At 72.3% G+C, this 454,977-nt stretch carries 423 protein-coding genes, 1 tRNA gene and 1 riboswitch (2 of these 425 only partly in view); of the genes, 161 read left to right on the top strand and 263 right to left on the bottom strand.

All coding sequences use genetic code 11. The features are described from left to right. The 3 genes in view from DAI17_RS07730 to DAI17_RS07720 are tightly spaced (at most 59 nt apart) and all read right to left on the bottom strand, a layout consistent with a single transcriptional unit that may run on beyond the window. Positions 1–142 carry the start of an arylsulfatase gene (locus DAI17_RS07730; RefSeq protein ID WP_107772563.1) on the bottom strand. It extends 1,358 nt beyond the left edge of the window, so the window shows 142 of its 1,500 coding nt (coding positions 1–142); the start codon lies at positions 140–142; the stop codon falls past the left edge of the window. 55 nt (positions 143–197) lie between these two features. Further along, positions 198–2,669, bottom strand: coding sequence for a phosphoketolase family protein (locus tag DAI17_RS07725; RefSeq protein WP_325049853.1), 2,472 nt, complete (start codon positions 2,667–2,669; stop codon positions 198–200). 59 nt (positions 2,670–2,728) lie between these two features. Further along, positions 2,729–3,184, bottom strand: a complete 456-nt coding sequence (locus tag DAI17_RS07720) for a DUF4383 domain-containing protein (RefSeq protein WP_107772290.1) — start codon at positions 3,182–3,184, stop codon at positions 2,729–2,731. A 139-nt stretch (positions 3,185–3,323) separates the two neighbouring features. On the opposite strand from DAI17_RS07720, the gene DAI17_RS07715 reads away from it, so the two are divergent. Together DAI17_RS07715 and DAI17_RS07710 are read left to right on the top strand one after the other, a co-directional pair. Then, positions 3,324–4,661 carry a spore photoproduct lyase family protein gene (locus tag DAI17_RS07715; RefSeq protein ID WP_199904992.1) on the top strand — a complete coding sequence of 446 codons (1,338 nt, stop codon included), beginning with the start codon at positions 3,324–3,326 and terminating at the stop codon, positions 4,659–4,661. Continuing rightward, entirely contained in the window at positions 4,627–5,142 is a 516-nt protein-coding gene (locus tag DAI17_RS07710; RefSeq protein WP_199904991.1) for a hypothetical protein, read from the top strand. Before DAI17_RS07715 ends, DAI17_RS07710 begins: the two co-directional genes overlap by 35 nt. A 166-nt stretch (positions 5,143–5,308) precedes the next feature. On the opposite strand, the gene DAI17_RS07705 is transcribed toward DAI17_RS07710, so the two are convergent. From DAI17_RS07705 to DAI17_RS07665, 9 genes are all read right to left on the bottom strand, one after another. Continuing rightward, a complete protein-coding gene (locus DAI17_RS07705; protein WP_107772561.1) occupies positions 5,309–6,529 on the bottom strand; it encodes an iron-containing alcohol dehydrogenase in 1,221 nt (406 codons plus the stop codon). After that, positions 6,529–7,566: an Ldh family oxidoreductase gene (locus DAI17_RS07700; RefSeq protein WP_107772288.1), complete on the bottom strand. Its 1,038-nt coding sequence runs from the start codon at positions 7,564–7,566 to the stop codon at positions 6,529–6,531. Before DAI17_RS07700 ends, DAI17_RS07705 begins: the two co-directional genes overlap by 1 nt. Continuing rightward, positions 7,563–9,023 carry an NAD-dependent succinate-semialdehyde dehydrogenase gene (locus tag DAI17_RS07695; protein ID WP_107772287.1) on the bottom strand — a complete coding sequence of 487 codons (1,461 nt, stop codon included), beginning with the start codon at positions 9,021–9,023 and terminating at the stop codon, positions 7,563–7,565. The genes DAI17_RS07700 and DAI17_RS07695 overlap by 4 nt, the downstream gene beginning before the upstream one ends. Positions 9,024–9,095: 72 nt before the next feature. Continuing rightward, positions 9,096–10,460: an FAD-binding oxidoreductase gene (locus DAI17_RS07690; RefSeq protein WP_234412355.1), complete on the bottom strand. Its 1,365-nt coding sequence runs from the start codon at positions 10,458–10,460 to the stop codon at positions 9,096–9,098. A 2-nt stretch (positions 10,461–10,462) separates the two neighbouring features. Beyond that, the gene (locus tag DAI17_RS07685; RefSeq protein ID WP_107772285.1) at positions 10,463–10,996 is read right to left on the bottom strand and encodes a gamma carbonic anhydrase family protein; all 534 of its coding nucleotides are present in this window, start codon (positions 10,994–10,996) and stop codon (positions 10,463–10,465) included. Next, positions 10,993–11,916, bottom strand: coding sequence for a U32 family peptidase (locus tag DAI17_RS07680; protein ID WP_107772284.1), 924 nt, complete (start codon positions 11,914–11,916; stop codon positions 10,993–10,995). The genes DAI17_RS07685 and DAI17_RS07680 overlap by 4 nt, the downstream gene beginning before the upstream one ends. Beyond that, positions 11,913–12,320 carry a MaoC/PaaZ C-terminal domain-containing protein gene (locus tag DAI17_RS07675; RefSeq protein WP_107772283.1) on the bottom strand — a complete coding sequence of 136 codons (408 nt, stop codon included), beginning with the start codon at positions 12,318–12,320 and terminating at the stop codon, positions 11,913–11,915. Before DAI17_RS07675 ends, DAI17_RS07680 begins: the two co-directional genes overlap by 4 nt. Next, positions 12,317–12,736, bottom strand: coding sequence for an FAS1-like dehydratase domain-containing protein (locus DAI17_RS07670; RefSeq protein ID WP_159081411.1), 420 nt, complete (start codon positions 12,734–12,736; stop codon positions 12,317–12,319). The genes DAI17_RS07675 and DAI17_RS07670 overlap by 4 nt, the downstream gene beginning before the upstream one ends. After that, positions 12,733–13,488 carry a GntR family transcriptional regulator gene (locus DAI17_RS07665; protein ID WP_107772282.1) on the bottom strand — a complete coding sequence of 252 codons (756 nt, stop codon included), beginning with the start codon at positions 13,486–13,488 and terminating at the stop codon, positions 12,733–12,735. The genes DAI17_RS07670 and DAI17_RS07665 overlap by 4 nt, the downstream gene beginning before the upstream one ends. Before the next feature lie 199 nt (positions 13,489–13,687). On the opposite strand from DAI17_RS07665, the gene DAI17_RS07660 reads away from it, so the two are divergent. The 10 genes from DAI17_RS07660 (at position 13,688) to DAI17_RS07615 (ending at position 25,824) form a co-directional block, all read left to right on the top strand. Beyond that, a complete protein-coding gene (locus DAI17_RS07660) occupies positions 13,688–14,992 on the top strand; it encodes a CaiB/BaiF CoA transferase family protein (RefSeq protein WP_107772281.1) in 1,305 nt (434 codons plus the stop codon). Between the two features lie 51 nt (positions 14,993–15,043). Beyond that, on the top strand, positions 15,044–15,436 hold the full coding sequence (locus DAI17_RS07655; RefSeq protein WP_107772280.1) for a thioesterase family protein: 393 nt from the start codon (positions 15,044–15,046) through the stop codon (positions 15,434–15,436). Positions 15,437–15,468: 32 nt separating this feature from the next. Next, a complete protein-coding gene (locus tag DAI17_RS07650) occupies positions 15,469–16,437 on the top strand; it encodes a tripartite tricarboxylate transporter substrate binding protein (protein WP_199904990.1) in 969 nt (322 codons plus the stop codon). After that, positions 16,434–17,018 (top strand): tripartite tricarboxylate transporter TctB family protein, encoded by a 585-nt coding sequence (locus DAI17_RS07645; protein ID WP_107772279.1) that lies wholly within the window; start codon positions 16,434–16,436, stop codon positions 17,016–17,018. Before DAI17_RS07650 ends, DAI17_RS07645 begins: the two co-directional genes overlap by 4 nt. A gap of 3 nt (positions 17,019–17,021) precedes the next feature. Further along, positions 17,022–18,539 carry a tripartite tricarboxylate transporter permease gene (locus DAI17_RS07640; RefSeq protein WP_107772278.1) on the top strand — a complete coding sequence of 506 codons (1,518 nt, stop codon included), beginning with the start codon at positions 17,022–17,024 and terminating at the stop codon, positions 18,537–18,539. A 6-nt stretch (positions 18,540–18,545) separates the two neighbouring features. Next, positions 18,546–19,325, top strand: a complete 780-nt coding sequence (locus DAI17_RS07635) for an enoyl-CoA hydratase (protein ID WP_107772277.1) — start codon at positions 18,546–18,548, stop codon at positions 19,323–19,325. Further along, complete coding sequence (locus DAI17_RS07630; RefSeq protein WP_234412353.1) at positions 19,310–20,569, top strand: CaiB/BaiF CoA transferase family protein; 1,260 nt, start codon at positions 19,310–19,312, stop codon at positions 20,567–20,569. The genes DAI17_RS07635 and DAI17_RS07630 overlap by 16 nt, the downstream gene beginning before the upstream one ends. Positions 20,570–20,582: 13 nt before the next feature. Continuing rightward, positions 20,583–21,497 (top strand): fumarylacetoacetate hydrolase family protein, encoded by a 915-nt coding sequence (locus DAI17_RS07625; protein ID WP_107772276.1) that lies wholly within the window; start codon positions 20,583–20,585, stop codon positions 21,495–21,497. 159 nt (positions 21,498–21,656) lie between these two features. Further along, positions 21,657–22,895: a hypothetical protein gene (locus DAI17_RS07620; protein WP_107772275.1), complete on the top strand. Its 1,239-nt coding sequence runs from the start codon at positions 21,657–21,659 to the stop codon at positions 22,893–22,895. Between the two features lie 7 nt (positions 22,896–22,902). Then, positions 22,903–25,824 carry an FtsW/RodA/SpoVE family cell cycle protein gene (locus tag DAI17_RS07615; protein ID WP_107772274.1) on the top strand — a complete coding sequence of 974 codons (2,922 nt, stop codon included), beginning with the start codon at positions 22,903–22,905 and terminating at the stop codon, positions 25,822–25,824. 43 nt (positions 25,825–25,867) lie between these two features. Here DAI17_RS07615 and DAI17_RS07610 read toward each other — a convergent pair whose 3' ends face one another. The 12 genes from DAI17_RS07610 to DAI17_RS07555 all read right to left on the bottom strand — a co-directional run bounded on the left by DAI17_RS07610 (position 25,868) and on the right by DAI17_RS07555 (position 39,919). Continuing rightward, entirely contained in the window at positions 25,868–27,079 is a 1,212-nt protein-coding gene (locus DAI17_RS07610; protein ID WP_159081410.1) for a phenylacetate--CoA ligase family protein, read from the bottom strand. 186 nt (positions 27,080–27,265) lie between these two features. Next, positions 27,266–28,282, bottom strand: a complete 1,017-nt coding sequence (locus tag DAI17_RS07605; RefSeq protein ID WP_107772272.1) for a rod shape-determining protein — start codon at positions 28,280–28,282, stop codon at positions 27,266–27,268. Positions 28,283–28,397: 115 nt separating this feature from the next. Continuing rightward, complete coding sequence (locus DAI17_RS07600; protein ID WP_107772271.1) at positions 28,398–29,579, bottom strand: acyl-CoA dehydrogenase family protein; 1,182 nt, start codon at positions 29,577–29,579, stop codon at positions 28,398–28,400. Continuing rightward, positions 29,576–30,424: an alpha/beta fold hydrolase gene (locus tag DAI17_RS07595; RefSeq protein WP_107772270.1), complete on the bottom strand. Its 849-nt coding sequence runs from the start codon at positions 30,422–30,424 to the stop codon at positions 29,576–29,578. Before DAI17_RS07595 ends, DAI17_RS07600 begins: the two co-directional genes overlap by 4 nt. Continuing rightward, positions 30,421–32,067: a PHA/PHB synthase family protein gene (locus DAI17_RS07590; protein WP_107772269.1), complete on the bottom strand. Its 1,647-nt coding sequence runs from the start codon at positions 32,065–32,067 to the stop codon at positions 30,421–30,423. Before DAI17_RS07590 ends, DAI17_RS07595 begins: the two co-directional genes overlap by 4 nt. Positions 32,068–32,080: 13 nt before the next feature. Beyond that, entirely contained in the window at positions 32,081–33,121 is a 1,041-nt protein-coding gene (locus DAI17_RS07585) for a YeiH family protein (RefSeq protein WP_159081409.1), read from the bottom strand. 106 nt (positions 33,122–33,227) lie between these two features. Then, a complete protein-coding gene (locus DAI17_RS07580; RefSeq protein ID WP_107772267.1) occupies positions 33,228–34,787 on the bottom strand; it encodes a long-chain-fatty-acid--CoA ligase in 1,560 nt (519 codons plus the stop codon). Between the two features lie 31 nt (positions 34,788–34,818). Next, complete coding sequence (locus DAI17_RS07575; RefSeq protein ID WP_107772266.1) at positions 34,819–35,430, bottom strand: RBBP9/YdeN family alpha/beta hydrolase; 612 nt, start codon at positions 35,428–35,430, stop codon at positions 34,819–34,821. Positions 35,431–35,435: 5 nt separating this feature from the next. Beyond that, positions 35,436–36,725 carry an MFS transporter gene (locus DAI17_RS07570; RefSeq protein WP_199904988.1) on the bottom strand — a complete coding sequence of 430 codons (1,290 nt, stop codon included), beginning with the start codon at positions 36,723–36,725 and terminating at the stop codon, positions 35,436–35,438. A 149-nt stretch (positions 36,726–36,874) separates the two neighbouring features. Next, on the bottom strand, positions 36,875–37,927 hold the full coding sequence (locus DAI17_RS07565) for a BKACE family enzyme (RefSeq protein WP_107772264.1): 1,053 nt from the start codon (positions 37,925–37,927) through the stop codon (positions 36,875–36,877). 49 nt (positions 37,928–37,976) lie between these two features. Continuing rightward, positions 37,977–38,879 (bottom strand): TauD/TfdA dioxygenase family protein, encoded by a 903-nt coding sequence (locus DAI17_RS07560; RefSeq protein WP_107772263.1) that lies wholly within the window; start codon positions 38,877–38,879, stop codon positions 37,977–37,979. Positions 38,880–38,941: 62 nt separating this feature from the next. After that, on the bottom strand, positions 38,942–39,919 hold the full coding sequence (locus DAI17_RS07555) for a quinone oxidoreductase family protein (RefSeq protein ID WP_107772262.1): 978 nt from the start codon (positions 39,917–39,919) through the stop codon (positions 38,942–38,944). A gap of 130 nt (positions 39,920–40,049) precedes the next feature. Here DAI17_RS07555 and DAI17_RS07550 point away from each other — a divergent pair, with 130 nt between their 5' ends. The 3 genes from DAI17_RS07550 to DAI17_RS07540 all read left to right on the top strand — a co-directional run bounded on the left by DAI17_RS07550 (position 40,050) and on the right by DAI17_RS07540 (position 45,573). Continuing rightward, positions 40,050–41,054 carry an AraC family transcriptional regulator gene (locus tag DAI17_RS07550; protein ID WP_107772261.1) on the top strand — a complete coding sequence of 335 codons (1,005 nt, stop codon included), beginning with the start codon at positions 40,050–40,052 and terminating at the stop codon, positions 41,052–41,054. Between the two features lie 122 nt (positions 41,055–41,176). Then, positions 41,177–42,700 (top strand): 4Fe-4S dicluster domain-containing protein, encoded by a 1,524-nt coding sequence (locus DAI17_RS07545; RefSeq protein ID WP_107772557.1) that lies wholly within the window; start codon positions 41,177–41,179, stop codon positions 42,698–42,700. Continuing rightward, positions 42,697–45,573, top strand: coding sequence for a molybdopterin-dependent oxidoreductase (locus DAI17_RS07540; RefSeq protein WP_234412351.1), 2,877 nt, complete (start codon positions 42,697–42,699; stop codon positions 45,571–45,573). Before DAI17_RS07545 ends, DAI17_RS07540 begins: the two co-directional genes overlap by 4 nt. A gap of 2 nt (positions 45,574–45,575) precedes the next feature. On the opposite strand, the gene DAI17_RS07535 is transcribed toward DAI17_RS07540, so the two are convergent. Together DAI17_RS07535 and DAI17_RS07530 are read right to left on the bottom strand one after the other, a co-directional pair. Then, entirely contained in the window at positions 45,576–45,947 is a 372-nt protein-coding gene (locus tag DAI17_RS07535) for a DUF202 domain-containing protein (protein WP_199904987.1), read from the bottom strand. Between the two features lie 13 nt (positions 45,948–45,960). After that, positions 45,961–46,305, bottom strand: a complete 345-nt coding sequence (locus DAI17_RS07530) for a YidH family protein (RefSeq protein WP_107772260.1) — start codon at positions 46,303–46,305, stop codon at positions 45,961–45,963. Between the two features lie 65 nt (positions 46,306–46,370). Between DAI17_RS07530 and DAI17_RS07525 the strand changes: the two genes are divergently transcribed. Then, positions 46,371–47,924, top strand: a complete 1,554-nt coding sequence (locus DAI17_RS07525) for a SulP family inorganic anion transporter (protein WP_159081408.1) — start codon at positions 46,371–46,373, stop codon at positions 47,922–47,924. Further along, the gene (locus DAI17_RS07520) at positions 47,921–48,697 is read left to right on the top strand and encodes a GntR family transcriptional regulator (RefSeq protein WP_107772258.1); all 777 of its coding nucleotides are present in this window, start codon (positions 47,921–47,923) and stop codon (positions 48,695–48,697) included. The genes DAI17_RS07525 and DAI17_RS07520 overlap by 4 nt, the downstream gene beginning before the upstream one ends. On the opposite strand, the gene DAI17_RS07515 is transcribed toward DAI17_RS07520, so the two are convergent. The 10 genes from DAI17_RS07515 to DAI17_RS07470 all read right to left on the bottom strand — a co-directional run bounded on the left by DAI17_RS07515 (position 48,681) and on the right by DAI17_RS07470 (position 58,128). Beyond that, a complete protein-coding gene (locus DAI17_RS07515) occupies positions 48,681–50,411 on the bottom strand; it encodes a SulP family inorganic anion transporter (RefSeq protein WP_159081407.1) in 1,731 nt (576 codons plus the stop codon). The two genes, DAI17_RS07520 and DAI17_RS07515, sit on opposite strands and share 17 nt — an antisense overlap. Then, a complete protein-coding gene (locus DAI17_RS07510) occupies positions 50,408–50,764 on the bottom strand; it encodes a carbonic anhydrase (RefSeq protein ID WP_159081406.1) in 357 nt (118 codons plus the stop codon). The genes DAI17_RS07515 and DAI17_RS07510 overlap by 4 nt, the downstream gene beginning before the upstream one ends. Positions 50,765–50,790: 26 nt before the next feature. Continuing rightward, a complete protein-coding gene (locus DAI17_RS07505; protein ID WP_107772255.1) occupies positions 50,791–51,366 on the bottom strand; it encodes a rhodanese-like domain-containing protein in 576 nt (191 codons plus the stop codon). 56 nt (positions 51,367–51,422) lie between these two features. Then, positions 51,423–52,751, bottom strand: coding sequence for an MBL fold metallo-hydrolase (locus DAI17_RS07500; protein ID WP_107772254.1), 1,329 nt, complete (start codon positions 52,749–52,751; stop codon positions 51,423–51,425). A 285-nt stretch (positions 52,752–53,036) separates the two neighbouring features. Further along, on the bottom strand, positions 53,037–53,909 hold the full coding sequence (locus DAI17_RS07495) for a cytochrome c biogenesis CcdA family protein (RefSeq protein ID WP_107772253.1): 873 nt from the start codon (positions 53,907–53,909) through the stop codon (positions 53,037–53,039). After that, entirely contained in the window at positions 53,906–54,616 is a 711-nt protein-coding gene (locus DAI17_RS07490) for a DsbA family protein (protein ID WP_107772252.1), read from the bottom strand. The genes DAI17_RS07495 and DAI17_RS07490 overlap by 4 nt, the downstream gene beginning before the upstream one ends. Beyond that, positions 54,609–55,088, bottom strand: a complete 480-nt coding sequence (locus DAI17_RS07485; RefSeq protein WP_199904986.1) for a hypothetical protein — start codon at positions 55,086–55,088, stop codon at positions 54,609–54,611. The genes DAI17_RS07490 and DAI17_RS07485 overlap by 8 nt, the downstream gene beginning before the upstream one ends. Continuing rightward, on the bottom strand, positions 55,085–55,762 hold the full coding sequence (locus tag DAI17_RS07480; protein WP_107772251.1) for an ArsR/SmtB family transcription factor: 678 nt from the start codon (positions 55,760–55,762) through the stop codon (positions 55,085–55,087). The genes DAI17_RS07485 and DAI17_RS07480 overlap by 4 nt, the downstream gene beginning before the upstream one ends. Positions 55,763–55,846: 84 nt before the next feature. Further along, on the bottom strand, positions 55,847–57,163 hold the full coding sequence (locus DAI17_RS07475) for a cysteine--tRNA ligase (RefSeq protein ID WP_234412349.1): 1,317 nt from the start codon (positions 57,161–57,163) through the stop codon (positions 55,847–55,849). Between the two features lie 77 nt (positions 57,164–57,240). Further along, entirely contained in the window at positions 57,241–58,128 is an 888-nt protein-coding gene (locus tag DAI17_RS07470; protein WP_107772250.1) for an LLM class F420-dependent oxidoreductase, read from the bottom strand. 224 nt (positions 58,129–58,352) lie between these two features. Here DAI17_RS07470 and DAI17_RS07465 point away from each other — a divergent pair, with 224 nt between their 5' ends. The 5 genes from DAI17_RS07465 (at position 58,353) to DAI17_RS07445 (ending at position 63,870) form a co-directional block, all read left to right on the top strand. Continuing rightward, positions 58,353–58,547, top strand: a complete 195-nt coding sequence (locus tag DAI17_RS07465; RefSeq protein WP_107772249.1) for a hypothetical protein — start codon at positions 58,353–58,355, stop codon at positions 58,545–58,547. A 93-nt stretch (positions 58,548–58,640) separates the two neighbouring features. Continuing rightward, entirely contained in the window at positions 58,641–61,349 is a 2,709-nt protein-coding gene (locus tag DAI17_RS07460) for a LuxR C-terminal-related transcriptional regulator (RefSeq protein ID WP_107772248.1), read from the top strand. A gap of 99 nt (positions 61,350–61,448) precedes the next feature. Next, complete coding sequence (locus tag DAI17_RS07455) at positions 61,449–61,712, top strand: hypothetical protein (RefSeq protein WP_107772247.1); 264 nt, start codon at positions 61,449–61,451, stop codon at positions 61,710–61,712. Positions 61,713–61,752: 40 nt separating this feature from the next. Continuing rightward, complete coding sequence (locus DAI17_RS07450; protein ID WP_107772246.1) at positions 61,753–62,505, top strand: DUF4386 domain-containing protein; 753 nt, start codon at positions 61,753–61,755, stop codon at positions 62,503–62,505. A gap of 177 nt (positions 62,506–62,682) precedes the next feature. Beyond that, positions 62,683–63,870: an integrase core domain-containing protein gene (locus DAI17_RS07445; RefSeq protein WP_107772245.1), complete on the top strand. Its 1,188-nt coding sequence runs from the start codon at positions 62,683–62,685 to the stop codon at positions 63,868–63,870. A gap of 1,136 nt (positions 63,871–65,006) precedes the next feature. Here the strand turns inward: DAI17_RS07445 and DAI17_RS07440 are convergent. Genes DAI17_RS07440 through DAI17_RS07425 form a run of 4 tightly spaced genes read right to left on the bottom strand, consistent with a single transcriptional unit; the run spans position 65,007 to position 71,599 of the window. Beyond that, complete coding sequence (locus tag DAI17_RS07440) at positions 65,007–68,054, bottom strand: type I restriction endonuclease subunit R (protein WP_107772244.1); 3,048 nt, start codon at positions 68,052–68,054, stop codon at positions 65,007–65,009. Next, positions 68,051–69,289: a restriction endonuclease subunit S gene (locus DAI17_RS07435; RefSeq protein WP_107772243.1), complete on the bottom strand. Its 1,239-nt coding sequence runs from the start codon at positions 69,287–69,289 to the stop codon at positions 68,051–68,053. The genes DAI17_RS07440 and DAI17_RS07435 overlap by 4 nt, the downstream gene beginning before the upstream one ends. Further along, the gene (locus DAI17_RS07430) at positions 69,286–70,098 is read right to left on the bottom strand and encodes a hypothetical protein (RefSeq protein WP_159081405.1); all 813 of its coding nucleotides are present in this window, start codon (positions 70,096–70,098) and stop codon (positions 69,286–69,288) included. Before DAI17_RS07430 ends, DAI17_RS07435 begins: the two co-directional genes overlap by 4 nt. Further along, positions 70,085–71,599: a type I restriction-modification system subunit M gene (locus DAI17_RS07425; RefSeq protein WP_407669705.1), complete on the bottom strand. Its 1,515-nt coding sequence runs from the start codon at positions 71,597–71,599 to the stop codon at positions 70,085–70,087. The genes DAI17_RS07430 and DAI17_RS07425 overlap by 14 nt, the downstream gene beginning before the upstream one ends. Before the next feature lie 149 nt (positions 71,600–71,748). Between DAI17_RS07425 and DAI17_RS07420 the strand changes: the two genes are divergently transcribed. Then, positions 71,749–72,660: a GIY-YIG nuclease family protein gene (locus DAI17_RS07420; protein WP_107772240.1), complete on the top strand. Its 912-nt coding sequence runs from the start codon at positions 71,749–71,751 to the stop codon at positions 72,658–72,660. 2 nt (positions 72,661–72,662) lie between these two features. Then, the gene (locus DAI17_RS07415; RefSeq protein WP_107772239.1) at positions 72,663–76,472 is read left to right on the top strand and encodes an AAA family ATPase; all 3,810 of its coding nucleotides are present in this window, start codon (positions 72,663–72,665) and stop codon (positions 76,470–76,472) included. A 62-nt stretch (positions 76,473–76,534) separates the two neighbouring features. Here DAI17_RS07415 and mobF read toward each other — a convergent pair whose 3' ends face one another. Then, positions 76,535–79,936: a MobF family relaxase gene (gene mobF / locus DAI17_RS07410; protein ID WP_199904985.1), complete on the bottom strand. Its 3,402-nt coding sequence runs from the start codon at positions 79,934–79,936 to the stop codon at positions 76,535–76,537. A 70-nt stretch (positions 79,937–80,006) separates the two neighbouring features. On the opposite strand from mobF, the gene DAI17_RS07405 reads away from it, so the two are divergent. Continuing rightward, positions 80,007–80,486, top strand: a complete 480-nt coding sequence (locus DAI17_RS07405; protein ID WP_159081404.1) for a DUF4160 domain-containing protein — start codon at positions 80,007–80,009, stop codon at positions 80,484–80,486. 389 nt (positions 80,487–80,875) lie between these two features. On the opposite strand, the gene DAI17_RS07400 is transcribed toward DAI17_RS07405, so the two are convergent. From DAI17_RS07400 to DAI17_RS07395, 3 genes are read right to left on the bottom strand one after another with little or no spacing between them, the layout of a single operon-like run. Next, positions 80,876–82,111, bottom strand: a complete 1,236-nt coding sequence (locus DAI17_RS07400) for an ImmA/IrrE family metallo-endopeptidase (RefSeq protein ID WP_107772237.1) — start codon at positions 82,109–82,111, stop codon at positions 80,876–80,878. Further along, the gene (locus DAI17_RS20915; protein WP_159081403.1) at positions 82,108–82,785 is read right to left on the bottom strand and encodes a hypothetical protein; all 678 of its coding nucleotides are present in this window, start codon (positions 82,783–82,785) and stop codon (positions 82,108–82,110) included. The genes DAI17_RS07400 and DAI17_RS20915 overlap by 4 nt, the downstream gene beginning before the upstream one ends. 41 nt (positions 82,786–82,826) lie before the next feature. Continuing rightward, on the bottom strand, positions 82,827–83,867 hold the full coding sequence (locus DAI17_RS07395) for a tyrosine-type recombinase/integrase (RefSeq protein WP_199904984.1): 1,041 nt from the start codon (positions 83,865–83,867) through the stop codon (positions 82,827–82,829). On the opposite strand from DAI17_RS07395, the gene DAI17_RS21230 reads away from it, so the two are divergent. Further along, positions 83,851–83,997, top strand: a complete 147-nt coding sequence (locus tag DAI17_RS21230; RefSeq protein WP_199904983.1) for a hypothetical protein — start codon at positions 83,851–83,853, stop codon at positions 83,995–83,997. The genes DAI17_RS07395 and DAI17_RS21230 overlap by 17 nt on opposite strands. Positions 83,998–84,018: 21 nt before the next feature. Here the strand turns inward: DAI17_RS21230 and DAI17_RS07390 are convergent, their stop codons facing one another. The 7 genes from DAI17_RS07390 to DAI17_RS07360 form a co-directional block, all read right to left on the bottom strand. Then, positions 84,019–84,216 carry a helix-turn-helix transcriptional regulator gene (locus DAI17_RS07390; protein ID WP_107772235.1) on the bottom strand — a complete coding sequence of 66 codons (198 nt, stop codon included), beginning with the start codon at positions 84,214–84,216 and terminating at the stop codon, positions 84,019–84,021. 175 nt (positions 84,217–84,391) lie between these two features. Further along, positions 84,392–84,465: transfer RNA gene (locus tag DAI17_RS07385), tRNA-Met, on the bottom strand. 48 nt (positions 84,466–84,513) lie between these two features. Then, positions 84,514–87,420, bottom strand: coding sequence for a UPF0182 family membrane protein (locus tag DAI17_RS07380; protein ID WP_234412347.1), 2,907 nt, complete (start codon positions 87,418–87,420; stop codon positions 84,514–84,516). 5 nt (positions 87,421–87,425) lie between these two features. Next, complete coding sequence (locus tag DAI17_RS07375) at positions 87,426–87,974, bottom strand: PPA1309 family protein (protein WP_199904982.1); 549 nt, start codon at positions 87,972–87,974, stop codon at positions 87,426–87,428. Beyond that, positions 87,971–89,020, bottom strand: coding sequence for a YlbL family protein (locus tag DAI17_RS07370; protein WP_107772233.1), 1,050 nt, complete (start codon positions 89,018–89,020; stop codon positions 87,971–87,973). Before DAI17_RS07370 ends, DAI17_RS07375 begins: the two co-directional genes overlap by 4 nt. A gap of 59 nt (positions 89,021–89,079) precedes the next feature. Continuing rightward, entirely contained in the window at positions 89,080–89,337 is a 258-nt protein-coding gene (locus DAI17_RS07365) for a hypothetical protein (protein WP_234412339.1), read from the bottom strand. A gap of 4 nt (positions 89,338–89,341) precedes the next feature. Continuing rightward, a complete protein-coding gene (locus DAI17_RS07360; protein WP_107772232.1) occupies positions 89,342–89,806 on the bottom strand; it encodes a molybdenum cofactor biosynthesis protein MoaE in 465 nt (154 codons plus the stop codon). 57 nt (positions 89,807–89,863) lie between these two features. On the opposite strand from DAI17_RS07360, the gene DAI17_RS07355 reads away from it, so the two are divergent. Further along, entirely contained in the window at positions 89,864–91,183 is a 1,320-nt protein-coding gene (locus DAI17_RS07355; RefSeq protein ID WP_107772549.1) for a zinc-dependent metalloprotease, read from the top strand. Continuing rightward, a complete protein-coding gene (locus DAI17_RS07350; RefSeq protein ID WP_107772231.1) occupies positions 91,180–91,728 on the top strand; it encodes an NUDIX hydrolase in 549 nt (182 codons plus the stop codon). Before DAI17_RS07355 ends, DAI17_RS07350 begins: the two co-directional genes overlap by 4 nt. A gap of 6 nt (positions 91,729–91,734) precedes the next feature. Here the strand turns inward: DAI17_RS07350 and DAI17_RS07345 are convergent, their stop codons facing one another. From DAI17_RS07345 to DAI17_RS07335, 3 genes are all read right to left on the bottom strand, one after another. Then, positions 91,735–92,271, bottom strand: coding sequence for a M48 metallopeptidase family protein (locus tag DAI17_RS07345; RefSeq protein ID WP_107772230.1), 537 nt, complete (start codon positions 92,269–92,271; stop codon positions 91,735–91,737). A gap of 9 nt (positions 92,272–92,280) precedes the next feature. Next, on the bottom strand, positions 92,281–93,324 hold the full coding sequence (locus DAI17_RS07340) for a PHP domain-containing protein (RefSeq protein ID WP_234412338.1): 1,044 nt from the start codon (positions 93,322–93,324) through the stop codon (positions 92,281–92,283). 335 nt (positions 93,325–93,659) lie between these two features. Next, entirely contained in the window at positions 93,660–94,454 is a 795-nt protein-coding gene (locus tag DAI17_RS07335) for an enoyl-CoA hydratase/isomerase family protein (RefSeq protein WP_107772228.1), read from the bottom strand. A 210-nt stretch (positions 94,455–94,664) separates the two neighbouring features. Here DAI17_RS07335 and DAI17_RS21225 point away from each other — a divergent pair, with 210 nt between their 5' ends. Both DAI17_RS21225 and DAI17_RS07330 read left to right on the top strand, forming a co-directional pair. Continuing rightward, a complete protein-coding gene (locus tag DAI17_RS21225; protein WP_091115022.1) occupies positions 94,665–94,823 on the top strand; it encodes a DUF5679 domain-containing protein in 159 nt (52 codons plus the stop codon). 122 nt (positions 94,824–94,945) lie between these two features. Continuing rightward, positions 94,946–95,485, top strand: coding sequence for a hypothetical protein (locus DAI17_RS07330; RefSeq protein ID WP_107772227.1), 540 nt, complete (start codon positions 94,946–94,948; stop codon positions 95,483–95,485). Between the two features lies 1 nt (position 95,486). Here DAI17_RS07330 and DAI17_RS20910 read toward each other — a convergent pair whose 3' ends face one another. The 5 genes from DAI17_RS20910 to DAI17_RS07310 all read right to left on the bottom strand — a co-directional run bounded on the left by DAI17_RS20910 (position 95,487) and on the right by DAI17_RS07310 (position 98,921). After that, positions 95,487–95,657 carry a hypothetical protein gene (locus DAI17_RS20910; RefSeq protein WP_159081402.1) on the bottom strand — a complete coding sequence of 57 codons (171 nt, stop codon included), beginning with the start codon at positions 95,655–95,657 and terminating at the stop codon, positions 95,487–95,489. Positions 95,658–95,768: 111 nt separating this feature from the next. Then, entirely contained in the window at positions 95,769–95,933 is a 165-nt protein-coding gene (locus tag DAI17_RS07325; protein ID WP_199904981.1) for a hypothetical protein, read from the bottom strand. Between the two features lie 72 nt (positions 95,934–96,005). Continuing rightward, positions 96,006–96,338, bottom strand: a complete 333-nt coding sequence (locus DAI17_RS07320) for a WhiB family transcriptional regulator (protein ID WP_107772225.1) — start codon at positions 96,336–96,338, stop codon at positions 96,006–96,008. 156 nt (positions 96,339–96,494) lie between these two features. Next, on the bottom strand, positions 96,495–96,749 hold the full coding sequence (locus DAI17_RS07315) for a hypothetical protein (RefSeq protein ID WP_107772224.1): 255 nt from the start codon (positions 96,747–96,749) through the stop codon (positions 96,495–96,497). Positions 96,750–96,872: 123 nt separating this feature from the next. Next, the gene (locus DAI17_RS07310; protein WP_107772223.1) at positions 96,873–98,921 is read right to left on the bottom strand and encodes an ATP-dependent DNA helicase UvrD2; all 2,049 of its coding nucleotides are present in this window, start codon (positions 98,919–98,921) and stop codon (positions 96,873–96,875) included. A gap of 75 nt (positions 98,922–98,996) precedes the next feature. Here DAI17_RS07310 and DAI17_RS07305 point away from each other — a divergent pair, with 75 nt between their 5' ends. Further along, a complete protein-coding gene (locus DAI17_RS07305; RefSeq protein ID WP_107772222.1) occupies positions 98,997–99,239 on the top strand; it encodes a mycoredoxin in 243 nt (80 codons plus the stop codon). A 6-nt stretch (positions 99,240–99,245) separates the two neighbouring features. On the opposite strand, the gene nudC is transcribed toward DAI17_RS07305, so the two are convergent. Further along, on the bottom strand, positions 99,246–100,163 hold the full coding sequence (gene nudC, locus DAI17_RS07300) for an NAD(+) diphosphatase (RefSeq protein WP_107772548.1): 918 nt from the start codon (positions 100,161–100,163) through the stop codon (positions 99,246–99,248). A 42-nt stretch (positions 100,164–100,205) separates the two neighbouring features. On the opposite strand from nudC, the gene deoD reads away from it, so the two are divergent. Continuing rightward, entirely contained in the window at positions 100,206–100,916 is a 711-nt protein-coding gene (gene deoD, locus DAI17_RS07295; protein ID WP_107772221.1) for a purine-nucleoside phosphorylase, read from the top strand. Positions 100,917–100,951: 35 nt separating this feature from the next. On the opposite strand, the gene DAI17_RS07290 is transcribed toward deoD, so the two are convergent. From DAI17_RS07290 to moeZ, 11 genes are all read right to left on the bottom strand, one after another. Then, positions 100,952–101,851 (bottom strand): sigma-70 family RNA polymerase sigma factor, encoded by a 900-nt coding sequence (locus tag DAI17_RS07290; RefSeq protein ID WP_107772220.1) that lies wholly within the window; start codon positions 101,849–101,851, stop codon positions 100,952–100,954. Positions 101,852–101,969: 118 nt separating this feature from the next. Then, positions 101,970–105,218, bottom strand: a complete 3,249-nt coding sequence (locus DAI17_RS07285; protein ID WP_234412336.1) for an ATP-dependent helicase — start codon at positions 105,216–105,218, stop codon at positions 101,970–101,972. Further along, entirely contained in the window at positions 105,215–108,496 is a 3,282-nt protein-coding gene (locus DAI17_RS07280; RefSeq protein WP_234412334.1) for an ATP-dependent helicase, read from the bottom strand. The genes DAI17_RS07285 and DAI17_RS07280 overlap by 4 nt, the downstream gene beginning before the upstream one ends. A gap of 46 nt (positions 108,497–108,542) precedes the next feature. Continuing rightward, positions 108,543–109,211 (bottom strand): lysophospholipid acyltransferase family protein, encoded by a 669-nt coding sequence (locus DAI17_RS07275; protein WP_234412333.1) that lies wholly within the window; start codon positions 109,209–109,211, stop codon positions 108,543–108,545. Between the two features lie 76 nt (positions 109,212–109,287). Continuing rightward, positions 109,288–109,803, bottom strand: coding sequence for a hypothetical protein (locus tag DAI17_RS07270; RefSeq protein ID WP_107772219.1), 516 nt, complete (start codon positions 109,801–109,803; stop codon positions 109,288–109,290). Next, positions 109,800–111,080: a DUF58 domain-containing protein gene (locus tag DAI17_RS07265; protein ID WP_107772218.1), complete on the bottom strand. Its 1,281-nt coding sequence runs from the start codon at positions 111,078–111,080 to the stop codon at positions 109,800–109,802. Before DAI17_RS07265 ends, DAI17_RS07270 begins: the two co-directional genes overlap by 4 nt. Next, complete coding sequence (locus DAI17_RS07260) at positions 111,077–112,120, bottom strand: AAA family ATPase (protein WP_107772217.1); 1,044 nt, start codon at positions 112,118–112,120, stop codon at positions 111,077–111,079. The genes DAI17_RS07265 and DAI17_RS07260 overlap by 4 nt, the downstream gene beginning before the upstream one ends. Further along, positions 112,101–112,556 carry a hypothetical protein gene (locus DAI17_RS07255; RefSeq protein WP_107772216.1) on the bottom strand — a complete coding sequence of 152 codons (456 nt, stop codon included), beginning with the start codon at positions 112,554–112,556 and terminating at the stop codon, positions 112,101–112,103. The genes DAI17_RS07260 and DAI17_RS07255 overlap by 20 nt, the downstream gene beginning before the upstream one ends. Further along, a complete protein-coding gene (locus tag DAI17_RS07250; protein ID WP_107772215.1) occupies positions 112,553–113,266 on the bottom strand; it encodes a DUF4129 domain-containing protein in 714 nt (237 codons plus the stop codon). Before DAI17_RS07250 ends, DAI17_RS07255 begins: the two co-directional genes overlap by 4 nt. Positions 113,267–113,370: 104 nt before the next feature. Continuing rightward, complete coding sequence (locus DAI17_RS07245) at positions 113,371–114,240, bottom strand: hypothetical protein (protein ID WP_107772214.1); 870 nt, start codon at positions 114,238–114,240, stop codon at positions 113,371–113,373. A gap of 37 nt (positions 114,241–114,277) precedes the next feature. Next, positions 114,278–115,477, bottom strand: coding sequence for an adenylyltransferase/sulfurtransferase MoeZ (moeZ, locus tag DAI17_RS07240; protein ID WP_107772213.1), 1,200 nt, complete (start codon positions 115,475–115,477; stop codon positions 114,278–114,280). Positions 115,478–115,752: 275 nt separating this feature from the next. Between moeZ and DAI17_RS07235 the strand changes: the two genes are divergently transcribed. The 4 genes from DAI17_RS07235 to DAI17_RS07220 all read left to right on the top strand — a co-directional run bounded on the left by DAI17_RS07235 (position 115,753) and on the right by DAI17_RS07220 (position 119,566). Beyond that, positions 115,753–118,050, top strand: a complete 2,298-nt coding sequence (locus DAI17_RS07235; protein WP_234412331.1) for an immune inhibitor A domain-containing protein — start codon at positions 115,753–115,755, stop codon at positions 118,048–118,050. A 154-nt stretch (positions 118,051–118,204) separates the two neighbouring features. Then, a complete protein-coding gene (locus DAI17_RS07230) occupies positions 118,205–118,837 on the top strand; it encodes a TetR/AcrR family transcriptional regulator (RefSeq protein WP_456093750.1) in 633 nt (210 codons plus the stop codon). Between the two features lie 82 nt (positions 118,838–118,919). Beyond that, positions 118,920–119,138, top strand: a complete 219-nt coding sequence (locus DAI17_RS07225; protein ID WP_107772211.1) for a DUF3107 domain-containing protein — start codon at positions 118,920–118,922, stop codon at positions 119,136–119,138. A gap of 149 nt (positions 119,139–119,287) precedes the next feature. Continuing rightward, complete coding sequence (locus tag DAI17_RS07220; protein WP_107772210.1) at positions 119,288–119,566, top strand: GlsB/YeaQ/YmgE family stress response membrane protein; 279 nt, start codon at positions 119,288–119,290, stop codon at positions 119,564–119,566. 85 nt (positions 119,567–119,651) lie between these two features. On the opposite strand, the gene DAI17_RS07215 is transcribed toward DAI17_RS07220, so the two are convergent. Then, the gene (locus DAI17_RS07215; protein ID WP_107772209.1) at positions 119,652–120,377 is read right to left on the bottom strand and encodes a ferritin-like fold-containing protein; all 726 of its coding nucleotides are present in this window, start codon (positions 120,375–120,377) and stop codon (positions 119,652–119,654) included. Positions 120,378–120,557: 180 nt separating this feature from the next. On the opposite strand from DAI17_RS07215, the gene DAI17_RS07210 reads away from it, so the two are divergent. Continuing rightward, positions 120,558–122,039 carry a DEAD/DEAH box helicase gene (locus DAI17_RS07210; protein ID WP_234412329.1) on the top strand — a complete coding sequence of 494 codons (1,482 nt, stop codon included), beginning with the start codon at positions 120,558–120,560 and terminating at the stop codon, positions 122,037–122,039. An 85-nt stretch (positions 122,040–122,124) separates the two neighbouring features. Here DAI17_RS07210 and DAI17_RS07205 read toward each other — a convergent pair whose 3' ends face one another. The 3 genes from DAI17_RS07205 to DAI17_RS07195 form a co-directional block, all read right to left on the bottom strand. Next, positions 122,125–122,994 (bottom strand): exonuclease/endonuclease/phosphatase family protein, encoded by an 870-nt coding sequence (locus DAI17_RS07205; protein ID WP_107772208.1) that lies wholly within the window; start codon positions 122,992–122,994, stop codon positions 122,125–122,127. A gap of 63 nt (positions 122,995–123,057) precedes the next feature. Then, on the bottom strand, positions 123,058–123,729 hold the full coding sequence (locus DAI17_RS07200) for a L,D-transpeptidase (RefSeq protein WP_107772207.1): 672 nt from the start codon (positions 123,727–123,729) through the stop codon (positions 123,058–123,060). 5 nt (positions 123,730–123,734) lie between these two features. Next, positions 123,735–124,568, bottom strand: a complete 834-nt coding sequence (locus DAI17_RS07195) for a ParA family protein (RefSeq protein WP_107772206.1) — start codon at positions 124,566–124,568, stop codon at positions 123,735–123,737. Between the two features lie 60 nt (positions 124,569–124,628). Between DAI17_RS07195 and DAI17_RS07190 the strand changes: the two genes are divergently transcribed. Further along, complete coding sequence (locus DAI17_RS07190) at positions 124,629–125,429, top strand: SDR family NAD(P)-dependent oxidoreductase (protein WP_107772205.1); 801 nt, start codon at positions 124,629–124,631, stop codon at positions 125,427–125,429. A gap of 17 nt (positions 125,430–125,446) precedes the next feature. On the opposite strand, the gene DAI17_RS07185 is transcribed toward DAI17_RS07190, so the two are convergent. The 5 genes from DAI17_RS07185 to DAI17_RS20905 form a co-directional block, all read right to left on the bottom strand. After that, positions 125,447–126,319 carry a PHP domain-containing protein gene (locus DAI17_RS07185; protein WP_107772204.1) on the bottom strand — a complete coding sequence of 291 codons (873 nt, stop codon included), beginning with the start codon at positions 126,317–126,319 and terminating at the stop codon, positions 125,447–125,449. 48 nt (positions 126,320–126,367) lie between these two features. Further along, positions 126,368–127,012 (bottom strand): DUF6758 family protein, encoded by a 645-nt coding sequence (locus DAI17_RS07180; RefSeq protein ID WP_234412327.1) that lies wholly within the window; start codon positions 127,010–127,012, stop codon positions 126,368–126,370. Positions 127,013–127,043: 31 nt separating this feature from the next. Then, positions 127,044–127,622, bottom strand: a complete 579-nt coding sequence (locus DAI17_RS07175; protein WP_107772203.1) for a histidine phosphatase family protein — start codon at positions 127,620–127,622, stop codon at positions 127,044–127,046. 37 nt (positions 127,623–127,659) lie between these two features. After that, a complete protein-coding gene (locus DAI17_RS07170) occupies positions 127,660–128,730 on the bottom strand; it encodes a MaoC family dehydratase (protein ID WP_199904979.1) in 1,071 nt (356 codons plus the stop codon). A 71-nt stretch (positions 128,731–128,801) separates the two neighbouring features. Beyond that, on the bottom strand, positions 128,802–128,975 hold the full coding sequence (locus tag DAI17_RS20905; protein WP_159081401.1) for a DUF5302 domain-containing protein: 174 nt from the start codon (positions 128,973–128,975) through the stop codon (positions 128,802–128,804). Between the two features lie 164 nt (positions 128,976–129,139). On the opposite strand from DAI17_RS20905, the gene DAI17_RS07165 reads away from it, so the two are divergent. From DAI17_RS07165 to DAI17_RS07155, 3 genes are all read left to right on the top strand, one after another. Beyond that, on the top strand, positions 129,140–129,709 hold the full coding sequence (locus DAI17_RS07165) for a hypothetical protein (protein ID WP_107772202.1): 570 nt from the start codon (positions 129,140–129,142) through the stop codon (positions 129,707–129,709). A gap of 76 nt (positions 129,710–129,785) precedes the next feature. Then, the gene (locus DAI17_RS07160) at positions 129,786–130,259 is read left to right on the top strand and encodes a sigma-70 family RNA polymerase sigma factor (RefSeq protein WP_159081400.1); all 474 of its coding nucleotides are present in this window, start codon (positions 129,786–129,788) and stop codon (positions 130,257–130,259) included. After that, entirely contained in the window at positions 130,256–130,972 is a 717-nt protein-coding gene (locus tag DAI17_RS07155; protein ID WP_107772200.1) for a hypothetical protein, read from the top strand. The genes DAI17_RS07160 and DAI17_RS07155 overlap by 4 nt, the downstream gene beginning before the upstream one ends. Before the next feature lie 154 nt (positions 130,973–131,126). Here DAI17_RS07155 and DAI17_RS21220 read toward each other — a convergent pair whose 3' ends face one another. Both DAI17_RS21220 and DAI17_RS21215 read right to left on the bottom strand, forming a co-directional pair. Beyond that, positions 131,127–131,729: an HNH endonuclease signature motif containing protein gene (locus tag DAI17_RS21220; RefSeq protein ID WP_234412325.1), complete on the bottom strand. Its 603-nt coding sequence runs from the start codon at positions 131,727–131,729 to the stop codon at positions 131,127–131,129. Then, a complete protein-coding gene (locus DAI17_RS21215) occupies positions 131,659–132,558 on the bottom strand; it encodes a hypothetical protein (RefSeq protein ID WP_199904978.1) in 900 nt (299 codons plus the stop codon). Before DAI17_RS21215 ends, DAI17_RS21220 begins: the two co-directional genes overlap by 71 nt. Before the next feature lie 196 nt (positions 132,559–132,754). On the opposite strand from DAI17_RS21215, the gene DAI17_RS20900 reads away from it, so the two are divergent. Both DAI17_RS20900 and DAI17_RS07145 read left to right on the top strand, forming a co-directional pair. Next, the gene (locus DAI17_RS20900) at positions 132,755–133,249 is read left to right on the top strand and encodes a phosphotransferase (RefSeq protein WP_159081399.1); all 495 of its coding nucleotides are present in this window, start codon (positions 132,755–132,757) and stop codon (positions 133,247–133,249) included. Between the two features lie 51 nt (positions 133,250–133,300). Then, entirely contained in the window at positions 133,301–133,789 is a 489-nt protein-coding gene (locus DAI17_RS07145) for a hypothetical protein (RefSeq protein WP_159081398.1), read from the top strand. Positions 133,790–133,977: 188 nt separating this feature from the next. Here DAI17_RS07145 and DAI17_RS07140 read toward each other — a convergent pair whose 3' ends face one another. The 12 genes from DAI17_RS07140 to DAI17_RS21210 form a co-directional block, all read right to left on the bottom strand. Further along, on the bottom strand, positions 133,978–134,784 hold the full coding sequence (locus DAI17_RS07140) for a class I SAM-dependent methyltransferase (RefSeq protein WP_107772197.1): 807 nt from the start codon (positions 134,782–134,784) through the stop codon (positions 133,978–133,980). Beyond that, positions 134,784–135,878: a hypothetical protein gene (locus DAI17_RS07135; protein ID WP_107772196.1), complete on the bottom strand. Its 1,095-nt coding sequence runs from the start codon at positions 135,876–135,878 to the stop codon at positions 134,784–134,786. Before DAI17_RS07135 ends, DAI17_RS07140 begins: the two co-directional genes overlap by 1 nt. 10 nt (positions 135,879–135,888) lie before the next feature. Then, a complete protein-coding gene (locus tag DAI17_RS07130; RefSeq protein WP_107772195.1) occupies positions 135,889–136,761 on the bottom strand; it encodes a sulfotransferase in 873 nt (290 codons plus the stop codon). 1 nt (position 136,762) lies between these two features. Next, positions 136,763–137,959, bottom strand: coding sequence for an acyl-CoA dehydrogenase family protein (locus tag DAI17_RS07125; RefSeq protein ID WP_107772194.1), 1,197 nt, complete (start codon positions 137,957–137,959; stop codon positions 136,763–136,765). A 97-nt stretch (positions 137,960–138,056) separates the two neighbouring features. Further along, complete coding sequence (locus DAI17_RS07120) at positions 138,057–139,139, bottom strand: hypothetical protein (RefSeq protein WP_107772193.1); 1,083 nt, start codon at positions 139,137–139,139, stop codon at positions 138,057–138,059. A 10-nt stretch (positions 139,140–139,149) separates the two neighbouring features. Continuing rightward, positions 139,150–139,377 carry a DUF6752 domain-containing protein gene (locus DAI17_RS07115; protein ID WP_107772192.1) on the bottom strand — a complete coding sequence of 76 codons (228 nt, stop codon included), beginning with the start codon at positions 139,375–139,377 and terminating at the stop codon, positions 139,150–139,152. Next, on the bottom strand, positions 139,374–140,942 hold the full coding sequence (locus tag DAI17_RS07110; RefSeq protein WP_159081397.1) for a class I SAM-dependent methyltransferase: 1,569 nt from the start codon (positions 140,940–140,942) through the stop codon (positions 139,374–139,376). The genes DAI17_RS07115 and DAI17_RS07110 overlap by 4 nt, the downstream gene beginning before the upstream one ends. Positions 140,943–140,953: 11 nt before the next feature. Continuing rightward, positions 140,954–141,835 (bottom strand): glycosyltransferase family 2 protein, encoded by an 882-nt coding sequence (locus DAI17_RS07105; protein WP_107772190.1) that lies wholly within the window; start codon positions 141,833–141,835, stop codon positions 140,954–140,956. After that, on the bottom strand, positions 141,832–142,893 hold the full coding sequence (locus DAI17_RS07100; protein WP_107772189.1) for a hypothetical protein: 1,062 nt from the start codon (positions 142,891–142,893) through the stop codon (positions 141,832–141,834). Before DAI17_RS07100 ends, DAI17_RS07105 begins: the two co-directional genes overlap by 4 nt. Before the next feature lie 125 nt (positions 142,894–143,018). Then, positions 143,019–144,998: an endonuclease/exonuclease/phosphatase family protein gene (locus DAI17_RS07095; protein ID WP_107772188.1), complete on the bottom strand. Its 1,980-nt coding sequence runs from the start codon at positions 144,996–144,998 to the stop codon at positions 143,019–143,021. Between the two features lie 183 nt (positions 144,999–145,181). Then, positions 145,182–146,579 (bottom strand): phospholipase D-like domain-containing protein, encoded by a 1,398-nt coding sequence (locus tag DAI17_RS07090; protein ID WP_199904977.1) that lies wholly within the window; start codon positions 146,577–146,579, stop codon positions 145,182–145,184. Between the two features lie 120 nt (positions 146,580–146,699). Continuing rightward, positions 146,700–147,143, bottom strand: coding sequence for a hypothetical protein (locus DAI17_RS21210; protein ID WP_199904976.1), 444 nt, complete (start codon positions 147,141–147,143; stop codon positions 146,700–146,702). A 113-nt stretch (positions 147,144–147,256) separates the two neighbouring features. Between DAI17_RS21210 and DAI17_RS07080 the strand changes: the two genes are divergently transcribed. The 4 genes from DAI17_RS07080 to DAI17_RS07065 are packed head-to-tail and all read left to right on the top strand — an operon-like array spanning position 147,257 to position 150,548. Then, positions 147,257–148,546, top strand: a complete 1,290-nt coding sequence (locus tag DAI17_RS07080) for a magnesium transporter MgtE N-terminal domain-containing protein (protein ID WP_107772186.1) — start codon at positions 147,257–147,259, stop codon at positions 148,544–148,546. Next, entirely contained in the window at positions 148,543–149,067 is a 525-nt protein-coding gene (locus DAI17_RS07075) for a DUF1003 domain-containing protein (protein WP_107772185.1), read from the top strand. Before DAI17_RS07080 ends, DAI17_RS07075 begins: the two co-directional genes overlap by 4 nt. An 11-nt stretch (positions 149,068–149,078) precedes the next feature. Then, positions 149,079–150,224 carry an Mrp/NBP35 family ATP-binding protein gene (locus DAI17_RS07070; protein ID WP_107772184.1) on the top strand — a complete coding sequence of 382 codons (1,146 nt, stop codon included), beginning with the start codon at positions 149,079–149,081 and terminating at the stop codon, positions 150,222–150,224. 3 nt (positions 150,225–150,227) lie between these two features. Continuing rightward, positions 150,228–150,548 carry a sec-independent translocase gene (locus DAI17_RS07065; protein WP_107772183.1) on the top strand — a complete coding sequence of 107 codons (321 nt, stop codon included), beginning with the start codon at positions 150,228–150,230 and terminating at the stop codon, positions 150,546–150,548. A gap of 4 nt (positions 150,549–150,552) precedes the next feature. Here DAI17_RS07065 and DAI17_RS07060 read toward each other — a convergent pair whose 3' ends face one another. Then, positions 150,553–151,083, bottom strand: coding sequence for a hypothetical protein (locus DAI17_RS07060; RefSeq protein WP_107772182.1), 531 nt, complete (start codon positions 151,081–151,083; stop codon positions 150,553–150,555). An 89-nt stretch (positions 151,084–151,172) separates the two neighbouring features. Between DAI17_RS07060 and DAI17_RS21205 the strand changes: the two genes are divergently transcribed. Together DAI17_RS21205 and DAI17_RS07050 are read left to right on the top strand one after the other, a co-directional pair. Further along, entirely contained in the window at positions 151,173–151,889 is a 717-nt protein-coding gene (locus DAI17_RS21205) for a LysM peptidoglycan-binding domain-containing protein (protein WP_199904975.1), read from the top strand. Between the two features lie 65 nt (positions 151,890–151,954). Further along, a complete protein-coding gene (locus tag DAI17_RS07050) occupies positions 151,955–152,485 on the top strand; it encodes an Rv3235 family protein (RefSeq protein WP_159081395.1) in 531 nt (176 codons plus the stop codon). Positions 152,486–152,677: 192 nt separating this feature from the next. Here the strand turns inward: DAI17_RS07050 and secA are convergent, their stop codons facing one another. The 17 genes from secA to DAI17_RS06965 form a co-directional block, all read right to left on the bottom strand. Next, positions 152,678–155,515, bottom strand: a complete 2,838-nt coding sequence (secA, locus tag DAI17_RS07045) for a preprotein translocase subunit SecA (RefSeq protein ID WP_107772179.1) — start codon at positions 155,513–155,515, stop codon at positions 152,678–152,680. A gap of 69 nt (positions 155,516–155,584) precedes the next feature. Continuing rightward, positions 155,585–156,802, bottom strand: coding sequence for a winged helix-turn-helix domain-containing protein (locus tag DAI17_RS07040; protein WP_234412323.1), 1,218 nt, complete (start codon positions 156,800–156,802; stop codon positions 155,585–155,587). Next, the gene (locus tag DAI17_RS07035; protein WP_234412317.1) at positions 156,799–157,491 is read right to left on the bottom strand and encodes a response regulator; all 693 of its coding nucleotides are present in this window, start codon (positions 157,489–157,491) and stop codon (positions 156,799–156,801) included. Before DAI17_RS07035 ends, DAI17_RS07040 begins: the two co-directional genes overlap by 4 nt. A 47-nt stretch (positions 157,492–157,538) precedes the next feature. Beyond that, complete coding sequence (hpf, locus tag DAI17_RS07030) at positions 157,539–158,159, bottom strand: ribosome hibernation-promoting factor, HPF/YfiA family (protein ID WP_107772177.1); 621 nt, start codon at positions 158,157–158,159, stop codon at positions 157,539–157,541. Positions 158,160–158,534: 375 nt separating this feature from the next. Then, positions 158,535–159,290: a ComF family protein gene (locus DAI17_RS07025; protein ID WP_199904974.1), complete on the bottom strand. Its 756-nt coding sequence runs from the start codon at positions 159,288–159,290 to the stop codon at positions 158,535–158,537. Between the two features lie 65 nt (positions 159,291–159,355). Next, positions 159,356–161,089: a GerMN domain-containing protein gene (locus tag DAI17_RS07020; RefSeq protein WP_107772176.1), complete on the bottom strand. Its 1,734-nt coding sequence runs from the start codon at positions 161,087–161,089 to the stop codon at positions 159,356–159,358. Further along, a complete protein-coding gene (mtrB, locus tag DAI17_RS07015) occupies positions 161,086–162,717 on the bottom strand; it encodes an MtrAB system histidine kinase MtrB (protein ID WP_107772175.1) in 1,632 nt (543 codons plus the stop codon). The genes DAI17_RS07020 and mtrB overlap by 4 nt, the downstream gene beginning before the upstream one ends. A 16-nt stretch (positions 162,718–162,733) precedes the next feature. Next, on the bottom strand, positions 162,734–163,435 hold the full coding sequence (mtrA, locus tag DAI17_RS07010) for an MtrAB system response regulator MtrA (protein WP_107772174.1): 702 nt from the start codon (positions 163,433–163,435) through the stop codon (positions 162,734–162,736). A gap of 15 nt (positions 163,436–163,450) precedes the next feature. Then, on the bottom strand, positions 163,451–164,893 hold the full coding sequence (ahcY, locus tag DAI17_RS07005) for an adenosylhomocysteinase (protein ID WP_107772173.1): 1,443 nt from the start codon (positions 164,891–164,893) through the stop codon (positions 163,451–163,453). A 97-nt stretch (positions 164,894–164,990) separates the two neighbouring features. Beyond that, positions 164,991–166,142 (bottom strand): DUF808 domain-containing protein, encoded by a 1,152-nt coding sequence (locus tag DAI17_RS07000; RefSeq protein WP_107772172.1) that lies wholly within the window; start codon positions 166,140–166,142, stop codon positions 164,991–164,993. 157 nt (positions 166,143–166,299) lie between these two features. Next, on the bottom strand, positions 166,300–166,632 hold the full coding sequence (locus DAI17_RS06995; RefSeq protein WP_234412315.1) for a Fe-S cluster assembly protein HesB: 333 nt from the start codon (positions 166,630–166,632) through the stop codon (positions 166,300–166,302). Positions 166,633–166,672: 40 nt separating this feature from the next. After that, positions 166,673–167,710: an SIS domain-containing protein gene (locus DAI17_RS06990; protein WP_107772170.1), complete on the bottom strand. Its 1,038-nt coding sequence runs from the start codon at positions 167,708–167,710 to the stop codon at positions 166,673–166,675. Between the two features lie 5 nt (positions 167,711–167,715). Next, a complete protein-coding gene (locus DAI17_RS06985; protein ID WP_159081394.1) occupies positions 167,716–167,880 on the bottom strand; it encodes a Trm112 family protein in 165 nt (54 codons plus the stop codon). Beyond that, complete coding sequence (locus DAI17_RS06980) at positions 167,877–169,280, bottom strand: phosphomannomutase/phosphoglucomutase (RefSeq protein WP_107772169.1); 1,404 nt, start codon at positions 169,278–169,280, stop codon at positions 167,877–167,879. The genes DAI17_RS06985 and DAI17_RS06980 overlap by 4 nt, the downstream gene beginning before the upstream one ends. A 234-nt stretch (positions 169,281–169,514) precedes the next feature. Continuing rightward, positions 169,515–170,933 carry an HNH endonuclease gene (locus DAI17_RS06975; protein ID WP_159081393.1) on the bottom strand — a complete coding sequence of 473 codons (1,419 nt, stop codon included), beginning with the start codon at positions 170,931–170,933 and terminating at the stop codon, positions 169,515–169,517. A 229-nt stretch (positions 170,934–171,162) separates the two neighbouring features. Continuing rightward, the gene (locus DAI17_RS06970; protein ID WP_107772167.1) at positions 171,163–172,098 is read right to left on the bottom strand and encodes a DUF1214 domain-containing protein; all 936 of its coding nucleotides are present in this window, start codon (positions 172,096–172,098) and stop codon (positions 171,163–171,165) included. Between the two features lie 65 nt (positions 172,099–172,163). Continuing rightward, entirely contained in the window at positions 172,164–172,535 is a 372-nt protein-coding gene (locus DAI17_RS06965) for a DUF3499 domain-containing protein (RefSeq protein ID WP_107772166.1), read from the bottom strand. A 49-nt stretch (positions 172,536–172,584) separates the two neighbouring features. Between DAI17_RS06965 and DAI17_RS06960 the strand changes: the two genes are divergently transcribed. Beyond that, entirely contained in the window at positions 172,585–173,019 is a 435-nt protein-coding gene (locus DAI17_RS06960; RefSeq protein ID WP_234412313.1) for a metallopeptidase family protein, read from the top strand. A gap of 12 nt (positions 173,020–173,031) precedes the next feature. Here DAI17_RS06960 and DAI17_RS06955 read toward each other — a convergent pair whose 3' ends face one another. The 3 genes from DAI17_RS06955 to DAI17_RS06945 form a co-directional block, all read right to left on the bottom strand. Further along, positions 173,032–174,411, bottom strand: a complete 1,380-nt coding sequence (locus tag DAI17_RS06955; RefSeq protein WP_107772165.1) for a DUF5719 family protein — start codon at positions 174,409–174,411, stop codon at positions 173,032–173,034. Beyond that, a complete protein-coding gene (locus DAI17_RS06950; protein ID WP_107772164.1) occupies positions 174,404–177,307 on the bottom strand; it encodes a glycosyltransferase family 2 protein in 2,904 nt (967 codons plus the stop codon). Before DAI17_RS06950 ends, DAI17_RS06955 begins: the two co-directional genes overlap by 8 nt. 116 nt (positions 177,308–177,423) lie before the next feature. Next, a complete protein-coding gene (locus tag DAI17_RS06945) occupies positions 177,424–177,681 on the bottom strand; it encodes a WhiB family transcriptional regulator (RefSeq protein WP_107772163.1) in 258 nt (85 codons plus the stop codon). 166 nt (positions 177,682–177,847) lie between these two features. Here DAI17_RS06945 and cofD point away from each other — a divergent pair, with 166 nt between their 5' ends. The 3 genes from cofD to DAI17_RS06930 all read left to right on the top strand — a co-directional run bounded on the left by cofD (position 177,848) and on the right by DAI17_RS06930 (position 180,632). Next, positions 177,848–178,843, top strand: coding sequence for a 2-phospho-L-lactate transferase (gene cofD / locus DAI17_RS06940; RefSeq protein ID WP_107772162.1), 996 nt, complete (start codon positions 177,848–177,850; stop codon positions 178,841–178,843). Further along, positions 178,840–179,820, top strand: coding sequence for a coenzyme F420-0:L-glutamate ligase (gene cofE / locus DAI17_RS06935; protein WP_107772161.1), 981 nt, complete (start codon positions 178,840–178,842; stop codon positions 179,818–179,820). Before cofD ends, cofE begins: the two co-directional genes overlap by 4 nt. A gap of 74 nt (positions 179,821–179,894) precedes the next feature. Then, positions 179,895–180,632: a DUF3105 domain-containing protein gene (locus DAI17_RS06930; RefSeq protein ID WP_107772160.1), complete on the top strand. Its 738-nt coding sequence runs from the start codon at positions 179,895–179,897 to the stop codon at positions 180,630–180,632. A gap of 14 nt (positions 180,633–180,646) precedes the next feature. Here the strand turns inward: DAI17_RS06930 and DAI17_RS06925 are convergent, their stop codons facing one another. Next, positions 180,647–181,732, bottom strand: coding sequence for a mannose-1-phosphate guanylyltransferase (locus tag DAI17_RS06925; RefSeq protein ID WP_107772159.1), 1,086 nt, complete (start codon positions 181,730–181,732; stop codon positions 180,647–180,649). 56 nt (positions 181,733–181,788) lie between these two features. Between DAI17_RS06925 and DAI17_RS06920 the strand changes: the two genes are divergently transcribed. Next, positions 181,789–182,520 (top strand): TIGR03089 family protein, encoded by a 732-nt coding sequence (locus DAI17_RS06920; RefSeq protein ID WP_234412311.1) that lies wholly within the window; start codon positions 181,789–181,791, stop codon positions 182,518–182,520. A 6-nt stretch (positions 182,521–182,526) separates the two neighbouring features. Here the strand turns inward: DAI17_RS06920 and DAI17_RS06915 are convergent, their stop codons facing one another. From DAI17_RS06915 to DAI17_RS06870, 10 genes are all read right to left on the bottom strand, one after another. Further along, on the bottom strand, positions 182,527–185,247 hold the full coding sequence (locus DAI17_RS06915) for an FG-GAP-like repeat-containing protein (protein ID WP_107772157.1): 2,721 nt from the start codon (positions 185,245–185,247) through the stop codon (positions 182,527–182,529). A 336-nt stretch (positions 185,248–185,583) separates the two neighbouring features. Next, positions 185,584–186,351 carry an ABC transporter ATP-binding protein gene (locus DAI17_RS06910; protein WP_234412309.1) on the bottom strand — a complete coding sequence of 256 codons (768 nt, stop codon included), beginning with the start codon at positions 186,349–186,351 and terminating at the stop codon, positions 185,584–185,586. An 8-nt stretch (positions 186,352–186,359) separates the two neighbouring features. Beyond that, entirely contained in the window at positions 186,360–187,280 is a 921-nt protein-coding gene (locus DAI17_RS06905; RefSeq protein WP_234412308.1) for an ABC transporter permease, read from the bottom strand. After that, entirely contained in the window at positions 187,277–189,349 is a 2,073-nt protein-coding gene (locus DAI17_RS06900) for a glycosyltransferase (protein WP_107772155.1), read from the bottom strand. The genes DAI17_RS06905 and DAI17_RS06900 overlap by 4 nt, the downstream gene beginning before the upstream one ends. Then, positions 189,346–190,536, bottom strand: coding sequence for a UDP-galactopyranose mutase (gene glf, locus DAI17_RS06895; protein ID WP_234412306.1), 1,191 nt, complete (start codon positions 190,534–190,536; stop codon positions 189,346–189,348). The genes DAI17_RS06900 and glf overlap by 4 nt, the downstream gene beginning before the upstream one ends. A gap of 48 nt (positions 190,537–190,584) precedes the next feature. Next, entirely contained in the window at positions 190,585–191,502 is a 918-nt protein-coding gene (locus DAI17_RS06890) for a glycosyltransferase (protein ID WP_107772153.1), read from the bottom strand. Next, a complete protein-coding gene (locus tag DAI17_RS06885) occupies positions 191,499–192,428 on the bottom strand; it encodes a glycosyltransferase family 2 protein (RefSeq protein ID WP_107772536.1) in 930 nt (309 codons plus the stop codon). The genes DAI17_RS06890 and DAI17_RS06885 overlap by 4 nt, the downstream gene beginning before the upstream one ends. Before the next feature lie 52 nt (positions 192,429–192,480). Then, positions 192,481–194,028, bottom strand: coding sequence for an LCP family protein (locus DAI17_RS06880; RefSeq protein ID WP_107772152.1), 1,548 nt, complete (start codon positions 194,026–194,028; stop codon positions 192,481–192,483). A 93-nt stretch (positions 194,029–194,121) separates the two neighbouring features. Next, on the bottom strand, positions 194,122–194,670 hold the full coding sequence (locus DAI17_RS06875) for a DUF402 domain-containing protein (protein WP_107772151.1): 549 nt from the start codon (positions 194,668–194,670) through the stop codon (positions 194,122–194,124). Further along, on the bottom strand, positions 194,667–195,173 hold the full coding sequence (locus DAI17_RS06870; protein WP_107772150.1) for an acyl-CoA thioesterase: 507 nt from the start codon (positions 195,171–195,173) through the stop codon (positions 194,667–194,669). Before DAI17_RS06870 ends, DAI17_RS06875 begins: the two co-directional genes overlap by 4 nt. Before the next feature lie 23 nt (positions 195,174–195,196). Here DAI17_RS06870 and DAI17_RS06865 point away from each other — a divergent pair, with 23 nt between their 5' ends. The 4 genes from DAI17_RS06865 (at position 195,197) to DAI17_RS06850 (ending at position 198,504) form a co-directional block, all read left to right on the top strand. Then, complete coding sequence (locus tag DAI17_RS06865) at positions 195,197–196,432, top strand: LCP family protein (protein WP_107772149.1); 1,236 nt, start codon at positions 195,197–195,199, stop codon at positions 196,430–196,432. Continuing rightward, positions 196,429–197,310 (top strand): crotonase/enoyl-CoA hydratase family protein, encoded by an 882-nt coding sequence (locus tag DAI17_RS06860; RefSeq protein ID WP_107772535.1) that lies wholly within the window; start codon positions 196,429–196,431, stop codon positions 197,308–197,310. Before DAI17_RS06865 ends, DAI17_RS06860 begins: the two co-directional genes overlap by 4 nt. Before the next feature lie 127 nt (positions 197,311–197,437). Further along, positions 197,438–198,085, top strand: coding sequence for a PadR family transcriptional regulator (locus DAI17_RS06855; protein ID WP_107772148.1), 648 nt, complete (start codon positions 197,438–197,440; stop codon positions 198,083–198,085). Next, entirely contained in the window at positions 198,085–198,504 is a 420-nt protein-coding gene (locus DAI17_RS06850) for a DUF1707 SHOCT-like domain-containing protein (RefSeq protein ID WP_107772147.1), read from the top strand. Before DAI17_RS06855 ends, DAI17_RS06850 begins: the two co-directional genes overlap by 1 nt. Positions 198,505–198,510: 6 nt before the next feature. On the opposite strand, the gene DAI17_RS06845 is transcribed toward DAI17_RS06850, so the two are convergent. Further along, positions 198,511–199,023 carry a hypothetical protein gene (locus DAI17_RS06845; RefSeq protein WP_107772146.1) on the bottom strand — a complete coding sequence of 171 codons (513 nt, stop codon included), beginning with the start codon at positions 199,021–199,023 and terminating at the stop codon, positions 198,511–198,513. A gap of 89 nt (positions 199,024–199,112) precedes the next feature. Between DAI17_RS06845 and DAI17_RS06840 the strand changes: the two genes are divergently transcribed. Then, positions 199,113–199,721 (top strand): flavodoxin family protein, encoded by a 609-nt coding sequence (locus tag DAI17_RS06840; RefSeq protein WP_107772145.1) that lies wholly within the window; start codon positions 199,113–199,115, stop codon positions 199,719–199,721. Between the two features lie 105 nt (positions 199,722–199,826). Here the strand turns inward: DAI17_RS06840 and DAI17_RS06835 are convergent, their stop codons facing one another. Next, complete coding sequence (locus tag DAI17_RS06835) at positions 199,827–200,480, bottom strand: response regulator transcription factor (RefSeq protein WP_199904973.1); 654 nt, start codon at positions 200,478–200,480, stop codon at positions 199,827–199,829. Between the two features lie 125 nt (positions 200,481–200,605). On the opposite strand from DAI17_RS06835, the gene DAI17_RS06830 reads away from it, so the two are divergent. Beyond that, the gene (locus DAI17_RS06830; RefSeq protein WP_234412304.1) at positions 200,606–201,427 is read left to right on the top strand and encodes a sigma-70 family RNA polymerase sigma factor; all 822 of its coding nucleotides are present in this window, start codon (positions 200,606–200,608) and stop codon (positions 201,425–201,427) included. Position 201,428: 1 nt separating this feature from the next. Here the strand turns inward: DAI17_RS06830 and DAI17_RS06825 are convergent, their stop codons facing one another. Together DAI17_RS06825 and DAI17_RS06820 are read right to left on the bottom strand one after the other, a co-directional pair. After that, positions 201,429–202,025 (bottom strand): copper resistance CopC family protein, encoded by a 597-nt coding sequence (locus DAI17_RS06825; protein ID WP_107772142.1) that lies wholly within the window; start codon positions 202,023–202,025, stop codon positions 201,429–201,431. A gap of 5 nt (positions 202,026–202,030) precedes the next feature. Continuing rightward, the gene (locus DAI17_RS06820; protein WP_234412411.1) at positions 202,031–202,933 is read right to left on the bottom strand and encodes an AfsR/SARP family transcriptional regulator; all 903 of its coding nucleotides are present in this window, start codon (positions 202,931–202,933) and stop codon (positions 202,031–202,033) included. A gap of 161 nt (positions 202,934–203,094) precedes the next feature. Between DAI17_RS06820 and DAI17_RS06815 the strand changes: the two genes are divergently transcribed. Beyond that, the gene (locus DAI17_RS06815; protein WP_159081391.1) at positions 203,095–205,020 is read left to right on the top strand and encodes a cytochrome c oxidase assembly protein; all 1,926 of its coding nucleotides are present in this window, start codon (positions 203,095–203,097) and stop codon (positions 205,018–205,020) included. On the opposite strand, the gene lepB is transcribed toward DAI17_RS06815, so the two are convergent. From lepB to DAI17_RS06795, 4 genes are all read right to left on the bottom strand, one after another. Then, positions 204,912–205,445, bottom strand: coding sequence for a signal peptidase I (lepB, locus tag DAI17_RS06810; RefSeq protein ID WP_159081390.1), 534 nt, complete (start codon positions 205,443–205,445; stop codon positions 204,912–204,914). The genes DAI17_RS06815 and lepB overlap by 109 nt on opposite strands. Continuing rightward, positions 205,442–207,151 (bottom strand): multicopper oxidase family protein, encoded by a 1,710-nt coding sequence (locus DAI17_RS06805; RefSeq protein WP_107772139.1) that lies wholly within the window; start codon positions 207,149–207,151, stop codon positions 205,442–205,444. The genes lepB and DAI17_RS06805 overlap by 4 nt, the downstream gene beginning before the upstream one ends. Positions 207,152–207,242: 91 nt before the next feature. Continuing rightward, positions 207,243–208,409: an acyl-CoA dehydrogenase family protein gene (locus DAI17_RS06800; RefSeq protein WP_107772138.1), complete on the bottom strand. Its 1,167-nt coding sequence runs from the start codon at positions 208,407–208,409 to the stop codon at positions 207,243–207,245. A 109-nt stretch (positions 208,410–208,518) separates the two neighbouring features. Next, complete coding sequence (locus DAI17_RS06795; RefSeq protein ID WP_159081389.1) at positions 208,519–209,442, bottom strand: DUF6801 domain-containing protein; 924 nt, start codon at positions 209,440–209,442, stop codon at positions 208,519–208,521. A gap of 142 nt (positions 209,443–209,584) precedes the next feature. On the opposite strand from DAI17_RS06795, the gene DAI17_RS06790 reads away from it, so the two are divergent. Genes DAI17_RS06790 through arfB form a run of 3 tightly spaced genes read left to right on the top strand, consistent with a single transcriptional unit; the run spans position 209,585 to position 211,814 of the window. Further along, the gene (locus DAI17_RS06790; RefSeq protein ID WP_159081388.1) at positions 209,585–210,976 is read left to right on the top strand and encodes a hypothetical protein; all 1,392 of its coding nucleotides are present in this window, start codon (positions 209,585–209,587) and stop codon (positions 210,974–210,976) included. Further along, entirely contained in the window at positions 210,973–211,389 is a 417-nt protein-coding gene (locus DAI17_RS06785; protein ID WP_107772135.1) for a CoA-binding protein, read from the top strand. The genes DAI17_RS06790 and DAI17_RS06785 overlap by 4 nt, the downstream gene beginning before the upstream one ends. Then, the gene (gene arfB / locus DAI17_RS06780) at positions 211,386–211,814 is read left to right on the top strand and encodes an alternative ribosome rescue aminoacyl-tRNA hydrolase ArfB (protein WP_107772134.1); all 429 of its coding nucleotides are present in this window, start codon (positions 211,386–211,388) and stop codon (positions 211,812–211,814) included. Before DAI17_RS06785 ends, arfB begins: the two co-directional genes overlap by 4 nt. On the opposite strand, the gene DAI17_RS06775 is transcribed toward arfB, so the two are convergent. The 7 genes from DAI17_RS06775 to DAI17_RS06745 form a co-directional block, all read right to left on the bottom strand. Then, on the bottom strand, positions 211,811–212,797 hold the full coding sequence (locus DAI17_RS06775) for a Gfo/Idh/MocA family protein (RefSeq protein WP_107772533.1): 987 nt from the start codon (positions 212,795–212,797) through the stop codon (positions 211,811–211,813). The two genes, arfB and DAI17_RS06775, sit on opposite strands and share 4 nt — an antisense overlap. Positions 212,798–212,807: 10 nt before the next feature. Continuing rightward, entirely contained in the window at positions 212,808–213,944 is a 1,137-nt protein-coding gene (locus DAI17_RS06770; RefSeq protein ID WP_267894720.1) for a heparan-alpha-glucosaminide N-acetyltransferase domain-containing protein, read from the bottom strand. Between the two features lie 32 nt (positions 213,945–213,976). Next, positions 213,977–214,492 carry a 5-(carboxyamino)imidazole ribonucleotide mutase gene (gene purE, locus DAI17_RS06765; protein WP_107772132.1) on the bottom strand — a complete coding sequence of 172 codons (516 nt, stop codon included), beginning with the start codon at positions 214,490–214,492 and terminating at the stop codon, positions 213,977–213,979. 11 nt (positions 214,493–214,503) lie between these two features. Continuing rightward, a complete protein-coding gene (locus DAI17_RS06760; RefSeq protein WP_107772131.1) occupies positions 214,504–215,661 on the bottom strand; it encodes a 5-(carboxyamino)imidazole ribonucleotide synthase in 1,158 nt (385 codons plus the stop codon). Between the two features lie 35 nt (positions 215,662–215,696). Beyond that, positions 215,697–216,008, bottom strand: a complete 312-nt coding sequence (locus DAI17_RS06755) for a winged helix-turn-helix domain-containing protein (protein ID WP_107772130.1) — start codon at positions 216,006–216,008, stop codon at positions 215,697–215,699. A gap of 129 nt (positions 216,009–216,137) precedes the next feature. Then, positions 216,138–217,109 (bottom strand): adenylate/guanylate cyclase domain-containing protein, encoded by a 972-nt coding sequence (locus tag DAI17_RS06750; protein ID WP_234412303.1) that lies wholly within the window; start codon positions 217,107–217,109, stop codon positions 216,138–216,140. Positions 217,110–217,269: 160 nt separating this feature from the next. Beyond that, a complete protein-coding gene (locus DAI17_RS06745; RefSeq protein ID WP_107772129.1) occupies positions 217,270–218,067 on the bottom strand; it encodes a biotin--[acetyl-CoA-carboxylase] ligase in 798 nt (265 codons plus the stop codon). Positions 218,068–218,167: 100 nt separating this feature from the next. On the opposite strand from DAI17_RS06745, the gene DAI17_RS06740 reads away from it, so the two are divergent. The 3 genes from DAI17_RS06740 to DAI17_RS06730 all read left to right on the top strand — a co-directional run bounded on the left by DAI17_RS06740 (position 218,168) and on the right by DAI17_RS06730 (position 221,736). Next, a complete protein-coding gene (locus DAI17_RS06740) occupies positions 218,168–219,742 on the top strand; it encodes an acyl-CoA carboxylase subunit beta (RefSeq protein ID WP_234412410.1) in 1,575 nt (524 codons plus the stop codon). Continuing rightward, positions 219,739–219,972, top strand: a complete 234-nt coding sequence (locus DAI17_RS06735; protein ID WP_107772127.1) for an acyl-CoA carboxylase epsilon subunit — start codon at positions 219,739–219,741, stop codon at positions 219,970–219,972. The genes DAI17_RS06740 and DAI17_RS06735 overlap by 4 nt, the downstream gene beginning before the upstream one ends. A 66-nt stretch (positions 219,973–220,038) precedes the next feature. After that, positions 220,039–221,736, top strand: a complete 1,698-nt coding sequence (locus DAI17_RS06730; protein WP_107772126.1) for a DUF885 domain-containing protein — start codon at positions 220,039–220,041, stop codon at positions 221,734–221,736. 21 nt (positions 221,737–221,757) lie between these two features. Here the strand turns inward: DAI17_RS06730 and DAI17_RS06725 are convergent, their stop codons facing one another. Further along, positions 221,758–222,762 carry a type IV toxin-antitoxin system AbiEi family antitoxin domain-containing protein gene (locus DAI17_RS06725; protein ID WP_159081387.1) on the bottom strand — a complete coding sequence of 335 codons (1,005 nt, stop codon included), beginning with the start codon at positions 222,760–222,762 and terminating at the stop codon, positions 221,758–221,760. A 143-nt stretch (positions 222,763–222,905) separates the two neighbouring features. Here DAI17_RS06725 and DAI17_RS06720 point away from each other — a divergent pair, with 143 nt between their 5' ends. Next, complete coding sequence (locus DAI17_RS06720; protein WP_107772124.1) at positions 222,906–223,514, top strand: Maf family protein; 609 nt, start codon at positions 222,906–222,908, stop codon at positions 223,512–223,514. Here DAI17_RS06720 and DAI17_RS06715 read toward each other — a convergent pair. The 6 genes from DAI17_RS06715 to DAI17_RS06690 all read right to left on the bottom strand — a co-directional run bounded on the left by DAI17_RS06715 (position 223,501) and on the right by DAI17_RS06690 (position 228,762). Next, positions 223,501–223,890, bottom strand: coding sequence for a universal stress protein (locus tag DAI17_RS06715; protein ID WP_107772123.1), 390 nt, complete (start codon positions 223,888–223,890; stop codon positions 223,501–223,503). The two genes, DAI17_RS06720 and DAI17_RS06715, sit on opposite strands and share 14 nt — an antisense overlap. Then, positions 223,891–225,408 (bottom strand): tripartite tricarboxylate transporter permease, encoded by a 1,518-nt coding sequence (locus DAI17_RS06710; protein ID WP_107772122.1) that lies wholly within the window; start codon positions 225,406–225,408, stop codon positions 223,891–223,893. A gap of 1 nt (position 225,409) precedes the next feature. Then, positions 225,410–225,958, bottom strand: coding sequence for a tripartite tricarboxylate transporter TctB family protein (locus DAI17_RS06705; protein ID WP_107772121.1), 549 nt, complete (start codon positions 225,956–225,958; stop codon positions 225,410–225,412). After that, on the bottom strand, positions 225,958–226,947 hold the full coding sequence (locus DAI17_RS06700; RefSeq protein WP_107772120.1) for a Bug family tripartite tricarboxylate transporter substrate binding protein: 990 nt from the start codon (positions 226,945–226,947) through the stop codon (positions 225,958–225,960). The genes DAI17_RS06705 and DAI17_RS06700 overlap by 1 nt, the downstream gene beginning before the upstream one ends. 54 nt (positions 226,948–227,001) lie before the next feature. Then, entirely contained in the window at positions 227,002–227,478 is a 477-nt protein-coding gene (locus DAI17_RS06695) for a GtrA family protein (RefSeq protein WP_159081386.1), read from the bottom strand. A gap of 87 nt (positions 227,479–227,565) precedes the next feature. After that, positions 227,566–228,762, bottom strand: a complete 1,197-nt coding sequence (locus DAI17_RS06690) for an acyl-CoA dehydrogenase family protein (RefSeq protein ID WP_107772118.1) — start codon at positions 228,760–228,762, stop codon at positions 227,566–227,568. 86 nt (positions 228,763–228,848) lie between these two features. On the opposite strand from DAI17_RS06690, the gene DAI17_RS06685 reads away from it, so the two are divergent. The 5 genes from DAI17_RS06685 to DAI17_RS06665 all read left to right on the top strand — a co-directional run bounded on the left by DAI17_RS06685 (position 228,849) and on the right by DAI17_RS06665 (position 235,313). Beyond that, positions 228,849–229,799 carry an LLM class flavin-dependent oxidoreductase gene (locus tag DAI17_RS06685; RefSeq protein WP_107772117.1) on the top strand — a complete coding sequence of 317 codons (951 nt, stop codon included), beginning with the start codon at positions 228,849–228,851 and terminating at the stop codon, positions 229,797–229,799. Positions 229,800–229,823: 24 nt separating this feature from the next. After that, positions 229,824–230,864 carry an iron ABC transporter substrate-binding protein gene (locus DAI17_RS06680; protein ID WP_234412301.1) on the top strand — a complete coding sequence of 347 codons (1,041 nt, stop codon included), beginning with the start codon at positions 229,824–229,826 and terminating at the stop codon, positions 230,862–230,864. Positions 230,865–230,911: 47 nt separating this feature from the next. Continuing rightward, on the top strand, positions 230,912–232,390 hold the full coding sequence (locus DAI17_RS06675) for an ABC transporter permease (RefSeq protein WP_234412300.1): 1,479 nt from the start codon (positions 230,912–230,914) through the stop codon (positions 232,388–232,390). Continuing rightward, positions 232,387–233,439, top strand: coding sequence for an ABC transporter ATP-binding protein (locus tag DAI17_RS06670; RefSeq protein WP_107772116.1), 1,053 nt, complete (start codon positions 232,387–232,389; stop codon positions 233,437–233,439). The genes DAI17_RS06675 and DAI17_RS06670 overlap by 4 nt, the downstream gene beginning before the upstream one ends. 77 nt (positions 233,440–233,516) lie before the next feature. Next, complete coding sequence (locus tag DAI17_RS06665) at positions 233,517–235,313, top strand: acetyl/propionyl/methylcrotonyl-CoA carboxylase subunit alpha (protein WP_107772115.1); 1,797 nt, start codon at positions 233,517–233,519, stop codon at positions 235,311–235,313. Between the two features lie 24 nt (positions 235,314–235,337). Here DAI17_RS06665 and DAI17_RS06660 read toward each other — a convergent pair whose 3' ends face one another. Further along, positions 235,338–235,994 (bottom strand): TetR/AcrR family transcriptional regulator, encoded by a 657-nt coding sequence (locus tag DAI17_RS06660; protein WP_234412298.1) that lies wholly within the window; start codon positions 235,992–235,994, stop codon positions 235,338–235,340. Positions 235,995–236,191: 197 nt separating this feature from the next. Between DAI17_RS06660 and DAI17_RS06655 the strand changes: the two genes are divergently transcribed. Further along, positions 236,192–237,121: an NAD-dependent epimerase/dehydratase family protein gene (locus DAI17_RS06655; RefSeq protein ID WP_107772113.1), complete on the top strand. Its 930-nt coding sequence runs from the start codon at positions 236,192–236,194 to the stop codon at positions 237,119–237,121. 21 nt (positions 237,122–237,142) lie between these two features. Here DAI17_RS06655 and DAI17_RS06650 read toward each other — a convergent pair whose 3' ends face one another. Beyond that, positions 237,143–238,117: an SGNH/GDSL hydrolase family protein gene (locus DAI17_RS06650; RefSeq protein WP_159081385.1), complete on the bottom strand. Its 975-nt coding sequence runs from the start codon at positions 238,115–238,117 to the stop codon at positions 237,143–237,145. Between the two features lie 83 nt (positions 238,118–238,200). Here DAI17_RS06650 and DAI17_RS06645 point away from each other — a divergent pair, with 83 nt between their 5' ends. Beyond that, complete coding sequence (locus tag DAI17_RS06645; RefSeq protein ID WP_107772111.1) at positions 238,201–241,602, top strand: pyruvate carboxylase; 3,402 nt, start codon at positions 238,201–238,203, stop codon at positions 241,600–241,602. A 6-nt stretch (positions 241,603–241,608) separates the two neighbouring features. Here the strand turns inward: DAI17_RS06645 and DAI17_RS06640 are convergent, their stop codons facing one another. Continuing rightward, complete coding sequence (locus tag DAI17_RS06640; protein WP_107772110.1) at positions 241,609–242,835, bottom strand: SpoIID/LytB domain-containing protein; 1,227 nt, start codon at positions 242,833–242,835, stop codon at positions 241,609–241,611. A gap of 130 nt (positions 242,836–242,965) precedes the next feature. Here DAI17_RS06640 and DAI17_RS06635 point away from each other — a divergent pair, with 130 nt between their 5' ends. Both DAI17_RS06635 and DAI17_RS06630 read left to right on the top strand, forming a co-directional pair. Then, positions 242,966–243,643 carry a hypothetical protein gene (locus tag DAI17_RS06635; RefSeq protein ID WP_107772109.1) on the top strand — a complete coding sequence of 226 codons (678 nt, stop codon included), beginning with the start codon at positions 242,966–242,968 and terminating at the stop codon, positions 243,641–243,643. Positions 243,644–243,854: 211 nt separating this feature from the next. Further along, complete coding sequence (locus DAI17_RS06630) at positions 243,855–245,486, top strand: lysyl oxidase family protein (RefSeq protein ID WP_107772108.1); 1,632 nt, start codon at positions 243,855–243,857, stop codon at positions 245,484–245,486. A 48-nt stretch (positions 245,487–245,534) separates the two neighbouring features. Here DAI17_RS06630 and DAI17_RS06625 read toward each other — a convergent pair whose 3' ends face one another. After that, positions 245,535–246,953 carry an NAD(P)H-quinone dehydrogenase gene (locus DAI17_RS06625; RefSeq protein WP_107772107.1) on the bottom strand — a complete coding sequence of 473 codons (1,419 nt, stop codon included), beginning with the start codon at positions 246,951–246,953 and terminating at the stop codon, positions 245,535–245,537. Continuing rightward, complete coding sequence (gene lpdA, locus DAI17_RS06620) at positions 246,953–248,356, bottom strand: dihydrolipoyl dehydrogenase (protein WP_107772106.1); 1,404 nt, start codon at positions 248,354–248,356, stop codon at positions 246,953–246,955. Before lpdA ends, DAI17_RS06625 begins: the two co-directional genes overlap by 1 nt. 46 nt (positions 248,357–248,402) lie before the next feature. On the opposite strand from lpdA, the gene DAI17_RS06615 reads away from it, so the two are divergent. Genes DAI17_RS06615 through DAI17_RS06590 form a run of 6 tightly spaced genes read left to right on the top strand, consistent with a single transcriptional unit; the run spans position 248,403 to position 254,089 of the window. Beyond that, on the top strand, positions 248,403–248,855 hold the full coding sequence (locus DAI17_RS06615; RefSeq protein ID WP_107772105.1) for a gamma-glutamylcyclotransferase: 453 nt from the start codon (positions 248,403–248,405) through the stop codon (positions 248,853–248,855). Between the two features lie 16 nt (positions 248,856–248,871). Next, complete coding sequence (locus tag DAI17_RS06610; protein ID WP_234412296.1) at positions 248,872–249,684, top strand: purine-nucleoside phosphorylase; 813 nt, start codon at positions 248,872–248,874, stop codon at positions 249,682–249,684. Next, complete coding sequence (locus tag DAI17_RS06605; RefSeq protein WP_107772103.1) at positions 249,684–250,478, top strand: NAD-dependent epimerase/dehydratase family protein; 795 nt, start codon at positions 249,684–249,686, stop codon at positions 250,476–250,478. The genes DAI17_RS06610 and DAI17_RS06605 overlap by 1 nt, the downstream gene beginning before the upstream one ends. A gap of 53 nt (positions 250,479–250,531) precedes the next feature. Further along, positions 250,532–251,422 (top strand): GNAT family N-acetyltransferase, encoded by an 891-nt coding sequence (locus DAI17_RS21200; protein ID WP_199904970.1) that lies wholly within the window; start codon positions 250,532–250,534, stop codon positions 251,420–251,422. Between the two features lie 45 nt (positions 251,423–251,467). Further along, a complete protein-coding gene (locus tag DAI17_RS06595; protein ID WP_107772529.1) occupies positions 251,468–253,075 on the top strand; it encodes an AMP-binding protein in 1,608 nt (535 codons plus the stop codon). 30 nt (positions 253,076–253,105) lie between these two features. Continuing rightward, positions 253,106–254,089 carry an aldo/keto reductase gene (locus DAI17_RS06590; RefSeq protein ID WP_107772102.1) on the top strand — a complete coding sequence of 328 codons (984 nt, stop codon included), beginning with the start codon at positions 253,106–253,108 and terminating at the stop codon, positions 254,087–254,089. Here the strand turns inward: DAI17_RS06590 and DAI17_RS06585 are convergent, their stop codons facing one another. Beyond that, the gene (locus DAI17_RS06585) at positions 254,090–255,406 is read right to left on the bottom strand and encodes a DUF2252 domain-containing protein (protein WP_107772101.1); all 1,317 of its coding nucleotides are present in this window, start codon (positions 255,404–255,406) and stop codon (positions 254,090–254,092) included. A 119-nt stretch (positions 255,407–255,525) separates the two neighbouring features. Here DAI17_RS06585 and DAI17_RS06580 point away from each other — a divergent pair, with 119 nt between their 5' ends. Next, a complete protein-coding gene (locus DAI17_RS06580; protein ID WP_107772100.1) occupies positions 255,526–255,978 on the top strand; it encodes a hypothetical protein in 453 nt (150 codons plus the stop codon). A gap of 26 nt (positions 255,979–256,004) precedes the next feature. On the opposite strand, the gene DAI17_RS06575 is transcribed toward DAI17_RS06580, so the two are convergent. The 4 genes from DAI17_RS06575 to DAI17_RS06560 all read right to left on the bottom strand — a co-directional run bounded on the left by DAI17_RS06575 (position 256,005) and on the right by DAI17_RS06560 (position 259,105). Then, positions 256,005–256,640, bottom strand: coding sequence for a hypothetical protein (locus DAI17_RS06575; protein ID WP_159081384.1), 636 nt, complete (start codon positions 256,638–256,640; stop codon positions 256,005–256,007). A gap of 19 nt (positions 256,641–256,659) precedes the next feature. Continuing rightward, positions 256,660–257,043 (bottom strand): hypothetical protein, encoded by a 384-nt coding sequence (locus DAI17_RS06570; RefSeq protein WP_107772098.1) that lies wholly within the window; start codon positions 257,041–257,043, stop codon positions 256,660–256,662. A gap of 94 nt (positions 257,044–257,137) precedes the next feature. Further along, positions 257,138–258,496: an HNH endonuclease gene (locus tag DAI17_RS06565; RefSeq protein ID WP_107772097.1), complete on the bottom strand. Its 1,359-nt coding sequence runs from the start codon at positions 258,494–258,496 to the stop codon at positions 257,138–257,140. A gap of 75 nt (positions 258,497–258,571) precedes the next feature. Continuing rightward, positions 258,572–259,105 (bottom strand): GNAT family N-acetyltransferase, encoded by a 534-nt coding sequence (locus DAI17_RS06560; RefSeq protein ID WP_159081383.1) that lies wholly within the window; start codon positions 259,103–259,105, stop codon positions 258,572–258,574. A 58-nt stretch (positions 259,106–259,163) separates the two neighbouring features. Here DAI17_RS06560 and DAI17_RS06555 point away from each other — a divergent pair, with 58 nt between their 5' ends. After that, positions 259,164–260,822: a phospho-sugar mutase gene (locus DAI17_RS06555; RefSeq protein ID WP_107772095.1), complete on the top strand. Its 1,659-nt coding sequence runs from the start codon at positions 259,164–259,166 to the stop codon at positions 260,820–260,822. An 18-nt stretch (positions 260,823–260,840) separates the two neighbouring features. Here DAI17_RS06555 and DAI17_RS06550 read toward each other — a convergent pair whose 3' ends face one another. Next, positions 260,841–261,431, bottom strand: coding sequence for a hypothetical protein (locus tag DAI17_RS06550; protein ID WP_107772094.1), 591 nt, complete (start codon positions 261,429–261,431; stop codon positions 260,841–260,843). Positions 261,432–261,496: 65 nt separating this feature from the next. Between DAI17_RS06550 and deoC the strand changes: the two genes are divergently transcribed. From deoC to DAI17_RS06535, 3 genes are read left to right on the top strand one after another with little or no spacing between them, the layout of a single operon-like run. Beyond that, positions 261,497–262,462, top strand: coding sequence for a deoxyribose-phosphate aldolase (gene deoC / locus DAI17_RS06545; RefSeq protein ID WP_199904969.1), 966 nt, complete (start codon positions 261,497–261,499; stop codon positions 262,460–262,462). Positions 262,463–262,479: 17 nt separating this feature from the next. Further along, positions 262,480–263,937, top strand: coding sequence for an aldehyde dehydrogenase family protein (locus tag DAI17_RS06540; RefSeq protein ID WP_234412294.1), 1,458 nt, complete (start codon positions 262,480–262,482; stop codon positions 263,935–263,937). Then, the gene (locus DAI17_RS06535) at positions 263,937–264,800 is read left to right on the top strand and encodes an aldehyde dehydrogenase family protein (protein ID WP_107772092.1); all 864 of its coding nucleotides are present in this window, start codon (positions 263,937–263,939) and stop codon (positions 264,798–264,800) included. The genes DAI17_RS06540 and DAI17_RS06535 overlap by 1 nt, the downstream gene beginning before the upstream one ends. Positions 264,801–264,884: 84 nt before the next feature. Here the strand turns inward: DAI17_RS06535 and DAI17_RS06530 are convergent, their stop codons facing one another. Next, a complete protein-coding gene (locus tag DAI17_RS06530; protein ID WP_107772091.1) occupies positions 264,885–266,552 on the bottom strand; it encodes a substrate-binding domain-containing protein in 1,668 nt (555 codons plus the stop codon). 159 nt (positions 266,553–266,711) lie between these two features. On the opposite strand from DAI17_RS06530, the gene DAI17_RS06525 reads away from it, so the two are divergent. Both DAI17_RS06525 and DAI17_RS06520 read left to right on the top strand, forming a co-directional pair. Further along, a complete protein-coding gene (locus DAI17_RS06525) occupies positions 266,712–267,323 on the top strand; it encodes an ATP-binding protein (RefSeq protein ID WP_234412286.1) in 612 nt (203 codons plus the stop codon). Beyond that, complete coding sequence (locus DAI17_RS06520; protein ID WP_107772089.1) at positions 267,320–267,883, top strand: hypothetical protein; 564 nt, start codon at positions 267,320–267,322, stop codon at positions 267,881–267,883. Before DAI17_RS06525 ends, DAI17_RS06520 begins: the two co-directional genes overlap by 4 nt. Here DAI17_RS06520 and DAI17_RS06515 read toward each other — a convergent pair. Continuing rightward, positions 267,873–268,946 (bottom strand): adenosine deaminase, encoded by a 1,074-nt coding sequence (locus DAI17_RS06515; protein WP_107772088.1) that lies wholly within the window; start codon positions 268,944–268,946, stop codon positions 267,873–267,875. The two genes, DAI17_RS06520 and DAI17_RS06515, sit on opposite strands and share 11 nt — an antisense overlap. A 33-nt stretch (positions 268,947–268,979) precedes the next feature. Between DAI17_RS06515 and DAI17_RS06510 the strand changes: the two genes are divergently transcribed. Further along, complete coding sequence (locus DAI17_RS06510; protein ID WP_107772527.1) at positions 268,980–269,432, top strand: MaoC family dehydratase; 453 nt, start codon at positions 268,980–268,982, stop codon at positions 269,430–269,432. Between the two features lies 1 nt (position 269,433). Here the strand turns inward: DAI17_RS06510 and DAI17_RS06505 are convergent, their stop codons facing one another. From DAI17_RS06505 to DAI17_RS06495, 3 genes are all read right to left on the bottom strand, one after another. Further along, a complete protein-coding gene (locus DAI17_RS06505; RefSeq protein ID WP_107772087.1) occupies positions 269,434–271,041 on the bottom strand; it encodes a substrate-binding domain-containing protein in 1,608 nt (535 codons plus the stop codon). A gap of 122 nt (positions 271,042–271,163) precedes the next feature. Further along, entirely contained in the window at positions 271,164–272,444 is a 1,281-nt protein-coding gene (locus DAI17_RS06500; RefSeq protein WP_107772086.1) for a thymidine phosphorylase, read from the bottom strand. Then, complete coding sequence (locus DAI17_RS06495) at positions 272,441–272,830, bottom strand: cytidine deaminase (protein ID WP_107772085.1); 390 nt, start codon at positions 272,828–272,830, stop codon at positions 272,441–272,443. Before DAI17_RS06495 ends, DAI17_RS06500 begins: the two co-directional genes overlap by 4 nt. 163 nt (positions 272,831–272,993) lie before the next feature. Between DAI17_RS06495 and DAI17_RS06490 the strand changes: the two genes are divergently transcribed. The 4 genes from DAI17_RS06490 (at position 272,994) to DAI17_RS06475 (ending at position 278,297) form a co-directional block, all read left to right on the top strand. Continuing rightward, a complete protein-coding gene (locus tag DAI17_RS06490; RefSeq protein ID WP_234412284.1) occupies positions 272,994–274,100 on the top strand; it encodes a BMP family lipoprotein in 1,107 nt (368 codons plus the stop codon). A 152-nt stretch (positions 274,101–274,252) separates the two neighbouring features. Beyond that, positions 274,253–275,767, top strand: a complete 1,515-nt coding sequence (locus DAI17_RS06485) for an ABC transporter ATP-binding protein (protein WP_107772083.1) — start codon at positions 274,253–274,255, stop codon at positions 275,765–275,767. Beyond that, positions 275,764–277,008, top strand: coding sequence for an ABC transporter permease (locus tag DAI17_RS06480; RefSeq protein WP_199904968.1), 1,245 nt, complete (start codon positions 275,764–275,766; stop codon positions 277,006–277,008). The genes DAI17_RS06485 and DAI17_RS06480 overlap by 4 nt, the downstream gene beginning before the upstream one ends. Continuing rightward, positions 277,005–278,297, top strand: a complete 1,293-nt coding sequence (locus tag DAI17_RS06475) for an ABC transporter permease (RefSeq protein ID WP_234412282.1) — start codon at positions 277,005–277,007, stop codon at positions 278,295–278,297. Before DAI17_RS06480 ends, DAI17_RS06475 begins: the two co-directional genes overlap by 4 nt. A 27-nt stretch (positions 278,298–278,324) precedes the next feature. On the opposite strand, the gene DAI17_RS06470 is transcribed toward DAI17_RS06475, so the two are convergent. The 4 genes from DAI17_RS06470 to DAI17_RS06455 form a co-directional block, all read right to left on the bottom strand. Then, the gene (locus DAI17_RS06470; protein ID WP_107772082.1) at positions 278,325–279,518 is read right to left on the bottom strand and encodes an amidohydrolase; all 1,194 of its coding nucleotides are present in this window, start codon (positions 279,516–279,518) and stop codon (positions 278,325–278,327) included. 73 nt (positions 279,519–279,591) lie between these two features. Beyond that, positions 279,592–280,578 carry a methylmalonyl Co-A mutase-associated GTPase MeaB gene (gene meaB / locus DAI17_RS06465; RefSeq protein ID WP_107772081.1) on the bottom strand — a complete coding sequence of 329 codons (987 nt, stop codon included), beginning with the start codon at positions 280,576–280,578 and terminating at the stop codon, positions 279,592–279,594. After that, positions 280,578–282,737 (bottom strand): methylmalonyl-CoA mutase, encoded by a 2,160-nt coding sequence (scpA, locus tag DAI17_RS06460; protein WP_107772080.1) that lies wholly within the window; start codon positions 282,735–282,737, stop codon positions 280,578–280,580. Before scpA ends, meaB begins: the two co-directional genes overlap by 1 nt. Then, on the bottom strand, positions 282,734–284,533 hold the full coding sequence (locus tag DAI17_RS06455; RefSeq protein ID WP_107772079.1) for a methylmalonyl-CoA mutase family protein: 1,800 nt from the start codon (positions 284,531–284,533) through the stop codon (positions 282,734–282,736). Before DAI17_RS06455 ends, scpA begins: the two co-directional genes overlap by 4 nt. A gap of 161 nt (positions 284,534–284,694) precedes the next feature. Between DAI17_RS06455 and DAI17_RS06450 the strand changes: the two genes are divergently transcribed. The 4 genes from DAI17_RS06450 (at position 284,695) to DAI17_RS06435 (ending at position 289,398) form a co-directional block, all read left to right on the top strand. Continuing rightward, the gene (locus tag DAI17_RS06450) at positions 284,695–285,804 is read left to right on the top strand and encodes a glycosyltransferase (RefSeq protein ID WP_107772078.1); all 1,110 of its coding nucleotides are present in this window, start codon (positions 284,695–284,697) and stop codon (positions 285,802–285,804) included. Between the two features lie 103 nt (positions 285,805–285,907). Further along, positions 285,908–286,591 (top strand): succinate dehydrogenase cytochrome b subunit, encoded by a 684-nt coding sequence (locus DAI17_RS06445; RefSeq protein ID WP_234412280.1) that lies wholly within the window; start codon positions 285,908–285,910, stop codon positions 286,589–286,591. A gap of 18 nt (positions 286,592–286,609) precedes the next feature. Then, positions 286,610–288,658 carry a fumarate reductase/succinate dehydrogenase flavoprotein subunit gene (locus DAI17_RS06440; protein ID WP_407669688.1) on the top strand — a complete coding sequence of 683 codons (2,049 nt, stop codon included), beginning with the start codon at positions 286,610–286,612 and terminating at the stop codon, positions 288,656–288,658. Continuing rightward, the gene (locus DAI17_RS06435; protein ID WP_107772075.1) at positions 288,655–289,398 is read left to right on the top strand and encodes a succinate dehydrogenase/fumarate reductase iron-sulfur subunit; all 744 of its coding nucleotides are present in this window, start codon (positions 288,655–288,657) and stop codon (positions 289,396–289,398) included. Before DAI17_RS06440 ends, DAI17_RS06435 begins: the two co-directional genes overlap by 4 nt. A 58-nt stretch (positions 289,399–289,456) precedes the next feature. On the opposite strand, the gene DAI17_RS06430 is transcribed toward DAI17_RS06435, so the two are convergent. The 4 genes from DAI17_RS06430 to trpS are packed head-to-tail and all read right to left on the bottom strand — an operon-like array spanning position 289,457 to position 292,306. Further along, positions 289,457–289,678, bottom strand: a complete 222-nt coding sequence (locus tag DAI17_RS06430) for an SCO4848 family membrane protein (RefSeq protein ID WP_107772074.1) — start codon at positions 289,676–289,678, stop codon at positions 289,457–289,459. 2 nt (positions 289,679–289,680) lie between these two features. After that, the gene (locus tag DAI17_RS06425) at positions 289,681–290,739 is read right to left on the bottom strand and encodes a YihY/virulence factor BrkB family protein (protein WP_107772073.1); all 1,059 of its coding nucleotides are present in this window, start codon (positions 290,737–290,739) and stop codon (positions 289,681–289,683) included. Between the two features lie 19 nt (positions 290,740–290,758). Further along, positions 290,759–291,277 carry a 2'-5' RNA ligase family protein gene (locus tag DAI17_RS06420; protein WP_107772072.1) on the bottom strand — a complete coding sequence of 173 codons (519 nt, stop codon included), beginning with the start codon at positions 291,275–291,277 and terminating at the stop codon, positions 290,759–290,761. A gap of 9 nt (positions 291,278–291,286) precedes the next feature. Then, the gene (gene trpS, locus DAI17_RS06415; RefSeq protein WP_107772071.1) at positions 291,287–292,306 is read right to left on the bottom strand and encodes a tryptophan--tRNA ligase; all 1,020 of its coding nucleotides are present in this window, start codon (positions 292,304–292,306) and stop codon (positions 291,287–291,289) included. Between the two features lie 140 nt (positions 292,307–292,446). Between trpS and DAI17_RS06410 the strand changes: the two genes are divergently transcribed. Further along, entirely contained in the window at positions 292,447–293,691 is a 1,245-nt protein-coding gene (locus DAI17_RS06410; protein WP_107772070.1) for a lipase family protein, read from the top strand. Positions 293,692–293,706: 15 nt separating this feature from the next. Here the strand turns inward: DAI17_RS06410 and DAI17_RS20890 are convergent, their stop codons facing one another. The 3 genes from DAI17_RS20890 to DAI17_RS06400 form a co-directional block, all read right to left on the bottom strand. Then, complete coding sequence (locus DAI17_RS20890) at positions 293,707–293,880, bottom strand: hypothetical protein (RefSeq protein WP_159081382.1); 174 nt, start codon at positions 293,878–293,880, stop codon at positions 293,707–293,709. Between the two features lie 157 nt (positions 293,881–294,037). Further along, positions 294,038–295,246, bottom strand: coding sequence for an MFS transporter (locus DAI17_RS06405; protein ID WP_107772069.1), 1,209 nt, complete (start codon positions 295,244–295,246; stop codon positions 294,038–294,040). Between the two features lie 197 nt (positions 295,247–295,443). Continuing rightward, on the bottom strand, positions 295,444–297,654 hold the full coding sequence (locus tag DAI17_RS06400) for an NADP-dependent isocitrate dehydrogenase (RefSeq protein WP_107772068.1): 2,211 nt from the start codon (positions 297,652–297,654) through the stop codon (positions 295,444–295,446). Positions 297,655–297,850: 196 nt separating this feature from the next. Between DAI17_RS06400 and DAI17_RS06395 the strand changes: the two genes are divergently transcribed. Continuing rightward, positions 297,851–298,951 carry an MIP/aquaporin family protein gene (locus DAI17_RS06395; RefSeq protein ID WP_107772067.1) on the top strand — a complete coding sequence of 367 codons (1,101 nt, stop codon included), beginning with the start codon at positions 297,851–297,853 and terminating at the stop codon, positions 298,949–298,951. Positions 298,952–298,975: 24 nt separating this feature from the next. On the opposite strand, the gene DAI17_RS06390 is transcribed toward DAI17_RS06395, so the two are convergent. Further along, entirely contained in the window at positions 298,976–299,716 is a 741-nt protein-coding gene (locus DAI17_RS06390) for a hypothetical protein (RefSeq protein WP_159081381.1), read from the bottom strand. 106 nt (positions 299,717–299,822) lie between these two features. On the opposite strand from DAI17_RS06390, the gene DAI17_RS06385 reads away from it, so the two are divergent. Continuing rightward, on the top strand, positions 299,823–300,809 hold the full coding sequence (locus tag DAI17_RS06385) for a malate dehydrogenase (protein WP_107772065.1): 987 nt from the start codon (positions 299,823–299,825) through the stop codon (positions 300,807–300,809). 83 nt (positions 300,810–300,892) lie between these two features. Here DAI17_RS06385 and DAI17_RS06380 read toward each other — a convergent pair whose 3' ends face one another. From DAI17_RS06380 to DAI17_RS06355, 6 genes are all read right to left on the bottom strand, one after another. Then, positions 300,893–301,300 carry a DUF3017 domain-containing protein gene (locus DAI17_RS06380; RefSeq protein ID WP_234412278.1) on the bottom strand — a complete coding sequence of 136 codons (408 nt, stop codon included), beginning with the start codon at positions 301,298–301,300 and terminating at the stop codon, positions 300,893–300,895. 1 nt (position 301,301) lies between these two features. Beyond that, the gene (locus tag DAI17_RS06375) at positions 301,302–302,150 is read right to left on the bottom strand and encodes a bifunctional methylenetetrahydrofolate dehydrogenase/methenyltetrahydrofolate cyclohydrolase (RefSeq protein ID WP_107772064.1); all 849 of its coding nucleotides are present in this window, start codon (positions 302,148–302,150) and stop codon (positions 301,302–301,304) included. Between the two features lie 27 nt (positions 302,151–302,177). Next, complete coding sequence (locus DAI17_RS21510) at positions 302,178–302,654, bottom strand: hypothetical protein (protein WP_234412276.1); 477 nt, start codon at positions 302,652–302,654, stop codon at positions 302,178–302,180. 363 nt (positions 302,655–303,017) lie between these two features. Continuing rightward, a complete protein-coding gene (purH, locus tag DAI17_RS06365) occupies positions 303,018–304,631 on the bottom strand; it encodes a bifunctional phosphoribosylaminoimidazolecarboxamide formyltransferase/IMP cyclohydrolase (protein ID WP_407669686.1) in 1,614 nt (537 codons plus the stop codon). 26 nt (positions 304,632–304,657) lie between these two features. Then, positions 304,658–304,734, bottom strand: a riboswitch (ZMP/ZTP riboswitch). Between the two features lie 20 nt (positions 304,735–304,754). Beyond that, positions 304,755–305,360 carry a phosphoribosylglycinamide formyltransferase gene (purN, locus tag DAI17_RS06360; protein ID WP_107772063.1) on the bottom strand — a complete coding sequence of 202 codons (606 nt, stop codon included), beginning with the start codon at positions 305,358–305,360 and terminating at the stop codon, positions 304,755–304,757. Further along, a complete protein-coding gene (locus DAI17_RS06355; protein ID WP_159081380.1) occupies positions 305,357–306,634 on the bottom strand; it encodes a cell division protein PerM in 1,278 nt (425 codons plus the stop codon). Before DAI17_RS06355 ends, purN begins: the two co-directional genes overlap by 4 nt. A 93-nt stretch (positions 306,635–306,727) precedes the next feature. Here DAI17_RS06355 and DAI17_RS06350 point away from each other — a divergent pair, with 93 nt between their 5' ends. Together DAI17_RS06350 and DAI17_RS06345 are read left to right on the top strand one after the other, a co-directional pair. Next, the gene (locus tag DAI17_RS06350) at positions 306,728–308,626 is read left to right on the top strand and encodes a SigE family RNA polymerase sigma factor (protein ID WP_107772062.1); all 1,899 of its coding nucleotides are present in this window, start codon (positions 306,728–306,730) and stop codon (positions 308,624–308,626) included. 45 nt (positions 308,627–308,671) lie between these two features. Continuing rightward, complete coding sequence (locus tag DAI17_RS06345; RefSeq protein WP_107772061.1) at positions 308,672–309,388, top strand: hypothetical protein; 717 nt, start codon at positions 308,672–308,674, stop codon at positions 309,386–309,388. Positions 309,389–309,459: 71 nt separating this feature from the next. Here DAI17_RS06345 and sucD read toward each other — a convergent pair whose 3' ends face one another. Together sucD and sucC are read right to left on the bottom strand one after the other, a co-directional pair. Beyond that, positions 309,460–310,341: a succinate--CoA ligase subunit alpha gene (gene sucD, locus DAI17_RS06340; RefSeq protein ID WP_107772060.1), complete on the bottom strand. Its 882-nt coding sequence runs from the start codon at positions 310,339–310,341 to the stop codon at positions 309,460–309,462. Positions 310,342–310,373: 32 nt separating this feature from the next. Beyond that, positions 310,374–311,540, bottom strand: coding sequence for an ADP-forming succinate--CoA ligase subunit beta (gene sucC / locus DAI17_RS06335; RefSeq protein ID WP_107772059.1), 1,167 nt, complete (start codon positions 311,538–311,540; stop codon positions 310,374–310,376). A 116-nt stretch (positions 311,541–311,656) separates the two neighbouring features. On the opposite strand from sucC, the gene DAI17_RS06330 reads away from it, so the two are divergent. After that, the gene (locus DAI17_RS06330) at positions 311,657–313,027 is read left to right on the top strand and encodes a cryptochrome/photolyase family protein (RefSeq protein WP_234412274.1); all 1,371 of its coding nucleotides are present in this window, start codon (positions 311,657–311,659) and stop codon (positions 313,025–313,027) included. A 6-nt stretch (positions 313,028–313,033) separates the two neighbouring features. Here DAI17_RS06330 and DAI17_RS06325 read toward each other — a convergent pair whose 3' ends face one another. Continuing rightward, complete coding sequence (locus DAI17_RS06325; protein ID WP_107772058.1) at positions 313,034–313,468, bottom strand: cobalamin B12-binding domain-containing protein; 435 nt, start codon at positions 313,466–313,468, stop codon at positions 313,034–313,036. Between the two features lie 214 nt (positions 313,469–313,682). Between DAI17_RS06325 and DAI17_RS06320 the strand changes: the two genes are divergently transcribed. Continuing rightward, positions 313,683–314,516, top strand: a complete 834-nt coding sequence (locus DAI17_RS06320) for a M23 family metallopeptidase (RefSeq protein ID WP_199904967.1) — start codon at positions 313,683–313,685, stop codon at positions 314,514–314,516. A 7-nt stretch (positions 314,517–314,523) separates the two neighbouring features. On the opposite strand, the gene DAI17_RS06315 is transcribed toward DAI17_RS06320, so the two are convergent. The 3 genes from DAI17_RS06315 to DAI17_RS06305 form a co-directional block, all read right to left on the bottom strand. Beyond that, the gene (locus DAI17_RS06315; protein ID WP_159081379.1) at positions 314,524–316,608 is read right to left on the bottom strand and encodes an acyltransferase family protein; all 2,085 of its coding nucleotides are present in this window, start codon (positions 316,606–316,608) and stop codon (positions 314,524–314,526) included. A gap of 114 nt (positions 316,609–316,722) precedes the next feature. Next, positions 316,723–319,137: a DNA helicase PcrA gene (gene pcrA / locus DAI17_RS06310; RefSeq protein ID WP_107772056.1), complete on the bottom strand. Its 2,415-nt coding sequence runs from the start codon at positions 319,135–319,137 to the stop codon at positions 316,723–316,725. Positions 319,138–319,216: 79 nt separating this feature from the next. Beyond that, positions 319,217–319,576 carry a hypothetical protein gene (locus tag DAI17_RS06305; RefSeq protein ID WP_107772055.1) on the bottom strand — a complete coding sequence of 120 codons (360 nt, stop codon included), beginning with the start codon at positions 319,574–319,576 and terminating at the stop codon, positions 319,217–319,219. A gap of 80 nt (positions 319,577–319,656) precedes the next feature. Between DAI17_RS06305 and DAI17_RS06300 the strand changes: the two genes are divergently transcribed. Further along, on the top strand, positions 319,657–320,208 hold the full coding sequence (locus tag DAI17_RS06300; RefSeq protein WP_107772054.1) for a hypothetical protein: 552 nt from the start codon (positions 319,657–319,659) through the stop codon (positions 320,206–320,208). Here DAI17_RS06300 and DAI17_RS06295 read toward each other — a convergent pair. The 4 genes from DAI17_RS06295 to DAI17_RS06280 all read right to left on the bottom strand — a co-directional run bounded on the left by DAI17_RS06295 (position 320,142) and on the right by DAI17_RS06280 (position 324,071). Continuing rightward, entirely contained in the window at positions 320,142–320,615 is a 474-nt protein-coding gene (locus DAI17_RS06295) for a universal stress protein (protein WP_107772053.1), read from the bottom strand. The genes DAI17_RS06300 and DAI17_RS06295 overlap by 67 nt on opposite strands. Before the next feature lies 1 nt (position 320,616). Beyond that, on the bottom strand, positions 320,617–322,038 hold the full coding sequence (locus DAI17_RS06290) for an APC family permease (RefSeq protein ID WP_199904966.1): 1,422 nt from the start codon (positions 322,036–322,038) through the stop codon (positions 320,617–320,619). A gap of 81 nt (positions 322,039–322,119) precedes the next feature. After that, positions 322,120–322,788, bottom strand: a complete 669-nt coding sequence (locus DAI17_RS06285) for a LuxR C-terminal-related transcriptional regulator (RefSeq protein ID WP_107772052.1) — start codon at positions 322,786–322,788, stop codon at positions 322,120–322,122. Beyond that, positions 322,785–324,071 (bottom strand): ATP-binding protein, encoded by a 1,287-nt coding sequence (locus DAI17_RS06280; protein WP_107772518.1) that lies wholly within the window; start codon positions 324,069–324,071, stop codon positions 322,785–322,787. Before DAI17_RS06280 ends, DAI17_RS06285 begins: the two co-directional genes overlap by 4 nt. Before the next feature lie 144 nt (positions 324,072–324,215). On the opposite strand from DAI17_RS06280, the gene DAI17_RS06275 reads away from it, so the two are divergent. Both DAI17_RS06275 and DAI17_RS06270 read left to right on the top strand, forming a co-directional pair. Continuing rightward, a complete protein-coding gene (locus tag DAI17_RS06275; RefSeq protein ID WP_159081378.1) occupies positions 324,216–325,403 on the top strand; it encodes a PspC domain-containing protein in 1,188 nt (395 codons plus the stop codon). A 10-nt stretch (positions 325,404–325,413) separates the two neighbouring features. Continuing rightward, positions 325,414–325,755 (top strand): hypothetical protein, encoded by a 342-nt coding sequence (locus tag DAI17_RS06270; RefSeq protein ID WP_107772050.1) that lies wholly within the window; start codon positions 325,414–325,416, stop codon positions 325,753–325,755. Positions 325,756–325,758: 3 nt separating this feature from the next. Here DAI17_RS06270 and DAI17_RS06265 read toward each other — a convergent pair whose 3' ends face one another. Together DAI17_RS06265 and DAI17_RS06260 are read right to left on the bottom strand one after the other, a co-directional pair. Next, positions 325,759–326,859, bottom strand: coding sequence for a glycerophosphodiester phosphodiesterase (locus DAI17_RS06265; protein WP_107772049.1), 1,101 nt, complete (start codon positions 326,857–326,859; stop codon positions 325,759–325,761). A 52-nt stretch (positions 326,860–326,911) separates the two neighbouring features. Beyond that, entirely contained in the window at positions 326,912–327,985 is a 1,074-nt protein-coding gene (locus DAI17_RS06260; protein WP_107772048.1) for a glycerophosphodiester phosphodiesterase family protein, read from the bottom strand. Between the two features lie 66 nt (positions 327,986–328,051). Between DAI17_RS06260 and DAI17_RS06255 the strand changes: the two genes are divergently transcribed. The 7 genes from DAI17_RS06255 (at position 328,052) to DAI17_RS06225 (ending at position 333,780) form a co-directional block, all read left to right on the top strand. Beyond that, on the top strand, positions 328,052–328,594 hold the full coding sequence (locus DAI17_RS06255; RefSeq protein WP_234412272.1) for a YbaK/EbsC family protein: 543 nt from the start codon (positions 328,052–328,054) through the stop codon (positions 328,592–328,594). A 65-nt stretch (positions 328,595–328,659) separates the two neighbouring features. Further along, the gene (locus tag DAI17_RS06250; RefSeq protein ID WP_107772046.1) at positions 328,660–329,211 is read left to right on the top strand and encodes a hypothetical protein; all 552 of its coding nucleotides are present in this window, start codon (positions 328,660–328,662) and stop codon (positions 329,209–329,211) included. Then, a complete protein-coding gene (locus tag DAI17_RS06245) occupies positions 329,208–329,879 on the top strand; it encodes an alpha/beta hydrolase (protein ID WP_199904965.1) in 672 nt (223 codons plus the stop codon). The genes DAI17_RS06250 and DAI17_RS06245 overlap by 4 nt, the downstream gene beginning before the upstream one ends. 27 nt (positions 329,880–329,906) lie before the next feature. Further along, positions 329,907–330,641 (top strand): YqjF family protein, encoded by a 735-nt coding sequence (locus DAI17_RS06240; RefSeq protein ID WP_107772045.1) that lies wholly within the window; start codon positions 329,907–329,909, stop codon positions 330,639–330,641. A 46-nt stretch (positions 330,642–330,687) separates the two neighbouring features. Beyond that, the gene (locus DAI17_RS06235) at positions 330,688–331,728 is read left to right on the top strand and encodes an LLM class F420-dependent oxidoreductase (RefSeq protein WP_107772044.1); all 1,041 of its coding nucleotides are present in this window, start codon (positions 330,688–330,690) and stop codon (positions 331,726–331,728) included. Further along, positions 331,716–332,639, top strand: coding sequence for an oxygenase MpaB family protein (locus DAI17_RS06230; RefSeq protein WP_199904964.1), 924 nt, complete (start codon positions 331,716–331,718; stop codon positions 332,637–332,639). Before DAI17_RS06235 ends, DAI17_RS06230 begins: the two co-directional genes overlap by 13 nt. Then, complete coding sequence (locus tag DAI17_RS06225) at positions 332,632–333,780, top strand: acyl-CoA dehydrogenase family protein (protein ID WP_107772043.1); 1,149 nt, start codon at positions 332,632–332,634, stop codon at positions 333,778–333,780. Before DAI17_RS06230 ends, DAI17_RS06225 begins: the two co-directional genes overlap by 8 nt. Positions 333,781–333,787: 7 nt before the next feature. Here the strand turns inward: DAI17_RS06225 and DAI17_RS20885 are convergent, their stop codons facing one another. Continuing rightward, on the bottom strand, positions 333,788–334,066 hold the full coding sequence (locus DAI17_RS20885) for a hypothetical protein (RefSeq protein ID WP_159081377.1): 279 nt from the start codon (positions 334,064–334,066) through the stop codon (positions 333,788–333,790). A 37-nt stretch (positions 334,067–334,103) separates the two neighbouring features. Here DAI17_RS20885 and DAI17_RS06220 point away from each other — a divergent pair, with 37 nt between their 5' ends. Then, the gene (locus DAI17_RS06220; protein WP_159081376.1) at positions 334,104–335,405 is read left to right on the top strand and encodes a glycoside hydrolase domain-containing protein; all 1,302 of its coding nucleotides are present in this window, start codon (positions 334,104–334,106) and stop codon (positions 335,403–335,405) included. Between the two features lie 65 nt (positions 335,406–335,470). Further along, positions 335,471–335,794 carry a GNAT family N-acetyltransferase gene (locus DAI17_RS06215; RefSeq protein ID WP_107772041.1) on the top strand — a complete coding sequence of 108 codons (324 nt, stop codon included), beginning with the start codon at positions 335,471–335,473 and terminating at the stop codon, positions 335,792–335,794. Positions 335,795–335,944: 150 nt separating this feature from the next. Here DAI17_RS06215 and DAI17_RS06210 read toward each other — a convergent pair whose 3' ends face one another. The 4 genes from DAI17_RS06210 to DAI17_RS06190 form a co-directional block, all read right to left on the bottom strand. Then, entirely contained in the window at positions 335,945–336,967 is a 1,023-nt protein-coding gene (locus DAI17_RS06210; RefSeq protein ID WP_107772040.1) for a BadF/BadG/BcrA/BcrD ATPase family protein, read from the bottom strand. Beyond that, positions 336,964–337,353 carry a hypothetical protein gene (locus tag DAI17_RS06205; RefSeq protein ID WP_159081375.1) on the bottom strand — a complete coding sequence of 130 codons (390 nt, stop codon included), beginning with the start codon at positions 337,351–337,353 and terminating at the stop codon, positions 336,964–336,966. Before DAI17_RS06205 ends, DAI17_RS06210 begins: the two co-directional genes overlap by 4 nt. Positions 337,354–337,838: 485 nt before the next feature. Continuing rightward, positions 337,839–338,294, bottom strand: coding sequence for a phospholipase effector Tle1 domain-containing protein (locus DAI17_RS21785; protein ID WP_407669703.1), 456 nt, complete (start codon positions 338,292–338,294; stop codon positions 337,839–337,841). 932 nt (positions 338,295–339,226) lie between these two features. Further along, on the bottom strand, positions 339,227–340,660 hold the full coding sequence (locus tag DAI17_RS06190) for a hypothetical protein (protein WP_107772037.1): 1,434 nt from the start codon (positions 340,658–340,660) through the stop codon (positions 339,227–339,229). A 235-nt stretch (positions 340,661–340,895) separates the two neighbouring features. Between DAI17_RS06190 and DAI17_RS06185 the strand changes: the two genes are divergently transcribed. Together DAI17_RS06185 and DAI17_RS06180 are read left to right on the top strand one after the other, a co-directional pair. Next, positions 340,896–341,348, top strand: coding sequence for a DUF2087 domain-containing protein (locus tag DAI17_RS06185; protein ID WP_107772036.1), 453 nt, complete (start codon positions 340,896–340,898; stop codon positions 341,346–341,348). Positions 341,349–341,392: 44 nt separating this feature from the next. Beyond that, positions 341,393–341,617: a hypothetical protein gene (locus DAI17_RS06180; protein WP_107772035.1), complete on the top strand. Its 225-nt coding sequence runs from the start codon at positions 341,393–341,395 to the stop codon at positions 341,615–341,617. 1 nt (position 341,618) lies between these two features. Here the strand turns inward: DAI17_RS06180 and DAI17_RS06175 are convergent, their stop codons facing one another. The 8 genes from DAI17_RS06175 to DAI17_RS06140 all read right to left on the bottom strand — a co-directional run bounded on the left by DAI17_RS06175 (position 341,619) and on the right by DAI17_RS06140 (position 348,828). Then, entirely contained in the window at positions 341,619–342,368 is a 750-nt protein-coding gene (locus DAI17_RS06175; protein WP_107772034.1) for a class I SAM-dependent methyltransferase, read from the bottom strand. A 39-nt stretch (positions 342,369–342,407) separates the two neighbouring features. After that, a complete protein-coding gene (locus DAI17_RS06170) occupies positions 342,408–343,856 on the bottom strand; it encodes a sulfatase family protein (RefSeq protein ID WP_107772033.1) in 1,449 nt (482 codons plus the stop codon). Positions 343,857–343,893: 37 nt separating this feature from the next. Further along, on the bottom strand, positions 343,894–345,000 hold the full coding sequence (locus DAI17_RS06165) for a carboxylate-amine ligase (RefSeq protein WP_107772032.1): 1,107 nt from the start codon (positions 344,998–345,000) through the stop codon (positions 343,894–343,896). A 3-nt stretch (positions 345,001–345,003) separates the two neighbouring features. After that, complete coding sequence (gene ppk2 / locus DAI17_RS06160) at positions 345,004–345,840, bottom strand: polyphosphate kinase 2 (protein WP_107772031.1); 837 nt, start codon at positions 345,838–345,840, stop codon at positions 345,004–345,006. 64 nt (positions 345,841–345,904) lie between these two features. Further along, positions 345,905–346,144 carry a DUF3099 domain-containing protein gene (locus DAI17_RS06155; RefSeq protein WP_107772030.1) on the bottom strand — a complete coding sequence of 80 codons (240 nt, stop codon included), beginning with the start codon at positions 346,142–346,144 and terminating at the stop codon, positions 345,905–345,907. 56 nt (positions 346,145–346,200) lie between these two features. After that, a complete protein-coding gene (locus DAI17_RS21780; protein WP_107772029.1) occupies positions 346,201–347,163 on the bottom strand; it encodes an NAD(P)/FAD-dependent oxidoreductase in 963 nt (320 codons plus the stop codon). Positions 347,164–347,170: 7 nt separating this feature from the next. Next, positions 347,171–347,584 (bottom strand): hypothetical protein, encoded by a 414-nt coding sequence (locus tag DAI17_RS06145; RefSeq protein ID WP_107772028.1) that lies wholly within the window; start codon positions 347,582–347,584, stop codon positions 347,171–347,173. After that, on the bottom strand, positions 347,581–348,828 hold the full coding sequence (locus DAI17_RS06140; protein WP_107772027.1) for an NAD(P)/FAD-dependent oxidoreductase: 1,248 nt from the start codon (positions 348,826–348,828) through the stop codon (positions 347,581–347,583). Before DAI17_RS06140 ends, DAI17_RS06145 begins: the two co-directional genes overlap by 4 nt. Positions 348,829–348,915: 87 nt before the next feature. Here DAI17_RS06140 and DAI17_RS06135 point away from each other — a divergent pair, with 87 nt between their 5' ends. Together DAI17_RS06135 and DAI17_RS06130 are read left to right on the top strand one after the other, a co-directional pair. Beyond that, positions 348,916–349,131, top strand: a complete 216-nt coding sequence (locus DAI17_RS06135) for an amphi-Trp domain-containing protein (RefSeq protein ID WP_107772026.1) — start codon at positions 348,916–348,918, stop codon at positions 349,129–349,131. Continuing rightward, the gene (locus tag DAI17_RS06130) at positions 349,128–349,628 is read left to right on the top strand and encodes a metallophosphoesterase family protein (protein ID WP_199904963.1); all 501 of its coding nucleotides are present in this window, start codon (positions 349,128–349,130) and stop codon (positions 349,626–349,628) included. Before DAI17_RS06135 ends, DAI17_RS06130 begins: the two co-directional genes overlap by 4 nt. Positions 349,629–349,638: 10 nt before the next feature. Here DAI17_RS06130 and DAI17_RS06125 read toward each other — a convergent pair whose 3' ends face one another. After that, positions 349,639–349,983, bottom strand: coding sequence for a hypothetical protein (locus DAI17_RS06125; protein ID WP_107772024.1), 345 nt, complete (start codon positions 349,981–349,983; stop codon positions 349,639–349,641). Next, on the bottom strand, positions 349,980–350,285 hold the full coding sequence (locus tag DAI17_RS06120) for a hypothetical protein (protein ID WP_107772023.1): 306 nt from the start codon (positions 350,283–350,285) through the stop codon (positions 349,980–349,982). The genes DAI17_RS06125 and DAI17_RS06120 overlap by 4 nt, the downstream gene beginning before the upstream one ends. 140 nt (positions 350,286–350,425) lie before the next feature. Here DAI17_RS06120 and DAI17_RS06115 point away from each other — a divergent pair, with 140 nt between their 5' ends. The 3 genes from DAI17_RS06115 to DAI17_RS06105 all read left to right on the top strand — a co-directional run bounded on the left by DAI17_RS06115 (position 350,426) and on the right by DAI17_RS06105 (position 355,646). Next, positions 350,426–352,315, top strand: a complete 1,890-nt coding sequence (locus tag DAI17_RS06115; protein WP_107772022.1) for an AMP-dependent synthetase/ligase — start codon at positions 350,426–350,428, stop codon at positions 352,313–352,315. A 53-nt stretch (positions 352,316–352,368) separates the two neighbouring features. Beyond that, the gene (locus tag DAI17_RS06110; protein WP_107772021.1) at positions 352,369–353,421 is read left to right on the top strand and encodes a hypothetical protein; all 1,053 of its coding nucleotides are present in this window, start codon (positions 352,369–352,371) and stop codon (positions 353,419–353,421) included. A 77-nt stretch (positions 353,422–353,498) separates the two neighbouring features. After that, entirely contained in the window at positions 353,499–355,646 is a 2,148-nt protein-coding gene (locus DAI17_RS06105) for an MMPL family transporter (protein WP_107772020.1), read from the top strand. 21 nt (positions 355,647–355,667) lie between these two features. On the opposite strand, the gene DAI17_RS06100 is transcribed toward DAI17_RS06105, so the two are convergent. Both DAI17_RS06100 and DAI17_RS06095 read right to left on the bottom strand, forming a co-directional pair. Next, positions 355,668–356,945 carry an endonuclease/exonuclease/phosphatase family protein gene (locus DAI17_RS06100; RefSeq protein ID WP_107772019.1) on the bottom strand — a complete coding sequence of 426 codons (1,278 nt, stop codon included), beginning with the start codon at positions 356,943–356,945 and terminating at the stop codon, positions 355,668–355,670. Positions 356,946–357,045: 100 nt separating this feature from the next. Then, a complete protein-coding gene (locus DAI17_RS06095; protein WP_107772018.1) occupies positions 357,046–357,759 on the bottom strand; it encodes a type 1 periplasmic-binding domain-containing protein in 714 nt (237 codons plus the stop codon). Positions 357,760–357,842: 83 nt separating this feature from the next. Here DAI17_RS06095 and xylB point away from each other — a divergent pair, with 83 nt between their 5' ends. Genes xylB through DAI17_RS06080 form a run of 3 tightly spaced genes read left to right on the top strand, consistent with a single transcriptional unit; the run spans position 357,843 to position 361,593 of the window. After that, complete coding sequence (gene xylB, locus DAI17_RS06090; protein WP_107772017.1) at positions 357,843–359,258, top strand: xylulokinase; 1,416 nt, start codon at positions 357,843–357,845, stop codon at positions 359,256–359,258. Then, positions 359,255–360,427 (top strand): xylose isomerase, encoded by a 1,173-nt coding sequence (gene xylA / locus DAI17_RS21500; protein ID WP_107772016.1) that lies wholly within the window; start codon positions 359,255–359,257, stop codon positions 360,425–360,427. Before xylB ends, xylA begins: the two co-directional genes overlap by 4 nt. Next, the gene (locus DAI17_RS06080; RefSeq protein ID WP_267894719.1) at positions 360,313–361,593 is read left to right on the top strand and encodes an ROK family transcriptional regulator; all 1,281 of its coding nucleotides are present in this window, start codon (positions 360,313–360,315) and stop codon (positions 361,591–361,593) included. Before xylA ends, DAI17_RS06080 begins: the two co-directional genes overlap by 115 nt. A 6-nt stretch (positions 361,594–361,599) precedes the next feature. Here the strand turns inward: DAI17_RS06080 and DAI17_RS06075 are convergent, their stop codons facing one another. The 4 genes from DAI17_RS06075 to DAI17_RS06060 all read right to left on the bottom strand — a co-directional run bounded on the left by DAI17_RS06075 (position 361,600) and on the right by DAI17_RS06060 (position 366,104). Further along, positions 361,600–362,829, bottom strand: coding sequence for an ROK family protein (locus DAI17_RS06075; protein ID WP_107772014.1), 1,230 nt, complete (start codon positions 362,827–362,829; stop codon positions 361,600–361,602). Between the two features lie 9 nt (positions 362,830–362,838). Beyond that, positions 362,839–364,113, bottom strand: a complete 1,275-nt coding sequence (locus DAI17_RS06070) for a sugar ABC transporter permease (RefSeq protein ID WP_107772013.1) — start codon at positions 364,111–364,113, stop codon at positions 362,839–362,841. Between the two features lie 20 nt (positions 364,114–364,133). Continuing rightward, on the bottom strand, positions 364,134–364,910 hold the full coding sequence (locus DAI17_RS06065) for an ATP-binding cassette domain-containing protein (protein WP_107772012.1): 777 nt from the start codon (positions 364,908–364,910) through the stop codon (positions 364,134–364,136). A 99-nt stretch (positions 364,911–365,009) separates the two neighbouring features. Next, a complete protein-coding gene (locus tag DAI17_RS06060; RefSeq protein WP_107772011.1) occupies positions 365,010–366,104 on the bottom strand; it encodes a sugar ABC transporter substrate-binding protein in 1,095 nt (364 codons plus the stop codon). A gap of 204 nt (positions 366,105–366,308) precedes the next feature. On the opposite strand from DAI17_RS06060, the gene DAI17_RS06055 reads away from it, so the two are divergent. Further along, a complete protein-coding gene (locus DAI17_RS06055) occupies positions 366,309–366,572 on the top strand; it encodes a GlsB/YeaQ/YmgE family stress response membrane protein (protein ID WP_107772010.1) in 264 nt (87 codons plus the stop codon). Here the strand turns inward: DAI17_RS06055 and DAI17_RS06050 are convergent. From DAI17_RS06050 to DAI17_RS05990, 13 genes are all read right to left on the bottom strand, one after another. After that, positions 366,526–367,920, bottom strand: coding sequence for a guanine deaminase (locus DAI17_RS06050; protein ID WP_107772009.1), 1,395 nt, complete (start codon positions 367,918–367,920; stop codon positions 366,526–366,528). The genes DAI17_RS06055 and DAI17_RS06050 overlap by 47 nt on opposite strands. Then, on the bottom strand, positions 367,917–368,732 hold the full coding sequence (gene xdhC / locus DAI17_RS06045; protein WP_107772008.1) for a xanthine dehydrogenase accessory protein XdhC: 816 nt from the start codon (positions 368,730–368,732) through the stop codon (positions 367,917–367,919). Before xdhC ends, DAI17_RS06050 begins: the two co-directional genes overlap by 4 nt. A gap of 1 nt (position 368,733) precedes the next feature. Next, positions 368,734–371,079, bottom strand: coding sequence for a xanthine dehydrogenase molybdopterin binding subunit (locus tag DAI17_RS06040; RefSeq protein WP_107772517.1), 2,346 nt, complete (start codon positions 371,077–371,079; stop codon positions 368,734–368,736). After that, positions 371,076–372,467 (bottom strand): xanthine dehydrogenase small subunit, encoded by a 1,392-nt coding sequence (locus DAI17_RS06035; RefSeq protein WP_107772007.1) that lies wholly within the window; start codon positions 372,465–372,467, stop codon positions 371,076–371,078. Before DAI17_RS06035 ends, DAI17_RS06040 begins: the two co-directional genes overlap by 4 nt. A gap of 126 nt (positions 372,468–372,593) precedes the next feature. Then, the gene (locus tag DAI17_RS06030) at positions 372,594–373,415 is read right to left on the bottom strand and encodes a bifunctional allantoicase/(S)-ureidoglycine aminohydrolase (RefSeq protein ID WP_107772006.1); all 822 of its coding nucleotides are present in this window, start codon (positions 373,413–373,415) and stop codon (positions 372,594–372,596) included. Next, positions 373,412–374,755: an allantoinase AllB gene (allB, locus tag DAI17_RS06025; protein WP_107772005.1), complete on the bottom strand. Its 1,344-nt coding sequence runs from the start codon at positions 374,753–374,755 to the stop codon at positions 373,412–373,414. The genes DAI17_RS06030 and allB overlap by 4 nt, the downstream gene beginning before the upstream one ends. After that, complete coding sequence (uraH, locus tag DAI17_RS06020; RefSeq protein WP_107772004.1) at positions 374,745–375,068, bottom strand: hydroxyisourate hydrolase; 324 nt, start codon at positions 375,066–375,068, stop codon at positions 374,745–374,747. Before uraH ends, allB begins: the two co-directional genes overlap by 11 nt. Then, positions 375,068–375,577: a 2-oxo-4-hydroxy-4-carboxy-5-ureidoimidazoline decarboxylase gene (gene uraD, locus DAI17_RS06015; RefSeq protein ID WP_107772003.1), complete on the bottom strand. Its 510-nt coding sequence runs from the start codon at positions 375,575–375,577 to the stop codon at positions 375,068–375,070. The genes uraH and uraD overlap by 1 nt, the downstream gene beginning before the upstream one ends. After that, the gene (gene pucL / locus DAI17_RS06010) at positions 375,574–376,446 is read right to left on the bottom strand and encodes a factor-independent urate hydroxylase (protein WP_107772002.1); all 873 of its coding nucleotides are present in this window, start codon (positions 376,444–376,446) and stop codon (positions 375,574–375,576) included. Before pucL ends, uraD begins: the two co-directional genes overlap by 4 nt. Before the next feature lie 4 nt (positions 376,447–376,450). After that, positions 376,451–377,719 (bottom strand): DUF6986 family protein, encoded by a 1,269-nt coding sequence (locus DAI17_RS06005; protein ID WP_107772001.1) that lies wholly within the window; start codon positions 377,717–377,719, stop codon positions 376,451–376,453. A gap of 40 nt (positions 377,720–377,759) precedes the next feature. After that, positions 377,760–378,140 (bottom strand): VOC family protein, encoded by a 381-nt coding sequence (locus tag DAI17_RS06000; protein WP_107772000.1) that lies wholly within the window; start codon positions 378,138–378,140, stop codon positions 377,760–377,762. Continuing rightward, on the bottom strand, positions 378,140–378,454 hold the full coding sequence (locus tag DAI17_RS05995) for a hypothetical protein (RefSeq protein WP_107771999.1): 315 nt from the start codon (positions 378,452–378,454) through the stop codon (positions 378,140–378,142). Before DAI17_RS05995 ends, DAI17_RS06000 begins: the two co-directional genes overlap by 1 nt. A gap of 10 nt (positions 378,455–378,464) precedes the next feature. Next, entirely contained in the window at positions 378,465–380,180 is a 1,716-nt protein-coding gene (locus DAI17_RS05990) for a sodium:solute symporter family protein (RefSeq protein ID WP_107771998.1), read from the bottom strand. Between the two features lie 202 nt (positions 380,181–380,382). On the opposite strand from DAI17_RS05990, the gene DAI17_RS05985 reads away from it, so the two are divergent. After that, positions 380,383–381,030, top strand: a complete 648-nt coding sequence (locus DAI17_RS05985; protein ID WP_107771997.1) for a fasciclin domain-containing protein — start codon at positions 380,383–380,385, stop codon at positions 381,028–381,030. Between the two features lie 80 nt (positions 381,031–381,110). On the opposite strand, the gene guaA is transcribed toward DAI17_RS05985, so the two are convergent. From guaA to DAI17_RS05970, 3 genes are all read right to left on the bottom strand, one after another. Next, complete coding sequence (gene guaA, locus DAI17_RS05980) at positions 381,111–382,688, bottom strand: glutamine-hydrolyzing GMP synthase (RefSeq protein WP_107771996.1); 1,578 nt, start codon at positions 382,686–382,688, stop codon at positions 381,111–381,113. Positions 382,689–382,951: 263 nt separating this feature from the next. Then, positions 382,952–384,658, bottom strand: a complete 1,707-nt coding sequence (locus tag DAI17_RS05975; RefSeq protein ID WP_107771995.1) for a GMC oxidoreductase — start codon at positions 384,656–384,658, stop codon at positions 382,952–382,954. Then, positions 384,658–386,274: a succinic semialdehyde dehydrogenase gene (locus tag DAI17_RS05970; protein WP_107771994.1), complete on the bottom strand. Its 1,617-nt coding sequence runs from the start codon at positions 386,272–386,274 to the stop codon at positions 384,658–384,660. The genes DAI17_RS05975 and DAI17_RS05970 overlap by 1 nt, the downstream gene beginning before the upstream one ends. A gap of 159 nt (positions 386,275–386,433) precedes the next feature. Between DAI17_RS05970 and DAI17_RS05965 the strand changes: the two genes are divergently transcribed. Both DAI17_RS05965 and DAI17_RS05960 read left to right on the top strand, forming a co-directional pair. Continuing rightward, positions 386,434–386,805 carry a helix-turn-helix domain-containing protein gene (locus tag DAI17_RS05965; protein WP_107771993.1) on the top strand — a complete coding sequence of 124 codons (372 nt, stop codon included), beginning with the start codon at positions 386,434–386,436 and terminating at the stop codon, positions 386,803–386,805. Continuing rightward, positions 386,805–387,164 (top strand): hypothetical protein, encoded by a 360-nt coding sequence (locus DAI17_RS05960; RefSeq protein WP_107771992.1) that lies wholly within the window; start codon positions 386,805–386,807, stop codon positions 387,162–387,164. Before DAI17_RS05965 ends, DAI17_RS05960 begins: the two co-directional genes overlap by 1 nt. A gap of 13 nt (positions 387,165–387,177) precedes the next feature. On the opposite strand, the gene DAI17_RS05955 is transcribed toward DAI17_RS05960, so the two are convergent. Further along, on the bottom strand, positions 387,178–388,287 hold the full coding sequence (locus DAI17_RS05955; protein WP_107771991.1) for a GuaB3 family IMP dehydrogenase-related protein: 1,110 nt from the start codon (positions 388,285–388,287) through the stop codon (positions 387,178–387,180). A gap of 60 nt (positions 388,288–388,347) precedes the next feature. Here DAI17_RS05955 and DAI17_RS05950 point away from each other — a divergent pair, with 60 nt between their 5' ends. From DAI17_RS05950 to DAI17_RS05940, 3 genes are all read left to right on the top strand, one after another. Next, positions 388,348–388,827 (top strand): GNAT family N-acetyltransferase, encoded by a 480-nt coding sequence (locus DAI17_RS05950; protein ID WP_107771990.1) that lies wholly within the window; start codon positions 388,348–388,350, stop codon positions 388,825–388,827. 101 nt (positions 388,828–388,928) lie between these two features. Continuing rightward, positions 388,929–389,567: a fasciclin domain-containing protein gene (locus DAI17_RS05945; protein ID WP_107771989.1), complete on the top strand. Its 639-nt coding sequence runs from the start codon at positions 388,929–388,931 to the stop codon at positions 389,565–389,567. A 99-nt stretch (positions 389,568–389,666) separates the two neighbouring features. After that, complete coding sequence (locus DAI17_RS05940; protein ID WP_107771988.1) at positions 389,667–390,524, top strand: DICT sensory domain-containing protein; 858 nt, start codon at positions 389,667–389,669, stop codon at positions 390,522–390,524. 15 nt (positions 390,525–390,539) lie between these two features. On the opposite strand, the gene guaB is transcribed toward DAI17_RS05940, so the two are convergent. Both guaB and DAI17_RS05930 read right to left on the bottom strand, forming a co-directional pair. Beyond that, on the bottom strand, positions 390,540–392,042 hold the full coding sequence (gene guaB, locus DAI17_RS05935; RefSeq protein ID WP_234412268.1) for an IMP dehydrogenase: 1,503 nt from the start codon (positions 392,040–392,042) through the stop codon (positions 390,540–390,542). A gap of 20 nt (positions 392,043–392,062) precedes the next feature. Further along, positions 392,063–392,953, bottom strand: a complete 891-nt coding sequence (locus DAI17_RS05930; protein ID WP_107771986.1) for a GNAT family N-acetyltransferase — start codon at positions 392,951–392,953, stop codon at positions 392,063–392,065. Between the two features lie 163 nt (positions 392,954–393,116). On the opposite strand from DAI17_RS05930, the gene DAI17_RS05925 reads away from it, so the two are divergent. After that, on the top strand, positions 393,117–394,697 hold the full coding sequence (locus DAI17_RS05925; RefSeq protein WP_107771985.1) for a hypothetical protein: 1,581 nt from the start codon (positions 393,117–393,119) through the stop codon (positions 394,695–394,697). 98 nt (positions 394,698–394,795) lie between these two features. Here the strand turns inward: DAI17_RS05925 and groL are convergent, their stop codons facing one another. From groL to DAI17_RS05910, 3 genes are all read right to left on the bottom strand, one after another. Continuing rightward, the gene (gene groL / locus DAI17_RS05920) at positions 394,796–396,415 is read right to left on the bottom strand and encodes a chaperonin GroEL (RefSeq protein ID WP_107771984.1); all 1,620 of its coding nucleotides are present in this window, start codon (positions 396,413–396,415) and stop codon (positions 394,796–394,798) included. Positions 396,416–396,512: 97 nt separating this feature from the next. Continuing rightward, entirely contained in the window at positions 396,513–396,806 is a 294-nt protein-coding gene (groES, locus tag DAI17_RS05915; RefSeq protein WP_056887203.1) for a co-chaperone GroES, read from the bottom strand. A 186-nt stretch (positions 396,807–396,992) separates the two neighbouring features. Continuing rightward, entirely contained in the window at positions 396,993–398,030 is a 1,038-nt protein-coding gene (locus DAI17_RS05910; protein ID WP_159081374.1) for a hypothetical protein, read from the bottom strand. A 62-nt stretch (positions 398,031–398,092) separates the two neighbouring features. On the opposite strand from DAI17_RS05910, the gene DAI17_RS05905 reads away from it, so the two are divergent. After that, positions 398,093–399,277 (top strand): class I SAM-dependent methyltransferase, encoded by a 1,185-nt coding sequence (locus DAI17_RS05905; RefSeq protein ID WP_107771982.1) that lies wholly within the window; start codon positions 398,093–398,095, stop codon positions 399,275–399,277. On the opposite strand, the gene DAI17_RS05900 is transcribed toward DAI17_RS05905, so the two are convergent. The 3 genes from DAI17_RS05900 to DAI17_RS05890 are packed head-to-tail and all read right to left on the bottom strand — an operon-like array spanning position 399,274 to position 402,802. After that, on the bottom strand, positions 399,274–401,055 hold the full coding sequence (locus DAI17_RS05900; RefSeq protein WP_107771981.1) for a glycoside hydrolase family 3 protein: 1,782 nt from the start codon (positions 401,053–401,055) through the stop codon (positions 399,274–399,276). The genes DAI17_RS05905 and DAI17_RS05900 overlap by 4 nt on opposite strands. 38 nt (positions 401,056–401,093) lie before the next feature. Continuing rightward, the gene (locus tag DAI17_RS05895; RefSeq protein ID WP_107771980.1) at positions 401,094–401,717 is read right to left on the bottom strand and encodes an MBL fold metallo-hydrolase; all 624 of its coding nucleotides are present in this window, start codon (positions 401,715–401,717) and stop codon (positions 401,094–401,096) included. Further along, complete coding sequence (locus DAI17_RS05890; protein ID WP_107771979.1) at positions 401,717–402,802, bottom strand: S-(hydroxymethyl)mycothiol dehydrogenase; 1,086 nt, start codon at positions 402,800–402,802, stop codon at positions 401,717–401,719. Before DAI17_RS05890 ends, DAI17_RS05895 begins: the two co-directional genes overlap by 1 nt. A gap of 164 nt (positions 402,803–402,966) precedes the next feature. On the opposite strand from DAI17_RS05890, the gene DAI17_RS05885 reads away from it, so the two are divergent. Together DAI17_RS05885 and DAI17_RS05880 are read left to right on the top strand one after the other, a co-directional pair. Then, positions 402,967–403,542: a SigE family RNA polymerase sigma factor gene (locus DAI17_RS05885; protein WP_234412266.1), complete on the top strand. Its 576-nt coding sequence runs from the start codon at positions 402,967–402,969 to the stop codon at positions 403,540–403,542. Next, positions 403,539–404,771 carry a hypothetical protein gene (locus DAI17_RS05880; protein WP_107771977.1) on the top strand — a complete coding sequence of 411 codons (1,233 nt, stop codon included), beginning with the start codon at positions 403,539–403,541 and terminating at the stop codon, positions 404,769–404,771. Before DAI17_RS05885 ends, DAI17_RS05880 begins: the two co-directional genes overlap by 4 nt. Positions 404,772–404,791: 20 nt before the next feature. On the opposite strand, the gene DAI17_RS20880 is transcribed toward DAI17_RS05880, so the two are convergent. Then, on the bottom strand, positions 404,792–405,400 hold the full coding sequence (locus tag DAI17_RS20880) for a hypothetical protein (RefSeq protein WP_159081373.1): 609 nt from the start codon (positions 405,398–405,400) through the stop codon (positions 404,792–404,794). A 176-nt stretch (positions 405,401–405,576) separates the two neighbouring features. On the opposite strand from DAI17_RS20880, the gene DAI17_RS05870 reads away from it, so the two are divergent. Together DAI17_RS05870 and DAI17_RS20875 are read left to right on the top strand one after the other, a co-directional pair. Next, positions 405,577–405,999, top strand: a complete 423-nt coding sequence (locus DAI17_RS05870; protein WP_159081372.1) for a hypothetical protein — start codon at positions 405,577–405,579, stop codon at positions 405,997–405,999. Further along, a complete protein-coding gene (locus DAI17_RS20875) occupies positions 405,996–407,543 on the top strand; it encodes a hypothetical protein (protein WP_159081371.1) in 1,548 nt (515 codons plus the stop codon). The genes DAI17_RS05870 and DAI17_RS20875 overlap by 4 nt, the downstream gene beginning before the upstream one ends. A gap of 11 nt (positions 407,544–407,554) precedes the next feature. Here the strand turns inward: DAI17_RS20875 and tsaD are convergent, their stop codons facing one another. The 10 genes from tsaD to glmS are packed head-to-tail and all read right to left on the bottom strand — an operon-like array spanning position 407,555 to position 416,742. Continuing rightward, positions 407,555–408,601 (bottom strand): tRNA (adenosine(37)-N6)-threonylcarbamoyltransferase complex transferase subunit TsaD, encoded by a 1,047-nt coding sequence (gene tsaD / locus DAI17_RS05850; protein ID WP_107771971.1) that lies wholly within the window; start codon positions 408,599–408,601, stop codon positions 407,555–407,557. Beyond that, complete coding sequence (locus DAI17_RS05845; RefSeq protein ID WP_107771970.1) at positions 408,598–409,047, bottom strand: GNAT family N-acetyltransferase; 450 nt, start codon at positions 409,045–409,047, stop codon at positions 408,598–408,600. The genes tsaD and DAI17_RS05845 overlap by 4 nt, the downstream gene beginning before the upstream one ends. After that, positions 409,044–409,682, bottom strand: a complete 639-nt coding sequence (gene tsaB, locus DAI17_RS05840; protein WP_107771969.1) for a tRNA (adenosine(37)-N6)-threonylcarbamoyltransferase complex dimerization subunit type 1 TsaB — start codon at positions 409,680–409,682, stop codon at positions 409,044–409,046. Before tsaB ends, DAI17_RS05845 begins: the two co-directional genes overlap by 4 nt. A gap of 13 nt (positions 409,683–409,695) precedes the next feature. Next, entirely contained in the window at positions 409,696–410,580 is an 885-nt protein-coding gene (gene tsaE / locus DAI17_RS05835; protein ID WP_107771968.1) for a tRNA (adenosine(37)-N6)-threonylcarbamoyltransferase complex ATPase subunit type 1 TsaE, read from the bottom strand. Beyond that, positions 410,577–411,662, bottom strand: a complete 1,086-nt coding sequence (locus tag DAI17_RS05830; RefSeq protein ID WP_107771967.1) for an alpha/beta fold hydrolase — start codon at positions 411,660–411,662, stop codon at positions 410,577–410,579. Before DAI17_RS05830 ends, tsaE begins: the two co-directional genes overlap by 4 nt. Then, on the bottom strand, positions 411,659–412,777 hold the full coding sequence (gene alr / locus DAI17_RS05825; protein ID WP_107771966.1) for an alanine racemase: 1,119 nt from the start codon (positions 412,775–412,777) through the stop codon (positions 411,659–411,661). Before alr ends, DAI17_RS05830 begins: the two co-directional genes overlap by 4 nt. Before the next feature lie 19 nt (positions 412,778–412,796). Continuing rightward, positions 412,797–414,164: an NAD(P)H-hydrate dehydratase gene (locus DAI17_RS05820; protein ID WP_107772516.1), complete on the bottom strand. Its 1,368-nt coding sequence runs from the start codon at positions 414,162–414,164 to the stop codon at positions 412,797–412,799. Positions 414,165–414,210: 46 nt separating this feature from the next. Continuing rightward, entirely contained in the window at positions 414,211–414,492 is a 282-nt protein-coding gene (locus DAI17_RS05815) for a LysM peptidoglycan-binding domain-containing protein (RefSeq protein WP_199904961.1), read from the bottom strand. Positions 414,493–414,527: 35 nt separating this feature from the next. Next, on the bottom strand, positions 414,528–414,878 hold the full coding sequence (locus DAI17_RS05810; RefSeq protein ID WP_107771965.1) for a holo-ACP synthase: 351 nt from the start codon (positions 414,876–414,878) through the stop codon (positions 414,528–414,530). A gap of 7 nt (positions 414,879–414,885) precedes the next feature. Continuing rightward, a complete protein-coding gene (glmS, locus tag DAI17_RS05805; protein WP_107771964.1) occupies positions 414,886–416,742 on the bottom strand; it encodes a glutamine--fructose-6-phosphate transaminase (isomerizing) in 1,857 nt (618 codons plus the stop codon). 65 nt (positions 416,743–416,807) lie between these two features. On the opposite strand from glmS, the gene coaA reads away from it, so the two are divergent. Continuing rightward, positions 416,808–417,791, top strand: a complete 984-nt coding sequence (gene coaA / locus DAI17_RS05800; RefSeq protein ID WP_107771963.1) for a type I pantothenate kinase — start codon at positions 416,808–416,810, stop codon at positions 417,789–417,791. 94 nt (positions 417,792–417,885) lie between these two features. On the opposite strand, the gene DAI17_RS05795 is transcribed toward coaA, so the two are convergent. The 4 genes from DAI17_RS05795 to rplM all read right to left on the bottom strand — a co-directional run bounded on the left by DAI17_RS05795 (position 417,886) and on the right by rplM (position 421,389). Beyond that, positions 417,886–418,884 (bottom strand): GNAT family N-acetyltransferase, encoded by a 999-nt coding sequence (locus DAI17_RS05795; protein WP_159081370.1) that lies wholly within the window; start codon positions 418,882–418,884, stop codon positions 417,886–417,888. A gap of 56 nt (positions 418,885–418,940) precedes the next feature. After that, entirely contained in the window at positions 418,941–420,290 is a 1,350-nt protein-coding gene (glmM, locus tag DAI17_RS05790) for a phosphoglucosamine mutase (RefSeq protein WP_107771961.1), read from the bottom strand. A gap of 130 nt (positions 420,291–420,420) precedes the next feature. Then, positions 420,421–420,927, bottom strand: a complete 507-nt coding sequence (gene rpsI / locus DAI17_RS05785; protein ID WP_107771960.1) for a 30S ribosomal protein S9 — start codon at positions 420,925–420,927, stop codon at positions 420,421–420,423. 18 nt (positions 420,928–420,945) lie between these two features. Then, positions 420,946–421,389: a 50S ribosomal protein L13 gene (rplM, locus tag DAI17_RS05780; protein WP_107771959.1), complete on the bottom strand. Its 444-nt coding sequence runs from the start codon at positions 421,387–421,389 to the stop codon at positions 420,946–420,948. A gap of 293 nt (positions 421,390–421,682) precedes the next feature. Between rplM and DAI17_RS05775 the strand changes: the two genes are divergently transcribed. Beyond that, positions 421,683–422,996 (top strand): citrate synthase, encoded by a 1,314-nt coding sequence (locus DAI17_RS05775; protein ID WP_107771958.1) that lies wholly within the window; start codon positions 421,683–421,685, stop codon positions 422,994–422,996. A gap of 80 nt (positions 422,997–423,076) precedes the next feature. On the opposite strand, the gene pulA is transcribed toward DAI17_RS05775, so the two are convergent. Continuing rightward, entirely contained in the window at positions 423,077–428,815 is a 5,739-nt protein-coding gene (pulA, locus tag DAI17_RS05770) for a pullulanase-type alpha-1,6-glucosidase (RefSeq protein ID WP_234412264.1), read from the bottom strand. 154 nt (positions 428,816–428,969) lie between these two features. Between pulA and DAI17_RS05765 the strand changes: the two genes are divergently transcribed. From DAI17_RS05765 to DAI17_RS05725, 9 genes are all read left to right on the top strand, one after another. After that, on the top strand, positions 428,970–429,308 hold the full coding sequence (locus DAI17_RS05765) for a helix-turn-helix domain-containing protein (protein WP_107771957.1): 339 nt from the start codon (positions 428,970–428,972) through the stop codon (positions 429,306–429,308). A 35-nt stretch (positions 429,309–429,343) separates the two neighbouring features. Next, positions 429,344–431,293: an ATP-binding protein gene (locus tag DAI17_RS05760; protein ID WP_159081369.1), complete on the top strand. Its 1,950-nt coding sequence runs from the start codon at positions 429,344–429,346 to the stop codon at positions 431,291–431,293. Between the two features lie 122 nt (positions 431,294–431,415). Next, on the top strand, positions 431,416–432,096 hold the full coding sequence (locus DAI17_RS05755; RefSeq protein WP_199904960.1) for a hypothetical protein: 681 nt from the start codon (positions 431,416–431,418) through the stop codon (positions 432,094–432,096). Positions 432,097–432,107: 11 nt separating this feature from the next. Next, complete coding sequence (locus DAI17_RS05750) at positions 432,108–432,644, top strand: SigE family RNA polymerase sigma factor (protein ID WP_234412262.1); 537 nt, start codon at positions 432,108–432,110, stop codon at positions 432,642–432,644. Positions 432,645–432,679: 35 nt separating this feature from the next. Continuing rightward, complete coding sequence (locus tag DAI17_RS05745; RefSeq protein WP_107771955.1) at positions 432,680–433,261, top strand: GNAT family N-acetyltransferase; 582 nt, start codon at positions 432,680–432,682, stop codon at positions 433,259–433,261. 62 nt (positions 433,262–433,323) lie between these two features. After that, positions 433,324–434,550, top strand: a complete 1,227-nt coding sequence (locus DAI17_RS05740) for a S1C family serine protease (RefSeq protein ID WP_107771954.1) — start codon at positions 433,324–433,326, stop codon at positions 434,548–434,550. A gap of 89 nt (positions 434,551–434,639) precedes the next feature. Continuing rightward, entirely contained in the window at positions 434,640–435,791 is a 1,152-nt protein-coding gene (locus tag DAI17_RS05735) for an acyl-CoA dehydrogenase family protein (RefSeq protein WP_107771953.1), read from the top strand. A gap of 1 nt (position 435,792) precedes the next feature. Continuing rightward, positions 435,793–436,947 carry an acyl-CoA dehydrogenase family protein gene (locus tag DAI17_RS05730; protein WP_107771952.1) on the top strand — a complete coding sequence of 385 codons (1,155 nt, stop codon included), beginning with the start codon at positions 435,793–435,795 and terminating at the stop codon, positions 436,945–436,947. After that, positions 436,947–438,098 carry an acyl-CoA dehydrogenase family protein gene (locus DAI17_RS05725; protein ID WP_107771951.1) on the top strand — a complete coding sequence of 384 codons (1,152 nt, stop codon included), beginning with the start codon at positions 436,947–436,949 and terminating at the stop codon, positions 438,096–438,098. Before DAI17_RS05730 ends, DAI17_RS05725 begins: the two co-directional genes overlap by 1 nt. Here the strand turns inward: DAI17_RS05725 and DAI17_RS05720 are convergent. Next, on the bottom strand, positions 438,082–439,347 hold the full coding sequence (locus tag DAI17_RS05720) for a PucR family transcriptional regulator (RefSeq protein ID WP_159081368.1): 1,266 nt from the start codon (positions 439,345–439,347) through the stop codon (positions 438,082–438,084). The genes DAI17_RS05725 and DAI17_RS05720 overlap by 17 nt on opposite strands. 148 nt (positions 439,348–439,495) lie before the next feature. Between DAI17_RS05720 and DAI17_RS05715 the strand changes: the two genes are divergently transcribed. From DAI17_RS05715 to DAI17_RS05695, 5 genes are read left to right on the top strand one after another with little or no spacing between them, the layout of a single operon-like run. Then, positions 439,496–440,257, top strand: coding sequence for an ABC transporter ATP-binding protein (locus tag DAI17_RS05715; RefSeq protein ID WP_234412261.1), 762 nt, complete (start codon positions 439,496–439,498; stop codon positions 440,255–440,257). After that, positions 440,257–440,961 carry an ABC transporter ATP-binding protein gene (locus DAI17_RS05710; RefSeq protein WP_107771948.1) on the top strand — a complete coding sequence of 235 codons (705 nt, stop codon included), beginning with the start codon at positions 440,257–440,259 and terminating at the stop codon, positions 440,959–440,961. The genes DAI17_RS05715 and DAI17_RS05710 overlap by 1 nt, the downstream gene beginning before the upstream one ends. Positions 440,962–440,980: 19 nt before the next feature. Further along, positions 440,981–441,859 carry a branched-chain amino acid ABC transporter permease gene (locus DAI17_RS05705; protein ID WP_107771947.1) on the top strand — a complete coding sequence of 293 codons (879 nt, stop codon included), beginning with the start codon at positions 440,981–440,983 and terminating at the stop codon, positions 441,857–441,859. Continuing rightward, entirely contained in the window at positions 441,859–443,034 is a 1,176-nt protein-coding gene (locus DAI17_RS05700) for a branched-chain amino acid ABC transporter permease (RefSeq protein WP_107771946.1), read from the top strand. Before DAI17_RS05705 ends, DAI17_RS05700 begins: the two co-directional genes overlap by 1 nt. Then, positions 443,031–444,362: an ABC transporter substrate-binding protein gene (locus DAI17_RS05695; protein WP_107771945.1), complete on the top strand. Its 1,332-nt coding sequence runs from the start codon at positions 443,031–443,033 to the stop codon at positions 444,360–444,362. The genes DAI17_RS05700 and DAI17_RS05695 overlap by 4 nt, the downstream gene beginning before the upstream one ends. A 50-nt stretch (positions 444,363–444,412) precedes the next feature. Here the strand turns inward: DAI17_RS05695 and DAI17_RS05690 are convergent, their stop codons facing one another. From DAI17_RS05690 to DAI17_RS05680, 3 genes are all read right to left on the bottom strand, one after another. Then, positions 444,413–445,843, bottom strand: coding sequence for a wax ester/triacylglycerol synthase family O-acyltransferase (locus DAI17_RS05690; RefSeq protein WP_107771944.1), 1,431 nt, complete (start codon positions 445,841–445,843; stop codon positions 444,413–444,415). A 140-nt stretch (positions 445,844–445,983) separates the two neighbouring features. Continuing rightward, positions 445,984–447,009 (bottom strand): GNAT family N-acetyltransferase, encoded by a 1,026-nt coding sequence (locus tag DAI17_RS05685; protein WP_107771943.1) that lies wholly within the window; start codon positions 447,007–447,009, stop codon positions 445,984–445,986. Next, entirely contained in the window at positions 447,006–448,700 is a 1,695-nt protein-coding gene (locus DAI17_RS05680; protein WP_107772511.1) for an ABC-F family ATP-binding cassette domain-containing protein, read from the bottom strand. Before DAI17_RS05680 ends, DAI17_RS05685 begins: the two co-directional genes overlap by 4 nt. 96 nt (positions 448,701–448,796) lie before the next feature. Here DAI17_RS05680 and DAI17_RS05675 point away from each other — a divergent pair, with 96 nt between their 5' ends. After that, a complete protein-coding gene (locus DAI17_RS05675; RefSeq protein ID WP_107772510.1) occupies positions 448,797–450,065 on the top strand; it encodes an Nramp family divalent metal transporter in 1,269 nt (422 codons plus the stop codon). Between the two features lie 3 nt (positions 450,066–450,068). On the opposite strand, the gene DAI17_RS05670 is transcribed toward DAI17_RS05675, so the two are convergent. The 3 genes from DAI17_RS05670 to mgrA form a co-directional block, all read right to left on the bottom strand. Next, positions 450,069–450,803: an N-acetyltransferase gene (locus tag DAI17_RS05670; RefSeq protein ID WP_107771942.1), complete on the bottom strand. Its 735-nt coding sequence runs from the start codon at positions 450,801–450,803 to the stop codon at positions 450,069–450,071. A 41-nt stretch (positions 450,804–450,844) separates the two neighbouring features. Next, on the bottom strand, positions 450,845–452,215 hold the full coding sequence (locus DAI17_RS05665) for an FAD-dependent oxidoreductase (protein WP_107771941.1): 1,371 nt from the start codon (positions 452,213–452,215) through the stop codon (positions 450,845–450,847). 76 nt (positions 452,216–452,291) lie between these two features. Beyond that, positions 452,292–453,317: an L-glyceraldehyde 3-phosphate reductase gene (mgrA, locus tag DAI17_RS05660; protein ID WP_107771940.1), complete on the bottom strand. Its 1,026-nt coding sequence runs from the start codon at positions 453,315–453,317 to the stop codon at positions 452,292–452,294. Between the two features lie 48 nt (positions 453,318–453,365). On the opposite strand from mgrA, the gene DAI17_RS05655 reads away from it, so the two are divergent. The 3 genes in view from DAI17_RS05655 to DAI17_RS05645 are tightly spaced (at most 35 nt apart) and all read left to right on the top strand, a layout consistent with a single transcriptional unit that may run on beyond the window. Then, the gene (locus DAI17_RS05655) at positions 453,366–454,112 is read left to right on the top strand and encodes a sortase domain-containing protein (protein WP_107771939.1); all 747 of its coding nucleotides are present in this window, start codon (positions 453,366–453,368) and stop codon (positions 454,110–454,112) included. Between the two features lie 17 nt (positions 454,113–454,129). Further along, on the top strand, positions 454,130–454,828 hold the full coding sequence (locus DAI17_RS05650) for an isochorismatase family cysteine hydrolase (RefSeq protein ID WP_107771938.1): 699 nt from the start codon (positions 454,130–454,132) through the stop codon (positions 454,826–454,828). A gap of 35 nt (positions 454,829–454,863) precedes the next feature. Further along, positions 454,864–454,977: the 5' end (the start) of a hypothetical protein gene (locus DAI17_RS05645; RefSeq protein WP_107771937.1), read on the top strand. The gene runs 168 nt beyond the window's last position; the window shows 114 of its 282 coding nt (coding positions 1–114); the start codon lies at positions 454,864–454,866; its stop codon lies off the right edge, out of view.

The following is a 454,977-nucleotide window of genomic DNA, read 5'->3' as shown; positions in this document are numbered from 1 at the left end:
AGTCGGTGAAGCGCACCCCCTCGTGGGCGATCCGGTCGATGTTGGGCGTCCGGTAGCCCATCAGCCCGTCGCTGTAGCAGCTGAGGTTGCTGATGCCGATGTCGTCGCCCCAGATGACGAGGATGTTGGGAGCGTTGGCCATGCGAGCCTCCTGGCGGTCGTCCCCGGACCGGACGGTCTGCGGGCTGCCAAGCACGCTAGGACGACCCCGGGCCCTCATCCCTCACCTGATGCGGGTGATCGGGCATCACCCAGTCGCGGACCTCGGGCATGTCCTGCAGGTGCTCCACGACGTAGGCCTCGTGCGCCACGAGCCGCTCCTCGCACCACGCCTTGAGGTCGCTGGCCCCCGGCGGCGTGCGCCGGGCGTTGTTGATCGCGTCCATCACCAGGTGGTAGCGCGAGACCCGGTTGCGCACGACCATGTCGAAGGGCGTGGTCGTGGTGCCCTCCTCGATGAAGCCGCGCACCCGGAACCGGTCGGCGTCCGGGCGACCGTGGACGAGCTGGTGGATGGCCCCCGGGTAGCCGTGGAAGGCGAAGACCACGTCGACGTGGTCGGTGAACAGCTCGTTGAAGAGCGTCTCCCCCATCCCGTGCGGGTGGTCGCGGCCGCGCGTCAGCGCCATCAGGTCCACGACGTTGACCACGCGGGTGCGGAAGTGGGGCAGGTGCTCGCGCAGGATCCGGGCGGCGGCGACGGTCTCCATGGTGACCACGTCACCGGCGCACGCGAGCACGATGTCGGGGTCGGCGGTGCCGTCGTCCGTGCCGGCCCACTCCCACACCCCCGAGCCGCGCGCGCAGTGCTCGTCGGCCTCGGCGGCGGTGAGGTACTGCAGCTGGGGCTGCTTGTCGATGACGATGAGGTTGACGTACGACGTGGACCGCAGGCAGTGGTCGGCCACCGACAGCAGGCAGTTGGCGTCCGGGGGGAGGTAGACCCGGCCGATGGTGCCGCGGGTGTTGATGACGTTCTGGATGAGACCGGGGCCCTGGTGGCTGAAGCCGTTGTGGTCGTTGCGCCAGGCGGTGGAGGTGAGCAGGACGTTGAGGCTGGGCACCCGCGCACGCCAGGGCAGGTGCTCGGCCTCCTGCAGCCACTTGGCGTGCTGGATGGTCTGCGACGCGCTCACCATCGCGAACGCCTCGTAGGTCGCGAACATGCCGTGCCGGCCCGTCAGCGTGTAGCCCTCGAGCCAGCCGTGGCAGTTGTGCTCGGAGAGCACCTCCATGACGCGGCCGTCGCGCGAGAGGTGCTCGTCGGTGTCGAGCACCCGCTCGGCGAACCCGCGGTCGGAGACCTCGAGGACCGCGCCGAGCCGGTTGCTGGTGGTCTCGTCGGGGCAGAAGAGCCGGAAGCGGTCGGGGTTGGCGGCGTACACGTCGCGCAGCATCTCCCCGAGCCGCCGCGTGGACTCCTGCCGTACGCCGCCCGGGGACGGCACGTCGACGGCGTACCGGCGGTGGTCGGGCAGCTCCAGCGGACGCGTCAGCACCCCGCCGTTGGCGTGCGGGCTCGCGCTCATCCGCAGCTCGCCGCCGGGGTTGGCGCGCCGGACCACCTCGGTCGGCGAGCCGTCGTCGTCGAAGAGCTCCTCGGGCCGGTAGGACCGCATCCACTCCTCGAGCAGCCGCAGGTGGTCCGGGTCGTCCTTGACGCCGGACAGCGGCACCTGGTGGGACCGGAAGGTGCCCTGCACCTGCACGCCGTCGACGACGTCGGGTCCGGTCCAGCCCTTGGGGGTGCGGAGCACGATGAGCGGCCAGCGGGGACGGGTGCCGTCCCAGTCGCCCGAGCGGGCGGCCTCCTGGATGCCCCGGATCCGCGACCACGCCGTGGCGAGCGTCGCGGCGAAGCGGTGGTGCATGCCGGGCAGGTCGGCGCCCTCGACCTCGAGGACGTCGTACCCGTGCCCCTCGAGCAGCGACCGCACCTCCGCGGGGTCCTTGCGGCCGAGCACCGTGGGCCCGGCGATCTTGGCGCCGTTGAGGTGCAGCACCGGGAGGACGGCACCGTCCCGCGCGGGGTTGAGGAAGGAGACGCCCTTCCACGAGCCCTCGAGCGGGCCCGTCTCGGCCTCGCCGTCGCCCACCACCGCCAGCGCCACCAGGTCGGGGTTGTCCATCACGGCGCCGAAGGCGTGCACCAGGACGTAGCCCAGCTCGCCGCCCTCGTGGATCGAGCCGGGCGTGGTGACCGAGACGTGGCTGGGGATGCCGCCGGGGGCCGAGAACTGCCGGAACAGCCGGCGCATCCCCTCGGCGTCGAGCGTGACGTCCGGGTAGGTCTCGGTGTAGGTCCCCTCGAGGTAGCCCGCGGCCACCAGGGCCGGACCCCCGTGCCCGGGCCCGGCGAGGTAGATCATCTCCTGGCCCGTCTCGCGGACCAGCCACGACGCGTGCGCGTAGACGAACGACAGCCCCGGGCTCGTCCCCCAGTGCCCGAGCAGCCGCGGCTTGACGTGCTCGGCGCGCAGCGGCTCCCGGAGCAGCGGGTTGGCCATCAGGTAGATCTGCCCGACCGTCAGGTAGTTGTTGGCCCGCCACCAGGCGTCCAGCGACGCGAGGTCCGCGCCGTCCGGCTCGGCGAGGCGGGCGGTGGTCTCGTCCAGGGAAGCGTGGTCCGGCACGGGCTCGTCCTCGTCTCGGGTGCGGGAGATCAGCACGGCACGGTCAAACTACCGACCATCAGCCGCCGTCGACCAGAGATCGGCACCGGCGGGGCTCAGCGGTGGTGACCGGTCCCGCGCCCCAGTGCCACGCCCAGGCCGATCATGCCCACGCCGAGCACGAAGTGCAGCCAGTCGTCGGCGGTGTTGAGCGGGACGAAGTTGGCCTGTGACGCCTTGTCGACCAGCAGGCCGTAGAGCCACAGCACGAGGTAGACCGCGCCGCCGCCGATCAGGAACGCCTTCGCCGTGGAGGCGGTCCGAGCCATCGCGAGGCCCGCGGCGCCGAAGAGCAGGTGGACCACGTTGTGCAGCACCGAGACCTGGAAGATGCCCAGCAGCTCTGCGTGCGACTCGTGCCCCGCGGCCTCGAGGCCGTCGTAGTTCGTGGTGATGCCGGGGATGAACCCCAGGATCCCCACCAGCAGGAAGACCATCCCCACCAGGGCGGCGGCAGCCTGGACGGGCGTACGCCGCCCGGTCCGGGTGGTGGTGTGCGTGCGATCCGTCATGGCGTGCTCCTTGTCGGCCGAACCGGTCGGCCCATCGGGTGAGCTCGCTCGGTACCCGCCGCGGGCCGCACGATGAGGCGACCCCACCCGCACGGGCGGGGGCGGAAAGGACCGGAGGACGGCCGGCATTGAGAAGGCCATGCGCCCGCACGAGACAGCCGCCGAGCGGCGTACCCCGCCCGACCTCGCCGACCGGCTCCTCGACGTGCGCCGGATCTTCCACGAGCCGGGCATCGAGCGGTTCGCCCGGGCGCGCGAGGTGCTCGAGCGGTTCCCCGGGGCCGAGCGCATCGAGGTGCTCTCCCACCAGGCGATCCCGGGCCTGCACGGCAACGAGGGCAGCGTGTCGGACTGGGTGCGCAACAAGCGCGAGGTGCTGGTCCTGGGTGAGAAGAAGTCGCTCTCGGCCCGGCGCAACGAGCGCTCCAGCGACTGGATCGCGCCGTCCACCGCGAACGGCTGCGCGATGGCGTGCTCCTACTGCTACGTGCCGCGCCGCAAGGGCTACGCCAACCCGATCACGGTCTTCGCCAACATCGAGAAGATCGTCGGCTACCTCGAGCGGCACGCGGCCCGACAGGGGGTCAAGCCGGCCGCCAACCAGTGCGACCCGGTCGACTGGGTCTACGACATCGGCGAGAACAGCGACTGCTCGGCCGACGCGCTGGTCTCGGACAACGTGCGCGACCTCGTCGACCTCTTCGCGCGCCTGCCCCACGCCAAGGCGAGCTTCGCCACGAAGCTGGTCAACCGGGACCTGCTCGCCTGGGACTCGCGCGGCGGCACCCGCGTGCGGTTCAGCCTGATGCCCGAGGAGGCCTCCCGGCTCGTCGACGTCCGCACCTCCAAGGTGGCCGAGCGGATCGCGGCCATGGACGACTTCGTGGAGGCCGGCTACGAGGTGCACCTCAACCTCAGCCCGGTCATCGTCCACGAGCGCTGGCTCGAGGAGTGGTCCGAGCTGCTCGAGCAGGTGGCCGACGGCACCAGCGCCAGGACCCGCGCCCAGCTGGCCGCCGAGGTCATCTTCCTCACCCACAACGAGGGCCTGCACGAGGTCAACCTCGGCTGGCACCCGCGGCGAGGACCTCCTGTGGCGCCCGGACCTGCAGGAGGCCAAGGTCAGCCAGAGCGGGCAGCTGAACGTCCGCTACCGCACGGGGTGGAAGGGCCGGTGGGTCCGGCAGCTCACCGACCTGGTGGCGGAGAAGCTGCCGGGGTGCCGGGTGCGGTACGCGTTCTGACCCCCACCCGGCGTGACCCAGGTCACCGGATCAGGAGCTACGGTCCCGGGTACCGGTCCCACCGACTCCAGCGGAAGGAACTCGATGAAGCCCCTCAGCACCGTCGCCCACCTCGTCACCCGCCCCCCTCGGGCCGCACGCTCGGCGGCCGGCCTCGCCGCCTCGGCAGCCGCGTCCGGGATCAGGACCACCGGCCAGGTGGTCGGCTGGGCGGCCGGACGGGCGCTGGGTGACCGTCGCGTCGACCAGCCCGCACCGGTGTGGACGGAGGCCACGACGTCCGTCCCGGACGAGGTCGTGCGCCCCGCGGAGACCGTGGACCGCGTGGGGCCGGCGGAGGTCACGCCTCTCCCTGCCCCGGCCGAGCCGGAGGTCCAGCCGTCGACGGAGAAGGCGCCGGCGCGCACCTCGTCCCCGCGGCGGACCCCGGCGAAGCGCACGCCCTCCGCCAAGCTCCCTCCCCGCAAGAAGGCAGCGGCCAAGAAGGCACCGTCGGCCAAGGCCGCGACCGCCGGCCCGGCGCGCGCCGCCGCGAAGAAGTCCGCCACTAAGGCGACGACGAAGACGGCGAGGAAGACGCCGGGAACTACCATCCCGTCCTCCACCGACGGCGCGTCCTCCGAGCCGGAGCCGCTGCTCGACCCCTCCACCGCCAAGGCGGTCGCGAAGGAGTCCGAGGTCCTGCAGCGGGCGGCCGACACCGAGAAGGGCTGAGCCACCCGCCGGCCCGCGACGTCAGTCGGCCCACCGGCGGGACGTCATACGAGGTTCACCCAGTAGGTCGCTCGACGTATGACGTCCCCGCGGACGTCATACGTCGAGCGACCAGTGTGTGCCTGAGCGCATGACGTCCGTCGAGGCGTCGCAGGTGCCGCCCGGGTCACGCCTCCAGGCGGGAGGGGTCGCCGAGCCAGGCCGCGTCGAGGATGGCCGTGAGCGCGGCGACGTCGGTCGCGCCCGGGTGGTTCTGGACGAGCCGGGTGACCCCGGAGGCCATCTCGGCGAAGCGCGCGAGGTCCGCGCGCTCGACGCCGATGTCGGCGAGGTTGCCGGGCAGGCCGATGTCGTCGACGAGCCGTCGCACCCAGGCGAGGAACGCGTCCGCCGCCTCGGTCTCGGAGGCGTCGCTCACGTCCAGCCCGCAGACCGTGGCGAGCGTCGCCAGTCGGTCGCGCACCGGCTCCTTGGCTGCGGTCAACGCGTAGGGCAGCAGCAGCCCGACCCCCAGCCCGTGCGGGGTGTGGGTCGCCGCCCCGATGGGGTACTGCAGCGCGTGCGGCGCGGCGTTGCCCGCGTGCGAGAACGCGATCCCGGCCAGCACGGACCCGTGCGCCATGTCGGCGCGCGCCTGCGTGTCGGTGCCGTCGGTGACCGCCCGGCGCAGGCTGCGCGCGATCCGCTCCGCGGCGAGGAGGGCGTGGTGGTCGGTCACCGGGTTGCGGCCGAGGAAGACCTGCTCGACCACGTCGCGGGGTCCGTGCGGGCGGGGCCGCGTGGTGTAGCTCTCGACGGCGTGGCAGAAGGCGTCGATCCCGGAGTACGCCGTGACGCTCGGGGGGCAGGTGTAGGTCAGCTCGGGGTCGACGACGGCGAAGTCCGGGATGAGGTGCACGCTCGACACCCCCACCTTGAGCTCGCGGTCGGGGTCGGTGAGCACCGAGACCGGGGTGAGCTCGGACCCGGTCCCCGCGGTGGTCGGGACGGCGACGAGGTGCGCGATCGGCCCCGGGACCTTCGACTCCCCGTAGTAGTCGCGTGGCGTGCCACCGTGGCGCCGGATGACGCCGACGATCTTGGCGAGGTCGATGACGGTGCCGCCGCCGACCGCGAGGAGGACGTCGGCGTCCACCCGGGCGGCCGCGTCCACGGCGAGGTCGACGTCGCTGAGGGGGACGTCGGGGGTCGCGTCGGCGAAGACGGCCATCGTCTCCACCGCGTCCTCCACGGCGGCGAGCAGCGCGGCCACCCGCGGCTGGTCCAGGAGCACCCGGTCGGTCAGGACGAGGACGCGCGAGCCGGCCTCGGCCACCAAGCGCGGGACGTTCTGGGCGACCCCCTCCCCCACCATCAGCTGGCGCGGGCCACGGACGGTCTCGAGCATCATCGGTCTCCTTCGGTGAGGTCGTCGGCGATCTCCCGGGCGCGCGCCCAGGTGCCCTGCGCGACGGGTACGCCGCCGGCCAGGTTGGCCGCGCGCGTGGCTCGTGCCCGGTCGCCGGGCACCAGGACCCGGTCGTGCCCGGGGGCGGGGGTCGCGGAACGGAGGACGGCGAGGTACTCCGCCACCTCGGCCCCGCCCGCCCCGAACGCGGTCGGGTCCAGGGCGATGAGCACGTCCCCCTTGGTAGAGGGGTCGGAAGGGTCCAGGGTGCCGCGCACGTCCTCGCCGAGGGCGGTCCGCGTCAGCGTCGCGACGAGCACCTCGATGACCAGTCCGAGGGCGTAGCCCTTGGGTCCGCCGAAGGGACTGATCGCACCGTCGACCGCGGCGGCGGCGTCGGTGGTCGGGACGCCGGCGGCGTCGACGGCGTCCCCGGGCGCCAGCGGCAGGCCCCGGGCGGCGTGGTCGAGGACCTTGCCGCGCGAGACCTGGCCGGTCGCCATGTCGAGCACCACGGGCTCGCCGCCGGGCACCGGGACCGCGACGGCCACCGGGTTGGTCCCGACCAGGGGTCGCGTCCCTCCCCACGGGTGGACCAGCGCCTCGCTGGTGGTGAGCGCGATGCCCACGACCCCGGCGGCGGCCATCTCCTCGACGTACGGCGCGAGCATCCCGAGGTGGTTGGCGTTGCGGACCGCGGCGACCGCCACCCCCGTCCGGCCGACACGGCCCAGCAGCTCGGCGACCGCGAGCCTGGCGGTCGGGGGGCCGAGCCCGCCGTCGCCGTCGACCGTCAGCACGGAGTCGGTGGTCCAGGTCAGGGTCGGCTCGGCCGTCGCGCGGGCGGCGCCGCTGCGCAGCCGCTGCGCCAGCATGTCGAGGCGCCGCAGGCCGTGGGAGGCGTGGCCCCTCAGGTCGCCCTCCAGCAGCAGGTCCGCCTGGGCCCGCGCAGCGTCCGCCGGCACCCCGAGGCGCGTGAGGACCGCCACGGAGAGGGCGAGGTGGTCCTCGACCGGCACCGCGAGCACGTCGGTCACGGCAGGTCGACCGCCGCGTAGGTGACGTCGAGGTACTCCTGGATGCCCTCGTGCGACCCCTCCTTGCCGATGCCGGACTGCTTCACCCCGCCGAAGGGGGCCGAGGGGTCGGAGATCAGTCCGCGGTTGATCCCCAGCATCCCGGTCTCCAGCAACTCGGTGAACCGGAGCGCCCGCTGGAGGTCACGGGTGAACACGTAGCCCACCAGCCCGTGCTCGGTGTCATTGGCGCGTGCGACCACCTCCTCGTCGGAGGTGAAGGACAGGATCGGTGCCACCGGACCGAAGATCTCCTCCTCGAGCAGCCGGGCGTCCTTGGGCACGTCGACGAGCACGGTCGGCGGGTAGAACCAGCCGGGGCCGTCGGGGCGGCGGCCGCCCACGATCGCCCGGGCGCCGCGGTCGACCGCGTCGGTGACCAGCGTGTCGATCTTGTCGACCGAGGCCTCGTCGATGAGGGCGCCGACCTCGACGCCGTCCTCGAGCCCGTGGCCCATCCTGAGCGCGCCCATCCGCTCCGCGAAGCGCGCCGTGAACTCCTCGCGGACCGGCTCCTCGACGTAGATCCGGTTGGCGGCGATGCAGGACTCGCCGATGTTGCGCATCTTGGCCACCATCGCCCCGTCGACCGCGACGTCCAGGTCGGCGTCCGCGCACACGATCAGGGCGGCGTTGCCGCCGAGCTCCATCGACGTGCGCAGCACGTTGTCGGCCGCCTGGCGCAGCAGCACCCGGCCGACCTCGGTCGAGCCGGTGAACGAGAGCTTGCGGGTACGCCGGTCGGCCAGCAGCGCCGAGACGACCTCACCGGACCGCTCGGTCGTGATGACGTTGACCACGCCCGGGGGCACCCCGACCTCCTCCATGAGCTGCGCGAGGTAGAGCATCGTCAGTGGCGTCTGCCCGGCGGGCTTGGTGATCGTGGTGCACCCCGCCGCCAGCGCCGGCGCGATCTTGCGCGCCCCCATGGCGAGCGGGAAGTTCCAGGGCGTGACGAACACGCACGGCCCGACCGGCTTGGGCACGGTCAGCACCCGGTAGCCCCCCGCGGGCGCCACGTTGTAGCGCCCCTCGACGCGGACCGCCTCCTCGGCGAACCAACGGAAGAACTCCGCCCCGTAGGCGACCTCGGCCCGCGCCTCGGCGAGCGGCTTGCCCATCTCGAGCGTGATCAGCCTGGCGAGGTCGGCGGCCCGCTCGGTCAGGGCGTCGTACGTCGCGGTCAACAGCTCCGAGCGCCTGCGCGGCGGGGTCGCCGCCCAGGCCGCGCGTGCATCGCAGGCCGCGTCGAGGGCTGCCAGTCCGTCCTCGACACCGGCGTCGGGCACCTCGGCGACGACCTCGCCGGTGGCCGGGTCCTCGACCGGGAAGGTCGCACCGCTGCGGGCCTCCCGCCAGGTGTCGCCGATCCGGAGCCGCCGGTGCTCGAGGGGCAGGACGTCCAGGGGGTCACTCATGCCAGTCTCCTGTTCTGGTGCTGGTGCTGTCGTGGGGGCGCGACCGTGCCGGCCGCGCGACGGCGGACCGGATCACACGACCTTGCCGGGGTTGAGGATGCCGAGCGGGTCGAACGCCGCCTTGACGCGCTGCTGGAGCCGGAGGCCGACCTCGCCGAGCTCCTGCTCGAGCCAGGGGCGCTTGAGCGTCCCGACGCCGTGCTCACCGGTGATCGTCCCGCCGAGCTCGATGGCGAGCTGCATGATCTCGCCGAAGGCGTCCGCCGCCCGGGCCGCCGCGGCGTCGTCGCCGCGCTCGAAGACCACGTGCGGGTGCATGTTGACGTCGCCGATGTGCCCGGGGCACAGGATCCGGACGTCGTGCCGTTCAGCGATCCGCGCGATGCCGTCGAGCAGGTCGATGAGGCGCGCCCGGGGCACGGCCACGTCGTCGACGAGGCTGGCACCGACCTTCTCCACGGCGGGGTTGATCATCCGGCGCGCGGCGAGGAGCATCTCGGACTCCTCCCGGTCGCCGGCGACGGCGACCTCGACGGCGCCGAGCTCCTCGCACAGCCTGCCCATGGCCGCGACGTCGTCGGCGGCGAGGGGGCCGCGGTCGGACTGCATCAGGAGCATGGCCTGCGCGGACTCGGACAGGCCCATGTCGCGGTAGGCCTGGATGGCGGCGATGGAGGGGCCGTCGAGGAACTCCAGCAGCGAGGGCCGCACCCCGGACGACATGATCTCCATGGCCGCCTCCAGGGCCGGCGGCACGGCGTCGAAGAGCGCGACCATGGTCAGCGCCTCTTCCGGTGCCGGTCGCAGGGACAGCGTGGCCTGCGTGATCACGCCGAGCGTGCCCTCGGAACCGACGAGCAGCTTGGTCAGCTCGTAGCCCGCCACGCCCTTGGCCGTACGTCGCCCGGTCCGGACCACCTCACCGTCGGCGAGCACGACCTCCAACCCCCGCACGAAGTCGACGGTGACGCCGTACTTCACGCAGCACAGGCCGCCCGCGTTGGTCGCGAGGTTGCCGCCGATCGTCGACTCCTCCCACGACGAGGGGTCGGGCGGGTAGAAGAGCCCGACGTCCAGGGCGGCCCGCGACAGCACGGCGTTGACGACGCCGGGCTCGACGACGGCCACCTGGTCCACGGGGTCGATCTCGACGATGGCGTCCATCCCGGCCAGGGACAGCAACAGGCACCCCTCGACCGCGTTGGCGCCCCCGGACAGTCCCGTGCGGGCGCCCTGCGGCACCACCGGCACCCGGTGGCGGGTCGCCCAGCGCATCACGGCCTGGACCTGCTCGGTGGTGCGCGGCCGCACCAGCGCCAGCGGCGTCCCGGCCGGGCACAGGTCGGCCCGGTCGCGCCGGTGGTTGTCCACCGTGGCCGGGTCGACGACCACCGTGCCGGCGGGCAGCGCCGCCTCGAGCTCGTGGAGCGCGCCCACGCTCACGCCTCCCCGGACCCCGACGAGCGGTACTCGTCGCGGAGCAGCTGGTAGATGCGGCCGTTCTCGCGCAGCGACTCGACCTGGTCGTCGTCGAGCTCACCGCGCACCTTGGCCGGCACCCCGGCCAGCAGCGACCGTGCGGGGGTCTCCCGGCCCTCCAGCACGACAGCGCCCGCCGCCAGCAGCGACTCGGAGCCGATGACGGCCCGGTTGAGCACCCGGGACCCCATGCCGACCACCACGTCGTCGCCGACCACGCAGCCGTGGAGCACGACGCCGTGACCGACGGAGGTGTTGCGTCCGACCCTCAGCGCCAGCCCGTCGTCGGTGTGGAGGACCGAGTTGTCCTGGATGTTGGCGTCGGGGCCGACCTCGATCGTGCCGGCCTCGGCGCGCAGCACCGAGCCGAACCAGATGCTCGCGCCGGCACGGACGGTCACCTGTCCCACCAGCACCACGGTGGGCGCCAGCCAGGCGCCGGGCTCGACGACGGGGGTCGCGCCGCGCAGGGGGATGAGCAGCGGGCCGGTCATGCCGGCACCCCGGCCGACGCCGGGACGGAGCCGGGCGCCTCGACGAGGTCGGGCGCCAGCTCGGCGAGCAGTCGCAGGACGAGCTCGGCGCGGCGGACCCGCTCGCGCCCGAGGTCGGTCGCCAGCGACGCCAGGTGGGCGCCGGTCGGATAGATGTTGGGCGCGTTGCGCAGGCCCATCTTGAGGTAGACGGGTGCGGCCACGCGGACCACCTCGGCCACCTCGTACATCCGGACGTGGCCGCCCTGGTCGTCGGGCACCTCGACGTACATGTCGATGGGAGCGGTGGTCGCCCCGCGGACCTCGGCGAGCTGGGAGATCGTGAGGTCGGTCGAGACGTTGAGGCTGCTGGCGCCGACCCGTTCGTAGAGCGCCGCGGTCGGCCCGTTGCCCAAGGGCATCAGCACCGACGTCTTGAGGACCAGGTCGGCCGGGAGCTCGCCCTCGGCCTTGAGGCGTCCGAGGAGCTCGAGGACCCCGAGGTCGCCGACGAGCAGGCTGCGCACCCCGAGGTCGCACGCGCGGCGGGCGTCGGCGAGCGAGGCCGCGACCGCGGCGTTGCCGCGCGCGGCGCCACCCACGGCACCGGCGACCTTGGCCTGTCCACCGGTGTCCCACGCGCTGCGCGGCCCGAGGAACAGGCACACCTCGACGTCGTGCTCCTCCCCCAGGCCGACCATCTCCCGGATCTCGTCGTCGGTGAGCATCATGATGCCGCTCCCCTGGGACACCCGGTCGACGCGTACGCCACGCCGGCCCGCCTCGTCGAGCACCGCGGCCATCACCGCCGGGCCCTCGCAGCTCGGGATCTCGACGCGGTACCTGCGCCCGTCCGCGAACCGTCCCGCCGACTCGGGCTCGCCCGTCACGACGGGGTGCCCCAGCCGTGCGGCCAGCGCCCTGATCTCGTCCAAGGTCATGCGTCACTCCCTGAGTGGTCGTCGAGCTCGATCACGGCGGCACCGGTCGTCGTGGTGCGGCCGTCGGCGTCCTCGGTCCACAGCGCGAGCTCCACCGTCGTGCCGTGCCGGCGGGTCACCTCGCCGCCGCAGGTGACCGGCCGGTCGCGGTAGTCCATGTCGCGGTAGGAGACCTCGAAGGAGACCACCCGTCCGTGCCCGCCGAACCAGTCGTCCACGAGCTGTCCGAGCCACGCGGTCTTGAGCAGCCCGTGGACGGACAGCTCGGCATGCCCGCGCTCCTGCGCGAACGGCACGTCGTAGTGCATCTCGTAGAAGTCGCCGCTGGCCCCGGCGTACTGGACCAGCGTGCGCAGGGTGGCGGTGTGGGTGCGCTCGAAGCGCTCGGCGGGGGCGTCGGTCATCGGCGGATCCTCGTCCCGACGTGGCGCACGGCGGGAGAGCCGTCCGGGCGGGTGAACTCGGTCTCGAAGGTCAGGATCGCCAGCGACCCGCTGCGCCCCTGCTTCTCGGTCACGGCGGTGAAGCGCAGTCGTGACCGCAGCTCGTCCCCGAGGACGAGGCGCGGCCCGGCGTACTCGAAGCGGTCGCCGCCGTTGATCCAGCCCAGGCCGTAGGCCTCCGCGGCCGGCATCGGCGGCGGCTCGGACAGGAAGCAGGCGCAGATGGTCAAGGGGACGACGGTCCCCTCCGGGTCCAGCCCCGTCGCCCGGCGGTAGTCGGCGAGGTGGCGGCGCTCGATGACGTCGACCCGTCCCGGACCCTCCCAGCCGATCGCGGCCTCCAGCCCGGCGAGGGCTGGGGTTCCGGTCGTGGTCACGAGGCCTCCGACCCCTCGAGCTGGGCCCTGACCTCGGCGAACCAGGCCCGTGACTCCGGCGAGTGGCCGTCGACGTGCTCCTCGGCGTAGAGCAGGAAGGTGCGCTGGCCGTGGTTGCGCAGCGCCACCAGGAGTCCGTCGCGGTCGCCGGCCAGGGCGAGGTCGAGCAGCGGCCGGTGCCGGGCTGCGTCCTCCTTCATCGTCTCCAGGCCCGCCCGGGCGCGCCTGTTCATCGCCATGCAGAGCTGCATCTGGAGCGAGAGCGAGCGGAACGACTCCTCCAGGCGGCGGTGCCCGGCGAGGCCGACGAGTGCCAGGTGGAACTCGAAGGCGAGGCGGGTGTGCTCCGTCTGGTCGTCGCCCGTCGCCGCCTCCAGGCGGGCGAACGCCTCCCGCAGCCGGTCGAGACGAGCCTCCTCCGCCACGGGCACGCCGAGCCGGATCGCGAGCTCCTCGAGCTGCTCGCGCAACGTGTAGATCTCGTAGATGTCGTGGGCCGTGAGGGGCGCCACGATGGCGCCCCGTCGGGGCGCCTGCACGATCAGGCCCTCCTGCTCGAGGACCGACATGGCCTCGCGCAACGGAGACCTGCTGACGCCCAGCTGCGCGGTCAGGGAGTTCTCCGGGAGGCGGTCGCCCGGCAGCAGCTCGCCGCTGAGGATCATCGAGCGGAGCGCCTCCGCGGCGAGCACGGACATGGTCGGCGGGGCGGCGATGCGTCGGTCCACGTCTGCTCCCTTGTCTGAGTTCATGGTCGTCACCTTCTCGCAGGGACCGTCTCCAGCGCCTGCGTCGCGGGCCTCCGCCGCACCGGTGGTCCGGTCCGGTCGAAGCGTTCGCTCGGTGATTTTCGGTGTGACCCTTGCCACATTGGTCTGTGTTCTGTAGACAGTATGCCGTCGCAGGTCGACAGATCAACCCCCGTCAGACCGAGGAGAGACCGGACAGCCGATGGCCCACACCACGCCCGCCAGCGCCGCAGCCCGAGCCGACTCCGGCGGAGCCGCGCCGCTGGACGGCATCGTCGTCCTCGAGGTCGGCGCCTTCATGGCGGCGCCCTTCGCCACGATGCACCTCGCCGACCTCGGCGCCCGCGTGATCAAGGTGGAGAACCCGTCCACCGGGGGCGACCCCGTCCGCGCCACCGGTCCCTTCGTGCAGGGCGAGAGCTCGCCGTTCGCGCGGCTCAACCGCAACAAGGAGTCGGTGGGTCTCGACCTCAAGCACCCCGACGGGTTGGCGGCGTTCCGCCGGCTCGTCCAGAGCGCCGACGTCCTGGTCGAGAACCTGCGCCCCGGCACCATGCGTCGCCTGGGCCTCGGCTACGACGACCTGCGCGAGATCAACCCGCGCCTGGTCTACGCCTCCGCCTCCGGCTGGGGGCAGGACGGCCCGCTCGCGATGCTGCCCGGCCTCGACATCATGGCGCAGGCCCGCGGCGGACTGATGAGCATCACCGGCACCGCCGACGGTGACCCGGTCAAGATCGGGGTCCCCATCTGCGACCTCGTGTGCGCCATGTACGTCGCCATGGCCGTCCTCGCCGCGCTGCGCCAGCGCGACCGGGACGGGGAGGGGCAGCACCTCGACGTCTCCCTGCTCGAGGCCGGCGTCTCGTTCGCGATCTGGGAGGCCGGCAAGTACTTCGCCACCGGGGAGGTCGGGGGCCCCCTCGGGTCCGCCCACCAGAGCACGGCTCCCTACCAGGCGGTGCGCACCAGCGACGGGCACGTGACGGTGGGCGCGGTGACCCCCAAGACCTGGGAGGGCTTCTGCCGGGCGCTCGGACTGGACGACCTGCTCGAGGACGAGAGGTACGGCGATGCCAGCACCCGGCACGCGCACCGCCCCACCCTGATCCCGGCCATCGAGGCCGTCACGTCGACGCTGCGCACCGACGAGGTGGTCGAGCGCCTCGACGCCGCCGGCGTGCCGTGCGCTCCCATCGCCGACTACGAGCAGGTGTTCAACGACGACCACCTCGGCCAGCGCGGCTACTTCTGGGACGCGGACCACCCCGTCATGGGTCCCGTGCGGCAGCTGGGCTCGCCCATGCGCTTCTCGCGCACCCCCGTACGTCGCGGCGCCGCCGGTCCGCGGCTCGGCTCCCACACCCGGGTGGCGCTCCAGGACGTGGCCGGCCTCTCGGGCGACGACGTCGACGCCCTCGTCGAGGCAGGGGTCGTCGCCGAGCCTGACCACCCGGCTCCCCCGCCGCGCCGCCCCGCCGGCTCCCCGCAGCCGCCGACCGACTGACCCCGACCCCGACCCGACCAGCACCATCCAGAAACCGAGGAGACGCACCCGATGGAAGACCTTGCCCCCGGAGCCGAAGGCGTCCTGGCCCGCACCGTCGAGCAGCAGCACACGACGCGCCGCGGCGACTACGACATCTTCTCCACGCCCAACCTGGTGCTCCTCCTGGAGGAGGCCGCCATCGAGGCGCTCGCGCCCTACCTCGGCGAGGACCAGGCCAGCGTCGGCACCAAGGTCGAGGTCGCCCACACGGCAGCGACGCTGCTCGGCCAGACCGTGACTGCGACGGCCACGGTGACCGAGGTCGACCGTCGCCGCGTCGTGTTCTCGATCGACGTCCGCGACGACGTCGAGCAGATCGGGTCGGGGACGCACGAGCGCTTCGTCATCGACGTGCCCGGCTTCGAGGAACGCCTCGCCCAGAAGTCCCACCAGCTCGGCTGACAACCCCGCACCACCCGACCCAAGGAGCTCGCGTGAAGCGCATCATCCGTACGACCCTCACCGCCACAGCAGCGGTCACCCTCCTCGCCGCGTGCGGCGGGGCCGGTGGCGCCGAGGAGGGCGGCGACTTCAGCCCCCGCGGCGACGTCACCATGCTCGTCCCGTTCGCCGCCGGCGGTGGCAGCGACCTGGCCGGTCGTGCCACGGCCGGTGCCCTGGAGGCCGCCAACGGCGACCTCAACGTCAACGTGGAGAACAAGGACGGCGGCTCGGGCGCCGTCGGGTACGCCCAGTTCCTGGGCGAGTCGGGCAACGGCCAGTACCTCCTCGCCACCGAGACCGCGCTGCTGGCCCTCCCCCTCGGCGGCACGGTCGACTGGACCTACGAGGACTTCACTCCGATCATGAAGATCGCCGACGACTTCACCCTGATGGTGGCTCCCCAGGACGCCCCCTACGAGACCTGCACCGACGTCGTGGACGCCGCCAAGTCCGAGCGCATCGTCGCCGGCATCAGCGGCGCGACCGGCCTGGACAACGTCGTCTTCACCCTCACCGAGCAGCAGACCGGGGTCGAGTTCGACCGGGTCTCGTTCGAGTCCGGCGGCGAGCTCACCGCGGCGCTGCTCGGCGATCAGATCGACATCGCCTCCCTCAACCCCGGCGAGGTGATCGGACAGCTCGAGTCCGGTGACATCAAGGCGCTGTGCGCCTACGCCGACGAGCGCTACGAGTACGACGAGCTCAAGGACATCCCGACCGCCAGCGAGCAGGGCATCGACGTCTCCTTCGCCCAGTTCCGTGGCGTCCTGGCCCCCGGTGGCATCGACGACGCCGCGAAGGACTACTGGGTCGAGCAGATGGAGGCGGCCATCGAGACCGACGAGTACACGACGTACGTCGAGGACAACTTCCTGCAGCCCAACACGGCAGCCGGAGACGAGTTCGCGGCCTACCTCGAGGACAACAACACCAAGCTGCAAGAGGTCCTCGACAAGTGACCACGTCGCAACGCCGCATCGCGGTCGAGGAGGCCGTCGCGTACGGCCTCCTCGCCGCGGTCGGCGGCTACGCCTTCGTGATGGCCTTCGAGTACGACCTCCTCAACGAGGGCAACCGCGTCGGCCCGGGCCTCGTGCCCGCGATCCTCGGCGGACTCATCGCGCTGATCTCGGGCACGATGCTGGTCCTCACCCTCCTCGGGCACCGCGCCCGCCGGGACCACGGCCTGGCCGAGGTCGCCCAGTCGGTGGTCGGTGACGCCCCGGTCCCGGGCGGCCCCGGGGACGTGGACGCCGACGACGGGTCCGGGCTCGACATCTTCGGCCGGACGGCCGCCCAGCGGATGCGTCAGCTGCAGATGGTGACGGTCGCGCTGGTCGTCGCCCTCCTCCTCGTCCCGCTCCTCGGGCTGCTCGGGTCCTTGGGGCTCTTCGGCCTGTTCGCCTCGATCGTGGTGGAGCGGCGGCCGTGGCTCTCGTCCCTCGCCATCACCGCCACGTCCATCGCCGTCGTCTACTTCGTCTTCGCGGTCTTCCTCGAGGTTCCCCTGCCCACCGGCCTGATCGGGATCGGAGGCTGACCCGTGCTCGACAACCTCATGCTGGGCTTCCAGACGGCCCTCACCCCCGAGAACCTCTTCTGGTGCTTCGTCGGCGTCTTCGTCGGCACCGTCATCGGAGTGCTCCCCGGTCTCGGCTCCACGACCGGTGTCGCGGTGCTGCTGCCCCTGACCCTCGCGTTCGAGCCGGTCACCGCGCTGATCATGCTCGCCGGCATCTACTACGGCTCGCAGTACGGCGGGACGATCACCTCCGTCCTGATCTCCACACCGGGCGAGGCAGCCAGCGTGGTGACCACCCTGGACGGCTACCAGATGGCGCGTCGCGGGCGTGCCGGTGCGGCGCTGTCGATCGCCGCGATCGGCTCGTTCGTCGCCGCGATCATCTCGCTCCTCCTGCTGATCCTGCTGGCCCCGCCGTTCGCGGAGTTCGCGCTGCGGTTCGGGCCACCGGAGATGATGGCGGTGATGGTCCTGGGCCTCGCCACCATCATCAGCTTCGCCGGCGACAACCGCGTGCTGGGCCTGCTCATGGCGCTGGTCGGACTGCTCATCGCCTGCGTCGGCGTGGACACCGGCACCGGCGTCGCCCGCTACACGTTCGACTCCATCTACCTGCTGTCGGGCATCCCGTTCGTCGAGGTGATGATCGGCCTGTTCGCGGTCGGCGAGGTCCTCAACCAGATCCACGAGGGTGCCGCCAGGCCCATCCGGGCCGGCTTCCGGGAGCTGATGATCACCAAGGCCGACATCATGCGGTCCCGCGGCGCCATCCTGAGGGGCAGCTTCCTCGGGTTCGCGTTCGGTGTGCTGCCCGGTGCGGGCTCGACGCTGGCCTCGTTCATGGCCTACGGCATCGAGAAGAACGTCTCCAAGAGCAAGGACGAGTTCGGCCGGGGCGCGATCGAGGGCGTGGCAGCGCCGGAGAGCGCCAACAACGCCGCCGCCAACGCCAACTTCGTGCCGACGCTCACCCTGGGCATCCCGGGCGGTGCCACCACGGCGGTGCTGCTCGGCGCGTTCCTGATGAACGGCATCCGGCCCGGTCCCCTGCTCTTCGACGAGCAGCCCGACCTGGTGTGGGGCCTGATCGCGTCGTTCTTCATCGGCAACGTGATCCTGCTGGCGCTGAACCTGCCGCTGGCGCCGGTCTTCGCCCAGATCCTGCGCGTCCCCTACGGCTACATGTACCCGCTGATCCTGCTCACCAGCTTCGTGGGCGCCTACTCGATCACCAACAGCATGTTCAGCGTCTGGGTCGTGCTCGTCTTCGGGATCATCGGCTACGGCATGAAGCGGCTGGACTTCCCCATGGCGCCCCTCGTGCTCGGCCTGGTGCTCGGTCCGTTGTTCGAGAAGGCACTCGTGCAGACCTCGGCCCTCGGCGACGGCAGCCTGGCGATCCTGCTCGACCGGCCCATCGCCCTCACCGTGCTGGTGCTGGCCCTGCTCCAGGTGGTCGCACCGACCATCTTCTCCCGCCTCCTGCGTGACCGGCGTGCAGCCGCCGCGCAGGAGTCCGACCTCACCCCCCGGAGGTAGTGACCCATGACCGACGCCCCGCAGCTGCTCGTCGACCAGGACGGCCCCGTCCTGACCGTCACCTTCAACCGCGCGCGCCAGCGCAACGCGATGACCTGGGAGATGTACGAGGGCTTGTACGACGCCTGCGAACGCGCCGACGCCGACGCCGACGTCAGGGTCCTGGTGCTGCGCAGCAGCAGCGACAAGGCCTTCATCGCCGGCACCGACATCGGTCAGTTCGCGGACTTCGACAAGGGCGAGGACGGTGTCGCGTACGAGGAGAAGATCACGCGCATCACCAACCGCCTCGAGGACGTCGACGTCCCGACCGTGGCCGCGATCCGCGGCTTCTGCGTCGGCGGCGGGCTGGGCCTGGCGAGCGTGTGCGACCTCCGGGTCGCGACCCCCTCGGCGCGGTTCGGGCTCCCCATCGCCCGCACGCTCGGCAACTGCCTGTCGATGAACAACTACTCGATCCTGCTCCAGCAGGTGGGTCCTTCCGTCGCGCTCGACCTCCTGCTCCGCGCGCGGCTCCTCACGGGCGAGGAGGCGCACGCGTCCGGGTTCGTCGCCGAGCTGTGCGGGGAGGACGAGCTGGAGTCGGCGACCGATGCGGTCGTGCAGACCCTCCTCGGGCACGCACCGATCTCCATGTGGGCGGCCAAGGAGGCCGTCCGCCGGTTCCGGCGGGCGAGCATCCCCGACGGGGACGACATCGTCGCCCGGGCGTTCGGAAGCAAGGACTTCCAGCGGGCAGTCGCCGCCTTCGCCAGCAAGGAGCCGGTGGCGTGGGAAGGCCGGTGAACGGCCTGGACGGAGGCGTGCCCGGCGACCCGGTCGGCGACGTACCCGGCGGCCCGCTCGCCGGGACGGTGGTGCTCGACCTCTCCCGGGCCCTGGCGGGTCCGCACGCCGCGATGATGCTGGCCGACATGGGCGCCCGGGTCATCAAGGTCGAGACTCCGACCGGTGACGACTCCCGCGGGTGGGGCCCGCCCTTCGTGGGGCCGGGCGACGACCCGGTGTCGACCTACTACCTGTGCGCCAACCGCAACAAGGAGTCCGTCCGGCTCGACCTCAAGGCACCGGACGACGCGGCGACGCTGGCGGACCTGGTGGCCCGGGCCGACGTCCTGGTCGAGAACTTCCGCCCGGGGGTGCTCGACCGGCTCGGCTTCCCCGTCTCCCGCCTGGCGGAGATCAACCCGCGCCTCGTGGTGCTCTCCATCAGCGGCTTCGGGCACGACGGCCCCGAGGGGGGCCGTGCGGGCTACGACCAGATCGCCCAGGGCGAGGGCGGCCTGATGTCCCTGACCGGACCGGACCCCGAGCACCCCACGAAGGTCGGCGTGCCGATCGCCGACCTGCTCGCGGGCATGAACGGCGCGTTCGGCGTGGCGAGCGCCCTCGCCGCGCGTGCGCGGACCGGGCGCGGGACCGTGGTCCGCACCTCCCTGCTGGCGTCCGTCGTCGGCGTCCACGCCTTCCAGGGGACGCGGTGGACGGTGGCCGGCGAGGTGCCGCGGGCGAGCGGCAACCACCACCCCGCGATCGCGCCGTACGGCTCGTTCCGCGCTGCCGACGGCATGATCCAGGCCGCCGTGGGCAACGACCAGCAGTGGCGGACCTTCGCCACGTTGCTGGGCCTCGACCCCGACGATCCCCAGTTCACCACACCGCGGCTGCGCGTCGAGCACCGGCCGGAGCTGGTCGAGGCCATCGAGGAGCGCCTCGCGACGGCCCCCGCCGACACGTGGCTCGCCCGGCTCGACGAGGCGGGGATCCCGGCGGGCCGGATCCGCACGCTCGACGAGGTCTACACCTGGGACCAGGCACTGAGCCAAGGCCTGCTCGTCGACGTGGAGCATCCCACGCTCGGACGGGTGCAGCTCCCCGGTCCCCCGCTCCGTCTGGAGACGACGGACGGCGAGCCGGCCGGCCGGTCCGACCACACCCACCCGCCCCTGCTCGGCGAGCACGACGACGTCGTACGTGCGTGGGCCACCGACCGGACGGCGACCTCGACCTCCGCCCCGACCGGCAGCTGACGAGAGGCCACCCATGCACCTGGTCCGCTACGTCGAGCCGAACGCACCGCAACCGCGCGTCGGCACGCTCGAGCGCGGGACGGTGGCGCCCCTCCCGGGCGTCTCGTCCTTCGCCGAGCTGCTCCGGGCGGAGGTGGCCGAGGTGCACGACCTGGCCTCGCGGGCGGTGCTCGCCGACGCCTGCGCGGTCGACGACGTGCTGCTGCTCCCGCCGGTCGACGGCCGGACCGAGGTCTGGGCCGCCGGCGTGACCTACGAGCGCTCGATGGACGCGCGGATCGAGGAGACCACCGCGTCGCAGGACGTCTACGCCCGGGTGTACGACGCCGCGCGGCCCGAGCTGTTCTTCAAGGCCCCCGCGTGGCGGGTGGTCACCGACGGCGAGCCGATCGGGGTGCGGCCCGACAGCGAGGTCACCGTGCCCGAGCCGGAGCTCGCGATGCTCGTCACGGCTGCGGGCGAGGTCCTGGGCTACGCGGTCTGCAACGACGTGTCCTCGCGCGACATCGAGGGCGCCAACCCGCTCTACCTGCCGCAGGCCAAGGTGTACGACGGCTCGTGCGCCCTCTCCCCCGGTGTCCGCCCTGCGTGGGAGGTGCCCGAGCCACAGGCGCTCGGGATCCGCGTCCGCGTGCTCCGCGACGGGACCACGCTGTGGGAGGACCGGACGAGCACCGCGCGGATGCACCGCCGGCTCGCCGACCTGGTGGACCACCTGCGGCGCGCCCTCACGTTGCCCGACGGCGCTGTCCTGGCGACGGGCACCGGCGTCGTGCCCGGGCTCGACCTCACCCTGCTGCCCGGCGACGTCGTGGAGATCGGCGTGGACGAGGTCGGGACGTTGCGCAACCCCGTGGTCGCGACGAGCGACCTCGGGTGGCTCGCCGAGGCCGTCGACGACCCTTGGGTCCGGGCCGCGCACCGCTGAGGTCGTCCCGGCCGGACGACGGCGTGGGCCCGTCGCGGCAATCGGGTCCAAGGACCCTGTCAGGGGCGGCGGGGGCGTCCCACACTGGGACTGGCCACGCAGCTCCACGGTCATGCGTGGCCCGCCGCACCTCGTCAGTGTGCAGGAACGGGGGATCGTATGGTTCAGGAGACCTCGGAGCCGGGGACAACGGGCTCCGACCTCGATGAGCGCCCGGCCGAGCAGGAGCCCGCCGCGGACCTGCCTCGGGCGCTGAGCTCGGCCCACGGTGTGCCGCTCCGGCGGCTGCTGCCCGTCGTCGTGCTGACTCCCGCGCAGGCCTGCCTCGTGGCGGTGCAGCTGCTCGACGCCACCCACCCGGGCGGCACGACCAACGGGACCAACCCGGCGGACGACCGCTGGTCGGTGGCCATCACCCCGTCCGGTGACGTGGAGGTGGCTCGTGCCACGGCCGGGGAGGGCACCCCGGTCACCGAGCTCCTGGGGGAGCTGGCCGAGAACGCACGCCGTCTGCCGGCGCACCCGACGTCCGAGCAGGTGCTGCTGCTGCGCAGGCTGGAGCAGGCGGCCGCGGACCCGCGACCGGACCTGGGCGTGAGTGCTCGCGAGCTCGAGGGCGCGCTGGCCGCCGCTCTCGGCACGGGCGCCCGGCAGCGCGTGTCCGGTCAGCTCGCGGCGCTCGTCGGCGCGTTCGCCCACGTCGCTGCCAGCGTCGCGGTCCCGGCCGACGCGCGCGCGACCCCGGCCGTGTCCCGGCCCGGCCCGCGCCGCGCCGCGCCGGCGCATCCCGGGCCGAGCCGCCCACCCCGACGCGGACGCATCACGGGCCACCGTCGGTCGCGCACCCGTCGCCTGCTGGTCGTCGGGGTGCTGCTGACCGCGGCGATCGCCGCCAGCGGCTACGTGGTGCTCCGTGACCCGGACAGCGGACCGACCAGCTCGTCCGGCGCGACCGACCGCGACGGCCGGCGGGCCGAGCCGGCCGCCCCGGCCGGGTCCTCGGGAGAGCCGGCTGCACGGCAGCGACGCGACCCCCGTCCGGACGTCACCGCGCTCGCGGGCCGCAGCGCCGGCCCGATCACGGCCGTCGAGGTGGCAGGGGCCGCGGCCTGCACGCCGGGCACCCCCTGCCCCGTCACCGTGACGGTCCGCTTCCGCCCCGCAGAGACGACCCGGCCGGTGGCGTGGAGGGTGGGAGCGGCGCGTTCGTGCGAGAGCCCCGTCACCTGGTCCGGGCCGGTCACCGTGACCGCACAGCCCGGCTGGACCAGCGTCTACAACAGCTCCTCCGTCCCCGTCCCCGAGGGTCGCTCCCCCGTGCTGGTGGCCCTGACCACCGCGCCGGCACGGGCCCAGTCGCCACCGGTGCCGGTCGCCGGCTCGTCGCTGCGCTGCTGACCGGGCCATGCTCAGCGTCGAACGAGGGCTGCTGGGCGGGCGCCGGTCCCGTCCCGGGCCCGGCCGGCCGGTAGGGCTCCCGGTCGCCGCCCTCATCGATCCCCTCGCCGTCGGCGCGGTCGCGGTCCTGGTCGGGCTCGGCCTGGCCAACCTCGCCGCGCTCGGCGACCGGTCGGCCGTCCGGCACCAGCTCGTCGTCGTCGTCGGGGGCCTCGTGCTGTTCGCCGTCCTGCGGCGGTGGCGCACGGAGGGCCTGCGGTGGCTCGGGTGGGGCTGCTACCTCCTGAGCGTGGTGCTGCTGGTGGCGGTCGACGTGGGGGGCATGACGGTCCGCGGGGCCCAGCGGTGGATCGAGATCGGCCCCGTCTCCATGCAGCCGTCCGAGCTCGCCAAGCTCGGCCTGCTCCTCGTGCTGGCCCAGGTGCTCGGCAGCGACCGGTCGTGGCCGCGACGGTTGGCGACCGCCCTCCCCGTCGCCGCGCTGCCCATCGCCCTCATCCTCGTCCAGCCGGACCTCTCCACCACCCTGGTGCTGTGCGCGGTCGTGTTCACGATGCTCGTGCTCGGCAGGATCCCCCTCAAGGTGCTCGTCCCGGTGCTCGCCACGACGGTGCTCGCGCTGCCGTTCGTCGTGCACCTTCTCCACCCCTACCAGCAGGAACGGCTCAACGCCTTCCTGAGCGGCTCGACCGACGTCGACGGGCCCGGCTGGGCGATCCAGCAGATGCACATCGCCCTGGCCTGGGGCGGCCTCACCGGCGGCGCGGACCACCCGTTGAACCGGGTGGTCGGGCTCTACCTGCCCGACCGACACACCGACCTCGCGTTCGCCAGCCTCGTCGCGCAGTTCGGGATCCTTGCCGGCTCCCTGGCCGTCCTCGCCGCGGCGGTCCTGGTCTGGCGGGCCGTCGCCGCGAGCCGCCGGGCACGCAACCGGCCTGCGGGGCTGGCCGCCGCCGGCTTCGCCGCGCTGGTCAGCGTCGAGGTCACGGTCTCGGTGGCCTGCAACCTGGGCCTGGCCCCCACCGCAGGAGTGCCGTTCCCGCTCGTCAGCCAGGGCGGCACAGCGGCCGCCGTGCACATCGCCGCGCTCGGGCTGGTGCTGGCACTGGGCGCCGACGGGGAGACCCACCGCCTGTGGAGCCACGGATCGCCGGACGCCGCACGACCCCGGCTGCTGCGCACGACCGCCGTCACGGTCACCGCCCTCCTCGTCGGCATGGTCGGCTTCGCCTGGCAGCTGCAGAGCGCGCAGGGATCGCAGCTGCGCGAGGCCGCGCTCACCCAGATGCTGCGCTGCACCCGGGTGCCCGCGGCGCGCGGCGAGATCACCGACCGGCACGGCATCCCGCTCGCCCTCGACGTCCGGCGCCACCGGGTGGCGGTGGTGCCGGCGCTGGTGGAGCCCGACGACGTGGCCATTCTCGCCGCGCTGACCGCGCGCCCCGAGAGCGGCCTGCGCCGCCAGCTCCGTCGGCACCCCGCGAGCCGCGACCTCACCGTCGCCTCCCTCCCGACGGCGGCCGGCCGACGTGTCCGTGACGCCCGGCTGCCCGGGGTGTTCGTCGTCCCCGACACCCGCCGCCGCTACCCGCACGGCGACCTCCTGGGACCCGTGCTGGGCTGGACCGGCGTGGCCACCCCGGTGGAGATGGAGCGCTGGCCCGACCTGCCGCTGGGGGCCGGCGTCGGTCGCGCGGGGCTCGAGCAGGTCTACGACCCGATCCTGCGCGGCACCGACGGCCGGCAGTGCGTCTACGTGACGCCGGCCGGCACGCCCATGGCCATGGGCCCCTACACCCCGCCCCGGCGCGGGAGCACCCTGCGGCTCACCCTCGACCTGGGCCTGCAGCGCGAGCTCACCCGGAGCCTCGACGCGGTGCTGCGCGCCCGGCCGGGACAGCCCCTCGGGGACCTCGGCGGCTCGGTGGTGATGGACCCCCGCAACGGCGAGGTCCTCGCGATGGCCAGCCGGCCGTCGTACGACAACACGGTGTTCGGCCCGCCCGTGGACAACGAGGAGCTCGCCCGGCTGTCCCGCAGCCCCGGCAGCCCGATGCTCGAGCACGTGACCCAGGTGGCCGCGCCGCCCGGGTCGACGTTCAAGCTCGTGGTCGCGGCCGCGAGCATGCGGGACGGGACGGTGCCCCCCACCCAGGTGCTGCCCGGCGGCGGCTCCTGGACGCTGGGCACCCACACCTTCGGCAACTGGATGCCGCTGCCGGCGGAGAACCTGCCGCAGGCGATCGCGTCGTCCAACAACGTGTACTTCTACCAGCTCGCGTGGGCGATGGGCGCCGAGCCGATGATCAGCACGGCGCGGAGCCTGGGGGTCGGCCGGCCGACTGGCATCGACCTCCCCGGCGAGAGCAGCGGCTACCTCGGCACCCCGGCGTCGATCGCCCGCGACGGCGGCACCTGGTACCCCGGCTCCACGGTGATCCTCGGCATCGGCCAGGGCTACCTGACCGTGACGCCGCTGCAGGACGCGCTCTGGACCGCCGGCATCGCGACCGGCGCCGTGGTCACGCCCCACCTCGGCCTCTCCTACGGCGACGGCCCGCACCGGTCCAGGCTCCGGTGGCCGCGACCCCGCCCCCTGCCGTACGCCGAGAGGCTCGGGCCGGTCCGCGACGGGATGGCGCTGGCCGCGACGTCCGGCACCGCCAGCATCCTGACCGCGCTCCCGGTGCGGGCCGGCGCCAAGACGGGCTCGGCACAGGACCCGTCGGCCCCCAACGGGGCGCCGGACTCGTGGTTCACCGCGGCCGCCCCACTCGACCGGCCGCGGATGGTGGCGACGTCCTTCGTCCGGGGCGGTGGGCACGGGGTGAGCACGTCGGGCGCCGTCATCCTCCCGGTGATGCAGTACTTCTTCGCCCACGAGCGGGAGATCCTGGGCCTCCGGCCGGCGGCCGGGAGGCGGTGAGCCGCTCCTCCCCCGCGACGGTGACGACCGGGGAGCTCCGCGGTCAGCCGTCACCCCACGACCCGGGCGGCCTCGAGGGTGCCCCGACGACCTGGTGGAACTTCCCGCTCCGCGCACCGGGCTCGGGCGGCTCGGTGCCACGTTCGACCTGGACTCCGTGGAGGCCGTGCCGGGCCAGGTGGTCGCGCAACCGTCCCGTGGCCTGTCGCCACACAGTCTCCGGGTCGATCCCCGGCAGCAGCTCCAGGCGGAGCCGGAGCGTGTCGGGGCCGGTCCGGACCAGCTGGCTGCGACGCACCCCGGGGGTGGTCTCCATCACCGACGCCAGGGCCAGGGGCACCAGGACGACCTGCTCGCTCCCGGACGTCCGGAAGGCGAGCAGGTCGTCGCGCCGCCCGGCGACCCGGATCGCCTGGAGCGGACTGCCGCAGGGACAGGGGTCGGGCCGCTCCAGCACCGAGTCCCCGAGGTCGTAGCGGATGATCGGTTGCACCCGGTTGGCGAGGTTGGTCAGCAGCACGCTCGACGACGTGGCGCCCCTCGGCGTCGGGGTGCGGTCGGCCTCGACCGGCTCCAGCACGGCCCAGTCGCTGTTCACGTGCAACCACCCCTCGTCGCACCCGAAGGCGAGCGGGTCGAACTCCGACGCGGCGTAGACGTCCCGGACGGCGCGGCCCCACGTCGCGTCGAGCAACCCACGCACGGCCGGCGTCGTGGACTCGCCGCCGGTCTCGAAGACGGCCGGTCGGAGGTGCAGCCGCCCCGCGGCCTGCTGCTCCGCGAGCAGGGCCGCGGCGCTGGGGTAGCACGTGACGATCGCCGGGTCGAAGTCCTCCAGCGCCTCCACGAGCGCAGGCAGCGGCTGCTGCACGGAGAACACCCGGTACGTGTGCCGGCGCCACATGCTGCGCCGTCGCTCGTGCTCCATCCAGGCCTCGCCGCCGAAGTGCCCGCCGGTGCCGACGACCGCGGCCCACCGGAACCCGCGGCGTGCCAGCGACACCCAGTCACCGGCGGTCAACCACATGAGGTCGGCGCGCACGCTGAAGGCCCGGTAGACCGCCATCGCGGACCGGTCGTGCACGAACAGCCCGGGTTCACCGGTGGTGCCGGAGGAGGCGCACACCAAGTAGCGGCCGAGCAGTGGCTGGCCCACCCGGGCCGGGTCCGCGACGAAGGCCTCGACGACGGCACGGGTGACGGCAGGGTCGCCCACCCACTCGTCGAAGCGCGCCATCAGCTCGGGCTTGGTCACCGGCGGCAGCTGCTCCGGCCGGACCCGACCGGGTGCCAGTCCGGAGTAGTGACGCCGGTAGAAGGCAGACCGTGAGCGTGCGCAGTCGACGAGGGCGTCGAGACGGTCAGCCCGACGGTGGGCGAGGGCGGCCGCTCCCCCGCGTTGCGCGCGGACCAGGTCGACCGCCAGGCCGGCCACGAACGGTCAGACCGCCTCGAGGAAGGTGCCCTCGTAGGCGCGGACCACATCGGGGTCCGACAGGCACCGGGCGGCGCCCTCCGCCACGCAGGTGAGCGGCCGCTCGGCCATCCGCACCGGGAAGGCGAACGCCGACTCGACGAGCTTGTCGAAGCCGCGCAGCAGGCTGGAGCCGCCGAAGACCGTGACCCCGTCGGTCAGGATGTCGTCCGCCGCCTGCGGCGGCAGGTCGTCCAGCGCACCGGCGAGCGTGGCGATGATCGCGTCCGCGGTGGGCCGCAACGCCTCGAGGATCTCCGCGGACTCCAGGGTCTTCAGCCGCGGCCGGCCGGTGGCCAGGTCGATGCCCTGCACCACCGAGGACAGGCCCTCCTCGTCGTCCACCCCGCACTTCAGCGCCTCCGCGGTCAGCTCGCCGACGAGCAGCTGGTGCTCGGAGCGCAGGTAGCGGTAGAGCGTCAGCGTCATCTCGTCGCCCGCGATCCGTGACGAGCGGTGGGACAGCACGCCTCCGTAGCAGAACGCGGTGATCTCCGAGGTGCCGCCGCCGATGTCGAGGACCATGTGCGCCCGCGGCTCGAGCGGGTCCAGTCCGCATCCGACGGCCCCGGCGATGGGCTCGGGGATGAGCTCCGGCTTGCGGATCCCGGCCTCGTCCGCCACCTCGAGGAGGGCGCGCCTCTCCAGCGCCGTCGCCCCGGCGGGCACCCCGATCACCGCGCGAGGTCGCACCCGCGTCCAGGCGGGCGCCGCGACCTTGCCCAGCAGGCCGACCATGAACGCCCGCGCGGCCTCGAGGTCGACGATGACGCCGTCGTGCAGCGGCCGCACCGCGGCGAGCCCGACCGGGCAGCGGCCCAGCAGGTCGCGGGCCTCCCGACCCACCAGCAGCGGCCGCACCTTGCGCCAGCCGGTCTCGGAGGTGCGCACCACCATCACCGACGGCTCGTCGAGCACCAACCCGCGAGTCTGGTGGCACACCACCGTGTTCGCGGTCCCGAGGTCGATCCCGAACCCGCCCATGCCCCGTACCTCCTGCGACAGACCCGACCTTCCACACGGTAGGGCACCTCGCCGCCTGCGGCACCGGGCCTTTGGTCCCGGAGCTGGGCGACAGGTTGTTGCAGGGCGTGGCGGGTCAGCCGTGCGACCGGCCGTCTGCGAGGAGCTGCCGGGCCATCACGATCCGCTGGACCTGGTTGGTGCCCTCGTAGATCTGCGTGATCTTCGCGTCGCGCATCATCCGCTCCACCGGGAAGTCCTCGGTGAACCCGTAGCCACCGAGCAGCTGGACGGCGTCCGTGGTCACCCGCATCGCCACGTCGGAGGCATAGCACTTGGCGGCGGCGCTGAAGAACGACAGGTCGGCGTCGTGGCGCTCGGACTTCGCCGCGGCGACGTACACCATCTGCCGCGCCGCCTCGAGGGTCATCGCCATGTCGGCCAGCATGAACTGGATGCCCTGGAAGTCGGCGATCCGCTTCCCGAACTGGCGGCGTTCCTTGACGTAACCGAGGGCGAAGTCCAACGCACCCTGCGCGATGCCCACGGCCTGGGCGCCGACCGTGATGCGGGTGTGGTCCAGGGTCCGCAGGGCGATCTTGAGGCCGTCCCCCGGCTCACCGATCATCCGGTCGCCGGGGATGCGCACGTCGTCGAAGAAGAGCTCACGCGTCGGCGAGCCCTTGATGCCGAGCTTCTTCTCCTTGTCGCCGAAGGTGAAGCCCTGGTCGGACTTCTCCACCACGAAGGCGCTGACGTTCGCCCCGCGGCGCCCGTCGGGATCGGTGACGGCCAGGACGGTGTAGTACTCCGAGACGCCGGCGTTGGTGATCCACGACTTCTGGCCGTTGAGCACCCAGTCGTCGCCCGCAGCCACGGCCCGCGTCCGCATGGCGGCGGTGTCGCTCCCCGCCTCCCGCTCCGACAGGGCGTAGGAGAACGTGGTCGTCCCCCGGGCGAGCGGGGTGAGGTAGCGCTGCTTCAGGTCCTCCGACGCGGACAGGATCAGCGGCGTGCTGCCGAGCTTGTTCGCCGCCGGTATGAGGGACGACGACGCGCACGCCCGGGCGACCTCCTCGACCACGATCGCCGAGGCCACCGCGTCGGCGCCCACGCCGTCGTACTCCTCGGGGACGTGCGGGGCGTGGAAGTCCGAGGCGACGAGGGCGTCGTACGCCTCCTGCGGGAACGAGGCGGTCCGGTCGACCTCCGCGGCGTGGGGGGCGATCTTGTTCTCGGCGACGAGGCGGACCGCCGCGCGGAGCTCCTCGTGGTCGTCGGTCGGACGGAACAGGTCGAAGTCGGGGCTGTGGCTCATGGGTGGTCTCCTCGGTCTCTCGTGGTGGTGGTCGGCCGCGCGGTGCGGGGACGGGGATGGAGGTGGGTCAGGAACTCGGTGATCGTGGGAAGGACCTCGCGGACGCTGTCGAGCAGCACCAGGTGCCCTCCCCCGCGGATCACCTCCAGCCGGGCGCCGGGCACCAGGCAGGCGACCACGCGCGCGTTGGCGAGCGGCACGATCGGGTCGTCGTCGCCGTGGACGACGAGCGTCGGGCAGTCGAGTCGGTGCAGCCAGGGCAGGCTGGTGAAGCCGGCGACCCCGGCGAGCCGGTAGACGTAGGACCGCAGGTCCGCTGCCGGTCGCAGGTGCCAGCGGCGCACCAGTCCGGGATCGTCACGCAGCCGGCCGCCGAAGATGCGGCCCGCGCTGCGCTCCAGCTCGTCCGGGTCCGCGTAGGCCCTGGGACGTGCGAACCTCAGCAGGACGTCGGGACGTCCGGGCACGCCGGGCAGGCCGTAGCCCGTGGACACGAGGACCAGGGCGCCCACCCGGTCGGGGTGCGAACGGGCCATCGCCTGGGCGACCAGCCCGCCCAGGCTGACACCGAGGACGTGGGCGCGCTCGACGCCGACGGCGTCCAGGACGCCGGCGGCGAAGCCGGCCAGCCCGCCGGCCGTCAGTGGCCGGCGGGACAGCTCGGTCGCCCCGATGCCCGGCGGGTCGAAGGTGATCGTCCGGAAGCCCTCGAGGTACGGCAGCACGTCGTCCCACAGCTCCACCTGGCTCCACACACCACCGATCAGCAGCAGCGGCGTCCCGTCCCCGTGGACCCGCACCCGGGTGCGGAGGCCGTCGACGACGACGTACGACGTGGTGGTCATCGCTCCCTCACGTACCGTCCGGGCGCAGCCTCGACGGGTGGGTGGCGGTCGCTGCCGAGACCGGTGGGCGCCAGTCGTTCGCCGCCGGACCGGGCGGTCGCCCAGTCGACCCAGTGCGTCCACCAGGTGCCCTGCTGGCGCTCCGAGCCGTCCAGCCAGCGCTGGGGGTCCTCCTCCGCGGCCAGCGGGCCGGTCCGGTAGTGGGCCTTCGGGTTGCCCGGAGGGTTGACCAGGTGCTGGACGTGGCCGCCACCGGAGAGCACGAACGTGGCGTCGCCCCCGAAGAGCCGGGTCGACCGGAACGCGCCGTGCCACGGCACGAGGTGGTCGCTCTCCGCCCCCACCACGTAGGTGTCGACCTCGACCGCTCCGAGGCTGACCGGCGAGCCGAGCACCTCCAGCTCTCCCGGCCGGGTGAGCAGGTTGCCGACGGCGATGGCCAGCAGGTCGCGCTGCATGGCGCCGGCCACCCGGGTCGTGTCGTTGTTCCACGCGAGCACGTCGTACTGCGGGGGCTCCAGGCCCATCAGGTAGTTGTTGACCCAGTTGCTCCAGACCAGCTCGTTGGGACGCAGCCACGAGAAGACCGCCGCGATCGAGCGGCCGTCGACCACGGCGTCCCGCTCCGTCGTACGACGAGCGGCCCCGAGGAGCGCGGGGTGCAGCACCAGCCCGGCGGCGTTCGGCACCGACATGTCCAGCTGGCTGACACCGAAGCCGGCGTAGGCCACCCGGTCGTCGCCGACGTGGGCCAGATGGCCCAGCGTCGCCGCCAGGAGCTGGCCCCCGGCGCAGAGTCCGACGGTGCCCACCTGCTCGCTGCCGGTGATCTCGCGGACGGCGTCCATCGCGTCGAGGAGCGCCTGGGCATAGGTGTCCAGGTCCCAGTCCCCGTGCTCCTCGGTCGGGTTGCGCCAGCTGGTCACGAAGACCTGGATGCCCTGGGCGAGGGCGTGCTCGACGAAGCTGCGCCGCTCCGCGAGGTCGAGGACGTAGTAGCGGTTGATCACCGACCAGACGAGCAGCAGCGGTACGTCGCGGACCGTCGGCGTCGTCGGCGTGTACTGGATGATCTCCACGACCTCGTTGCGGAACACGACCTGGCCGGGCGTGGCGCCGACGTTCTCGCCCACGCGGAACGGCGCGCTGTCCACCTGACGCGGCATGCCGCGGTTGTGCCGGAGGTCGTCCCACATGTTCCGGCTGCCACGCAGCAGGCTGAGGCCGCCGGTGTCGAAGGCACGCTTGATGGCCGCGGGGTTGCCGACCAGCGTGTTGGTGGGCGCGAGCGCGGTACCCAGGATGCCGGCCGCGAACCGGGCGCGCTCCCGCGTCGGCCAGTCCACGTCGGCGTCCTCGACCAGGTCTCCGATCGCCCGCTCGACGGCCAGGTAGGCCTGGGCCCACCGGCGGTAGACGGGGTTGGCCGACCACGCCGGGTCCAGGAACCGGCGGTCGCCGGGTGCCGGCTCGACGGTGGAGCGCCCCACCAGGGCGGTGGCGACGTCGGCGGCGAGCGCGCCGCCACGGTCGAGGAGGTCGCTCGTGCGGCCGACGGCGCTCAGCAGGGCTCGGGTGCTGCCGGAGGCCGTGCCATGGGTGGGCGCGGCGTCGCGGTCGGGTGCGTCGATGAGGACGGTCATGGGGTGCTGCCTCTCAGGTTGCGGGGGCGACGAGCAGCACGCCCGCCAGGGTGACGGTGCCGAGGAAGAGGGTGGCGGCGGCGGCGACGACCATCACGGCTCCGCCGTTCCTCCACAGGTGGGCGAGCCGGACGCTGCAACCCATCCCGAAGAGGGCCGCGCCGAGGGCGACGACCTGCACCTGGGCGATCCAGTCGAGGGCCGTCGCCGGGACGACACCCGCGCTGCGCAGCGCCGCGCAGGCGAGGAAGCCGAGGACGAACAGCGGCACCAGGGCGGGCCTGCCGGTCCCAGCCCCGGGCCGGGCGGACCTCAGCCGGGTGACCACGCCCGCGACGGCGACCACGGGGGCGAGCATCACGACCCTGGTCAGCTTGACAACGACCGCGACCGCCACGGCCGCGGGCCCGGCGGGGCCGGCGGCGGCCACGACCTGGCCGACCTCGTGGACGCTCGCGCCGGCCCAGGCGCCGAGCTGGACGTCGGTGAGCCCGAAGGGGCCCTGCAGCAGCGGGAGCGCGACCAGCGCCAGGGTTCCGAACAGCGTGACCATCGCGATGGCGGCGGCGACGTCGTCCTCCTCGGCCCCGGCCGTCTCCTCCATCGCGGCGATGGCCGATGCGCCGCAGATCGCGACGCCGGTGCCGACCAGGAGGGTCCGCGCCCGTCCCACGCCCAGCCGGCGTCCCAGCCACAGCGTGAGCAGCAGGGTCGCCACCAGGCTGCCGGCGACGAGGGCGACGAGGGGAAGCCCGAGGGCGGCGATCGATGCGAAGGAGACCGAGAAGCCGAGCAGGACGATGCCTACCCTCAGCAGGCGCCGGGTCTGGGAGCCGAGCTGGGACGCCGCGCCGGCCGGGACCAGTCCGGCGTTGGCGGCGAGGATGCCCAGGCCGATGGCCCAGGTCAGGACGCCCACCTGCGGGACGAGCAGGTGGCAGACCGACGCCCCGAGGACGCCCAGGGACAGCACACCCAGCGCGAGCAGGACCCGGCGCGGACGGTTCGTCGCGGGTGGACGGACGACCTGGTCGACTGCGGCGAGGACCGTCACCATGGCTCCTCCGGAGCAGCGAGGGCGGCCACGGGCACGCCCGCCCATGCGGCGACGAGGACCGGGTTCCGCTCCAGGCGGTCGAGCGCGCGGGTCACCAGCCGGCTCACGGCCGCGCCGCCAGCTCGCGCTTGAGGATCTTGCCGGTGGCGGTCATCGGGAGCGTGTCGACGAACTCGACGATGCGCGGGTACTTGTACGCCGCCATCTGCTCCTTGCCCCAGGCCAGGAGCTCGCCCTCGGTGACCGCCGCCCCCTCGCGAGGGATCACGACGGCCTTGACCTCCTCGCCGTGGGAGTCGTGGGGGACCCCGATGACGGCGGCCAGCGAGACGTCGGCATGGGTCATGAGCACCTCCTCGACCTCCCGCGGGTACACGTTGAACCCGCCCCGGATGATCAGGTCCTTGGCCCGGTCGACGATGTAGTAGAAGCCGTCCTCGTCGCGGCGGGCGAGGTCACCGGTGCGGAACCAGCCGTCGCGCATCACCTCGGCGGTGGCTTCCGGGCGGTTGTGGTAGCCCTTCATGACGTTGTGGCCCTTGACCGCGATCTCGCCGACGACGTCCGCACCCTCGAGCGTGTTCCAGTCCTCGTCGACGAGCCGGCACTCGACGCCCCACACGGGTACGCCGATGGATCCGGGCCGCGGGTCGCGCGCCGGGTCCGCGAAGGTCGCGAGGGGCGACGTCTCCGAGAGCCCGTAGCCCTCGAGGACCTGCACCCCGAACCGGTCCCTGAACTCGCGGATGATCTCGACCGGCAGGCTGGCACCGCCGGAGACGGCCACCCGGAGGCGGGCCGCGATCGCGTCGACGTCGACGTCCGCGTCGCGGGCCAGTGCCCCGAGGAGGCCCCAGTACATCGTCGGCACCCCCGCGAAGAAGGTGACCTTCTCGCGCTCGAGCAGCGCGAGCGCCTGGCCGGCGTCGAAGCGCGGGAGCAGGACGAGGGTCGCCCCCACGCCGAGGCCCGCGTTCATCTGCACGGTGGACCCGAAGGAGTGGAACAGCGGCAGCGTGACCAGGTGCACGTCGTGGTCGACGACGCCGAACTGGCGGTTGCACGTCAGGGCGTTGAGGACGAGGTTGGCGTGTGACAGCTCGGCACCCTTCGGGTGCCCGGTCGTCCCCGACGTGTAGAGGATGACCGCGGAGTCGGTGGCCTCGCGGACGACCGTGTCAAAGCTCGTGGGCTGCTCGCCGAGCGCGGACGTCAGCAGCTCTGCGCCCTCCGGGGCGTGCTGGGGCACGGGTCCGGCCGTGATCGCGAGGAACGTGTCGCACCCGGCTGCCTGCTGGAACCCCTTCCACCCCTCGGCGCCCATCGGGAGCTCGGGCGTCCCCTCGAAGCAGAAGTAGGCCTTCGCCTCCGAGTCCGTGAGGTGGTAGGCCACCTCACGCGCCTTGAGCATCACGTTCAGCGGGACGACGACGGCGCCGGCCTTGAGGATCCCGTAGTAGACGGCCGGGAACTGCGGCGTGTTGGGGCACGAGAGGGCCACCTTGTCCCCCGGCCGGACGCCGCGGCTGACCAGCAGGTTGGCCACCTGGTTGGCGAGGGCGTCGAGGGACCGGTAGTCCAGGCGAGTGGTGCCGAGGACCACGGCGTCGCGGTCGGGGTGGCGGCGGGCACTGTCTTCGAGCAGGGTCGCGAGGTTGAGCATCGGGTGTCCTTGGATGGGTCTGGATGAGGGATCAGGAAAGGGGCGGCAGCGCGCCGTCCGCGTCGCGTGCGCCGGCGAGGACGATGGCGTCCAGCGCCTCGAGGAGCGGCTCCGCCAGCTGCCAGTCGCCGTACCCGGCCGCGGGGTTGAGGTGGCCGACGGCTCCGACGTCGACGAAGTGGCTGCCCCAGTTCGCGGCGGTGGCGCGCACCAGGACCTCCTCGCCGAGGGGGTCGTTGCTGCTGCCCGCCACGATGCTGGGGAACGGCAGCCGCTCGGTCGGGACCGGGAGCCAACCGCTCTCGCGGAGCTCGCCGAGCGTGGGGTACTCGGGCGGCAGCGGCCGGGCCAGGTCGGGCGGCGTCGCGAGCAGCGCCGCCCTGACGGGAGTGGGGGTCAGGCGGGCCCAGTGCGCGGTGACCAGGCAGCCGGCGCTGTGCGCGACGATCGTGACCGGGCCGTCGATGGCGTCGACCGCCAGCTGGAGGTCAGCGATCCGGCCGGTCAGGTCCCGCTTGTCGCGCTGGAACGAGTCCACGACCGACACCCGGGGAAGCCGGTCCGCCAGGATGGTCTGCCAGTGCTCGGGGACGTCGCCCCGGAGCCCCGGCACGATCACCACCGTGCTCGGCTCGTGCACCATCGCCGTCACCCGGGGAAGGAGGTGCGGGCCCGGCGCACGCTGGCCGGGTAGGCACGGAGTCCCAGGACCAGCGCGACGACCACGGGCACGGACACGAAGGGGACCACCTGCAGGGCACCGGACAACCCGAGCCGGTCGGCCAGGATGCCGGTGACCACCGGACCCGCGGCGAGGCCGAGGAGGTTGTTGGCCATCGTGAGGGTGCCGAACGCGGTGGCCCGGATCGACGCCGGCGTGAGGTTGGCGACCATGGCGCCCGCAGGCCCCGCGGTGCCGGCGGCGAAGAACGTTCCCGCCGCGATGAGGGTCAGCTGCACGGCCCCGGGAGTCAGGGAGAAGCCGGCTCCCAGCAGGACGAGGGACAGCGAGACGTAGACCAGCGACGAGGTCCACTTGCGCTGGGGGGCGTGGTGACTGATCCGGTCCGTCACCACGCCGCACACGATCATGCCGACGCCCATCAGCAGGATGAAGCCGGCGGCTGCGACGCCCGCCCGGTCGGGCGCCAGCTGGTAGGCGCGGTTGAGGTAGCTCGGGAGCCAGGCGAAGAGGGTGCCGGCGACGAACAGCTGGAGTCCGCTGGCGACGTACGCGCAGATCACCGACGGGGTGGAGACGAGTGTCCGGAGCGGCGCCCGGCCGGCCGGGCCGGCGTCGGTGCCGGTCACTGCGTTGCCCGGGTGCTGGTGGCGGGCGAGCTTGGCGTCGTCGATGAACAGCGCGTAGACCGCCACGAGCACGAGCCCGATGAGCGCCATCACGCCGAACGACCACCGCCAGCCGAGCTGGACCGCCAGGATCCCGCCGAGGAAGACCCCCAGCACCGAGCCGAAGGACCCGCCGGCCATGAAGGCGCCGGTCAGCGAGGCGCGCCGGGTCGGGGAGAAGACCATGAGCACGACGGCGAGGCCGACGCTGCCGTAGGCGGCCTCGCCGAGGCCTATCAGCAGGCGCGCGACCATCATCTGCTCGTAGCTCGTGGCCACCGCGGAGCCGAGCGTGGCCAGGCTCCACAGGGTGGCCATGGCCAGGATCGCCTTGGACCGTCCCCAGCGGTCGCCCAGCAGCGACAGCGGCACGGCGAGCAGGCCGACGGTGAGGGCGACGACGCTGGTGAGGGCCCCGAGCTGGGTGTCGCTGAGCGCCCACTCCACCTTCAGGAAGGGGAACACCGCCGAGAGCACCTGCCGGGACATGTAGTCCGACAGCAGGAGGCCGAAGGTGACGAGGAAGACGAGCAGGGGGAATACCCGGGACCTGTTGGTCCCGGCGGACGGTGCGGAGGGCTCCAGCACGGTTCCGTCAATAGCACGAGTGGTCATGTGAGGTCCTGGATGAGGGCGCGGCGAGGCCGCGCGACCGGGGGTCACGCAAGGGGAGGTACGGCGTGGGTCGGCGTACGGGGTGGGGCGCGGCTCGGCCGCGCCCCACGCGTGGTGGTGCGTCAGGAGTGGAAGGTGAAGCCCACCTGGCCGGGCTTGCGGTTGGGCGCGTAGCCGAGGCGCGCGAGCGTCTCGTCGACGCTGCCGTAGGTCTCGCCGATCTTGTAGATGTCCCGGGCGTCCTTGCCCGTGGCCACGTCGCGGCCGAGCTCGTCGGCGATGCGGACGAGCTGCTCGACCTGCTGCACCGAGGTCATCTTCTGGCCCTTGCGGCCCCACAGCGTGTCCTCGTTGCCGTTGCGGCAGTGCAGGCCCATGGCGATCGCCATGGTGTTCACCGGCAGCACGCTGCGCATCAGCGTCTCGAGGGTGAGGCAGGCGCCGTCCGGGACCCGGTTGATGAAGTTCATCATGTTGTAGGGGTTCGGGCCGTCGAAGCCGCCACCGATGGCGACCCAGGTCAGGTTGAGCGGGCCGCTGTAGTGTCCGCGGCGGATCAGGCGCTCGACGGTCTCGAGCTGCGGGATGCTGGAGAGCTGGAAGTGCGGCTGGATGCCGTTGGCGGTGAGGCGCTTGAGGTGCTCGATGACCCAGCCGGGGCTGGCGGGCACGTACATCTCGCGGTAGGCCTCGTAGATCTCGGGCCGCTGGATCGAGGTGCCCGCGATGTCGTCCTCGGTCATCAGCTCGACGATGTTCATCTGGCTGGTGTTGATCGCGATGGTGACCTGGTCGGGCCGGGGGTCGAGCTCGGCCAGCATGTGGCGGGCGTCGTCCTCGAGCCACTTGGCGTCGGCGCCCTCTCCCTCCGGGGCGAAGGAGATCGAGCCGCCGACCTGCAGGATCATCTCCGGCACGGCCGTGCGGAGCCGGCCGAGCAGCTCGTTGAACTGCGAGAGCTTCTTCGAGCCCTTGCCGTCGAGGTCGCGGACGTGGATGTGGAGCACCGTGGCGCCGGCGTTCCAGCAGTCCACTGCCTGCTGGACGTGCTCGTCCATGGTCAGCGGCAGGTCCTCGCGGAAGTCGTCCAGCTCCCACTCGGGGCCGTACGGCGCGGCGGTGATGACCAGCGGGTCCTGCAGCTCGGGGAAGAGGGCGTCGTCGTGGAAGTGCATGGGGTGTCTCCTCGGTCGGGTCGGTCGGGTCGGTCTTGTGGAAGGGGTCTCAGAAGGTCGGCTCGCCGACGATCCCGGCGCGCTCCATCTTGCGGACGTCGGGCCAGTAGTCCTGGACGGCGTAGTGCTGGGTGTTGCGGTTGTCCCAGATCGCGAAGCTGTTCCGCGTCCAGCGCCAGCGCACCTGGTACTCGGGGACCGCGGCCTGGCGGATCAGGTAGTTGAGGAGCTCGCTGGCCCCCGGTGCGTAGTCGAAGCCGAACCGCACGTTCTCGACCGTGTGGAAGTTGGTGAAGTGGGTGGTGAACGCGTTGACGAACAGCACCTTCTCCCCGGTCTCGGGGTGCGTGCGTACGACGGGGTGCTCGGCGTCGGGGAACCGCTCCTTCAGCGCGAGGCGCTGCTGTACGGGCATCCGGGCGCCGAAGGTCGCCTCGATGCTGTGCCGGGCGCGCAGGCCCGCGATCTGCTCCTTCACGTGCTCGGGCAGGCGCTCGTAGGCGAGGGCCATGTTGACCCACAGGGTGTCGCCACCCACGGCCGGCGTCTCGACGCACCGCAGCACCGAGCCCATCGGCGGGGCGTCGCGCCAGGTGGCGTCGCAGTGGAAGGCGTTCTCGAAGTCGTCGGGACGGTTGTCGCGGTCCTTGTAGATGCGGACCAGTCCGGGGTGGTCCGGGTCGCTGCCCGCGACCGGGTGGTCCTCGAGCGGACCGAACCGCTCGGCAAGGGCGACGTGCTCGGCGCGGGTGATGTCCTGGTCGCGGAAGAACAGGACCTTGTGCTCGAGCAGGAGGGCCTTCAGCTCGGCGAAGAGCTCGTCGCTCCGGGAGACCTCCCCGAGGTCGACCCCCGTGACCTCGGCGCCGAGGGCCGCGGTGAGGCGGTGGACCCGCATCGGGGTACGCAGGGAGGAGCCCGCCGACTCCTGGGTGAGGGTGGTGGTGTTCATCGTGGGGTACTCGCTTCCTGTGGTGCAGCAGTGATGGGGGGTTGGTGGCTCCTCGGTGAAGGTCAGAGATCGAAGACCGAACATCCGACGCTCCTTCCGCTCTCGAGGTCGATGTGCGCCTGCACCGCGTCGTCGAGGCTGTAGCGCTGGTTGATGTCGACGGCGATCCGGCCGCTCGCGAGGTGGTCGAACAGCTCGTTCGCCAGCTCGGCGCGCTCCGCCGGGTCCGCGATGTAGTCGGCCAGTGCCGGGCGCGTGACGAAGAGCGATCCCTTGACGGCCAGCTGCATCGCGTCGATCGGCGGTACGGCGCCCGACGCGGTGCCGAAGCAGACCAGCAGGCCACGCCGGGACAGCGAGTCGACCGAGCTCTGGAAGGTCGTCGCACCGATGCTGTCGTAGACCACGGGCACGCCGGCGCCGTCGGTGAGCTCGCGCACGCGCTCGGCGACGTCCTCGCGGGTGTAGACGATGGTGTGGGTGCACCCGTGGGCCCTGGCGACCTCCGCCTTCTCGTCGGTGGAGACGGTGCCGATCACGTTGACGCCCAGCAGGCGCGCCCACTGCGTGAAGAGCAGGCCCACGCCGCCCGCGGCCGCGTGGAGGAGGACGGTGTCGCCCGCGGACAGCCCGGGCGCGATTCGGCGCAGGAGGTAGGAGGTGGTGAGGCCGCGCATCGTGGTGGCTGCGGCCACGTCGAAGGCGATCTCGTCCGGGAGCTTGATGAGCGGCGCGGCGGGCATGACGCGCTCGGTGCTGTAGGCGCCGAGGGGGCTCCCCGTGTAGGTGACGCGGTCACCGACGGCGACGTGCTCGACGCCGGGACCGACGGCCTCGACGACGCCCGCGCCCTCGACGCCCATGCCGGCGGGAAGCTGGGCGGGATACAGGCCCGAGCGGAAGTAGGTGTCGGCGAAGTTGAGGCCCACGGCCCCGTGGCGGAGCCGCACCTCACCCGGTCCGGGCTCGCCCACCTCGAGGGCCTCCCAGGTCAGGACCTCGGGGCCGCCTGTCCGATGGAAGCGAATGCCTTTCGCCATGGTTCCTCCTGCTGGGCCGGACGGTGCCGGCTCGGTGTTGGTGTGACGCTCATTACGTTAGGTCGACAAAGCCGCGTATCCTGTGCCGATCACGACAAGTAACTTGTCTGTTCGCGACAGGCGGTGAGGCATGCGGCGGCTCGTGCGCAGCGCCACCCTCAACGGGTACGCCGACGTCGCGCGCGCCGTCGGTCTGGACCCGGTCGCCCTCATGCGTGCGCACGGCCTCGACGCGTCGGACCTGTCGGTGCCCGACCGGTGGATCTCCGCGCCGGCCGTGGCGCGGCTGCTCGACGCGTCGGCGGAGGCCGCGGGACGACCTGACTTCGCGCTCCGGCTCGCCGAGCTCCGCCGCCTGTCGACGATCGGCCCGCTCAGCATCGTGCTGCGCGAGGAACCCGATCTCCGGAGCGCCCTGACGCTCCTGATGCGCCACGAGCACAGCTACAACGAAGCCTTGAGGATGGAGCTGTCCGAGACGGAGGGGATCGCGACGACGCGGCTGTGGTTCGAGTTCGGCGAGCCGACGCCCGCGGGGCAGGCGCTCCTGCTGGGCGTGGGGGCACTGTTCGGAATCGTCCGAGCCTGCGTCGGGGACGCCTGGCGGCCGTTGTCGGTCTGCTTCTCGACCCCCGCCCCGGACGACGTCGCGGCGTACCGCCGGTTCTTCGGCCCCGGCCTGCGGTTCGAGCACGAGTTCAGCGGCCTGGTCCTCTACGCCTCCGACCTCGACGCACCCAACGCACTGGCCGATCCCCTGATGCGCCCGTACGCCCAGCGGATCCTGGAGTCGGTCGTCGCCGCGCGGGCGAGCACGACCTCCGAGCGGGTCACGGAGCTGATCGAGCTGCTCCTGCCCCTCGACAGGTGCAGCATCGACCACGTCGCCAAGGCCATGGGGGTCGACCAGCGCACCCTGCAACGCCACCTCGCCGCCGAGGGGACGTCGTTCGGGGCGATCCTGCACGCCACCCGCGCCGGCCTGGCCGAGCGTCACCTGCGCGGCGACCGCTACACGATCGGCGAGATCGGCACGGTGCTCGGCTTCACCTCGCCGAGCTCGTTCTCCCGCTGGTTCCACCAGCAGTTCGCGATGAGCCCCCGGGAGTGGCGACGCGCGTCCGCCGGGAGGTGACCATGCGATTTCGCCGCGGACCTCCCCGATGGTCGCCAAATGCCCGGACAAATGCTTGTGGCGCGGGCCACAGCCGGTCTACCCTCCGAGTCCAGAGGACCGGGACGAAGGTGGGGCGCGCGGTGCAGTACGGATTCGCCATCGACCACAGGACGTGCATCGGCTGCCACGCCTGCACTGTCGCCTGCAAGACCGAGCACGAGGTGCCGCTCGGCCAGTTCCGCACCTGGGTCAAGTACGTCGACTCGGGCACCTTCCCGGACACCACCCGGGACTTCGGGGTGATGCGGTGCAACCACTGCACCGACGCTCCGTGCGTGGCCATCTGTCCCACCGAGGCCCTCTTCAAGCGCGACGACGGCATCGTCGACTTCGACAGCTCGGTGTGCATCGGGTGCAAGGCGTGCATGCAGGCCTGCCCCTACGACGCCATCTACATCGACGAGGACACCCACACGGCGGCGAAGTGCAACTTCTGCGCCCACCGGGTCGACGACGGCCTGGAGCCCGCGTGCGTGGTGGTGTGCCCGACCGAGTCGATCTGGGTCGGGGACCTCGACGACCCCGGCAGCGCCATCTCGCAGTTCGTGCTGAGCAACGAGACCCGGGTGCGGGCCCCCGAGCAGGGCACCGGCCCCAACGTCCACTACGTCGGGGCCTCCCCGGCCGTCCTCCAACCACTGGCCGCGCCGGTGGACGACACCTACATCTGGGCCCAGCCGGACACCCTGCGGGCCGCAGTGGCGCGGGACCTCCCGGTGGACCCCGCCACCAACGCGCGTACCACCCTCAACACCGCGCACCCCGTCGTCTGGGGGTGGAAGGTCACGACCTACCTGTGGACCAAGGGGGTGGCCGGCGGCGCGCTGGTGACCGCGGCCGCCGCCGTCCTGCTCGGCCTCGGCGACACCGCCCTCACCGACGTGGCGGCCCCCCTGGTGGCCATGGCCGGGCTGCTCGCCACCGCGGTGCTCCTGGTCGCCGACCTCAAGCGGCCCGAGCGCTTCCTCTACCTCGTCACCAAGGCGCACCTCACGTCCTGGCTGGTCAAGGGCGGGTTCGTCCTCGCCGCCGCAGCGGCGACCTCGTTCCTCTGGTTCGTGCTCGGGCTGCTGGACGTCGACGGGGCGATGCCGGCCGTCGCCGTCCTCGGCGGCGTGGCCGGCTTGCTGACGGCCGGCTACACGGCCTTCCTGTTCGGGCAGGCCGAGGGACGCGACCTGTGGCAGTCGCGCTGGCTCTTCTGGCACCTCCTGGTGCAGGCGGTGATGGTCGGCAGCGGCGTCCTGCTGCTCCTCGCCCCGCTGCTCGACGCCTCCGACGACCTGGAGGCGCTCGTCCTGGCCGGCCTCACGGCCGGCACCCTCGGACACCTCGCCGTCGCCCTGGCCGAGCACGGCTGGTCGGGGCGCGATCACGGCACGCCCAACGCCCGCGCCGCGCGGACGATGATGACGCGCGGACGACACGCACGGACCTACCACGCGGCGCTGGTCCTCGGGGCGGTCGCGCTCGCCTGCGCCGCCCTCGGGCTCGCCACCGGCCTCACGGCCCTCGGGCTCGTCGCGGCCCTCCTCGTCCAGCCCTCGCTGATCGCCTACGAGCACGTCTTCGTCCGCACCGCCCAGGAGGTTCCCCTCTCGTGACCACGCACGACGAGCCGATCACCGAGCCCGGGGCCGGACCCGCGACCTCCCACGCCCTCCCGGGCGACCGCACACGCTGGGGGCTGCGCAACTTCCCGCCGGTGGAGGAGTGGGACCACCACACGCAACGGGACCCCAAGACGCGCGAGCCGCACGACTACATGCTCGTGCCGACGACATGCTTCAACTGCGAGTCGGCGTGCGGACTGCTGGCGTACGTCGACAAGGATGACCTCTCGATCCGCAAGGTCGAGGGCAACCCCGCCCACCCCGGGTCGCGGGGCCGCAACTGCGCCAAGGGTCCGGCGACCATCAACCAGGTCGAGGACCCCGAGCGGATCCTCTTCCCGCTCAAGCGGACCGGCACCCGCGGTGGCGGCGGATGGGAGCGGGTGTCCTGGGACGAGGCCCTCGACGACATCGGTGGACGGATCCGGCGGGCCATCCAGGAGGACCGGCACGACGAGGTGATGTACCACGTGGGCCGGCCCGGGGAGGACGGGTTCGCCGAGCGCTTCCTCCTCGCGTGGGGCGTCGACGGCCACAACTCGCACACCAACATCTGCTCGGCGGGCGCCCGCCTGGGCTACTCGCTGTGGGGCGGCTACGACCGGCCCTCACCGGACTACGCCCACGCCAAGGTGGTGCTCCTCCTCTCCAGCCACCTCGAGACCGGCCACTACTTCAACCCCCACGCGCAGCGGATCATGAGCGCCAAGGCCGCCGGCGCCAAGCTCGTCGTCCTCGACCCCCGGCTGTCCAACACGGCGTCGCACGCCGACGCCTGGCTGACGCCCTGGCCGGGGTCCGAGGCCGCCATCCTGCTGGCGGTCGCGGCGTACCTCCTGCGCGAGGGGCGCTACGACCGCGCCTTCCTCGAGCGGTGGGTCAACTGGAAGGCCTACCTGGAGAACCTCCACCCGGACGCGCCGCCCGACTTCCACACCTTCTGCGAGCTGCTGACCGCGGACTACCAGCGCTACACCTTCGAGCACGCAGCAGACGAGGCCGACATCCCGGTCGCGGACGTCGAGGCGCTCGCCCGCATCGTGGCCGAGAGCGAGGGACGGCTCTCCGCCCACGTCTGGCGCAGCGCGACGGCCGGCAATCGCGGCGGCTGGATGGTCTCCCGGGCGATGATGTTCCTGGTCGTCCTCACCGGGTCCGTCGGCACCGAGGGCGGCACCAGCCCCAACGGGTGGGACAAGATCATCCCGCACGGCCCGAACATGCCCGGGGGCCACGACCGCTGGAACGAGCTGACGTGGCCGCGGGAGTACCCGCTCGCCACCAACGAGCTCTCGATCCTCCTCCCCCACTTCCTGCGCGAGGGCCGCGGTCGCCTCGACACCTACTTCTCCCGGGTCTACAACCCCGTCTGGACCAACCCCGACGGGTTCTCGTGGCTCGAGGCGCTGACCGACGAGGACCGGGTCGGCTGCCACGTGGCGCTGACCCCCACCTGGTCGGAGACCGCCGAGTTCGCCGACTACGTGCTGCCCATGGGTCACTCGACCGAGCGCCACGACACCCACTCCTACGAGACCCATGCCGGCAAGTGGCTCGGCTTCCGCCAACCCGTACGACGCGTGGCCATGGAGAGGCTCGGCGGCACACCTCCCGACGGCAAGGCCTTCGGCGACAGCCGGGACTGGAACCCGGGCGAGGTGTGGGAGGAGACCGAGTTCTGGTTCGAGCTGTCGTGGCGGATCGACCCCGACGGCGAGCTGGGCATCCGCCAGTACTTCGAGTCACCGACGCGTCCGGGCGAGCGCATCACCGTCGACGAGTACTACGGCCACGTCTTCGACCACAACGTCCCCGGCCTGCCGGAGAAGGCTGCCGCCGAGGGGTTGACGCCCCTGCAGTACATGCGCCGCTACGGCGTGGTCGAGGTGGACAAGGAGGTCTACCGCGTCGACGAGCGCCGCCTCACCGACGCGGAGTGCGAGGGCGCCGTGCCCGACGAGCTGGGCGTGCTGCGCAAGCCGGTGGACCTCGACACCCAGGTGCCGCTGGTGGGTGAGGCCGGGGCCGTGGGCCTCCTGCACGACGACGGGACCCGCACGCAGGGGTGGCTCACGCCGAGCCGCAAGCTCGAGATCTACTCGACCGCCATGCGCGACTGGGGCTGGCCCGAGCACGCGACCCCCGGCTACATCGAGTCGCACGTCTCCCGACGCGAGATCGACGTCGCCGCCGGCGAGCGGGTCCTCATCCCGACCTTCCGGTTGCCGACGATGATCCACACCCGGTCGGGCAACGCCAAGTACCTCAACGAGATCTCCAACAGCCACCCGCTCTGGACCAACAGCGCGGACGCCGCCGCCCTGGGCATCGCCACCGGTGACCTGGTCCGGGTGTCGACCCGCATCGGTCACTTCGTCGCCCGGGTCTGGGCGACGGAGGGCATCCGTCCCGGGGTGACGGCGCTGTCGCACCACATGGGTCGCTGGCGGCTCCGGGAGGGCGAGGGGTCCAGGTGGACGATGGGGATCGTGGACCTCGACCACGAGGAGACGCGCTGGCGGCTCCGCTACACCGAGGGGATCAGGCCCTTCGCGTCGGAGGACCCGGACTCCGGGCGCATCTACTGGGACGACCCGGGCGTCCACCAGAACCTCACGTTCCCGGTGCAGCCCGACCCGTGGTCGGGGATGCACTGCTGGCTGCAGAAGGTGACGGTCGAGAAGGCCCACGAGGGCGACCAGTACGGCGACGTGGTCGTCGACACCTCCCTCTCCCGCGAGGTCTACGAGGAGTGGCTCGCCCTCACCCGGTCCACGCTGGGGCCGGGAGGACAGCGCCGTCCGGAGTTCATGATGAGACCGGTGATGCCCAAGCGCCGCGCCTACTTCGTCGACGGGGCCTGACCTCAGACCGCACCGGCCACCCAGATGTCCACCGCGACCGCCACCGCGACGAGGCTCACCAGCCACGCCGTGCCCACCAGTGCCCGGGCGCGCCACCGGTCCTCGTCGACGAAGGGTCTCTCCAGCGACTCCGGGTCCACCCGGGCACGGGCGCGCCGGTACCCGAACGGGACGACCACCAGCACCACGGCCGCCGCCACCGCGACCAGCGCCAGTCCCGCCGCCTGCGTGAGCCGCCCACCGTCCACGACCTTCAGGAGCAGCAGGCCGACCGCCCCGAGGGAGACGGCCGTGCGCTCCCACGCCAGGGCGGTCCGCTCCAGCGCGGCCACGGAGTGCAGCAGCCTGCGCTCCGGACCCTCCTCATGCGTCACCGGCCCCCACCACTCACACGATGACGAGTGCGGCCACCAGGAAGGCCACGACCACGAGGCCCCCGGCCACCAGCCGCAGGAGACCCGGCTCGGGCAGCGACGTCTGGGTCCGCAGGGCGCGCTCCGTCGCCGACCAGCGGCGGTAGGCCAGCGGCGGCAGGAGTGTCGCGAGGACCAGGACGGCCGCCCCGGTCACGACCCGGACCGCCGTGTTGCCGACGTCGTCGAGCACCGCCAGGAGGGCCACGCCTCCGGCGAGCAGGCCGAGCGCGGTGCGGATCCACGCCAGGAACGTCCGCTCGTTGGCGAGGCTGAACCGGTAGTCGGGGTCTGTTCCCACGTCGTCGGGCGGAGCCACGGCGTACCTCCTGGGCCTCGGAGCACACTTGTCCGGACCATTGTCGCCCACGGGGACGGCAGCCGGTGACCCGCCCACGACGAGGTGACCTCGTCGCCGGTGTCACGGTGGCGATGGTGCTGGTCCCGCAGTCCATCGCGTACGCCGCCCTCGCCGGCCTGCCGCCGCAGGCCGGCTTGTACGCCGCGGCCGCGGCACCGCTGCTGGCCGCGCCCGTGGGCTCGTCGCCCTACCTCCAGACCGGGCCGGTGGCGCTGACCAGCCTCCTCGTGGTCGGCGCCCTCGCCCCGGTCGCCCCCGCGGGGAGCTCCGAGCACGTGGCGCTCGCGGCGCTCCTGGCCCTGGTGGTCGGCGCGGTACGGGTGCTCGTGGGCGTCACGCGCACCGGGGTCGTCGCCTACCTCATGAGCCAGCCCGTCGTGACCGCGTTCACCCTCGCCGCCGCGGCGCTGATCGTCTGCTCGCAGGTGCCGGCCCTCGTGGGTCTCGCCAGCCCGTCGGGCAGCCCGGTCGCGGGAGCGGCCGACGCCCTCGCGACCCCGGGCGAGTGGAGCCCGGCAGCGCTGGGCGTCGCCGTCGCGGTGGGAGTGATCACCCTCACGGCCCGTCGGATCCACCCGCTCGTCCCAGGCGCCCTGCTCGGCTCGCTCGCCGCGGTCCTGCTCGTGCGGTGGACCTCGCTCGACGTCCCGGTCGTCGGCGACATCCCGAGCGGGTTCCCCGTCCCGAGCCTCGACCTGCCCTGGTCACAGCTGCCCGCGCTGCTGCTCCCCGGTCTCGTCATCGCCCTCGTCGGGTTCGCGGAGCCCGCCTCCATCGCCCGGAAGTACGCCGGTGCCGACCGGTCCGCCTGGGACCCGGACCGCGAGTTCGTCGGGCAGGGGCTCGCCAACGTGGGCGCCGGGCTGGTCGGCGGCTACCCGGTGGGCGGGTCGTTCTCCCGGTCCGCGCTCAACCGCCTGTCGGGCGCGAGGACCCGGTGGAGCGGATTCGTCACGGGCGCCTGCGTCGCCGCCGTCCTGCCGTTCTCGCACCTCCTCGCCGGGCTGCCGGACGCCGCGCTCGCCGGCCTGGTGATCGCCTCCGTGCTGCCGCTGCTCGACCCCCGGCCCGTCCTGCGCACCTGGCGCCTGTCACGGCCCCAGCTCGTCGTGGCCGCGATCACGCTGGTGGTGTCCGTGGCCGCGGCCCCGCAGGTGCAGTGGGGGGTGGTGGCCGGGGTCCTGGCCTCCCTGGCCGTGCACCTGTGGCGCGAGCTCGGGCTGGATGTCGAGGTGTGGCGCACGGGGTCGACGCTCCACGTGCGCCCGCAGGGAGTCCTCTACTTCGGCTCGGCGCCCCGCCTGGAGAGCCTGGTCCTGGCCGAGCTGGCCGGACATCCCGATCTCGTCCTCGTCCAGCTGGAGCTGCAGCGCCTCGGCCGCATCGACCTCACCGGCGCGCTGGTGCTGCGCGACATCAGCCGCGACCTCGGCAGGGGTGGCACCGCGGTGGTGGTGAGCGGCGTCCAGCCCCAGTGGCGCCAGCTCGTCGAGTCCGTCTTCGCCGACGAACCGGTTCACTACACTCGCTCGGTGCGCCCGCCCGATCCGCCCCGCCGCCGAGGAGATGGCCCATGACCCTCCGCAGCCGGGGAGCCGGCGACCTCGACCGCGCGAGCTCCGTCCCGCTGTGGCAGCAGCTGCACGACGACCTCGTCCGCCGCATCGAGGGGGCGGAGTTCCCGGACAGGTTCCCGGGCGAGATCGAGCTCGTCGAGGACTACGCCGTCAGTCGGCACACGGTCCGCGAGGCACTCGGCAGGCTCCGCCGCGACGGGGTCATCCAGTCCTCCCGCGGTCGCTCGAGCGTCGTGGCACCCGGCGTCATCGCCCAGGACATGGGGGCCATGTACTCCCTCTTCCACGAGCTCGAGTCCCGCGGCCTGGAGCAGCGCAGCGAGGTCCGTGTCGTCGACCGTCGACCCGACTCCGTGGTCGCCGACCGGCTCGGCCTGGCCGGCGCCCCGGAGCTCGTCTACATCGAACGCGTGCGCCACGCGGACGACGTACCGATCGCGTGGGACTGCGTGTGGCTCGACCCGGCGCTGGCCTCGGGCCTGCTCGACGTCGACCTGTCGCACACCGCGCTGTACGACGAGTGGCACCGCGTCGCCGGGGTCCGCCTGACCGGCGGGCAGGAGACCATCCGTGCCGTGGTGCCCACCGCGGGGCAGCGCTCGCTCCTGGGCATGGACGACGACGAGGCGGCCCTGCTGGTCGAGCGCGTGGGACTCGTGGGCGAGCGCGCCGTGGAGTACCGCAGGACCCTCGTGCGCGGGAGCCGTTTCAGCCTGACGGCCCAGTGGTCGAGCACCCGGGCCTACCAGGTCGACGTCAGCGGCCAGCCCTAGTCGTCTCGTCCAGCCAGCCCGCCGGGCGCGAGGACACCGGCAGCTCGCGGACGCTCTCGACGACGGTCCCGTGCACCCGACCGGCCGCGACCAGGGCGCGGAACCACTCGGTGCGCTCCAGGACGTCGCGCACCGGTCCGCGCAGACCGCCCAGGTGGACCTGCACACCGGTCCCGTCGAGGTCCTCGACGAGCTGGCCGAGCATCTCGACCCCCGTGAAGTCCGCCGCGTTGACGGCCGTCGCGTCGATGACCAGGAACCTCGTCCCCTCGCGGTCCCTCAGGCGTCCGGCCAGGTCCTCGGAGATCGCCCGAGCCCCGACGAACGACAACGGTGCGTCGATCCGGACCACCAGCACCTCGGGGTGCGTGGTCGCGGGGTGGCGCGACACGTTGCGGAACATCTTCTCCTCGGGGCAGTAGCCAAGCTCGGGCATGTGCGGGCGGTTGAGGTGGCGCAGGAACAGCGCGAAGCTGACGCCCACGCCGAGCGCCAGCCCCCAGGTGGGGCCGAGGACCAACGTCGCAGCGGCGGTGGCGAGCAGGGCCACCAGGTCGCTGCGTCGTACACGTCCCACGGCGCGGGCACCACGGACGTCCACCAGGGTCGCGACCGCGGCCAGGATGATCGCCGCGAGGACGGCCTTGGGGATGAGGGCCAGGACCGGGGTGAGGAGCAGGAGGCTGATGGCCACGAGCACCGACGCGACGACCCCGGACATCGGGGTCCGCGCTCCGGCGTTGTAGTTGACGGCGCCCCGGGAGAACCCGCCGGCCACCGGCAGGCCCTGCATCAGGCCGGCCCCGCCGTTGGCCAGGCCCACGGCCACGAGCTCGCGGTCGGGCTCGATGCGGGTGCGCGTCTTGCGGGCGAAGGCACTGCCGGTGCTGATGGACTCCATGTAGGAGATGAGGGCGATGGCCGCCGCCGACGGCAGCAGTGCGCTGACGTCCGCCCACGGGCTGTCCGGCAGCCGGGGCAGCGGGATGCCCGAGGGGATCTCCCCGATCTGGCGCACCGGCAGGTCGAGCAGCACGACGAGCACGGTGGCGACGCCGACCAGCAGCAGCGGGCCGGGCAGCCGAGGGGCCCAGCGCTTGAGGGCCACCAGGGCGGCGAGGGACAGCACGCCGAGGACGGCGGTGGTGACGTCGATGCTGTCCAGGCTCGGGATCACGGAGGACAGCCCCTCCACGAAGGTCGTGCTGGAGCCCGAGAGGTCCAGGCCGAGGAGGTCGCGGACCTGCGTGAGCCCGATCGTGAGGGCGGCGGCGCTGGTGAAGCCGGCGATCACCGGCACCGAGAGCAGGTTGACCAGGGCTCCCAGCTTGGCGAGCCCCGCCCCGACCTGCAGGACGCCGATCATCACTGTCAGCAGGCTGGTGAGCGCGACGTACCGCCCCGGGTCGCCGTCGGCCAGGGGCGCCACTGCGGCGGCCGTGAGGAGGGAGTCGATGGCCACCGGCCCGACGGAGATGAACCGGCTGGTCCCGAAGACCGCGTAGACGACCAGGCTGACCATGGCCGCGTAGAGGCCGGCGATCGGCGGCACCCCCGCGAGGGCGGCGTACGCCATCGCCTGCGGGATGACCAGGACGCCAACGGTCGCACCGGCGCGCAGGTCGGCGACCAGGTCGGGTCGTCGGTAGGACGGCAACCACTCCGCGATCGGGAGAAGTCGCGCCACACGTCCGCGGGCGTCGGGGCCGCTCACGCCACTTCCTCCATGGTTCCGGTCTCGGTGTCCACGAGCCACCCGGTCACGTCGGTGCCGTGCAGGAGATCCCGCACCTGGAACACCGACTCACGCACCTGGTCGCGGCGCGTCTCGAGGTCCACCGCGTTGGCGGCGCAGTCGGTGTGGGCGACGACCGCGGCCCGGCTCGAGCCGTGTCGCTGCACCGAGATGCGCAGGGCGTCCCAGACGGCGTGCTGCTCGGGCAGCTCGGGGACGGCGGCCTCGGGGCCGGGGAGCGTGACCACGTCGACGAAGTCGACGCCCCACTCCCGGCGCAGCTCCTGGTGCACGACGTCCGCGATGCGGCCGTCGATGCACGTCAGGGCCACGCCGAAAGCGCCGGCGGTCGCGTCGGTCAACGCGCGCCGAGCCGGGTCAGGGCCTGGTCGATGTCGCAGGCCGCACCGCGGTTGTAGGGCAGCTTGCTCAGCAGGCTGGCCATCATGCAGGAGTTGCTGACCGCGGCGAAGACCAGACCGCCGCCGACACCGGCGCCGAGCCACTTGGTGCGCGGGAAGAACGCGCTGGCCCCGACCGAGGCCAGGACGATCGACCCCGCGACCAGCCGGACCTGGCGCTCGAGGGCCCAGCGCTGCACCTCGCCACGGCGTACCGGGGCACCTGCCTGCTGCCAGGCGTTCATGCCGCCCTCGAGAAGGACCAGGTCGTCCTTGCCCTCCTTGCTCAGCTTGTCCGCGGCCTGCTCGGCGCGGCCGCCGCTCTGGCAGACCAGGACCATCGTCCCGCCGGCGTTGTGCACGATCTCGCGCAGGTGGGGGTCGAGCTGGTCGACCGGGATGTTGACGGCGCCGTCGATGTGCGCCGTCTCGAACTCCCCGGGGGTACGGACGTCGAGGACGAGGGTGTTGGCCTCCTGGATGAGGCTCTGGACCTCGGGGACGCCGATTGACTGGACGGACTGGTTCGGCATGGGTGTGGTGCTCCTTGGGGGGATGGGGTTTCGTGCGTTCGGTGTGGTCGGGTGGCTCAGGCGGCCGACGCGAGGTCGGGGACGCCGGCGCCGGTGAGGACGCGTACGTCGGTGAAGCCGGCCGCCACGAGCCTGCTGGCCGCGATGGAGGCACGACGGCCGCTGGCGCAGGCGACGAGGACGGTGGCCTCCGGGTCGAGCTGCTCCGGGACGCCCATGGTGAAGACGTCGGGCACGAACCGCTCGACGGCTCCGGACAGGCGGACCTGCTCGAGCTCGCTGGGCATCCGCACGTCGAGGACCTGGACGTCGTCCCCGACGAGCTTGAGCGCCTCGTCGAGCTCGACGAGGGTGAAGCCCGCACCGAGCCCGTCGGCCGGCAGGTCGTTGACGACCCCGACGACGGTGTCGAAACCGATCTGGGCCAGCTGGACGACTGCCTCCTCGGCGTCCTGGTCGGGGTCGGCGACGATCGCCACGGGCTCGTTGTAGGGCAGGAGCCAGCCGGCCCAGCTGCCGAAGTCGATGCCCATCTCGATCCCCACGCTGCCCGGGAACAGCCCGGCGGCCTGGTGCTGCCGGGGCCGCATGTCGACCACGTTGAGGTCGTCGCGCCGCAGCTCCTCGAGCGAGATGGCCGGCTTCGACTCCTCCGGCATGGGCTTGACGCCCAGCGTGTTGGCCGGGCCCATGTAGCGGTAGAAGCCGGGGATCGGCATCGGCATCCGCAGCATCTCCTTGGCCAGGTCGTCCGGCTCGGCGATCTGGAGGAGGGGGTTGGAGAGGACCTCGTTGGCGATCGTCGAGGTGTAGAGACCGGCCCCGGACGACGTGCAGAACGAGCCCTCGCCGTGCGTCGGCAGCAGCTCGACGTCACCGGGCAGCGCGGCGAGCCGGTTGAGGGAGATGTGCTGGAGCCGCGCCAGCGTCTCGGCGCGCTCGGGGCCGAGCAGGTCGGGGCGACCGGCCGAGCCGACGAGCAGGCTGCCGCCGGAGAACACCGCGACCTCCTTGCCGTCGAGCAGGATCACGTAGCTCGTGTGCTCGGGGGTGTGGCCGGGGGTGTGGAGCGGCCGGATGGAGAGCCCGTCCTCGCCCTTCAGCTCCTCGAGGTGGAAGGCCGGGGTGTAGCGGTACGCCGCCGCGGCCGCGGCCGGAAGGACCAGCTCGGCGCCGGTGCGCAGCGCGGCCTGCTCCGCACCGGACACGTAGTCGTTGTGGAGGTGGGTCTCGAGCACGAAGCGCAGCTCGAGGTCCCGCGCGGCGGCCGCGTCGAGGAACCGGGAGATGTCGCGCTGCGGGTCCACGAGGATCGCCTTGCCCTCGTGCTCCAGCAGGTAGGTCTGGTCCCCGAGCCCGGGGGTGCGGAAGGAGTGGATCTCCATGCGCGTGATGCCTCCTCGATAAAAATACCCTGTGGGGTATCCAATGTACGGACTTTTGATGTCAGGTCAAACCGAGACCCTCACCCGCCCCACCATGACGGCGCGGCGCAGTCAGGTCAAGAAAAGTCCGGTCATTTCATTCCCCGACCGGCGTGCGGGTCCGCGAGCCGAGCAGGCGACGGCGGTGCCCGGTGGCGCCGGCTGGCGGCGGGAGCCCAGCAAGGGCGTCTGCCTACGTTGCTGCGGGCTACTGGAACCGTGAGGGCAGGGAGGCGGACGCTCGACTCAGCGCCGCTCTGCTCCCTGCGGGTCCGGAGGCGACTCGGTGGCCCCTCCTGCTCGGCGCCAGGCGACGACCACGGCGCCCAGCACCACGGACAGCGGGACGAACCAGGCCGGGACATGGGCCGCCCACTCGGTGACGGCACGTTGGGCGGCGTACTCGACGTCGGTCAGGTCGCCCAGGCCCAGCGAGCCGGTGAGCCCGGCGGTGCCGTCGTAGCGCAGGAACACGACGCCCACCGCGACGAAGAGCAGTCCGGCCACCAACGACGTGGTGTGGACCGACACCTTCCCCACCGACAGCGTCCGGCCGCGCAGCCAGCGACGGCTGCCGAGGTCGTAGCGGTCCCAAGCGGCGGCGAGCACGAGCAGCGGCGCCGCCATGCCAAGGGCGTACACCGCGAGGAGGGCGCCACCCTGCCACGGTGAGTCCTGCGTGGCAGCAACGGTCAGGATGGCGCCCAGCACCGGACCGGAGCAGAAGCCCGCGAGCCCGTAGACGGCGCCGAGGAGCAGGGTGGAGAGCCACCCGTCGTCCCCACGCGAGGACACCAGCGACTGCAGGCGCTGCGCCCCTGGCACCGCGAAGCCTCGACCGAAGAGCTGCAGCACCCCGAGCCCGATGATCGTCCAGCCCGCGATCGCGATGAGGAGCGGCCGGTGCCCGTAGAACAGGGACGAGGCCGCGCCGGCACCCGTCCCGAGGGGCACCAGGGTGACGAGAAGGCCGAGGTAGAAGACCGCAGTCCGGGCGACCAGCGCGCGACCGTTCGCGAAGGCGTAGGCGAAGAACGAGGGCAGGAGCAGGGCGCTGCACGGCGACAGCAGCGCCAGGATCCCGGCCGCGAACGCCGCCAGGACGCCCACCTCGCTCATGAGCCCGCGTCCTGGGCGGCCTTCTCGATCGTCTGCTCGAACACCTCGGTGGGTTGGGCGCCGATCACCGGGACGCCGTTGATGACGAAGGCCGGGGTGCCGGTGACCCCGATGGCCTGCCCCTCGGAGAAGTCCTTCTCCACGGCCCGCTCGATCTCCGGGGAAGCCATGTCCTGACGGAACTGGTCGACGTCGAGACCGATGTCCTCGGCGACGGAGGCGAGGTAGTCCTCGTCCAGGTTGCCGCTGTTGGGAGGGAGCTGGTCGGCGTACATCGCCTCCTCGAACTCCCAGAAGCGGTCCTGGGCGGCCGCAGCACGACCACCCCGAGCAGCGACGGAGGACTCCGGACCGAGATAGGGGAAGTCACGCCACTCGATGCGCAGCGTGCCGTCCTCGACGTACTTCTCCACCAGCGTGGGCTCGGCGTCCCGGGCGAACTTGCCGCAGAACGGGCACTGGAACTCGGAGTAGGCGAGCATCACGACGGGCGCGTCGACATCGCCGAGAGCCATCGGGTCGTCGGCGTCCCGACGCACCAGCTGCTCCCAGGTCTCGGGCGGGGCGGTCGAGGCGGCCTCGGGAGCGGCTCCCGCGGCCGTCTTGTCGTCCTCACCTCCTCCGCGGAGGAGGACGAACGCGAGGGCGATCGCCGCGATCACGGCGATGACGATGGGGACGAGTGGGCTCTTGCGCAGCTCAGGCACGGGTCAGTTCTCCAGACACGGTGGTGGGACAGGACAGCTCTCCGAGCAGCCGGCTGCGCAGCGCCCAGAGGAGGATCAGGACGGCCAGCGCCTGCAGGACGGGCTGGAACGGCTCGAACCACGTGATCGCCCCCGCACTGCCGAGGGCGAGGAGCACGAGCTTGTTGCAGACCGGGCAGCCGACGGCGAAGTAGGTGAGGAGGCCACCGAGCCAACCCCCGCGACGACTCGACGCGCGGTCGGACTGCGGCGGTGCCTGCACATACGTGGCGACGAGCAGCCCGCCGAGCGTCGACGAGACGAGCAGCGACGGCCACGCCCACCAGGTCGGCGGGATCTCACGTCCGAACGCCGGGGTGTCGATGAGGTCGGTCGGAACCGCCACGACGAGGACGAAGCCCGCGGTCGCAGCCAGCGCGACCAGCCAGCGCCGGACCGGCCAGGAGAGCAGGACCTGGGTCGCGCCCGTCACGACGCACCGGCCACGACGGGCAGGCCGGCCGTGCGCCACTCGAGCATGCCGTCCTCGAGGCGGCGGGCCTCGACCCCCTCGCCACCGAGGAGGCGTACGGCGTCGTGCGCCATCACGCAGAAGCTCCCGCGGCAGTAGGCGACGACCGGCGCAGCCCCGCGCAGGCCGTCCGCCTCGTCGGCGAGGCTGCCCAGCGGAGCGTGGCGGGCGCCGGGGATGTGGCCGGCGAGGTACTCCTCGCGAGGACGCACGTCCAGCAGGGTGATCTCGCCCGAGGCCAGCAGGTCGGTGAGCTGCTCGCGGGAGACGATCCCGACCTCACCGGAGCCGGGGACGTCGAGATAGGCCTCCAGCGCCCGGCTGACGTCCGCGGAGCGCTCGCGGGCGACGGTGCGCATCGCGGCGTACAAGCCGGCCACGTCGTCGCCGGCGAGCCGGTAGTGGACCTTGGTCCCCTCCCGTCGGGTCGAGACCAGGTTGGCGAGCTTGAGGACCTGCAGGTGCGCCGACGCCGTACTGACGCCCATGTCCGCCGCCCGCGCCAGGGCCTCGACGGTGCGCTCCCCCTGGGCGAGCAGGTCCACCAGCTCGAGCCTCTTGGCACTGCCGAAGGCCTTGCCCACCACTGCGAGCTCGTCGAACACCCGGGACCGCTTGTCGTCTGCTTCCACCATTCCTCCAAAGATCTTTGGAGGATCGTAGGACATGCTCCCAGGACGGGGTCACCCGGGGGGGCCGGTCGGACCGCCCCCCGGCGCTCACCCCAGCTTGAGCAGGGCGATGGCGCGACGGGCCACGTCGCCCCCGTGGCGTTCGGCCAGGTTCAGCGCCTGCATGACATCGAGGTCGGCCCTCAGCGCCGCCAGCACCACGTCGGGGTCCCCGTCGCCAGGGGTCCCCGCCGCTGCGTAGAGGCGGGCGAGCCGTGCCTCTGCCTCGTCGACCAGGTCCGCCTCGAAGTCCCAGGCCTGCGAGTAGGGGCGGCACAACAGCAGCAGCCGCAGGGCGGCCGGGGAGTGCTCGCCGAGGAGGTCGTCCACCAGGACCAGGTTGCCGGTCGACTTGGCCATCTTGGCGCCACCGATGCGCACCTCGCCGACGTGCATCGCCGCGCGGGCGAACGGCGTCACGCCGGACACCCGCTCGATCATCGCGGCCTGGTAGGCGTGGTGCGGGAAGATCAGGTCCTCACCGCCCACGAGGAGGTCGACGCAGGCTCCGTGGACGGTCATGGCCATCGCCGCGCACTCGGCGTGCCACCCGGGCCTCCCCCACCCCCACGGGCTCGCCCACGCCGGGGCGCCGTCCTCGGACGGCCGCCAGAGGGCGACGTCGAAGGGGTCGTCCTTGGCCGGGTCGCCCGGCTCGTCGCCGTACTGCTCGGAGAGTCGCAACGCCTCGTCCCGCGAGAGCCCCGCGGCTGCGGGCAGGTCGGCGCCGCGGAACCACACCGCCCCGTCGCGCTCGTAGGCGGCACCCGCCTGCAACAGCCCTTCCGCGAGCTGGACGACCGCGTGGACGTGGTGCCGCGCCCGCGGCTCCTCGACAGGGGTGGCCACCCGGAGCGCGCTCATGCTGTGCTCGAAGACCGACTCCTGCGCGAGCGCGAGCTCGTCGAAGTACCACCCGCGTTCACGTGCGGCGGCGGTCAGCACGTCGTCCACGTCGGTGACGTTGCGGCAGGTGCGTGCCTGCACCGAGCCGGCGCCCAGCACCGAGGCGAGCAGGTCGGCCCACACGAAGGTCGAGGCGTGCCCCAGGTGCGTCACGTCGTAGGGCGTGATGCCGCAGACGTAGAGGCGGGCCGCCCCGACCACATGGAGTCGCTCACCCGCCAGGACCAGGGGTTGCGGCCGCGCCGTCGCCCCACCGATGCGCTGACGGGCGTCGGTCACTGCTGAGCTGAAGCGGGTGTAGGCCACGCCACATCCTCGCAGCGGACCGACGCGCGCGGAAGGTCTCCGGCGAGCACCCGCGACCGCCTCGCCTGACCGGGCGAGCACGTCGGCGTCGGTGCGCACCTGGACGTTGCCGAGCAGCACCCGACCGGCCGCGGGTGCCTCGTTCGCTGTCACGGCGCCCTGGACGGTCCAGCTCGCGCGGCCGCACGCACGACGCTCGCGTCCGTCACCGACACCAATGGGCGTCTGGATCAGAGCCGGGAGAGAGCGGGTACGACGTGATCGCCGAGGGACCTGACGAAGGCGACCGGGTCGCCGTGCAGGGGCATCACGTGCACCTCGTCGACGCCGACGTCGGCAAGGGCGCGCATCTCCTCGACGAAGGTGGCGCCGCCGGCGGGCTCCTGTCCGACTGAACCGTTGTACAGCACGGCCTTCCGGATCTCGTCGTACGGTCGCACCTCCCGCTCACACCAGTCACGCAGGACGGCGAGCTTGTGGGCGACCTCGCCCGGGCCGGCCCCCGCCGCTGCGAACACGTTGCAGGCGTCGGCGTACTTCGCGACCAGGCGGAGCGTCTTCTTCTCACCGCCTCCGCCCACCATGATCGGCGGGCGCGGCTGCCGCAGGGGCTGCGGGGAGTTGACCGTCTCGGCGAGCTGGTAGTGCTTCCCGTCGAACGGCCCGTTGTCGTCGCTCCACATCTGGCGCACGATCCGGAGGGTCTCCTCGAGCCGTTCGAAGCGCTCGGCGAGCGGGGGGAAGGGCACGCCCAGGGCGCGGTGCTCCCGTTCGTACCAGGCCGCTCCGATGCCGAGCGCAGCCCGTCCGCCGGAGAGCACGTCGAGGGTCGACACGATCTTGGCGAGCAGGCCCGGGTGGCGGTACGTCACACCCGTCATCAGGAGCTGGAGCTCCACCGATGTCGTGTGCGCCGCCAGGAAGCCGAGCGCGGTGTATCCCTCCAGCATCGGGTCCTCGACGGCCGAGAGGAACTCGAGTTGGAGGTAGTGGTCCATGAACGAGAGGTTGTCCAGTCCGGCCTCCTCGGCCGCCCTCCCGGTCGCCGCGAGGACGGGGCCGATCGTCTCCGGGCCTCCGGGGAGGGTGAAGTTCACCAGGTGCACGCCGAGCCTCATCGCTGCTCCTTCGTGTCGGGATGCGGGTGACGATTCCATTCCAGCCCACGGCCTGCAGGCGAGAGGGAGATCGGGGCTGTGCGTTCATCAACGCTCGGCATGTCAGGGGGCCTCCGCCCGGTCGCCGGCGCGCGTGACCAACTGCTCCCCACCAGAGGTCGATGGCCCCTGCCCACCCGCGACCGCGAGGCGTTCGCTGGACGGTGGGACGAGGAGGTGACGTCATGAGCGACATGTCGAAGGCAGAGGCGATGAAGGCGGCCCGCGAGGCGCGGGACCGTGTCGCCTCGGCGCCGCGCACGTCGTCGACGAGTGCGGTCGAGGCGGCCATGAAGCGCTACCTGAGCGCGGAGCAGTACCACGAGCTCAACGAGGAGACCCGGATCGCCGAGCAGGAGCGGACCGAGCGCGCCGACTGACCCGAGTGGTGGCGCACGTCCGAAGGACCGTCACAGTCGGACTGTGAGGGCCTTCGAGCACGCTGTCGAGGAGGCTTGCTGGGAGGAGCGCCGATGGCTGACGCCCTGGTGCAGACCAAGCTCGTGCTGCCCAGTCCCCGGTCGGGGCTGGTGGCCCGAGCCCGTCTGACCGGAGCGCTTCAGCGCGCCCACGAGGCCGCTCTGGTCCTGGTGTCTGCGCCCGCTGGCTTCGGGAAGACGACGCTGCTCGCCTCTGCCTTCGGCGATGCAGACCCGGTGGCGTGGGTGTCCCTGGACAGCAGGGACGGCGACGCCTCCCGCTTCTGGACCTACGTCCTCCACGCCCTCGACGCCGTGAGCCCGGGGTGCGCCGCCACCGCGCTGGGCCGCTTGGAGTCAGCCGGCGTCGCCCTGGCAGATGTCGTGGCGGACCTGGTGAACGAGCTGAGTGTCCGTGCCGAGGACGTGACCCTGGTGCTCGACGACTACCACCTCGCCGACACTCCCGAGGTCAGCGAGACCGTCGCGATGCTCCTGCAGCACCGGCCGCCGCAGCTTCGGCTCGTCCTGGGGACGCGAGCAGATCCGGCGCTGCCGTTGTCGCGGCTTCGCGCTCGGGGCGAGCTGGTCGAGCTCCGGGCTGCCGACCTGCGGTTCACCACCGCCGAGGCCGGCGACTACTTGAACCAAGTCCATGGCCTCGGGTTGACCGCGTCGGACGTGGAGACGTTGGAAGCACGGACCGAAGGGTGGGCGGCCGCGCTGCAACTGGCGGCAGTGTCGTTGCACGGCCGGGACGACTCGTCGCGGTTCATCGCCTCGTTCGCCGGCGACGACCGGTTCGTCGTCGACTTCCTGGCTGACGAGGTGCTCGACAAGCAACCCGGCCCCCTGCGCCGGTTCCTGCTGGACACCTCGGTGCTGGACAGGCTGTCCGGCCCACTGTGCGACGCGGTCACCGGCCCCGTCGACGGCGTGGCGGGGAGTGCTGTGCTCGAGCAGCTGGAACGACGCAACCTCCCCCTGGTGCCGCTGGACGACCACCGCCGCTGGTACCGCTACCACCACCTGTTCGCAGACGTGCTGCAGGTGCGGCTGCTGGCCGAGCGTCCCGCTGACGTTGCGATCCTGCACGGGCGGGCCAGCGCCTGGTACGAGCGGGCGGGGGACGTGGAGGCGGCGGTACGTCACGCCTTCGCGGCCGGCGACGTGGACCGTGCCGCGGACCTCATCGAGGTGGCGACCCCCGACCTGCGGCGGCGGCGGGCCGAGCAGGTGCTGCGGAGCTGGGTGCCGGCGGTGCCACCGGAGGTCCTGGCGTGCCGTCCGGTCCTGGCCAGCAACCTGGTCGGTGCACTCATGGCCAGCAATGTCTTCGACGGTGTGAGCGAGCGCCTCGACGCCATCGAGGCGACCTTGGCGTCGCCGCCGGTGGACGTGGTGGTGCGAGACGAGACCGAGTGGCGACGACTTCCCGCGGCAGTGGCGACCCATCGCTCTGGCCTCGCTCTGGTGGCCGGCGACCTGCGAGCGACACTCCAGCACGCCGACATCGCGCTGGACCGGGCGGGCGCGTCGGACCGGCTGACGGTTGCATCCGCGTCCGCGCTGAAGGGATTGGCGTCGTGGGCGACCGGCGACCTCGTGGCCGCAAGGGACGGCTACCGGGCGGCCGCACGAGGACTCGCGGCGCTTGACCACGTCTCGGATGCACTGGGCTGCGCGATCGCGCTCGTCGACCTCGAGCTGGAGCTGGGCAACCTCGACGAAGCGCACCGCACGGCACAGGACGCGCTCGGGCTCGCCGACGCTGCCCGGGACAGGTCGCAGTCAGGTGTCGTGCGTGGGACGGCGGACATGCGGGTGGCGTTGGCGCGGGTGGCCTGGGAACGCGGCGAGTCCGTCGAGGCTGCGGAGCACCTGCGGGCTGCCGGCGACCTCGGTGACGACGTCGGCCTCCCCCAGCAGCCCTACCGGTGGCGCGTCGGGATGGCCGCGCTGCGCGAACAGGACGGCGACCACGAGGCCGCAGACGCGCTGCTGGCCGAGGCCGAGCGTCTCTTCAACAGCGACTTCCTCCCGAACGTCCGGCCCGTGCCCGCCGTACGTGCCAGGCTGCACATCCGCCACGGCGACCTCGCCGCCGCGCGCCGGTGGGCCGCTGAGGCCGGCGTTGCGACCGAGGACGACGCGGACTACCTGCACGAGTACGAACATGTCACGTTCGCGTGGCTCCTGCTGGCCGAGCACCTGACGACGGGCGACCCGGCGAAGCTGGAGATGGCGGCCACCTCGCTGACCCGGCTCCGAGACTCCGCCGTCGCCGGTTCTCGCACCGCCACCATCGTCCAGACCTCCATCCTGCTGGCCCTGACCGCTGACACTGCCGGTCACGCAGGGGAAGCCCTCGCCTGCCTGATGGACGCGAGGAACCTCGCGCAGCCCGTGGGCTGGGTGCGCCCGTTCCTCGATGCCGGGCCCCGGGTCCAGGACCTCCTCGCCCTCCTGCCCGACGGGTCCGCGTTCGCAACTGCGGTGGCTGCCGCGCGCGGCGGCGGGCCGGTCGCGTCGCGAGGGGCGGCGCCGGAGGCTGAGGGTGGCCTGCCTCTGATCGTGCCGCTCAGCAGTCGCGAGCTCGACGTGCTGCGCCTGCTCGGCTCAGAGCTCGACGGTCCCGCCATCGCCCGTCACCTCAACGTGTCGCTGCCCACCGTCCGCACGCACACGCAACGGATCTACATGAAGCTCGGAGTCAACAACCGCCGCGCCGCAGTCCGTCGCGCGCACCAGCTGCGCCTCTGACCCCGCCCGGACGCGGTCGACGGCGCCTGACGAGGTTCATCACCGCTGTCATCACCTGTGATGACGCGCTCTCATCAGGTGCGTTCCTAGCGTCGCGCCATGAGCAGCAGCGACACCCCTCGCGAACCGGCCACCGGCCGGTACAGCGGGGACTGGTACGAGATCCGCGTCCACGGCCGGCTCGACGACCGCTGGGCGGCCTGGTTCGACGGCCTCGACCTGTGTCGAGCCGACGACGGCACGACGGCCCTGCGGGGCCCCGTCACCGACCAGGCGGCCTTGCACGGACTGCTGCACAAGCTGCGCGACCTCGGGGTCCCGCTCCTCTCCGTCACCCGGACCGAACCCGGCCCCGGTGCCTGAGCCCGTCCACAGCACTCGTCAACACACCCAGGAGGCCCAGATGACCACCATCCAGCGCACCCGAAAGCCCGCCCGTGAGCCAGCCGCCACACGCCGGACGACGTTCGACCCGACACGCCGCGCCGCCACCATCGTCGGCTGGCTCTTCATCGTCACCTACGTCACCTCGATCGCCGCCAAGGTCGGGTTCTACCCGCCGCTGTTCGACGGGAACTACGTCACCGGCCCGGGCCAGGACTCCCGCGTCCTGTGGGGCGCGTTCGCCGAGGCGATCCTCATCATCGCCAACATCGGTACAGCCACGGCGATGTACACCGTCGTCAGGCACCGGTACCCCAACCTCGGCCTCAGCTTCATCGCCGCCCGCATCATGGAGTCCGTCTTCATCGGCGTCGGCATCCTCGCCGTCCTCACCGTGGTCACGCTGCGGCAGGACTACGCGGCTGCCGACGAGCAGTCCGCCGCCGGCCTGGCCACCGTCGGGGACGCGTTCCTGGCCATGCAGGAGTGGACGTTCAACCTGGGGCCCCAGCTCGTCGTCGGAGTCGGCAACGGCCTCATCCTCGGCTGGATGATGTGGCGCACCGGTCTGGTGCCCCGCCGGCTCGCCGTGCTCGGCCTCATCGGCGGCCCCTTCCTCATCGCCACCGGCTCCGCCGCCATCCTCGGCCTCATCGAGCCTGGCGGTGCGGTCCAGACGCTCTCAGCCACTCCCGAGTTCTTCTGGGAGCTCGGCCTGGGCATCTACCTCGTCGTCAAGGGCTTCAGGACCCCCGCCCGGACCCCGGAGTGACGACGTTGCGGCCAGTCGTGGTCGCGCACATGCGAAAGGCCCTCACAGTCAGACTGTGAGGGCCTTTCGGATTTGTAGCGGGGGCAGTGTGCTGGTTCAGGACATCCCGGACACCTGTCTCACGACATCCCGGACAGATGTCTCAGGACATCGGCAACACCGCGCTGATGCTCAGCCATGTCGAAGGCACGCCTGGTCATCACCGCCGTTGTCATGGAGAAGCGACCCGTCGCCGAGGTCGTCGCGGCCTACGGGGTGTCCCGCTCCTGGCTCTACGAGCTCCTGGCCCGCTACCGAGCCGAAGGCGATGCCGCCTTCGAACTCCGCTCCAAGGCCCCGAGAACCTCGCCGGGAGCGACCCCGCCCGCGACCGTCGACCTGGTCCTCACTGTGCGCAAGCAGCTCCTCGAGGCCGGTCACGACGCCGGCGCCGAGACCATCTGCTGGCACCTGGCCCAGCACCACGCCGTGACCCTGTCACGGGCCACGATCCACCGAATCCTGACTCGCCACGGTGCGGTCACCCCCGAGCCGCGGAAGAAGCCGAAGTCCTCCTACCTCCGGTTCGAAGCCGCGATGCCGAACGAGTGCTGGCAGTCCGACTTCACCCACTACCCGCTCACCGACACCGCGACCTTCCCCAAGGGCGTGGAGATCATCACCTGGCTCGACGACTGCACCCGCTACGCCCTGCACGTGAGCGCACACCGGGCGATCACCACCCCCATCGTGAAGGACACCTTCCGCAAAACCGCAGGTCAGCACGGCATCCCCGCAGCGACCCTCACCGACAACGGCATGGTCTACACCGTCCGCCTGGCCAGCATCGGACGCCGAGGCGGCCGCAACGGCTTCGAACAACAACTCCGCGACTGGCACGTAGCGCAGAAGAACTCGCGACCCAACCACCCCACCACCTGCGGCAAGGTCGAACGCTTCCAGCAGACGATGAAGAACTGGCTTCGCGCCCAGCCCGACCAGCCCGCCACCATCGCCGGGCTACAAGCGCTGCTGGACCGGTTCCGGCACGAGTACAACACCACCCGGCCCCACCGCTCGCTGCCACACCGCGCCACCCCTGCCGCGCTCTACGACACCATGCCAAAGGCGCTGCCAGGCCCCAGCCGCGACACCGACACCCACGACCGGATCCGGCACGACATCGTCGACAAGTCCGGCACCGTCACCCTGCGCATCCACGGGCAGCTCCGCCACATCGGCATCGGACGAACCCACACCCGAACCCACGTCATCCTGCTCGTCCAAGACCTCGACGTGCGCGTCATCAACGCCATCACCGGCGAACTCCTCCGCGAGCTCACCATCGACACCGCCAAGGACTACCAACCCAAGACCCCGAAATGACGAACACCCGAACCCACGTTTCCGTGGGTTCGGGTGTCCGGGATGTCCTGAGACATCACATTGGTAGCGGGGGCAGGACTTGAACCTGCGACCTCTGGGACGATCAGGTCCGATTTCCGCTGCTTCGAAATGTCTTCGGTCAGCTCCGGTTGACTCGATCTACACGTAGATCGGCCGGTTGCCGACATCTCCACTGTACCGGTTGCCTCCGGTCACCTCGACCTCCTTCGTCCTGTCCCTGATGGGTTTTCGATGGGCAAAGCGATGGGGCGGTTCAAATCGTGAAACCGGCGCCGGAGGAAGTCGGGTGCTTGTCCCCGGTCGTCTTCGGTTGTCTCGCACTGTCTTCGGACAGTTCGAGGTGTTCGACGAGGGCCACGAGATCGCGGTTGACACCGCCGTCGTCGAGGCACACCTTCGATGCATGACCTCTCGCGTTGCCGCCAGCCAGAGTGCGCTGACTGCGCAGGTGGGGCCGCGGCGGTCGATGGCGGGACCGCACGGCCCCGGGGACTCCCCGGGACCGGAAGAAGCGGCTTTGTTGATTCAACGGAGCCGGACGCGCGGTGGGCCGTCAGGCACGCTCCCGCCTGGCTCCGGCGGATCGCCGCGACCGAGCAACCGGTGCCGGTGACTCACCGGAACCGGTCCATTGGGTCGGACGACGCGCGCGTCGTGGAGACTGCGGGCACGGTGGTGGTGACTCACCACCACCGTCAGACAGCAGGTCACCCGGTCCCGCACCGGGGGCGGAACCGGGCGCACAGGCGTGGAGTCGCGCGATGAGCATTCGACTCCGAGTGACTCGCCGCCGTAGACCGTGAGGCAGCTCAAGGGGAGCTCAGCGCGCTTAGCCAGTTCGTCGACGCTGACGCCGACGATCGGGTACGTCGCCGGCCCGGTGTCATCAGTGAGCACACGAGGTCGATCAGGAGCCGCTCGTAGGCGGCAGCGCAGTATGCAGATATGGCGGCGTCAGCGAGGCCGGCGCGACATGAGCGCGCCTCGGCGAGGACGACCGTGTAGGTGGGGCGCACGACGCGAGCCTGGATCGCCGCTGCCGCCAGCAGCGTGCCTCCCGGTTCAGCTGTGGGGACAGAACGGGCGAGCCACACCTGTGGACGAGCCTTCGCCGGTCACAGCAGGCCGACATACCGCTCGAAGAACTCCACGAGCTTGCCGAGGACCCGCTGCTTCTTAGCCGAGTGGTCGTTGTCCTTCGAGAAGCGCGAGGCCGGCGGGAGGATCTTCGTGATCGCAGTCCCGGTCGTCGGCACGGCGCCGTCACGAAACGCGCCAGCGACGAAGGCACGGGTCTCGTCAGGCTTGAGCGTCTCCTCAGAGATGAGTACATCCAGCTCGGCGTCACGGCGCGAGCTGATGAACTCGCGCCAGTCGTCACCCACGTCGTCGCTGACCGACTGCGAGTCGACGAACGCCACGATCAGGTCGCGCTTGTTGCGCAGGGTCGGGCTCGCATCGACGGCGTCCAGGATCTCGGTCACGTCGCTCACACGCTCGGTGCCGGCGGCCTTGGCCTCGCGCCACTTCATGACGAGCATGAGGATGTAGTCGATGTTGACCTCGACCTGCTTGACGAGCTCGATCTCGAAGACGACGTCGTCGAGGATCGACTCCTTCTCCTTCTTCTCGCTCTTGCGGTGCTTCTCCCACAGGGCGTTGTAGATGCTCGTGTAGTTCTGCAGGTCACGAGGCGAGAGGGCATCGTCTTCGGCGAACTCGTCGAAGGAGGTGAGGACGTTGCGCAGTTTGAGGATCTCGCCAAACAGCACCACGAAGCGCTTCTCGGCGGCCTCGCCGAACGGCTCCACCCCCGGCGGCGTGGCCTCCACTAGCTCGCCGACGACCTTCTCGTACGCACTACGGTAGTCGGCGTAAGGCTTGAGCAACACGACGCCGCGGGCTTCGCTGTTGCCGAAGAGGGCGAGCGCGTCGTCGACTGCCGACTCGAGGTTCCGGAAGCAGACGATGTTGCCGTAGGCCTTGACCGAGTTCAGGATCCGGTTCGTGCGGCTGAATGCCTGGATGAGCCCGTGGGACTTGAGGTTCTTGTCGACCCACAGGGTATTGAGCGTGGTCGCGTCGAACCCGGTCAGGAACATGTTGACGACGAGGACGAGGTCGACGTCGCGGTCCTTGAGCCTGCGCGCGAGGTCCTTGTAGTAGTTCTCGAACTTCGCCGACGACGTGTCGTATGACGTCCCGAAGGTCGCGTTGTAGTCGGCGATCGCCATTTCGAGGAAGTCGCGCGAGGATCCGTCGAGCGCGTCGGTGTCGAAGCCCTCGTCGCCGAGGATGCCTCCCTCTTCGATCTCCTCGTTCGCGTTGTAGCTGAAGATCGTGGCGATCTTCAGTGGCTGGTACGAGGGATCCGTGGCCTGGCGTGCCGCCTGCTGCTTCTCGAACTCCAGGTAGTAGGCCTTGAGTGCCGGGATCGAGGCGGTGGCGAACATGGAGTTGAAGCCGCGGACCCGCTTGTCGCCGAGGTTGTAACCCTGGCCCCGCATGGTCTTGGTGTCGAAGTGGTCGAGTACGTAGGTGACCACCTGGCGGATCCGCTCGGGCGCGAGCATCACCTCTTCGGTGTTGATCGCCTCGACGTCCTTGTCGCTGACGTGCTCGGCGACCTTGACCGTGTTCTGGTAGGACACCCGGAAGGGCAGCACGTTCCCGTCGTTGATGGCGTCGACGATCGTGTAGGTGTGCAGCCGGTCGCCGAAGACGGCCTCGGTGGTGTCGAGCTTGGCGCCCGTTGCGTTCTCGGGGAAGATCGGCGTCCCGGTGAAGCCGAACAGGTGGTAGCGCTTGAACGCCTTGCGGATTGCCGAGCCCATGCCGCCGAACTGGCTGCGGTGGCACTCGTCGAAGATCAGCACGACGTGTCCGCTGGTGATCTCGTGCCCTCGGTTCTGCTCGATGAACCGGGCGAGCTTCTGAATCGTGGTGACGATGATTCGTGAGTTCGGGTTCTGCAGCTGCCGCTTGAGCTCAGCCGTTGACCTGGAGCCATTGACCGAGTCCTTCTCGAATCGGTTGTACTCCAGCATCGTCTGGTAGTCGAGGTCCTTACGATCGACCACGAACAGGACCTTGTCGACCCCCTCCATCCGCGACGCGAGCTGCGCTGTCTTGAACGACGTCAGCGTCTTACCCGAGCCGGTGGTGTGCCAGATGTAACCGCCGGCCGCGGTCGTTCCGAGCTGCTTCATGTTGGTCGAGCTGACTACCCGCTGCAAGATCCGCTCGGCCGCCTCGATCTGGTAGGGCCGCATGACCAGCAGGGTCCGGGACACGTCGAAGACGCAGTACTTCGTCAGCACGTTGAGCAGCGTGTGCTTGGCGAAGAACGTCTTCGTGAACGCGGTCAGGTCCCCGATGCGCTTGTTGCTGGCATCAGTCCACCACGAGGTGAACTCGAAGGTGTTCGACGTCTGCTTCCTACCGCGACGGCCGCCCTCGGACTCCGCGATCCGCCGGGCACGGGTGGTGTTGGCGTAGTACTTGGTGTGCGTGCCGTTGGAGATCACGAAGAGCTGGACGTACTCGAAGAGCCCGGCGTCCGACCAGAACGACTCCCGCTGGTAGCGGTTGATCTGGTTAAACGCTTCCTTCAGCGGTACCCCGCGGCGCTTCAGCTCGACGTGCACCAGCGGCAGGCCGTTGACCAGGATCGTCACGTCGTAGCGGTGCTGCCGCTCGACACCGCCGCCCTCGCCCACCGACTCGTACTGGTTGATCACCTGGAGCCGGTTGTTGTGGATGTTCGACTTGTCGATCAGCTTGATGTTCTTGGACGTGCCGTCATCGCGGGGCAAGACCTGGATCGGGTCCTCCTGGATGCGCGCAGTCCTCTCGACGATGCCCTCGTTCTTCGACGCGACTCGATTGGCGAAGAACCATCTCCACTCGGCGTCGCTGAACGTGACGTCGTTGAGGAGCTCGAGCTGCCGGCGGAGGTTAGCCTCAAGGTCGGCGGACGAAGTGATCGTGAGGCGCTCGTAGGCTTGGGCTTGCAACTGTGCGATGAACTCCTCCTCCAGAGCTGCCTCCGACTGGTAACCCTGCCCGCTCGTCGGGTCGGGCACGTACGCTGCGACCACCGTCGACTCGTCGGAGACCGCGATCGGTTCGTAGCGCAGTGAGGAGTCGGGCGCCTGTGTCATGCCGCTTCCTCGAAGGTCAGCAACTTGTCGCGGTAGTGCTCGTACTGTTTCCGTCGAGCCGCGATCTCTGCTGGCAGGCCGACGGACAGGTCGTTCACGAGGGCATCGAACTTGTCCAGGATCCCGACGATCCGCTCCTGCTCAGCGCGCGGAGGCACCGGGATCGTCAGTTTGGCGAGACTTTCGCTGGAGATCCGCTTCACCTTGGCGCGAGCCACGTGCTTCGCCTTCTCTGCGTGGAACATCTGGGTCTGGAGGTAGTACGACACGTACTTCGGGTTCATCGTGTGGCGGTAGACGAAGCAATCGTCATGGACAGCAACATCCTCATCGCCCAGCCATGCCACCGCCTTGCAGATGTCCTCTACCGTTTCACTTACACCGGTCAGCACGACGTCGCCCTTGCAAGCGAAGCGCAGCGACGACGCCAAGTCGGACCTGACGTGCGAATAGACCTCGTGCGCAAAGACCCCATAGCGGGTGTAAATCTCGCCGAAGTTGATGCAGGGCACACCATCCTCGACGATGTCCTTCTTCGTGAACCGACGGCCACGGGTGAACTCGCCAACCTCACCCATCGGAACCCACCGGACCTCCACCCCTTCGCGGCCACCCATGAGGTGGTCGCGATAAAACGCATACTGGCGGGAGCGGCATTCAAGCTCGGTTTCAAGCTCGGTTTCAAGCTCGGCTTTTAGGCTCTCCATTCTATCGAGGATCGACGCGATCTCGCGCTGAATCGCCAGTGGCGGCACGGGAATTTGGATGCGTCCGATGTCCGCGATCTTGATGTCTTTGACTTTGGTGCCGGTGACGAACTTCCGCTTCTGGAGCTCGAACTCCTCGGTCTGGAAGTAGTAGGCAACGTACATCGGGTCGAGTGTGTGTCGGTAGACGCATGAGTGACCGCCGATGGCGATCGGTTCGTCACCCAGCCAAGCCACGGCAGTGCACACGTCCGCGATGTTCTCGCTCGTGGTCGTGATGACGAGGTCGCCTGGCTCCGCCTTCTTCAGTGTGGCGGCTAGGTCCGGGCTGACGAATGATTTGGTAGTCGTCGTCGACGTGCCATAGAAGGTGTAGATCTGACCGTAGTGGATGCAAGGGAAGCCCTGCTCGACGAAGTCCTTCTTCTGAAGGCCCCCTCCCCGCACGAACTCGCCGACCTCCGCGAGCGCCTTGCGCGGGATGCCCGCAGGGCAAAGCTCCGCGATGAGGTCGTCGAGGCGGCTCATGACGCCCTCTCCCCGCCGTCTAGCAAATCCAGATTGTTGAGGTCCCATCCGAGTGCGTCTATTGCGGTCTTCATTTCAGTATCTTCGACCACCTTGTTGATGACACCGATGACGAGACGGCGACAGTGCGGATACTTGTCCAAGGCGACCTCTTCGCTCGAATCTCCGTGAACCACACCGCTGAGTTCGGTGAACAACTTGTATCCATCACGAGAGAATGCACTTGGGATGATGTTGTGCTTCCGATCTACTTCTTCGAGTAGGGGCCGAAACGGTTTCGATCCCCCTCGTCGACCGGTCGTTTCGATACCCGCAATCTCCGCGACCTGGTAGGTCAGAGTCTCGAAGATCTTGCGCAGGTACACCATCGCGCCCGCACCAAGGCCCTGTTCGTAGGCGAGTTCTGCGCGCTCGAGTAGGTCGTCGAAGCTGCCGGCGCCGATACCCAGTCGGGTGGCGACGCCTCGCCGATTTTCGACGTAGCGCTCCAACCTGACCACCGGCGCCTGGTCATACAAGCTCTCCCGCGAGACCACCAGGAACCAGGCTTCAACGGCGGTGCCACACAGGGGGCACTTGAGGCAGGCATCAATGCTCACCACTCGCTCGCCGACCACCAGGCAGGAGAGCTTCTCGCCCGACATGAAGGTGCGTGCATCACCACATGTCTTGCAGTTGAAGTTAAGAGCGACCTTGCCCACCTCGATCGACCGGTGCTGGCCCCAAGGGATGCGGCGGGTGCCGAGGAATCCTTCGACTTGAACGTCTTCGGCGGCAGGCGCCTTGGACAAGACCTCAGAGAGGCGCATGCGCACCCCTCTCCAACTCGGCCACGATGGCGTCGATCTCTCCGCGCAATGCAGCCTGTCGCTCGACGATCCGAGCGATTTCGGCGTTGAGCGACTTGATATCGGTCGCGACTCGGGTGTCCTGGGCTTCAACGTAGGAACTGACCGCGATGTTGTAGCCGTTCTCCGCGATGGCTTCGTGGTCGACCAAGGTCGCGAAATGGGCGACGTCCTTCCGCGCCGTGAATGCCTCGAGAATCTTCTCCTGATGGTCTGCTGCGAGCTTGTTCTTGTTTCCCTGTCTGGTGAACTCCGCCGAGGCGTCGATGAACAGGACCTTGTTGTCGGCCTTCGACTTCTTGAGCACGATGATGCAGGTCGCGATCGTCGTACCGAAGAAAAGGTCGGGCGGAAGCTGGATGACGGTGTCGACATAGTTGTTGTCAACCAGGTACTTGCGGATCTTCGCCTCGGCACCTCCGCGATACAGCACCCCGGGGAACTCGACGATCGCCGCGGTCCCGTCGACGGCAAGCCAGTGCAGCATGTGCATGGTGAAGGCGAGGTCCGCCTTCGACTTCGGCGCGAGCACGCCAGCCGGGGCGTACCGTTCGTCGTTGATCAGCAGCGGGTTCGCGTCGCCCTCCCACCTGGTGGAGTAGGGCGGGTTGGACACGATCGCCTCGAACGGCTCGTCGTCCCAGTGTGCCGGGTCGATGAGGGTGTCGCCGTGTGCGATGTCGAACTTCTCGTAGTTGATGTCGTGCAAGAACATGTTGATCCGGCACAGGTTGAAGGTGGTCAGGTTGATCTCCTGGCCGAAGAAGCCCTTACGGACGCCACCGGGCAGGACCTTGTTGAACTTCAGCAGGAGCGAGCCGGAGCCGCAGGCGGGGTCGTAGACCTTGTTGACTTCGGTCTTGCCGACCACGGTGATGCGCGCGAGCAGCTCGGAGACCTCCTGGGGCGTGTAGTACTCGCCGCCGGACTTGCCGGCGTTAGCGGCGTACATGCCCATTAGGTACTCGTAGGCGTCACCGAACGCGTCGATCGTGTTGTGCGTGAAGCCGCCGTTGCCGAAGCTGAGCTCGCCAATCGCGTCGAGGAGCTTCACGAGCTTCTCGTTGCGCTTCGCGACGGTCGGGCCCAGCTTGGCGCTGTTGACGTCGACATCGGCGAACAGCCCCTTGATGTCGTCCTCGGAGTCGGCGCCCACCGCGGATGCCTCGATGTTGGTGAAGACCCGAGAGAGGGTCTCGTTGAGGTTCTCGTCGTTTCGAGCCCGCTCGCGAACGTTGGCGAACAGGTCTTGGGGCAAGATAAAGAACCCCTTCTCGTTGACGACCTCAGCCCGCGCCTGCTCAGCGTCGGTGTTGCTCAGGTAGCGGTAGTCGAAGTCCGCGTGGCCGGCCTTGCGCTCCGCGTCATTGAGGTACGCGGTCAGGTTCTCGGAGATGAACCGGTAGAAGAGCATGCCGAGGACGTAGGCCTTGAAGTCCCAGCCGTCCACGCTGCCACGCATGTCGTTGGCGATCCGCCAGATCGTCTTATGAAGCTCTGCCCGCTCGGCCTCTTTGCTCGCCACACTCACTCGGCGCAGTCTTCCATCTGGGCCCGATGATTTCTCACGGAACACCGGGATGACTCGGCACCGCCTGCGATCATCTTCTGGTGAGCGGCAAGCACATCGAGCTCTTCCTCGTCGACGGCACCCCTGGCGGCCTGACGACCGCCGAGATCCTCAACTGGACGGGCCAGGTCGTCAGTGCGCCGCGGTCCGAGATGAGCGTACTCGTGCGCCGCGCCGAACTGGCCGGCACCTGCGTGTACCTGCTCCTCGGACCAGACGAGCAAGGCGGCACCCGCTGCTACATCGGAGAGACAGACGACTTCAAGGCTCGCCTTCGCTACCACGACACGAACAAGGAGTTCTGGCGCAGGGCCGTCGTCATCACCTCAAAGGACGCGAATCTGACGAAGGCACACGGTAGGTACCTGGAGTCCCGACTGATCGGGCTCGCACTCCAGGCGGGCCGTGTCGCGCTGGATAACGGAACGACACCGCCGCCACAGGCGCTTCCAGAGGCCCATGCCTCCGACATGGACTACTTCATCGACCAGCTGCAGATCGTCTTGCCGGTCCTCGGCGTCGACGCGATCCGCGGCCGCGAGACCGTGGCAGTGCCAGCGGCACGGCAGGAGCAGTTGGTGTCGCCAGTTTTCCACCTCGCGAACAAGAAGCTCGGGGTGGTCGCCACCGCTCAGCAGATCGATGGGGAGTTCACGATGCTGGCCGGATCCACAGTCGTCGCCGACTGGCACGGCGTCGGGAAGGCCGACAGCACCATCAAAGCGTATGAGTCCTATCGAGCTCAGCATCTCAAACTGATCGCAGACGGCTCCATCGTCGTTGCGAACGGCGTCGGCCAAGTGGCGAAGGACATCGTGTTCGGCTCGCCGTCGACGGCGGGCGCGGTCGCGCAAGGGCGCTCCTGCAACGGTCGGATCTCCTGGGTGACTGAGGACGGCACCACATTCGGCTCCTGGGAGAGTCGCGGTGTCCACACAACGGAGAGTTCCTGACGATGGCCGGCATCCAGCACTTGTCAATGCGCGTCCCGTGGCGTGACCGCCCATGGGATCAGTTCGTGTGTCACGATCCGCTCGGGAACTCGTCTTGCACGCTGCTGGCCAACATTGGGACGAAGCGCGACGACGCGTACGAGGTCGAAAGCGCCGACGTCGCGATCGACGTCCTCGATCACGACCGCCTTCCGTGCCTGAGCGAGCGCGCTACATTCATGTCCCCGCTGGGATACACGGTGATGAAGCACCACCCCTATGCCCACAACCCCGCGCTGAAGGGGCACCTACATGACACGGCCGTGTCTCTTCCGGGCTACGCCTTCGAGGCGGTGCCCTTCCGCTGGCTGAATCGCGAGTCTCTCGCGCAGGAGATCGGGCACGAGCGCGTGCCTCGCTTCAACCAGGCCGCGGAGGACGCCGCCGACACCGCACTGCGCTATGACCCTCCATGGGTGATGAATGGCGACAACCAGCGCGCCATTCTCGATGCGTTCTTCGAAGCGGTGGCTCCCGGGCAATCACTGGTATTCATCTACCTCAAGCACTCTCCGCTCCAGGAGGAGCGAACCGATCGACTCATTGTGGGAGCCGCCCGCGTCTCACGGGTCACTCCGCCGCCGATGTGGAACCAGTCGGGCAATCCGCCGTTCAGCTCGTCGATGTGGGAAACCATCGTCGAGCACTCCCTACGCCCCGACATGAACGAGGGCCTCCTACTGCCGTACCAAGAATTGGTACCCCTCCTGGATGAAGGCGTCGACGTAAGCGCGGGCCTGGCATGGGCCCCTGAGGGGCGCACGGCTGAGTTCTCCTACGTGACCGAACACCTCTCAGATGACGCCGCGATCGAGGCGCTCAGCTCGCTGCATTCGGCCGCCGAGGCTATGCGCGAACTCGGGGTCGATATGCCAGACGCGGGTGTCGACTGGGTCGGCGCTGAGATCGAGCGACTTTGGCAGCTTCGCGGACCGGTTCCCGGCCTCCCGGGCGTGTTGAAGGTGCTCGGCGTACAGCAGCCGTACGTCGCGGCTCGGGCCGTTCTTGGCGAGTGTCCTGAGGACACGGACCCATGGAACTTGCTGCTACGCACTTTCGCCGATCCCTCGTCCGCTCCCGCCGAGGTGGGTGCCCACATCGGAGCGCTGCAGGCACGGGTGTGGAGCAAGGTGCCTCCGGCGAGACAAGCGGTGCTGCGGCTGCTGTCTGGGTTCGACGTCACCCCTGCGCAGGTCCAGATCCTTCTCGACGGGGCGACCGAGGTGGAACTGGCGCCAGAGGAGCTCCTCGACAACCCCTACTACGCCAGCACCTGCACCTACGGGATGGTCGACCACATCCCCTTCACCACGATTGACCGGGCACTCTTCCCGCCGGACTACGTAACCTGGAAGCCGTCGATCCCGGATGAGGTCACGCTCGGTGAGCACATCGACCGTCGTCGCATCGAGGCGCTCCTCACCGACGTCCTCGAACGCCAGGGAATCGACGGCGACACGTTGGTTCCCGAGGGCGAGGCAATCGAACTCGCCAACGCTGTGCCTCTGGCGCAGCCACCGAACATCTCCCGTACCATCCTGACCGGCCTCGACCTGGATCAGGACGGAGTCGCGGCTTGGGAGGACTGGTCCCCCCTGACGAGTCGAGCGCTGTCGGACGGAACTCCTGCCTTCAAGCTCACCCGGTTCGAGGCGACCTCCCAAGCGATTCGCGAGTGGATCGCGACGCAGGAATCTCGGAAGCGCTTCGGCGAGGTGGCAGACGCCCGCGAGGTCCTCGACCGGGCACTGGATCGGAACCAGGCAGTCGTGGTAGAGAGCGTGGACCAACTGGAGGAACGCGCGCGGGCCGAGAAGTCGGCGGGCCTCTCGTCCCTGCACGACTCACCGCTGTCTCTGCTGATCGGCCCTGCTGGCACCGGCAAGACGACCCTGTTGCGAGCACTCGTCGAATACCCCGGCGTTGCGGCCGGCAATGTGCTGCTTCTCGCACCGACTGGCAAAGCAAAGGTCCAACTCGAAACCAAGGTCGGACTGCCTGCCAAGACGCTGGCCTCTCATCTCATCCCGACCGAGCGGTACGCCCCGGACACCGGACGTTACGTGGTTTGGGGCGATCAGCAGCCCCGCGGCAACTACTCCCTGGTCGTCATCGATGAGGCCTCCATGCTCACGGAGGAGATGCTTGCCGCGACCCTCGACTCGTTCTCGGGCGTCAAGCGCCTCATCCTTGTCGGCGATCCCAGGCAACTACCGCCCATCGGCCCGGGGCGCCCGTTCGTCGACCTTGTCAACAAACTGAGGCCGGAGACCTTCGCTGACTGGATTCGGGTGGCACCCGGCTACGTAGAACTCCAAATCCCGCGCAGGCAGCTGCCTGACGGGAGCCACGGCGCGCGTCATGACCTAGAACTTGCGGCCTGGTTCGGCGACAACACCCGTGGCGCAGGCGATGAGGCTATCTGGGCAGATCTCGCCAACAATCCGGATCTGCCCACCGTCAAGTACGTTCCATGGGAGAACCGATCAGCGGTGGAGGCCCTCACCCACGAGTTGAACGATCACCTCGACCTCGAGAACGCTGAAGATCCGCTGCGAGCGTTTGCCACGTCGTACGGGGCAGTAGTCAGTGGCCCCTACCTGAACTGGCAGATTGGGGCTGGCAAGCACGCTGAGGACTGGCAGATCCTGTCACCGACTCGTTCGCGCTCCTTCGGCACGGGCGAACTCAACCGCCACATCAAGCGAACCTTTCGTGTCAGCGACACTCGGTGGGCTCAGCGCAACACGCCCAAAGGGAACATCCCGAAGCCAATCGGTCCTGAGCTCATCGTTCGCGGCGACAAGGTGATGCAGACGATCAACAGGCATCTCCGTGCCTGGCCGAAGCAGGACGCCCTTCACTACGTGGCGAACGGCGAGATCGGGGTGGCGATCGGATACGTCACCCCCGCGTCAAAGCGGCCGAAGAACGCGCTGCAGCTGAACGTCGAGTTCTCCTCCCAGCCGGGATTCCAGTACTCCTACTGGCCATCTGACTCCGACGACGCACTGCTCGAACTCGCCTGGGCCGTCACGGTTCACAAGTCCCAGGGTTCCGAGTTCGGCACAACGTTCCTCATCCTGCCGGCCCGCGCAAACGTGTCACGCGAGCTCATGTACACCGCGCTGACGAGACAGAAGGACAGGGTCGTCATCCTCCATGAAGGGACCCTCGCCGATCTGCGTGAGCTCGCCCAGCCGTGGCGATCTGAGACCGCACGACGGCTGACGGACCTCTTTGTTCCGCCGCAGCCAATTGCGCTGAACATCCGAGGCGAGGCACGACGGTATGACCGAAAGCTGCTTCACGTGTCGGCAAACGGGGTTTCGATGGCCTCCAAGAACGAGGTGATCATCGCCGGCCTCCTCGATCAGCTCGTCCCTGGACGTTGGCAGTACGAAGAACCACTGACCGGTGCAGATGGACGAACTGTGCACCCCGACTTCACCATCGCTGCCCCTGACGGCAGAACGATCTACTGGGAACACGCGGGCATGCTCGATCTGCCCGATTACGCCCGCAAATGGGAGTTGAAGAAGGAGTGGTATGCCGACAACCAAGTCCTGCCATTCAACGACGGTGGCGGGGCTAATGGCACGTTGATCTGGACCGACGACCTCAATGGAGCCGATGCGAAGGCCTGGTTGGAGTTCGCGGCTGCCGTTCTCGGCGTGACGCCGTCCATGAGTGGCGCAGCTGGCTCGGGTCCAACGGCGCCCGTGCGGCGGATTGCGAAGAAGGCGGCCGCCAAGCAGCCGCGAATGGAGTGACGATCCGCGCGTTCGGCGCTCGGGACGGCTGCGGCGTTGATCCTCAGGATGCAAGGAGCCACTCACAACGACAACGTCGTGGCGGTATCCGTTCGCGTGATTCCTGTGCTCAGCAGCTCGACTCGACGGAGCGCGGCCAGCGCTCGTGCGTGGTCAAGGCGCTGGCAATCCGTTGCGGGCTTGTCGCCAAGAGGCAACGAACCCTGGATGCCGTAGCGATCCCGAAAAGCGGCGACCGTGGCGAGCGCATCATCCCAGCGCGCCCGATCGTGTCGATCGATGGGCGGCTCACCCACCCTCCGTACCCACGCGGCCCTGGCATCGACGGCCCCTGCGGCAAGGGACCGAGCCCGCTGCTTCATGAGGTCGCGGCGGTCGTCCAGGGCGCGCCGCATGTCGTCGGCCATAGGACCGAGCGCCTCCGGGATCAGACCAACGATCAGGCGGGGACGCGGAGCACGGCGACCCGCCGGAGAGCGGGTCATGAGACTCACGCGGTGGCGAAGGACTGACGCAATGTCGGAGGCGTCGTCGAGCCCGTGGCGCGTCACGGCCGCGGGAAGCAGGGTCTCGACAGAGTGACCATTGGCCTCCGCCCGTCGCAGTTCGGCGGTGAGCGGACCGAAGCCCTCGGAGCCGATCGCTTCCGCCGCCTGGTCCGCGGATAAGCCGGAGGCGCGGACCAATTGGACCCATCGATCGTGCTGGGCGGATGCGGCGATGGTCTCGTACTCAGCAGCGAGCTGTGCGATCGAGCACCACGTCTCCTGCTCGCTCGTGATGGTCTGGTGCGCGGACGCCTCGGCGCCCACGTTCGCCAGCACCTTGAGCAGGACCTCGCGAGCGGTTGGCTGGTCAAGGCCGCCGGCGTGGCCCTCGTCTGGGCGGTCCAGTTCGACGTACGCAATGTTGGATTCCCTGCCACGCGTCATGGCGACGTAGAGGTTCTCACGCGTCGTGCTCTCGCCGACAACGACGTGGGCTGTGTCGACGGTCAGGCCCTGCGCCCGATGCGCGGTGACGGCGTACCCGAGGTCGACGTGCTCGGCGACGTACGACGCAGGGAGCACCACAGCGCCGCCGGACCTCCGGTCTGCACGACGTACGACGAGCGAGCCATCGCCTCGCACGTCACTCACCCTCCACCGGTCGCCGTTGCGCACCCAACCGCTCCTCAGTGTGCGGAGGCGACGGTCGTTGCGGCGGGTGATCACCAGGTCCCCCGCCGACGCACTGCCTCCGGATCCGAGCGCGACCTCCCGGCCGGCATCTGTATCGCCGCGAGCCATGCGCTCCGCGCGGGCGCGAAGGTTCAACTCGCTGACGGTCTCAACGCCCTCGGCGATGAGGACGCTGGAGCCACCGGCGGCGATGTCCGCCACCCAGGCGTCATAGGCGCCTCTCCGCGCCTCCTCGCTCGGACCGGAGTTCACGCGGTCGTTCACGACGTACGCCTCAATGGCCTCCGGGCGTCCGTGGCGAAGGTCGAGGGACGCGGCCTTCTCCCACTCGTGGACGAAGCGGTGGATCTCAAGGAGCTGCGCGACGTCGTTGCGGGCAGACGCGAGCATGGCGAACGCGCCACCGGCTTCCACGGCACTCAGCTGCGCCCAGTCGCCGACAAGCAGGACCTTGGCGCCAGCGCGAGCCGCATGCGCGCCGATGCGGTCCAGCGTGAGCGTTCCCGCAAGGGACGCCTCGTCGACGATGACCAGCTGATCCTTGCTGAAGGATGCAGCGCCGCGATCGTACTCGAACAGCCACTTGGCCGTGTTCTCGCAGACGATCCCCAGGTCGTCCCCAAGCACTTGCGCGGCTGCGGCACTCGGAGCCAGCCCGACGACGCTCGCGCGGCCGTGTTGCTCGGTCCACGCCTGCCTGAGCGCGCGCATCGCGGTCGTCTTGCCGGCGCCAGCGGGGCCGACCAGCAGATCGAGGCACCGGGCACTCGTCGCGACGGTGGCAATCGCCTCCGCCTGTTCGCGGCTTAGGCGCTGTCCCCTCACCGGCCGGGCAACGAGGCGATCGACGATCCCGACGTCTACGGTCGGACCGGTTCTTCGGTCGGACAGCTCAAGGAGGCGATCTTCGGCAGCGAGCAGATGCTCGGACGAGAAGACGATCGAGTGTTTCGGCCGGAAGACGCTCGTGCCGTCACTCCGGGTGAAGATCGACGGGACCTTCGCGATTTCGGGCGGAGTCAGACGTAGTGACTGTGCGTCCGCGGCGTCAACGACCATCCCGGTGATCGCCTCACGGTCGGTCGTCGAAGCGAAGCGCCACGACATCGTCTGGCGCGCTGCTTCGGCGTACAGGTTGACGCGGCGCCAGGTCGACCGCTTCTCCTCGACCTGCGCGAGGACGGACGATGCCACGGCTTCGACGACGTCGAGAGGCACGTCATCGGCCCGAAGCAACCGCGGCGGCCGGCTGTCAGCGAGGCTGATCGCCCAGGAGGTGGCGTCCTGCCCCAGATGCGCCGAAGCCTTACGACGCCAGGTGTCAGTGAGCTCGGCGAGGGACCGCATCTGCTTCGGCGGGCGGGTCACGAGGCTGGCCTGGTTGCGGATCTTGTGCACCACGGCACGGCTGGGGCGGCGGCCGTGCGTGTCGACGTAGTGCTGGATCAGGTCGTCGGCGGCGGCGTCGATCGCAGCTGCGCGGCTGGAGAACAGCTTCGCCAGCGATTGCGGGACTCCGGTGATGACCCACTCGGGGTTCCGATCGCGGCCTCGGGACCTCGGCTCCCAGTCCACGCCGAGCGCACGCGTGAGGTGATCGGCGAAGACGGCCTGGTGCAGTTCGGACACTGCCACCGCCCACCCGTACATGGCGCGACTGTCCAGCGAGCGCCACTTGCGGTCGAGCACCGTGAGCGTCTTGTTGCTGATGACGACGTGCGTGTGCAGGTGCGGGTCGCCGGCACGGGAGTCCCAGTGGTCGTAGGCAGTCGCGATGAAGCCCGTTGTCTCGACCTGCGCAGCGGCGCCGTCCGTCGTGCCGACGCCCATGCGGGTGGCGGCGAGCTCTCGCTCCATGAAGTCGAGGACGTCCTTCATCGCGTCGTGGTGGGCGTTGGCGATGATCGCCTGCGTGCCAGCATCGGCGACGCCCCACAGGACGCTGGCCGACTTCGGGATCGAGAACGAGAAGTCGAAGCCGGCCACCGCCTTCTGCCTGGTGGTCTCATAGACCGGGTAGGCCCGACCGAGTTGTTCGCCGGTGACTGGGTGGCGGCCGTGTCCGATGAGCAGTTCCAGCTGCGCTTGGGTGACCTCGCTGCCTTCCTTGAGTCCGAGGTAAGCGACTCCGGAACCCATCCACCGCCCCGGCGGAGTGCCGGTCTCCGCGTAGTAGCGCGTGAGCGGGGTCGACAGGTCGCGCTCCCCATCGCCCACGACGACCGTCTTGAGCAGGTACTTGTAGCCGTGGACGGTGGACATCTTGCGCAGCGACACCACCATCTTGCACACCTCCTCGTAGGAGGAGGTGTGCAGGCGCGACCGGGGCCGACGCCGCCATAGGCTTGTGTCGATGAGCAAGCACCCGGGAAACCCCTATTGGCATCAAGAGCGCGACGTCCCGATCATGATCATGAGCCGTCGCGAGTGGGACGCAGCGGCCGAGGCCGGTCATCTGACGCCAGAGCACGTGTTTACGCGTTTGCACAACATCGCCGTCTACGCCTTCGGCGAGGACATGGAATCGCCAATCGCGTTCGACGAACACGGATTCGTCCTCAGCCTGACAGCGGCGGGAATCTCACTAGAAGGTGGCATCACGCTGCGTGTCTATCCCAACGACCACCCGCCACCGCACGTACACATCGAGCTGAGATCGCATCCAGGCGCCAAGTTGCGACTCCGGCTGGACAACGGGGAGTACCTCGACGAACCGCCGAAAGGTCTGAGCACGAAGAAGCTGAATGGCTTCAAGGCTGCCATCACCGAGAGCCACGAGGTGCTGACTGGATGGTGGGAGGAGTACCACGGCGACCCGGTGACGGTCGGCTGATCCGAGCCGCGTGACCCGGCACCCACCCCGATCTGCCAGAGGCGTAACAGCGAAACAGCGACGTGGAGCAGGGCTACGGAGCATGAGCTGGGAGCGGAGACGAGCAGAAGCGACGGGGTTGAAGGCACGGATGAGCGGGTGGGGCGGAGTGACGAGAGGTCCAGGGTGATGAGGCTCGCGGACGTGGAGAATGGTTAGGTGACCTCGCTAGCCGGCGCCGTACTCCCGCTGATCCGCGTACCGGCGAACCTCGATGACGTATCGCGTCATTGCCTCCCCTGCCGGCTGGTCGACTCCGCGGTGTCATCGGGACGGAGATCAGCACACCGCGCACCCCGGCGATCCGACTCGTCGTATGGCTTCGCAGACGAAACGCTTCATCGTTCGTGTCAGGCGGCGATCTGGTTCTCGACTTGGTGCTGAACCAAGACCGTGTTCACGTGGAAGTACTCCGCTGCTCGCTGGAGCGCCTCGTCGGAAAAGTCTCCGGCGAGAATCTCTGCGACGCCTTCGGCCGGAGCTAGAAGCTCGGCGGCAAAGGCACGCTCAGCTCGCTCGGTGTACTGAGCCGAGCGAGTGAGCAAGGACCGTGGCTGCGCAGGGGCGAGCGTGTGACGACCGATCGCTCGAGCTGCAGCGAAGCGCTTGGCGTTTGCGCTCGCAGTGGCGCCAACTACGACGGCCAAGGACGCCGATCCCTCTGAGCTAATCAACCCGTCGACGTTGTGGGGTGCGAGCGACTGTGTTTGGCGGACCGTCAACAGGTTCTCGATCGGTGCAGGCTCGGATGGAGGCAGATCGAGAAGGGTCCTAAGCCTACGTGCGCGTTCGTAGCCGATCCTCCAAGGTGCGACGCCTGCCGTCGAGGACCAGTCGAGCGAGCCTAGGGCGGGGAGTCGAATCGCGTGCGGATCGAGCGAGCGGGCTGCTTCCTGGAGCCAGGCCGTGGACTCGGCGAGTCTTTCGCGCGGAACCGCTCGAGCGAGTTCCCCGAGGAGCGTTGCATCGCCGATCTCTCCGCCCGCCTCAATCAACAGGCGCTCAATATCGGGCGGCGTGTCATAGGGATCCTGTCCCCATGCAGCCGCCACCAGGCAGTAGTCCCGCTCATCCCGGTCTGCACCTTGAATTGCCGCCCACTCCTCCTGGAGCAGTGTGCCGGTGATGCCTCGATCGTCGAGGCGCCGAACCGTGCCGTCGACCAGGTCTGCAACGGCGGTAAGCACAGCGTCAGCTTCGAGGACAGTCTCCGCCTGAGTCAGGAATCGGACGTGCTCCGGCGCCTTGTCACGTTGGCGCAGGGTTGCCCACACAAGCCCACGGTCGCTGCGCAGGGTCAGGTCCGGCCAGGCAAATCCTGCGCCGGCCTCTGTGAATCGGATCCCACGGTCCGCAGGTAGGTGCGACGCCGCGCTGAGCCGCCACCAGTTGATCGCCAAGAACTCCGCCAGTGGATAGACCGGGGCATCGAGGCCATGACGCGGCCCGCCCGAACCGTCGCGCCGTTCCACCAAAGTCACGGGCGTGTCGCCGAGATCGATGCTGAGCCGAGACCACGTGGCAGCCAGTTCCGGGAGGCGCACGTCAGGCTCGGGCTCCCACTCCCATTTGAAGCGCAGGGTCATCGCGAGTCCCCGGATTCGCGCAAATCGTCCTCGCGGGCGCGCAGCCCCCGGGTGACCTCATCCTCTGCCAACGGATAGCCCTTGTAGGTTCCCTGCGCCGCGTTGACGAGGCGCCCTTCGAACCAGGTGCCCCGCTTAAAGGTCCACACGTACTTGGGAAACCCGTCGGGTCCTGGGTCATCGCTGACCAGGCCCGCCCTGATCGCCGTCGCCAGCCAGTCCGTGATTTCGGCGGCATTCTTGAGGTCAGTTGGGCATCGACTCGCATCAGAACGCAACTTCGGTGGGCCTGCGAATGACGGCATCGACTTGTGCTCTGGCGAGCCGACATAGGTCACGGCCAGCGCGCAGCGTTCCAGGTGTTCGGGAGGAACGCCAAGGGCAGGCTTGCGTGGCAGTTGCCGCCTGCGCTTTGGGGTCCTCACCTGCCCAGAGTACCGAAGGCTCGAGAAGCGTGTGGTCCCGTCGCCTACCCGGAACCAGACACGAACGCTATACGTCGACGCGTAATGACGCACTTCAGCGGAGTTTGCATTACTCCGCCAGATGGTCGACCGCGTCTCGAGCGGGTGCTTGCCGATGCCCATCTCGGTGGCCTGCCGAGCAATGACGAAACAGTGCTGCGTAGCGCTCGACGCCCCCCACTCGTCGCGTAATGGCGCCTTGGCGGCCATCGCAGAAGTGGAGCGGAACCGTGACCCTTTGCTACGCCCCGTCAAGGTGTCTCGCTCCCATCGGCTTCGCGGGCGAACGCCTGGTCGAGCAGCTCGGCGGTCAGCGGGTTCACCTGCTCGTTCCGCCGGATGTAGTGCTCGATCGTTACCTTCGGGTCGGTGTGGCCCAGGAGCTCAGCCGCGAGGTTGAGACTGGCATGCTCGTTCACGACCGTCGCCACGGTCCTGCGGAACATGTGCGGCGTGACGCCCTCGATGCCGGCGTCGCCTAGGACCTTGCGGAGCTGGCGGCGGACGTTGGCCGTGGTCAGCGGCGTGCCCTCGCGGCTGCAGAACACCAAGGCATCCAGGGAGTGGTCGCGCATGACCGCCATCCGCCGGCGGAGTGCCTCGGCCGTGAAGCTCGGCAGCGCGATCACCCGGTTCGACCGGTCGGTCTTGGGGTGCTGCTGGCGGTAGGTCCCCTTCCCACGCTCGGAGATCACCGTGCCGCAGATCCTCACCCTGGCGGGTGTCGTCGTCAGGTCCAGGTCGCGGCGGCGGATGGCGAGAACCTCCCCGATCCGGGCCGAGGTCCCGAGCATCACCTCGACGATCTGGCGGAGCTGGCCGTCGGGGTTCGGGCCCGAGACGCCGCGCGTCAACTCCCAGGCCTTGATCACCGCCCGGATGGCGTTGACCTCGGCCGCGGTCAGTGCGGTCGGCGTGCGCTTGGGCTTGTGCAGCCGGGAGACGTTGTCGATGGGATTGCGCGGCAGGACCTCGTGCCGGACCGCCAGCGCGAACGACTGCCGCAGCACGGTCCGGGCGCGCTTGGCGGACGAGTACGAGCTGTTGCCGAGCTGCTTCAGCAAGGCGTCGCAGCGGGCGACCCCGATCTCACGCAGGGTGAAGCCCTGGAACGCTGGCAGCACCAGCCGGCGCATGTCGCGCTCATAGTTGAACCGGGTCGCCGGCGCGATCCTGTTCTCCAGGTCGAGATCGGCGAGCCAGTAGTCGACGAGCGCGGGGAACGGGCTGTCCGGCGTCAAGGTGGTGTCGACCGGCTGGAAGGCGTTGCGCTGCGTGAGCTTCTTCTTCAACGCCGCCTCGGCCGCCGGCCTCGACGAGGCGGTCGCCTGGACGAGCCGGGTCTGGCCGTCCCAGTCGCGGAAGCGGGTGCGCGCCTCGACCTTGCCCGTGCCGCGCTGGATGGAGGAGATCTCCCCGTAGCCGCCGATGGGGATGCGTGGCCTAGCCACGCTCGCGCCGCTCCTCGAGCCACTCGGCGATGTCGCTGGCCGCGAACCGCAGGTGCTTGCCGAACTTGTAGGCCCGCGGCGCCCGGCCGGACAGCCGCCAGTCATAGATGGTCTGCACGGGGACGCCGAGGTACTCGGCGAGCTCCTCGACCCCGATCAGGGGCTCGAGCCCCAGCTTCGTCGCACTCATGTCGAGTAGGTGAGCGACCGCTGCCGAGCGAGCCCGAACCGACCGGAACCAACGGCGCTGCGGCCCGGCTGGGCGGCGCTGCGCACCTGTCAATGCGATGGGTAAACGATGGGATCGCATCTCGCCCCCAAAGCGAAAGTCCAGGTCAACCATGGGCTGACCTGGACTTTCTTCGTAGCGGGGGCAGGATTTGAACCTGCGACCTCTGGGTTATGAGCCCAGCGAGCTACCGAGCTGCTCCACCCCGCGTCGGTGAACAGAACCTTACGCGATGGATCCCGGCGAACCCAAATCGGGTCAGCCGTCCCGCTGCTCGGCCAGCGCGAAGGCCTCGCTGATCAGGTCGCGCCCCTCCTCCATCAGTCGCGCCCAGGCCACGGTGTTGCCGTTGGCCTGCGCCCGGTCGGCGGCCTCGAACTTGTCCTCGGCCTCGGCGAGCAGGGACCGGATCTGGTCGTTGATCGATCCCGAGGGCTCCGGCTCGGTCGGGGGCTCCCCCTCGTCCGGGGTCTCGGCGACCGGCGGCTCGCTGGTCGGCTCCTCGGGAGAGACGCCGAGGACGTCGGCGATGGCCTCGCGCAGCGTCGTACCGATGCCGATCTCGTCGCCGTAGGACACCAGCACGAACCGCAGGATCGGGAACGACGACTCGGCCGTGCCCGACCGCTGGGCGTACAGCGGCTGGACGTACATCAGCCCATCGCCCACGGGCAGGGTGAGCAGGTTGCCCGGGATCGGCGTGACGCCGCCCTGGCTGAAGCTCAGCAGCTCCTCGCGGACGTCCTCGTCCGAGCTGAGCTCGTTGGCGATCTGCCCGGGTCCGTCTGTGCGCTCGTTGGGCAGCTCGAGGACCGAGATCTTGCCGTAGTCCTCCGAGGTCGCGTCGCTGTTCACCGACACGAACGACACCAGGTTGGCGCGGCCGCGCGGCACGTAGACGCTGGTGAGCGCCCAGGTGTCGTCGACGAAGAGGCGGTACGGCGGCTGCAGGCGGGTCTCCGCCTCGGGGTCGGTCGGGACCTCCCAGCGCGTGGATGCGTCGTACCACTCCTTGGCGTCGGTCTCGTGGTACTTGGCGAACTGGTAGCGCTGCACCTTGAACAGGTCGTCGGGGTAGCGCAGGTGCTCGAGGAGCTCGTCGGGGATCTCCTCGCGCGGCTGCAGGATGTCGGGGAAGACCTCGCCCCAGGCCTGGGAGATCGGGTCGGGCTCCCACTCGTAGAGCGTCACCGTCCCGTCGTAGGCGTCGACGGTCGCCTTGACCGAGTTGCGCATGTAGTTGATCTCGTCGGTCGGCAGCGTCTGGAAGCCCAGGTCCTCGGCCAGCGAGTCGTCGGTCATCTCCTCGAGCGACTCGCGCTGCGAGAGCGGGAACTTGTCGGTGACGGTGTAGCCGTCGAGCACCCACTGGATGCGGCCGTCCACCACCACCGGGTAGGGGTCGGAGTCGACCGTCAGCCACGGCGCGACCTTCTCCACCATGGTCCGCGGGTGCCGGTCGTAGAGGATCTTGCTGTTCTCGTGGACCCGCCCGGACAGCACCAGGTTGGGCTCGCCGAACTTCACGGCGTAGAGCAGCTTGTCGAAGAGGTTGCCGACCGGCACGCCTCCCTCGCCGTCGTAGGTCGTGACCTGGTTCTCGTCGCCGCGCTCGCCCTTGGGCAGGTCGAGCTCGACGTCGGAGCCGCTCGCGGTCTTGCCGACGATGGAGTACGTCGGGGACTTCTCGCCGTAGTAGACCCGCGACTCGTAGCCGTCCGGCGAGAGGTCGGTCAGCGAGCTCTCGTCGGTCTCCTGCCCCTCGGCCCACTGGACGTTGGCGGACTGGCGCTCGTCGTCCTCGGGGCGCTGGTTGCCGAAGGCGGCGATGACCCCGTTGCCGTGGGTGTAGACGGTGTGCAGGTTGGACCAGGTGCGGTCCCCCTCGGCCAGGCCGGCCTGGTCGAGCTCGCGGACGCCGACCACCACGGCCCGGTCCTTGCCCTCGATCTCGTAGCGGTCCACGTCGAGCACGTCGGGGACGGAGTAGTAGGCCCGCACCTGCTGCTGCTGCTCGAAGGTCGCGCTGACGACCTTGGGGTCGACCAGCGGCACCGAGGAGGTGGCGGCGTCCAGGGTGTCGAGGTCGCCGTCGGTGTTGGGCTCGCTGGAGTAGGGCGTGACCTCGATGTCGTCGAGGTCGTACGCCGCCCGCGTCGCCTCGATGTTCTCCGCGATGTAGGGGCCCTCCTTGTCCGGCACGTTGGGGCTGACCTGGAACTGCTGGACCACCCCCGGGACGACGAGGCCGAGCAGGATCGCCGAGAGCGCGAAGAGCGCGATGCCCAACGAGGGCAGCATCCACGTGCGGCGCCAGATGTTGAGGAAGAACAGCACCGCGCAGATCAGCGCGATGCCGGTCAGGATCTCCTTGGCCGGCAGCACCGCCTGGTCGTCGGTGTAGCCCATGCCGGTGAACAGCGAGCCCGAACCGGTCACCAGGTCGAAGCGGTCCAGCCAGTAGTCCGCCGCCTTGGCGAGCACGAACACGCCCAGCAACACCGACAGGTGCACCTGCGCCGCCCCGGAGACCCGGTCGCCGCCGGGGCCGGACAGCCGGATCCCGCCGTAGAGGTAGTGCACGACAGCAGCGGCCATCAGCCCGATCACGGCCAGCGCCATGACGAAGTCGGTGACGTAGTGCCACCACGGGAGGTCGAAGACGTAGAACCCGGCGTCCCGGTCGAAGTAGGGGTCCCTGGTCCCGAAGGGCTGGGAGTGCCGCCACAGCGAGTAGGAGCGCCACTGGCCGGACGCGGAGGCACCGGCGAAGGCGCCCATCAGCAGCGAGACGCCGGCGAGCAGCCAGCCCATGATCGGCGTGATCGCGTCCCGATAGCGCTCGAGGCTGGCGTCGGAGGCCGGGGCGTTGAGGAAGAACGGCCGGAAGCGGTAGGCGAGCACGATGTTGAGGGCCACCACCCCCGCCATCAGGCCGCCGAAGACCAGGAACAGGCCGACCCGGGTCCACAGCAGTGTGGTGAAGACCTCGGAGTAGTTCACCGACCGGAACCACAGCCGCTCGGTCCAGAAGGTGGAGAAGCCGGTGAGCGCGATGAACAGCGCGACGAGCACGCCGGCGGTGATGATCAGCGCGCGCGAGCGACCGCTGCGCTGCGGCGGCCCCTGCTGCGGCCGCTCGGGCTGGTCCGGCTGGTCGAACATGCCGCTCACTGGGCGTCTCCCTCGAGGGTGCTGCGGAGGAGGTCGAGGAGGCCCGGCACGAGCTCGGTCCCGTCGACCACCGACTGGTCGTCGTCGTGGGCGCGCAGGCGGAGCGCGCAGTACGTCGCGCCGGCACGGGTGGCGCCGGCCACGATCCGCACCTCCTGGCGCAGGGGGTGCTCGCGGGCGAACCGCTCGGCCTCGCCCGGGTCCTCGGGGATCTCGGCGTCGACCTCGGGCGGCAGCACGAGCCGCTCGACGACGGCGGCACAGCCGGCCACGTCGCCGGGCCACGCGATGGACTCCAGGGTGACCTCGAGGGCCTGCTGGGGCGGCAGCGCCTCCTGCTCGACGGGAGTGAACGACCCCTCCGCCGAGGCCGCGTCCAGGCCCATCTGGGCGGCCAGGTCCGGCTCCTGGGCGACGATGCGGGCCGTCTCGACCAGCGCGTAGAGCCGGGCGGGCTGGTCCCAGCCGAGCTCGGCGATGTGGTTCTCGATCTCCAGCACGGCGGCGGCCAGCGCGGGGTCCTGCGGGATGGACGTCTCGGTCATGACTGCTCCTCGCAGCTCGGGAGGGTGGCGTCCGGGTCCTCGACCCAGGCCTGGATCGCCTCCACGGCGTCGTGCATCGTGTCGGCGCGCACCAGGCGCATGTCGTCGGTGTCGACGCCGCGGGCCTCGGCGCAGTTGTCGGGGGCCAGCAGGAACAGCCGGGCCCCGGCCTCCTCGGCGCCGGCGATCTTCTGCTGGATGCCGCCGATGGGACCGGTGCGGCCCTCGGCGTCGATGGTGCCGCTGCCGGCGACGACCTCGCCGCCGGTCAGCGACCCCGGGGTGAGGGTGTCGTAGATCGCGAGCGAGAACATCAGGCCGGCGCTGGGACCGCCGATCCGCTCCCCGACGTCCACGCTGACGTCGAACGGGAAGGTGAACCCGGGGCCCGGCGTGATGCCGATCCGCTTGTCGCCGTCGACCTCCTCCGGCGTGATCTCGAGCTCGACCTGCTCGCCGCGCCGCAGCACCGTGAACGCCAGCGGCTCGCCCAGCGGCGCCGCGTCCACCGCGTCCACCACGTCCTGGGGCGTCTCGATCGCCGCGCCGCCGATCTCCTGCAGGACGTCGCGGACCTTGAGGCGCCCGTCGGCCGGGTAGTCCTCCTGCACGTTGAGGACCTCCACGACCGGCTCCACGTCGTACCCCAGCTCGGTCAGCGCGCTGGCGATCGCGGCGTCCTGCGAGGAGACCATCGCGACGGCCGACTCGGTGTCGTTGGTCTCGTCGGTCTCGTCCGGGGCGTAGACCGCCGAGCGCGGGTAGACGGCCTCGGTCGGGTCGAGCCAGGCGGCGACGAGGCGGTCCAAGGTGACCTCCTCCTGGGGCTGGTCGACGTAGATCGTGGTGAGCCGCAGCTCGCCGTCGTCGTAGTAGGCCTCGTGCCCGGAGACCTGCACGGTCTCCACGCCCTCGCGGGTGGACAGGATGTCGACGGTGGGGCCGGGGCTGTAGGTGACGTAGGGCAGCGGCCGTACCGCCACCAGGACCAGCAGGACCAGCAGCAGCGGGAGGGCCAGGAGGGCCGCGATCGTCCGCTGACTCATGGCGTCACCCTCTCAAACGGGCACAAGCGCACGCGCGCTGGCTCCCGGGGCGATCCGCCTCACGAGGCCCGTCGGCGATCGGCGCTCCCGTCGCCCGCCCGGGTGGGGCGTACGGCGATGCCGGTGCTGCGGTCCTGGGTGCGCACCGGGCGGGGGTGCCGGGACGTCGGCAGCTCCTTCTCCATGGCACGCGTGAGCCGCTCGATCTGCTGCTCGCGGTCGACCTGGCCACGGCCCTCACGGCCGAGCCAGGACACCCAGACCATCGCCCCAGCCGTCACGACGACGGGGGGGACGAGCCACCACAGGATCTCCACGCGCTCAGGGTAGGCCGACCCACTCCTCGTCACCGTCCGCGAAACGCTGGTGCTTCCAGATCGGCACCTCGGACTTGAGGGTGTCGATGAGGGCCTGGGACGCCGCGAACGCCTCGCCCCGGTGGCTTGCCGTCGTCGCCACCACGACCGCGACGTCGCCGAGCTCGAGGTGGCCGACCCGGTGCACGGCCGCGACGCCGTGAACGTCGTGCTCCGCAGCGATCCGCTCGCAGACCTCGCGCATGCGCGCGAGGGCGGTCGGGTGGGCGCTGTAGTCGAGGCTGGTCACCGGCTTGTCCGCGGCGGGCTCCTCCCCCGCCCCCGGCGCGGGCCGGTCGTGGTCGCGCACCTTTCCGACGAACAGCGTGAGCCCGCCGGCCGCGTGGTCGCCGAGGGAGTCCACGACCTCCGACACGTCCAGCGGGACGTCGCGGATGTCGACGAGGCGTACGACGCTGTTGGCACTCATGCCCGGAGTCTAGGGAGACCCGCCGCGGTCGTGGGTGCGGTGAGTACCGTGGAGGGCATGAGCGACAACCCCGGCGACGGACCGGACGAGCAGAACCCGTTCAAGGGAACCCCCTTCGAGGCCCTCTTCGGCGGCATGACGGGCGGGACGGGCCCGGGCGGCATGCCCGACCTCTCTGCCCTCATGGCCCAGGTGCAGTCCCTCATGCAGCCCTACGACGGCCCCATCAACTGGGCCGTCGTCGCCGACATCGCGCGCAAGGTCGCCGCCCAGCAGCCCGACCCGACGCCCAGCCAGGCGCAGCGCGACGCGATCTCGGACGCCGTACGGCTCGCGGACCACTGGCTCGACGAGACCACCGAGTTCTCCTCGGGCGTCACCTCGACGGCCGCCTGGAGCCGTGCCGAGTGGATCGTGGAGACCCTCGACGTGTGGAAGCGTCTGGTCGAGCCCGTCGCCGGCTCGACCGTGACCGCGCTCGGCAACGCCCTGCCCGAGGAGGCGCGGGCGATGGCCGGGCCGCTGCTCGGGATGCTGGGCAAGGCCACCGGCGCGATGGTCGCCACCCAGGTCGGCCAGGGGGTCGGCGGCCTGGCCGGCGACGTGCTCGGCGCGTCCGACATCGGCCTCCCCCTCGGACCGGCCGGCAAGGCCGCCCTGCTCCCCCTCAACGTGGCCGCGTTCGCCGAGGAGCTCGACGTCAGCGCGGACGACGTGCTGCTCTACCTGGCGCTCCGAGAGGCCGCCCACCAGCGCCTGTTCGCCCACGTGCCGTGGCTGCGCGAGCACCTGATCGGCGCGGTGGCCGACTACGGCAGCGGCATCGAGATCAACACCGCGGGCATCGAGGAGAAGCTGCGCGGCATCGACCCGATGAACCCCGCCGCCATGCAGGAGGCGATGGAGGGCGGACTGTTCGACCTCTCCAAGTCGCCCGCCCAGCAGGCGGCGCTCGAGCGCCTCGAGGTGACCCTCGCGCTCGTCGAGGGCTGGGTCGACGAGGTCGTCGGGCAGGCCACCCACGAGCGGATGCCGTCCGCGGCCAAGCTGCAGGAGGCCGTACGCCGCCGGCGGGCCGCCGGCGGGCCCGCCGAGCAGACCTTCGCTACCCTCGTCGGGCTCGAGCTGCGCCCGCGCCGGCTGCGCGACGCCTCCACCCTGTGGGGCTCGCTGCGCACCCGCCAGGGCATCGAGGGCCGCGACGGGGTCTGGATGCACCCCGACCTCCTGCCGAGCGCCGCCGACCTCGACGACCCGCTCGGTTTCCGTGAGACCTCGGTCGCCCCGGAGTCCCTGTCGGACGAGGACTTCGAGGCCGGTCTCCGCGACCTCCTCGACGGACCGCCGTCCGACGGTCCCGAGCGCCCCGCCGAGTGACGTCGCTGCACGCCGACGCCCGTGCCGTGCTGGCCGGGTGGGCTCCCCCGACCCCGCGCGACGCCGCCCTGCGTGACCGCTTCGTGGCGCACCTCGACGCCGAGCCGGCGGGCATGACCCGCGCGTGCCTGCCGGACCACCTCACGGCGGGCGCCATCGTGCTCACCCCCGAGGCCGACGCGGTGCTCCTCAACCACCATCGCAAGGCTGGCAGCTGGCTCGCATTCGGCGGCCACTGCGAGCCCGGCGACGCCACGCTCGCCGGGGTGGCCCGTCGCGAGGCCGAGGAGGAGTCCGGGCTCGCCGGCCTCGACCTCGACCCGGTGCCGCTCGAGATCGACGAGCACCCGGTGGAGTTCTGCTCCCCCGGCACCACGGTCCACCACCTCGACGTGCGCTTCCTCGCCACCGCCCCCCGCGACGGCGGTCACCGGGTGAGCGAGGAGTCCCTCGACGTGCGGTGGTGGCCGGTGGACGGACTGCCCGAGGTGTTCGACGACATGCGCCGGCTCATCGCCGTCGCCGTCACGCGCCTGGGCCGCTGACCTGCGTCAGTCGACCTCGTCCTCGGTCTCGCTGGACGGCGGGTCCACCTTGGCCGCCGCCGACCAACCCAGCAGGTAGCCGCGTGCCCGCTCCGCCCTCGGGTAGCGGTCGACCCACGCCCAGAACGCGGCGTCGTGGCCGTGCTCGAGCAGGTGCGCCAGCTCGTGGACCAGCACGTAGTCGACCACCCACGGCGGCATGCCCTGGAGCCGCTCGGAGAGCCGGATCGACCGGTCACCCGGGCTGCAGGACCCCCACCGCTGCTGCTGGTTGGTCACCCAACGAACGCTGGAAGGCGTGGCGAGCCCGCCGAAGTAGGTGTCGTTGAGGGTCCGGGCCCGGGCCAGCAGCTGCTCGTCGGAGGGGCGGGTGCGTTTCTCCTTGCGCTCCAGCCGCGCGACCATGTCGGCCACCCACTGGGCCTCGTCGCGCTTGCTCATGGCGGCGGGGATGAGCACGACGATGCGGTCGCCCTCCCGGTAGGCCGAGACCGTACGTCGCCGCCGCTTGGACCGGCGTACCTCGACCTCGGGAGTGCTCACACCGCCACGCTAGCGCCCGGCCGGGTCGGCCCAGGCCAACAGACGCTCGAGCTCCCAGGTGTTGACGATCCGGTCGGGGTCGATGCCTGCCTCCTCGGCACGCTCGGAGCCGTAGTCGAGCATGTCGAGCTGTCCCGGCGCGTGGGCGTCGGAGTCGATGGAGAACAGGCAGCCGATGTCGCGGGCCAGCTCGAGCAGCCGGGTCGGCGGGTCGCGGCGCTCGGGCCGGCTGTTGATCTCCACGGCGACGTCGTGCTCGACGCACGCCTCGAAGACCGCCCGGGCGTCGAACTCGCTCTGCGGGCGCATCCCGCGGTTGCCCTCCACCCGCCGGCCGGTGCAGTGGCCGAGGACGTTGGTGAACGGGTTGGCCACGGCTGCGACCATCCGCCGGGTCATCGGGCCCGGGTCCATGCGGAGCTTGGAGTGCACGCTGGCGACCCGCAGGTCGAGGCGGGCGAGCATCTCGTCGGTCTGGTCGAGGGACCCGTCGTCCAGGATGTCCACCTCGATCCCCTTGAGCAGGGTGAACGCCCCGCCCAGGTGGGCGTTGACCGCCTCGACCACGCCCAGCTGGCGGCCCAGCCGCTCGACGCTCAGGCCGTTGGCGACCCGGAGCCGCGGCGAGTGGTCGGTGAGCACGAGGTAGTCGTGGCCCAGCTCCATCGCCGTCATCGCCATCTCCTCGATCGGCGACCCGCCGTCTGACCAGTCCGAGTGGGAGTGGCAGTCCCCGCGCAGCGCGGCCCGGACCTCGCGGCCGCCCGGGGCCAGCGGGCCGGCGTGCTGCTCCTCCAGCCGGGCCAGGCGCTCGGGCAGCCGGCCGCGAACGGCCTCGGTGATCACGGCCCCCGTGCTCGGGCCGATCCCGGGCAGCTCGGTGATGGTGCCCCCCGTCGCCCGCTCGGTCACCTCGTCGGGGTCGAGCGGCAGGATCACCGATGCCGCCCGCCGGAAGGCCTCGACCCGACGGGTCTCCTCCCGGCCCCGCTCCATGAGGAAGGCGATCCGGCGCAGGGCGGCCACCGGCCCGTCCGTGTAGTCCTGCCCCACGCCCCCCACCTCGCTGCTTCTCTCGGCACTTTCTCTCGTCCACACACCGCCTCGGGCCATTGTGGCTGGTCACCGCGCGGGTCGGGGCCCGTCCGGGGCGTGTCCCCCACAGGCTCCTCCCGAGCCGGTACGCCGTCGTCCCCAAGGCTCCCGCGTGTCGTGCACACCTTGTCCACACGGTTGTCCACAGGGGTGGACAGGAATCCGTTGACCCGGTCGGCGACGGCTCCTACCGTGACGGGACGAGGCCGCACCGACGGTCCGGGAGACGTCCGCACGGGGAAGGCAGGCGTCGAGCGGGTCGGGGTGCGGCCTCTTCTCGCTCCCGTGGTGGGTCAGCGGCCCTCGAACACCGGGGCGCGCTTCTCGCGGCTGGCCCGGATCCCTTCCTGGAGGTCCTCGGTGGCCAGCGTGACCGGCTGGGCCAGCGCCTCCCACTGCAGGGCGCTCTCGAAGTCGGCGTGGCCGCCGTCGGCCAGGGCGATCTTGGTCAGCCGGGTGGCGATCGGGGCGGTGGCCGCGATCCCCTCCGCCGTGCGCAGCACCTCGCTGTCGAAGGACTCGGCGTCGACGACCCGGGACACGAGGCCGAGGCGCAGCGCCTCGTCGGCGTCGACGACCCGACCGGTCAGCAGCAGGTCACGGGCGTGGGCCGGCCCGACCACGTCGGGGAGCAGGTGGGTGCCGGCCATGCCCGCGTGCATCCCGAGCTTGACGAAGGGGACGCCGAGCTTCGCACCCGACGCGGCGTACCGGATGTCGCAGGCCAGCGCCAGGCAGAGCCCGGCGCCGATGGCGGGCCCGTTGACCGCCGCGATGGTCGGCACCTCGAGGCGGCGGATCGACAGCCACGAGCGGTAGAACGGCAGCATCCGGTTGCGCAGGTGGTCGACGCTGGCGTCGGGCTCGCTGGAGATCCACGAGGTGTTGCCGCCGGAGCAGAACGCCGACCCCTCCCCGGTCACCACGACCACCCGCAACGAGCGGTCGTCCGCGAGCTCATCGATCGCCCGGACCCACGACGAGGTCATCTCGTCGCTCATCGCGTTGCGCATGTCCGGGTTGTCCAGGGTCAGCACGGCGACGCCCGCGGAGGGGCGGTCGAGGCGCAGGTGCGTGTAGTCGGCCATGGGCCGAAGGGTAACGACCGGCGCCGGCGCGCCTCGTCCCGTGCCCTGCCGCGGCCCTGGCCCCGTGGGCGCCGCAGGTGTGTCGCGGCCCGGCGGGCCGCGGTTTGGGTAGTGTCACAGGCGGACCGGGTGCCCACCCTCCCGGACCCGCGCGGGCTTCCCCACCATCCCCGTCGCGTCACAGCGTGATCGAGAGGCAAGGAGGCCGTCATGGCGGAGACCTGGAGCGGCGAGTTCTACTGCGTGAAGTGCAAGGAGAAGCGCGAGGCGGAGGGCGAGGTCAAGGTCAACGACAAGGGCACCCGGATGGCCAAGGCCGTCTGCCCCGTCTGCAGCACCAACCTCAACCGCATCCTCGGCAAGGCGTGACGCTGGCTCGCTGAGACCACCGACCGCACGGCGACGTCACCCACGAGGGGGCGTCGCCGTCGTCGTCCCGGGCCTGTGGACGGGCGGGTGCGCGATCTCGCCGCGCGTTGCATCGTGGCCGCATGCGCCTCTCCCCTGCGGTCCCCGTGCGGCTCGAGACCATCGACCCGTGGCGTGAGCACGTCGCGGCGCTGGGGGCCGCCGCCGGCCTGCGGCACGAGCCGCGGGCCGAGGTCGTCCTCCACGTCACCGACCTGCCCGGCGACTGCTCCTCCTCCGACCCGTGGGTCGTCGCCTCGCGACCGCACCTGACGGTGGTGGCCGCCCCCGACGCCGTCCGGGTGGGCCCCTTCGTGGTGCCCGGCCTCACCGCGTGCCTGCGCTGCGTGCGCGCCTGGCTCGAGGACCCGCTGGCACCGGACCCGCCCGGTCGCGCCGCGCCGGTCGCGGGGCCCGGCGTGGACGCCGGCCTGCTCGCGGTGGCCCTCGGCTGGGCCGCGCGCGACGTCGCGACCTGGGTCCGGGGCGGCACCCCGTCCACCTGGTCCGCCACGGTGACCGCCGGCGCCGACCTCCGTCCGGCGGTGCGCGCGTGGCACCGGCACCCGCACTGCGGTTGCTCGTGGGGTCTGGACTGGAGCGACGCAGGCCAGGCGGTCTGACCTACCACCACTCGCTGTCGAGCTTGCCCTCGATCGATCTCAGGTGGTTGCGCGAGCACTCCTCGCAATAGGTGCGCCGCCGGCCGTTCTCCACCGACGTCGTCCACGTCAGGGTCTCGGCCCCGCTGCCCTGCCGGCCACAGAAGTCGCACGTCGTCGACTGGTCGCTCACGCCGTCGAGGCTACTCCGCAGCGGGGTCCGAAATGCCGACAGCCGGCACGATCCTGTGAGGATCGTGCCGGCTGTCGCTCTGCATCACCCGCGATCAGGGCGAGGCTGGTCCTAGATCGCGCGGGCGAGGGCGAGACGCGCCTGCTGCGCGGCCTGCTCGGCCTTGCGGCTCATCCGACGGGCCAGGGCCAGCTGGTGGCCGCGTCGGTTCTGCTGCGCCTCTCCCAGGCGCGCGGTCATCTGTGCGCGCGCCAGGTCTTCCTGCATGGTGCTCATGTCGTATCCGTCCGTGTGAAGTGTCATGTGGTGTGTCCGAGGGTCCTGCCTGAGAAGGGATGAGGACCGCCGTCAGGCGGCGACCTCGTTCTGGTTCTTGCGGGGTCGGCCGCGGGGGCGCTTGCGCGGGATCACCACGCCCTGGAGGAAGAGCTCGCCGCCCCAGACGCCCCACGGCTCACGCCGTTCGAGGGCACCGTCGAGGCACATCGCCTGGACAGGGCATCCCTGGCACAGGCTCTTGGCGTGCTCGACGTCCGTGGGGGACTCGGCGAACCACAGCTCTGCGTTGTTGGTGCGGCAGGGCAGCAGCTCGTCGTCCACCTGCGCGGCTGCGTCGTGCAGGTCACCCAGGTCGTGGGCGGCGTCGGCAGCTCGGTTGCGGTCGAGAACACTGATGGTCATGTGTGTCACCTCCTTCTCGTGGACCTGATCGCTGGTGCAGAAGAAACTCAGAAGCTCTGCGGGATCCGGCCCACCTGTCCCCCGCTGGGGAAACAGAAAGGCCGCGGATCCCGGTGTGGGTTCCGCGGCCTGGAGGCTGCCGATCTGTGTCTGGTCTCAGACGATCGGTGGTCTCCAGGCGGTCGGACCCGGGAAGTCACCCTTGACGCGGACGGCGTCGAGCTCGATGCCGCGCACGTCACCCATGACGGCGTCGACAGCGCCCGTGACGGCGATGCCGGCCACGTGGGCCCACGGCGTCGCGGACTCGAGCTGCTGGGCGCAGACTGCGGCCACGCGCGGGGAGGCGGCGACGACGGGCATGCCGAAGGACGGCGTCGAGGCCGTCATGGTGTCGGTGTAGATCTCCATCAGGTGCCACCTCCTTCGGGGCGTCGGGCGCTGACCAGTGCCAGTGGTCGCGTGCGCTTGGCTGTTGGTGAGAAAACTAGACCCTGCCCCGTGTAATGGGCAAACGATTTAATGGGTATTTCCTCAGATTTTTTCGGAGACGATCGCGAGGACGTCCTCGCCGTACTTGTCGAGCTTGGACGGACCCACCCCGCTGATGCGGCGCAGGGCGCCCTCGTCGGTTGGACGGTGCTCGGCGATCAGCTGCAGGGTGGCGTCGGTGAACACGACGTAGGCCGGCACCTTGTCGTCGCCGGCCCGCTCGAGCCGCCACTCCCGGAGCCGCTCGAACAGCGCCTCGTCGTAGGACGCCGGGCAGTCGACGCAGCGGCCGAGCTTCTTCTCGGCCGGGGTGCTCAGGGCCGTGCCGCACTCACGGCAGTGCATGGCCCTGCGGTTGCGTCGGCTGGGTGCGCTCGACGCGGCAGCCTTCTCCACCTCGGCCACGGCGTCGAGGAACCGGGAGGGCTTGCGACTGGCCCGGCCGCCGGGGTTGCGCGCGAGCGCCCACGAGATCGACAGCTCGCGCCGGGCGCGCGTCATGCCGACGTAGAGCAGGCGCCGCTCCTCCTCGATCGCGGCGGGCGACTCGGCGTAGGTGATCGGGAGCGTGCCGTCCTGGAGGCCGCACAGGAAGACGGCGTCCCACTCCAGGCCCTTGGCGGCGTGCAGGGTCGCCAGCGTGACGCCGTCGGCGATCGGGGCGTGCTGCTCGGCCGCACGCCGGTCGAGGTCGTCGACGAAGTCGCCGAGGGTCGCGCCGGGGGCCGCGGCGGCGAACTCGCCGGCCTGGTCGACCAGCGCCTGGAGCGACTCCCAGCGGTTGCGCGTCTCGCCGCGGGTGCCGGGCGCCTCCGGCGACCAACCCATGCCCGACAGGGTCGCGCGGACCAGGTCGGGGACCGTGCCGTCCTCCTGGCCCCCCCGAGCCGTGCCGCGGAGCAGGGTCACGGCCTGGCGGACCTCGGCGCGGTCGAAGAAGCGGGCCGCGCCCCGGACGACGTACGGGATGCTGCGTGAGGTGAGCGCGTCCTCGAAGGTCTCGGACTGGGCGTTGATCCGGAACAGGACGGCGATCTCGCCGGCCGGCGTTCCGGCCGCGCGGAGGGCGGCGATGCGTTGGGCGACGGCTGCCGCCTCGGCCACCTCGTCGGGGTGCGCGGTGTAGCTCACGGCCGTCCCCGACGGTCGCTGGGCGACGAGGTCGACGCCCTTGCTCGGGCTGCCGGCCAGCAGCTGGTTGGCCGCGGCCACGACCTCGGGGGTGGAGCGGTAGTTGCGCACCAGCTCGATGGAGGTGGCATCGGGGAACTTGCTGGTGAAGTCGCGCAGGTAGGCCGCGTTGGCACCGGCGAAGGAGTAGATCGTCTGCGCCGGGTCGCCCACGACGCACAGCTCGTCGCGGCCGCCGAGCCACAGGTCGAGCAGCGCGGACTGGAGCGGGGAGACGTCCTGGAACTCGTCGACGACGAGCCACTTGTACTGCCGGCGCACCTGGGCGGCGACCGCCTCCTCCTCGGCGAGCAGGCCGGCCGCGAAGAGCAGCACGTCCTCCATGTCCATCCGCCCCTGGCCACGCTTGACCTCCTCGTAGCCCTCGAGGACGCGGGCCACCGTCTCGGGGTCGAGGCCGGAGACGGACCGGCCGCGGGCCGGCGCGACGCGGGGGTAGTCGTCGGGGCCGACGTTGCTGACCTTGGCCCACTCGACCTCGCTCGCGAGGTCGCGCAACAGGGCCTGGTCGGCGTTGATGCGCTGTCGCCGTGCCGCCTGGGCGAGCAGGCCGATCTTGGACTCGATGAGCTGGGGCAGGTCGTGCCCGTGGACGCGCGGCCAGAAGTAGCGCAGCTGGCGCAGCGCGGCGGAGTGGAAGGTGCGGGCCTGCACCCCTCCGGCCCCGAGGGTGCGCAGCCGCCCGCGCATCTCCCCCGCCGCCCGGGTGGTGAAGGTCACCGCGAGCACCTCGGTGGGGACGTAGAGCCCCGTGGCCACGCCGAGGGCGATGCGGTGGGTGATCGCCCGCGTCTTGCCCGTGCCGGCGCCGGCCAGCACCCGCACGGGGCCGCGGAGCGCCTCGGCGACCCGGCGCTGCTCCGGGTCGAGCGCGTCGAGCAGGTCGGTCGGGTCGGGCATGGGGGTGGAACAACTCCCGGGCATGGTTGGTTGGGTCGACGGACAACGAAACCCTAGACGTCAGGACCGACACCCATGACCTTCACGATGTACAGCACCCCCTGGTGCGGCTACTGCCACCGACTCCGCGGCCAGCTGGACCGGGAGGGCATCGCCTACGAGGTGGTCGACATCGAGCAGCAGCCCGACGCAGCCCTCATCGTCGAGCAGGTCAACAACGGCAACCAGACGGTGCCGACCCTGGTGTACGCCGACGGCTCGGCGCACACCAACCCCAGCCTCACGCAGGTCAAGGACAAGCTGGCCGCGCTGGCCTGACCGGGGTCACCAGCCGCCCGGCAGCGGGCCGCCGTACCAGTCCTCGATCAGCGAGGACGAGATGGAGATGCCCGCCGGGATGAGGACCTCCCCGGACTCGCAGCCCCGGCGCAGCTCGTCGCGGGTGAACCAGCGGGCGTCCGCGATCTCGGCGCCGTCGACGTCGATCCCGGTCGTCGTGGCCCGTCCCCGGAAGCCGATCATCAGGCTGGCCGGCAGCGGCCACGGCTGGTTGCCGAAGTAGGCGACCTCGTCGACGGTGATCCCGACCTCCTCCAGCACCTCGCGGCGTACGGCGTCCTCGAACGTCTCGCCCGGCTCGACGAACCCGGCCAAGGTCGAGTAGCGCCCCTCAGGCCACACGGCCTGGTGGCCGAGCAGCAGCCGCTCGTCGGCCGAGCCGGGGTCGCCGTGGGTGATCGCCATGATCACGGCCGGGTCGGTGCGCGGGAACTGCCGGCGGCCGCAGCCGGTGCACTCGAGCTCGTGGCCCGCGTGCCGGGACTCCAGCGCCGACCCGCAGCGCGGGCAGTGCCGGGTGACCCAGTGCCACTCGGCGAGACCGACGGCGTGGAAGAGCCACGGCGCCGACCCGGGGTCGGCCACGAGCGCGGGCAGCAGGCCCCGCAGCGGCACCCAGTCGTCGTGCCCGCCGCGGACGTCCTCGGGGTCGGCGAGCACCGCGAACCGGGCCACCCCGTCGCGCTCGCCGAGCAGGACCCGCGTGCCCCTCGGGGCCTCGGCGGGCGCCACCCAGGCCGCGTCGCCGGCCACCGGGCGCAGCCGGTTGCCGGAGACGACCAGCACGCGCGTGCGCGGGTCGGCCCACTGCTCGTCGAGCCAGTCGTCGTCGGTGCGGCGCTCCCCCACCCGGTTGTGCGCGTGGGCGGAGAGGGCGAGGTGCGGCAGGCTGTGGTCGTCCACGGACGCCACGCTACTGGCCGCACCGTCGCCTAGGGTCACGCCATGAGCACCCACATCGGCGCCCGCCCCGGCGAGGTCGCCCCCGTCGTCCTGATGCCCGGCGACCCGCTGCGAGCGGCCTGGATCGCCGAGAAGTTCCTCGATGACGCGCAGTGCTACTCCGAGGTGCGGGGCATGTACGGCTTCACCGGCACGTGGCGCGGGCACCGGGTGTCCGTGCAGGGGTCGGGGATGGGACAGCCGTCGCTGGCGATCTACGCCACCGAGCTGTTCCGCGAGTACGACGTGCAGTCGATCGTCCGGGTCGGCTCCTGCGGCGGGCTCACCGAGGACGTCGCGATCCGGGACGTCGTCATCGCCAGCGGCGCCTGCACCGACTCCTCGATGAACACCCACCGCTTCCACGGCTTCGACTACGCGCCGGTCGCCGACTTCCACCTGCTCCGACGGGCGTACGACGCGGCGTCGACGATGACGGGCACCACCACGCACGTGGGGCTCGTCTTCTCCGGCGACTCGTTCTACTCGCCCCGCTCCGAGCTGATGGCGCCCATGGTCGAGCACGGCGCGCTCGCCATCGAGATGGAGGCGAGCGCGCTGTACACGCTGGCCGCCGCCCACCGTCGTACGGCCCTGGCCGTGTGCACCGTCTCCGACCACCTCGTCACCGGCGAGCACACGAGCGCCCAGGAGCGCGAGCAGACCTTCGACGCGATGGTCGACATCGCGCTCACGGCGGCGCTGGAGAGCTGAACGCCCCGCGCCGGGTCCGACCCGACGGACCGAGGTCAGAGCAGCTCGACGTCCAGGTCGGCCAGGGTGGCGGGGTCACCGAGCATCTCGATGCGGGTGATGACGCCGTCGACGACGGTGAGCACCCAGGCCGAACGGGTGGTGCCGCCCGGCGCCCACACGGCGGCGGGCACGCCGTCGACGAACGCCGGCCGGGCCGCGGCCGCCCGGCCGCTGAAGACCTGGGCCACGGCGTTGCGGCCGCGCAGCACGGGTGCGAGTGCCGGGGCGCCGAGGTGGGCACGGGTGGCGGCGGCCTGCACGGAGAACGCGTCGGCGCGCAGCTCGATGTCGGGGTCGAGCAAGGTCAGCAGCCGCTCGAACCGCCCCTCCCGGGCCGCCTCCAGGAAGGCATCGACGACCTCGTGCTGCCTCCGTCGGTCGGGTTCGGACTCGCCGCCGCGCACCTTGCGCCGAGCGCGCGAGGCCAGCTGGCGCGCGTTGGCCGGGCTGGTGTCGACGATCGGCGCCACCTCGTCGAACGGCACGCCGAACAGGTCGTGCAGCACGAACGCGAGCCGCTCGGTCGGTCCGAGCTGGTCGAGGACGACGAGCAGGGCGGCACCCACGGCGTCGGCGGTGGCCGCGGCCTCGGCGGGGTCGCGGACGAGCTCGTCGCGGGACTCCCCTGCGGCGACCGGCTCGGGCAGCTCGTCGACGACCCGCTCACGCCGGGCGGCGCCGGACTTGAGCGCGTCGAGACAGATCCGCGAGACCACGGTGGTGAGCCAGCCCTCGAGGTTGTCGATGTCGTCGGTCCGGCTGCGGTGCAGGCGTAGCCAGGCCTCCTGGACGGCGTCCTCGGCGGCCGCGTGGCTGCCCAGCATGCGCAGCGCGACCGCCTGCAGCCGAGGTCGCGCCCTCTCGAACCGGCTCGCCAGCACCTCGTCGGTCATCGACCCATCCTCGCGTGTCCGGGCGGCCCTCGCCCCGGCGGCGGGCCGTCCCCTGCGATGACGACCCAACAGGACGAGATGTGACGCGGCCCGGCCCCCGAGGTCCGACGGCCCACGCTCAGCCGCTGACGATCCGCTCCAGCTCCTCGCGTCCGGGGAGGTCCTCGGGCTCGACGGTGCGGCCGGACCGCACGTAGTGGAACACCGCCCGCACCCTCTCGAGCGGGATGCCGGTCAGCTCGGCCCATGCCAGGCGGTAGATCGCGAGCTGGAGCGGGTCGGCGGTCGCCGCCTTGTTGGTCTTCCAGTCGACGACCACGTAGCCGGGGCCCCGCCCGGTGTCCTCCGCGTAGACGGCGTCGATGCGGCCGCGGACCACCTGCCCGGCCAGCACCAGGGCGAACGGCGCCTCCACGGCGTGCGGCACGCGCTCCGCGTAGGGCCCGGCCTCGAACTGCCGCACCAGCTCGGCGAGGTCGCTCTCGTCGTCGATGCCGGCGTCGGCCCGGCCCTCGAGCTCGTCGTAGGGGATGAGCTCCGGCTGGCCGAAGCGCGACTCGACCCACGCGTGGAAGCGGGTGCCGAACCGCGCGGCCGAGGAGGGCTTGCGCGGCATCGGCCGGGCCAGCTCGCGGGCGAACTGCTCGGGGTCGTCCCGCAGCCGGCTCATGGCCGTGGCGGACAGGCTCGACGGCAGCTCGACGCGGACCTGTCCTGCCCGGTCGGCCCGCGCCTCAGCCAGGAGCCGCTCGATGGCGGCGTCCCACTCGGCGACCTGGCCGGCGGTCACGAGGTCGAGGCCCTCGTCGGGACCGTCGACCTCTGCGGCGCGGACGGCGGCGGCCGCGTCGAGGCGCAGCCGCGCCTCGCGGCCGATGCCCGTCACGGGCCAGGGACGGGACGGGTCGTCGTCGGCGTAGGGGTGGGCGGCCCCCTTGGCGGGCTTGTCGAGCCACCCGGCGACCTCCTCGCCCCACCCCTGCACGACCTCGCGCATCGTCTGCTGGAAGGGCGAGGGCCCGAACGGTGTCTTGCGGGTGTTCCACAGGAAGGACGTCACCCACATCTCGTGCTCGGCGCGGGTGAAGGCGACGTAGCCGAGCCGGAGCTCCTCGACGGCCTCGTGCTGCTTGGAGGCGGCGCGGTAGGCGTCGAGGGCGGCCTTGTCGTAGCCCTGCAGCTGCGGCAGGTCCCGCGCATCGCCGCGCAGCGGCGCCGGCATCACCGACGGCGACGAGGTCCACAGCGTGCGGCCCCGCTGGGAGGGGAACCGGGTCTCCCCCACCCCGACGAGGAACACCGAGTGCCACTCCAGTCCCTTGGAGCGGTGCACCGTGAGCAGCTTGACCGAGTCGGCCTCCGTGGGGGTCGCCGCGTCGAGGCCGTTGCCCTGGTCGTCCTCCGCGGTCAGGTAGGCGAGCAGCGCCGGCAGGCTGACGTCGCCGTCGACGGCCTGGAACTCCGCGACCGCCTTGACGAAGAGGTCGAGGTTGTCTCGCCGCGCCACGGCGGCCGGGCCGACGGCGGAGGCGAGCTCGATGTCGACGCCGGAGGTGTCGATGACGCGGCGTACGACGTCCAGGAGCGGCTCGGCGACGTGGGTGCGGAGCATCCGCAGCTCGGCGGCCAGCAGGGCGAACCTCTCGCGCGCCTCGTCCGAGTAGGGCAGCTCGGTGCCGGGGTCCTCGAGGGCGTCCCCGAGGGCCGGGACCTCGGCGGGGTCGATGCCGTCGGCGATCTCGAGCAGCTGCTCGGCGACGTCGGAGGCGTCCGGACCGCGGCCGCGGCCTCCGGCGAGCTCGGCCGCGCGCTGGGCGAGGAGGGTCAGGTCGCGGGGCCCGACGGCCCAGCGGGGTCCGGTCAGCAGGGTGAGCAGGGACGCGTTGGCCGTGACGTCGTGCATCAGGTGCAGCGTGGCCACGATCTCGGCCACCTCGGGCAGGCGCAGCAGCCCGGAGAGCCCCACTATCTCGACCGGGACGTCGGCGCTGGTGAGGGCGTCGAAGACCTCTTCGGCGTGGGCGTTGTCGCGGGTGAGCACGCCGAGGCGCGACCAGTCGCCAGTGGTCTCGTGGGCGGCCCGGACCCGCTCGACGAGTGCCGCCAGCTCCTCGCGGTGGGTCTCGAACACCTGGACCTGCACCAGGCCGGGCGCAGCGCCGTCCTGGGCGACGAGCGGCGAGACCTGCGGGAACGCGTCGTACAGCGGTCGGGCCAGCACGTTGGCGAGCTCGAGGATGCGGGCGTCCGAGCGCCGGTTGACCGTCAGCGGCAGCACCGGCACCTCGCCCCGGGCCGCGGGAAAGGTGTCGGCGAAGTTGAGGATGTTGGACACCGAGGCACCGCGCCAGCCGTAGATCGCCTGGTTGGGGTCGCCGACGGCGGTGACCGCGTGCCCCAGCCCGGAGGCCTCGTCGGGGCCGGAGAAGAGCCGCGACAGCATCAGGGCCTGCGCGACCGAGGTGTCCTGGTACTCGTCCAGCAGGACCACCCGGAACTTGTCGCGCTCGGCGGCCCCGACGTCGGGCTGCTCGTCGGCCAGCCGGGCCCCCAGGGCGATCTGGTCGGAGAAGTCCATGAGGCCCAGGTCGGCCTTGAGGCGGCGGTAGCCCTCGACGAGCTCGAGCAGCTCGGCCCGCCGGTCGATGGCGGAGAGGGCCTTGTCGATCTCGCCGAGGTAGGTCGCGCGGTGCTTGCCCTGCTCCTCCTCGAGCCGCGCGGCCAGGAACCCCGGCCGCTCGCGGGCGTCGAACGCACGCACCTCGTCGGGCGACCGGAGGTGCTCGCTCAGCGTGGAGTCGAGGGCCAGGAGGTTCTGGATGGCGGTCTCGGGGTGGTCGGTGAGGTGCTGGACCACGCCGGTGTGACGGTCGACGACCCGGGCGCCGAGCTGGTAGCGGGCGGCGTCGGTGACGACCCGGGTGTCGGGCTCGTGGCCGATGCGGAGCCCGTGCTCGGTGAGCAGGTTGGCGGCGTAGGCGTTGTAGGTGGCCACCGTGGGCTCGAGGACGTCCTCCCCGTCCTCGCGCGGGGCGGTGTCGAGGACCCCGGCGGTCACGAGCGCGGCGCGGATCCGGGTCCGCAGCTCGCCGGCCGCCTTGGTGGTGAAGGTGAGGCCGAGGACCTGGTCGGGTCGCACCTGCCCCGTGACCACGAGGTAGACCACCCGCGCGGCCATCAGCGTCGTCTTGCCCGACCCCGCGCCCGCGATGACGACGGCGGGCGACAGCGGAGCGGTGATGGCGGCCCACTGCTGGGGACTCGGCGCGAACGGCGCCTGCATCACCCTGCGGAGGTCCTCGGGGGTGTCGATGCGCAGCGGCTCGGGCCGGGTGGCCGGGGTGGCCGGGTCGGTCAGCGTCGTCACTGGGTCACCACCGATCCGGCACCCCGGGCGGGGCAGAGCGAGACGTAGGGGCAGTCCTTGCAGTGGTCTCCGGGGATGGCGGGGAACTCCTCACGGCGCAGGTAGCCGGCGGCGGTGGACAGGGAGGCGTGCAGGGCGGCCCGTTCGGGCGAGTCGTCGGGGTGCGGGTCCTGGCGCTGCTCGACCGCCGAGGGACTGTCGTCGAGCGCGCCGAGCTGCACGAGGTAGGCACCGCCCGACACCGCCTCGGGAACCGTCGCGTCGACCGCCCCGTGGTCGACGGCGAGCTGGTAGAGCGCGAGCTGGGGGTCGACCTGGACCGCCTTGCCCGACGGCTTGCCGCGCCCGGTCTTGAGGTCGACGACCACCACCCGGCCCTCGTGGTCGACCTCGAGCCGGTCGACGTAGCCGCCGAGGCGCACCTGCTCGCCGTCGGCGAGCTCGACGACGGTGGAGAACTTGGCCTCGGTGCCGACGAGCCTGCGCGGGTTGGAGTGGTGCCAGGCCAGGAAGCGCGCCAGGGCCGCCCGGACGCGACCGTGCTCGCGGGCCGCTGCCCACGGGGTCCGGAACTCCAGCCGTTGCCACACCGCGTCGACGTGGGCCATGAGCAGGTCGACGTCCTCGGGGCCCGCCTCGAGGTCGCCGGTGCCGACCCGCTCGGCGAGGGCGTGCACGATCTGCCCGAGGTTGGCCGACTGGTGCGAGCGCGAGACGCCGCCGGCCTCCCGGGAGAGGAAGTGCTGGGTGGGGCAGGCCATCAGTCCGGTCAGGGTGCTGGCCGAGAGCGGCACCGGCTCGTCGGCCGGGCGGACGGGCCGGGCGGAGAGGCTGGCGGCCCGGGTCCCCCACCACGTCGCCGGGTCGGCCTGCGGCACGACCGGTCGGCCACCGACCGACTCGAGCGCCAGGGCCTTGAGACGTCGGGCGGCCGCCTCCCGCAGGGCAGGCGGGGTCTCGGGGTCGGCCAGGTGCTGGCGCAGGTCGCTCACCAGCCCGGCCATCGACAACGGCCGGCGCGGCCGTCCGCTGTGGTGGACGGGCTGGATCTGCAGCTCCCCCAGGAAGCGGGAGGGCTGCTCGCCCTCGTCGTCGGCCGACGCCACCGCGGTGACGACCAGCCGCTGCCGCGCCCGGGTGCAGGCGACGTAGAACAGCCGCCGCTCCTCGGTGAGCAGCTCGCGCGAGCTGACCGGGGGCACCAGCCCGTCGGCGCGGATGCGGTCGGCCTGGAGCAGCGTGCTGCGTCGGCGCAGGTCGGGCCAGACGTCCTGCTGCACGTGGGCCACCACCACGAGCCGCCACTCCAGGCCCTTGGCGCGGTGGGCGGTCAGCAGGCGCACCGAGGCGCCGCGGACCCCGCGCTCGGCGAGCGTGTCGCCGGGGATCTGCTGGGCGACCAGCGTGGCGAGGAAGTTGGCGATGCCCAGGTGGTCCTTGCGCTCCTCGGCCCGGGCCGCGGCCTCGAAGAGGGCGACGACCGCGTCGAGGTCGCGGTGGGCACGTCGGGCGGCGGCGCCGCCGAGCTCGACGCCGCGACGCAGCCGGTCGGGCCAGGACGTCCCGGACCACAGCAGCCACAGCACCTCCTCGGCCGTGTCCCCGTCGGCCGACGCCGCGCGCCCGCGCCACAGCAGGGACACGAAGGCTCGCGCCCGCTCGACCTCGGGGCCGTCGAGGCCCACGAGGAAGTCGGGGTCGACGAGCACCTGCCGGAGGAGGTCGCGCGAGCGGCGCGGGGCCCGCTCCTCCACCTTGGCGACTGCCTTCTCCCGGGCCCGCAGCAGCCGGCCGAGTCGCCGCAGCTGACCGGCGTCCAGCCCGGCGAGCGGACCCAGCAGCATGGCCTCGACACGACCCGGGTCGAGGAAGTCCACGTGCGTGGGATCGTCGTTGTCGAGGTTGAGGATGGCGCGCAGCGCGTCCAGCAGCGGCAGCGCCGCGGGGTCGCGGACCAGGGGCACGTCGTCACCCGCGACCTCGACGGGCACGCCGGCGGCCCCCAGCGAGCGCCGCAGACCGGGGATCGAGGTGCGACCCGAGCGGACGAGGACGGCCATGTCGTCCCACGGGATGCCGTCCTCGAGGTGGGCGCGCCGCAGCAGGTCGGCCAGGTGCTCGGCCTCGGCCCGCTCGGTGTCGAAGGTGAGCACCTCGACCCGGCCGGGGCCGTGCGGTCCCGGCTCGGCCACCGGGGCGGCGAAGTCGTCCCGGGCGGCCTCCGGGATGGTGCCGGGCAGGGCGATCCCGCCGGCGACGCGCTGGGCGGCCAGCAGCAGCCGCGGCCCGAACCGGCGCGTGGTGCGCAGCGCCACCACCTCGGCGGGCGAGCCGTCCCGGGCGGGGAACGTCGTGGGGAACTCGAGGATGCCGCGCACCTCGGCGCCGCGGAACCCGTAGATGGACTGGTGCGGGTCGCCGACCACCGTGAGGTTGCGCCCGTCGCCCGCGAGCTCGTGGAGCAGCGCGACCTGTCCGGGGTCGGTGTCCTGGTATTCATCCACGAAGACGTGCGAGAAGCGGGCACGCAGCTCGTCGCGGTGCTCGCGGGCCAGGGCGGTGGCGCGCCGGATGAGGTCGGAGTAGTCGATGGCGCTCTGGGCGTCGAGGTTGTCGAGGTACTGCCCCATGAAGAGGCCGGCGGCGACGAGCTCGGGGGCGCCCTCGGCCCGACCGAGCTCGACCAGGGCGCGGTCGTCGAGCCCGTTGTCGCGGGCCCGGCCCAGCACCGCCTGCACCTCGCGGGCGAACCCGCGGGTGCCGACCGCTCGGGCCAGGGAGTCGGGCCAGGTCACCGACTCGGGGTGGTCGGTCAGCAGCTCGCGCATCACCACGTCGGCCTCGGGCGCCGACAGCAGCCGCAGGGGGCCGTCGTAGACCCCGGCGGGCGTGTAGGTGCGGACCAGGCCGTAGGCGAAGGAGTGGAAGGTCGAGCTGAGGGTCGTCGTGCTCGTCCGGCCGAGCCGGGCGGTGACCCGGTCGCGCAGCTGCTCGGCCGCCTTGCGCGAGAACGTCAGCGCCAGCACCTCGTCGGGGCTCGCACCCCGCCGCTCGATGCGGTCGACGATCGCCTCGACCAGGGTCGTCGTCTTGCCGGTGCCGGGTCCGGCGAGCACGAGCACCGGGCCGCCGGGGTGGTCCACCACGCGCTGCTGGTGGGCGTCGAGGACCGGCCCGGACACCTGCCCGGGACGCTCACGCACGAGCCGGTAGGCCGGGCGCGGAAGCTGCTGGCCCGGCTGCCGGCCCGAGGGGCGGCCCTGCTCCTGGATGGTCACGGGACGACCCAACCAGACCGCACCGACAGCGGCGCCGCGACCGGGCTCACGCCTCGGTCGGACGCTCGTTGTAGGTCCCGGCCTGCTCCTGGCCGGAGAGCTCCCCGATCGCCGCCATGACCCGGTCGGTCAGGTCGCGCCGCGCACGCCCCGGCGGCACGCCGTCGTACTCCCCCGCCACCGCGATCGGCGGTCCGAAGCGGACGGTCACCGACGCGAGCCGGGGCAGTGTCGACCCGACGGGCTGGATCTGCTCGGTGCCGGTCAGCCCGACCGGGACGACGGGGCAACCGGCGGTCAGCGCGAGGTGGGCGACGCCGGTGCGGCCGCGGTAGAGCCGGCCGTCGCGCGACCGGGTGCCCTCGGGATAGATCCCGAACGCCTCTCCGCGGCCGAGCACCTCGAGGGCGGTGTCGAGGCTGGCGATCGCGGCCTTGGTGTCGTCGCGGTCGACGGGCAGCATGCCCAGGCCCTCGAACCACGCCCGCTGGAGCGCGCCCTTGACCCCAGTGCCGGTGAAGTAGTCGGACTTGGCCAGAAAGACCACCTTGCGCGGTGCGACCACCGGGATCACGACGCTGTCCACGAAGGAGAGGTGGTTGCTGGCCAGGATGACCGGCCCGCTGCGGGGCACGTGCTCGAGCCCGGTGACGGTCGGTCGCCACACGGCCTTGGCCACCGGCGGCACGACCGTGTGCAGCACGCGATACATCATGCGGCCCATTGTGACCCGGCAGCCGGCCGCACCCGCGCAGCCCTCCCTGCCCCGGACAGGCGCGTCGCAGGTCGGCTCACGACTCGTCCCCGGCCGCCTGCCGCAGCGCGAGGGCGGCCGCGAGCACGAGCCCGGCCACGGTGACCAGGGCGACCGTCCACAGCGCGGGCTGGTCCGGGGCGCCCTCGAGGCCCAGGGCGGCGGCCCAGGCCACGGGCGCGACGAGGAGCGCGAGCAGCGCACGGCGTACCCACAGCAGTGCGAGGGGTCCGTCGATCGTGAGCCGCCCGGGACCGTACGACGCGAGCAGCGCGGCCACGTGGGCGCCCAGCAGCGCCGCCGCGGCCAGCAGGACCGTCGGCTGCAGCGGGTCGGCCACCCGCACCCCCCACCACCCGATGACGAGCACGAGCACGATCCAGCCGACGGGCGACTCCGGCGCGATCGCCCAGGCGACCGCGAGCGCCGCCAGCACCACCACGAACGGCGTGGCCGGCCGCTGGCCCGCGGCGGCCACGGCGACCAGCGGGAGCAGCACCACGAGCAGCCGGGCCAGGACCGCCGAGCGGCTCCACCGGCGCAGCGCGCTCACCGGGCCCGCACCCGCGGCTGCTGGGCACGGCGCGCCAGCCGGTGCAGCACCTCGTCGACGGTCCCGGGTCCTCGCCAGGGGACGACGGGGCAGCCCAGCCCGGCCAGCCGGTCGAGGAGGTTGTCGCGCTCGACCCGCCGCATCCGCCAGGCCAGGCCCGCCCGGGACCGGGGTCCCCCGAGCTCGTCGAGGTCACGCTCGCCGAGGGTGTCGATGACGAGCACGGGCACCCCGCGGCCGGCCAGCGCCGCCGTCGCGGTGACCACGGGGGCGTGGAGCATGGGCGAGAGCACGTAGACGACGCAGTCGCCCTGCACCCCCAGGTCGGGGACGGCGTCCTCGACGCGCCGCGTCTCGGGCACGACGCGGGCCAGCGTCCCGGTGAGGCGGTGCAGGTGCCGGGTGCCGCTGCCGAGCGGGACCCGGGCGTCGCCCGGTCCCAGGACCCGCAGGCCCACCCGGTCCCCGACCCGGACGTGGTGCTCGGCGAGGGCCGAGGCGGCGCGCACGGTGAGGTCGAGGCTGCTCGCGGCACCGCCGACGCCCCCGCTGGCGCCCAGGTCGCGGAAGGCGTCCACGACGACCAGCACCCCGGAGTCCTGCTCGGCGCGGGTGGTGACGACCTGCAGCGTCCCGGTGCGCAGCGACACCGGCCAGTGGATGCGTCGGAGCCGGTCGCCGGGGGCGAAGCCCCGGATGCCGCTGAACTCCGACCCGCTGCCCACGCGACGGGACCGGTGCGCGCCCACCAGCCCGTCCGGCTGCGGCACCTCCGCCCGCGAGTCGAAGGCCGCCGCCTGCGGCAGCACCGCCACCGAGACGCCGGGCACCTCCCGCGGCCCCCAGCGGAAACCGGCCCAGGCCCCCGTGAGCGCGACCTGTTCGGCCCCCACCGTCCGCCGTCCCCAGCGCGTCACCCCGATCCCGGCCTCCGGGACCCCGTCCCGGACCAGGCCGCCGACGGTCCCCGAGGCCGGCGAGAGGACGACGTACGACGGACGCTCCAGCACGCGGGTCACGTGCTCGACGCCGTCCGGGGGGTCCACCACGAGCCCGCTCACGATCCCCTGTCCCTCGTGCAAGCGGTGGGTGCCGAGATCGGGCACCAGGCGTGGCGTCGTGCGCGGGCGGTGCGCCAGGCCGAGGACGGCCGGCACCACGAAGGGCGCGGCCAGGACGACCAGGACCGGCGAGCCGAGCGCCACGGCGCCGACCAGGCCGGCGGCCGCCACGACGCAGGCGCGGGCCAGCGCGGGGGTCGCGACCCAGCGGGTCACCGCTGCCCCGGGCCCGGCCCCGCGCCCTGGGGCTGGAGGTCCCGCCGCTCGAGGGTCTGCGGGGTGGGCACGCTCGCGAGCACGGAGTCGATGATGCGCGGCCCGGAGGCGGAGGTCATCCACAGCTCGGGCCGGACGGTGACGCGGTGCCCCAGCACCGCCCGCGCCACGGCCTTGACGTCCTCGGGCACCACGTAGTCACGGCCCCGGACCAGCGCCCAGGCGCGCGCGGCCAGGACCAGCCCGAGGCTGCCGCGCGGGGACGCCCCCGTCAGGGCCTCGGCGTGCCCGCGGGTGGCGGCCGCCAGCGCCACGCAGTAGCGGCCGACCGACTCGTCGACCTGGACCCGCTCGACCGCGGCCTGCAGGCCCGCCAGCCCGGCGGCGTCGGTGACGGGCTCGACCACCACCTCCTCGCGCTGCCGGGCCACTCGGCGTGCCACGACGTCGTACTCCTCGTCCGCGCTCGGGTAGCCGAAGTCGACGCGCATCAGGAACCTGTCGAGCTGCGCCTCCGGAAGCGGGTAGGTGCCCTCGTACTCCACGGGGTTGGCGGTCGCGAGCACGTGGAAGGGGCGCGGCAGCGGGTGGGTCTCCCCCTCGACGGTGACCTGCCCCTCCTGCATCGCCTCGAGCAGCGCGGCCTGCGTCTTGGGGGGCGTGCGGTTGATCTCGTCGGCCAGCAGCAGCCCGGCGAACAGCGGCCCCGGGCGGAAGGAGAACTCGCTGGTGCGCTGGTCGTAGACGTAGGAACCGGTCAGGTCGGCCGGCAGCAGGTCGGGGGTGAACTGGGCCCGCGCGAAGTCGAGCCCCAGCGCCTGGGCGAAGGACCGCGCCGCCAGGGTCTTGCCGAGGCCCGGGAAGTCCTCGATGAGCACGTGCCCCTTGGCGAGCACCGCCGCCAGCACCAGGGCCAGCGCCGGCCGCTTGCCCACCACCGCCTGTCCCACGCGGTCGAGGACCTCGGCCGCGAGACGGGTGGCCTCCTCGTTGCTGAGCGGCGGGACCGTTGTGGGGGTGTCACGTGCTGCGTCGCTCACGGAGCGCCTCGATTCGGGTCAGGTGGCGGTCGATCTCGTCCGGCGTGAGCCGCCGGACGGGCTGGGAGGCGAGCTCGCGGAGCCCGGGGTCGGCGAGGTCGGGGTCGCGGGACCTCGCCAGGGCGACGAGGCGGTCGCGCAGCGCGGGGCCGGGCTCGCGGGAGTCGAGGTGGCCGTCCAGCACGCGGCTGTGCGCGGTGTCCTCGCTCGCGTCGGGACGGACGAACGGCGGGAGGCTCGCGTCCCACCCGGCGGCACGGGTGCCGGTGGCGTCGAGCACGAGCCAGAGCAGCGCCGTGACGGTGGTGGCGAGCAGGGCCCAGCCCAGCGGCCGTGGGTCGTAGTCCACCAGGGTGAGCGCCGCGTGGCCGCCGGCCACCACGAGGACGAGGACCAGGGCGCGCGCCCACCACGCGCGTCGGAGCGCTCCCCTCACGAGGCCACCCCGGACCGCACGCGGATCCGCGCCAGCGCGTCGAGGGCCGCCTGCCGCTGCGGCTCGCCCACCTCGTGCTCGCTGAACCTGGCCTCGCGGTAGAGCTCCAGCAGGCGCGTCACGGCCCCGCGGTCGACCTCGGCGACGTCGAGCATGCGCAGGGCCAGCTCGGACGACGTCTCCCACTCCCGGCGTGCCAGCCCGGCGCGCTCGGCCTGGAGCTCGAAGCGGTGCCAGCACTCGACGATGGCGTTGCGCGGCTCGCCCTGCCGCAGGGCCCGGGCCTGCGCGTCGGCGTCCTGGGCCATCGCGGCCGCGACCCGCTGCCGGTCGTCGAGGGCCTCGAAGTCACCGGTGGCGGCCTCCTCGCGGGTACGCCGCAGCGCGAGGGCCGTGCGCACGCGTCGTACGACGAGCCACGCGACGTAGGCCATCCCGGCGAGCGCGAACAGCTGGACCGCCCCGCCGACGAGGTTGAGCAGCACGCGCACCCAGGTCGGCGGGTCGCTCTGCTCGATGTCGTCGCGGGTCGTGCCGGCGGTGTCGACCGGCGCCTCGTCGGTCGCCGTCGTGGTCGTCTCGCGGCTGATCTGCGGACCGTCGCCGGTGAAGACCTCCTGGGGCCCGAGCAGCGCCGCCCACGCGACGAGGACGACCAGCACGCACGCCCCCGTGACCGCCAGCGCGGCGACGACGGCGGGCCTCCTCATGCGGCGACCCTAGACGAGGGCACCGACCCTTCCGCGGAGGTGACCGGCGGCCCCGCTCCCCACGAGACGGGGCCGCCGGAGGGTGTGGCGAGCGTCCGGCCGCGTCAGAGGACGGGGCTGAACGGCTCGGTGCCGGGCACGAGGCGCAGGCCGCTCAGCGGACCGTGCTGCTGGGCGTAGCCGAGCTCGTGCGCCAGGTCGCCCACGCCGTTGGAGCCGGCGAGCGGGGCGATGGCGAGCGTCGAGAGGGTGCCCAGCGCGTTGCCCTCGGCGTCGAGGAAGGCGCTGCCGGAGTCACCGGGCACGCCCGGGGTGACGGTGTAGACCGGGTGCGACCAGCCCTCCCCCTCGGTGCCCAGGCTGGTGCCCTGCTTGGGCGAGAGCGCCTCGACACCGCCGCGGAGGCTGGAGTTGCCGTAGGAGTAGACCGTGTCGCCGGCGGCGGTGCCCGCGGTGTTGAGCGCCACCGGGCCGCCCCAGAACGGGACGGACGGGTTGACCTTGCCGACGTCGGCGGCGTCGACCTCGACCAGGGCGAGGTCGTTGTAGGCGCAGGCGTTCTCGTCGGTCTCGCCCCGCTGCTGCATGGTCAGCCACGACGAGTAGGCCAGCGTGCCCTCGCCCACCGTGGTGCCCCCGGTGACCAGCGAGCCGCCCTCGACGAAGCTGACCCGGGTGCCGAGCGGAAGGGATGCCGCGTCGCAGCCGTTGGTGTCGGTCGCCTCACCGGTCCCCGCGCAGTGCGCGGCGTACCCGACGTAGGTGGCCCCGGAGCCGTCCTCGTACACGAAGTTGGCGGTGCACTGGGCGCCCTCGGTGTACATCTGCACGCCCGGGTGGATCTGGGCGGTCTCCGCAGGCGCCCACGCGGTGCGGGAGGGCTCCTCGACGGCGGCGGCAGGGGTGGCCGTGGCCACGGCCGCGGTGAGGACGGCCGTGGAGGCCAGGGTCAGGACCTTCGTCGGTGTACGCATACCCGGGCCAACGAGGTGGCCCGGGTCGCGTTACGGCTCAGTACGTCGGCTGGCTCGGGTCGATCTGCGAGACCCAGGCGACCACGCCGCCGCCGACGTGGACGGCGTCGGCGTACCCGGCGCCCTTGACGATGGCCAGGGTCTCGGCCGAGCGGACGCCCGACTTGCAGTGCATGACGACCTGCTTGTCGGCCGGGAGCTGCCCGAGGGCGTTGCCGTTGAGGAACTCGCCCTTGGGGATCAGCACCGAGCCCGGGATCTTGTTGATCTCGTACTCGTTGGGCTCGCGCACGTCGACCAGCACGAAGTCGCGCTCACCGGCCTCACGCTCCTTGAGCATCTGCTCCAGGGTGCTCACCGAGATGGTCGAGCCGGCCGCGGCCTCGGCCGCCTCGTCCGACACCGCGCCGCAGAAGGCGTCGTAGTCGATGAGGTCGGTGACCGTCGGGTTGTCGCCGCAGAGGGCGCAGTTGGGGTCCTTGCGCACCTTGAGCTTGCGGTACTCCATCTCCAGCGCGTCGTAGATCATCAGCTTGCCGGCGATCGGCTCGCCGATGCCGGTGAGGAGCTTGATCGCCTCGTTGACCTGGATCGACCCGATGCTCGCGCACAGCACGCCCAGCACGCCCCCCTCGGCGCAGCTGGGGACCATGCCCGGCGGCGGCGGCTCGGGGTAGAGGCAGCGGTAGCACGGCAGGTCCTCGCCGAGCATCGGCGCGAAGACCGACGCCTGGCCGTCGAAGCGGTAGATCGAGCCCCACACGTAGGGGATCCCGAGGAAGTACGCCGCGTCGTTGACCATGTAGCGCGTCGCGAAGTTGTCGGTGCCGTCGACGATGAGGTCGTAGCCCTCGAAGACGCGCTTGACGTTGTCGTTGTCGAGGCGCTCGTTGTGCACGACGACCTCGACCAGCGGGTTGACCTCGGCGATCGACTCCTGCGCCGAGACCGCCTTGGGCCGGCCGATGTCGGACATGCCGTGGATGATCTGGCGCTGCAGGTTGGACTCGTCCACCTCGTCGAACTCGGCGATGCCGAGCGTGCCGACGCCGGCGGCCGCGAGGTAGAGCAGCGCGGGCGAGCCGAGCCCTCCGGCGCCGATCACGAGCACCTTGGCGTTCTTGAGGCGCTTCTGGCCGGTCATGCCCACGTCCGGGATGATCAGGTGGCGGCTGTAGCGGCGCACCTCGTCGGTGGTGAGCTCGGCGGCAGGCTCGACGAGCGGGGCGAACGACACGGCGTACTCCTAGGTTCTCGGGGGTCATCGGGGGCGTTCGGCGCAACGCCCTCGACGCCGTCCATGTTCCCCGCGGGTCGGCCGCGGCCCGGTCACGTCCCGGCATCCGGACGATCACGAAACGACAAGTCACCGCCCCGGGGGTCTTGTCAGGACGTCCTTCGTGGGTGAGGGTCGCCCTCGTTGAAAAAATCCTGCTCGGGAGGACCAACCGGCGCCGTCGTGCGCCGTGTGCCCACCCGGGCGTCCCCTCACATCCGGGAAGGCACGACACCTTGAGATCCCTCACCCGACGCTTCCTCACCGGAAGCACCGCCCTCGCGGTCACGGCCACGATGGCGGCCACGGTCTCCGCGACCACGGCCACTGCGTCCCCCGACCGGGCCGACGACAACCCGAAGGCGGCGGCCCACCGGCCCGACAACCGTCCGGGCCCGCTCACCAAGCGCCAGGACGAGCTCCGCCAGAAGGCGCTGGCCATGCTGGCCAACGGCTCGGCCGACCTCCAGCGCCGCCAGGGCGGCGGCGCGACCGTCTCCCTCGCCGGCAACAAGCCGGGCAGCGAGGCGGCCCCCGCCGCCTTCGAGTTCCCCGTCAACCGCACCGACCGGATCTTCACGGTGCTCTCGGAGTTCTCCGACACCGAGCACAACTCGATCCCCGAGCCCGACCGCTCCCAGGACAACTCCACCGTGTGGCGCGAGGACTTCGACGCCGCCTACTACGACGACCTCTTCAACGGTCCGTCCGAGTCGATGGCCGACTACTACCGCAAGGTGTCCTCGGGCAAGTACGCCGTCTCCTCCACCGTCGAGGACTGGGTCACCGTCCCGGGCACCCTCGCCTCCTACGGAGCCAACGACGTCGAGGACAACGGCGGCTCGTGGCAGTTCATCGCCGACACCGTCGACGCGTGGTACGCCGACCAGATCGCGTCGGGCAAGTCCCCTGCCGACGTCAAGGCCTACCTCTCCGCGCTCGACGTGTGGGACCGCTACGACGCCGACAACGACGGCGACTTCAACGAGTCCGACGGCTACATCGACCACTTCCAGGCCGTGCACGCCGGCGAGGGCGAGGAGGCCGGCGCCTCCCCCGACGCCATCTGGTCGCACCGCTGGTACGTCAACGGCACCGACTACGGCCAGACCGGCCCCGGTGAGAACAAGCTCGGCGGCACCGAGATCGGCGACTCCGGCATCTGGATCGGCGACTACACCGTCGAGCCCGAGAACGGCGGCCTGGGCGTGTTCGCCCACGAGTACGCCCACGACCTCGGCCTGCCCGACTACTACGACACCGCGGGCGGCGAGAACGGCACCAGCTTCTGGACGCTCATGTCCTCCGGCTCGTGGCTGGGCCACGGCGAGGCCGCCGGCGACGGCATCGGCACCACGCCCGGCCTGATGGGCCCCGAGGAGAAGCTCGAGCTCGGGTGGCTGGACTACTCCGAGGTCGGCTCCGGCGAGGCCGGCACCTTCAACCTCGGCCCGTCGCAGAACACCTACGACGACCCCGGCACGACGGCGAACGAGGCCGACCAGGCGGTCAAGGTCAACCTGCCCGACCTCACCACGACCACGGCGTACACCACGCCCCCGCAGGGCTCGAACGCCTGGTGGTCGGGCCGCGGCGACGGCCTCAACAACACCCTGACCCGTCAGGTCGACGCCTCGGGCTCGGTGACCGTGACCGCCTCCGCGTGGTACGAGATCGAGGCCGGCTACGACTACCTGTACGCCGAGACCTCCACCGACGGCGGCAAGAACTGGACCCAGGTCGGCAACCCGGTCGACGGCTCGTCGGGCAACCGCTGGAAGGGCCTGCGCTACCGCTACACCTCGTCCGGTCCGCACCTGTTCCGCTTCCGCTACGCCACCGACGGTGGCGTCAACGAGGCCGGCGCGTTCCTCGACGACATCGCGATCAAGTCCGCCGCGGGCACCGTCACCGACGGCGCCGAGGCGGGCGCCAACGGCTGGACGGTGGACGGCTGGAAGATCTCGACCGGCTCGGAGACGGTCACCACGCCGCGCTACTACCTGATCGAGAACCGCCAGCACGTCGGCTACGACTCCACGCTCGGCACGGGTCCCTACAACTTCTCCCAGGGCCTGACCAAGCCCAACTGGGTGGAGTTCTTCCAGTTCCGTCCCGGCATGGTGGTCTGGTACGTCAACGACGCGTACGCCGACAACAACGTCGCCACGCACCCGGGTGCGGGGTCCGCGCTGCCCGTCGACGCCCGCCCGGCGCCGTTCACCTACTCCGACGGCACGCGGCCGAGCAACCGTCGCCAGCCGTTCGACGCGGCCTTCGGCACCACGGCCGTCCCGGAGACCTGCCTCCACAAGGAGGTCCTCGTGGGCAAGGGCAAGAACGAGACCGTCCAGGAGCTCGCGGCCTGCGCCCCGGCGAACGCCGGGATCCCGACCTTCGACGACAGCGACCCGCTGCGGTACTGGTCCTCGGCCAACCCGCAGAACTCGGTCAAGGTCGCCGGGGTCGGCGTCAAGGCCACGGTCACCGGTGGCACCGGCGGCTTCCTGACGGTGGCCGTGTCCAACCCCTGACCGGGACGGCACCGTCCACCGCACGCACAGCACGACACAGCAGGGGCCCCGCACCACGCGGGGCCCCTGCCTCGTCCGCGCCCCTCGTCCCTGCACGTCCACCCGTCTACCTGCGAGTAGGCTTCGGGCTCATCCATCCGTGGGAGGAACACACGTGAGCGTTGACCGCTTCGAACCGGGAGAGGCCCGGCCGCGCGGCGGCCGGATGCCGCGACGCGAACGCCGCGCCCAGCTGCTCGAGTCGGCCCTGGAGGTCTTCGTGGCCCAGGGCTACCACGCGGCGGCGATGGACGACATCGCCGACCGGGCGGGCGTCTCCAAGCCGGTGCTCTACCAGCACTTCCCCGGCAAGCTCGAGCTCTACCTCGCCCTGCTCGACACCTCGTGCGACACGATCATCGACAACTGCCGCCAGGCGCTCGCCGCGACGACCGACAACAAGCGCCGCGTCGAGGCCACGATGGACGTCTTCTACACCTACGTCGCGGCCGACACCGGCGCCTTCCGCCTGGTCTTCGAGTCCGACCTGACCAGCGAGCCGGCCGTCCGCGAGCACGTCGACCGGGTGACCACCGAGTGCGCCGCGATGATCGCCGAGGTCATCCACGAGGACACCGGCCTGCCGGACGACGCGTCGCGGCTGCTCGCCGTCTCGCTGGTGGGAATGGCACAGGTCAGCGCCCGGTTCTGGCTCTCCGAGACCGCCGGCATCAGCCAGAAGGACGCCGCGGCCCTCGTGGCCGGGCTCGCCTGGCGAGGGATCCGCGGCTACCCGCTGGACCACTGAGGCGCCACCCCCGGGTCGTGCCTCGAGGACCGGCTGGCTACCGTCACAACACACCCCCGTACACACCTGAAGGAGTTGCCCCGTGGAGGTCAAGATCGGCGTCGAGCACGCCCCCCGCGAGCTGGTCGTGGAGACCGACGCCAGTCCCGAGGACATCGAGACCCAGCTGGCCGAGGCGGTCGCCTCGTCCGGGTTGTTCGCGTTCACCGACACCAAGGGCCGCCGCATCGCGGTGCCGGGCAGCAAGATCGCGTACGTCGAGATCGGCGGCGGCACCTCGAAGGCCGTCGGCTTCCGCTGAGCGGACGATGAGGGCCGCGACGCGCCCATCACCCCTGTAGGGGGTTGGTGTTTGAACCCGGTCCCTCGCCGGACGATGATGAGAAGTGTCGACCACACGGTCGGCAGCGATCGCACCAGCAAGGGTGCGGCATCCGAAAGGCAGAACTCGTGGACATCCTGTGGCTCATCATCGGAGGCGTCGTGATCGGCCTCCTCGGCAAGCTCGTCGCCCCCGGCGACAAGGACAACATCCCGCTGTGGCTCACCGTGCTGTGCGGCATCGGCGGAATCATCCTCGGCTACTACATCTACGCGGCCTTCGGCGGCGACGGCTCCGGCGGTGTCGACTGGGTCCGTTGGATCGTTGCTGTCATCACCTCGGCCGTCCTGGTCGTGATCGCCTCGACCGTGACCGGCCGCAACACCGGTTCGCGCACGCGGGTCTGACGCACCACCTGCACGCAGCACCACGAAGGGCCCCGCACACGGTGCGGGGCCCTTCGCCGTGTCCGGGGTCGTGCGGGCTCCGCCGTCAGGAGTCGAGACCGAGGTCGGCCATCCGCTGCGCGTGCCGCTCGGTGAGGCGGGCGAACATCCGGCCCAGCGCCGCGAGGTCGAGCCCCGGGCGGTCCACTCCCCCGGCCAGCAGCGCGCTGAGCGCGTCCCGCTCGGCCGCCACCCGCTGGGCCTGGGTCAGCGCCTCGCCCATGAGCCGACGGCCCCACAGCGCGAGCCGGCCGCCCAGGCGCGGGTCGACGGCGATGGCGGCCCGCACCCGCTCGACCACGAAGGCGGAGTGGCCGGCGTCGTCGAGCGCGTCGATGATCAGGTCGCGGGTGTCGGCGTCGAGGTAGGCCGCGATCTCGCGGTAGAAGTCCGCCGCCAGCCCGTCGCCGACGTAGGCCTTGATGAGCCCCTCGTACCAGTCGGCGGGCGCCGTGTGGCGGTGGAAGGAGTCGAAGCCGGGACGGAAGGTCTCCATCGCCGCGAACGGGTCCGCGCCGAGCGACTCCAGCCGCTCCTGCAGCTTGCCGAGGTGGCCGAACTCCGCGGCGGCCATCGCGCCGATCGCGACCTTGTCGGCCAGCGTCGGAGCCAGCTTGGCGTCCTCGGCGAGACGCTCGAAGGCCGACAGCTCGCCGTACGCGATGGCGCCGAGCAGCTCGATGACGGCCTCGCGGTAGGCGGGGTCGTGGACCGCGTCGACGGGGCTCCCGCCGGCACCCGGGCCGGCCGGCTCGGCGGAGGATTCAGTCATGTCGGCACCCTAGGGGATACAGTGGCCGCATCGAGCGCCACGCCGGAGCCCGAGCGCAGCAGCCCTCCGCGGTCCCGGCGGACCCCTCCGGTCAGTCCCGGCGCCGACGCATGTGCGCGGCTGGCTTGCTTCTCGGGTCCGCCGCTCCCACGGACTCGATTCTTGAAGAAAGCGAACCGCATGACCACCTTCCGCGAGCTCGGGGTGCTCCCCGAGATCTGCGACGCGCTCGAGCGCGCCGGCATCACCACTCCCTTCGCCATCCAGGAGATGACCCTCTCGGTCGCCCTGATGGGCACCGACCTGATCGGCCAGGCCCGCACGGGCACCGGCAAGACCCTCGCCTTCGGCATCCCGGTGCTGCAGCGCTCGGTCGCGCCCTCGGACCCGGCGTACGCCGACATGCCGCAGGGCAAGCCGCAGGCGCTCATCGTCGCCCCCACCCGTGAGCTGGCGCTCCAGGTGTCCAACGACCTGCACCTCGCCAGCGCCGACCTCGGGCTGCGCGTCCTGACCGTCTACGGCGGCGTCGGCTACGACACCCAGCTCGACACCCTGGCCTCCGGCGTCGACATCGTCGTCGGCACCCCCGGCCGGCTCATCGACCTGGCCAACCGCCGGGCCCTCGACCTCTCCCACGTGCACGCCCTCGTGCTCGACGAGGCCGACGAGATGCTCGACCTCGGCTTCCTCCCCGACGTGGAGCGACTGCTGCGGATGACCCCGGAGACGCGGCAGACGATGCTGTTCTCCGCCACCATGCCCGCCGCGATCGTCTCGCTGGCCCGCATGCACATGCGGCACCCGATGAACATCCGCGCCGAGTCGTCGTACGAGAACGCCACGGTGCCGGCCACCGCGCAGTTCATCTACCTCGCCCACGACCTCGACAAGCCCGAGATCATCGGCCGCGTCCTGCAGGCCGACGACGCGGAGAAGATGATCGTCTTCACCCGCACCAAGCGCCAGGCCCAGCGGATCGCCGACGACCTCGCCGAGCGCGGCTTCGCCGCCGCTCCCCTGCACGGCGACATGGCGCAGGTGGCGCGCGAGAAGGCCCTGGCCAAGTTCCGCGAGGACAAGCTCAAGGTCCTCGTCTGCACCGACGTCGCCGCCCGCGGCATCGACGTGCGCGGCGTGTCCCACGTCGTCAACTACACCTGCCCGGAGGACGACAAGACCTACGTCCACCGCATCGGGCGCACCGGCCGCGCCGGCGCCAGCGGCACGGCGATCACGCTGGTCGACTGGGCCGACGTCGCGCGCTGGAAGATGATCAACAAGGCGCTGGACCTGCCCTTCCCCGAGCCGCTCGAGACCTACTCGACCTCCGAGCACCTCTTCCACGACCAGGGCATCCCGTCCGGCACCAAGGGCCGCCTCGTGGAGCCGGCGCCGGTGGAGCGCAAGCCGCGCGAGGACCGTGCCCCGGCGGGTGAGCGCCAGCAGCGCGCGCCCCGCAACCGCAACCGCAGCCGGAGCCGGACCCGGGGCGGCGCCCCGGTCGAGGCCGGCGCGTCCGCCACGGCGGGCGCCGGCGCGGACACCGGCTCCGACAAGCCGGCGGGCGAAGGCACCAGCCCCAACCGCAACCGCAACCGCAACCGGCGTCGTCGTACCCGCTCGGGCGGCTCCGCCAGCCCGGCCGCGGCCACGGACTGACCTCCGCGGGCACCCCGAGGGTGCCCGGACGCACAGGGACCCGGCGCCTCACGGCGCCGGGTCCCTGTCGCGTTGCGGGGTGCGGTCAGTTCTTGGAGGGCACCCAGGCCTTGGCGGTCAGCGCCGGGTGGTCGCTGATGCCGTTGTAGACCTTGGCGAAGTCGGAGAACTCCGCACGCGCGCCCATCATCCAGTCGGGCCCGCCGAAGCGCGGGACCGGGCACGGCTTCTTGGCGGTGCCGCCGTTCATCGAGACGAGCGGCGTCGCACGGGCCACCTTGGTGCAGAACTCCGAGCGCTCGTTGACGTCGCCGATGGCGAAGACCGGGCGGTCCTTGCCGAGCATCGCCTTGATCTGCGCGATCTCCTTGGCGGTGGAGACGTCCCGCTCGGTCTCGTGGCCGCCGGGGGCGTTGTGGATCGCCATCACCCAGAAGCCTCGGCCGGTGTCGCGGTCCTTGAGGCGGATGTAGGGGATCGGACGCTGCCAGCCGAGGAACGGGCGCATGACGTAGCCCGTCTTCATCAGCTTGACCTCGGAGGTCTTCCAGGCGAGCTGGATGGCGGAGCCGCGGGTGCCGAGCGTGCGGCGCGGGAAGAAGTTGTAGCCCGACATCGTCCGCTGCATCTGGCGCAGCTGGTCCTTGGCGACCTCCTGGAAGGCCGCGACCGTCGCCTTCTCCTTCTGCACCCACCGTGCCGCGCGGCCGGCGCGGTCGACGCCGCCACGGGCGATCGAGGAGCTGAGGATGTTGAAGGTCGTCAGCCGGACGCCGTACCCGTTGCGGGGCCGGTCGGCCGTCGACGGGGCGGGCGACGTCGTGGTCGACGCGGGGGTCGTCGTGGTGCTGGTGGCCGGCTCTGCGTGGGCGATCCCGGTCGTGACGGCCGGGGTCGTGCTGAGCCCGAGGGCCAGGACGCCGGCTGCTACGAGGGACGTGGTCGTCGTAGGCATCCGCGCACTGTAGGAGAGCCCCTCGGCGTGGCGCCAAATCGTCGTACGCCCGGGCACCGGGGGTCAGACGACGACCACGGTGGTGCCGGTGGTGGCGAACCTCCACGTCGCGACGGCGTCCGGGAGCGCCTGCCGGATGCACCCGTGGGACTGCGGCGTGCCCAGCTGCGCACGGGTCTGCAACGGCTCCCCGTCCTTGGTCGGTATGGAGTGGAAGCCGATGGCGGCCCGCTTCCCGTGCGCGAACCGGACGAAGTACTCCATCACCCCCGAGTCGTCGATCCCGACGGCCCAGCGCGAGCGGGACCACACCTCGTAGGTGCCGGGGCGGAGGTTGTCGGTCAGGCTGCCGCTCACGAGGTGGGTACGCCGCACGGTGCCGGTCGCGGTGACCAGCCAGACCCGCTGTGCGGACTCGCTGAAGACGACCCGGCGGCCGGAGCCGGAGCCGGAGCCTGCAGGCAGGGCGGTCGGGTCGGCCCCGGGCGCTGCGGTGCCGGGCGTGGGGGCGTCGGGGCTGGGCGCGGTCGTGGGAGCGTCGGCGGCCGGAGTGGCCGCCGTCGGGGTCGCCCGGGTCGCGAGGCGGGCCGTGGGCCGCTCGGCCGCCACCGCCCCGTCACGCTCGACCGGCAGCACTCCGGCTCCCCCGAGCACCGCCACGGTGGTGACCGTCGCGGAGGCCAGCACCAGCACGACCCGGCCCCAGCGGGCACGGGTGGACCGGCGGCTGGTCATCGGCGTCAGGCCCGGCGGGCGGTCTTCGGGGTCTTGCCGGCCTTCTTGGCCTTGGGTCGCTGGGAGCGGGTGACCAGGTTGGTGGCCACCTCGCGATAGGCCTGCGCCCCCTTGTTGCTGCGGTTGGTCGCGAGGATCGAGCGGCCGGCGGCGGGCGCCTCGGCGAACTTGATCGTCTTCGGGATCGGCGGCTCGATGACCTCGAGGTCATAGGTCTCGCTGATCGTCTCGAGCACGGTGCGTGCGTGGTTGGTGCGTCCGTCGTACAGCGTCGGGAGCACGCCCCACACCTCGAGCGTCCGGTTGGTGAACCGGCGCACGTCGTGCACGGTGTCGAGCAGCTGGCCGACGCCGCGGTGCGACAGGGTCTCGCACTGGAGCGGCACCAGGACGCCGTCGGCGGCGGTGAGGGCGGCCACCGTCAGCACGCCGAGGGAGGGCGGGCAGTCCAGCAGGACCCAGTCGTAGCCGGCCTCGTCCTCCTCGAGCTGCTCGACGACACCCTTGATGACGTGCTCGCGACCCGTGCGGGTGAGCAGGTCGGCCTCGGCGCGGGCGAGCTCGATGGTGGCCGGGAGGAGGTCGACGCCGTCCTCGGTCTCCAGGATGACCTCGGAGGGGTCCACGCCCTTGGTGAGCACGTGGTGGACCGAGATGTCGAGGTCCTCGGGGTCGATGCCCAGCGAGAAGGTCAGGCACGCCTGCGGGTCGAGATCGACGAGGAGGACCGAGTGGCCCTGCTCGGCGAGCGCGGCGCCGATGGAGGCGACGGAGGTGGTCTTGGCGACGCCGCCCTTCTGGTTGGCGACCGCGAGCGTCACTGCACGTGATCTGGTCATCGGGGCCCATCATGCCCGACCCGGTTGCCCGCGGCGCGACGACACCTGAATGCTGGGCGCATGACTTCAGCAGCCGCGCCCGTCCCCCCGGCCGTCCACCCGGTCTCCCGCCCCACCGCGCTGGTGACGGGGGCCACCGCCGGCATCGGCCTGGAGTTCGCCCGGCAGCTCGCGCACGGGGGCCACGACCTGGTGCTGGTCGCGCGCGACGAGACGCGGCTGGAGGCGGTCGCGGCGGACCTCCGGGCCTCCGCGGGCGTGCGGGTCGAGGTGCTGCGCGCCGACCTCGTCGACGCCGACGACCTGGCCCGGGTCGAGGAGCGGGTGGCGGACCGTCAGCGTCCCGTTGACCTGCTGGTCAACAACGCCGGCTTCGGGCTCAAGAAGCGGTTCCTCGACAACCCGGTCGAGGACGAGGTCGCCATGCTGCAGGTGCTGGTCACCGCGGTGCTGCGGCTCTCCCACGCCGCCCTGGGCGCGATGACCGAGCGCGGCCGCGGCGGCATCATCAACGTCTCCTCGGTGGCGGCGTTCCTCCCGCGCGGCAGCTACTCGGCGGCCAAGGCTTGGGTCAACAGCTTCAGCGAGTGGGCGGCCCACGAGTACCGGGGCGCCGGCGTGACGGTGACCGCCCTGTGCCCCGGCTTCACCAAGACCGAGTTCCACGAGCGGATGCAGGTCAGGCGGGGCGACGGCTTCATGTGGCTGGACGCGGCCTTCCTCGTGGAGAGGGCGCTCGAGGACCACGCGAAGGGTCGGGTGTTCTCGGTCCCCGGCGCCCAGTACAAGGCCGTCGTGGCCCTCGCCCGCGCCGTGCCCACCGGGGTGCTCCAGCGGTTCCAGTCGATCGGGCGCCGGTAGGAGGCCGCGGCCGGGGCTCAGGGGACGAGCAGCGCCGGGGTCGTCCGGCCGCTGGCGCTCGCGGCGTCGCCCGCACGGTGCAGGAGCCGTTCGAGCTCCTCGGGCGCCGTCGTGTTGCAGCCGAGGTCGTGGTCGACCTTGCCGAGGCCGTGGTGGTCGCTCGAGCCGGTGGCGACCAGGTCGAGGTCGTCGGCCAGGCCGCGCAGCTCGTCGCGGACCGGAGCCGGGTGGTCCTGGTGGTCGACCTCCAGGCCGGCGAGGCCCAGGCCGGCCAGCCGCGCGATCTGCTCGGGCGTCGGGCCGCGGGAGCGTCCCCACGGATGGGCCAGCACGCTGACGCCGCCGGCCGCGGCGACGAGGGAGACCGCCTCCTCCAGCGGGATCGCGTAGCGGTCGATGTACGCCGGACGGCCGGGGTTGAGCCAGGCGGCGAAGGCCTCCTCCCGGCTGGCCACCACGCCGGCGTCGATCAGGGCGTCGGCGACGTGCGGCCGCCCGGTGGCGGCCGCGTCGCCGGCACGACGGCGTACGTCGTCCTCGGTCAGCTCCACGCCGTGCGCGCGCAGCTTGGCGCAGATGGCCGGGACCCGGTCGTTCCGCCCCTCCAGCACGTCGGCCAGGGCCCGGGCCAGCGGCGGGTACGTCGGGTCGGGCAGGTAGGCGAGCAGGTGCACGGACGCGCGGCCGAGGCGGGTGCTGATCTCCATGCCGCGGATCAGGGTGATGCCCACCTCCCCGGCCGCGACCTCCGCCTCGCCCCAGCTGTCCGCGGTGTCGTGGTCGGTGATCGCGACGACGTCGAGGCCGGCCTCGTGCGCCCGGCGGACCAGCACGGCGGGGGTGTCCGTGCCGTCGCTGACCGAGGAATGCGTGTGGAGGTCGATGCGCACGCGGTCAGTCTGGCACCGGACGGGGGCGGGACGCGGATCGCCGAGACCTCACCAGCCCGGGTCCGGGCCCCCGAACGCGAGCTCCACCAGCGGCGGGCCCAGGCCCGCGGCGTCGCGCAGGATCCACTCGTCGCGCAGGAGCAGCATCGCCGACGCCGGCCGGATGACCAGCCACAGCCAGCGGCCCGATTCCTCGCCGACGAGCACGAAGCGGTCCAGCTCGACCCCCGGCGTTCCGGCAGGGGCGGAGCTGGTGGACACCGGCCACATCGGCACGGAGACGTGCCCGACCCGCACCTTGGTCAGCGGCGGGTCGTCCCCGAGGTCGCCGGGGGTGTCGCCCGGCAGTCGCGCCACCCGCGTGCCGACACCGGTCCCCGGCTCCTCTGTGACGACCAGGACGTCGACCGGGCCGTCGATCGCGCTGGTGCCCGACGAACAGGTGACCGTCGCCTGGGGGCCCTCGTCGGCGCCGGCCACGACGCCGAACCCGCTGATGTGCCATCCCGGCCCGAGCGGCCAGGGAAGGAGCGTCGGGAAGCCGCCAGCGCGCTCGAGGTGCTCCACGAACGCCTCGTACGACGCCTCCACCGGCCGCCACAGTGCGGTGACCGGGCCATGGTCGCGGCACGCCCAGCCCCCATCGGCCCGCACGACGGGCCGCGGGCAGCGAGGGCACCCAGGGTCGAGCATTGCTCCACGGTGGCGGGGGCGTCGGGGCGCGTCAAGAGTTCCAGCGCAGCAGCACCGGTGACTCCCTCTCCCAGCCGAGCACCGACAGGGTCGAGGTGTCGAGCCGGAAGTGCCGGCCGGCTTCGACGGGGAGGTGCAGCCAGCGCGCGGTGAGGGCCCGCAGGGCGTGCCCGTGGCCGAAGACCAGCGTCCGGCCCGCCTGCTCGCGGGCCCGGGCGACGACCCGGTCGAGGCGCGCCGAGACCTCGTCCGCGTCCTCGCCTCCCGGCACCGGGTGCGTCCACACGCTCCAGCCCGGGACGGTTTCGCGGATGCTCGCCGTGGTGACGCCCTCGTAGTCGCCGTAGGCCCACTCGACGAGGTCCTCGTCCACCTCGGCCTCCGGCCGACCCACCAGGTCGGCGGTGGTCCGGGCGCGGCGGCGGGGGCTGGTGAGGACCAGGTCGAAGTCCACGTCGGCCAGCCGCGGCGCCAGCTCGCGGGCCACCTCGACGCCGTGCTCGGTGAGCGGCAGGTCGGTTGTGGACGTGTGCCGGCCGGACCGGCTCCACTCGGTCTCGCCGTGCCGGACGAGCCACAGCTCCTGGGTCGAGGTGGTGTGGACGTTCATCCGGCGAGTGTGGCACCGCCGGCGGTGGCGCGTCTCCTCAGGCGGGGACCAGCGCCCAGAGGTCGAGGTCGAGCAGCACGCCCTCGGCGTACTTCCCGTCGTCACCGCGCAGCGTCATCGACTCGTCGCGTCCGCGCGTGGCGACCAGGCGCAGGCGCAGGGCGCCGACCTCCGGCGCGTCCGTCTCCGCCGTGTCGAGCACCTCGGACCAGGCGTGGATAGTGTCGCCCGCGAAGGCGGGGGCGACGTGCGAGCCGGCGTTGATCGCGGCGACCAGCTGGGCGTTGGCGAGGCCGTTGAACGACAGCGCGCGCGCCAGCGAGATGACGTGCCCGCCGTAGACGAGCCGCCTGCCGTCGGGGCGGGCATCGGTGCTGAAGTGCACCTTGGCGGTGTTCTGCCACAGCCGGGTGGCCATCATGTGCTCGGCGTCGGTGAGGGTGACGCCGTCGACGTGGTCGATCTTCTCGCCGACCGTGTAGTCGCCGAGGCGGTGCGGCTCCCCCGCCGCCGTGAAGTCGTACGCCGTGAAGTCCAGGCCCTCGGGGACGACCAGGTCCTCCGGGGCGACCACCGGGGCGAGGTCGGGCACCACGGTCTCCGGGGCCGGTGCGTCGACGTCGCGCTTGTGGACCATGACCCAGCGGCACCAGTCCAGCGCCGTCTCGCCGCGCTGGTTGGTGGCCGTGGACCGGACGTGGACGACGCCGGTGCGGCCGTTGGAGTTCTGCTTGAGGCCGATGACCTCCGAGGTGGTGCGCAGCGTGTCCCCCGGGACGACGGGGCGGTGGAAGCGGCACTCGGCGTACCCGAGGTTGGCCACCGCGTTGAGCGAGACGTCCGGCACCGTCTTGCCGAAGGCGACGTGGAAGGCGATCAGCTCCTCGACCGGGGCGGGGCTCAGGCCGCAGGCGGCGGCGAACTCGGCGCTCGACGCGATCGCGAACCGGCTGGGGTAGAGCGACCCGTACAGCGCGCGGTCGCCCTCGGTGATCGTCCGCGGCGTCGCGTGCTCGATCACCTGCCCGACCGTGAAGTCCTCGAAGAAGTTGCCGGGGTTGGTCTTGCTCACCGTGCTGGACGCGGGGCTGGGCGTGGGGCTCGACATGGCCCGTATCGTGCCGCACCCGCGCCCGGATGGGCGCGGGTGCTCACGTGGTGCTCGTCACGACGGGTGACTCAGGACCCGCCCCCGCCGGCCTTGCGGCGGTGCATCTTGGGCGCTGCTCCCCCGGCCACCTCGGCCCCGTGGGCCTTCTCCTGGACCGGTCCGTCCTGGTGGACGCCCTTCTCCTTGGTGTTCTTCTTCTCCAGCGCCTCGCGCATCTTGGCCTTGAGGTCTTCGTTGGTCATCCGTCCTCCTCTGGTCTGGCCTCCACCCTGCCAGCCGCGTCCGTGCGGGTCGAGGGGTTTCGGGGGCGGTCGCGACCATCGGGCACCGCGCGGGGACCTCCTCCCCTGTCGACCGGCATCGCACCGCGTGACGCTGGGACTGCACGGCAAGGAGGTGACGTCACATGCGAGCCATGGGCGCGGCGCTCGCCGCCACGGCGCTGCTGGTCACCGGGTGCTCCGGCGGCACGGACGACGACGCGAGGACCGCGGGCACGTCGTCGTCGAGCCCGGCCGTGACAGTGACTCCCGCCGCGCCGCCGACCTCCGTCGACTACGGGCCCGTGACCCTGGTGACGGGCACCGACACCTTCTCGCTCGACGAGGGGAGGGTCAGGTCGGACCCGGACGGCACCAGCCACGGCCGAGGAGGCAGGTTCTGGTCCACGCTCGAGAGCGATGACGAGCGGGTCAGCGGAACCCACGTCGCGACGTGGAGCACGGACCGGTGGGGCACCGCGTACGACGGCGCGCTGGTGCAGTGGGGGAAGTCCCGCATCACCAACGACGGCGGCGCCTGGGTCGGTCGCTACACCGGCGTCTACACGCCCCAGACCCACGACATGATGACGTGGTGGTTCACCGGGACCGGGGGCTACGAGGGCCTGTCGATGTACATGTGGGAGACGACGTCCGGCGGGTTCGAGGCGACGTTCCACGCGCTCGTGTTCCCCGGCGAGCCTCCCCCGTCGTGACGCCGCCGGGGCGAGTGGTCGCGGCCGTTCTGCAACGGAGGTGCAACGCTGGACCCTGGTCGGACGACAAGAGAGTGTGACCGAACTGAGGGGGATCGAGCCCGGGATGCCGACGCTCGAGGCGACGTACCGGGAGCTGCACCTGCCCTTGCGCAGGCTCGCCTTCCTGCTGACGGGCTCGCGGGAGACGGCCGAGGACGTGGTCCAGAACGCCTTCGCCTCCGCTCAGCCGCGCTGGGACGGGATCGAGGCCCCGGCCGCCTACCTGCGGCGCAGCGTCGTCAACCTCGCCAAGGACCACCATCGCCGAGAGCTCCGCCGACGCCGGCTGCTCCGGGTCGAGCCAGAGGCGGTGACGGCGATCCCGGAGCTCGACGAGACGTGGGCCCTGATCCGGCGGCTGCCGTCCATCCAGCGTGCCGTCGTGGTGCTCCACTTCTACGAGGACCTGCCCCTGGTGGAGGTCGGCCGGCTGCTCGGTCGCCCCGCCAGCACCGTGCGCTCCGACCTGCGTCGCGCGCTCGCCCGACTCCGGAAGGACCTGTCATGACCACCACGCGTCCCGACGACCGACGTGACCTGGACCAGCACCTCCGTCGTACCCTCGCCGCCGTCGCGGCCACCGTGCCGGAACAGCCGCCGGTCTCCGCCCAGGCGGCGACGAAACCCCCCCGGCGCCGCTGGCGGCTGCTCGTGGGCGTCGGCGCAGCCGTCGCGGCCGTCCCACTGGCCGCGGCCGCGGTGGTCGGGTTCGGACCCGAGCACGTCGACCGGATCCCGCCCTCCGACCCGATCGTCAGCGGCAGCCTCGACGGTGAGCGCTGGTGGATCGTCGACGGTCGGGACGTCCCGCGGTGCGAGGGCCATCCCTCCGGCATCGAGGTGATCGCCGAGGACGGCAACATCGTGGGCCAGGAGTGGAACACCGTCGGCTACTTCTTCGGCGAGCCCACAGCGGGCGGGTGTGCACCTCGGTCCACCAACGCGACACCGGACTACTCGTACTGGTCCGACGGTGGCCAGGTGGTCGGCGACGGGATGCTCTGGGTGGGTGCACTCCACCCGGAGGTCGACCAAGTACGGGTCGCCATCGGCGGCGACGAGCCGTTCGAGGCCAAGACCTTCGAGCACGAGGGCGGCACCTACTACGCGGTGGAGGTCCCTGCGGGCACCGCCACGTTCGTCGTCGACTACCTCGTCGACGGTGAGGTCGTCGTCCCGCCGCCCGGGGAGTCCGCCGAGCACGTGATGCCTCCGGGGTGAGCGCGCGGCATCGAGGCCGCGGTCGCATGACGGTGCCGGCACGCGTGATCGCCGCGACCGTGTCGGCGCCCTACGACGCATCCGCCCCAGCGTGTGCCCCGGACGCGCCTGTGACCCCGCCGCTGGCAGTGTGGCGGGGTACGGGGCGTGGTGGCTACTCGTCGGGTGGGTGCAGGTCCGGGTCGCTGCATCGATCGTCCCGGAGGACGTGGCCGGGTTCGGGCCCGGCCCGTCCGGTGAACCGGCTGCCGGTGTGGTCGCGTCGATAGGTCCAGCCCAGCGGGCTGGTCCAGTCGAAGACGCCGGGTTCGGTCATCCGGTAACGCCAGCGGCCCTTCGTCTTGAGCCGATGATGGCGGCGGCACAGGGCGGCGAGGTTGTCGGTGCTCGTCGGTCCGCCCCGGTCGGGGTGGTCGTGGTCGTAGGGGACGATGTGGTCGAGGTCGCCGAGGCGGGCGTTGCGGCCGCACCACGGGAACACGCACGTGCCGTCCCGGACGATCCCGTAGTCCCGCATCGCCGCGGTCGGGGTGTAGCCCTTGGTCTCCAACCGTTCGCGGAGGTCGATGACCGGCTTGATCATGACTCGGGCGTCGGGGCGGCCGCACCAGGCGCGGACCTGCTCCACCGACAGCAGGCGTTGGCCGGCCTGCTCGACACGGGCGCACAGTGCCTCACCGGTCGCGTCACCAGTCGGGCCCGCCAGGCCGGTGATGGCGTCGGCGGACAGGTGGGCGTAGATGACGATCTGCGTCACCGGCGCGGTCGGTTTCGCGGCTCGCACCCCGACCACCGCCGACACGTGGTCGCCATCCTCGGTGTCGTCGGTCTGGTCGAAGCCGAGGGTCAGCTGCCGGCGCGCCAGGTCCCCCCAGCGCCGTGGCCCGACGCCCGTCGACGGTGTCGGTGGACCCCAGCTTCGCGAGGTGTTCCGCGCCCGACGCGACCGCCTCGCGCAGGGCGAGGGCGTCGCGGATCTCCAGGTCCGCCTCCAGGTGCATGGTGCCGTCGAAGGAGACCTGCTGGATGTCGAAGGTGACGTTGCGCTTGTCCGCCGACTTCTCCAGCGCCTTCTCGACCTCTTCGGGCATGAACCTGACCCGGGCCTCGTCCACCACCCTGCCCAACGCGGAGGGGGTGAGCCGGTTGGCGCACCAGAACACCTGCTCGTCCACATACGTGGCCGCCTCGAGCGTCAGGTCCAGGGTGGTCTGCGCGATCACCCGCGCCCTCCACCCCGCCACCAGTCCCGCCTGCACCGCACCCCACAGCTGCGGAAGCCGGTAGGCCACCTCCACGCACTCGGTCAGGAACCGCCCCGCGGAGTCGCACGTGCGACCGAGCATGGTCGCGAACTCCGGCACACAGAACTCATCGATCGACGGCGACCCCTCACCCGCGAACGTCTTCGGCGAGGTGAAGCACGCCTCCGCGTGCACCGGGTCGGCCAGGTGCAGATCCGCCCAGCGCACGCCCAGCCGCATCATCTCCACGTCGTTGCGATCGGCGGCCTGCTTGCGTTCGCGCACCGCGCGCAGCAGCTCGGCCGGGGTGTCCGGCAGAGCGGGAGCGGTGGTGTCGGGCATGCACCCATTCCAGCAGGGACCACCGACAACGGACCCCCGGAAACCGGCCTCCCGACCACACTGTGGACACGACCACGGCGGAGTTCTTCGTCGCCGGCTGGCACCTATTGGGTGTGTCCGTACAGGCGAAGCCGGTTACCGATGAGCGGATGCAAATCGGATGGCACCCGCCGCGCGAACCGGAAGGGATGACCGGGTGAGTCAGCTCCACAGCGACGAGCTATCGATCGACGTCCCGCTGGTACGTCGCCTGGTCGATAGGGCGTTCCCCGAGTACGCCGGTCACGACCTGGTGCCTACTCGCGATTCTGGTTCGTCGAACGCCCTGTTTCGCCTCGGGGAAGACATGCAGGTGCGGCTGCCACGACAACCGGGCGGCGGCGCAACCATCGACAAAGAGGCGCGGTGGCTGCCCTTCGTGGGTTCTCGCATCACCTTCGCCGTTCCGACGGTCCTTGGCATCGGCGAGCCTGACCTCGGCTACAGCGAGCGCTGGGAAATCACGCACTGGCTCGACGGTGCGAGCGCGGCACCTCCGCGGCCGGGGTGGGGCAACAGTGCGCCTGCTGGACTCGCCACGAGGCATCCGCTGATGCCGATGACAGCGGGTCGGCAACGACGCGCGTCCACGACGAGAACCGGAATCTCGTTGTGTCCGTCACACTCAGTGTCGATCAGGGGGGACGGATGAGGACACTGCTGGGTGCGTCGGGGTCATGGCGCGTTGGCTCGGGTGAACGGCATGTCTGAACGCCGGTACGCCACGGCGGCAGCACTGTCGCTCGCCATGGGTCTCCTGGCGGGCTGCGGGCCGAGTCCAGCCGGCTCCGGCGGGCTGGTCGGACACATGTCCGGTACGTCGGACGTGGCGGGTCAGCCGGGCGACCCAGCCGTCGGTGGCGGCATGCTTGCGATAGTGCCTATCGCGGCCATGGATGGTCCGTTCTGGGAGCTCACCGGCGAGGATCGGGTCGCCGATCCACTGGCCTGGTCCCACCTGTCAGCGCAGCTGAGCGAGGCGCAGGTCACCCAGCTGGGCGGCAAGGTGGCGACTATCGACGGCGACGGTGACTTCCGGGTCAAGGAGCCGCCCGGGGAGTACGCCGTGTGCTACTGGCCAAGTGCTGTCGGAAGCCGGATCTGGGGGTGCTCGGCTGTCGAACTCCCGACGGAGGGTGAGCTCGAGGCTCTCTGGGGCGAGGCGGGCTTTCACCTCGGGGTCGTGGGTTGACCGAGGTCGGACGGCTCGATGGAGACCTCAAGAACGTCCGGACAGGCCGCGACCCGAGCGTCCGCTCATGCCGAGATGAGTCGCACCGGGGTGCCTGCCGTGGCGAGGACATCAGCGTGCCCGCGGCGTGCTTGCCCGGGCGTGCGGGAGACAAGCCGCACCTCGACCACCGATAGGGCCGGACGACGTCAGGGCCGTGCGAGCAGCTGGACCCGTTCGGTGAGCTTCCCAAGCATCAGGTAGACCTGCCAGAGACACTCCCCCAGCATCACGTCGTACGCCGCGTCGCCGAAGGCCGAGCGGTACCGCTCGGGGTCCCGCTGGAGCCGCGCGACGCGCAGGAGCGCCCGGGAGGCGAGCCCCGTGCCTTCCTCCGCGTGCTCGGCCCACTCCGAGCCGAGGTCGGCCGTCGCCTCCACCACGAGACCGGAGCCGCGGACGGCGCCGTCGGCGGTGTCGCGGTCGACCGACGAGGGCACGACGCCCAGGACCGGGAACAGCCAGTCGGCCTCCTCCGGCGCGAGCAGGTCGGTGGCGAGCACCTGGTGCACCAGCGCACGCCCGCCCGGCCGCAGCACGCGATGGACCTCGCGGTACGACGACGCCAGCGACGGCACCCGCTCGAGGATGTCGGTGCACCACACGAGGTCCACGGAGGCGTCGCGCAGCGGGATCCGGTCGGCCGTGCCGCGCTCGAAGGACACCCGGGAGGCGACCACCTCGGGCTCCGAGCGCCGCGCCTCGCGGGCGAGGTCGAGGTGGCGCTGCACCGGGTCGATGCCGACCACCTGCAGCCCGAAGTGGGCGGCGAGACGGAAGGCTGCGGCGCCCTCGCCGCAACCCACGTCCACGGCCACGCTGTCGGGAGGAAGGTCCAGGGAGCGCACGGTCGCGAGCATCATCGAGGGGTCGCGCGGGCCCAGGCTCTCCTCGAGCAGTGCCGCGAACGGCGCCTCGAGGCGCGGCCAGGTGTCGTGGAGGAACGCGGGCGCCATCAGCCCGACCCCCCGTCGTCCAGGTCGTCCACGTCGTCGGAGGAGTCCGACGGGTCAGAGGAGTCGGACGACCCCGCGCCGGCCAGTCGGATCTGCTCGGCGAGCACCCCGGCCAGCCCGGCGATCGCGGCGTCCGCGACCAACGTCGGCGAGACCGTCGCCGGGTCGACGCCGGGCACGTCCACCGGCGTGAGGTCCGACCAGGAGCCGACCAGCGAGACCCCGAGCTCGTCGAGCGCCGAGACCATGTGCCCGGCGTGGTCGACCACCCAGGGCGCCACGGGGAGCCCGATCGCCGGCTCCTCCTTCTTGCGCGCCGCCAGCACCTGCTTGGCCAGGACCCCCTTGCGCAGCTCGGTGCCCTCGGGGAAGACGAGGCCCTCGTCGTTGAGCAGCTCGTTGACCCGCCGGATCACCAGCGTCGACGCGGCCCCCACGGACTCGTTGCCCATCCGGGCGGGCGCGAACCCGTCGGGAGACGTGCCCAGCACCGAGCAGAACCGCTCCCAGAGGAGCTCACGCGGGGCGCCCGGGGGCGGCACGGTCACGACCACGACGTTGGCGGCGCCGACCTCCTCGCCCCAGGTGCGGGCGAAACGGACGATGTTCTGCTGGCGCCAGAAGGTGCGCCCCGACTCAGGCGGCTCCGCCGACTCGTCGCGGTGACCGGGGCGCCAGGCCTCGATCCCGGCGAGGTAGTCGGCGAAGGTCCAGGTGCGGCCGTTCTGCACCGTCTCCTGCCACATCGCGGCGATGGAGCGGTTGAGGTCGCGGGCGGTGACCACGACGGTCACCTCGTGGTCCGGGAAAGATGCGAGCACACGGCGTACGACGACCGGCCGCACGGGACCGAGGTACTCCATCGAGATCACCGACGTGCCCTCGTGCGCCTGCACCTTGCCGGCCATCTTCGCCCACTGGGCCTCGCCGGAGCCGAGCACGTCGCGCGCGGCCATCACCTGCGAGAGCCAGTTCATGCCGGGCACGAGGATGCCGCGCTCGGCCAGCATCCGCTTGTTGGCGAACAGCCGCGACTGCACGTAGCTGGTGCCGGACTTCATCGCTCCCACGTGGAGCACGAGCCGGCGGGACATGGGCGTCACCCTAGTCGGCGACCGACCCGTCCGAGTGCTGCGGCTCGGTGTGCTGGTGATCGGGGTCCTGGCGCGCGAACGGGAACGGGCCGTGCCCCGTCGCGAGGACCTCACGCGCCGAGGCGAGCACCGACGGCGTCACCGGCGCGCCGGTCACGAACTCGCCCAGCCGTCGTACGACGTCGTCGCGGGCGTCCGGGTCGGGCCCGGTGAGCTCCTCGTAGCGCACGTCGTGGACGCGGTCGGGGCGCGTGGCGCGCAGGTGATCCTGGATCTCCACGACCCGCTCGATGAGGGCGCGCGCCTCGTCGGCGTCCGCCTCGCGCCAGAACCCCGACCCGAGGACCCGCTCGACGTCGCGGGTGTTGAGCACGTAGCGCACCCCGGGGAAGGCCTTGTCCATGGTGTCGAAGAACGCCGCGGTCTCCTCCGGCTCGATCCGGTGCCAGACGACCTCCTTGAAGCCGATCACGTCGTAGTCGTCGGCGTCGAGGTTGCCCACCACGCCGGTCGTGACGACGTCGTTCATGGCCTGCATGAAGGCGCTGCGACGGATCGCCTTGAGTCCGTAGAACGCCGAGACGACGTTGCGGGAGCCGTGCTCGCCGTGCAGCTCGCGGAACGCCCGCACGCGCGCCAGCGCCCGGTAGAGGTCGAGCAGGTAGAGGTCGTTCTCGCCGCGCACCAGCACCCGGGGGAACGCGTTGAGCAGGCCCTGCACCAGCGTCGAGCCGGAGCGGCCGTAGGTCACCACGAAGACGTAGCGGTACCGCTCGCGCGAACGGCGGGCCGCCGCGGCGGCGAGCCCGGCGCGGAACCCCTCCTCGCGCGCCTGGTCGAGGCGCGCGTCGAGGCGGCGACGGACCGGCGGCGGGAGGTACACCTCAGCCCTTGAGCTGGTAGTCCTTGAGGACCGACCGGCCGATGATCATCTTCTGGATGTCCGAGGTGCCCTCGCCGATGAGCATGAACGCCGCCTCGCGGTAGAGCCGCTCGATCTCGTACTCCTTGGAGTAGCCGTAGCCGCCGTGGATGCGGAAGGAGGCCTCGACGACCTCGTTGCAGTACTCGGACGCGAGCATCTTGGCCATCCCGGCCTCGACGTCGTTGCGCATCCCCTTGTCCTTGGTGCGGGCCGCGCGGACCATCATCGTGTGCGCGGTCTCGACCTTGGTCGCCATCTCCGCGAGCCGGAACAGGATGGCCTGGTGGTCGGCGATCTTCTTGCCGAAGGTCTCGCGTTGCTGGGAGTAGGCCACCCCGAGCTCGAAGGCCCGGTTCGCGATCCCGCACGCGCGGGCGGCGACGTTGACGCGGCCGACCTCGACGCCGTCCATCATCTGGTAGAAGCCCTTGCCCGGCTCCCCGCCGAGCACCTGGTCCGCGGAGAGCCGGTGGTTCTCGAAGACGGCCTCGGTGGTGTCGACGCCCTTGTAGCCCATCTTGTCGATCTTGCCGGGGATCGTGAGGCCGGGGGCGGTCTCGCCGTAGCCCGGCTCCTTCTCCACCAGGAAGGTCGTCATGTTCTTGTAGACCGACTCGGCGCCCTCGTCGGTCCTGCACAGCACCGCGATGAGCGTGGACGTGCCGCCGTTGGTCAGCCACATCTTCTGCCCGTTGATGACGTAGTCGTCACCGTCGCGGACCGCCTTGGTCTTGATCGCCGACACGTCGGAGCCCAGACCCGGCTCGGACATCGAGAACGCGCCCCGCACCTCGCCGGTCGCCATCCGCGGGAGGTACTTGCGCTTCTGCTCCTCGGTGCCGTGCTGCATCAGCATGTAGGCCACGATGAAGTGGGTGTTGATGACGCCCGAGACGCTCATCCAGCCGCGGGCGATCTCCTCCACGCACAGCGCGTAGGTCAGGAGCGACTCGCCGAGCCCGTCGTACTCCTCGGGGATCATCAGCCCGAAGATGCCGAGCTCCTTGAGGCCGTCGACGATCTCCTGCGGGTACTCATCCGCGTGCTCGAGCTCCGTCGCCACCGGCAGGATCTTCTCGTCCACGAACTGCCGCACCGCCTTGAGGATCTCGGTCTGGTCCTCGGTGAGTCCGTCGGTCTGGCAGAGGCGACCCATGGCGGGAGTCCTTCCGTTGGAGGGCGTGACGGCTGGCTACCAGCCGGTAGTTGGGACAGCCTAGGTGCGGGCGGTCCGCCCCGGCACATGAGACAGGTCACACACCGCGCAGCGCCTGGCGCAGCCGGGTCAGCCGGGACGGCGGGTCGGCCGGTGCGGACGTGCGCTCGGCCCGCCGCTGCAGGTCGCCCATCAGCGTGGCCACCAGGTCGACCGCGACCTCGGCCACCTCGGCGTCGGTCACCGAGTCCGGGTGCCGCCGGGGCGGCAGGTCCTCGGGGACGCGGAGCAGGTCCGGGTCGCCCACGACGTCGTACGCCGCCGCGCGCAGCCGCTCCACCGCCCGCTCGCCGCGGGCGCGGGCGTCGGCCACCTGGTCATCGGCCGGCCAGAACGGCTCCCCCCGCCGCGGCACCAGCCGCTCGTCGGCGAGGAAGGAGCGCAGCCACACCCCGCGGGCACGGGCGGTGTTGAAGCCCTTCAGCCGCTCGTTGACCCGGCGCAGGGTCTCGGCCTCGACGACGCCCATCGAGGCGTTGGCGAAGCCGCGCGTGGCGTCGCAGGTGGCGGGGTCGATCCCGAGCACCCCGGCGAACCGCTCCCACAGCACCTCGCGGGCCGAGCCGGGCGGCGGCGGCGTGATGACGTGCAGCCGCTCCGCCGGCACCGCCGGCGCCCACCGCTCGAGGACCAGGCCCAGGTCCAGGGCACGCCAGTCCCACACGGCGCGGGGGTCGTCGGACTCCCCGCGGCCGTAGTCGGCCAGCCGGGTGGTCGACTTGTTCTTGAGCGACTCCTGCCAGCTGGAGGTGAAGAGGCCGAGCGGCTCACGGGCGGTGACGACGACGTGCACCTGGGCCGGGGCGAGCTGCTCGACCATCCGGGCCGCCTGCTCCTGCGACGCCGCGCAGAAGAACTCGTGGCTCACCAGCGAGTCGCCCGACCAGTCGGCCACGTCGGCCCGGACCCGGTCCCACGCCTCCGAGGCGCCCGGACCCCGGCGCGCGATGCCCGGGTCGTCACGGACGATCATCGAGCTGAAGAGGTGGTCGCTCTTGCGAGCGCCCGGCAGCAGCAGCCCCGCCTCGCGCAGCCGCTCCCGTCCCGGCCAGGCGATGGCCTGCAGGTAGGACGTGCCGGTCTTGGGCAGCCCGATGTGGACGAAGACGCGACGGCTCACCGCGGGGTCCTCACGACCCCAGCTCGTCGACGTACCGCCGGACCAGCGCCGCCGACTCCTCGTCGCGCTGGGCGAGCGGGACCATCAGCTCGGTCACCACGTCGAGCAGCTCGGCGAAGCGCTGGTGCAGCGCCTGCCCCTCGGCCACCCGCTCCTCGAGCGACGCCACGGTCGCCTCCAGCGCGTCGACGCGCGCCTCCAGGTCCTTGCGGCCCCCGTCGTTCGAACGCAGCCTCATCGCTTCTCCACCTCCAGGCGGCACGTCCGCCACTGCTTGTCGCGGGACGGCTCCTCGCCGTACCCGTAGTCGATCGGCTCGCCGACCAGGTCCTCGCGCCCGCTGACCACGAACCCGCGCGCCACCACGTCGGCGACGAGCGCGTCGACGTCGACCGGTCGGGTCAGCGGCGGGCGTCCCTCGGCGTCCTCGACCGCCTCGGTGAGGACCTCGAGGTGCACCCGCTCCCCGGGCCGCAGCACCATCGAGACCAGCCGCCAGAAGTTGTCGACGCCGTACGGCGAGGTGCTGTCGACGAGGTGCCGCGCGAGCACGGTGCGAGGTCCGGGCCGGGCCGCGAGCAGGGCCCCCCAGGCCAGCACCTGGCGCAGCTCGAGCAGGTTCATCGTGTGCAGCTCGGCGGGCCAGCCCTGCTGGGCGGCCTTCGCGGCGATGAACGTCATCGCGGTGCCGGAGTAGTCGAGCCCGACCGCCGGTCGCCCCTGCTTGGCGAGCCAGCGCACGTCACGCCCGCGGCCGCAGCCGACGTCGACCACCCAGGTGCCGGGCTCCTCGCGCTCGTGCAGGTGCTCGGCGAGGTGGTGGGGCGGCTGGTACGGCGGCAGCAGGCGGGCGAGCCCGTAGCGGTGGTCCCACTGCGGACGGTTGACCCGGGTGCCGCGGAACCACGCGTCGAAGCGACGCTGGGCGGAGTCGTCCTTCTCGAACTTGAAGGCCGGGTCGGGCACCTTCCAGCCGGGCCCGTACATCGCCTCGAGCAGCGGCTCGGGTCGGGCGGGGGCCGGGAACGTGCGACCCTCCAGCGTGGTGGTGCCCAGCGGGAAGATCCACTCCCGCTCGAACGGCGCCCAGACCTCGCCCATCAGCGCCAGGTGATCGCCGGAGAAGAACCCGCCGAAGACGTCGAGGCCGCGCACCGACCCGTCGGCGTCGGGCACGTCGATCTTGAACGCCGCCCCACTGTGCCTCGACGTCGGGTAGCCCTGCCGCTGCACCGCGCGCTGCACCCGGTGCGACTCCCGGACCACGTCCAGCGGGTGCGTGTGGTGGCTGACGTAGCCGACGTCCGCGTCGCTGTCGTGGCCGATGAAGGCGCCGTCGCGCACGGCGCCGAGCAGGGTGCCGTACGCCGGGAACGCCTCGAGGCCCTCCGCGCGCAACAGCCCCAGCACGGTCTCGAGGGCGTCGAGCAGCGGCTCCAGCTGGCCCTCGTCCTTGGTCTCGAACGTCTTGACCAGCCGCCCGTAGTTGTCGATGCCGAGCGGGGCGCCCTGGCGGTCGACCACGCTCACGCGCTCCTGGGAGGTGCCGAAGCGGACCTCGTCGTCGTGCACCACCTCACCGGTTCCCAGCGTGACCGTCACACGGGTGACGCCGTCAAGGTGCATCTCCAGCCGCTCGGGCCAGCGCACCAGCCAGCCCGCCCCGTCGCGGACGGCGTCGCGCCGGCTCCAGAAGGACCAGATGCGGCGACCGTCGAAGGCCAGGTTGCACAGCACGTCGGGGCCGACGAGCCGGATGCCCTCGGAGTCGACCCGCACCTCGGTGACGGCAGCAGCAGCCATGGCGGTGCGGCTCACACCCGGCCGAGGAAGCGGTCGGGGATCCGGACGAAGGGACGGTTGCGCATGGCCTGCACCTGTCCCCCGCCGACCGCCCGCCAGATGTCGGGCGCACTCTGCTCGACGATGGTGGGCAGCTTCTTCAGCGGCGGGCCGAACGGCTTGACCGCGTCGTGGTCGATGTCGGCGGTGATCTCGTCGAGCAGGTCGACCATGTCGCCGCCGCTGCGCTCCCAGCTCGTCCGGGCGGCGCGGCCCTCGGTCGTGAACATCTCGTGGCGCCGGTCGGCCACCGCCTGGAGGTGGTCGCGGTCGGCGAACTTCATGTGGAACATGAACAGCTCGGGGTCGACCTCGAAGGGGCACTTGATCCCGTGCGACGCGAGCGCCCAGTTGGCCGGCTCCCACTTGAGGGAGGGCTTGCACATCAGCGGCAGGAACTTGGCCAGCCGGCGCTGCCCCAGGATCGGCTCGCCGTCGACCAGCGCGGGCTCGCGCGCGACGTCGTGGACGACGTTGAGCCCCATCACGCCGATGGCCTGCCGGCCCTCGCGCGCGGCGACGAAGTGGCGCAGCGACTCGTGCACCTTGGGGTCGGCGACGATGAACTCGTCCACGTCGCAGAAGATCGCGGCGTCGTACGCCTCGAGCAGGCCGGCCGAGAGACCGCCCAGCATCCCCATCCGCGCCGGCTCGAAGGACTTCTTGCTGGTGAGCGGCGGGATGCGCAGCACAGTGCACGGCAGGTCGTCGGTGGACCCGTCGGAGCTGTTGTCGTCGACGACCACGAGGTTGTCGACGCCGACCTCGCGCGAGTAGTGGTCCACCCAGCGCCGCAGCATGGTGCCCTCGTCGCGGGCCATCGTGATGACGGCGACGTGCGGGAGCGAGCTCATCGGTCGGCCTTCCTGAGCCGGGCGATCCGACGCCGGTGCTTGCCCTCGCGCTCGACGCCGATCTGCACCATCCGCGAGAGCCCCTCCATGGCGGCCTCGAGCTGCTGCTGGGTGGAGACCTGCGAGGGGTGCACGCCCGGGACCGGCTTGGGGAGCAGCTCGTCGAGGTCGCCGACCACCCGGTGGCGCTGCTTGCGCAACGCGGCCACCTCGGCGGCGCCGCGCTTCATCACCCAGCGCTCGTCCAGCCCGAGCCGGGGCTCCTGGCCCTGCCGGGACACCAGCCCGCGCTTGGTGAGGAGGTGCTTGACCAGCAGGTCGTAGTACTTGTCGTCGGTGAAGCCGTCGGCCTCGAGCAACGCGTTGAGGTGCTGCAGCGTCATCGCGGTCGCCAGCCCGATCGAGGGATTGGCGCGCACGTCGAGCTCGAACGCCTGCGGGTCGAGCTGCAGCACCTGCGCGAAGCGCTCCCACAGCAGGCTCGACGGGGCGCCCTTGGGGGGCACCGTCATGAGCGTGAAGTGGTCCTCGCCGACCGCGTCGGCCCAGCGCCGCGCGATCTCGGCGAGCCCCTGGTGGTTCCAGAAGTTGCGCGCCACCGGCTGCGAGCGGTCCTCGGACCGCACGGCGGCGAGGTAGGCGTCCCAGTCGACCGCCGACCCGTTCTGCACCGACTCCAGCCACATGGCCGCGATGTTGCGGGCGAGGTCGCGACCGGTGAGCACCACCTGGAGGTCCCCCTGCAGGGCGTCGCGCAGCAGCTCGATCTTGGCGGTGGCCCGGGGCGCCAGGAACTCCATCGAGACGACCGCGGTGCCCGGCGTCGCGTTGATCTCGTCGACCAGCGTCAGCCAGGGACCGGCCGGGTCGAGCGGCTCCTGCCGCGGGCCGCCGTGCGCGATGAGGTCCTGCACGGCGGTCACCTGGTCACGCCACCGCTCCCCCGCGAACGAGATGCCGTGCCGGGCCAGGGCCTCCCGGTTGTTGCCCAGGACGTTCTGGATGAAGCTGGTGCCCGACTTCATCGAGCCGATGTGGAGGACGACGCGGTCGGCCACGACTCACTTCCCTTCCACGTGCCGGTGCAGCCGGCCCCGGTTGGCCGGTAGTGCGGGTGCTGCGGTGGTGCCGGGCCCGACCCTACCGAGTCGGACCCGGCACGCTCCGGTCCGGTGGGTCCGCGTCAGGGCAGGCGTACGTCGACCAGCGCCATGTTGTGGTCGGTGACCAGGCTGAGCAGCGGCGGGCGGGTGTACTCGAAGTTGGCGTAGGTCGCCTCGGGCGAGCCGAAGATCCAGTCCACGCGCATCCGGCTGGGCGGGTTGACGCACTTGCCGGTGGCGGCGTCGTACGAACCGCCGAAGGGGCTGACCAGGTCGGTCTTGGAGAGCACCTTGCAGAGGATCTCGCGCTTCTCGTTCATGTCGCCGACGTAGAAGACCGGCGTGCCGGTGGCGCGCAGCTCGTTGATCTTCGCGATCTGCACGTTGGTCGCCTTGTTGCGCTTGAACTGGTAGTCCCACGGCGCGTTGTGCACGTTGATGACGTAGATCTCCTTGCCCGTCACCCGGTGCCGCAGCTTGACGATCGGGCGCGGCAGCTCCTTGGCGATGAACTGGTTCATCATCGTGGTCGCCTCCACCAGCTCCCAGACGCTGGTGCGCCAGGCCAGGGCGGCCTCGGCGGCGTCGTCGCCCGCCTCGGGCCGCGGGTAGACGTCCCAGGTGTTGCGCGAGGCCTTGACCAGGTGCGAGGTCTGGTCGGCGTTGGTCTCCTGCAGGCCCATGATGTCGATGGCCGAGTTGTCCAGCTGGTCGGCCATCCAGGTCATCCGAGTGGTCGACGGGCCGAAGGCGTCGTCGTGCGCGTAGGGACGCGTGTGGCCGTTGCCGAGCGCGTTGACGGTGGCGATGCGGAAGTCGGTGACCCCGCCCGGGTCCGCCGGCGGGAGTGGCTCGACCTCGGTGGGCGACGGGCTGCTCGTCAGGGTGCCGTTGCCGAGCTGGGCGCGGTCGTTCTGGCCCCAGCAGTAGGGCGCCCCGGAGGTCGTGTGCCCGCACACGTGGCGCCACCCGCCCTCGATCTCGCGCATGTCGGCCGGCCCCGCTTCGGGCGAGGTGACGAAGGGCTTGCTGCCGTCGCCGATCACGCCGTAGGCGTTGTTGCCCCAGCACTGGACGCGGGACTTGTCGTCGATGGCGCACGAGGCACCCTCGGTCGTCGTGACGTCGACCGCCTTGAGACCGCCGACGACCTGGCGCGGGGTCGGCGTCGTGGTCACGCTGCCGTCGCCGACCTGGCCGAAGGTGTTGCGGCCCCAGCAGTAGACGCCACCGCTGGTGTTGCGGGCGCAGGTGTGGGTCCACGAGGTGGAGACCTCGGCCCAGTTGCGGCTGGTGCCGACCCGGGCGGGCTTGGACTTGCCGCCGTAGCTGCCCTGGCCGAGCTGGCCGAAGAGGTTGCCGCCCCAGCAGAACAGCGCGCCGTCCTTCTTGGTGGCGCACACGAAGCGGCTGCCGACCGCGACCGACGCCCAGTTCTTGCCCCGCTTGACCAGGGTCGGCTTGGTCCGGACCTTGGCCTTGCCGCCGTCGCCGATCTGGCCCGCGGCGTTGTCGCCCCAGCAGTAGAGCTTGGTCTGCTTGGTGATGCCGCAGGTGTTGAACCAGCCGGCGCTGACCGAGGTCCAGCGCTTGGACTTGGCGACCACGGTCGGGCGCGTGCGCGGCTTGGTGCTCCCGATGCCGAGCTGGCCGCGGTGGTTGACGCCCCAGCAGAAGAGGCGCTGGTTCTTCTTGATGCCGCAGGTGGTGCCGCCGCCGGCCGACACGCGCCGCCACGGCTTGCCCTGGGTCACCCGCTGCGGGGTCGGGGTCTGGGTGCCCTTCTTGCCGTCGCCGAGCTGGCCGAAGGAGTTGCGTCCCCAGCAGACCAGCGACCCGTCGCCGGGCAGGCGGCAGGTGTGCTCGCCCCCGCTCGAGACCGACTCCATCCCGGCCTTGCGCCGCGACAGGCTCGTGGAGAGCCGGGACGAGGAGTCGTCCGTGCTGCCGAGCGTGCTGGTCGACCCGTTCTGGGTCGGCGCGGCCGCTGCGGGGGCGGCCAGGGCCACCGGGGACAGCAGGCTCACGACCAGGGCGATGAGGGCGGCGTACGCCTTCATGGCGACCTCCGAGGTAGGCAGTGCGACGGGCAAGGCATCAGGGGCAACACAAGTCACGGTAAGTCACAATCGTCACAGGAGCCAGACCGCACGCGCCCAATATCCCCAGTGGGAGACGCGACCGGCGGCCGCGAGGTTGCCCTCACGACCGCCGGTCACGTCGTACGCCGCGCATGCGGGGCGTCAGTCCACCGCGGGCTGCATCGCGCCCATGCCCATCTCCTCGCGGACCTGGGCGAAGGGGTCGAAGCCCGCCTGCTGGCGCAGCACGATCTCCTTGATCAGGTCCTGGCCCTGCGGCGGCGGGTTCTTGAACAGCTTGTTGATGAACCTGGAGTAGGACTTCTCCAGCTTCTGGCTGTTGATGATGAAGCCCTGCTCGTCGGACAGCGTGGCCATCCCCGAGAAGTTGGCGCTGCCCTGGTAGACGACGTGCGCCTGCCGGTTGCGCTTGTAGTGCCCGGAGATGGTCAGCGCCTTCATGTGGATGTAGCGGTCCACGAAGCCGTCGCCGTTGGTGTCCTCCAGGATGGTCCGGCTGGGGATGTCCTCCAGCAGCTTCTTGGAGTTCTTGTTGAGCACGCCGTAGACGAGCTTGATGTTGCAGCCCTGCTTGTGCAGGCCCTTGAGCTTCTTGGCGATGGCCGAGCCGGGACGCCCGTTGAAGACCGCCTGCGAGACCCGGATGACGGTGCGACCGTTCTTGCCGGCGTCGCCGCGGGCGCCCTTGCACTTCACCTTGTTCAGCAGCCGGATCACGTTGTGGTTGCGCAGCGGGCCCATCTGGGGGAAGAACCAGCCGTCGAAGTTGCGGTCGTCGAAGGTCCGGAACGCGGGCTTGACCTGCCGGTCGCGCGACATCTCCTTGAACACGGCCTCGTAGCTGTCGTAGGTGCCCTGTCGGCCCTGGACGGTCAGCAGGTCGTTCCACTGGTTGTACGCGGCGGCGTCGGTGAGGTTGGCCGAGGTCGACATGACGACCTGGTTGCGCGCCCCGGTGCGGCTGAACATGAACCACTTGCCGTGCTGGATGCCCTCCTTGCCGCGGCAGGAGTTCTTGCACGTGCGCGCCCAGCTCTTGAGGTAGCCCGGACGCTTCTTGTTGCCCTTCTTCAGCGCCCGCTTGACCTGCCAGTAGTAGCCGCGCGTGCGGCTCTGGTCGTCCGCGAGACCGTTGGCCATGATCAGCCGGACGCTCACGCCGCGCTTGTGGGCGGCGATGATGTCGTTGACGAAGAGCTGGTTGCTGAAGTTCCAGGTGACCAGCTTCATCGACTCGCCCTTGGGCGTGTTGGCGATCGCGTTGCGGATGTAGCGGTTGATCTTGTGCGACTGCTCGGGGTCGCGGGGCTCGTTGAACCGCACGCCCGGGCGGGGGTGCCACGACTTGTCGGCGTCCTCGGTGGGGTCCTCGGTCGGCGTCGTGGTCGGCGCCGGCGTGGTGGGCACCGGGGTCGGCGTCGGCGTAGTGGTGGTCGCGGCAGCGGGCTCACCCCCGGCGACCTGGACCGCGGTGAAGGTCAGCGGCGCGAGGAGCGCCAGCGTGGCGACCGCAGCCGTGATCGGGCGTGTGGACTTCATGGTGATGGGATTCCCCCCAGTGTCGTGACCGTGTTCAGGGTGCTGTGCTCTCTCGTGGCTCTCTCGTGCCGACCGGGACCGCGTCGCGCCGTGGCGGCGCCGCGCCCCGTCGTCCGCGGGTCAGGCCTGGCAGGCCTCGAGAGCTGATTGGAACTGCTCGCTCGTCGCGGTGTCGCCGACGTCGTTGACCCGGTTGCCACGCAGTGCGTAGAAGCGGTCCTCGTGGATGATCATCGGGCTGCCGAAGCCGCACATCTTCTTCTCGGGCTTGACCTCGGTCCCGTCCTCGGAGCACGAGGTGTAGTCCTTGGGCAGGTCGAGGCCGTCGACCCAGACCTCCGAGCACACCGGCAGGCCGTTGGCCGGGTCGGTCGCCGGCTCGGCCGGCGACGCGGACTCGGTGGGCGACTCCGACGGGGTCTCGGTGGCGCTGGACTCCGAGGCGGTCTCCGCTGCCGGTTCCTCGCTGTCCTCGGAACCGCAGGCGCCGAGAACCGACGCACCGAGGACGAGGGTGCAGAGCAGCACGCCCGAGCGGACCGAGCTCTTCAAGGTGGCGACCATGCGATCCACTGTAGGTGACGTCGTGGCCTCCGCGTCATCGTCACGTCGGCACGTCCCGGAGCGGTAGCCTTCGCTGCCGGGACACGATCGAGCACGATCGGAGAGGAGGAGCGATGAGCACCACGCCGACCAGGGTCTTCCTCGCCCGACTCGTCGGTCTCCCGGTCTTCGACCCGCTCGGCGACCAGGTGGCCAAGGTGCGCGACGTCGTCGTGGCCCTGCGCAGCGACACGACCCAGCCGCGGGTGCTGGGCCTGGTCGCGGACGTCTTCGGGCGCAAGCGGATCTTCGTCCCGATGACCCGCGTGACCGCGATCGACTCCGGCCAGGTGCACACCACCGGCCTGCTCAACATGCGTCGTTTCGAGCAGCGCTCGACCGAGACGCTCGTCATGGGCCAGATGCTGGACCGCCAGGTCACCATCACCTCCAACGGCATCACCGGCACCGTGTACGACGTCGGCATGGAGCAGGCGCGCAACCGCGACTGGGTGCTCTCGAGGGTGGCCGTCCAGGAGCCGTCCAAGGGCTTCCGCCGCCGCGGCCAGACGCACATCGTCGAGTGGGGCGAGGTCACCGGCCTGACCCGCCGCCAGGACACGCAAGGCGCCACCCACCTGATCGCGGCGCTCAATGAGATGAAGCCGGCCGACGCGGCCAACATGATCCACGACCTGCCCGCCGAGCGCCGCTCCGCGGTGGTGGCGGCCCTCGACGACGAGCGCCTGGCCGACGTCCTGGAGGAGCTGCCGGACGAGGACCAGGTCGAGATCCTCGAGCACCTCGACTCCGAGCGTGCCGCGGACATCCTCGAAGAGATGTCGGCCGACGACGCCGCCGACCTGATCGCCGACCTCAACCCCGAGACCGCCGCCACGCTGCTGGGCCTCATGGAGCCCGACGAGGCCGACGACGTGCGGCGCCTCATGTCCTACGTCGAGGACACCGCGGGGGCCATGATGACGCCCGAGCCGGTGATCCTCTCCCCCGACGCGACCATCGCCGAGGCGCTGGCCCACGTCCGCGACCCCGAGCTCACCCCGGCCCTCGCCGCCCTCGTCTATGTCTGCCGCCAGCCGCTCGAGACGCCCACCGGCAGGCTGCTGGGGGCCGCCCACATCCAGCGGCTGCTGCGCGAGCCGCCCTCGACCCTGGTCGCCGCGGCCCTGGACGAGTCCCTGGACCCGCTGCGCCCGGACGCCGGCATCGACGAGGTCGCGGCCCACCTCGCGACGTACAACCTCGTCGCCGCGCCCGTCGTCGACGACGAGGGCCGGCTCCTCGGCGCCGTCACCGTGGACGACCTGCTCGACCACATGCTCCCCGACAACTGGCGGGACAACGCCGCCCGCCCCGGCCCGATCACCGCCCGGACGACCCGGCCGCAGGGAGGTGGCCGATGAGCGACTCCCGCGCCCGCGCGCGCCTCGACACCCCGCGCGACGTCCGCCGTCACCTGGTCCGGCGTCCCAGCTACGACGCGGACGCGTTCGGCGTCTTCGCCGAGCAGTTCGCCCGCTTCATGGGGACCGCGCGGTTCCTCCTCTGGATGACGGTCTTCGTCCTGGTGTGGATCACCTGGAACGCCCTGGCCCCCTCCGACCTGCGCTTCGACCCGTTCCCGTTCATCTTCCTGACCCTCATGCTCAGCCTGCAGGCGTCGTACGCCGCCCCGCTGATCCTGCTGGCCCAGAACCGGCAGGAGCAGCGCGACAAGGTCGTGGCCGAGCAGGACCGGCAGGCCAACGCGCGCGCCCACGCCGACATGGAGTTCCTCGCCCGCGAGGTGGCGTCGCTGCGCATGTCGGTCGGCGAGGTCGCCACCCGGGACTTCCTGCGCTCGGAGCTGCGCGGCCTCGTCGGTGACATCGAGGAGCTGACCAAGGCCCGGCCCGAACCCTCCGAGGAACCACGCGGCTCGTAGACTCATCCATCATGAGCACCCCCACGCAGCAGCAGGTCATGGACGCGCTCGCGACCGTGAACGATCCTGAGATCAAGCGGCCCATCACCGAGCTCGGGATGGTCGACTCGGTGGCGGTCGCCGAGGACGGGACGGTCTCGGTCCACGTGCTGCTGACGGTGGCCGGATGCCCGCTCAAGGACACCATCAACCGTGACGTCACCGCGGCCGTCACCGCCGTGCCCGGCGTCACCTCGGTCGACCTCACCCTCGGCGTGATGACGCCCGAGCAGCGGGCCGGCCTCAAGGAGACGCTGGCCGGCGGCCAGGCGCAGCGGGAGATCCCGTTCGCCCAGCCCGGCTCCCTGACCAAGGTCTACGCCATCGCGAGCGGCAAGGGCGGCGTCGGCAAGTCCTCGGTCACCGTCAACCTCGCGCTCGCGCTGGCGGCCCAGGGCCTCAAGGTCGGGGTCGTCGACGCCGACATCTACGGCCACTCCGTGCCGGCCATGCTCGGGGTCGCCGACGCCCGCCCCACCCAGGTCGACGACCTGATCATGCCGGTCCCCACCTCGTCGGGCGTCTCGGTCATCTCCATCGGCATGCTCAAGCCGCGCCGCGACCAGGTGGTGGCGTGGCGTGGTCCCATGCTCGACCGGGCGCTGGTGCAGATGCTGGCCGACGTCTACTGGGGCGACCTCGACGCGCTGCTGCTCGACCTCCCCCCGGGCACCGGCGACATCGCCATCTCGCTGGGCCAGCACCTGCCCAGCGCGGAGGTCGTCGTCGTGACGACCCCGCAGGAGGCGGCGGCCGAGGTCGCCGAGCGCGCCGGCACGATGGCCTCGATGATGCACCAGCGCGTCGTCGGCGTCGTGGAGAACATGAGCTTCCTGACCCTGCCCGACGGCTCCACGATGGAGGTCTTCGGCAGCGGCGGGGGCGACCGCGTCGCCTCGACCCTGTCGCAGCGCTTCGGGTACGACGTGCCGGTCCTGGGTCGCATCCCGCTCGACCCGTCGCTGCGCGAGGGCGGCGACGCCGGCAAGCCGATCGTCGAGTCCGACCCCACGGCACCGGCGGCCGTGGAGCTGCGCTCGGTGGCCGACAAGCTCGCCGGCCGCGGACGCGGACTGGCCGGCATGCAGCTGGGGCTCACCCCGACCGCTAAGTTCTGACCCATGTTCGACGTCGGGCTGCTCGAGCTGGCTGTCATCGCCCTGGTGGCCGTGATCGTCTTCGGCCCCGAGCGGCTGCCCGTGATGGCCAAGCAGGCCGGCGTCATGCTGCGCAAGGCGCGGGCCATGGCCAACTCCGCACGCGACGAGCTGCGCACCGAGCTGGGTCCGGAGTACTCCGACCTCGAGCTGCGCGACCTCGACCCCCGCAACATCGTGCGCAAGCACATCATCGAGGCGATGGAGGACGAGGACGAGCGGCCGCCCCGCCAGCTCGAGCTCGCCGAGGGCCAGCTCCCGCCGTACGACGTCGACGCGACCTGACGCGTCAGCGCGACTGGACCGCCGCGATCGCGTCGAAGGCCACCAGCACCCGCGCGCCCGCGGGCGACTCCACCTCGACGAAGTCGTGACCGACCCGGCGCACGACCGCCTCGTGCTGCGCCCCGTCGGCGAGGTGCACCAGGCACCGTGCTCCCGACTCGGCCAGGCGCCGCAGCGTCGACCCGAGGCCCAACTTCTGCAGCGGTGACCAGGCCACCTCGGGCACGGAGCGGTCCGAGGCGCCGTGGACCGCGTGGATCCGGGCGGTGCGCACGATCCAGTCCTGCTGGTGGCCGCTGAGCAGGCACCAGCCGTCCCCCGTGCGCCGCAGCTCGCCCTCCACCCGGCCCACGCCGGCGACCTCCAGGGCGAGCATGGAGCCGACCGAGGCCACGAGCCTGCTGACGAGCGCGACGTGGTGGTACTCCGCGCGGCTGCGGTCGACGAGCTCGGCGCCGCGCTCCACGTCGTACAGGGCCGAGGCCTGGCCCTCGAGGTCGTCGAAGAGCTCGAAGAGCCGTTCCTCCCAGCGCATGGGGAGCACCCTAGCCTGTGCACAACCCGTTGACACCCGCTCCAAATCTGCTTTGAATGAAGCAAACGCACGCAAACGAAGGGTTCGCGATGTCTCGGGGGAACGGATCGCCGGCGCGGTGCCTGGCCGTCTGGCTGGCGGCCACGCTGGCCTCGGGCGTGGTCCACCGGCTGGCCGGCGCGGCGGCGGCGTCGCTGCTCAGGCCGGAGACCTGGCACGGCAGCTTCGAGGACCTCCTCGTCGCCGTGTGCGCCCTGGCCCTGCTGGTCAGCGCCGCCCACCTGTGGCTGGTGACCACGGCGACCACGATCGGCTTGGTCCGCGGGCGGACTCCCCGTGACGCCGGCGGACTGGCCCGCCGGCTGGTGCTCGTCGCGTGCGGTGCGGCCGTGGTCGCCGGCGTCTCCGGCCCGGCCGTGGCCGGACAGGGTGGCGGCGACCGTCTCGCCGGGCTCCCGCTGCCGGACCGTGCCACCGCAGGCGCGCCGGCGGCCGGCGAGGTCGCCATGCGCACCCCGCGACCCGGGCGAGCCACGCCCACCGCGGCGCCGGCTCGCGCCCTGCACCGCGCACCCGGCACCGTCGACGGGCGTGCCGACGACCGGGTCGTCGTGCGCGAGGGCGACTCGCTCTGGTCGATCGCCGCCGCCCGACTCCCCCGGTCCGCCGGTCCGGGCGAGGTCGACCGGGCCTGGCGGGCGGTCTACGCCGCCAACCGCGCCGAGGTCGGCACCGACCCCGGCCTCATCCGACCGGGGCAGCGGCTACACGTCCCGCCGCTCGGCGACGCCCGGGACGACCGATGAGGCACGACGCCGCGCCCGGCGCGGACACCACCCGCACCACGACCGTCTCGAGGAGAGGAACCGACATGACCACCGCCCGCGACATCCACGACACCCACGCCCGGGTCATCCCCATCCGCCGACCGGTCCCGGTCGCCAGCGTGCAGGGAGCCCTCGCGCTCGACCTGACCCCGCGGCTCGACCCGCCCGTGGCGGAGACGGACCTCTGCGCACCACGGTTCGACCTGGTCACCGTCGACGGCGAGCGCCGCCACCGCCTGGACACCTTCGTGCACCGCTACCTCAGCGCCGCCGTCGAGATCGCCATGGGCGACCGGCCGCTCAGCCAGCTGCTGCGCCACACCGAGCACGGGCTCTACCAGGAGCTCGGGCGTCGGGCCGCCGCAGTGTCGCGGGCAGCCGGCACGACCCCGGGTGCCGGGCGAGGTCGCGGCGCGGTCCGGCCCACCGTCGCCTCGGTCCGCACGAGCCTGGTGGCCGCCGACGCGCTCGAGGTCTCCGCGCGCGTGCGCCACGGCCAGCGCTCGCGGGCGCTCGCCGCCCGCTTCGAGGCGCGCGACGGCCGCTGGCAGTGCGTCGCGCTGGTCTTCGGCTGAGCAGGCGGCTCCGACCGGCGGCCGGCCCACGAGCGGTGCGTCAGCCACCGTCCGGGACACGGCGAGTGTGGCCCAGGCACCGCCGGCCGGCGTGTCACGGCGTACACGCACGACGAGCGGTGAACCAGCCACGTTCCGCGTCGCGCAGAAGGTGGCTGGCCCACCGCTCGGCGGTGTGCTGCGGGAGGGGCGTCAGCCGCCCATCGTGGCGCGGCCCGTGGCCCCGCCGGGGGCGCCGTGGCAGCGCTTGAACTTCTTGCCCGAGCCGCAGGGGCACACGTCGTTGCGCCCGACGCCGGCGAACTCGTCCGCCACCGCCTCGGCCTTGACCTCGACCTCGCCGTCCTCCGACGGGGCGGAGTAGGCCAGGTTGGTCGGCCGCTCCTTGCGCTCGAGGCCACGGGCCCGGAACTGCGGGGCGTGCGACTGCGCCTCGCCCATGTCGATCGCCGGGGCCGCCCCCCCGACCGGCGTCGGCGTCGGCGCCGGCTCGTGGTCGTGCTCGTGGTCGTGGTCGACGTCGTCGCCCTCGTCCTCGGTGATCTCCACCTGGAGGTTGAAGAGGAAGCCGACCGACTCCTCCTTGATGCCGTCCATCATCGCGGTGAACATGTCGAAGCCCTCGCGCTGGTACTCCACGAGCGGGTCGCGCTGGGAGTAGGCACGCAGGTAGATGCCCTCGCGCAGGTAGTCCATCTCGTAGAGGTGCTCGCGCCACTTGCGGTCGAGGACCGAGAGGATCACGCGCCGCTCGAGCTCGCGCATGACCTCGTCGCCCACCTCGGCCTCGCGACGGTCGTACGCCGCCTGGATGTCGGCCTGCAGGTCGGCGATCAGCGCCTCGCGGCTCATCCCCGCGCGCCCGCCGGCCGCCTTCTCGACGCCCTCGGCGGTCAGGCTGACCGGGTAGAGCTGGCCGAGCGCGGTGAAGAGCTTGTCGAGGTCCCAGTCCTCGGCGTAGCCCTCGGTGGAGCCGGCGACGTAGCCGGCGATCACGTCGTCGGCGAAGGTGCGGATCTGCTGCTCGAGGTCGGCGCCCTCGAGCACCCGGCGGCGCTCGCCGTAGATGACCTCGCGCTGGCGGCTCATCACGTCGTCGTACTTGAGGACGTTCTTGCGGGACTCGAAGTTCTGCGACTCGACCTGGCCCTGCGCGCTGGCGATGGCGCCGGTGACGCGCTTGTTCTCGATCGGCACGTCGTCGGGCACCTTGAGCACCTGGAGGACGCGGTCGACCCAGTCGGACTTGAACAGCCGCATCAGCTCGTCCTCGAGGGACAGGTAGAAGCGCGACTCGCCGGGGTCGCCCTGGCGGCCCGACCGACCACGCAGCTGGTTGTCGATGCGGCGCGACTCGTGGCGCTCGGTGCCGACGACGTAGAGGCCGCCGAGCTCCTTGACCTCGTCGTGCTCGGCAGCGACCTGGGCCTTGATCTTCTCGACCATGGCGGGCCAGGCGGCGTCGTACTCCTCGACGTTCTCCACCGGGTCCAGGCCCTGCTTGCGCAGCTCCTGGTCGGCGAGGAAGTCGACGGAGCCGCCGAGCATGATGTCGGTGCCTCGACCGGCCATGTTGGTGGCCACGGTGACCGCGCCCTTGTGGCCGGCCAGGGCGACGACCTTGGCCTCGTCGGCGTGCTGCTTGGCGTTGAGGACGGTGTGCGGGACGCCCTTCTTGCGCAGCAGCCCCGAGAGCAGCTCGGACTTCTCGACCGAGACCGTGCCGACGAGGACCGGCTGGCCGACGGCGTTGCGCTCGGTGATGTCCTCGACGACCGCGAGGTACTTGGCCTCCTCGGTGCGGTAGACCAGGTCGGGCTGGTCGATGCGGGCCATCGGCTTGTTGGTCGGGATCGGGACGACGCCGAGCTTGTAGATCTTGTCGAACTCCGAGGCCTCGGTCATCGCCGTGCCGGTCATGCCGGAGAGCTTGTCGTAGAGGCGGAAGTAGTTCTGCAGGGTGACGGTGGCGAGGGTCTGGTACTCCTCGCGGACGGTCACCCCCTCCTTGGCCTCGATGGCCTGGTGGAGGCCGTCGTTGTAGCGGCGACCGGCCAGCATGCGGCCGGTGTGCTCGTCGACGATGAGCACCTCGCCGTCCATGACGACGTACTCCTTGTCATTGCGGAACAGCTCCTTGGCCTTGATGGAGTTGTTGAGGAAGGAGATGAGCGGGGTGTTGACCGAGTCGTACAGGTTGTCGATGCCCAGGTGGTCCTCGACCCTGGTGATGCCGGGCTCGAGCACCGAGATGGTGCGCTTCTTCTCGTCGACCTCGTAGTCGACGTCCTTGCGCATCGAGCGCGCGATGGTCGCGAACTCGGCGTACCACTTGACCTCGTCCTGCGTCGGGCCGCTGATGATGAGCGGGGTCCGCGCCTCGTCGATGAGGATCGAGTCGACCTCGTCGACGACGGCGAAGTTGTGGCCGCGCTGGACGCAGTCCTCGATCGAGTCGGCCATGTTGTCGCGCAGGTAGTCGAAGCCGAGCTCGTTGTTGGTGCCGTAGGTGATGTCGCAGGCGTAGGCCTCGCGACGCTCCGCCGGGCGCATCGACGGCAGGATCACGCCGACCGTGAGGCCGAGGAAGTGGTGCACGCGGCCCATCTGCTCGGACTGGAACTTCGCGAGGTAGTCGTTGACCGTGACGATGTGGACGCCCTTGCCCTCAAGGGCGTTGAGGTAGGACGGCAGCACGGCCACCAGGGTCTTGCCCTCACCGGTCTTCATCTCGGCGATGTTGCCGAGGTGCAGCGCCGCGGCGCCCATCACCTGGACGTCGAAGGGACGCATCCCCAGCACCCGCTTGGAGGCCTCCCGCACGGTCGCGAACGCCTCGGGCATGATGTCGTCGAGCGTCTCGCCACCGTCGAGCCGCTTGCGGAACTCGTCGGTCATGCCGCGCAGCTCGTCGTCGCTCATCGCGACGAAGTCGTCCTCGATGGCGTTGACGGCCTTGGCGATCGCCTCCAGCTGGCGCAGGATCTTGCCCTCGCCGATGCGGAGGAGCTTGTCGATGATGGCAGGCACGGTGATGCGACTCCGTTGGCTGTGATGGGTCGTACGACGGTCGGGGCGGCCGGAGGGCCGTCGATCATGCTACCCACGCCGCCCAGCGGCCGCGGCAACGGCGGCGAGGACCGGCGCCAGGTCGCCACGCGGAGCCACCACGACGTCGTCGAGGTCCAGCCACCTGGCGAGCCTGCGCAGCTCGCTCGCCAGCTCCTCCGCCGTCTCCCCCGGCGCGCCGGGCTCGGCGTACGCGCCCTGCACGAGGAGGCGGCGGGTCGCCCGGTCGGCCTTGAGGTCGACCCGCGCGACGATCCGGTCGCCGAGGAGGAACGGCAGCACGTAGTAGCCGTGCACCCGCTTGTCGGCAGGGACGTAGATCTCGATGCGGTAGGAGAAGTCGAAGAGCGTCTCGGCGCGCGAGCGCTCCCACACCACCGGGTCGAAGGGCGAGAGCAGGGCACGCGCCCCGACCCGCCGCGGCAGTCGCGCGTCGCGGTGGAGGTACGCCGCCCTGGTCCAGCCCGGCACGGTCACCGGCACCAGCTCGCCGGCCTCCACGAGGGTCTCGACCGCGGCCCGCGTCTCGGCCACCCCCATCCGGTAGTAGTCGGCCAGGCAGCGCACGGTCGCCACGCCGTGCGACCGCGCGGCGCGGCGCACGAGCTCGAGGTCCGCCTCGGCCTTCGAGGGCGTCGGGGCCGCGAGCACCGAGGCCGGCAGCACCCGCTCCGGGACGTCGTACAGGACCTCGAACTGGGAGTTGCGCCCCGCGATCGCGACGTCGCCGACGAGGAAAAGGAAGTCGAGCACCTTGCGGGCCTGGGACCAGTTCCAGCCCCAGTGCTCCTTGGTGCGCGGGCCGTCGGAGAACTCCTCCTCCAGGTCGCGCGCGGTCACCGGTCCGCGGTCGCGGACCGCCGCCAGCACGCCGGGCTCCAGCGTCGGGTCGGCGGTGAACCCCCACTTGCCGCGCTGCTCGCGGTAGCCCGCCATCCGGTGCTGCATGACCGGCCAGAGGTCGACGGGCATGAACGCCTGGACGTGCGCCCAGTACTCCACCATCCGCCGGGGACGGCGCTGCGACGCCCGCCGCAGCAGGTCGACGTCGTAGGCGCCCATCCGCGAGTAGAGCGGCATGTAGTGCGCCCGCTGGAGCACGTTGACCGAGTCGACCTGGAGCACCCCCGTGCGGGACAGGGTGCGCTCGAGCGTCCTCATCGACGGGGTCGCGTGCGACCGGTCGGTGAAGCCCTGCGCGGCGAGCGCGATCCGGCGTGCCTGGAGGGTGGTGAGCGACTCCGTCACGGGAGGTCGAGCAGCTTTTCCTTCATCGCGTACATCACGGCCTCCATCCTCGAGTGGAGCTGGAGCTTCTCGAGGATGTTGCGGACGTGGTTCTTGACGGTGTTCTCGGAGATGAACAGCTCCTTGGCCACCTCGCGGTTGTTGAGACCACGTGCGACCAGGCGCAGCACCTCGAGCTCGCGCTCGGTGAGCTTGAGCGCGGTGCTCTGCTCCTTGTCGGGCTTGGACATCTGCTTGAACTCGTCGATCAGCTTGACCGCCATCGACGGGCTGATCAGCGACTGGCCCTCGTTGACGACCCGGATCGCCTGCGCGACCTCCTCGATCGAGGAGTCCTTGAGCAGGTAGCCCGACGCGCCGTTCTTGACGGTCTCGTAGAGGTCGCCCTCCTCGTCGGAGACCGTCAGCATGATGATCTTGGCCGACGGGACGGCCTCCTTGATCGCGCGGCAGGCCTCGACACCCGTGCGCCGCGGCATCCGGACGTCGAGCAGCACCACGTCGGGCGCGAGCGTGGTGGCCAGCTCGGTGCCGACGATGCCGTCGTCGGCCTCCCCCACGACCTGGATGTCGGTGTCCTGCGCGAGCAGCATGGTCAGCCCTCGCCGGAACAGCTCCTGGTCGTCAACGACCAGGACTCGGATCGGCTCATGGGGGTTGGTGCCTGGGACACCCGTTGCCTCGGTCACCCGCGCATCATTGCAGAACTCGTGACCGAGGCAACAGGAGCCATGGGTCAGCGGTCCAGGTCCAGGGAGATCACGCCGTAGTCGTAGCCGCGGCGGCGGTAGACGACCGAGGGCCTCTCGCTCTCCTTGTCGACGAAGAGGTAGAAGTCGTGCCCGACGAGCTCCATCTCGTAGAGCGCCTGGTCCAGGGTCATGGGCGTGGCGCCGTGGGACTTCTCCCGTACGACGAGCGGTCCGTCGCCGGTGACGGTGATCGGTCCGACCTGGCGCTCGGTGACCGTCTCGGTGTCGTCCTCGTCGGTCGTGGTGGGCTCGGGGAGGTCGGCGAGGGCCTCCCCCACCGACACCGGGGTGTGCCGGCCGTGGTGCACCCGGCGGCGGTCGGCCGCGCGGCGCATCTGGGCGGCCATCTTGTCCATGGCGAGGTCGAGTGCGCCCATCTTGTCCGCCGCGGCGGCCTCGGCGCGGATCACCGGCCCCTTGGAGAAGGCGGTCAGCTCGACGCGCACCGCGCGGTCGTGCTGACGGGGATTGCGTTCCTGCTCCACCTCGACCTGTACTCGCATGATCCGGTGGTCGTGCTTCTCAAGCCTGGCGAGCTTCTCCGAGACGTGCTCGCGGAACCTGTCCGACACCTCGCAGTGTCGTCCGGTGACCACAACATCCATGTGAACCTCCTGGTAGCAGGACTACTTCATCGGCCCACCCGCGCGGCGAGGGACCGGGTCGGGCCCGTGTCCTGGCCACCGGTGGGATGGAGTCCGCCCGGCCGACCTGGTCTTCGTCCCCACAGTCGCCTGCTGGGGCTTCCGCAACTTGGATGTCACTACCGGCCCTCTCCCGACCACCGTCGTGTCTGACGACGGCTGCGAGGCAGGACTTACGTCTAAGCCGCACCGTGATCGGCTGTCTCCAGCCTTACGTGGGCCGTTTTGCCTGCGACTGGCATCGGCTTGCCATCCGGATGACTGTGCGGTCCCTGGCGGGCGCACAGGTGTCCGGGTGACGCAACCACGGACCCGGACGGACTCCATGCACAGACGCTAGCCCCTCCCCGGTGCGGGGCCAAGGGACGGGGGTCCGGAATGGGACGGGCTGACCGTCCCGACCTCCGGAAGGCGTCGCCGGGTGGCCGCGACGACCGCCACGGCGGCGGGTTCGAGGCCCACCGCCGACAGGGCCCGCTGCGCCTCCCGTGCCGTCGCACCGGTCGTCAGCACGTCGTCGCACAGGACCACCCGTGCCCTCGTACGCCGCGCGGCGAGGCGCCGCAGGCCGGGCGCCGGGCAGCACATCGAGCCCGCCAGGTTGGCGGCGCGCTCGGTGGCCGTGAGGCCCGCCTGATCGACCACGCCGCCCCGGGAGACGAGCAGGGCGGCGCCCAGGGCGTCGTACGACTCGCGGACGAGGACGCGGACGGCGCCCCGGACGAGGGCGCCCGTGGGGTCGTAGCCGCGGCGGCGGCTCGAGCCGGGACGCGACGGGACCGGCACGAGCACCAGCGGGGTGCCGTCGGGCGGTCCCGCCGCCGCGCGCACCGAGACCGCCAGCAGGCCGGCGAGCACCCGGGCCAGGGACCACTGCCCGCGGTCCTTGTGCCCGACGACGAGGGCGCGCAGGGTGTCGGCGTACTCCCCGGTCGCCCATGGCGGGACCAGTCCGGCCGGCACCGGGCTGGGCCAGCTCCGGACCGCGGTCGTCGGCAGGACGGCGCGGCACGACGGGCACAGCATCCGCCCCGGCCGCGAGCAGCCGACGCAGGTGCTCCCGGTCAGCAGGTCCAGGGCCGCGTCACGCACGGCCCCATCGGACCAGCGCGGCCGGGCGGGCTCAAGGCCCGGTTCCCCGCCTGTGGAGGGCGGACTCAGCCGGCGTAGGTCAGCGAGGTCAGGCCGGCGGGGAGCGCGGACAGGGGCCGAGTGGGCGCGGTCAGGTCGATGATCTCGCGACCGGCGACGACGTAGACCTCGGCTCCCTCCACCGGGGAGCCCACCAGGTGGCGGAAGGCGCCGCGGACGCGGCTGGACCCGGAGGTCACCACCTCGCCGGGCGCGCCGTCGACGGAGACGGTCCGGACCTGGGAGAGGTCGTCGGTGATGTCGGAGAGCACGGACACCGTCGTCGGCGTGCGCCACGCGATGTCGCGGACCTGGCCGGACGCATCGGGCTGGTAGGCGAGCCGACGGGCGCGGGTGGCGCCCAGCACCCGGCCGGCGTCGCCGTGGAGGACGCGGGCCGCGACGACCCGGTCGCCGTCCGCGCCCGCGACCACGGCCACCAGCCGGCTGCCGTCGCGCGACACCAGGAGCTGCTCGACGTCGCGGCCGCTGACGCCGGGGACCTGGACGGAGCGGGCCCGGGTGCCGGTCACGACCAGCACCTGCGCGCGTCCCCCGGCCCGGTCCAGCAGCCACATGCGGTCGGCGAAGTCCCAGGCGGGCGGCAGCAGGTCGCCGGCGCCGCTGACGACCTGGACCGCCGTGCCCTCCTCGTCGTCCACCGGGGCCACCAGCACCCCGGTCCCGTCGCCGGAGACCCCGGCCACCCGGCTCCCCTCGAGGTTGACGCCGATCGACCGGATGCCGAGCCGCTCGGTCCCCATCGGGCCGGAGGTGGCGAGCAGCGAGGAGGCCGCCCCGCGCACCACGCGCCCGTCGACGAGGCCGAAGACGTCCCCGGTGGACTGGGCCCCGGTCGGGTCGTAGGCGCTGCCGACGTCGAGGTCGACCTGGGTGGCGCCGCCGGGCAGGCCGAGCTCGCGGTCGCCGATGGTGAGCTGCACGGCCCGGATCCGCGGCTCCTGCCGCAGCGTCCAGATCAGCTGGGTCAGCATCAGCTGGCCGACGACCTCGTCGACCGCCTCGGGGTCCCCGTCGAGGGAGACCTCGGCGATTCCGGCCGAGGTGATGGGCACCGGACCGGAGGTGCTGAACCCCGGCGGGAAGAACGTGCGCGCCACCCGCGGGTCGGTCCCCTCGTGCGGCAGCAGGCCGGGCACGAGGGCCGAGGCCACCTGCTCCCCCTCGGGGACGTAGACCGGCTCGGGGACCAGGATCCCGGCGGTGGGGTCGAAGAGGTAGAGGGAGGCGCGGCGGTAGAGGGTCTCGAACCACGACTCGGGGACGACCAGCGCGTCCGGGACCTCCGAGATGCGCCACTCGCCGTCCTCGGAGGTGAGCGAGAACTCCATCGTCACCCCGTCCCGCGAGCGCTGCCAGGCGCCGCGGTCGTCGTAGACATTGATCGACGACATCGGGACCTGGACGGTCAGGTCCCCTCCGACGGGGTCGCCGAGCTCGCCGTAGGTGACGATGGCGTCGTCCGGCTGCCACGACTGCTGGGCATCCTGGCTGAGGAACTGGCGCGCGACGCTGGTCGTGATCGGCGTCGCCTTCATCGCCTCGAGGAAGTGCGCGACGATCTCGACGGCCGACTCCCCGGGCTGCGGCGGACGCGGGTCGAACCCGATGCCCGGCGGCGACGACACCTCGGTCGAGGTCTGGACCTCGGTGACGGGGCCGTCCGTGGGCATCCGCACGCACGCCGACAGCAGGAGGACCACGGCGAGCACGCCCGCGACCCGGGCCGGCCCCCTCATGCCGACTCCAGGGCGTCGGTGGGCACCAGCGGCAGCGGGCTGTGGCGCAGCGGCTGGGAGAGGCGGCGCGGCAGCGTGAGCCGGAACTGGGCGCCCTCGCCCGGGCGACCCCATGCCTGGAGCCAGCCGCCGTGGAGGTGGGTGTCCTCCAGCGAGATCGACAGCCCCAGCCCGGTGCCGCCGCTGGTGCGGGCGCGCGCCGGGTCGGCTCGCCAGAAGCGGTTGAAGACCATCGCGGACTCCCCCGGCCCCAGGCCCACCCCGTGGTCGCGCACGGCGATCGCCGCGGAGTGGTCGTCGCCGGCCACCAGCAGGTGGATGGGCCGCCCCTCGGCGTGGTCGATGGCGTTGGTCACCAGGTTGCGCACGATCCGCTCGACCCGGCGGGGGTCGGCCTCGGCCAGGCAGGCGCGGTCGGGGGCGCGCACCACCACCTGGGTGTGCCGCTGCTCCGCGAGGGCCCGGGTCATCTCGACGACCCGGCGGGCCACGACGACGAGGTCGACGTCCTCGGCCTCGAGCACCGCCGCCCCCGCGTCGAACCGGCTGATCTCCAGCAGGTCGGCGAGCAGGGTCTCGAAACGGTCGAGCTCGACCTGAAGGAGCTCGGCGGCCCGGGCGGTGACCGGGTCGAAGCTGGCCCGGGCGTCGTGGAGCACGTCGCCGGCCATCCGCACCGTCGTGAGCGGCGTACGCAGCTCGTGGGACACGTCGGAGACGAACCGGCGCTGGAGGCGGCTCAGCTCCTCGAGCTGGCGGATCTGGCGCTGGAGGTTGGAGGCCATCTGGTTGAACGACGTGGCCAGGCGGGCCAGGTCGTCCTCGCCGCTGACTCGCAGGCGCTCCTGGAGCTGACCCGCAGCCAGCCGCTCGGCGACCCGGCGGGCCATCCGGATCGGGGTCACCACCTGACGAGCCACCAGCCAGGCGAGCCCGGCGACGAGCAACAGCAGGAGGATGCCGGCCGTGAGCAGCGCCCGGGTCACCAACGCCATGGTCTGGCGCTCCTCGTCGAGGGACCAGACGTAGTAGAGCGTGTAGGTGTGGTCGTCCGCCGGCAGCGTGACCTGGCTGCCGACGACCACGCCGGGGCCCTCCGGCAGGCCCGGGACCGGCCGGGTGGTCTCGATGTCGGTGTAGGTCCACGCGGTGGCGGCGGGCTCGTCGAAGTGCTGCTGCAGCGTCTCGGGGACGGTGGCGGTGTCGAGCCCCTGGGTGAACTGGGCGCCGCCGTCGACCAGCCGGCTGCCCGTGCCGATCGCCGGGGACAGGATCACCGCGAAGCCGCGGGCGCCGCCGCGGGAGATCAGCGGCTGGATCAGGTCCTCGCGCTGGCCGGCCTCGTCGACGTCGGTCCCGGGCTCGGCCGCGAGCTGCGCGCGTGCCTGGGTGGTCTCGTTCTCCACCTCGGCCACCACCTGGTCCACGCGGTTCTGCAGCAGCCCCTCGCGGGTCTGCTGGACGAGGAACCACCCCACGATGCTCACGACCAGCGCGGACAGCAGCACCGTCGAGGCGATGACGCGGGCCTGCACCGACCGGCGCCAGAAGGTCAGCGCACGGCGCAGCCCGTAGGAGACGCGGTCGAGCGTCGGCTGCAGCCCCGGGGGCGAGGACAGGGTGGACATGGATGCCGGGGCCGGACTAGGCCGTGCCGGCCTTGTAACCCACGCCTCGGACGGTCACCACGATCTCGGGGTTCTCGGGGTCGTGCTCGACCTTGGACCGCAGGCGCTGCACGTGCACGTTGACCAGCCGGGTGTCGGCGCTGTGGCGGTAGCCCCACACCTGCTCGAGGAGCACCTCCCGCGTGAAGACCTGCCACGGCTTGCGGGCGAGGCAGACCAGCAGGTCGAACTCCAGCGGCGTCAGGTTGACCGGCTTGCCCGCGCGGGTGACGGAGTGGCCGGAGACGTCGATGGCCAGGTCGCCGATGGTGAGGGCCTCGGAGACGGGCGCCTCGTTGCGGCGCACGCGCGCGCGGATCCGGGCGATGAGCTCCTTGGGCTTGAACGGCTTGACGATGTAGTCGTCGGCCCCGGACTCGAGGCCGACGACCACGTCGACGGTGTCGCCCTTGGCGGTGAGCATGACGATCGGCACGCCGGACTCGGCGCGGATCTCCTTGCAGACGTCGATGCCGTCCTTGCCGGGCAGCATCAGGTCGAGGAGGACCAGGTCGGGCCGAAAGCTCCGGAACGCGTCCAGCGCCTCGTCACCGCGACCCACGACCTGGCTCTCGAAGCCCTCCTGCCGCAGCACCAGGGAGAGCATCTCCGCCAGGGACGAGTCGTCGTCGACGACGAGGATGCTGCCCCGGGTGGGGAGCTCGGCAGGACGTGTCATGCCGCCCAGTCTGCCTCAGTAACGGTAGTGCTCGGGCTTGAACGGCCCCTCCACGTCGACACCGATGTAGGCGGCCTGCTCCTTGGTGAGCTCGGTGAGCTCCACGCCCAGGGCGGCGAGGTGGAGGCGGGCGACCTCCTCGTCGAGGTGCTTGGGCAGCACGTGCACGCCGACCTCGTACTCGTCGGTCTTGGAGAAGAGGTCGACCTGCGCCAGCACCTGGTTGGTGAAGGAGTTGGACATCACGAACGACGGGTGGCCGGTCGCGTTGCCCAGGTTGAGCAGGCGACCCTCGCTCAGCACGATGACCTTCTTGCCGTCCGGGAAGATCCACTGGTGGACCTGCGGCTTGATCTCGTCCTTGACGATGCCCGGGATGCGGGCGAGGCCGGCGATGTCGATCTCGTTGTCGAAGTGGCCGATGTTGCCGACGATGGCCTGGTTCTTCATCCGCTCGAAGTGCTCGACGGTGATGATGTCGAAGTTGCCCGTCGTGGTGATGAAGATGTCGGCGGTGTCGACGACCGAGTCGAGGCGCTTGACCTCGTAGCCGTCCATCGCCGCCTGCAGAGCGCAGATCGGGTCGATCTCGGTGACGATGACGCGGGCGCCCTGGCCGCGCAGCGACTCCGCGGAGCCCTTGCCGACGTCGCCGTAGCCGCACACGACCGCGACCTTGCCGCCGATCATCACGTCGGTGGCGCGGTTGATGCCGTCGATGAGGCTGTGGCGGCAGCCGTACTTGTTGTCGAACTTGGACTTGGTGACCGAGTCGTTGACGTTGATCGCCGGGAAGAGCAGCGAGCCCTCCTTGAACCGCTCGTAGAGGCGGTGCACACCGGTGGTGGTCTCCTCGGTGACGCCCTTGATGCCGGCGGCGATGCGGGTCCAGCGCTGCGGGTCGGCCTCGAGCGAGCGGGCCAGGACGCGCAGCACCTCCTTGTACTCCTCGTTGTCGGTGGAGTCCTGCGGCGGGACGACGCCCGCCTTCTCGAACTCGACACCCTTGTGGACGAGGAGGGTGATGTCGCCGCCGTCGTCGAGCAGCATGTTGGGCCCGACCGGGTTGCCGTCGGCGTCGGTGAAGGCGAAGACCTTCTCGGCCTCGTCCCAGTACTGCGCGAGGGTCTCGCCCTTCCAGGCGAACACGGGCGTGCCGGCGGGCGCGTCCACGGTGCCGTCGCGACCGACGACGACCGCGGCGGCCGCGTGGTCCTGGGTGGAGAAGATGTTGCAGGTGGCCCAGCGCACGTCGGCACCGAGGTCGACGAGGGTCTCGATGAGGACGGCGGTCTGGATCGTCATGTGCAGCGACCCGGCGATGCGGGCGCCGGCGAGCGGCTTGTCCGCGCCGTAGCGCTCGCGCATGGCCATCAGGCCGGGCATCTCGTGCTCGGCGAGGGCGATCTCCTTGCGGCCGTAGTCGGCCAGGCTGAGGTCGGCGACCTTGAAGTCCATCAGTTGTCTCCTGAAGTCTTTGGTGGAGCGCGTCTGCGCCGCACATCTGTGCGTCGTCGGGATCTCCCGCGCGGACCTCAGAAGCGTATGACCGGGCTCACCGATTCGGAGAATCCTCGACGGGGCCCTGACCGCCCTCCGCACCGGCCTCGGCCGGGTCCGCTGCGTGGTCCACCGCGTGGTCCACCGCGTCCCCGGTGTGGTCCCCGGCGCGGTCCCCGGTGTGCTCCTCGGCGTGGTCCCCGGAGCCGTGGCCGCCCCCGATGCCGAACGCGTGCAGGACCGCCAGCACGATGCCGCCGACGACGAGTCCGACGACCGCCGACACGAGGGTGTTGACCACCCACCCGGCGAGGCTGCCCAGGGCGCCGCCGACCGCGTCGTGGACGGCCTCCTCCCAGTGGTGGACGAGGTCGTACGGCGCGTGGAGCACGTCGCCGAGCGCTGTGCCCCCCAGGAGCCCGCCGTCGTCGCCGATCTCGTAGAGGCTGACGAGGAAGATGTGGCCACCGACCCACAGCATGGCCAGCGTGCCGATGAGCGATATCGCGGCGAGCAGCCGGGGCATGGCCCCCACCAGGGCGTGGCCGACGCGCTGCGCCGCCGCGGAGGACTTCAGGGTCAGGTGAAGGCCGACGTCGTCCATCTTCACGATCAGCGCCACCACGCCGTACACCAGGACGGTGATCATGATGGCCACCACGGCCAGCACGATCGCGCGCATCCAGATGCTGGCGTCGGGGTCTGAGCCGACGACCTCCTTGAGCGCGATGACCATGATCTCGGCGCTCAGGATGAAGTCGGTGCGGACGGCCTGGGCGATGGTCCGCTGCTCGTGCTCGGGGGTGAACTCGCCCTGCGGCGAGACGTCCTCCTCGGCCTCCGTGTGGTGGCCGCTGACCTTCTCCCACACCTTGTGGGCGCCCTCGTAGGCGAGGAAGCCACCACCGAAGATGAGGATCACGGGCAGCAGCTCGGGCAGGAACTGCCCGAGGAGCACGGCCGCGGGCAGGATGAAGAGCAGCTTGTTGCGCAGCGAGCCGATCGCGATCTTCTTGATGATCGGCAGCTCGCGCTCGGCGGCGGAGCCGTGGAGGTACTGCGGGGTGACCGCCGTGTCGTCGACCACCACGCCCGCGGCCTTGGCGCTCGCGCGGCCGGCGGCCGCGCCGACGTCGTCCACGCTGGCCGCCGCGATCCGGGCCAGGGCGGCGACGTCGTCGAGCAGGGCGAAGAGTCCGGCGGCCATCAGGCGAGCTCCCTCGTGTCGGTCACCGGCCCAGCCTATCCGCGGGACACGCCCGCCCCGGACCTGGCGAGGTCCGGGAGGACGGGTCGAGGGACGACAGACACGACGAGGGCGGCCGGGGAGATCCCCGGCCGCCCTCGTGGACGTGTCGTGCGCGTCAGCCCTGCAGGCCGAGCGCGAACTGCACGCCGCCCTCCTGGTCGACGCTGGCGTCGAGGACCTTGTCGTCGAGCTCCTGCGCCGATCCGGCGTCGAGGTAGACCGTGGCGCCGTCCTGCTGGACCGTCGCGTCCCCCGGCTGGGGGCCGTCGGTCGAGCTGATGGCGAAGGCGGGCTCCGGCGTCGCCTCGAGGGCGATCCGCAGGCCCGCGGCGTCGGCCTCGCTGGACTGGTGGGTGATCTCACGGACGATCGTGCTGGCGTTCTGGGTGAGGGTGAGCACGAGCTCTCCTTCCACAGAGGTCAGGGACTCCTCCACCGTTGCAGGCACGGGCGCACAGCACAAACCCGGGGGGGCCGCAGGGGCGGGATCAGTCCGAGGTGAAGCCGATCCGGAGGTACTCCGCGGCGTAGGTGCCCTGCAGCACGAGGGAGGCGTAGCGGGCCAGCTCGTTCTCGGCCTCCGTGCTGACGGTCTCGACGAGCACGTCGCGGCGCGCCGCCGCGGCCTGGAGCCGGCCGCGCTGCTCACGCACGACGGGGTCCTCGGCGCCGTCGTCGAGGACCACCAGGAGCGGCCGCCGCTCCGCGGGGGCGTCGCCGTCGGCGAACGGGTCGGCGAACACGTCGCGCGGACGGGCGGCCTCGAGCACCGGGACCAGGTGCTCGGCGTCGCCGGCCAGGGCGGTGCGTCCCGAGGCACGGCGGATGGACTCCGCGACCCGGCGTGCGGCTCGCGCGGCCAGCACCGAACCGCCCCAGACCAGCGGATTGGTGTCGGCGAGGGCGATGGCCAGCATCTTGGCGGGGTTGACGGCCAGGTCGCGGAACGGCGAGCACTGCTCGGCCACGGCGTCCAGCGCGGTGGCCACGTCCTCGGCGTCGGCGCGCGGGCCCAGGCGGACCTGGGCGAGGTAGTCGAGCATCACCACCGCGGTGGCGAGCTGGTCCCCGGTGACCGTGGGCAGGAGCGTGGTGTAGCGGCCGGCCGCGTGCTCGGCGACCATCGAGCCCGCCGGGCACGCGACCACGACCTGGCAGCCACGGCGCACGGCCTCGGCCACGGCCGACGCCGAGCCGCTGTCCGAGCCCTCGGGGGCGAGCATCACGACCAGGTCCAGGCTGCCCGCCCACCCCGGCAGGGCCGGTCCGGGCCACGCGACGAACGGCACGGGGCACCACGGCTCGAGCACGGCGCGCAGGAGGCGGGAGTCGGGACCGGCGGCGATGACCGCACGGGGCTGGTCCACCCCCTGCTGGCCGGCGATCGCCGCGGCCGTGGCCGCGGAGGCGTCGTGGGCCTCGCGCCGTACCCGTGCCCCGCTCTCGGCGAGCGCCCGCAGCGGCAGGTCGTGGGCGGCCAGGACGCGCTCGTCGTCGAGCCTGGACTCGTCGAACCACATGGCCATGGCGATCAGGCCGGCTTGCGGGCCTCGTCGACGAGCAGCACCGGGATGTCGTCCCTGACCGGGTAGGCCAGGCCGCACGCGGTGCAGACGAGCTCGTCGGTGCCCTCCTCGAGCTGCCCGTGGCAGTCGGGGCAGACGATGATCTCGAGCAGCTGGGGGTCGATGTTCACGAGTGGCTCCTGATGGTGGTGAGGACCTCGTTGCGGATCCGCTCCATCGTGGCGCGGTCGCGGCCTTCGGCGTTGAGCCGCAGCAGCGGCTCGGTGTTGGACGGGCGGACGTTGAACCACCAGTCGTCATGGGCCACGGTGAGCCCGTCGAGCCGGTCGGCGGTCACGCCGTCGTGGTCGGCGTACGCCTTCTCGATCGTCTCGACCACGGCCGTCTGGTCCGCGACGGTGGAGTTGATCTCTCCGCTGACGACGTAGCGCTCGTAGTCGGCGAGGAGCGCGCTCAGCGGCTGCTCGGTCTCGGCCAGGGCGGCCAGGGCGTGGAGCGCGGCGAGCATCCCGGAGTCGGCGCGCCAGAAGTCGCGGAAGTAGAAGTGCCCGCTGTGCTCGCCACCGAAGATCGCCCCGGTCTCGGCCATCGTCGCCTTGATGTAGGAGTGGCCGACCCGGGTGCGCACGGGCGAGCCGCCGAGGTCGGTGACGATCTCGGGCACCGCACGGCTCGTGATGAGGTTGTGGATGATCGTCGCCCCGGGCTCCTTGGCGAGCTCGCGCGAGGCGATCAGCGCGGTGAGCGTCGAGGGCGACACCGCCCGGCCCTGCTCGTCGACCAGGAAGCAGCGGTCGGCGTCGCCGTCGAAGGCCAGGCCGATGTCGGCCCGCTCGTCCAGCACCCGCCGCTGGAGGTCGACGAGGTTGGCCGGCTCGATGGGGTTGGCCTCGTGGTTGGGAAAGGTGCCGTCGAGCTCGAAGAACATCGGCACCAGCTCGATCCGCTCGGAGCCGATGCGGTCGAACACCGCGGGGGCGGTGAGCCCGGCCATGCCGTTGCCGGCGTCGACGACGACCTTGAGCCGGCGCCCGTCCACCGGAGCGAGGTCGAGGAGGTGGGCGGCGTAGGCCGCGAGCACGTCCTCCTGCGTGATGCTGCCCGGCGTGGACGCGGGCCGGTGGCCGCCCCGCACCACGCTGTCGCGGATCTCGGCGAGGCCGGTCTCGGAGCCGATCGGCACCGCACCCGCGCGGCACATCTTCATCCCGTTGTAACCCGCGGGGTTGTGGCTGGCGGTGAACATCACGCCGGCGTGGCCGAGGTGTCCCGAGGCGAAGTAGAGCTGGTCGGTGCTGGCGAGGCCGATCATCACCACGTCCGCCCCCGCCTCGGTCGCGCCCGCGGCGAAAGCACCGGCCAGGCCGGGCGAGCTGGGGCGCATGTCGTGGCCGACGACCACCACCGGCGCTCCGACCACCTCGACGAACGCGGCGCCGGTGGCGCGGGCGAGGTCCTCGTCGAGCTGGTCCGGGACGGTTCCGCGGACGTCGTACGCCTTGAAGATGGCGTCGACGTTGGCCGCGTCGAGGGTCGATCCGTGCGTCGACGAGGGGGAAGGTTCGGGCATGGCCGCAGCCTAGACGTCGTGGAGCTGGTGCGGGCGTGGCGGGCACGCTCGGGCGCCGGACCGACCTCGGCGGAGGGTGGCTGACCGCCGCCCGCACGGCCGACGGCTGGCGCGGTGGAGCACGCGGCTGCGGCTGCCGAGGCCTCGCCTGCGTGTGCGTGGCGTCTCAGCGCGGCATCCGGACATGCCGGTGCCCCCGCCGATGTCGCCGTGGCGGGGTGCGGGGCGGGGTGGCTACTGGTCCGGCGGGCGCAGGTCCGGTCGGTCGTATTGCTGGTCGCTGCCCGCGGTCCCGGATCCCGACCCGGGTTCGGGCCAGGCGCGTCCGGTGCACCGGCTGCCGGTGTGGTCGCGTCGGTAGGTCCAGCCCAGCGGGCTGGTCCACTCGAACACGCCCGGCTCGGTCATCCGGTAGCGCCAGCGGCCCTTAGTCTTGAGCCGATGATGGCGGCGGCACAGGGCGGCGAGGTTGTCGGTGCTCGTTTGTCCGCCGCGGTCGGGATGGTCGTGGTCGTAGGGCACGACGTGGTCGATGTCGCCGTGCCGGGCGTTGCGTCCGCACCACGGGAAGACGCACGTCCCGTCGCGGACGACCACGTAGTCCCGCATGGCGGCGGTGGGCGTGTAGCCCTTCGTCTCCAACCGTTCGCGCAGGTCGATGACCGGCTTGACGGCCACCGCAGCGTCGGGACGGCCACACCAGGCGCGGACCTGCTCCACCGACAGGAGCCGTTGGCCGGCCTGCTCGACCCGCGCACACAACGCCTCGCCGGTCCCAGACCCTGTCCCATCCAGGCCGGTGATGGCATCGGCGGACAGGTGCGCATAGATGACGATCTGCGTCACCGGCGTGGCCGGAGCCGGCGGCTTCGAGGTCTCGACCGCCGAAGAATCCTCGTCGTCGAAGCCGAGGGTCAGCTGGCGGCGGGCGAGGTCGCCCAGCGCGGTGGCCCGGCGGCCGTCGACGGTGTCGGTGGACCCGAGCTTCGCGAGGTGCTCGGCGCCGGACGCGACGGCCTCGCGCAGGGCGAGGGCGTCGGGGATCTCCAGGTCCGCCTCCAGGTGCATGGTGCCGTCGAAGGAGACCTGCTGGGTGTCGAAGGTGACGTTGCGCTTGTCCGCACTCTTCTCCAGCGCCTTCTCCACGGCCTCGGGCATGTGACGCACCCGGGCCTCGTCCACCACCCGCCCCAGGGCGGAGGGGGTGAGCCGGTTGGCGCACCAGAACACCTGCTCGTCCACGTACGTCGCGGCCTCGAGAGTGAGGTCCAGGGTGGTCTGCGCGATCACCCGGGCCCGCCACCCCGCCACCAGCCCGGCCTGGACTGCACCCCACAGCCGCGGGAGCCGGTAGGCCACCTCCACGCACTCGGTCAGGAACCGACCAGCGCTGTCGTTGGTGCGGCCGAGCATGGTCGCGAACTCCGGCACACAGAACTCATCGATCGACGGCGATCCCTCACCCGCGAAGGTCTTCGGCGAGGTGAAGCACGCCTCCGCGTGCTCGGGGTCGGCCAGGTGCAGGTCGGCCCAGTGCACGCCCAGCCGCATCATCTCGACGTCCTCGGCAGCAGCCCGATCCCGCGATGCCTTCACCGCACGCAACAGCTTGGCCGGAGTGTCCGGCAGAGCAGGAGCGGCGGGCGTCTTCATGGGTCCTATTGCATCAGGGGCCACCGACAACGCGACGTCGCAGAGAGGCCGCCTGTGGAAAGGGATTCAGGCTTGCTGCGCTCGACGCCTCGACCCCTCCTACCGGAGAGGTCACGGGGGACGACCGGGTGTTCGGCGGCCTCGGCCCGGTCGTCGGCAGCGCGCACGACGGAGATCACCGGGGTCGACCTACAACGACTCGCCGCGGGAGCGAACGGGGACGGCCCCCTCAACCGTCGAGCGTGGGGAAGGTCCAGCGCCCGTCGAGGATCTCGGGGCGCGGCCGGTAGAGGCGGACGAGGTAGTTCCAGCCGTCCGTGAGGGGCAGCGAGTTGGGGCCGTCGCCCCCGAAGCGGACCGTCACGCCACCGTCGTCGTCACGGACGGCGGTGATGCTGTTGACGCTGTAGGCGCCCTGCTCGTTGGGCTCGAAGAAGCCGTCGGCGTTGTAGACCGAGATCGACCAGAAACCGTCCACCGGGACGTCGTCGCGGACCTTCAGCTCGTACGCACCGACCGGTAGGCCGGGGGTGACGCCGACGTAGGTGGCCTCGGTGTCCGGCAGGCCTCCCCAGCCCGCGGCGGTGCCGATGAGGTGGTGGACGGGGTCGACGTCCTCCTTGCGGCCGAAGCTGCGTGCGAAGGACGTCTGGTCGGCAGCGAGCGACAGCAGCGCCGCGCGGGTGCGGTCGAGGCCGGCCGTGTCGTAGTCGGGCATCTCGAACGGGCGCCCGGCACCCGCCTCGACGGCGAGCTGGTCCTGGAGAGCTGCGGCGGCCGTCAGGTCCCCCGGGTCACGGGGGTCGACGAGGGTGCGGGCGGCGACGACGACGTACGGACTCCCCAGCAGGTCCACCGAGAGGTCGTGCCTGCCCGGGTCGTGGACGACCTGGTTGATGAAGTGGTCCTCGTTGACCACCATCACCGACAGGTACCGCCCGCCGGCGTCCGGCACGGTGAGCGTCGCGCCGGCCGAGATGTCGACGACGGCGAAGCTGTAGAGCGTGTCCCGGTTGAGCCGGATCACGGTCTGGTGGTCGACCGAGGCGGGCTGCCGGTGGTGCAGGAGCCGGTTGACTCCACCGGCGTCGCGTTGCAGGTCGGCCAGCATGCGGTGGGTCTCCGCCCGGACGAAGTTGTCGGCGTTGACGCGAATCCGTGGCATGCGCCCGAGGGTGCCGGACGGCCCGACGGGCGACCTCCCCCCTTCCGGGCGAACCCGGCCGCGGCTCAGTCGTTGCTGAGGACCCGCAGGTGTCCGCGCTTGGTGCCGTGCCGCGGGTCGTCGCCGCCGTGGTCGACCGGGCGCGGCGGGGCGGGACGCTCGATCGGGCGGGCGGCCTCGCGCACCGCGTCGGCGAGGGCGAGCAGGTCGTCGGAGGAGGGCCCCTGGGTGGACGGGTCCGGCGCCAGGCGCAGCACCTCCCACCCGCGGGGGGCGGAGAGCCGCTCGCTGTGCACGTCGCAGAGGTCGTAGGCGTGCGGCTCGGCGTAGATCGCGAGCGGGCCCAGGACCGCCGTCTGGTCGGCGTAGACGTAGGTCAGGGTGTTGACCGCAGTGCGACCGCAGGCAGTGCGGGAACAGCGACGGGCGAGGCTCACGCCGCCGACGCTACCCGCCGCGCGGTCGACTCCTGATTAGGCTCGCGGCATGGATGAGCTGCTCCCCCGCCACCGGGTCACGCGCGACCGGCGCGGCCGCGGCATGCGCGGTCCCGGCGTGATGCCCGCGCGCCCCGGCGAGCCCGCCCTGCGGACCGCCCGGGAGCGTTTCGACGACCTGGTGCTGGGCATCGTCACCGAGGTCGACGAGCGGTGGCAGGACCGGCTCGGTCTCGTCGAGTACGCCGTCGAGGACGCACCGATGATCCCCGACGACTGGGGCGACGCCACGGTGCCGCTGTCCTCCCTGGTCCGGGGCACCGGGGGCCAGCCGACCCGGCTGGTGCTGTTCCGGCGACCCATCGAGCACCGGTGCGAGGGTCGTGACGACCTCGAGGCGATGGTGCTCACCGTCGTGGTCGAGCAGGTCGCCGAGCTGCTCGGCCTGCCGCCCGAGGACGTCGACCCGCGGTACGGCGACTGACGCCGCGAGACCTCAGCGCAGCGCCGGGCGCACGTCGGCGACCAGCCCCTCGAGGCGCAGGTCCGACAGCGGGAGGACCGCGAGACCCGGCGGGCCGACCTCGACGGCGGCGACGACCGTGGTGCGCTGGACGACCACGTCGAGCTGCGTGGCGCCGGAGGGCAGCTTGATCCTCGGCGAGGCACCGGGCCCGACCTCGACACGCTCGCGCGCGACCTCGCGGCCGCGCTGGTCACGCAGCGTGTAGGTGACGACCCCCGCCTGCTCGGCGCCGGCGAGCACGAGGCGGGCCGGCCCGCGGGGCAGGACGATGCCGGCGTGGCCCTCGAGCGGCTCGGCGGCCACGGCGTGCGAGAGGTCGCCCGAGGCAAGCGTCCGCATCGCCGCGGTCACCGGCGACGAGGACTCCAGCCGCAGGCCGATGGCGCCCCGTGCCGCTCGGCTCCGCAGCACCCCGGACAGGTCGACGCTCGTCGTGCCCCCGGGCGGGACGGTGACCTCCTCGAGCCCCGCGGGCGTGAACTCGCTGCCCTTGGTCACGACGCGCAGGCCCACCCGCGCCTCGTCGTCGCCGGGGTTGCCCACCGCGAGCACCCGGTCCCCCGGCTTGCCGCCGAGGCCCACGAGGTACGACGTGGTGGCCGGCGCCGCCTGGGCGGGGAGCCAGTCGCGGCTGCGGACGCCCCCGCCCAGCTCGTCGACGAGGTCGGTGACGTGGACGCCGAGGCGGCCCCGGGAGACCACGACCCGCAGGCTGAGGTCGGCACGCTGCGGGACGACCGCCGCGAGGTCGAAACGGACGGTGCGCCCGCCGGGGACGGTGACCCCGCGCATCGCCGGGACGTCCACCGGGCCGTCGGGGCCGAGCACGCCCACGTCGGCGACGGCCGGCCCGCGGTCCGGGTTGGTGAGCTCGAGGACCGAGCCGTGCTCGGCCGAGGCTCCCACCCCGGTGAACCACTGCTCGGGGCTGGGCAGGTCGCACGTGGTCGCCGCGCCGTCGCCGTACCGTCCGGCGACGAGGCCGGCGGCGAGCTCGCCCTCGGCCTGGAGCACCACCGGCCTCCTGGTGGCGTCGCGGGCGGTGCCGTCGAGGGCCAGGGTGTCCTCGGCGGGCTGGCGGATCGCCACGTCGCCGCTGCGTCCGGTCGCGCTGGCCACCGCCACCGTGCCGGCGCCCGGCAGCGCAGCGGGGCACACCAGCGTCGTGCGGGTCAGCGCGACCTCGGCCGGCGGACGGGACGAGGTCTCGTCCTCGACGGGGCCGACCAGGGCCAGCGCGCCGATCGTCAGCAGCGGGATGACGACCGCGAGGAGGTCGAGGGGACCGAAGCGGCGGGTGCGGTCCGGCTGCGCCGCCCGGCGGCCCGGCCGCGGCGTGGGCTCACTCATCACGACCCCTCCTCACGGTGGGCGCGGCCAGGACCAGCACGAGCACGATCGCGGCGACCTGCAGGACGAGCAGGACCAGGCGCGGCCAGGTCGTGCGCCCCTCGACGCCCTCGGCCGACAGCGGGCGGTCGACCCGCCAGGCCCGCGTCGAGCGGTCCTGGGCGCTGGCCTGGTCGAGCCCGGCCGTGGCGTCGAGCCCCGCGGCGACGGTGCCGTCGGCGGGCGACGGCAGGACGACGTACTCGATCCCCGCCCGACCCAGGGACTCCACGAGCTCGCCGGTCGGTGCGGACACGAGCTGCGTCACCTGCTCGGTCAGCTCGACGTCCTCCTCGGCCAGGGCGAGCACCTCGTCCTCGCCCAGCGTCACGCCGTCGCCGCGCAGGATGCGGTAGTCGATGCCCTCGGCCACCGAGCCGCGCAGGACCAGCACGCCGTGCTCGTCACCGAGGAGGGAGCTCTGCTCCATGTAGGCCGGGACGACCGACGCCTCCTCGCGGCCCAGGGCGTCCTCGCCCGGGTCGGCGAGCCACCAGGCGAGGCCGCCGAGGGGCACGAGCGCCGCCGCGACCGCCAGGACGCCGGCGAGCACCCGCTGCCAGGCCGCGTGCCGCTGACCGTCCCGGAGCCGTCGCAGGTAGGCCTCGGCGCCCAGCGCCGTGGCGATGACGGCCAGCCCCTGGAGGACCACGACGAACAGGCCCAGGCTCGGACGGGTCCGCGTGGCCGGCAGGTCGAGGGTGACGAAGCCCAGGCCCGCGACCACGACGGCGGCGGCCAGTGCGACCAGCCAGCAGGCCAGCACCGGGACGCGCGTCGAGCGCGGGACCAGGGCGAGCAGCGCGAGGACACCGAGCAGGGCGCCGATCCACCACGGCGCGCCGAGGTCGCCGAGCCGGCCGGTGAGCAGCCCGACGACGTCGACGTCGTCCCCCGGCAGGCGACCGGCCTCGAGGAGCAGCCCCTCCGCGGAGCCGGTGGTGACCAGCGGGAGGATCCACGGCGCGAGGAGCACCGGCACGGCCGCCAGCGCGACGACCGGGGGTCCCCAGCTGTGCCGGTCCTTGAGCAGCCGGGGCGAGATGAAGGCAGCGACGCCGAGCACGACGGCCGTGGCCAGCACGGCGAAGAGCCAGACACCGGGCACGAAGGCGGCACCGAGCGCCACCAGCAGGGCGGTCCGCCAGGCTGCTCGCCAGCGGCGGTCACGGTCGGGGTCGGCGAAGCCGAGGGCCGCGTGGGCCGTCCAGGGCAGCAGCGCGGCCACGGCGACGGTCCCGAAGCGGCCCTCGCCCCAGGCGCCCGAGGTGGCCGGGACCAGCCCGTAGGTCACCGCACCCCACACGTGCAGCCAGCGCGGCATGTCGCGGGTGTCGACGAGGTGGCCGAGCACGGTCAGCAGCCGCCACATCCCCCAGGCGGCGAACGGCACGGCCAGCAGCATCAGCGCCGACACGACGACGCCGGGACCGCCGAGCAGGCTGCCGACGAACGCGAAGGGCAGCACGTAGGCCGGGGCCGGGACGTCGGTGCCCGACCCGAGCGGGTGGCGGCTCTGCACGTGCAGTTGCCACCACTGCCCCACGTCCGTCGGCACCGGGGACAACGCGCCGCCGGTGATCGACCCCAGGGCCTCGCGCGCCCCCACGACCGCCAGCACGGCGAACAGCGCCAGCACGACGGCGACGGGGCTGGTGAAGAACCGGGCGACCAGGCCGGTGTCCTGGAGGTAGGCCTCCTCGTCGTCCTCGTCGCGCCGGTCGCGCTCGCGGGCGTACGACGCCGTGCCCGGCTGCCTCGCGCGGGCCGCGCGGCGTCGCTCGGCCACGTCCTGCGCCTGGTTGGTGGCCGCCGCCGCGAGGTCGGTCACGAAGTCGAGGCCGTGGCGGTAGGGCAGCCACCGCGGGGCCAGCAGGTGGCGGACGTCGTGCGGCTCCCCGGTCCGCCGCTCGGCACGGGTCCGACGTGCGGCCAGCACCTGCCGCGGGCGGGAGTAGACCGACAGCACGGCCGCCAGCTCGTCGAGCGCCTCGCCCACGGAACGGACGCACAGGAACCCGAGAACCCGCAGCAGCGAGCCGAGGAAGAGACGCACTACCTGCCAGGGCAGGGACCGCGGGGACGCGTTGGCGAGCATCGTGACCAGCGCGGCGCGCCGCTCCTGGTAGTGCGTGTGGCGCCCGGTCAGCGGGGTACGGCGCACGCCGCGGTGCGCCGCCTCGGCGTGGAACGCGACCGCCGCGGGGACGACCAGCGTGGTGTGGCCGGCCTGCGCCGCCCGCCAGCCGAAGTCGATGTCGTTTCCGAAGATCGGCAGCTCGGGGTCGAGGCCGCCGAGCTCGGCGAGGACGCTGCGGCGGACCAGCATGCCGGCGGTGTTGACCGCGAGCACCCGCCGGACCTCGTCGTGCTGTCCCTGGTCGTACTCGCCGCGCTCGAGACCCGTCTCGCGGTGACCCGTGCCGGTGATGGTGAGCCCCACCTCGAGGAGGCGCTTGAGCGACGGCCACTCGCGCAGCTTGGGCCCGAGGACGTCGGCCTCGGGGTGCTCGTCGGCGGCCCGCAGCAGCTGCTCGAGGGCGTCGGGGGCGGGGAGGCTGTCGTCGTGGAGGAGCCAGATCCACTCGTCCTCGGCTGCGCCCCCGGCAGTCCCCTCGGTCGGCGGCAGGTGCTCGAGGGCGTGGGCCACCGCGGCGGGGTAGCCGGTCGACCCGGGGAGCTCGAGGACCGACTCGTCCTCGAACAGTCCGCGCAGCAGGTCGACGCTGCCGTCCCGGCTGCCGGTGTCGACGGCGATGGCGCGGTCGACGGGGCGCGTCTGGCTCTCGAGGCCGTCGAGGACGGCCGGCAGCCACCGGGCCCCGTCATGGCTGACGAGGAGCACGGTGACGGTCACCGGAGCACCCTAGCGACGGCTCGGTGAGGCCCGAAAACGTCGCCGGGAGGGCGTCGTACGACCCCGAAATGCGCGACAGGGCCCGCTGGATCAGCGGGCCCGTCGCGCGTCGTGCATCAGACTGCGCGCTTCTTCAGCTTGCGGCGCTCCCTCTCGGAGAGACCACCCCAGATCCCGAAGCGCTCGTCGTTCATCAAGGCGGACTCGAGACACTCGGTCCGCACCTCGCACGTCAGGCAGACCTTCTTGGCCTCCCTGGTGGATCCACCCTTCTCCGGAAAGAAGGCCTCCGGGTCGGTCTGCGCGCACAGGGCGCGATCCTGCCAACCCTGCTCCTCGGCATCCGGCTCCAGGAGAAACAGTTCTGCTCTCATGGCGTTCGCCCTTTCGACCCTCGTGATGGTGCCCCTCTGGCAGTGAGTGACACTGTGGGAATTACATGCCTGTCGTACACCCGAAGTCAAGCCCAGATCTGATATGGCCCGAACGGGCCATGAGGGCCCCCGGTCGGGTGATGCGCGGTAGGGCAAGGTAGGGCGCATGCAGAAGATTTCGGTGCTCTCCGGCGGGATGGGCGGAGCGACGTTCGTGCGGGGACTGCTCCACGGGATCCGCTCCGGGGCGGTACCCCGCGTGGCCCGCGACGCCGAGGTGACGGTGGTCGCCAACACCGCCGACGACCTGTGGGTCCACGGCCTCAAGGTGTGTCCCGACCTCGACACCGTGATGTACACCCTGGGGGACGGCATCGACCCCGAGCGCGGGTGGGGGCGACGCGACGAGACGTGGAGCACCAAGGAGGAGCTCGCGGCCTACGGCGTGGAGCCGACGTGGTTCGGCCTCGGAGACCGCGACATCGCCACCCACCTCGTGCGCACCCAGATGCTCGAGGCGGGCTACCCGCTGTCCGAGGTCACCACCGCGCTGTGCCGGCGCTGGCAGCCGGGGGTGCGGCTGCTGCCGATGACCGACGACCGGGTGGAGACCCACATCGCGATCGCGGACCCCGACGAGCCGAGCGGCCGGCGGGTCGTGCACTTCCAGGAGTACTGGGTGCGGCTCCGGGCGCAGGTGCCCGCCGAGGCCGTGGTCGTGGTCGGCCAGGAGGCCTCCACCCCCGGTCCCGGCGTGCTGGAGGCGATCCGCGACGCCGACCTGGTCGTGCTGCCGCCCTCCAACCCCGTGGTCAGCGTGGGCACCATCCTCGGCGTGCCCGGCATCCGGGAGGCGGTGACCACCACGGCGGCGCCGGTGGTCGGCCTCTCCCCCATCGTCGGGGACACCCACGTGCGCGGCATGGCCCACCAGGTGCTCACCGCGATCGGTGTCGAGGTCACCGCCGGCGCGGTCGCGCGCCACTACGGCAGCCGCCGCGACGGCGGCGTGCTCGACGGCTGGCTGGTGGACACCCGCGACGAGCACCACGTCGCCGCGGTCCGGGACGCCGGCATCGCCTGCGCGGCGGTGCCGCTGATGATGAGCGACGTCGACGCCACCGCTGCGATGGCCGCCGCGGCCGTCGGGCTGGTGGCATGAGCCGCCTGGAGGTGACGGCCCCCGACGGACTGCCGGAGATCACGGTCGACACCGACCTGGCCCGCGTCATCACCGCCGTCACCGAGCTCGCCGACGGCGACGTCGTGGTCGTCACCAGCAAGGTGGTCAGCAAGGCCGAGGGTCGCGTGCGCGCCGGGGACCGTGACGAGGCGCTGGCCGAGGAGACCGTGCGGGTGGTGGCGAGCCGCGGGGCCACCCTCATCGTCCGCAACCGGCTCGGCCTGACCATGGCGGCCGCCGGCGTCGACGCGTCCAACGTCGGCCTGGGCCAGGTGGCCCTGCTCCCCCTCGACCCCGACGCCAGCGCCCGGCGCCTGCGCGAGGCGCTCCTCGAGCTGACCGGCGCCAACGTCGGCGTGGTCGTCACCGACACCGCCGGGCGGGCCTGGCGCGAGGGGCAGACCGACATCGCCATCGGCGCGGCCGGACTGCTGGTCGCCGAGGACTTCAGCGGTCGCGAGGACCCCTACGGCAACCCGCTCGCCGTGACGCTGCCGGCGGTGGCCGACGAGATCGCCGGGGCGGCCGAGCTGGCCCAGGGCAAGCTCTCCGGGCGTCCCGTGGCCGTGGTGCGGGGTCGCGCGGACCTGGTGCTCGACGCCGGGGACCACGGGACCGGAGCCGTCAGCCTGGTCCGCGCCGACGGCGGCGACCTCTTCGGGTACGGCGCCCGCGAGGCGGTCGTCCGAGCGCTCGCGGGCCACGACGAGGACCGTCGACCCTTCGGCGACCCCGTCCCCGAGCACGAGCTGGCCGGCGCCCTGTCCCGCGCCCTGCGGGGCGAGGTCGCGACCGTCGGGGCCGCGGACGGCGGGGCGGGGGCCGCGTTCCGGCTGCCCGCCCACGCCGACCGGCAGGCCGTCGCGGCCGTGTGCTTCGCCCACGGGTGGGTCCTGGACGGCTGGCGGGACGGTCCGACCCATGTGGTGGCCACCACCTCACCCGTCACTCCGTAGACTCTGCCCCCGACCCTCGCCGGAGCACTGGCCCGCAGTGCTCCGGACCCCCCGACCCGGGAGACACCAGCGCCGTGAGCAAGAAGGACAGGACCGACCGTCAGGCGGTCATCGACTCGATCCGCAAGAAGCAGGCAGGCGCCGAGAGGCGCCGCGGCTTCGCCCTCCTCGGGGCGTGCGTCCTGGTGGCTCTGGTGATCATCGGCGCGGCTGCCTTCCAGCCGATCAAGAACTGGTGGGACCTGCGCTCCTACGAGTCCGAGGCCATCGACGCCATCGGCGCGCCCGCCTCGGACTGCGGCGAGATCACCACCAAGAAGGCCACCGGCAGCCAGGACCACGTCGAGCCCGGCACGCCGATCCAGTACGAGGACTCGCCGCCGGCATTCGGCCAGCACTACAACGTCTGGGACGGCATCGACCGCAAGCTCTACAGCGCCTCCGACCGGCCCGACGTGGGCGAGCTCGTGCACAACCTCGAGCACGGCTACACGATCCTCTGGTACGACGAGACGGTCGCCGGCGACGAGGACATGATGGACGACCTGCGCGGCATCGCCTCCAAGAAGTCGAGCACCACCAACCTGCGCGACAAGTTCAAGGCCGTGCCGTGGACCTCGGAGGACGGCGACCCGTTCCCCTCGGGCCAGCACGTGGCGATGACCCACTGGTCGGTCGGTGGCACCGAGGCCGCCCAGGGCGGCGAGCAGGTGGGCGTCTTCCAGTACTGCTCGGCCCCGAGCGGCGAGGCGCTCGAGGAGTTCATGAAGCAGTACCCCTACATGGACTCCCCGGAGCCGACCGTCCTCTGACGGGGACGATCCCCTCAGGTCAGACCGACGTGGCCGTCCTCGGTGAGGGCGGCCACGATCGATTTCACGTCCTGCGCGCGGGCCCGGGTGGTGACCAGCAGCGCGTCTCCGGTGTCCACGACGACGATGTCCTCGAGGCCCACGACGGCGACGACCCGGTCTCCTGCGGGGACGACCAGGCCGGTGCTGTCGACGGCCCGGACCCGCGTGCGGTCCCCCAGCACGACGAGGCCTTCGTCGCCGGCGGGCAGGAGCGACCGCAGCGACGCGAAGTCGCCCACGTCGTCCCAGCCGAAGGCGCCGGGCACCACCGCCACGCGGCCGGCGGCCGCCGCCGGCTCGGCGACGGCGTGGTCCACCGCGATGCGGGGCAGGGCCCCCCACGCGTCGCCGAGCGTCGCGGGGTCGGCAGCGATCGCCCGGAGCGCGGCGGCGAAGCCGGGGTCGCCCTCGGCCAGCAGGTCCAGCAGGACGGTGGGGCGCACGATGAACATGCCGGCGTTCCAGCGGTAGCCCTGCGCGACGTACGACCCGGCGACCTCCGCGTCCGGCTTCTCGACGAACTCGCGCACCATCCGCACGCCCGGCAGGCCGGCGACCTCGTCGCCGTGGCTGATGTAGCCGAAGCCGGTGGCCGGGTGCGTGGGCTCGATGCCGATGGTCACGAGCCAGTCGGCGCGGGCCGCCTCGACGGCCGTGGCGACCACCGCGTGGAAGCCGGCCGGGTCGCTGATGACGTGGTCGGCGGCGAAGGAGCCCATCACCGCATCGGGGTCGCGGCGCTCGAGGAGTGCGGCGGCCAGCCCGATGGCGGCCATCGAGTCGCGCGCCGAGGGCTCGGCCAGCACGGCCTCCTCCGGCACACCGAGCTGGTCGAGCACCGCGTCGCGGTGCGCCAGGCCGGTCACGACCAGCAGCCGGTCCTCCACGAGCGGTGCGAGCCGGTCGTGCGTGGCCTGGAGGAGGGTGCGCCCGGAGCCGGTGAGGTCGTGGAGGAACTTGGGCGACGAGGCCCGCGACAGGGGCCACAGGCGGGTCCCCGCGCCGCCGGCGGGGACGACGGCCCAGAAGTTGTCGAGCGGCGAGCGGAGCGGGGTCATGGCCGGAGGTTATGCCACGGGCCGTCGCGTGCCGCGCACTGCCTAGGCTGGGCGGGGTGACCACCTTCGACTCCGTCCTGCGCGCCCAGCTGGCCCGCGACCCGGGCCGCCCGCTCGTGACCTGGTACGACCACGCGAGCGGCGAGCGCGTCGAGCTCTCGGTCACGACGTACGCCAACTGGGTGGCCAAGGCCGCGAGCCTGCTCGTGGAGGAGGGCGACCTCGAGCGCGGCATGCGGTTGCGCATCGACCTGCCTGCGCACTGGCTGGGGCCGGTGTTCCTCGGGGCCGCGTGGACGGTCGGTCTGGTCGTCACCTCCGACGACGACCCGGACGCGGTCGTGTGCGGCCCGGACACCCTCGACGCCTGGGCCGCGCGGGCGGACGACCTCGTCGTCCTGGCGTGCAGCCTGCTGCCGCTCGGAGTCCGCTTCGCGTCCCCCGTCCCCGCGGGCGTGCACGACGTCGGGGTGGAGATCTGGTCCCAGCCCGACGCGTTCGCGCCCTACGACCCGCCGACCGGCGAGGACGCGGCGAGTGACGGTGCCTACGGCACGGTCACCCAGGACGGGCTCATGGAGGCGGCCGCCGCCGGGAGTCTTCTCACCGACGGCGGCCGTCTCTTCTCGATGGCGAATCCGGCTTCCCCACCGGGAGTCGCCACCTTCACCGAGCCGCTCGCGCGCGGCGGCTCGCTGGTCCTCGTCCGGCACCCCGACCCCGGGCGTCTCGACGCGACGTACGCCGCGGAGCGAGCCACCCACCGGGTCGGGCACCCGGATGCCTGAGGGCGGTCAACCGATCAGGTCGAACCCCTCCATCCCGTTGCCGAGGTAGCGCGGCGCCGCGACCTTGCCGCTCGTGCCGGTGTAGAGGTAGACGTCCCCGGTCCCCCGCTGGCGGACGATGTAGTCGCCCTTGCCCTTGGCCCGGATGTCGCTCACGGCGACCACCCAGTCGAAGCGCGACAGGTCGCTCGGCAGACCGGCGCGGCTGACCTTCCGGCCCGCGACCTGCTGACCCGCGGCGATGCCGCTGCCGGTGCCCGCGTAGACGTAGAGCGTGCCGTTGGACGTGGTGCCGAGCAGGTCGGGGAAGCCGTCTCCGGTGACGTCCCCGGCGGGGGTCAGGCTGACCCCGGCGAAGCCCGACCCGAGCGGGGTGGGGCCGCTGAGCTGGCCGGCGCCGTTGCCGGTGTGGAGGGCGAGCGTGCCGTCGGGGTAGCGGGCGACCACGTCCCCCGCCCCGTCGCGGTTCCAGTCGCCGACGTTGAGCAGGCCGTCGGCCCCGGCGAAGGAGACCCCGGTGTCGATCGGCGCGCCGAGGTCGAACGTGCCCCGGTGGGGGACGACGACCAGCGCGTTGTCCTTGACCCCGACGAGGTCGGGCGCGGCGTCGCCGACGAGGTTGCCCGCGCCGGTCATCGAGCGCAGCGAGCGCACGTTGGTGGCCGGGCCGAACGGCGTGCCGAAGCTGCCGTCACCGCGTGAGTGGAGGATGAAGACCGCCCCCTTGCTGCGGCGCGCGACCAGGTCGAGGCGACCGTCGCCGTTGAAGTCGGCACCGCTGGCGAGCCGGTTGTAGACCCCCCACGCGCCGGGCACCGCGCTGCGGGCTCCGAAGCGTCCGTTGCCCTTGCCCTTGAGGAGGGTCAGCCCCTTGCCGTTGCGGGCCAGCAGGTCGACCTTGCCGTCGCCGTTCTGGTCGCCGGCACCGACGAACTGGGAGTAGCTGCCCATGCCCTTTCCCAGCACGACGCGCTTGAAGCCGCCCTTGGGGGCGCCCAGCAGCGACACCAGCCTGCCCTTGTGACGGGCGACGAGGTCGTTGCGGCCGTCCTGGTTGATGTCCCCGACCGCCGTCAGCAGCGAGTGGCCCTGAGTGGACCTGACGACCTTGGAGGTCGCCTTGAACTTGCCGCCGCCCTTGCCGGGTCGGACCTTGAGGACGCCCTTCTTGCTGGTGGAGACCAGGTCGACCACGCCGTCGCCGGTGACGTCGGGCGTGACGAGGACGTCCTGCTTGGACCTCCACCCCTTGGCCGAGACCGTGGCGGCCTTCGCGAAGGCGGTGAGCCCACCCGTCGGCACGATGAAGCCGCGCCCGTCGCCGGCCCTGCGCACCACGAGGTCGGGGTACGCCGCGCCCACGAGGTTGGACTGCGGGGCCGGGTCGTTGATCTCCACGGTGGTCGGGGCCGGAGGCGGCGGCGGGGGCGCCGTGGAGCCGGCGGCGGCGTACGCCCGGATGTTGGCGAGCTTGGCGTAGAGGTAGCGCCCGGGGCAGGCGGTGGAGCCCGCGTCCCGGTGCCCGTTGATGGCGGGGAACTTGCTCTTGCCGACCTGCTGGGACATCGAGGCCGGGTTGACCCCGTGCAGGCCGAGCTTCCAGGCGAAGAGCGCGCCGTAGGCCTGCAGCATCACCTCGGGCGGCTGGACGGTGTCGAAGTTGCCGATGGCCGACATCGCGAAGGCATAGTCGTTGTATCCCAGGGTGTGAGCGCCGACGACGGGCTTGTCGATGCCGCCGTACCGGCCCTCCCAGATCCGGCCGAACCGGTCGACGAGGAAGTTGTAGCCGATGTCGCTCCAGCCGCGGGACTTCACGTGGTAGGCGTAGATGCTGCGGATGATGCCCGGCACCTGTGCCTCGGTGTAGTTGTTGGCGTTGACCGTGTGGTGGACGAAGCCCGCGCTGATCGAGCCGTAACGCAGTGAGCCCTTGTTGCGGATGGACTCGTCGGCGCCCCACTGGGCGCGGCTGAAGATGGTCGGCTGGGCGGCCTTGCGGGCGGCCTGGAGCGCGATCTCCCCGGTGCCGTCGTCGCCCTGGTCACCGGCCGCGTCGCCGCGCTCCTCGAACTCCTCGTCGTACGACGTGTCGCCGGTCGAGGGCGTCTCGGTCTCGGTGGCCTCGGCCCGACCCGGCTCCACGAGGGCGACCGAGAGGTCCTCGGGCAGCGCGTCGTCGGCGCTGGCCTTGACCTGGACCGCGTCGACCTCGCCGATGATGAGCGGGTCGGTGCCCGGACGGTTCGACGCGGCGTCGGGGCTGCCGGCGTCGGGCGCGTGGTCGTCGTGGTACTCCAGGTCCGACCAGCCGCTCCACGTGTCGCCCTCGCGGGTGCGCACCTGGAGGGTGATCTGGTCCTCCTCGAGCTCCTCGCCGTGGGCCCACGTGACGCCGACGGTGCCGTAGCCCGTCACGTCCTGCGGCTTGCTGGTGACACGGCTGCTCGTCACCGAGCCGCCGACCACGGTCCGGCCCGCCAGCGCCCGGGCGCTGCCGGTCGGGGTGGTGAGAGGGACCTCGGTGACCACCGGCTCGACGGCCGCGGTCGGGACCGTGGCCGAGCGCAACGCGCCGGAGATGGTGGCCGGGCCGCCGGTGCCGGGCTGCTGGCCGACGATGTCGAGGGAGATCACCCCCGAGGCCGGGGTGAGGAACGCGAGGACGACACCGAGCGCCAGCAGCTGCTGGCAGGCGGTGATGAATCGGGCTTGTACGAGACGCATAAGTGGCTGCTCCAGTGCGCGGGGAAGGTCACACGGGTAGCAACTTTCACACCAGTCACACGAGTGCGCTAGGTTTCGTGAGTAACTACAATCGTGTAATTTCCAGTCGACACGCCGACGACTTCACTGATTGTCAAGTTTTCGCGCGCTCCTCGGGCCGGTTTCGCCCGATCCGGGCATGCGCGCCGCCGGCGGCGTACGGCGGCGCACACCAGGCGGCGCGCACCGCGACACGCCCGCGGGCGGTGGGTCAGCCACCTCCCGGGGGCGACGATCTGTGGCTGGCTGACCGCCGGCCGGGGCAGCGGGCGGGCGGCGCGTAAGTGCGTGGCGCGGCTAGATGTCCGCGCCGAGGCCGTCGTCGGAGCGCCGGCCCTTCTCGTCCTCGTCGTCGTCGTAGTGCAGGAACGCGATGCCCTCGTCGACGTCGCCGTCGAAGGCGAGCTTGCCGTGGTCGAGGACCAGGACGCGGTTGCAGAGGTTGCGCACCGAGCCGGGTGCGTGCGAGACGTAGAACATCGTGACGCCGGACTTCACGATCTCGTCCATGCGCTTCTTGCACTTGCGCTTGAAGGGCCGGTCCCCCACCGCCAGCGCCTCGTCGGCGATGAAGATGTCGGCGTCGACGTTGATCGCGACCGCGAAGCCGAGCCGGGCCTTCATGCCCGAGCTGTAGTAGGCGACCTCGGTCTCGAGGAACTTGCCGAGGTCGGCGAAGTCGACGATCTCGTCGAACTTGCGGTCGGTCTCGGCCCGCGACATCCCCAGGATGGCCGCGTTGAGGTAGAGGTTGTCGCGCCCGGTGAGCTGCGGGTCGAATCCGGCTCCGGTCGCGATCAGGCCGGCGATGCGACCCCGGGTCAGCACCGACCCGGAGTCGGGACGCATCACGCCGCTGACCAGCTTGAGCAGCGTGGACTTGCCGGAGCCGTTGAGGCCCATCAGCCCCACCGACTCGCCCTCCTGCACGGTGAAGCTCACGTCGTCGACGGCGTTGAAGGTCTCGTGGGTCTTGCGGCCGCGCGCCTTGGCGAGGGCGATCTGCTTGAGGGACCGGTGGTAGGACATCGTGAACGACTTGGTGGCGTTCTCGGTCTTGATCATCGTCGTCATCAGAGGCGCTCCGGGACCCGCGACTCGAGGCGCGAGAAGAGCCGCTGCGCCAGCACGACGAGGACCAGCGCGATGAGCGTCATCACGACCCCGCGCGTGAAGAGGGCGTCGGGCAGGTGCAGCGCCTCGGTGTACGTCGGGTCGCTGGTCGTGCCCGTCCAGAAGCCGCGCTGGATGAGCAGGACGGCCTCGGCCATCGGGTTGTAGAGGTAGTAGGACGCGATCGGCTCACCGAAGCGCTCCTGCACCAGCGTGTAGGGGTACATCATCGGCACGCTGAAGGTGACGAACTGGGTGAGCGTCTGCGCCACCTTGCCGAAGTCGCGCATGAAGACGTTGGCCACGCTGAACACCAGCCCCAGCGCCAGTCCGAGGAGGGCGGTCAGGGTGAAGCCCAGCAGCGCCGCGGCCATGCCGACGGGGTCGGGCAGCCAGCCCAGCAGGAGACAGACGAAGACCAGGATCACCAGCATCGGCACGGTGTGCCACGCCGCCACGAGCATCCGCGAGACGGGGAACATCTCGCGGGGCACGGGGAGCTTGGTGATCAGCCCGCGGCTCTGGATCAGCGACTGGGTGCCGCCGTTGAACGTCTCGGTGAAGAAGTGGACGATCACCATGCCGGCGAAGAGGTGGACGGCGAAGTTCTCCATGTTGCCGCCGCGGCCGACCATCACCTGGAAGAGGAAGTAGAACAGGCAGAACCGGATCGCCGGCTGCAGGTAGCTCCACGTCCAGCCGAGCACCGTCCCCTGGTAGCGGGACTGGATGGTGTTGCGCACCAGCATCCGCAGCAGGTAGCGGCGCCGCACGACCTCCGCGAGCCCGGTGGCCGCGGGTGGGGCGAGCGGCATCGCCTCGAGCTCCTCGCGGGTGGGTCGCCGCGAGCCCGAGGTGTCCGACGTCACGGTGCTACTCATGCAGACGTCGACCCCGCGGGGCGCTCGGTGTCGTCCTGGTCGGTCGTCCAGGGCGCGAAGGTCTTCTCCCACGCCTCCGGCGAGGTGATGTCGCCCAGGGCGGCGCGGTACTCCGCGGCCAGCCGGGGCCACTCGCGCTGGAACCGCGCGTGGATCTCGATCGTGCGCTTCATCAGGTCCCGGAACTTCTCCGGGTCACGCTGGAGCATCACCGCGGAGCTGCCGTCCGGCATCGAGACGACGGCCGAGTCGTAACGGGCGACGCGGTACCACTGCGCGTCCATGGCCGGGATCTCGGCCTCGGGGTGGCTGCGCGAGGTGGGACGCACCGACTTGAGCTGGCGCAGCGGCATCGTCGCCGCCCGCACGAGCAGGGACGTGCGCCCGGGGACCCCCGAGTCGTCCTTGCCCTTGCGCGGCGGCTTGTGGCGCCGCACGGACGGGAACGCGTCCGGGTCGGCCTGCAGCTGCGCGTCGCTGAACTGCTTGCGGAACGCGTTGACCTCGGCGAGCCGCGTCGGCAGCTTGTCGTGCAGGGCGTAGGGGCCCTCCAGGACGTCCTCGAGGGCCTGGAGACGCAGCTCGACGGTGGAGTAGCGCATAGACACCAGGTGCGCGACCTGGTGGTTGAGGCTCTCGCGCACCATCCGGCCGCCCCGCTCGTAGACCGAGTGCAGCAGTGCCGCCACGAAGCGGTTGCGCTGGTGGAAGTAGGCCTGCCAGTCCAGCGCGTCGTTCTTGTCGGTCCACGGGATGTGCCACACCGCGGCACCCGGGAGCGACACGGTCGGGTAGCCCGCCTCCTTGGCCCGCAGCCCGAACTCGGAGTCGTCCCACTTGAGGAAGAGCGGGAGGCTGAGCCCGATCTCCTCGAGCACCCGGCGCGGGATGAGGCACATGAACCACCCGTTGAAGTCCACGTCGACGCGCTTGTGCAGCCAGCGGGTCGAGCGCAGGTTGCGGGCGCCGAAGTCCCAGTCGCCGAAGACGCCGGGAGCCGAGAGCCACCAGAACCGCCACGGCGTGATGATCTCGCCGAAGCTGTGCAGCCGGGTGCGGGCGTAGATGCTGAACATGTGGCCGCCCACGATGGTGGGCCGGCGCGCGAGGTCGCCGAAGGTGACCGAGCGGATGATGCCCTCGGGCTCGCAGATGACGTCGTCGTCCATCATCATCGCGTACGTCGCCGTGCCCTTGCGGACCGACTCGAGCTGCCCGCGGGCGTAGCCGCCGGAGCCGCCGAGGTTGCCCTGCTCGATGACGCGCAGGGTGTCGCCCAGGGTGGCGGCGGCCTCGGGGAAGAACTCCGAGTCGACCATCTTCTGGGTGCCCTGCTCCATGACGAGGACCTCGTCGAGGTAGGGCCGCAGCTCGGGGGTGCCGAGCTGGCCGACGAGCTTGGCCACGAAGTCCGGCCGGTTCATCGTGGTGATGCAGATGTCGACGGTGCCGTGCTCGGCGCGGTCGGCGGGCACCTGGGCGGCCCACTCGCCCGAGCGGACGATGACGTCCTCCTCGCCGGCGACGACGTCGTACCAGTACCACCCGCCGTCGACGAAGGGCTTGAGCGAGAGCTCGAACTCGAACGTCGAGGACGACTCGTCGCCGGTGGTGACCGTCTCGACACGCTGCGAGCGACCGTTGGCCATCGACCGGTAGACGGTGACCGTGGCGCCGCGTCCCTCGAGGGTGAGGGTCAAGGTGACCTCGGAGACGATCGTCCACCGCCGCCAGTAGCTGGCCGGGAAGGCGTTGAAGTAGGAGCCGAACGAGATGCGGTCCTCGGCCGGCAGGCGCAGCGCCTCGCGGTCGAGGATCTGGTCGGGGTGGATCGAGACGCCGGTCGAGGTGGACTGGCGCATCTGCGCGGCGTTGAGCTGCTGGGCAGACCGGTTGGACCCGACCTCGTACTTGTCGGCGTCGAGGACGGCTGCCTCGGGGTCGACGTACAGGCGGTAGACGTCGGTGTCACCGTCGATGGGCAGGATCTGGCGCTGCAGGACGCGGCGCACGGTGGCGGCCCTGCTGGCGGTCTCCGTCATGGTGGCGGCTGTCGTCGAGCTGGTCATGCGTCCACTCCTCCGCTCGTGAGCGGCTCTCCGTCGGCGAAGTGCGGCTTGAGCTTGTTGTCGAACATCGACAGCGCCGACCCGATGGCCATGTGCATGTCGAGGTACTTGTAGGTGCCGAGGCGGCCGCCGAAGAGCACCATCGGCTCCTTCTTGGCGAGGTCGCGGTACTTGAGGAGCTTGGCGCGGTCCTCGGCGGTGTTGATGGGGTAGTAGGGCTCGTCGTCGTCCTCGGCGAACCGGCTGTACTCGTGGACCACGATCGACTTGCCCGGCAGGTAGGTGCGCTCGGGGTGGAGGTGCTTGAACTCCAGCACCCGGGTCCACGGGACGTCCTGGTCGTTGGCGTTGACGACGCCCGTGCCCTGGTAGTCGTCGACGTCGACGGTCTCCTGCTCGAGGTCGACGGTCCGCCACGAGAGCCGGCCCTCGCAGTTGTCGAAGTACTCGTCCACCGGGCCCGTGTAGACGACCGGGACCTTGCCCTTGTAGTCGTCCTGCACGTCGAACCAGTCGGTGTCGACCCGCACCTCGATGTTGGGGTGGTCGGCCATCCGGGTCAGCCAGGCGGCGTAGCCGTCGACCGGGAGGCCCTCGTAGGTGTCGTTGAAGTAGCGGTTGTCGTAGGTGTAGCGCACCGGGAGGCGGGTGATGATGTCCGCGCTCAGCTCGGTGGGGTCGGTCTGCCACTGCTTGGCGGTGTAGCCCTTGATGAACGCCTCGTAGAGGGGGCGCCCGATCAGGCTGATCGCCTTCTCCTCGAGGTTGGTGGCGTCCTCGGTGGCGATCTCGCTGGACTGCTCCTTGATGAGCTCGCGCGCCTCGTCGGGGGTGTGCGCCTTCCCGAAGAACTGGTTGATGAGCCCGAGGTTCATCGGCAGCGAGTAGACCTGGCCCTGGTACTTGCCGAAGACCCGGTGCTGGTAGCTCGTGAAGTCGGTGAACCGGTTGACGTACTCCCAGACCCGCTTGTTGGACGTGTGGAAGAGGTGGGTGCCGTACTTGTGCACCTCGATCCCCGTCTCCTCGTCGATCTCGCTGTAGGCGTTGCCGCCGAGGTGGTAGCGACGCTCGAGGACGAGCACCTTGAGGTCGAGCTCGGACGCGCAGCGCTCGGCGATGGTGAGGCCGAAGAAGCCGGAGCCGACGACGACGAGGTCGGGCTGGTCGATTGATCCCTGGGACAAGGGAGAACTCCTGAGTGTGGACAGACGCCCGTGAAGGGCCAGTTGAGTCTAGCGAGCGGGGGCGGCCACCTCGGGCAGGCGTCGCATGCCTCGCGCGGCCCGGATGGCGCGGGTCACGTTGGCGGCCTCGCCCCGGCCGCCGCGGAGCGGGCTGGCCAGGACGACGACCAGGACGATCATCCACGGCTTGAGGCGGACGAGCACGTTCTCGCCGTACCGGAAGTGCACGACGAACAGGTTGCGGTACATGTAGAACCCCTTCCAGCCCGCCAGGTCGTGCTGCTGGTTGAAGTCGAGCTGGCGCACCAGGACCGCGTCGCGGACGGCCGAGATCGTGAAGCCCGCGCGCCGGGCACGCAGCGCCCAGTCGACGTCGTCGTAGAAGATGAAGAACGTCGGGTCGGGCAGGCCGATCGCGTCGACGACGCGGCGGCGCACCATGTAGCCCTCGAAGGCGACGTTCTCCACCTCGACCAGCGCCGGCATCTCCTCCCGGGACGCGTACGTCGAGTCGACGCTGGCGGTCTTGGGGCGGACGGCCAGCGGGTTGGCCATGTCGAAGCGGACCGCCGCCTTCTCGCACAGCGCACCGGACAGGTCCTCGCGCACCGCCATCAGGCAGTCCCCGTCGGTGGCCATCAGCGTGGCCAGGCAGTCGGGGGCCGGGACGACGTCGTCGTCCATCAGCCAGATGCGGTCCCAGCCGCCCTCGTACGCCCTGCGGACGCCGGTGTGGAAGCCGCCGGCGCCGCCCGTGTTGGACTCCTGGTGGACGACGTCGAGGACGAGCGCGTCGGGGCGGGCGGCGTGGGCCTCGAGGACGTCGCGGGTGTGGTCGGTCGAGGCGTTGTCGACGACCACGACGACGTCCGGACGCCGGGTCTGGGCGGCCAGGCCGGCCAGCATCCCGACCAGCAGGTCGGCGCGGTTGTAGGTGACCACCACGACGGCGACGGTCTCGGTCATCGCAGGAACCTCTCGTGGCCCTCGTACTCCCCCGCCAGGCCGGCGCGCATCGCTCCCGCGCTGAGCCGTAGCCGGGCGAGGCTGGGGCGGGTGATCGTGTAGAACCACACCGTCTTGACCACGAAGGCCAGCGCGTGCAGCGGTCCGCGGTAGTCGCGGAGGTTGACCAGGTTGTTGCGCGCCATGCAGTAGTGCTTGAGGTCGCTCGGGCTGTGGTTGTAGGTCGTGCGCCCCCACATCATCGGCGTCCCGAGCTCGCCGACGCTGGGGTGCAGCACCCGGGCCTCGGCGACCGTGGCCACCCGGGCGCCGGCCTCGCGGGCCCGCCACAGGTACTCCACGTCGTCCCCCCAGATGAAGAATTCCTCGCGGGGCAGGCCGATGCGGTCCACCAGCTCCTTGGTGACCAGCACGCCGTTGAAGGGGATCACCACGTCGGCCAGCACTCCGTCGCCGGCTGCCGCCCGCACCTGGGCGACGTCGCCCACCACGCGGGCGCCGCCCGGCAGCCGGATCGGGAACACGAGGCGGTCGGGGTCGTCCTCGTCGACGACGACCGGTCCCCAGAAGTCGTAGTCGTCCCCGTGGGCCAGGAGGGTGGCGAGGCAGTCGGGCTCGGGGAGGCCGTCGTCGTCCATCAGCCAGACCAGGTCGGCGCCGCGGTCGATCGCCCAGGCGAGCCCGTCGTGAAAGCCGCCGGCGCCGCCGCGGTTGTGCTCGAGGGTCCGGGCCAGCAGCGGGGTCTCCCCCGTCGTCTGCTGGCCGGCCAGCCACGCACCGGTGCCGTCGACCGACGCGTTGTCGAGCACGAGGACCTCGGCGAGGCCGGGCACCTCGCCCAGGCGGCGTACGAGGCGCTGGAGCAGCGGCAGCCGGTTGAAGGTGACGACCACCGCGACGACACGTCCATCACGGGGGGCAGTCACGGCGTACACCCTAGAGCGCGGTCGGTGGGACCCCGCCCCGGGGACGGCCCGGTCAGCAGGCCGCCCCGAGGTCCTCGGAGTCGTTGGCGACGTACCCGTCCTTGAGCGTCCCCAACGACCCGCCGGTCATCGACGGCGGCGCGGCCGGCGGGGCCGCCGGGGTGGTGGCCGGTGCCTCGGCGGGGGCGGGAGCTTCCTCGGCGGGCGCCTCGCTCGTCGCGGGCTCCCCTGTGTCCTCGGTCTCGGCCGGCGCGGGAGCGGGCGCGGGCGACTCGCCCTCGGCCCGGTCGATGGCGTCGGCGACGAGGCTGTGGATCAGCTCGACGTCCGGGTCGGCGGTGTTGATCCGGGGCGGCACCAGGGACACCGTGGCGATCTTCTGGCTGCGGGCCTTGAGCGCCAGGTCGACGAACCGGCCCACCTCGCCGCGCGGCACGCTGGTGGAGATCATCTCCGAGGATGCCTTGGCGATCTTCTCGAAGTTGCGCAGCGCCGTCTCCGGGCTCACCTGCTGCAGCATCGCGTTCATCACGCACTTCTGGCGCGCCATCCGGGAGTAGTCGTCCGACCCCTCCCGGGCCCGGGCGAACCACAGCGTGTCCATCCCGTCGAGGGTGCGGGTGCCGGGCTCGATCCAGCGGAAGAAGGAGTCGTGCGGCAGGCCGACCGGGATCCGGTCGCGCACGGTCAGCTCGACGCCGCCCACGGCGTCCACGAGGTTGCGGAAGCCGGCGAGGTTGACCATGGCGTAGTAGTTGATGTCGAGGTCGGTGATGCCCTCGACGGCCGAGACGGTCGCGTTGACGCCCGGGTCGTCCGAGCCCTTGAAGAGCTCGGGGTGGTCCTGGGCCCAGGTGCTCACGCCGTTGAGGTAGCAGCCGTCGCAGTCGAAGCCCCGGGGGAACTCCTCGGCCATCGGCGAGCCCTCGGCGAAGGGGAAGTTGGCCATGTTGCGCGGCAGCCCGACCAGGACCGTCTTGCCGGTGCGGGCGTCGATGCTGGCGACCGTCAGCGAGTCCGGCCGCAGGCCCCAGCGGCCGGCACCGGAGTCGCCGCCGAGCAGGAGGATGTTGAAGCGCCCGTCGTGCGCGCCGACGACAGCTCCGTCGCCGAACATCGTGAGCATGAACTGGCGCTGCACGCCGACCATGTGGGCGCCGAACAGCAGCGACCCGGCGACGGCCAGCGAGAGCAGCCCGTTGACGCCGACCACGGCCAGGCGCTGCTGGCGCTGCAGACCGAGCGGCTGCCCCAGCCGCCAGGCGTCCATGAAGAGCAGGGCCCAGCCGACGGCCAGGCCCATCAGGCCCAGGCGGAGCAGGCCGAGCAGCAGGGTGTTGGAGGCGACCCAGAACGCGAAGGAGTGGGCGAAGACGGCCACGAGCGCGCTGAGCAGCGTGACCGTGACGACGGCGAACCACACGCGTGTGGCGATCCGGCCGATACGACGGTTGCCCGCCATGAGCTGGGCCGAGCCGGGGACGACGAGGGTCATCACCATCAGGGTCACGGCGCGACGGAACCGGACGCGCTGCGCCCGGTCTTCGGTGCTGAGGCGCGGAGCGTCGGGGTGCGACCCGCTGGAGCTGTCGGGCGGCATGGGGTGCCTCTCTGCTGGGGGAAGTCAGCCCGGCCAGTATCACCAGTCCCAACCGTCACAGCCGGGTACGACGCGCCGTGAGCACGCGATGGGTCAGGCGGGCACCCAGTCGTCGTACGCCGACCACCAGCGGTCGTCGGCGTCGAGCAGGTCCACCGCGGCGTCGGCCGCCGCCAGCACGGCGCCCACCGTGTCGAGGTCGATGCGGCCCTGCGCCCGCTGCACGTGCAGGTGCTCGACGTCCTTCCACTCCCGACGGCCGTCCGGGTGCACGATCAGGTCGAGGCCGTGGTCGTCGGTGTCGTAGCCGTCGTCGTCACGCACGACCGGCGCCTCGAAGTTGAGGTACCAGTAGCGGAACACCGGGCCGGTCGGCGTCGCGTCGAAGAACTTCCACGCGCCGTACCGCTCCCCCTCGCGGTGGACCTGGAGCACGGTCGTGCCGCCCCACGCCGTGTGGGCGCGCCAGGGGTGCGGGCCGAACGGGTGATCGTGGAAGGTGAACGGCGAGCCGGGCTCGAGCAGCACCGCGAAGGTCGTGCCGTCGTCGTCCACGACGGTGACGGGGTGCTCGAGCCACAGGTGGCCGTGCAGCACCTCTCGGCGGCTGATCACCTCACCGGGCACCCACGGGGTCGTCACGCCTCGCGCCCCTGGTCGATCTCCGCCTTGCGGGCGAGCCGGTGCGCCCGGCGGATGCGGGCCTCGCGCTCGCGACGCACCTCGCTCTCCGTCTCGGTGACCAGCCCCGGGACGGCACGCGGGGCACCGTCCTCGTCGATCGCGACGAACACGAAGTAGGCGCTGGCCACGTGCACCGGGTCGTCGGCGGCGTTGCCCCACGGCTGGGTCTCGACCCGCACGCCGATCTCCATCGAGGAGCGGCCGGCCCAGTTGACCTGGGACCGGGTCTGGACGATGTCGCCGACGTGCACGGGGCGCAGGAAGGTCATCTCGTCCATCGCGGCGGTCACGGCCGGACCGTCGCTGTGCCGGAAGGCGACGGCACCGGCGGTCGAGTCCGCGAGCTTCATGATCTCCCCGCCGTGGACGTTGCCCAGGATGTTGGCGTGGACCGAGGTGGCGGCCATCGCGAGCGAGACCCGCGAGAAGGACACCGGACGCGCGGTGGGGGCTGCACTCATGCGGGCACGGTAGCGTCTCGGGCATGTCTGAACGTCCCCCCGGGAAGGGCGGTCCCGAGGAAGGGACGCCCGAGTACGACTGGCTCTACGGCAAGGGCGGCAAGGGTTCCCCGCCTCCCGGCTCGTCCGACGCCACGCGCATGGTGCCCACCCAGGGCCGCCCGAGCGGTCGTGAGCGCCCCGACGAGACGCGGGTCATGCCCGCCCAGCCCCGTACGTCGTCCGGTGATGGCCGTCCGCCCGGCGGGCCCGCCCGCGGCGGCGCCACCGCGCCCCCGCCGCGCCCGAAGCGCGAGCGCCGGCGTCCCCGCTTCCGGTTCGGCATCGTCAAGCTGCTCGTGCTGGTGTGGCTGGTCTTCATGGTCGCCGTGCCCCTGTGGGCGTGGAGCAAGGTCGACAAGATCGAGGCCATGCCCGGCGACGACGGCCGGCCCGACGACCAGGGCGGCAACACCTACCTGATCGTGGGCTCGGACTCCCGCGACGACCTCACCGAGGAGGAGCGCCGCGAGCTCGGCACCGGCGGCGAGGTCGGCCAGCGCACCGACACGATCATGCTGCTGCACACCGGCGACGGACCCAACCTGCTGATGTCCATCCCGCGCGACTCGATCGTGGACATCCCCGGCCGCGGCACCACCAAGGTCAACGCCGCCTTCGCCTACGGCGGCCCGCAGCTGCTCATCCGCACGCTGGAGAACGAGACCGGCATCCGCATCGACGACTACATCGAGATCGGGTTCGGTGGGTTCGTCGGCATGGTGGACGCGGTCGGCGGCGTCGAGATCTGCCCCCAGACGGCGATGAAGGACCCCGACGCCAACCTCGACATCCCGAAGGGCTGCCAGGAGGCCGACGGCAAGACCGCCCTGGGCTACGCCCGCTCGCGCAAGACCTACTCCGAGCTCGGCGACATCGACCGCGCCCGGGCTCAGCGCGAGGTCGTCTCCTCGATCGGCGACGAGGCACTGTCGCCGTGGACGTTCGTCAACCCGCTGCGCTACTACCAGCTGGCGATGGCCTCCTCGGACTCCTTCTCGGTCAGCGACGGGACCAGCCCGATCTCGCTGGGCCGGTTCGCGTTCGCCATGACCCGGGTGGACGGCGAGTCCGGCCTGACCTGCGGCGTCCCGATCCAGGACCTCGCGGTCACGTGGGACGAGCAGCGCTCCGAGGAGCTCTTCTCCTACATCCGCGAGGACGACACCTCGAGCATCCCGCAGAACCTGTGCACCCCCAGCGGAATGCCGCGCGGATGACCGCGTCGAGCACGTCGTACGAGACGCTGTCGGTCGAGCTCGACGAGGACGGCGTCTGCACGCTCACGCTCGACCGGACCGAGGCCCTCAACTCGTTCACCGTCACGATGGCGCGCGAGCTCGAGGCCTTCTTCCGCGCCGCCGCCACCGACGACGCCGTCCGGGCCGTGGTCGTCACCGGCGCCGGACGCGCCTTCTGCGCCGGCATGGACCTGTCCGCCGAGGGCAACGTCTTCGGCCTCGACGAGACGCTGCACCCCACCCCTGCGGACCTCCGCGACCACCTCACCGAGGAGCCGTGGCAGGACGGCGTGCGCGACACCGGCGGCAAGGTGGCGCTGGCGATCCACGCCTGCCCCAAGCCGGTCGTCGCCGCGATCAACGGTGCGGCGGTGGGCATCGGCGCCACCATGACGCTGGCCATGGACCTGCGCCTCGCCTCGACGACGGCCCGCATCGGGTTCGTCTTCGGGCGGCTCGGCATCGTGCCGGAGGCCTGCTCGTCGTACTTCCTCCCCCGCATCGTCGGCCTCCAGCAGGCACTCGAGTGGGTCTACTCCGCCGAGGTCCTCACCGCCGAGGCCGCGCACGCGGGGCGGCTGGTGCGCTCGGTCCACGAGCCCGACGAGCTGCTTCCCGCGGCACGCGAGCTGGCCCGCTCGTTCGTGGTCGGGCGCTCCCCCGTGGCGCTGGCGCTGGCCAAGCAGCTGCTGCACGCCGGCACGTCGGCGGCCTCGCCGCTGGAGATGCACCGCGCCGACTCCCTGGCCATGTGGCACACCTCGGTCGGCGACGGCAAGGAAGGGGTGGCGGCCTTCCGGGAGAAGCGCGCTCCCCGCTTCGCGGGCCGGGCGTCGGAGCTCCCCGAGATCTTCTGACCGCTCCCCCGCAGCGCCCGGAAACGCCTTGTGCCCCGGCACGACGCGTCGTACGCTCGCGATATATCGCAATACGTCGGCGACATGCCACCGTCAGTCGGCGCCGTACGTCGGGAGGGACACGGACATGGGACACCGGAACAACCCCTGGGAGCACCGTTTCGACCAGCACGGCTGGGGCGGCACGCCCCGCGGCCCGAGCGGCCCACCGCCGTGGGTGCAGGGACTGCTCGGCTGGGGCCAGGCGGGGACCGCCCAGCCCCCGTCCGGAGGACCGCGCGCCCGGCGCGGGGACGTCCGCCTGGCCATCCTGTCGGCGCTCGCCGACGCCGCGGAGCGCGGTGAGCCCGTCAACGGCTACCAGGTCATCCAGCAGATCGCCGATCGCAGCAACGGCTCGTGGCGGCCCAGCCCCGGCTCGGTCTACCCCACGATCCAGCAGCTCGCCGACGAGGGCCTGGTGGAGACCGACGACGAGCGCGGACGCAAGACCCTGCGGCTGACCGCCGAGGGAGCGTCCTACGTCGGCGAGCGGTCCGAGGAGCTCGACGCCGTCTGGGCGCCGTTCGAGCGGGCCCGGCAGCGCGCCGCGACCGGGACGTCGGGCGACCTCAAGTCCGAGATCGGCCAGGTGATGAGCGCCGTGTGGCAGATCGTCACCCAGGGCTCCGACACCCAGCGCAAGGCCGCGATCGGCGTCCTCGTCGACACCCGGCGGGCGCTGTACGGCATCCTCGCCGACGGCGCCGACCCCGAGCCCGACGAGGAGCCGTGATGGCCGAGCAGCGCCGGCTCCCGCGGGAGGCGCGGATCGGCGACCGGGAGCGCGAGTCCGCCACCTCGATCCTCAACGAGCACTACGCCGCCGGCCGCATCGACACCGAGGAGCACGCCGAGCGCCTGGACGCCATCTGGACGGCGCGCACCCTCGCCGACCTGGACCTCGTCTTCTGGGACCTCCCCCGCACCCCGGTGGCCCCGCCCCCGCCTCCCCCGACCCGGCGTACGACGTCGTGGCGCACGCCGCTGCTGATGTTCCTCGTGGCGGCGCTCGTCCTCGCCGTCGCCCTCGAGGTGCCGTGGTGGGTGTGGCTGATCGGCCTGGTCGTCTTCCTCAAGACCCGGGGCCGGCGCCACGCGCGTGCGCACCACGGTTGCCACGGCAACCACGGGAGCCGCCCCCCTTACCGCTGAGACCTGTCAGGCCCGGTCCGGCGACAGCTGCTCGAGCGCGGTCGCCCGCATCTCGTCCCACGTGTTGCCGAGGTAGGCGTCCCCGACTCCGTCCCACAGGCCGGTGGCGGTGACGACCACCCCCTGCTCGCGCTCCGGGAGCGTGCCGGTCATGACCACCGCGTCGTGCGCCACGCCGTGGCGTCGCACGGTGGCCGCCACGCGGGTGCAGGCGGCGTCGAAGCCCGGCGTCCCGGGCTCCGCGAGCTCGGCGGAGACCACCTCCCTGGCCAACGCGTCGCGCTCGGCGTCCCCGCGGTCGAGGTGCGGGGCGAGCAGGACCTGCTCGAGGGCGAGGTGCACCGCCAGGCGACGCCGCGCGTGGAGGAAGACGTCCTCCCGGGCGCCCGCGTGCAGCTCCGGGATCCGGTGCCACGCCTCGCCGAGCTCGGCGTGCTGGGCGGCGAGGAGATGGGCCAGGTCCTCGCCGGCGGTGATGGGCGGTCGCCCCGTGTCGGGTTCGAGGGGTGGAGCAGTCATGACGCGGTCGTACCCGACACGCGCCCGCGCATGCGTCGCGCCGCGCTGGGTACGGCCCCTGCACGTCGCCCCACCACGAGAGGACCTCGATGCCCGGCCTCAACGCACTGGCGCTGGTCTGCACGCTCAAGCCCTCTCCGGCCGCGTCCAGCTCCGAGCTGATCGCCCGCCAGGTCCTCGGGGCCCTCGAGCCCCACGGGGTGCAGGGCCGCCTGGTCCGCGTCGCCGACCACGACGTGCGCTTCGGGGTGTCGACCGACGAGGGTGACGGAGACGAGTGGCCCCACATCCGCGACCAGGTGCTCGCGGCGGACATCGTGGTGATCTCGACGCCGATCTGGATGGGACAGCCCGCGTCGGTGGCCAAGATGGTGATGGAGCGGCTCGACGCGGAGCTCTCGGAGACCGACGAGGACGGCCGCCCCTCGATGAGCGGCAAGGTCGCCCTGGTGGCCGTGGTCGGCAACGAGGACGGCGCCCACCACGTCGTCGCCGAGTGCCTCCAGGCCCTCAACGACGTGGGCTTCAGCGTTCCGGCGCAGGCCGGCGCCTACTGGGTGGGTGAGGCGATGCAGTCCACCGACTACCGCGACCTCGACGAGACACCGGAGACCACGCACTCCACGATCACGACCGCCGCGGCCGGTGCGGCGCACCTCGCGACGCTGCTGCGCGACGCGCCGTACCCGCCGCCCTGACGGCCAGGCGCGGCCACGAACGGGGCGGCCGGTCGGCTCCGGGGCTCACGCAGACCCGGGACCGACCGGCCGCTCTCTCGTTCGGCTGCCCGTGGGCAGCACCGCTCAGGCGGTGAGCTCGGGGTCCTGCTCGCGGCCGATCGAGCCGAGGTAGCCGTGACGGACTCCCCACAGGACAGCCTGCGACCGGGACGTGACCCCCATCTTGCGGTAGGCCGAGCGGATGTAGGACTTGAGCGAGTTGATGCTGATCGAGGCGCTGTCGGCGATCGACTGGTTGTCGAGCCCCTGGGTGATCATGGCGATCACCTGGGCCTCCCGGGGCGTGAGTGCCTCGGTGGCCACCCCCTCGCTCGCCGGGGGCTGGTCGTTGCCGAGGTCGACGACCGGACGGCCGCGGTGGATCGACTCGAGCGCGGCGACCAGCCGACCGGCCGGCAGCGCCTTGGACAGCACGCCGCTGACGCCGTGACCCAGCGCGAGCTCGACGAGCTGGGGGCGGGCGTTCCAGGTCCAGGCGACCAGGCGCCCGTCGTGCGCGATCGGATGGACCGCCGCCAGCGGCAGGTCCTTCACCCCCGCGAGGGTGTCGTGCAGGGTCAGGTCGACGTCGCGGGCGGGGACGCCCCCCGGGGAGGGCAGCACCTGGACGCGGTGGGCGTAGGGCGCGAGCATCCCGGCGAAACCGACGGTCACGAGGTCGCACTCGTGGGCCAGGGTGACGCGCACGGGGCGGCGTCGTCGTGTCATCACGGTCATGCGGGTGCCGTACCCACGACAGCGGATCGCATGCCCAAAGGGAGGTAGTCCGTTCCACGGGCCGCTGGTTGGCTGGTGGATCGTGGTCGAGCCTCGTGCCACGCTGGACCTGCAGAAGGAACGACGTGACGCTCACCTCCCCACGCCAGGGGCACCACGGCGTGCCGCGGGCACGACGCGTGGCGCTGACCGCCGAGCTCCTGGTCCGCCTCGACGACCCCGAGGAGGACCGCCGGGCGATCGAGGACGAGGTCATCCGCCTCAACCTCGTCGTCGCCACCCAGGTGGCTCGCCGCTACGAACGCCGCGGGGTCGACGCCGAGGACCTGCGCCAGGTCGCGTGCCTCGCCCTGGTCAAGGCCGTCCGGCGGTACGACGGCGCCCGGTCGGCTGACTTCCTCGGCTACGTGGTGCCGTGCATCCGTGGCGAGCTGCGCCGCTGGTTCCGGGACAACGGCTGGCTGGTCCGCCCTCCGCGCTCCGTGCAGGAGCTGCAGGCCACCATCACCCGGCTGACCGAGGAGCTGTCCCAGGAGCTCGGGCGCTCGCCGCGTCCCAGCGACCTCGCCGAACGACTGGGGGTGCCGGCGGCGAGGGTCGAGGAGGCGATCGCCGCCCACGGCGGCTGGAACGGCGACTCGCTGGACGACGACTCGCAGGCGCCGGAACGACGGCTCGCGGAGTCCCTGGTGCACCACGACACGGGCTTCGCCCGGGCCGAGGCCCGTGCGGTGGTGGCCCCGCCGGTGCGCCGGCTCGACGCGCGGGAGCAGCACATCCTGGAGATGCGCTACGTCCACGACCTCACCCAGGACGAGATCGGCACGTCGATCGGGGTGACGCAGGCGCAGGTGTCGCGGCTGATGACCGGCATCCACCGGCAGCTGCGCACGGAGCTCGCCGGCGGGACCGACGAGGCCGCCGGCGGGCTCTCGCCTGCCGTCTGAGTCACGGGGCGGAGTCGACCCGCCCCCGGGAGTCGCGTGCCCGACGCCGGGAGGGTGCTCCGAGGACGTGGACGCCCAGAGCGACGCAGACCAGGCTCGCGAGCACGATCCACGTGATCGACCCGGACCCGGGCGTCGACCCGGGTGACACCTCCGGGTCCGGCGGCACCGCGACCGCGGCCCCGACGGGGGCAGCCCCGCCGGCGACGGTGAACCAGAGACTTCCCGAGATGACGTGCCCGTCCTCGCCGACCACGCGGTAGGACACGTCGTGGCGTCCGCCGACACCGAGCCGCACCGTCGCCTCGACCACCGCCGCCCTGCTGCCCGCGGCACTCGTCGTCACGTCACGCCCTCGAGGGTCGCGGACGACCACGGCGCTCGCGCCCGGCAGCAGGTCGGAGGCGAAGACCAGCACGACCCGGTCCGTGGCCCGGGTCACCACGCTCCCGGCGGCGGGCGAGCTGCTCACGAGCTCGGAGTGGGCCTGGGCACCCGGTCCCGTGCCGATCGTGAGGAGGGCCAGCACCATCGACGCGACCAGCCGCGAGACCCGGGAGCCGCGGGAGCGACGCGAGGCCCCCGCCTCCGCGACCACGGACCTCAGCTCGCCGTCGACAGCTCGGCGGCCACGCGCGCGAGCGCGTGGTCGCTCCCGGGCTCCTGGACTCCCGGGACGGCGGCCACCGCCTCGCGCAGCAACCCCAGCAGCAGCCGCACCTCCTCCCGCGGGTCCGGGCGCAGGGAGGAGGTGGCGGCGTCGTGCGCCGAGAGGATCTCGAGGAACAACCCGACCGTCGCGGCCGAGGGCTCGGTCCCGAGCTCGACCACCAGGTGCTCGCGCAGCTCCGCATAGGCCCGGAGGGCCTCGGCACGTCGCCCGGCACTCCACAGGGCGCGCATCAGCAGTCGCCACGCCTCCTCCGCGATCGCGTCGGCGGAGACCGCCGCCCGCGCCGCCGCGATGGCGCTGTCGGCCTGACCGACGAGGAGCGCGTTCGACGCGGCCCGGCAGCAGGCCGCCACCAGCTCCGTGCGGAACAGCTCCCGCTCCCGGGCCGCCCACGCGGCGTACGCCTCGCTCGCCAGCAGCTCCCCCGACACCCGGCCCAGGGCCTCCTCGAGGTGGGTCCAGGACGCGGTCGGGCACGGGGTCCCCAGTCCGGCCCGCGCCGCCCTCCGGAACTCCCAGAGATCGACCTCGGCGACCTCGCGATCGAGGACGTAGCCGTGCAGGACCGTCGAGATGGCCGAGTCCCGGCCCCGCCCGAGCCCGAGCCTGCGGCGCAGCAGGCACACGTAGCTCTCCAGGGTCCCGAGGTAGGACGCGGGAGGAGCACCGTCCCACAGCAGCTCGGCCAGGTGGTCCTTGGCGACCGGCGTGCCGAGCGAGAGGGCCAGGATCTCCAGGATCTGGCGCGGCTTCGCGCCACCCAGCGCGTCGCCCCCGACCGCTCCGACCGGCGTGATGACGGTCGTGGGTCCGAACAGCTGGATCTTGAGCATGATCACCCCCGGGATCATCGTGGGCCTTCACTCCCGAGGCGTTCCCCGAGACTAGGGTCGGCACCGGGCCGGCGACACCCACGATTTGGGGAGAAAGGGCCCCCCTCTGCGATGGGCGGTGGCCCCAGACTTCCCCAAGCCCGGCCGGGCATCCTCCCCTCATGGACCGAGCCATGGGCGCCATCGGTCGAGGACCGTGCCTCCGCGTCGCGCTCGCCGCTGGTACGGCGGCTTCGGCCGCGCTCCTCGTCGCCCTGGCCGTGGGGGACGGACTGCCCGCCGCGCCGCCGGCAGGACTGCCCGACGCCGGCGCCGCCACGGGCTGGGGCCTGCGCGTCGTCCGGCTCCTCGCGCAGGTCTCGGCGGTGATGACCGTCGGGTCGCTCCTCGTCGCCGTGCTGCGGCAGGCCCCCGGGCACGGCACGCGCGGCCGTGCGACCCTCCCCCCGGCGGCGCTCCTCCCGGCCCTGCCCTGGGCCCTGTCGTGGGCACTCTCCTCCGCGACCCTCGTCGTCCTGTCCGCCGCGCACGCGCTGGGGACACCGCTCACGGAGCTGGGCCTCACCCAGCTGGAGGCCCTGGCGGGGACCAGCCGTGCGGTGGGCCTCGAGGTGACGACCCTCGTCGCGCTCGGGGTGGCCGTCGCCTCCACGCGCGCGAGGACGCTCGCCGCCGGCCGCGTCCTGCTCGTGGCGAGCCTCCTCGGCCTGCTCCCCGCTGCGCTCGACGGGCACGCGAGCACGACGACGGACCCGGACATGGCCTCGTCCGCGGTCGTGGTGCACGTGCTCGCCGCCTCGCTGTGGACCGGTGGCCTGGCTGCGTTGCTGCTGCACCTGCGGAGGTCGTCCGCGGACCTCACGACCGTGCTGCCCCGCTTCAGCACCGTCGCCCTCGGCTGCTTCGGCGCCGTGGGACTCTCGGGACTGCTGGCCGCGACGGCGCAGATGGGCACGGCGCCCGCCTCGTGGGCGACCGGGTACGGCGCCGTGGTCGCGGCGAAGGTCGCGCTCCTCGTCGCCCTGGGCGTGCTCGGCCACCGGCACCGCGCCGTCACGGTCGTCGCGGCCCTCCAGGGCCGCACCCTCGCCTTCTCGCGCCTGGCGGCCGGCGAGGTCGTGGTCATGGCCGCGGCGATGGGGCTCGCCGTGGCGCTCGCCGACATCGCTCCCCCGTCCACCTCCGCCCCCGCCGGCCACACGACCGGCGGGGAGCCGGGCCACCCCGTGCCTCCCTTCAGCTGGTGGGCCCTCGCGACGGCATGGCGGCTCGACGCCGCGGTGCTGGTCCTCCTGGGTGCCGCCCTCGCCGCCTACCTCGTCGGGGTCGCGCGTCTCGCGCGTCGGGGCCTGGTCTGGCCCGGGACCCGGACGGCCGCGTTCGCCGCAGGGCTCGCGCTGCTGCTCCTCGACCTGTGCTCCGGCGTCGCGACCTTCGCCCCGGCCATGGTGAGCGTGCAGGTCGGCCAGCTGCTCGCCGCCCTCCTCCTGGCGCCCCTCCTCCTGGCGCACGGCGACCCCCACGTCCTCTGGCGGACCGTGCGCGAGCCTGCAGCACCCCCGACGGGGCCGGACCCCGCCGACCAGCTTCACGTCCCGTCCCCGGTCACCGGGGCCACGCTCGTGTGCCTCGTGCTCGTCGCCGTCTACAGGACGCCCCTGTCCGAGGCGTCGTTGCGGTCGCACTGGGTGAGCCTCCCGATCCTGGCCGCGGCCACCGCGAGCGGCCTGGTCCTGTGGACGGCCGTCCGGCACTGCTCGGCCGTCCGGCGCCTCGTCAGTCGGACGACCTGGTCACTGGCCGCGGTCGCCTCGTGCCTGGCCGTGCTCGCGGCGCAGCTCGGTGGCGGGGACCGGCTGCTGGCCGCGACCTGGTTCGGTGAGCTCGGGTGGTCGTGGGTGGACCCCGGCGCGGACCAGGAGGTCGCCGCGCTGGTCATGGGCGTGGCGGCCGCGTCCGTCCTGGCTGCGGCCCTCGTTCACCCCGGGCCGTCGCGATCCGGGCCGTCCGGTGGTGTCCTGGTCCCCGGCGGCCACACGCGCAGCAGGACACGACCCGTCAGGTCGTCGACCCCCACCGGTCCGTAGTCGCGGGAGTCGACCGAGTTGCCACGGTTGTCCCCCAGCACGAACACGTGCTCGTCGGGCACGGTGACGGTCCTGCTGTAGTAGCCGGGCAGCAGGCTCGCGTCGGCGTACGGCTCGACCACCGGACGACCGTTGACGTGGAGGAGGCCGTCCAGGATCACCACGACGTCCAGCGGCACCCCCACCACCCGCTTGATGGTGCGCCGACCGTCCTCCGGGCTCCGGAACACCACCAGGTCCCCCCGGTCCAGGTCCGTCACCCGGGGCGGGGTCCGGGTGGTGAGCACGACGTCCTCCGCCGCCAGGGTCGGCAGCATGCTCACCGACTCGATGCGGACCGGTACCACGAGCGTGGTGCGCACGAGCACGACCACGCCGGCCAGGACCGCGAGGACCGCGACGCGACGACGTGCACGAGCGGTCACACGGGCGGCGCCCCGTGGACGGGGTGGTTCACGCTGTACGGCGACAGGTCGACCTCGCCGCTCGCGGGCGCCACCAGGAACTGGGCCATCATGTCGTGGTCCTCGTGCGGGGCGTTGTGGCAGTGGAGCATGAAGCGCCCTCCGAGGTGGCCGGTGGCGCCGGCGAGCCCGGTGCTCCGCCCGTCCGGGTAGCGCGCCGGCGGCATGCCGTAGTGCACCAGGAGCTCCACCCGCTCCCCCTCGCCGACGTACACGACGTCCTTGGGCCCCTTCTCCCAGGCCTCGACGCGGCCCGACCCGCCCCTGCGGCTGAGGATCCGGAAGTCCACGAGGTGGAAGTGGAGGGGGTGGAACCACCCTCCCGAGTCGTTCTCGATCCGCCAGATCTCGTACTCCCCCGGCCGGGGTGGCGACCCGCCGTCGTCGGCGAAGATGTTCCACCCGCCAGCCTGGACGTCCCTCCAGGCCATCCCGTTGATGAGGAACTCGTTGGTGTCGTCGTCGTGCTCGAGGTCGATGTCCCGCGTACGACGCGCGGCCGTGACAGGTGTGCTCATCACCGGGTGCAGCTCGCTGGCCGGCGGGGTCGGGACCGCGTTCCACCGGGACTCCGTCGACGACGACGTGACCCGCAGCTGCATCACCTTGCCGGTGTGCAGGAAGTCGCGGTTCTTGTTGGGGCTGGCGTTGCGCAGCTCGATCTTGTCGCCGATGCGGCAGCTCGAGAAGTCGACCATCACCTCGTAGCGCTCGGCGCTGGAATGACGCCAGCTGGTGACCTGCTGGGGAGGCGTGACCCCTCCGTCGGTGGCGACGACGTAGGTCGGCAGCGTCCCCCCGGTGCGCGTGTTGACGAAGCGCAGGGCCATCGACCTGGACAGGGTCGCCATGAGGATGCGGAACCGGTAGAACCGTCGCTCCACGTCGTGGAAGGGCCACGGGACACCGTTGACCGTGATGACGTCGCCCCAGAGCCCGGAGTGGTCCCGGTCCATGTAGGCGAGCTTCCCGTCCCTGGCGAACATCGCGTCGCTGATCACCAGGGGGACGTCGTACTTGCCCTGGGGGAGGTTCTCCTTCTCCCACGGGTTCTGGATGTGGTACTGCGCGAGCAGCCCGCTGTAGATGTTCATCGCCGTGCGGTGCACGCTGTGGTCGTGGTACCAGATCGTCCTGGGTCCCTGGTGGTTCGGGTACCAGTAGTCCTTGTAGTGGCCGGGCAGGGTCAGGTCGTCCGCGAACCCGTCGTACTGCGGCAGCGAGGCCGAGCCGTGGAGGTGCACCGAGGTCGCGACACCTCCGTACCCGAACGTGGGGTGCGTCGTCGGCAGCGCGTTGTGGACCCGCAGGCGGACGCGGGTGTTCTGGTCGACCTTGATCAGGGGGCCGGGCACGGTGGGCGCCTCTGCGCCCCAGGCATAGCCGAGGACGGGCGTAGCCGGAGCACCCGGATCGAGGATCTGGAGCTTCCCGGCACGCTCGGTCACCTCGTAGAACAGGTAGTCGCCGTGCTCGTCGGTCATGACCACCGGGCTCACCGCCTGCGGGACGGGCATCCGTCGCCAGAAGCGACCCGGCTTCAGCGACGTGCTGATCCAGTCGGCGGTGCTGGCCGACTCACCCAGGGGGACCGTCAGTCCCACGGCCGTCACGCAGGCACCCAGGCCCGCAAGCTTGAAGAAGTCGCGGCGATCGATGTCAGCCATCGAGCCTCCCCCGGCAGTCCTCTGAGTCCGAGACCGTCGCCCACGATTCTGGGGAGGGCACCTTGGGGATATCTGGGGAGGAGCGCCTCCGTCAGAGGCTGGACTGGACCCCTGCGAGGAGCTGCCGGGCCATCACGATGCGCTGGACCTGGTTGGTGCCCTCGTAGATCTGGGTGATCTTGGCGTCGCGCATCATCCGCTCCACCGGGTAGTCGCGGGTGAACCCGTAGCCGCCGAGGACCTGCACGGCGTTGACGGTGACCTCCATCGCCACGTCCGAGGCGAAGCACTTGGCCGCGGCACCGAAGAACGTCAGGTCCGCATCCCCCCGCTCCGAGCGACCCGCCGCGGCGTACGTCATCTGCCGGGCGGCCTCCACCTTCATGCCCATGTCGGCGAGCATGAACTGCAGGCCCTGGAAGTCCGCGATCGACTTCCCGAACTGCTGGCGCTCCTTGGCGTAGTCCAGCGCGTAGTCCAGCGCCCCCTGCGCGACCCCGACCGCCTGCGCGGCGATCGTGACGCGGGTGTGGTCCAGGGTCGCCATCGCGGTCGCGAACCCGCTGCCCTCCGCGCCGATCATCCGGTCCGCGGGGATCCGGACCTTGTCGAGGTAGACCTCGCGGGTCGGGGAGCCCTTGATGCCCAGCTTCTTCTCCGGGGCACCGAACGACACGCCCTCGTCCGACTTCTCCACCACGAACGCCGAGATGCCGCCGCGGGTCTTCTTCTCCGGGTCGGTCACCGCCATGACGGTGTAGAACTCCGACTCGCCGGCGTTGGTGATCCACCGCTTCACCCCGTCGAGGACCCACTCGTCCCCGTCACGGACCGCGCGGGTCTTCATCCCGCCCGCGTCCGAGCCCGCGTCGGGCTCGGAGAGGCAGTAGGAGAACCCGCCCTCCCCCGCAGCCAGCTTGGTGAGGTACGTGCGCTTCAGCTCCTCCGAGCCCGCGATCTGCACCGGCAGCGAACCCAGCTTGTTGACCGCGGGGATCAGGCTCGAGGAGACGCACGCCCGCGCGACCTCCTCGATGACCAGCACCGTGGCCAGCGCGTCCGCGCCGGCGCCGCCGTACTCCTCCGGCACGTGCGGGGCGTGGAAGTCCGCCGCCAGCAGCGCCTCCGCCGCCTCCCGCGGGTAGCGCGCCTCCTCGTCCACCGCGGCGGCGTACGGCGCGACCTTGGCCTCGCACAGGTCCCGCACGGCCTCCCGGATGGCCCGGTGCTCCTCGGAAAGGGCGTAGAAGTCGCTCATGGCCCGATCCTACTAACCGGTAACCGGAGCGGACGGAATCGGGTCGGAACGACGACGCCCGGCCGGTGCGCGAGGCACCGACCGGGCGGTCAGACGGGGTGGCCCGAGGTCACTTGACCTTGAGGACGACCTTCTTGTCGCGCGACTTCTTGGTGTAGTCGTCGCCCATGTAGAGCACCTTCACGACGGTCTTGCCCTTGGGCAGCTTCTTCTTGAGCGTGATGGTGACCTTGCCCTTGCTGTTCAGCGTGCCCTTGCCGAGCTTCTTCTGGCCCTTCATGACCTTGACCTTGCCGCTGGGCACCTCGTTGTCGGCGTCCACGACGACCTTGACCTTGGTCTTCTTGCCGAACTTGGTGGGCTGCTTGGCCGGCTTCGCCTTGGTCGTCGACTCGTTCTCGGCCAGGATGACCGATCCGAGGCTGAACGGGGAGCCGGGCTTGTAGGTGCACGGCACGTCGGCCAGCATGACCTGCTCGCCCTGCTTGGTGGCGGTGAACTTGAACGCCGACGGGATCACGACGTCGTAGGTGCCGGCACCGGGGAGGTTGACCGGGACGGTCGACGCGGGCACCACGCCGGGCGTGGCCAGCGGGTTGGGCGTGTTGAGGGTCAGCGGCTGGTTGGGGGCGGCGGGCACCGCGGTCTGCGGGAACCGGACGTTCTGCAGGGGCAGCTGGGCGGCGTCCGAGGACGACAGGTCGTCCAGGCTGGCCACCATGTCGTTGGAGAACCCGCCGATGGTCGTGGCACCGAAGAGACCCTTGGCCGCGTTGACGACGTCGGCCGGCAGGGTCACGCTCAGCAGCACCGGGATGGCCGGGGCGTCGAGGCCCGCGTTGGCAGCGGTCGGGAGGGTCGCGGTGATGGACACCGGGATGTCCCGCGCACCGAGGCTCGGGAACGTGCACGTGTAGGTCGAGGCCGCCGTGGCGGCGTTGGCGGCGGGAGCCGCGATGGTGACGAGGGCGCCCGCGCTGAGCGCGGTGGCGGCGACGGCGGCGCCGAGGCGCCGGGAAGCAGAGTGAAGCATGTGGTGGAAGTCCCCTCCGTGGTTGTGTGTGACGCGACACAGCCAACCACACGACACGCCCGGCGTCAGCGGTTGCGCCACAAGTCGTACCCGTAGGTAACCGCCGGGTTTGACCCGCGCGTCCTGCGGGCACTCCCCTGCCATGCGCCGTACGACGATCACCGCCACCGCCCTGCTCGCCGTCACGGCCCTCGTGGGGTGCTCCGCCGCCGGTCCCGCCGAGGACCGCGCGGCCCCGGGCACCTCGACCGGCGGCGCGGGCGTGGACGCGTCCGGCGACGGCGGGGCCGAGGCCACGACGGCCGCACCGGTCACCGTCGGCGAGCACCCCTACGTCTGGCCGTGCCGGCTCCTCACCCCCACCGACGCCGTCGACCTGTTCCCGCTCACCGAGGAGGCCGACTTCAGCGAGATCGGCCGGGCGGTGTCGCCGGGCGAGGCCGAGATGGCGGAGATGAAGGGCACGGTCTCCGGCCAGCGCGTCTACTCGTCGTGCGCCTACGACTTCGGTGACCCGGCGCGCACCCAGGCCGCCCTGAAGATCGACCAGTACCGCACCGAGGAGCAGGCGGCGGCGCAGTGGCACACGATCAAGAAGTTCGGCGACGGCAAGCTCCCCCCGCGCTCCGACCCCGGAAGCCCGTTCTTCGAGGCCGAGCAGGCCTTGAGGGCAATGATCAAGGACGGCAAGAAGTCCGTCGGCGGCGTGCGCCTCCCGGGACTCGACGACCGCATCCTGTGGCGCGTCGGCACCAACGAGTTCGTCGCCACGACGGGCAGCGTGTTCCTGACCTTCACCCGCAAGCGGGACTCCGGGATCACCGACGACCTCACCAAGCGGGACGCGCGGCTCGCCGAGACGGTGCTGACCCGGGCGCTCGACCGCGTCGGCGACCCGGACCTGGGGACGCCGACCGATCCCTGGTTCGTCCAGGACGCGGACTGGCCGGCGTTCCTCGCCCCCTGCTCGCTCCTCGACGACGAGGCGGTCGGGCTGCTGTTCCCCGGGGTCCCGCTGGAGGAGGTCGCCCTGAGGTCTGTCGATGCCGCACCCGACGTCAACACCGCCTCGGACAGCCCGGCGGGCCGGTCGCACGACAACTCGTGCCGTCGCTCGGACGTCGACGACGACCACTCGACGGAGCTCCGCGTGCAGTACGTCGCGCCGGGCGACGACGCCGAGGAGGTGCTCGACTCCCACCTCTCCAACCTCTTCTTCGACGATCCGACCATCCGGCCGGGACGCGTGCGCACCATCCGCGCTGGTCTGCAGGCAGGAGGGCTGTACGACGTGGACGCGTCGTACGTGCTCGTCACCCAGCGGCGCGAGACCTACTACTACGCCCTGATGGACCGTTACCTCCTCGAGCTCGAGGCGCGGCAGGTCGCGAAGGGCGCGGGCCAGGGCAGAGGAGGGTTCCCGGACCTCGAGTCGGTCGACACCTACACCCTCAAGACCGGCATGGAGGTCGTGGTCGAGAACGTGCTCGAGACCCTGGGGTCCTCGGACGACAGCGCTAGCGTGGGTCCATGATCTCGGACTGGCAGGACCCGGCCGCTGTCGACCTGATGCTCGAGGAGCTCGAGACGTGGGCCGTGGTGGGCCTCTCGGGCAACCCCGGACGCACGGCGTACTCCATCGCCAGCCTGCTCCAGCAGCGCGGCAAGAGGATCGTCCCCGTCCACCCTGACGCGCCGACGGTGCTGGGCGAGCAGGGCTACGCGACGCTGGCCGACATCCCGTTCCCGGTGGACGTCGTGGACGTCTTCCGGCGCTCGGAGGCGGCGGGCGAGTTCGCCGACCAGGCCGTCGCCATCGGCGCCCGGGGCGTCTGGTTCCAGCTCGGGGTCGTCGACGAGGCCGCCTTCGAGCGGACGACGGCCGCGGGCGTCGCGATGGTCATGGACACCTGCCCGGCCATCGAGTGGCGCAAGCAGCGACGGTGAAGGACCTGCGCGTCCCGCCCGGACCCGGCCTCCCGTCGGGCCTCGTGGTGCCGGACATTGAGCTCGTCGAGCGGTTCTCCCGCTCCCCCGGCCCGGGCGGACAGTCGGTCAACACCTCCGACAGCCGCGTCGAGCTCGAGTACGACGTCCGCTCGGCCTCCACCCTCACCGAGACCCAGCGGGCCCTCGCCCTGCGCCGATGGCCGGACGGCGTGGTCGTGATCGCCGCCTCCGAGCACCGCTCGCAGCACCGCAACCGGGTCGCGGCCCGCGAGAGGCTCGCCGCGCTGCTGCGCGAGGCGCTGGCGCCGCCGCCTCCCCCGCGCCGGGCGACGCGGCCGACCCGCGGGTCGAAGGAGCGCCGGCTGCAGGCCAAGAAGGAGCGCGGCCAGACCAAGGCGCTCCGCGGCCGGGTCACCGACTAGGAGAGGTCGACGAGACCCTCGACCGGGGTGATCCCGAGCTGGGCCAGGGTCTCCTCCATCACCCACTGCACTCCCAGCGTGTCCTGCAGCGGGACCACCGGGGACTCGGTCAGGCCCGCCTCCAGGCAGCGTCCGACCTCGTCGATCTCGTGGCTGTAGCCGCGTCCGCGCGGGGCGAGGTCGAGGGTCTCGGCGTCGTCGCCGTTGCGGCGCACGACCAGCGACGTGGGGTGGTGGAAGCGTGGGGGAAGCTCGATGGAGCCGCCGGTGCCCCAGATCACGGCCCGTCCCGGGCTCTCGGTGGTCAGCCCGCAGGCCAGGGAGGCGCCGCGCCCGTCGTCGTACGCCAGGTGCATGGTCGTCTGGGCGTCGGTGCCGTTGGGGTAGAGCGTGCCGGAGGCCATCACCCGGTCGGGCGTGCCGAGGAAGTGCTGGGCGAGGGAGATGACGTAGACGCCCAGGTCGAGGGTGGCGCCGCCGCCCAGGACGGGGTCGAAGAGGCGGGAGACCGGGTCGTAGGTGCGGTGCGCGCCCAGGTCGGCCTGGACAGCGACCAGCTCGCCGATCTCACCGGAGTCGACGAGGCGCTTGGCCTCGACCACCGCGGGCTGGAGGCGCGTCCACATCGCCTCCATGCAGAAGACGCCGCGCTCCCGGGCGACGGCCACGACCTCGTGGGCGCCGGCCAGGGTGGCCGTGAAGGCCTTCTCCACCAGCACGGGCAGGCCGGCCTCGACGGCGGCGAGCGCCAGGGCGTGGTGCTGGGGGTGCGGGGTGGCGACGTAGAGGACGTCGATGTCGGCACGCAGCAGCTCGCCGTAGGTGAACGCCCCGGGGATGCCGTACGACGACGCGAACGCCTCGGCCCGCTCCCGGGTGCGCGACCCGATGGCCACGACCTCCGCGTCCGGCACGTGCTCGAAGTCGGCCACGAAGACCTCCGCCATGGCACCGGTCCCTGCGATGCCCCACCGAGTCGTCATGGCGGTCAGCCTAGGGGCGAGGGCGTCCGGCGACCGCACGGGACGCGGCGCCGACGAGTCCCTCGAGGGGACCGCGCAGGCGGGCGGCGGCGAACACCGACCCGATGCCGAGCAGGAGCAGCACGTGGAAGAGGTAGCTGTCGCGCAGCACCGAGGGCAGGAGGTCACGCGATCGGGCCACCACGTGCAGCGAGTAGAGGGTCAGCGTCATCGTGCCGGCACCGAAGAACACCGCCGCCGCGCGGCGCCACGTCGGTCGCGCCGCGCCGAGCACCAGCAGCGCCAGCCCGAGGACCAGCAGCGCGGAGCCGATGGTCTGGGCGAGGTCGAAGGGCGTCGCCGTGTGCGGCGCGACCACGAGTAACCACTCCCACGCTCCGCCGGTCGGCGTGGTCCCGGGGAGGCCGCCCGCGATCCGGTCGAGCAGGGCGGCCGCGTCGGCGTCCTGGGCGGGCGGCTCGGTGAGCAGCGCGTGCTGGACGTCGGGACGCGCGGTCAGGGTCCGCGACACCGCGGTCGCGGCGACGGCGGCCACGAGCCCGCCGGCGGCCAGCCACGCCGCCGTACGCCGCGACGACAGGTCGAGGCGACCCAGGGCGAGCCCGACGAGCACATAGGCCAGCCAGGGCACGGCCGGGTAGTAGCCGGTGAACGTCAGCTCGGCGAGGAGCCCGCCGGGGTCGTCGACGAGCTGGCCCCAGGTGGGGCTGGAGTACTGCCGCTCCGGCAGCGACGGACGCACGCGGTGCGAGACGACGGGGGCGGCCACCAGCGACGCGACCGCCAGCACCCCCAGCCAGCGGGCGGAGAGGCCGAGGAAGGGCAGCGCCAGCACGAAGAGCACCCCGTAGTAGGTGAGGATCACCGCGATCCCCGAGTCGACCTCGCCGAGGAGCAGCCCGATCGCCGCCACGAGCACGGCCCGCACGGCCAGGCCGGCCGACGCCCTGGCGCGGGCGCTCCCCCGCAGCGGTCGCCCGCGCCCGGTCACGAGGGCGATGCTCAGGCCCGCCAGGACGGCGAAGAGCGCCGAGGCGCGTCCGCCGGCCAGGGCCTGGCCCAGGGACAGGGACCCGTCCGGGTCGCGCGCCTCGAGGACGTGGGTGGCGACCATCCCGAGCAGCGCCAGGCAGCGCGCCACGTCGATCGCGACGAGGCGCCCGGGGCCGGGTCCCTCGGTCAGAAGCCGAGCTTCCGGGCGCCGCCGGCGGCACCGCGGACGACGGCCCCCTTGTCGGTCGCGGCCTGCCTGAGCCCGTCCTGGAAGTCCACCATCCGCTGCTGGAGCGCGGGGTCGCCGCTGGCGAGGATGCGTACGGCGAGCAGTCCGGCGTTGCGGGCACCGCCGATGGCCACCGTCGCGACCGGCACCCCGGCCGGCATCTGCACGATGGAGAGCAGGGAGTCCATGCCGTCGAGGGTCTTGAGCGGCACCGGCACGCCGATCACCGGCAGCGGGGTGACCGCGGCGAGCATGCCGGGCAGGTGGGCCGCACCGCCGGCGCCGGCGATGATGACCTCGATGCCGCGCCCGGCGGCCTCGCGGCCGTAGGCGAGCATCTCGTCGGGCATCCGGTGGGCGCTGACGACGTCGGCCTCGAGCTCGACGTCGAACTCCGCGACCGCCTCGGCCGCGGCCTGCATCACCGGCCAGTCCGAGTCCGACCCCATCACGATCCCGACGCGTGCAGCCATCCCACTCACCCTCACTCGCTCTCGTTGCCGAGGTCGCCGCGGAACCAGGCAGCGGCGTGCCGGGCGCGCTCGAGGCAGTCCTCGAGGTCGTCGCCGTAGGCGTTGACGTGACCGACCTTGCGCCCCGGGCGCAGGTCCTTGCCGTAGAGGTGCACCCGCAGGTGCGGGTCGCGCGCCATGGCGTGCGGGAACCCGTCGTAGAGCCGGCCGCTGTCGGTGGGCCCGCCCAGGATGTTGACCATCACCGTCCAGCGAGCCCGCGGGGCGGGCGACCCGAGCGGGAGGTCCATGACGGCGCGCAGGTGGTTCTCGAACTGGGACGTCACCGCGCCGTCCTGCGTCCAGTGGCCGGTGTTGTGCGGTCGCATCGCCAGCTCGTTGACGAGGATGCGACCGTCGGTGGTCTCGAAGAGCTCGACGGCGAGGACGCCCGTGACGTCGAGCGCACCGGCGACGCGCAGGGCGATCTCCTGCGCCTGGCCGGCCAGGGCTGGCGACAGGTCCGGTGCGGGGGCGACGACCTCGAAGCAGATGCCGTCGAGCTGCGTCGAGGCCACGACGGGGTAGCAGGCGGCCTGCCCGCTGGGCGACCGGGCGACCAGCGCGGAGAGCTCGCGGCGGAAGTCGACCAGCTCCTCGGCGAGCACGTGCACGCCGGCGTCACGGGCAGCCGCGAAGGCCGCCTCGGCGTCGGCGAGGTCGCGGACGACCCACACGCCCTTGCCGTCGTAGCCGCCCCGGGTCGTCTTGAGGACGCACGGCAGCCCGAAGTCGACCACGTCGCCGATGGTGCTCACCAGCGCGTTGCGTGGGCACGGGATGCCCAGCTCCCCGAGCCGGGCCCGCATGACGCCCTTGTCCTGGGCGTGCACGAGGGCCTCCGGCCCGGGGCGCACGGCGATGCCCGAGTCCTCCAGCTCCCGCAGGTGGTCGGTGGGGACGTGCTCGTGGTCGAAGGTGACGACCGGGCAACCGGAGGTGACGCGGCGCAGCGTCTCGAGGTCGGTGTAGTCACCGACCTCGTGGTCTGGGATCACCTGGGCGGCCGAGACGCCCTCGGTCTCGGCGAGCAGTCGCAGGGGAAGGCCCAGGGCGATCGCGGGCTGCGCCATCATCCGGGCCAGCTGCCCGCCACCGATCACGGCGAGGGTGGGTGCGCGCTCCGTCACGCAGGAAACCCTAGGGGGTGGACCCCCAGGACTCCTCAGCCCGTCTCGGCACTCGTCTCGAAGCGCAGGCCGCGACCGCGGAGGGTCGTGATGAGCCGGGGGTGCCGCGGGTCGTCGCCGAGCTTGCGGCGCAGCCACCCGAGGTGGACGTCGATGGTCTTCGACGAGGTCCAGAAGGTCGTCTGCCAGACGTCCTCCATGAGCTCGGCGCGCGTCACCACCAGGCCCGCCCGAGCCATCAGCGCGTGGAGGAGGTCGAACTCCTTGCGGGACAGCCGGATCTCCCGGTCCCCCCTCCACACCTTCCGCTCGTGCGGGTCGAGGCTGACGTCCTGGACCTTGAGCACGGGCCAAGGTTGGTCGGACTCAGATGACGCCGCGAGGCCTTTTACCCAAACGTGGACGAATGGTCTGGTCCAGCGCTGCGCACGGACCAGGTTGTTGGCGTGCTGTGGCCCGGAGGGACGGACCCGGCGTCAGCGGCGGCGTACGGCGACCGGCTCGACGAGCCCGAACCCGTGCACCGGGCGCGCGGGCAGCCGGCGGCTCTCGAACTCCTCGGTGGGGAGCAGGTCGGCGGTGCGCTGGTCGATGATCAGCCGGTTGCGCCGGGCCACCGCGGTGAGCCGCGCGGCCATGTTGACCGGCGGGCCGAAGACGTCGCCCAGGCGCGGCACCACGGGTCCCGACGCCAGGCCGACGCGCACGTCGGGCAGCTTGGGGTCGCGACCGATCACGTTGATGATCCCCTCGGCCACCTCGATCGCGGCCTCGGCGTCGGCGATGACGAACAGCACCGAGTCGCCCAGGCTCTTGATGATCCGGCCGCCGTGGTTGGTCACCACGTCGTGGCACCGGCCCTCGAACTTCTCGACCAGGTCACCGATCTTGTCGCGGTCCATCTCGTTGGAGAGCGCCGTGAAGGACACGAGGTCCGCGAAGCCGACGGTCACGTCGACGGTGTGCAGGTCCTCGTCGTTGGCGCCCATCGCCTCCATCCGCGCCACTGCCGCCGCGAGGTGGCGGCGCCAGGCGTAGATGAGGGTCTGCTCGAAGTGCGGGCCCACGTCGGCGATGAGGCGCAGCGCCGAGCCCACCCGCGACCCGGTCGCGTCCGGACCGGCCTCGAGCTCCTCGACCCGGTTGGCCAGGGTGGCGACCTCCCAGTCCGCGAGCCGGGCCATCGTCTGGCCGACGCCACGGGTCATGTTGACGGCCATGTCGAAGTCGACGGCCCCGCTGTCCACGATCCCCACCACGTCCCGCACGGCGTCGGCGTCGGCACGGGTGAAGGCGCGCTCGCCCAGCTGGTCGGGGAAGCCCAGCGCCCGCCAGAGCCGGCGGGTCTGGTCGACCGTCACCCCGGTCTCCTCGGCGACCTCCAGCGCCGTCAGCGTCGGCGGCTCGCCCAGGATCGCCATGTCGAAGCGCTCGGGAGCCGGGGCCACGCCCTCGGCCCCCTGTCCCCGTCGCCGGCGCTCAGGTGCCATCGTCGACGCGCTCGCTCGCCCGGGTGCCGCAGCCGAAGATCGGGGCGACGACGCCGAAGACCACGACGTGCTCGCCCTCGTCGAGGCGCTTGGCGGGGTAGGACACGCCCCGATCATGTCACTGGCGCGGGCGCACGTGAACGACATCGCCGGCCCCGACGGTGAACGTCCCCTCGGGGGTGCTGACCACGAGCGCGCCACGACCGTCGACGTCCAGCGCCTCGCCGCGTCGTACCTCCACCCCGCCCGCACCGCCGGGCAGGTGGACCTCCACCTCACGCCCCAGGGTGGAGCACACGTCGGAGTACGCCGCCCGCAGCGACGCGGTGTCCTCGATCAGGCCCTGGAGGCCGTGCAGGGAGCCCAGCACCTGGCTGAGCAGGGCGGTGCGGTCGACGCCCTCGGAGGTCTCGAGCTCGAGGGACGTCGCGAGGGCGACGGGCAGCTCGTCGAGCGTCTGGGAGACGTTGATGCCGACGCCGACGACGGCCGCCGGGCCGGTCGGGGTCTCGATGCGCTCGACGAGGATGCCGGCGAGCTTGCGCTCCTCGACCAGCACGTCGTTGGGCCACTTCAGGGCGATCTCCGGGATGCGGTCGGCGAGGGCGGCCTGGACGGCGTACCCGGTCAGCAGCGGCAGCCACGTCCAGTCCTGCGCCGGCACGTCGGGACGCAGCAGCACCGAGAAGGTGAGCGACGTCCGCGCCGGGGTCTCCCACACCCGGTCCAGCCGTCCCCGGCCGGCCGTCTGGTGCTCGGTGACCACCACGAGCCCCTCCTCCTCACCGGCCCGGGCCCGCTCGGCGACCGCGGCGTTGGTCGACGGCGTGGTCTCGGTGACCTCGACGCGCCAGCCGGCGGGCGCGACGATGCGGTCGGGGTCGAGTGCTGGGCGCGGTGCCGGGGCGGAGGTCATGGGCACTACATTGGCGGACGCAGACGACAGGAGGCCACACGACGTGAGTGCACAGACGCAGCCCGGTGAGGGCACCGAGGTCCCCACCGAGGGGTCCGGGATCGACATCCACACCACGGCGGGCAAGCTCGCCGACCTCGAGCGGCGTCTGGACGAGGCCGTCCACGCCGGGTCGGCCAAGGCGGTGGAGAAGCAGCACGCCAAGGGCCGCAAGACTGCCCGCGAGCGGATCGAGCTGCTCTTCGACGAGGGCTCCTTCGTCGAGCTCGACGAGCTCGCCCGGCACCGCTCCACGGCGTTCGGCCTCCAGGACAAGCGTCCCTACGGCGACGGCGTGGTCACCGGCTACGGCACCGTCGACGGCCGCCAGGTCTGCGTGTTCTCCCAGGACTTCACCGTCTTCGGCGGCTCCCTGGGCGAGGTCTACGGCGAGAAGATCACCAAGGTCATGGACCTGGCCATCAAGACCGGCTGCCCCATCATCGGCATCAACGAGGGCGCCGGCGCCCGTATCCAGGAGGGCGTCGTCTCCCTGGGGCTGTACGGCGAGATCTTCCGCCGCAACGTGCACGCCTCCGGCGTCATCCCGCAGATCTCGATGATCATGGGCAACTGCGCCGGCGGGCACGTCTACTCCCCCGCGGTCACCGACTTCACGATCATGGTCGACCAGACCTCCGCGATGTTCATCACCGGACCCGACGTCATCAAGACCGTCACCGGCGAGGACGTCACCATCGAGGAGCTCGGCGGCGCCCGCACCCACAACACCAGGTCCGGCAACGCCCACTACATGGCCTCCGACGAGGACGACGCCATCGAGTACGTCAAGGCGCTGCTGTCCTACCTGCCCCAGAACAACCTCGACGAGCCCCCCGCCTACGACGAGGTCGCCGACCTCGAGGTCACCGACCTCGACCGGTCCCTGGACACCCTGATCCCGGACGGCGCCAACCAGCCCTACGACATGCACACCGTCATCGAGGCCGTCCTCGACGACCAGGAGTTCCTCGAGGTCCAGCCGCTCTTCGCCCCCAACATCGTCGTCGGCTACGGCCGCGTCGAGGGCCGCCCCGTCGGCGTGGTCGCCAACCAGCCCATGCAGTTCGCCGGCACCCTGGACATCGACGCCAGCGAGAAGGCCGCCCGGTTCGTCCGCACCTGCGACGCCTTCAACATCCCCGTGCTCACCTTCGTCGACGTGCCCGGGTTCCTGCCGGGCACCGACCAGGAGTACAACGGCATCATCCGCCGCGGTGCCAAGCTGATCTACGCCTACGCCGAGGCCACCGTCCCGCTGATCACCGTCATCACCCGCAAGGCCTACGGCGGCGCCTACGACGTGATGGGCTCCAAGCACCTCGGCGCCGACATGAACGTCTCCTGGCCCACCGGCCAGATCGCGGTCATGGGCGCCCAGGGCGCGGTCAACATCCTCTACCGCAAGGAGATCGCCGAGGCCGAGAAGGCCGGCAACGTCGAGGAGCGCCGCGCCCAGCTCGTCCAGGAGTACGACGACACGCTGGCCAACCCCTACATCGCGGCCGAGCGCGGCTACATCGACGCCGTGATCTCCCCCCACGAGACCCGCTCCGAGATCGTCCGCTCCCTGCGCCTGCTCCGCTCCAAGCGCGAGACCCTCCCGCCCAAGAAGCACGGGAACATCCCGCTGTGAGCGAGGAGGAGACCCCGGCGGCGCCGCCGCCGCTGCTGCGCGTGGTCAACCCCGACGCCACCCCGGAGGAGGTCGCCGCCCTGGTGGCGGTCTTCGCCGCCCTCGGCTCGGCGGCCTCCGGCGAGCCCCCGCGCCGTCGTACCCCCGAGTGGTCGGCCCACCACCGCAAGGTCCGCACCACCCACCCCCACGGCCCGGGCGGCTGGCGGTCCAGCGGGAGCCCTCGCTGAGACGACGCGGACCGGGCACGGAAAGCGGCTGACAGACCACCGGCCCGGGGTCGTAGGGTCACCCCCGTGACCGACACGACCACCTCCGCCGTCCGCACCGTCGACGCCATCTGCGACCAGTTCGTCGAGGACTACTGCGCCCTCGACCCGATCGCCGCGACCTACTACGGCGTGGCCGGCCACGACGACCGGCTGCCCGACTACTCCCCCGCCGGCTACGACGCCCGCGTCGACCTGGTCCGCCGGGCCGTCGCCGCCGTGGAGGCCGCGACCCCCGTCGACGACCGCGAGGCCGCGGCCCGCGACTCCTTCCTCGAGCGCCACCGCCTCGAGCTGGAGATGGAGGACGCGGGCATCTCCCGGTGCATGGTCTCGGTCATCGACAGCGCCATCCACGGGATGCGCCAGGTCTTCGACCTCATGCCCACCGAGGGCGAGGTCGCGCTCGAGGCGATCGACGCCCGCCTCGCCGCCATCCCCGCGGCCGTGCAGGGCTACCGCGTGACCCTGGCCGACGAGGCCGCCCGCGGGCGGGTGTCGGCGGCCGCGCAGTACGCCAAGGTCGTCGAGCAGGTCCGCGGCTGGACCGGCGAGACGGGCGAGAGCGGTGACTTCTTCGCCGGCCTCGTGGACCGCTGCGCCCCGACCGGGGAGCTCGCCGACCGGATGCGCGAGCACGCGCGGGCGGCGACCCGCGCCTTCGCGGACTTCGGGCTGTTCCTGTCCGACGAGCTCGAGCCCCAGGGTCGCGACAAGGAGGCCGTCGGGCGCGAGCACTACGCGCTGACCAGCCGCTACTTCCTCGGCGCCACCGTCGACCTCGAGGAGACCTACGCCTGGGGCTGGCAGGAGCTCAAGCGGCTGGCCGACGACATGGCCGCCACCGCCGACCGCATCAAGCCCGGCGCGACGGTCGCCGAGGCCGTCGCCCACCTCGACGCCGACCCGGCCCGGGTGGTGCACGGCCGCGAGGCGTTCCGCGACTGGATGCAGGAGCTGGCCGACCGCACGCTGGCCGACATGGCCGACGTCCACTTCGACATCCCCGAGCCGGTCCGGCGGATCGAGTGCATGCTGGCCCCGACCAACGACGGCGGCATCTACTACACCGGCCCGTCCGAGGACTTCGTCCGCCCGGGTCGCATGTGGTGGTCGGTGCCCGACGGTATCGAGGACTTCTACCCCTGGCGCGAGGTCACCACCGTCTTCCACGAGGGGGTGCCGGGACACCACCTGCAGGTCGCCCAGACGGCGTACCGCAGCGAGAGCCTCAACCGCTGGCAGCGCCTCATGTGCTGGGTCAGCGGCCACGGCGAGGGCTGGGCCCTGTACGCCGAGCGGCTGATGGACGACCTCGGCTACCTGGCCGACCCCGCCGACCGGCTCGGCATGCTCGACGGGCAGTCCTTCCGGGCCGCGCGCGTGATCGTCGACATCGGCATGCACCTCGAGCTCGAGATCCCGGCGGACAACCCGTTCGGGTTCCACCCGGGCGAGACGTGGACCCCCGAGCTGGGCCGCGAGTTCCTCGGCGAGCACAGCCAGATCGAGCCGGACGTCCTCGACTTCGAGATCAACCGCTATCTCGGCTGGCCGGGGCAGGCGCCGTCGTACAAGGTCGGCGAGCGGATCTGGCTCCAGGCCCGCGACGACGTGCGGGAGCGCCAGGGCGACGACTTCGACCTCAAGGCCTTCCACCGCGCCGCGCTGGACCTCGGCTCGCTGGGGCTCGACCCGCTCCGCGCGGCGCTCGCCCGGCTCTGAGGCTGCGGGCGGTAGCGGCCATCAGTGGGCTGCCACCGCCCACGACGTGGGGACCGGGCACCCGGTGCGGCACGCCGCCGGGGTGCCCGTCCACCCGCGGGCCCTGAGGATCGTCCCCATCGCGGTGGCCACGCGGCACGGGGAGAGCACCTGGGCCCACCCGAGTCGCACTGTCAGGAGGGCGTCCACGGCGGAAGCGAGGTCCCGGTCGAGGTCGGTCCACCTGTCCTCGAGGTCGCGGTGACCGAACCGTCCGTCGAGCTCGACAACGACACCCTGCGCCGGGTACTTCACGTCCCTGGCCACCGTGCGACCGTCGGACGACTCACGAAACCGGCGACGCCCGACCGGCAGCCCGTGGGCTCGTTCGACGTCCCGCATGTAGCGGCGCTCGAGCACCGAGTACGCACCGTCGGCCACGTCCCGCGGCACCTCGACCAGCGCCGCGCGACCGGGCAGGTTGCCCAGCCGATCGAGCGCGGTCAGCAGCCTGGTGACGTCCGTGCGGCTCTGCTGGCAGGCGTCGGCCAACACGGCCACGGCACCCGCGAGGTCGCGTTGCGAGGCGACCTTGAGCAGCGCGAGCTCCACCGTGACCCGGGGCGGCCACCGGTGCGAGGTCAGCCAGGTGGAGGCGTCACGGATGCGTTCCACCCGGACGCCAGGGACGGGCGCGGGAGAACGTCTGCCAGCGTCGATCATCACCCACACGGGATCGTCCGGGCCCGGCTGTCGGCGGTCCCGCCGGAGGCCGTACAGCTCCATCGCGGTCTGCCGGTGCACTGCGGCGGGCCAGTGGAGGAGCACGGCGGCCCACACCCGCTGCGACCGGGTCAGCGGCCCGGTGTGGTCGACGTACACGCCGTCGTGGACCCGGGCCCACTCGCGGCGCCGGACCTTGTTCCGGATGTCGACGTCGTCGCCGCCGGCCGCCTTCACCTGACGTCGTGAGACGACACCGGACTGTCGGTCCATGAGCCGCCGCAGCGCGGTGCTGTCGAGGCGGGAGTCGCGGCGTCGGGGCACGGAGAGAGGGTGCACGTCGCGGGCGCGTCCCACACCTGAACGTCCGGAGCTGTGGACAGCCGAGGTTGCGGACGGTCACAGCCATCAGTGGGCTGTGACTGCCCACACCCGAGCCCTCAGGCCCACCGCCTAGGGTCGGCGACATGCAGCTCGTGCTCGCCTCCGCCTCCCCCGCCCGCCTGGCCACCCTCCGCTCGGCCGGGATCGACCCGGTGGTGATCGTCAGCGGCGTCGACGAGACCCAGCTCGACAAGCTGCCGCCGGCCGAGCTGGCGCTGCAGCTCGCCGAGCTCAAGTGCGGCGCGGTGGCCGTGCGCGAGGACGTGCCCGCGCAGGCGCTGGTGCTCGGCTGCGACTCGGTGCTCGAGCTCGGCGGCGAGGCACTGGGCAAGCCGGAGTCCGCCGAGGTCGCGATCGAGCGCTGGCGCCGGATGCGTGGCCAGAGCGGCGTGCTGCACACCGGTCACTGCCTGCGCGAGGCGTCCACGGGACGGGTCGCGGCGGCGACGGCGAGCACCACCGTGCACTTCGCCGACGTGAGCGACGAGGAGATCGCGGCGTACGTCGCCACCGGCGAGCCCCTGTGGGTCGCCGGCGCCTTCACCATCGACGGGTTGGGCGGCGCCTTCGTGGAGTCCATCGAGGGCGACCACCACAACGTGGTCGGGGTCAGCCTCCCGCTGCTGCGTGGGCTGGTGGTCGAGCTCGGCCACTCCTGGACCGGGCTCTGGAACGCCGTCAGCCGGGCTTGACCGCGATGACCGGGCAGGTGGCGTCGATGATGACGCGCTGGGCCACGCTGCCCATGATCAGCTTGCCGACCGGGGTGCGGTGCCGGATGCCGATGACGACGGCGTCGGCGGAGACCTCCTTGGCCACCGCCAGGATCTCGTCTGCGATGTCGCGCCCCATGGTCTGCCGCAGCTCGTGCTCGACGCCGCTCTCGGCCAGCCGCTGCTCGAGGGTCACCTTGCCCTCCTCACCGAGGTAGCGCCGGTCCACCAGGGCGTCGCCCTTGGTGCTGTTGACGACCACGACGCCGGTCTGGCGGCGCTGCGCCTCGGCGATGCCGTGGGCGAGGGCGGCCTCGCCGTACTCGTCCGGGATGAAGCCGATCACGACAGCCATTCAGGAGACCTCCGACTCGGATGTTGCGGGGGTGGGCACCGGGCCTCGGACCCGGGACACGATCGTGGGCACGACCAGGGCGAGCAGGATCAGGACGTAGACGAAGATCGCCAGCGGCTCGTTGAACAGCCCGCTGATCTCGCCGTTGGACAGGTCCAGCGCCTCGCGCATCTTGGTCTCCATCAGCGGGCCGATGATGACACCGAGGATGAGCGGCAGGATCGGGATGCCGAAGCGGCGTACGGCGAACCCGATGGCCCCGAAGACGAGCAGCAGCGCCACGTCGAAGGCGCTCTGGTTGACCGCGTAGGCGCCCAGGGACGCGAAGAAGAGGATGCCGGCGTACAGCTGCGGTCGCGGGATGCGCAGCAGCTTGGCCCACAGCGGCGCGAGCGGGAGGTTGATGACCAGCAGCAGGGTGTTGCCGATCAGCAGGCTGGCCAGCAAGGTCCACACGAGGTCGGCCTGGTCGGCCATCAGCGTGGGGCCGGGCACGATGCCGTAGGTGCGCATCGCGGCCAGCAGGACCGCCGCCGTGGCGGTCACCGGGAGGCCCAGGGCCAGCAGCGGCACGAACATGCCGGCGGCGCTGGCGTTGTTGGCCGCCTCCGGGCCGGCGACGCCCTCGATGGCGCCGTGGCCGAACTCGTCGGACTTGCGCGAGAGGCGCCGCTCCATGACGTAGGAGAGGAACGTCGGGGTCTCGGCGCCGCCGGCGGGCAGGGCACCGAAGGGGAAGCCGAGGGCCGTCCCGCGCAGCCACGGCTTCCACGAGCGGGACCAGTCGTCACGGCTCATGAACGGCCGGCCCACCGGGATGACGTCGAGCGGCGTCCGGCGCAGGTGCGCCGCGATCCACAGCGCCTCGCCGATCGCGAAGATGCCCACCGCGACCACCACGATGTCGATGCCGTCGGCGAGCTGGAGCACACCGCCGGTGAGCCGCGCCTGGCCGGTCGAGAGGTCGAGGCCGACCAGGCCGATGGTGAGGCCGATGAACAGCCCGATGAAGCCGCGGAGCTTGGAGGAGCCGAGCACCGCGGTGACCAGCACCAGCGACAGCAGCATGATCGCGAAGAACGACGCGGCACCGATCTCGACGGCCAGGTCGGCCAGCGAGGGCGTGAAGAACGCGACCAGCAGGGTGCCGATCGTGCCCGCGATGAAGGAGCCGATGGCGGCGGTGGCCAGCGCCTGGGCGGCGCGCCCCTTCTTGGCCATCTTGTTGCCCTCGATGGCCGTCATCACCGACGCGGACTCGCCGGGGGTGTTGAGCAGGATCGAGGTGGTCGACCCGCCGTACATCCCGCCGTAGTAGATGCCGGCGAAGAGGATGAAGGACTGGGTCGGCTCCAGCCCGAACGTGATGGGCAGCAGCAGCGCCACCGCCATCGCGGGGCCGATGCCCGGGAGCACGCCGACGAAGGTGCCGAGCAGCACGCCGACGGCGGCGAAGGCGAGGTTCTGCGGCGTCAGCGCGTTGGCCATGCCGTCCAGCAGCAGGTTCAGGGTGTCCATCTCAGAGCACCCCGTCCAGGATCCCGGGCGGGATCGGCACGTCGAGGCCGACGTAGAAGAAGTACCAGGAGCCGACCGAGAGCGCGACGCCGACGAGCAGGTCGCGGAGCAGCGTGCGCGAGCCGAGCGCCCAGGCACAGCCGGCGAAGAGCAGCGCGCCGGTGACGGCCCAGCCGAGCACGTTGACCAGCGCCATGTTGAGCACCAGGATCCCGACCAGCTTGCCGACCGTCATCCAGTCCGGCGGCGTGGTGAGGTCGATGTCCTCGCCCTCCTCGCCCTGGGCCACGTCCCCGCGGGAGGTCGCGACGGCCAGGATGACCGCGAGCACGATCATCGTGGTGCCGATGACGTAGGGGAACACCCGCGGACCGACCGGGTCGCCGAAGCCGACGGTCAGCCCGCGCGCGTCGATCAGGGTCCAGAGCCCGACGAGGGCCAGGACCGCGGCGAGGACGTACTGCGCGCGGTCGACCTCGACCGGCTCCGTGCGAGGAGGCCCGGAGCCGTCGGGCGTCCCGGGACCGCCGGGGGCCTCGGTGGCGGCCATCAGAGGAGTCCCAGGTCGTCGAGGGTGGTGGAGACCCGCTCGTCCTGCTCCTGCAGGAAGGTCTCGAAGTCGTCGCCGGTCTTGAAGTCGTCGGTCCAGCCGTTGTCGGTCAAGGTCTGCTGCCACTCCTCGGTCTCGTGCATGGTCTCGAGGTAGCCGATGAGCTCGTCGCGGCGCTCGTCGGGGATGTCGGGGGGCGCCAGCAGGCCGCGCCAGTTGAGGAAGACCAGGTCGATGCCGGACTCGGTCAGGGTCGGCACGTCGGCGAACGCCTCCTGCGGGGAGCGCTCCTCGCCCGAGACGGCCAGCATCCGCAGCTCGCCGTCCTCGATGCTGCCGGCGAACTCCGCGGGACCGGAGAACCCCGCGTCGATCTTGGCGCCGAGCAGGGCGCTGGTGAGCGGGCCGCCGCCGTCGTAGGAGACGTAGTTGACCTCGCGGGGGTCGATGCCGACCTCGTCGGCGAGCTGCATCGGGAAGAGGTGGTCGGGCCCGCCGGGCGAGGAGCCGCCGCCGATCGCCAGGGAACCCGGGTCCGCCTTCCACGCCTCGATGAAGTCGTCGACGGTCTCGAAGGGCGAGTCCGCCGGTACGAGGATGCCCTCGGGCTCGCTCATCAGCTGGGCCAGCGGAGTGGCGTCGAGCGGTCCGTAGCCGCTGGCGAAGGAGTACGTCGAGCCGACGACGCCCAGCCCGACCGTCATCATCGTGTGCTCGTCGCCGGCCTCGCCGACGACCTGGGTCATCGCGGCGGCGCCGCCCGCGCCGATGACGTTCTCCACGGTGAAGGTGCCGCCGGTGACGTCGTTGTCCTCCATGACCGCCACGGCCGCGCGGCCGGTCTGGTCGTAGCCGCCGCCCGGGCTGTTGGGGATGATCAACAGCAGGTCCCGGCTGTCGTCACCGCGGGTCACGCCGCAGCCGGCCAGGGCCAGGGTGAGCGCGAGGATCGCGGCCCGAGCCGTCGTACGTCGTCCCAGCCGTCGCATGCGCCACATCGTGCACCCGGCGGGCGCACCCTGTCGAGGGACCCTGCGCGGGTCTCACGGCGTGGCCGTCGCGCCGTCCTCCGCTGCGTCCTCGCGGATCCCGAACACGAGCTGGCGGGTCAGCACGAAGCGCGCGGCGTTGGCCAGCGCGAGCCCGATGACGTTGGCCGACAGGTTGTCCGAGACCGGGTCGTCGAGCCCCAGGCCGTTGCGGCTGATCCACAGGCAGGCCATCGGGATCAGCATCGTGCCGAGGCTGATGAGGAGGAAGGCCGTCCGGCCGCCGTCGGGGTGCCGGGTGTCGCGGTGCCGGAAGGCCCACGACCGGGTGCCCCGGTAGGCGATCGCCGTGCCGACGAGGTTGGCGATGACGTAACCCAGCACCGGCTGGTCGTTGAGCGGCGCCCAGCCGCCGGTGTTGAAGCCGTGGACCAGCAGGTTGAAGAGCAGCACGGCGACGATGGTCGCGCCCAGCCCGACGGCCAGGTAGCGCCAGATCTCCCCCGCCAGCCGGCGGCCCCGTGGTGTCACGGACACAGGCTAGTCCGGTCGCTCGCCCGGTGGCCCGCCCGCCGCGTCAAGACCCCCTGATCGGGCGAGGCCGGCCGGGCCGGTGCGTCACTCGACCGGCAGGCCGAGCCCCCGCGCGATGAGCATCCGCTGGACCTCCGAGGTGCCCTCGCCGATCTCGAGCACCTTGGCGTCGCGGTAGAACCGCGCCACGGGGTACTCCTCCATGAATCCGTAGCCGCCGAAGACCTGCGTGGCGATCCGGGTCGCCGTCACTGCCGACTCGGTGGCGTAGAGCTTGGCCACCGCGGCCGCCTGCTTGAAGTCCTTCGTGGACACCGTCCGACCCGCGTCCATCGCGTCCTTCATCGCTGCCGCCTTGTAGGTCAGCAGGCGCGCCGCGTCCAGCATCACCTGGAGGTCCGAGACCTGGAACGCCACGCCCTGCTTGCGCCCGATCGGACCGCCGAAGGTCTGCCGCTCCCCGGCGTACTCCAGCGACATGTCCAGGCACGCCTGGATGCACCCGACGGCCAGCGCGGCGATCGCGACCCGGCCGTCGTCGAGCGTGGCCAGGAACTGCGCGTAGCCGCGACCCCGCTCGCCCAGCAGGTTGCCCTCCGGCACCCGGACCCCCTCGAAGGACAGCGGGTGGGTGTCGGAGGCGTGCCAGCCGAGCTTGTCGTAGGCCTTCTCGGCGGTGAAGCCCGGCGTCCCGGCCGGGACCATGATCGTGGAGATCTCGGGACGGCCGTCCTCGCGCTCCCCGGTCCGGGCGGTGACGGTCACCAGCGAGGTGATGTCGGAGCCCGAGTTGGTGATGAACTGCTTGGCGCCGTCCACGACCCACTCGCCGTCGTCCAGGACGGCCTTGGTGCGGGTCGCACCGGCGTCCGAGCCGGCGCCCGGCTCGGTGAGCCCGAACCCCGCGAGCCGCTGGCCGGAGACGAGGTCGGGGAGCCAGGTCTGCTTCTGCTCCTCGGTGCCGTAGGTCAGGACCGGGTTGATGCCCAGCCCGACCGCGGCCTCGAGCGTGATGCCCATCGACTGGTCGACCCGGCCGATCTCCTCGATCGCCAGGCACAGCGAGGTGAAGCCGCCGTCCTCCCCGGCCATCCCCGCGCCGCCGTACTCCTCCGGCGCGGTCAGGCCCATCAGCCCCAGCGCGCCCATCTTCTGCACGACGTCGGTCGGGAAGTGGTGGTCGCGGTCCCACTGCGCGGCGTGCGGGGCGATCTCCTTCTCGGCGAAGTCGCGGACGCTGCGGCGGAACTGCTCGTGCTCGGGGGACAGCTCGAAGGTCATGGCCACAGGGTAGCGCCGGAGGTTAACGATCGCTAACCCACACCGTGGCGCAGCCCACACCCGCGCGATTGTGGGACAGTCACGGGATGGAGGTGGGAGTCCACCTGCCGCAGGTCGCCACGACCTCGGCGACCCCCGACGTACGACGCGTGCGCGCGGTCGTCGACGCCGCGCGCGACCTCGGGCTGGCGGCGGTCTCGGCCAACGACCACCTCTCCTTCCACCGGCCGTGGCTGGACGGCCCGACGCTGCTCGCGGCGGTCGCCGACCGGGCGGCCGGGCTCGAGCTGGCCACCACCGTCGCGCTGCCCTCCCTGCGCGGACCGGTCCAGCTCGCCACGGCGCTGAGCACCCTGGCCACGATCGCTCCCGGCCGGGTCGTCGCCGGGGTGGGACCGGGGTCGTCCGCCCAGGACCACGCCCTGGCGGGCGTGCCCTTCGACCAGCGGTGGCCCCGCTTCGAGGAGTCGCTGTGGGTGCTGCGGGCCCTGCTGCACGGCGAGGAGCCACCCGCCACGTGGACCGAGGTGCTCGCCGGCGCCCGGATCGCGACCGAGCCCGTGCCGCTCTGGGTGGCCAGCTGGGGGTCGCCGGCAGGCCTGCGCCGGGTCGCGCGGCTGGGCGACGGCTGGCTCGCCTCGGCCTACAACACCACCCCGGAGGCCTTCGCCGACGGCCGCCGCACCCTCGCCGCCGAGCGCGACCGGCTGGGCCGTCCTTCGCTGCCGACCGCCCTGGCCACGATGTGGACCTGGGTCGACGACGACCCGGGTCGCGCGGAGCGGGTCCTGCGCGACGTGCTCGCCCCGCTGGTGCGCAGGGACCCGGACGAGCTGCGGAGCCGGGTCTGCGTCGGCACGCCGGCGCACTGCGCGGCGATCCTCTCGGCGTACGCCGCGGCCGGCTGCCGGCGGGTCTACGTCTGGCCGCTCGACGACGAGGTGGCCCAGCTCCGCCGACTGGTCGGGGAGGTGCTCCCGCTGGTGGACGCCGATGAGGAGGGCGAGACCCCAGACGCTAAGGTAAGGCGACCCTAAGCGCAGCACCGAAGGACTCGCCCCGTGACCTCCCCCGTACGCCGCCTCGCAGCGCGCCCCCTCGCCCGTCCGCTGGCCCTGGCGGCCGCCACCGTCGTCGCCCTGCCGGCCCTCTCGGCCTGCAGCATCCTCAACCCGCCGGACCTGGTGATCTACAACGCCCAGCACGAGGAGCTGCTCGAGGAGATCGTCCCGCTCTTCGAGGAGGAGTCCGGCCTCGACGTCGAGCTGCGCAGCGGCAAGGACCTCGAGATGGCCAACCAGATCGTCGAGGAGGGCGAGGACTCCCCCGCCGACGTGTTCCTCACCGAGAACTCCCCGGCCATGAGCATCGTCGACAACGAGGGCCTCTTCGCCCCGGTCCCGCAGGCCGCCCTCGACAACATCCCCGCGGAGTACGTCCCCAGCTCGGGCACGTGGACCGGCTTCCTGGCCCGCTCGACGGCCGTCATGTACAACACCGACAGCGTCACCGAGGCCGACCTGCCGACGAGCATCCTCGACTTCGCCGACCCCGAGTGGGAGGGCCGCGTCGGGTTCTCGCCGACCGGCGCCGACTTCCAGGCGATCGTCTCGGCCGTGCTCGAGCTCGAGGGCGAGGAGGCCACCCGCACCTGGCTGGAGGGGCTGGCGGCCAACGGCGTCGTGCTGCAGAACAACCTCGTCGTGATGCAGGCCGCCGACTCGGGCGAGATCGACGCCGGCATCGCGTACCACTACTACTGGTACCGCGACCAGGAGGAGAACGGCACTGACTCGGACAACTCGCAGCTCTACTTCTTCGGCGACCAGGACCCCGGCGCCTTCCTGTCCGTCTCGGGCGCCGGCATCCTGAAGAGCTCCGAGAACGCGGCGGGGGCCGAGCAGTTCGTCGAGTGGCTCACCTCGACGCCCGCCCAGCAGGCGATGGCCGAGTCCTACGCCCTGGAGTACCCCCTCAACCCCGAGGCCGAGCTCAACCCCGAGGTCAAGCCCTTCGACGAGCTCGAGCCGCCGACCGTCGACATCGCCAGCCTCAACGGTCCCCAGGTGACCGAGCTGATGACCGAGGCCGGCCTGCTCTGAGCACCGGCGCCCGCTCCACGACTCCACCCCTGCTGCTCGCGGCAGGGGTGTTCGTCGCGCTGCTGGCGCTCATCCCGCTCGTGTACGTCGCGACGTACACGGTCATCATCGGTCCGGCCGAGATCTGGGACCTGGTCGTCCGCCCCCGGGTGCTCGAGCTGCTCCGCAACACCGTGACCCTGGCCGTCGCCTGCATGGCCGCCTCGACCGTGCTGGGCGTCGCGCTAGCCTTCCTCGTCGAGCGCACCGACCTGCCGGCGCCCCGCCTGTGGCACGGGCTCCTGGTGGCGCCGCTGGCGGTGCCGGCGTTCGTCAACGGCTACGCGTGGGTCTCGCTGGACCGGTCGATCAACGGCTTCGGCGGCGCGTGGCTGGTGGTGACGCTGTCCTACTACCCGCTGGTCTACCTGCCCGTCGTGGCCGCGCTGCGCGGCCTCGACCCCGCCCTCGAGGAGGCCTCCTGGTCGCTGGGGCACACCCGGCGCCAGACGTTCTCCCGGGTGGTCCTCCCCCAGCTGCGACCCGCCCTGCTCGGTGGTGCCCTGCTGGTGGGGCTGCACCTGCTCGCGGAGTTCGGCGCGTTGTCCCTGCTGCGGTTCCCGACCTTCACCACCGCGATCTACGACCAGTACGGCTCCACCTTCAACGGCTCGGCGGCCACCGCCATGGCCGGCGTGCTGGTCCTGCTGTGCCTCCTCCTGCTGCTGGGCGAGCTGCGGCTGCGCGGCAGCCGCCGCTACGCGCGGGTCGGCCACGGTGCCGCCCGTGTCTCCGAGCGGTTGGCGCTGCGCGGCTGGCGCTGGCCGCTGGCGCTCGTCGTGACCACCCTGGTCGTGCTCGCGCTCGGCGTGCCGACCTACGCGCTGCTCCACTGGCTCGCCGTGGGCACCTCCGCCGAGCTCCCGCTGGGCGAGCTGCTCTCCGCCACCGGCTCGACGGTCGTGCTCGCGGGGCTCGGCGCGCTCGCCACGACCCTCGCGGCGCTCCCCGTCGCCTGGCTGGCCGTGCGCCACCGCGGCCGCCTCACGACGCTGGTCGAGCGCAGCACGTACGTCGCCAACGCGCTGCCCGGCATCGTCGTCGGCCTGGCCCTCGTGGTCGCCAGCCTGCGTCTCGTGCCGGTCGTCTACCAGACGGCGCTGCTGCTCGTCGTGGCCTACGTGATCCTGTTCCTCCCCCGTGCCGTGGTGTCGGTGCGCTCCGGGCTCGAGCAGGCGCCGGTGGTGCTCGACCACGTGGCGCACAGCCTCGGGACCGGGTCGCTCGCCACGGCGCGCCGGGTGACCCTGCCGCTCATCGCCCCGAGCCTCGGCGCCGGCGCCGCCCTGGTCTTCCTCGCCGTGGCCACCGAGCTGACCGCCACCCTGATGCTGAGCCCGATCGGCACCAGCACCCTGGCCACCGAGTTCTGGTCGGCGTCCTCGGAGCTGCGGTACGGCGCGGCGGCGCCGTACGCCCTGCTCCTCGTCCTCATCTCGGTGCCCGCCACCGTCCTGTTGATGCGTCAGGAGAGACTGCAGCCATGAGTGCTCTGACCATGACGGGGGTCAGCAGGTCGTTCCCACCGACCGGCTCAGGACAGGCGGCCACCCGCGCCGTCGACGACGTCACCCTGCACGTCCCGCACGGGTCGCTCACCGCCGTGCTGGGACCGAGCGGCTGCGGCAAGACCACCCTGCTGCGGCTCATCGCCGGCTTCCTGGTCCCCGACTCCGGCACCATCGCCTTCGACGACCGGGTGGTCGCCGGCGCCGGCCGCCCCGTGCCGCCCCAGGAGCGCCGCGTCGGCTACGTCCCGCAGGAGGGTGCGCTCTTCCCGCACCTCGACGTCGCCGCCAACATCGGCTTCGGGCTGCCCCGGGGCGAGCGCTCGGGTGCCCGCATCGACGAGATGCTCGACCTCGTCGAGCTCCCCCGCGGCTTCCGGGGTCGCGCCCCGCACGAGCTCTCGGGCGGTCAGCAGCAGCGGGTGGCACTGGCGCGGGCGCTGGCCCCGCGGCCCACCGTGGTGCTGCTCGACGAGCCGTTCTCCTCCCTCGACGCCTCGCTGCGAGAGTCCACCGGCCGCGCCGTGGCCCGCGCCCTGCGCGCCGCGCGCGCCACCGGCCTGCTCGTCACCCACGACCAGTCCGAGGCGCTCTCGCTCTCCGACCAGGTCGCTGTGCTGCGCGAGGGGCGCCTCATCCAGGCCGGGTCCCCGGCGGACGTCTACCTCGCTCCCCACGACCCCGAGCTCGCACGCTTCGTGGGCGGCGCGACCTCCCTCCCGGGCCGCGCCGGGGAGGGCCGTGCCGCCACCTGCGCCCTCGGCGCGGTCACCCTGACCCACCCCGCCTCCGCCGATGACCTGCTCCTGGTCATCCGTCCCGACCAGGTCGTCCTGGACGAGGCGGGCGTGGAGGCACACGTCGACGAGGTGAGCTTCTACGGCCACGACGCGGCCATCCGGCTCACCGTCGGCGGTGCGGCGCTGGTCGCGCGCGTGACCGGGCCGTCCGCCCCTGCGGCCGGCCAGACGGTGCGCGTCGGGGTGCGCGGGGCGGTGCACGCCTACCCCGCCCCGGTCCGCGACTGAGACCTCGGTCGGCGCCGTCAGAGGGGGGCGATAGTGTGCCCAGCGGTATCGGAGCCAGCAGCAGACCAGGAGTGATCGTGGCCGACAAGCAGGGATTGCAGAAGGTCCTCATCGCCAATCGTGGCGAGATCGCGGTGCGGGTCATCCGTGCCTGCAAGGACGCGGGCATCGGGTCCGTGGCGGTGTACGCCGACCCCGACCGCGACGCCCTGTTCGTGCGGCTGGCCGACGAGGCCCACTCCCTGGGTGGCGCGACCCCGGCCGAGTCCTACCTCGACATCGCCAAGATCATCGCGGTCGCCGAGAAGGCGGGTGCCGACTCCGTGCACCCCGGCTACGGGTTCCTCGCCGAGAACGCCGAGTTCGCCCAGGCCGTCATCGACGCCGGGCTGACCTGGATCGGTCCCCCGCCGGCCGCGATCGAGGCCCTGGGCGACAAGGCACGCGCCAAGCACATCGCCGACAAGGCCAAGGCGCCGCTCGCGCCGGGCACCAAGGACCCGGTCAAGGACGCCGACGAGGTCGTCGCGTTCGCCGAGGCCAACGGCCTCCCGGTCGCGATCAAGGCCGTCTTCGGCGGCGGCGGTCGCGGCCTCAAGGTCGCCCGCACCCTCGAGGAGATCCCCGACGCCTACGAGTCCGCGGTCCGCGAGGCCGTCACCGCGTTCGGGCGCGGTGAGTGCCTGGTGGAGAAGTTCCTCGACAAGCCCCGCCACGTCGAGACCCAGTGCCTGGCCGACCAGCACGGCAACGTCGTGGTCGTCTCCACCCGCGACTGCTCGCTGCAGCGCCGCAACCAGAAGCTCGTCGAGGAGGCCCCCGCGCCGTTCCTGACCGACGAGCAGGTCACCGAGCTCTACGAGTCCTCCAAGCGCATCCTCAAGGAGGCCGGCTACCACGGCGCCGGGACGTGCGAGTTCCTCGTCGCCCAGGACGGCACCATCTCCTTCCTCGAGGTCAACACCCGCCTCCAGGTCGAGCACTGCGTCTCCGAGGAGGTCACCGGCATCGACCTGGTCCGCGAGATGTTCCGCATCGCGGCCGGCGAGGAGCTCGGCTACGACGACCCGGAGATCCGCGGCCACTCCATCGAGTACCGCATCAACGCCGAGGACGGCGGCCGCAACTTCATGCCCGCCCCCGGCACCCTGACCCGCTGGCACCAGCCCTCGGGCCCCGGCGTGCGCCTCGACGGCGGCTACGACCAGGGCGAGACCATCCCCGGCTCCTTCGACTCCCTCATCGCCAAGCTCATCGTCACCGGCCGCGACCGCACCCAGGCCCTCGAGCGCTCCCGCCGCGCGCTCGACGAGTTCGTCGTCGACGGCATGCCCACCGTCATCCCCTTCCACCGCGCGGTCGTCTCCGACCCCGCCTACGTCGGTGCCTCCACCCCCACCGGGGAGGGTTCCTTCGACGTCTACACCCAGTGGATCGAGACCGAGTTCGACAACAAGATCGAGCCCTACGCCGGCGACGCGGGCGAGGCCGACGAGCCCGGCGAGCGGCAGAAGGTCACCGTCGAGGTCGGCGGCCGCCGCCTCGAGGTCGTCATCCCCGCCGGCCTCGGAGGACTCGCAGCCGCCGGCGGCAACGGCGGGGCGGCCGGCGCCAAGAAGCCCAAGCGGTCGGCCAAGAAGGCCGGCGCCGCCGCCTCCGGCGACGCCGTCACCTCCCCGATGCAGGGCACCATCGTCAAGGTCGTCGTCGAGGAGGGCCAGGACATCGCCGAGGGCGACACCGTCGTGGTCCTCGAGGCCATGAAGATGGAACAGCCCCTCAAGGCCCACAAGAACGGCACCGTCACCAGCCTCACCGCCGAGGTCGGCGCCACCGTCACCAACGGCGCCGTCATCTGCGAGCTCAAGGACTGACCAGGCGCTGACGGCGCACGCCGTTCACCCGAGGCCGACGGCCTCCACGAGCGCCGCGACGTGGTGCTCGAAGAGGTCGCCCGGGTCGGCGAACGTGTCGGCGCCGTACTGGCCGAACACCTCGAAGGACACGCAGCCGAACAGCGCTGCCCAGGCGAACAGCCCGCGCGTGACCAGGCGGTCGGGTGCTGTGAGGCCCATCTCGCGACGGATGCGGGCGAGGTCGCGCGACAACCGGCGCGGCGTGAGCGGCGTGTCGTCCAGCGAGATCGCCCCCGCCTGCCAGGCGTCCTCCCACACCTCGACCAGGCGCCCGACGACGCGGGTGCCCGGCCCGGTCGTCTGCTCGGCCGGCGCCTCGTAGCCGGGCACCGGGCTGCCGAAGAGCAGGGCGTACGTCGCCGGCTCGGCCAGGGCCCACGTCCGCGTGGCGCGGGCGATGGCGACCAGCCGACCGACGTGGTCGGCGCGCTCCACGCGCTCCAGCGCCGCGTCGACGGCGTCGCCGAGCTCGTCGTACCCGTCGACGACGAGGAGGGTGAGGAGCTCGTCCCGGCTGCCGACATAGCGGTAGACCGCCGACGACACCACCCCGAGGTCGCGGGCGACCGCGCGCAGGGAGAGCGCCGCGGCGCCGTCGGTGGCCAGGTGGGCGCGGCCGATGCGGACGATGTCACGCATCGTCTGCTCGCGCGCCCTGGCCCTCGGTGTCATCGCACCTGATGTCGTCGCACTTGACGTCGTGGCATCGCTCATGCGACGAGTGTGCCACGAACGCGAGCGCCAGCCGCACAAGAGAGCAGTGCTCTTGCTTTTTCGATCGACACGCGTCATGCTGGTCGAAACGAGAGCACTGCTCTCCCGAATCGAGGAGCACCATGAACGCCGTCCACGTCGTCACCGGAGCCGGTCCCGTCGGCTCGACCGTCGCCCTGCAGCTGGCGGAGTCCGGCCAGCAGGTCCGGCTGCTGACCCGGTCGGGCAGCGGCCCCGAGCACCCCCGCATCGAGCGCCGTCGCGTCGACGTCTCGCACCCCGAGCAGCTCGACGCGGCCTTCGCGGGGGCCGTCGCGGTCCACCACTGCATCCACGGGTCGCGGTACGACGCCCGCACCTGGCGGGCGGAGCTGCCCGTCGCGGAGCGGCACGTCCTGGCCGCCGCCGGGCGGGTCGGCGCCGTGGTGGTCTTTCCCGAGAGCCTCTACTCCTACGGTCGGGTCGACGGCCCCATCACCGAGGACACCCCGCGCACGGCCACCGCCGGCAAGCTGGGCGTCCGGACCGAGCTGCTCGCGCAGCGCGCGGCCTCCCCCACGCCCACCGTGAGCGTGGCGGCCTCGGACTTCTACGGCCCGCTGGTCCGCAACGCCCACGCCGGCGAGCGCCTGGTGCCGACCGTGCTGGCGGGACGGACCATGCGGGTGCTGGGCAGCCTCGACCAGCCACACTCCTTCACCTACGTGCCGGACCTGGCCGCGGCCATGGTCAGGGCGGCGGCCACGCCCGCCCTGTGGGACACGGTGCTGCACGCGCCGACGGCACCGCCCGTCACCCAGCGCGAGCTCGTCGAGCAGGTCGCCGCAGCGGCCGGCGTCGAGGTGCCTCGGATGTCCACGATCCCGTCGTGGGTCCTGTCGGCCGCGGGCGTCGTGTCCCGCGACAGCCGGGAGCTCGCGGAGACGGCGTACATGTTCACCCGACCCTTCGTGCTCGACTCGACGCGGAGCCAGGAGCTGCTCGGGCTGGCGCCCACGCCGTGGGCGACCGGGCTGGAGGAGACCGTGGACTGGTGGCGCACGGCCGGGTGAGGCGGGCGGCCGAGGGCCGGCTCAGCCCCGCGCGCCCTCGTTGCGCACCACGGCGTCCCGGGGCGGCGAGGCGGTCTCGGTGGAGGGTGCCTCGTCGCCGGTCAGCGTCCGGAAGACCTCCTGCGCGACGCCCCTCATCCCGGCGAGCACCGGGTGGAAGGGGGCAGCGACGCCCAGGCGCATCTCGGGTCCGTTGATCCAGGCGTCCGGGCCCGCGCACACGTCGTGACCCTCCGACACCTCGTCGAGGTCGACGTACGTCGCGCCGGCGGCCTCGGCACCCCCGCGCAGCGACTCGTTGAGCCGGTCGGCCACCCGCGCCGCGGTCTCCAGCCGGCTTGGCGGGAGCGACACCGCGCCGCAGCCGTCCTCGGTGGGCAGCACCTGCGGGTAGCCCACGACGTAGACCGCGGCCGCCGGCGCGCGCTCGGCGATCCGGAGCACCGCCCGCTCGACCCGCGACTCCACCCGCCGGGCGTCGCGGAGGAGGCGCTGCTCGAGGCCGGGCGGGCACGCCTGCGCGTCCCCGGGGGCACACCCGACCAAGGAGGAGAAGATGCCGAAGTCGTTGCCGCCGATGCCCAGCGTCACCAGGTCGGTGTCCTCCGAGAGCGCGGCGAGCTGGGGGGCGACGGTGCCGCCCCCGATGAGCCGCTGCCGGCCGACCAGGTCGGCGGTGTCGGCCGCCGAGCAGGTGACGTCGCGGTAGGACGCGACCGAGAGCCACCCGGCGAGGAAGGCCGGGTAGTTGTCGGTCGACCGCACGCACCCCGACGGGTCGGACCGGACGGTCGTGACCAGCGGGCCGGCGCTGTAGGAGTCGCCCAGCGCCACGTAGTCGATCTCCGCCGGCAGGTCCCCGAAGGTCGGCTCCAGCACCTCGGCCGGGCCGGGCGAACCACCGGCGGAGTCGTCGACGAGGGAGCACGCGGACGTCCCGACGGCGACGGCGGCGAGGAGGGCCGTGAGGGCGCGGCGGCGGGGGGTGACGGGCACCCGACGATCATCCCACCGGGGCGGTGACCGTCCTACGGACCGGTAACGAAGGGTGGCCCGGGACACTCGATAGCGTGCCGCCCATGTTCTCCAAGGTGCTGGTGGCCAACCGCGGCGAGATCGCGATCCGGGCGTTCCGTGCGGCGTACGAGATCGGTGCGCGCACCGCCGCGGTCTTCCCCCACGAGGACCGCTGGTCCGAGCACCGGCTCAAGGCCGACGAGGCCTACGAGATCGGCGAGCGCGGCCACCCCGTCCGGGCCTACCTCGACCCCGACGCGATCGTCGCGGTGGCGGTCAGGGCCGGCGCCGACGCGGTCTACCCGGGCTACGGGTTCCTGTCGGAGAACCCCGCACTGGCCGAGGCCTGCGCCAACGCCGGCATCACCTTCATCGGCCCGAGCGCCGACGTGCTGACGCTGACCGGCAACAAGGCCCGCGCGATCGCCGCCGCCAAGGCGGCCGGCGTCCCCACCCTCCAGTCGGTCGCCCCCTCCACCGACGTCGAGGCCCTGCTCGAGGCCGCCGATGCCATCCCCGCCCCGCTCTTCGTCAAGGCCGTCGCGGGGGGTGGCGGCCGCGGCATGCGTCGCGTGGACGACCGCGCCGACCTGCGCGAGGCCATCGAGACCTGCATGCGCGAGGCCGAGGGCGCCTTCGGCGACCCGACGGTCTTCATCGAGCAGGCGGTCGTCGACCCACGGCACATCGAGGTGCAGGTCCTCGCCGACGGGACGGGCGGCGAGGACGGCACGATCCACCTCTTCGAGCGCGACTGCTCGGTGCAGCGCCGCCACCAGAAGGTCGTGGAGATCGCCCCGGCCCCCAACCTCCCGGCCGGGCTCCGCGACCGGATGTGCGCCGACGCCGTCCGGTTCGCCCGCGAGATCGGCTACCGCAACGCCGGCACCGTGGAGTTCCTGCTCGACCCCGACGGCAACTACGTCTTCATCGAGATGAACCCCCGCATCCAGGTCGAGCACACGGTCACCGAGGAGATCACCGACGTCGACCTCGTGCAGTCGCAGATGCGGATCGCCTCGGGCGAGACGCTCGCCGACCTCGGCCTCACCCAGGACGGCATCGTCATCCGCGGGGCCGCCCTGCAGTGCCGCATCACCACCGAGGACCCCGCCAACGGCTTCCGACCCGACACCGGCAAGATCACCACCTACCGCTCCCCCGGCGGTGCCGGGGTCCGCATCGACGGCGGCACCACCTACACGGGCGCCGAGGTCAGCGCCCACTTCGACTCGATGCTGGCCAAGCTGACCTGCCGCGGCCGGACCTTCGACAAGGCCGTCGAGCGCGCCCGCCGCGCCGTCGCGGAGTTCCGCATCCGGGGCGTCTCCACCAACATCGCGTTCCTCCAGGCGGTGCTCGACGACCCCGACTTCGCCGCCGGCCGCCTCACCACCGGCTTCATCGAGGACCACCCGCACCTGCTGTCGGCACGCGCGTCCGGCGACCGCGGCTCCAAGCTGCTCTCCTACCTCGCGGACGTCACCGTCAACCAGCCGCACGGCGCGGCGCCGGTGACCGTCGACCCGGTGTCCAAGCTCCCCGCCGTCAGCCTCGACGTGCCCGCCCCCGACGGCAGCCGGCAGCACCTGCTCCGCGTCGGTCCCGAGGAGTTCGCCCGCGCGCTGCGCGAGCAGGACCGGGTCGCGGTCACCGACACGACCTTCCGCGACGCGCACCAGTCGCTGCTCGCGACCCGGGTGCGGACCCGCGACCTGCTCTCCGTGGCCGGCCACGTGGCGCGCACGACGCCCCAGCTGTGGTCGCTCGAGGCGTGGGGCGGCGCGACGTACGACGTGGCGCTCCGCTTCCTGTCCGAGGACCCGTGGGAGCGGCTCGCGCGGCTTCGCCAGGCGGTGCCCAACATCTGCCTGCAGATGCTGCTGCGCGGCCGCAACACCGTCGGCTACACGCCGTACCCGACCGAGGTCACCCGGGCCTTCGTCCAGGAGGCGGCCGACACCGGCATCGACGTCTTCCGCATCTTCGACGCGCTCAACGACGTCGAGCAGATGCGCCCGGCCATCGAGGCGGTGCGCGCCACCGGGACGACCGTCGCCGAGGTCGCGCTCTGCTACACCGGCGACCTCTCCGACCCCGACGAGCGGCTCTACACCCTCGACTACTACCTCGACCTGGCCCGCCGGATCGTCGACGCGGGCGCGCACGTGCTGGCCATCAAGGACATGGCCGGCCTGCTGCGGGTGCCGGCCGCGCGCACGCTGGTGACGGCGCTGCGCGAGGAGTTCGACCTGCCGGTGCACCTGCACACCCACGACACCCCCGGCGGCCAGCTCGCCACGCTGCTCGCGGCGATCGACGCCGGGGTCGACGCGGTCGACGCCGCCTGTGCGTCCATGGCCGGCACGACCTCGCAGCCGCCGCTGTCGGCGCTCGTCTCGGCGACCGACCACGGACCGCGGGAGACCGGCCTGTCGCTGGCCAGCGTCAACGCGCTCGAGCCCTACTGGGAGGCGACCCGGCGCGTCTACGCGCCCTTCGAGTCGGGGCTGCCGGCCCCGACGGGCCGCGTCTACCGCCACGAGATCCCCGGCGGCCAGCTCTCCAACCTGCGCCAGCAGGCGATCGCGCTGGGGCTGGGCGAGAAGTTCGAGCAGGTCGAGGACATGTACGCCGCGGCCAACGACATCCTCGGCAACGTCGTCAAGGTGACGCCGTCCTCCAAGGTGGTCGGCGACCTCGCCCTGCACCTGGTCGCCGTCGGCGCCGACCCGCAGGACTTCGAGGACGACCCGGGCTCCTTCGACATCCCCGACTCGGTCATCGGCTTCCTCAACGGCGAGCTGGGCGACCCGCCCGGCGGCTGGCCGGAGCCGTTCCGCACCAAGGCGCTCGAGGGCCGGTCGTGGAAGCGACCGGTCGCCGAGCTCACCGCCGAGCAGACCGCCGGGCTGGCCTCGGAGTCCGCGCGCGAGCGTCGCGACACCCTCAACCGGCTGCTCTTCGCGGGGCCGACGGCGGAGTTCAAGGAGTCGCGCGAGACCTACGGCGACGTCTCGGTGCTGCCGACCGTCGACTACCTCTACGGCCTGCGCCGCGGCCAGGAGCACGTCGTGGACCTCGACGAGGGCGTGCGCCTGCTGATCGGCCTCGAGGCCATCGGCGAGCCCGACGAGCGCGGCTTCCGCACGGTCATGTGCACGCTCAACGGCCAGATGCGGCCGATCGCGGTCCGCGACCGCAACGTGGCCTCCGAGGTCGCTGCCGCCGAGAAGGCCGACCCCTCGCACGGCGGCCACGTCGCGGCGCCCTTCGACGGCGTGGTGACCGTGGGCGTCGCCGAGGGCGACACGGTCGAGGCCGGCCAGACCGTCGCGACCATCGAGGCCATGAAGATGGAGGCCTCGATCACCGCGCCCCGTGCCGGTCAGGTCGAGCGGGTCGCGGTCCCCGGCACCCAGGCCGTCGAGGGCGGCGACCTGGTGGTCGTGCTGGGCACCTGAGCCTGCTCAGTCCCTCGTGCGGGCCTGGAGCGGGGCGACGCTCACGGTGAACCACGAGGAGCGCAGCCCCAGGACCGTGCGGAGGGTGTCGCCGGTGACGGCGGCGCGACCCCGGGTGCCCACCAGCGTGATGTCCTGCACCCGGCCACCCCACTCGCCGTTGCCGTCCCGGCCCGCGATCTCGATGGAGGTGAGGTCCCCGATCCCCGGGTAGTGCCGCTCCAGGGCCGCGTCACCGGCCGTCCTGGTCCAGGTGTGCACGCGGTTGCCCTCCCACCCGTCGTAGGGGTCCTCCTGGGCGACCAGGTAGGGCGTCGAGCCCGCCGACGTCCAGCCGCCGCTGCTCGCGGAGAACTGCGTGAACGCCGGCCGGCCCTCGTAGGTCAGGCCCTGGCGGGCGGTGTCCTTGACCGCCTGGGTGGCCGCCGGGTGCTCGGCACCGACTCCTCCGTAGACCTGGCACTGGGTGGTGTCGCAGATCTGGTAGTGCCGGGCGTTGGGGTGCGAGCGCTCCGCGGCGGCGTACGTCCGGGCCGCGACCGCCTGGGCACGCACGGCGTCCGGGCTCCACGAGGCGGGGATCTCGAGGGGTACGACGCCGCGCAGGTAGGACTCCATGCTCAGCACGTTGACGGTGTCGCGCGCCGCGCTGCCGGGGGTCGGGGACGCGGACCGCAGCACGCCGCGGTAGGTCCTGCTGCCGGCCGGCGTCACCAGGGTCAGGCGCTTCCTGGCCGCGGAGAACTGGGCGTCCCCGCGGAAGACCTTCCACGTCCGCCAGCCCGTGCCCTTGAGGTGCTGCACCTGGGATCGCCCCCCGGCGAGACCGTTGACGCGCCACTGCCGCGCGCCGTTGGTCGGCAGGGTCCAGGACTTCCGGCGGGCCAGCCGGGTCACGGTCAGGCCCTTCTGGGCGGCCACGACCACGTCGTCGGTGGTGTCCCCGGTCAGCCAGACCGAGATCCGTCCCCGCTGCTCCCCCCATGAGGTGCCCGGGTAGTAGAACTCGATGATCTGCTGCCAGGGGATGCCCTGCCGGGCGGCACCCTCGGCGCCGTACTGCGACATGCCTCGGCCGTGGCCGTAGCCGTGGCCGGTCAGGGTGATGGTCGAGGGCCCGGAGACGGCGTACACCTCGGCCTTCCGGCTCGCGGTCGACGGCGCCGCCGTGATGACGGAGGCGACCAGCACGGACGCGCCGAGCAGGACGAGCGAGCGGGGGGAACGGCGCATCAGGTGCGTCTCCTGGGTCTGGTGGGACAGACGTGACGGTCGATGACACCACGCGTCACACCAGCCCACAACACGACCGCGAGAACTACAGATCTGTAGTTCTCGGCCACGCGTGGACTACCCTCCGCGCATGGTGTGGACCCCGGGGCGACGCAGGCGCGAGCGCGAGGCCGAGCTGGTGGCCCTGGACCGCTGGCGGGTGGCCCGGCGGATGCTCGACGACGAGGTCACGGCGCTCGGCGAGGACCTCGCCGAGCTGCACGGTGACACCCTCGCCGACGAGCTGTCCGACGAGGCGCAGCACCACTACGGCCGCGCCCTCGAGCACTACGAGCAGGCCAAGGCCCTCGTGGCCGCGTCCACCACCGCCGCCGACCTGCTCGGCGTCGAGCAGGTCGTCGCCGACGCGCGCTACCACCGGGCCGCCGTGCTGGCGATGCAGGCCGGCGAGCCCCTCCCGGACCGTCGAGAGCCCTGCTTCTTCGACCCGCGCCACGGCCCCTCGGTCCGCGACGTCGGCTGGGCGCCGCCCTCGGGCGTCGAGCGGACCGTCGCCGTCTGCGCGGCCGACGCGCGCCGCCTCGAGGGCGGGCAGGCGCCGGCCGTCCGGCAGGTGCGCGTCGGTGACCGCTACGTCAACGTGCACGAAGCGGATCCCTTTGCCACGGTCCGGGACCTCGCGGACCCGCAGCGGGGTCACGTGGCACCGGGGAGGGACACCCGCCGCACCGACAAGCACCTCGCCGAGGCCTACGTCCGCCAGACCGTCAACGGTGACAACCTGCCCGGGGGGCACGGCCGGCTCTGAGCCCTCGGCCGAGGCCTGGACCGACCCGACGCCGGCACCGCCCTACGGCTGGTGGGAAGCCGCGCGTCGCACGCCGAGATCCGTCGTACCCCATTTTGCTCAACGTCCTGGACGTGGGCGTCTCTGGCTGGCGCCCCGTCGCCAGACTGGGAGGCGTCCGGGGACGAGTGCAGCCGAAGCGGGAAAGCACATGATCAATTCACGGGGGACCATGTCCATCGCCATCGTGCTCGCGTTCACCGCGGGCACGGTCGGCACGACACTCGCGACGGACGCGTCAGGGTCGGCATCGCCCCCGCACCTGCTGGTGGCGGGGCGAGGCGGGCACGACCACTCGACGCCGGTCCACACCGCCACGAGCACGAGGGCGAACGGCCTCGAGGCGAGGATCACCCTGAACGCCGCGGGTTCTCGTTACGTCGGGACGAGCGTCCCGATCAAGGGTTACCTCCGCGGCAACACGGAGGGAGTCCGCAAGCGCATCGTCGTGCAGAGCAAGAGTGACGGCGGATGGCGCGACCGGGCGCGGAGGTTCCAGCGTCGGCTCGGGGTGTACCGGCTGCCGGCGCAGGAGGTCACCCGACCAGGGAGGATGCGGTTCCGCACGGTCGTCTGGGCCCGTGGCGAGGTGTTGGACGTCTCCAACGTGATGTCGGTGCGTGGCGTGGCGCTGCCGACGCAGACGCCCCCGCCCACGCTGACGCCTTCGCCGACACCCACCACCACACCCACCCCGACGGCTGACACCACGCCCACCCCGACGCCCACGCCCACCCCGACGCCCACCCCGACGCCCACCCCGACGCCCACGCCCACCCCGACGCCCACCCCGACGCCCACGCCCACCCCGACGCCCACCCCAACGCCCGAGCCGGAGCGCATCACCGAGAAGCGGACGATCGACGGCGCGATCACGTGTGAGCACCTCCGCGTCGCTGTGCTCCACCAGGAGCGGACGAGCGTGTGGACCTGGGACCCGACTGCAGGGCGCTGGGTGCTCTCGTGGACGCCTTGGGACACCGTGTCGACCACGAGCCGTGAGGCCGCGGCCGCCGACTGCGTCAACGTGGTCGAGCGGACGAGCGCGGACGTGCTGCTGCCCGACATCCGGATGAAGAACCTCGACGCGTGCGGAGCGAGTGAGCGGGAGCTGTCGGGCGGCTCGTGCTTCCGCATCGTCAACCCAGCGCCGGCGAACTCCAGCTTCCCCCACCTCACCGGGAAGAAGCTGCTGAAGTTCCCCGTGATCACGCTCAACGTGGGGATGGGCCCGTCAGAGCTGGTGGCCGACAGGTCCTCCCCGACGTCCTCCACCTGGCGGGCGTACCAGACCTTCCTGCGTCCCAACGGGGACCGCGAGTCAGTGGTCCTTCCCGGCGCGGAGTTCTACTACGCCGGTGACGGGCACAGGCACTGGCACGTCCGCGACTTCGACGACTACTCACTGCTGGACGCCGACGGTGAGACGGTCCGGACCGCCGAGAAGCACGGGTACTGCCTGCAGGACAACACGCGGTACGCGCCGATGCGCGGCGAGCCCGGCGTGCCGGACGAGCCCGTCTACCCGGATGCGACGCAGTGCGGCAAGGGCCTGCCAGACGCCTTGGCGGTGATCCACGGCATGAGCAGGGGCTGGGGTGACACCTACTCCTCGGCGCTGCCCGACCAGGCGCTGGACATCAGCGGCGTGCCCGACGGCGAGTACGTCGTGGAGCTGACCGCGGACGCCAACAACCACATCCGCGAGACCAACGAGACGAACAACACCGCCTCCATCCGTGTCGTGATCACGGGCGACACCGTCGCGATGGTCCCCGGCAGCGCGACCGGGGGGCTGGGTTGACCGCCGTCCCCCCGAGGAGCAGCGGCGGGGAGTGACCGCCGCCCGCCCTCAGACCTTGTGCAGCCTGCGGGCGGCCTCGGCGACCGAGCCGCTCATCGACGGGTAGACGGTGAACGCCTGCGCGAGCTGGTCGGCCGTCAGCGACTCGGCCACCGCGATGGAGACCGGGTGGATGAGCTCGGAGGCCCGCGGTCCGACGACCACTCCCCCGACGATGATCCCGGTGCCGGGGCGGATGAAGAGCTTGACGAAGCCGTCCCGCACACCCTGCATCTTGGCCCGCGCGTTGCCGGCCAGCGGCAGGGTGACCACCTCCGCCGGGATCTCGCCCGCGTCGACCGCCTTCTGGGACCAGCCCACGGTGGCGATCTCGGGGGCGGTGAAGACGTTGGAGGAGACCTTCTTGAGGTCCAGCGGCGAGACCGCGTCACCGAGGAAGTGCCACATCGCGATCCGGCCCTGCATCGCCGCCACCGAGGCGAGCATCAGGACGCCGGTGCAGTCGCCCGCGGCGTACACCCCCCGGGCGGACGTGCGCGAGACCCGGTCCACGGCGATGAAGCCGCCGTCGTCGGTGGCGACGCCGGCCTCCTCGAGCCCGAGGTCGGCGGTGTTGGGGACCGAGCCGAGCGCCAGGATGCAGTGCGACCCGGTGACGGTGCGACCGTCGGTGAGGGTCACGGTGACGGTGTCGCCCTCGCGGGTCACCGACTGCATGCGGGACTGGCTGAGCACCTCCATGCCACGCCTGGTGGCGACCTCCTCGAGCACCGCCGACGCGTCGGCGTCCTCGCCCGGGAGCACCCGGTCGCGGGAGCTGACGAGCGTGACCGGGATGCCGAGCGCGAGGTAGGCGCTGGCGAACTCGGCGCCGGTGACGCCCGAGCCGACCACGATCAGCTTCTCGGGCACCTCGTCGAGGTCGTAGACCTGCTCCCACGTGAGGATCCGCTCCCCGTCGGGCTGGGCCGAGGGGAGGGTGCGCGGGGCGGCACCGGTCGCCACGAGGATCGCGTCAGCCGCCAGCGTCTCCTCGGTGCCGTCGGGCAGGGTCGCGACGACCGTCATGTCCCCGGCCAACCGCCCGCGCCCGCGCAGGACGCGGACGCCGTCGCGGTCGAGGCGGGCCGCGATGTCGGCCGACTGGTCGGCGGCGAGCTGCTTGACCCGGGCGTTGACCCGCGCCAGGTCGACCCGGATCGTCGTTGCCGCGTCGCCCTCGTGGTCGGCGAAGTCGATGCCGAGCTCCGAGGACTCGGCGACCTCGGTCATCAGCTCGGCGGTGGCGATCAGGGTCTTGGAGGGCACGCAGTCGGTGAGCACCGCGGACCCTCCCACGCCGTCGGTGTCGACGACGGTGACCTCGGCGCCCAGCTGGGCGGCCACGTGGGCCGCCTCGTAGCCGCCGGGCCCGCCGCCGATGATGACGACGTGGTCGGCGCGACCGCCGTGGGCTGCAGCGGCCATCAGAGGTTGATCATGTGGCCGGCGATGCCTTCGACGGCTTCCTTCACCGCTTCGCTCAGCGTCGGGTGCGCGAAGACGTTGCGCGACACCTCGTCTGCGGTGAGGTCCCACTGCTGGGCCAGCGTCAGCACCGGCATCAGCTCGGTGACGCCGGGGCCGATCATGTGGGCGCCGAGGATCTCGTTGTGCTCGGCGTCGGCCACGACCTTGACGAAGCCGAACGCCTCGCCGAGTCCCATCGCCTTGCCGTTGGCGGTGAACGGGAAGGACGACGTCTTCACGTCGTACCCCTTCTCCTTGGCCTGCGCCTCGGAGTAGCCGAACGAGCCGATCTGCGGCATGCAGTAGGTGGCGCGCGGGACCATGTCGTAGTTGATCGGCATGGTCTCGGCGCCGTTGATCGTCTCGGCGGCGACCACGCCCATCGCCTCGGCGACGTGGGCGAGCATCATCTTGCCGGTGCAGTCGCCGATGGCGTAGACGCCCTCGACGTTGGTGCGCATGTAGTCGTCGATCGCGATGGCACCGCGCTCGGTGAGCTCGACGCCGGTGGCCTCGAGGCCGAAGCCCTCGACGCGCGGCGCGAACCCGAAGGCGGCCAGGAACTTGTCGGCCTCCAGCACCTGGGTGTCGCCGCCGGCGGCCGGCGCGACGGTGACCTTGACGCCCGAGCCGGTGTCCTCGACGCCCTTGACGGCCGTGCCGGTCATGACCTTCACGCCGAGCTTCTTGTAGTGCTTGGCGAGCTCCTTGGAGATGTCGGCGTCCTCGGTCGGGACCATCCGGTCGAGGAACTCCACGATGGTGACCTCGACGCCGAAGTTGGCCATGACGTAGGCGAACTCGACGCCGATCGCGCCGGAGCCGCCGATCACGATCGACTTCGGGAGCTGGTCGGTGAGGATCTGCTCCTCGTAGGTCACCACGTTGTCGCTCAGCTCGACGCCCGGTACGAGGCGGACGGTGGCGCCCGTCGCGATGATGAGGTTGTCGCACGTGTAGGACGTGACGTTGCCGTCGTCGTCCTTGACATCGAGGGACTTGGGGCCGGTCAGGGTGCCCCAGCCGTCGACCTCGGTGATCTTGTTCTTCTTCATCAGGAAGTGGACGCCCTTGACGATGCCGGCGCTCACGTCGCGGGAGCGCTTGTGCGTCGGGCCGAAGGCCATCGTCGCGTCGCCCTCGATGCCGAACTTGGCCTTCTCGTGCTGGAGCGTGTGCGCCAGCTCGGCGTTCTTGAGCAGCGCCTTGGACGGGATGCACCCGACGTTGAGGCAGACACCGCCCCAGTACTTCTTCTCCACCACGGCGACCTTCTGGCCGAGCTGGGAGGCGCGGATGGCGGCGACGTAGCCACCGGGGCCGGCGCCGAGGACGAGGGTGTCGAAGTGGGTGTCGGTCACGGGCCACAGACTAACGCCCGGCACCGTCGTCGCTAGCCTTGGCCGGGTGACGCTGTACGCCGCCTACGGCACCAACCTGGACCCCGCCCGCATGAGCGAGCGGTGCCCCCACTCGCCGCTGCGCTCCACGGGCTGGCTGACGGGCTGGCGACTGACCTTCGGCGGCGAGGAGCACGGCTGGGACGGCGCCCTCGCGACCATCGTCGAGGACCCCATCGAGCAGGTCTTCGTCGCGGTCTACGACGTCACCCCCGAGGACGAGACCGGGCTGGACCGGTGGGAGTCCGCCGACACCGGTCTCTACCGCAAGACACGGGTGCGGGTGTCGACGATGGCCGGCGAGCTGGTGGTCTGGGCCTACGTCCTGGACGCCTACGAGGGCGGCCTGCCGAGCGCGTCGTACCTCGGCGTGCTGGCCGACGCCGCCGAGGCGGCCGACGCCCCCTCGGACTACGTCCGGGCGCTGCGGCGCCGCGCCTGCCGCTCGACGGGGCTCTGACCCTAGGATCCTCGGCGTGAACGACACCGCGCCCGGCACTCCCAGCCCCTCAGCCCTGGCCCAGCAGGCCGCCGACACCCTCGCCGACCTCACGGGGGTCGAGCGGCACGACGTCGCCCTCGTCCTCGGCTCCGGCTGGCTCCCCGCCGTCGACGCGCTCGGCGAGGCGACCGCGGAGATCGCGACCACCGACCTGCCCGGCTTCCACGCCGCCGGGGTCGTCGGGCACAGTGGCCGGATCCGCAGCCTCGAGGTGGCCGGGCGCCGGGTCCTGGTGTTCCTCAGCCGCACCCACTTCTACGAGGGCAAGGGCGTCGCCGCCGTCGTCCACCCCGTGCGCACGGCCGCGGCCGCCGGCTGCCGCGCGATCGTGCTGACCAACGGCTGCGGCGGCCTCGAGACCTTCACGCCGGGTCAGCCCGTGCTGATCTCCGACCACATCAACCTGACCGCGACCAGCCCCATCGAGGGCGCCAACTTCGTGGACCTCACCGACCTCTACAGCCCGCGCCTGCGGGGCCTGTGCCGCGAGATCGACCCGACGCTCGCCGAGGGCGTCTACGTGCAGTTCCCCGGTCCGCACTACGAGACCCCGGCCGAGATCAACATGGTGCGCGCCATCGGCGGACAGCTGATCGGCATGAGCACCACGCTGGAGGCGATCGCCGCCCGCGAGGCCGGGATGGAGGTGCTCGGCATCAGCCTGGTCACCAACGCCGCCGCCGGCATCAGCGGCGAGCCGCTCAACCACGAGGAGGTCCTCGAGGCGGGCAAGGCCGCCGCCTCGCGGATGGGTGACCTGCTCGGCCAGATCGTCCCGCGCATCTGATGCGCGTCCTGGTCACCGGCGCGGCCGGGTCCATCGGACGGACCGTCACGCTCGGCCTCTGCGACCGCGACCACGAGGTGGTCGGTCTCGACCTGGTGCCGGAGCCCGAGGGCTTCACCGGGACCTGGCACACCGTCGACTGCTCCGACCCGGACGCGGTGGAGGCCGTCTTCGCGGCGGAGCGGCTGGACGCCGTCGTCCACCTCGCCGGGCACCCCGACGAGGCCTCGCTGCCCGCGTCGCTGACCTCGCACGTGGTCACCACGGCCGCGCTGCTCGACGCGATGGTGGCCCACCGGGTCACCCGGATCGTCTACGCGTCCTCCAACCACGCGGTCGGTCGCACGCCGCGCCGCGACCTCGTCTCCGACGACGCCCTCCCGCGCCCCGACACGTTCTACGGGGTCAGCAAGGTCGCCGCCGAGGCGCTGCTGGCGCTGTACGCCGACCGCTACGCCGTCGACGCCGTCGCCTGCCGGATCGGCTCCTTCCTCGAGGAGCCGGCCACCGTGCGGGCGCTGTCGACCTGGCTCTCCCCCGACGACTGCGTGCGGATGGTCGAGGCGGCGCTCACCGCGCCCGCGCCCGGCTTCGCGGTCGTCTACGGGATCAGCGCCAACACCCGCGCCTGGTGGGACCTCGAGCCGGGTCGTCGGCTGGGCTACGAGCCGCTCGACGACGCCGAGGCGTTCGCCGTGCGCATCCCGGACCGTCCCGAGGACCAGGCCGAGGCGGCGTACGTCGGTGGGCCGTTCGCGCTGGAGCAGTTCTTCCGCCCCGCCCTCGGCGACTGACCTCGCCGGAAATCCCGTTGCCGCCACCGGGTGAGGCTGTGACGCTCGGGGCCATGCATGCGAGCCCCTGGCCCGTCCACCGCGACGGGCTCCTGTTCCGCGACGCCGTCGAGAAGGACATTCCGGCCCTGCAGGACTTCCGCAACGACCCGGTCGCCAACCACTTCATGGTGCACAACCAGGTCGACCCCGACGACCTGCGTCGTGACTGGCTGGCCGTCGCCAGCAGTCCCACGGACTACTCCTGCGTCGTGGATCGGGACGGCGAGGTGGTCGCGATGGGCTTCCTCGAGGTCGTCGACGGCCCCGGTCAACCCGGGTCCCCGCCCGGCACGGACGGCCTCATCGGCTATTTCGTGGACCCGCGCTTCGCGGGACAGGGCATCGGCACCACGACCGCCCGGGCCCTCCTCGGCGCGGCCTTCGAGGACCTCGGACTGCGCCGGGTCACGGCCGCCGCCTACGCGGACAACAACGCCTCCGTGAGAGTGCTCGAGCGCGCGGGCATGCGGCGCGAGCGGCACTCCGTCCAGGCGCTGTGGCACCGGGACCTGGGGTGGGTGGACGAGGTGGAGTACGCGCTCCTCCGCGAGGAGTGGGTCGACATGGCGACGGCGGCCCACGTCGCGGGGACGCCCTTCGCCGAGTTCAGGGCCGCCGCCGACGCGGTGGCGAGGCAACGCCCCGAGGTGGACCTCGACACGGCTCGCGAGGTCTTCGACGAGGCAGCGAGGCGGCTGCACGACGGCCTTGCCCTCGAGGGCCTGGACGACCACGATCTCGCGGCGGTCGTGGCCGGCCTGTGCGTCGACCTCGTCGCCGAGGACCCGGGGGCGGCGGTGCGTGCCCGAGCCGAGGCCGCCCGGCGGGACGCCGGCGACCTGCACGACCCGGACGCGGTCGCCGCGGCGTTCCTCGTCAGCGCCTCGGTCCTCCAGCTCTGAGGCCGACCTGTCCCCACGGTGACCGTCGTCACTAGGGTGGCGGCCATGGACTCGCACGCCGTCGGAGAGACCACGCCCGCCCTGCTCGAGGAGACCATCGGCGCCTGCCTGACCCGCACGGTCGCGCAGCACGCCGACCACGAGGCGCTCGTGGAGGTGAGCACTGGTCGACGCTGGACGTGGGCCGAGCTCGACGCCGACGTACGCCGCCTGGCCGGGGCGCTGCTCGCCGGCGGCACGGCGTCCGGTGACCGGGTCGGGATCTGGGCGCCCAACTGCGCCGAGTGGACGATCGTGCAGCTCGCCACGGCGCGCATCGGCGCGATCCTGGTGACCATCAACCCGGCGTACCGGACCCACGAGCTGGCCTTCGTGCTCAACCAGGCCGGCATCAGCCACCTGTTCCTGGCGGAGAGCTTCAAGACCAGCGACTACGTCGCGATGCTCGACGAGGTGCGCGAGCAGTGCACGGCCCTGACTGCGAGCACCGTGCTGGGCAGCCCGCTGTGGGACGAGCTCCTCGCGAGCGGTGACACCATCGACGCCGCCGACCTCGAGGTCCGCGAGCAGTCCCTCGCGCCCGACGACCCGATCAACATCCAGTACACGTCGGGCACCACCGGCTTCCCCAAGGGCGCGACCCTGAGCCACCGCAACATCCTCAACAACGGATTCTTCGTCGGGGAGATCTGCCGCTACACCCACGAGGACCGGATCTGCATCCCGGTGCCCTTCTACCACTGCTTCGGGATGGTGATGGGCAACCTCGCGGCCCTCACCCACGGCTCCACCATGGTCATCCCGGCGCCGGGGTTCGACCCAGCCCTGACGCTCGCGGCGGTCTCCCAGGAGCGCTGCACGAGCCTGTACGGCGTCCCCACGATGTTCATCGCCGAGTGGGCGTTGCCGGACTTCGCGTCGTACGACCTCTCCAGCGTGCGCACCGGGATCATGGCCGGCTCGCCGTGCCCCGCGGAAATGATGCGCAAGCTCATCGACGCCGGGATCACCGAGATGACGATCTGCTACGGCATGACCGAGACGTCACCGGTCTCCACGCAGACCCGCACCGACGACGCCTTCGACGTCAAGGTCGGCACCGTCGGTCGCGTCGGGGCGCACCTCGAGGTCAAGGTCGTCGACCCGGTCACCGGGGACACGGTCCCGCGCGGGGAGTCGGGCGAGCTGGCGACCAAGGGCTACTCCGTGATGCTCGGCTACTGGGACGAGCCCGACAAGACCGCGGAGGTGCTGCGCGACGGCTGGATGCACACCGGCGACCTGGCGGTCATGGACGAGGCGGGCAACCTCTCGATCACCGGCCGCATCAAGGACATGGTGATCCGTGGCGGCGAGAACATCTACCCGCGCGAGATCGAGGAGTTCCTCTACACCCACCCCGACGTCGAGGACGTCCAGGTGATCGGCGTCCCCGACGACAAGTACGGCGAGGAGCTGTGCGCCTGGGTCCGCATGCGGCCCGGTGCCGCGCCGCTCGACGCGGCCGCGGTCCGCGAGTTCGCGACCGGGAAGCTCGCGCACTACAAGATCCCGCGCTACGTCATGGTGGTCGACGAGTTCCCGATGACTGTGACCGGCAAGGTGCGCAAGGTCGAGATGCGCAAGGAGTCGTCCCGGCTGCTGGGGTTGTGAGCCGGCGCTCCACCCCGTTGACTCGGGCACATGACGATCCAGACGCGACAGCTCGGTGACCTGACCGTCTCGACCATGGGCCTCGGCTGCATGGGCATGAGCGAGTTCTACGGCTCCACGGACGAGCAGCAGGGCATCGACACCATCCACCGCGCCCTCGACCTGGGCGTGACCTTCCTCGACACCGCCGACATGTACGGCCCGTTCACCAACGAGCAGCTCGTCGGCAAGGCCATCGCGGGACGCCGCGACGAGGTCCAGCTCGCCACCAAGTTCGGCAACGAGCGCCGGCCCGACGGCAGCCGCGTCGGCATCAACGGGCGCCCGGAGTACGTCCGGGCGGCGTGCGACGCCAGCCTCCAGCGCCTCGGGGTCGACCACATCGACCTCTACTACCAGCACCGCGTCGACCCTTCCGTGCCGATCGAGGACACCGTCGGCGCGATGGCGGGGCTCGTCGAGGCGGGCAAGGTCCGGCACCTCGGCCTCTCGGAGGCCTCCGCGAACACCATCCGCAGGGCTCACGCCACCCACCCGATCACGGCACTGCAGAGCGAGTACTCGCTGTTCACCCGCGACCTCGAGGACGAGATCATCCCGACGATCCGCGAGCTGGGCATCGGCCTGGTCCCCTACTCCCCCCTCGGACGCGGCGTCCTCACCGGCGCGATCCGTCAGGGCACGCTGTCCGAGGACGACCGGCGCACCACGGCGTACTTCCCCCGCCTCAACGGCGAGGCGCTCGACGCCAACCTGGTGCTGGTCGACAAGGTGCGCCGCATCGCCGAGGACAAGGGCGTGACGCCCGGCCAGCTCGCGCTGGCGTGGGTGCTCGCGCAGGGCGACGACGTCGTCCCGATCCCGGGCACCAAGCGGGTGGCCTACCTCGAGGAGAACGTCGGGGCAGCCGACGTGCGGCTCACCGCCGACGACCTCGCGGCCCTCGACGCCGCGGTGCCGCGGGAGGCCGTGGTCGGCGAGCGGTACGGCGACATGAGCAGCATCGACGCCTGATCAGGTCGAGGCCATCCCCATCCGGCCCTCGCGGAAAGCGTCGACGAACATAGAGTGGTCCTCGCGGACCCGCATGGCGTAGTCGATCCCCCACTGGGTGAGCCACTCACCGAACTCGCGTCGTCGGCCCTTCAGCGAGTCCACGATCGCCTCCTCGACCTGGATGTCGACGAGGTCCTGGTCGCTGTCCTCGTCGGAGGCGCAGTGGATCTTGGCGGTGGCCCGACCCAGCAGGTCCACCACCTTGCGCATGTCCTCGGGCTCGTTGATGTCGCTCCAGTCGAGGTCGACCTCGTACGGCGACACCTCGCTCACGACGTACCCCGTGCCGTCGATCTGGGTGTGGCCGAGCAGGGGGTCGGTGTGCACCTGCAGGGCCCGCTGGCTGACGACGGTGCGGTGCCCCTCGTGCTCGAAGTAGGCGTCCACGTCGGCGGTGTCGACGAAGCGCGACACCGCCGGGACGTTGGCCTGCTTCATCGACAGCACGACGTCGTTGTCCAGCGCCTGGCTGTAGCCCTCGACGAGGATGTTGTACGCCGGGAGGCCGGCGCTGCCGATGCCGAAACCGGACTTGCCGACGACGTCGCGCAACTCGTAGAACAGCGCCCGGTCGAAGCGCTTGGACACCGGGATCGTGTCGAGGTAGGACCGGAAGGCGCGGACCACCTCGGTGCGTTCGTCGCGGCCCAGGCGCCGCGCGGTGCCGTCCTCGACGAAGCGGCGCGTCCCCTTGGTCAGCACCGTCACCTTGTCGAGCAGGTCGGCGCGGCGCAGCTCACGCGCCCGCTCGAGCGCGACCAGCACCGGACCCTCGACGTTGTCGAGCCGGAGCGCGAAGTCGTGGTCCTCGTCGGTGCCGGCGTAGTGGTCGACCTGCGAGAGGTAGGAACGCAGGTAGCGGCCGATCAGCTTGCGGACCGCGTCCTCGGGCAGCGCCTTCTGCCAGCCCAGCAGCGCGAGGCTGGCGGCGAAGCGCTGGAGGTCCCAGACGAAGCGGCCGAGGTAGGCCTCGTCGAAGTCGTTGACGTCGAAGATCAACAGGCCGTCGGAGTTGAGGTAGGTGCCGAAGTTCTCGACGTGCAGGTCGCCGTGGATCCAGATCCGCTCGGCGCCGTGCCGCGACCACTCGTCGGGCTCCTGCGTCACGTCGCTGTAGAACAGGCAGGCCGACCCGCGGTAGAACGCGTGCGGGTCGAGGGCCATCTTGCGGTACTTGGCGCGGAAGGCGACCGGGTCGGCCCGCATCAGGGGCGCGAACGCCTCGCGGATGACCTCGATGATCGTGTCGGTCCGGGTCGTGCTCGACGGTGCCATGCGCGCAATGTAGCCCTCACCGGGTGTGTCCCCGTCGGCTCGGAGCGTGCTCGCGCGTGACTCGAGCTCGTCGGCGGATCCACGCGTTCTGCGATCGAGCGGCTCCGCGCGACTGCATCATGGAGCTTGCTGTCGACGAGGGTGAGGGCTGTTCGGCGGAGGGGGGCCGGGTGCTCAGGGACGATCAACGCCGCGTCGCGTACGCAGTCGTGTCCTTCCTCTGCCTGGCGTGGGCAGCACTGGGTGTGGCCGGCATCGTCACGGCCTACGCAACGCCCGTGGGGATGGATGGCACGGGCGGATTTCTCCTGCTCCTCGCGGTCGCAGGGGCCTGCCTCGTGTTGACGGCGTCCTGCGGGTTGGTGGCCGGAGTCAGGGCGATCCGGCGGATCGACGCTGGGATGTGCCGCTGGCGCACGCTGGTCATCGTCACGGGTTCCGGGTCCGTCGTCAGTGCGTGGGGCGGAGTGGTGGTGGCCGCACCGCTTCCCGTGCTGGGTGCGCTGCTCGTGGTCCAAGCAGTGTCACTTCTTGGTCTCGCCGCGATCTTGCGGCCGGCGCCAGCCACATGAGCGAGGCAGCCTCTGGGCATGCCGGCTCACAGCTCGGTTCTCATGAACCATCCGTCCGGGGGCAGGACCACCGGCGCGCAGTCCGGCTGCTGGTCGAAGACTCGCGGCGTCGGCCACAGCTGCCGCACTCGACGAGCGGCCTCGGAGAGAACGTCTGCGGAGATGATGGTCGTCGTCTCCGGAATGCCTGCCGACGGCCAAGCGCAGTGCAGGCGCAGATCACCGGGCGGTGGTAACGGAGAGAGGTACCACTCTGCCGTGGCTTCGCCGTTGCTTCCGCCCCCTCCGGTGGGCAGGAGGAGCGGCTCGTCCGCCGGGTCCGCCTGGTGCCCGCGAGGCGTGCTGACGCACCGGCGTCCGTCGGCGAGCTCTACACCGAGCAGCATGCGATCGCGAGGCGGGACGTTGCCGGACAACCCGTCGGAGAGTGTGACCGGGCGGTCTTCGCTCCCTGGCCCTCCGCGGCCTCGCGCCTCGGTGGTGAAGGAGATGCCGTTGCTGTAGACGCTGAGCGAGGAGATGAAGACCACGAGGCCCGCACTGGATCCGATCGCAGCATCGACGCGCACCGAGGCTGGGATTTCGTTGGCCGGGCGATGGTGCCGTCGCCATGCTTCGAGGGCTTGCTCTGCTGCGGCGCCCTCAGACTCTGAAACCTCCACCCGCACATGCTTCCACGCCTCATCCGAGGCGATCCGTCCAACCGGGACGCCAGAGGGCGATGACGATGAGTAAGACGTCGATCGCGACGCCCACCAAGAGCTGACGATCGAAGAACAGGACCAGGGTCGCCAGCGACACCAGGGCGGCTCCAACAGCCAGGGCCGGCCAGGTCGACGCCAGTCCCGGGACTCCCCAGACGGCGAGGCCGAGCAGCGCGAACCCTGCGACCACAGCTGCGATGAGCACGACGGCGACAGGTCGACGGATCGCTTCGGGCACGACCCATGACCGGTCCACCCGGAACGGCCACGCGGGGTCGTCGTTCGGGGCGAACCACAGCAGGTGGACCAACCCGTGCGCGACGAGGACAAGGCCCAGGACGATGCGGACCATGATCTCCATGTGTCCTCCCTCCGCCCGTCCGCCTGCCACCAGCGTGCTGCGGACGGTCCGAGCCGACTAGAGGCATCCGGCACGTCCCGGACTGCCTGATCCGTCAGCCCGCGAGGACGTAGTCGATCGTCAACGCAGGGAGATGTCGGTCGCGGACGTGTGCCACCGTCGGTGGTCGGGTGGAGATGGTGTGGCCGGTCGGGGTGCTGGTCTCGACCGTCCCGTCCGGCCCCGGTCTCGCTCGCCAGCCCGGGGCGTCCTTGGCGTAGTTGCAGGCCTCGCACAGGCCCTGGGCGTTGTCCTCGGCGGTCGGTCCGTCGTCGGCGTGGCGCCGAGCGTGGTCGACGTGCCGGATGGGTGCGTCGCACCACGGTGTCCGGCAGACCCGGTCACGCAGCCGGACGAAGCGCGCCAGGCTGCCGCGGAAGCGCCGCCCCCGGGCATCCATGGCCACCAGCTCACCGGTCGCGGGGCTGGCGTACAGCCGACGGAGCCAGACCCGCTCGTCCTGGTCGCAGGCCCCGATGACGATCTCCCTGGCGAGCTCGGCGGGTATCGGCCCGAAGCCGTCGAGATGAGCGGGATCGTCGGCACTCCCGAAGAGTGCCGAGTCGGTCATCACCAGCCCGAGTGACAGCCCCGTCGATCCGGCCCCGCCGCCGGCACCGCCTCGTACGCGCTCCACGAGCGCATCGGCCATCACCTGGCCGCGCGACCGCTCGTCCCCCGATGCCCGGGCGGCATCGGCGGCCCGCGTCAGCGCGGCGAAGACGGCGACGCCGTCCTTCACCGGCAACAGGGCCGTCAGGTAGGTCATCGTGTCCGGCGCCGGTCGTAGGGTGACCCCCCGCTCGGACTCCGCCCTCCGGCGCCGGGCGACGAGGGCGGCGGCATCGAGCCGGGCGACCTCCTCGAGGCACGCACCCGCCAGCTCCCGGTCCCCCATCACTTCGATGGCCGAGGGGTCGCCGGCGACGACCTCGTCCACGACCATCCGGTCGGCGAGGGAGAGGCAGGCGGTCTCGCGGGCGACGATCGTCGCCTTCCACTCCGTGATGCGGCCGGCGCGCCAGGCCGCCCACGTGTGCGGCAGCTCGCGGGCGACGACCTTGGCCAGCCCCAGGTGCTGCCGTCCGCGGTGCGGCGACTCCCGCCGCGCGCGTGCCACCTGGTCAGCGATGCCCACTCCCTGCTTCGCTGCCGGGAGGCCGGCCTCGGCCTGGGCGGCGCGCTGCGACTCGTCGAGGTCGCGGGCGAGGTGGGCCTGCGCGGCCGTGACGACGCACGCGAGCCTCTCCAGCGCGCGGAGCGTGTCGACGCGCTCACCGTCAGCGAGGCCGCTGCGGCCCTCGAGCTCGGACGACAGGGCAGCAGCCCACGCCTCGACGTTCGACGCGCACAGCACTTCCTGGCGCCCCGGGGCGGGGGCGTCCGGGGAGGGAGCCGAGACAATGTCGAACATGTGTTCGATTGTACCTGCGTCCACCGATCGTGGGAAGAGACCTGAGCCGATCTGGGGAAGACGTGCTGACAGCCCTCACCAGGCGTCGCCGGGCCGGTCCTCACAGGTGACGTCGACCGACAGGTCCGGGACGACGGCCGGGTCGAGCCGCAGGACCATGAGCCCGCCGTGCTCGCCGTCCCGGACGACGCCCGACGACGTCCGGGTGTAGGAGTCCCCGAACCACCTCTCCCACCCGAGCGACTCGTAGAAGCCGGTCGCACGCCCCGTGGACAGCATCGCCACCGGCCACCGCGCCGCGATCTCGCGGTGGAGCGCCTCCATCGTCCGCCGCCCGAGGCCCTCCCCCTGGCGCTCCGGGTCGGTCGCCACCGCCTCGACGTACCCGACGATGCGCCACTGCCGGTCCCCGAACCGGATCCGACGGGGAACCGCGCTCGCGTGACCCACGATCGTGTCGCCGGCACGCACCACGACGTGGACGCCACCGAACGCGTGCTCGGCGTCCAGGTCGCTGAACCGGTCACCGAAGGCACGCCCCCAGAGCGTCCGCAGCTCCGCACGGGTCACGCCGTCCAGCTGGTCACTCCCGAGCACGAGGACGTCCACGGCCCCCAACCTAGGGCGTGACGAGCCACGCCGGATCCGCCGCCGATACCGTGCCCCCATGAGCACCGCCACCGAGGACCGCAGCAGCCTGATCGACCGTGCCCGCGCCTGGGCCGCCGAGGACCCGGACCCGGTGACGCGTGCCGAGCTCGAGGCCGTGGTGGCCGAGGTCGAGGCGGGCGGCGACGACGCCGACCTGGCCGACCGGTTCCGCGGGACGCTGGAGTTCGGCACCGCGGGACTGCGCGGCGCGCTGGGCGCCGGCCCCAACCGGATGAATCGCGTCGTCGTCATCCGCGCCGCGGCCGGCCTGGCGGCGTACCTCCGTGACACCGGCGCCGCCGGGGGCACCGTGGTCATCGGGTACGACGCCCGGCACAACAGCGACGTCTTCGCGCGCGACACCGCCGAGGTGATGACGGGCGCCGGGTTCAAGGCGCTGACCATGCCGCGGCCGCTGCCCACTCCCCTGCTCGCCTACGCGATCCGCGAGCTCGGCTGCGTGGCGGGCGTGATGGTGACCGCCAGCCACAACCCGCCCCAGGACAACGGTTACAAGGTCTACCTCGGCGACGGCAGCCAGATCGTCCCCCCGGCCGACACCGGCATCGCCGAGCGGATCGCCGCCGTCGGCGCGCTGGCCGACGTCCCCCGCGGCGACGCCGGCCGCGTGGTCGACGAGGAGATCGTGGACCGCTACCTCGACACGGTCGCCGGTCTGGCCGAGGACGGGCCGCGGGACCTCGTGACCGTCTACACCCCGCTGCACGGGGTCGGAGGCACCGCCGTCGCCCAGGCGCTGGAGACCGCGGGCTTCTCCGCGCCCCACGTCGTGGAGCAGCAGGAGCAGCCGGACCCCGACTTCCCCACCGTGGTCTTCCCCAACCCCGAGGAGCCCGGGGCGATGGACCTCGCCATGGCGCTCGCGGCGGAGAAGGGCGCCGACATCGTGGTCGCCAACGACCCCGACGCCGACCGCTGCGCCGTCGCCGTCCCCGGCCCCCACGGCTGGCGGATGCTGCGCGGCGACGAGGTCGGCGCGCTGCTCGGCCACCACCTGCTCTCGCGCGGGGTGCGAGGCACCTACGCGTGCTCGATCGTCTCCTCCTCGCTGCTCGCCAAGATGGCCGCGGCCGCCGGGCAGCCGCACGAGGAGACGCTCACCGGCTTCAAGTGGATCGGCCGCGTGGACGGCCTCGCGTTCGGCTACGAGGAGGCCCTGGGCTACTGCGTCGACCCGGCGCACGTGAAGGACAAGGACGGCGTCTCGGCGCTGGTGCTGGTCTGCGAGCTCGCCGCGGCCGCCAAGGCCGAGGGCCGCACCCTCGACGACCTGCTCGACGACATCGCCCTCGAGCACGGGCTGCACGCCACCGACCAGGTCTCGGTGCGCTTCGAGGACCTCTCGGCCATCGCCGCGACCATGGAGCGGCTGCGCGCCACCCCGCCGACGTCGCTCGGCGGCCTCGCGGTCGAGCGCGTCGACGACCTCTCGCTGGGCAGCGACGCACTACCGCCCACCGACGGGCTTCGCTACGCGCTGGCCGACGGTGCGCGGGTCATCGTCCGGCCCAGCGGCACCGAGCCCAAGGTCAAGTGCTACCTCGAGGTCGTGGTCCCGGTCGACCCCGAGGACGGCGTCGACGCCGCCCGCATCGCCGCGGCCGGCCGGCTCGACGCCATCGCGGCCGACGTCAAGGCCGCCGCGGGCATCTAGCGACAGGTCGGAGACACGTCAGAGGAACAGCGTCACCACGAACACCGCGGCCGCCGTCGCGGCCAGGATGATCGGCAGCCACGCCGGCTCGCGTCGTACGCCGTCCGCGAGGGCCAGCTGCTCGTCCGAGAGCGAGCGCACCCCGGCCGCCCCGCGGGCCTCCTCCATCAGGTGCTGGAGGCGTTCCTCGACGTAGTCCGCATAGGGCTTCTCGCCGTCACCCCGGCCGGCGGTGTCGCTCCCCGACCGCGGGGTGCGCGCCACCTTGCGCCACGGGCGGCCCACGACGGTGGAGACGTAGCGCTTCTCCCCGGCCCGCACCGCGAGCACCTGTCGCACCGCGAGCTGCTCGACCGCGGCCAGCGGCACGTGCACGGTCTCGAGCATGTTGCGCATGACCAGCTCCTCGCGGGTGGCCCACAGCGCGGGCCGGAGCATGGTCGCCCACGCGAGCACCGCCGCGAGCACCGCGCCGGCCATCACGGGCGCCGCCACGGAGCCCGGATCGGCCACCCCGACGACCACCACGACCCCCGCCAGGAGGAGCACGAGCACGGCCGACACCCGTCCGCTGGTGGGGTGGAACTGCTCCACCGGCTGCTGCTCCATCCACGCTCCTCGTCACGGCCCACGCGGTTTGTCCACGAGGCCCGCACCAACCCTATGCTGGGTCGGTGACGACCACTTCTGCCTCAACGGCGAGCGCAGGGGTCTTCGACGACATCACCTCGTCCGAGTCCTCGCTGCGCCGCTTCCTCCACGGCCTCCCCGGGGTCGACCAGGTCGGCGCGGACGCCCGCGCCGCCGCCCTGGGGACCCGCTCCATCAAGACCACCGCCAAGGCGTTCGCGATCGACCTCGCCATCCGGATGGTCGACCTGACGACGCTCGAGGGCCAGGACACCCCCGGCAAGGTCCGCGCGCTGGCGTCCAAGGCCATGCGCCCCGACCCCGCCGACCCGACCTGCCCGGCCGCCGCGGCGGTCTGCGTCTACCCCGACATGGTGGCGACCGCCAAGCAGACCCTCGGCGACTCCGGCGTCAACGTCGCCGCCGTCGCCACGGCCTTCCCGAGCGGCCGCGCCGCCCTGGACATCAAGCTCGCGGACACCCGCGACGCCGTCGAGGCCGGGGCCGACGAGATCGACATGGTCATCGACCGCGGCGCCTTCCTGGCCGGCCGCTACCAGCAGGTGTACGACGAGATCGTCGCCGTGCGCGAGGCCTGCGGGTCGGCGCACCTGAAGGTCATCTTCGAGACCGGCGAGCTGCAGACCTACGACAACGTCCGCCGCGCCTCGTGGCTCGCGATGATGGCCGGCGGCCACTTCATCAAGACCTCGACGGGCAAGGTGCAGCCGGCGGCCACGCTGCCGGTCACGATGATCATGCTCGAGGCGGTCCGCGACTTCCGCGAGATGACCGGCCAGATGGTCGGCGTGAAGCCCGCCGGCGGCATCCGCGCGTCCAAGGACGCCATCAAGTACCTCGTCATGGTCAACGAGGTCGCGGGCGCCGACTGGCTCGACCCCGACTGGTTCCGCTTCGGAGCCTCCACGCTGCTCAACGACCTGCTGATGCAGCGCACCAAGATGCAGACCGGCCGCTACTCCGGTCCCGACTACTTCACCCTGGACTGAGGCAGATCATGGTCAAGGTGCCCGACACCGCCACCCCGTTCTTCGAGTACGCCCCGGCCCCCGAGTCGCGCTCGATCGTCGACATCAAGCCCTCCTACGGCCTGTTCGTCGACGGCGAGTTCGTCGACGGCCACGGCAGGAGCTTCAAGACCATCAGCCCGTCGACCGAGGAGGTCCTCGCCGAGGTCGCCGAGGCCGACGAGGCCGACGTCGACCTGGCCGTCAAGGCCGCCCGGCGTGCCTACACCCGCGTCTGGTCGCGGATGCCCGGCAGCGAGCGTGCGAAGTACCTCTTCCGTATCGCGCGCATCATCCAGGAGCGCGGCCGCGAGCTCGCCGTGCTGGAGTCGATCGACAACGGCAAGCCCATCAAGGAGTCGCGCGACGTCGACGTCCCGACCGTCGCAGCGCACTTCTTCTACTACGCCGGTTGGGCCGACAAGCTCGACCACGCCGGCCTCGGCGCCGACCCGCGCCCCCACGGCGTGGCCGGCCAGGTCATCCCGTGGAACTTCCCGCTGCTGATGCTCGCCTGGAAGGTCGCCCCGGCCCTGGCCGCCGGCAACACGGTGGTCCTCAAGCCGGCCGAGACGACCCCGCTGACCGCGCTCCTCTTCGCGGAGATCTGCCAGCAGGCCGACCTGCCGCCCGGCGTCGTCAACATCGTCACCGGCGCCGGCGCGACCGGCCAGGCGATCGTGGCGCACCCCGACGTCGACAAGGTGGCCTTCACCGGCTCCACCGAGGTGGGCAAGGCGATCGCCCGCACCGTCGCCGGCACCCGCAAGAAGGTCACCCTCGAGCTCGGCGGCAAGGCGGCCAACATCGTCTTCGACGACGCGCCGGTCGACCAGGCCGTCGAGGGCATCGTCAACGGCATCTTCTTCAACCAGGGCCACGTCTGCTGCGCCGGTTCCCGCCTGCTCGTGCAGGAGAACGTCGCCGACGAGGTGCTCGAGCGCCTCAAGCGCCGCATGTCCACCCTGCGCATGGGCGACCCGCTCGACAAGAACACCGACATCGGCGCCATCAACTCCGGCGAGCAGCTCAAGCGCATCCGCGAGCTCTCCGAGGTCGGCGACGCCGAGGGCGCCGAGCGCTGGGAGGTCGCCTGCGACCTGCCCACCAAGGGCTTCTGGTTCCCGCCGACGATCTTCACCGGCGTCTCCCAGGCCCACCGCATCGCGCGCGAGGAGATCTTCGGCCCCGTGCTCTCGGTGCTCACCTTCCGCACGCCCCACGAGGCGGTCGAGAAGGCCAACAACACGCCGTACGGCCTCTCCGCGGGCGTCTGGAGCGACAAGGGGTCGCGCATCCTGTGGATGGCCAACCACCTGCGCGCCGGCGTGGTGTGGGCCAACACGTTCAACAAGTTCGACCCGACGTCGCCGTTCGGCGGCTACAAGGAGTCGGGCTACGGCCGCGAGGGTGGCCTGCCCGGCCTCGCCGCCTACCTGAAGGGAGCGGACGCCTGATGGCGCGCATCGACGTGAAGAAGACCTACAAGCTCTACATCGGCGGTCAGTTCCCCCGCTCTGAGTCGGGCCGCTCCTACGTCGTCAACGACGCCAAGGGCGCCCTCCAGGCCAACGCCTCCCAGGCATCTCGCAAGGACGCCCGGGACGCCGTCGTCGCGGCGCGCAAGGCGTTCGGCGGCTGGTCGGGCCGCACGGCCTACAACCGCGGCCAGGTGGTCTACCGCATCGCCGAGGTCCTCGAGGGCCGGCGCGACCAGTTCGTCGCCGAGCTGCGCGCCTCCGAGGGCGTCGCGGGCGCCAAGGCCAACGCCGCCGTCGACGCCGCCATCGACCGCCTTGTCTGGTACGCCGGCTGGGCCGACAAGATCACCCAGGTCGTCGGCACCGCCAACCCGGTCGCCGGGCCCTACTTCAACATCTCCTCCCCCGAGCCGACCGGTGTCGTGGCCGTCGTGGCCCCGCGCAGCCCGCTGCTCGGCCTGGTCAGCGTCGTGGCTCCGGTGATCACCACCGGCAACACCTGCGTGGTGATCGCCAGCGAGCCGCACCCGCTGACCGCGATCACCCTGGGCGAGGTCATGGCCACCTCCGACCTGCCCGGCGGCGTCGTCAACGTGCTCACCGGCTCGGTCGCGGAGATCGCGCCGTGGCTCGCCTCGCACATGGACGTCAACGGCCTCGACCTGACCGGTGTCGAGGACGCCGACCTCGCCACCTCCCTCGAGGTGGCCGCGGCGGACAACCTCAAGCGCGTGCGCCGCGCGCCGGCCGCCGAGCCCGACTGGCTGGCCGTGCCCGGCACGGACCGGATGACCGACTGGCTCGAGACCAAGACCGTCTGGCACCCGATCGGCATCTGAGGTCGCCGGGGGCGACCCCGCTGACGACGACACCGGCCCGGCGCGATCTCGCGCCGGGCCGGTGTCGTCGTACGGAGTGGGCGGTCAGCCCCGGGTGAGCAGCGAGGTGGCGAGCACCGTGAGGATGTCCTGCGGCTGCTCGGCGAGGAACGCGCCGCCGCTGGTGGCCTCGGCCATCTTGCCGAGCGCGGCCATGTCGGCCTCCTGGCTGATGCCGACCGCGACGATGCGCACCGGGCTGGCCGGGTCGTGCATCGACCTGAGCTCCTTGAGCAGCGTCTGGAGGCTGATCGAGCTGGGGTCGTCGTTGGCGCCGTCGGTGAGGATCACCAGGGTGTTGTAGTAGTTCTCGTTGTAGTCGCGCATCGCCTGGCTGTAGCCGGCCAGCACCGTGTCGTAGAGACCGGTCCCGCCCCGGATGAGGGTCGGCAGCACGTTTGACTGCTCCCGCAGGAACTTCAGGTGCTTCCCGCCGCCGTCGGCCGGGGCGTCGAGGCGACGCAGCGGAGCGAGCTCGACCCAGTCCTTGCCGGCCCTGCCCTGGTCGGTGGAGAAGGCCCACATGCCGATCCGGGCGTGGCCGGGGAAGGCGTCGAGGGCGGTGAGGGCCGCGTTGACGGCGAAGTCCATCCGGGTCTGGCCACCCGCGGCCACGAGGTTCATCGACTCCGAGGCGTCGATGACGGCCAGCAGGCTCGACGGCACGGTGAGCACCTGGAAGTTCCGCAGCACCGCGTCCGCCTCGGGGGCGCTCGCCTCGTCGAGGAGCTCCACCGCGGGCGGCCCCGCCTCGTCGGGCAGCGGGGCGCCGTCGGGACCACGCAGGTAGGTGTCGGTGATCTCGTCGAGCACCGCGTCGGTGGCGAAGAACTCCGCGATCTCGTCGGCCGCCGCGCGGACCGGGTCGAGCGACCCGGTCCCCATCGTCATGCCGGTCTGGGCCCGGGAGGCCACCAGCGGGTAGCTCAGCATCGGGGAGCCGGTCGCCGGGGCGCTCCACCGCAGGGCCTCGTTGCCGCGGCGCGCGATGACGAAGTCCCGCTCGGTGATCGGGACCAGCCACGACTCGCCGGCCAGCAGCTCGTCGGCGTTGGTGGTGACCTCGACGCCCGAGGTCACCCGCTCGCCGAACGTCTGCGCCATCGGGACGACCTTGTTCTGCACCTCACCCAGCGCGACTCCTTCGGAGAGGGCGGCGGTCAGGGCGTGCGCCGAGGCACCGTCGGCCGACGGGTCGCTCATCACGAGCTGGTCGGAGGCCAGGGTCTCGAGCCAGCTCGCGGGGGCGGCCCCGTCGCGACCGCTGGCCAGGCCCACCGGGCTGGTGGCCAGCGCCGGGACCTCGACCCGACCGGTGTAGTCGAGCCGCTGCAGCACCGTGCGCCAGGCGGGCGAGCTGGGGACCCAGAGGTCCGGCAGCGCGGCGTCGCGGTCCTGCTCCTCGAGCTCGTCGAGCCCGTCCTGGACCTGGGCGACGGTCGCGTCGGTGACCTCGAGGTTGATGCAGCCGGCCCGGGCGGCGAGGTGGTCGGCCGCCTGCTCCATGAGCTCCTCGAGCACGGGGGCGACGGTGACCGTGATCGGGTCGGCCTCGCAGCTGGCGGCGCCGGCGACCGGCACCTGCTCGTTCGAGACGACCTGCCACCCGAGCCAGCCGACGCCCGCCACCACGGCGGTGGTCACGGCGATCGCCGTGTTGCGCAGACCGGCGCCCGTGCGCGACGTCGCGCGGGCATGACTGTTGGTTCCCATCGGGAGGCCTTTCGGGGGGATCGGGTGTCCGACGGCGCTGACGATAGGCCGACAGGTGCCCTTCCCGCGGGGGAATGGCGGAGTCCGTGACGCGCACGACACCGCGGGGCACCTCTCCCGACATGCCCGGGGCGCGCGGGCACGGCACAATGGTCCCCCGTGCAGGAGTCTCGCGTGCCCGCCCGGGTCGTCGTCCTCGCCGGTCCCAGTGGCGCCGGCAAGTCCCGCCTCGCCGAGCGCCTCGGCCTGCCGGTGCTCCGGCTGGACGACTTCTACAAGGACGGCGACGACCCCACGCTCCCCCGCATCGGCGACGGCGCCAACGCGGGCCTGGTCGACTGGGACCACCCCGACTCCTGGCTGCTCGAGGACGCGCTGGAGGCCCTCGACGCCCTGTGCCGCCACGGACGGGCGCAGGTGCCGGTCTACGAGATCGCCAGCAACGGCCGGTCCGGGTCACGCACCCTCGACCTGGGCGACGCCCGGCTGTTCGTGGCCGAGGGGATCTTCGCCCCGGAGGTGGTCCCGGGCTGCACGACGGCGGGCCTGCTCACTGCGGCCTTCTGCGTGCGCCAGCACCCCGTCCTCACCTTCTGGCGGCGGCTCACCCGGGACCTGCGCGAGCGGCGCAAGCCGCCGCTCGTCCTGGTACGACGCGGGGTCGCCCTGCTGCGCGACCAGCGGCGGGTCGTCGCGCACGCCGTCCACCGGGGGTGCGAGCCGGTGACGCCGGACGAGGCCTACGCGCGGCTGGTCACACTGGCACCGTGACCTCGTTCTGGCCCGTGCGCCTCGCGCAGCCGGACGGCCGCACCTGCGGACCCTCCGTGCTGGTCGCGCTGCGGATGCTGGAGTCGCCGGGCTACCGCGACCAGGTGCTCCGCGGTGGCCCGGGCGCGGCGAGCGGACGCTTCGCGGCCGAGGTGTGGGCGGCGCACCGCTCGACCAACCGTGCGCTGGACTGGCGGGGACGGGCGCAGCTCCCGTGGGCGCGGGCGCTGGGCACCGCCCCGTGGGCCCTGGCCCGGCACGTCGGGGGCCGGGCCCGCTACGTCGTGCTGCGGCGGCGCCGCGCGGCGGCGTACGACTGGCTCGTGTCGTCGCTGCGGACCGGACCGACGCCGGTCTACGTCGGCAACCGGTGGACCCCGCGGCACGTCGTGCTGGCCGTGGCCGCGGAGGGCGGCTCGGTGACCTGCTACGAGCCGGCCAGCGGGCGACGCACCACCTTCACCCGCGAGCAGTGGCTCGACGCCCGGCTGGCGGGCTGCGGCGGGTGGCGGGTGCCCTGGGCCGTGGTCACCCGCCCCGGCCGCGCCGTCACCCGATGAGCGCGGCGTACTCCGGCTTGATGATGCGGTCGATGATGTCGAGCCGCTCGTCGAAGGGCAGGAACGCCGACTTCATGGCGTTGATCGTGAACCACCGCAGGTCGGGCAGGCCGTAGCCGAACGCCTCGACCAGCGAGTACATCTCGTCGGTCATCGACGTGCCGCTCATCAGTCGGTTGTCGGTGTTGACCGTGACCCGGAAGCGCAGGCGGGTGAGCAGCCCGATCGGGTGCTCGGCGATCGAGGTGGCCGCGCCGGTCTGCACGTTGGAGGCAGGGCACATCTCCAGCGGGATGCGCTTGTCCCGGACGTACGCCGCGAGCCGGCCGAGCTCGACCTCCCCGTCGTCGTGGACGGTGATGTCGTCGATGATGCGCACGCCGTGGCCGAGCCGGTCGGCGCCGCACCACTGGATCGCCTGCCAGATCGACGGCAGCCCGAAGGCCTCGCCGGCGTGGATGGTGAAGTGCGCGTTCTCGCGCTGGAGGTACTCGAAGGCGTCCAGGTGGCGGGTGGGCGGGAAGCCCGCCTCGGCCCCCGCGATGTCGAAGCCGGCCACGCCGCGATCGCGCCACGCGACCGCGAGCTCGGCGATCTCCATCGAGCGTGCCTGGTGGCGCATCGCCGTGAGCAGCTGACGTACGACGATCCTCCCCTCCGCCGCCTCGACCGCGGCGTCGAAGCCCTCCTGGACCGCGGCGACGACCTCGTCGAGCGTCAGGCCGCCGCCCACGTGCTGCTCGGGGGCGTAGCGGACCTCGGCGTAGACCACGCCGTCCGCCACCAGGTCCTCGACACACTCACGGGCCACCCGGGTGAGGGCCGGCCCCGACTGCATGACGGCCACGGTGTGGTCGAAGGTCTCGAGGTAGCGCACCAGGGAACCGGAGTCGGCCGCCTCGGTGAACCAGCGGCCCAGGGCCCCGGCCTCGGTGGCCGGCAGCTCGTGGCCGCAGTCGGCGGCGAGGTCGATGATGGTCTGCGGGCGCAGGCCGCCGTCGAGGTGGTCGTGAAGGAGGATCTTGGGGGCGCGGCGTACCTGGTCGCGGGTGGGAGTCGTCACGGGCCCATCCTCGCAGGCCTATCCTTGGCCGCCATGCGCACCTTCACCAGCCTCGACGAGGTCGCGGCCGCGACCGGCACCGACCTCGGCACCTCCGACTGGCTCGAGATCGACCAGGACCGCATCGACAGGTTCGCCGAGGCCACCGGCGACCACCAGTGGATCCACGTCGACCCCGAGCGGGCCGCGACCGGACCGTTCGGCGCCACCATCGCCCACGGCTACCTCACCCTGTCGCTGGTCCCGTTCCTCGGCAGCCAGGTCTTCTCGCTCGAGACGCCGGGGGCCAAGCTCAACTACGGCGTCAACAAGGTCCGCTTCCCCGCACCGGTGCGTGTGGGGTCGCGGGTACGCGCACACGTCGCGATGGGCGAGGTGACCGACCTGCCGGCCGGCAAGCAGATGCTGCTGCGCTACACGATCGAGGTCGAGGGCGGGGACAAGCCCGCGTGCGTGGCCGAGACCGTGGTCCTGCTCCTCCCCTGACCTAGCGGGACAGCACCGCCTGCGCGAAGACCTCGAGGATGTCCTCGGGCTGCTCCGCGAGGTAGGCGTGCCCGCCAGTCACCTCGGCCATCCGCTCCAGGGAGCCGAGGTCGCCGTCGGCCCCGATCGCGATGCCGACGATCCGGACGGGGCGCTCGGGGTCCTTGGCCGCCTCCAGGCGCTCCAGCAGGCGTTCGAGGGAACCGGCGCCGTCGTCCGCGCCGTCGGTCATCAGGACGACCGCGTTGGAGTACTCCGGGCGGTAGTCGACGACCGCCTGCCGGTAGGCGGCCAGGGCGGTGGCGTAGAGCGCGGTGCCGCCCTCGGTCATGTCGGGCAGCTGTCGAGCCCGCTCGCGGAGCGCGTAGCGCTGGGTCCGCCCGAAGCGCAGCTCGTCGAGGCGCTCCATCGGCTCGAGCACCCGCCAGTCCTGCCCGGGACCGCCCTGGTCGGTCGAGAAGGTCCAGAGGCCGACCCGGGCGTGGTCGGGCAGGAACGTGAGACCGATGCCCGCCGCCTCGGCCAGCACCTCCATCCGGGTGCGCCCGCCGCTCTCCTCGTCCATGGAACCCGAGGCGTCGACCACGGCGAGGATCGAGGAGGGCACGCTGAGGGTCCGCCACGACTGGACGGTCGCGGCGATCGCGCGGGGCGAGGGAGACCGCATCAGGGTCGAGACCTCGGCCGGGGAGTCCGGTCCCGGGAGTCCGTCGGGCCCCCGGAGTCCCTCCTTGTGCAGGGCCGCCAGTCCCTCGTCGGAGGCGAGGTACTCCCGCACGGCGCGAGCCGTCTTGGCCGAGCCCTCGGCGGCCCGCTTGCGCACCACCATCGGGAAGTCCAAGGTGGGGGCGCCGACCGCGGGGGTCAGGTCGCGCAGGTGCGTGGCGTCCTGCTGGGCGCCGGCGAGCTGCTGCTCGGTCGTGACGAGCAGGCGCGGTGACTCGGGTCCGATCGTGGCGATGTTGACGTCCTCGTCCAGCCCGTCGGCCCGCCGCTCGCTGTACTTCTGCGCGAACGGCACGACCATCTGCCGGGCGGCGGCCAGGCTGCGACCCACCGAGGCCGCCTCGGACTGCGGCGCGACCACCGCCAGCGAGCCGGCTGTCGTCGTGGACGGGTCCGGCATGGTGACGAGCCCGGACACCTCGGCCTCCCCCCACGAGCCGAAGCGCTGCGCGGCCGGTCCGCCGACGAGGAGGACGGGCGTCCGGGCCACGCTGCGGGCCACGGTGCGGACCTCGGTGGTCTCCCCGAGGTAGAGCGGCGTCATCCAGAAGCGCGCGTCGGGGATCCACACGTCCGGGGCCCTGCCCCCGGAGGCGACGCCCAGCGCGACCTCACCGCCGGTGCGGTAGGTGACGTTGACCGTCGTGCAGGCCGGGGATATCTCGGACATCGCCGGCATCAGCACCCCGGACAAGGCGGGCGAGACCGCCATGTCGACCGTGCGGTAGTCGGTGCAGCCGTCGTCCGCGACCGACGGTGCGTCCCGCCCCGCCCACAGCAGGGAGGCCACGCCGCCGCCCGCCAGCAGGGCGAGCACCATCAGCACCACCACGCCGACGATCCCGACCGTCCGCTCGTCCCATCGTTCACCCAGGCTGCGCATGCACGCCACCTCCCCACGAGTCCCACTACCTGTGGGCGACGCTAGGTGGACTAGTCAGCCACTCGGCGGGTTGTCCTCGAGGATCGTCAGTGTTGGGGATGCGCCGGGCCCGGCGGGCCGACTCACCCGATGCGGTCGAGCACCAGGTCCGTCGGCGTGTACGACGCCTCGTCACCGACCTCGTACCCGCCCTCGAGCGACTCCAGGGCCCGCTCGAACCGCTCGGGCTCGTCGGTGAGCAGGGTCAGCAGCGGCTGCCCCTCGGTGACCGCGTCGCCGGGGCGCGCGTGCCAGACCACGCCGGCGCCGGCCTGCACCGGGTCCTCCTTGCGGGCCCGTCCGGCGCCGAGCCGCCAGGCCGCCAGGCCGACCGCCATGGCGTCGAGGCGCGTCAGGGTGCCGCTCGCCGGGGCGGTGACCACGTGGGACTCCCGGGCGGTGGGCAGGGGGGCGTCCGGGTCGCCGCCCTGGGCGCGGATCATCGCCTTCCAGGCGTCCATTGCGCTGCCGTCGGCGAGGCGGTCGGCGGGGTCGACGTCGGTGACGCCGGCCCCGGCGAGCATCTCGCGGGCCAGGGCCAGGGTGAGCTCGACGACGTCGGCGGGACCACCGCCCGCGAGCACCTCCACCGACTCGGCGACCTCGACGGCGTTGCCCGCGCTGAGGCCGAGCGGCGTGGCCATGTCGGTGAGCAGCGCGACGGTGTGCACGCCGGCGGCCTTGCCGAGCCCGACCATGGTCTCGGCGAGCTCGCGGGCCCGCTCGAGGTCCTTCATGAAGGCGCCGGAGCCCACCTTGACGTCGAGGACCAGCGCCCCGGTGCCCTCCGCGATCTTCTTGGACATGATCGAGCTGGCGATCAGCGGGATCGCCTCGACGGTCCCCGTGACGTCGCGCAGCGCGTAGAGCTTCTTGTCGGCAGGAGCGAGCCCGTCGCCGGCGGCGCAGACCACGGCGCCCACGTCCTCGAGCTGGGCCATCATCTCGGCGTTGGACAGCGTGGCCCGCCACCCGGGGATGGCCTCGAGCTTGTCCAGGGTGCCGCCGGTGTGCCCGAGGCCGCGGCCGGAGAGCTGCGGCACCGCGACGCCGCAGGCCGCCACGAGGGGCGCGAGCGGCAGCGTGATCTTGTCGCCGACCCCGCCGGTGGAGTGCTTGTCGGCCGTGGGCCGCGACAGCGAGGAGAAGTCCATCCGCTCCCCCGACGCGATCATCGCGTCGGTCCAGCGCGCGATCTCGCGGGGCTCCATGCCGTTGAGCAGGATGGCCATGGCCAGCGCCGACATCTGCTCGTCGGCGACGTCGCCGCGGGTGTAGGCGTCGATCACCCAGTCGATCTGGCTGTCGGTGAGGGCGTGGCGGTCGCGCTTGGCGCTGATGACCTCGACGGCGTCGTGCGTCACGTGATCTTCTCCAGGTCGTCGGGGCCGAAGGCCATGGGCAGCACCTCGGCCATGGTGCGGACGCCCTCGGGCGTCTCGATGAGCAGCTCCGCGCCGCCGTGCTCCCACAGCAGCTGGCGACACCGGCCGCAGGGCATGATCACGTCGCCGCCGCCGTTGACGCAGACGAAGTGGGTCAGCTTGCCCCCGCCGGTGGCGTGCAGCGAGGACACCAGGCCGCACTCGGCGCAGAGCGTCACGCCGTACGCCGCGTTCTCGACGTTGCAGCCCACGACGAGCCGGCCGTCGTCGACGATCGCGGCCGCCCCGACCGGGTAGTGGGAGTAGGGCGCGTAGGCGTGACCCATGGCGGTGACGGCCTCGGCGCGCAGCTGTGTCCAGTTCATGGTGGCCCCACTATGACGTATGACGCTCCGGCGTACGGAGGCGGCAATCAGGTCACAGACGGATGACGATCGGCGCTTTGGCTCCCACGAAGGGCGAGTCGGGGGCATCATTCTCCCGATATGCGCCCCCAACCCCGGGGACGACGTGATTTTGGAGGCTTTTGTGAGGAACACGAGGAAGGTCGTCACGAGCGGCCTCGTGGCGCTGCTGGCGACCGCGACCCTGGCAGCGTGTGGCGAGGCGCCCGAGGAGGAGAACGGCGGCAGCGACAGCGGGAGCGAGGCTGCGGCCAGCGACTTCCAGCCCTGCATCGTCTCCGACGCCGGCGGCTTCGACGACAAGTCCTTCAACCAGCTCGGCTACGAGGGCGCCAAGCAGGCCGCCGACGAGCTGGGCGTCGAGCTCATCGACGTCGAGTCCAACAGCGAGAACGACTACGGCCCCAACCTGGAGGCCCTCGTCTCGCAGGGCTGCAACGCCATCGTGACCGTCGGGTTCGCGCTCTCCGCGGCCACCGTCGAGTCGGCCAACGCCAACCCCGACATCGAGTACATCCTCATCGACGACGCGGCCGACAACGACTTCGACGGCGAGAAGGACGCGGAGAACATCAAGCCCCTGCTCTACAACACCGCCGAGGCGGCGTTCCTGGCCGGCTACGCGGCCGCCGACTACACCAAGACCGGCACCGTCGGCACCTACGGCGGCCAGCCGTTCCCGACCGTCACCATCTTCATGGACGGCTTCAAGCAGGGCGCCGAGTACTACGCCGAGGAGAAGGGCAAGGACGTCGAGGTCATCGGCTTCGAGGGCGGCGAGAAGGGCTCCTTCACCGGCGGCTTCGAGGCCAACGAGGCGGCCACCAGCACCGCGCGTCGCATCCTCGACCAGGGCGCTGACGTGATCCTGCCCGTGGGCGGTCCGATCTACCAGGGTGCGCTGACGGCCATCGCCGACTCCGGCCAGGACGTCGCCCTGGTCGGCGTGGACGCGGACTTCTACGAGACCGACCCCAACACGCAGGACGTGGTCATGACCTCGATCCTCAAGGACATGAAGGTCTCGACCTACGAGGCGATCATGTCCGCCGGTGAGGGCGAGTTCGACACCGAGACCTACGTCGGCACCCTCGAGAACGGCGGCGTCGGCCTGGCGCCGTTCCACAACTTCGAGGACAAGGTCTCCGACTCGCTCCAGGGCGAGCTCGACGAGGTCAAGGCGGGCATCATCGACGGCTCGATCGAGGTGACGTCCTACCTCGACCAGTGAGGTAGCACGACCCGTTGACGGGGCGAGGGTGTCGGCTACGCCGCCACGCTGCCGCCCGGTTCCACGAGGGGAGGTCGACTGCGAGGTCGGCCTCCCCTCGGCACGTCCCCTTGGCGGATCCACAAGGTCTCCGCGTGAATAGGATGCGATCCATGAAGCTTGTCCTTCGCAACATCACCAAGCGCTTCGGCTCGTTGGTCGCCAACGACCGGATCTCGCTCGAGGTGGCCCCCGGTGAGGTCCACTGCCTCCTGGGCGAGAACGGCGCCGGCAAGTCGACGCTGATGAACGTCCTCTACGGCCTCTACAAGGCCGACGAGGGCGAGATCGAGCTCGACGGCAAGGTGCAGCACTTCACCGGCCCCGGCGACGCCATGGCGGCCGGCATCGGCATGGTGCACCAGCACTTCATGCTGATCCCCGTCTTCACCGTCGCCGAGAACGTGATGCTCGGCAACGAGTCCACCGGCTTCGCCGGGACCCTCGACATCGACGCCGCCCGCGAGCGCGTCCGCGAGATCTCCGAGCGGTTCGGCTTCCACGTCGACCCCGATGCGCTCGTCGAGGAGCTCCCCGTCGGCGTCCAGCAGCGCGTCGAGATCATCAAGGCCCTCTCCCGCGACGCCGAGGTGCTGGTCTTCGACGAGCCCACCGCGGTCCTCACGCCCCAGGAGACCGACGAGCTGATGGAGATCATGCGCCAGCTCAAGGAGGCCGGCAAGGCGATCGTCTTCATCACCCACAAGCTCCGCGAGGTCCGCGAGGTCGCGGACCGGATCACCGTCATCCGCCTCGGCAAGGTCGTCGGCGAGGCCGACCCCAAGGCCAGCAACGCCGAGCTCGCCTCGATGATGGTCGGCCGACCGGTCGAGCTCGTCGTCCACAAGGACGCCCCCCAGCTCGGCGAGGACGCGTTCGTCGTCAAGGACCTCCGCGTCCGCGACGCCCTCGGCCACGTCCACCTCGACGGCATCAGCTTCACCATCAAGGCCGGCGAGGTCCTCTGCGTCGCCGGCGTGCAGGGCAACGGCCAGACCGAGCTGACCGAGGCCATCCTCGGCCTCCAGGAGCACGTCGAGGGCTCGGTCACCCTCGACGGCAAGGAGCTCGTCGGCCGGTCCGTCCGGCAGGTCCTCGACGCGGGCGTCGGGTTCATCCCCGAGGACCGCCAGGCCGACGGTCTCGTCGGCGGCTTCACGATCGCCGAGAACCTCATGCTCAACCGCAGCTTCCGCTCCCCCTTCGCGCGACGCGGCTCCCTGCGGATAGCCGAGCTCGACGAGTTCGCCAAGACCAAGCTCGAGGAGTACGACGTCCGGGCACCCGACATCTACACCCATGCGGGCAAGCTCTCCGGCGGCAACCAGCAGAAGGTCGTCGTCGCCCGCGAGCTCTCGCGCGACCTGCGGCTCCTGGTGGCCGCGCAGCCGACGCGCGGCGTCGACGTCGGCTCCATCGAGTTCATCCACAAGCAGGTGATCGCCACCCGCGACAGCGGCGTGCCCGTGCTGGTCGTGTCCACCGAGCTCGACGAGGTCGTCGCGCTCGCCGACCGGATCATGGTGCTCTACCGCGGGCAGGTGGTCGGCATCGTGCCCGGCGACACCCCCCGCGAGACCCTCGGACTGATGATGACCGGCGAGCGACCGAAGGACGTGGTCGCGTGAGCGGCACCGACAAGACCCCACCGACCGAGACCGAGGACAAGGCGACCGAGGACAGGGCGCCGGAGGCCCCCGAGGCCCCGAGCCGGTCGCACTCCCTGCTGCGCGAGATCGCCTCGGGCAACGCGCTGGCCGGTGTTCTCGCCGTCGTCCTGGCGGTCGCGGTCGGCTCGCTGATGATCGCGCTGACCGACGAGGAGGTGCGCGAGACCGCGTCGTACGTCTTCGCGCGACCGGCCGACTTCTTCAACGCCCTGTGGGACGCCATCTGGGGGGCCTACACGGCGCTCTTCCGCGGCGCGGTCTACAACGACCGCGTCGACGACTTCGCCACCCAGATCCGTCCCCTGACCGAGACCCTGAAGTTCGCGGCGCCCCTGATCGCCGCCGGCCTCGGCGTCGGACTGGCGTTCCGGGCCGGCATGTTCAACATCGGCGGCCGCGGCCAGATGCTGCTGGCCGGTGCCGCCGCCGGCTGGGTGGCCGCCAACGTCGACCTCCCGACCGTCGTGCACCTGCCGCTGGCCATCATCGCCGGCATGGTCGCCGGCGCCCTGTGGGCCGGCATCGCGGGCGTGCTCAAGGCCCGCACCGGCGCCCACGAGGTGATCGTCACGATCATGCTCAACTACGTCGGCTTCTACCTGGTGTTCTTCGCGCTCTCGCGCCAGTCGCTGCTCCAGGCGCCCGGGTCCGGCAACCCCAAGTCGGCCCCGGCCGCGGAGACGGCGGTCATGCCCAAGATCCTGGGCGACCGCTTCAACCTGCACCTGGGCTTCCTGCTCGCCCTGGTCGCCGTCGCCATCGTGTGGTGGCTCCTCAACCGGGCCACGCTCGGCTACCGCATCCGCGCCGTGGGTGAGAACCCCCACGCCGCTCGTGCGGCCGGCATCGACGTGGGTCGCACCTACGTCGTGGTGATGCTGATCGCCGGCGCCCTCGTGGGCCTGGCCGGCACCAACCAGGTGCTGGGCACGGTCACCAGCGGCGTGACCGTCGACCTCGACGCCGGCATCGGCTTCGACGCCATCACCGTGGCCCTGCTCGGCCGCTCGCGACCGCTCGGGATCCTGCTCGCCGGACTGCTGTTCGGCGCGTTCAAGGCCGGTGGCTTCGCCATGCAGGCCTCCGAGGGCATCCCGGTCGACATCGTGCTGGTCGTCCAGTCCCTCATCGTCCTCTTCATCGCCGCACCGCCCCTGGTCCGCGCGATCTTCCGGCTCCCCGCCAAGGAGGCGAAGTGACCACCGCCGGCCTGACCCCCGCCCCCGCCCCCACCGCCGGGCCCGTCGTCGACACCGTCCCGGTCGTCAGCAAGAAGACGCCGATCATCTTCGGCGTGCTGACCGTGGGCATGGCCCTGATCCTCCTGTTCGAGGGCCAGTCCGGCGAGACGACCTTCCGCCTCGCCGCCCGGACCGACTTCGTCCAGCTTCCCGAGCTCACGGTGCCGACCATGGCCGGCGCCTGGACGCTCACGGTGGTCTGCGCCCTGCTGACCGCCGAGTCCGTACGCCGCTACCTCGCGCGCCGTCGTACGCCTCTCTGGCTGCTCGCGGTCTACGCGGTGGCCTGGATGGCGGCCTTCCTGACCTGGGCGGCCGCGGGCGAGTCCGTGCCGGTGGTCGGCCTGCTGGCGGGCTCCATCGCGCTGGCCGTCCCGCTGGTCTTCGGCGCCCTCGGCGGCGTCCTCGGCGAGCGGTCCGGCGTGGTCAACATCGCCATCGACGGCCAGCTGCTGTTCGGCGCCTTCGCCGCCGCGATGATCGGCTCGGTGACCGGGTCCCCCTGGGTGGGCCTCGTCGCCGCGATGGTCGCCGGCGCTCTGGTGGCGCTGGTGCTGGGGCTCTTCGCCATCACCTACTTCGTCGACCAGGTCATCGTCGGCGTCGTCCTCAACGTCCTGGTGATCGGCCTGACGAGCTTCCTGTTCAGCCAGGTGCTGGCCCCCAACTCCGAGTCCCTCAACACCCCGCCGCGGTTCCCGCGGGTGCCGATCCCGGTGCTGGGCGACATCCCGCTCATCGGCCCGGTCTTCTTCCGCCAGACCGCCGTGGTCTACCTGCTCTACATCGCGGTCGCCCTGGTGGCCTTCGCGCTCTACCGCACCCGGTGGGGCCTGCGGGTCCGCGCGGTCGGCGAGCACCCCAAGGCCGCCGACACCGTGGGCATCAAGGTCAACCGCACCCGCTACCGGACGATCCTCGTCGCCGGCGCGGTCGCGGGGATGGGTGGAGCGTTCTACACCCTGGTCTCGGTCCCGCAGTTCAACCGCGAGATGACCGGCGGTGCGGGCTACATCGCCCTCGCCGCGGTGATCTTCGGCAAGTGGGACCCGATCCGCGCGACGCTGGCGGCGCTGCTCTTCGGCTTCGCCTCCAACCTGCAGGGCGTGCTGGCGGTGCTCGGCTCGCCGGTGCCGAGCCAGTTCATGCTGATGCTGCCCTACGTGGTCACGATCTTCGCGGTGGCCGGGCTCGTCGGCCGCTCGCGGCCCCCGGCCGCGGACGGCGTCCCCTACCGCAAGGAATAGCCCTGGACCGGCCGCCGGGGCCGGCCGTCAGCCGCGCAGCGCGGTGACGGCCGCCTCGGCGAGCACCCGCGCGCCGATCATCGTGGCGCGCTCGTCGACACGCAGGTTGCCCTGGTGCAGGTCGTACGTCGGGCCGCCCGGCGCACGCGTCCCGAGACGACCCATGGCGCCGGGGACCTTGTCGAGATACCACCCGAAGTCCTCGCCGCCCAGGCTCTGCTGGGTGGACACGTGGCCGTGCGGACCCAGGACCCGCTCGACGGCCTCGCCGAGGACCCGGCTGCTGGCAGGGCCGTTGACGACCGGCGGCACCCCGCGCTGGTAGGTCACCTCGGCGGTCACGCCGTACGGCGACACGATCTGCGTCACCAGCTGGCGCACGAGGTGCTCGGCGTCGGCCCATGCGACCGCGTCGAGCATCCGCACGGTGCCGGCCACGAGCCCGGCGTGCGGGATCACGTTGGGCGCCGAGCCCGCCCTGACCATCCCCCACACCACGCTCACGCCGGCGCGCGGGTCGAGGCGCCGGCTCAGGATCGCGGGCAGCTCGGTGATCAGCTTGCCGATGGCGAAGGTGAGGTCCTCGGTCAGGTGCGGGCGGCTGGTGTGGCCGCCCTTACCGGCCAGCCGGACGCTGAGGGAGTCGGCGGCCCCGGTGATCGGGCCCTCGCGCATGCCCACCCGGCCCACGTCGAGGCTGGGGTCGCAGTGCAGGCCGAAGACGTGTTGGGCGCCGTCGAGGGCGCCGGCGCGGATCAGGTGGAGCGCGCCGCCCGGCATGACCTCCTCCGCCGGCTGGAAGAGTAGCCGGACCCGGCCGGGCAGCAGCCCGTGCTCCTCGACCGCCGCCAGCGCGAGGCCCGCGCCGACCAGGCCGCTGACGTGCACGTCGTGGCCGCAGGCGTGGGCGACGCCGGGGACGGTGCTGCTCCACGGGTCGTTGGTGAGGTCGTCGATCGGCAGGGCGTCGAGGTCCGCGCGAAGCGCCACCAGCGGCTTGCCCGCGCCGATGTCGGCGATCAGGCCGCCGCCGTCGAGCCGGGCCAGCGACCAGCCGGTGCCGTCGAGGTGCTCGACGATGCGGTCGGTGGTGCGGGACTCGGTCCAGCTGAGCTCGGGGTGGGCGTGCAGGTCACGCCGCAGGTCGATCAGCTCGTCGGAGTACTTCTCGACGACCGCATCGACCAGCGACGCAGCGTCGGTCTCGGAGTGGTCTGGCATCAGACCCCCCAGTCTAGGCGAGCAGGGGCCGCGCCCGGTCGGCTCTGCGCGATGCGGGACGCGCCGCGGACCCTCAGCCCGCGTCGTACGCCGCGAGGATGCGGTCGGCGGCCATGGGTGCGGGCAGCTCGCCGGAGAGGACGGCGTCGCGCACCTCGTCGCGGATGGCGGCGACCGAGGCGGAGCGGCGCAACCGCTGGTCGAGCTCGTCGCGCACCAGCGCCCAGGTGAAGTCGAGCTGCTGGCCGGCCCGCTTGCGCAGCAGCCCGTCGGTCCCGAGGTGCTCGCGGTGGGCCTGCACGCGCTTCCAGACCTCGTCGACCCCGACGCCGGTGAGCGCGGAGCAGGTGACGACCGGCGGTGCCCACTCCCCCTTGCCGTGCACGAGGCGCAGGGCACCGGCGAGCTCGCGGGCCGCGGCCCGGGCCTCGCCCGAGCGGTCGTCGCCGCCGACGGCGTCGGCCTTGTTGACCGCGATCACGTCGGCGATCTCCAGGATGCCCTTCTTGATGCCCTGCAGCTGGTCGCCGGTGCGGGCGAGGGTGAGGAACAGGAAGGTGTCGACCATCCCGGCGACGGTGACCTCGGACTGCCCGACGCCGACCGTCTCGACGAGCACCACGTCGTACGCCGCCGCCTCGAGGACCAGCATCGCCTGCGTGGTGGCGCGGGCGACCCCACCGAGGGTGCCGGCCGACGGCGACGGACGGATGTAGGCGCGTGGGTCGACGGCGAGGGTCGCCATGCGGGTCTTGTCGCCCAGCACCGACCCGCCGGTGCGCACCGACGAGGGGTCCACGGCGAGCACGCCGACCCGGTGGCCGGCCGCGGTGAGCATCGTGCCGAGTGCCTCGATGAAGGTCGACTTGCCGACCCCCGGGACGCCGGAGATGCCCACCCGCGTCGCCCCCGCGGTGCTGCCCAGCTCGGTCAGCAGCTCGCGCGCGGCCGCGCGGTGGTCGGCCCGCGAGGACTCGACCAGCGTGATCGCGCGGGAGACCGCGGCCCGCTGCCCGTCCCGGATGCCCTGCACGAGGGCACCGACGTCGGGGGCCGGCATCAGGCGCGCAGCTTCGCCAGCAGGTCCAGGGCCGAGTCGGCGATCACCGTGCCGGGCAGGAACACCGCGGCGGCGCCCATCTCCTTGAGCGTGGGCACGTCGTCGGGCGGGATGACCCCGCCGATGACGACCATGATGTCGGGACGCCCCTGGTCGGCCAGCGCCTGCTTGAGCGCGGGCAGCAGCGCCAGGTGGCCGGCGGCCAGCGAGGAGACGCCCACGATGTGCACGTCGGCGTCGACGGCCTGCTGGGCGACCTCCTCGGGCGTGGAGAACAGCGGCCCCACGTCGACGTCGAAGCCGAGGTCGGCGAACGCGGTGACCACGACCTTCTGGCCGCGGTCGTGGCCGTCCTGGCCCATCTTGGCGACCAGGATGCGGGGACGCCGGCCCTCGGCCTCCTCGAACTCCTCGGTCGCGGCCAGCACCTGGGCGACCTTGCCGTCGGCTGCGGACCCTGCCTCGTCGCGGTACACGCCGCTGATCGTACGAATCACCGCCTGGTGACGGCCGTAGACCTTCTCCAGCGCGTCGGAGATCTCCCCGACGGTGGCCTTGGCGCGGGCCGCGTCGACGGCCAGCGCGAGCAGGTTGCCGTCGAGCGACCCGTCGCCGGAGGCACCCTGCTCGGCGCTGCGGGTCAGGGCCTCGAGCGAGCGTCGTACGTCGTCGTCGTCGCGCTCGGCGCGCAGCCGCTCGAGCTTGGCGACCTGCTGGCGGTAGACGTCGTCGTTGTCGACCCGCAGCACGTCCAGCTTGTCCTCGTCGGCGAGCCGGAAGGTGTTGACGCCGATGACCTTCTGCTGCCCGGAGTCGATCCGCGCCTGGGTGCGGGCGGCCGCCTCCTCGATGCGCATCTTGGGGATGCCCTGCTCGATGGCCTTGGCCATGCCCCCGGCCCGCTCCGCCTCGAGGATGTGCGCCCAGGCGCGCTCGGCGAGGTCGTGGGTGAGCCGCTCGACGTACCAGGAGCCGGCCCACGGGTCGATGACCTCAGTGGTGCGCGACTCCTGCTGGAGGAGCAGCTGGGTGTTGCGGGCGATGCGCGCCGAGAAGTCGGTCGGCAGCGCGATCGCCTCGTCGAGGGCGTTGGTGTGCAACGACTGGGTGTGGCCCTGGGTCGCGGCCATCGCCTCGATGCAGGTGCGGCCCACGTTGTTGAACACGTCCTGGGCGGTCAGCGACCAGCCCGAGGTCTGGGAATGGGTGCGCAGGGAGAGCGACTTGGGGTCCGCCGGGTCGAAGTCGCGCACCAGCCGCGCCCACAGGGCCCGGGCCGCGCGCATCTTGGCGACCTCCATGAAGAAGTTCATCCCGATCGCCCAGAAGAAGGAGAGCCGCGGGGCGAACCGGTCGATCGTCAGGCCCGCGTCGAGGCCGGCGCGGATGTACTCCACGCCGTCGGCCAGCGTGTAGGCCAGCTCGAGGTCGGCCGTCGCCCCGGCCTCCTGGATGTGGTAGCCGGAGATCGAGATCGAGTTGAAGCGCGGCATCCGCTGGGAGGTGTACTGGAAGATGTCGCTGATGATCCGCATGCTCGGCGCGGGCGGGTAGATGTAGGTGTTGCGGACCATGAACTCCTTGAGGATGTCGTTCTGGATGGTCCCCGCGAGCTGCTCCGGCTTCACCCCCTGCTCCTCGGCCGCCGCGATGTAGAGCGCCATCACCGGCAGCACGGCGCCGTTCATGGTCATCGACACCGACATCTCGTCGAGCGGGATCCCGTCGAAGAGGGTCCGCGCGTCGTAGATCGAGTCGATCGCCACGCCCGCCATGCCGACGTCGCCGCGCACCCGCGGGTGGTCGGAGTCGTAGCCGCGGTGGGTGGCGAGGTCGAAGGCGACCGAGAGGCCCTTCTGCCCGGCCGCGAGGTTGCGCCGGTAGAACGCGTTGGACTCCTCCGCGGTCGAGAAGCCGGCGTACTGCCGGATGGTCCACGGCTGGGTCGTGTACATGGTCGGGTAGGGCCCGCGCAGGAACGGGCTCAGCCCCGGCCACGTGTCGAGCGCGTCGAGGCCCTCGACGTGCTCGGGACCGTAGACCGGCAGGACGTCGATGCCCTCCGGGCTGTGCCACGGCTCCGCGCCCTCGGCGGTCGACGGGGGGACCGGGCGGCCTCCGCCCAGCGGGAGTCCCGCGAAGCTGTCCGGGATGCTCATGCCAGGGCCTCTCTCGTCCGGGTGAGGAACGCGAGCGCGTCCACCCCCATGGCTGCGCTGTCGTCGACACCGTCGATCGGCTTGCCGGCGACGATGACGTGACGCGCCCCCGCGTCGCGCAGGGCGGCGACGACGTCGCTCCCCCACTCGGCGTACGTCGCGTCGGTGCCCGCGAGGCAGACGACCGGCTGCGCGGCGTACGCCGCCAGCACGGACTCGACGCCGTCCGTCGGGCCGGCCACGTCGACGGCGATGCCGCCCGCGGCGAGCAGGTTGCTGGCGAAGGTCGCGCGGGCGGTGTGGGCTGCGACCGGTCCCAGCGTCGCCAGGAAAACGGGTGCGGCGGCCGGCTCGTCGCGCAGGGCCTCGAAGGCGGCGCCGTAGCGGCGGACGGGGTCGGGCTCGCCGGTCCGCTCGGGGAGCAGCTCGTCGAGGTGGGGGAACTCCGTCACCCCGGTGAGCGGCCGGCGCCGGGTGGCCACCTCGCCGGCCCGCACGGCCGCGGCCTCCTCGACGCGGGCGAGGAGGGAGCCGTCGGCGAGCGCGGCGACGACGCCGCCGGCGGCCTCGATCCGGCCGAGCTCCTCCCACGCGACGTGCGCGAGGTCGTCGGTGAGCCGCTCGACGGCGTAGGAGCCTCCCGCGGGGTCGGCGACCCGCGCGACGTGGGACTCCGAGACGAGCAGCGAGGACGTGTTGCGGGCGACCCGGCGGCCGAGGGCGTCCGGGACGCCGAGGGTGACGTCGAAGGGCACGACCGTGACGGACTCGGCCCCGCCGACGCCGGCGGCGAAGGCGGCGACGGTGCCGCGCAGCATGTTGACCCAGGGGTCGTACTTGCTCAGCATCGCCCGGCTGGTGACGACGTGCTGGCGCATGGCGGCCGTCTCGGTGGCACCGCCCGACAGCTCGACGACGCGGGCCCACAGGCGGCGGGCGGCGCGCAGCTTGGCGATCGTGGGGAACTGCTCGTCGGTCGCGGCGAAGCGGAACTCGACCAGTCCCAGCGCGTCCTCGAGCGACAGCCCGGCGGCGGTCAGGGCCCGCAGGTACGCCGCGCCGGTGGCGACCGCGTACCCGAGCTCCTGGGCGTCGGTGGCGCCCCGGTCGTGCAGCGCGGAGGCATCGACGGTGACGCCGAGGATCCCGTGCTCGCGGGCGAGCTGCGCCACGGGGACGAGGTCGCCGAGCGCGTCGTCGAGGGGAAGGTCGTGACGCAGGTGGGCCGCGACCGGGTCGGCGCCGAGGTTGGTCCCCGGGTGGCCGTCGACGCCCTGCTCGTCGAGCACGGCGAGCAGCGCCCGCGCCGCAGCCACGGGCTCGTGCGGGGCCTCGAGCACCACGGGCGCCAGGTCGGCCAGCACACGCCGGAGCACGGTCGGCAGGTCGGTCGACGTGAGCCCGCGGCCGAGCTCGACCCACAGCGACGTGGCGCCGTTGTCCAGGTCGACCAGCACGGCCTCGTTGGCGGCCTCCGCGTCGGGCCCGAAGACCCAGGCGCGGACGTCCCAGTCGCCCGCCCGGGTGGGGCGGCCGCTGGTGGCGAGGTCGGCCACGCTGTCGGGCGTGCCGATCGGGGCGACCGCGATGCCGTCGAGCGTGGTCCGCGCGAGCGCGTCCCAGACGGCCGAGTCGGGGTCGTCCTCGCCGAGCCGGCGGGCCTTGCGGAGGACCGCGGCCGCGGCCGCCTCCCAGGCCGCGGCGTCGTGCCGGTCGTCGGGTGAGGCCAGCCGCAGCGAGCCCTGCTCGGGCTCCAGCTCGGCCGGCTCGTCGAGGCCGCCTTCAACGTCGGTCATGCAGCGCAGGATAGGCCCGACGCGCCCTCGGGCGAGGGGTCGGACCTGTGGCATACCTCTCACACCGTGGGTCATCCGCGGTGCCGAGGCTTCACCCGTCGTTGCCCGGGGGTTGGCCCGGTCGACGACCGTCGTCGACCGGCGCACGCCAGTGTCGGTGCATGGAGACGCGACGGATCGCGCTGGTGACCGAGACGTTCTACCCCGCCGTCGACGGCACCACGACCACGCTCAAGCAGCTGACCGACCACCTCATCGACGCCGGCCACGAGGTGCTCGTCGTGGCCCCCGGTCCGGGCCTGTCGACGTACCGTCGCAGCCAGGTCGCGCGCATCCGCCCTCTCGACCGCCCGGGCAGCCAGGTCCGCGACGCGCTCGCCCGCTTCGAGCCCGACCTCGTGCACGCCGTCTCCCCCGGCACCCTGGGCCGCAAGGCCCTCAAGCACGCCCGTCGCGCGGGCGTGCCCACCGTGGTCGTGCAGCACGCGCCGCCCGCCGAGCTGACCCGGGAGCTGTGGCTGGCGAAGGTCGTCGCACGGGCGGACCGGCTCGTGGTGACCTCCGACTTCCTCGCGGGCCGGCTGCACGAGCTCGGGCTCGACCCGGCCGTGTGGGAGCCCGGCGTCGACACCCGCGCCTTCACCCCCGCCCTGCGCGACCGGTGGCTGCACGACAAGTGGGCCCGGTCCCGCTCGCGGGAGGGCCGCCGGGTCGTGGTCGGCTACGCGGGAAGCCTGCACGAGCGGCACGGCGTACGACGCCTCGCGGAGCTCGCGGACCTGCGTGGCGTCCAGCTCGTGGTCGTCGGCAGCGGTCCGCAGGAGGCGTGGCTGCGGCGCCACCTGCCGCGGGCGCGATTCACCGGCGCGCTGGGGACCGGGGACCTCGCCATCGCCCTGGCCTCGATGGACGTGCTGGTCCACCCCGGGGAGGCGGAGTCGTGCTGCCACACCCTGCGCGAGGCCGCCGCCAGCGGCGTGCCCGTCGTCGCCCCGCGCAGCGGCGGGGCCCCACGGGTGGTGCGGGACCTCGAGACGGGGCTGCTCTACGACCCGGCCACGGCCACGGGCCTGCGCCGGGCCGTCGAGTCGGTCGCCGGGGACCGCCACCGCGCCCTGCTCGGGACCCGCGGGCGCGAGCTCAGCACCCGCACCTGGCAGCACGCCTGCGGTGAGCTGCTGGCCGAGGTGCACGCCCCGCTGCTCGGCTCCGAGGAGCTCGCGGGACGCCCCGGGACGGCGCTGGCGGACCGCCTCCACAGGGGTGGGTGAGGCTCACCTAACCGGTCCTATGTCACACTCCCCGGCCCCCACTCGTGGGGAACCGGGCGGTACCGTGACCTCCGTGGCAACCCAAACTCAAACCCCGGCCCTGGTGAAGGGTTCTCGGGCGGCCCGCACGACCATCACGCTCAAGATCCTGATGGCCGTCAGCGGCATCGTCTTCGTCGGCTTCGTGCTCACCCACATGTACGGCAACCTCAAGGCCTTTGCCGGGCATGACGCGTTCAACGAGTACGCCCACCACCTACGCACCTTCGGGGAGCCGATGCTCCCCTACGAGGGTCTCCTGTGGGTGATCCGCGTCGGCCTCATCGCGGCCCTGGTCGTGCACGTCGGGGCGGCGTACGCCCTCGCTCGTCGCGCGTCGACCGCGCGCACGCAGAAGTACGCGGTGAAGAAGAACGCCTCGTCCTCGATCTCCTCGCGCACGATGCGCTGGGGCGGCGTGACGATCCTGGTGTTCCTCGTCTGGCACCTGCTCAACTTCACCATCGTCAAGATCAACCCCGCGGGCGGCGCGACCAACGACCCCTACAACCTGTTGGTCGACACCTTCGACCTGTGGTGGATGACGCTGATCTACCTGCTGGCGATGGTGGCCCTGGGCCTCCACCTGCACCACGGCACGTGGAGCGCGCTGCAGACGCTCGGCTGGACCGGCACCGCTGCGGCCCGCAAGCGCGCCAAGACCGCCGGCTGGGTGCTGGCGATCGTGATCGCCGGCGGCTTCTCGCTGGTCCCCCTGTTCGTCCTCCTCGGCGTCATCTCCAAGTAAGGGAGCCCAGACATGGCCATGACTGATCCCTCCGGGACCGTGCCCACCAACAAGCCGTCCGTGCAGGTCTCCGACGACGCCGCCGGCTACTACACGCCCGGCGAGCCGCTGGTCGACCCGAGGACGCCGACGGGTCCGATCGCCACGCGGTGGACCAACCGCAAGTTCGAGAACCGGCTCGTCAACCCGGCCAACCGCCGCAAGCTGACGGTCATCATCGTCGGCACCGGCCTGGCCGGCGGCGCCGCGGCCGCGACGCTCGGCGAGGCCGGCTACAACGTCAAGTCCTTCTGCTACCAGGACTCGCCGCGCCGCGCCCACTCGATCGCCGCCCAGGGCGGCATCAACGCGGCCAAGAACTACAAGGAGGACGGCGACTCCGTCCACCGTCTCTTCTACGACACGGTCAAGGGCGGCGACTACCGGTCGCGGGAGTCCAACGTCTACCGCCTGGCCGAGGTCAGCGCCAACATCATCGACCAGTGCGTCGCCCAGGGCGTCCCGTTCGCCCGTGAGTACGGCGGCCTGCTCGACAACCGCTCCTTCGGCGGCGTGCAGGTGTCCCGCACCTTCTACGCCCGCGGCCAGACCGGCCAGCAGCTCCTCATCGGCGCCTACCAGGCGCTCGAGCGCCAGGTCGCCGCCGGCACGGTGTCGATGTACACGCGCCACGAGATGCTCGACCTGATCACGGTCGACGGCAAGGCCCGCGGCATCATCGCCCGCGACATGGTCACCGGCGCCGTCGAGACCCACACGGCCGACGTCGTGGTGATCGCCTCGGGTGGCTACGGCAACGTCTTCTACCTCTCGACCAACGCGATGGGGTCCAACGTCACCGCCGCGTGGCGTGCGCACCGCAAGGGCGCCCTGATGGCCAACCCCTGCTACACGCAGATCCACCCCACGTGCATCCCGGTCTCCGGCGACCACCAGTCCAAGCTGACCCTGATGAGCGAGTCGCTGCGCAACGACGGCCGCATCTGGGTGCCGAAGAACAAGGAGGACTGCGACAAGGACCCGCGGGACATCCCCGAGGAGGACCGCGACTACTACCTGGAGCGGATCTACCCGTCCTTCGGCAACCTGGTCCCCCGCGACATCGCCTCCCGCCAGGCCAAGAACGTGTGCGACGAGGGTCGCGGCGTCGGCCCGATGGTCGGCGACTTCCGCCGCGGCGTCTACCTGGACTTCAGCGACGCCATCGCCCGCCTGGGCAAGAAGGGCATCGAGGCCAAGTACGACAACCTGTTCGACATGTACGAGCGGATCACGGGCGAGAACCCCTACGAGGTCCCGATGCGGATCTACCCCGCCGTGCACTACGTGATGGGTGGCCTGTGGGTCGACTACGACCTGCAGTCCAACGTCCCGGGCCTGTTCGTGTCCGGCGAGGCCAACTTCTCCGACCACGGTGCCAACCGCCTCGGCGCCTCGGCGCTGATGCAGGGCCTGGCCGACGGCTACTTCGTGCTGCCCAACACCATCCGCGAGTACCTCGCCGACGGCCCCTTCGAGGCGATCGGCGACGACCACCCCGACGTGGTCGCCGCGCGCGAGTCCGTCCAGGGCCGCATCGACCGCTTCCTGGCGATCAACGGCGAGCGGTCTGCCGACAGCTACCACAAGGAGCTCGGCAACCTGATGTGGGAGTACTGCGGCATGGAGCGCACCGCGGAGGGCCTGCGCAAGGCCATCGACGGCATCCGTGAGCTCAAGCGGGACTTCTGGTCCAACCTCAAGGTGCTCGGCACCGCCGACTCCCTCAACCAGAGCCTGGAGAAGGCCGGCCGGGTGGCCGACTTCCTCGAGCTCGGCGAGCTGATGTGCATCGACGCCCTCAACCGGCGCGAGTCCTGCGGCGGGCACTTCCGGGCCGAGTCGCAGACCGAGGACGGCGAGGCGCTGCGCATCGACGAGGAGTTCGCCTACGTCGCCGCGTGGGAGTTCACCCCGGCCGTCGAGAACGACCCCAACGAGCCGCAGGGCTCGATGGGCACCCCGGTCCTGCACAAGGAGGACCTGCTCTACACCGCGATCGAGATGAAGCAGAGGTCCTACAAGTGAAGCTCACGCTCAAGATCTGGCGCCAGGCCGATGCCCAGGCCCGGGGCGAGATGCGCACCTACCAGCTCGACGGGGTCTCCGAGGACATGTCCTTCCTCGAGATGCTCGACGTGCTCAACGAGCAGCTCAACGCCTCGGGTGAGGAGCCGGTCGCGTTCGACTCCGACTGTCGCGAGGGCATCTGCGGCACGTGCGGCCTGATGATCAACGGCCAGGCGCACGGTCCGGAGGTCACCACGACCTGCCAGCTCCACATGCGGACGTTCTCCGACGGCGACGAGATCACCATCGAGCCGTGGCGCGCCGACGCGTTCCCGGTCGTCAAGGACCTCATCGTCGACCGCGGCGCCTTCGACCGGATCATCCAGCAGGGCGGCTTCATCTCTGCCAACACCGGCTCGGCCCCCGAGGCCAACTCGGTGCCCGTCCCCCGGGACAAGGCCCTGCGGTCGTTCAACATGGCGACCTGCATCGGGTGCGGCGCGTGCGTCGCGGCCTGCCCCAACGGCTCCGCGTCGCTCTTCATGGGTGCCAAGATCACCCACCTCGGCGAGCTCCCCCAGGGCCAGCCCGAGCGCGACACCCGCGTGGTCAACATGGTCGCCCAGCACGACCACGAGGGCTTCGGCGGCTGCACCAACATCGGTGAGTGCACGGCCGCCTGCCCCAAGGAGATCCCGCTCGACGTGATCAGCCAGCTCAACAAGGACCTGCGCACCGCGCTCAAGCACGGCCACTGAGCCTGCCGGTCCCTCCCCTGGCCCGCCCGGACTCGAGTCCCGGCGGGCCAGCGGCATTTCAGGAGCGCGAGCGCAGGACCTTGGCACCCCAGGACCCGAAGACCCCGGCGAGGACGAGGTTGGCGACGATCAGCACCGAGTGCGCGACCCAGTAGCCGGTGGGGCGGTCCTCCCCGGCCGCCTGGGCGGCGTACAGGTTCTTGGTGAACATCCCCCAGGTGATGAGGTTCCAGACGGCGACGCCGACGAGGAACACCCCGTGCTTCCGAGTGGTCTGCATGCTCACTTGCTCCTCCTGGTCACGGCGACGAGCGCCAGCATGGTCGCGGCACCGGCCGCGAAGGGTCCTGCCCGCCCCGTGGACGGCGTGCGGGCGGCGAGGACGGGACTGTGCTCGACGGCCTGCCGCAGGTCGATCTGCGGGCCCTCCACGTCGTCCTCGCGCCACGCCTCCCGCTCCCGCTGCTCCCGCGCGGCCGGGGACGTGTGCGCCCACGCGGCGGCGAGCACCACGACCCGCGAGAAGTAGTTCATCCACACGACCAGGATCAGCGCGATCCCGAACGCCTGGGCGGCGGGCTGTTCCTTGGTGCCGGCGAGCAGGAAGGTCGAGAGCTGCTTGAGCGCCTCGAAGGCCAGCGCCCCGAGCAGCGCGCCCGACCACAACGCGCGCGTCGGCACGTTGGGCGCTGCCAGGACCCGGAAGAAGGCGAAGAACAGCACCGTGCTGGCGGCCAGTCCCAGCGCCAGCCCGAGGACCCACACGACCGGCTCCACTCCCTCGCCGAGGCCGAGCAGCTCGAGGATCGGGACCGCCAGCTTGGTCGCGACACCCGAGACCGCCACGCTCAGCAGCAGCACGGTGCCGAGGGTCAGCAGGGCCAGGATGTCGCGGGCCTTGCCGAGGAGGAAGCTGGGCTGCTCCTTCTCGGGCTCCTCGAAGATCGCGATGAGGGCCGTGCGCATGCCGGAGAGCCAGCCGAGCCCGGAGTAGAGAGCCACCAGCAGGCCGACGCTCAGGATCCCGGGGGCGGACCCGCGGATGGCGTCCAGGCTCAGCTCGTTCTTCCCGTTGCCGATGATGCCGGGCAGCACACCGTCGATCGCGGTCACGAGGTCGCGCTCGGCGTCGGGGTAGGCGCCGGAGATGAACCCGATCACCGCGAACGCCAGCGCCACGATGGGGAAGAAGGACAGGAACGCGAAGTAGGTCACCGCCGCGGCGAGCGCGCTGCCGTTGACGTTGCCGTAGTGCTCGAAGGTCCGCACGAGGTGGTCGAGCAGCGGCCAGCGCTCCCGCGCCTCCTCGACGCGCTGCTTGACGGTGGCGACGATTGCCATCAGGTCTCCCGAGAGTTGGTCAGGCGGTGGGGCGGAGCGCGAACTCCCGCGTCGGCCGCCACCCGGCGCCCTCGTCGTGGACGTAGAGGGAGAACGCGTCGGCGACGAACTCGCACTCGAAGTCCGCGAGCTCGGTGAAGGCCCGGTCAAGCGCGCGGTCCGGGAGGTGGTGGGCGATGGTGACGTGCGGGTGGTAGGGGAAGTGCAGGTCGACCGCGAGCGGCCCCCGGCGTACGACGCTCGCGAGCTGCTCGCACTGGGAGATGCCCTCCGCGAGGGTCACGAAGACCACCGGCGAGACCGGCCGGAAGGTGCCCGTGCCGCGCAGGTGGATGCGGAACGCGTCCACCTTGTACGCCGCCGACTCGAGGTGCGCCTCGACCTGCGGGAGGTCCTCGGCGGGGACCTCCACGGGCGGGATCAGCGTGATGTGCGTCGGGATCTGCGTGGCGGTGGTGTCACCCACCGAGGTGCGGTAGTCCTGCAGCTGCGTCGCCCACGGCTCCGGGATCGCCACTGCCACGCCGATGGTCACCACCCGTCGACCCTAGCGGCCGGCTGGCAGGAAGCCGACGCGGTCGTAGACGTCGCGCAGGGTCGCCTCGGCCACGGCCCCGGCGCGCTCGGCGCCCGAGGCGAGGATCCGCTCGAGCTCGGCGCGGTCGTCCATCAGCTCCAGGGTGCGGTCCCGCAGCGGCGTCAGCGTCTGCAGGACGACGTCGGCCACCTCGGACTTGAGGTCGCCGTAGCCGCGGCCCTCGAAGGCCGCTTCCAAGGCTTCGACCTTCTCGCCCGACAGCGCGGAGTGGATGGTCAAGAGGTTGCTGACCCCGGGCTTGGCCGCGCGGTCGAAGCGGATCTCGGTCTCGGAGTCGGTGACGGCCGAGCGGAACTTCTTGGTCACCACCGCGGGGTCGTCGAGGACCCACACGCAGCCCTGCCCGCCGATGGACTTCGACATCTGCTTTTCCGGGACCTGCAGGTCGTAGATCTTCGCGGTGGACTCGAGGATGTAGGGCTCGGGCGGCCGGAAGGTCTTCTTGTAGCGGTGGTTGAAGCGGTTGGCCAGGTCTCGGGTGAGCTCGAGGTGCTGGCGCTGGTCCTCCCCCACCGGGACGTACTGCGGGCGGTAGAGCAGGATGTCAGCCGCCTGGAGGATGGGGTAGGTGAACAGCCCGACGCTGGCGGCGCCCTCGCCGCCCTTGGCGGACTTGTCCTTGAACTGGGTCATCCTCCGGGCCTCGCCGAAGCCGGTCAGGCACTGGAGCACCCAACCGGCCTGGGTGTGCGCCGGCACCTGGCTCTGCACGAAGATCGTGGCGCGCGCCGGGTCGACGCCGGCGGCGACCAGCTGCGCCGCCGAGACGAGCGTGCGCTCGCGGAGCACCTTGGGGTCCTGCTCGACCGTGATCGCATGCAGGTCGGCGATGAAGTAGAAGGGCTCGAAGTCCTCCTGCAGCGTCACCCACTGGCGCAGCGCACCGAGGTAGTTGCCGAGGTGGAACGAGTCCGCTGTCGGCTGGATGCCGGAGAGGACCCGCGGGCGTGCTGGAGGCGCGGTGGACATGGCGTCATCCTCTCATCGGCGCCGACCGGCGAGGCAGCCGCGCCCGTCAGGTGACGCTGGTCACGAGATGTTAATCGTGGGTAACATGCCCACGCCGGGACGTCCCGTCCCGGAGCCACCGCTCGGGAGGGCACCGATCCATGCCAGTCACTCGCGCCGCCGGCGCGCTCGTCGCGTCCCTGTCCGCCTCGTTCCTCGCCACCGCGCTCGTCACCGCGCTCGGTGCCGCCCCCGCCACCGCCGCGGTCGACGAGCCTCCCCGACCGCCGTTCTACGAGGCCCCGGCCACCCTGCCCCCGGCCGCCGGCGACCTGATCCGCTCGGAGCGGCTGACCTTCCTCCTCGACCCCCTCGACGCCACCAGCCTGGTCCGCGACGCCACCCGGGTGCTGTACCGCACCACCGACCGCACCGGTACGCCGATCGCCGCCAGCGGCACCGTGCTGGTGCCGAACGCGCCCTGGGTGGGCGTCGGCAGCCGGCCGGTGATCGGCTACGCGCCCGGCACCCAGGGCATGGCCGACCGCTGCGCCCCGTCGCGGCAGTTCTCGCAAGGCATCGAGTACGAGGGCGTGGTGATGGAGGGTCTCCTCCAGCGCGGCTACGCCATCGCGATGCCGGACTACGAAGGCCTCGGCACGGAGGGCGTCCACACCTACATGGACCGCGTCTCCCAGGGCCGCGCCACGCTCGACGTCGTCCGCGCCGCCCAGCGGCTGGAGGGCACCGGCCTCTCCGCGAGCAGCCCGGTGGGCCTGCAGGGCTACTCCCAGGGCGGCGGCGCTGCCGCCTCCGCCGTCGAGCTCGCGTCGACCTACGCCCCCGAGCTCCGGCTCCGGGGTGCCGTCGTGGGGGCTGTGCCCGCCGACCTGGGTGCGGTCGCCAGTCATCTGGACGGCGGACCCTTCTCCGCCTTCGCGTTCTTCGCCCTCCGCGGCCTCGCCGCGTCCTACGACATCGACCTCGCGCCGTACCTCAACGCGACGGGTCGCGCGACGATGGACGCCGTCGAGCAGGACTGCGTCTTCGACCTGCTCGACAACGCCTTCGTCCGCTCCGAGACGCTGAGCGCGGACGGCCGCCCCCTGTCGGAGCTGATGGACGAGGAGCCGTTCCGGTCGGTGATCGCCGACCAGCGGATCGGCACGACCAGGCCGGCGGTCCCGGTGCTGGTCAGCCACTCGACGCTCGACGACACCATCCCCTTCGCCGTGGGCAGGGCGATGGCGAGGTCGTGGTGCGGCAAGGGCGCCAACGTGCGCTTCTCCCCCAACGTCGCACCGCTGCACGTCGGCGGCATCGTGCCGCACGCCACGGAGGCCCAGCTCTTCTGGGAGGCCCGGTTCGCCGGGATCCCCCAGGTCAGCGGCTGCTGGCTGCTGTGACCCCGAGCGGGACCGTCAGGCGGTCCAGGCGACGCTCTCGATGACGTGGTCGGCCCAGGGGTTGATCCCCACGAGCTCGCTGCGGCGTGAGATCAGCTCGACGACGTCGTGGGTACGACGGTCGCGCAGCTGGCGGCGGCGCTCCAGCTCGGTCTCGTAGCGGCTGGCGCTGTCCTGCTCCACGGTCATGGCGGCTCCCCGATCATCCGGTGCGGCGGCCGGGTCCCGGTCGCCGTCGGGACCATCCAACGCGTGCTCTGCTAACGCACCGTTGAGTGCGTGTTACGCCCAGGTTCCGGTTTCACCGCCGGCCGCCACCTGCGGTCACCGGGGGTTCACCGGGGAGTCAGGGACGGGTGCGGCGGTGAAGTGCGGCGGAGACGAGCAGCACGAGCAGCCCGGCCAGCGAGAGCGCGACACCCACCAGCGCGGGCGCGCGGTAGCCGGCCCCGGCGGCGATGACCAGCCCGCCCAGCCAGGCCCCCAGCGCGTTGGCGATGTTGAGCGAGGCGTGGTTCATCGCGGCACCGAGCGTCTGCGCGTCACCGGCCACGTCCATCAGCCGGAGCTGGAGGTTGACCACGAGCACCGACCCGAGGGCGGTGATGAGGAAGACGACCGGCAGCGAGGCCCAGGCGTACGGCGCCAGCAGCCAGAACAGCAGCAGCGAGGCGGCCATGCCGACCGACCCGATCAGCAGCGAGCGGAAGATCGACCAGTCGGCCATCACCCCGGCCAGCCAGGTGCCCGCCACCATGCCGAGGCCGAAGGACAGCAGGAACACCGGCACCGCCGACTCACCCAGCCCGCCCACGTCGGTGACCGTCGGCGCGATGTAGGTGTAGACGGCGAACATGCCGCCGAAGCCGATGGCGCCGGCCAGCAGCGTCAGCCACACCTGCGGCAGGGCGAACGCCCGCAGCTCGCGTCGGCCCGAGGCCTCCTTGTCGCCGACGACCGACGGCACGTAGGCCGCCACCAGGGCCAGGGTGAGCACGCCCAGCGCGGTCACCGCCCAGAACGCCGAGCGCCAGCCGAGGTGCTGGCCCATCCAGGTCGCGGCCGGCACGCCGACCACGTTGGCGACGCTGAGGCCGAGCATCACCGATGCGACCGCGCGCCCCTTGCGGGCGGGGCTGGCCAGGCTCGCGGCCACCAGCGACGCCACGCCGAAGTAGGCGCCGTGCGGGAGCCCGGCGGCGAACCGCGCGAGCACCAGCGCGCCGTACGACGTCGCGAGCGCGCTCATCGCGTTGCCGAGGGCGAAGGCGGCCATCAGGCCGATCAGCAGCCCACGCCGCGGCAGCCGCGCGCCGAGGAAGGCCAGCACCGGGGCGCCGACCACGACGCCGAGGGCGTAGGCCGAGATCACGTGGCCACCGGTGGGGATGGAGACGCCCACGCCGTCGGAGATCTGGGGCAGCAGGCCCATCGTGACGAACTCGGTGGTGCCGATCGCGAACCCACCCATGGCGAGGGCCAGGACGGCGAGGGCGAAGTGCGGGGCGCGGACGGCGGGCGTGTGGTCGACGGGCGTGTCAGCAGTGGTCGTCATGCGTGCTTCCGGACGAGGTGGCAGGTGGCGTGCTGACGGCGTACGCAGCTCGGGTGGTCGCGGGGCGGACCGACCCTCACATTCTCCAAGAGCCGACGGTGACCGCCTATTCCGTGATCGCGGACTCACCAGCCCTCGGACGCAGCGACGGGCGGCGCCGGAGCCGGCACCGCCCGTCCTCGAGGACCCTCGACGTGTCAGAGAGAGGCGAGCGCCTCGTTGAGCGTCGCCGAGGGACGCATGACCTCCTCGGCCTTGGCGTCGTCGGGCTCGTAGTAGCCGCCGATGTCGGCCGGCTGGCCCTGGACGGCGTTGAGCTCGCCGACGATCTTCTCCTCGTTGTCGCGCAGCGTGGTCGCGAGCGCGCCGAAGGCCGCGGCGAGGTCGGCGTCCTCGGTCTGCTTCGCGAGCTCCTCGGCCCAGTAGAGCGCGAGGTAGAAGTGCGACCCGCGGTTGTCGATCGTGCCCAGCTTGCGGCCCGGCGAGCGGTCCTCGTTGAGGAACGTCTCGGTGGCCCGGTCCAGCGTGTCGGAGAGGATCTTGGCGCGGGCGTTGTCGTCGTACGACGCGAGGTGCTCGAAGCTCGCGGCCAGCGCGAAGAACTCGCCGAGGCTGTCCCAGCGCAGGTAGTTCTCCTTGACGAGCTGCTGCACGTGCTTGGGCGCCGAGCCGCCGGCACCGGTCTCGAAGAGACCGCCACCGTTCATCAGCGGCACGACCGAGAGCATCTTGGCGCTGGTGCCGAGCTCGAGGATCGGGAACAGGTCGGTGTTGTAGTCACGCAGCACGTTGCCGGTCACCGAGATGGTGTCCTCGCCCCTGCGGATCCGCTCGAGGCTGTACGCCGTCGCCGCGGCCGGGGCCATGATCTCCAGGGTGAGCCCCTCGGTGTCGTGCTCGGGGAGGTACTCCCTGACCTTGGCGATCAGGTTGGCGTCGTGGGCACGGTCCTCGTCGAGCCAGAAGACGGCCGGGACGCCGGTGGCGCGGGCGCGGTTGACGGCCAGCTTGACCCAGTCGCGGATGGAGGCGTCCTTGGTCTGGCAGGCGCGCCACACGTCGCCGGGCTCCACGTCGTGGGAGATGAGGACGTCGCCACCCGAGCTGCGGACCTCGACGCGACCCGCGGAGGCGACCTCGAACGTCTTGTCGTGGGATCCGTACTCCTCGGCAGCCTTGGCCATCAGGCCGACGTTGGGCACCGAGCCCATCGTCGAGGGGTCGAAGGCGCCGTGGGCGCGGCAGTCGTCGATCACCGTCTGGTAGACGCCGGCGTAGGACGAGTCGGGGATCACCGCGAGGGTGTCCTGCTGCTCGCCGTCGGCGTTCCACATCTGGCCCGACGTGCGGATCATCGCCGGCATCGACGCGTCGATGATGACGTCGGAGGGGACGTGCAGGTTGGTGATGCCGCGGTCGGAGTCGACCATCGCCAGGTCCGGGCCGTCGGCCAGTCCCTGCTCGACGGCGGACTTGATCGCGGCCCCCTCGGGCAGCTTCTCGACCGAGGCCAGCAGGGCACCGAGGCCGTCGTTGGGCGAGATGCCCGCGGCGGCCAGCTGCTCGCCGTACTGCTCGAAGAGGGTGGGGAAGAACGCCTGCACCGCGTGGCCGAAGAGGATCGGGTCGGAGACCTTCATCATCGTGGCCTTGAGGTGGACCGAGAAGAGCACGCCCTCGGCCTTGGCGCGGGCAACCTGCTCGGTGAGGAAGCGGCGCAGCGCGGCGACGCTCATGAAGGTGGCGTCGACGACCTCACCGGCCAGCACCGGCACCGACTCCTTGAGCACGGTCTCGGTGCCGTCGGTGGCCACGTGGACGATCGAGAGGGTGTCGTCGGCGTCGACGACGACCGACTTCTCGTTGGAGCGGAAGTCGTCCTTGCCCATGGTGGCGACGTTGGTCCTGCTCTCGCTGCTCCAGGCGCCCATCGAGTGCGGGTGGGCCTTGGCGTAGTTCTTGACGCTCGCGGGCGCACGGCGGTCGGAGTTGCCCTCGCGCAGCACCGGGTTGACCGCGGAGCCCTTGACCTTGTCGTAGCGGGCGCGGGCGTCGCGCTCCTCGTCGGTCTGCGGGTTCTCCGGGTAGTCGGGCAGGTCGTAGCCCTTGTCCTGCAGCTCCTTGACCGCGGCCTTGAGCTGCGGGATCGAGGCGGAGATGTTGGGCAGCTTGATGATGTTGGCCTCGGGCTTCGTCGCCAGCTCGCCGAGCTCGGCGAGGGCGTCGTCGAGGCGCTGCTCGTCGGTCAGCCGGTCGGGGAACTGGGCGATGATCCGCCCGGCGAGGGAGATGTCGCGCGTCTCGACCTCGACACCGGCCGTCCGTGCGTAGGCCGACACGATGGGCAGCAGGGAGTAGGTCGCCAGCATCGGCGCTTCGTCGGTGTGGGTGTAGATGATCTTGGCCATGGGTACGACGGCTCCTGGAAGGACTCGACAGCGGTGGTCGGTTGATCGACAGGTCGGTACGACGATCGGGCAAACTAACTTGACGTCAAGATACCTGACCGGCCGGTCCGCCCAACCTTCGCACCCGACCTGCCCGCATCGCTAGAGTGCCCAGAGTTCCCACGGGGGTGGGCACATCACTTGCCAGGAGGCGTTGATGACCGACATCGCAGAGGACACGCCCACGACGGGGCAGAAGTTCGCCGCCGAGGTGCTGGGCACCTTCGTGCTCGTCTTCTTCGGGGTCGGGACGGCCGTCATGAGCGGTGGCGACTACCTCAGCACCGGGTTCGCGTTCGGCCTGACCGTCGTGGTGATGGCCTACGCCGTGGGCCGCGTCTCGGGCGGACACTTCAACCCCGCCGTCACCGTGGGCGCCGCCCTCGGCGGCCGGCTGCCCTGGAGCGCCACCCCGGTCTACGTGGGAGCCCAGCTCCTCGGCGCCCTCGTCGCGGGCGCGCTGCTCTTCGGCCTGCTGCACGGCTTCGAGGGCTACACCGCCGAGGGCAACATCGGCGCCAACTCGTACGGCGACCAGGGCAGCGGCTACGCCGTGTGGGCCGCGTTCCTGCTCGAGATGCTCCTCACGGCCGTGTTCATCTGGGTGATCCTCGCGGTGACCGACGCCCGCAACGAGTTCCAGGCGTTCATGGGTCCGCTGGCCATCGGCTTCGCGCTGGCGATGATCCACCTCGCCTCGATGGCCGCCACCGGCACGTCGGTCAACCCGGCCCGCTCGATCGGCGTCGGCGTCTTCGGCGGCACCGACGCGATCCTCCAGCTGTGGCTGTTCATCCTGGCCCCGACCATCGGCGCCGCGGTCGCCGGCCTCACCTACCCGCTGCTGTTCGGCCACGGCTCCGAGCCCGTGCCGGGCTCGGGCCTCTCCTTCGGCGGAGGTCGCAAGCAGCAGGCGATGTACGCACCGCCCAGCGGCTACGAGCAGCAGTGGAACCAGGGCCAGCCGCAGCACTGGCAGCCCGCTCCCCCGGCCCAGCACTGGGGTGGCCACGACCCCTACGCGCCGCCCCCGGCGACCCCGCCGCAGGGACAGCCGCAGGCGCAGCCGCAGGCGCAGCCGGGCCAGGCCGCTCCCCCGCAGCAGTGGGGGCCGCCCGCGCCCCAGCAGCAGCCGGGGCAGTGGGGTCAGCAGCAGCCGCCCGCCGCTCCCCCGCAGGGCCAGCCCCAGCACTGGGGCCAGCCGCACCCGGACGACGACGGCGAGGACGGCCGCACCCAGGTGCGCCGGCCCGACTGACCCCGGCCGCCTCGTCCTCCGACCTCAGCCGCGGCTGAGGTCCACGAGCTCCAGGTCCCGCGCACCCTCCACGAGCACCAGCCCGACGTCGCGCGCGTAGAACGCCTCCGTGGTGCGCCCGGGCTCGAGCGGCGACGACCGCTCGACCAGGACCAGCCCGTCGAACGCGTCGTACGACGTGGTGCGCCGGGCGTCGACGGCCAGCACGCGCGACTGGCCCTCGGCCACCCCGGGGGCGCGCTCCTCGACGAAGCCGTCGCCGACCCGGGGCGTCGCGGGCATCGCCAGGCCGGCCTGGGCGCCGCCCTCGCCGGCCTCCCACACCCCGTCGTCGCCGACGTGCCAGACGTTGCCCTCGCGGTCCTGGGCGTACCAGGCGCTGGACCGCTCCACGACCCGGCCGCCCGGACCGCGCTCGACCGTGTCCACCACCGTGGCCTCCACCCCGGCCACCGGACGGGTGCCGGAGACGGTGACCTCGACCGCGGCGCCGTCGGAGGCGGCGTACCGCCACCGCGACCCGACCGCCAGCGGCAGCCACGGGTTGTCGACGACGGTCACGTAGTCGGCGGGCTCGATGCTCGGGGTCGGGACCACCAGGCCGTCCACCCCGGAGGGGGGTGCGCTCCGCGGCGCCCCCATCCCGCAGGCCCCCAGACCCAGCACGAGCGGCAGCACCAGTGCGAGGGCGGCACGCCGGTGGGCACGCCGGTGGGCCCGTCGGTCGGCACGGCGTCGGTGCGCTCGGGAGGGGCCGTGGGACATGGCGCCAGCATGCCCGACCGGGGGTCGGCCCTCTGGCCGTGGGGCCCGGCCGCGCTGCTAGCGTCAGCGCCGGAACCAGCCTTCTTCGCACATCCCAGGAGACGTCGTGAGCACCACACCCCTCAAGGTCGCCGTCACCGGCGCGGCCGGCCAGATCGGCTACAGCCTGCTCTTCCGCCTCGCCAGCGGCTCCCTGCTCGGCGACCGGCCGATCGAGCTGCGGCTGCTCGAGATCGAGCCCGCGCTCAAGGCCCTCGAGGGCGTCGTGATGGAGCTCGACGACTGCGCCTTCCCGCAGCTCGCCGGCGTGGAGATCGGCCACGACCCGGAGAAGATCTTCGACGGCGTCAACCTCGCCCTGCTCGTCGGCGCCCGCCCGCGCGGTCCCGGCATGGAGCGCGGCGACCTGCTGGAGGCCAACGGCGCGATCTTCACCGCCCAGGGCAAGGCGCTCAACTCCGTCGCCGCGGACGACGTACGCATCGGCGTCACCGGCAACCCGGCCAACACCAACGCCCTCATCGCGATGACCAACGCCCCGGACATCCCGCAGGAGCGCTTCTCGGCGCTGACCCGCCTCGACCACAACCGCGCGATCTCGCAGCTCGCGGCCAAGACCGGCGCGGCCGTGACCGACATCAAGAAGATGACGATCTGGGGCAACCACTCGGCCACCCAGTACCCCGACCTCTTCCACGCCGAGGTCGGCGGCCGCAACGCCGCCGAGGTCGTGGGCGACCAGGCCTGGATCGAGAACGACTTCATCCCGACGGTCGCCAAGCGCGGCGCCGCGATCATCGAGGCCCGCGGCTCCTCCTCGGCCGCCTCCGCCGCCTCCGCCACGGTCGACGCCGCGCGCGACTGGCTGCTCGGCTCGGCCCAGGACGACTGGGTGTCCATGGCGGTCGTCTCCGACGGCTCCTACGGCGTCCCGGAGGGCCTGATCTCCTCCTTCCCCGTCACCACCAAGGACGGCGACTGGGAGATCGTCCAGGGCCTGGAGATCGACGACTTCTCGCGCGGGCGCATCGACGCCTCGACGGCCGAGCTGGCCGAGGAGCGCGACGCGGTCAAGGAGCTCGGGCTCATCTGACCCCGACGACCTGCCGGAGCCCCGGTCCGCTGGACGACACGTCCGAGCGGGCCGGGGCTCCGTCGTGTTCAGGGACCGCGCCGCTAGGGACCGGGCTGGTCCGGGATCGACCCGGCCAGGAAGAGCAGCGCCGACCCGAGACCGATCAGCATCAGCACGTCGAGGGCCTTGAAGCGCACGGCGAGCATCCCCGCGTCGCGGCTCGACAGCAGCAGCCGGACCACGGCTCCGAGGAGGAGCGCCCCGCCGAAGACGCGGATCCCGGCGCGCCACTCCCCCGTCACCACGATGCCGACGCCGACGACGCAGGTCGTCAGCACGAGCAGGTAGAACGCTCCCCCGATCGTGGAGGGGTAGCGCCGCTCCACCTCCTCGAGCTCGGGATCGTGCTGGACGCCGTCGACCAGCTCCTCCGCGGACACCGCGGGGACGTTCTGGGGCGGCGCGATGCGCGGCTCCGGCTCCGGCTCCTCGTCGCGGGGGTCGGTCACCTCAGGCCTCGAGCGACTTCTCGGCCATCGTGACGATGTTGGAGAGCAGCATCGCCCGGGTCATCGGACCCACGCCGCCGGGGTTGGGCGACACCCAGCCCGCGGTCTCCCACACGTCGTCGGCGACGTCGCCGGCGATCGTGCCGTCGACGCGCGAGACACCGACGTCGAGCACCGCCGCGCCCGGCTTGACCATGTCGCCGGTGATGATGCCCGAGACGCCCGCGGCGGCGACCACGATGTCGGCGTTGCGCACGTGGGCGGCCAGGTCGCGGGTGCCGGTGTGGCACAGGGTCGCGGTCGCGTTCTCCGAGCGGCGGGTGAGCAGCAGCCCCAGGGGGCGCCCGACGGTGAGGCCGCGACCGACGACGACCACCTCCGCACCGGCGATCTCGACGCCGTGGCGCCGCAGCAGCTCCAGGCAGCCCACGGGGGTGCAGGGCAGCGGTCCGTCCTCGCCGAGCACGAGCTTGCCGAGGTTGTAGGGGTGCAGGCCGTCGACGTCCTTGGCGGGGTCGACGCGCGACAGCAGCCGGAACTCGTCGAGCCCGGTCGGCTGCTGGACGATGAAGCCGGTCACGGCGGGGTCGGCGTTGAGCCGGTCGATCAGCCCCTCGACCTCCTCCTGCGACGCGGTGGCGGGCAGGTCGTGGCGGAACGACGCGATGCCGATCTTGGCGCAGTCCTTGTGCTTCGCGCCGACGTACCACTGGTTGCCGGGGTCGTCGCCGACCATCACCGTCGCCAGCCCGGGGGTGACGCCGCGCTCCTTCAGCGCGGTCACCCGCTCGGCCAGCTCGGCCATGATCGTCTTCAGGGTCGCGCTGCCGTCGAGCTTCTGTGCCGTCACAGCGGCCAGTCTAGGAAGGAAGGGGCGTCAGGCGCCCACCGGTGCCCCCACGCGGGCCAGGTGTCGCTCGGCCGCCCTCGCGGCGGGGTGCGCGGCCACGGCGGCCGCGACCCCGATGGCCGCGATGACGACCCAGCCGGGGGTCCCCCACTCGAGGGCGAGGAAGGTGAAGAGCGCCGGGAAGACGATCGGCTCGACCTGGTACCCGAGCCCCCACACACCCTGGTAGTCGCCGAGGCGCCGGTGGTCGGAGAGGTCGGAGGTCAGGCCCCAGTCGGCGGCCGACTGCCACAGCTCGGCGCCGGTGATGGTCACGTGTCCGGCCCAGATGAGGACGATCGAGACCCAACCGACCGTGTCGTGGGTGACGGCCATCAGCGCGCAGGACACGACGAACGCCCAGCCCGACCAGCGCACGGCCCGCAACGACCCGTCCACCGAGTCGGCGACCCGGGAGGCCCGGACCTGCAGGAGGACCGCGAGGACGGTGTTGGTCCCGGCCATGCGAAGTAGAGGGCCGCCTCCACGGCGGAGGCCGTGACCCACAGCGGCTTCGCGCCGACGCGGTCGGCGAGGCGCCCCAGCGGCAGCTGCAGCAGCAGCGCGACCCCGGCGGCGATCGACATGCCCAGCCCGACCTCGGCCCCGCTCAGCCCGACGAGCTGGGTGAAGAAGACGGCCGTACCCGTCAGGAACGCGCCCGTCGCGAAGGCCGACAGCACGCACTGGATCGCCAGGTCCCGCTCGAGCTTCGTCGGCGGGAGGATCCCCCGCAGCCACCTCACCAGCACCGCTCCCCCTTTATCTCGACGTCAAGATACACCGGGAGCGGCGGAGCTGGTGAGGAGCCAGCGGGTCGAGCGGGGCTCAGTGGAAGAAGTGCCGGGCGCCGGTGAGGTACATCGTCACGCCGGCCTTCTCCGCCGCCTCGACGACCTCGCTGTCGCGCACCGACCCGCCGGGCTGCACGATGGCCGTCACGCCGGCGTCGATGAGCACCTGGGCGCCGTCGGCGAACGGGAAGAACGCGTCGGAGGCCGCGACCGACCCGGCGGCCCGGTCCCCGGCCCGCTCGACCGCGAGCCGGCAGGAGTCGACCCGGTTGACCTGGCCCATGCCGACACCGACCGAGGCGCCGTCGGCGGCGAGCAGGATGGCGTTGGACTTCACCGCCCGGCAGGCGCGCCACGCGAACGCGAGGTCGGCGAGCACCTCGTCGGAGGCGGCCTCGCCGGTGGCCAGCGTCCAGGAGGACGGGTCGTCGCCGCCGCCGTCGACGTCGGCGTCGATGACGTCGCGCTGCTGGAGCAGCAGGCCGCCCGAGATCGCCCGCAGGTCACCGCCGCCGCGACGCAGCGGAGCCGCCTCGAGGATCCGGATGTTCTTCTTGGCGGCCAGCACCTCGATCGCACCGTCCTCGTAGCCGGGGGCGACGACCACCTCGGTGAAGACCTCGGCGACCTGGCGGGCCATCTCGACGCTCACCGGCACGTTGGTGGCGATCACGCCGCCGAAGGCCGACACCGGGTCGCACTCGTGCGCCTTGCGGTGCGCCGTGGCGACGTCGTCGCCCACCGCGATGCCGCACGGGTTGGCGTGCTTGATGATGGCCACGGCGGGCCGGTCGAAGTCGTACGCCGCACGGCGCGCGGCGTCCGCGTCGACGTAGTTGTTGTAGGACATCTCCTTGCCGTGGTGCTGGGTCGCCTGGGCGAGGCCGGGCCCCTCGGGCAGGAAGCCGTTGGCGTAGAGCGCCGCCGACTGGTGCGGGTTCTCCCCGTAGCGCAGCACCGCCTGCTTGTCCCAGGTCGCGCCCATCCAGGCCGGGAAGCCGCTCCCCTCGGAGGTGTCGGTGAGCACGTTGCCCATCCAGGACGCCACGTGGACGTCGTACGTCGCGGTGTGGACGAACGCCTCGGCGGCGAGGCGCTGCCGCTCGGCCAGCGTGAAGCCGCCGGCGGCGACGGCGCGCAGCACGTCGGCGTACCGCTCGGGCGAGGTCACGATGGCCACGCTGGGGTGGTTCTTGGCCGCCGCGCGGACCATCGAGGGACCGCCGATGTCGATCTGCTCGACGCACTCGTCGGCCGATGCGCCGGAGGCGACGGTCTGGGTGAACGGGTAGAGGTTGGACACGACGAGGTCGAACGGCTCCACCCCGAGGTCGGCGAGCTGCTGCACGTGGGAGTCGAGGCGACGGTCGGCCAGGATGCCGGCGTGGACGCGCGGGTGCAGGGTCTTGACGCGGCCGTCGAGGCACTCGGGGAAGCCGGTGAGGTCCTCGACCTTGGTGACCGGCAGGCCGAGCGACTCGATCAGCGCGGCCGAGCCTCCGGTCGACACGAGCTCCACGCCGGCCTCGTGCAGGCCGCGGACCAGGTCGTCAAGGCCGGTCTTGTCGTAGACCGAGACCAGCGCCCGGCGCACGGGCACCTGGTCCGCCACGGCGCCGGTGGAGGTCAGGGAGGTGGGTTCGGGCACGAGGACTCCTGAGGTCGAGCGGTGGAGGCGAGCACCCAGGCGGTCGATGCTCGGCGGTTCACTCCCCGGTGGTCGCCCACCTGCGCCAGTCGTGTGGGGCCAGAGTAGTGGAACCCGGCCGCCTCAGCCGACCCGCACCCGGCGCCCGTCGACCTCCCAGCCGTCGCGCGCCATCAGCCCGACGGTGTCCACCAGCATGCTCCGCTCGGCCCCCTTGATCCGCTCGTGCAGGGTCTCCGTGGTGTCGTCGTCGAGGACCGGCACCACCGTCTGGGCGATGATCGGGCCGGTGTCGACGCCGCCGTCGACGACGAAGAGCGTCGCGCCGGTGACCTTCACGCCGTAGGCCAGGGCGTCCGCGGGGCCGGTCGTGCCGGGGAACGCCGGGCACAGGGCGGGGTGGGTGTTGACGACCCGCCCCGGGAAGCGGGCGAGGAAGTCGGGTCCCACCAGCTTCATGAAGCCGGCCAGGACGACGAGGTCGGGCTCGAAGGCCGCGACGGCGTCCGCGAGGGCCCGGTCCCAGTCCTCCCGCGACGAGAAGTGGCCGAGCCGCTCGACGAAGGTCGGCACGCCCGCACGGTCGGCGCGGGCCAGGCCCTCGATGTCGTCGCGGTCGGCGCCCACGGCCACGACCCGGGCGCCGTACGACGGGTCGGCGCAGGCGTCGAGGAGGGCCTGGAGGTTGGTGCCGGAGCCGGAGACGAGGACGACGAGGCGGGCGGTCACCCGGCGGAGTCTAGGGCTCCCCCGGCGGCCCGGCGGCGCTGCCGCCAGGTCATGAACAGGCCGCCGACGAGGCCGCCGAGGCCGAAGGCGGCGATCGCGTGCACGAGCACGTCGGCGACGAACGGGCCGACGTGCTGCATGCGTCCCGGGCCGGCCACTCCCCCGGCCACCGAGGCCAGGACCGCGAAGGCGACGCCGGCCACGATGCCGCCGCCGCAGCCGCGGAGCGCGCCGTGGTCCCACCGCACCGTCGGGCGCCGGCGCTGCCACCACGCGGTGGCGAGCGCCGCGACGAGCGCGGGGATGCCGACCAGGGAGGCCACCCAGGCGGCCGTCGGTCCGGCGCTCGGGAGGGCCGCCAGGAGCGGCAGGAGCGGCAGCGGTCCGAGGACCACGACTCCGGGCGAGACCATCGTGCCGCCGCCGACCGCGAAGCCGGGGCCGAGCAGGAAGGAACCGGAGAAGAGCACCGCGTTGGGCGCCAGGCCGGCGTTGACCAGCGAGTAGACGATCGCCTCACCCGCCGAGAGGTGCAGCTGCGACATCATCGTGGCCGCCTCGCCGGCGCCGACCAGGAGCGCGACGACGAAGGCGGCGCCCGAGACGGCGAGGAACCAGCCCAGCACCGAGAGCGCCGCGCCCACCCCGTCGCGGACGACCGGCGGGGCCACCGCGGCCCAGATGGCAGCCCGCCCCGACCCGATGGCGATCGCCGGGGCCGCGACGACGAGGGTCATGACCAGGCTCCAGCGCAGGACCGCTGCGGTGGAGAAGGAGGTGTCGGCGCCGGCCGCGAGCGAGCTGACCACGACGGCGACGACGGCGTACCCGACGAAGAAGAGGGAGACCGCGGCCGGGACGGTGAAGTCGCGCTCGCCGTCGGCGATCCGGTCGGCGTCGGGGCCGTGACCGGAGACCGCGTCCCCGACCCGGTGCCCGAGGCGCCACATGGCCCAGGCCGCCATCGCGGTCACGCCGAGGGGCACGATCCCCACGGGCGCGCCCTGGACGGTCACCCCGGACCCGTGCCCCATCAGCCAGGCCAGCGCACCGATCCGCATCCCGTCCCGCGGGACACCGTGGGCGCCGGCGTCGGCGGCGAACCAGCCGACGATGCCGACCGCGGCCAGCACCAGGAGCGGGGCCAGCGCGGCGGCCACCCCACCCAGCGACGCGACGAGCGCAAGGGGCCGCCGACGACGGTCGCTCGGACGGGCCTGCGTGCGGTCGGACGCGCGCGGTCCCGGGGCGCGGGGCGGGAGCAGGGAGGTCATGGCCCGGCCATCATCACCCGGAGCCGGACGACGGCCGCGGAGGCCACGCCGGGTGTGCGTCGATGCCCGCCCCTCCCGTACCGTGGAGCGGCCATGAGGAGCCCAGATGCGTTCGACGCCTTCTACGCCGGGTCGCGCGACCGTCTCCTGCTCGAGACCTACGCGCTGACCGGCGACGTCCCGGCCGCGCGGACCGCGGTCCGCGACGCCTTCGCCGTCGCGTGGCAGCACTGGGGCAAGGTCAGCCGACTCGAGGACCCGGAGGCCTGGGTCCGCCCGCTCGCCCACGGTCGCGCGCAGCGGCGGCACACCGCCCGGCCGTGGCACCGCGAGAAGGGCCTCGACGACAGCGTCCGGGCCACCCTCGAGGCGCTGTCGCGGCTGAGCACCCTGGAGCGCAAGGCCGTGGTGCTCACCACGCTCTCCCCGCTGCCGATGGACGAGATCGCCCGGACGATCGGCGTCCCCCGCCGGGAGGCCGAGCGGGCCCTGCAGAGCGGCACGTCGCAGTTCGCGCTGGCCCGGGAGGTGCCGAGCACCCACGTACGACGACTCCTCGAGGAGCTGCGCGTCCCGCTGGCCGCCGAGCGCTGGCCGCGCTCCACCATCGTCCGCCGCCAGGGCACGGCCCGACGCCGCACCCACACCGTGGCCGCCGTCGGCGTGGCCGTCGCCGCGCTGCTGGTCTCGGGCACCGTGGTCGCCTCCGGCGGGGCCGAGCCCAGCACCCTGGAGCGGGAGGCGGCCACCACCGGCATCACGGTGAAGGCCCCCGAGCAGTCCGAGGAGACCACCGACCTCGCGCTCGACGAGGCCACCCTGCTCGAGGAGGAGCAGCTGCGGCGCTACGGCCGCGGGCTCACCTGGACCGAGCGGTCCACCTCCGCCAACCTCGGGGGCGACGGCCGCGTGGTGCCCTGCCAGCTCGAGCGCTTCGCCGACCCGGCGGGGGTCGGCGCACTGGTGCGCACCTCGGAGGGGTCGCAGCGCGTCACCCGCACCGTCAAGGTCAAGCGGCAGGGCAGGACGCGCACCCAGCAGCGGCGGGTGCGCGAGGTCCGGTCGACCGTCACCGAGTTCGTCGAGCTCTCGGCCGACGCCCAACGGGCGGGCGCGGCGTACGACACCGCCCTGCGGTGGTACGCCGAGTGCCAGGACCCCCGCACCCAGCTCATCTCCACCCACCGCGTACGCCGCGTCGGCGACGACGCCGTGATCCTCTCGCTGCGCAGCTGGGCCGGCCGGCCCGGCGGGATCAGCGTGGCCCTGGCCCGCAGCGGCCAGGCACTGGTCACCACCGTGGTCCGCACGCAGGGCGGCGCGCCCGACGCCCGGACGGCCGCGGGCGGGCTGGCGGCGTCGGTCAACCGGCTGTGCGGCAGCCCCGGGGTCGGCACCTGCGCCGGACCGCCCGGGACCGCGCGCGTCTCGCCGTACCCCGTCGGCCGGCCGGCCGGCATGCTCGCCGCCGTCGACCTCCCGCCGGTGTCCGGGGCCCGCGGCCCGTGGGTCGGGACCGACCCCGAGCGTGCCCGCACCAACTTCGCCTCCACCCGCTGCGACAACACCCGCTTCGACGGCAAGGGCCTCAAGCACAACCTGACCCGCACGTTCCTGTTCCCGGCCAACACGCAGGTCGACACCTTCGGCCTCACCCAGACGGTCGCCACGATGCCGGACAAGCGTGCCGTGGCGTTCGTCGCCGAGGTCCGCGACCGGATCCGCCGCTGCGGCCAGGCCAACCTCGGCACCTCGGTGGACACGCTCGTCCAGCGCTCCAGGGGACAGCAGGAGATCACCATCTGGGACCTCGACATCGAGATCTCCGACTCCCGCTCGGTGGAGTTCCTGATGGCGATCATGCGTGACGGCAAGGCGGTCTCCCAGCTCGGCTTCACCCCGGACCAGGGGATGACGATCGCGCGCGCCGACTTCACCGCCGTCGCCGAGCGTGCGCTGGACCGGCTCAGCGACCTGCCCAGCGCCCGCTGAGCGACGGGGCGCAACCCCGGGGGCCTCCGCCGCGTCTACCCCTGCATGAGGGGGAAGACGGTCACGCTCCTGCTGCTGCTCGTGCTCGCGACCGGCGGCTGCGGGTCGCAGGACGTCATCGCCTCGGACCCCCGCACCACCGAGGTACCGAGCGAGACCACACCGAGCGAGGACACGCCGACCCAGGCCACGCCCAGCGAGGCCGCCCCGACCGAGACCTCCCCCACCGAGGTCGCCGCCACCGTGCCTGCGGACCTCCCGCTCGACCTGGACCTGCCCGCCGACGGCGGCGACTACGAGGTGACGGCACCCTCGGCCGAGGCCGACGGCATCGGTGACCTCGAGGTGTGCGGCTCCGTCGTCTGGCCACCCGGAAGGGCGGAGGCCCGGCTCGCGACCAGCGCCTCCGGCCCCGAGCACGTGGACGCGCGCGAGCTCGTGGTGCCCGACGCAGCCGTCGCCGCGACCGTCGTACCGCGGGTCCGTGAGGTCGTCGCCGGGTGCACCGACGCGCCGGACCACCAGGTGTGGACGCTGCACGAGGCGGACACCGGCCACGAATCGGTGACGTTCAGCCTCACGTGGAGCGTCGGGCTCGGCGCGTCGGTCTTCCAGGTCACCCGGGTCGGCGACGCGCTCCTGATGACCCACCGGTACGGCGAGGGGATGCTGGAGACCATCGACCCGACGGTGCGGGAGCGCACCGCGCTCACCCGGGAGATCGCGCCGGCGATGTGCGCCCTCACGCCCGGGGCCTGCTGAGCGGCGTACAGGCCCGGACGTACGACGACCCGGCAGCGATCGCTGCCGGGTCGTCGGACGTTGCTGGTGGCTCAGAGGCCCTGGAGGATCTCCCGCATGAGCGCGGCGGTCTCCGACGGCGTCTTGCCGACCTTGACCCCGGCGGCCTCGAGGGCCTCCTTCTTGGCCTGCGCGGTGCCCGACGAGCCGGACACGATCGCGCCGGCGTGGCCCATCGTCTTGCCCTCGGGGGCGGTGAAGCCCGCGACGTAGCCGACGACCGGCTTGGTGACGTGCTCCTTGATGTAGGCCGCGGCCCGCTCCTCGGCGTCGCCACCGATCTCGCCGATCATCACGATCGCCTTGGTCTCCGGGTCGTTCTCGAACGCCTCGAGCGCGTCGATGTGGGTGGTGCCCACGATCGGGTCGCCGCCGATGCCGATGGCGGTGGAGAAGCCGAAGTCCTTCAGCTCGTACATCATCTGGTAGGTCAGGGTGCCCGACTTGGACACCAGGCCGACCGGGCCCTTGCCCGCGATGGTGTGCGGGGTGATGCCGGCCAGCGACTCCTCGGGCGTGATGATGCCCGGGCAGTTGGGACCGATCATCCGGGTGGACTTGCCCTCGAGGTAGGCGAAGACCTCCGCGGTGTCCTGGACCGGCACGCCCTCGGTGATGACCACGAGCAGGCCGATGCCCGCGTCGATGGCCTCGATGCAGGCGTCCTTGGTGAACGCCGGCGGCACGAAGACCACGCTGACGTCGGCGCCGGTCTCGGCCATCGCCTCCTTGACGTTGCCGTAGACCGGGAGCTCCTGGCCGCCGAGCTCGACGGTGGTGCCGGCCTTGCGGGCGTTGACGCCGCCCACGATGTTGCTGCCGGCGTCGAGCATCAGAGTGGTGTGCTTGGAGCCCATCCCACCCGTCATGCCCTGGACGATGATCTTGCTGTCCTTGTTGAGGTAGATCGACATGTTCTCTTTCTCCGTCTCTCAGGTGCGACTGATCAGGCGCCGTGGGCGAGCTCGGCGGCCTTGTCGGCCGCGCCGTCCATGGTGTCGACCTGGGTGACCAGGGGGTGGTCCATCTCGTTGAGGATGCGGCGGCCCTCCTCGACGTTGTTGCCGTCGAGGCGGACGACCAGCGGCTTGGTGGCCTCGTCGCCGAGGATCTCCAGGGCACCCTTGATGCCGTTGGCGACCTCGTCGCAGGCGGTGATGCCGCCGAAGACGTTGACGAACACGCTCTTGACCTGGGCGTCGTGGATGATCACGTCGAGGCCGTCGGCCATCACCTGGGCGTTGGCGCCGCCACCGATGTCCAGGAAGTTGGCCGGCTTGACCCCGCCGTGCGCCTCGCCGGCGTAGGCGACCACGTCGAGGGTCGACATGACCAGGCCCGCGCCGTTGCCGATGATGCCGACCTCGCCGTCGAGCTTGACGTAGTTGAGGCCCTTGTCCTTGGCCTTGGACTCGAGCGGGTCGGCCTCCTCGCGGATCTCGAAGGCCTGGTGGTCCTCGTGGCGGAACTCGGCGTTCTCGTCCAGGGACACCTTGCCGTCGAGGGCCTCGAGCTTGTCGCCCTCGAGGCGGGCGAGCGGGTTGACCTCGACGAGGGTGGCGTCCTCCTCGACGTAGACCTGCCAGAGGCGCTGGACCATCTCGATGGCTTGGTCGCGCAGCTCGGCGGGGAACTTGGCATCGTCGACGATCGCGGCGGCCTTCTCGGGCGTGACGCCCTCGAGGGCGTCGACCCGGATCTGGCGGACGGCCTCGGGGTTGGTCTTGGCGACCTCCTCGATCTCCACGCCGCCCTCGACCGAGGCGATGCACAGGTGCGAGCGGTTGGCACGGTCGAGCAGGAAGGAGAAGTAGTACTCCTCCACCGGCGGGGTGGCCGGGGTGACCAGGACGCGGTTGACCGTCAGTCCCTTGATCTCCATGCCCAGGATGTTGGACGCGTGCTCGTAGGCCTCGTCCGGGGTCTTGGCGAGCTTGACGCCGCCGGCCTTGCCACGGCCGCCGGCCTTGACCTGGGCCTTGACGACGGTGACGCCGCCGAGCTCCTCGGCCGCCTCCCGGGCCGCCTCGGCCGTCTCCACGACCTTGCCGAGCGTGGTCGTCACTCCGTGCTTGGCGAAGAGCTCCTTCGCCTGGTACTCCATCAAGTCCACGACGTACCCGTTCCTTCTCGTCTGCGTATCAGTGGCGGGAAATCCTCTCGCACACTAGACCCGTGTCGTGGGTCACAGACAGGTCGGGTCTTGGCCGCTGGCCTAGCGTGAGGGGCGTGGCCTCCGTGATGTGGTTCCGACGCGACCTCCGGGTCCGCGACCAGCCCGCCCTCCGGGCCGCCCTCTCCGAGGGCCCCGCCGTCGCCCTCTTCGTCGTCGATCCCGCCCTCTGGGACCGGGCCGGCGACCACCGGCGCGCCTGGTTGGCCGGGACGCTCGAGGCGCTCGACGAGCGCCTGGGCGGTCGCCTGACGGTGCGGTACGGCGACCCGGCCGAGGTCGTCCCGCGGGTCGCCCGCGAGGCGGAGGCGACGAGCGTGCACGTCTCGGCCGAGACCACGCCGTACGGACGACGGCGCGACGCCGCCGTCGAGGACGCGCTGGGCCGGCTCAGGGGGGCCGAGGTCCCCCTCACCGCCACCGGCTCGCCGTACGCCGTGGGGCCGGGGCGCGTGGTCAACGGCTCGGGCGGCCCCTACCAGGTGTTCACGCCGTTCGCGAAGGCCTGGCGGGACCACGGATGGCACGAGCCGGCCCCCACCCCCCGCGACCCCGACCTGGTCGCCCTCGACAGCGACGACCGGGCCACGAGGCTGCTCGACGACGCGGCGGGCACCGGACCGGCGGGCATGCCCGCCCCGGGCGAGGACGCGGCCTGGCGGCGGTGGCGGCACTTCCGCGACGAGCTGCTCGCCGGCTACGACGCGGACCGCGACCGCCCGGCGGTCGACGGCACCTCGCGCCTCTCCCCCTACCTGCACCTCGGGGTCGTGCACCCCCGGTCGCTGCTGGCCGACCTCGACGGGGTGCGCGGCAAGGGCGCGCACACCTTCGTGACCGAGCTGGCGTGGCGCGAGTTCTACGCCGACGTGCTCTGGCACCACCCCGAGTCGGCGTGGGCCGACCTCAAGCCGGCGCTGTCGGCCATGCGGTACGACGAGCACGAGGACGCGATCGAGGCCTGGCGCACCGGGACGACCGGCTACCCCATCGTCGACGCCGGCATGCGCCAGCTGCTGCACGAGGGCTGGATGCACAACCGCGTCCGGATGATCACCGCCAGCTTCCTCACCAAGGACCTGCACGCCTGGTGGCCCGTCGGCGCCCGCCACTTCCTCGACCGGCTCGTCGACGGCGACGTCGCCTCCAACAACCACGGCTGGCAGTGGGTCGCCGGGACCGGCACGGACGCCTCGCCGTACTTCCGGGTCTTCAACCCGGTGACGCAGGGCCTCAAGTTCGACCCCGACGGCGACTACGTCCGGCGCTGGGTGCCCGAGCTCGAGCACCTGCCCGGCAAGCTCGCGCACGAGCCGTGGAAGTCCGAGGTCGGCTACGAGCTGGACTACCCGGTGCGGATCGTCGACCACGCCGAGGAACGGCGCGAGGCCCTCGAGCGGTACGACGCCGTGCGCAACCGCGGCTGACGGGGCTCAGGCCGGCGCGGGGTCCTGCTCGGTCTCGGCGAAGTGCTCGGCCACCCAGCCGGTGATGTCGGTCGTGGGCGCCCCCGGGGTGAACACCTTGGCGACGCCGGCCTCGCGCAGGAGCGGGATGTCCTCATCGGGGATGATGCCGCCGCCGAAGACGACGATGTCCTCGGCGTCGCGCTCGCGCAGCAGCTCGCCGAGGCGGGTGAAGAGGGTCATGTGCGCGCCGGAGAGCACCGAGAGGCCGATGAGGTCCGCGTCCTCCTGGATGGCGGTCTCCACGATCTGCTCGGGCGTCTGGTGCAGGCCGGTGTAGATGACCTCGTGGCCGGCGTCGCGCAGCGCGCGGGCGACGATCTTGGCGCCGCGGTCGTGGCCGTCGAGCCCGGGCTTGCCGACGACGATGCGGAGGCGACGGGGCGGGGTCGGCGTACTCATGGGCCAGAGGCTAACCCGCGACGTGACCCACCCCACACCCGGCTAGTCCGAACGGGCCATCTATCGTGAACCGCTGCGATCGCCGTCGGGCTCGTCCACAATCGACCCGGCCAGGAATTTCGGCGGTCGTGACCTTTCCGTTACAGTCTGGGGTCGGTTCGCCTCCGAGCGGCCGACACCTGCTCCCCCCCGACGGCAGATGAGGACGTTTTTCATGGGCAACCACCGAGCGCAGCGCGGCGACCGCCGCAGCACCTCGGCAGCACCCGTCGTCGGCAAGCGCAGGGCCACCGCCCCCGCCCGACGGAGCCCCCTCCTCCGGGTCCTCCCCTCGGCGCCCATCCTGCTGGGCGTCACCGCCCTGGCCGTCTCGGCCGGCGGCGCGGTGACCGCCTCGGACACCGACCTGGCCGGCCAGGTCACCGGCGGCAACGGCTCGGTCGCCGCCGCGGGCACCATGGGCATCGCCCAGGCCTCCCCCATCACCGGCCGCGACGCCGTCGTCTCGCGTGACTCGCGCCGCGACGCGCAGGCCGACGCGGCCAACCAGGAGCTCATCGAGGCCGCGGAGGCGCAGGCCAAGGAGCAGCACGAGGCCCTCCAGGCCTTCGCCCAGCAGGCGGAGAAGCAGGCGGCCAAGATCAAGGAGAACCAGTGGGTCCTCCCGCTGGAGAGCTACCGGATCTCCGCGACCTTCGGCGCCTCGAGCTACCTGTGGTCCAGCGTGCACACCGGCCTGGACATGTCCGCCCCCTCGGGCACGCCGATCCGGGCCATCGCCAACGGCGTGATCACCGAGACCGGCTACGACGGCTCCTACGGCAACAAGACCGTGCTGACCCTCGAGGACGGCACCGAGCTGTGGTTCTGCCACCAGACGTCCATCGACGTCAGCGTCGGCGAGTCGGTCCGCGGCGGCGAGACCATCGGCACCGTGGGCTCGACCGGCAACTCCACCGGCCCGCACCTGCACCTCGAGGTCCGTCCCGGCGGCGGCGACCCGGTGGACCCCTTCACCTCGCTCCTCGAGCACGGCGTCACGCCCTGACCCGAGGTCACTTCCTGACCGGCACCGTCGGCACGGCGTCGACCAGCTGCGGCAGGAGCCAGGGGGCTATCCAGCCCTGCACGCCGGACGGCGTGAGGTGCAGCCCGTCCGACCTGACCTGGTAGCCGCCGGCCGTCCAGGAGAAGCGACCTCCCGGCGAGATCCGTTCGCCGAGCTCGACCACCCTGACGTTCGGATGGTGGCTCGCGACGTCGCGCAGCAGGCGGTTCCAGAGCGTCACGCGTTGCGGCTCGTCCTCCGGGAACAGGCTCCCGTCCAGCCGTTCGCCGCGCCGGTTGTAGGGCTCGGTCGCGAGGAGCACGTGCGCGCCGCGCGCGCCCGCGATGCGGATGGCCAGGTCGAGCTCGGAACGCAGGTGCAGGTCGAAGTCGGGTTCGCCGACGTGCGTCCACCGGCCGCCCAGGACCCGGTCCATGGTCTCCCACCGTCCGACCAGGATGAGTGAGACGTCCGGGTCGTCCGCGGCGACGGCGGCCCGCCAGATCCGGGGCCAGTCCCTGCACGTCTGCATCAGCCCCTGGTAGAGGCGGCCGAAGTAGCGGAAGGGTGCCGTCCTGCTCACCCCGCAGCCCATGAGCGTGCGGTCGCGCACGTCGAGGTCGTGATGGCCGGGCAGGTAGGTGACCAGCGTCCACGCAACCGAGTCCCCGAACACGGAGACCGTGACGGGCTCGCCGGGCCGCCGGACGTGCAGTCGCGGCCCCGGACGCGACGGAGATCGTTCCCCCACTGGCTTGCCGCGCTCCCGGCCGCGGGCGTCGGCCGTCTCGTCCTCGGCCACCGCCTCGTCCTCCAGCATGCGGTCCACCGTCGCGACGACCGTCCCCTCCGGCGGCCCCGCGGGCAGCGGGGGCACGGCCGTGGCCGTCACCACCAGCGCGGTCCCGGTCGCCACGGCGACCCCCGCCGCGGCGAGCACGGCGCGTCTGGGCCGCACGTGCTCCTGTATCGGCCGTTCCACGAGCGCGTAGGAGAGCGTGGCGATCACCACCGTCAGGGAGCACCGCACCGCGAAGAGCGTCAGCCCGTCGAGTCCGGTCCGATCGGCGTTGGCGGCGATGAACACCGGCCAGTGCCACAGGTAGACGCCGTAGGAGATCCGACCCAGCGCCGGGAGCGGAGGCAGCGCGAGCAGTCGGGCGGACCACCCGGACGGGACCACGACGACGTGCGCGATCACCGCCGCGACCGCGAGGGCGGCGAGCGCCATCCCGCCGCGGTAGAGCACCGCGTCCGTCCCCGACAGCCGGGTCCACGTCCAGGCCGTGGCGACGGCCGCCGCCGCCGCAAGGACGCCCAGCCCCGCGCGGATCCACCGGGACGTGATGTCCGACCGTGCCGTGGCGTGCGCGCCCTCCCGCTCGGCCTGCCCCGCCGTCCGGAGCGCCAGCAGGGCCGCCAGCCCAGCCCCGACCAGGATGGCGGCCCCGCGGGTGTCGGTCCCGTAGTAGGCCCGGCCCGGGTCCTCCGCGGACCACGTCGACGCGAGTGCCGCCGTCGAGGCCGCCGAGCCCACGACGCACACGAGGACGAGCACCCGGAGGCGGGACCGCACGCGCGGCCGATGGCCGTGCAGCACCGCGAGGAGCACCAGTGGCCACAGCAGGTAGAACTGCTCCTCGATGCCCAGCGACCAGGTGTGCTCCAGCGGCGACGGCGAGGCCGTCTGCGCGAAGTAGTCGCCGTCACGGAACATCATCCGCCAGTTGGCGACGTAGAACAGCGCGGCCAGCCCGTCACCGCGCAGCAGGCGGACCTCCTCGGGTGGCAGCAGCGCCCGCGCCCCGACCACGACGGCCGTGACCACGAGGAGCAACGCCGGGAGCAGCCGGCGGGCCCGTCGGCCCCAGAACGCGGCCAGGTCGATCCGTCCACCGCTGCGGGTCCACTCCGTGAGCAGCAGCGTCGTGATCAGGTAGCCCGAGAGCACGAAGAACGCGTCCACCCCGAGGAAGCCGCCGGTCACCCACGACAGCCCGCCGTGGAAGGCGAGGACCCCCACGACGGCCAGGGCCCGGATGCCGTCCAGTGCCGGCACTCGGCTCGGTGGGCCGTGGAGCCGCTCGGTCACCCTGTGCATCTTCTGCCCCCGTCGCCGGTGCAGGCTGCCTGCTCGTGAACCAAGCGTGCGCGGGGGGCGCTGCCCGTGTCATGGGGCTGTAGTCCCGACCAGGTCGGGAGATTGCTAGAGCTTCTCGACCGGCGCGTAGCGCAGCAGCAGCCGCTTGACGCCCTCGGAGCCGAAATCGATCGACGCGACCGACTTGTCGCCGGCGCCCTCGAGGGTCACCACCGTGCCCATGCCGAAGGAGTCGTGGAGCACCCGGTCCCCCGGCTCCAGCGAGGGGATCTCGCGCGCCGGCTTGGCCTTGGAGATGGCATCGGCCCGCGCGGCCGCGGAGGAGAAGTTGCGACGGCCGGCCGCGGTCGGGGAACCCAGCCGCGCGGCCGAGTTGGCCGCGAGGTCGGGGCGTCCCCAGCGCGTCTGCGCCTGGGCGGTCCGCCGCCAGTCGACGAGGTCGACGGGCAGCTCGTCGAGGAAGCGGCTGGCCGGGTTGTGCGACGGGGCACCCCAGGCGGACCGCACCAGTGCCCGGGAGACGTAGAGGCGCTCCCGTGCCCGGGTGAGCCCGACGTAGGCCAGCCGGCGCTCCTCCTCCAGCTCCGGCTGGTCCCCCAGCGAGCGCTGGTGGGGGAAGACGCCGTCCTCGAGCCCGGTGAGGAACACGACGGGGAACTCCAGTCCCTTGGCGGTGTGCAGGGTCATCAGCGTGACCACGCCGACGTCCTCGCCGTCGGGAGCGTCGGGGATCTGGTCGGCGTCGGCGACCAGGGCCACCCGCTCGAGGAAGTCGCCGAGGCCCACCGCGACGGTGCCGGCCTCGACGTCGGCCGGGTCGGCGCTCGGGCCGGCCTGCGGGTCGTCGGAGAACTCCCGCGCGACGGCGACGAGCTCGGCCAGGTTCTCCACGCGGGTCGCGTCCTGCGGGTCGTCGCTGGCCTCGAGCTCGGCGAGGTAGCCGGAGCGCTCGAGCACGGACTCGAGCACCACGTCGGGGCGCTCCCCCGCGTCGACCATCGACTGGAGCTCCTGGACCATGGCGACGAAGCCCTGGATGTTCTTGAGGCTGCGGGTCGCCAGCCCGGGCGCCTCGTCGGCGCGGACGAGGGCCTCCCAGAAGGTGATGCGCTCCCGCTCGGCCAGCGCCTGCACGCAGGCCTCGGCCCGGTCGCCGATGCCACGCTTGGGGGTGTTGAGCACCCGGCGCACCGAGATCTGGTCGGCGGTGTTGACCAGCATCCGGAGGTAGGCGAGCGCGTCGCGGACCTCGCGGCGCTCGTAGAAGCGCACCCCGCCGACGACCTTGTAGGGCTGGCCGGTGCGGATGAACACCTCCTCGAAGACCCGTGACTGGGCGTTGGTGCGGTAGAAGACGGCCACGTCGGACGGCTTGAGGCCCTGGTCGACGAGCTTGTCGATCTCCTCGCTGACGAAGCGGGCCTCGTCGTGCTCGTCGTCCGAGACGTAGCCGACGATCCGCTCTCCGTCGCCCGCGTCGGACCACAGCCGCTTCTCCTTGCGGCTCGCGTTGTTGGCGATGACGGAGTTGGCCGCGGTCAGGATCGTCTGGGTGGAGCGGTAGTTCTGCTCGAGCATGATCGAGACCGCGTCGGGGAAGTCCTGCTCGAAGTCCATGATGTTGCGGATGTTGGCTCCGCGGAACGCGTAGATCGACTGGTCGGCGTCGCCGACGACCATCAGCTCGCTGGGCTGCTCGTCGGGAGCGTCGCCACGCTCGAGGTCGTGGCCGCAGAGCTGGTGGATCAGGGCGTACTGCGCGTGGTTGGTGTCCTGGTACTCGTCGACCAGCACGTGGCGGAACCGGCGGCGGTAGTTCTCCCGCACGTCGGGGAACGCCTGGAAGAGGTGGACGGTGAACATGATGAGGTCGTCGAAGTCGAGCGCGTTGGCCTCGCGCAGCCGCCGCTGGTAGGCGGTGTAGGCCGCGGCGTAGGCCTCCTCGAAGCCGTTGCGGGCGTCCTTGGCGGCCTCCTCCGGGTCGCGCAGCTCGTTCTTGTGGTTGCTGACCCAGTGCAGCACCGCGCCCGGCTGGTGGCGCTTGGGGTCGAGGTCGAGGTCCTTGAGCACCAGCGTCATCAGCCGCTTGGAGTCGGCTGCGTCGTAGATCGAGAAGTTGGACTTGAAGCCCAGGCGGTCGATCTCCTTGCGCAGGATCCGCACGCACGCGGAGTGGAAGGTGCTGACCCACATGATGCGGGCTCGCCGGCCCACCAGCTCCTCGACACGTTCCTTCATCTCCGCGGCGGCCTTGTTGGTGAAGGTGATCGCCAGGATCGACCCCGGGTGGGCCTTGCGCTCGGAGATGAGCCAGGCGATGCGCCGGGTCAGCACGCGGGTCTTGCCCGAGCCGGCCCCGGCGACCACGAGCAGCGGCGCCCCGGCGTGCACGACCGCGGCCGCCTGGGGCTCGTTGAGGCCCGCCAGCAGCTCGTCGCGGGTGGGCCCGCGCCGGGTGCTGCGCGGCTCCTCGGCGGGCGGGGCGGACTCGAAGCCGGGCAGCGGGAAGGGGATGCTCATCTCGTCCCCAACCCTACGTGGCCGCACGGACAGGCCGGGGCCCGGAGGCGGCCTGTGGAGACCGCTCGGGTGCGCTGCGTCAGGCGGCGTGCGCGGGCGACCAGAAGATGGCCACGCCGATGTTGAGAACGGTCAGCAGCAGCAGGCCCAGCCAGAGCCCCTGTGGGATCTGGGGCTTGCGGATGTTGGCCATGACCAGCACCAGCAGCACCAGGGCGATGGTGAACTTCACCGCGATCTTGGCGTGGTCGACCGCCTCGTCGCCCGCCTCGAGGACGCCGACGAGGAGCAGGCCGGTCACGAACGCGGTGCCGACACCGTCGCGCATGGCCGGGTTGACCCGCTTGTCCGCGTCCCTGGCCTGCACCACGAGACCGCCGAGCAGCGCGGCGAAGCCGAGCACGTGCAGGAAGAGCAGGACCAGCCGCAGGATCTCCATGGCGGCAACCCTAGCGACGTACGCCGGTCGCTCCGGCTGCCCCTCTGGTCGTCCCCGCAGCGGGGGCGCACCATGGGCGGATGGGGCGTGCCCACCTGCTCCGTTCCTGCGCAGCCGTCGCCGCCGTGGTCGGCGGGGTGGCGTGGGTGGTGAAGGGCGGCGCGATCCTGGTGGGGCTCGACCAGCCGCCGCTGCTGCTCGACGTCGGCGTGGCCGCCTTCCCCGTCACCCTCGTCTGCCTCGCGGCGTCCGCGCACCGCCGGGCGTCCCTCGTCCTCGGCGTCGTCTCGCTCGTCGCGGGATGGCTGGCGCTGGCCACCGAGGTCGCCGGGAGGGCCCAGGGACCGACGATCCTCGTCTCGTCCCTCGCGCTGGTGCTCGGCCTGGCGCTGCTCGGGGGCGAGGACCCCGAGCGGCGCGCGGCGCGGGCCCTGGGACTGCTCACCGTCCCCGTCCTGCTCGTGGGCGGGCTGCTGGCGCTGGTCGCCGAGCCGCTCATCGAGGTGTCGACCGTCGTGCTCGGACTCGCGTGGCTGGTGCTCGGGCTCGCCCTGGTGGGCGGTCGCTACGCGCGCGCCTTGCGCGGCTTCCGGGGCTTGGGGCGTACGACGAGCACGGGGCACGGCGCGTAGTGCTGCACGCGCTGGGCGGTGCTGCCGACCAGCACGCTGTCGCTGAGCCCGCGGCCACCCGCCGCGACGACGACGAGACCGGCCTCGTACTGCGTGGCCGCCTTGATGATCTCGTTGGCCGGCGACCCGCTGCGCACCCTCTTGTGCACCTTGGGTCCCCAGCCGTCGAACTCCGCGGCCACCGTCGCGACGGCGCTCTCGGCGGCGGCGCGGAAGCCCTGCGCCTCGCCGACGGCCTGCTTGCGGCTGCCCGCGGACAGGTCGTCGGCGAAGGCCACGGCGGCCAGCGGACGGATCACCGCCACCACCGAGATGTCGTCGATCTTCGCCGGGTCGGCGAACGACTTGAGCTTGCGGGCCGCGTCCAGCGACTGCTTGGACCCGTCCGTGGCGACGATGACGTGCATGTCAGACCTCCCGGTCAGTCTCGAGGGGTGGAGCCGTGGCCGCGGTGCCCTTGCTGCCGAACAGCCTCTCGACGACGTAGAGGACGACGCCCACGGCGAGCAGGCCGGCGCACCAGTACAACGACGTCGGGTCGTCGTAGATCGCGTAGTAGAGGATGGCGAGGTTGCCCACCAGCCCCACGACGAGCAGGGGCGTGTTGGCCCGGAACGCGCGCTCGTCCTCGTCCTGGCCGCGCAGCTTGAGGCAGGTCACGATGACGAGCGCGTAGATCGCGAGGAGGAAGACCACGGTCACGAGCGCCAGTCGGTTGACCAGGTCGATGCCACCACCGGCGGCGGTGACGGCGTACCCCGTGACCAGCAGGGTGCCCACCACGAGGCCGCTGAACAGCAGGCCCACCCAGGGGCTGCGGCGGACCGGGTGGATCCTGGCGAAGACGCCGGGGACGACGTCCTCGCGCGCCATGCCGTAGAGGATGCGCGGCTGCGTGACCAGCGTGACCAAGGTGGTGTTGGTGATCGCGACCAGGGCGATGATCGTGAAGATCTTCGTCATGGCCTCGGTGGAGAACGGCAGGATGCCCTGCTTGACCACCTCGAGCAGCGCGGCCGGCGACTCGGCGAGCGTGTCGACGGGGACCGTCAGCGCCGCGGCCATCGACACCAGCACGTAGACGATGCCCGCGACGACCATGCCGCCGACCAGGGAGCGCGGGAAGGACTTGTAGGGGTCGATCGTCTCCTCGGCGACGTTGGCGGTGTTCTCGAAGCCGGTCATGGCGAAGAACGAGAACGCGACACCGGCGAGCACCGCCAGGGCCGGGTTGCCCGAGACGCTGATGTCGCCGAGGATCCCGAAGTCCGCGTCGCCCTGGGCCACGTAGTAGATGGCGATGCCGATGACGATGATCAGGCCGCTCAGCTCGATGAACGTCATCAGCATGTTCATCACCACCGACTCGGTGATGCCGATGTAGTTGACCAGCACGAGGGCCGCCACGAACACCAGCGACACCAGCAGGGCGGGAGGACCGGCCCACAGCTCGGCGAAGTACGACGCGAAGCCGGTCGCCAGGGACCCGGTGGCGGCGAAGCTCGCGGAGAGGAAAGAGACGGTGACCAGGAACGTCAGTGCCTTGTTGTTGAAGGCCTTCTGCACGTACAGCGAGGAGCCGGCGGCCTGCGGGTACTTGGTGACCAGCTCGGCGTAGGCCGCGCCGGTGATGGCGGCCACGGCGACGCCGACGGCGAAGGCGATCCAGAACGCTCCTCCGACGGCCGCGGCCACCAGGCCGATCAGGACGTAGATGCCCGATCCGAGGACGTCCCCCAGGGTGTAGAAGAAGAGCTGGGCCCCAGTGATGGACCTCTTGAGCCCACTGTCCTGGTCGTCGTCTGCGTCGATCGTTGTGGAGTCGGCCACCGGGGGCCCTCACTTCCGAGGTGGAGTTGTGGAGTCCCATGACCCCACCCGACTCGGAGGGAGATGTCAATCGTGGCGCGCTCAGAGCAGGCGTCGGTCCGACGCCCAGCGGGTGAGCTCGTGGCGGCTCGAGAGCTGCAGCTTGCGCAGCGTGGAGGACATGTGGGTCTCCACGGTCTTGACCGAGATGAAGAGCTCGCGGGCCACCTCCTTGTAGGCGTAGCCGCGGGCGATCAGGCGCATCACCTCGCGCTCGCGCTCGGTGAGCCGGTCGAGGTCCTCGTCGACCGCCGCGACGTCGATCGAGCCGGCGAAGGCGTCGAGCACGAAACCCGCCAGGCGCGGCGAGAACACCGCGTCCCCGTCGGCCACCCGGGCGATCGCGTCGACCAGCTCGGGCCCCGTGATGGTCTTGGTGACGTAGCCGCGGGCGCCGCCGCGGATGGTCCCGATGACGTCCTCGGCCGCGTCGCTCACCGACAGCGCGAGGTAGCGCGCCTGGGGCGACGGGGCCTGGCGCATCACCTCGACGCCGCCGCCGCCGGGCAGGTGCACGTCGAGCAGCACGACGTGCGGCTGGTGCTCGCGGATCGCCGCCACCGCCTCCGGGACGTCGGCCGCCTCGGCGACCACGTCGACCTCGCCGGCGCCGGCCCCGGCGAGCTCGGCGCGGACACCGGCCCGGAACATCGCGTGGTCGTCGACGATGACGACGCGCACGGGGCGGACGGGCTGGACGGTGTCGGTCATGACTCTCCTCGAGCTGCGGGGTCGGGGCGCGGGTTGTCGTGCAGGGGCATGTGGAGGCGGACCTCGGTGCCGGAGCCGGGCGCGGTGCGGATCTCGGCCCGGCCGCCGTGGCGGTCCATCCGGTCGATGATGCTGCCGCGGACCCCGTGCCGGTCCGCCGCCACGGCGTCGAGGTCGAAGCCGGCCCCGCGGTCCCGGACGAACACCTCGACCGCGTCGGCGGTCGCCTCGGCGTAGACGTCCACGCGCGGCACGCCGGCGTGCTTGGCGGCGTTGACGACGGCCTCGCGGGTGGCGTTGACGACGGTGCGCACGGCCTCGGGGTCCGCGCACTCCCCCACGGTCACGACGTCGACCACCACCGGGTGGGTCTCCTCGACCGACGCGGCCAGGTCCCGCAGGGCCGCGGACAGGACCGCGTCGTCGGCCGCCTGGCCCTCGAAGAGCCAGGTGCGCAGGTCGCGCTCCTGCGCCCGGGCCAGGCGGGCGACCGTGGTGGCGTCGCCCGAGTTCTTCTGGATCAGGGCCAGCGTCTGGAGGACGGAGTCGTGCAGGTGGGCGGCCATGTCGGCGCGCTCCTGGGTGCGGATGCGCTCGGCGCGCTCGGCCCCGAGGTCGTTGACCAGCCGCAGCGCCCAGGGGCCGACGACCAGGGCGAGGCCCAGGATGCCGAGGAGGCCGGCGATCACGACCGGGCCGGCGAACTGCACCGAGCCGGTGGTCACGCCGAAGACGACGAGCGCGACGACGACCAGCCCGAGACCGGTCGCGACCCGGGCGTACGCCGCCCAGCCGCCGTTGCCGAAGACCGCGCGGAAGGGGTCGATGCGGCCCGAGGAGTCGAGCCACCGCTCACGCTGGGCCTCGTCGGCCTGCCGCCAGAGCAGCGCGATGCCGGCGATGCCGAGGACCACCGGCCAGAACAGGACGCCCTGGCCGAAGACCGCCTCGAAGCCGAGCACGCCACCGAAGAGGAGCGCGCCGATGGCGATCGCCGGCCCGGCGCTGGCCAGCCGGCCGACGCGGCGCGGACGCCGGCCGCCGCGGCGGGCGCTGGCAAGGCCCGGCGCCTCGTCGTCGAAGCGGCTGTCGGCGGGCAGGAAGACCCAGAGCGCGGCGTACAGCAGGATGCCGAGGCCGTCGACGAGGGCGAGCGCCACGAACGCGACCCGCACCCACAGCACGTGGGTGCCGAGGTGGCGCGCGAGACCGGCCGCGACGCCGCCGGCCACGGGGGCGGAGGTGTCGCGGTAGGCACGGCGTACGGGCTCCTGGCTTGTCATCGTGCCACCATCGTCGCAGGCCAGGACGGCCCTTCCCATGAGGCACGACCCCGACTCGACCCTGAGGTGGTGGTCCGGGGCCACCGGTGGGATTCAGGGTCGTCACCGATGGCCCGACGACGACGCAGGACCCACGCTGGAGCCATGGACACGACCACACCCCCTCCCGACCAGCCGGCGCAGCCGGCGGGCGAGCCGCCGCGGCCCCCGGACGGCCCGCGCGTCACCAGCGAGCAGATGCGTGACCTCGGCCGGCTGCGCCGCTCGGTCCACGACCGGCACGTCGCCGGCGTCGCGGGCGGCCTCGCCCGCCACCTCGACATCGACCCGATCATCGTTCGGGTCGCCCTGGTGGTGCTGGTCTTCTTCGGCGGCTCCGGCCTCCTCCTGTACGCCGCGGGGTGGCTGCTGGTGCCCGAGGAGGGCACCGACGACCAGCCGCTCGGCCTCGACGAGCGCAGCCGTCGCGTCGCGCTGATCGGCGCCGGCGTGCTGGCGGCCCTCGCGGCCCTCGGTGACTGGGCCGGCGCGTTCTGGTTCCCGTGGCCCGTCGTCGTGGTCGCGCTCGTGGTGCTGTGGTTCGTCAACCGCAACCAGCAGCGCCCTCCCGGCCCGGTGCCGCCCTCGGCGTCCGCGGTGCCCGGGGCCTACCCGGCCACCGGGTACGGGTCACCCGAGGACCCGGCCACCCGCTACGCCTACGACCCTGCGGCGTACGCACGGACCCGCAAGCCCCGCAAGCGCGGACCGGTGCTGTTGTGGGCCACGCTCGCCCTCATCGCGATCGGCATCGGCACCCTGGGCGTCATCGACGGAGCCGGGACCGACGTGCCCGACTCCGCCTACCCGGCGACGGCCATGGCGATCACCGGCGTCATGCTCGTGGTCGGCGCCTTCTGGGGCCGGGCCGGCGGCCTGATCCTCGTGGGGCTGGTGGCCGCCGTCGCCACCGCGGCCACCACCGCCTCGGAGGACATCGAGGGCAGCCGGCTCTCCTACGCCCCGCTCCAGGCGAGCGAGGTGCGCGACAGCTACGACGTCGCCACGGGCGACCTGACGCTCGACCTGTCGCGGATCGAGGACGTGGACGACCTCGACGGTCGCGACGTCAGCATCGACGGCGGCGTCGGCACGCTGGAGGTCGTCGTGCCGGACGGGGTGGACGTGTCCGTCGACGCCTCCACCGGTGTCGGCGCCGTGGACCTCCTCGGCCGCGAGACCGGAGGCTTCGGCGTCCAGGAGGACGGCTTCGTCGACGGCGGCGCCGGCGCGCCGCAGATGACCATCGAGGTGGACCTGGGCATCGGCCAGGTCACCGTGCGCGAGCAGTGAGGACGAGACGATGAGCGACGAGAGCTACGACGGTCCCCGCGACCGCAGCGACATCCACCAGAACACCAGCCAGGGCCTCGAGGACGACCTGAGGGAGCACGAGCGTGCCCGGTCCTGGTCGCTCGTCCCCGAGCCGGCCGCCGACCACTCCGGTCGGCACCCCGTCAACGTGGGGCACCTGGTCATGGGCGTGGCCTTCCTGGGCCTGACCGTCATCTGGGCCCTGTTCGAGACCCACAACATCGGCTCGGACGACCTGCGCTGGCTGATGCCCCTCCCCTGGCTGGTGGCCGGCGTGGCCGGCCTGCTGGCCGTGGTGCTGACCGGCCGCCGGCGGGGAGGGTCCGCCTAGGCGTCAGTCCCGGGCGGCCAGCCAGTCGTCCAGCGCCCGCGCCGCGACGTCGGGGTTGTCGGAGAAGATCCCGTCGACCCCGGCGTCGAGGAACGCCAGCGTCTCGGCGTACATGTCTCCGGGGGCGTCCGGGTCGGTGCCGACCCGGAAGTTCGTGGCCATGAACTGGTTCTCCCGGCGCAGCGTCCACACGTGCACCACCAGGCCGGCGGCGTGTGCGTCGTCCACCACGGCCGACGGGGCGCCGGTGCTGCCGGAGGCGTCGCGCGGCAGGACCCAGCTCTTGGCGGCACCGACGCCGTCGGCGTACGTCGCGATCGTCCGCAGGCCCGCCGCGGTGACCATCGAGGCGTACGTCGTGCCGGGGAGGTCGGCGGGGCCGCCGGACCCGTCGACGAGCTGGGCCAGGTCGACGTCGACCATCGTGTCGAGGTCGCGCAGGTTGGAGACCTCGAAGGACTGGATGATGACCTCGTCGTCCGCGTCGGCCATCCTGCGCTTCTCCAGCGCGGCCACCAGCGGCTCCTCCATGGAGAGCCCGATGGAGTCGAAGTAGCTCGGGTGCTTGGTCTCCGGGTAGACCCCGACGCCCTCGCGGCGGGCCAGCTTGAGCACCTCGTCGAGGGTCGGGACGCGGTACTCGCCGTCGTACGCCGTGTTGTCGGGCCGCACGTCGGGGAGCCGCTCCACCGCGCGCAGGGTGCGGAGCTCCTTGTAGGTGAAGTCCTCGGTGAACCAGCCGGTCACCGGGCGTCCGTCGATGACCTTGGTGGTGCGCCGGTCGGCGAACTCGGGGTGCTCGGCGACGTCGGTGGTGCCGCTGATCTCGTTCTCGTGGCGTGCGACCAGCACGCCGTCCTGGGTGGGGACGAGGTCCGGCTCGATGTAGTCGGCACCCTGCCGGATCGCGAGCCGGTAGGCCGCGATGGTGTGCTCGGGGCGGTAGCCGGACGCCCCGCGGTGGCCGATCACCACCGGGTCGGCCGACAGGTCGGCGCGCGGTCCCGCGTGGGCGGCGGTGGGGCTGAGGAGGGTGGGCACGAGGAACGTGCCGGCGGCGGCGGTCAGGGCGACGGCGGCCAGGCCGGTCTTCCGAGAGGTCATGGCGGTGAGCCAAACGGGCGCGGGAGGCCGGGCCGCGAGCGCGCGGTGAACGTCAGGTGACGCCTGCGACGACACCCGGAGAGCGGGCCGCCCGGAGGGCGACCGCGGGGTGGTCGGTGATGACGCCGTCCACGCCGGCGTCCAGCAGCGCCCGCACCTCGCCGGCCAGGTCGCCGTGCGCCGCCGGGTCGTCCCCGACGCGCAGGTTTGCGGGCAGGTACCGGTTCTCCGCGCGCAGCGTCCACACGTGCACGGTGAGCCACGCGCGGTGGGCGTCGCGGACCAGTGACGACGGCTCGCCGATCGCGCCGGCGGCGTCGCGCGGGAGGACCAGACCCTTGTGCGGACCGATGCCGTCGGCGTAGTCGTCGATCCACGCCAGGCCGTCGCCGGTCGCCAGCTCGCCGTACGTCGTGGGGTCGCCCGCCGAGGCCAGGTCGGCGGGACGCTTGTCCGCCGCCCCGAGGAGCTGCACGACCGGGAGCCGGGTGCGTCCCGCCAGCCGGCGCAGCACGGTGGTCTCGAAGGACATCAGCGTGACCCGGGCCCACGGGTGGTCGAGGCCGTGCCGGCCCAGGTCGGCCAGCAGCGGCCGGTCCAGGGGCAGCCCGACCGACTCGAAGTGGGCGGCGTGCTTCAGCTCGACCATGACGCCGACGGTGCGCCCGCGTCGTACGGACTCGGCACCCACCATGGCCAGGACCTCGGTGAAGGTCGGCACGCCCTCGGCGCCGTCGAACGCCGTGTTGGCCGGACGCATCCCGGGCATCCGCTCGCGCGCGGCCAGCCTCTTGACCTCGGCGAGCGTGAGGTCCTCCACGAACCAGCCGGTCGACTCGGCGCCGTCGATCGTCCGGGTGGTGCGCAGGTGGGCCAGCTCGGGGTGGTCGGCCACGTCGGTGGTGCGGCTGAGCTCGGCGTCGTGCCGGGCCACCAGCACCCCGTCCCGGGTGATGACCAGGTCGAGCTCGATGTCGTCGACGCCCATCCGGATTGCGGTGCGGTAGGCGTCCAGCGTGTGCTCGGGGCGGTGCCCGCTGGCTCCCCGGTGGGCCACGACGGCGGGAGTGAGCACCAGGCTGGGGGTCACGCTCGGCATCCGCGTGGTCGCGGCCAGCACCGTCATGTCGCCACCGTCCGGGGCGGACGGGACGGGAGCACCACGTCAGGGTGAATGGCACATGATGGTCCGGTGACGCTGCCGAGCTTCCCGCGCCTGGAGTCCCTGCCCGTGCTCGAGCACCTCGACCTGGTCGCACCGCCCGTCGCCGACGCCCTGGCCTCGTGGCCCGCGGCCGACCGGGCGGCGGTCGTCGCCATCGACCCCGACCTCGCGGACACCGCGGCGCTGACCGCGGAGTACGAGCTGCCGCTGGCCGCGTCGGGCAACTGCGTGGTCGTCGCCGGGCGCCGGGCGGGCGAGGAGCGGACCGCCGCCTGCGTCGTCCGGGCGGACACGCGCGCCGACGTCAACACGCTGGTCCGCAGGCTGCTGGACGTCCGCAAGGCGACGTTCCTGCCGATGGAGCGGGCCGTGGAGGAGTCCGGCATGGAGCACGGCGGGATCACGCCCGTCGGGCTCCCTGCGACGTGGCGGGTGCTGGTCGACGAGCGGTTGCTGGACGAGCCCGTCGTGGTCCTGGGGTCCGGCGTACGGCGCTCCAAGCTGCTGCTGCCCGGCAGCACCCTCGGCGACCTGCCGCGGGCCGAGGTGGTCCCCGCGCTGGGGGTGTGAGCACGCATGGTGGTGGGTCGTCCGGGTACGGGCGACCAGTCCCAGACCGCGAACGAAGGAACACCATGACCCGCAACACCCTGTCCCGGTCCCTCCACGACGTCGGCCTCTCCGCCTGGTTCGGCGGCACGCTGGCCAACGCCGTCTCGCTCAACACCGCCGCCGCGAAGGCCGACTCGTCCCGCGGGACCGGTGCCGTCGCCAACGTGGGCTGGGACCGGTGGACCCCGGTCAACGCGGCCGCGATCGGGCTGCACCTGGCCGGCAGCGTCGGCCAGCTGGCCGGCAACAGGTCCCGGCTCCTGGGCCAGCCCGGCGTCGCCTCGATGGCCACGGCCAAGACCGGGCTCACCGTCGCCGCCCTCGCGGTCACGGCCTACAGCCGCGCGCTCGGTCGTCGGGTGTCCGAGCACACCGAGGTGCCCGTGGAGTCCGGCACCCGGCCCGAGACCAACACGCCGCCGCACGTCGCGCGGGCGCAGCGCCAGCTCCGGGGGCTGCAGTGGGCGGTCCCTGCCCTCACCGGCGCGCTGGTCGTGGTGAGCTCGTTCGCCGGGGAGCAGCAGCGGCCCTCCGGCATCGTGGACGGCCTGGCTGCTCGCGCCCGGCGACGATGAGCCGGGCCCGCCTCGTCGCGACCCACGTGCCCCGGGACCCCGAGGGCGTCGTGCTGGTGCTCCACGGCGGCGCCAGCCGGGCCGACAAGGCGATGGTCAGCCCCGCGCAGCTGTCGGTGCTGCGGATGGTGCCGGTCGCCGCGCGCGTCGCGCGCGCCGGCCGGCGCCGGCTCGCGGTCTACCGGCTGCTCAACTCCCACCGGGGGTGGGACTCCACGACCACCCCGGTGATGGACGTCGCGTGGGCGCTGGAGCAGGTCGCCGCCTCGCACGGTCCGCTGCCGGCCGCGCTCGTCGGGCACTCGCTCGGCGGGCGGGCGGCGCTGCTGGCGGCGCGGAGCCCCGAGGTGCGCAGTGCCGTGGCGCTCAACCCCTGGGTCTACCCGAGCGACGGCGCCGACCTGTCGGGTCGCCAGGTCCTCGTGGTCCACGGCACCGAGGACCGCATCGCCTCCCCCGAGCGGGCGGCCGCCGTCGCCCGGCGGCTCTCCTCGACCGCCCGCGTCGGGTACGTCGCCGTACCGGGCGGGCGGCACGCGATGCTCCGCCACGGGGCGACGTTCGAGCGGTACGCCGCCGAGTTCGTCACCGCCACCCTGCTCGGCACCGAGCCCCGGTCCCCGGCCGTCGCGGCCGTGCTCTCGGGAACGTTCCTCGTCGAGGGCTGAGGAGCGCGTGCCTAGGCTCGAGGCGAGATGCAGCCCGAACCGATCACCCCGCTCGCGCCCCGTCCCGCCGGTCGCACGGTCTTCACCCAGCGCTGGTCGGAGCTGGCCTTCCTGCACTGGGCGGTCCCGCCGGAGCGCGTGCAGCCGCACCTGCCCGCCGGGACGCGCCCGGACACGTTCGACGGGGCGACGTACGTCGGGCTGATCCCGTTCTGGATGCAGGGCATCGGCCTCCTCGGCGGCCCCGGGCTGCCGTACGTCGGGTCGTTCCACGAGACCAACGTGCGGCTCTACTCGGTCGACGGGCAGGGGCGCCGGGGTGTGGTCTTCGTCAGCCTCGACGCGTCGCGGCTCGCGCCCGTGCTGGCCGCGCGCTGGGGACCGCGGCTGCCCTACCTCTGGTCGCGGATGGACCGTCGGCGGTCGGGCACGCACGTCACCTACACCTGCCGTCGGCGGTGGCCGGGGCCGCGGGGCGCCCGGTCGCGGGTGTCGGTGGTCGTCGGCGAGCGCTTCGAGGCCGGCCCGCTGGAGCACTTCCTGACCGCACGGTGGGGCCTGCACCTGTCCGACCGCGCCGGACGCACGCGCTACTGGCCCAACGAGCACCCGACCTGGCCCCTGCACCGCGCCGCCGTCGACGTGCTCGACGACGAGCTGCTCGCGGCGGCGGGCTTCGGCGACCTGGCCGACCGGTCGCCCGACCATGCGATGTTCTCGCCCGGGGTCGACGTCGTCTTCGGTCCCCGGCTGCGCGCCTGAGCGACAACCTTGCGATCGTGACAGTAACGGTGTCACAGTTTGCCCCATGAAGCTCTCGATGCCGCTCATGTACGCCGGGAACCCGCGCGAGGCCGCCGACCAGGTCGGAGCGCTCGAGAAGGCGGGGCTCGACACCGTCTGGGTGGCGGAGGCCTACGGCTTCGACTCCCCCACGCTGATGGGCTACCTCGCGGCCAAGACCGAGACGATCGAGATCGGCTCGGCGATCCTCAACATCTACTCGCGCACCCCCGGCGCGCTCCTCCAGACCGCGGCCGGCCTCGACAACGTCTCGGGCGGCCGGGCGATCCTCGGCCTCGGCGCCAGCGGCCCGCAGGTCATCGAGGGCTTCCACGGCGTCCCCTACTCCAAGCCGCTGGGCCGGACCGCCGAGGTGATCGACATCGTGCGCCGGGGCCTCAAGCGCGAGCCGCTCACCAACGACGGCATCATCAAGCTGCCGCTGACCAAGGAGCACGGCGCGGTCACCGGCCTCGGCAAGCCGCTCAAGCTCCTCACCCGCCCCGAGCGGGACACCATCCCGATCTACGTCGCGGCCCTCGGCCCCAAGAACGTCGAGCAGGCCGCCGAGATCGCCGACGGCTGGATCCCCCACCTCTTCCACCCCGAGAAGGCGCACCTCGTCTGGGACGAGCCGCTCGCGGCCGGCAAGGCCAGGCGGTCCCCCGACCTGGGCCCGCTCGAGGTCAACGCCGGCGGCATGGTCGCCATCGGCGAGGGTCCGGAGACCAAGGCCCTGCTCGACTTCGCCCGTCCGATCTTCGCCCTGTACGTCGGCGGCATGGGCGCGAAGGGCAAGAACTTCTACAACGACGTCGCCCGCGCCTACGGCTACGAGAAGGAGGCCGAGGAGATCCAGGACCTCTACCTCTCGGGGAAGAAGAAGGAGGCCGAGGCCCTCGTCCCCACCGAGTGGCTGGAGGCGGCCAACCTCGTCGGCCCCGCGTCGTACGTCAAGGAGCGGATCGCTGCCTTCCGCGAGGCCGGCGTCACCAACCTCTCGCTCACCCCGGCCTCCGACGACCCGGCCGCCACCATCGCGCAGGTGAAGGAATGGGTGTCCTGACCCGGTTGGGCCTCCGGCTGGCGCACCCCCGGCGCTACGACAACCTGCGCCGCATCCGGGCGCTGGACCCCGAGCGCGACGCCGACGAGATCCTCGGCCTCACCGCGCGACGCGAGTTCCCGTGGGACTACTCCCAGGGCACCGGGATCGCGTTCATGCGTGACTTCGGCGTGCCCTCGATCGCGGAGCTGCTGCACCGCACGGGCGAGTTCGAGCACCACGGGCTCAAGCGCTACGACGACACGATCCTGATCGGGCAGGAGGCGACCGTCGACGGGATCGACAGCGAGCGCGGCCACGCCGCGGTGCGTCGGCTCAACCGGATCCACGGCCACTACGACATCCCCGACGACGAGTACGCCTACGTGCTGGCCACCACCCTCGTCGGGCCGGTGCGCTGGATCTCCGCCTACGGCTGGCGACCGCTGGACCCGCACGAGCTGGTGGCCATGACCCGCGTGACGACCCGGTTCGGCGAGCTGATGGGCATCAAGGGCCTCCCCACGACGTACGACGGCTACCTCGCGCTGCTCGTCGACTTCGAGCGCACCCGCTTCGCGCCCAGCGCGGCGGGCCACGCGGTCGCCGAGGCCACCATCGCGGTCGGCAGCACGGTCGTGCCGGCGCCGCTGCGCCCGCTGGTCCGGCGGGTGTCGATCGCGATCATGGACGAGCCGCTGCGCATCGCCCTCGGGATGCCCGAGCAGCCGGCCTGGCTCGGGGCGCTCGTGCGCCGCGGCCTGCAGGCACGACGCCTCCTGCTGCGCCTCGCGCCGCCCCGGCGTGAGGAGTTCCGGCACCGCGCGGCCACCTACCCCGGCGGGCACCGGCTCTCCGACCTCGGGCCCCTGTCGATGCTCGACACCCTCAACGCCCACAGCCACCCACCAGCAAGGAGCAGCCATGCCTGAGCGCCCGTCGATCCTCGAGCAGGAGCACGAGGACTTCCGCGCGACCGCTCGCACGTTCTTCGAGCGCGAGGTCGCGCCCTACCACGAGAAGTGGGAGGCCGACGGCATCGTCGACCGCGAGGTCTGGCGCAAGGCGGGCGAGGCGGGGCTGTTGTGCTTCGACGTCGAGGAGGCCTACGGCGGACCGGGGATCAAGGACTTCCGCTACAACATGGTGCTGGCCGAGGAGGCCGCCCGCGTGGGGGCGTCCGGGCCCGGCTTCGCCGTGCACACCGACATCATCGTCCCCTACATCTCCTCGCTGGGGACCGAGGAGCAGAAGCAGCGCTGGCTGCCCGGCCTGGTGTCCGGCGAGATCGTCTCGGCCATCGCGATGACCGAGCCCGGCGCCGGGTCGGACCTCCAGGGCATCCGCACGACGGCGGTCGACGCCGGCGACCACTACGTGCTCAACGGGTCCAAGACGTTCATCAGCAACGGCATCCTGGCCGACCTCGTCATCGTCGTGTGCCGCACCGACCCGGACGCCGGGCACCAGGGCATCAGCCTGCTGGTGGTCGAGCGCGGGATGGAGGGCTTCGAGCGGGGCCGCAACCTGGACAAGATGGGGCTGCACGCGCAGGACACCGCCGAGCTCTCCTTCACCGACGTCCGGGTGCCCAAGGCCAACCTGCTGGGCGCACCGGGGACGGGGTTCGTCTCGCTGATGGAGAACCTGCCGCAGGAGCGGATCTCCATCGCCTGCATCGCGGTCGCGGCGATCGAGCACGTGCTGGAGCTGTGCCTGGCGTACGCCCGCGAGCGGGAGGCGTTCGGCAAGCCGATCGGGAAGTTCCAGCACAACCGCTTCGTGCTCGCGGAGATGGCGACCGAGGCCCACATCGCGCGGGTGTTCGTCAACGACTGCGTGCTGCGGCTCAACGCCGGCACGGTCGACACCTCGCTCGCCTCGATGGCCAAGTGGTGGACCACCGAGCTGCAGAAGCGCGTCGTCGACGCCGGGGTGCAGCTGCACGGCGGCTACGGCTACATGAACGAGTACCCGATCTCCAAGGCCTACACCGACTCGCGGATCCAGACGATCTACGGCGGGACGACCGAGATCCAGAAGGAGATCATCGGCCGGATGCTCGGCCTCTGACCCGCCCTCAGAGCGGGACGTCGTCCGGGGTCACCCGGGTCACCGCGAGGTCGCCGGCGTCCTGCCGGACGACGACCCGCGTGCCGTCCAGGCGGCGCAGCGAGTCGCGTACGACGTCGAGGTCCAGCCTGGTGTCGTGCGCGATGTCGGCGTCCCGCACCGGGACGGGGTCGGGACCCCACTGCTCGGGCGGGACCTCGAACGGGTCGAAGTCCGTCTGGGCGGCCGCCCACAGCTGGAGGGCGGACTCGTGGACCATGTCGTCGGTGGTGCTGTCGCGTCGCATCTCCTCGACGTTACTCCGCGTCGGTACCCTCCTCCCCATGCGACTCTCGGGGATCACTCGTCGTGCTCGACGCGGCCTGGCCGTGCTGGCCGTGGCTGCCACCGCCGCAGTGGCGGTGGTGACGCCGTCGCCGGGCCACGCCGCGGGCGGGAAGGGCGCCGAGCCCGGCTCGCTGACCGGCTACGCGTTCGACACCTGCGCGGCCCCGGCACAGGAGGTGATGGACGCGTGGCGGCTCGCGTCGCCTTACTCCGGCATCGGCATCTACATCGGCGGCAGCAACCGCCTCTGCGACCAGCCCGAGCTCGACGCCGACTGGGTGCGCACCCAGCAGCGGCGCGGCTGGCACCTGCTGCCGCTGTGGGTCGGGCCGCAGGCCAGCTGCTCGGGGTACGCCGACCGCATGACGTCCGACCTGCCCGCCGCCGAGAAGCAGGGACGCGCCCAGGCCCGCGCCGCGGTCGGCACCGCGCGGGACCTCGGCCTCGGGAAGGGCAGCACGCTCTACTACGACCTCGAGGACTACGACATCGGCCCGGACGACTGCCGCCGGTCGGCGCTGTCGTTCCTGTCCGGGTGGACCAGGGCGCTGCACGGCGCGGGCTTCCGCTCGGGGGTCTACTCCAGCATCGGCGCCGCGATCACCTCCCTGGACTACGCGCACCGGGTCTCCCGCGGCTCCTACGCGATGCCCGACGACATCTGGTTCGCCTGGGCCAACGGCCGCGCCGACACGCGCACCGACCGACGGGTGCTGAGCAGCGAGTGGGACGACCACGCCCGCGTCCACCAGTACGCCATCGACGTCGTGGAGTCGTTCGGCGGCCACGCGATGACCGTGGACGCCAACTGGGTCGACGTCGGCCGCGGCTCGGTCGCGCCCCGCAGCCGGCCGCTGTGCCGGGGCGTCGACGCGGACCTCCGCCGTTACCCCACGCTCCGCACGGGCCGCAACGGCGACGCGGTCCGGGTCGCGCAGTGCCTGCTACGCCGACAGAAGCTGACCAGGGCTCCGATCACGGGCCGGTACGACGCCCGCACGGCCGCCGCGGTCAGCAAGGCCCAGCGCCGGCTCGACCTCCCCGAGACCGGTCGCCTCACCCGTGACACCTGGACCGCGCTGCTCGCCCGCGGCGGCCGGCCGCTGCTCAAGGTGGGCGACACCGGGGCCGCCGTGCTCCGGCTCCAGCGCGCTGTTACGGCCGCCCTCGGTCGGCCCGTCCGCATCGACGGCGTCGTGGACAAGAAGACCGCCCGGGCCGTCGCGGCGTACCAGCGCAAGAAGGGGCTGCCAGCCACCGGCGTGGTGACCACCGAGGTCTGGGACAGCCTGACCTGATTCCCACTAGTGGTCAGGGCGGACCGGAAACCTGGCCGCCACGTCGCTGAGGCACGACGTCTCGCGTGCCTCCCACGATCCAGCGCGCGGACTTCGTCGACCCCCGTCTCGCCGCGTTCCTCCAGGAGCACCTCGACGACATGGAGCCCGCCGCGCCGCCCGAGAGTCGGCACGCGCTCGACCTCTCCGGGCTGATGGCGCCGGACGTGCGGATGTGGGTGGTGCACGACGGGCCGGCCCAGGTGGGGACGGGAGCGCTCGCCGTGGTCGCGCCCGGCACGAGGAAGCTGAAGTCGATGCGGACCACTCCCGCCTGCCGGGGCTGCCCTCCTTGCCCCCGAATAGTGCTTCCCGTTGACAGGTCGGCGATGACAAGGTCGAGCGCTTGATTTCTATCGGCCTCGAACGAGGGATTATCGGCCTAGGACCCGTCGAGAGCCAAGGTGACCCGTCCTGTGGAGAACCGCCATCAGTCGCCCGTCTGGCCCGGCGTCCTCAGGACGACGTGCACCGGGACCGTGAATCAACCCGGCGAGCGCTCAGTTGAGCCGAACTACCAGAGGGCGGAACTGCGCCGCGATCGTCGCCATGTCCCTCTTCAACTCGTGAACGTCAGCAGCGAGGTTGAGAGCCGCGTCCAAGCCCGTCGTGACATGGCGCCACGCGATCGTCGCTGGGCGCCCACCCGTCCTCAAGCGCATCTCCACCTGCGAACGGAACGCTTGTTGATAGAAGTCGTTGCTCAGGAGCCCGCCGCACTCGACGATCGTCAAACCGTCCGCGAGCTCGTCGATCGAGAACCTCCGGCGCAAAGACCCAGCGAGCACGTCCGCCAAGTCCTCCGCCTCGACCTTCACGATGTCCTGCGCCGCTTCGTCACCGCGCTCCGCCGCGGAGCACACCTCTGCTGCGAACCGTGCGATCTCCGGCTTCATGTTCGCGTCCGCGATCGCCAGGTCCCGGAACTTGGCTATGAGCCGTCGCTCGTCGTGTGCTCGCAGTCCGTACTCCTGCACCAGCCGCTGCAGCAGCACGGTGTTCATGCCCGATTCGTGGTCGCGATAGGCGCGACGGATCCCGCGGAGTCCGATCCAGAAGCCCGCACCGTAGTCCGACGCCACCCACTCGTGACCACCGACCTGGAACAGCGCCCCGTCGCGAGCCTGGACCAGCACGTTCGACCCGGTGCCCGCGATCACGATTGCGTCTGCCTGGTGGCCCAGGAGCAATGTCGGAGCATCGTTGGCGATGCTGATGCTGGCAATACGTCCGGAGAGGACCGTCGGCGCAACCTCGTTGATTGCGTCCAGGAAGTCCTCGCGAAACGCTTGGGTGAATCCCGCAGCACTGATGAAGATGGCGATCTCGCTCGCGTCGTGGCTATCAAGCAAGCGGCTCTCCGCCGGGAGGAGGATCGCTCGCAACGTCTTGGCGTACTCAGACGGAGACAGCGAGCCGCCCAGCGACTCCGCGAGCTCGAAGCTCTTGATCTCTTCCCCTACACGTATACGGACGTTGGTGCGGGTTCCTCCTGAGTCGACTCCCATAAACACCGGCGTCATTGCACCCGGATCTCCTCACCCATATCCACGTACCCCTGCTCATCCAATCGAGTAAGTGCCGCCATCACTTCGTTTGCGTTATAGCCGAGGCCCGAGAACCGGTCGAACACCCGCGTGCGCTGGATTGTGCCGTCCGGGCCCTGGAAGTCCTGGAGCCACTGCCACAACTGCTGCTCCAAGTCCTTGGGGACGCTGACGGAGGAGTCGATGGAATCGGCCGGATCCCGCGCATTGACGGAGTAGATGCTTTCTCGCAGCACACGGAGCTTGTTCTCGAGCTCGATGTTCTGTGCGCGAGTGGACCGCGAGCTCCGCCACTCGAAGTAGTACCCGGTGAGCACTCCGACTACCAGACCCAGAGCCGTCGTCACAACGTCGTTCAGCAAGTGTCCCACCCTCGTAGCGCCATCGGCCTGCCGCTGCTCAGTCATCGTGTGAGCGGCGGAGGCCTTCGTGCTTGTCACGCAACACGCGGCCCTATGCGCCGCCAGTCAAGTGACGTCGAGCACTATGGCTCAAGCGCAGGGAGACCGCAGCGGAACGGGAACTCTGCTTCGGCGGCGCGGCGTCTGGGCTGCTCTGCTGAGCCCGGTTCATCGAAGACGCCCGGGCGGGTTGGCGCCAAGCGCCGTGTCCGGCGTAATTGAGTCTCAGCCTCAAACGGTCGGGCAATGGCTCCATCAATGCCAAGCAGCGTCGTCCAGCAGGCGCGCTCGGCGCTGGGGGCGCGTCACCTCGTCAGGTTGGGGTAGGGACGTCGGGCTCCGGGGGCAGCGCACGCACGATCCCGGCAGCGGTCCCAGCCCGGACGCAAGGTTGGCCGGCGACTCAGTGAGGCGTAGATGGGTTGCGAAGGGTCGGCCTATCCTCATCAACAACCTCGTAGCTCTCGGGCAGCCGGGCGCGGTACGACGCATTGGGGCGGCCAACCGGTCGGCGACACTGCCGTGCACCTTCGCCCCCTCAGGGGGCGCCGCCTGCGTCTGCCGAGCACTCGCCACCACCCAGAGTTCGGGTGCGGATCCCCCAGAGCGATGGAGCGGTTGAGCGTGCACAGGTCCCTGTAGCGGTTGGACCGGACTCCCAAGCCGTGGGCTCGGGCTTCGTCAACTATCCACTTGAGCGGGATGCCTGACAGCGGCACACCTTTTGGGTAGGTCCCGCCGACGTCGGAGTGCACCCCGGCGAAACACCCCTGCAGTAGGTCCTGCGTTGTGGGAGCACATGGTTGGGACTGACACTTGCTGCGCCACTCGTCGAGCGCGACCCGCGTGCCGGACCGTTGCCACGTGCGGCAGCTGCCGCGTGAAAGGCCACCGGAGTTCACGTCGCAGCCACCCTGCCGCTTCACGTGTCCCGTAGACCGACGAACTGCACGGGAGCGCGGCGCCTAGAACTACCTCGTGAGCAGCAGTAGACGCGCTGTGGCCTCCCGGAAGACGAAACCATCGCCAGGTTGGTAGTACGCAGTTCTCGCTGCCCTGCCTTCTGGTTCCACTACGCGACACCTCTCAACCTGCGGTGGCACGGGGTCGCTGCGGCGCAGGGCAACTTTTCGTGGATTACCCCGCGGGGTGCCGACGCCGGCGTCGCGCTGGACTTGACTCGTCGCGACTCAGGAGCGAAGGAACTACAACGTGATTGATGCCGAAGCCCGGTAGGTCTCATAGCGCGAGCGCGATGTCGCGTTCAGGGCACCGGCATGTGCCGCAGTGGGAGCTCGCGAAGCCGTTAGTTGCAGTTCGCATCCGCTAGCGGAACCGTCGTCTGTCCGAACACGCGCTTACTGGAGGTCACGACCCCGTCGGGGACAGGATCAATCTCGCCACGTGCCCTTTTGCTACGAGTTGGGTGCCACTGGCAACTAGGAGGTTGCGTCCCGCCCGAATGGCGTCCGAGAAGACCACGGCCTGCGGGAAAGGCTGCCCAGCTCGACGGGGTCGTCTCTCCGGCGGGTGGGCGCCGCGAACTTCCCGAGTTGGCGGCCGTGAAGCCGCGACCGATGTCCTCAAGCACGATCGGTGCTCGACTGGGGTCGACTAGGCCGGCGGACTTGAGCATCCGCTCGGCGATTCTCGACCACCCGCAGACGGACGCCTCGTCGCGCGGAGTCTCCCGGGTCTCGCTGGAGACGGGCAGCATGGACTTCTTTGCCCCGGCGCGGTCGCTCTACGCCCGAGCAGGCTTCGTGCCGTGCTCGCCGTTCGGCACCTACGGCCCCGAACAGCGTCTTCATGACGACGTTGCTGGCGCCGGCCCTCAGGCCGCGAGCCCCAGCAGTGCGCGGCTGACCACGAGCTCTGCCGGGCTGGACGGCGCGGCGTTCGCACCGAGCCGGCGGGTGCCGGTGTGGTCGACGAGGTAGAGGGCGCCGTGCGGGTCACGCCAGACGTAGACGCCCGCGAAGGGTTGCCGGACCTCCCACGCCCCGTGGGTCTTGACCCGGTGGTGGAACTGGCTCATCGGGCCGTAGTTGCCCATCCCCGACTGCCCGGCGGGTGGGTCCGCACCGTGCCCGAAGGGCTCGGTGTGGTCGATCTGCTGGGTGCGGGAGGTGCTGGACCCCCAGGGGAAGGTGTCGGCCGGCGTCATGAGATGCACGGCCCGCCTATGTCGGTCGGGGATCTCGTAGGCGTCAACCGGCGCCTGGCCGGCGATGTCGAGGACCGGCCGGACGGTGAACCTGGCGTGCGGTCCGAGGTGCTGCATCAGCCAGACCTCGGTGACGGGGCCGTAGCCCTCCACCCGGGCGACGCCGGTCTCGTCCTCGCCTGCGTAGAGGTGGAGCATCACCACCACGGTCGGCATCAGAACGTCCCAGTCGATCTCGGGCCGCTCACCCGTGCGGTCGGGCTCGTCGGCCGGTGCCTCGGTCGGCTCATCGGTCGGGCCTGCGGGATCCTCCGGGCGGTCGCGCCACGCGGCGTACGTCGTCATCAGCTCGGCCGCGCGTCGCGGGTCGGTGAGCACGAGGACGGCCTTGACGCGGCGGTGGTCCTCGGGGTCGGTGTCGCCGAGGTCGGCCAGGATGCGGGCGAGGTGGGTGACGATCGCGTCCAGCCGAGCGACGACGTGGAAGGGCGCACGGACGTAGAACCCGCGCACCCCGTCCTCGGTCGAACGGGTGGGGTTGGCGAGCTGGCGGCGGGCCTGCTCCTCCTCCCGGGCGGCGGCGGCCTCCGGGTCGCTCGCAGCGACGGCGCCGAGCACGAGCGCTTCGAAGCGGGACCACGGAATGCGGCCGTCGGCGGACTCGGCGACGCGCGCGTCGACGTACGCCGCCTGCTCGACCGTCAGGTCGCGGGTGCGCCGCGCGACGAAGCGGGCGTAGGAAGCCCGGACCTCGAGCGCCTCGACACGGCGCCACAGCCGGGGCAGCCGGATCACCAGGTCGAGGGCGTCGGCCATCAGGGAGAAGGCCGACCACGAGGTGATGCCCAGCCGCGCCCCCAGCTCGGCGCAGCAGAACTCCGCGACGTCCGGTGTCCCCACGCCGCCGAACCGCTTCGCCCGCTCGCGGCCGGGGAGCTTCGTCAAGGCAGGGTCGAGCCGGTCGGGGTTGTTGGTCACCGCGTGCTGCACGGCGATCCGCAGCGTCTGGACCTCGCACTCGCGCTGGGTGCGCGCCACGGCCTCGGCGTGATCGAGGAGGGCGCCCTCGGTCAGCCCCGTGAGGTCGGTGGTCAGGTCCATGCCTCCACCCAAGCACCCGGCACCGACACCGACCCTGAATCCGGTGGAGCCACCTGCACGGCCTGTGGAAGGATCGACAGCAAGCGGCGCCACCCAGCGCCCAGCCCACGCATCGGCCCCAGTCCGAGCGACACGGCGGAGGGGAGCAGATCCTCGGGCGATCACTGACATGGCACTCGTCGCTACACGCACTGCGGCGGCGGACTGGGGGCGCGACGCAGGCGAGGTGATGACAGTGACCAGGGACCGTGACTTCAAGCAGGTCGTCCGCGCGCGGATGGCCCGGACCGGTGAGACCTACACCGCCGCCCGGGCGGCGCTCGAGGACCCGGCGTACGAGGCCGCGCGACGTGAGCAGGAACGGCTCGTCGCCAGGCTCTTCACCGACGGCCGGCTGGCGCACGTCCCGGCGAAGCGCCGGACCAGGGCGGGCGCACTGCTCGAGGTGCTCACCCGCTTCGGGCCCGGCCGGGTCTACACCGAGCGCGAGGTCAACGAGGTGCTCCTCGGGGTGCACGAGGACTTCGCCTACCTGCGCCGCGAGCTGGTGAACTACCTCTACCTCGAGCGCGGCGACGGCCGCTACCGGGTCTGCGGGCAGGCGCCCACCAGGGCTCCGCACGAGCTGCAGGAGATCCCGGCCTGGGAGGCGTGCTGGCTCCCGGGGTTCATGGCCGGCACCGGCTGATCCACTGCGCGGGTCGGCGGCGGGCGCTAGCGTCCCCATCCACCATGAACACCGTCCGCGCCCTTGCCGCCGCCCTGCTGTCGAAGGGCGTGATCAGTCCCGGGTGCTACTCGATCCTCACCGGCGTCGCGCTGGTCCTCCTCGGGATCGGGCTCGCCTCGGTCTCCCTGACCGCCGACCCGGCGGCGGGTGTCGTGGGGCTGGTGTTCTTCCTGGCCGGGCTGTGGCAGCTCGAGCGCGGCCTGCGCTCGGAGTTCCGGCGCCGCTAGCTCAGCGGGCCGGCGTCCAGCGCACGCAGCTGGCGACGTGCCGGATCGGCACAGCGTCCCTGCCGAGGTCGTCGCAGACCTGCTGGAGCTGCGCGCGCGTGCGAGAGAGCGCGTCGGCCCGCTCCCGCGGCGACATCGCGATCGCCATGGACGTGGTGGCGGAGAACGACGCCCACTGGTCCGGCGTGACCTCCCACTCCCACTCGACCTGCGTGAAGGCGAGCTCGTCCGAGGGGAGGTAGGACAGCCGCCGGCTGAGCCCCTCGGTGCCGGCCTTCCTGGCCCGGTCGTACTCCTGCGAGTCGTCGGCGAGCGCGAGCTCCCACGGCTCGACGGGTGTCGCCACGACGTTCCACACCAGGCCCAGCCACCCGCCCGGCCGCAGCACGCGGCGTACCTCCGCGACGGTGGGCTCGGGGTCGAACCAGTGCCACGCGTCCGCCACCAGCACGGCGTCCAGCGACCCGTCCTCGAGCGGGATGGACGAGGCGTCCGAGACGTGCAGCCGCGCGCCGGGGACGTGCCGGCCCAGGACCTCGAGCATCCGCGGGTCGTGCTCCACGGCGTCGACACGCAGCCCGCGGGCCGCCAGCAGCTCGGTGAGCTTGCCCGTGCCCGCCCCGAGGTCCGCGACGTGCGCGGGCGGCGACGGCGCCAGCCAGTCGACGGCCGCCGGAGGGTACGACGGACGCCACCGGTGGTAGTCCTCGGCGACCAGCCCGAACGATGCTGCCCGAGCGCTCACCGACATGCCGGGGACCGTAGCAGCGCCGTCAGCACGCGCGGCGCCTCAGTGCAGCGGTCTCGGCAGCTCGGACACCGGTCGCCGGCACCCCTGCGAGCGGCAGTCCTCCAGCTTCCGCAGGTGCCGCGTCAGCCGCTTGCGGACGTGGCGGTAGCGCGGGTCACCGTGCACGTTCGTGAGCTGGAAGGGGTCCCGGCGACGGTCGAAGAGCTCCCGCCGCTTGGGCACCTTCCACCGGACCAGGGTGTAGCGGTCGGTCCGCACGGCCCGGAACTTCCACGCCCGCGCCTTCACCCTGCCCTTCGAGCCGGCCTGGAGGAGGAGGGCCCGGTCGGCCTGCGGCCGGTCGGCGACGGCGTACGGCAGGAAGTCGATCCCGTCGGTACGACGCAGCGGCCGAGCGTGGGCGAGGCGGGCGACGGTCGGGGCGAGGTCGATCATCGCGACCGTCTGCGACCGGCGATCCCCCGCCGGGATGCCCGGACCGCGCACGAGCAGCGGCACCCGCACCGCCTCCTCGTAGGGCACGTTCTTGCCGACCAGCCGGTGCTCGCCGAAGAGGTATCCGTTGTCGGAGGTGAACATCAGCACCGTGTCGTCGAGCTCGCCCGCGCGGCGCAGCTCCGTGACGATCCCGGCGACGGCCTCGTCCAGGGCGGCCAGGGCACGGATGCGCTGGGTGAAGAGCCCCTGGGCCGCTGACGGGGAGACCCGCTTCCCGGCCCGGCGCGCTCCGACGCCGGGAGCGTTGAACGACGGCGAGTCCAGGACCGGCAGCCGGACGCCGCCCAGGACGCCCGCGTGCCGGTCGGCGGCAGGTGGCGGGCCGGAGCAGTCGGGCTCGGGGTTGCCCTGGCAGGTGCCGTGCGGGGCCAGGAAGCTCGACCAGAGGAAGAACGGCTCGTCGTCGGCGGCGAAGGAGCGGACGAGCTCACGGGACTGCTGCGCGACCACGTCGGTGTGGTAGGCCTCCGGGCCGAAGCGGCGCAGCTCGCCGTCGTCGTACTGCAGGAAGGCCCGGTAGTCCGACAGGGTGCCGATGATCGGGCGCCAGCGGTCCCAGCCGGGCTCCGTGCCGTCGCGCTCGTCGTAGCCGTGCAGGTACTTGCCGATGAAACCGGTGGTGTAGCCGGCCCGCTGCAGCCACACCGGCAGGGTGTTGGCCCGGTTGAGGCCCTGGTGGCCGCCCCACGGCGGGGAGTTGGTGCGGACGCCGTTGTTGTGGGCGTACTGGCCCGTCAGGACCTGCGCCCGGGACGGGCAGCAGTTGGGGTGCGGCGCGACCATGTTCCCGAACGTGACGCCCTCCCGCCCCAGCAGCCGGCGGGTCCGGGGCATCCAGCGCAGCTCGACGGCGGTCATGTCGTCGGCCGTGATGAGCACGACGTTGGGCCGCGGGTCGTCGTGGCGAGACGCCGCCCAGGTCGCGGCCAACCCGGTCGTCACGAGCAGGATCACGAGGGCCGGCAGCCCGAGGCGGTGGGTGTGTCTCACGCGGGTGTGACAGCCCGGAGCGGCGGTTGGTTGTCGGTCAGCCGTCCAGGTCGACGGTCCGCGCCACCAGGTCGGCCAGCAGCGCCGGCATGCCGCCCGTTGCGAGGACCGCCCGCTGCCGGGCGGGCTCCCCCGGCTGCCGGAGCATCTCCTCGACGACCTCGAGGGGCGCGTCGAGCCCGTCGCCGGCCAGCACCTCCCGTGCCTCGGCGAGCGCCTGCCCGGCGACCACCCGCAGCGGCCGGACCGACCCGTCCACGTCCACGACCCGCGGGTCGAGGCCCTCGCGGGCCGCCCGGTGGTCGTTGACGCCGACGACGTCGTCGCTCAGGTCCTCGGGGTCAGGATCCTCCACGGCGCGTCGCGCCATGCCCTGCACCAGCGCGGTCAGCCCGGCGACCCGCGCGAGCGAGGGCTGCGCGTCCATCACCCGCACCTCCAGGGTGCCCAGCTCGGGCCGGGGTCGCAGGTCCCACCAGACGTAGGTGTGGTCCGCCAGCTCGGCCGCGGCCACCAGCGACTCGGTGCGCTCGACGTACTCCTCCCAGGAGCGCAGCAGCGGCGCGACCGTCGTCCGGGGGTAGGACCGCAGGATCGCCGCGCGCGCCGAGGCGAGGCCGGAGTCGACGCCGTGCCAGTACGGCGAGCCGGCCGCCAGGGCGCGCAGCAGCGGGAGTCGGTGGCGCAGGCCCCGGTAGGCGCGCACCAACGTCTCGGTGTCGGGCAGGCCCACGTGCACCTGCAGGGCCGCTGTGGGCGTCCTCAGGAGGCCGGCGTACTCGGCGATGATCGCGTCGTAGCGCGGGGACGGCACGAAGCACGCGCCCCCCAACGGTGCCGACGGGTGGACCGCGACGGCCATCGGGCGGGCGCCCTGTGCCACCACCCCGTCGCGCAGCCCGCGCAGGGAGGCCACGACGGCCTCCGCCCCGGCGCAGGCGGGGGTGTTGAGCTCGACCTGGTCGGCGTAGACCTCGCCGGTCACGCGGGCGCCGGACGGGGTGGAGCGACCGAGGGACGCGACCACCTTGACGCCGTGGTGCCCGAGCAGCTCGCCGGCGCCGTCGACGAGCATCAGCTCCTCCTCCACGCCCACCGTGAAGTCGCCACCCGGGCGGAACGGCGGCACGACGCCGGTCGCCACCCGCTACCAGACCTGCGGCACGAACGTCTGCTCGTGCATCGGCGGACGGAGGTAGTGGTGCTCGGCCACCTCGGGGAGCTCGACCACGGGCGGCGCGACGTCCTCGTAGTCGAACTGGGAGAGCAGGTGGGTGATGCAGTTGAGCCGAGCCGCCCGCTTGTCGTCCGACGGGACGACGTACCAGGGAGCCTGCTTGATGTCGGTGTAGCGGAAGGTCGTGTCCTTCGCCACCGAGTACTGGTGGTAGAGCTCGCGCTCCGCGAGGTCCATCTCCGAGAGCTTCCACCGCTTGAGGGGCTCGGCGTTGCGGGCCTCGAAGCGCCGCTTCTGCTCCTCGGCGCCGACGGAGAACCAGTACTTCAGCAGCACGATCCCCGACCGGACGAGCATCCGCTCGAACTCGGGACAGCTGCGGAGGAACTCCTCGTGCTCGGCCTCGGTGCAGAAGCCCATCACCCACTCGACGTTCGAGCGGTTGTACCAGCTGCGGTCGAACAGCACCATCTCCCCGGCCGCCGGCAGGTGCTTGACGTAGCGCTGGAAGTACCACTGCGTGCGCTCGCGGTCCGTCGGCTTCGGCAGCGCCACGATCCGCACGGTGCGGGGGCTGGTCCGCTCGGTGATCCGCTGGATCACCCCGCCCTTGCCGGCCGACCCCCTCCCCTCGAAGATCACCAGCACCTTGAGGCCCTGGGTCTGGATCCAGTACTGGAGCAGCACCAGCTGCTCCTGCAGGCGCGCCATCTCGGCCTCGTAGACGGCCGACCTCAGCTTCCCGGCGCTGTTGTAGCGATCGGGGTCCTTGTGGTCCGGGTCGGGGGGGCCGATGCCGATGCTCATGCGCTGTCTCCTGTCCGTCCCCATCGTCGGGCGGGGCGTCCCGGCGGGCAAGGGCCAGGATCCATCAGCCGCCCCGGAAGCCGTTGCTCCCGACGAACGAGGCGATCGGCGGGATGAGGGCGGCCACGGCCGACATCGCCACGGCCAGAGGGGTGGACCAGAGGCGCACCCAGGTCCAGGCGAGCAGGATCAGGGCGAGGCACACGCCCATGAGCAGGAAGTAGCGGCGCTCCCGCCGGCGGAGCTGCTCGCTCGCCGGCCACGGGACGTCCGTGAGGGAATCGACTCGTCGGCCGCGACGCACGCCTCCACGCTAGCCCGTCGGTCGTCGGCGAGGTAGGGATCGCACCACGCCCTCGCTCACGACAGCCGGTGCGCGATCGCCCGCCCGAGGTCGCGACCCGACAGCCACGCGGTCTCGACCTTCGGCGAGGCTCCCCACCCGTCCCCGCACGCGCCGACGAGCCCGGCCGGCCCGTCGACGAGGGCGTGGGTGGCGCTCCGCTCCCCCACGGGCCTGGCGAAGGTCCACCGGTGGACGTGCACGTCCGCCGGCTCCGGCAGCGACATCAGGGAGCGGAGCGTCGCGACCATCTCCGGGGCCGCGGCGACAGGGTCGTCGAGGTGCCGTGCGGCGAAGCCCGGCGTGGAGTGGGCGACGAGCACCGGGGCGTCGTCGCCGCGGCGCCGCCCGTCGTCGGCGATCCACGCCACGACCGGGTCGTCGTCGACGAAGGCGCCGTCGAAGCGCCCGGTCGGGCTGACGTCGTCCCAGGTCCTCCCGGGCCAGGTGGCGGCCAGCGCCAGCACGGCCTCGAAGTCGCGGTCGAGGTGCTCCGCGAGGGGGTGCCCGTCGGTGACGAGACGCCGGGCCTGGGGGTCGGGCATGGCCAGCACGACGGCCGCGCCCTCGAGCTCGTCGACGTCCACGACGTCGTACCGCTCGACCTCGAGGTCGGCCGCGAGGTCCTCGACGAGGGAGCGCAGGCCCCCCGGCGCCCCCCAGCGCACCGGTCCGCTCGTGGCCCGCGCGCCGCGGTCGCCGAGCGCGCAGAAGGTGTCGGTCCACGGGTGGGCCAGGCCGCGCTCGCGCCAGTGCTCCACGACGGCGAGGAAGTCCTCGTCCGACGTCGTGAGGTACGACGCCCCGAGGTCGACGTGGCGGTCCCACAGGCGCCGCGAGGCCATCCGTCCCCCGGGCCGGTGCCCGCGGTCGAGCACCCGCACCGCCAGCCCGGCCGCCCGCACCTCGCGGGCGCACGCCACCCCGGCCAGGCCCGCGCCGACGACCACGACCTGCGGGGCGCTCTCGCTCGCACTCACGGCGCCATCATGCCCCGGCCAGCGCGGAGCCGGCGGCGGCGGCCGCCCCGAGGACGGCGAAGGCGCAGCGCCACCGGTCGGCCACCAGGAGCCGGGCGACGAGCGCGTCGTCACGGGCGTCGAGGCGGCCGTGGAGCGGCGCAGCCACCGCGGCGGTGGTGGCCAGAGCGGCGGCCGTCAGCGCCAGCCCGAGCCAGCCGAGGAGGTCCGGACCGGCGGCCACGAGGAGCCCGCCCGTCACGAGCACCGCGAGGTAGACGACGCCGACGAGCGGCGCGATCGACCGCGAGTGCCGGTCGTGGGCGGGCCGCCACTCCGCGGCGGACCGGGCACCCAGGACCGGGTAGACGAGCACGGTGACCGTCAGCTGGAAACCGGCGTGCAACGCCGACGCGACCGCGAAGGCGACCACGGCGCTCACCGCGGCGCCGCGAGCACGGCGTCCGCCGCACGCTGGCCGCTGACCAGGGCGCCCTGGATGGAGCCGGTGTCGCGGTGGTCGCCGCAGACGACGAGGTCGCCGACGCGGACCGGGCGGGTCGCGGAGTAGGGCACGGGCTGGGCGGGCAGCGCGTCGGGCACCTCGTGCCGGGCGACCACCTCCCACCCCGTCGGGTCCACGCCGAGCAGGTCCCCCGCGTGCCGGCGCATCGCCGTGTCGTCAGGCGCACGGCCCGCGTCCCGGCCGGGGGCGAGGAGGGCAGAGCCCTGCACCAGGTGGCGTCCGGCGGGGGCGTACGACGGGGCGGCGCGGGAGACGACGGCTGCGTTGACCAGCGGACCGTGCGGGTCCCGACGCGCGTCGACGTGCAGCAGGTCGGAGTCGGGCGCCTCCGGGGCGGACCACCAGGTGGTGACCACCCCCTTCGTCGGCGGAGCGGCCACGCCGGTGAGCTCCCGCGCCCGCGGCCCGTCGGTCGCCACCACGACCCGCCGCGCCGTCCAGGTCCGGTCGGCCGCGTCGACCGAGGTCGCCCCCACCCGCTCGACGCGGTGACCGAGGCGGACCCGCGCACGGAGGGGTGCGGCGAGCTGCTCGGGCAGCGCCTGCATGCCGGCGGTCGGCAGCGACGGCACACCACGGACGAACATCCACGCGAGCAGCAGGGCGAAGCGGTCGGCCGTGCTGCCGTCGTCCTCGAGCAGCACACCGGCGAAGAACCGGTCGACCACCCGACGCAGCAGGCCGTCGACCCCGGCCCGGTCGAGGGCGGCGGCACGGTCGAGGTCGTCACGCGCGGCGAGGACCTCCGAGAGGGAGGTGCGTCCGCGCGGGCGCAGCAGGGGCGCGGCCCACCGGACCACCGCTGCCGCCTCACGCGGGTGGGCGAGGGCCGTGCCCGCCGTGCCCGGCAGCAGCCGGGGGGCGCGCAGCGGGTGCCCGAGGACCGACGTGCCGGACTCGGTCACGGCCGCGAGGCCGGCCCCGAAGCCCTGCAGGCCGAGGGCGCCGACGTCGACCCAGCGGCGTACGGCCGGGTAGGCGGGGTTGAGCAGCTGGAAGCCGCGGTCGACGAGGAACCCGTCGACCCGGTCGGTGCGGATGCGGCCGCCGACCGCGTCCGCCGCCTCGAGCACGAGCACCTCGCGACCCGCGTCTTGCAACGCCAGCGCGCAGCGCAGCCCGGCCAGTCCGGCCCCCACGACCAGCACGTCGGCATCCATGCGGTGAACCTAGTCGGTGGGTCGAGGCGCTGACGCGGTTCGGCTCCCGCCGCTAGGTTCGGGACAAGCCCGAGACGAGGAGACCCCATGGACCTGTTCGAGATCGACGACACCCAGCGCATGAGCCGCGAGGACGCCGCGGCCCGCCTGCGAGCCCTCGCCGACGCGCTCGCCCGCAACAACTCCGTGGAGTTCCAGCGTGGGGGCAACCGCATCACCGTCCGCGTGCCCGACGAGGTGAACCTCAAGGTCGAGGTCGAGCTCGGCGACGACAACGAGCTGGAGATCGAGCTCACCTGGTGACGCGTCTCCTCCTGCTGGCCGACACCCACCTGCCCAAGCGGGCGCGGGACCTGCCCGACCAGGTGTGGGCGGCGGTGGACGAGGCGGAGCTCGTGGTCCATGCAGGCGACTGGGTCGACGCGGCGCTGCTCGACCGTCTCGACGAGCGCTCCCGGCGGCTCGTGGGGGTGTGGGGCAACAACGACCACGGCGTGCTGCGCGAGCGCCTCCCGGAGGTGGCCCGCGTCGAGGTCGACGGCGTCCGCCTCGCGGTCGTCCACGAGACCGGCCCCTCCCGGGGACGCGAGGCGCGCTGCAGCGGGCTCTACCCCGACGTCGACGTGCTGGTGTTCGGCCACAGCCACGTCCCGTGGGACACCACGACCGACACCGGCCTGAGGCTGCTCAACCCCGGGTCGCCGACGGACCGGCGACGCCAGCCCGCCTGTACGTACATGACGGCCACCACGGACTCGGGTCGGCTCCGTGACGTGGCGCTGCGCGAGGTCGTCCGCTGACACCCTCGGGCTACGCGTGCTCCTCGCGGTAGCGCGCGAGCAACCGGTCCAGCAGCGCGCCGAGGTCGGCGGCGAGCTCGTCGTCGAGCGTGGTGAAGGAGAACGTCGCCCGACCCGTACGCCGCGCGAGCAGCGCGGGCGAGCACGGCGCGAGCTCGTCGGGGTAGCGGTCGGCGATGACGAGGTAGAGGCTGACCTTGGTCTTCCCCCGCTTGAGCGCGGCGAAGTAGTCGTGCCCCGAGGATCCCGGCCAGACGAGCGACGGGATCCCGTAGATCGTGCCGTCGACCAGCTCGTCGCGGTGGCGGTCGAGGAGCGCGGTCAGGCGCGACTCCACCGCCTCGAGGTCGCTCACGGCGTCCCCTCGCGCCGCTCGTGGAGCCGCTGCTGGGCCTCGGGCAGGAAGGCGAGGCAGGGCGCCTCGGTGCCGGGGTGCTTCTCGACGAGGTGGAAGGTCCACCGGTCCATCGCCGCCATGTAGCCGTTGTCCTGCCCGGCCCGGTAGGTCGACCAGGCGCGGTGGCCCTTGGCCCGGCAGGTCGCGCACGCGACCGTGTAGACGAACTGCTGGTCGGCGTCGACGTCGATCGACACCCGGGCCAGCGGGCCGCCCTGCGCGGCGGCCTTCCTCTCGCGGGCGGAGCGGGTCGCCACCATGTCGTCCTCCGGGGTCGGATTGCGGGTTCGTGCGTCCACAGTGTCGCCCCACCGCGGTCGTGGCCCGAAGGGCCCTAGCCACGGGCACCTCGGGTGCGTGAGGATCGTGACTCCCGTCACACCCCCGAGGAGCCGAGACGATGACCGACGTGCTGACCGATTCCGTCCACCCCACGGTCGCGGCCGACCGCGCGCGGATCCAGGAGGCGGTCGCCGGCCGCACCCTCATCGACGCGCTGGCCGACACCGCGACGGCGCACGCCGACGAGCCGGCGTACAGCGACAAGCACGACGTCGCGGAGGGCGAGTCGTGGCGCACCCTGACCTGGGCGCAGACCCGGGAGGCGGCCCTCGACATCGCGGCCGCGCTCGTCGGGGCGGGCGTCGGGGTCGGCGACACCGTGGCGATCATGGCCACCAACCGGATCGAGCACATGGTCGGCGACATGGGCGCGGTGCACGCGGCGGCCACCCCGATGTCGATCTACAACACCCTCTCCCCCGAGCAGGTCGCCTTCATCGCGGGCGAGTCCACCCCGAGCGCGGTGATCCTGGAGGGACCCGACCAGCTCGAGCGGTGGCGCGACGCCCTCGACGCCGTCGGGACGGTCGTGGTGCTGGACGCGGCGAGCACCCCCGACGACGAGCGCCACGTCTCCTGGGCCGACTTCCTGGCCCGCGGGGCGGCGTACCGGCGCGAGCACCCCGACGTGCTCGAGGAGCGCCACCGGGCGCTGGACCCCGACGCGCCGGCGACGATCCTCTACACCTCCGGCACGACCGGCAACCCCAAGGGCGTCGTGCTGACCCACCACAACGTGCTCTACGAGGCGCTCAGCACCCTGGAGGCCGCGGGGCTCGGCGAGCCGCAGCGACAGGTCAGCTACCTCCCGCTGGCCCACATCGCCGAGCGCATCCTGGGCCTCTACGGGCCGCAGGTGACGAGCGGGCACGTGCACCTCGTCGGCGACCCGGCGCAGCTGCTGGCGACCCTCGGCGAGGTCCACCCCACGGCGTTCTTCGGCGTCCCCCGCGTCTGGGAGAAGATCAAGACCGGCCTCTCCGCCAAGCTCGCGGCGGACCCCAACCCGGACAACGTCAAGCTCGTGCAGGACTCGATGGCCGCCGGGCTCGCCTGGGTGCAGGCCCAGGAGGTCGGCGGTGAGATGACCCCGGAGATCGAGGCCGCCTACCAGCAGGCGGAGGAGTCGATCCTCGGGTTCCTCAAGCTGCTCCTCGGTCTCGACCAGGTGACGTGGGCCGGCTCGGCGGCCGCGCCGATGCCGTTGGAGGTCGCCAAGTTCATGGCCGGCCTGGGCCTCAAGGTCTACGACGTCTACGGCATGACCGAGACGTGCGGCGCGGTGACCGCCAACGGGCCGGGCGGCTTCCGCCTCGGGACGGTCGGCCGGGCCACCCCGGGCATGGAGGTCCGCCTCGGGGAGGACAACGAGGTCCTGGTCCGCGGCCCGGTGGTCACCCCCGGCTACCACCGCCAGGAGCAGGCCACGCGCAACCTGATCGACGCCGACGGCTGGGTCCACACCGGCGACATCGGCACCCTCGACGAGGACGGCTTCTTCGCGATCGTGGACCGCAAGAAGGAGCTGATCATCACCTCGGCCGGCAAGAACATCGCCCCCTCCAACATCGAGAACTACCTCAAGGAGTCGCCGGTCGTCGGGCACGCGATGGCCGTCGGCGACAACCGTCCCTACGTGGTGGCGATCCTGACCCTCGACGGCGAGGTCGCCCCGGCGATCGCGCAGGCTCGCGGCATCGAGTTCACCGACCTCGCGGACCTGTCCGCCCACCCCGAGATCCGCGCGATGGCCCAGGACGCGGTCGACAAGGCCAACGCGCGCCTCTCCCGGCCCGAGCAGGTCAAGGCGTGGGAACTGCTGCCGGCGGAGTGGACGGCCGAGTCCGAGGAGCTCACCCCGACGCTCAAGCTCAAGCGACGGGTCGTCAACCGCAAGTACGCCGACGTCGTGGAGCGCCTCTACGCGGCCCACGAAGACGGGGCGTGACCGCCACCGACGCCCGGATGCAACCTCCGCGACCCCGACGGAGTCCTTGAGGCATGAACCGTCTCCTCGTCGCGCTGGCCGTCGCCCCACTGGCCCTCACCCTCCACTCCGCACCCGCCGGCGGGTCGGCCCCTGGTGCCGCCGAACCCCGTCAGGTCTTCGACGTCTCCGACCTCGACACCGGCGACGCCCCGCGGCTGGCGTGGGCCGAGCGCACCGGCGCCGGCCGCTTCACCGTCCACGCCGCCGGCGGGAGCACGACTCCCGTCACCGGCGAGCTCCGCGAGCTCGCCCCGATGGGGTCGGGGTACGTGGTCCAGACCGGCGGCGCCCGCCCGCCCCGGGTCCGCTGGATCGCCGCCGACGGCAGCCCGGGCCGGCGGGAGTGGCGCACCGGCTACGGCCTGGCCGTGTCGCCCGGGGGTGGCGCGGTGGCCTTCACCGTCCGCAGGGGCGGCGTCCGGGTGATCGACTCCGAGGGCGACCGGGTGCTGCGGATGCCCTCGGTGCCCGGGGTCCGGGGGTTCAACTCCCCCGCCGGCGTCTCGGCCGACGACTGCCGCGAGGACGAGGACAGCAACGGGTGCTCGGTCGCGGTGAACTCCACGCGGCGGCCGGTCAGCTGGTACACCACCTCGCACGGCATCGTCGACGCCACCGGGTTCCGCACCTGGTCCACGGGCCGCGGCCGCTGGACCGCGGGCATCACCAGCGTCTCCGACACCGGCAGCTGCAGCGCGGTGCGTCGCGGCATCCGGACCCGCTGGACGACCTGCCGCAACCAGCTCTCGGTCATCGCCCCCGACACCCGGCACGTGGTCGGCACCCCGGCGTACGCCGACGGCTTCGGCCCCACCCGGCTCGACCTGCTCGAGCTGCGCTCGGGCGACCGGGTGCGCTCCTGGACGCCCGACCGGCGCGGTCGCTCCGCGACGTACTTCGACCAGGTCTGGGAGGACCCCGAGCACCTGCTCGTGGTGACCTACCAGGCCGGCGAGTGGGCCGTCGTGCGGCTCGGGACCGACGGGTCGATGGAGTACGCCGTCCCGCCGCGCGCCGACAACGGCGACATGGAGTCCCCGTTCCACCTCCAGGTGCGCTCCTGAACCCGGTCTAGACCCCTGCCGCGACTAGGTGAAAAGCCTGATGCGGGAGACCGGTCGGACCTGTTGCACTGGGAGCCATGAACCGTCGACTTGCCGGGGCCCTCACCGGGCCGGTCACCAAGTGGGTCGTGCTCGTCGCGTGGCTGCTGATCGCCGCGGGCGCGGCCATGTTCGCCTCCAAGCTGGCGGACGTCCAGAACAACGAGGCCTCCTCGTGGCTGCCCGAGTCGGCCGAGTCGACCCGGGCCTTCGAGAAGCTGGAGCCGTTCCAGGACCCCAACGCCATCCCGACCGTGGTCGTCTACGAGCGGGAGGGCGGCCTGACCGAGGCCGACCTCGCCGCCATCGAGGAGCACGCCACCGAGTTCGCCTCGATGGACGGCCTGGCGCAGGCCATGGAGGGACGTCCGCCCTCGGTGGTCAGCCCGGCCACGGCCGAGCAGCTCGGCTTCCCCGCCGTGTCGGAGAGCGGTGACGTCGCCCAGACGTCGGTCACCTTCGACCTGGGCTCCGAGGGCTGGAACGAGATGCCCGGCGTGGCCGACGACCTGCGAGACATCGCGGACATCGAGGGCGTGGAGGTCTACGTGGCCGGCGCCGGCGGCCAGGCCGCCGACTCCGCCGAGGCGTTCGGCGGCATCGACACGACCCTGCTGACGGCCACGCTCAGCGTCGTCATCGTGATCCTGCTCTTCACCTACCGCAGCCCGGTGCTGTGGATGCTGCCGATCTTCAGCGCGGTGGTGGCCCTCTTCGTCTCGCAGGCCCTGATCTACTTCCTGGCGCGGTACGCCGACCTGACCGTCAACGGCCAGTCCTACGCCATCCTCACCATCCTGGTGATCGGCGCCGGAACGGACTACGCGCTGCTCCTGGTGGCCCGCTACCGCGAGGAGCTGCGCCGCCACCAGGACCGGCACGAGGCGATGGCCTTCGCGCTGCACCGGGCGGCTCCGGCGCTGATGGCGAGCGCGGCGACCGTGGCGCTGGGCATGCTGTGCCTGATGCTCGCCGAGATGAACTCCACGGCCGGCCTCGGCCCCGTGGCGGCCATCGGCATCGGCGTGACGTTCGTGGTGATGGTGACGCTGCTGCCCGCCCTGCTGGTGATCGCCGGACGGTGGGTCTTCTGGCCGCGGCGGCCGGCGTACGGCTCCCCCGAGCCGACCCGGACCGGCTTCTGGGCCCACGTCGGCCGTTGGATCGCCCCGCGACCGCGCAAGGTCTGGGTGGTCACCTCGGCGATCCTCGCCGTCGCCTGCCTGGGCCTGCTCCGCCTCGACACCAACGGCCTGGCGACCGAGGACTCCTACACCCAGGAGTTCCAGTCGGTCACCGGCCAGCAGGTCCTCGTGGACGCCGGGCTGGTCGACCAGTCCAACACCGTGATGGTGGTGGCGAAGGCCGGCAGCGAGGACGCGATCACCGAGGCCCTCACCGGGCTGCAGGACGTCGAGCCGCCCAAGCCCGCCGTCACGGCCGGGGACGTCACCATGGTCGAGGCCGCGATCTCCTTCGACCCAGCCTCGCCCGAGGCGTTCGAGACCGTCGAGCGGGTCCGCGGCGCCGTCCACTCCGTCGAGGGCGCCGACGCCCTCGTGGGCGGCAACTCGGCCTTCTTCCTCGACACCCGCGACGCCGCCAACCGGGACAACCTCGTGATCATCCCGGTGATCCTGCTCGTGGTCTTCCTGATCCTGATGGCCCTGCTGCGCTCCGTCCTGGCGCCGCTGATCCTGATCGCCACCGTCGTGCTCTCCTTCGGGGCGGCCATGGGGATCTCCGCGATGCTCTTCGAGTACGTCTTCGGCTTCGCCGGCTCCGACCCAGGCTTCCCGCTGTTCGCGTTCGTGTTCCTCGTCGCGCTGGGCATCGACTACAACATCTTCCTGATGACCCGCGTGCGCGAGGAGACCATGCACTCCGGCACCCGCAAGGGCGCCCTCGTGGCGCTCACCTCGACTGGCGGGGTGATCACCAGCGCGGGCCTGGTGCTCGCGGCGACCTTCCTGGTGCTCGGCACCATCCCGGTCGTCTTCCTGGCCCAGCTCGGCGTCGCGGTCGCCCTCGGCGTCATCCTGGACACGATGATCGTCCGCTCGGTGCTGGTGACCGCGATCAACATGGACCTCGGCGGTCGGATCTGGTGGCCCAGCAGGCTCGACCGGGAGGACCACCACCTCACGCTCGAGGAGGTCCAGGAGCCGATCGAGACCGTGCACTGAGGCGGCCTCGACCGGCCGGGCTCAGTGGCGCACGTCCACCCAGACCTGGCGGTGGTCGGAGGTCGGCACTCCGGTGAACGGCCAGCGGGCCGGGTCGTAGTCCCCGGTCAGGTAGTAGAGCGGGTCGGCGTCGACCGGCCAGAAGATCCCCGAACCGACGACCTTCGTCCCCTTCGACGGCAGCACGTAGTCGACGCGCAGGTTGCCGGGCGCCCCGTCCGCGAAGTCCGCTGTGTCCAGCGCCGGGTCGCCGTCGTGGAGGAGGTTGGCCCCGCCCTGGTCGACGGCCTCGGCGCCGCCCGCCGAGGTCGGCTCGGGGTCGACCACCCGCGGGTGCCGGAGCAGCTGGTCGATCGCGGCGTCGACGGAGTCGCCGTCCTCGGGGTCGGCGTTCTGGTCGCCGGCGATCACGAACGACGCACCGCGTGGCAGCCCGCCGTACCGCCCCTCGTCGTCGTAGATGTACGCCGCGCGCTTGCGGACGGGCGAGACGTAGTCGGCCCAGAAGCGGATCTCGTCGTGGTTGCGCAGGCCGTTGCGGTCCTCGGGTCCGTCGAAGGTGGGGGGCGTCGGGTGGGACACCAGGAAGTGCACGGTCTCGTCGCCGACCTCGATCGGCACGTCCCAGTGCGACTTGGAGGAGAGGCGGACGTCCTGGAGCTCCTCGGCGGAGTACCAGTCGGCTGGAGCGTCGGTCGCCGGGTCGTCGGGCAGCAGCGCGCCCGGCATGTCGGCCCAGCGGAAGGTCCGGAACGTCCGCACGGCGTCGGTGTCGATGGGGTGCTGGGAGTAGACGACCATGCCGTACTGGCCCGGGAACAGCCCGAACCCGAAGGCGTCGTCGCCCCCTCCGACCCTGCCGTCGTTGTTGAGGTCGTGCCCGCTCGGTACGCCGGTGTTGGACGGCGCGACGTAGGCGTGGGGGTAGTCGATCGGGCCGGCGTCCCCGTGGGCGACCTCGAGGAAGTTGTCGCGGAAGAGATCGACCGCGGCGGGGTCGAAGTCGAACTCGTTGACCAGCAGCACGTCGGGCCGCACGCGCTGGATCGTCTCGGCGACGCGGTGCGCCTGCTGGACCGGGAGGGTCCCGGAGTCGGGCGCGGCCAGGTCGGCGGCCAGCCCGCCGGGGGTGGACCGGTTGAGCGAGGCGTTGAAGGTGGAGAACCGCACGGTCTCCCGCTCGCCGTGGCCGTGGCGGTGGTCTCGGTCGCGGTCGTCGTGGGCCGCGGCCGTGGTGGTGGCGGGCAGCACGGCGAGGACCGCCGCGAGTCCGGCGGCGAGCAGGGTGGTACGTCGCATGGGGGACCTCCGAGTTGGGGACCCGCCCACGATAGGACGATCCCGCGCCCGGGCACTCCCCTCTGCGGGTGGCCTCCGGATGAACGCCCGGTCGCGCGACCTAGACGAAGCCGATCCGCTCGCACCTGCGTGCGGTGGACCCCGAGCAGAGCTCCTCGAGCGTGACGGCGCCCTGCCCGACGAGCACGGTGGTGAGGTCGGCCAGCCGCACCTCGGTGACGGCGTGCAGGAAGGACGGCACCCCCTCGAGGTCCTCGGCGCCCTCGACCTCGGCGCCCGCGAGGACGGCGACGGCCACGTCGGCGGCCTGCTCGCTCATCGCGGTGGCGGGGACGTGCAGCATCGAGCGGCGCTTGCCGGTCACGACCTGGCGGGCCGCCTCCAGGTCGGAGCCCGCCTCGGGGCCCGAGTCGTCGGGCACGACGGGCTCGGCGGTGCCGACGAACCAGTCGGCACCGGGGACCAGGGTCGTGTGGGCGACGACGGGCACCTCGTCCTCACCACCGCCGACGAGCGCCTCGGCCTCCTCGACCTCGACCGGGTCGAGGACGATCACGTCGGCGCTGTCGTCGAGGGCCTCGTCTGCCTGGGCGGCCTGGGCGGCGGCGTCACCCTCGGCGTCGTACACCCGGACCGTGCACTCCTCGCAGGTCGCCTCGACGCGGGCCTCGAAGGCCTCGGCGTCGACTCGGGGCTCGAGGCGCTGGGTGGCGTCGGAGGCCAGCAGCGCGACGACGGTGGGGTTCTCCCGGACGCAGCCCGTGAGCACGGTGCACCCCAGCAGGGCGGCGAGGATCATCGTGAGGGCGCGCATCGCGGCACATCGTATGCGGCAGCGGGCGGAACTTCTCCGCCGCGGCCGTTGACATTAGTTCGAGTCGCGTACTTAATAGTCGGGTGACCCTCGTGCTCGGCATCGACTCCTCCACGCAGTCGACCAAGGCGCTGCTCGTCGACGCCGACGACGGCACCGTCGTCGACTCCGGCACGGCGCCCCACCCGCCCGGCACCGAGGTCGACCCGCGGGCCTGGCTGCAGGCGGTCGACCAGGCGACCGACGGCCTGCTCGAGCGCGCGGACGCGGTCTCGGTCGCGGGCCAGCAGCACGGCATGGTGGCGCTCGACGACGACGGCGAGCCGGTCCGCGACGCGCTGCTGTGGAACGACACCCGCTCGGCCGGCGCCGCAGGCGACCTCGTCGCGGAGATGGGCGGACCCCAGGAGTGCGCCGACGCCGTCGGCAGCGTGCTCGTCGCCTCCTTCACCGCCGCCAAGCTGCGCTGGCTCCGGGACCACGAGCCGGAGCGGGCACGTCGCGTGGCGTCGGTGCTGCTCCCGCACGACTACGTGTCGCGGCACCTGAGCGCCCCGGGCACCTCGGCGTTCACCGACCGCGGCGACGCGTCCGGCACCGGCTACTTCGCCACCCGCTCGGGCGAGTGGCGTCCCGACCTCGCCGAGCGGGCGCTGGGGCGTGCCGTCGCCCTCCCCCGGGTCGTGGCCCCCGGCACCGTGGCCGCCGAGACCGCCCGCGGCGCCGTGATGGCCGGGGGCACCGGCGACAACATGGGGGCTGCCCTCGGCATGGCCCTCGCCCCCGGCGACGTGCTCCTGTCGGTGGGCACCTCCGGGGTCGCCTCGACGGTGAGCGCGACCGCGGTCGCCGACGGCACCGGGGTGGTCACGGGGTTCGCGGACGCCAGCGGCGGCTTCCTGCCGATGGTCACCACCATCAACGCGGCGGGCATCCTCGACCTCCAGGCCCGCTGGCTCGGCGTCGACCACGAGGGGCTGGCCGCCCTCGCGCTCGAGTCCTCGCCCGGGGCCGGCGGGGTCGCCGTGCTGCCCTACTACGGCGGCGAGCGCACCCCCAACCGCCCCGGCGCCGTCGGCACCTGGACCGGCCTCACGCCCGCCACCACCCGCGCCGACCTCGCGCGAGCGGCGTACGAGGCCCTGCTGTGCTCCCTGGCCGACGCGCTCGACCGCCTGGTCGACGCCACGGGCGAGCAGCCCCGGCGACTGCTCCTGGTCGGCGGGGCGACCCGCAGCGCCGCCCTGCGCGCCCTCGCGCCCGCCGTCCTGGGCCGTCCCGTCACGCTCCCACCCTCGGCCGAGTACGTCGCGCTGGGGGCCGCGCGGCAGGCGGCCTGGGCGCTCTCCGGCGCGGCCGAGCCACCCGTCTGGCCGGGGCCCGAGACCACCGTCCTCGAGGCCGAGACCAACCCCCACGTCCGCGAGGTCTACGCCGACCTGCGCGAGCGCACCGCCCACTGGACCCCACCCGCACACCGCACGGAAGGCACGGCATGAGCCACCACATCGACATCCCCGCACCCACCCCCGAGGACAAGTTCTCCTTCGGCCTCTGGACCGTCGGCTGGCAGGCGCGCGACCCCTTCGGCGACGCCACCCGACCGGCGATGGACACCGTCCACGCCCTGGAGAAGCTCGCCGCCCTCGGGGCCTACGGCGTCAACTTCCACGACGACGACGTCATCCCCTTCGGCAGCGACGAGGCCACCCGGGACGCGATCATCCGACGCTTCAAGCAGGGGCTGGCCGACACGGGACTGGCCGTCACCACCGCCACGACCAACCTGTTCACGCACCCGGTCTTCAAGGCCGGTGCCTTCACCAACAACGACCGTGACATCCGGCGTTTCGCGCTCCGCAAGGTGATGCGCAACATCGACCTCGCCGCCGAGCTCGGCGCTCAGGTGTACGTCGCGTGGGGTGGCCGCGAGGGGGCCGAGTACGGCGCCTCGCAGGACACCCGGGTCGCCCTGGACCGGATGAAGGAGGCCTTCGACCTCCTCGGCGAGTACGTGACCGAGCAGGGCCACGACCTGCGGTTCGCGATCGAGCCCAAGCCCAACGAGCCGCGCGGCGACATCCTCCTGCCGACCGTCGGCCACGCGCTGGCGTTCATCGAGAGGCTCGAGCGTCCCGAGCTCGTCGGGGTGAACCCCGAGATCGGGCACGAGGAGATGGCCGGCCTGAACGCCGCCGCGGGCTACGCGCAGGCGCTGTGGCACGGAAAGCTCTTCCACATCGACCTCAACGGACAGAACGGCCCCAAGTACGACCAGGACCTGCGTTTCGGCGCGGGCAACGTCCGGGGCGCGTTCTGGGTGGTCGACACCCTCCTCGCGGGCGGCTACGACGGACCGGTCCACTTCGACTACAAGCCGGCGCGCACGGAGGACGAGGAGGGCGTGTGGGTCTCGGCCGAGGCCTGCATGCGCAACTACCTCGTGCTGCGCGAGAAGGTCAGGGCCTTCCGCGCGGACCCCGAGGTGCAGGAGGCGCTGGAGGTCGCCCGGGTGTCCGAGCTGGCCGTGCCCACCCTGGGCGGGGGCGAGGGCTGGAAGGAGCTGCTGGAGGCCGACCTGCCCGACCCCGAGGCCCTCGCGGTCCGCGGCGCGGGGTTCGAGCGGCTCGACCAGCTGGCCCTCGAGCACCTGTACGGCGTCCGCTGACCACGCAGCGCTCCGGCGCTGGCACCGAGGGGCTGCGGCGGGCCAACACCGCCGCCGTCCTCCGGGCCCTGCGCCGCTCGGGGTCCTCGACCCGCGCCGAGCTGTCCCAGCAGACCGGGCTGGCCAAGGCGACCGTCGGCGCGATCGTGGCCGAGCTCGAGGCCGTCGGCGCGGTGGCCGAGGAGGGGTCCCGGCCGGGCGTCCGCGGCCGGCCCGGTCGGCCGGTGGCGCTGCGCGGCGAGCACTTCGTCGCCCTCGGCCTCGAGCTCAACGTCGACTACGTCTCCGCGGTCGCGGTCGACCTCGCCGGCGAGGTGCGCTTCAGCGAGAGCCGAGCGGGCGGCGGAGCCGCCGACCTCCTCGCCCTGGCGCGCACCGCCCAGCGGGAGCTCGCCGACCCGGGACGCACGCTGGTGGGGATCACGGTCGCCGTGCCGGCCCTGGTGCGCAGGGACGACCGCACGGTGGCCTGGGCGCCCAACCTCGACCTCGAGGGTCCGGGGCTGGCCGACGACCTCGCGGCGATCGCGCCCGGCCGGCCGGTGCGGGTCAGCAACGACGCCGACTGCGCGGCGTACGCGGAGTCCCACCACGGCGCGGCGGTGGGCGCCGCGCACGCCCTCTACCTGACGGGCACCGTCGGCATCGGCGCCGGCATCCTCCAGGACGGAGAGCTCGTGCGCGGCGGCGCAGGCTTCGCCGGCGAGGTCGGGCACATGCCGGTCGGCAGCTCCGACGCCGTCTGCGGGTGCGGTCGCCGTGGCTGCTGGGAGGCCTCGATCGGGCTCCAGGCGATGGTGCGGGCGGTGGGGGTGCAGGAGCTCGAGACCCCGCTGCGCACCGGGGAGGCCGTCGCGGAGCGAGCCCGGACCGACCCGGCGGTCCGGGCCGCGCTCGAACGGGTCGGCCACGACGTCGGCCTCGGCATCGCGACGCTCAGCACGGTCCTCGACCCGGAGGTCGTGGTGCTCGGCGGGTACTTCGTGCCCCTCGGCGACCTCGTGCTCGAGTCGGCCCGACGCACGGTCGACGAGCGGCTCCCCTCGCCCGAGCAGGTCCGGCCCGAGCTGCGGCTGAGCACGCTCGGCATCGAGGCGGCGGCCCTCGGCGCCGCCGAGCAGTCCTTCGAGCCGGTCCTGGCCGGCCACCGCGACCTGACCGCCTGACGCGGCTCAGCCGGCGAGGGCGGTGCGCACGTCCAGCAGGGCTGACCCGAGCGCGGCCACCGGGTCGACGAACAGCGGCTCCAGGGCGATCTCCGCGGCACCGAGGAGCGTCGAGTCCGAGCCGAGCCCCGGGAGCGCGAGCGTCACCGACTCCAGGGGCGCCGGGAGCGTCCGCTCGGCGAGCCCCGCGACCACCTCGGCACGCACCAGCGGGAAGAGGGTGCGGAAGTAGCCGCCCAGCACGACCACCTGCGGGTTGAAGACGTTGACGATGCTCGCCAGCCCCTGCCCGAGGGCTGTGCCGGTGTCGCGGAGCCCGGGGGTCGGCTCGCGGAAGCCCTCGAGGACCTCGTCGAGCTGCGCCACCTTGTCGGCCGGGCAGCTGATCGCCTCGGCGATGGCGTGCGCCCCCACCTCGGTCTCCCAGCACCCCCGGTTGCCGCAGTGGCACGGACGTCCTTGCGGGTTGAACCGGAGGTGGCCGACCTCGCCGGCGTAGCCGGCCGCCCCCTCGAAGCGGCGCCCTCCGGTGATGATGCCCGCGCCGACGCCCACGTTGCCCGAGACGTAGATGAGGTCGTCGATGCCGACGCCCGCCCCGCGACGGTGCTCGGCCAGGGCGCCGAGGTCCGCGTCGTTGGCCAACGAGACCGGGATGTCCAGCCCCAGGGCCGCGAGCACGATGCCGCCGAACGACACGTCGTGCCACTCCAGGTTGGGCGCCAGCCGGATCAGGCCGTCGCTGCGGCGCACCATGCCCGGCACGCTGATGCCGATGCCGACGAGCGGCGCGACCGGCGGCACGTCGGCGACGACGCTCCGGATCAGTGCGGCCACGGACGAGCCCACCTGCCAGGCCTCGCCCTCGCCGTGCACCGGGGCCTGCGCACGCTGCAGCACCCGGCCACCGAGACCGACCCGGGCGACGACGGCGCGGTCGACTCCCAGGTCGACCGCGACGACGTACGGCCCGTCCGCGGCGATCCGGACCCCGGCGGAGGGTCGACCGGCCCCCTGGCGGACGTTGCCGACGGGCACCGCCCGCTCGGAGACCCCGAGCGACTCCAGCTCGGCCACCAGCCCGGCGATGGTGCTCCGGTTGAGCCCCATCAGGCTGGTCAGCTCGGCCCGCGACATGTGGCCCGCGCCGTGCAGGTGCCGCAGCAGGGTCCCGAGGTTGTGACGCCGTACGGCCTCCTGGTTGGTCCCGAGGCCCGAGCGCCGTGGGGAGGTCACGGGAGCGACCTAGACACCGGCCGCAGAGCGACGGCGGCGCGAGATCGCGTCGACGCTCGCGGCGAGCAGGAGGACACCACCGGTGACCAGGAAGTTGATGTAGCTCGCCTGGTTGAGCAGGCCGAGGCCGTTGGGGATGGTGGCGATCACCAGCCCGCCGATGACGGCGTCGATCGCCCGGCCGCGACCACCGAAGAGGCTGGTGCCGCCGATCACCGCGGCGCCCACGGCGTACAGCAGCTCGTTGCCGCCACCGGAGCCCGGCGAGACCTTGCCGGTGTACGACGCCGCGAGCAGTCCGCTGATCGCCGCCATCGAGGAGCAGATGATGAACGCGGCGATCTTGATGCGCGTCACGCTGATGCCGGCCCGGCGTGCGGCCTCGGCGTTGCCGCCGACCGCGTAGAGGTGCCGGCCGAACCGGGTCTTGCCGAGGATGAAGGTCCAGAAGAGCAGCAGGGCGACCACGACGGGCAGCACCCACGGGATCCCGCTGATCTCGAACAGGTCGGGGTTGGGCGCGCGGTTGGCGCTGAGCAGCGCGGTGACCCCCAGGACGACCACCGCGAGCACGGCGATCTTGATGACCACGAGGCCCAGCGGCTGGTGGACCAGGCCCCGGGCCGAGAGCGACCGGTAGCGCCACAGGGACAGCGCGGCGAACGCCAGCACGATGAGCACCGCCGCGATCCAGCCCGCGGTCAGCGGCACGTTCTTGATCGACAGGCCGCGCAGCACCGTGTCGTTGAACCGCAGCGACCCGCCGGAGCCGATGAGCTTGAGGGGGATCGCCTGGAGCGCGAGGAAGAACGCCAGGGTCACCACGAACGACGGGATGCCCAGGAAGGCGACCAGGGAGCCGATGGCGAGCCCGATCACCGCGCCGGTGGCGATGCCGGCCAGGGTCGCCGCCCACCACGTCCAGTCGTAGTCGATGAGCATCAGCGCGATGATCGTCGCCGAGGCGCCGCCGGCCACGCCGGCCGACAGGTCGATCTCGCCGAGCAGCAGCACGAAGACGATGCCCATGGCGAGCACGATGATCGAGCCGGCCTGGATCACCAGGTTGGCCATGTTGTACGTCGTCAGGAACCGGTCGTGCAGCGAGCTGAAGACGATGAACAGGAAGACCAGGCCGAGGATGGCGGGCAGGGAGCCCATGTCGCCGCCGCGCAGGCGGTCGACGTAGTCACGGGCCGAGTCGCGGATGGAGGCGGCCTGCCGGTTGTCGCTGTCGAAGCCGCTCGGGGCGGCGGCGGGCTGGGTGTCGGAGCCGACGGTCATGATGTGTTCTCCGGTCCTTCTCAGACGGTGGCCGTCGACGGGTTCTCGGCGATGCCGAGGTCCCCGGAGCGTCCGGCGGTGATGAGCTCCACGACCTGGCTGTGCGTGACGTCCTTGGCCGGCACGTCAGCGGCCACGCGGCCGAGGTAGAGGGCGGTGATCCGGTCGGCGACCTCGAAGACGTCGCCCATGTTGTGGGAGATGAGGACGACGCCGAGGCCGCGGTCGGCGAGCCGGCGGACCAGGTCGAGGACCTGCCGGGTCTGGGCGACACCGAGGGCCGCCGTGGGCTCGTCGAGGAGCACCACCTTGGAGTTCCACAGCACGGCCTTGGCGATCGCCACGGTCTGGCGCTGGCCGCCCGAGAGGCTGGCCACGCTCTGGCGCACCGACTTGACCGTGCGCACCGACAGGGACGCCAGGGTCTCGCGGGCCCGGGACTCCATGGTGATCTCGTCGAGGCCGAACCGGCTGGTCTCCTCGCGGCCGAGGAACATGTTCTCGACGATGTCGAGGTTGTCGCACAGCGCGAGGTCCTGGTAGACGACCTCGACGCCGAGGGCGGAGACGTCGCGGGGCCCGTGCACCTCGACCTTCTCGCCCTCGAAGTAGTAGTCGCCGCTGTCGCGGCCGTAGATGCCGGCGATGATCTTGACCAGCGTCGACTTGCCGGCCCCGTTGTCACCGACGAGGGCGGTCACCTGGCCGGGGTAGACGGCGAAGTCGACGTCGTGCAGGACGTGCACCACGCCGAAGCTCTTGTTGACTCCGCGCAGCTCGAGCAGCGGCTTGACCATGGATCCACTTCCGATCGGACGAGAATTGTTGTGCGAGTGATCGGTACGGCGCCCGGACCGGAGTGCGGCCCGGGCGCCGTACCGCTGTACATCTGACGATCAGGAGATGCCGGCCTCCGCGCACAGGTCGGCGAACTCGCCGGTGCACACGTCCTCGACGTTCGCGCCGCCGTCCTCGATCACGTCACCGACGTTGTCCTTGGTGATGGACTGCGGCTCCAGCAGGATCGAGGGGACGTCACGGCCGCCCTCGGTGTCCTCCGTCGTGCCGGTGGTCTCGGCCTCCTCGCCGTTGACGAGCGCGATGGCCGCCTCGGCGAGCGCGCCGGCCTCCTGCGTGGCGGACTTGTAGACCGTCATGCACTGGGTGCCGGCGAGGATGTTCTGCAGCCCCTCGGCCGTCGCGTCCTGGCCGGTGACCGGGACCTTGCCGGCCTGGCCGGCACCCTCGAGGATGCTGATGGCGGCGCCCGCGAGCCCGTCGTTGGCGGCCAGCACGCCGTCGACCTTGCCGTTCGCGGCGGTGTAGAGCTGCTGGAAGATCGTCGCCGCCTCCTCGTTGTCCCAGTCGGGGACGGCCTGCTCGCCGACGACCGTGTAGTTGTCCATCTCGTCCAGGACGCTGTGGGCGCCCTCGGAGAACAGGGTGGCGTTGTTGTCGGTGGGCGAGCCGTTGAGGTAGACGATGTTGGCCTTCTTGTCACCGAGGCAGTCCGCGAGGCCCTGGCCCTGCAGCTCGCCGACCACGGTGTTGTCGAAGGAGACGTAGTACTCCGCGGACCCGCCCAGCGTGAGGCGGTCGTAGTCGATCGTCGCCACGCCCTGCGAAGCCGCCTTCTCCTGGATCGCGGCGCCCGACTCGGAGTCGAGGCTGACGATGGCCAGGACGGTGGCGCCGTTGCCGATCATGGTGTCGGCGATCTGGGTCATCCGCTCTGCGTCGCCCTCCGCGTTCTGGATGTCGTACTCCACGCCGGCCTCCTCGAAGGCGGCCTCGAGTGCGGGCCGGTCCGCGCTCTCCCAGCGCACCGACGACTCGGTGTCGGGGAGGATGACGCCGATCCGGCCGGCCGACTCCCCTCCCCCGCCGCCGTTCTCCTCGGCGGAGCCGGAGTCGGAGTCGTCGCCGCACGCGGCGAGGGTCATGGTCAGGCCGAGAACAGGTACGAGGAACAGACTGTGCTTCCGCTTCACGCGAACCGCCTCCTAAGCGAATTCGATCGCGCGTCAGCCTGCCGTCGCCGCCAAGCTTCCGCATATATGTTGTTCGACACAACATATGCAGTGACGGCCGTCACGTCCATAGCCCGGATTGGGGTGTTGCGGGTTTGTTACCGAGCGGACCAGACCCCTCGCCGACGGGCGCCACGGCAGGCCGCGACGCACTAGTCTCCGGTCATGTTGATCCTTGCCATCATCGTCTTCGGCCTGCTGGTCGGCGGTCTCGCCCAGCTCGTGCTCGGCCGATCCATGCGCGACGTGAACTGGACCGTCGCGATCGTCACGGGCCTGCTCGGCTCGCTCGTCGGCGGACTGCTGGCGAGCCTCCTCGCCGGCGACGGCCTCGAGCTGCGCGCCAGCGGCCTCATCGGCTCCTTCGTGGGCGCGCTGATCCTCACCCTCGCGTGGAGCTGGTACGCCGGGCGGCGCGGCTCCGCCTGACCACCGGGCCGGCGCCGACCGGCCGCAGGAAGCCGCCGGAGGCGATCTGCTCGCCCGCCACCCACACGTCGGCCACGTCGGCGTCGCCGGCCAGGGCGAAGATCTTGCCCAGTGCCTCCTCGGGCGACCCGGCGTGGCGCAGGCCGATGTCCAGCGCGGTGCCGGCAGGCGGGCGCAGGCAGATCGCGTCCATCTCCTTGCCCACCGACAGGTCGCCGACGACGTCCGCGAGGCCCAGCGCCGCGGCCCCCGCCGACGTGCTCAGGTGGAGCAGGTGGCCGGGGGCCAGCGGGAGCCCGGCGTCGCCGAGCAGCCGCTGGACGAAGTAGGCCTGCAGCCCCTCCTTGAACAGCGAGAAGCCGGTCCCCGCCCCGACGTCGCACCCCAGGGCCACCCGCACCCCGGCATCCACGTGCCGGCGTAGCCGGAAGAGCCCGGAGCCGAGCGCCGAGTTGCTGCTCGGGCAGTGCGCCACCGATGTGCCGCGGGCCGCGAGCACGGCGAGCTCACCGTCCAGCGGGTGCACGTTGTGGGCCAGCACCGACCGCGGGCCCAGCAGCCCGTGCTGGTCGTAGGTGTCGACGTAGTCGGTGCGGTGCGGGAACTGGCCGTGCACCGTGGCCACCTCGGTGAGGTTCTCGTTGACGTGCGAGGTGAAGAAGGCCCCCTCCACGTCCGCCACCACGGCCGCGCACGCGGCCAGCACCGCGTCGGAGGCCGACAGCGAGAAGCGCGGCGTGACGGCGTACCGCGCCCGGCCGCGCCCGTGCCAGCGTGACGCCAGCGCCACCGCCTCGGCGTGCGCGCGCTCGGGCGTGGTCAGCAGCGGATCCGGCAGCATCCGGTCGCTCACCACCAGGCCGCTGGTCACGCGCAGCCCGAAGCGGGCCGCCTCCGTGAACAGCGCGTCGACGGCCGGGGCGAAGTGCGAGCCGAAGACCAGCGAGGTCGTGGTGCCGGCCGCCACCAGCCCGGCGACGAACTCGCCCGCGATGGTCGCGGCGTATGCCGGGTCGGCCAGGTGCTGCTCCTCGGGCAGGGCGCAGCGCTCGAGCCACTCCAGCAGCGGCATTCCGAGCGCTCCGATCACCCGCACCTGGGGGAAGTGCACGTGCGTGTCCACCAGGCCGGGCAGCAGGATCCCGGCTCGCAGGTCGATGACGGCGGCGTCCGGGTGCGCGGCCGCCACGGTCGCGAACGGGCCGCGGGCCGTGATCACGCCCTCGGACGAGACGGCCAGCCCCAGGTCGTCGTCGTACCGGAAGCCCGGGGCCGGCGTCCCGTCGGCGAAGGGATCCTGGGGGGTGTCGTAGGCGCGGGCGCGGTAGAGGACCGCGACCGACGTCATCCGTCGACCCGGTCGCGGTCGGCGACGAAGCGCCGTACGAGCGCCGTCGCCGCTCCGAGCGCGATCGAGGGCGGCGTCTTGTCGCCATCGGCGGGGTCACCGATGGGGCACTCGATGCGCGCCACCGTCGCCTCGTCGTGACCCTCCACGAGGAGCCCGGTGCGGAAGCGGGTCCACTTCGCCGCCGACCCGATGAGCCCGATGCTGCCGAGGTGCCCGCAGCGCAGCGCGGCGTCGCAGACCGCGAAGTCCTCGGCGTGGTCGTGGGTCATCACGAGCACGTGGGTGCCCGTCGGCACCGAGCCCAGGGCGAGCTCGGGCACCGGCGAGTGGTGGACCACGACGCGCGCCTCGGCGTCGTCCAGGCACGCGAGCCGCTCCGGAGAGAGCTGGTCGGCCCGCGAGTCGACGAGGTGCAGGTCCAGGTCGTGGCGGGCCAGGATCCTGGCCAGCTCGAGGCCGACGTGCCCCACGCCGAAGACGGCGACCGCCGGCACGACGGGCAGCGGCTCCAGCAGGAGGGTGACCTCCCCGCCGCAGCACTGGCGGCCGTGGTCGGTGCGGGCCTTGTCGGTGAGCCCCACCGTGAGCTGCTCCGGCGCGGACGCCGGGCTCCCGAGCAGGGCGCGGGCGCGGGTGACCGCGGTCTCCTCGAGGTTGCCGCCGCCGACGCTCCCCCACGTCGCGTCGGTCGCCACCACCATCTTGGCCCCGGCCCCGCGGGGCGCGTGCCCGCGCACCAGCGCGACCGTGACCAGCACGCCGGGACGGCGCTCGTCCCGGAGCAGCTCGACGGCCCTCACCCACTGCATCTCAGGCCTCGGCCGTGGTGTGGGCGGCCTGCTCGGACCGCGGGTGCAGCGGTGGCGCCGCCGGGTCGGGCCGGTCGGGGACGACGCCCGGGGTCCCGCGCACGACGTGGTCGGAACCGCCCCGGCGCGCGCGCTCGAGCGCCCAGAAGACCGCCTCGGGAGTGGCCGGCGAGGCGAGGTCGACGCTCGTGCCGGACGGTCCGAAGGCCGCGGCCGCCTGGCGCAGCGCCTCGCGGACGGAGAGCGCGAGCATCAGGGGCGGCTCGCCGACGGCCTTGGCGCCGTGGACGACGCCGTCCTCGTGGGCGTGCTCGAGGAAGGCGACGTGCAGCTCCCCCGGCAGCTCGCCGAGGCTGGGCAGCTTGTAGGTGCTGGCGGACTGCGTGGTCAGCCGGCCGCGGGCCGGTCCGTCGGACTCGTCCCAGCGCAGGTCCTCGAGCGTCAGCCAGCCCGCCCCCTGCACGAAGCCGCCCTCCACCTGGCCGAGGTCGACCAGCGGGGAGAGGCTGTCCCCGACGTCGTGCACGATGTCAACCCGGCGGGTGCGGTGGGCGCCGGTGAAGCCGTCGACCTCGACCTCGCTGGCCGCCACCCCGTAGGCGAAGTACTTGAACGGGTGGCCGCGCATGACCGTGGAGTCCCAGTGGATGCCCTCGGTCCGGTAGAACCCGGCCGCCCAGAGCTGGACCCGGCTGAAGTAGGCCTCGCGGACCAGCTCGTCCCAGGGCAGGCCCCGGCCGGCGTCGACCGCCGAGAGCCGGGCCATCACCTGCTCGCAGGCGTCCTTGACCGCCGCGCCGTTGAGGTCGGCGCCCGAGCTGGCGGCGGTGGCCGAGGTGTTGGGCACCTTGTCGGTACGGGTGGGCGCGAGCCGGACCCGCTCGAGGGGTACGCCGAGCGCCGTCGCCGCGACCTGGAGCATCTTGGTGTGCAGTCCCTGGCCCATCTCGGTCCCGCCGTGGTTGACCAGCACCGAGCCGTCCTTGTAGACGTGCACGAGCGCGCCGGCCTGGTTGTAGGCGGTGAAGTTGAAGGAGATCCCGAACTTCACGGGGGTCAGGGCCAGGGCCCGCTTCACGTGCGGGTGCGCGGCGTTGAACGCGGCGATCTCCGCCTGGCGGGTGGCCACGTCGCCGGTCGCGAGCACCTGGTCCCACGCGGCGACGATGCGCGAGGCGTGCCGCACCGGCTGGCCGTAGGGCGTCGACTGCCCGTCGACGTAGAAGTTGCGGCGCCGCAGCTCCACGGGGTCGAGCCCGAGCAACGGCGCGCACCGGCCCAGCACGTCCTCCACCACCATCATCCCCTGCGGACCGCCGAAGCCGCGGAACGCGGTCTGCGAGGTCTTGTGGGTGCGGGCGACCCGGCCGTGCAGGAGCACGTGCGGGATCCAGTAGGCGTTGTCGACGTGGCACAGCGCCCGCGCGAGCACCGGCTCGCTCAGGTCCAGGCTCCAGCCGCCGTCGGAGGTCAGGGTCGCCTCGAGCGCCACGAGCCGGCCGTCGCCGTCGAAGCCGGCCCGCCACTGCGCGTGGAACCCGTGCCGCTTGCCGGTCATGGTCATGTCCTGGGCGCGGCTGAGCCGGAGCCGGACCGGTCGCCCGGTCAGCGTGGCCCCCAGGGCGGCCACGGCTGCGAAGCCGTGCGGCTGCATCTCCTTGCCGCCGAAGCCGCCGCCCATCCGCAGGCACTGCACGGTCACCTCGTGGTTGGCCAGGCCCAGGACGTGGGCCACGATCTCCTGCGTCTCCGACGGGTGCTGGGTGCTGCTCTGCACGAACACCTGGCCGCCCTCGTCCACGAGCGCCAGGGAGGCCTGAGTCTCGAGGTAGAAGTGCTCCTGCCCCGCCATCTCGGTGGTCCCGCTGAAGACGTGGGTCGCGCCCGCGAGGGCGGGGCCGGTGTCGCCGCGCCTGACGACGGGGCGGCCGCCCTGGAAGCTCTCCGCCTCGATCGCCTCGGCGAGCGTGACGATCGCGGGCAACGGCTCGTAGTCGACCTCGACGGCGGCGGCGCCGAGGCGCGCGGCCTCGAGGGACTCCGCCAGCACCCAGCACACCGCGTGCCCGACGAACATCACCTCGTCGGGGAAGAGCGGCTCGTCGTGCTTGACCCCCGCGTCGTTGACGCCGGGGACGTCGGCCGCGGTGAGCACCCGCACCACCCCGTCCACCGCGAGCGCCGGGGACGCGTCGAGGCGGGTCACCCGGGCGTGCGGGTGCGGCGAGCACACCGGGTGGGCGTGCAGGACGTCGCGGGTGCGGTGCACGAGGTCGTCGGTGTAGAGCGCGTGCCCGGTGACGTGGAGGGCTGCGCTCTCGTGGGGCAGGGCGGCGCCGACGCTCATCCGGCCACCCCCTCCGGCGAGGCGGTCTCGGCCCACAGCCGGCGCAGCGCGTTGCCGAGCATGGCCGATCGGTACGCCGCGCTGGCGCGCTGGTCGTCGATCGGCGTGCCCTCGCCGCGCATCACCTCCGCCGCGGCCTCGACGGTCCCGCTCGTCCACGGGCGCCCCTCGAGGACCGCCTCGGTCGCCAGCGCCCGGACCGGCGTCGCGGCCACGCCGCCGAGGCCGATCCTGGCGCGAACCACCGTGCCGTCGACCACGTCGAGCGCGATGCCGACAGCCACGCTGGAGATGTCGTCGTACCGACGCTTGGCGATCTTCTGGAACGCGGTGAGGCCGGCGAGCGGCCGCGGCACGCGGACCGCCCGGACCAGCTCCCCGGGCTCCATCACGGTCTGCCGGTAGCCGGTGAAGAACTCGGCGAGCGGCACCTCCCGGTCGCCGTCGAGGGAGGCGAGCACGACGCCGGCGTCCAGCGCGAGCAGGGCCGGCGGCAGGTCGCCGATGGGCGACGCGGTGGCGAGGTTGCCGCCGATGGTCGCGCCGTTGCGGATCAGGGGCGACGCGAACTGCGGCCACACCTCGTCGAGCAGCGGCACCGCCCCGCCGAGCGCGGCCTCCACCTCAGTGAGCGTGAGCCCCGCGCCGATCGTGATCGGCTCGCCCGTGGAGACCTCCCGGAGCTCGGGGAGCCGGTCGACCGCCACGACGTACGCCGGACGGCGACCGCGGAGGTTGGCCTCGACGCCGAGGTCGGTCGCCCCGGCCACCACGGTCGCGTCCGGGTGCTGGCGCAGCAGGTCGAGCGCCTCGGCCAGGTCCGCGGGACGGGCGAAGGCGTCGGCGCGGGTGGTCGCCGGCGGCGGTGCCGGCCGGTCCTGCCGCCTCGCGAGGGCGTCGTCGGCCGAGGGGGCGGCCAGCGCCTCGGCGGCGTCGCGGATCGGCCGGTAGCCCGTGCAGCGGCACAGGTTGCCGCTCACCGCGTGGACGTCGAGGCCGTCACCCCGGCCCGGGCGGTAGTAGTCGGCGGCCATCGAGCAGACGAAGCCGGGGGTGCAGTAGCCGCACTGGGACCCGCCGCGGACGGCGAGCTCCTCCTGGACCGGGTGCAGGTGCTCGGGGCTGCCCAGCCCCTCGGCGGTGACGACCTCCTGGCCGTCGAGCGCGACCGCGGGGACGAGGCACGCGTTGACCGCCGTCCACCGGCTGCCGGCGTCGGGCGCGGGGCGCAGGACGAGCACCGCGCACGCACCGCACTCCCCCTCGGCACAGCCCTCCTTGGCGCCGGTCAGCCCGAGGCCCCGCACGAAGTCGAGGGCGTTGGTGTGGGCGGGCACGCCGGTGAGCGGGCGTGGACGCCCGTTGACGGTGACCTGTGGATCGGGCACGCAACCTCCCCTGGGATGCATGGTTCAGGGAGTCGCGGGCCGCCGGTTGTCCATGCCGAACGACGACCTGCCGACGTCCATGCTACGTGACCGCGGTCACGTCCGGGGGATGTCCCGGGTGCGATGTCACCGGGGCGGGTGCAGCCGCGGGTGCCGGTTGACGTCCTTGTAGAGCAGGTAGCGGAACCTGCCGGGCCCGCCGGCGTAGCAGGCCTGCGGGCAGAAGGCGCGCAGCCACATGAAGTCGCCGGCCTGGACCTCGACCCAGTCGTTGTTGAGGAGGTAGACCGCCTTGCCCTCCAGGACGTAGAGCCCGTGCTCCATCACGTGCGTCTCCGGGAACGGGATGGCGCCGCCGGGCTCGAAGCCGACGATGTTGACGTGCATGTCGTGGCGGACGTCGTCGGGGTCCACGAACCGCTGAGTCCCCCAGGCGCCCCGGGTGTCGGGCATCGGCTGGACGGCGACGTCCTGCTCGTGGGTCACGAAGGACGAGGGCGGCTCGATGCCGTCGACGCGCTCGTAGGCCTTGCGGATCCAGTGGAACGTGGCGGTGCCCCCCGCGTCGTTGCGCAGCGTCCAGCGGGCGCCCGGCGCGAGGTAGGCGTAGCCGCCCGCGGGCACCCGGTGCGCGATGCCGTCCACGCTGAGCACGACCGTCCCGTCGACGACCATGAGCACGGACTCCGCGTCGGCGTCGTCGTCGGGCCGCTCGCTGCCGCCGCCGGGCGCCACCTCGACGACGTACCAGGAGAAGGTCTCGGCGAAGCCGGACAGCGGGCGGGCCAGCACCCACAGCCGCGTGTCGTCCCAGAACGGCAGCCGGCTGGTGACGATGTCGCGCATCGTGCCGCGCGGCAGCACCGCGTAGGCCTCGGTGAACACCGCGCGGTCGGTGGTCAGCGCGGTCTGCGGCGGCAGGCCGCCACGCGGGACCCAGTAGGTCATCGGGCCACCTCTGTCACGTCGGTCCTCCTCAGCAGCCGCCCGCGCGGCGCGGCGGACAGGTCGATCGGGGTGCCGCGCAGCCAGGTCCGGCGCACGGTGCCGGTGAGCGTACGCCCGGCGTAGGCCGTCACGGGGTTCTTGTGGTGCAGCCGGGCCACGTCGACGACGAACGGCTCGTCGGGCGCGAAGACGCACAGGTCGGCGTCGACGCCGACGGCGATCTCCCCCTTGCCGGTGAGGCCCACGCGGGCGGCCGGTGCGGCCGACATCCAGCCGACCACGTCGGCCAGCGGGACGCCGCGCTCACGCGCGGTCGTCCACACCGCCGGCAGACCGACCTGGAGCGACGCGATGCCGCCCCAGTCGTCGGCGAAGTCCCCGCTGGCCTTGAGGTCGGGGGTGCTGGGCGAGTGGTCGGTGACCACGAGGTCGATGTCGCCCGACTCGAGCCCCTCCCACAGCGCCTCCCGGTTGCCGGCGTCGCGGATCGGCGGGCAGCACTTGAGCTCGGTGGCGCCGTCGGGGACCGCGTCGGCCTCGAAGTGCAGGTAGTGGGGGCAGGTCTCCACCGAGACGTCGACGCCGGCGCGGCGCGCCTCCCGCAACGCCGGGAGGGCGCCCGCCGCGCTGAGGTGGACGACGTGGGCCCGCCCACCGGCGCTCCACGCCGTCCGGAGCACCAGGTCGATCGCCCGCTCCTCGGCCGCGTCCGGGCGGCTCGCCAGGAAGCCGGCGTAGGACCGTCCGTGCTCGCAGGGCGCGATCACGTCGGCGTCCTCGGCGTGCACGAGCAGCAGCGACCCGAGCCTCGCCGTCTCGGCCATCGCGGCCGCGAGCTGGTCTGCGTCCAGGTGCGGGAACTCCGCGACCCCCGAGTCGAGCAGGAAGCACTTGAAGCCGAACACCCCGGCCGCGTGCAGCGGCTCGAGGTCGGGCACGTTGCCGGGGACCGCCCCGCCCCAGAAGCCGACGTCGACGAACACCTGCCCCTGCGCCACGGCCCGCTTGGCCTCGAGCCCCGCGAGCGTGGTGGTCGGCGGGATGCTGTTGAGCGGCATGTCCACGATCGTGGTCACCCCGCCGGCGGCCGCCGCGCGCGTGGCGCTGGCGAAGCCCTCCCACTCGGTGCGGCCGGGCTCGTTGACGTGCACGTGGGTGTCCACGAGGCCGGGCAGGAGCACCTCGTCGTCGGCGAGCTCCACGACCTCGGCCGCCTCGAGCTCGTCGTACGCCGCGACCGCGACGATGCGCCCGTCGCGGATGCCGACCGCGGCCGGCTGCTCGAGGCCACCGACGACTGCCCGGAGGGCGCGGACGACGGTGTCCGGCTCAGCTGCCACGGTAGGTCGAGTAGCCGAAGGGGCTGAGCAGGAGCGGCACGTGGAAGTGGTCGTCGCCGGTGAGGTCGAAGGCGACGACCACCTCGGGGTAGAAGGCCTCCACGTCGTGCGCCGCGAACCACGCGGCGGTGTCGAACCGCAGGCGGTAGGTGCCGGCGCCGAGGTCCCCGGGCGCGAGATCGCCGACGCGGCCGTCGGCGTCCGTCGCCGCCTCGGCCAGCGTCGCCCCGCCGGCGGACTCGAGGGTGACGCGCAGGGCCACGGCAGGACGGCCGCGGCTGGTGTCGAGGACGTGGGTGCTGAGGGTGGCCATCAGGACAATGCCTCTCTCATGCGCAGGACCGCGATCTGGGTCAGCTGGTCGATCGTCGCGGCGCGCTCGAGCTCGTCGGTGTTGTCGAGCCGGCGCCGCAGGTGCTCGAGGATGTCGCTCCCGCTGCGCCCGGCAGCGCGCACGATGAAGACGCGCCCGAAGCGCTCCTCGTAGGCGCGGTTGCCCTCCATGAGCGCGCGCGAGAGATCGGCGTCGGTGGCGTCCACGCCGGACTGCTCGCGGGTGGAGTGCTCGGCGTCGTGCTTGGCCGCGTCGGCACGCTCACCGATCCGCGGGTGCCGGGCCAGGGCCTGCTCGAGCTCGCGGTCGGAGATCGTGGCCGAGGCGGACACCATCGTGGCCTCGAGCTCACCGACGTCGTCGAAGGGGCGTGTGACGGCGAGGAAGTCGGCCCAGCGCGGCACGTCCAGCCAGGTCCGGGCCAGGCGGTAGGCCTCGTCACGCTCCATCGCGTTGAACGCCGGCAGGCCGGGCCTGGTCACGCTCATCGGTCCTCCTCCCGGAGCACGGTCGCCTCGATCAGCCCGTAGGGCCGGTCCGCGGCGATGAAGACCTCGCCGCGGTTGTCCAGCCCGAACGGCTCGAGGTCGACGAGGAAGTGGTGCTTGTTGGGGGCGACGAACGAGATCTCCGCGATCTCGGGGTGCGCCTCCAGCACCGCACGGCCCATCGCGTAGAGCGTCTCCTGGAGCGCCCGGCTGTAGGTCGTCGCGAAGGTCGCGAGCAGCAGCGCCCGCACCGCGTCGTACGTCGCGTTCCAGTCGACCTCGGCCCCGTCGGCCCGCACCTCGTCGGCATAGCGCCAGGTCGCGGTGAGCGACGTGGCCAGGATGCGGTCGTCGGCCTCCGGCAGCGTGGTGTAGTCGTCGACGAGGAAGCCCGCGAACTCCGAGCCGGTGGACTTCAGCACGACCAGGTCGGTGAGCCCCGACACGACCCGCGCCCGCTCGGCGGTCAGGTCGACCTCGGTGGTGCGGACCTCGCCCCCGCGGCGCACGAACGCGTGGTCGTGGCCCGCTCCGTCGACGGGGATCCGGTCCCACGCGTGCTCGTCGACGCGGATCGTGGCGCCGGTGGCGACGGGCGTCGCGTCCAGGAGCCGACGCGCCAGGGCCAGCGCGTAGTCCTCCGGCGAGCTGACGCCGTGCTGCTTGGCGTAGGCGAACGCGGTGTTCTTCTGGGTGTCGGTGGGCAGCACCTGCGACTGGTCGCCGTCGACGTGCGCCGCCGCGAAGTCGCCGCGGAGCGCGGTGGAGACCGTCAGGTCGCGGATCTCGTGGCGCGGGGTGTCGCGCACGATGCGGACGACCCGGCACTCGGCCTTGCCGTAGCGGTTGGGTCCCAGGACGATGCCCATGGGCTCAGCCCTCCTTCGTGGTCGGGGTGCGGTGGGCGAGCGAGGCGAGCGTCCCGGTGTCGAGGCCGCAGGCGTCGCCGACCTCGGTGCTCGAGAGGGCGCCGCAGTCGAGCCCGCGGAGCAGGTAGTCGGCCAGGGCGCGGGCGGTGGCCGGCTCGTCGAGGACGCCGGACTCCCGCCGGGCGACGTAGCTGCGCAGCCGGCCGGCGGCGGCGTCGAGCCCACCGCGGTAGAACGCGAAGGTGGCGGCGTAGCGGGTGGGCAGCTGGGCGGGGTGGAGGTCCCAGCCCTGGTAGTAGCCCCGCTCGAGCGAGCGGCGCACCAGGCGCAGGTGGTTGCGCCACGCGGCCCCCACCTGCTCCGGGGTGCCGACGGGCAGGACGTTGGTCGACCCGTCGGAGAGGCGTACGCCGGTGCCGGCCGCGGCCGCCTGCATGACCGCCTTGGCGTGGTCGGCGACCGGGTGCTCGAGGCTCTGGTGGGCGGCCGCGACGCCGAGGGAGGCGGAGTAGTCGTAGGTGCCGTAGTGCAGGCCGGTGCAGCGGCCGTCGGCGGCGTGGACCATCCGGGCGACGAGCGCGGTGCCGTCGGGACCCAGCACCGACTGGGACGTCTCGACCTGGATCTCGAACCGCAGCGACTGCGGCGCCAGGCCCAGCCCGTCCTCCAGCCGTCGCGACGCGTGCACCAGCGCCTCCACCTGGTCGACGGAGGTGACCTTGGGCAGGGTGACCACGAAGCCGTCGGGGAGCTGCCCCCGGTGGGCCAGGTTGGCGAGGAACAGCCCGAGGGTGCGCAGGCCGCGCCGCCGGCTGGGCGCCTCGAAGCTCTTGAACCGGATGCCGTGGCCCGCCGGGGCCGTCCCGTGACCGATCGCCTCCCGCAGCGCGATCGCGCTGGTCCGGACGGCGTCGTCCTCCTCCTCGTCGGGGCGGGTGCCGTAGCCGTCCTCGAAGTCGATGCGCAGGTCCTCGACGGGCTCGCGGGCGAGCTTGTCGCGGACCCGGTCCACGAGGGCCCCGTCGCCGTCGAGCACCTCGAGGAACAGGTCGGCGTGCTCGTCGACCACGCGCAGCGCCTCCGCGCCGTACGCCGGGACGAGGCCTGCGTGGAACCGGTCGGCCGGGACGTAGACCGTGTGCACGGGCTGGCGGCCCGGACGGGCACCCGGGTAGAGCCGGGCCAGGGCAGCGTCCGCCGCCTCGAGCCGCTCGTCGAGCTCGTCGGCGAGCCGGTCGAGGTCGACCCCGGTGTCCGGCCGTCCGCCACTCATGCCCGCACCCTAGTGCGGGCGACCGACGGTCGCTGCGACTTCAGTCCCCCACCACCAGCTCGACCTCGAACCCCTCGGAGTTCTCCAGGTAGAGCGCCGTGTGGTCGTCCCCGCCGGCGTGCGGGTAGCGGTCGGCGAACATCTCGTGCCAACCGTGGGCGCTGGACTCGGCGCGTACCCGGTCGAGCAGCGCGCGGTCCTCGACGGTCAGGGCGAGGTGGTTGACCCCGGGCCGCATCCGGTCGTACGGCGCGTCGACCTGGTCCGGCGAGCGCTCGAGGAACACGTAGGTCCCGTCGTCGGCCACCCACGACGTGCCGTCGGCGGCCCAGCCGAGCTCGCCGAGGAGCCACCCCCACTCGTCGGCCGCGACCTCCGGGTCGCTGACCCACAGGTCCCAGTGGTGGATCGCGCGCGCCATCAGGTGACCGGGGGGCGCTTGCGGCGCGGGCCGGGGCGGGTCGGGTCGTCGTCGGGCTCGTCGACGTCCTGCGGCACGACGATGGGCCGCAGCCGCGCCCAGCCGAAGAACACGACCGCGACCACGAGGAGCCCGATGCCGGTCCAGAGGTTGGCGTTCACCCCGCCGGTCTTGTCGGGCTCGTGCTCCCCGAGCAGGCCGGCGAGGACCAGGATCACGCCGTACAGGCCCATCAGGGCGCCGATGATGTTGCGGATGTCGAAGGCACCGGCCTTGCGGGAGCCGCTCGTGCCGTCGGACGTGGAGTCGGACATGGTGCCCCTCTCAGAAGGTGATGTTGAGGACGATGACCATCGCGAGCGCTATCCCCGCGAGCGGGAGGGTCCGCTGGTACCACGGCATGGACGCCTCGTTCGGGTCGACGAGGTCCTCGCGGGGCGTCTCGGAGTAGACGAGCCCCTTGAGCTCGGCGGCCGGCTTGGGCTCGGTGACCAAGGAGACCACCACGCTCAGGACGATGTCGACCACGAAGGCCGTCGACGCGGCCAGGAAGGCGACGCCCTGCCCGGGGAGCTCGATCAGCCCGGCCGCGGCCACCCGGTCCACCGCGACGGCGGAGAGCGTGCCGAACACGAGGCCCACCCAGCCGGCCGTCGGGGTCATCCGCTTCCAGAACATGCCGAGGATGAACGTGGCGAACAACGGCGCGTTGAAGAACCCGAACAACGTCTGGAGGTAGTCCATGACGTTGTCGTAGCCCATCGCGATCCGGGCGGTGAAGATCGCGATCACCGTCGCGGCGACCGTGGCGATCCGGCCGATCCGCAGGTAGTAGTCGTCGGAGTGGTCCTTGCGGATGTAGCGCTGCCACAGGTCGTAGGAGAAGACCGTGTTGAACGCCGAGATGTTGGCGGCCATGCCGGCCATGAACGCCGCCAGCAGGCCGGCGATCGCCAGCCCGAGCAGGCCGTTGGGCAGCACGTCGCGCATCAGCAGCAGCAGGGCGTCGTTGTACGCCACGCCCTCCCCCGAGGCCCCGCCCTCGGGGCTGCCGCCGTTCTTGAGCTCGATCATCTCGCTCACCAGGACGGCCGAGATCATGCCGGGGACGATCACGATGAAGGGGATGAACATCTTGGGGAAGGCGCCGATGATCGGCGTCTTGCGGGCGGCGGAGATGGAGTTGGACGCCATCGCCCGCTGCACCTCGACGAAGTTGGTCGTCCAGTAGCCGAAGGACAGCACGAACCCGAGCCCGAAGACGATGCCGATCACCGAGAAGAGCGGCGAGTCGAAGCCCGAGAGCGCTTGGCCCGGCCAGGACTCCAGCTGCTGGGCGGCGGGCGCCACGCCGGCGTCGGCCGGGGCCCCGTCGGCGGCCGCGGTGACCTTGTCGGTGAGGCCGTCCCAGCCGCCCACCCGGTGCAGGCCGATCAGGGTGAGCGGGAGCAGGGAGGCCACGATGACGAAGAACTGGAGCACCTCGTTGTAGATCGCCGCGCTCAGGCCGCCCAGGGTGATGTAGGACAGCACGATCGCGCCGGCCACCACGAGGGCGATCCAGATGGGCCAGCCGAGCAGGGCGTGCACGATGCCGGCCAGCAGCGCGAGGTTGACGCCGGCGATGAGCAGCTGCGCGACGGCGAAGCTGATCGCGTTGACCAGGTGGGCCCCGGTGCCGAACCGGCGGAACATGAACTCAGGGACCGAGCGGACCTTGGAGCCGTAGTAGAACGGCATCATCACGACGCCGAGGAACAGCATCGCCGGGACCGCGCCCACCCAGAAGTAGTGGACGGTCGGGAGCCCGAGCTCGGCCCCGTTGGCCGACATGCCCATGATCTCGACCGCGCCGAGGTTGGCGGAGATGAACGCGAGGCCGGTGACCCAGGCCGGCAACGAGCGGCCGGAGAGGAAGAAGTCGATCGAGTCCGAGACCGAGCGACGCGCCATGACACCGATGCCCAGGACGAAGGCGAAGTAGATGGCGACGAGCAGGTAGTCGAGCCAGGACGCGTCGATCAGCGTGTCGGATGTCAAGGATGCCTCCCGAGAGGATGTGGGCCGCCCGCCAACCTAGCCTGCACGGGGGGCGGCGCGACCACCCCTCCGGGGCAGGTGCATGAGGGCAAAGAAGTTTGAAGTTGGACCAATCCGGTCCATGGTCCGGCTCCGGACGCGGGGTGACAGCCAGCACACGTCCGCCCGTCCGGTGCGAGCGGCACCCCGGAAAGGAATCCCCATGAAGACCATGAAGACCCTCATCAGCAGCGCGGCGGTCGTGGCCCTGTCCGCTACCGCCCTGGCCGCCCCAGCCGCGGCCGACAGCCCGCGCGCGAAGGCGCTCGGCACCACCAGCATCGCCGAGGTGCTCGCCGCAGACGGCAGCAAGCTGGACAAGAACTGGAAGGACTTCGACATCCTCGAGGCGGCCGTGACCACGGTCCTGGCCGAGGACGGAGACTCCGCCGTCGCCGTGCTGGCGGACGGGAAGAAGAAGCTGACGGCGTTCGCCCCCACGGACAAGGCCTTCCGCATGCTGGTCAAGGACCTCAGCGGCAAGACGTACAAGTCCGAGGCGCGCGTCGCGACGTGGCTGGTCGACAACGTCGGCGCGGAGACGATCGAGACCGTGCTGCTCTACCACGTCGTCCCCGGGGCGCCCATCACCGCCGCCCAGGCGGTCGAGGCCGACGGCGCCGAGCTGACCACGGCGCAGGGCGGCACGATCGAGGTGAAGGTCAAGGGCAACGGCAAGCGCGCCCAGGTCGTGCTCGTCGACCAGGACCACGACGACTGGAACCCCGCGGTGAAGACCCCGGACGTCAACGAGGGCAACCGGCAGATCGCGCACGGCATCAACCGTGTGCTGCGTCCGGTCGACCTCTGACCTGACGGCCTCTCACGCAGCGGACCCCCGACGCCATCGGCGTCGGGGGTCCGTCGTGCTGTGGCCCGGTCCACCGGGGCTCACTCCCACTCGATGGTGCCCGGCGGCTTGGAGGTGATGTCGATGGTGACCCGGTTGATCTCGGCCACCTCGTTGGTGATCCGGGTGGAGATGCGCTCCATGACGTCGTAGGGCAGGCGCGCCCAGTCGGCGGTCATCGCGTCCTCGGACGTGACCGGGCGCAGCACCACGGGGTGGCCGTAGGTGCGGCCGTCGCCCTGCACGCCCACCGACCGCACCTCGGCGAGGAGGACGACGGGCATCTGCCAGATGTCGCGGTCGAGGCCGGCGCGGGTGAGCTCCTCGCGCGCGATCGCGTCGGCCTCGCGGAGCAGGTCGAGCCGGGCCCTGGTCACCTCGCCGATGATCCGGATGCCCAGGCCCGGGCCGGGGAAGGGCTGGCGCCAGACCATCGTGGACGGCAGGCCGAGCTGCTCGCCCACGGCGCGGACCTCGTCCTTGAACAGCGTGCGCAGCGGCTCGATCAGCTCGAACTGGAGGTCCTCGGGCAGTCCGCCGACGTTGTGGTGCGACTTGATGGTCGACGCCCCCGCGCCGCCGCCGGACTCCACGACGTCGGGGTAGAGCGTGCCCTGCACGAGGTACGCCGTGTCGCCGCGCTCCTCCTCCGAGAGCGACCCGAACACGCGCACCTCGGCCGCCTCGAAGGTGCGGATGAACTCACGGCCGATGATCTTGCGCTTCTCCTCGGGGTCGTGGACCCCGGCCAGCGCGCCGAGGAACTGGTCGGCGGCGTCCACGACGTCGAGGGCGTCGAAGACCTCCTCGAAGTCGCGGCGCACCTGCTCGGTCTCGCCCTTGCGCATCATCCCGTGGTCGACGTAGACGCAGGTGAGCCGGTCGCCGATCGCCCGCTGCACGATCGCCGCCGCCACGGCGGAGTCGACGCCGCCGGAGAGGGCACAGATCGCGCGGCCCCGCTCGCCGACCTGCTCGCGGATCCGCTCGACCTGCTCCTCGACGATGTTGACCATCGTCCAGGTCTGGCGGCAGCCGGCGATCTCGTGGAGGAAGTGCTCGAGGACCTGCTGGCCGTGCTCGGAGTGCAGCACCTCCGGGTGCCACTGGACGCCCGCGAGGCCGCGCGCCGTGTCCTCGAACGCCGCCACCGGGGTGACCGTGGTGGAGGCCAGGACGGTGAACCCGTCGGGCGCCGCCTTGACCGAGTCGCCGTGCGACATCCACACGTTGTGGGTGACCGGCAGGCCGGCCAGCAGGGTGCCCTCCTCGGCGACCGTGACCGGCGTGCGGCCGTACTCCCGGGCGCCGGTGTGGGCGACCTCGCCGCCGACGCCCTTGGCCATCAGCTGGAAGCCGTAGCACATGCCGAAGACCGGTACGCCGGCCGTGAAGATGCCGTCGTCGATGCCCGGCGCGCCCTCGGCGTAGACCGACGACGGCCCACCGCTCAGGATGATCGCCTTGGGCTCGCGCGCCAGCATCTCCGCCACGGGCATCGAGTGGGGGACGATCTCGGAGTAGACCCGCGCCTCACGCACGCGTCGGGCGATGAGCTGGGCGTACTGGGCGCCGAAGTCGACGACGAGGACGAGGTCGTGGTCAGGGGTGGCGGTCACCCCCGAAGGGTACCGAGTTGCCCGCCTCGCGCCGCGGCCCGCTCCGGACGTGGATCAGGGCCCGGCCTGGGAGGGAGGTTGGCCGGGCCCTGACGGTCCACGCTGTGCGGGACAGCGTCCGGACGGCACGGACCCGGCCACTGGGAGGGAGCATGACTGCCGAGTCCGTCCCCCTGCCAACGAGGCCTGCCCGAGGGGGTTACGCCCCGTGACGGGAATCCGTCGGAAACTTCCGGGCGCCTGTCCGGAGGGCCCGACCGAGGTCAGCTGACGCCCACGATCGGCAGCCGCAGGGCCCCCGGGGCGGCCTCGGGGACGACCGGGTTCTTGGGGGCGACGGGCTGGATGCGGACGTACGCCGAGCCCAGCGCGGGCCGCTCGTCGGCCTCGCCCTTGTTGGGCCAGAAGGCCATCGCCCGCTCGGCCTGCGCGGTGATGGTCAGCGACGGGTTGACCCCCAGGTTGGCGGAGATCGCGGAGCCGTCGACCACGTGCAGCCCCTCGTGCCCGTACATCCGCTGGTAGGCGTCGACGACGCCGGTCTGCGGGGAGTCACCGATCGTGCAGCCGCCGATGAAGTGCGCCGTCAGCGGCATGCCGAGCGGCTCGCCGACGCTTCCGTAGGCGCTCCTGGCCTTCATGACCCGGGCCAGCCGGCGCACTGCCTCGTAGGCAGCAGGGATGTAGGTCGGGTTGGGGGCGCCGTGACCCTGCACCGACGACATGTAGCCGATCGGGCCACGCCGACGCCACACGGTCGTGATCGAGTTGTCCAAGGTCTGCATGACCAGGGCGACCACGGTCCTCCGCGACCAGGTGTTCAGGGAGTACAGCTCCTTGAGGCCGCGTCGCTGCTTCCACAGCTCCTTGCCCCAGGTCCTCCAGCGAGGCTCGCCCTCGACCTCGTCGACCAGGACGGTGGCCAGCAACGGCATGACGTTGCGACCGGGGCCGTACCTGACGGGCTCGATGTGCGTGTGGTCGTCGGGGTGGAAGGAGGAGGTGATGGCCACACCCTCGGACCAGGCGACGGAGTCGTCGGGGGCCGTGGCGAACAGGATCGCCTCGGAGTTGGTCCGGGTCAGCACGCCCAGCCGGTCCGAGACCCCCGGCAGGGACCCCTCCGCCTTGAGCCGGTGGAGCAGGCGCTGCGTGCCGATCGCCGCGGCCGAGAACACCACCTGGTCCGCGGTGAAGGTCTTCACGGCGGTGCGGCGCGAGGCCTTCGCCTTGGTCCAGCGTGCCGTGACCTCGTAGCCACCGTCGGGCAGGGGCCGGACGTCGGTGACGGTGGTGAGCGGATGGACCACGGCACCCGCGCTCTCCGCCAGGTGGAGGTAGTTCTTCACCAGCGTGTTCTTGGCGTTGTGGCGGCAACCGGTCATGCACGATCCGCAGTCGATGCACGTGTTCCGCTCCGGACCTGCGCCGCCGAAGAACGGGTCGGCGACCCTCTCCCCCGGCGTGCTCTCCAGGCCGCCGAAGAAGACGCCCACCGGTGTCGGGTGGAAGGTGTCGCCGACGCCCATCTCCTCGGCGACCTGCTTCATGGCCCTGTCTGCCGGCGTGGTCCGGGCGTACTCCGTCACGCCGAGCATGCGCTTGGCCTGGTCGTAGTAGGGCGCCAGCTCGGCCTTCCAGTCGGTGATGTGCGCCCACTGCGGGTCGCGGTAGAAGGGCTCGAGGGGCTCGTAGAGGGTGTTGGCGTAGACCAGCGAGCCTCCGCCCACGCCGGCGCCGGCCAGGATGAAGCAGTCGTTGAGCAGGTCGATGCGCTGGACGCCGTACATGCCGAGCTCGGGCCGGAAGAGAAACCTGCTGATCTGGCCGCCGTGCTCGGGCAGGTCGGCGTCCTCGAAGCGGGCGCCCGCCTCGAGCACGCCGACGGAGTACCCCTTCTCGGTCAGCCGCAGCGCCGTGACCGAGCCGCCGAAACCGGAGCCGATGACCAGGACGTCGTAGTGGGTCATCAGGCACGTCCGAGCTTCTTGAGGAGCCGCAGGCTGGCGGTCATCACCGCGGCATGCCGCTCCTCGGAGAGGCCGTACGCCGGCCCGAGCGAGAGGCCGCGCTGGGTGCCCACCGACTGGGTCTCGGTGTAGCGCAGGATGCCCTCGGCCCCCTGGCGACGTCCGAGCCCCGACTCCCGCATGCCGCCCATCGGGGCCGCCATCGAGCCGAACGCCGCGCCGTACGGCTCGTTGATGTTGACCGTGCCGCACCGGATCCCGCGGGCGAGCTCGCGGGCGCGGGCGCCGTCGCGGCTGTAGATCGAGGCGTTGAGGCCGTAGCTGCCCTCGTTGGCGCGGGCGACCGCGTCCGCCTCGTCGTGGAACCGGTAGAGCGAGATGACCGGCCCGAAGGTCTCCTGGCCGAAGCACTCCATGTCGGGCGAGACACCCTCCAGGATGGTGGGCTCGAAGTAGTACGGCGCGAGGTCCGGGCGGGCCCGTCCCCCGGCGAGCACCCGGGCACCCTTCGCCACGGCGTCGTCGACGTGCGCCTGGACGGTCTCGAGCTGACGCTGGTTGATGAGCGTCCCCATGTCGACCTCCCAGTCCAGGGAGGCGCCCAGGGTCAGCGCCTGGGTGCGGGCCACGAACCGCTCGACGAAGCGGTCGTAGACCTGGTCGGCGACGTACAGCCGCTCCATGGACACGCAGAGCTGACCGGAGTTGGGGAAGGCGCCCCGCACCGCGCCCTCGGTCGCCCGCTCGACCGCCGCGTCGTGCAGCACCAGCATCGGGTTCTTGCCGCCGAGCTCCAGCGAGCAGCCGATGAGCCGGTCGGCGCACTGCCGCGCGATCGTGCGGCCGGTGGTGGTGGAGCCGGTGAAGCAGATGTAGTCGGCGTGCTCGACGACCGGCCCCCCGATCTCGGGGCCGCCTCCGGTGACCACCTGCCACAGGTCGGCGGGGAAGCCGGCCTCGTCGAGCAGCCCGGCCGCGAGCAGGGCCGTGAGGACGGTCTGCTGGTCGGGCTTGGAGACGACCGCGTTGCCCGCCACCAGGGCCGGCAGGCCGTCGCAGAGCGCCATCGTGAAGGGGTAGTTCCACGGCGAGATGATGCCGACGACGCCCTTGGGCAGCCGGTTGACCTCGACCCGGGTGAGGCCCGGGAAGATGCCCGGCACCCGACGCGTCGCCAGGTGGTCCGGCCCGGTCCGGCCGTAGTAGCGCGCGGTGAGGGCGATGTGCGCGACCTCGAGGTAGGCGTCCTTGCGGGCCTTGCCCGACTCCAGGACGACGAGGTCCATGATCTCGGCCTGGCGGTCCAGCACGAGGTCGTGCAGGCGCAGCATCGTCGCTGCGCGCTCCTCGACCGGGGTCCGCGCCCACACGGCCTGCGCGCGCCGGGCCCGCTCGAACGCCTCCGCCACGTCGGCCGGGCTCGACTGCGGCACGTGGGCCAGCGGCTGGCCACCGAGGGGCGACGTGTGCGGCACCGTCCGACCGGTCGTGCTGACCAGGCGTCGGGTCAGGCCCGCGACGTACTCCGGCTCGAGGGCGTACGACGCCCGCGGGTCGTGCTCGGGGTCGTGCGGGCCGTCCACCAGCGGGTCGGAGGCAGGGGTGTGCTCGCTCATGGGCCGAGGGTAGGTCGCGGTTCCGGGTCTTGCTACCCGTTGGTCACATCGTCCCGGCATTTGACATGTGCCATCGGTTTGTCAAGCCGCAGGCATGGCTCGAAATTTTCTTGACCGAATGTTCTTGAACGACCAGTCATCAATCTCTAGAATGGACCCATGGGACGCAACCGCAGCTTCGACGAGGCCGACGTGATCTCGCGTGCGTCGGCCGCCTTCCTGCGCGCCGGCTACGAAGGGACCTCGGTGGAGGAGCTGGTGGAGGCCACCGGCCTGCACCGCGGAAGCCTCTACCAGGCCTTCGGCAGCAAGCGCGGCCTGTACGTCGCGTGCCTGCGCGGCGCGCTCGACACCCGGCCCGGCGACGAGACGACCACCGACCTGGTCCTGGTGTCCCTGCTCGAGCTCGCCCCGCGCGACGACGAGGTCCGTGGCCTGCTCCGCGACCACCTCGCACGCGAGGCGATCACCCCCGACCACCTCGGCGCCCGGCTGCTGGCCCGCGCCCTGATCTCCCCCCAGGAGGACTGATGCGCAACACCCTCACCATCGACCACGACACCCTGGTCGTCGAGCCCGTGGGCCTCGACAAGCTGTGGGGCCTGCACCGGCGGATCGAGGTGCCGCTGCACCAGGTCCGCGGCGCGACCTACGACCCGGGGGCGGTCCACGCGGGCAAGGGCCTGCGCGCTCCCGGTCTGGCGCTGCCCGGCGTCAAGTGGGTCGGCACGTTCCACAAGGACGGCGACAAGTGCTACTGGAACGTGCGCGCCGGCGGCCAGACGATCGTCGTCGAGCTCGGCGAGGGCGCGCCCTTCGCCCGCCTGTACCTGACGGTGGGCGACGCCCGCGCGGTGGTGGACCGCCTCAACGCCGCGGTGACCGCCTGAGCCCTCGGAGGGATCAGCCGTCGACGACGACCTCGACGCGCTGGAACTCCTTGAGGTCGGTGTAGCCCGTGGTGGCCATCGAGCGACGCAGCGCCCCGATCAGGTTCATCGTGCCGTCGGCGACCCGGGAGGGACCGAAGAGGATCTCCTCCATCGAGCCGACCGGGCCGAACTCCACGCGCTGGCCGCGCGGCAGGTCGGGGTGGTGCGCCTCGCCGCCCCAGTGGAAGCCGCGTCCGGGGGCGTCGGTGGCCCTGGCCAGCGGGGACCCGACCATGACCGCGTCGGCCCCGCAGGCGATGGCCTTCGCGACGTCGCCGGACCGGCCGATGGAGCCGTCGGCGATCACGTGGACGTAGCGGCCACCGGACTCGTCGAGGTAGTCGCGGCGCGCGGCCGCGACGTCGGCCACGGCCGAGGCCATCGGGACCGCGATGCCGAGCACGGTGCGCGTGGTGTGGGCGGCACCGCCGCCGAAGCCCACGAGCACGCCGGCCGCGCCGGTGCGCATGAGGTGCAGGGCCGCCTGGTGGGTGGCGCAGCCGCCGACGATGACCGGCACGTCGAGCTCGTAGATGAACTCCTTGAGGTTGAGCGGCTCGCTCTGCGAGGAGACGTGCTCGGCGCTCACCGTGGTGCCGCGGATGACGAACATGTCGACGCCGGCGTCGACCACGGCCTTGGCGAGCTCCTTGGTGCGCTGCGGGGAGAGGGAGCCGGCGACGGTGACGCCCGCCTCGCGGACCTCCTGCAGGCGCGCGGTGACCAGCTCGGCCTTGATCGGCTCGGTGTAGATCTCCTGCATGCGCCGGGTGGCGTCGCTGCCCTGCAGGCCGGCGACCTCCTCGAGCAGGTCGGAGGGGTCGTCGTACCTCGTCCACAGTCCCTCGAGGTTGAGCACGCCGAGGCCGCCCAGCCGACCGAACGCGATCGCCGTCGCGGGCGACATCACCGAGTCCATCGGGGCCGCCATGACGGGCAGGTCGAAGCGGTAGGCGTCGATCTGCCAGGCGGTGCTGATCTCCTCGGGGTCGCGCGTGCGCCGAGAGGGCACGATCGCGATGTCGTCGAAGGAGTAGGCGCGGCGGGCGCGCTTGGCTCGGCCGATCTCGATCTCAGTCACGCCCGCAGCCTATCGGCCGCGCCGCCCCCGCCTCCCCCGCCTCGTGGCACGATCGCCGCCATGCCCAGCGACCCCAGCAGCCGGCCCGACGACAAGCCCGGGAGCGAGCACACGAGCGCCGTCGGCGGCGCCGACGGCGAGCTCGACGAGCGCCTCTCCCGCGAGCTCGACGTCGTCAACGCCGCCGCGACCCCCGGCATCGCGGCCGCCGAGGAGCTCACCGTCCGGATCACCGACGAGGCCGGCGACCTCGTCGCCGGGATCAGCGGGTGGACCTGGGGAGTCGCGGCCGGGATCGCGATGACCTGGGTGCGCGCCGACGGCCGCGGGACGCGCCTCGGCGCGCGGCTGCTGACCGACTTCGAGGCCGAGGCGCTGCGCCGCGGGTGCACCCACGTCTTCGTCACCTCGTTCACCTTCCAGGCACCGGCGTTCTACGAGCGCCACGGGTACGTCGAGTTCGCCCGGTGGCAGGACGTGCCGCGGGCCGGCGAGGCCGACGTGCACCTGCGCAAGGACCTGCCCGGCCTGCGGGTCTGACCTCCACACGCATGGTCAAGAAATCTCCACGCTTTTCCACATGGACTTCCACAGGTTGTGGAGATATGGTCGGAGTCTCCACCCGACGAAAGGTTCCTCCGATGCTCAAGCGCCACCTCGCCGGCCCCCTGGCCGGAGCTCTCGTTGCCACCGCCCTCGCGACGGCCCCCCTCGCCCCCGCCCAGGCCCAGCAGGCAGGCACCGATAGCCTGGCCGCGCTGCTCGCTGCGGACGGCCAGAAGCTGGACAAGAACTGGAACGACTTCGACATCGTCGAGGCCGCCGTCCTGACCGTCGCCGGCGCCAAGTCCGACACCCCGCTGCTCGCCCTCACCGACGGCAAGAGGCGGCTCACCGCCTTCGTGCCCACGGACAAGGCCTTCCGCACGCTGGTCGAGGACCTCACCGGCACGGCCCCCAAGAGCGAGAAGGCGACCGTGGACGCCATCCTCGCGACGTACGACGTCGACACGATCGAGACCGTGCTGCTCTACCACGTCGTCGCCGGCAAGACGCTCACCTCCAAGAAGGTGGTCCCGGCCGCCAAGAAGGGCACCAAGCTCACCATGGCCTCCGGCGGGACGGTCAAGGTCAAGCTCAAGAAGGGCAAGGTCGTCCTCGTCGACAAGGACAAGGACGCCCGTGACGCCCGGGCCATCCCGAAGTTCCTCGACCTCAACAAGGGCAACCGCCAGGTCGCCCACGGCATCGACCGGGTCCTGCGCCCGATCGACCTCTGAGCCCCACCTGACCAGACGGCCGTGCCCGGGTCCCTCCCCCGGGCACGGCCCGTCGCACGAACAGGACCGCACGAACAGGACCGCACGAACAAGGACGAGATGACGGCCTCCCTCTCCATCGGCGAGCTCGCGGCGCGCACCGGCGTCGCTCCCTCCACCCTGCGCATCTGGGAGGAGCGCCACGGCTTCCCCGTGCCGTCCCGCCTCGGGTCGGGCCACCGCCGGTACGCCGAGGCGGACGCCGCCGTGGTCGCCGAGGTGGCCCGCCTGCGCGACTCCGGGATGCGGCTCGAGGCCGCGATCACCGCCGCTCGCCGCGAGGCCGAGCACCAGGCCCAGGTGGCCGGCGGTCCCCGCCCCCGCTCGGTCCACGCCGAGCTGCTCCGCCGCGACCCCTCGCTGCCGGTCCACCGGTTGCGCAAGCGCACCCTGGTCGCGCTGTCGCACGCCATCGAGGACGAGTTCTGCGCGCGGGCGCGTGACGCCCGCCTCTTCGGCCTCTTCCAGCGCCCCGAGCACTTCGCCCCGTCCCGGGCGCGCTGGCGCGAGCTCGCCCTGCTCGCGCGCTCGACCTACGTCTTCGCCGACTTCCCCGAGGACGTCCCGTCGGACGGCGGGGACGGCATCCACCTGGTGAGGCTGGAGGCGCGGTCCCCCCTCCTGCGCGAGTGGGCCGTGGTCTGCGACTCCACCGAGGCGCCGATCGTGCTGACGGCGTGGGAGGTCCCCGGACAGGTCGGGACCCCCCAGCCGCACCGGGTCTTCGAGACGACGTGGAGCATGGACCCCGGGCTGGTCCGGGACGCGGCCCGGGTGTGCGCCGGCGCCGCCGCGGGGACCCCCGACGGATCCCGCCTCGTCGCCGAGCTGGCCGCCGAGCCGCCCGGCGTGCCGGCCGACCCGGCGCTCGCGGCCGCGTTCTTCAACCGGGCCGTGGCCTACCTCGACCGGGGCTGAGCGCCGGCGGACCGGTCAGGCGCCGGTGTAGTTGGGCGCCTCGACCGTCATCTGCACGCCGTGCGGGTGGCTCTCCTTGAGCGAGGCCGAGGTGATCCTCACGAACCGGCCCTTGTCCTGCAGCTCGGGCACGGTGCGGGCGCCGACGTAGAACATCGACTGGTTGAGGCCGCCGATGAGCTGGTGGGCGACCGCGCCCAGCGGCCCCCGGTAGGCGACTTGGCCCTCGATGCCCTCCGGGACGATCTTGTCGTCGCTGGCGACCTCGGCCTGGAAGTAGCGGTCCTTGGAGTAGGACTTCTTCCCCCGGCTGGACATCGCGCCGAGCGAGCCCATCCCGCGGTAGGACTTGAACTGCTTGCCGTTGACGAAGACCAGCTCGCCGGGCGACTCCTCGCAGCCGGCGAGCAGCGAGCCGAGCATCACCGCGTCGGCGCCGGCGACGAGGGCCTTGGCGATCTCGCCCGAGTGCTTCATGCCGCCGTCGGCGATCACCGGGACACCCGCCGGCTTGCAGGCCAGGGAGGCCTCGTAGACGGCGGTGACCTGCGGGACGCCCACGCCGGTGACGACGCGGGTGGTGCAGATGGACCCGGGGCCCACGCCGACCTTGACCGCGTCGGCGCCGGCGTCGACGAATGCCTGGGCGCCCTCGCGGGTCGCGACGTTGCCGCCGATCACCTGGACGTGCCGGGTGGCGGGGTCGGTCTTGAGGCGGCGGACCATGTCGAGCAGCAGGTGGACGTGGCCGTGCGCGGTGTCCGCGACGAGGACGTCGACGCCGGCCTCGACCAGCGTCGTCGCCCGCTCCCACGCGTCGCCGAAGTAGCCGATCGCGGCACCCACGAGCAGGCGCCCGTCGGCGTCGTACGACGCGTGCGGGAACTGCTCGCCCTTGACGAAGTCCTTGACGGTGATGAGACCGCCGAGACGACCGTCGGCGTCCACGAGCGGCAGGCGCTCGCGCTTGTGCGCGCGCAGCAGCGCGGTCGCCTCGTCGCGGGAGATGCCGACCGCGCCGGTGATGAGCCCCTCCGCGGTCATCACCTCGTCGACCTTGGTGGTCGCCCACTCCGCGACCGGGGTGAAGCGCAGGTCGCGGTTGGTGATGATGCCGAGGAGCCGGTTGTCCAGGTCGACCACGGGGAGGCCCGAGACGCGGTACTCGCCGCAGATCCGGTCGAGCTCCTCCAGCGTCGCCTCGGGACCGATGGTGACCGGGTTGGAGATGATGCCGGTCTGGGTCCGCTTGACGAGGTCGACCTGGTAGGCCTGGTCGGCGATCGAGAGGTTGCGGTGGAGGACGCCGAGGCCGCCCTCGCGGGCCATCGCGATGGCCATCCGCGACTCGGTCACGGTGTCCATCGCCGCACTGACCAGCGGGACCCGGAGCGAGATCTCCCGGGTCAGGCGGCTCGTGGTGTCGATGTCGTCGGGCGCCAGGTCCGACTCGCCCGGCAGCAGGAGCACGTCGTCGTAGGTGAGGCCGAGGGCCGCGAACTTCTCCGGGATCTCCACCCCACCCATCCTACGGGCCGTCAGCGACGCGCCCCCTCCAGGTCTCGCAGCGGGACGCGCACCGTGAGCCTGTCCCCGGACATCCTGATCCGCCCCCGCAGGCCCGAGCCGAGCACCATCGGCAGCACGGCCTGGTTGTCGGCGTCGGTGACGAGCACCAGCTCGTCGTCGCCGAGCCCGGCCGCGGCCCGGGCGGCCTCCAGGAGCAGGCGCGAGCCGATGCCGCGGCGCCGCCACGCCGGGTCCACCTCCAGGTGCAGGTGGCGGCACCCGGGCGACACCATCTCGGCCAGCACCGCGCGACCCACCGTCGTACCGTCCACCATCGCCGAGACCCCATGGCTCGACGCGACGAACTGGGGCGTGGCCCCGGCGCCGAGGCGCCGTCCTGGCTCCGGCACGGACATCCCCGACCGGCTGCAGGCCAGCACGTCGCTGACCAGGTCGGCCAGCGCCGTCCCCCGGGCGTGCTCGCTGGCGGTGAACGGCGCGCGCCGGTGCACCAGCACCGACACGTCGCCGACGGTCATCTCCATCGAGTCGTGCGGGTCACCGGACGCCAGCAGCTCGGCCTCGGCGTCGAAGAGCTGCGCCACCACCTCGGGGAAGCGCGCCGGCTGACCCAGCACGGCCCGCGCCGCCGCGACGTAGCGCGCCGGCTGGTCGACCAGCGCGGCCTCGGTGCACGGGTGCGACACCACGGCCTGGGCCCCGGAGCGCTCGACCAGGCCCGCGATGTCGTCGACGGTCCAGCCCTCGGGCACCTCGAGCACCAGCTCGTCGGTCACCGACTCGATCCCCGGGAACACCTGCAGGCCCAGGATGTTGACGCCCGCGGCGCCGCACTCGCTCGCCAGCGTCGCGAGCGCGCCGGGCCGGTCCGGCAGCGTCGTCCGCACTCTCCACAGCATCTGGCGCCTCCCCCTCGTGTCGTCGTTGCCGCGACCATCGTGCGGCGCCCGTGTTGCGGGTCGGGGGCAAGCGTGTTTCGGTGACGAAAACCCTGCGTCGCCGGCGTGCGGCGTCCGCTCGGGGGTCCCTGCGACGCACCCGCTCCCGCACAATGGCCGCACTGTGTTCACCGGACCCGTGTCGCCCGCGCGCCTGACCGTCTGGGTGGCTGCGGTCGCGGCCGTGGTCGCGCGCTACCCGTCGGCGATGTGGCCGCTGCGCCCCGACGAGGCGGGCTTCCTGCTGGTGGCCCGGACCTGGCGACCGGCGCCGGACAGCGTGTACGGCACCTACTTCGTCGACCGTCCCCCGGAGGTCATCGCGCTGGTCCGGCTGACCGACTGGCTCGGCGGCCCCTACGCCCTGCGGGTGCTGGCCACCGTGGGCATCTTCACCCTCGTCCTGCTGTCGGCGGCGACCGCACGGCGTCTCGCGTCGTACGCCGCGGGGCTCTCCCCCGACCGGACCGACCGGGTGGCCGCGTGGACCGCCGTCGCGACGGCGGCGCTGGTCAGCAACACGGGCTTCGACGCGGTGACCGCGAAGGGCGAGCACCTCGGCATCCCGCTCGTGATGGGGTCCTGCTGGCTGGCCCTGGCGGCCCTCGAGCGCACCTCGGTCCGCCTCGCCCTGGCCGCCGGGCTCGTCGCGATGCTCGCCGTGGGGCTCAAGCAGAGCCTGGTCGGCGGCCTGGTCTTCGGCGCCGTGCTGCTGGGCGCGGCCGCGCTCGCCGACCGCGGACAGCAGCGCACCACCCACCTGCGCCTGGCCGCCGGCGCCGCGGCGGGCGCCGCGGTGCCCGTGGTGGCGACCGTCGTCTGGGCCGTCGTCGCCGGGGTCGACCTCGGCACCCTCTGGTACACCGTCGTGGGCTTCCGGTCCGACGCGGCCGCGGTGCTGGCCGCCCAGCCGAGCGAGGCCCTGGAGCGCCGGGCGTTCGAGATGTGGCTGCTGGCGACCGAGGGCGGGGTCACGTTCCTGGTCGCGTGGTTCGTGCTGCACCTGCCGCCGCTGCTGCGCCGGATGCCGGTCGCCACCAGCGCGGTCGCCGCCATGCTGCTGGTCGACCTGCTGGCCCTCGTGCAGAGCGGCAGCTGGTGGAAGACCTACCTGGTCGCCCTCGTGCCCTCGGTGGCGCTGGCGACGTGCCTGCTCCTCACGGTCGAGCGACCCTCCTCCCAGGTCTCCTGGCGTCGCGCGGTGGCGTCGGTGACGCGGGCACTGGTCGTGCTCAGCGTGGTCACCAGCACGGTCTCGCTGTACGTCTGGTGGCACATCACCGGCGAGGACCACCGTCCGGTCGGGTACTACACGGGCGAGGCCATCGGCCGCGCCGCGCGCCCGGGCGACACCCTCGTCGTGTACGGCGGTCGGCCCGACATCCAGTGGGCGAGCGGGCTGCGGTCGCCGTATGAGCACCTCTGGTCACTGCCGATGCGCACGCTGGACCCGGGGCTGACCGACCTGCGGGAGCTCCTGACCGGGCCGCGGGCCCCGACGTGGTTCGTGGAGTTCACCGTCCTGGACACCTGGAGCGAGAGCGGGACCGAGCGGATCGGCGAGGAGCTCCTCGAGCGCTACGAGTACGTCGCGACCCTGTGTGGGGAGTACCGCGTCTACCACCTCAGGACGCTCGAGGACCCGGTGATCGAGAGCCGCTGCGGCGAGCCCTGGCGCGGCGGGCTCGCCTCCCTGCGCGACTGACGCGGGCGGCGCACCCGCCCGCGACAGGCCGAAGGCCGCCGCCTCCCGAGGGGAGACGGCGGCCTTCGCGGTGCTGCGGTGCCCCGGAGGGCGAGGGCTCAGTGGCCGTGGCCGTGGCCGTGACCGGCCGCGGCGGGCTCCTCCTCCTCGGGCTTGTCGACGACCAGCGTCTCGGTCGTGAGCAGCATGCCCGCGATCGAGGTGGCGTTGACCAGCGCGGAGCGGGTGACCTTGACCGGGTCCAGGACGCCCTGGGCGACCAGGTCGCCGTACTCGCCGGTGGCGGCGTTGAAGCCGTTGCCGACGCCCAGCTCGCGGACCTTGGTGGTCACGACGTAGCCGTTGTCGCCGCCGTTCTCGGCGATCCAGCGCAGCGGCTCGTCGGCGGACTTGCGCACGATGCGCACGCCCACGGCCTCGTCACCGGTGAGGCCGAGGTCGTCGGAGAGGACCGTGACGGCGTGGATCAGCGCGGAGCCACCACCGGGGACGATGCCCTCCTCGATCGCGGCGCGGGTCGCGGACACGGCGTCCTCGATGCGGTGCTTCTTCTCCTTGAGCTCGACCTCGGTGGCGGCGCCGACCTTGATCACGCACACGCCCCCGGCCAGCTTGGCCAGGCGCTCCTGGAGCTTCTCGCGGTCCCAGTCGGAGTCGCTGTTCTCGATCTCGGCCTTGATCTGGTTGACGCGGCCCTCGACGGCGCCGGCGTCGCCGGCACCCTCGATGATCGTGGTGTCGTCCTTGGTGACCACGACGCGGCGGGCCTGGCCCAGCACCTCGAGACCGACCTGGTCGAGCTTGAGGCCGACCTCGGGGGCGACGACCTGGCCACCGGTGAGCACCGCGATGTCCTGCATCATCGCCTTGCGGCGATCGCCGAAGGCGGGGCTCTTGACCGCGACGGCGTTGAACGTGCCGCGGATCTTGTTGACGACCAGCGTCGAGAGCGCCTCGCCCTCGACGTCCTCGGCGAGGATGAAGAGCGGCTTGCCGGCGGCGATGACCTTCTCCAGCAGCGGCAGGAGCTCCTGAATCGAGGAGATCTTGCCCTGGTGCAGGAGGATGTAGGCGTCGTCGAGGACGGCCTCCATGCGCTCGGGGTCGGTGACGAAGTAGGCCGACAGGTAGCCCTTGTCGAACTGCATGCCCTCGGTGAACTCCAGCTCGGTGCCCATGGTGTTGGACTCCTCGACGGTGATCACGCCGTCCTTGCCGACCTTGTCGAAGGCCTCGGCGAGCAGGTCGCCGATGTGGCTGTCGCGGCTGGAGATCGTCGCGACCGACGCCATGTCCTCCTTGGACTCCACCTCGCGGGCGGCCTCGCGCAGCGCGTCGCCGACGGCCTCGGCCGCGGCGTCCATGCCGCGCTTGAGGCCCATCGGGTTGGCGCCGGCGGCCACGGCACGCAGGCCCTCGTGGACCATCGCCTGGGCGAGCACGGTCGCGGTGGTGGTGCCGTCGCCGGCGACGTCGTTGGTCTTGGTCGCGACCTCCTTGGTGAGCTGCGCACCGAGGTTCTCGAAGGGGTCGTCCAGCTCGATCTCACGCGCGACGGTCACACCGTCGTTGGTGATGGTCGGGGCGCCCCACTTCTTGTCCAGCACGACGTAGCGGCCCTTGGGGCCGAGCGTCACCTTGACGGCGTTGGCGAGGGCGTCGACACCGCGCTCGAGGGCGCGGCGGGCGTTCTCGTCGAACTCCAGGATCTTGGGCATTCAGGTGCTCCTAGGAAGGTGGTGGAACGAAAACCGCCCGGACGTCATACGTCGAGCGACCCGAGGGTCGACTCACGTATGACGTCCGAGCGAGAGATCAGGAAACGACGGCGAGGACGTCGCGGGCGGAGAGGATGAGGTACTCGGCGCCGGCGTACTTGACCTCGGTGCCGCCGTACTTGCTGTAGATGACCTTGTCGCCGACCGCGACGTCGAGGGGGACGCGGTTGCCGTTGTCGTCGATGCGGCCGGGGCCGATGGCCAGGACCTCGCCCTCCTGGGGCTTCTCCTTGGCGGTGTCCGGGATGACCAGGCCGGAGGCGGTGGTCTGCTCGGCGTCGAGCGGCTGGACGACGATGCGGTCCTCGAGGGGCTTGATGTTGACCGACACTTCGGATCAACCTCCACTTTCCACGTTTGTCGAGACGGACTCGAGAGCGATTGCTCTCGCACGTTGGGGCTTGCTCTGCCGCACGCCGTCGCGGGGGTCGTACGTCGTCGCAAGCACTGGCACCCTCAGGGCGAGAGTGCCAAGTCAGACGCTAGCACTCCCCCCAATCGAGTGCTAGCCGGTCCGTCAGACGAATGCGCCCTGCACCACCAGGGCGCGCGCCGTGCGGGCGCCGGGTCGGCCCTTCGCCCCTCCCTGGAGCCTCCCCTCGAGGCGGGTGCGGATGTCCAGCTGGCCGGTCTCCCGGTCCTCGGGCACCTCGAAGACCACGACCTGCGGGTCGAGCGGGTCGGGCTGGGCGCCGTCCGGGAGGAGGTCGTTGGCCGCGAACACCCTGGTGGGTTCCGCGAAGCCGAGCGCATACGTCGTCCAGGTCCTCCCGGGCGCCGTGGCCTCGTAGGTCCCGCGCCGCCCCTCGAAGGCCGTCGGCGCACCGGGCACGACGGTCACCACCAGCCACCGCGAGCCGTCCGGCGCCCAGCCCAGGCCGGCGACGTAGGAGCGCGTCACGGAGGACCGCACGAAGCAGCCCGACGTCGCACCCTCCACGGCGGAGGCGCCCGTGCTCCACAGCTGGTCGCCGCACGGCGCCCCGGGGGCCGGGAAGGGCGCGTCGTAGAGCGGCGCCGCGTCCCCCGTGGTGACGTCCGCGGTGGCGGCGTCGACGGTCTGCGTGACGCCGTCGTAGGTCATCTCGAGGGTGACCTCCTCGGCGTCCTCCGGGACGGCGACGTACTGGCGGCGGGCACCCGGATCGACCTGCGACCCGTCAGCCCAGCCGGCGAGGGCGGGCAGCTCCCAGCTCTCGTCGTCGGCCAACAGGGTGAACTCCGGGTCCACCAGCGAGGCGTCGGGCAGCCGGTCCACCGGCACGACGTCCTCGGTGTCGCGCAGCTCGACCTGGATCCCGAGGAACCGTCCCTCCACCGTGCGCTCCCCGTCCTCCACGCTGTCGACCGGCTCGGTCAGCGTCACCTGCAGGCGACCCCACGGGACCCGCACGTCCGTGCTCCGCCCGACCAGCACGCCGTCGACCGGTGGCGCGACGAGGGTCCCCACCGGTGCGGTGGAGGCGTCGGGCTCGGAGCGGGAGAGCCAGATGCCGGTGCCGGCCAGCACACCGATCAGCAGCACGGGCAGGAGGACGACCACAAGCTTGCGCACGGGGACGAACCTGCCACGTCGGGGCGCTCCAGCGACACCGACCCGCCTGAGAGGATGGCGCCGTGGACCTCGAGACCCTGGCCTGGCTGCAGACCGATGCCGGCCGGCGGCTGCTGGAGGAGGCGACGCACGCATGGGTGGATCATGGCGGTGACCCGGTCCGCAGCGCGACCGCGGTCCGCCGGATGGAGCCGGACCCCGACCGTGCCGCCGCCGCCACGACCCAGGTGCAGCTGCGGGCGCGGGCGGTGGCCAAGTTCGGCGACCTCGCGCCGTCCATGTTCTTCACCCCCGACGCGCTCGAGCAGGCGACCCGGTTCCGCGTGGCCGAGCACCGTGCCGCCCGGCTGGCCGCCGCCCGCCCGGAGAGCGTCATCGACCTCGGCTGCGGGATCGGCGGCGACCTCCTCGCATTCGCACGCGCCGGCCTCACCGCTGCCGGCGTGGACCTCGACCCGGTGCGGGTGGCCGTGGCCCGGGCCAACCTCGACGCCCTCGGGCTGCCGGGTGCCGTCCAGGTCGCCGATGCCACCACCGTCGACGCGCGCGCCTTCGGGGCGGCGTACGCCGATCCCGCCCGTCGTGGGGCGCGTGGCCGGGTCTTCGACGCCGAGGGGTGGACCCCGCCCTGGCCCTTCGTGCTCGACCTGCTCACCGGGACGGCCGTGGTCAAGGTGGCGCCGGGCATCCCGCACGACATGCTGCCCGGGGACGTCGAGGCCGAGTGGGTCAGCGACGCCGGGGAGGTCAAGGAGGCCGCGCTGTGGTCCCCGCGGCTGGCCACGACGCGGCGCCGCGCCACCGTGATCGGCGCCGGTGGGCTGGCCACCCTGACCGACGAGGACGACCCGTACGCCGGACAGCCGCGCCCGGTGCGTCCCGTCGGCGCCTACCTCTACGAGCCCGACGGGGCGGTCATCCGGGCCGGCCTGGTCACCGCGGTGGCCGCGGGTGTCGGCGGGGGCCTCGTGGACGAGCACATCGCCTACGTCACCGCCGACGACGCGTTCCACTCCCCCTTCGCGCGCTCCTACCGGGTCCTGGAGGAGCTGCCCTACCGGGAGAAGCAGCTGCGGGCTGCCCTGCGCGAGCGTCGGATCGGGCGGCTGGCCATCAAGAAGCGCGGTGTCGACGTCGTGCCCGAGCAGCTGCGCAAGCGGCTGTCGCTGTCCGGCGACCGCGAGGGCACCCTGGTGCTGACCCGGGTCGCCGGCACCGGGACCGCCCTGCTGGTGGAGCCGGTCTAGCAGCCGCGCCGCTCGACGCCCGCCACCTCGACGGGCAGGCGGCCCGGCGCGCGGGCGCGGCCGAGCAGCACGTCGACGAGCGCGGACATGGCCCCCGGGGTGTCGCCGTAGGTCGCCAGCCGCACCGGTGCCGACACGCTCCCCAGCACGTACGGCGTGTTGGTCGCCACCGCCACCTCCCCGTCGTACGTCGCGTCCTGGAAGCCGGTGAACCCGATGCTGGTGCCCGCCGCCAGGCGGGCGTCCTCGGCAGCGGTCCACCGGGCGAGGGCCGCGGTCCGACGACGCTCGCGTGCCTTCCAGACCGCGCGACGCCGCTCGTAGGCCTTCGCGCGCTCCTTCTTCGCGCGCTTCGGCGCGGGCTCGGCCCTGGTCAGGTCCGCCGGGGCGGCCCGGCGGATGAGGACCTCGAGGCCGGCCGCGCGGGCGGCGCCGGAGAAGTTGGCGACGGCGACGGGGTCACCGACGGGCGTGACCGAGGAGCCGACGAGCCGGCCCTCGCACGCACCGGCCACGTTGGTGATCGCCGCGGCGCTGAGCGCACGGGAGGCGGCCCGCCCGGACCCCGGCGGACGACCGCGGCGCCGACCGGGGGTCGCCTGCGAGTGCAGGAGCAGCGCGACCATGCGCGCCGCGGCCTGCTCGAGCCGACGCCGTGGGAGCGTGCCGGCGCGGACGGCGCGGACGATGCCGGCCCGGGCGGCGTCCGGGGACGGCGGCATGAGGAGCACGTCGTTGCCGGCCCGGAGACCCTGCACCGCGGAGCGCGCGGCGTCGTACCGCCGCTGGACGCCCGCCATCGACAGCGAGTCGGTGACCACGAGCCCCTCGAAGCCGAGCCGTTCGCGCAGCAGGCCGGTCACCACCTCGCGCGACATCGACGAAGGCACCCGCGGGTCGACCGACCGCACGTCGATGTGGCCCACCATGACCGCCGGCACCCCGTCCTCCACGGCGGAGGCGAAGGGGGCGAGGTCGACGGCGGCGAGCTGCTTGCGGCTGCGTGTCTGCACCGGGAGGGTGAGGTGGCTGTCCTGCGGCACCGAGCCGTGGCCGGGGAAGTGCTTGAGCACGGGGACCACGCCCGCCCGCTCGATCCCCTCGACGGCGGCCGCGACGTGGGTGCTCACCGTCTCGACCTCCGAGCCGGCCGAGCGCGAGCCGATGGTCGGGTCGCCGGGACCGGAGGTGACGTCGGCGTCCGGCGCGAACACCACGTCGAAGCCCAGGCCGCGCAGCTCCGCCGCGCTGGCCCGGTAGGCCGCCGTGGTCACCTGCGGGTCGCCCGCCGCGCCGGCGGACATGAAGGTCGGGAACCGGGTGGCGTCCCCCTTGACCCGCTCGACGATGCCGCCCTCCTGGTCGACGGAGAGGAACAGCGGCCACGGGCGTCGTACGGCGCGCTCCAGGGCGGCGTTGACCGCGCGGACCTGGCCGGTCGAGGCGACGTTGCCGCTGAAGGCGATCACCCCGCCGAGGTGCAGCCGGCGCACCATCTGCACGGGGGCCGCCGTACCGCTCCACTCGGCGACGATCACCTGGCCGGCGAGGTCGGGCAGCGGCATCCTGCCCACCAGCCGCGCCGCCCGCTCGAGCTCGGCCCGGGTCGGCCCCCATCCCTCCACCAGCCCGAGGCGCTCGGCCGGCGTGGGCGGGGTCGTGGGCTCCGCCGCCGGCTCCTCGGCCGGGGCCGCGGGCTTGTCGGCCGCGGGGTCGCCGCTGCACGCGGAGGCGGTCAGCCCCAGCGCGAGCAGGAGGGGTACGGCGCGGCGCAGCATCCCGGCAGTCTCGCAGCCGGGACGCCGCGCCCCCAACCTCAGGCCAAGGCCTCCCGCTCGGCGGCGATCGTCGTGTCGTCGCCGTGGCCGGTGTGCACGACCGTCTCGTCGGGGAGCCGGAAGAGCTGGCCGCGGATCGAGTCGACGATGACGTCGGCGTCGCTGAAGGAGCGCCCCGTGGCTCCCGGCCCACCCTGGAAGAGGGTGTCGCCGGTGAACACGCACCCGAGGTCGTGGACGTAGACGCACACGGCTCCCGGCGCGTGTCCGGGCGTGTGCAGGACCTTGAGCGAGGCGCCGGCGACCTTGACGGACTGCCCGTCCTCGAGGTCGACGTCCCACAGCTCGGCCCCTTCCTCGTCACCGCCGTGGGTCAGCTCCCACAGCGGCCGGTCGGCGGGGTGCAGCAGGATCGGCGCGCTCACCCGCTCCCGCAGGGCCGGGGCGACCCGGCAGTGGTCGTCGTGGGCGTGGGTCAGCAGGATCGCCTTGACCCGTCGCCCGGCCACCACGTCGAGGATCGCGTCGACGTCGTGCGGGGCGTCGATGACCACGCACTCCTCGTCGTCGCCCACCACCCAGATGTTGTTGTCGACCTCGTGCACCTCCCCGTCGAGGGAGAAGGTGCCGGACACGACCGCGTGGTCCACCCGGAGGGCCATCAGAGGGCCACCACCGAGCGCAGGACCTGGCCGCCGTGCATCTTGTCGAAGGCCGCCTCGACGTCGTCGATGGAGATCTCCTCGGTGACGAACGCGTCCAGGTCGAGCCGGCCCTGCTGGTAGAGGTCCACGAGCATCGGGAAGTCGCGCGAGGGCAGGCAGTCGCCGTACCAGCTCGACTTGAGCGACCCACCGCGACCGAAGACGTCGATCAGCGGGATGTCGGGGACCTTCATGTCCGGGGTGGGCACGCCGACCAGCACGACCGTGCCGGCGAGGTCGCGGGCGTAGAAGGCCTGCTTCCACGTCTCGGGCCGGCCGACGGCGTCGATGACGACGTCGGCGCCGTGGCCGCCGGTGAGGGACTGGATGGCCTCCACCGGGTCGGTCTCGGCGGAGTTGACGGTGTGCGTGGCGCCCATGTCGCGGGCCCAGCCGAGCTTGGTGTCGTCGATGTCGACCGCGATGACGGTCGACGCGCCCGCGAGCACCGAACCGGCGACCGCGGCCATGCCGACCCCGCCGCAGCCGATGACCGCCACGGACTTCCCGCGGGTCACCCCGCCGGTGTTGATGGCGGCGCCGAGGCCGGCCATCACCCCGCAGCCGAGCAGGCCCACCGCGGCCGGACGGGCCGAGGGGTCGACCTTGGTGCACTGTCCGGCGGCGACCAGCGTCTTCTCCGCGAACGACCCGATGCCCAGCGCGGGGGTGAGCTCGGTCCCGTCCTCCAGCGTCATCTTCTGCGTCGCGTTGTGGGTCGCGAAGCAGTACCACGGCTCACCGCGCTCGCACGCCCGGCAGCCGCCGCACACGGCGCGCCAGTTGAGGACCACGAAGTCGCCCGGGGCCACGTCGGTGACGCCCTCGCCCACGGACTCCACGACACCGGCCGCCTCGTGGCCCAGCAGGAAGGGGAACTCGTCGTTGATGCCGCCCTCCCGGTAGTGCAGGTCGGTGTGGCACACCCCGCACGCCTGGACCGCGACCACCGCCTCCCCCGGGCCCGGGTCGGGCACGTTGATGGTGACCACCTCGACGGGTGCTCCCTTCGCCTTGGCGACGACGGCCTTGACCTGCTGCATGTGCACTCCTTCGTGTGGCCTGCGTTCGGTGGGGACGAACCCGGGACGAACGCGGTCGAGCCGGCAGTCCGTCCCTGGACAGCATGCAACCAGATGCAACCGACACCCCCGCCGCGGCGTCCTCCACCCGAAGGGCTCCACAGGGTTGGATGGGAGGTGAGTCGGTGACCAGCACACCGGACGTCGTCACGGGAGAGGCGTTGCCCCACGGAAGGCAGAGCAGCAGGGACGACGAGTTCTCGTCGTACATGGCCGCACGCCAGGCCGCCCTGCTGCGCACCGCCTACCTCCTCACCGGCGAGCGTGGCGCGGCCGAGGACCTGCTGCAGACCGCGCTGGCCAAGCTCTACCTGTCGTGGGACAAGGTCCGCGACCGGGGCGCCCTCGACGGCTACGTACGCCGGATCATGGTCAACGAGCACAACTCGCTGTGGCGCCGTGCGTGGAAGCGCCGCGAGCACGCGACCGACGACCTGCCCGACCAGCCCGTCCACGACGAGTACGACGACGGGCTGGGCGCCGCGCTGTGGTCCTACCTGCAGACCCTGCCGCCCAAGCAGCGCACCGTGCTGGTGCTCCGCTACTACGAGGACCTGTCGGAGGCGGAGATCGCCGACGTCATGGGGATCTCGACGGGGACCGTGAAGTCCCAGGCCAGCCGCGCGCTCGCCGGCCTGCGCGAGCGCGCCCCCCGCAGCCTCGACCCTCGCCACACCGATCCCCCGGAGGAGGAGCGATGACCCAGGACCAGGACCTGGCCCGCCGCCTCGGCGAGACCATGCATCGCCACGCCGACGCGCTCCACGACACCCCGCTCGACCTGCTCGCCGTGCGCGGCCGCGCCACCACGATACGCCGCCGTCGCCACACCGCCGTCGGGCTGGTCGCCGCGGCGGCGGTCGCCGCCGTCGTGCTGCCGCTGTCCCTGCTGCCGACGGGCGGGGGCGACCGGGTCGACGACCCGCAGCCGGTCGACACCCCCACCCCGATCGAGGAGCCCGTGCCCCTCGACCCGCGCTCGGCACCCGCGGGCCCGGCGCCCCGCGTGCCCTACGTCGAGATCGACGCGAAGCGGCTCCTCACCCCGGCCGGCGCCTACGACCTGCCCGAGGCCTTCCCCCAGGTGGTGCCCTACCGGGACGGCTGGATCGCGCTGACCACGGACACCCCCAGCCAGACCGGCACCCGGGTGGCGATCCTGGACGGCGGCTTCCGCGAGCTGGAGGGCACTGGGATGACCACCGGGATCGCCGTGCGCGACGACGGCGAGCGGGTCGCCTGGGTCGAGTACACCGGCACCGGGTGGCGGCTGGTCAACGCGCCCACCACCGGCGGGGAGGCGGTCACGTCCGACGTGACGACGGCGGGCCCGGACGCCCCCAGCGCCGCCGTCGGCTTCCTGCCCGGCGACCACGTCGTCGTCGAGTCCACCGACGCGCGGACCTCCCGGTCCTCCTACCGGGTCGTCGGCCCGGACCGGACGACCACCGCGACCTTCGGCGGCTTCAACCACGTCGTCAGCTCGTCACCGGTCAACGGCCTGGTGGCCGGCCAGACCGAGTACTCCGGCGACGGCTCCTGCTCAGGAGTCAAGGACCCGCTGTCGGCCAGCCGCGAGCTCGTCTGGGAGACCTGCGACCACCAGCTCGGCGCGTTCAGCCCCGACGGCAGGTACGTCGTCGGGCTCGCGCCCTACTTCGACGGCCTGGGCTCCCCTACCCTGGCGATCCTGGACGCCGCCACCGGGAGGCCCGTGGTCGAGTTCGTCAGCGGTCGCAGCGCCCGCTCGGCCGCTGCGGTCGGCGACGTCGTCTGGGAGGACCCCACCACGCTGCTCGCGACGGTGACGCAGGGCGTGGACCAGTACGTCGTACGGGCCACCATCGACGGCCGGGTCGAGGTGGTCGCGGGCCCCCGACCCTCGGAGATGAGCGTCGAGTTCCGGTTCCCCGCCCACACCTTCGGCTGACGGGTCACCGGTGGATCGTCTCAGCCGATCTCCAGCGTGGCGAGCATGCTCTGGATGATCTCGTCCCTCGCGGTCCGGCTCTCGCCATTGGCGAAGCGGAACTCGAGGGCGACCCGCTGGTCCTCGGCGATGGTGCCGAAGCGCTCGAGCTGCACGCCCTTCTCCGGCGATCCGACGAGGTGGTAGACCTGCGCGCCGTCGATCTCGAGGTCGCCGAGGCGCTTGCCCCCCTTGCCCATCTCGTCGACCTGCTCGTTGCCGAGCTCGTCGACCGTGAAGAGCCCCGTGTTGGGGAACCGCGTGAGCCCGGCCCCCGTGCCGACCTGCCCCGGGGGGAAGGACCCGTGGCCGACCGCTGCCCGCATCGTGGTCTCCCAGCCCTCGGGCGCGTTCACCTTCATCCCCTTCACCTGGAGCACCGGGCCCGTGGCCGGGGCGACCTCGGGGGTCTCCGGCGACTCGCTCGGCGAGACCGGGGAGGACTCCTCCGTGCCCTCCGAGGGCGCCGGGGACTCGGACGTCCCGGCGTCCGCACTGCCTCCGGCGGCCGGCTCCTCGGCGTCCGAGCACGCGGTCAGGACGAGGGCCAGGACGACCGTGGCCGTGGCCACGCCCACACGAGGGATCACGAGTTTCGCCTTCCGAGACGACGAGGGGAACGTGTGCGGCAGACTATGTCGTGAATTTCCGCGCGCCACGTTTGGGGCGCGCTGTCCCGGGGAACGAGCGTGAGCGCGACGCGAGTCGTCCTCACTCAGACTTGTTCAACCTCATGGAGCCAAAGGGGAGGCACACCATGGTCATCATGCTGTCCGATGTCGGCGGCGTGAGCGGAGTCCGCAGCACGCTCAGCTCCGTCAAGGTCCCGCCGGACGTCATCGAACAGATCGTCAAGTTCCTCGAGACGACCTCCGGCGAGTTCGACCCTGACGGGTTCACCCCGGTCGCGGGCACCTGGTTCGGCGGCAGCGGCAGCGCCGCCACCCTCGGCCTGCACACCGGGAAGGCGCACGCCAAGATCAACAACGCGCTCCTCGAGGCCGTCATGGGCATCCAGGACACCACCTCCGCCATCGAGACGTTCGACCGCGAGATCTCGCGCGCCGACGCCGACTCCGAGGCCGCAGCCCAGGCGTTGCTGCACCGCACCCAGCTCGCGGTCGACCAGATGGACGGTGACCGCAACACCCCGCCGACCCGTACGAGCACGCCGGGAAGTGATCGATGATGGTGAGCCGCTTCTACCGCGACCGGCTGCAGGCCGTGCTCGCCAGCGCCCGGGACGACTCGCTCGCCACCGCGGCCAACAGCTGGCTCTTCTACGCCGACTGGATCGACACGGTGTCGCAGGGCATCCGTGACAACGGCAAGAACCTCGCCAGCGAGATCGAGGGACAGGCCGGGGACGCGATGGTCGCCAAGTTCCAGGTCATCGCCGACAAGCTGGACGCCGAGGCCGCGGACATGAGGAAGGGCTCCACCGCCCTCGGTCTCGCCCAGGCCGCCGCGGTCGAGGCCATCAAGACGCACAACGGCATCCGGCTGTCCGGCCCGATGAACCAGCCCCCCACCAAGCCGGAGGGTCCTCTGCCGGGGCAGCAGCCCACCCCCGAGCAGACCAAGGCGATGGGCGACTACAACGCCGGCATGGCGACCTACCTGGAGAACGAGCAGCGGTACGAGGACCAGGCGCGCCTCGCCCTCGAGGCCATGGACCAGGAGTACGCCGCCCAGACGCAGGTCATGAAGGAGATCCACGGGGAGCCCGACCCCATGGGCGAGGTCCCGCCCGGCACGCCGGCCGGCCCGGGCGGAAGCACTCCTCCCGGGGTTCCCGGGGCCCCGGGTGTTCCCGGCAACCCCGGCAACCCCGGCAACCCCGGGAACCCCGGCAACCCCGGCAACCCCGGGAACCCCGGGAACCAGACCCCCACACCGATCACCCAGCCCCCGACGACGCAGCCCCCGACGACCCCGCCCCCGATCGAGCCTCCGATCAACCAGCCCCCGATCGAGCACCCGCCCTACAACCCGCCGCACGTGCAGCCCCACCACCCGGGCGTCAACGTCACCGGCAGCACCGACGGCGGCTTCGACTACTCGCCGGGCGGCACGGGCTACGCCCCCGGCGGCAGCGGTCCGTCGGGCGGCGGTGCCACCGTCGGCGGCGTGAACGGCGCCGGGATGGCCGCGGGTGGTCTCGCGGGAGGGGCCGCGGGCGCGGCCGGCATGCGGGGAGGCGCTCCGGCGACCCCGTTGCGCAGCGCCGGCGTGAAGGGCATCGGCGCGACGACGCGTCCCGCCGGTCCGGGCTCGCTGGGCCGGGGCTCGGCCCCCGGGGCGAGCGGCGCACGAGGCACGAGCAGCGCCTCCCGCGGTGCCGCCGTGGGCGGGTCCCGGGGCGTCTCGGGCGCCAAGGGTGCCTCGGCCGGGGCCCGCGGAGCCGCCGCCACCGGTGCGGGGAGCCGCTCGGCCGGCACCGGGGCGAAGGGCGCTGCGGCGCGCGGTGCCGCCGGCCGGTCCGGGGCCACGGCTGCCGGGAAGAGCGCGGCCACCGCGACCGGCAAGGGCAGCGGCAAGGGCCAGGGCAAGGGCTCGGGCAAGGGCTCGGGCAAGGTCAAGGGCTTCTTCCGTCGCGGTGCCAACGGCTCAGCCGCGGGGACCCGCGCGGGCGGCAAGAAGTCCGACGGGCGCACCGAGCAGCGCGACGCGCTGGTCTACGAGCAGGACTGGCTCGGCGACGAGTCCGCCGGCACGGGCGTGCTCGACTGATCGAGTGCGGCTCAGGCCACCACGGTGGTGATGGGCTGCGATGAGTCTGCAGGGAGGTCGAGCGCCGACGGCGCTCGACCTCGCTGCACGAGCTCGGCCCCCAGCGCGGCCACCATGGCGCCGTTGTCGGTGCACAGGCCGGGGCGCGGGACCCGCACCCGGATCCCCTGGGCGGCGGCGCGCTCCTCGGCCATGGCCCGCAGGCGGCTGTTGGCCGCGACACCGCCTCCGATGAGGATGTCCTCGATGCCGTGGGTCCGGGCCGCGTCGAGCGCCTTGCGGGTCAATACGTCGCAGACCGCCTCCTGGAACGAGGCGGCGACGTCGTGGACGTCGATCGTCGCGCCCGCCCGCTGCTGGGTCTCGACCCACCGGGCGACGGCGGTCTTGAGGCCGCTGAAGGAGAAGTCGAAGCGGTGCCGCTCGAGGTCGCGGCGGCTGGTGAGGCCGCGCGGGAAGTCGATGGCCACGCTGTTGCCGCTGGCGGCGGCGCGGTCGATGTGCGGGCCGCCCGGGAAGGGCAGCCCCAGCAGGCGCGCCACCTTGTCGAACGCCTCCCCGGCCGCGTCGTCGATGGTCGCCCCGAGGGGGTCGACCCCGGTCGTCACGTCCTCGACCTTGAGCAGGCTGGAGTGCCCGCCCGAGACGAGCATCGCCAGGCAGGGCTCGGGCAGCGGCCCGTGCTCGAGCTGGTCCACGGCCACGTGGGCGGCGAGGTGGTTGACGCCGTACAGCGGCTTGCCGAGGCCCAGCGCCAGCGCCTTGGCACTGGCGACGCCCACCAGCAGCGCGCCGGCGAGCCCGGGGCCGCTGGTCACCGCGATGGCGTCCACGTCACGCAGCGCGATGCCGGCGGTGTCGCAGGCGCGCTCGATGGTCGGCACCATCGCCTCGAGGTGGGCCCGGCTGGCCACCTCGGGCACGACGCCCCCGAAGCGCGCGTGCTCGTCCACGCTGCTCGCGATCGCGTCGGCGAGCAGCGTGTGTCCGCGGACGATGCCGACGCCGGTCTCGTCGCAGGAGGTCTCGATGCCCAGCACGAGGGGTGCGTCAGTCATGGCGCCATTGTCCCCGACGCCGTGGTGAGGGGCCGGTGCAGGACCAGCGCGTCCGACCCGTCGCGGTAGTAGCGGGGTCGGACGTCGATGCGGGTGAAGCCGTGCGCGGTGTAGAACGCCACCGCTGCCTCGTTGCGCTCGCTCACCTCCAGCAGCATCCGGTCCGCCGCCCCGGTGTGCGCGAGGAGGTCCTCGAGGAGCGCGGTGGCCAGGCCCGTACGACGCCGCCCGGGGAGCACGGCGATCCGTTGGAGGTCGACGATGTCGCCCAGCGTCATCGACACCGCGTAGCCGGAGAGGTCCTCGGCCACGACGAACCGCCGTCCCGGTCCGTCGAGCTCGGCGACCACCGCACGCTCGTCCCACGCGTCGGCGCCGAACACCTCGGCCTCCAGGGCGACGACGGCGGGCACGTCGGCGCGCGTGGCCACCCGGACGGCGGTCACAGGACGGGCTTGCGGGTCGCGTTGACGACCGCGTCGGGCCGGCGCAGGTAGAGCGGCTCGGGGTCGAGCAGCTCGGCGCGCTCCTCCGCCACGACGCGCGCCAGCCAGCCCGCGCTCGGCCGCGCGGGGCCGACCGTCCGCGGGAACGCCTCCGGGTAGAGCACGGCCCCCTCGCCGACCACGGGCCGCTCCGTGACCGCGTCGGCCGGCCTGAGGACCTGCGGACCGTCGGTGCGCGCACCGTCGGCGTCGTACGACGCGAGGTAGACCTCCTTGCGCCGGGCGTCGGTCGCGACCACGAAGTCCTCCCGGACCGCGCCGGTGTCCACGGCCTCGACGGCGAGGACGTCGAGGGTGCACACGCCGTAGACCGGCAGCTCGAGGGCCAGCGCCAGGGTGCGGGCGGTGACGAGGCCGACCCGCAGCCCGGTGAACGGGCCCGGCCCGACGCCGACCGCGATCGCGGTGAGGTCCTGGCGGACCAGGCCCCGGTCGAGCAGCACGGCCTCGATGAGCGGGGCGAGCTGCTCGCCGTGCTTCATCGGTGCGGCCGAGGAGCGCTCGACCACCACGTCCTCCCCGTCGTGCAGGGCGACGGTGACGAGCGGCGTTGCGGTGTCGAAGGCGAGGAGCACGGTGCGAGGTTACTCAGACGACCCGGCGCAGCTCGACGCGGCGCGGGTCCGCGTCGTCGGTCCCGACCTCGTCGGCCAGCGCTCGGGTGATGACGACGTCGAGCCGTTGCTCGGACAGCCCCTCGGCCAGGCCGGCGCCCCACTCGACCACGGTGACCGCGGTGTCCAGGGAGGTGTCCAGGTCGAGGTCGTCGAGCTCCTCGATGCCTCCCAGGCGGTAGGCGTCGACGTGCACCAGGTCCGGTCCCTCGACCAGCGACGGGTGCACGCGGGCGATCACGAAGGTCGGCGACGTGACCCCGCCGCGCACGCCGAGTCCCTCCCCGAGGCCCTGGGTGAAGGTCGTCTTGCCGGCCCCGAGCTCGCCGGTGAGCACGACCAGGTCGCCGGCACGCAGGCCGGCGGCGACGCGGGCCCCGACCGCGCGCATCGACTCGGCGTCGGGGGCGTCGTACGTCGTGGGGAGCGGGCGGCGCAGCTCGACGTACGGTGAGCGCCGCTCGGCCTCCTCGAACCCGTGCCGCTCCCAGAACGCGACGGTCTCGGGCAACTCCTCCCGGGCGAGCACCCCCATGCACGTGTGCCCGATCGCGGCGTCGACCGCGCCCTCGACCAGGGCGCCGGCCACGCCGTAGCCCTGGACGTCGGGCACCACCCCGAAGCGGCGCAGGTAGAACGCCTCCGGCAGCGGCTTGAAGAGCACGGTGCCCACCGGGCGGCCGTCGAGGGTGGCGAGCAGGCCGCCGTACGCCGCGAGGTCGGCCGCGATGGTCTCCGGGGTGTCCCCCTCCGCGTCCGCAGGCGGGTCGAGGTCCGGGCGGGCACCGAAGGCCTGGCGCACCACGGCCAGGACGTCGTCGGCGGCCTCGGGGCCGACGCGTCGCACGACGACGTTCACGAGGCCTCCAGGCGGGCCAGGGCGAGCGAGATCAGGTCGTCCAGCTCGGCGTTGACGTCCTCGTGCCGCTCGAGGATCACCATGTGGCCCGCGCCCTCGCACTCGAGGAGGCTGGAGCCGGGGATCCGGGAGTGCAGCTTGCGGCTGTGCCCGACGCCGGTGATCCGGTCGTCGGTGCCGCAGATCACCGCGGTCGGCACCCGACCGAGCACCTCGACGTGGTCGAAGTGGTCGAGCGAGGCGAACGCCGGGTAGAAGTCGGCGACGACCGCGAACGGCGTCGTGTTGAGCATGTCGTAGACGAACTCCACGTAGTCGCTCGGCACCTCGCCGCCGAAGGCGTAGCGCTCGGTGACCACGTCGGCGATCGCGTGCCCCCACTTGCGGGCCAGGTCGACGAGCCGGTGGCCGCGGTCCAGGGTGCGGACGGTGCGGCCCACGACGTTGCCGCCGATCCCCAGCGGGAGCATCGGGAAGAGGATGCGGCCGGGGTCGAGGCCGCCCGCCGTCGTGGAGATGAGTGACACGCCGATGACCCGGTCGCCGAAGAGCTCAGGGTGCTGCTGGGCCAGGCTGATGATGCTCATGCCACCCATCGAGTGGCCCACGAGGACGACGGGGCCGGGCGCGGTCTGCTCGATGACCCGGAGGAGGTCCTTGCCGAGCTGCTCGATGGTCGCGTTCTCCTCCGAGGAGCGCGCCGACCGTCCGTGGGAGCGCTGGTCGTAGAAGACCGTGCGCACCTGGCCGCGGTAGCCCGCGCGCTGGAAGTGCCAGCAGTCGAGGTTCATCGAGTAGCCGTGCACGAAGACGACGGTCAGGTCGCCGGTCGCCAGCCGGGGGTGCTGGGCGGGGTCGACCTCGTCGACCTCGGTGTAGAGGTCGACGGCGTCGTCGGCGATCACGTGCAGGGGCGGTGAGTGCAGCGAGCCGAAGGGCGGGTGGTCGCCGGCGCCACGGCGGGCGATCTCGCGGCTGCGGTGCGCGACGACACCCACGGCGGCGCCGGCCGCGGCGAGCCCGGCGGCTCCAGCCGCCGCTCCGATCACTCGGCGACCGATGGTTCCTCGTGCGCCGCTCATGCGCCTCCTCCGTCCACGTGGCGCCGGGCCAGGCGGCCACCCATGCGCGTCACGATCTCGTAGTTGATGGTGTCGAGCGCCTCGGCCCAGTCCTGTGCCGTGGGCTCGCCGTCGTCGCCCGGTCCGAAGAGCACGACGTCGTCCCCCGGCGCGAGCACGTCGTCGCCGAGGTCGATGACGACCTGGTCCATGCACACCCGGCCCCGCACCGGCCGGCGCGCCCCTCCCGCCCACGCCTCGACCCGGTTGCCCGCGGCCCGAGGGATGCCCTCGCCGTACCCGACGGGCACCAGCCCGACGGTGGTGTCGTCCGGCGCGGTCCACGTGTGGCCGTAGGAGACGCCGGCACCGGCGTGGATCCTCTTGACCATGGCCAGGTCGGCGCGGACGGTCATCGCCGGCCGCAGCCCCAGGTCGCCGGTGACGCCGGGCGCCGGGTCCAGGCCGTAGGAGGCGATGCCGCAGCGCACCAGGTCGTGGCGGGAGGCCGGTCGCAGGACCGCGCCCGCCGAGTTGGCCAGGTGTCGCACCTCCGGCTCGAGGCCGGCGGCGCCCGCCAGCTCGAGGGCGTCGGCGAAGGCGGCCTCCTGGGCGGTGTTGGCCGGGTGGTCGGGGTCGTCGCTGGCCGCGAAGTGCGACCAGACGCCGGTCACCCGCAGGCTGCCGCGCAGCTCCAGGGCCCGGGCGTGCTCGAAGACGGTCCCCCAGTCCGCCCGCGCCACGCCGCCGCGCGAGAGGCCGGTGTCGACCTTGAGCTGCACCCGGGTCACGCCGGCCGCGGCCATCTCGTCGAGCTCCGCCACGGAGTACGCCGTCACGTCGAGGTCCGCGGCGGCTGCGGCGGCGTAGTCCTCGCCCGGCACCGTCAGCCAGCACAGGACCCGTCCCGTGTCGCCGGCGGCCCGCAGGGCCAACGCCTCGTCGATGGTCGCCACGCCCAGCCAGTCGGCGCCTGCCTCCCGGGCGGCACGCGCGACCGGCACCATGCCGTGGCCGTAGCCGTCGGCCTTGACGACGGTCATCATCGCGACCCCGGGGCCGACGATCTCACGCAGCAGACGCACGTTGTGGCGGATCGCGGCGAGGTCGACGACGATCTCGGCGCGGGGTGGCATGCGTCGATTGTCCCACCCGTCACCGCAGCGACCGCACCACCGCCGGCAGCGTGGCCGCGACGTCGCTCGCGACGAGGGGCCCGTCGCCCGCCGCGAGCGTGGCTGCGGCGCCGTGGAGCCACGAGCCGACCGACGCCGCGTCCCACGGGTCGAGACCGGCGGCGAGCAGCGCGCCGATCACGCCGGACAGGACGTCGCCCGCTCCAGCCGTGGCCAGCCACGGCAGGCCGGTGGTGGTCACGCGGGTCCGGCCGCCGGGGGCGACGACCAGGGTGTGCCGGCCCTTGAGCAGGAGCACGGCGTCGTACTCCTCCGCGGCGCGGCGGGCGTGCTCGAGCCGGCGGGCCTCCACAGCGTCCCGCTCGGTGCCGAGCATCCGGGCGAGCTCGCCGGCGTGCGGCGTGAGGACGGCGGCCTGTCCGGGGCGGACGTGGGCCAGCCCGTCGGCGTCGACCAGGACGGGTACGCCGGTCGCGAGGGCGGCCGCGAGCTGGTCGGCGGCCTCGTCCCCGCCACCGGGGCCCACGACCCACGCCTGGACACGGCCGTCGCCGACCACCTCAGGGTGCGCCGCACGCACCTGGTCGGCGGCGCTGCCGACGTAGCGGACCATGCCGACCAGGCCGCTCGCCGCCCCGGCCACGCTGAGCAGCGCCGCACCCGGGTAGGTCTCGGAGCCGGCGCGCACGCCGACCACGCCGCGGGAGTACTTGTGGTCCTCGGGCCGCGGTCGGGGCACGAGCGCGGCGACGTCCGCGGCCTGGAGCGCCTCGACCGGCGCCTCGGGCAGGTCCAGCCCGAGGTCGACGAGGTGCACCGCGCCGCAGGCCCCGGCCGCCGGCCCCACCAGGTGGGCCACCTTGTGGGTGCCGAAGGTGACCGTGACGTCGGCGACCACGTGCGGTCCGTCGAGCTCCCCGGTGTCGACGTCGACCCCCGAGGGGACGTCGACCGCCACGACCGGCACGCCGGCCACGGCCGCCAGGGCCGCGACGGCCGGCGGGCGCAGGCCCGGGTGGCCGCCGATGCCCACGATGCCGTCGACCACGACGTCGGGCCGGGGCTCGCCGGCGACGTCCACCACCACCCGGCCGCCGGCGGCGCGGAAGGCCGCCAGCCCCTCCTCGTGGTGGCTGCCGCCGAGCAGCACCGCCGCGACCTGCGAGCCGCGGCGCAGCAGGGCGCACCCGGCGTACAGGGCGTCACCGCCGTTGTCCCCGGACCCGACCAGCAGCAGCACCCGGCGTCCGTACCCGCCGTCCAGCAGGTCGAGGACGGCGTGGGCGAGTCCGCTGGCGGCCCGCTGCATCAGCGCGCCCTCGGGCAGCGAGCGCATCAGGACGGCCTCGGCGTCTCGCACCTGGGCGACGGTGTGGGCACGGCGCATGACCGCCACGCTAGCGGCTGGCCGCGGGACCACCGGTGGCCGCGACCTACGTCAGGGGGATGCGCAGCTCCTGGCCGGGGAAGATGAGGTCCGGCTCCGCGATGCCGTTGAGGCGGGCGAGCTCCTCGCGGGTCACGCCGTGGCTGCGGCCGATGTCACCGAGTGTGTCGCCGGTCCGGACGGTGTACGTCGTGGTGCGGGGCTCCTGGACCTGCACCGGGAGCGCCTCCGCCGGCTCCGGGGACGATGGCTCCACCGGGGACGCCGGCGCCTCGGGGGCGGCCACCACGCCCTTGAACGCCTTCTTGACGGAGTCCAGGAAGCCCATGGGCACACCGTAGTCCAGCGGTGCGACCGGCCGGTTCAGCCCTCGAGGACGACCACGGCCGAGGCGATGCCGGCGTCGTGGGAGAGCGAGACGTGCACGTGGCGCACCCCGAGCGCGTCGGCCTGCGCGAGCACGGTCCCCCGCAGCTCGAAGCGGGGGCGCCCGGTCTCCTCCGAGACGATCTCGGCGTCGTGCCAGGCCATCCCGACGGGAGCGCCGAGGGCCTTGGCGATCGCCTCCTTGGCCGCGAACCGCGCCGCCAGGGACGCGTGCGGCCGGGAGGCCTCCGACGGGGTGAAGAGCCGCTCGCGCAGCGCGGGCGTGCGCTGCAACGACTCCTCGAAGCGGTCGAGGTCGACCACGTCGATGCCGACGCCGATGATCACCTGGAGGTCATTCCACCGTGACGGACTTGGCGAGGTTGCGCGGCTGGTCGACGTCGTGGCCCATCTGGGTAGCCAGCTCGCACGCGAAGAGCTGCAGCGGCACCACCGAGACGACCGGCTGGAGCAGCGTCGGCACCCGGGGCAGTCGGATCAGCTCGTCGGCGTACGGCGTGATGGACTCGTCGCCCTCCTCGGCCAGCACGATCGTGCGGGCGCCGCGGGCGCGGATCTCCTGGATGGCGGACACCATCTTCTGGTGCAGCTCGTCGCGACCGCGCGGCGGGACGATGCAGAAGACGGGCAGGCCGTCCTCGATCAGCGCGATGGGGCCGTGCTTGAGCTCGCCGGCCGCGAAGCCCTCGGCGTGGATGTAGGCGAGCTCCTTGAGCTTGAGCGCGCCCTCGAGGGCGATGGGGAAGCCGGCGTGGCGACCCAGGAAGAGCACCGAGCGGGTCTGCGCGTGCTGCGCGGCCAGGGCGTAGACGTCCTCGGCCTGGTCCAGCACCTCCTGCACGTGCTCGGGCATCCGGGAGAGCTCGTCGAGGACCTGGGAGATCTCGTCGCCGAACTTGGTGCCCCGCACCTGCGCCAGGTAGAGGCCCAGCAGGTAGCACGCGATCAGCTGGGTGAGGAAGCCCTTGGTCGAGGCGACGCCGATCTCCGGTCCGGCGTGGGTGTAGATCACCGCGTCGGACTCGCGCGGGATGGTGGAGCCGTTGGTGTTGCAGATGGCGAGCACGCGGGAGCCCTGCGCGCGGGCGTGCCGGATGGCCATCAGGGTGTCGGCGGTCTCGCCGGACTGGCTCATCGCGACGACCAGCGTGTCGCGCGTCAGGATCGGGTCGCGGTAGCGGAACTCGTGGGCGAGCTCGACCTCGCACGGGATGCGGGTCCAGTGCTCGATGGCGTACTTCGCCACGAGGCCGGCGTAGTTGGCGGTGCCGCAGCCCACGATGATGATCTTGTCGACGGTGCGCAGCTCGTCCTCGGAGAGCCGGACCTCGTCGAGCTGCAGCTTGCCGCTGCCGTCGTGGCGGCCGAGCATCGCGTCGGCCACGGCACGCGGCTGCTCGAAGATCTCCTTGCGCATGAACCAGTCGTAGCCGTCCTTCTCGGCGGCCGAGAGGTCCCAGTCGACGTGGTAGCGCTGGCCCTCGGCGGGCGAGCCGTCGAAGCCGGTGACCTCGACGCGGTCGCGGGTGATGGTCACGACCTGGTCCTGGCCGAGCTCCATGGCCTCGCGGGTGTGCTCGATGAAGGCCGCGACGTCGGAGCCGATGAAGTTCTCCCCCTCCCCCACGCCGACCACGAGCGGGGAGTTGCGGCGCGCGGCCACGACCCGGGACGGGTCCTCGGCGTCGACGGCGACGAGCGTGAAGGCGCCCTCGAGCCGACGGCAGACGTTCTGCATCGCCGTGGTGAGGTCGGCGCCGGCCTGCACCTCGAGCTCGAGCAGGTGCGCCGCGATCTCGGTGTCGGTCTCGGAGAGCATCTCGTGGCCGGCCCGCTCGAGCTCGGTGCGCAGCAGGGCGAAGTTCTCGATGATGCCGTTGTGGACGACGGCCACCCGGCTCACGCGGCCGAGGTGCGGGTGCGCGTTCTCGTCGTTGGGCGCGCCGTGGGTCGCCCAGCGGGTGTGGCCGATGCCGGTCGTGGAGGACGGGAGCGGGGCCTCGCCGATGGCCTTCTCGAGGTTGGCCAGCTTGCCGGCACGCTTGTCCGAGGCGATCCGGCCGTCGCCGTCGGCGGTGTCCACCAGGGCGATGCCGGCGGAGTCGTAGCCCCGGTACTCCAGCCGCCGCAGGCCCTCGATCACGACGCCCTGCGCCTGCTTGTCACCGACGTAACCCACGATTCCACACATGGGCCGGAGTCTACGCAAGCGTGCCGCCCGCACCGCTCGGCGCCGCCGGTGCAACAATCCTGCGCATGTCCGCCGCCGGTGCAGCTGAGCGGGACGGCCTCCTCGGTGCGAGTGAGTCCTCTCCCTACGTCGAGCTCGAGCGGGCCGCTTGGGCCGCGCTGGCCCGCGAGACCGAGAACCCCCTCACCCCCGAGGAGATCGGTCGACTGCGCGGCCTCGGTGACTCCCTGGACCTCAGCGAGGTCGAGCAGGTCTACCTGCCGCTCTCCCGCCTGCTCTCGCTGTACGTCGCCTCCGCGGGGCGGCTGCACCGCGAGCAGGAGGAGTTCCTGGGCCGCCAGCAGCCGCCTCGTACGCCGTTCGTGATCGGCCTGGCCGGGTCGGTGGCGGTCGGCAAGTCGACGACCGCCCGCGTGCTCCAGCAGGTGCTGGCGCACTGGCCCGAGCACCCCAACGTCGCCCTGGTGACCACCGACGGCTTCCTGCTCCCCAACGCCGAGCTCGAGCGGCGCGGGATCCTGCACCGCAAGGGCTTCCCGGAGTCCTACGACCGCAAGGCCCTGCTGAAGTTCGTCATCGACATCAAGTCCGGCAAGGACGAGGTCGAGGCACCGATCTACTCCCACCTCGTCTACGACGTGGTCCCCGACGACAAGGTCGTCGTCAAGCGCCCCGACGTCGTGATCGTCGAGGGCCTCAACGTCCTCCAGCCCGCCCGGGTCCGCGACGACGGCAAGGCGGGGCTCGCGGTCAGCGACTTCTTCGACTTCTCCGTCTACGTCGACGCCGCCGTGGGCGACATCAAGCGCTGGTACGTCGAGCGGTTCCTGCGGCTGCGCGAGACCGCCTTCCAGGACCCGCTCTCCTACTTCCGCAGGTACGCCGTGCTGACCGAGTCCGAGGCCGTCGCCGAGGCCGGCCGCATCTGGGACACGATCAACGGCCCCAACCTCATCGAGAACGTCGCCCCCACCCGGGCCCGCGCCACTCTCGTGCTGCGCAAGGACTCCGACCACTCGGTGCGTTACGTGCGGCTGCGCAAGCTCTGAGGCCCGGCGCGGGATCACCGGGCGCCCGGTGATCCCGCGGGTTCGGCCACGCTGCAGCGTGAGCAAACCCGCCGGAACGCGCGCCAACCTCGGGTCAGAGGACCTTCTGGAGCTCCAGCATCGTCTCGATCGACCGGTAGCCGAGCGCGTCGTTGACGGCGTTCATGTGCGTGTTGACCAGGGCGTTGGAGGTGTCCACGGTGCGCAGGGAGGGGTACGTCGCGCCCACCAGGTCGTGGGTCGCCACCTTGAGCGCCAGGCCGAGCCGGTGGCCGCGGTGGGTCGGGTGCACGAGCGTGATGCCGACCTGGGCGTGCTCGTGGTCCGTGTCGTCGACCCGCACGTCCGAGATGCCCGCGACCTCGCCGTCGGGAGCGATCGCGACAGCGGTGTGGACGTGGCGGCCGGTGTCGACCTGGCGCTGCTCGGCGGCCCGGACCCGCTCAGGGGTCCACTCGGAGGACTCCAGGTCGAGCTCGCCGAGCGGGATCTCGTCCATCAGCATGCCGAGCAGCCGGCCGAAGGACTCCACGTGCTCGTCGGGGCAGACGGTGTCGAAGGTGACGATGCGGTAGCCGTCGGCGCCGGACGGCAGGTCGGAGCGGCGCCGGGCGTAGTCGTCCATCGAGAGCTCCTTGATGGACTCGCGGCTCGCGACCGTGTAGCCCAGGGACTCCGCGAATCCCTCGACGGCGGCCGTGCCCCCGGACGGGACGTAGGCCTCCGACTGCAGGGTGGTCCGGCCCTCCGCCGCCGCCAGCGCCTCGAGCCCGGCCATCACTGCCGAGCCGATCCCCTGTCGGGTGCGGCCGGGCGCGACGAAGGCGAAGGTCATGGCGGTGTGGAGGTTGTCCCGCAACGGGCGGGTCAGCATGCCGGAGCCCACCATCTGCCCGCCGTCGACCGCACCGAGCAGCACGATCCCGCGCTCGGGGTTGGGGGCCGGGAGCGCGCGTCGGCTCTGCTCCCACAGCGGCCAGGGCTTCCCCGGGCGCTCGGCCGTGGCGGCGTGGCCGACCTCCCACCACGCGCGCAGGTCGGCCTCGTCCCCCAGGTCGATGGCGCGGATCTCGATGTCGTTCGTCGTCGGCACGGCGACGACCGTAGACGCCGCCGTCTCCAGGGGCACCCGAATGTCCGCCGGCGGCCTCAATCGAGCGCGAGCTGGCGCGCGACCACGTCGGCGAGCCGGTGCGCCACCGACGTCGCGGTCTCCAGCGACGGCGCCTCGACCATGACGCGGACGAGCGCCTCGGTGCCCGACGGGCGGAGCAGGATCCGACCGTCGTCGCCGAGGGCGGCCTCCTCCTCGGCCACGGCGGCGGCGAGCACGGCGTCCTCGTCGGTGCGCGCCTTGTCGACGCCCGGGACGTTGACGAGGACCTGCGGGAGCCGGGTCATCACCCCGGCGAGGTCCTGGAGCGAGCGCCCGGTGGCGGCCATCCGCTCGAGCACCTTGAGAGCGGTCAGGATGCCGTCGCCGGTCGTGGCGTGGTCGGAGAGGATCACGTGCCCGGACTGCTCACCGCCGAGGGAGTAGCCGGAGACCTTCATGGCCTCGAGCACGTAGCGGTCGCCGACCTTGGTCTGGCGCACCCCGATGCCGGCGCCGCGCAGGGCCTGGACGAAGCCGAGGTTGCTCATCACGGTCGCCACCACGGTGTCCTTGGCGAGCAGCCCCTGGTCGCGCAGCGCCAGCGCGAGGACCGCGAGGATCTGGTCGCCGTCGACGATGTTGCCCTCGTGGTCGACGGCCAGGCAGCGGTCGGAGTCACCGTCGAGCCCGAAGCCCGCGTCGGCGCCGTGCTCGACCACGGCCTGCTGCAGCGAGCCCAGGTGGGTGGACCCGCAGTTGTCGTTGATGTTGAGGCCGTCGGGCGACGCGTGGATGGCGATGACCTCCGCGCCGGCCTCGCGCAGGGCCAGCGGGCCCGCCTCGAAGGCCGCGCCCTCGGCGCAGTCCAGCACGACCTTGAGCCCGGCGAGGGGCTTGGTCGTCGCGCCCACCAGGTGGGCGGCGTAGTCGGCGACGGCGGCGTCGTACGTCGTGACGCGACCGACGTCGCCGCCGGTGGGGCGCTGCCACTCCTCGCGCATCCGCTGCTCGATGGCGACCTCGATCGCGTCGTCGAGCTTGTGGCCGCCGCGGGCCAGGAACTTGATGCCGTTGTCGGGCATCGGGTTGTGCGAGGCCGACAGCATGACGCCGAGGTCGACGCCGAGCTTGTCGGTCAGGTAGGCGACGCCCGGGGTCGGCAGCACGCCGAGCAGCAGGACGTCCACACCGGCGGACGCGAGGCCGGCCACGACGGCCGCCTCGAGGAACTGTCCGGAGATGCGCGTGTCCCGGCCCACCACGGCGCGAGGGCGGTGCCCCGCGAACTCGCCGCGGTCGGCGAGCACGTGGGCGGCTGCCACGGAGAGGTCGAGGGCCAGCTCGGCGGTGAGCGAGACGTTGGCCAGGCCCCGGACCCCGTCCGTGCCGAAGAGTCGCGTCAAGGAGCTTCCTCCGGATCAGTCGCGTGGCGTGCCGGAGCGCCTGGCAAGGCGGAGGAGGGAAGGCGACCTCCAAGCGAAGCGGGTCGTCGACCGACGACAACGCAGCCAGGTGCCCGGCACGCCGCGCGAATCAGCGCTTGCTGAACTGCGAGGCCTTGCGGGCCTTCTTGAGACCGGCCTTCTTGCGCTCGACGGCGCGGGCGTCACGCGTGAGCAGCCCGGCCTTCTTGAGGGCGGGACGGTTGGCGTCCACGTCCACCGCGTTGAGCGCGCGGGCGATGCCGAGGCGCAGCGCACCGGCCTGGCCGGCGATGCCGCCGCCGTGGATGCGGGCGATCACGTCGAAGCGGCCCTCGAGCTGCAGCTCGGTGAACGGCTCGTTCACGATCTGCTGGTGCAGCTTGTTGGGGAAGTAGCTGTCGAGCGTGCGACCGTTGACGGTGTACTCGCCGGTGCCCGGGACGATGCGGACGCGGGCGACGGCCTCCTTGCGGCGACCGGTGGCGCCGGCGGGCGCGATGGTCGCCGGGCGGGCCGGGGTGTCGGCGGACGGGGCACTCTCAGAGCTGTAGGCAACGCCCTCGGCGTTGGTCTCGTAGGTCTCCTCGACCTCGGTGCTCTCGATGTTGTCAGTCATGGAGTCAGTCCTCGGCGATTACTGGGAGACCTGGGAGATCTCGAACGGGATGGCCTGCTGGGCCGCGTGGGGGTGGTTGGGGCCGGCGTACACCTTGAGCTTCTTCAGCATCTGGCGGCCGAGCTTGTTCTTGGGGAGCATGCCCCAGACAGCCTTCTCGATGGCCTTGCGGGCGTCCTTCTCGAGCAGCTCGCCGAACGGCGTGGCGGAGAGGCCGCCCGGGTAGCCGGAGTGGCGGTAGGCCAGCTTGGTGACCTTCTTGTTGCCGGAGAGGGCGACCTTGTCCGCGTTGACGATGATGACGAAGTCACCCATGTCCATGTGCGGGGCGAAGGTCGGCTTGTGCTTGCCGCGGAGGAGGTTGGCGGTCTGGACGGCGAGGCGTCCCAGGACCACGTCGGTGGCGTCGATGACGAGCCACTCACGCTGGATGTCAGCGGGCTTGGGGCTGTACGTGCGCACGGCTGTATCCCGTTCTCGTTCGTAGGTCCGGAGGGGAGGTGTCCCACCCGGTGGTGCTGCGGCGGCTTCTGACGAACACTGCCCGGCTCATGAGCGTCCGGGTCTGCACCCTGTCGTCCCGTGCGGGACGCAGAGCGCGGCAGGAGTCGCGACCGCCAAGACTACGGCGCCCGCGCGAGGAGGGTCAAAATGGCGCTCGCGCGGTGTCCACGGACGGCAGGGGCGGGTTCGCGCCCCTCGCGGGCCGCGGCTAGGTTGGTCGGCGAATCCCACGAACCTAGCAAGGAGCCGACGTGAGCAACGAAGCCTCCACATCCGGCAAAGAGACCCTGACCGTCCGCGACAACCGCACCGGCCAGGACTACGAGATCCCGATCACCGACGGGACCATCGCCGCCAAGGACCTCGGCCAGATCAAGATCGGCGACGACCAGCCCGGTCTGGCCACCTACGACCCCGGCTTCGTCAACACGGCGTCCTGCCGCAGCGCGGTCACCTACATCGACGGCGACAAGGGCGTCCTGGAGTACCGCGGCTACCCGATCGAGCAGCTGGCGGAGAAGTCCAGCTTCCTCGAGGTCGCCTACCTCCTGATCCACGGCTCGCTCCCCACCAAGGACGAGATGGACGCGTGGGTGCACGAGATCACCTACCACACGTTCGTGCACGAGAACGTGAAGTCCTTCATGGAGGGCTTCCGCTACGACGCCCACCCGATGGGCATGCTGATGGCCTCGGTCGGCGCGCTGTCGACGTTCTACCCCGACGCCCGCAACATCACCGACGCCGACAACCGGCACATGCAGATCGTCCGCATGATCGCCAAGATGCCCACCCTCGGCGCCTGGTCCTTCCGGCACGCGCAGGGCAAGCCGTTCGTCTACCCCGACAACGACCTCGGCTACACCGCCAACTTCCTCTCCATGCTCTTCAAGATGAGCGAGAAGAAGTTCGAGGCCGACGAGCGCCTCGTCAAGGCCCTGGACACGCTCTTCATCCTGCACGCCGACCACGAGCAGAACTGCTCGACCAACGCGGTCCGCTCCGTCGGCTCCAGCGAGGTCGACCCCTACTCGGCCGTCGCGGCCGGCGTCGCTGCTCTCTACGGCCCGCTGCACGGCGGCGCCAACGAGGCGGTGCTGCGGATGCTGCGCCGGATCGGCTCCAAGTCGGAGATCCCCGCCTTCATGGAGGGCGTCAAGAACGGCAACGAGCGGCTCATGGGCTTCGGCCACCGGGTCTACAAGAACTACGACCCGCGCGCCAAGATCATCAAGAAGTCCGCCGAGGACGTCTTCGAGGTCACCGGCACCAACCCGCTGCTCGACATCGCGCTCGAGCTGGAGAAGATCGCGCTGGAGGACGAGTACTTCGTCAAGCGCAAGCTCTACCCCAACGTCGACTTCTACTCGGGCCTGATCTACGAGGCGTTCCAGTTCCCGCCGGAGATGTTCACGGTCCTCTTCGCGATCGGCCGCACCCCCGGCTGGCTCGCGCAGTGGCTCGAGCTCGTCCAGGACAAGGACCAGAAGATCGCGCGCCCCAAGCAGATCTACACCGGCGACCGCCAGCTGACGTTCACCCCCGCCTCGGAGCGCTGGGCGTGAGCCACGGCTGAACCCTCGTCACACACGTACGACGCCCCCGACAGGTCTCCTGTCGGGGGCGTCGTACGTCGTGGGCCTCGTCAGCGGTCGAAGACCGCCGTGGTGCGCGCCGGCACCCTCACCGCGTCCTGGGCGACCGTGGAGCCCTTGACCACCTCGTCCCCACCGGAGGCCTGCACGTCGTGCAGGGTCCAGCCGGCGCCGGCGCCCGCGACGGTGGCAGCCCCCGGCGTCGCGTTGACGACGACCAGCACGCCGTCCCGGTCGGCGTCGACGTCGGTGCCGGCGGTGTCGTCGACGAGCATGGCGACGACACCGGGGTCGGCGTCGAGGAAGGACACCTTGTCCTGGACCTGCTCGAGCGAGCCGAGCCGGAACAACGGTGAGGAGGTGCGGATCCGCAGCAGGTCGAGCGCCTGCTCCTGCGCCGCCGCCATCGCCGCCGGCGTCGGGTCGAGCGCGGGGTCCTCGAGCAACGGCTCCATGAAGCGCCACTTGTCCTCGTTGTCCGCGCGCGGCGGGAGCCCGGACCCGAAGGTGTTCTCCTGACCGGTCCAGTCGACCCGGTTGAACCAGTCACCGGAGTCGTAGGAGTTGCGGTCCAGGCTCTTGGAGCGGAGCAGGTCGGTGCCCGCGTGCCAGAAGGCCACGCCCTGGCCGAGCGCCACGGTCGACAGCGAGACGGTGTTCATCCGCACCCGGTCGGTCATCGAGGTGGCCCGCGGCAGCTTGAGCTGCAGCGAGTCGAACAGCGTCTCGTTGTCGTGGGCGTCGACGTAGGTCACGGTCTCGCTCGGGTCGGCGGCGTACCCGGCGGGCTGGCCGTTGTAGTCGACCTCCGACCCGACCACGGTCTCCCCGGTCTCGGAGGAGGTGAAGGAGAAGTCGGCCAGGTTGCCGGCCATCCCCAGCTTCACCAGGTCCTCGGCGTGGGCGAGCGAGGCCTGCTGCCGCTCGACGCCGCCGTTGACCTCGGCGCCGTTGGGGTCGGTGGACAGCCCGGACCCGAAGCCCTGGACCCGCGGGTCCTCGTCGAACGGGCCGCCGCCGCGGACCGCGTCGCGGAGGCGGTCGCTGAACGAGCCGATGCCGGTCCCGGCGAGGTTGAGCTGGGTCGCCTGCTCGAAGCGGGCGTCGTCGGCGACCTCACCGAAGTTCCAGCCCTCGCCGTAGACGTAGACCTGCGAGCCGTCGACGCCGTCCTCGGTGATCGTCAGCCCGTCGAGCGCCTCGCGCAGCCGCTGCATGTTCTCCAGCGAGTGGTGGCCCATCAGGTCGAAGCGGAAGCCGTTGACCTTGTAGTCCCGCGCCCACGTGAGCACGGAGTCGATCATCAGCTTCTCCATCATCGCGTGCTCGGTGGCGGTGTTCTCGCAGCACGTGGACTTCTCGACCGCGCCCCTCGCGTCGAGGCGGTGGTAGTAGCCCGGCACGACCTTGTCGAGGACCGAGCGCTCGGCCTGCCCGCTGGCGGCGGTGTGGTTGTAGACCACGTCCATCACCACCTGCATCCCGGAGCGGTTGAGCGACTGCACCATCTGCCGGAACTCCACCGTGCGCCGGGTGCCGTCCGGGTCGGTCGCGTAGGAGCCCTCGGGCGTCGTGTAGTGGTAGGGGTCGTAGCCCCAGTTGAAGCCGTCGGCACCGCGCACGGCGTCGACGCACGCCTGCTGCTCCTGCGAGGCCGGACCGTACGACGCCAGGTCGCACGCCGGCGCCTGCTGCTCGGAGCGACGCTCGCGGATCGTCGCGATGTCGAAGGCCGGCAGCAGGTGCACGGTGTTCAGCCCCGCGTCGGCCAGCTCGCGCAGGTGCGTCATGCCGGCGCTGTCGCGCTCGGCGAACGCGGCGAACGTGCCGCGCTCCCCTGCCGGGACGGTCTCGTCGCCGATGGAGAAGTCGCGCACGTGCAGCTCGTAGACGTTGCGGTCCTCGGGCTGCGCGACCGCCGGCGGCGTGGTGCCGGCCCAGCCGCGCGGTGCGAGGGCGGGGTCGTCGAGGTCGACGAGGAGCGACCGGGGCGAGTCGGCGGTCAGCGCCACCGAGTAGGGGTCGGTCACCTCGTTGACGACGACCTCCTGGGCCGACGGCGCCCACACCCGGACGGCGAACCGGTACGGCCGGCCCGCCCAGGACGGCGGCCCGGCGACGGTCCAGGTGCCGTCGTCCTGGCGGCGCATCGCGACGCGGCGGTCGCCGATCAGCAGGTCGACGTCCTGAGCGGTCGGCGCCCACAGCGCGAGCTGCGGCCGGCCCTTGGACCAGGTCGGCCCCAGCTCGCGGTCGTACGCCGCGGCGTACACGTCGTCGAGCACTCCGGGCACCTGGACCCCGGTCGCGTCGTGGAGCCGTCCGTCGGCGTCGTAGGAGGCGACGGCCAGCTGGCCCTGCAGGATCTCGGGGACCTCGTCGAGCCGGTCCTCGGGCAGCCGGAATGCCTCGTGGCCCTCGAGGTGCGGGAAGTCGGCGAGCACGTCCGCGGGCAGGCCCGCGGCGTCGTGGCGCAGCGGCAGCGAGCGGCCGCCGGTCACGTCCTCGGCGTCGGGGGCGAGCCCGCCGTCGCGCGACCAGTGGAGCCGGTAGGAGCGGGTGTCGGCGTCGGGGACGTCCCAGGCCATGAGGTCGTCACCCAGCCACTGCGCCCGCGACGTCGTGAGGTCGGGCGCCGCCCCGGCGGCACCGGCGCTGACGGTCAGGACGTGGGTCTCGACGTCGTAGGAGAAGCGGACCTGCGCCTCGGCGGGCACCTCGAAGCCGATGTCCCCACCCCCGGGCGCGCCGCCGGCGCCGTAGTTCTCGTCCCAGGTCTGGCCGTGGGTCACCTTGGTGGCGTAGCTGCCGGCGGGCAGGGCGTCGGTCGTGAAGGTGTAGGTGCCGTCGCCGTCGGGGTCCTGCAGCCAGCTGCGCAGGCAGTCGGGTGACCAGTCGGCGGGGCAGCCCAGCTCGGACTGGAAGTCCCCGGCCGCCGTCACGATCGGGCCGGAGGCGTCGCTGGTGACCCAGTGGGTGCCGTGGTCGTAGTAGAAGGTGACCTCCCGCTCGCCGTCGAGCGCCAGCGGCACGTTGGGGCCGTTGGGCGCCCCGCCGGCGCCGTAGTTCTCGGTCCACGAGCCGTCGATGGCGGCCTTGTACTCGTACTGGCCGGCGGGCAGGGTCGTGGTCCTCTTCCAGACCTGGTCCTCGGCGTCGAGGGCCATCTGCGCCTCGGCGCAGGCGGGCTGCCAGTCCTCGGGGCAGCCCATCTCGGAGTTCTGGCTGCCGGGCACCGAGACGGCGACCGGCTGGGTGACCGGACCGCCACCGCCCGTGCCGGGGTCGCCGGGCTCCGGGACGGGCTCGCCCACCACGCCGTACGACGAGGCGACCGACTGGTTGCCGGAGGAGTCGGTCAGGACCGCGCGGTACTCCAGCAGGGTCCCGTCGGGCAGGTCCCGGACGTCGTGGACCACGCGGTAGGGCGCGTTGTCGTCGGTCCCCAGCGGGGTCCACTCCCGGGCACCGGCGTGCCGCCACCCGAAGCTGACCTCGTTGAAGCCGCCGTCGGGGACGCCCGCCTCGATGAAGGCGCGGCCGCCGACGGCGCCGCCGGCCGACGGGCTCTGCAGGTGCACCGCCGGAGCCGACTCGCGCTCCGCCAGCACCTTGTCGGCGCGGTAGACGACGGCCGACAGCGGCGGGACCGTGACGTCGACCCGGCCCTCGCCGTCGGCGGTCAGGCGGGGTGCGCCCGTGCCCCAGACCCGGCGCAGCGAGCCGCGCGGGGTCAGGGTGCGCAGCGAGACGGTCCTCGCCTCGGCGGCGTTGTTGAGGGCGACGAGGAGCTCGCGGTCCTCCCCACGCCGTATCCGGCTGAAGGCGTAGACGCCGGCGGCGTTGCCGGCGGAGCGGTGGAGCTGCGCGCCGTCGGCGAGCGCCGGGTAGCGCTCACGCAGCGCGGACAGCGCCCGGATCGACCGGTAGAGGGGGTGGCTCCGGTCGAAGTTGGCGTCGGCGGTGGTGGCGTCCGTGCCGATGAGGTCGTCGTCGTTGTAGCTCGCGACCTCGCTGGGGAACATGTCCTGGCGCGCGTCCTTGTCCCCGCCGTCGCCGGTGAATCCCTGCTCGTCGCCGTAGTAGACGACCGGCTGGCCGCGGGTGAGGAACATCAGCTCGTGGGCGAGCCGGTCGCGCGCCAGCAGCTCCTCGCCGGCGTACTCGTCGTCGAGGAAGCCGCCGATGCGACCCATGTCGTGGTTGCCCAGGAACGTCGGCAGCGAGTAGGCGTTGGAGTCGGTGTCGGTGTACCAGTCGTCGTCGGCGTAGAAGTCGCGCAGCCGGGTGGTCGCCCCGCCCTTCGCGAAGCCCGTGCCGACGGACTGGAAGCCGAAGTCGAGGGTCGCGTCCATCTCGCCCTCGGTCGTGTACTGCGACATGAACGCGGCGCTGGCGTCGTAGACCTCGCCGAAGGCGAAGAAGTCGGGGTTGCCGGCCCGGGACGCGTGCTCGCGGATCGCGGGGGCGAACTCCTGCCAGAACTCCATGTTGACGTGCTTGGTGGTGTCGATACGGAAGCCGTCGATGCCGAAGTCGACCCAGGCCTCGTAGATCTCGGTCATGCCGTCGACGACGTCGGGCTGCTCGGTGAACAGGTCGTCGAGGCCGACGAAGTCGCCGTACGTCGACGACTCGCCGGCGAAGGTCGAGTCACCGCGGTTGTGGTAGTTGGTCGGGTCGTTCAGCCACGCCGGGACCTTGACCGTCTTGTCGGCCTCCGACCGGAAGGTCGGGGTGTAGGGGAACGACGTCGCCGGGTCGAGCTCGGGGAAGTCCTCGGTGCCGGCGTGGTCACGGTCGTCGAAGACGTTGCCGTCGGCGTCGCGATAGGGCTCGGCGTCCTTGGAGACGTAGCCGTACTGCTTCTCCTCGTAGTCGATGACGTCGGCGGTGTGGTTGGTGATGATGTCGAAGAAGACCTTGATGCCCCGCTCGTGGGCGGCGTCGATGAAGGCCTCGAGCTCGGCGTTGGTGCCGAAGTGCGGGTCGATGCGCGTGAAGTCGGTGACCCAGTAGCCGTGGTAGCCGGCGCTGGCGTTGTCGCCGGCACCCTGCACGGGACGGTTGGCGAAGCTGGGGGTCAGCCAGATCGCCGAGGTGCCGAGGCCCTCGATGTAGTCGAGGCGCTCGGTGAGCCCGGCGACGTCGCCGCCGTGGAAGAAGCCCTTGTCGGCGGGGTCGTGGCCGTGGTCCGTCCGCGTGCCGTCGAAGCCGCCGGTGTCGTTGGTCGGGTCGCCGTTGGCGAAGCGGTCGGCCATCACGAAGTAGAAGCGCTCGCGGGTGAGCGGGGTGCGCAGCGACGTACCGACGATCGCCTCGTCGGCGTCGGTCACCTCCGCCGCGGGCTGCTCGGCCGGTGCCACCGCGACCCGGTGGCTGGCGTGGTCGTAGGAGAACGTGAGCGTGGCGTCGTGCCGGAGCTCGAGCGGGACGTCCGCGGCGCCGCCGTCGGCGCCGTACGCCTCGTCCCAGCCACCGTCGAGCGCGACCTTGAAGGCGTGGCTGCCGGCGGGCACCTCGACGTCGAGCTCGTACGACGTGGTGCCGGGCACCGCCTCGAGGCGCGTGGCCTCGCACGCCGGCGCCCAGTCCTCGGCACAGCCGAGCTCGGACTGGAGGCTGCCGACCAGGGTCACGCGGTCGGGAGGGGCGGTGTGGTCGGCGAGCGCCGGGGACGGCACCACCGCGAGGGCCGAGCCGGAGACGAGCAGGCCGAGGACGGCCGCGAGGTGATGGCGCACGAGGACTCCCGAGAGGGTGGAGCTGATGGATGTGGCGGTCGTCACGCTAGGGAGTCGAGCATCGGTCTTGCAAGCCCTGCAAGATCTTTCATGACGGGCAGCGCGCGGCTACGCGGGTCTCGGGTGAAGTTTCACCCGGAAGGGCGTACGGACGGCCGCGGCGTCACTACACTCCGGACCCACGGCCGGGGGAGGGACTGTGGCGGGAGACGACGCGGGGACGCTCGCCACCGTGCTGCGCTCCCTGCGCGAGGCCGGCGGACTGTCGCAGGAGGAGCTGGCCCGGCGCGCAGGCCTGAGCACCCACGCGATCAGCGCGCTCGAGCGGGGCACGCGGACCCGTCCCTACCCCCACACCCTGCGCGCCCTGGCCGGTGCCCTGGACCTCTCCGAGGCCGACCGGTCGCGGCTCATCGCGGCCGTGCCCGCCCGGGCGAGGCCGACCCGCGCCGCCCCGGACGCCGCCACCGCGCGACCTCGTGACCTCGTGACCTCCCGGTCCCCACCACTCCCCTGCTCGGCCGCGACGAGGAGGTGAGGCGCGTCGGACGACTCCTCCGGGAGCAGCGGCTGGTGACCCTCAGCGGTCCCGGCGGGGTGGGCAAGACACGCCTCGCGCTGGCGGTCGCGGCCGCGGTCCGGGACCGGTACGCCGACGGGGTGACGCTGGTCGAGCTGGCCCCGTTGCTCGAGCCCGCGGCCGTGCTCCCCGCCGTCGCCGACGCGCTCGACGCGACGGGGGCCAGCGAGCGCACGGTCGTCGAGGACGTCGTCGAGCGGATCCGCGGCCAGCACCTGCTCCTCGTCCTCGACAACGTCGAGCACCTGCTCGAGGCCGCGCCCGACGTCGCCGCCCTCATCGAGGCGGCGCCCGACCTCACCGTGCTGGCCACCAGCCGGGCGCCGCTGCGGGTGCGGGGCGAGACCGAGGTGGGCGTCGAGCCGCTCGGGTTGCCCTCGGCCTCGACGCCCGTCTCGGAGTCGCCCGCGGCCCGGCTGCTGCTGGACCGCGCCGGCGCGGTCAGCCCGGGCTGGGGTGCGGACGCGGACGACGAGCAGGCCGTCGCCGCGACCTGCGCGCGCCTCGCCGGCCTCCCCCTCGCCCTCGAGCTGGCCGCCGCGCGCGCCCGGCTGCTCGACCCGGCCGCGCTGCTCGACCGCCTCGACACCGCCCTCCAGGACGGACCGCGCGACCTGCCCGCCCGGCAGCGCACCATGCGCGCCACCCTGGACTGGAGCCACGGCCTCCTCGATGCGGACGAGCGCCGCCTGCTGCGGCTGCTCGGGGTCTTCGTCGGCGGCTTCACCCTCGAGGACCTCGAGGGCGTCGCCGGACGCCTCGACGACGCCACGCAGCCGGTCGCGCCGCTGCTGGAGGCGCTGGTCGAGCACTCGCTGGTGACCACGGCCGGCGGGGCACGCTTCCGGATGCTCGAGCCGGTCGCGCAGTACGCCCGGTCCCTGCTCGTCGAGGCCGGCGAGTGGGAGCAGGCCACCGCGGCCCACGGTGCCCACTACCTCGTCCTGGCCGAGACCACCGGTCCCCGCTACCGCGACGGCGGCCAGATCGCCGCGCTGGCGCGGATCGACCCCGAGCACCCCAACCTCACCGCGGCCGCGGAGCGGATGCTGGCCGCCGGCGACGTGGAGGGCGCGGCCCGCATGGCGTGGGCGCTGTGGCTCTACTGGTGGCTGCGTGGCCACCACGCCCACGGCCGGCGGCTGGCCGAGACCGTCCTCGCCCGGGGCGGGCTGCCCGACGACGTGCACGCCCGGGCCGCCCTCGCGGCCGCGACGACCTCGTTCGCCATGGACGACGTCGACGCGGCACTGCAGTGGTGGGAGGAGGCCTTCCGTCACTCCGTCGGCGACCCGGTCATCGACTGCAACGCCGTCGCCGGGATCGGCCTGGCCTTCCTGGCCCGTGGCGACCTGGAGTCGGCGCGGGAGCGGTTCACCGACGCCCTCGCGCTCGCCGCCGAGGCCGGGGAGGAGTCGGAGTGGACGTGGGCCCTGGCCCACATCTGGCTGGGGACGGTGGCGCTGCTCCTGGGCGACGCCGACGAGGCCGCACGTCGCGTCGAGTCGGGGCTGGCGTCCGCGCGCCGTCGCAACGACCGGCTCGCGTCGTACATCGCGCTCTACAACCTGTTCCAGGTCGAGCTGGCACGCGGCGACCGCGCCCGCGCCCGCCAGCACCTCGAGGAGGGCCTGCGCCTCTCGCTGGAGACGGGCGACCAGGCCAACCTCGCCTACCTCCTCGACGCCCTGGCCGTGATCGAGGCCGCGGAGGGCACCGTGTCCCGGGTGCCGCTGCTGCTCGGCGCCGCACAGGCGATCCGGGAAGCCATGGGGTCCCGGGGCTACGGCTACTACCGCCCCGACCCGGACGCCGTGGCCGCCGCGGAGGACGCGGCCCGGCAACGGCTCGGACCCGACCGCTACGACGACGCCCTCGACGCCGGCCGGGCGATGTCGTCGTACGACGCGGCGCACCTGGGTCTCGGCGACCGCCGACGCTGACGGTCTCCGGCCACCCGCACACCACCCGTACACCCGGGGCTGTGCGTGGTGCGTCGCCGTGCGCCCCGCCGACAGTGGTGGCGCGGCCGACCGGCCGCTACCCGACCCGTCAAGGAGACGCCGTGACCACCACCCTCGAGCCCGGGACCGCACCGGGCACCACCAGTGCCTCGACCGGGGGGCGCTGGATCGCCGCCGGACTCGCGGCCGGCCTGGCCGGCGTCGTGTCGGTCGCCGCCAGCATGGGCACCGGGGCCGTGTACGAGCCGGACATCGCCGGCGACGCGCCGGCCATCGTCGACCGCCTGGCCGAGATGGTCGCACCGATCCTGGTCTTCCACGTGGCGACGATGGTGTCGGCGCTGCTCCTGGTCGTCTTCGCCGCCGGCCTGCACGGTGACCTGGCCCGGCGCCTGCCGGCGGGGAGCGTGCTCCCCGCGGTCGCGGCGTTCGGGCTGCTGCTGGTCGCCGTGACGCAGCTGCTCGGCTCGGGGCTCACGACCGAGTTCGTCTTCGGCGTCCAGGACCCCGAGCAGGTCGTGCCGGAGGCGGCCGTGTTCTTCGGGCACTGGATCGGCACCGTGCCGTGGCTGTGGGGCACGGCGGGACTCGCCGCGGTCGCCCTGGGGATGGCGTCCCGTCCGGGCGGGTACCCCCGCTGGATCGGCGTGCTCGGCTACGTCCTCGGCGGCCTGATGCTGCTGATCGCGGTGAGCCCGCTGCAGTACATGGCCGGCATGGTCGGTCCCGTGTGGCTGACGGTCACCGCGGTCGGCCTGCTGGTCTCGCGCCGGCGCCGCTGAGGAGCACGACCATGGAGCCCGACGTGGGGATGCGCCTGGAGCTCGCCGACTTCGTGGCGCTGCGGCGGCCGGCCCTGCTGCGCGCCGCCGTGGCGATCACCGGCGACGAGCACCGTGCGGAGGACGTCCTGCAGGCCGCCCTGCTGCGGGTGCTCCCCCACTGGTCGGAGATCCGGGACGCTGCCGCGGCGGAGGCCTACGTCCGGCGCGCCGTCCTCCACCAGCACATCAGCTGGTGCCGCCGGGCGGCCCACCGCCACGAGACGGTCCGCAGCGAGGTCCCCGAGCCCGCGGGGGGCGGGCTCGGGGACCAGGCCTGGGACCAGGCGCAGCCCCGCGGACGTCACAGCGACCTGTGGCGGCACGTGGCCGCCCTCCCGCCTCGCCAGCGCAGCACCGTGGCGCTGCGGTTCTACGAGGGACTCTCGGTCGCGGAGACCGCCACCGCGCTGGGCTGCTCACCCGGCACCGTCAAGTCCAACACCCACCACGCCCTGGCCCGCCTGCGGGCCGTGGTCGAGCGCGACGACCTCCCGGTCGCCGGCTGAGTCGACGGCCCCCTGCCGTCGGGAGAGGTCCTCCGATGCCCACCCCGCCACCACCCCCGCCACCACCCCCGCCTGCAGCCGCGCGCGCCGGCTGGCTGCCCGACACCTTCGTCCACCCCACTCGCGTCGAGGTCGGGCTGGGCCACCACCTGCGACCCGTCCGCGCCCAGGACGTGGACCTCGACATGGTGGCGGTGATGGGCTCGCGCGAGCGCCTCTGGCGCACCTACGGCGCCGCGTGGGGCTGGCCGCCGGCCTCGATGACCCGCGAGCAGGACCGCGAGGACCTGGCGCGCCACGCCGCGGAGATGGAGACCCACGAGTCCTTCAACTACGCCCTGCTGGACACCGACGAGACGGCCCTGCTCGGCTGCGTCTACATCGATCCTCCCCAGAAGGATTGGGGACAGGTGGCCGGAGCGGACGCGGAGATCTCCTGGTGGGTCGTCGACGAGTGCGTCGGCACCGAGCTCGAGGCCGCCCTCGACGCCCTGGTCCCCCGCTGGATCGCGGAGGCGTGGCCGCTGACGCGCCCGCGGTACGTCGGTCGCGACCTGACGTGGGACGAGTGGCTGGCCCTGCCGGACCTGACCGCCCCCGAGCCGCCTCGTGCCTGATCTGGGTGCCTTCCCAGCACGCTCTCAGCGCATGCACAGGTCCGTTGCGGACACTGGGATCCATGAGCACCACGCCTCCTCCCTACGAGCCCGGCCCGATGGGCAACCCCTACGCCGCCGCGCAGCCGACGACCCAGCCGACCGCACCGCCGCCAGCCCCGCCGTACGCCCCGCGGGCGCGGTCCAGGGGACGCGCCGGCCTCGCCGCCGCGGTGCTGGTCACGTCGCTGGTGGCGGGCGCGGGCGCCGGCTTCGGGGGCGCCGCGCTCTGGGACGGCACCCAGGACGGGACCTCCTCCTCCTCGACGCCCACGGCCACCACGCCCGTCATCGACCAGGGCGACACCCCCGCCGCGGAGGGCTCGGTGGAGGCCGTGGCCTCCGCCGTCCTGCCGTCCGTGGTCACCATCCGGGTCGCCGGCCAGCAGGGCGAGGGGTCCGGCTCGGGCATCATCCTCAGCTCCGACGGCACGATCCTGACCAACAACCACGTGGTGGAGGTCGCCGAGGGCGGCGGTGACGTCCGCGTCTACTTCGACGACGGGACGAGTGCCCCCGCCGAGATCCTCGGCACGGACCCGCTGACCGACACCGCCGTCATCCGGGCCGAGGGCGTCACCGACCTCACCGCCGCCACGATCGGGCAGTCGGCCAACCTCGACGTCGGCCAGGACGTCGTGGCCTTCGGCGCCCCGTTCGGCCTCGACTCCACGGTCACCAGCGGCATCGTCAGCGCGCTGGACCGGCCGGTCAACGTCGGGTCGGACAGCGAGGGCAACTCCACGACGTACCCGGCCATCCAGACCGACGCCGCCATCAACCCCGGCAACTCCGGCGGGCCGCTGGTGGACATGAGCGGCGCCGTCGTGGGCATCAACTCCTCCATCCGCACGGCCTCCCAGGGGGTCGGCACGCAGGGCGGCTCGATCGGCCTCGGCTTCGCCATCCCGATCGACGAGGTGATGCCGATCGTCGACCAGATGATCGCCGGCGAGACGCCGACCCACGCGCGCCTCGGCATCCAGGTCGGGGACGCGGGCACCGCTGCCGAGGGCGCCGCCGGCGCCCTGGTGCGGGAGGTCAGCCCGGGGTCGACCGCGGCCGACGCGGGCCTGCAGCAGGGCGACGTCATCACCCGTGTCGACGACCGGGCCATCACCGACGCGGACTCCCTCGTGGCCACGATCCGCTCCTACCGTCCCGGCGACGAGGTCGAGGTGACCTGGCAGCGCGACGGCGAGGAGCAGTCCGCGACGCTCGCACTCGACTCGGACGCCACCGAGGGCTGAGGCGGCGACTGGGCGCTGCGCACATCGCCCCGCGGGGCACGGCGAGACATGATGGGACCGCCCACCCGGCGACGACCCCAGGAGGTCCCGTGCAGCTCGAGCTGTCCCCCGAGGACGCCGCGTTCCGCGAGGAGATGCGCACGTTCTTCACCACCGAGTTCCCCCAGGAGATCCGCGACACGGTGCTGGAGGGTCGGCACCTGACGCGCGACCAGATCGTGGAGAGCCAGCGGGTCCTCAACAAGGCGGGCCTCGCCGTCCCGCACTGGCCGCAGGAGTGGGGCGGCCGCGGGTGGACCGACCTGCAGCGGCACCTGTGGCACGAGGAGATGCAGCGGGCCGGCGTCCCGGTGCCGCTGGCCTTCAACGCCTCCATGATCGGGCCGGTGCTCGCGCAGTTCGGCACCCAGGAGCAGAAGGAGCGGTTCCTCCCCGCCACGGCCAACCTGGACATCTGGTGGTCGCAGGGCTTCTCCGAGCCCGACGCGGGCTCCGACCTCGCCAGCCTGCGCACCACCGCCGTCCGCGACGGTGACGACTGGGTCGTCAACGGGCAGAAGACGTGGACGACCCTGGGCCAGCACGGCGACTGGATCTTCACCCTCGTCCGCACCGACCCGGAGGTGAAGAAGCAGGCCGGCATCTCGATGCTGCTCATCGACATGACCCTGCCCGGGGTCGAGGTGCGTCCCATCGAGCTGATCGACGGCGGCCACGAGGTCAACGAGGTCTGGTTCACCGACGTCCGGGTGCCCGGGGACCTGCTGGTCGGCGAGGTCAACGGCGGGTGGACGATCGCCAAGTTCCTCCTCGGCAACGAGCGCGTCGGCGTCGCCCCGGTGGGAATCACCAAGCGGGCGCTGGCGACGCTCAAGGACAACGCCGGCGACCGACTCGACGACCCGCTCGTGCGCGCCCGGGTCGTGGAGCTCGAGAACCAGCTGCTCGCCCTCGAGCTCACCGCGCTGCGGGTCGTGGCGCACTCGGCCGGCGGCGAGCCGCACCCGGCGTCGTCGGTGCTCAAGCTCACGGGCACCGAGCTCCAGCAGGCCGTGAGCGAGCTCGCGGTCGACCTCGCCGGTCCCGCGTCGATCGCCTCCGGCGCCGACGAGGACTCCCCGCTGCCGGGCTGGGCGCGACGCAGCGCCCCCACCTACCTCAACCTCCGCAAGGCGTCGATCTACGGCGGGTCCAACGAGATCCAGCGCCAGATCATCGCCCGCTCGATCCTGGGACTCTGACATGGACTTCACCTACGACGACGAGCAGCAGGCCCTGCGCGAAGCAGTGCGGGGCCTGCTCACCAAGCAGTACGGCGACTACGAGGTGCGCCGCCGCACCACGGCCACCGAGCCCGGCTTCGACGAGGACCTGTGGCGCCGCCTGGCCGAGATGGGCGTCCTCGGGCTGCCCTTCGCCGAGAGCGACGGCGGGGTCGGGGCCGGCCCGGTCGAGATCGGCATCGTGTGCCGCGAGCTCGGCCGGGTGCTCGCCCCCGAGCCCTACCTCACCGGCGTCGTGCTGGCCGGCGGGCTGGTCTCGGCCGCGGGCAGTCCCGAGCAGCGCGCCGAGGTGCTCGGCGCGGTCGCGGCCGGCGAGCGGGTCCTGGCCGTCGCCCACGACGAGCCCGAGGGCCCACGGTGGACCACCGCAGCCCCGGGAACGACCGCGACGCAGGAGGGTGACCGGTGGCTCCTGACCGGCACCAAGGACCCGGTCCTGCACGGCGCCCGCGCCGACCAGGTCGTCGTCACCGCGACCCTGCCCGACGGCGGCACGGGGCTCTTCCTGGTCGGCGCCAACTCCGACGGTGACGCGCCCGACCGCACCGGCTACGCGACGTACGACGGGGGGCGGGCCGCGCGGATCGTCCTCGACGGCACCCCCGCCGTGCCCCTCGGCGACCCCACGACCGACCGTTCCGGGACCCTGGCCACGATGCTCGACCTGACCCGGGTGATGGCGGCCAACCAGGCGCTGGGCGTCATGCAGGCCCAGCTGGCGGCCACGACGTCCTACCTCACCAGCCGCAAGCAGTTCGGCGTCACGCTCAACCACTTCCAGGCGCTGACCTTCCGCGCGGCGGACATGTACGTCTCCCTCGAGCTGACGCACAGCATCGTGGACTGGGCGACGATGACCATCGCCACCGGCGACCGCGACGCGCTCGCCGACGCCGCGGCCCGGTGCGCGCTGCAGACCAGCCGCGCGTCGCGGCACATCGGCCAGGAGGCCATCCAGCTGCACGGCGGCATCGCCATGACGGCGGAGTACTCCGTGGGCACCGCCACCGCGCACCTCACGGTGCTCGACCACCTCTTCGGCGACGGCGACCACCACCTGCGCGCCCTCGCCGAGGGCGTCACCGACCACGACACGCTGGAGGCGCTGGGCTGATGGACCTCTCCCTCTCCGACGAGCAGCAGGCGTTCCGCGACCTCGCGCGCAGCTTCCTGGACAAGGAGGCCGTCCCGCACCGCACGCGGTGGGACCGCGAGGAGGCCGTCGACCTGGCGATCGTGCCGAGAATGGCCGAGATCGGCTTCTTCGGCCTCACCATCCCCGAGGAGTACGGCGGCCTCGGCGGCGACTACGTCACCTACGCGCTGGCCATGGAGGAGCTCGGCCGGGCCGACTCCGCGCTGCGCGGCATCGTGTCGGTCAGCAGCGGGCTGGTCGGCAAGTCGATCCTCTTCTTCGGCTCCGAGGAGCAGAAGCAGGAGTGGCTCCCCCAGCTGGCCTCCGCGAGCCGGCTCGGCTGCTTCGGGCTCACCGAGCCCGACACCGGGTCCGACGCCGGCAACCTGACCTCGCGGGCGACCCGCGACGGGGACGACTGGGTGCTCAACGGCCAGAAGCTCTTCATCACCAACGGCACCTGGGCCGACGTGGCCCTGGTGTTCGCGCGCACCAGCGACGACGGACCGCGCGGCGTCACGGCGTTCCTCGTGCCGACCGACTCCCCCGGCTTCGAGGCCCGCGAGATCAAGGGCAAGCTCGGCCTGCGCGGCCAGGCCACCGCCGAGCTCTTCCTGTCCGACGTCCGCGTCCCGTCCTCGGCGGTGCTGGGCGAGGTCGGCCAGGGCTTCAAGATCGCGATGAGCACCCTGGACAAGGGCCGCCTCGCCGTCGCCGCGGGCTGCGTCGGCATCGTCCAGGGCTGCCTGGAGACGTCGGTGGAGTACGCCACCTCCCGCACCCAGTTCGGCAGGCCGATCGCGTCCTTCCAGCTCGTGCAGGACATGCTGGCCGACATCTCCGTGGACGCCGATGCCGCGCGGCTGCTGGTGTGGCGCTGCGCCGACCTCGTCGACCGCGGCGAGCCGTTCGGCACCGCGGCCTCCAAGGCCAAGCTCTTCGCGTCCGAGGCCGCCGTGCGGGCGGCCAACAACGCCATCCAGGTGCACGGCGGGGCCGGGTACGTCGACGACTACCCCGCCGCGAAGTACCTGCGCGACGCGCGCGTCATGACCCTCTACGAGGGCACGTCGCAGATCCAGAAGCTGCTGATCGGGCGGGCCGAGACCGGCATCAACGCGTTCGTCTGACCGCCCCTGCGGCAGCGCGGGCGGTGACGGCCAGCCAGAGCAGCATCTTGTCGCGCGGGTCGGTCAGGTTGCGCCCGGTCAGGCGCTCGATCTGCTTCATGCGGTAGATGACCGTGTTGCGGTGGCAGTAGAGCTCCGCGGCGGCGTGCGTCGGTGAGCCGTCGTGCGCCAGCAGGGCGCGCAGCGTGGTCACCAGCGTCTCGGCCTGCGGGTGCTCCAGCAGCTCGCCGAACGCCTCCGCGACCAGCAAGGGCGTCACGTGCGAGTCGCCGGCGAGCAGCACCTCCGGCAGGCGGTCGGTGACCCCGACCACGCCGCGCTCGCCGGGGGACAGCGTCTCGGCGGCGCGGAGCGCGAGCTGGAAGGCGGTGCCGAACCCGGCGATCCCGCCGGCGCTCCCCGCGACCGCGACCCGGCCGGCCGCCACCGGGGCGAGCAGCTCCACGAGCAGCGCCTCGTCCGGGAGGGCGCCGGAGACCAGCCCGTAGGCCGCGCCCGACCGCACGTGCCAGTGCGAGACGAGGGCCCGGCGGTCGAGCCGGTCCTCGACGGGTCCGACCAGGTCCGCACCCTCACCCCCCGAGCCGTCGGAGCCGCCGGGACCGCCGGGACCGCCGGGGAGCACGACGACGCACGCGACCGCGTCGCCCGCGGCCACGCCGAGGGCCGTCCGGGCGTTCGCGGCGAAGGTGGGGTCGCCGCCCCGACCGTCGACCAGCCCGTCGAGGACGGTCTGCTGGCGCTGCTGGTCGCGACGCTGCACGCGGTCGCGCTCGCGGTGGTAGGCCTCGATGAGCACGGCGTTCTGCACGTCGAGGTTGGCCCAGACGCCCCGGGCCGCACCCAGGAGGTCGGCGTCCGGGACGTGCTCGTGGGTCGTCGCGGTCTCGGTCAGCGCCTCCCACAGGACCCGGGCGCCCATCGTGTAGGCGTTGAGGACCAGCTCCAGCGGGACGCCCTGTCGGGCCCGGCGACGGCCGGTCTCCCGCCAGAGCTCCACCGCGGGGGCGGTGTCGCTGCCGACCCCGGAGAGGGTGAGGAGGCCGCGTCGGATGTGCTCGCGGCAGCTGTGGCGCACGTCCTCGGGCAGGTGCGGGCTGATGGTGCGGTAGGCGTCGAGGTCCTTGGCCAGGAGGCGCGAGGAGATCACGTCCGCGATCTCGTCGGAACGGTGTAGCACGAGCCGCCAGGCACGGGCCACGGGATCGGGGTCGACCGCTGAGCGCACACCGTCATCGACCCGAGTCACGGGACCACCGTCGCACTCCCCGCACACACAACGCCAGCACGGTGGAGAAATCGGAGCCAGATCTTGTGCGGTCCGCCCAATGTGCTCCGCGCCCATGGTGACCAGAGTGGTGCGCATCACATCTCGGACCCGGAGGTCAGACGCACTCGTGACCGAACTCGAGCTCAGCGGCATCACCGTCACCTTCGGGGGGCTCACCGCGCTGCAGGACGTCGGACTCACCGTCGGCCCCCGCCAGGTGCACGGGGTGATCGGTCCCAACGGTGCCGGCAAGACCACCCTGTTCAACGTCGCGTGCGGCTTCGTCCAGCCCGACCGTGGCGACGTCGTGCGCCGCGGGGAGCGGATCGAACGCCTGCGCCCCACCGACCTGCCCCGACTGGGGATGGCCCGCACCCTCCAGGGGCTCGGCCTCTTCGACCGGATGACCGTGCTCGACAACGTGATGGTGGGGGCCGACCGTCACGCCCGGTCGGGCTTCCTCGGCTCGCTGCTGGCCCTCCCCCGGGCCGGCGCCGACGAGCGGGCCCTGCGGGACCGGGCGCTGCACGCGCTCGACGACCTGGGCGTGGCGTCGTACGCCGATCGCTACCCGCCGAGCCTGCCCTACCCGATCCGCAAGCGGGTGGCGCTTGCCCGCGCGCTCGTCTCCGAGCCCGACCTGCTGCTCCTCGACGAGCCCGCCAGCGGGCTCTCGTCGGCGGAGATGGAGGAGCTCGGCGACCTGGTGCGCGCCCTCACCGAGCAGATGTCGGTGCTGCTGGTCGAGCACCACATGGACCTGGTGATGCGCGTCTGCGACGAGATCACCGTCCTGGACTTCGGCCGGGCGATCGCGCACGGCACCCCCGACGAGGTCCGCAACGACCCGGCGGTGCTCGCGGCCTACCTCGGGGAGGACGTCCACTGATGCTGACCCTCACCGGACTCTGCGCGGGCTACGGCCCCGTCACCGCCCTCGAGGACGTCTCGCTCACCGCCCGGGAGGGGGAGATCACCGCCGTCCTGGGCGCCAACGGCGCCGGCAAGACCACGCTGCTGCGGACCGTCTCGGGCCTGCACCGCGCGCGCAGCGGCGACATCGACCTGGCCGGCACCCGGCTGGACACGGTGGCCGCCGAGCGGATGCCCCGCCTCGGCCTCGCCCACGTCCCCGAGGGCCGCGGGGTGATCACCGAGCTCACCGTCGAGGAGAACCTCCGCCTCGGCGGCCTGGGCCGCGGCGGCCGGGTCTCGACCTCCGACCTGGCGCGGATCACCGACCTCTTCCCGGTGCTCGGCGACCGCAGCGCCGCACTGGCCAGCACGCTCTCGGGCGGCGAGCGGCAGATGTTGGTGATCGGCCGCGCGCTGATGGCGCGGCCGACCATGCTCCTGCTCGACGAGCCCTCCCTCGGGCTGGCTCCCCGGATCGTGGCCCAGATCTTCGGGCTCGTGCGCACCCTCGTGCGCGAGGAGGGCCTGAGCGTGCTCCTCGTCGAGCAGAACGCCCGCAGCGCCCTCTCGGTCGCCGACCACGGCGTCGTCCTCAACCTCGGCCGCGTGGTCGCCGACGCCCCCGCCGACGAGCTGGCCGGGGACGACCAGCTCCGCCACGCCTACCTCGGATTCTGACCCCGGACCAGGAGCCCCCGTGCAGCAGTTCCTCAACACCGCCCTCACCGGCCTGACGCTCGGCATGGTCTACGCGGCCTTCGCCCTCGCGCTGGTGCTGATCTGGCGCTCGACCCGCATCGTCAACTTCGCCCAGGCGCCCATGGCGATGGTGACCACGTTCGTCGCGCTGGTCGTGATCGACGCCGGCCACAGCTACTGGCTCGGCTTCGTCGCCGCCCTCCTCTCCGGCCTGGTGCTCGGCGCCTTCCTCGAGCGGGTGGTGATCCGGCCGGTGGAGGGCAAGGCCGAGATCAACGCGGTGATCCTCACCCTGGGCCTCTTCATCGTCCTGCACGCGCTGGCCGCCGTGGTCTTCGGCAACCGCTACCGCTCCTTCCCGGCGCCGTTCGGGCTCGAGGGGATCACGGTCGGCGGCACCACCATCGCGCTCAACGGCTTCGGCATCTTCACCATCGTCTCGGTGCTGGTCGTGATGGGCCTCCTCGTGGCCCTCTTCCGCTTCACCGACGTCGGCCTGCGGATGCGCGCGTCGGCGTTCAACCAGGAGGTCGCACGGCTGCTCGGCGTCAAGGTCGGCGCGATGCTCACCCTCGGCTGGGCGCTGGCGTCGCTGGTCGGCTCGCTGGCCGGCCTGCTGATCGCCGGCGGCGGCCTGGTCCACCCGTCGTACATGGACTCGGTGGTCGTCTTCGGCTTCGTCGCGGCCGTCCTCGGCGGGCTGGACAGCCCGCTGGGGGCGGTGGTCGGCGGGCTCATCCTCGGCGTCTCGCTGAGCTTCGTGAGCGGGTACGTCGGCAGCCAGCTCGTCGCCCTCGCGGCGCTGGTGATCCTGATGCTGGTCCTCACCCTCAAGCCCGGCGGGCTCTTCGCCCAGGCCGCGGAGCGGAGGGTCTGATGCGCGCGCGGATCTCCTCGCTGCGGGACCACGTCCTGGCCCGCCACCTCGCCGCCGCCCTGCTCGGCCTCGTGGTCGTCGTGATGGTGCTCGAGAGCGTCTCGGACTACCGCAACACCCAGCTGGCCTCGATGGCCTACCTCGGCATCGCCGCCGGCGGCCTGACCGTCCTGACCGGCCTCAACGGGCAGCTCTCCCTCGGCCACGGCGCCCTGATGGCCATCGGCGCCTACACCTCGGCGCTGCTGCTCCCCGACAACGAGTCGTCCCTCCCCCTGTCGGTGGTCGTCCTCGTCGCGGTGGTGGTCACCCTGGCGGTGGGCGCCGCCGTCGGCCTCGCCGCCGCCCGCCTCCACGGCCCCTACCTCGCCGGCGCGACGCTGGCGCTGGCCGTCGCGGTCCCCGGCATCGCCCTCTACTTCAAGGAGACCCTCGGGGGCGAGCAGGGCCTGCGGGTGGTGATGCCCGACATCCCGGTGTGGGTGCTGGACGCGGTCTTCTTCGTGACCGGCCAGGACCTCACCCGCTCCCGCTTCACCGCGTACGTCGCGTGGCTGACGCTCATCGTCGTCTTCGTCCTGCTCGCCAACCTCGGCGCCGGCCGGACGGGACGCCGCTGGCGGGCGGTGCGCGACGACGAGGTCGCCGCCGAGCTGGCCGGGATCGACCTGGGCCGCGCCCGGGTCTCCGCCTTCATGGTCAGCGCGGCCGCTGCGGGTGCCGCCGGCGCCATCCTCGCCTTCACCGTCAAGCTGGCCGCACCGAGCGCCTTCACGCTGACCCTCAGCCTCACGCTGCTCGCCGCGATCGTGCTCGGCGGCCTCGGCAGCCTCGCCGGGGCGCTGATCGGCGCCGCGCTGCTGACCTTCCTGCCCAGCGTCGTGACCGACATCGGCACCGACGCCGGGCTCAGCGACATCCAGGCCGCGGAGCTGGCGCCGCTCGTCTACGGGCTGGTGATGGTCGCCGTGATCCTGCTCGCCCCCGCCGGCATCGTCGGGTCGCTGCGCGGCGCGCTGCTGCGCGCCCGTGCGCGTCGTCGTACGCCCGCGAGCGCCGAGCCCCCTGCCACCGGCACCACGTCCGGCACCGGCACGACCACCGACCCCCACGCGGACACCACCGAGACCGCCGGCACCACCCCTGCCACCACATCGAAGGGAACAGCATCATGACGAGACACATCCGGGGCACCGGCCCACTGGTCGCCACGCTCGCCGCGGCCCTCGCGCTCACGGCGTGCGGCGCCGGCGGACGCGACTCCTCCGACGGCGAGGCGGCCGCCGCCGACCCGGGCGTCACCGAGGACACCGTCACCATCGGCGGCACCTTCCCGCTGACCGGCGTCGCCGCTCCCGGATACTCCGAGATCCCGACGGGCGCGCAGGCCTACTTCGACTTCGTCAACGAGCAGGGCGGCGTGCACGGGCGCCAGATCGACTACATCGTCAAGGACGACGGCTACAACCCGACCAACACCAGCACGGTCACCAACGAGCTGGTGCTCAAGGAGGAGGTCTTCGCCACCGTCGGGTCGCTGGGCACGCCCACGCAGGCCTCGGTCGCCGACTACCTCAACGACGAGGGCGTCCCGCAGCTGATGGTGTCGTCGGGGTCGCTCCAGTGGGGCGACGACGTCGAGAACCGCCCGATGACCTTCGGCTGGCAGCCCGACTACGAGATCGAGGGCAAGATCATCGGCCAATGGGTGGCGGAGAACATGCCCGACGCCAAGGTCGGCCTGTTCCTCCAGGACGACGACCTGGGCGAGGACGCCGAGAAGGGTGTGCGGCAGTTCGTCGACGACCAGATCGTCGCGGTCGAGCGCTACACCTCCGGCAACACCGACGTCGCCCCGCAGATCTCGGGGCTGCAGGCCGCCAAGGCCGACCTGGTGCTGGCGTTCAACACTCCCTCCTACACCGCGCTGAGCCAGCTGGTGGCGCTCAAGACGGGCTACAAGCCGAAGTGGTTCTACGCCAACATCGGCTCCGACCCGGCGCTGGTCGGCTCGCTGCTGGAGCGATTCTCCGAGGGCGCCGTCGCGGGCAGCTCCTCGGCGCTCGACGGCGTGCTGACCACCGAGTACATCCCCGGCATCGACAGCCCCGAGGACCCGTGGGTGCAGCTGTGGCAGAAGGTGTGGGACGAGCACGGTGAGGGTGGCGAGCTCACCAACTACCGGATCTACGGCATGTCCCAGGCCTATGCGTTCGTCCAGGCGCTCGAGGCAGCCGGCGAGGACCTCACCCGCGAGGGCCTGGTCGAGGCCATCGAGGAGCAGGGCGCCGACTGGGAGGGCCCGCAGCTCGCGCCGTTCCGCTACAGCGCCGACAGCCACATGGGCATCGCCGGCGTCCGCGTCGTCGAACTCAAGGGAGGCAAGGGCGAGGACCTCACCGACGTCCTGGTGACCGACATCGGCGAGGACGCCGAGATCACCACCGACGACTCCGGCCAGGCCGACGACGCACCGCCGGAGAGCGGCGTCCCGACCAGCTGAGCGAGCCAGGACGGCCCCGACCCCCGCACGTGCGAGAAGGGTCGGGGCCGTCAGCGCGTCCGGCTGGCGTCCTCGCTGCCGCGTCCTGTCCCGGGCGCCTGCCGCGACACCGCGACGAGCTCGGCGAGGGAGGCGGCGATCCCGTCGGCGAGCACCTGGAGGTCGGGCGCCGTGTCGTAGTCGCCGGTGAGCCCGAAGGTGAGCGTGTCGCGGTAGGAGAACATCGCCACGCCGATCCGCACCCGGTCCGCGATGGGGACGTAGGGCAGCATCGCCTGGGCCTCGCGACCGAGCGCGTACAGCGTCGTGCGCGGACCCGGGACGTTGGTCGTCACCGTGGCGATGTGCCGCTGCGGCAGTCGCAGTCCCAGGCGGATCCCCCACGCGACCGGCGGGAACGGGGCGATCTCCGCAGCCGCGGTGACGCTGCCGCCCGCCTCGGGCTCGCGCCCCTCGCGCAGGTCGCGGACCCGGTCCCGGACGGCCGTCAGCCGCTCGACCGGGTCGGCGAGCTCCACCGGGAGGTAGGGCAGCATCAGGGAGACCCGGTTGTCGGGGATCGACTCGGCGCCGGGCTCGCGCGTCGAGACGGGGACCAGCGAGCGCAGGGCGTGGGCTCCGGGCTCCTCCCCCCGCGACATCAGCAGCACCCGGAACCCGCCGCTCACCGCGGCCAGGGCGACGTCGTTCACCGTGACGCCGTGGCGCCTCCGCACCACGCGCACGTCCTCGAGCGAGACGTCCGTCCAGGTGTAGCGCCGGCTCCCCTCGAGGGGGCCGGTCAGTGAGGTGTGCTCGACCGGACGCAGTGCCGGGACCATCGTCACCAGGCCACGTGCGGTCTCGCGGGCGGTGCGCGCGAGCCGTCGCGGGTCCGTGAGGGAGGTGACCACGGCGCGGGCGACCGTGACCGGCGACGTCGCGAGCTGCCATGCCGCGCCCGCCGCCGCGGCCGTCCTCGACGGGGGCGCGGCAGGCGTCCAGTCGTCCGGGACGGGGGGACGCGGCGTCGGGGTCGGGTCGAGCACCAGCTGGTAGATGTCCGTGCCGGAGACACCGTCGGCGAGGCTGTGGTGCAGCTTGGACAGCAGGCCCCAGCGCCCGTCGGCGAGCCCTTCGCAGAACCAGTACTCCCACAGCGGGCGGTCCCGGTCCATGCGTCGTGACATCACCCGGCTCATCAGGCGGCCGATCTCCTCCGGCCCCCCGGGTGCGGGCAGGGCGGTGTTGCGCACGTGCCACCGGATGTCGAAGCCGGGGTCGTCGACCCAGCCCGGCGCCGAGAGGCCGAACGGGACGGTCGCCAGCTTCTGCCGGTAGCGCGGGATCAGGGGGAGGCGTCCGGCGATGTGCGCCACGAAGTCCTCGAACGAGGGCGCCGGCCCCTCGAAGACGGCCATCGACCCGATGGCCAGCGACGCCCGCGGGTCCACGTCCTCCGCGTCGAGGAAGGCGGTCGCCAAGGGGGTCAGGCGTTCCATCGCGGGTCTCCTCCCGTGCCGGCGTCCTTCCCAGTCTCGGCGGACCCGAGGCCCGGCAACAGCGCCCTTCGACCTCGCCCCGTGGGGCCGATGGACCTCTCCGGGCCGGTCGCACGCCGGTCCGGTCGGGCCGAGCCCGGTCAGTCCAGGCGCTTCTGGAAGTCCCCGAGCCGGGCCACCGGGACGAAGCCCATGGCCTCGTTGACGCCGATCATGTGGGCGTTGACCTCGGCGTTGTAGGTGGTCAGCCGGGTGACGTCCGGCCGCTCGCGCTGGAGGAGCCGCAGGTTGGCCACCTTGACCGCGATCCCGAGCCGGTGGCCCCGGTGCTCGCCCCGGACCAGCGTGCCCCACTGGTAGGCCCGCCCCGGCTCGTGCACCGTGGTGGCCAGGTCGGAGTAGGCCACCACGACGCCGTCGGCGTCCAGGGCCACGGTGTTGTACTTCGTCCGGCCCTGCCGCTCCAGCACCGCCTCCCGCTCCCGGACCGCCGCGGCGCTGACCGCCTCCGGCTCCAGCTCCAAGTCGCCGGTCGGCGCCTGGGTCGCCAGGCTGGACGTCACCTCGGCCCAGCCCTGGAGCAGCTCGTCGGGGACCGGTCCCGCCCACGACCGGAGCGTGTACGCCGCGTGGGCGCGCGCCGCCTCCCGCGCCAAGCGGTCGAGCACCTCCTCGGCCACGGGCAGCCGCAGCTCGCGCTGCACCTCCGAGAGCGCGAGCGACCAGCCACGGGCCGCCGCGAGGCCGGGCCCGGACGCTCCCGTCCCGTCGGACCCCGCGTCGTACGGCCAGGAGGCGAGCGCGGTCAGGACCCGGCGGCCACGGGCGCGTGCCTCGTCCTCGAGGTGGGCGAGCATCGCCGAGGCGTGGCCGCGCCGCCGGTGACCGGGCAGGACGTGCACCGTGAGGTCGGCCAGCTCGAGGTTGTCGAGCAGCGGCGTGCGCATCCAGCCGGTGGCCACGGTCTCGCCGTCGACCAGGCCCGACCAACCGCCGCTCCACGAGTGCGAGCCGCGGTCGAGCATCAGGGCGCGCACCTCCTCCCGCTGCCACACGCCCGCGGCGTCGCCGAGCTCGTGACGCTCGGCGGCGGCGTAGGCGCGGTGCCAGGCGGCCATGGCGGCGTCGTCGGAGGCGTCGAGCTCGCGGATCTCCAGCTCGCTCATCGGGCGCGGGCCACCCGGCCCTCGTCCCAGACGGGACCGTCGGACTCGTAGACCTCGCCGTCGGCGCCGTAGACCAGGAACCGGTCGAAGCCGCGCGCGAACCAGCGGTCGTGGGTCACCGCGAGCACCGTGCCCTCGAACGCCTCGAGGCCCGCCTCGAGCGCCTCGGCGCTCTGCACGTCCAGGTTGTCGGTGGGCTCGTCGAGCAGCAGGAGGGTCGCTCCGCTCAGCTCGAGCAGCAGGATCTGGAAGCGCGCCTGCTGGCCGCCCGAGAGCGAGTCGAAGGTCTGCTCCCCCGCGTGCGCGAGCTCGTAGCGGTCCAGCACCCGGCTGGCCTGCTCGCGCCCCATGCCGGCCCGGCCCTGACCGGCGGGCAGGCCGTCGCCCCGGTGCAGGATGTCCAGCAGCGTCCGCCCCCGCAGCTCGGGGTGGTCGTGGGTCTGCACGAACCAACCGGGTCGCACCCGGGCGCCGAGCTTGGCCTTGCCGGTGTGCGGCACCGGCGCGGGCGGGTCGCCGACGGGGCGGTGCTCGACGTCCGGGTCGCTGCCGCCGGCCGCCAGCAGGCGGAGGAAGTGCGACTTGCCGGAGCCGTTGGACCCCAGGACGGCGACCCGCTCGCCGTACCAGACCTCGAGGTCGAAGGGCTTCATCAGCCCCGTGAGCTCGAGGTCCGTGCACACCACGGCGCGCTTGCCGGTGCGACCGCCCTTGAGGCGCATCGTCACCTGCTGCTCGCGCGGCTGCTCGGTCGGCGGGCCCGCCTCCTCGAACTTGCGCAGCCGCGTCTGGGCGGCGCGGTACTGCGAGGACATGCCGTCGTTGTACTCGGACTTGATCTTGAGCCGCAGCACGAGCGCCTTGATCTTGGCGTGCTCCTCGTCCCACCGGCGGCGCTGCTCCTCGAAGCGGAGGAACCGGTCCTCGCGCGCCTCGTGGTAGCTCGCGAAGCCGCCGGGGTGCGTCCACACCAGGTTGCCGGCCGCGCCGAGCTCGACGGTGACGATGCGGGTCGCGGTGTTGGCGAGCAGCTCCCGGTCGTGGCTGATGAACAGGATCGTCTTGGGCGACTCGCGGATCCGCTGCTCCAGCCACATCTTGCCCGGCACGTCGAGGTAGTTGTCCGGCTCGTCGAGCAGCAGCACCTCGTCGGGGCCGCGCAGGAGGTACTCGAGGACCAGCCGCTTCTGCTCGCCCCCGGAGAGGGTGGACAGGGAGCGGTGCCGGGCGCGGTCGTAGGGCAGCCCCATCGCGGCGACGGTGCAGGTGTCCCAGGTGACCTCGAGGTCGTAGCCGCCGGCGTCGGCGTACTCCGCCAGCGCCCCGGCGTAGCGCATCTGCGTCGCCTCGTCGTCGGTCTCCATCAGCGCGAGCTCGCACGCGTCGACCGCCTCCGCGGCGGCCCGCACCCGCGGCGGGGCGACGCTGAGCAGCAGGTCGGCGACGGTCTCGTCCATGCCTCCGTGGCCGACGAACTGCCGCATCACGCCCAGCCCGCCCGAGCGCGTCACGGCGCCGAAGTGCGGGACCAGGTCACCGGTCACGATCCGCAGCAGCGTCGTCTTGCCGGCCCCGTTGGCGCCCACGAGGGCGACCTTGGCGCCGTCGCCGACCCGGAAGCTGACGTCGTCCAGCAGTACTCGTCCGTCGGGCAGCTCGTAGCGCACTCCCGACACGTCCACATGTCCCACGCGGGCCATTGTCCGCGACCGGCGGCGCCGGGGCCACGCGTTAAATCCCGCGCCCGGAGTGTCGGAGGTGGTCTGGACCACCCTAGGGTGTCGGTCATGTCCGTCCAGAACCACGCAGCCACGTCCACCGTCCCCAAGTGGCGCATCATCGGCCCGGGGCTCGTCGTGGCCGCCACCGGCGTCGGTGCCGCCGACCTCGTCGCCACCCTCATCGCCGGCCAGAAGTTCGGCTACACCCTGCTCTGGTGCGTGGTGGTCGGCTGCCTGATGAAGATCGTGCTGGTCGAGGGCGCGGGCCGCTACTCGCTCGCCACGGGCCGCACCATCTTCGAGGGCTGGCGCTCGCTGGGCCGCTGGACGACCTGGTACTTCGGCCCCTACATCGTGGTCTGGGGCTTCGTGTACGGCGCCGCCGCGATGGCCGGCACCGGGCTCGCGCTGGCGGGGCTCACCGGGGCCCTGTCGGTCACCTGGTGGGGCATCCTCTCCGGCCTGATCGGCCTGGCCCTGGTGTGGACGGGCCGCTACAGCACCTTCGAGAAGGTGCTGGCCGCCCTCGTCGGGCTGATGTTCGTCACCATGGTCGGCGCCGCGCTGCTCACGCTGCCCAACGTCCCCGAGCTGCTGACCGGCCTCGCCCCCCGCATCCCCGACGGCGGCCTCGTCAACACCCTCGCGCTCGCCGGCGGCGTCGGCGGCACCATCACCCTGGCGGCCTACGGCTACTGGCTGCGCGAGAAGGGCTGGTCCACGCCGTCGTACATGCGGGTCATGCGCATCGACAACACCGTCGCCTACGTCGTCACCGGCATCTTCGTGCTGGCCACCCTCATCGTCGGCGCCGAGCTGCTCTACTCCGGCAGCGTCGCCATCGAGAGCGGCGACCAGGGCCTGCTCGACCTCTCGGTCGTGCTGCAGGACCGGTACGGCGAGTGGGCCGGCAAGATCTTCCTCGTCGGCTTCTGGGCGGCGGCGATGTCCTCGCTGGTCGGCGTCTGGAACGGCGTCTCGCTGATGTTCGCCGACTTCATGACCAACCTGCGCGGCGGCACCAGCGAGGACGCGGACGCTCGCGCCGGTGGCAAGTGGTACCGCGCCTACATCCTGTGGCTGACCTTCCCGCCGATGGTCATGATGTTCCTCGGCAAGCCGGTCTGGCTGATCCTGGCCTACGGCGTGCTGGGCGCGTTCTTCATGCCGTTCCTCGCGGTGACGCTGCTGTGGCTGCTCAACACCGACCGCACGCCGGCGCAGTGGCGCAACAAGCTGCACTCCAACGTGCTGATGGCGATCATCGCGGTCGCCTTCGTGGCGCTGTGCGTCAACGAGGTGCGCAAGGTGGTCGGCCCGTACCTCTTCGGCTGAGGCTCACGCCCCGGTGGGGTGCCTGACCCACACGTTGGGCTCGACGTAGACGGCCGTGCCGTGCTCGGTGTCGCAGAGCACCGGCACGAGGGCCTCGGGCACCTCCACCGGGCCGGTGCGGTCGAACGGCAGGCCGGTCCACTCCCGCCACTCCGCGACCGTGCCCGGGATGACCATCGAGCGCGGGGCGACCCGGTCGATGCGCCCGCCCGCCCGCACGTGCACGCGCAGCCAGGGGTCGACGGGCAGGCCGTCGTCGCGGGTGCGCGCGGCGTACGCCTCCATGGGCTCGTGCAGGTCGGTCTTGCCGTTGGGCCGCACGGGCGCGAGCAGCTCGGGGAAGCCGAGGCGACCGGCGTTGTCGCGCAGTGCGGCGACGATGCGCCCCGACAGGCCCGTCCCCTGGAGGTCCGGCCGGATGGCGATCTCGACCGCGGAGACGGCGTTCGGCTCCTCCCGCCACAGCCGGGTGAGCAGGCCGCTGCGGATCGCGGCGTCCCAGCCCGCGTCCGGCAGCTCGTCGCCGTCGAGCCGGAAGGGCACCGAGTGCGCCTTGGCCACCATCTCGCCGTCGGCGTCGAGGCAGACGAGCACGAACTCGGCGAACTCCTCCAGCGACGCGTAGTAGCCGTTGCCGATCGGGTCGTGCTTCATGAACTCGGGCCACGACGTCTCCATGTCCCAGAAGACGTCCATCAGGGCAGGCCGCTCGGCGAGGGTCACGATCTCGAGGTCCACGCCTCCATCCTCACCCGGCGCGCAACCGATTTCACGGGAGCTCAGAGACGCTCGGCCACGCGCCGGGCGGCCACCTGCAGCACGTCCCACGCGGTCGCGAAGGGTGGCGCGTAGGCCAGGTCCATCCAGGCCAGGTCGTCGACGGTGCCGTCGTGCCACAGGACCGCGGCGGCGGCGTCGATGCGCTTGCCGGCCCCGCGTCCGCCGACCACCTGCACCCCCAGCAGCCGCCGGGTGCGGCGGTCGGCCATCACCCACAGGGCGATGGGGTCGGCCTCGGGCATGTAGCCGCTCGCCGTCGACCCCTCGGTCACCAGGGTGACCGGGTCGTGGCCGGCCGCCACCGCCTCGTCGTGGCCGAGGCCGGTGCGCGCGATCTCGAGGTGCACGCCCTCGGCGGCGAAGCGGGTGATCGAGGTGTCCACCACCCCCGGGAAGGCCAGGTCGCCCCCGGCCAGGCTGTCGCCCAGCGCCCGCCCGTGCTTGTTGGCGTGCGTGCCGAGGGGCCGGAAGACCCAGCGGTCGTCGAGGCGTCGTCGTACCTCGCAGCAGTCGCCGGCCGCCCAGACGTGGTCGGCCACCCGGCCGTGCGCGTCCGGGCGCAGGGCCCCGTCCTCGGTGAGCTCGATGCCGGACCCGGCCAGGAAGCCGGTCGCGGGGCGCACCCCGATGGCCAGCACCACGAGGTCGGCCTCCCGGCTGCCGCCCTCCCAGGTCACGCCGCAGACGCGGTCGCCGTCGAGCTGGAGACCCGTGACCTCGACACCGAGCACGACCTCCGCGCCGGCGTCGCACAGCCCGATCGCGACCCGCTCGGACATGTCCTCCTCGAGGAGCGCCAGGCCGCGGCCGCGGGTCAGCAGGGTCACGCCGAGCCCGCGCCGCAGCGCCGCCTCGGTGACCTCCACCCCGATGTAGCCGGCCCCCACGACCACCACGTGCGCGCCGTCGCCCGCCTCCTCGAGCCGTTGCAGCCAGGCCGCCCCGTCGTCGAGGGTCTTGACCGGTCCGACCATCGGGTGGGGCGTCCCGTCGGGCCGCAGCGCCCAGTCCGGCACGATCGCGGGGGCCCCGGTGGCGACCACCAGCTCGTCGTACGGGAGGGACTCACCGCCCGCAGTGGTGACGGTGCGGCCCTCGAGGTCCGCCGCGACCACCTCGGTGCCCAGCCGCAGGTCGATGCCGGCCTCGCGGTGCTGCGCGGCCGTGCGCGCCACGAGGTCGTCGCCACCGTCGACGTCACCGGCCATCCAGTAGGGGATGCCGCAGGCGGAGTACGACGTGTGCCTGCCGCGGTCGAGCACCGTGATCGCCAGCTCGCGGCCGGTGCGGCGCGCGGTGCGCAGCGCCTGGTGCGCGGCCGACATGCCGGCGGCGTCGGCGCCCACCACGACCACGCGAGTGACACTCATGCGCGTACTCGCTTCGTTCCGTGCGCGCACGAGGCGCGAGTCGCACGGGGCTTGACGATGACCTCGCTGCGCTCGCTCACTCCTCGGTCTGCTTCGCCCAGAGGTTGATCCCGGAGTCGACTGCGTGCCGGTCGATCTCGGCGAGCTCCTCGTCGGTCAGCGGCGGGCCGTCGAGCGCGTCGAGGTTGGTGTCGAGCTGCTCCACGCTGCTGGCCCCGATGACCGCGCTGGTGACGCGCTGGTCCCGCAGCGCCCACTGGAGGGCGAGCTGGGCGAGCTTCTGCCCCCGCGCCTGCGCGATCCCGTTGAGCGCCCGGACCCGGTCGAGGACGTCGTCCTCGAGGCCGGCGAGCGTGCTGTCCTCGCGGGCCGCCCGGCTGTCGTCCGGCACGCCGTCGAGGTAGCGGTCGGTGAGCAGCCCCTGGGCGAGCGCGGTGAAGACGATGCAGCCCATGCCCTGCTCCTCGAGCTCGTCGAGCAGGTCGCCCTCGATCCAGCGGTTGAGCATCGAGTACGACGGCTGGTGGATGAGCAGCGGGGTGCCGAGGTCGCGGGCGATCGACGCGGCCTCGTGCGTCTTCTCGGCCGAGTACGACGAGATCCCGGCGTACAGCGCCCGACCGCTGCGGACCGCCGTGTCGAGCGCCATCATCGTCTCCTCGACCGGCGTCTCCGCGTCGAAGCGGTGGCTGTAGAAGATGTCGACGTAGTCCAGGCCGAGGCGGGCGAGCGACTGGTCGAGGCTGGCCAGCACGTACTTGCGGCTGCCGCCGCCCTGCCCGTAGGGCCCCGGCCACATGTCGTAGCCGGCCTTGGTGGAGATGACCAGCTCGTCGCGGTAGGGCGCGAAGTCGTCTCGCAGGTAGCGGCCGAAGTTCTCCTCCGCCCGGCCGTAGGGCGGGCCGTAGTTGTTGGCCAGGTCGAAGTGCGTCACCCCCCGGTCGAAGGCGCGGCGCAGGATCGCGCGCTGCGTCTCCTCGGGGCGGTCGATCCCGAAGTTCTGCCACAGCCCCAGGCTCAGGGCGGGCAGCTTGAGCCCGCTCCTGCCGGTGTGGCGGTAGTCCATCGAGTCGTAGCGGCCCTCGGCTGCCTCGTAGGTCATGGGCCCACTCTTGCAGGTGCGCTTGTGCGCGCGTCCTAGCGTGGAGGGATGAGTCGCGTACGACGGGTGGCCGCGCTGGCGCTCGGCTGCGCGCTCGTCACGGCCGGGTGCTCGTCGCCGTGGGCCACGCCGCCGCCCTCCTCCTACGAGTCGGAGGCCCCCACCTCCCCCGGGCCGGACGCGCGCTCGGAGTCGCGTCCGACGTCCCCGCCGCCCTGGGTCTCGCCGCGGACCTCGTCCCCGTCCTCCCCCACCCCGACCCCGGAGGCCGCGCGGGCGCCCGAGCCGCGCCGGGCCTACCTCACGGTCCCCCGCCTGGGGCTGCGCGACTTCCCGGTCGTGCGCTACCGCGGATCCCCCGACGACGCGCCCGGGACCGCGATCCAGAACGACGGCGACCTCGCGTCGCCGCGCGGGCCCGGCGGCGGGGTCGCGGCCGGCGAGGTCGGCAACCACATCGTCACCGGGCACCGACTGTCCTCGACCGAGCCGTTCCGCTACCTCCCCTCACTGCCGAACGGGAGCCGCGTGCAGGTGCGGGTCGGCGACACGGTCCACGTCTACGAGATCACCCGCACCCGCTGGACGTCCTTCCGCGAGCCGGCATCGCTGGCGGCGCAGCGCGCGCCGGTGCCCGGCCGGCCCGGGGTCGAGGCCACGCGGCCGATGATCACCCTGTCCACCTGCGCGACCCTCGAGGACCACGCCGCCGGCAACTACTGGTCCGACGAGTTCGACAACCCCGAGCACCGCATCGACAAGATCGGCGTGCTGGTCGCCTCGCGGCCCGCCTGAGCACCTAGCCTCGTCACGTGCCCGACCCCGACGTCGCCCTCCACGACTGGCACGTCGAGGAGCGCGAGTACCTCCGCCACGAGCAGCGCCGCGGCCGCCGGCACGCCTACGAGTCGCTCGACCCGGCGCGCACGGCCCTCGTCGTCGTCGACCTCGTGCCCTTCTTCGTCGAGGAGTCGGCGTACTGCCGGGGCATCGTCCCGCACGTCAACCTCCTCGCGCGCGAGCTGCGCGACGCCGGCGGCGTCGTGGCCTGGGTCGTCCCGGGCCGCCGCGAGCCGACGGCGCGCGACCGCGAGCTGCTGGGCGACGAGGTCGCCGAGACGTACGCCGCCTCCGGCGGTCCCGGGGCGCCGCGCGACCGCCTGTGGTCCGGCCTCGACGTCGCCGACGGAGACCTGGTGGCGGAGAAGACCGCCCACAGCGCCTTCTTCCCCGGCCGCAGCGAGCTGCCCTACCTGCTGGTCGGGCGCGGGATCGACACCGTCGTCGTGGCCGGCACGGTCACCAACGTCTGCGTCGAGGCCACCGTCCGCGACGCAGCGACCCTCGACCACCGCGTCATCCTGGTCGCCGACGCCTGCGCCGCGATGCGCGACCGGGACCACAACGCCACCCTGCACGTCGTGCACCGCTCCTTCGGTGACGTCCGGTCCACCGCCGAGGCCGTCGACCTGATCCGCGCAGGCGCCCCCTTGCCACCCGTGCCACGATGACCCCGTCCGCTCCACCGACCACGAACGGAACTCACATGGGCCTCATCTTCCCCGTCGCCGAGGACACCCCGGACGACAAGGACGCCGCCTTCGAAGACTTCGCGGCCGACTGGTCGGACACCTGGATGGTGGAGGTCGACACCGACTTC

Source organism: Nocardioides sediminis (assembly GCF_003047295.1).
Classification (GTDB): Bacteria; Actinomycetota; Actinomycetes; order Propionibacteriales; family Nocardioidaceae; genus Nocardioides; species Nocardioides sediminis.
Note: the sequence above shows the minus strand (reverse complement) of the source record. Positions and strands in the feature narration are given on the sequence as shown.

What these genes read in the sequence shown, in the direction of transcription:
- DAI17_RS07720 (WP_107772290.1), bottom strand. Translation starts at nt 3,184, where the DNA reads ATGACGGATCGCACGCACACCACCACCCGGACCGGGCGGCGTACGCCC.
- DAI17_RS07715 (WP_199904992.1), top strand. Translation starts at nt 3,324, where the DNA reads ATGCGCCCGCACGAGACAGCCGCCGAGCGGCGTACCCCGCCCGACCTC.
- DAI17_RS07705 (WP_107772561.1), bottom strand. Translation starts at nt 6,529, where the DNA reads ATGCTCGAGACCGTCCGTGGCCCGCGCCAGCTGATGGTGGGGGAGGGG.
- DAI17_RS07695 (WP_107772287.1), bottom strand. Translation starts at nt 9,023, where the DNA reads ATGAGTGACCCCCTGGACGTCCTGCCCCTCGAGCACCGGCGGCTCCGG.
- DAI17_RS07685 (WP_107772285.1), bottom strand. Translation starts at nt 10,996, where the DNA reads ATGACCGGCCCGCTGCTCATCCCCCTGCGCGGCGCGACCCCCGTCGTC.
- DAI17_RS07680 (WP_107772284.1), bottom strand. Translation starts at nt 11,916, where the DNA reads ATGACCTTGGACGAGATCAGGGCGCTGGCCGCACGGCTGGGGCACCCC.
- DAI17_RS07675 (WP_107772283.1), bottom strand. Translation starts at nt 12,320, where the DNA reads ATGACCGACGCCCCCGCCGAGCGCTTCGAGCGCACCCACACCGCCACC.
- DAI17_RS07665 (WP_107772282.1), bottom strand. Translation starts at nt 13,488, where the DNA reads ATGAACTCAGACAAGGGAGCAGACGTGGACCGACGCATCGCCGCCCCG.
- DAI17_RS07660 (WP_107772281.1), top strand. Translation starts at nt 13,688, where the DNA reads ATGGCCCACACCACGCCCGCCAGCGCCGCAGCCCGAGCCGACTCCGGC.
- DAI17_RS07655 (WP_107772280.1), top strand. Translation starts at nt 15,044, where the DNA reads ATGGAAGACCTTGCCCCCGGAGCCGAAGGCGTCCTGGCCCGCACCGTC.
- DAI17_RS07635 (WP_107772277.1), top strand. Translation starts at nt 18,546, where the DNA reads ATGACCGACGCCCCGCAGCTGCTCGTCGACCAGGACGGCCCCGTCCTG.
- DAI17_RS07625 (WP_107772276.1), top strand. Translation starts at nt 20,583, where the DNA reads ATGCACCTGGTCCGCTACGTCGAGCCGAACGCACCGCAACCGCGCGTC.
- DAI17_RS07620 (WP_107772275.1), top strand. Translation starts at nt 21,657, where the DNA reads ATGGTTCAGGAGACCTCGGAGCCGGGGACAACGGGCTCCGACCTCGAT.
- DAI17_RS07615 (WP_107772274.1), top strand. Translation starts at nt 22,903, where the DNA reads ATGCTCAGCGTCGAACGAGGGCTGCTGGGCGGGCGCCGGTCCCGTCCC.
- DAI17_RS07605 (WP_107772272.1), bottom strand. Translation starts at nt 28,282, where the DNA reads ATGGGCGGGTTCGGGATCGACCTCGGGACCGCGAACACGGTGGTGTGC.
- DAI17_RS07600 (WP_107772271.1), bottom strand. Translation starts at nt 29,579, where the DNA reads ATGAGCCACAGCCCCGACTTCGACCTGTTCCGTCCGACCGACGACCAC.
- DAI17_RS07595 (WP_107772270.1), bottom strand. Translation starts at nt 30,424, where the DNA reads ATGACCACCACGTCGTACGTCGTCGTCGACGGCCTCCGCACCCGGGTG.
- DAI17_RS07590 (WP_107772269.1), bottom strand. Translation starts at nt 32,067, where the DNA reads ATGACCGTCCTCATCGACGCACCCGACCGCGACGCCGCGCCCACCCAT.
- DAI17_RS07580 (WP_107772267.1), bottom strand. Translation starts at nt 34,787, where the DNA reads ATGCTCAACCTCGCGACCCTGCTCGAAGACAGTGCCCGCCGCCACCCC.
- DAI17_RS07575 (WP_107772266.1), bottom strand. Translation starts at nt 35,430, where the DNA reads ATGGTGCACGAGCCGAGCACGGTGGTGATCGTGCCGGGGCTCCGGGGC.
- DAI17_RS07565 (WP_107772264.1), bottom strand. Translation starts at nt 37,927, where the DNA reads ATGCACTTCCACGACGACGCCCTCTTCCCCGAGCTGCAGGACCCGCTG.
- DAI17_RS07560 (WP_107772263.1), bottom strand. Translation starts at nt 38,879, where the DNA reads ATGAACACCACCACCCTCACCCAGGAGTCGGCGGGCTCCTCCCTGCGT.
- DAI17_RS07555 (WP_107772262.1), bottom strand. Translation starts at nt 39,919, where the DNA reads ATGGCGAAAGGCATTCGCTTCCATCGGACAGGCGGCCCCGAGGTCCTG.
- DAI17_RS07550 (WP_107772261.1), top strand. Translation starts at nt 40,050, where the DNA reads ATGCGGCGGCTCGTGCGCAGCGCCACCCTCAACGGGTACGCCGACGTC.
- DAI17_RS07520 (WP_107772258.1), top strand. Translation starts at nt 47,921, where the DNA reads ATGACCCTCCGCAGCCGGGGAGCCGGCGACCTCGACCGCGCGAGCTCC.
- DAI17_RS07505 (WP_107772255.1), bottom strand. Translation starts at nt 51,366, where the DNA reads ATGCCGAACCAGTCCGTCCAGTCAATCGGCGTCCCCGAGGTCCAGAGC.
- DAI17_RS07500 (WP_107772254.1), bottom strand. Translation starts at nt 52,751, where the DNA reads ATGGAGATCCACTCCTTCCGCACCCCCGGGCTCGGGGACCAGACCTAC.
- DAI17_RS07495 (WP_107772253.1), bottom strand. Translation starts at nt 53,909, where the DNA reads ATGAGCGAGGTGGGCGTCCTGGCGGCGTTCGCGGCCGGGATCCTGGCG.
- DAI17_RS07480 (WP_107772251.1), bottom strand. Translation starts at nt 55,762, where the DNA reads ATGGTGGAAGCAGACGACAAGCGGTCCCGGGTGTTCGACGAGCTCGCA.
- DAI17_RS07470 (WP_107772250.1), bottom strand. Translation starts at nt 58,128, where the DNA reads ATGAGGCTCGGCGTGCACCTGGTGAACTTCACCCTCCCCGGAGGCCCG.
- DAI17_RS07465 (WP_107772249.1), top strand. Translation starts at nt 58,353, where the DNA reads ATGAGCGACATGTCGAAGGCAGAGGCGATGAAGGCGGCCCGCGAGGCG.
- DAI17_RS07460 (WP_107772248.1), top strand. Translation starts at nt 58,641, where the DNA reads ATGGCTGACGCCCTGGTGCAGACCAAGCTCGTGCTGCCCAGTCCCCGG.
- DAI17_RS07455 (WP_107772247.1), top strand. Translation starts at nt 61,449, where the DNA reads ATGAGCAGCAGCGACACCCCTCGCGAACCGGCCACCGGCCGGTACAGC.
- DAI17_RS07450 (WP_107772246.1), top strand. Translation starts at nt 61,753, where the DNA reads ATGACCACCATCCAGCGCACCCGAAAGCCCGCCCGTGAGCCAGCCGCC.
- DAI17_RS07445 (WP_107772245.1), top strand. Translation starts at nt 62,683, where the DNA reads ATGTCGAAGGCACGCCTGGTCATCACCGCCGTTGTCATGGAGAAGCGA.
- DAI17_RS07440 (WP_107772244.1), bottom strand. Translation starts at nt 68,054, where the DNA reads ATGACACAGGCGCCCGACTCCTCACTGCGCTACGAACCGATCGCGGTC.
- DAI17_RS07435 (WP_107772243.1), bottom strand. Translation starts at nt 69,289, where the DNA reads ATGAGCCGCCTCGACGACCTCATCGCGGAGCTTTGCCCTGCGGGCATC.
- DAI17_RS07430 (WP_159081405.1), bottom strand. Translation starts at nt 70,098, where the DNA reads ATGCGCCTCTCTGAGGTCTTGTCCAAGGCGCCTGCCGCCGAAGACGTT.
- DAI17_RS07425 (WP_407669705.1), bottom strand. Translation starts at nt 71,599, where the DNA reads ATGCGTGGCAGCGTGGACGGCTGGGACTTCAAGGCCTACGTCCTCGGC.
- DAI17_RS07415 (WP_107772239.1), top strand. Translation starts at nt 72,663, where the DNA reads ATGGCCGGCATCCAGCACTTGTCAATGCGCGTCCCGTGGCGTGACCGC.
- mobF (WP_199904985.1), bottom strand. Translation starts at nt 79,936, where the DNA reads ATGGTGGTGTCGCTGCGCAAGATGTCCACCGTCCACGGCTACAAGTAC.
- DAI17_RS07405 (WP_159081404.1), top strand. Translation starts at nt 80,007, where the DNA reads ATGAGCAAGCACCCGGGAAACCCCTATTGGCATCAAGAGCGCGACGTC.
- DAI17_RS07400 (WP_107772237.1), bottom strand. Translation starts at nt 82,111, where the DNA reads ATGACCCTGCGCTTCAAATGGGAGTGGGAGCCCGAGCCTGACGTGCGC.
- DAI17_RS20915 (WP_159081403.1), bottom strand. Translation starts at nt 82,785, where the DNA reads ATGGCCGCCAAGGCGCCATTACGCGACGAGTGGGGGGCGTCGAGCGCT.
- DAI17_RS07390 (WP_107772235.1), bottom strand. Translation starts at nt 84,216, where the DNA reads ATGAGTGCGACGAAGCTGGGGCTCGAGCCCCTGATCGGGGTCGAGGAG.
- DAI17_RS07380 (WP_234412347.1), bottom strand. Translation starts at nt 87,420, where the DNA reads ATGTTCGACCAGCCGGACCAGCCCGAGCGGCCGCAGCAGGGGCCGCCG.
- DAI17_RS07375 (WP_199904982.1), bottom strand. Translation starts at nt 87,974, where the DNA reads ATGACCGAGACGTCCATCCCGCAGGACCCCGCGCTGGCCGCCGCCGTG.
- DAI17_RS07370 (WP_107772233.1), bottom strand. Translation starts at nt 89,020, where the DNA reads ATGAGTCAGCGGACGATCGCGGCCCTCCTGGCCCTCCCGCTGCTGCTG.
- DAI17_RS07360 (WP_107772232.1), bottom strand. Translation starts at nt 89,806, where the DNA reads ATGAGTGCCAACAGCGTCGTACGCCTCGTCGACATCCGCGACGTCCCG.
- DAI17_RS07355 (WP_107772549.1), top strand. Translation starts at nt 89,864, where the DNA reads ATGAGCGACAACCCCGGCGACGGACCGGACGAGCAGAACCCGTTCAAG.
- DAI17_RS07335 (WP_107772228.1), bottom strand. Translation starts at nt 94,454, where the DNA reads ATGGCCGACTACACGCACCTGCGCCTCGACCGCCCCTCCGCGGGCGTC.
- DAI17_RS21225 (WP_091115022.1), top strand. Translation starts at nt 94,665, where the DNA reads ATGGCGGAGACCTGGAGCGGCGAGTTCTACTGCGTGAAGTGCAAGGAG.
- DAI17_RS07330 (WP_107772227.1), top strand. Translation starts at nt 94,946, where the DNA reads ATGCGCCTCTCCCCTGCGGTCCCCGTGCGGCTCGAGACCATCGACCCG.
- DAI17_RS07325 (WP_199904981.1), bottom strand. Translation starts at nt 95,933, where the DNA reads ATGAGCACCATGCAGGAAGACCTGGCGCGCGCACAGATGACCGCGCGC.
- DAI17_RS07320 (WP_107772225.1), bottom strand. Translation starts at nt 96,338, where the DNA reads ATGACCATCAGTGTTCTCGACCGCAACCGAGCTGCCGACGCCGCCCAC.
- DAI17_RS07315 (WP_107772224.1), bottom strand. Translation starts at nt 96,749, where the DNA reads ATGGAGATCTACACCGACACCATGACGGCCTCGACGCCGTCCTTCGGC.
- DAI17_RS07310 (WP_107772223.1), bottom strand. Translation starts at nt 98,921, where the DNA reads ATGCCCGACCCGACCGACCTGCTCGACGCGCTCGACCCGGAGCAGCGC.
- DAI17_RS07305 (WP_107772222.1), top strand. Translation starts at nt 98,997, where the DNA reads ATGACCTTCACGATGTACAGCACCCCCTGGTGCGGCTACTGCCACCGA.
- deoD (WP_107772221.1), top strand. Translation starts at nt 100,206, where the DNA reads ATGAGCACCCACATCGGCGCCCGCCCCGGCGAGGTCGCCCCCGTCGTC.
- DAI17_RS07290 (WP_107772220.1), bottom strand. Translation starts at nt 101,851, where the DNA reads ATGACCGACGAGGTGCTGGCGAGCCGGTTCGAGAGGGCGCGACCTCGG.
- DAI17_RS07275 (WP_234412333.1), bottom strand. Translation starts at nt 109,211, where the DNA reads ATGATGTATCGCGTGCTGCACACGGTCGTGCCGCCGGTGGCCAAGGCC.
- DAI17_RS07250 (WP_107772215.1), bottom strand. Translation starts at nt 113,266, where the DNA reads ATGAGGAGGCCCGCCGTCGTCGCCGCGCTGGCGGTCACGGGGGCGTGC.
- DAI17_RS07245 (WP_107772214.1), bottom strand. Translation starts at nt 114,240, where the DNA reads ATGCGTACACCGACGAAGGTCCTGACCCTGGCCTCCACGGCCGTCCTC.
- DAI17_RS07215 (WP_107772209.1), bottom strand. Translation starts at nt 120,377, where the DNA reads ATGACTGAATCCTCCGCCGAGCCGGCCGGCCCGGGTGCCGGCGGGAGC.
- DAI17_RS07210 (WP_234412329.1), top strand. Translation starts at nt 120,558, where the DNA reads ATGACCACCTTCCGCGAGCTCGGGGTGCTCCCCGAGATCTGCGACGCG.
- DAI17_RS07205 (WP_107772208.1), bottom strand. Translation starts at nt 122,994, where the DNA reads ATGCCTACGACGACCACGTCCCTCGTAGCAGCCGGCGTCCTGGCCCTC.
- DAI17_RS07200 (WP_107772207.1), bottom strand. Translation starts at nt 123,729, where the DNA reads ATGACCAGCCGCCGGTCCACCCGTGCCCGCTGGGGCCGGGTCGTGCTG.
- DAI17_RS07195 (WP_107772206.1), bottom strand. Translation starts at nt 124,568, where the DNA reads ATGACCAGATCACGTGCAGTGACGCTCGCGGTCGCCAACCAGAAGGGC.
- DAI17_RS07190 (WP_107772205.1), top strand. Translation starts at nt 124,629, where the DNA reads ATGACTTCAGCAGCCGCGCCCGTCCCCCCGGCCGTCCACCCGGTCTCC.
- DAI17_RS07180 (WP_234412327.1), bottom strand. Translation starts at nt 127,012, where the DNA reads ATGCTCGACCCTGGGTGCCCTCGCTGCCCGCGGCCCGTCGTGCGGGCC.
- DAI17_RS07175 (WP_107772203.1), bottom strand. Translation starts at nt 127,622, where the DNA reads ATGAACGTCCACACCACCTCGACCCAGGAGCTGTGGCTCGTCCGGCAC.
- DAI17_RS07170 (WP_199904979.1), bottom strand. Translation starts at nt 128,730, where the DNA reads ATGTCGAGCCCCACGCCCAGCCCCGCGTCCAGCACGGTGAGCAAGACC.
- DAI17_RS20905 (WP_159081401.1), bottom strand. Translation starts at nt 128,975, where the DNA reads ATGACCAACGAAGACCTCAAGGCCAAGATGCGCGAGGCGCTGGAGAAG.
- DAI17_RS07165 (WP_107772202.1), top strand. Translation starts at nt 129,140, where the DNA reads ATGCGAGCCATGGGCGCGGCGCTCGCCGCCACGGCGCTGCTGGTCACC.
- DAI17_RS07155 (WP_107772200.1), top strand. Translation starts at nt 130,256, where the DNA reads ATGACCACCACGCGTCCCGACGACCGACGTGACCTGGACCAGCACCTC.
- DAI17_RS21215 (WP_199904978.1), bottom strand. Translation starts at nt 132,558, where the DNA reads ATGCCCGACACCACCGCTCCCGCTCTGCCGGACACCCCGGCCGAGCTG.
- DAI17_RS07145 (WP_159081398.1), top strand. Translation starts at nt 133,301, where the DNA reads ATGTCTGAACGCCGGTACGCCACGGCGGCAGCACTGTCGCTCGCCATG.
- DAI17_RS07140 (WP_107772197.1), bottom strand. Translation starts at nt 134,784, where the DNA reads ATGGCGCCCGCGTTCCTCCACGACACCTGGCCGCGCCTCGAGGCGCCG.
- DAI17_RS07135 (WP_107772196.1), bottom strand. Translation starts at nt 135,878, where the DNA reads ATGTCCCGCCGGCTCGTGCTCCACGTGGGAGCGATGAAGTCCGGCACC.
- DAI17_RS07125 (WP_107772194.1), bottom strand. Translation starts at nt 137,959, where the DNA reads ATGGGTCGCCTCTGCCAGACCGACGGACTCACCGAGGACCAGACCGAG.
- DAI17_RS07115 (WP_107772192.1), bottom strand. Translation starts at nt 139,377, where the DNA reads ATGAGGCTGCGTTCGAACGACGGGGGCCGCAAGGACCTGGAGGCGCGC.
- DAI17_RS07110 (WP_159081397.1), bottom strand. Translation starts at nt 140,942, where the DNA reads ATGGCTGCTGCTGCCGTCACCGAGGTGCGGGTCGACTCCGAGGGCATC.
- DAI17_RS07105 (WP_107772190.1), bottom strand. Translation starts at nt 141,835, where the DNA reads ATGAGCTCGCTCCCGCACGTCGCCGTCATCACGATGGCCCGCGACGAG.
- DAI17_RS07095 (WP_107772188.1), bottom strand. Translation starts at nt 144,998, where the DNA reads ATGAAGGCGTACGCCGCCCTCATCGCCCTGGTCGTGAGCCTGCTGTCC.
- DAI17_RS07090 (WP_199904977.1), bottom strand. Translation starts at nt 146,579, where the DNA reads ATGAAGTCCACACGCCCGATCACGGCTGCGGTCGCCACGCTGGCGCTC.
- DAI17_RS21210 (WP_199904976.1), bottom strand. Translation starts at nt 147,143, where the DNA reads ATGGTCGCCACCTTGAAGAGCTCGGTCCGCTCGGGCGTGCTGCTCTGC.
- DAI17_RS07080 (WP_107772186.1), top strand. Translation starts at nt 147,257, where the DNA reads ATGAGCACCACGCCGACCAGGGTCTTCCTCGCCCGACTCGTCGGTCTC.
- DAI17_RS07075 (WP_107772185.1), top strand. Translation starts at nt 148,543, where the DNA reads ATGAGCGACTCCCGCGCCCGCGCGCGCCTCGACACCCCGCGCGACGTC.
- DAI17_RS07070 (WP_107772184.1), top strand. Translation starts at nt 149,079, where the DNA reads ATGAGCACCCCCACGCAGCAGCAGGTCATGGACGCGCTCGCGACCGTG.
- DAI17_RS07065 (WP_107772183.1), top strand. Translation starts at nt 150,228, where the DNA reads ATGTTCGACGTCGGGCTGCTCGAGCTGGCTGTCATCGCCCTGGTGGCC.
- DAI17_RS07060 (WP_107772182.1), bottom strand. Translation starts at nt 151,083, where the DNA reads ATGCGCTGGGAGGAACGGCTCTTCGAGCTCTTCGACGACCTCGAGGGC.
- DAI17_RS21205 (WP_199904975.1), top strand. Translation starts at nt 151,173, where the DNA reads ATGTCTCGGGGGAACGGATCGCCGGCGCGGTGCCTGGCCGTCTGGCTG.
- DAI17_RS07050 (WP_159081395.1), top strand. Translation starts at nt 151,955, where the DNA reads ATGACCACCGCCCGCGACATCCACGACACCCACGCCCGGGTCATCCCC.
- hpf (WP_107772177.1), bottom strand. Translation starts at nt 158,159, where the DNA reads ATGGATGTTGTGGTCACCGGACGACACTGCGAGGTGTCGGACAGGTTC.
- DAI17_RS07020 (WP_107772176.1), bottom strand. Translation starts at nt 161,089, where the DNA reads ATGAGGGGGCCGGCCCGGGTCGCGGGCGTGCTCGCCGTGGTCCTCCTG.
- mtrB (WP_107772175.1), bottom strand. Translation starts at nt 162,717, where the DNA reads ATGTCCACCCTGTCCTCGCCCCCGGGGCTGCAGCCGACGCTCGACCGC.
- mtrA (WP_107772174.1), bottom strand. Translation starts at nt 163,435, where the DNA reads ATGACACGTCCTGCCGAGCTCCCCACCCGGGGCAGCATCCTCGTCGTC.
- ahcY (WP_107772173.1), bottom strand. Translation starts at nt 164,893, where the DNA reads ATGGACTTCAAGGTCGCCGACCTCAGCCTGGCCGACTACGGCCGCAAG.
- DAI17_RS07000 (WP_107772172.1), bottom strand. Translation starts at nt 166,142, where the DNA reads ATGGCCGCCGGACTCTTCGCCCTGCTCGACGACGTCGCCGCCCTGGCC.
- DAI17_RS06990 (WP_107772170.1), bottom strand. Translation starts at nt 167,710, where the DNA reads ATGGCCATGTGGTTCGACGAGTCCAGGCTCGACGACGAGCGCGTCCTG.
- DAI17_RS06980 (WP_107772169.1), bottom strand. Translation starts at nt 169,280, where the DNA reads ATGCCCGAACCTTCCCCCTCGTCGACGCACGGATCGACCCTCGACGCG.
- DAI17_RS06975 (WP_159081393.1), bottom strand. Translation starts at nt 170,933, where the DNA reads ATGAAGACGCCCGCCGCTCCTGCTCTGCCGGACACTCCGGCCAAGCTG.
- DAI17_RS06970 (WP_107772167.1), bottom strand. Translation starts at nt 172,098, where the DNA reads ATGCCACGGATTCGCGTCAACGCCGACAACTTCGTCCGGGCGGAGACC.
- DAI17_RS06960 (WP_234412313.1), top strand. Translation starts at nt 172,585, where the DNA reads ATGGATGAGCTGCTCCCCCGCCACCGGGTCACGCGCGACCGGCGCGGC.
- DAI17_RS06955 (WP_107772165.1), bottom strand. Translation starts at nt 174,411, where the DNA reads ATGAGTGAGCCCACGCCGCGGCCGGGCCGCCGGGCGGCGCAGCCGGAC.
- DAI17_RS06945 (WP_107772163.1), bottom strand. Translation starts at nt 177,681, where the DNA reads ATGAGAGCAGAACTGTTTCTCCTGGAGCCGGATGCCGAGGAGCAGGGT.
- cofD (WP_107772162.1), top strand. Translation starts at nt 177,848, where the DNA reads ATGCAGAAGATTTCGGTGCTCTCCGGCGGGATGGGCGGAGCGACGTTC.
- cofE (WP_107772161.1), top strand. Translation starts at nt 178,840, where the DNA reads ATGAGCCGCCTGGAGGTGACGGCCCCCGACGGACTGCCGGAGATCACG.
- DAI17_RS06925 (WP_107772159.1), bottom strand. Translation starts at nt 181,732, where the DNA reads ATGACCCCGCTCCGCTCGCCGCTCGACAACTTCTGGGCCGTCGTCCCC.
- DAI17_RS06915 (WP_107772157.1), bottom strand. Translation starts at nt 185,247, where the DNA reads ATGCGTCTCGTACAAGCCCGATTCATCACCGCCTGCCAGCAGCTGCTG.
- DAI17_RS06910 (WP_234412309.1), bottom strand. Translation starts at nt 186,351, where the DNA reads ATGATCAAGACCGAGAACGCCACCAAGTCGTTCACGATGTCCTACCAC.
- DAI17_RS06905 (WP_234412308.1), bottom strand. Translation starts at nt 187,280, where the DNA reads ATGAGTAGCACCGTGACGTCGGACACCTCGGGCTCGCGGCGACCCACC.
- DAI17_RS06900 (WP_107772155.1), bottom strand. Translation starts at nt 189,349, where the DNA reads ATGACCAGCTCGACGACAGCCGCCACCATGACGGAGACCGCCAGCAGG.
- DAI17_RS06890 (WP_107772153.1), bottom strand. Translation starts at nt 191,502, where the DNA reads ATGACCGAGACCGTCGCCGTCGTGGTGGTCACCTACAACCGCGCCGAC.
- DAI17_RS06880 (WP_107772152.1), bottom strand. Translation starts at nt 194,028, where the DNA reads ATGCCGCCCGACAGCTCCAGCGGGTCGCACCCCGACGCTCCGCGCCTC.
- DAI17_RS06870 (WP_107772150.1), bottom strand. Translation starts at nt 195,173, where the DNA reads ATGAGTGCAGCCCCCACCGCGCGTCCGGTGTCCTTCTCGCGGGTCTCG.
- DAI17_RS06865 (WP_107772149.1), top strand. Translation starts at nt 195,197, where the DNA reads ATGTCTGAACGTCCCCCCGGGAAGGGCGGTCCCGAGGAAGGGACGCCC.
- DAI17_RS06860 (WP_107772535.1), top strand. Translation starts at nt 196,429, where the DNA reads ATGACCGCGTCGAGCACGTCGTACGAGACGCTGTCGGTCGAGCTCGAC.
- DAI17_RS06855 (WP_107772148.1), top strand. Translation starts at nt 197,438, where the DNA reads ATGGGACACCGGAACAACCCCTGGGAGCACCGTTTCGACCAGCACGGC.
- DAI17_RS06850 (WP_107772147.1), top strand. Translation starts at nt 198,085, where the DNA reads ATGGCCGAGCAGCGCCGGCTCCCGCGGGAGGCGCGGATCGGCGACCGG.
- DAI17_RS06845 (WP_107772146.1), bottom strand. Translation starts at nt 199,023, where the DNA reads ATGACTGCTCCACCCCTCGAACCCGACACGGGGCGACCGCCCATCACC.
- DAI17_RS06840 (WP_107772145.1), top strand. Translation starts at nt 199,113, where the DNA reads ATGCCCGGCCTCAACGCACTGGCGCTGGTCTGCACGCTCAAGCCCTCT.
- DAI17_RS06835 (WP_199904973.1), bottom strand. Translation starts at nt 200,480, where the DNA reads ATGACCGTGATGACACGACGACGCCGCCCCGTGCGCGTCACCCTGGCC.
- DAI17_RS06820 (WP_234412411.1), bottom strand. Translation starts at nt 202,933, where the DNA reads ATGCTCAAGATCCAGCTGTTCGGACCCACGACCGTCATCACGCCGGTC.
- DAI17_RS06815 (WP_159081391.1), top strand. Translation starts at nt 203,095, where the DNA reads ATGGACCGAGCCATGGGCGCCATCGGTCGAGGACCGTGCCTCCGCGTC.
- DAI17_RS06805 (WP_107772139.1), bottom strand. Translation starts at nt 207,151, where the DNA reads ATGGCTGACATCGATCGCCGCGACTTCTTCAAGCTTGCGGGCCTGGGT.
- DAI17_RS06800 (WP_107772138.1), bottom strand. Translation starts at nt 208,409, where the DNA reads ATGAGCGACTTCTACGCCCTTTCCGAGGAGCACCGGGCCATCCGGGAG.
- DAI17_RS06795 (WP_159081389.1), bottom strand. Translation starts at nt 209,442, where the DNA reads ATGCTTCACTCTGCTTCCCGGCGCCTCGGCGCCGCCGTCGCCGCCACC.
- DAI17_RS06790 (WP_159081388.1), top strand. Translation starts at nt 209,585, where the DNA reads ATGCGCCGTACGACGATCACCGCCACCGCCCTGCTCGCCGTCACGGCC.
- DAI17_RS06785 (WP_107772135.1), top strand. Translation starts at nt 210,973, where the DNA reads ATGATCTCGGACTGGCAGGACCCGGCCGCTGTCGACCTGATGCTCGAG.
- DAI17_RS06775 (WP_107772533.1), bottom strand. Translation starts at nt 212,797, where the DNA reads ATGACGACTCGGTGGGGCATCGCAGGGACCGGTGCCATGGCGGAGGTC.
- purE (WP_107772132.1), bottom strand. Translation starts at nt 214,492, where the DNA reads ATGGCTGCACGCGTCGGGATCGTGATGGGGTCGGACTCGGACTGGCCG.
- DAI17_RS06745 (WP_107772129.1), bottom strand. Translation starts at nt 218,067, where the DNA reads ATGACCTCCGCCCCGGCACCGCGCCCAGCACTCGACCCCGACCGCATC.
- DAI17_RS06720 (WP_107772124.1), top strand. Translation starts at nt 222,906, where the DNA reads ATGCAGCTCGTGCTCGCCTCCGCCTCCCCCGCCCGCCTGGCCACCCTC.
- DAI17_RS06715 (WP_107772123.1), bottom strand. Translation starts at nt 223,890, where the DNA reads ATGGCTGTCGTGATCGGCTTCATCCCGGACGAGTACGGCGAGGCCGCC.
- DAI17_RS06710 (WP_107772122.1), bottom strand. Translation starts at nt 225,408, where the DNA reads ATGGACACCCTGAACCTGCTGCTGGACGGCATGGCCAACGCGCTGACG.
- DAI17_RS06705 (WP_107772121.1), bottom strand. Translation starts at nt 225,958, where the DNA reads ATGGCCGCCACCGAGGCCCCCGGCGGTCCCGGGACGCCCGACGGCTCC.
- DAI17_RS06700 (WP_107772120.1), bottom strand. Translation starts at nt 226,947, where the DNA reads ATGCGACGGCTGGGACGACGTACGACGGCTCGGGCCGCGATCCTCGCG.
- DAI17_RS06690 (WP_107772118.1), bottom strand. Translation starts at nt 228,762, where the DNA reads ATGACCTTCGAGCTGTCCCCCGAGCACGAGCAGTTCCGCCGCAGCGTC.
- DAI17_RS06685 (WP_107772117.1), top strand. Translation starts at nt 228,849, where the DNA reads ATGGAGGTGGGAGTCCACCTGCCGCAGGTCGCCACGACCTCGGCGACC.
- DAI17_RS06670 (WP_107772116.1), top strand. Translation starts at nt 232,387, where the DNA reads ATGAGTGCTCTGACCATGACGGGGGTCAGCAGGTCGTTCCCACCGACC.
- DAI17_RS06660 (WP_234412298.1), bottom strand. Translation starts at nt 235,994, where the DNA reads ATGCGTGACATCGTCCGCATCGGCCGCGCCCACCTGGCCACCGACGGC.
- DAI17_RS06655 (WP_107772113.1), top strand. Translation starts at nt 236,192, where the DNA reads ATGAACGCCGTCCACGTCGTCACCGGAGCCGGTCCCGTCGGCTCGACC.
- DAI17_RS06645 (WP_107772111.1), top strand. Translation starts at nt 238,201, where the DNA reads ATGTTCTCCAAGGTGCTGGTGGCCAACCGCGGCGAGATCGCGATCCGG.
- DAI17_RS06640 (WP_107772110.1), bottom strand. Translation starts at nt 242,835, where the DNA reads ATGCGCCGTTCCCCCCGCTCGCTCGTCCTGCTCGGCGCGTCCGTGCTG.
- DAI17_RS06635 (WP_107772109.1), top strand. Translation starts at nt 242,966, where the DNA reads ATGGTGTGGACCCCGGGGCGACGCAGGCGCGAGCGCGAGGCCGAGCTG.
- DAI17_RS06630 (WP_107772108.1), top strand. Translation starts at nt 243,855, where the DNA reads ATGTCCATCGCCATCGTGCTCGCGTTCACCGCGGGCACGGTCGGCACG.
- DAI17_RS06625 (WP_107772107.1), bottom strand. Translation starts at nt 246,953, where the DNA reads ATGGCCGCTGCAGCCCACGGCGGTCGCGCCGACCACGTCGTCATCATC.
- DAI17_RS06605 (WP_107772103.1), top strand. Translation starts at nt 249,684, where the DNA reads ATGCGCGTCCTGGTCACCGGCGCGGCCGGGTCCATCGGACGGACCGTC.
- DAI17_RS21200 (WP_199904970.1), top strand. Translation starts at nt 250,532, where the DNA reads ATGCATGCGAGCCCCTGGCCCGTCCACCGCGACGGGCTCCTGTTCCGC.
- DAI17_RS06595 (WP_107772529.1), top strand. Translation starts at nt 251,468, where the DNA reads ATGGACTCGCACGCCGTCGGAGAGACCACGCCCGCCCTGCTCGAGGAG.
- DAI17_RS06590 (WP_107772102.1), top strand. Translation starts at nt 253,106, where the DNA reads ATGACGATCCAGACGCGACAGCTCGGTGACCTGACCGTCTCGACCATG.
- DAI17_RS06585 (WP_107772101.1), bottom strand. Translation starts at nt 255,406, where the DNA reads ATGGCACCGTCGAGCACGACCCGGACCGACACGATCATCGAGGTCATC.
- DAI17_RS06580 (WP_107772100.1), top strand. Translation starts at nt 255,526, where the DNA reads ATGGAGCTTGCTGTCGACGAGGGTGAGGGCTGTTCGGCGGAGGGGGGC.
- DAI17_RS06570 (WP_107772098.1), bottom strand. Translation starts at nt 257,043, where the DNA reads ATGGAGATCATGGTCCGCATCGTCCTGGGCCTTGTCCTCGTCGCGCAC.
- DAI17_RS06565 (WP_107772097.1), bottom strand. Translation starts at nt 258,496, where the DNA reads ATGTTCGACATTGTCTCGGCTCCCTCCCCGGACGCCCCCGCCCCGGGG.
- DAI17_RS06555 (WP_107772095.1), top strand. Translation starts at nt 259,164, where the DNA reads ATGAGCACCGCCACCGAGGACCGCAGCAGCCTGATCGACCGTGCCCGC.
- DAI17_RS06550 (WP_107772094.1), bottom strand. Translation starts at nt 261,431, where the DNA reads ATGGAGCAGCAGCCGGTGGAGCAGTTCCACCCCACCAGCGGACGGGTG.
- DAI17_RS06535 (WP_107772092.1), top strand. Translation starts at nt 263,937, where the DNA reads ATGGCGCGCATCGACGTGAAGAAGACCTACAAGCTCTACATCGGCGGT.
- DAI17_RS06530 (WP_107772091.1), bottom strand. Translation starts at nt 266,552, where the DNA reads ATGGGAACCAACAGTCATGCCCGCGCGACGTCGCGCACGGGCGCCGGT.
- DAI17_RS06510 (WP_107772527.1), top strand. Translation starts at nt 268,980, where the DNA reads ATGCGCACCTTCACCAGCCTCGACGAGGTCGCGGCCGCGACCGGCACC.
- DAI17_RS06505 (WP_107772087.1), bottom strand. Translation starts at nt 271,041, where the DNA reads ATGCGCAGCCTGGGTGAACGATGGGACGAGCGGACGGTCGGGATCGTC.
- DAI17_RS06495 (WP_107772085.1), bottom strand. Translation starts at nt 272,830, where the DNA reads ATGAACTGGACACAGCTGCGCGCCGAGGCCGTCACCGCCATGGGTCAC.
- DAI17_RS06485 (WP_107772083.1), top strand. Translation starts at nt 274,253, where the DNA reads ATGAAGCTTGTCCTTCGCAACATCACCAAGCGCTTCGGCTCGTTGGTC.
- DAI17_RS06470 (WP_107772082.1), bottom strand. Translation starts at nt 279,518, where the DNA reads ATGCCAGACCACTCCGAGACCGACGCTGCGTCGCTGGTCGATGCGGTC.
- meaB (WP_107772081.1), bottom strand. Translation starts at nt 280,578, where the DNA reads ATGCCGGCCCCCGACGTCGGTGCCCTCGTGCAGGGCATCCGGGACGGG.
- scpA (WP_107772080.1), bottom strand. Translation starts at nt 282,737, where the DNA reads ATGAGCATCCCGGACAGCTTCGCGGGACTCCCGCTGGGCGGAGGCCGC.
- DAI17_RS06455 (WP_107772079.1), bottom strand. Translation starts at nt 284,533, where the DNA reads ATGACCGACGTTGAAGGCGGCCTCGACGAGCCGGCCGAGCTGGAGCCC.
- DAI17_RS06450 (WP_107772078.1), top strand. Translation starts at nt 284,695, where the DNA reads ATGGAGACGCGACGGATCGCGCTGGTGACCGAGACGTTCTACCCCGCC.
- DAI17_RS06440 (WP_407669688.1), top strand. Translation starts at nt 286,610, where the DNA reads ATGACTGATCCCTCCGGGACCGTGCCCACCAACAAGCCGTCCGTGCAG.
- DAI17_RS06430 (WP_107772074.1), bottom strand. Translation starts at nt 289,678, where the DNA reads ATGCAGACCACTCGGAAGCACGGGGTGTTCCTCGTCGGCGTCGCCGTC.
- DAI17_RS06425 (WP_107772073.1), bottom strand. Translation starts at nt 290,739, where the DNA reads ATGGCAATCGTCGCCACCGTCAAGCAGCGCGTCGAGGAGGCGCGGGAG.
- trpS (WP_107772071.1), bottom strand. Translation starts at nt 292,306, where the DNA reads ATGTCCACCGCGCCTCCAGCACGCCCGCGGGTCCTCTCCGGCATCCAG.
- DAI17_RS06410 (WP_107772070.1), top strand. Translation starts at nt 292,447, where the DNA reads ATGCCAGTCACTCGCGCCGCCGGCGCGCTCGTCGCGTCCCTGTCCGCC.
- DAI17_RS20890 (WP_159081382.1), bottom strand. Translation starts at nt 293,880, where the DNA reads ATGACCGTGGAGCAGGACAGCGCCAGCCGCTACGAGACCGAGCTGGAG.
- DAI17_RS06405 (WP_107772069.1), bottom strand. Translation starts at nt 295,246, where the DNA reads ATGACGACCACTGCTGACACGCCCGTCGACCACACGCCCGCCGTCCGC.
- DAI17_RS06400 (WP_107772068.1), bottom strand. Translation starts at nt 297,654, where the DNA reads ATGGCCAAGATCATCTACACCCACACCGACGAAGCGCCGATGCTGGCG.
- DAI17_RS06395 (WP_107772067.1), top strand. Translation starts at nt 297,851, where the DNA reads ATGACCGACATCGCAGAGGACACGCCCACGACGGGGCAGAAGTTCGCC.
- DAI17_RS06390 (WP_159081381.1), bottom strand. Translation starts at nt 299,716, where the DNA reads ATGTCCCACGGCCCCTCCCGAGCGCACCGACGCCGTGCCGACCGACGG.
- DAI17_RS21510 (WP_234412276.1), bottom strand. Translation starts at nt 302,654, where the DNA reads ATGGCCGGGACCAACACCGTCCTCGCGGTCCTCCTGCAGGTCCGGGCC.
- DAI17_RS06355 (WP_159081380.1), bottom strand. Translation starts at nt 306,634, where the DNA reads ATGACCTCCCTGCTCCCGCCCCGCGCCCCGGGACCGCGCGCGTCCGAC.
- DAI17_RS06350 (WP_107772062.1), top strand. Translation starts at nt 306,728, where the DNA reads ATGAGGAGCCCAGATGCGTTCGACGCCTTCTACGCCGGGTCGCGCGAC.
- DAI17_RS06345 (WP_107772061.1), top strand. Translation starts at nt 308,672, where the DNA reads ATGAGGGGGAAGACGGTCACGCTCCTGCTGCTGCTCGTGCTCGCGACC.
- sucD (WP_107772060.1), bottom strand. Translation starts at nt 310,341, where the DNA reads ATGTCGATCTACCTCAACAAGGACAGCAAGATCATCGTCCAGGGCATG.
- DAI17_RS06325 (WP_107772058.1), bottom strand. Translation starts at nt 313,468, where the DNA reads ATGAGTACGCCGACCCCGCCCCGTCGCCTCCGCATCGTCGTCGGCAAG.
- DAI17_RS06320 (WP_199904967.1), top strand. Translation starts at nt 313,683, where the DNA reads ATGGGCAACCACCGAGCGCAGCGCGGCGACCGCCGCAGCACCTCGGCA.
- pcrA (WP_107772056.1), bottom strand. Translation starts at nt 319,137, where the DNA reads ATGAGCATCCCCTTCCCGCTGCCCGGCTTCGAGTCCGCCCCGCCCGCC.
- DAI17_RS06305 (WP_107772055.1), bottom strand. Translation starts at nt 319,576, where the DNA reads ATGGAGATCCTGCGGCTGGTCCTGCTCTTCCTGCACGTGCTCGGCTTC.
- DAI17_RS06300 (WP_107772054.1), top strand. Translation starts at nt 319,657, where the DNA reads ATGGGGCGTGCCCACCTGCTCCGTTCCTGCGCAGCCGTCGCCGCCGTG.
- DAI17_RS06295 (WP_107772053.1), bottom strand. Translation starts at nt 320,615, where the DNA reads ATGCACGTCATCGTCGCCACGGACGGGTCCAAGCAGTCGCTGGACGCG.
- DAI17_RS06285 (WP_107772052.1), bottom strand. Translation starts at nt 322,788, where the DNA reads ATGACCGACACCGTCCAGCCCGTCCGCCCCGTGCGCGTCGTCATCGTC.
- DAI17_RS06280 (WP_107772518.1), bottom strand. Translation starts at nt 324,071, where the DNA reads ATGACAAGCCAGGAGCCCGTACGCCGTGCCTACCGCGACACCTCCGCC.
- DAI17_RS06275 (WP_159081378.1), top strand. Translation starts at nt 324,216, where the DNA reads ATGGACACGACCACACCCCCTCCCGACCAGCCGGCGCAGCCGGCGGGC.
- DAI17_RS06270 (WP_107772050.1), top strand. Translation starts at nt 325,414, where the DNA reads ATGAGCGACGAGAGCTACGACGGTCCCCGCGACCGCAGCGACATCCAC.
- DAI17_RS06265 (WP_107772049.1), bottom strand. Translation starts at nt 326,859, where the DNA reads ATGACCTCTCGGAAGACCGGCCTGGCCGCCGTCGCCCTGACCGCCGCC.
- DAI17_RS06260 (WP_107772048.1), bottom strand. Translation starts at nt 327,985, where the DNA reads ATGACGGTGCTGGCCGCGACCACGCGGATGCCGAGCGTGACCCCCAGC.
- DAI17_RS06250 (WP_107772046.1), top strand. Translation starts at nt 328,660, where the DNA reads ATGACCCGCAACACCCTGTCCCGGTCCCTCCACGACGTCGGCCTCTCC.
- DAI17_RS06245 (WP_199904965.1), top strand. Translation starts at nt 329,208, where the DNA reads ATGAGCCGGGCCCGCCTCGTCGCGACCCACGTGCCCCGGGACCCCGAG.
- DAI17_RS06240 (WP_107772045.1), top strand. Translation starts at nt 329,907, where the DNA reads ATGCAGCCCGAACCGATCACCCCGCTCGCGCCCCGTCCCGCCGGTCGC.
- DAI17_RS06235 (WP_107772044.1), top strand. Translation starts at nt 330,688, where the DNA reads ATGAAGCTCTCGATGCCGCTCATGTACGCCGGGAACCCGCGCGAGGCC.
- DAI17_RS06230 (WP_199904964.1), top strand. Translation starts at nt 331,716, where the DNA reads ATGGGTGTCCTGACCCGGTTGGGCCTCCGGCTGGCGCACCCCCGGCGC.
- DAI17_RS06225 (WP_107772043.1), top strand. Translation starts at nt 332,632, where the DNA reads ATGCCTGAGCGCCCGTCGATCCTCGAGCAGGAGCACGAGGACTTCCGC.
- DAI17_RS20885 (WP_159081377.1), bottom strand. Translation starts at nt 334,066, where the DNA reads ATGCGACGCGACAGCACCACCGACGACATGGTCCACGAGTCCGCCCTC.
- DAI17_RS06220 (WP_159081376.1), top strand. Translation starts at nt 334,104, where the DNA reads ATGCGACTCTCGGGGATCACTCGTCGTGCTCGACGCGGCCTGGCCGTG.
- DAI17_RS06210 (WP_107772040.1), bottom strand. Translation starts at nt 336,967, where the DNA reads ATGACGCCGGTGTTTATGGGAGTCGACTCAGGAGGAACCCGCACCAAC.
- DAI17_RS06190 (WP_107772037.1), bottom strand. Translation starts at nt 340,660, where the DNA reads ATGGACCTGACCACCGACCTCACGGGGCTGACCGAGGGCGCCCTCCTC.
- DAI17_RS06180 (WP_107772035.1), top strand. Translation starts at nt 341,393, where the DNA reads ATGAACACCGTCCGCGCCCTTGCCGCCGCCCTGCTGTCGAAGGGCGTG.
- DAI17_RS06175 (WP_107772034.1), bottom strand. Translation starts at nt 342,368, where the DNA reads ATGTCGGTGAGCGCTCGGGCAGCATCGTTCGGGCTGGTCGCCGAGGAC.
- ppk2 (WP_107772031.1), bottom strand. Translation starts at nt 345,840, where the DNA reads ATGAGCATCGGCATCGGCCCCCCCGACCCGGACCACAAGGACCCCGAT.
- DAI17_RS06140 (WP_107772027.1), bottom strand. Translation starts at nt 348,828, where the DNA reads ATGGATGCCGACGTGCTGGTCGTGGGGGCCGGACTGGCCGGGCTGCGC.
- DAI17_RS06135 (WP_107772026.1), top strand. Translation starts at nt 348,916, where the DNA reads ATGGACCTGTTCGAGATCGACGACACCCAGCGCATGAGCCGCGAGGAC.
- DAI17_RS06120 (WP_107772023.1), bottom strand. Translation starts at nt 350,285, where the DNA reads ATGGTGGCGACCCGCTCCGCCCGCGAGAGGAAGGCCGCCGCGCAGGGC.
- DAI17_RS06115 (WP_107772022.1), top strand. Translation starts at nt 350,426, where the DNA reads ATGACCGACGTGCTGACCGATTCCGTCCACCCCACGGTCGCGGCCGAC.
- DAI17_RS06110 (WP_107772021.1), top strand. Translation starts at nt 352,369, where the DNA reads ATGAACCGTCTCCTCGTCGCGCTGGCCGTCGCCCCACTGGCCCTCACC.
- DAI17_RS06105 (WP_107772020.1), top strand. Translation starts at nt 353,499, where the DNA reads ATGAACCGTCGACTTGCCGGGGCCCTCACCGGGCCGGTCACCAAGTGG.
- DAI17_RS06100 (WP_107772019.1), bottom strand. Translation starts at nt 356,945, where the DNA reads ATGCGACGTACCACCCTGCTCGCCGCCGGACTCGCGGCGGTCCTCGCC.
- DAI17_RS06095 (WP_107772018.1), bottom strand. Translation starts at nt 357,759, where the DNA reads ATGCGCGCCCTCACGATGATCCTCGCCGCCCTGCTGGGGTGCACCGTG.
- xylA (WP_107772016.1), top strand. Translation starts at nt 359,255, where the DNA reads ATGAGCCACCACATCGACATCCCCGCACCCACCCCCGAGGACAAGTTC.
- DAI17_RS06070 (WP_107772013.1), bottom strand. Translation starts at nt 364,113, where the DNA reads ATGACCGTCGGCTCCGACACCCAGCCCGCCGCCGCCCCGAGCGGCTTC.
- DAI17_RS06065 (WP_107772012.1), bottom strand. Translation starts at nt 364,910, where the DNA reads ATGGTCAAGCCGCTGCTCGAGCTGCGCGGAGTCAACAAGAGCTTCGGC.
- DAI17_RS06055 (WP_107772010.1), top strand. Translation starts at nt 366,309, where the DNA reads ATGTTGATCCTTGCCATCATCGTCTTCGGCCTGCTGGTCGGCGGTCTC.
- DAI17_RS06050 (WP_107772009.1), bottom strand. Translation starts at nt 367,920, where the DNA reads ATGACGTCGGTCGCGGTCCTCTACCGCGCCCGCGCCTACGACACCCCC.
- xdhC (WP_107772008.1), bottom strand. Translation starts at nt 368,732, where the DNA reads ATGCAGTGGGTGAGGGCCGTCGAGCTGCTCCGGGACGAGCGCCGTCCC.
- DAI17_RS06040 (WP_107772517.1), bottom strand. Translation starts at nt 371,079, where the DNA reads ATGAGCGTCGGCGCCGCCCTGCCCCACGAGAGCGCAGCCCTCCACGTC.
- DAI17_RS06030 (WP_107772006.1), bottom strand. Translation starts at nt 373,415, where the DNA reads ATGACCTACTGGGTCCCGCGTGGCGGCCTGCCGCCGCAGACCGCGCTG.
- uraH (WP_107772004.1), bottom strand. Translation starts at nt 375,068, where the DNA reads ATGGCCACCCTCAGCACCCACGTCCTCGACACCAGCCGCGGCCGTCCT.
- uraD (WP_107772003.1), bottom strand. Translation starts at nt 375,577, where the DNA reads ATGAGCGTGACCAGGCCCGGCCTGCCGGCGTTCAACGCGATGGAGCGT.
- pucL (WP_107772002.1), bottom strand. Translation starts at nt 376,446, where the DNA reads ATGGGCATCGTCCTGGGACCCAACCGCTACGGCAAGGCCGAGTGCCGG.
- DAI17_RS06005 (WP_107772001.1), bottom strand. Translation starts at nt 377,719, where the DNA reads ATGAGTGGCGGACGGCCGGACACCGGGGTCGACCTCGACCGGCTCGCC.
- DAI17_RS06000 (WP_107772000.1), bottom strand. Translation starts at nt 378,140, where the DNA reads ATGGCGCGCGCGATCCACCACTGGGACCTGTGGGTCAGCGACCCGGAG.
- DAI17_RS05995 (WP_107771999.1), bottom strand. Translation starts at nt 378,454, where the DNA reads ATGTCCGACTCCACGTCCGACGGCACGAGCGGCTCCCGCAAGGCCGGT.
- DAI17_RS05985 (WP_107771997.1), top strand. Translation starts at nt 380,383, where the DNA reads ATGAAGACCATGAAGACCCTCATCAGCAGCGCGGCGGTCGTGGCCCTG.
- DAI17_RS05975 (WP_107771995.1), bottom strand. Translation starts at nt 384,658, where the DNA reads ATGACCCACTACGACGTCCTGGTCATCGGCTCCGGTTTCGGCGGCTCG.
- DAI17_RS05970 (WP_107771994.1), bottom strand. Translation starts at nt 386,274, where the DNA reads ATGAGCGAGCACACCCCTGCCTCCGACCCGCTGGTGGACGGCCCGCAC.
- DAI17_RS05965 (WP_107771993.1), top strand. Translation starts at nt 386,434, where the DNA reads ATGGGACGCAACCGCAGCTTCGACGAGGCCGACGTGATCTCGCGTGCG.
- DAI17_RS05960 (WP_107771992.1), top strand. Translation starts at nt 386,805, where the DNA reads ATGCGCAACACCCTCACCATCGACCACGACACCCTGGTCGTCGAGCCC.
- DAI17_RS05950 (WP_107771990.1), top strand. Translation starts at nt 388,348, where the DNA reads ATGCCCAGCGACCCCAGCAGCCGGCCCGACGACAAGCCCGGGAGCGAG.
- DAI17_RS05945 (WP_107771989.1), top strand. Translation starts at nt 388,929, where the DNA reads ATGCTCAAGCGCCACCTCGCCGGCCCCCTGGCCGGAGCTCTCGTTGCC.
- DAI17_RS05940 (WP_107771988.1), top strand. Translation starts at nt 389,667, where the DNA reads ATGACGGCCTCCCTCTCCATCGGCGAGCTCGCGGCGCGCACCGGCGTC.
- DAI17_RS05930 (WP_107771986.1), bottom strand. Translation starts at nt 392,953, where the DNA reads ATGCTGTGGAGAGTGCGGACGACGCTGCCGGACCGGCCCGGCGCGCTC.
- groL (WP_107771984.1), bottom strand. Translation starts at nt 396,415, where the DNA reads ATGCCCAAGATCCTGGAGTTCGACGAGAACGCCCGCCGCGCCCTCGAG.
- DAI17_RS05900 (WP_107771981.1), bottom strand. Translation starts at nt 401,055, where the DNA reads ATGCTGCGCCGCGCCGTACCCCTCCTGCTCGCGCTGGGGCTGACCGCC.
- DAI17_RS05895 (WP_107771980.1), bottom strand. Translation starts at nt 401,717, where the DNA reads ATGGCCCTCCGGGTGGACCACGCGGTCGTGTCCGGCACCTTCTCCCTC.
- DAI17_RS05890 (WP_107771979.1), bottom strand. Translation starts at nt 402,802, where the DNA reads ATGCAGCAGGTCAAGGCCGTCGTCGCCAAGGCGAAGGGAGCACCCGTC.
- DAI17_RS05880 (WP_107771977.1), top strand. Translation starts at nt 403,539, where the DNA reads ATGACCCAGGACCAGGACCTGGCCCGCCGCCTCGGCGAGACCATGCAT.
- DAI17_RS05870 (WP_159081372.1), top strand. Translation starts at nt 405,577, where the DNA reads ATGCTGTCCGATGTCGGCGGCGTGAGCGGAGTCCGCAGCACGCTCAGC.
- DAI17_RS20875 (WP_159081371.1), top strand. Translation starts at nt 405,996, where the DNA reads ATGATGGTGAGCCGCTTCTACCGCGACCGGCTGCAGGCCGTGCTCGCC.
- tsaD (WP_107771971.1), bottom strand. Translation starts at nt 408,601, where the DNA reads ATGACTGACGCACCCCTCGTGCTGGGCATCGAGACCTCCTGCGACGAG.
- DAI17_RS05830 (WP_107771967.1), bottom strand. Translation starts at nt 411,662, where the DNA reads ATGAGCGGCGCACGAGGAACCATCGGTCGCCGAGTGATCGGAGCGGCG.
- alr (WP_107771966.1), bottom strand. Translation starts at nt 412,777, where the DNA reads ATGCCACCCCGCGCCGAGATCGTCGTCGACCTCGCCGCGATCCGCCAC.
- DAI17_RS05820 (WP_107772516.1), bottom strand. Translation starts at nt 414,164, where the DNA reads ATGCGCCGTGCCCACACCGTCGCCCAGGTGCGAGACGCCGAGGCCGTC.
- DAI17_RS05815 (WP_199904961.1), bottom strand. Translation starts at nt 414,492, where the DNA reads ATGGGCTTCCTGGACTCCGTCAAGAAGGCGTTCAAGGGCGTGGTGGCC.
- glmS (WP_107771964.1), bottom strand. Translation starts at nt 416,742, where the DNA reads ATGTGTGGAATCGTGGGTTACGTCGGTGACAAGCAGGCGCAGGGCGTC.
- coaA (WP_107771963.1), top strand. Translation starts at nt 416,808, where the DNA reads ATGTCCGCCGCCGGTGCAGCTGAGCGGGACGGCCTCCTCGGTGCGAGT.
- rpsI (WP_107771960.1), bottom strand. Translation starts at nt 420,927, where the DNA reads ATGACTGACAACATCGAGAGCACCGAGGTCGAGGAGACCTACGAGACC.
- DAI17_RS05750 (WP_234412262.1), top strand. Translation starts at nt 432,108, where the DNA reads ATGGAGCCCGACGTGGGGATGCGCCTGGAGCTCGCCGACTTCGTGGCG.
- DAI17_RS05745 (WP_107771955.1), top strand. Translation starts at nt 432,680, where the DNA reads ATGCCCACCCCGCCACCACCCCCGCCACCACCCCCGCCTGCAGCCGCG.
- DAI17_RS05740 (WP_107771954.1), top strand. Translation starts at nt 433,324, where the DNA reads ATGAGCACCACGCCTCCTCCCTACGAGCCCGGCCCGATGGGCAACCCC.
- DAI17_RS05730 (WP_107771952.1), top strand. Translation starts at nt 435,793, where the DNA reads ATGGACTTCACCTACGACGACGAGCAGCAGGCCCTGCGCGAAGCAGTG.
- DAI17_RS05725 (WP_107771951.1), top strand. Translation starts at nt 436,947, where the DNA reads ATGGACCTCTCCCTCTCCGACGAGCAGCAGGCGTTCCGCGACCTCGCG.
- DAI17_RS05710 (WP_107771948.1), top strand. Translation starts at nt 440,257, where the DNA reads ATGCTGACCCTCACCGGACTCTGCGCGGGCTACGGCCCCGTCACCGCC.
- DAI17_RS05700 (WP_107771946.1), top strand. Translation starts at nt 441,859, where the DNA reads ATGCGCGCGCGGATCTCCTCGCTGCGGGACCACGTCCTGGCCCGCCAC.
- DAI17_RS05695 (WP_107771945.1), top strand. Translation starts at nt 443,031, where the DNA reads ATGACGAGACACATCCGGGGCACCGGCCCACTGGTCGCCACGCTCGCC.
- DAI17_RS05690 (WP_107771944.1), bottom strand. Translation starts at nt 445,843, where the DNA reads ATGGAACGCCTGACCCCCTTGGCGACCGCCTTCCTCGACGCGGAGGAC.
- DAI17_RS05685 (WP_107771943.1), bottom strand. Translation starts at nt 447,009, where the DNA reads ATGAGCGAGCTGGAGATCCGCGAGCTCGACGCCTCCGACGACGCCGCC.
- DAI17_RS05675 (WP_107772510.1), top strand. Translation starts at nt 448,797, where the DNA reads ATGTCCGTCCAGAACCACGCAGCCACGTCCACCGTCCCCAAGTGGCGC.
- DAI17_RS05665 (WP_107771941.1), bottom strand. Translation starts at nt 452,215, where the DNA reads ATGAGTGTCACTCGCGTGGTCGTGGTGGGCGCCGACGCCGCCGGCATG.
- mgrA (WP_107771940.1), bottom strand. Translation starts at nt 453,317, where the DNA reads ATGACCTACGAGGCAGCCGAGGGCCGCTACGACTCGATGGACTACCGC.
- DAI17_RS05655 (WP_107771939.1), top strand. Translation starts at nt 453,366, where the DNA reads ATGAGTCGCGTACGACGGGTGGCCGCGCTGGCGCTCGGCTGCGCGCTC.